The following is a 461,373-nucleotide window of genomic DNA, read 5'->3' as shown; positions in this document are numbered from 1 at the left end:
CCACCTCCAACAGCGAAAGCCGCTGGGCGCTGCTGCTCGAAGGTGTGCAACTGGGCTTCAACACCCTGCTGGTGGTAGCCCGGGGACCATTGGCCGTGGTGGGCTGGATGCTGCAAATGATGCAGGGCCTCAGGCAAGACCTGCCGAACCTGCAAAGCGCCGATCCGGTGGCGCGGGAATTGGCCTGGGTCGATCTGTTGCTCAACATCGCCATGGTGCTGATGCACCAGGCCCAGGCGGGCGATACGCCGATTGAGGCGACACGGCACTCACAAACACAGGCCCGCCTGCCCCTGCGTCGGCCCCTGAGCCAACCGCTGCGCATGCGCCAGGCAGATATTCGCCGCGGCACGGTGGGCCTGCCTGCCGAGCCGCCCGGAGGTGGGCGCACCCTGCTGGACTTCGACCGCTCCCTGGCCAGCGACAGCGCCGCCGGGCGTCTGTTGGACAAGCTGCTGAGCGTGCACAAACCCTGGCCGCAACCCACCCCGAAAGCCATGGACAGTGGCGCGCTTAAGGGCTTGTTCAACATCGACGGACGCTGGCACGCCTCGGTCGCCGGGCTGTTGTTTGAAGTGTCGGTAGTGCCGGGCTTTGGCGAGGTGTACATCATCCATCCCGAGAAGCCCGAGCACCCCGGCATCAAGCTCAAGACCGACGGTCAGGGCCACTGGCGCCTGGATCGCGGGCTCAAACTCGAAGGGGGCGGGCCCAAGCGCATCGCGGCGTTGCGCGAGGAAAGCCGACGCCGCAAAGAGGCGCTGGTGGAACGCCTGCAAACCTTAAGCGCCGATATCCCACCGCTGATGCGCCCATTGGAGCAGGCGCTGGACAGCCTGGCCGACGCCGACAAACGCCTGGCCGACCAGAGCCGTGTGCTGAAGCTCACCTGGAACCTGCTGGACAAAGCCAGCGAGCAGCAAAAACCCGCGCTGCGGCAACGCCATGGGCTGGAGGTGCAACGCCACAGCACGCTGCGCGCGCAGTTCGAGATTCTGCTGGAGCGCCTGAGCGAACGGCTGGACGAGAGCGTCCGCCTGCGCCAAGAACTGGTGAGCGTCGGGCAACAGTTGGAACAGGTGGGCGGTGCCGGCGTGCATGTGCAAGACCGCGCCAAAGTGCTCGAAACCCTGTGGAACCAGCAGTTTTCCCTGCATCACTACCAGCGCAACTGGGCCAATGCCTTGCTGTTTTCCGACCGCGGTGAACCCATGGCCCAGGTCGAACGGCGCATGGTGGTCGAGCGCGCCTTCGGTAACCTGAACGCCTATTACGAACACGTCGCCCGCAGCATCGACATGGCCGATGCGCTCGATCGGCTGGCTATCACCGCCACCGCGCTGGAGGACACCCTGGAACGTTTGGAGCACGACTCCGCCGCCGGGCGCGCAATCCGTCAGAAGCTGCTGGCACTGATCATCGAGCCGCAGAATTTCTTCGGTGAGAACATGCGCCTGCGTGCGCTGTCGTCGCTGGCGAGCGTGGTCATCGTCGATACGGGTGAACACTTGCCGCCCCAGGAGGCCCTGTATGTGGAGCGCCTGGACCGCCTCGATATCCACCAGGCCGTGCAGTCGCACATCAGCGTGCGCAGCAGCGAAGGCTTCGCCCTGGACGATCAACGCAACCTGTATGAAAGCCTGCTGGACAGCTACCGCAGCTACGCCAACGGCGTGCAGGCGCTGAAGGCCATCAACCCCGCGCGCTTGAACGCCAGCATCGTCGAGCGGTTTGTCCAGCGTCTGGATCACGCGCAGACCCTGGCCCAGACCGAGCTGGAAAACGTCGTTCGCGCCCAGGAAGCCCTGGCCGTGAGCGTGTCGCTGGCCAAAACCCTGCGCAGCAAGCCCGCCACAAGCCGTGTGTTCAAAACCCGCAAGCGTCACTACCGGGTCGGCGAGGTGACGCGCGGCACTCGACAGCAGGAACAGCTGACCATCACCGACAGCTTTACCGGCAGCCCCATCAGCACCTTCGAAGCCACGTCCGACGGCTGGGCCCAGGTGCTTGAAACCCCTGAGGCGCCGGCTGTAATCACCCCACCCAAGCCGTCCTTCGCCACCCTGCGCGAAGAAGGCCGTGGGCTGATCCGTCAACGCGCGGCGATTGAGCGCACCATCGACGCCCAGCAGCTCAAGCTCGACGACCCACGCACCCGACAATCCATCGACCCGGCGGACTGGGACCATTGGCTCGACACCCAGGCGCGCCAACTCGATGGGGTGGCCGACGCGCTGGCTGGGGAGCATGCCAACCAAACCAGCGCCATGGACCTGGCCGAGGAGTTTCGCAACCATGCACGGGATATGCGCCGTACAGCGGAGCAACGCTGCAGCGCGGCGTATAAAAAACAATGGCCGAGCCTGGACGGCATCGATTACCTATGGCGCCACCAACAGATCGATATCAACTTGACCAGCCTGGCCGACCCGCAGCGGCCCACCTTGAGCGGGGATTTTTTCACGGAGTACGCGGTGTATGACAAGGCCCAGAAACCGCCGCAAGTGTTGTGGTACGCGCACTTTCACTACGCCACCGCCACCGCACCGGCAGCCGAATACACCCGTGCGCACCTGAAACTGCCCGAACAGCGCAAGTACACGCAAAAAGACTTGTTGAAGGCTCCGGTACAAGCGCGCTTGCTTGAACATAGCGAGCCGGGGGCGGTGCCGCTGCGCAGCATTTTGTATGTGCGCATCACCCCGCCGCTCGACCGCTTGTTCCTGGCCATCGCACCGCCTGCGGCGACCCGTGCCTGAAGCACGGGCCGCGCACCGGTCAGTGGGCGAACAGTGAGTTGCCCTTCTGGCCGGCCAGTTTCTCCGGCTTGATCAGGAAGCGTGCCAGGGCCGGCAGCAGCCACAGCGCACCGAACATGTTCCACAGCAGCATAAAGGTGAGCATCAGGCCCATGTCGGCCTGGAACTTGATGGCCGAGAAGATCCAGGTACACACGCCGATCGCCAGGCACAGGCCGGTGAACAGCACGGCTTTACCGGTGGATTTGAGGGTCTGGTAATAAGCTTCCTGCAACGGCAACCCCGCACGCAGGAAGCTTTCCAGGCGGCTGTAGATGTAGATGCCGTAGTCCACGCCGATCCCCACGCCCAGGGCGACCACCGGCAAGGTCGCCACTTTGACGCCGATGCCCATGAACGCCATCAGCGCGTTGCCCAGCACCGACGTCAGCACCAGCGGCAGCACGATGCACAGGGTCGCGGCCCAGGAACGGAAGGTGATCATGCACATGGTGGCCACGCACAGGTACACCAGGATCAGGATGGTCAGCTCCGACTCCTTGATCACCTCGTTGGTCGCCGCCTCGATCCCCGCGTTACCGGCGGCCAGGATAAATTCCAGGCCGTCCCGGTTATTTTCCTTGGCGAATTCCTGCACCGCATGCACTGCGCGGTCGAGGGTTTCAGCCTTGTGGTCGTTGAGGAACACCAGCACCGGCGCCAGGGAGCAATTGTTGTTGTACAGGCCGTCGGCGCGGGCGATGGAGTTATTCAGCACATCGGGGTTGCGCGACAGGGTTTCCCATTTCAGGTTGCCCTCGTTCATGCCCTTGATCATCTGCTTGGACACGGTCACCAGCGAGATCGCCGACTGCACGCCCTCGGTGTTCTGCATCTTCCACATCAACTGATCGATAGGCGCCATGGCTTCATAACGCGAACAGCCTTCGGCCTTGGTCTTGACCATCACTACCAGCACGTCGGAGCTGGTGGAGTAGTTGCTGATGATGAAGTTGTTGTCTTTGTTGTAGCGCGAATCCGGGCGCAGCTCCGGCGCGCCTTGATCCAGGTCGCCGATCTTGAGGTTCTGGCTGTACCAGAGGCCGCCACCAAAGGCGACCAACGCCAGGGCGATGGAGATCGGTGCGACTTTCGGGCTGGCAAAATTCGACAGCAGGCGCCAGAACGGATGTTCGCGGTTCGCGTCTTTCTTGCTCTTGGCAATGGCGCGCCGGCTGATGCCGACATAGGAGATCGCCACCGGCAGCAGGATCAGGTTGGTGAACACGATCACCGCCACGCCGATGGACGCGCCGATGGCCAGTTCGCGGATCACACCGATGTCGATGATCAGCAGGGTGATGAAGCCCACTGCGTCGGCGAGGATCGCGATCATGCCCGGCAGGAACAACTGCCGGAACGTGCGGCGCGCCGCGGTCAGCGCGTTATCGGCCTCGCTGGATTGCAAGGCGATACCGTTGATCTTCTGCACGCCGTGGGAAATACCGATGGCGAAGATCAGGAACGGCACCAGCATCGAATACGGGTCCAACCCGAAGCCGAAAAAGTGCATCAGCCCCAGTTGCCAGATCACCGCCACCAGGGTCGTGCTCAACACCGCGATGGTGCTGCGCAGGCAATTGGTGAACCACAGCAATAGCACCAGGGTGATGACGAACGCGATGCCGAAGAACATCACCACCATCACCAGGCCGTCGATCAGGTCGCCGACCTTCTTGGCAAAGCCGACGATATGGATCTTGACGTTAGGGTTCTGCGCTTCGAACTTGTCGCGGATCTTATCTTCGAGTTCGTGGGAGAACTTGCGGTAGTCCAGGGCGAGCAATTTGCCCTGGTCCTGCGGGTCCGGGTACGACTCCAACAACGGGATATCGACGATGCTCGATTTGAAATCGTTGGACACCAGACGCCCGACCTGACCGGACTTGAGCACGTTGTTGCGCAGTTGGTCGAGGCTTTGCGGCGAGCCGTTGTAGCTCTGCGGGATCACCTCACCACCGGCGAAGCCTTCTTCGGTCACTTCGGTCCAGCGTACGCTGGGGCTCCACAGCGACTTGAGGCCCGAGCGGTCGACGCCGGAGATATAGAACACCTCGTCGTTGATCTGCCGCAGAGTCTCCATGTACTCCTTAGTGAAAATGTCACCGTCCTTGGCTTCCACCGAGATACGCACCGTGTTGCCCAGGTTGGCCAGGTCGTTGCGGTGCTCCATCATCTTTTCGATGAAGGGGTGCTTGAGGGGGATCATTTTTTCGAAGCTAGTAGACGGGCGAATCAACGTCGCTTGCCAGAACAGGAACGCACTCACCAATAGGCAGATCACGATCACCGCCGGGCGATTGTTAAAAATCAGGCGCTCAAGAAAGGTCGCTTTATCGTTGTGATGACTGCTCATGCTTTCTCTGCCTTCTTATTGTTTTTCGAGTTCAGCGCCGGTTGGCTGGGCGACGCGCACACCGCCCTGCCCGGCCAGAATCAGATTGCCATTGCCGGCCGCGGCCACCGCCGAGAGGGAAATGCGGTCCGGACGGTTGAAAACGCTGAAGGTCTGACCGTCGTCGTGGCTGACCACCACGCTGCCACCGTTGCCCACCACCACCAACGAGCCATCTTCGAGCAAAGTGGCGCCCGATAAACCGAACTCCAGGGCACCGCGCGCGGCCTTGAGTTCGACCTGTTCCCAGGTGCTGCCGAAATCCGTGGAGCGGTAAAGATTGCCGCGCAAGCCATAGGCCAACAGCGTTTGCGGCTGGGCGGTGCCGATCACACCAAATAGCGAACCCTCGTAGGGGCCTTCGAGTTTTTCCCAGGTCTGGCCGTCGTCGCTGGAACGGAACATGCTGCCCTGCTCGCCGACGATAAACAGCCCGGAGTCCTTGATGGCGGCAATGGCGTTGAGGTGAAACTGGTCTTCGTTGTCGAGGCGGTCGCTAACATCTTCCCAGGTGTTGCCGCCGTCGTTGGTTTCCAGCAACGCACCGTAGGCGCCGACGGCCAAGCCGTGGCTGGCGTCCTTGAACCACACGTCGAGTAACGGCGCTTCGCGCTTGAGGTCTTGATACTGCTGGGTCCAAGTGGCGCCGCCGTCAGTGCTGGCGAGGATCTGCGCATCGTGGCCCACGGCCCAGCCGTGTTTGTCATCGACGAAAAACACGGCGGTGAGCAATTGCCGGGTGGGGACTTTGGCCTGGGCCCAGGTGGCGCCCTGGTCATCGGAATAGAGGATATGCCCGCGGTCACCGACCGCCACCAGGCGTTTGCCGGCGTGGACCACGTCGATCATCAGGCCTTTGGCGGCCTTGGGGGATTCAATCGCAAACACCGCGGCGGCGGGTGTATCGCTGGCGGCCTGGACCGCAGTCGGCCATGCAACGGCGCCAAACAGCGAGAGCGCTGTGGCCAGCAACGCAACTCTGCGTGCGGCGCGTGGGCGGCAGACAACCCAACCCATGACAGGCTCACTCATAGACCTTTCTCCCATTTATTATTGTTAGGTCTTGCCATCCCGGGCTCTGAAACCTGCAATCTAGAGCGCCTGGAGGAAGCTGGCGCCATCCTATCGGGCTTTCGAATCGTCTGACAATCGGTGCTACGTTATGTTTTGTTAACTGGCGGCGTTTGGCCATGCGGTGAATATAGCCGCATTCGTCAGGCTGATTGTGGCGGGCATGCTGAATTTTTATTCCATCTATTGAATTTTGGGAATTTTTATTCCATTAATAGCCTTCCTCACAACAATAATCCAAAGGAACAAAGGCTATGCGCGAACTCGGAATCGGCTTGATCGGCACAGGCTTTATGGGCCGTGCCCACGCCCTGGCGTTCAATAATGCCCGGGCGGTATTCGAATTGCCGGTGCACCTCAAGCTCGCCGCCCTGGCCGATGCCGACACCGAACGCGCCCAGTGCTGCGCGCGCGCCTGGGGTTTTGCCCAGGCCCACGGCGATTGGCAGGCGCTGATCGACGACCCCGCCGTCGACGTGGTGGCCATCACCACCCCCAACCACCTGCATTACCCCATGGCCATGGCAGCGATTGCCGCCGGTAAGGCGGTGTACTGCGAAAAACCTCTGGCTGTCAGCCTTGAACAGGCCGACGCCATGCGCCGGGCGGCGAGCACTGCCGGGGTGGTGACGCGGGTCGGTTACAACTATCAGCACAACCCCATGATCGGCCTGGCGCGGCAGATGATTGCCAACGGCGAGCTGGGCGAGATCATCAGTTTCCAGGGTGAATTCAGCGAAGACTTTATGGCCGACCCGCAGTCGCCGTGGTCATGGCGCTGCGAAGTCGAACATGCCGGCGGCGCCCTGGCGGACCTGGGCAGCCACTTATTGTCGATGGCGCGTTATCTGGTGGGCGATGTCGTCAGCGTGTGCGCCGACACCCAGACCGTCCACAGCCAACGCCCTGCGGTCAGCGGCAGCGCCGAACGCAAAGCCATCGCGGTGGACGATCAGGTACATGCCCTGCTGCGCTTCGCCAATGGCGCGCGCGGCACAGTGAGCAGCAGTTGGCTCAAACACGGTTATAAGAACCACCTGAGTTTTGAGATCAGCGGCACACAGGGCACATTGGCGTTCGATCAGGAACGTTTGAATGAACTGCGCCTGTACCGCGTCGGCCAGGACGGTTTCCAGCGCCTGCTGGCCGGCCCCGCCCTGCCCGGTTACGCGGCCTTCAGCCCGGCGGCGGGGCATCAACTGGGCTACAACGAATTGAAAACCCTGGAAGTGCAGGAACTGATCATGGCGGTGGCCGGCCAGGGCGCGGACGGCACTGACTTTGAAGCGGCGTGGGCCGTGGAGCGGCTGGCGACCGCGATTCGCCTGGCGGCCCGCGAGGAACGCTGGGTCAACGTGAACGCGGTCTGACACACAACGCAAATCCTAAGGGCTGACAAATAATTCTTTGGTGAGCAGGCTTGCCCTGCGCTGGGCCGCGAAGCGGCCCCACATCCAGGCACCTCGGCGTGCCAGCTGAAACCACATCGCCTGGAATGGCTATCAAAGGTGCGAGGGGGCTTGCCCCCGATAGCGGTGCATCAGCTAAAAAACCACAGGCTGACACTCCGCCATCGGGGGCAAGCCCCCTCCCACCTTTAGATCAGCTGCATACATTTACATTGGCGAGCAGGCTTGCCCTGCGCTGGGCTGCGAAGCGGCCCCACATCCAGGCACCTCGGAGTGTCAGCTGAAACCACATCGCCTGGAATGGCTATCAGAGGTGCGAGGGGGCTTGCCCCCGATAGCGGTGCATCAGCTAAAAAACCACAGGCTGACACTCCGCCATCGGGGGCAAGCCCCCTCCCACCTTTAGATCAGCTGCATACATTTACATTGGCGAGCAGGCTTGCCCTGCGCTGGGCTGCGAAGCGGCCCCACATCCAGGCACCTCGGCGTGCCAGCTGAAACCACATCGCCTGGAATGGCTATCAAAGGTGCGAGGGGGCTTGCCCCCGATAGCGGTGCATCAGCTAAAAAACCACAGGCTGACACTCCGCCATCGGGGGCAAGCCCCCTCCCACCTTTAGATCAGCTGCATACATGTACATCAGTGAGCAGGCTTGCCCTGCGCGGGGCTGCGAAGTGGCCCTACACCCAGGCACCTCGGAGTGTCAGCTGAAACCACATCGCCTGGAATGGCTATCAGAGGTGGGAGGGGGCTTGCCCCCGACAGCGGTGCATCAGTTAAACATCCACAGGCTGACACTCCACCATCGGGGGCAAGCCCCCTCCCACCTTTAGATCAGTTGCATACATTGACATCAGCGCAAGGCGCGGCGCAGGACCTTGCCCACGGTGGTCTTGGGCAGTTCGGTGGTGCGGAATTCCACGTAACGCGGCACTTTGTAGCCGGTCAGGTATTCCCGGCAGTGGGCAAGGATTTGCTCCTGGGTCAGGCTCGGATCTTTGCGCACCACGACAATCTTGACCTTCTCTCCGGTCACGCCGTCTTCCACGCCAATCGCCGCCACTTCGGCCACGCCGGGGTGCAGGGCCACCACGTCTTCGATTTCGTTGGGGTACACGTTGAAGCCCGAGACCAGGATCATGTCTTTTTTACGATCCACCAGGCGGATATAGCCGCGCTCGTCCATCACGCCGATATCGCCGGTGGCCAGCCAGCCCTCGGCATCCAGCACTTCGGCGGTTTCCTTGGGGCGCTTCCAGTAGCCCTGCATCACCTGTGGGCCGCGTACTTGCAGCTCACCCTGTTCGCCGATATCGGCGACTTCGCCGTCCTCGCGCATAAAACGCACCCAGGTGGAAGGCAAGGGCACGCCGATGCTGCCGGTGAATTCCATCTCGCGCATGCGCGAAATATCGATGGGGCTGATGCTCACTACCGGCGAACACTCGGTCAGGCCGTAGCCTTCGATGATCGGCAGCCCGGTGACTTCCTTCCAGCGCTTGGCGACTGCGGTGTGCGTGGCCATGCCGCCGGCGATGACCATGCGCAGATCGGAGAAGTCCCGCGCGCAGAATTCCGGGTTCTCCAGCAACCCGTTGAACAGCGTGTTGACCCCGGCAATGCCGTTGAAGCGCTCCTTGCGCAGGATCATCTGCACTCGCTTCACGTCCCGTGGGTTGGCGATCAGGATATTGCGCCCGCCCAGGCACATAAACATCAGGCAGTTCACCGTCAGGGAAAAGATGTGGTACAGCGGCAGCAAGGTCACGTTGGTTTCCTGCTTGTCCTGATCCAACTGGTCCCCGACCCACGCCTTGGCCTGCAACAGGTTGGCGATGATGTTGCGATGGCTGAGCATCACGCCCTTGGCATCCCCCGTGGTGCCGCCGGTGTATTGCAGAAACGCCAGATCATCCAGTTGCATGACCACCGGCTGCGGGTAAAGCGCCCGGCCCTGTTTCAACGCTTGATTGAAGCGCACCGAGCCGCGCAGGTTGAAGGCCGGAACCTGCTTTTGCACGGAGCGCAGGATGAAGTTCATCGCCGCCCCCTTAAAGGTGCCGAGCAGGTCGCCGATGGCGGCGATTACCACGCGTTTGACGCTGCTGCCTTCGATGACTTTTTCCAGGGTGTGGGCGAAATTTTCGAAGATCACCACGGTTTCGGCGCCGCTGTCCTTGAGCAAATGTTTGAGCTCATGGGCGGTGTACAACGGGTTGACGTTGACCACCACCGCCCCCGCCAGGATCGTGCCGAGCAAACAGATCGGGTACTGCAAGCAATTGGGCATCATCAGCGCCACGCGGTCGCCGCGCTGCACGCCCTGTTCCTGCAGCCAGGCAGCGAACGCAAAGCCTTGTACCTGCCAGTCGGCGTAGGTCATTTCGGTGCCGATGCTGACGTAGGCGACACGCTCACGGAATTTTTCCAGGTGTTCCAGGAACACCTCACGCAGCGACGGGTAGTCCTCGATGCCGGCGTCGATATCCGCCGGAACGCCGGGCAGATAAGCGTCCAACCAGATGCGTTCGCGTTGTTCCAGGCTGATAGCGTTCATGGCAGTCTCCTTGTTGTTGTTTTTGACAGCGCTATTTTTCGACGATGGCGGTAATGCCCAGCCCGCCGGCGGCGCAGATTGAAATCAGGCCACGACCGCCACCGCGTTCATGGATCGCCTTGGCCAGCGCCGCCAACTGCCGGCCGCCGGTAGCAGCAAACGGGTGACCGCAGCCGAGGGAGCCGCCGTTGACATTCATCTTGGCCCGCTCGATTGCTCCCAGCGGTGCCGCCAAGCCTAGCCGCTCGCGGCAGTAGTCGGGGTCTTCCCAGGCTTTGAGCGTACACAGCACCTGGGCGGCGAACGCTTCGTGGATCTCGAAGAAATCGAAGTCGGCAAAGCTCAAGCCTTCACGTTGCAACATGCGCGGCACCGCGTAGGCCGGCGCCATCAGCAAGCCTTCACTGCCGTCGACAAAATTCACCGCCGCCGTCTCGCCGGTGCGCAGGTAGGCCAGCACCGGCCAACCGTGCTCGGCCGCCCAGGCTTCGCTGGCCAGCAGCACTACCGAGGCGCCATCGGTGAGCGGCGTGGAATTGCCGGCGGTAAGCGTGCCGTTCTGGCGGTCATAGGCGGGGGACAAGCCGGCGAGTTTTTCCAGGCTGGCGTCGGCACGCAGGTTGTTATCCCGGGCCAGGCCACGATGGGGGCTGATCAGGTCGTCGAAGAAACCGCGCTGGTAAGCGGCTGCCAGGCGCTGGTGACTGGTAAGGGTCAGTTCGTCCTGGGCCAGGCGTTTGATCTGCCAGCGCTTGGCCATTTCTTCGCAGTGCTCGCCCATGGACAGGCCGGTGCGCGGCTCACCGTTGCGCGGCAGCAGCGGCTTGAAGAACATCGATGGGCGCACCTTGAGCAGCGTCTTGAGCTTGTCGCCCAAGCCCTTGGCGCGGTTGGCCGCCAGCAAGGTGTGACGCAGGGACTCGTTGATGCCGATGGGTGCGTCGGAGGTGGTGTCGGCGCCCCCGGCGACTCCCACTTCGATCTGGCCAAGAGCAATTTTATTGGCCACCAGCAACGCCGCTTCCAGCCCCGTGCCGCAGGCTTGCTGCACATCGTAGGCCGGGGTTTCGGGCGACAACGTGGTAGACAGCAACGACTCGCGCGCCAGGTTGAAATCCCGCGAATGCTTGATCACCGCACCGGCGGCGAACTCGCCCAGGCGCTGGCCGTGCAGGTTGTAGCGGTCTACCAAGCCCTGCAGCGCCGCCACCAGTAAATCCTGGTTGCTGTCGTGGGCGTACACGGTGTTGGAACGGGCGAACGGAATACGATTGCCGCCGATGATCGCCACGCGACGGGTCGGCGCCGGGTTAAAACTGTAGTGACTCATTGAAGGTTCTCATTGAGGGACAGCAGACCGCGCAGATGGGGCTTGTCGCCCGCACCGTTGCGCACTTCGAAGGCGCGACGCGGGCCGCTGGCGGGTAAGTTCCACAGCGCAACCTGGCCGGGCAACAGGATCGGCAACTTGAATTCGCACTGCACCTCGGCGCGCTCCAGGCCACCCGGCGGTTGCTGGGCGGCGAGCGCGCGGCCCAAGGTCCACATGCCGTGGGCGATGGCGCGGCGAAAACCGAACAGTCTGGCGCCGATCACCGAGGTGTGGATCGGGTTGAAGTCCCCGGAGACTTTGGCAAACCGTCGCCCCAGGTCGGCCGGCAACAGCCACTTCTGAGTGCGTACCAAACTGTCTGAAGGCAGCGCCAGCGCTTCGTCCCAAGGCGCGCCGACCGGATCGGCCACGCCCCGGCGCAGATACAGACTGTCGCCCTCCCACACCAGTGCGCCAGCGCTATAGGCACGGGTGGCGATGCTCAGCGCCTGGCCCTTGGGGTGCGCGACCCAGCGTTCGGCATACACTTCCAGTCGCAACGCCTGGCCTTCCTGCAAGCGCTGATGCTGCCGGATACGGTTGGCCAAGTGCACCATGCCACTGGCCGGGTACGGGAAACTTGGGCGGGTCAACAGCATCAAGTGCAAAGGAAAGGCCAGCACATGGGGATAGGTCAATGGCACGCCCTGCTCACGGCGAAAACCGCAGGCGCGGCCATACGCGGCGATCCCCTCAGCCGACAGCTCCACCGCCGGGCGCACCAGGCGCGCCTTGGGCAGCAGCGGCGCGCCGTCGAGCTTGGGTTTGCGCAGTGCGCGCACACCATCCAGCAGCAGTCGCGTGCGTGACGGTGGTGGGTCGATGATCTGCGTCAGGTCGTCCATGGCTTCAGGCTCCCAACAAGCTTTGGCCGCAGACGCGCACCACTTGGCCGTTAACCCCGCCCGACGCCGGATGGGCCAGCCAGGCAATGGTTTCAGCCACGTCGATCGGCTGCCCGCCCTGGGACAGCGAATTCATGCGCCGCCCCGCCTCGCGGATCATCAACGGGATGCGGGCAGTCATCTGTGTCTCGATAAAGCCCGGCGCCACGGCATTCACCGTAACTTGCTGGGTCGCCGCCCGTGGTGCCAGCCCTTGCACCAGGCCGATCACCCCGGCCTTGGAAGTGGCGTAGTTACTTTGCCCGAGGTTGCCGGCGATGCCGGAAATCGACGACACGCACACAATGCGCCCGCCCGCATTCAGGCCCTGGCCGTCCAGCAACGCATTGCTCAGGCACAGCGGCGCTTGCAGGTTGACCGCCAGCACACTCTGCCACGCCGCTTCGCTCATCTTGGCGATGGTTTTATCGCGGGTGATCCCGGCGTTATGCACCACCACATCGAAGGCGCCGTACTGGCTGACATGGGCCTGCAACGATGAGGCGGCGTCGGGCGCGGTGATATCCAGCGGCAATGCCGAACCGTTCACTGAGTCGGCGGCCTGTTGCAACGCAGCCTGGGCCTGGGGCACGTCCACGCACACCACGTGCGCGCCGTCGCGAGCCAGTACTTGAGCGATCGCCAGGCCGATGCCACGGGACGCGCCGGTAACCAACGCACGGCGGCCGGCGAAGGGTTTGTCCCAATTGACCGTGACGTGACCGTCCACCGGAGCCTCCACGCGCACCACCTGTCCCGACACATAGGCCGAACGGCGCGACAGGAAAAACCGCAGGCTGCTGTCCAGCGCGTCTTCAGCCCCCGGCGCTACGTACAGCAACTGCACGGTGATGGCCCGGCGCAGTTCCTTGGCCAAGGACCGCACCAGACCTTCGAGGGCGCGCTGGGCGACGGCTTGGGGCAGGTCCGCGCAGTGCTCCGGCGCCGTGCCGAGCACCACCACCCGCGCGTGCTGGCCGAGGCGTTTGGCGTTGCAGTGGAAGAACGCGTACAGCTCGTCGAGTTGTTCCAGGTTGCCCACGCCGCTGGCATCGAACACCGCGCCCTGCACCTTGACCGTGGAGGGCGCCTTGAGCGTCGCCGCAGTGGCGGCCACCGTGTCGGTGGCGCTGAATATCCGTTGCACCTTGGCCGTCAGGCGCCCTGCCCCGGCGACGATCACCGGATTGACCAGGCCCTGCTGGCCACTGCGATGGCGCTGCAGCGGCAAGGGCTGGGGCAAGCCCACCGCCTGGGCCAGGCGACGGCCCCAGGGGGAATTGACGAAGGTTAGGTAGCTGTCACTCATATCAGCAATCACTCTCAACACGTTCTGACCGTGTAAACCCGATCCAATGCGGGAAGGGCTTGCCCCCGATAGCGATCTAGCCGTCACCGGCTCATTGGCTGAACCACCGCTATCGGGGGCGAGCCCCCTCCTACATTGACCGGGGTTTTCTTAGTTGACCGAGGCGTTTTCGCCCTGGGCCGTACGACGCTTGGCGACCGGTTCCAGCGCCTGCTTGCGTTGCTGCAACGCCTCCAACAATCCGAAGTCCTGAGGGAAGTCATCCACCTGGATGCCGTGATCGGCGTATTCCACGTAGCGGGCGAGCAAGGTGTCTTCGTCGTCGCTGATCAAGTCCAGGGCCCGGGCCTTGACGCGCCAGGCGGTAAACGCAGTGGTCGATACCGGCAGCGGTTCGAGCAGGCCCTGCTTGATCGCCGGCTTGAGGCGCGCGTCGATCAGCTCGACCTGGGGCAGCAAACGGAAACCCAGTTCGCCGTAGGCCAGCTTGTCGATTTCCGGGCGCGGGATGTAGGAATCGGCCAGCAAGCGGTCGCGGGTGGCGCCGGGGGTCTGCACCGCATCGGCGACGTCGGCTAACAGGCGGTCCGACGGTTTGCGCAAGGGCAGACCGAATGGAAAACTCAAGGCCCGCACCGCGCGCGCGGCGGTTTTGGAGGGGTAATTGTCGAGCACTTCGGCCAGGGCTTCATGGGCACGCAGCAACGCGTCCTGGGCCGACCAATGCACCAGCGGCAGGTCCGCCTGGGGCCGGCCATCGTCCTCAAAGCGTTTAAGCACGCAGGACAAGATGTACAGCTGCGACAGCACATCCCCCAGGCGCCCGGTCAGGCTTTCCTTGCGTTTGAGCGCACCGCCCAGCACGCCCATGGAAATATCCGAGATCAACGCCAACACCACCGACAGCCGATTGGCCTGGCGGTAGTAGGACGCCAGCGCCGGTTCGGTCTTGGCCGGTGCGGCAATCAGCTTGCCACCGGTCAGTGCATGCACCGCCGCGCGTACGGTATTGGCCAGCACAAAACTCACGTGGCCGAACATGGCGCTGTCGAAGGCTTCCAGGGCCTGGCGCCGGTCCGGGTTGCGCGCCGCTTCCATCTCGCGGAACACATAGGGATGGCAACGGATCAGGCCCTGGCCAAAGATAATCAGGCAGCGCGTCATGATATTCGCGCCTTCCACGGTGATGGCGATGGGGCTTTGCTGATAGGCGCGGGCCAGGAAGTTATTGGGGCCCATGCAGATGCCCTTGCCGGCGACGATGTCCATGCCGTCGTTGACTATCATCCGCGCCCGCTCGGTAACGTGGTACTTGGCGATGGCCGAGATCACCGAGGGTTTTTCTCCAGCATCCAGGGACGCCACCGAGACTTTGCGCACCGCGTCGCAGGCATACAAATGCCCGGCCATGCGCGCCAGCGGCGCCTGCACCCCTTCGAACTTGCCGATGGGCAGGCCGAACTGTTTACGCATGGCGGCGTAGGCCGTCGTGCCCCGTACCGCCACCTTGCCCAGGCCGACGTTGGCCGACGGCAGGGAAATCGCGCGGCCGGCGGCCAGGCATTCCATCAACATGCGCCAGCCATTGCCAACCTGCTCGCGGCCGCCGATCACCCAATCCAGTGGGATAAATACGTCTTTGCCGGTGGTCGGGCCGTTCTGGAACACCGCGTTAAGCGGCCAGTGCCGCCGGCCACTGTTGACGCCGGGGTGGGAGGTGGGAATCAACGCACAGGTGATGCCCAGGGAGCCGGCCGCGCCGAGCAGGCCGTCCGGGTCTTCGGCGCGGAATGCCAAGCCCAGCACCGTGGCTATCGGGCCGAGGGTGATGTAGCGCTTGTCCCAGGTTACGCGAAAGCCCAACACCTCCTGCCCTTCATGCACGCCTTTGCAGACGATGCCCACATCGGGAATCGCCCCGGCATCGGAGCCGGCATAGGGGCTGGTCAGGGCGAAGCACGGGATGTCTTCGCCACGGGCCAGGCGCGGCAGGTAGTAATTGCGCTGCGCCTCGGTGCCGTAATGCAGCAGCAGTTCGGCCGGGCCCAGGGAGTTGGGCACCATCACCGAAATCGCCGCCGCCGAGCAACGGGTGGACAACTTCATCACCACTTGGGAATGGGCGTAATGGGAGAAGCCTTTGCCGCCGTATTGCTTGGGAATGATCATGCCGAGAAACCCGGCGCTCTTGGTGTACTGCCAGCCTTCGGGCGACATGTCCTGCCAGATCTGGGTGGTTTCCCAATCGTTGGCGATGTCGCACAGGGTTTCCACTTCGTTATCGAGAAACGCCTGTTCCTCGGCACTCAGGCTGGCCGGAGCGGCCTGTAACAGCCGCTGCCAGTTGGGCTTGCCGCTGAATAGTTCGGCGTCCCACCACACCGTGCCGGACTCGATGGCTGCGCGCTCGGTATCAGACATGGCCGGCATGATCGTACGAAACAGGCCGAGGGCTTTGCTGGTCAACAACGCGCGGCGCAGGGGCTTGATCGTCATCAGCAGCGCAGGCGCCACCACCAGCAGCGCGGCGACCGTGACGCCAACACCGGCAACCACGGAGAACAGGTAACCGAATGCCAGCCACACCAGGCTGCCCCCCAACCACTGGGCCGCCGCCGCTTGTCGATACGCCAGGGCAAGCGCCGCTACGAAACCCGCCAATAACCAGATAACCATGGGATACCTCTACTCGATTCAGGGCACGACAGCTACGCAGCTCGCTAAAACGCGACAGCGGCGTAACGCCACACTACAAACTGGGAAACACAAATTCAAATTTTGTTTTGAAATTTTTATTTAATGCTTGGGCCAAAAAATAGCGGCTGAGCGGGCTCAGCCGAAGTGTTGAAAAATGGTCGAACGAGGCAGCCAGATGCGCTGACTGCCCTCGCTGATCAGCCCAGGATCAGAACGCGTAAGTGGCCGACACACTCACCACATCACCCGACGACTCGGCTTTACCGTCCAGACGCGCGCCGCCCAGGCGATCGACGTTTTGAGTCTTGAGCTTGACCTCCTGAACGAACTGGTGGGAATACGCCAAGTCCAGGCTCAAGCCCTTGACGGCTTTGACGTCGTAACCGGCGCCCAAGGACAGGAACGTACGGTCGCCGTCGGGAATCCGCGGGTCGCGCGTCGAGTTGCGGGTGGGTGTCTGGTCAAGGGCCACACCGGCGCGCAGGGTCAATTCATCGGTCAAGCGATAGTCGCCGCCCAAGGAATACATCCAGGTGTTCTTGTAGTTGTAGGGAATGGAGACAACCGTGGTGCCTGCGGATTCGAGGGTCAGGTTCTTGAACGACGACCATTCGGTCCAAGTGACGCTTGCGCCCATGGTGAAACGGTCATTGAACTGATGCACCCAGTCCAGGCCCGCTGTGGCGGGAATGTCCAGTTGCACGCTGGCATGGGCACCGTTCGGGTACAACTCAAGCCCTGGATAGGCGGTATTGACCAGCGTACCGGTGCCGCCAAACGGGCTCGGCTGGGTCATCAGGTTATTGGAGAACTGATCGGCACGGACAGTGTACTTGCCGGTCATCTTGTTCTTGATCTTGGCGTGGTAGTTCAGGCCCAGCGTGTCGCGGTCGGTGGGTTTCCACACGATACCGGTAAACCAGCCGGTCGAAATATTGTCGACCTTCACCCGCATCAGTGCGGTGCCCACATCCGATGGGAAGTTGATGCCGCCCAGGACCGAATCGGACACGGCGGCGGCGGACAGCAGGTCGACGTTCTGACTGACGAAGCCCTTGCTGTGCTGCACGATCAACCCGCCACCAAGGGAGAACTGATCGTTGACCTTGAAGGACAAGGAGCCTGTGAGCCCCACTGTTTCGATTTTGGTGTCCACGGCAAAGTCGCGCAGTTTGGAATTTTCATCCCAGGTGGAACGCATGCCTTGTGGAACGACCTGGCTCAAACCAAACGCGAACCGGTCCCCAAGGGGCATGACCATAAAGCCGGTGGGTAACCAAGCGGTAAAACCGCCCTCGCCGCCGTCGTTGTTATTCTGGGTGGTCGCAGCCAGGTCAGGGAAACCGTTGGCGTCCAACGGTGTGCTGGAAGTCGGGTTGCCGGTGTAGTCGAAGGCATCGCCCTTGTACTTGATCTTGATGCGCGCGTAGTCGACGGTGAGTTGCGCCACATTATGGTCGACGAAGGCCATGGCCGCGGGGTTGTTGTACGCCGAGCTGGGATCGTTTTTAAACAGCGAACCGCCGGCAAAGGCCCGGCCCCAGCCTGGTGCGCCATAGGTGGGTGTTGAAAAACCGCCGGCCTGAACAGGTGCGGTCATCACCACGCCGCCTATCAATGCCAGCCCCAGCAAAACCTGCATCTGTTGTTTCTTATTATTCATGCGGCACTCCTTATTATTATCGCTCTGAGCCGGCCCTGCCGGTTCGTCTTGCTGCCTGGCCCTGCTTGAACCGGCGCCCGGTAAGGGCGCCGGCTTTTTTACGGGTGATCAGCCCTTCGTTCTCAGCCGACCATCAAGGCACGATGGTCAGCGCTGGGCTTGGGGTGACGCTCAGACTGACGACGGTGCAGCTGCCGCTCAGGGCCTGGTTGGCCGCCGTCAGCACCCCGCCGCTGTAACCCACGGCGATGGTGGACGGGCCGCAATTGGAAGCCGGGTACAGAATCGAGGCAGCGATGGTGTAGCCGACGTTGGTCACGGAACCCGCCGACGGGCCGGTGGCGGACAGGGTCCAAGGCAGCCCGGTGATTTTCGGCAAGGCGCAGAGCCCGCCACCGGTTACCGCTACACCGGTGATTTTGGCAACGCCAGTGGCGTCAACATTCCCGGTGAAGGTAGCACCGCAGTTAACGGTGCCCTGGAACGAAGAAGGTGATTTCACCGAAATCGTCCCTGGCGCGGTGAAGCTGGTATTTACCGGAGCGATGCTATAGGCGTTCGCCATCGACGCAGCACCCATGCAGACAGCCAAAGCAGACAACGATACGAGGGTTTTCAAGCTTTTCATTGTTTTTCCTCACATGTTATGGCGAATTCATTTCGCCAGGGGGTAATGGCCATGAACGAGAGGTCACGGTGAAACTGCAGAACTTCCCTTTCCAGCCAAATCTCAATGTAATTACCGCTATTAACGTGTTTTGCTATTCAACGACCTTGAAGTTAGGCGGCATCTTGATCGACACCGTTTTAATCTTGCAGTCTTCGCCAATCGGCACATTGGCCGCTTCCAACTTGCCGGTGGCGTTATCCCAGGTGCCGTCGGCGGTGGAAGGACCGCACTTACCGCCCAGGCCGAAAGCATGTACGTCGACACTGATTTTCGACATGGACCCACTACGACTGTCTTTAGCCACCAATACCCACGGCAAGTTAATCGCTTCGACCCGGCTGCACTTGAGGCTGCCGTCGAATTCAACTTTATCGACATTGACCGATGAACCATCGGCCGCCACTTTCCCCGCCACTTTAATGGTGCAATCGGCGCTGATCAGCGCGCCCTTGGAAAAACTGATCGGCCCCTGGGCCGTAAAGGCGCTGCCGGCCGGTTCGATACGGGCAGCCTGGGCCTGGTGATAGGCGATCAGGCCCAACGCAGCCAGTACAACATGGGCAGTGAATTTGGCAGGTGCTTGCATGGTAGACGTCCTTCCCTTTAATTGTTTTTGTTCGGGTCAAACACAACTTGCTGACAACTTGAGCGGTAAATCGAGGGCGACAAAACTCCCACGCTGGATATATCTGGCGCCGTTAACGCTCGCTTTAATTACATTAGAACGGGGTCGCGTTATTCCCGTACTTTTCCAGGTATTTCAAACGCTGTGACGGCTGCAGATTGGTCAGGGTGATATCCCCGGCATAATGCTTAAGTACCCGATGGTCCATGCGTCGGCGCCACAAGTACGGCACATAAGCCCAGACAATCATGCTCGCATAACCGTAGGGAAGTTGCGGCGACTCATCGAAATGACGCAGCGACTGATAACTGCGCGTGGGGTTGGCATGGTGGTCGGAATGGCGCTGCAACTGGAACAGAAAGATGTTGGTGACAATCCGATTGCTGTTCCAGGAGTGCCGTGGCGAGCAGCGCTCATAACGACCGTTGGGCAACTTCTGACGTTTAAGGCCGTAGTGTTCGACATAGTTCACCACTTCCAGCAGCGAGAATCCGTAGATGCCCTGAATAATCAGAAATGGAATCACTGCGGCACCCAGCCAAGCGATCATCGCGCCCCACAGCACCACGCTGTACATCCAGGCACTGAGCACGCCGTTTTTCCAGTGCCAGGCCGGCAGGCCCAGTTTGCGCAGGCGTTCACGCTCCAGGTTCCAGGCCGAACGTGCGCTGAACCACACCGAGCGCGGCAGGAAGGCCCAGAAACTCTCGCCCAGACGCGAGCTGGCCGGGTCTTCCGGGGTGGCCACGCGGACGTGATGGCCACGGTTGTGTTCGGTGTAAAAGTGCCCGTAAAAGGTCGGCGCCAGGGTGACCTTGGCCAGGAACACTTCCAGGGGTTTGGGTTTGTGCCCCAGCTCATGGGCGGTGTTGATCGCAATGCCGGTGGCGGCGCCGGTCGACATGGCCATGCCCAGGTAAGTGAACCAGCTCGGTTCGCCATGCAATTGCGTGCGGGCGGTGACGTAAGTGGCCAGCTGGGACATCCAGTTACCCGGGTCGAGATGGGCGGTGGCCCGAATCAGCCCGCCGTCGATGATCCAGGCGATACCGCCCGCAGCGAGCCAGCCGGTGATCACCACCGAGGCGATGACGAACAGCACGCCGGTGTAGACGATCCAGCGGTAATAGCGTTGGGATTCGAGGTGGCCGACGGCGGATTCCGGCGGGTTGCTGACGTCTTCGCCGAGCAGGCCGTCGATCAGCGGGATCAGGCCGAAGATCACCAACACCCCGACCCACCACAGTTGCTGGATACCGGTGCTGATCGCCAATGCCCCGGACAACAGCGGTGTGGCCAGGGGCATGATGCCCAGCCACCACAGGTGGCGTTTACCGTCGGCCCATACGGTCGGTGCTGTAAGGGTCTGGTTCATGGCAGCCTCCGGGCGACACGCGCCGACAGAGGGGCACACAGCAAGTGCAGGGAGCGCAGAAGGCTGCGGGAACATAAACGGGCGACAAAAGGCGTTTTTTTCATTGTTATTCGCTCTTAGGCACTTCAAAAAATTCATTTCAAAATAAATATTGAAATATTTTTTTAAATAGATAGCGCGGAATCGTTAGGTCGTCAACTACTTTGTCGAGGGCTTTTTGACGTGACTGCGCAGTCTGTTTTTCTGCTCTGCAGTCAGGTCTCTAAAACAACCTTTTGCCTCGCCCTCGGCCACGACCCACCTCACGATTATTTATTCGCCAGCGCAACGGGCGGGGGTAGAGGCGCGACGTTTTGCAGCGGCCGCGCACGCTTGGCCACCTGCTGCACCAGCTCCACCACCCGCGCCGTGGCGGTAATCGGCAGCATATGGCCGCGCCCCTCCACCAGTTGCAGTTTCAGGCCCGGCACCGCGTCGGCGAGGGCCTGACCGTGCTTGCGAAAGTCCAGCACGCGGTCCTGGGCACCGTAGATCAGGCCAATGGGCAAGGTCAGGCTCGTGTAGCGCTTGACCATCTGCGGCAGGTCATCGTTGACCAGGGCAATTTCACTGGAGGCGGCATAGAAGTTGTTCGGGCGCATGCCCAGCAACCCCCCGCCGCGGGTGGCGAAATCGTCTGGGGCGGGGTCCGGCGCGAAGACGCCCTTGACCACCGTGCGGCGGGTCAACAGGCCAATGGGCACTGTCAGCGTGTGGGCGACCCAGCGGCGCAGCCAACCGGGACGTACCGCCAGTGACCAGAACACCAGCGGCAAAGTCGGTTGGGGATGAGTCAGCGGCGCCACCAGCACAAGGCCCGCTACCGTCTCAGGATGATCCAGGGCCAGCGCCAGCGAAATCGCACCGCCCAGTGAGTGCCCCAGCACCAGAGGTTTGTCCAAGCCCAGGGTCTGCATAAACCTGGCAATCTGCCGCGCCTGCCCCGGCAAGTCGGCTGCGGTGCCTGCGTGGCGCGTGGAATAACCCGAGCCCGGACGATCAAGGGTGATCACCCGAAAGTGCTCGCGCAACTGCGCGGACAAGGCGTAGGTGAGGTTGCGACTGCTGCCCATCAGCCCGTGAATCATTACCAGCGGCGGGCCTTTGCCCTCGTCCCTATAGTGGAAGCGTTCGCCGTCGACCTCGACAACATGCCCGTCGCGCGGCACCGCCGCTTCAATGCGCCGCGTCATCCAGGCGCTAAAGCCCCAGGCCAGCACACACGCTCCCACACCCGCAGCCACCACCCATTCCATCGTCATGCGCTCGGTCCTCTGCATTCCCTGCCGCCGCGCACCCCACCGGAATTGGTCGGGCTTCGGCCACCGTCCACACCCTGGACCCGAACCTCATGCACAGCGTGCGCGTCCGTCGGACAAATCGCACATTTGAGACAAGGACCTAGCGTAGGCGATATTTTCAGGTAGATTATTTAAAATCTTTTTTAAAATAATTAATTAAATTTTCCTTTGCAATGGCGTTCTCTCCACACGACAAAACAAAAACAGGAGCACCTGCGATGCCCACCAAGGACAGCCTATGAATGCCCACAGTGACTCGATCGACATCGCCATCATCGGTTCAGGCTTTGCCGGCCTGTGCATGGCCATCAAACTCAAGGAAGCCGGGGTTCGCGACTTCTTCGTCGCCGAACAGGCCGACAGCCTCGGCGGCACCTGGCGCGACAACCACTACCCCGGTTGTGCCTGCGATGTGCAGTCCCATGTTTATTCGTTTTCGTTTGCGCCCAACCCGAATTGGACGCGGCAGTTCGCGCCGCAGGCGGAAATCCGCGCTTATCTGGAGCAGTGCGCCGCGCGTTTCGAGCTGGCGCCTTTCCTGCGCTTCGGCATGGGGCTGACCCGTGCGGTATTCGACGAAGCACAGCAACGCTGGCAATTGAGTTTCAGCAATGGCCGCCACGTGAGCGCACGGGTGTTGGTATCCGGGATGGGCGGCCTGTCGCGGCCGGCGCTGCCGGATATTCCGGGCCTGGACAGCTTCAAGGGCAAGCGCTTCCACTCCCAGCAGTGGGACCATGAATACACGTTGAAAGGCAAGCGCGTGGCCGTGATCGGCACCGGCGCCAGTGCGATTCAATTCGTACCGCAGATCGCTGCGCAGGTGGCCCACCTCGACCTGTTCCAACGCACCCCACCGTGGATCATGCCCAAGCCCGACCGCGCGATCTCGCCGTTCGAACGCTGGTTGTTCAAGCACCTGCCCTTCACCCAGCGCCTGGTGCGCGGCGCGTTTTACTGGGCGTTGGAAGGTCGCGTGGTGGGCTTTGCGCTGCATCCGCGGCTGATGAAGACGGTGCAACGCATCGCCCTGCGCCATCTGCATAAACAAGTGGCGCGCCCTTCCCTGCGCAAGACTCTCACCCCGAACTACACCATCGGCTGCAAGCGCGTGCTGATCTCCAACGACTATTACCCGGCCTTGTCGCGCAGCAATGTGGAGGTGGTGACCGAGGCCGTGCAGCGCATCGAGCCGGACGGGGTGATCACCGCCGACGGCATCAAGCACCCGGCCGATTGCTTGATCTTCGGCACCGGTTTCCAAGCCAGCGACCCCCTGCCCCGTGGCTGCATCATTGGCCGCGACGGCGTGGACCTGATGGACACCTGGCGCGACGGCGCCCATGCCTATAAAGGCACCACGGTGCCGGGCTACCCGAATCTGTTCCTGATCATCGGGCCCAACACCGGGTTGGGGCACAACTCGATGATCCTGATGATCGAGGCCCAAGTGGCCTACATCCTCGACGCGCTCAAGCAGATGCAACGCCAGCGCATTGCCACAGTGGAGGTCAAACCGTCGGTGGAACAGGCCTATAACACCCATCTGCAGGACAAACTCAAGCGCACCATCTGGAACACCGGCGGTTGCCAGAGCTGGTACCTGGACCCGCGCACCGGCAAAAACACCACGCTCTGGCCTGGCTCGACCTGGCGCTTCAAGCAGGTCACCCGCCAGTTCGCGCTCAAGGACTATGTAGCGGGCGTGACGACGGCCAACGCCACGCCGCGCACAGTCGCGGTGGCCCACGCCAATATCGAAGGGAGCCTGTCATGAAGTCATTCAACGGTCGCGTCGCGGCCATTACTGGTGCCGCTTCCGGCATGGGGCGCGCCTTGGCCCTGGCTTTGGCTCGCGAAGGTTGCCACCTGGCGCTGGCGGATAAAAACGCCCAAGGCTTGGAGCACACCCAGGAATTGATCAAGACCTCCACCCTGTCGCCGGTGCGGGTTACCACCCAGGTGCTTGATGTGGCCGACCGCCAGGCCATGGAGGACTGGGCCGCGCGCTGCGTGGACGAACATGGCCAGGTCAATCTGGTGTTCAACAATGCTGGCGTGGCGCTGTCGAGCACCGTGGAAGGCGTGGACTACGCGGACCTGGAGTGGATCGTTGGCATCAATTTCTGGGGCGTGGTCCACGGCACCAAGGCGTTCCTGCCGCATCTCAAGGCCAGTGGCGAGGGGCATGTGATCAACACCTCCAGCGTATTCGGGCTGTTTGCCCAACCCGGCATGAGTGGCTACAACGCCACCAAGTTCGCCGTGCGCGGTTTTACCGAGGCGCTGCGCCAGGAACTCGATCTGCAACGCTGCGGCGTGTCGGCCACCTGTGTCCACCCCGGCGGCATCCGCACCGATATCTGCCGCAGCAGCCGCATCGACGCAAATATGACCGGCTTTCTGATCCACAGCGAGCAACAGGCCCGCGCCGACTTCGAAAAACTGTTTATCACTGATGCCGACCAGGCCGCCAAAGTGATCCTGCACGGCGTGCGCAAAAACAAGCGTCGCGTGTTGATCGGCCGCGACGCCTACGCCCTCGACCTGCTCGCCCGCTGCCTGCCGGCGGCCTATCAGGCGCTGGTGGTGTTCGCCAGCAAGCGCATGGCCCCCAAGCCGCGCACGCCGGTGTTCGAAACCAATGACGAGTCCCGTCTCTGAACAGGAGCACAGCCCATGCTACCCATCCGTCGCGATGTCCGTTTTGCCCTACCCGCCGAGCGCATCAAGGACTGGCACGCGCAAGGCCCGTTCGTTACACACTTCTTCAACGCCCTGTCGCTGCTGTTTCCCCAGGGTGAGCTGTTTTTTATGGACAGCGTGCGCCACTACCGTCAGCGCATCGACGACCCGCTGTTGAAAAAGGAAATCCAGGGCTTTATCGGCCAGGAAGCCATGCACAGCCGCGAACATGTGGCCTATAACGATCTGCTGCAAGCGGCGGGCCTGCCGGCGCATACCCTCGACCGGCGCTTGAAATTCATCCTCGACTGGCAGAAAAAACACCTGCCGCCGGCTTTCAACCTGGCCGTGACCATCGCTCTGGAGCACTACACCGCCATGCTGGCCGAGATCCTGCTCAGCGACCCGTCGCGCTTCGGCCACTCACTTAAGGGCTACCAACAAATGTGGTACTGGCACGCCCTGGAAGAAACCGAGCACAAAGCGGTGGCGTTTGACGTATGGAATACGGTGATCAAGCCTGGGCCCGCGCGCTACCTGCTGCGCACCGGGACCATGTTGACCACCACGCTGTTGTTCTGGCTGGTGGTGCTGGATTTTCATGTGCGCTTGCTGGTGGCCGACCGCAAGGCGGGAGGCTTTCTCAAAGGGTTCTGGCGCATGCTCAAGTTTCTGTACGGTCCCAAAGGTGTATTCCCGCGCATGCTGGTGCCGTGGCTGCATTACTTCAAACCGGGCTTTCACCCATGGGATCACGACAACCGCGCGCATCTGGCCGGTATCGACGCGTTGGTCGAGGATATCGAACAAACCCGACGCCGCTACGAATCCGCCTAGGTCTGCGCCAGCGCCGCACGCTCGCGCACAAAGCCCTGCAATTGATCGCCCGGCAGCGCCTTGCTGAAATACCAGCCCTGGATAAACAGCTCGCTGCCGGTGTTCAGGAAGGCCAGTTGCTCGGCGGTCTCGACGCCTTCGACCACCACGCCCAGGTTCAGCGCTTCACAGAACCGCAGCATGCCCGTCAGGACCTGGGCGCCTTTGGGATCGTGCTGGGCGACTACGAAACTGCGGTCGATCTTGATGAAGTCCACTGGAAACTGGTGCAGATAACTAAGGGCCGAAAACCCGGTGCCAAAATCATCGATGTACACCTTGGCGCCAATCGCCTGGAGTTTCTGAATGGTCTGGCGGGTGGCCTGGATATCGCTGACCAGGGCGTCTTCGGTAATTTCCACGGAAACCAACCCGTGAGCCTGGGCCAGAATGCCGACCAGGCGTTCGCCGTAGGCGGCATCGGTCAAGGTCGCACTGGAGATATTGATAGTCATGGGCAGCGTGAATCCGAGCTTTTGCCACTGCTGGTATTGGCGCACGGCTTGGGACGCTACCCACATATCCACGTCCGGCATCAACTGCGCCTGAGCCAGCCACTGCAGAAATTCCCAGGGCGAATGCACCGTGCCCTGGCCATCGCGGGCACGCATCAAGGCTTCGCAACCGGTGCACAGGCCGGTGAGGGTCGAGACTTGGGGTTGGAATTCCAGATAAAAATCATAGTCGCTGATCTGCTGGATGCGGCTCAGCTCATTGGCTTGGCGCGCCAGGGTTTTGTGGGAGGTCAACACCGGGTCGAGCTCGCGCAGCCGGCCTTTTTCCTCCAGGCCACGGAAGGTCATGTCCAGGGACTTGAGGTATACCGTGCCGCCTTCACTGGCCTGGCGATACATGGCCCGTACATACGGCGCATAAACCAGCGTGCCCAGCCCCAGCAACGCCACCTGCAACCCGACCGCCGCCAGGTCGCCATGGGTGCTCAGATAAGCATTGAGCAGCACCGGCGAGGTGAACGGCACGCTGGCTACCGCCGGCGACACCCAGCCCATATGCACCACCCCCAGAGCCAGCATCGCGTTCAAGGCAGGTACTAACAGAAAGGGCATGAACAGCCGCGGATTGAGGATGATCGGCAAGCCGAACAACAGTACCTCGCTGACGTTGAACAGCGACAACGGCAAACTCGCCACCGCCACCAGGCGCATGGACTGACTCTTGGAAAACAGCAGAATCGCCAGCAATAGGCACAACGCACTGCCAGACCCACCGATAAACGCAAAACTGCCGAGCAGACCGCTGTTCAACAGGTACTTGATCGGCTCGCCGGCCGCCAGTGCCGTGCCATTGAGCACCACGGCCTGATCCAGCACATCGAACAGCGGCTGCATGGCGTACACGCCGTGAATCCCGAAGAACCACAGCAGCGAGTTCATCAACGTCACAAACAAGCCGCTGCCGTAAGGCGACTGCAGCGCATCCAGCACCTGCGGCCCCTGCAACTGCGCCACATAAGGCACCTGTAGCAGCAGAGACAGCACTATCACCAGTACCAGAGCGGTGATGGCGCCGGGTACCACCATATTGATGGTGCCGCGCAGGTTGTGCCCTACCAGGTCCTCATTGACCAGCCGAGTCCAACGATAACGGTGCAGCCATGCCATCGCCGGCACGTTTAGCAGCGGCGAGGCGATGGCGATAAACAACACAAAGGTCGCCGAGGCTCGCGGGTAGTCACGCAGAATGAACGTCGCCACCACCACATGAGCCAGGCACAGAAAGGCAACCGGCAACTGCGGTAGGCGATGCTGGATCGCCAACATGTAGCCAATGGACGCCGCCACAAGCAGCGGGATGACCGAACTGATCTGGTTATGCAGCCCAGCGAGGAACGCCACCACCGAAGGCTCAAACCCCAGCACCCGCGCGAATTCGGACAAGATCAGGAAACCGGCCGACACCAGCAGACAGGGCAGAATCCACAACAACCCTTCGCGGATCGCCCGCAATGACTCAGTGCTGGCCAATGCGGCCAAGCGTTGGGTGAAGAAAAGTTTGGAGAGCGTTTGCACCATGACCCATCCCTCTGCCCATCGCATACGCCCTTTAAGGCAGGGCCCCGGAAACACGGGCTAACGCTACACGTCCTGGCATCGGGAGCGAAAGAGATTTGAAGGATGGGCATGCAATTTTATTGGCTGGCTGTCGCAGCATCGGTAAGTTTTCGCTGACGATTTATTGAACTTTCGGAACAGCTAAAATTCCTAATCTCTCTTGAACGGGTACTATTGCCGGCTTTTGAAGCGTTATGGGCAGCCCGGTGAGGTCTCAGGCTGAGGTGCCCATTCAGGGAAACAGCGCCTGAGTGGTATCAGGTACCAAGGAGGTAAGCTCGAAATGCAACATAAGTTGTCGAATGCGATGCGCCCACTGCTGCTTAACGCAGCGCTGTGGTTAAGCGGTGTAGCGCTGCTGTTTTTGATCAAAGATGTGATCGAAGAGGTTTCGGGCCCCATTGGCGGAACCTGGATTGACCTGACGCTGGTACTGACAGCTTACTTGCTGTTCTTTATCCTCGATCCACTGCAATCTCGGGTGAACCGCCACTTGCGCAAACGCGCCCGACGCAGAAAGACGCATCTGGAGGCAGGCTCCCGTGCTTGAATCCGGCCCCGGCGATAGTCACCGACTAGCCCTCGAACGCTTTCAGGCAGCGCACCCGACGTTGGTCGCTGAACTGGATGCTTTGAACCCTCTGGCCGCCCGGGCCAGGGGTGAAACCCTGGCCGAATACCGCGCCGAACGTTTGCACGAGGCCTTCGAAGCCGAAGCCGAGCGCCTGGGCCTGTTTGCTTGGGAGCTGACGCTCAAGCTCACCAGTGACTCTCCTGAAGCGTTCGAAGCCCAGCGCCTGGAAGTGCACAAGGAAGTGGCGCAGATGGCGGGCATGAGTTGGGCCGATTACTGCCAGTTGCACGACCTGCCCGGTTAAAGCCGTCACTACACGAACCAGCACCGTCTGACGCCGGCCATGGCCTCGCGCAGCTGTGCCACCGTGACCTTTCGCTGCTCCGGCGTCCAATGCAAGGCCGAGCGCAACGCCGGCCAACACCGCCTGGGTAAGCCGCGCGGTCTCGGCAGCGGCTGGTCCGGCTGACGTGGCGCCGAACGGCGGCCCTGGGCGAGTTCATAGACGACACACGCCGCGCCGTACAGGTCAGCCAAGGCCGACAGCTCCCCACCCGCCATCAGCTCCGGTGCCGCGTACGCAGGCGTCCAGGCATTCAGACGGCTACGGCTCAAACCAGGCAACCCAGCCGCTTCCTGCGCCTTGCCGTGGCCCAGGCCGAAATCGAACAGACGCACCCCCTCGTCGCCCAACAGGATATTCGCCGGTTTTACATCGCCATGCAGAACGCCCTGCCGGTGGGCGTAGCTCAAGGCATCTAACAACTGCAGCGCCAGAGGCTGCAGTTCGCTCCACGGCAAACCCTCCGGACACTCCAACAGCAGGCGATCGAGGGTCACTCCCTGCAACAGCTCCATGGTGAAGAACGCCACTTCACGGACGGTGTCGACGTCGAAGGCGAACATCCGCACGACATGCTCATGGCGCAGGCTGCGGGTCAGGGCGAATTCGCTGTACAGCAACACATGACCATCCGGGGACTGGGCCAATGGCTCGCCCAGCAGTTTCAGGGCGACCCAGGCGTTGGCGTCGCCGAACGCCTCATGCAGCAGGTCGCGAGCCCGATAGACCACGCCCATGCCGCCGGAACCCAGTACGCGCTCAAGCTGATAACGCCCTGCCAGCACATCAGTCGGCCCCACCCCGGCGGTCATGGCTGAACCACCACGGCCGTCAAGTCGTCCGCTGCCGGCCCGCGCAGCACCTCGGTGAACAGCCGATCCACCACCTGACCGGGTGCGCCCCTACTCAGCGCACGTCCCAAGGCGTCATGGCCGAGGCCCTGATACAAACCATCGCTGCAAAGCAAAAACACATCGCCAGGACGAGTACACAGCTCCAACACTTCCAGAATCAGCGGTTGCCGCCCGCCCAGCGCACGGGTCAGAGACCTCGCTGCCGGGTGGGACTGCGCCTGTTGCAGGGTCAAGCGTTGCGTGTCCATCAGTTGCTGCTGCAAGGAATGGTCTCGCGATAGCTGATACAAGCGCTGCCCGCGCCACAGATAGCAACGGCTGTCCCCAGCCCAGACGCAGGCTGCCCGATTGCCCTCCAGCAACAACGCCACAACCGTGCTGCCCATGATTGCGTACGGCGCGCTTGCATTGGGGGGCAACCCTCGGCCCAGTCGACTGTCCAGTGCCCGCAGACAATGCCGCACGGCATCGAGCCGCTGGTCGAAATTGCTCTGGCGCGGCAGCGCGGCAAGGCTGCTGATCACCCACTGGCTGGCCACATCACCGGCGCGATGCCCGCCCATCCCATCGGCCACGGCCCAGCAACCGTGTTGCGGGCAATCGAGAAATGCATCCTCATTGCGCGCACGCGTCCTGCCTCGCTCGGTGCGCCCGGCGCTGCGGCACGGGTCGCGCAGTTGGCTCACAACTGCTCCGGCAGACGGAAAGTGCGCCATGCCGCCATCTGGAACGGGCCCGGGTGGCGTGCGCTGCTGAGCAGGAAGTTGGCGCGCAGCCCCGCAAGATCGGCCTTGAGTACCTGGGCATTGCGGCCATTGGCGGGCTCGCTTTGCATCAGATCCAAGAAGCGGAAGAACGACCAGGGCCCGCTGTTTTTCTCGATACCGAACGGCCGCTGGGCGCCACGCTCCAGCACCAGACTGCTGCGGCCGTTGTCTGCCTCTTCAGGCCAATGGAACGTCGTCGGCACGATCGGACCGTGGCGGTACTCCAGTTGTTTATCGCCGATGCGCAACACCGCGCGGCTAACCGTCGGGTCCAGGCTGTAGGGTGCCAGTGTGAAACGAACGGCCCATTCGCCCTGCTCCTCACTGAAAAAACCCAGGCGAATCAGTTGAGCTTTGGCCAGTTGCTCCAGGGACGAGCGTGACATCGGCAGGCTGCGGCCATCCAAGCCGCGCAGCCGGAAGCGGCTGCCTTCGGTGCTTACAAAAGGCTTCAGGTAGGTCTCGTAAAAACGCGCCATGGCGCCCCTTGGCTTGAAAAACTCCTGAAAATCCCCCAGCGCGACCTCGCCCGCGGCTTGCGCATTGAAGGGGTATCGACGCTGGATGGCCTTGGCGTAGAAGCCATAGACCTCACTCTGATAACGCTGATTGACGTGCACATACGCATCATCGAGCAGCAATCGCCAACTGTCGTCAGCGATAGCTTCGAGCCAGCCTTTGAGGGGCAGCGGCAGGCGCGCCGCTCTGTCGCGCAGTTGGCCTAACAGCGGCTGCTGCCCCTCCATGCGCTGCTTGACCAACTTGAACGCCGCCTGTTCCGTCGCCCCTTCGCGGTTCAGGGCGACCAATTGCAAGTGCCACTCGTGGAGCAGCCGCAAGGCCTGCAACCATTCGCCGTCGGGGTTGCGCTCGGCATCCAGCAACTGGTGCAAAGGCTCGAAGCGACGCAGCAACGCACGGCGAGCGGAGTCCGGCACGGCCTGCGCCTGGAGGCCGCTAAGCAGCCCTGCGGCAGCCTCGCTCTGAGTCGAGGTACCGCGCTCGATGGCCTGCTGTACGCCACCAAGGCGCTCATGAGCCGTCGGAAAACGCGTGTGCTCATGCACCTGCTGCAACAAACGCACTAGCGGTGATTGCATTGAGGAGAGGCCCGCGAGTGTATCGACATGCTCTCGGAGGGTTTCGCTCGGTTCCAGACGGACGCGGCTCAGGGCGCGGCTCCAAGTATCGGCGTACTCGCTGAAATAGCGTTGTTCCAGCTCCTGCATCAACTGCCGCATATCCATCGGACTAAGATCGCCACCCTCCCCGAGAACCCAGTTGTCCTGGACAATCCCATTGACCAGACGCGAGCCCTGCTTTTCAAAGTGCTGCACGTACTGGTGGGTAAAGAACCCCGGAATGAGGGGTTCGCCCGCCGTCACCCCTGCCCCCTCCGCCAAGCGATAGGGTTCCAGATTGCGGGCCTGATCACGCAATACGCGATAGATCACACCCGCCAGCGACTCTCCGCGCAGGGCCTGGCGAGCCGCTGCCACCCGTTCGGCATTCAACGGCGATTCAAAAGATAGCCTAAGCAAATATGAGAAATGCGCGTTCAGCCTGTTCTGCGCCGAGCTATCCCCGCCATATAGCGCAGCCCACTGAGCCGCCACGCGCTCGGCCAGCCAGGTCGCGTCCCGACGCTCGGGCAAACTGAGCATCAGGTAGGCCCGCAGGCTGTCCATCAACTTTTCGCGGTCGTTCAGCGTGGCCTGCACCTGCGCTTCGAGCAACGCCGCGACCTCGGGCAATAATTGTTGGCGCAGCGCGTCCTCATAAGCCGTCACCAACACCGGGCGACTGATCTCGCCCTGATACAGCCCGGCCCGTTCGTTCCGGCGCGCATCCGTCACCGCGGGAAACACCTGGGTGGCAGCCAGCCGGCTGTCCAGCAGTGGTAGCAACGCCAGAGTGGCGTCCGAACCTGGTGTCGCCGGGGGGTGAGGCGCGATCAGCTGCGCCAGTTGCATCAGGCGCTGATGATTGGCCGAATAACTGTGCGCCCACAATGCCCCGCTGCCGACCACAACCCCTGATGCCGCCAATATCAGCAAGCCCTGACGAAGATGGAGGCGACGTCGCTCCGGGGTCTGCAACCCCGCAAGGCCGGCCTCGGCAAAAATCACCTGTTTGAACAAACCTTGAACAAAATGGCCGCGCCTGCCAGCGGTTTCCGCACTCGTCAGATAGAACCCACGCAGTCCATAGATACGTTGGAAGCGATGAGCCGAGAACCCGGACTCCACAAACAGGCACAACCGCTCGGCGATTCGCGCGGCCTGCCGAGGAAAATCAAGCATGACGCCGCGCCGCTCGGCACTGCGCTCCTGGTGCAATCGCGGGATCAGCTCCGTGCCCAGACGCTTGAGCAAGGCTTCAAAGGCATCGCGTACCTGGGCCATCTCGGTACCGGTTTTACTGGCGGGCAAACGCTCTCCCAATACCGCTTGGGCGCTGTCCCCCTGAGGCGTATCGAAGAATTCGGCAAACCCCGGCAAGCGGTCAGCCTGGGTCAGCACCAGATAAATCGGCACATCCATATGCAGCGTCTGGTGGATGTCCTGCAAGCGCGCATGCACATGGCGGGCATGCAGATCCAAGTCGTGTTCGTTGCCGCCGAGCAAGGTGTCCACCGCCAGCGTCACCACCACGCCATTGAGAGGACGTGCCCGGCGCCGCGATTTGAGCAAGCCCAGCAACGTCGCCCAGCCTGCTTCGTCCACTTCACCATCGGGCTGCGTCAGATAGCGCCCGGCGCTTTCGACGATCACGGCCTCATCAGCCAGGAACCAATCAAAGTAGGCGGTCGTGCCTGAGGGTGTGTCGCTGCGGTCGAGCGGAAACCGCACGCCGCCGGCGGCCAACAACTGGCTTTTGCCACTGCCCTGTTCGCCGATCAGAAGGTACCAGGGCAAGTCATTGCGCCAACGCTCGCCACGCTCCCCGTAACAGCGTGAGGTTTTCAGGGTCTGCAACGCCTCCTTGAAACGCCCGCGCACCTGCCGCCGCTCTTGGTCGATCAACACCTGACGTTGATGTCGCGCCTGGTGGTCCGGCCTGTCGAGCCATGCCGCGCGCCGCCCTCCCACGACCACCATCACCAGGCCCCATAGCAGAAACAGCACGCTGATGCTCAGCAGACGTGCCGTGGCCCCGTGCCAGAACCGATAATCGTCCACCGCCAACAACGGCCCGAAACACCACACCAGCGCCGCCAGGCATAACACCAGCAGCAGGCTCCAGACCCAACTCTTGCGCAGCACTCTGCCCACGCCCGTGAAGAATGCGTTCATTGATTGCTCCCAGCGTTACATCGGCGTCCGCGTCTGTTCCGGCGCCACGGATTGAAAGGGTTGCAGGACGGTCATGCGCTCGTTGCGCAAGACCCAGGCAAACCCGGAGTACACCACCAGCAAGCAGGCGACGGTCAGGACAACAACCCAGGTCGCCGAGATCATCCGCAACGGTGTGTCGCCTGCTCGCCCAGGCTCAACCGACGCCGCCGACGGCAGGCGTTCACCGCGCACGTGCCGGATCTGTCGATATAAACCATCGCGTACCGCTTCCAGTTGCGCCGCTCCACGCTCCATGACGCGATACTGGCCTTCGAACCCTATCGATAAGCACAGGTACATCAGTTCAAGCATGGCCAGGTGCTTGATCGGGTCGCGGGACAAGCGCTCCAGCAACTGGAAAAATTTCTCGCCGCCGAAGGTTTCCTGATGAAAACGGCTCAGCAGGCTCATGGTCGACCAGTCACTGCGGGCACCCCACGCCGTGGTCACCACCGCCTCGTCAATCACACTGCACAGCACATAGCGGGCAGACATGACCTGACTCTTTTCCGCCCCCTGATGGGAGGCCCGCATTTCAAATGCCGAAACCCCCGCCGATAATCGATCGTTGAGGCTCTGCAAGCTCTCCCGGCCCGAACTGGCCTTGAGCTGTACCACCTGGGACAGCAGTTCCCAGGCCGCCGTTACCAAGGTGTTGGGCCCTATATCGAAGCTCTGCACGCCCTGCAGGGCGGCCGAGTAAATCATGCGGTCTTCCAGCTGTTCGAAGCGCGGAGGCGTTGGGAAGTCCGTCAGCGCCCCCTGTGCCGGTTGGTTGCCCTCGCGGTCTAGCAGGACGGTTTTTTCGTCCTGCGGGTATTCACTGTCCATAGTCATGATGTTCAGTTCCTGATGGCCCAAAAGTTGAGTTCCAGTCCTGCGAACTCGCCGCTGGCGTGGAAGGCGAAGCCACCCGACTGCTCCAGCTGTGTGATGTCGCGGACACTGAGATCGAGCATGAAATAGGTTTTGCCGGCATGGAACGGGATCTGCCGCGGTGCCACCGGCAGCGGCTTGAGCTTGATACCCGCCAGGTGCAGGTTGACCAACTCACGAATGCGCTCCACAGGGCCGATCTTGAGGTGCGCCGGCAGACGGTGGCGCAGTTCTTCCGAATCGCACTGGGCCTCGGCCGCCAGAATGAAGGTGGCGCAACCCAGCAGTTTGAGATCGCTGACCGGGCAAACCAGCACGCCGTATTGACGCGGTTGCAACGCGAGCTGGGTCGCATGCTGCTCCAACACCCGCGACAGCGCCGTTCGAATGCCGTCCATCAAGCTTCGGAAGCTCTCACCCTGGTCGTCATGTCGGTACCGCCCCTGCGACTGCGCGCGCTTGTTATCGGTGCCGTATGTCGATAGCTCGCCGAGCAACGACAGCAACTGGCGATACACCGCTTCTGGACGGACCTGGGGCTGGCTCAAGTAGTGATGCAAGAGCAGTTCCGTACGGTTGATCAATTGCAGCATAAGGAAGTCACCCAACTGAGCGCCCGCCGATCCGCCATTGCCCTGGACGCGCGCGGCAATCGCATCGCCCCGGGTAGCGAGTAGGCTGATCACCTCTTTGACGCACGACGCTACGTAGCCAGAACGCTGTAGATAGAGGAAGGTCGGTACGAAATCCGCATCCAGCGTCACGCCCCCTTCCCGCGTCGATTCCACAACCTGGGCCACCTGGAGTTTCACCAGCAGCGGATCATCGCGTTGCTCTCCCAACACCAATCGCAGGTCCGGGCGCGCGCAATGGATCTGGCAGCGCGAATCGGCGCCCGCGTTGGAGTCGCCGACTTGAAGTTCACAGCTGACATACCGCGCAAGCACGTCGCCCTGCTCCGGGAGCCGCGCTTCGACCTGATTGCCGATCGCCAGCGGTAACGCCAGGTACACGGCCTGACCGCCGGCACCGACGGGAACCTGCAATACCAGCGGCTCGTCGGCACTGTCCAATGCAAACAGACTGCCGTCGGGAAACATCCCGCTGGCCTGGGTAAGCACCACCTTGCCCAGGTTGAGGTGCTGGGTATCGACGTGCAGCGTCAGGAATCCCCAACCGTCACAGCCCATCAGGCGTGTCTGATTGAGTTGCTGCTGGTAATAACGGTCGTTGTGCTGCAAGTGCTGAGGACGCAGCAGCATGCCTTCCTGCCAGATGACTTTATAGGCCTGCATTTGAGTTCCCCGACCGGCTGGCGAACGGATCGACAAGACGAATACCCGATTCGTCCAACATCACTTCGACACGCGTGCGCTGTTGCGGGGCCACGGGCAACGCCAGCCGCCATTGCACATGGGGCAAATCCCGATAAGCGGCCAGTACTCCGACATAACGGCTCTGTGGCTCGATGCTGAGTTTGAGCGCCACCTGTTCACCGGGGCGTAGTTCCAGCTCCTCGGAGTTCACCCAGTCCTTAGGCAATGCTTGTTCAGCTCGGGCATACAGGCTGAAGAAATCGGCATTTTCGAACGCGACCGGATGGCGCAGCTCCAGCAGATGCACCACCACGGGGGAAGGCCGACCGTGCAAGTCCGGGTTCAGCGCTTCGCCGGCCGTCAACGTCAGGTCCAGTTTGGTCAGGGTTGAAAACGGTCCGACATGACTGCAACCGCTCGACAGGCTCAGCGCCAACAGCATCAATGCAATAAAGGTTCGATACATAAATCTCATCCTGGGTACGCCGCATGCAACGTGGAAACCAAGCGCACCTGCTCCTCGTAGGCCTTGGAAAAATCGCTATTCAACAGCTGTTCATCCAGGGGGAGCCCATCGACCAGATGTCGGTAGTGACGCTGATAGGCGCGCCAGCACGCGCCGTCAGTGGTGAACCTGGCCGGTTTACCTTCTCGCTCGAAGCACAGCATCAAATGGCTCGGCGCAAACGCCGCGAGCGCGCCGCGCACCGCCGCTCGACAAGCCACCACCAACGCCAACTGATGGACTTGCATCTCCCGACAGGCTTGAGCCAGCGCCAACTCGGCGGACAATTGACCCAGCTCGCCCGCGCCCAGCAATGCCGTTATGGTCGCCTGGGTATCGAGGCAGTCTTTCAGCGGGTTATGGCTTTTAAAGCCAGGCATGGCTGCGCCCAGGTTCAATTCATTGTTCAGCTCATCTCGAGTGCGCAGGCATTGCTGCATTCCCTCGACGGTTTGTCTGAACAGGCCCGCCACTTTGATCGCCAGCGCTTCGCAGGCCACGCTATCGAGCCCATCCATCCGCAAGCCCAGGGCGTCGCCAAACTGCGCCCAGAAGGCTGCCGGCAGCTCGGGCACGCTTGGGTCAGGTGGAGGGGGTGGCATGCGCTTGGGAGGTTGCGCCCATCTCGGCACCGTCAGGTGATCGCGCTCCACGGCGCTATGGGCAAACGAACAGGTGGGCGTTTCTACACTGTGCGCCAGTGCATCCAGCTCCTCGCAACACTCATCGCGCCGTTGCTCATGCGCCAAGGCGTGCATCGGGTCCAGTCCAAGAAATGCGTCATCTGGAATGGTGTCGGCGCAGGCCAGCGCCTGCCGGTCGTCCTGCGTCGTCCAGCGCGGTCGCAAGTGCGCGCGAATGTCCAAGGCGCCCAGCTGATAGACCTCGCCGTCGGCGATCAGCCGCGCCTGCCCCTTCCTCAAACGCTCCATGCCGCCTGCCACGCCAATGCCATTACTGCTGACATCCGTCAGAAAGTACTGCCCATCTCGATAGCCGATCAACGCATGGTGGCTGGAGAGCAGCCGCGTCGCATCCGGAATTACCCAGTCGCATCCTGCGCCACGACCGATAACACCCCCGACGCGGTCAAACACCTTGCGCAGCGGCGCCTCACCGCTGGCGGTGTCACATACCTCGAACACTAATTGCATCGCTCGGCACTCCTTGCTCACTGACCACGACGCGTCGTTTGGGGGTCGCCCAGCGGACGGTAATCGGCATCATCAAAAACGTAGTTGGCGTTACAGCCGCTCAGTAGACACAGCACAAGCCCCCAGGCTTGCCACGGACGTAGAAGCATCAGGTTTCTCCCGGAAAATTCAGGTACGCGGTCGGACAACACATTCTTGATCGGCTCATTCAGCACTCCCCGCCACATCGCCACAGGGAATGTTCAGACGCGCAAGTCGATACAGCAGCGTGCGACGTGCCACGCCCAGCTCACGGGCGGTACGGGTCCGGTTACCACGGTTCTTGTGCAGGCAATCGAGCAGAAATACCCGCTCAACCCGCTCCAGGCGCTGGCGTAAAGTCGCATCGACACAGGGCACTACCGGCGTCGGCTCCAGGCACAAGTGCGCCGGCAGGATCAGGTTCTCGTCACACAGCAATACCGCGCGTTCGACTCGGCATTTGAGTTCGCGAACATTGCCGGGGAACGGATGACCGGACAGTTGATCGAGCGCCGCACTCGACCATTGCACCGTTGACCGACCCAATGCGACACAGGCCTTTTCGGCGAAATGCCGCGCCAACAGCAATACATCGCCATCTCGCTCGCGCAAGGGCGGCAGCTCAATGGGGAATTGCGCCAACCGGTAATAAAGATCCTCGCGAAATGCCCCCTCGGCCACCATGGCCGTCAGGTCGCGGTGGGTCGCGGCAATGATGCGCACATCCACCCGATGAGCCGCGCTGGCGCCAAGCGGACGGATTTCACCTTCTTGCAAAACCCGTAATAGCTTGGCCTGCAGCGACAACGGCATGTCGCCTATTTCATCCAAAAGCAAGGTGCCGCCATCGGCGGTATCGAACAAACCGATGTGGTTGCGCTCGGCGCCGGTGAAGGCGCCTTTGCGGTAGCCGAACAGCTCACTTTCCAGCAAGCCTTCAGGGAAGGCGGCACAGTTCTGCACCACGAACGCCTTACCGTTGCGTGGGCCGGCGCTATGGATGGCGCGCGCCACCACTTCTTTGCCGGTGCCGGTCTCGCCGCTTAGCAGCACGGTGTAGGGAGCCTGCAAAACCTTGTCGATCAAACGACAGGTATCGGCCATCGCTTTGCTGGTGCCGATCAGGCCGTGAGTGCTTTGGGGGGCTCGCGCGCGGACCTGGTTCGCCGCGCGGCTGTGGGCAGGACGCACGCGGCGCAATAACCCCAATTGCGTCAAGGCAAAGCTGCCCAATTGCCCCAATGACCGGGCATAGTCCTGCAAGGGTCTGGGGCGCAGGCTGGCGCACAACAGCAAGCCTGCGAGGCTTTCACGCCGACCAAACAGCGGTATACATGACAACGACTGCCACGGCGTTGCCATCGCCGGTAAGAAGCCGCTCTCGTAAACGCTGCCACTCAGATCATCCAGGTTCAGAGGGCTGGCTTGCTTGAGGACATACTGCAACAGCGGCTGATGCTGAACGTCGTCGCCGCATAGCCTTCCGCCTGGCGGCAAGGTACCCGCTAGGTGCTGGGCAATCAGCTCAAGCCGACCCGTCGTCTCGTCGTACTTATACAACTGGCTCAGTTCGCACTGGCTGAGCTGCGCCGTCGCCGCGGCACACAGCTCGGGCAAGCTCGCCTCGTCACTGTCGGTGCCCAGGCGCGTGAACCAGCCCAACAGTGCTTCGGCATAAGCCAGGGGATGGGGCAGTTGGCTAAAGAGATTGTCCGTCATTGGCTGAACTCGCAGATCGGTTGCCCACGGTGGTCAAGATCGGCATGGGCGCGCGACAGCGATTCACCGACGGCCATCGCCTCCAGCAGACGGTCGACCATCTGTGGCATCAGATGGGTCTCGATCCATTGGTCGATATAGCGCGCGCCACTGTCGCTATGGCTGCAACGGTCAGCCATATGCGCGACCAGTTCCGCTGTATAGCTGAACGCCAGCCGGCGTGCTTCCAACCGCCGCCCGAGGCACTCCAGCTTGGCCCTGGCCAACTGCTGCAGCACATCGCCCGCGATCGGGTAATAGGGCAATACGCGCATGCGCGCCAACAGCGCCGGTTTGAAATAGTCACGCAACAGGGGATAGATCGCCGCGTGCAGCGCCTGCGCATCCGGCCGCTGGGCGCCGGAACACAGATCGGTAATGCAATCGCTGCCCAGGTTGGACGTCATCAGGATCAGCGTATTGCGAAAGTCGATTTCCCGACCTTCGCCATCGTTGGCCAGGCCTTTGTCGAAGATCTGATAAAACAGGTTCAGCACCTCCGGGTCGGCCTTTTCCACTTCATCCAGCAGGACGACCGAGTACGGTCGTTGACGCACCGCCTCCGTCAGCACGCCGCCCTCGCCGTATCCGACATAACCGGGCGGCGCCCCAATCAACCGAGATAGCGCATGTTTCTCCTGGTACTCGGACATGTTCAAGGTCGTGACAAAGCGCTCACCGCCGTAGAGCAAGTCGCCCAGGGCCAGGGCCGTTTCTGTCTTGCCTACGCCGCTGGGTCCCACCAGCAGAAACACACCGACCGGCGCGTCGGGCTTATTGAGGCCAGCGGCGACCGCTCTTAGATTACGATCCAGTGCCTGCACGGCAGGCTCCTGACCGAGGATGCGTGCACGCAGTGCCTGGGCAAACCCAGTGACCGCATCACTGTGCTCAAACGCCAGGCGTTCGACCGGGATCCCCGTCCACGCGCTGATTACCTCGGCCACCAGGCGTGGGCAAACCTCAAGATGAACCAATGGCTGCGGGCCTTGCAGTGCAGCCAATGCCCGTCTCTGTTCGCCAAGTGCCTGTTCCAGGGCGTCGACGCCCTGCCCTCCACGGCGAGCGTCCTCCAGTTGCCGGCGCAGAGTCAGTGCCTGTTCCGCGCACGCGCGCTGTTCGAGCCAACGCTGCTCCAATGAGTGCCGCTCGCTCTCTACTGCCGCCAAGCGAAGATCCAGCGCGTGCAAAGCCTGCGTATCCACCGGCACCCCGGCATCCCTGTCGCGAATCCATGCCAGGCGTTGTCGGGCGCCTTCGGCCAGATCCGCCTCCAGACGCTGCAACGCCTCAGGCGCGCAAACCCGGCTGATCCGCGCACGCGCGCAAGCGGTATCCAGCACATCCACCGCTTTATCGGGTAGCTGTCGACCCGCCAGATAACGGGCACTCAAGTGTGCCGCCGCCACGACGGCGTCGTCACGCACGTAGACCCCATGGCTGGTTTCGTGCACCGGCACTAGCCCACGCAGGATCGAAACCGCCTGTTCGACGCTGGGCTCACCGACATGGATGGGCTGGAAGCGCCGCGCCAAGGCCGGGTCTTTCTCGAAGTGACGCTTGTATTCGGACCAGGTGGTCGCGGCAATGGTGCGTAGCTCACCGCGCGCCAGCGCCGGCTTGAGCAGGTTGGCAGCATCAGCCCCACCTGCTGGGCCTCCCGCTCCCACCAGGGTATGGGCTTCATCGATAAACAGAATAATCGGGCGTGGGGATGCATTGACCTCGTCGATCACCCCCTTGAGGCGCCGCTCGAATTCACCTTTGATGCTGGCCCCGGCTTGCAGCATGCCCATGTCCAGGGTCAGCACGCGCACATCCTTCAACAGTTCCGGCACTTGGCCGCCGACAACGCGCAGGGCTAGTCCTTCGACAATTGCGGTCTTGCCCACTCCGGCTTCGCCGACCAGTAGCGGATTGTTCTTACGTCGGCGCACAAGGATGTCGATCAACCGGCGAAGCTCATCATCCCGACACAGCACCGGGTCGATGCGCCCGGATTGCGCCTGGTGTGTCAGATCGTGGGTAAACCGTGCCAGGCAGGACTCGTCAGCCAATGCAGGCGGGGTTTCAACGGCGCGACTCGACACAAACTCAAGCACACGCTGCGTATCCACACGGCTCAACAGCTCTTGGTAAGCACAGCCGGCATGCTGCTGCGGATGCTGCAGCAGCGCCAATAGCAGCGCGGCGTGATCCACCTCGGTTTGATGCAATTGTAGGTGGGCAACGAGCAATGCCTGCTGCAACCAATGCACCAGCGCCTGGGCGAATACCGGATTACGTGACGCGTTTGCCTGCGCTTTTGGTTGCAAGATGGCGTGCAGCTCGCCGACCTCGACACCAGCGTCGGCCAATGCCCGTGCCAGAAGGCAATCGCTGTGCTCCAACCAGGCCAATAGGTAGTCCTCTACCAAGACCTCATGGCCACCCCGTGTAACACATCGCTCGGCGGACCGCTCCAGATCTCGCCGTGCCTGTGGGGTCAATGTGCGGATAAGTTGTTGCAGGTCTACATTTATCATCTTTGCTGATCCCCTAATGTGCGTCGCTGGCCACGATGAGCACACCGTCAGCACAGTCGTGCGCGAGCCAGCTGGTCCATCCCAGCCGGCAGACGTTGTGTTCGCCGATGTGCAGCGGCCTGATCTCTTCTTTCGCAAGCACCAGGCGCAAGTCGTATTCCAGCGGATCGCGCGCAGTCAGCCGTATCAACGAGCACAGCTGCGGGTAATCCGCGCCAGTGGGTAAAAACCCGTGAAAGCGCTGCCAGCCCAGGTCGTGCACATGCACCCTGAATTTGCCGCCACGGTCGGCGACACGACTGCCCAGCACGTTGTCCTGGCCCAGCACACTGTTGGCGACGCCTAGCTGGTTTGTCTGGCACTGAGCGATCGCCACCGAGCGCTCAACCCATTGCTCGATCCACAAGCGGCTGTGCTTGAAGTAGTAACGCAGCACCGTTTCGATCAAGGCCGCCGAATGGGCTCGCAAGCCAAGCAGCCCCAGGTAAGGCAACAGCCGCTTGCAGTCCAGTTGGGCGGCAGCGCGAATCGGCTGGCCTCTCAAACCGATCAACGCAAACATCTGCTCGGAAAAGGCGTCCCGTGCCCCTGTCTCGAAACAGGTGCGGTAACGATATTTACGCCAGATCCCCAGCATCAGACGCTGCAATCGATGGTGAAACAGGTCCAGAAAATCGCGGGTTGCATCAGCGCCTTCGGCGCATGCCTGTTCCGCGTAAAACGCAGGCAACGGCGATCCCGCGCCACATAGGCCCAACACGTTGAGGCGAAGACGGGCGCGCAATTGACCCTGCTCAACAAAAAACTCCAAGCGATCAATATCGTGAGCGGGAAACCCCAACCCTGGATTGGCCTGAAACTCCAAGCGCTCATACAACGCGTCGTCATCCAGCAGCGGGTGCACATCGCGCAACTGCTCGATCACCCGAGCGATCGCCTGGAACAGCGAGTACTCACGGATGACTCGGCTCAGTTGCTTTAAAGCAGGGGCTGTTGGCCCATCCGGATTGGCCATTGGTACACGTCTCCTTGTGTGCTGATGACTCGTAGTTCGTGGTAAGCATTGAGGCTGGCGTACAGCGTGAAGAACTCATTGAGTACCGACGCGAACATAAAAATCTCGCCTGGCCCCAAAAAGCCCTGGGCGTCGACGGTCAAGTCGATTCGCACGCCGCGAAACGGCATGCCGCGATGCAATCGGTCGACCCCCGTGTGCTGGATGGAGCGCAATGCGTCCAGCTTTCTCTGACTGATTTTTTGCGCCTGCCGATCGTGGTAACGCGGCAGGTCGTAGGTTTGCAGGACGACCTTCAGCGCACTGATGTCGCTCAACGACAGGTAGTTGAGCGACATGTTGCTGATCAACCGCCAAAGAAAGTCCTGATCCAGCGGCGGCGCAAAACTCTCGGTCGGCGCGCAGATATTGCGAAACGACAGGCCTTCGGGAGTTTGTTCGCAGGGCTGGTTGATTGCCCCCGCCTTGAGCGACCGAGGCACGTTGTGATTGGTGCACGTCAGCTCGACCGAGAGGGTTTCCTGGCTTTGCCCCACGCCATTGCCAAACCCCAGCCAGGTATCGAGACCGCCGTGATGTGCGGATGCGCGTTGGCGAATGCTGTAGCAGGGTGAGCCCTCGTTGGCGTCGTGCTCGAAGGATTCAAACGGCACGTATGCCTGATACCCCAACCCTCCGGGGCGCCACCCGGTCACCCGGTCAACGGAAAACACGTCGGCATTGCCCCGCTTGTATTCTCCAGGGATCAGCAAGTATTCATCCTGTTTGCCATCCAGGCGGATCGGAACCGCGTCATGTTCAAACAGGTTGACGATGGGCGTGCAGTACAGCTTCACGTTATCCAGCGTAGGCTGCTGGAGTTGCGGGCAACGACCGCTCAGCTCAAAACGCAGCGTCACACCGCACGCTTGCTGGAGGGCTGCGGTCGGCAACGTCTGCAGTACATCCAGCCCAACCAAATCGACAAACAGGTACTTTTCAGGAAAGGCGAAATACTCCTGCAGGTGCCGGTATCCGCAAAAAGTATTAGGCGGATAAGGAATCAGTGCATGCTCTTCAGCGAACCCTACGGGTTGTACGCTTTGCGCGCCAATTCGCAGCGACAGATCCTGGCCATTGCCGACATCGATTCCAACGCCGTCGCGACCGAACGGCCGTAACTCGATGCCGTCCAAATGACGCAGCAACCCCAAATACAGGCCTTGACTGACATACCGGTCCCCGGCCAGATGCAGGCGCAGTCGGTCAAATACGCACGCGCTGAAATTCCCCTCGGCGCTCATGTCCAAGCGCAAGTTCAACACCGCCCGCTCGCCCTGAACGTTGTACTCCAGGGCACTCAGTTGAAACGGCAGAACCTGAGTGGCGTAACAGGTTCGGAAGCGGCAGCGCTCACCGTCGACCGGTTCGCTCTCCACAGGTGTATCCCGTGCAACGGTCACGCTGGGGCCGGCATGTCGCAGCGGGTCGAATTGGAGGATGCTGAACGCCGGCAGCGGTCGCATATAGTTGGGCCACAGCAAGTGCATCAGCGAATGCGTCAGCTCGGGTAACTCGTCATCCAACTTCTGCCGCAGGCGACCGGTGAGGAAAGCAAAACCCTCCAGCAAACGCTCCACGTCCGGGTCCTTGCCGGTCTCCCCCAGAAATGGCGCAAGCGCCGGGTTGCGCTCGGAAAAACGCCGGCCTAATTGACGTAGCGCGCTGAGTTCGCTCTGGTAATAGCGGTTAGCGGACATCGGCATAGACCTCGCTACGACCGGCGTCGCCAAGCCGCGCAGTGAAGGTGACGGGCCTCGTGACACCGTCAACACTCAGCGTGGCTTCAATGGAAAATGCCAGGGCCAATGGGTCGTGATCACGGGGCAAGGCGCGCACCAGGACATTCTGCAAGCGCGGCTCGTAGGCCCGGATAAAGCGCTCGATCAGTAGTCGCGACCGGCTCAGGGTTTCGTGCAGGCTCTGGTTCATATCGTTGAGGTCAGGCAAGCCGTAATCCGGCAGCGTTTGGACACTGCCGGCGCGGATGCTGAGCATCTTGCCCAGATGGGCCGCGACAGAACTCGCACAGCATTTTGAGTTAGGTGCGGAGCGATCAAGACGCTCGAAAAGGCGTTGGTTGCGCGTCATCCCTGGCCCCCGATTCATTCTTTGTCGAGCTTGCCGACCAGGGATAAGGTGAAGTCCGCGCCCATGTATTTGAAGTGCGGTCGCACGCTCAGATTGACCCGGTACCAGCCGGGCTCGCCTTCAACGTCACTGACAACGATACGGGCCGCGCGCAACGGCCGCCGGCCACGCACTTCGGCACTAGGGTTTTCCTGGTCTGCGACGTACTGGCGAATCCACTTGTTGAGCTCCAGTTCCAGGTCGGTGCGCTCCTTCCACGAGCCCAACTGCTCGCGTTGCAGGACCTTTAAGTAATGAGCCAGGCGGTTGACCACCATCATGTAGGGCAACTGAGTGCCGAGACGGTAATTCAGCTCGGCTTGCTTGCCCTCGGCACTGATGCCGAAGTGCTTGGGCTTCTGCACGGAACTGGCGGAAAAGAACGCGGCGTTGTCGCTGCCCTTGCGCATCGTCAGAGCAATAAAGCCCTCTTGCGCCAGCTCATATTCTCGACGGTCGGACACCAGTACTTCGGTGGGGATCTTGGTCTCGATTTCGCCCATGCTGTGGAAGTGATGCAACGGTAGATCTTCCACCGCACCGCCGCTTTGCGGGCCAATGATGTTGGGGCACCAGCGAAACCGTGCAAAGCTGTCGGTCAGGCGCGTGGCAAACGCATAGGCGGTATTGCCCCACAGGTAGTGCTCGTGGCGGTTCACCACATTTTCCCGATAAGCAAAGGTCTTGACCGGGCATTCGAGGGGATCGTAAGGCGTACGCAGCAAGAAACGCGGGACGGTGAGCCCGATATAACGGGAATCCTCGCTCTCGCGAAAGCTCTGCCATTTGGCGAACTGCGGGCCTTCGAAATGATCCTTAAGATCCTTCAGGTCAGGCAGGCCGGTGAAGCTCTCAAGGCCGAAGAACCCCGGCCCGGCCGCGGCGATAAACGGCGCATGGGCCATGCAGGCCACACTGGACGCGTATTGCATCAGTTTCACATCGGGAGCGCTGGGCGCCAGGAAGTAATTGGCGATTATCGCGCCCACCGGCTGACCACCGAACTGACCGTATTCCGCGCTGTAGATATGCTTGTAGAGCCCGGATTGCGTCACCTCCGGCGAATCTTCGAAGTCGTCCAGCAGGTCTTGGCGCGAAACGTTCAACAGTTCGATTTTGATGTTTTCGCGGAAATTGGTGCGGTCGACCAACAGTTGCAAGCCCCTCCACGCGGATTCCAGTGCCTGGAATTGCGGATGGTGCAGAATCTCGTCCATTTGCAGGCTGAGCTTTGTGTCGATCTCGGCAATCATTCGATCGACCAAATGCTTCTTGACCGGTTCGCCACTGTTCTGGGGTTTGATCAGCTCTTCGATAAAAGCCGATACCCCGCGCTTGGCGATGGCGTAGGCTTCGTCGTCGGCGCTGAGTAATGTTTGGGCAATGATGTTGTCGAGGATGCTGTGTTCTTCGGTGGCGTTGACCGAGGTCTGTATCGGTTGGCTGTTCATGGTGTCAGTGTCCTTTTACTGAAAAGTGTCAGGCGGGTTGGCTGCTCAAGGCCAGTTCCGCCAATACCCGTGCGCGGGACTCGTCATCGGCCAGCGCCTGTTCGATGGCTTTACGAAAGCTCGGCGTGTTGCCCAGAGGCCCCTTGAGCGCCACCAATGCCTCACGTAGAGCCATGAGCTTCTGCAACTCCGGAATCTGCTCCACCAGATGGGCGGGGTTGAAATCCTTCATCGAATGGATGCGCACCTGAATCCCCAGCTCCTCGACATCGGCGTCGTCCTGAAGACGATTAGGGACGTTCAGCGCCAGGCTCAGCGCCTGGTTGGCCAAGACTTCGTCAAGGCTGTTTTTGTCGATCGCGATAGGCTTGCGATCTTCGAGCTTGCGCGCGTCTTCGCGCTGGGTGAAATCTCCCAGCACCAGCAGTTTCAACGGCAGTTCGACTTCTTCCTGGGCAGCGCCGATGGCAGGTTTGAAGGTGATGTTGATGCGTTCCTTGGGTGCAACCGAACCTTCTTTGGCCATGGTATTTCTCCTTTTTTCGAGTGGCTCGAAAGCCTATTCAAGTACCGCTTCGAGATCGAAGAGGCACAGCCTGCGGTGGGTGTCTTCCTTGCGCTCGCGTACGGCATGGCTCTGTGGCAACAGGTCACAGCAGCGGTGCAACAGCTGCGTGACGTGGACAGCGAGTTCCGGCTCCCAGCGCTCCAGCCCCGTTCGTTGCAACTCGAGGTCCAGATGGTCGAGCTGGATCTTCGCCAACTCATGTTTGCCCGCCTGCACACACAGCCGGGCCTGTGCCAGGCGCCAGTGAAAACGCTCGCGGTCGCTGCGAGCCCCATGCAACCCCCGCTTGAGTTCATGCACGACGGCCTTGAGCCCGTCTTTGCGCAGCCTGGGCTGCAGGGCCTGCAAGGCGACTTCCCAAGGCGCCTCCTCGACGGCCTCGCACGGCGCCTCGGGTGGCCGCAGGTGACGTACAACCTGCGTGGCGATCCAGTCCCGTGTGCCCGCATCGGCAAATGGACTACCGTCGTGGAAACGAAACTCAGGCAGGTTCGGCAGGCGCTGCAGCAGCAGGGCAAAATTCACTTCCAGTTCGGTCATGGCCAGCTCGGCCTGCAGAGCTTCCAGGCATTGCCAGACCATGTGTAAGCCGTCGAACCAGAACATCGCGCCGGCCAGACTGGCCTCAAGCTCCAGCAGCAGATCGGCGTAATGGCCTTGGGCAAAGCGTTCGTGATGGCGTTTGAGCTTGTCCGGTGCTGGGCCGCGCAGCGCGGTGATGCGCTCACTGTCCGCGTCCGGATAGCTGAGCAGGGAGAGCCACATCAGCGTGCGATTAAGGCGCAAGGCACGCAGGTCGGTAGCGTTCTGGCGCAACCACCAGGCGCATAGCGGACGGGCCTGCTCCTGCAATGCTCGCAGCCACTTGTGCGCATCCTTCTCACTCTCCAGCACCGGCTCGGGTTTGATCAGTTGTGTCGTGGCCTGCTTCACCTGGGCTATCGCGCCGGTCAATCCTGTGGCCGGAGCTTGGCTCTGCGCGGCGCGCTCCAACTGCTGGGTCAATTGCCTGCAAATCGGCAATAGCAAAGGCGCGTCCTCTTTCAGATGACGGCTCAACAGCTCATCCAGGCCCTCCAGTTCCTCAACGACCGCACGAAAAAGCGGCTGTTGGTCTTGGAGGGCCAAGTGGCGCGCGAGCAATGTCTCCAGGCGCGATACCAACCACTGAAACGCAGCGGCACGGGTGCGCGTTTTTCGGGGATACACCTCCGACCAATGGCCCTCACAGAGAAGACGCAATAATTTCAATCCGGCCAGCAGCCCAGGAAAGGACTCACGCTGATGCAGCGCCCAGGTCAACCAGACAGCCACGCGAAGATCCTTGGATTGTTCCCTTAGCAGAACCTCGGCGGTTGCCACGACTTTCTGCCAGTCCGGCTGGCACGCACCATGTATGGACTGGGCCTTGGCCAGTTCGAATTCGAGGGTTTCATACTCAGTTGAAAACCGCACATCGCCGCCCGCAAAATTCGACTGCGAGCAGGGAGTTTGCGCAAGCTCCAAATAATAAGCACAAAACTTTCCTGAATAGACCATTTAGGACCATACGCAACTAAGCATTAGATTCAAGACAAGACAATAACAACTAGACCGACCTATCAACTTGCCATCCTGGCTTCGCCTTAACTTCCACGAAGTTCGCAAACCTTAGTCATGCCAAGACCATTGAGCAAGCAGCCACCCAACACTTAAGTCATTTCCTACAAACCTCTGAATTAGGGGCCTGCGCAGTTTTTTGCGCAGTTGAATACTTACATCCTGTACAGCCAGACCGTGGAAACCTAGATAATTAAAGGAAGATAATAGCGAGCAATTAATTGCACACTTATGCGCATACATTCTCCAACTTACCTGCATTTCAAGGCGGTTTTTTAGATAAACACAGACGAAGATTCGGCGCAGAGCGCGGCCCTATTGGCCATCACAGTTTCCGGCACGTTTTTTGTTATAGGCATTTGACCAACCGGCAGCATTGCGGGTTGGAACTACCTCTATAACCAGGCAAGGAAACCCGTCATGCCAACACCCGCGTATCTTTCTATCACCGGTGTCAAACAAGGTTTGATTACGGCAGGCACGTTCACTCAGGACTCGGTAGGCAATATTTATCAGGAAGGCCACGAAGACCAGATCCTGGTACAAGCCTTCTCCCATCAGGTCATCATTCCCAGGGACCCGCAATCCGGCCAGCCGACCGGTCAGCGGGTGCATAAACCGCTGATGATCAGCAAGGTCTTCGATAAATCTTCGCCGCTGCTGTTCAGCGCGTTGACCAGCGGCGAAGAGGTCAAGTGTCGACTGGAATGGTTCCGTACCTCTTCGGCCGGGACCCAGGAGCACTACTTCACCATTGAACTGGAGGGCGCGACCCTGGTGGATATCCAATCACGCATGCCCAACTGCCAGGACCCGGACAATGCGCATTTCACCCATCTGGAAGACGTGTATTTCACCTATCGCAAGATCGTGTGGACCCACGAGGTGTCCGGCACGTCGGGGTCCGATGACTGGCGCAGCCCGGTAGCGGGTTAAACCGGACCGCAGAAACGGCGGCCATGGACGGCGCCGTTTCTGTCGTCAGCTAGACCATCGCCAACGGATGCTTGCGTTTGGGCGCGCCGAACACACGATCGATGGCGTCGAGGTCGTGCTCATCGAGCACCAGCGCGGCAGCGGCAGCATTGAGCCGCACATGCTCGGGCGTCACCGCCTTGGGAATGGCGATCACGCCGTCCTGGCGCAGTACCCAAGCCAACGCAACCTGGGCGGGAGCTACCTCGTGACGCAGGGCGATCTGCTTGAGCGTCGGACTCGACAGCAGTGCTCCGCCCTGGGCGATGGGACAGTAGGCCATGAGCGGCAGATGATGTTGCTGCCACCAAGGCAGCAAATCGAATTCGATGCCCCGTTCCTCGATGTTATAGAGCACCTGATTCGTGGCACACGCCGGGGCTGCCAGTTCCTGCAGGTCCGCCACATCGAAGTTGGACACGCCCCAACGGCCAATCTTGCCGGCTTCGCGCAGGCGTTCGAACGCTTCTACGGTTTCTTCAAGGGGGTACTGGCCGCGCCAGTGCAACAGATACAGATCGATGTAGTCAGTGCCCAACCGTTGGAGACTGGCTTCACAGGCACGGGGCATGCCCTTTTGGCTGGCATTATGCGGATAGACCTTGCTCACCAGAAACACTTGATCGCGCCGGCCGCGAATGGCCTCGCCGACCACCGTTTCGGCGCCGCCCTCACCATACATTTCGGCGGTATCGATCAGGGTCATGCCCTCGTCGATCCCCAACTGCAATGCCGCGATTTCAGCGCGGCGATGGTTCGGGTCTTCGCCCATGCGCAAGGTGCCCTGGCCGATGACGGGAACGGGAACGCCCGCCAGATCGATACTGCGCATGACAACCTCCTGATGAGTTCTTGGGTTAACCGTGTGGCATTGACCGGACAAAAGGGTTCAATCGAAGTATGGTTGGGCCCTGCCCAATCGCCAGGAAGGATCTGCAATGCTGTTTGTCGTGATGCTCGGGGGCAAACACCCTCGCGCCAGGATCGAAGTTCATGATGTGGTATTCGCCGCGGCCGATACGCTGCAAGGCACTTACCCGCAACTGCGCGAGGCGTGGTTCGGCAGCGCCAAGGGCGTGCATATCGATTCGTGGATGGCGGTCGACGGCGTCGACGGTTGGAAAGTCGAACTCAGCCACCTGGCACCCCACGCTGACGCCCATCGCCTGTATTTCATCAACCTCGGCGGTTACGAAGCCGAGAGTTTCGGCGAGGCCCACCATTATCTGCTGGTGGTTGCCCGCAACAAACACGAAGCTAAAAGCCAAGGCAAGCAACAGATGCGCCGGCACTGGTCCCAGGCGCATACCGACGCTGTGCTGGACGTAGATGACTGCCTGCCCATCGACCTGGTGGATGGCCGCTACGTGCATCTGGTCCAGGGTGAGCACCTTCCGATCGTCAAGCGCAACGATTACATCGTTCTATAGTGAAACATCAGCCTGCCTGCGAAAGGCATGGCCCGCCGCCGTACCGCTCAGGCAATCCCCGGGAACTTTGCCGGGAAATAACCGCCTGAATCCGGTACGCTCACCCTTTTCATTCAAGGAGTTACTCTCATGGCCAAAGCCACCGCCCGCCACATCCTCGTGTCTACCGAAGACAAGTGCAACGAACTCAAGGCCCAAATCGAAGGCGGCGCTGACTTCGCAGAAATCGCCAAAGCCAACTCCAGCTGCCCTTCCAGCCGCGATGGCGGCAACCTGGGTTCGTTCGGTCCAGGCCAGATGGTTAAAGAATTCGACACCGTGGTATTCAGCGCTCCAGTCAACACCGTGCAAGGCCCGGTCAAGACTCAGTTCGGCTACCACCTGCTGGAAGTTACCAGCCGTCAGGACTGATTTGTCCTGCACTGATGCGTGAAACAACGGCCCGCCATTCGGTGGGCCGTTGTGCATCTGATCACTGGCGACGCTGCCGCCGTTAGCGTACAAATCCCTATTCTTTTTATCCGGCGTTCAAGGCTGACAATGCGATTGGCTTTTTTCACACCCCTTATCAGTACTGCCCTGGCCTTTGTAATGGCGAGTACCGCCGTGATCGCGGCGCCACAAACGTACCTCACGGTGTACGGCGAACCGGCCAAGTACCCAGCCGGTTTCACCCATTTCGACTATGCCAACCCCAAAGCCCCCAAGGGCGGCAGCCTGCGGCGTTCGGCCATTGAGATCGGGCGCTTCGATCATGTGTTGCCGTATATCGATAAAGGCATCGGCGTGTCCCAGGTTGATGGCTGGCTCTACGCGCCGCTGGCCCAACGCTCACTGGACGAACCCTACACGGTGTACGGGCTGGTAGCCGAGAAGATGGAGCGCGCCGAGGATGGCCTGTCGCTGCGCTTTTACCTGAACCCCAAGGCCCGCTTCGCCGATGGTAAACCGATCACCGCCGAAGACGTACGCTACAGCTTCGATCTGTTGATGACCCAAGGCAGCCTGCGCTTTCGCACGCTGTTCGCCGACGTCAAACAGGTCGAAGTGGAAGGCGAACGCCAGGTACGCTTTGACTTCTCCAGCAATGAGAACCGTACCCTGCCCCTGGACATCGCCACCCTGCCGGTATTTCCGGAGCACTGGTGGAAGACCCGCGACTTTGCCAACGGCGGCGGCTACGAGGCGCCACTGGGCAGCGGCCCGTACAAAGTCAGCAAGATCGACTCGGGCAGCACCATCACCTTTACCCGCGACCCCGACTGGTGGGGCAAGGACCTGCCCGTCAGCCGTGGCCTCTACAACTTCGATCACCTGAGCCTGGAATACTTCGGCGACACCGAAGTGGCGCGCCAGGTATTGCGCGGTGGGGCCTACGACTTCAACCGCGAGTTTTCCGCCACCGGCTATTCCATCGGCTACAACGGCCCTGCCCTCGACGATGGCCGCCTGCAACGCGCGCATTTGGCCAAGGAAATGCCGCAACCGGCGCAAGGCTATGTGTTCAATGTGCAAAAGCCGATGTTCCAGGATCGCCGCGTGCGCCAGGCCCTAGCGATGCTGTGGGACTTCGAGTGGGCCAACCGGCAGATGATGCGCAACATGTACATCCGCCAGCAGAGCTTTTTCTCTAACAGCCCACTGGCCGCCACCCAACTGCCAAGCCAGGAAGAGCTGGCCATTCTGGAACCGCTGCGCGGGCAAATACCCGATGAGGTATTCACCCAAGTGTTCAAGGCGCCGGTCACCGATGGCAGCGGCATGATCCGCGACAAACAATTGCAGGCCCTGGCCCTGCTTGAGCAAGCCGGCTGGAAACCCGATGGCGACAAACTGGTGAACGCCCAGGGCGAGCCGCTGGAGTTCACCTTTCTGAACGCCCAGGCCGGTCTGGAACGCCTGCTGCTGCCCTACAAACGCAACCTGGCGCAGATCGGCATCACCCTCAATATCCGCCGCATCGATTCCTCCCAATATGTAAACCGCCTGATGAGCCGGGATTACGACATGATCGTCACCGGGTTCCCGGTCACCACTTCGCCGGGGATGGAGCTGTACAACTACTTCGGTTCCGCCGCCGCGTTCGATCCGGGGGCCAACAACTACATGGTGCTCAAAGACCCGGCCGTGGACAGCCTGATCAAGGGTCTGGTCAAGGCCAACACCCAGGCCGAGATGCTGACCTACGCCCATGCCCTGGACCGAGTGCTGCAATGGAACTACCTGTGGATCCCCAATTACTACCCGCCGGGTACGTCAGCGGCGTGGTGGAACCGCTTTGGCCGCCCTGCTATCGAGGCCAAGAACGACGAGGCCCTGGAAACCTGGTGGGAAATCAGCCCCACACCGCTGACGAATGAACAAATGAAAGCCGAGCTGAAAAAACGCGGGGAGGCCCGCTGATGTTTGCCTATATCGTGCGGCGCCTGCTGCTGATCATCCCCACCCTGGTGATTATCCTGCTGGTGAATTTCGTGATTGTGCAGGCCGCCCCCGGCGGCCCAGTCGAACAAGCCATTGCCCATCTGCAAGGGATTGGCGGCGGTGGTGTCGGCGGCTCGTCCGGCGAAGGCATGGGCAGCGGCTCCCGCGCCAGTCGCGGTCTGGACCCGAAGCTGATCAAGGACATCGAAAAGCAATACGGCTTCGATAAGCCCGCGCCGGAGCGTCTGTGGCTGATGCTCAAAAGCTATGCCCAGCTGGACTTCGGTAACAGCTTCTTCCGTGGCAAAACCGTGATCGACCTGATCCTTGAAAAAATGCCCGTGACCATTTCCCTCGGGCTCTGGGCCACTCTGATCACCTATCTGGTTTCGATCCCCCTGGGCATTCGCAAGGCTGTACGCCATGGCAGCAGCTTTGATGTATGGAGCAGCACCGCCATTGTGATCGGCTATGCCATGCCGGCGTTCCTGTTCGCGATGTTCCTGATCGTGGTGTTCGCCGGCGGCACTTCCCTGAACTGGTTCCCGGTGCGCGGCCTGGTGTCGGAGAATTTCGAAGAGTTGAGCACCGTGGGCAAGGTGGCCGATTATTTCTGGCACCTGGTGCTGCCGGTGACCTCTCTGGTGATCGGCGGGTTCGCCACCTTGACCATCCTGACCAAAAACTCATTCCTGAATGAAATCACGCGTCAGTACGTGGTCACCGCGCGCGCCAAGGGCTTGAGCGAGCGCCGCGTGCTGTACGGTCATGTATTTCGCAACGCCATGTTGCTGGTGATCTCGGGGATTCCCCAGGCGTTCATCAGTGTGTTCTTTGCCGGCTCGCTGCTGATCGAAGTGATCTTCTCCCTCGACGGCCTGGGGCGCATGAGCTACGAAGCCGCCGTCTCTCGGGACTACCCGGTGGTGTTCGGCTCGCTGTTTATCTTCACCTTGTTCGGGCTGCTGATAAAACTGATCGGCGACCTCTGCTACACCCTGGTGGATCCGCGTATCGACTTCGCCGCGAGGAACGCCTGATGCTCAATCTGTCTCCGGTGGCCCGCCGACGTTTCGAGCGGTTCAAGAAAAACCGTCGCGGCTGGTGGTCGCTGTGGCTGTTTATCGGCCTGTTTATCCTGACCCTGGGCGGCGAGTTGATCGCCAACGACAAACCCTGGGTGCTGAGCTACAAGAACGAGCTGTATTTCCCGGTGTTCAAGCGCTACACCGAGCAACAGTTCGGCGGGCAGTTGCCGTTCCAGGCCGACTACCGCAGCGATTACGTACAAAAGCTGATCCAGCAGGACGGCGGCTGGATGTTGTTCCCGCCGATCCCGTTCAGCGACGATACCCCCAACTACGAACTGACCCGCCCTGCCCCCAGCCCGCCCTCGGCGGTGAACTGGCTGGGCACCGACGATCAGTCGCGGGATGTGCTGGCACGGGTGATCTTCGGCGCGCGGGTCTCGATTCTGTTTGCCCTGGCGCTCACCGCGATCAGCGCGGCCATCGGCATCGCGGCTGGCGCGTTGCAGGGTTACTACGGCGGCTGGGTGGACTTGATCGGACAGCGCGTGCTTGAAGTGTGGTCCGGTTTGCCGGTGTTGTACCTGCTGATCATTCTGTCGGGGTTCGTGGAGCCGAATTTCTGGTGGCTGCTGGGGATCATGGCGCTGTTTTCCTGGCTGGCGCTGGTGGATGTGGTGCGCGCCGAGTTCCTGCGCGGGCGCAACCTGGAATACGTCAAGGCCGCAAGGGCCCTGGGCCTGGGGGACGGCAAGATCATTGGCCGGCACATCCTGCCCAACGCCATGACTGCGACCTTGAGCTACCTGCCGTTCATTTTGACCGGGGCAATTTCCACTTTGAGCGCCCTGGACTTCCTCGGTTTCGGCATGCCGGCGGGCAGTGCGTCCCTCGGTGAATTGATCGCCCAGGGCAAACAGAACCTGCAGGCGCCGTGGCTGGGCCTGACCGCGTTTTTCACCTTGGCGCTGATCCTGTCGCTGCTGGTCTTTATCGGCGAGGCGTTGCGTGACGCCTTCGACCCACGCTCATGAGTGATTGCAAATGAACCTGATCGAGATCCGCGACCTGTGCGTCGCCTTCAACGGCCAGACCGTGGTACACAACTTGAGCCTGGATGTGCGCCCCGGCGAATGCCTGGCACTGGTGGGTGAGTCGGGCTCGGGTAAGTCGGTGACCGCCCATTCGATCCTGCAACTGTTGCCCGAAGCCGGCACTGCCACCACCGGCTCGGTGAAGTATCGCGGCAAAGAGCTGGTGGGCGCCCCGGCGGCGACCTTGCAGAAACTGCGCGGCAACCGTATCGCCATGATCTTCCAGGAGCCGATGACCTCCCTCAACCCGCTGCACAGCATCGAAAAGCAGATCGGTGAAACCCTGTTGCTGCACAAAGGCCTGGACGGCAAAGCGGCGCAGGCGCGTATCTTGGAACTGCTCGACATGGTCGGCATCCAGAAACCGAGGGAGCGCCTCAAGGCCTATCCCCACCAATTGTCCGGCGGCCAACGCCAACGGGTGATGATCGCCATGGCCTTGGCGTGCGAGCCGGAACTCTTGATCGCGGACGAACCTACCACCGCGCTGGATGTGACCGTGCAGCGCAAGATCCTGCTGCTGCTCAAATCCTTGCAACAACGCTTGGGCATGTCGCTGCTGCTGATCAGCCATGACCTCAACCTGGTGCGCAGCATCGCCCAGCGGGTGTGCGTGATGCATGCCGGCGAGATCGTCGAGCAGGCCGAATGCCAGGCTCTGTTCAGCGCGCCGCAGCATCCTTACAGCCGCCTGCTGCTGGATGCCGAACCGGCGGGCGATGCACTGTGCAGCGAGGAACGCGAGACGGTGTTGCAAGTGGAGGACCTGAGCGTGCAGTTCCGTCTCGGTGGTGGGCTATTTCAACGCAAGACCTACCTGCGCGCCGTGGACGGTATCAGCCTCAGCGTGCAACGTGGCAAGACCCTGGGCATCGTTGGTGAATCCGGCTCGGGTAAATCCACCCTCGGCCAGGCGATCCTGCGCCTGCTGGACTCCCACGGCAGCATCCGCTTCCAGGGCCAGGCGCTCGATACCCTCAACCATCACCAGATGCGACCATGGCGCAAGCAGATGCAGGTGGTGTTCCAGGACCCTTATGGCAGCCTCAGCCCGCGCATGTCGGTGCAGCAGATCATCAGCGAAGGCTTGGAGGTGCACGCCCCGTGCAGCCTGGCCGAGCGCGAAGCGCAGGTGATCCAGGTGCTCAAGGATGTGGGCCTGGACCCCGCCAGCCGGCATCGCTACCCCCACGAGTTTTCCGGCGGCCAGCGCCAGCGCATCGCCATCGCCCGCGCGCTGGTGCTCAAGCCGGCGCTGATGCTACTGGACGAACCCACCTCCGCCCTTGACCGCACCGTACAAAAGCAAGTGGTGGCGCTGCTGCGTGAACTGCAGGAAAAATACGGCCTGACGTATCTGTTTATCAGCCATGACCTGGCCGTGGTGCGGGCCATGGCCCACGACATGATCGTGATCAGGGAGGGCAAGGTGGTGGAGCGCGGCGCCAGCCACGATGTATTCGAATCACCGCAACACCCCTACACCAAGGAACTGATGGCAGCGGCGCATATTCCGCTGTAGGACGTTATGGAACTTCACTCACCCTTTTGCTGGCGGCATGGGCATGAACCTCACCGATAACCTCACCGATTACCAACAGGTACGCGGCCTGGCCATCCAGTCGCTGTTCGAAATCATCGAGCAGTCCAGCGAGGGCACGGTGATCGTCGACCGCGACGCCAATATCGTGTGGATGAACGAGCGCTACGCCAAGCGCTTCGGTCTGAACAGCGCGGATGAGGCCATCGGCCAACCCTGCGAGCGGGTGATTTCCAACAGCCTTTTGCGCCAGGTGGTGCGCACCGACCGGCCGATCCTGCTGGATATCCAGGACACCCCCAAAGGCCCGCTGGTGGTGATGCGCCTGCCGATTCACAACGATGCCGGGGCGGTGATCGGTGCCATCGGCTTCGCGCTGTTCGATGAGCTGCGCAACCTGTCGCCATTGATCGAGCGCTACATGAGCATGCAGCAGGAACTGGCCTCCACCCGCTCGTTGCTGCGCTCACGCCAGAGCAAGTACACCTTCGCGCACTTTATCGGTACCAGCGCCGCGAGCCTGGAAGTCAAACGCCGGGCGCGGCGCAGCGCCAAGACTGAGTCGCCGGTGTTGCTACTGGGGGAAACCGGCACCGGCAAGGAGTTGCTGGCCCAGGCCATTCATGGCGCCTCGTCACGGGCACACAAGGCATTTGTGAGCATCAACAGCGCGGCGATCCCCCACGATTTGCTCGAAGCCGAGTTCTTCGGCACTGCGCCCGGCGCGTTTACCGGCGCCGACCGCAAGGGCCGCCCCGGCAAGTTCCAGATCGCCCAGGGCGGCACGCTGTTTCTCGACGAAATCGGCGACATGCCCCTGCCGCTGCAAAGCAAACTGCTAAGGGTGTTGCAGGAAAAGGAGTTCGAACCGGTCGGCTCCAACGAGATGCTACACAGCGACGTACGGGTGATTGCGGCCACGTCGATGGACCTTGAGGCGGCGATCAAACGTGGCGAGTTTCGCGCGGACCTGTATTACCGCCTGAATGTGCTGCCGATCCAGGTCCCGCCCCTGCGCGAACGCTTGGAAGATATTCCGGCGCTCAGCGAGGCGATCCTCGAAGAACTGCGCAGCCATCACGAACTGGACCGCGAAGCCCTGGCACTGTTGGCCCAGCATGCCTGGCCGGGGAATATTCGTGAGTTGCGCAACGTACTGGAGCGCGCGGCGCTGTTAAGTGATGACTTGATATTGAACGCCCAGGAAGTCCGTGCGGCCATTGGCACCTTCAGCCCGGTGGCACGTAGCACTGCCGTGGCGGCGGAGGAAGGTGAAAGCTACAACGCGGCGCGGGAGCGGTTTGACCGGCAGGTGATTGTGGCGGCGCTCAAGGCCTGTGATGGGAGTGTGGTGGAGGCGGCTAAGCGGTTGGGGTTGGGGCGGTCGACGTTGTACAAGAAAATGGTCGCGCTAAGCATCACCTGATCTCCAATCAGAGACTTAACTCTCAATAAATAGACGACCACTGTGGGAGGGGGCTTGCCCCCGATGACAGTGGGCCAGTCAGCACATCTGATACTGATACACCGCTATCGGGGGCAAGCCCCCTCCCACATTCGGCCCGGGATTGTCTCTAGATTGAGACAAAAGCAGAATCCACTTGAAAAATATTCATATATTTCAACAAGTTAAGTAATTGGCACGCATCTCGCTATAGCCCTTCCCCACCGCGTCACCACAAAAATAACAATCCTATCTGGAGACACACCATGAGTGTGATCATTGCCCTGGCAGCCCTCGCGCTGCTGATGCTGGCTGCCTACCGTGGCTATAGCGTTATCTTGTTTGCCCCCATCGCCGCCCTAGGCGCGGTGCTGCTGACCGACCCCTCCGCCGTCGCCCCTGCCTTTACCGGGGTGTTCATGGAAAAAATGGTCGGCTTTATCAAACTGTATTTCCCGGTGTTCCTGCTCGGTGCGGTGTTCGGCAAGCTGATCGAACTGTCGGGGTTTTCCCGTTCGATCGTGGCCGCGGCGATCCGTTTGCTCGGCACGCGCCAGGCGATGCTGGTGATCGTGCTGGTCTGCGCTCTGCTCACCTACGGCGGCGTCTCGCTGTTTGTGGTGGTGTTCGCGGTATACCCGTTTGCGGCGGAGATGTTCCGCCAGAGCAATATCCCCAAGCGCCTGATCCCGGCGACCATCGCCCTGGGTGCGTTTTCGTTCACCATGGACGCCCTGCCCGGCACGCCGCAGATCCAGAACATCATCCCCAGCACCTTTTTCAACACCACCGCCTGGGCGGCGCCGTGGCTGGGGCTGATCGGCACGATTTTCGTATTCTGCGCCGGCATGCTTTACCTGGCGCGCCAGCGCAACAAGGCCCAGCGCGCCGGTGAAGGCTACGGCACCGAACTGCGCAACGAGCCGGAAACCGCCGAGAACCTGACATTGCCCAACCCGTGGATCGCGCTGTCGCCGCTGATCCTGGTGGGGGTGATGAACCTGCTGTTCACCCACTGGATCCCGCAGTGGTACGGCAAGACCCACAGCCTTAGCCTGCCGGGCATGAGCGCGCCGGTGACCACCGAAATCGCCAAGCTCACGGCAATCTGGGCGGTGCAGGCGGCGTTGCTGGTGGGGATTATCGTGGTGCTGGTGTTCGGCTTCTCGGCGATCAAGAGCAAACTCGCCGAAGGCAGCAAAAGCGCGGTCAGCGGTGCATTGCTGGCGGCGATGAACACCGCGTCGGAATACGGCTTCGGTGCGGTCATCGCTTCGTTGCCGGGCTTTCTGGTGCTGGCGGACTGGCTTAAGGGCATCCCCAACCCGTTGGTCAACGAGGCGATCACAGTGACGTTGCTGGCCGGTATCACCGGTTCCGCCTCGGGCGGCATGAGCATCGCCCTGGCGGCAATGTCCGAGAGTTTTATCGCGGCGGCCCACGCGGCCAATATCCCCCTTGAAGTGCTGCACCGGGTCGCGGCCATGGCCAGCGGCGGCATGGACACCCTGCCCCACAACGGCGCGGTGATCACCCTGCTGGCGGTCACCGGCCTGACCCACCGCGAAGCCTACAAGGACATTTTCGGCATCACGATTATCAAGACCCTTGCGGTGTTCGTGGTGATCGGTACTTTCTATGCCACTGGCATTGTGTGAGGTGAACATGACGACATTGAACGGCAAGACCGCCCTGGTCACCGGTTCCACCAGCGGCATCGGCCTGGGCATTGCACTGAGCCTGGCCAAGGCCGGCGCCAACCTGATCCTCAACGGCTTCGGCGACGCCAGTGCGGTAATCGCCCAAGTGCAAGCCTATGGCGGACAGGTCGGCCACCATCCGGCGGACGTCAGCGACCCGGCGCAGATCGCCGACATGTTTGCCTATGCCGAGCGTGAGTTCGGCGGTGTGGACATACTGGTGAACAACGCCGGCATCCAGCATGTGGCGGCGGTGGAAGACTTCCCGGCCGAGCGCTGGGACGCCATCATCGCGATCAACCTGTCGTCGGTATTCCACAGCACGCGCTTGGGTCTGCCGGGCATGAAGGCCAAGGGTTGGGGGCGTATCGTCAATATCGCTTCGGTGCATGGCCAGGTCGGTTCGGTGGGCAAGGCAGCTTATGTGGCGGCCAAGCATGGCGTGATCGGCCTGACCAAAGTGGTGGGCCTGGAGACCGCCACCAGCAACGTGACCTGCAACGCGATCTGCCCCGGCTGGGTGCTGACGCCGCTGGTGCAGAAACAGATCGACGATCGCATCGCCCAAGGCGTGGACCCGCAGCAGGCGCAGCACGATCTGCTGGCGGAGAAACAACCGTCGCTGGAATTCGTGACCCCGTCGCAACTGGGCGAGCTGGTGCTGTTCTTATGCAGCGAGGCCGGCGCCCAGGTGCGTGGCGCGGCCTGGAATATCGATGGTGGCTGGCTGGCCCAATAGATCAAACACAGCGAAACGCTGTCGTTTGCAAGACGTGCATAAGAACAAGAGACCCTGCTGATGTCCGAGATCCTCTGGCAACCCTCCCCGGAACGCATCCGTACGACGCGCATGGACCAGTTCCGGCGCTTTATCAATGATCGCCACGCCGTGCAGCTTAGCGACTATCCGGCCCTGCACCAGTGGAGCATCGACCAGCGCGCCGAGTTCTGGCAGGCCATCGTGGCGTTCTTCGATGTGCAGTTTCGCAGCCCGCCCAGCGCCGTACTGATCGAAGGGGATGCTATGCCCAGCGCTCAGTGGTTCCCCGGCGCGACCCTGAACTTTGCCGAGCATTTGCTGCGTCGCCGCGACCATCACCCGGCCGTGATCGCCATCGGCGAAGACGGCCAGCGCGAACAACTGACCTACGCCGAACTCGCCGCTCATGTCGCCGGCCTGCAAAACAGCCTGCGAGCGGCGGGCGTTGGTCTGGGTGACCGGGTCGCGGCGTGCATGCCCAACACCTGGCAGACCCTGGTGGGTATGCTCGCCACCACCAGCCTTGGGGCGATCTGGTCGTGCTCCTCGCCGGATTTCGGCACCCAAGGCGTGATCGACCGCTTCGGCCAGATCGAACCCAAGGTGCTGATCACCTGCGCCGGTTATCGGTATGCCGGCAAAATCATCGACCAAAGCGCCAAGCTCAATGAAATCCTCGAACGCCTGCCGTCCCTGGAACAACTGATCGTAGTGCCCTACGCACGGCCCGAGGCACGGGTCGAGGACTATCGCACCCAGGCCCGCGTCACCCTGTGGCAGGACGCCTACCAACCCGGCGGCGAACCGGCGTTTGTCGCGGTGCCGTTCGATCATCCGCTGTACATCCTGTATTCCAGCGGCACCACCGGGGTGCCAAAGTGCATCATCCATGGCACCGGTGGTGTGTTGCTCACCCATCTGAAGGAACATGGCCTGCATGCCGACCTGTCCCGCGACGATTGCCTGTTCTACTACACCACCTGCGGCTGGATGATGTGGAACTGGCTGGTCTCGGTGCTGGCCCTGGGCGCCACGGCGGTGCTGTATGACGGCTCGCCGTTTCATCCGGGGCCCGAGCGCTTGATCGACCTGATCGATGCCGAACGTATCAGCGTGTTCGGCACCAGCCCCAAGTTCCTCGCCACCCTGGAAAAGGCCGGGCTGCAACCGCGTCTGAGCCATGACCTGAGCAGCCTCAAGGGCTTGATCTCCACCGGCTCGCCGTTGTCGCCCCAGAGCTACGACTACGTCTACCGCGAGATCAAGGCCGAGCTGTGCCTGTCGTCGATGTCCGGCGGCACCGATATCGTCTCCTGTTTTGTGATCGGCAACCCGGTGCTGCCGGTGCGCCGTGGCGAAATGCAATGCAAGAGCCTGGCGATGGCCATCGAAGTGTGGGACGAGAAGGGCCAGCCGTTGATCGGCGAAAAAGGGGAACTGGTGTGTACCCGTCACTTCCCGGCCATGCCCATCGGCCTATGGAACGACCACGACGGGCAGAAGCTGCGCGCGTCGTATTTCGCTCAGTTTCCCGGCGTGTGGGCCCAGGGCGACTACGCCGAGGAGCGCGCCAATGGCAGCCTGCTGATCCATGGGCGCTCGGACGCGGTGCTCAACCCCGGCGGCGTGCGCATCGGCACCGCCGAGATCTATCGCCAAGTGGAGAAGGTGCCCCAGGTGCTGGAGAGCCTGGCCATCGGCCAACGCTGGCAGGACGATGTGCGGGTGGTGCTGTTTGTGCGTCTGGACGATGGCGTCGAGCTGGATGACGCGTTGCAACAGCAGATCCGCCAGGTGATCCGCGCCAACACCACGCCACGCCATGTGCCGGCGAAGATCCTCGCCGTCCATGACATTCCGCGCACCATCAGCGGCAAGATCGTCGAACTGGCGGTGCGCAATGTGGTGCACGGCGAACCGGTGAAGAACACCGATGCCCTGGCCAACCCCCAAGCACTGGAGGCTTTTCGCGACCGTCCCGAACTGGCGTGAAGATGAAAGGTTTCAGCCCGGAGCAGCTGATTTGCAAGACAAAACGCCAATGCGTGCTATTTTTCCCGGGTAGTCACCCAGGGCCGACTCACGGGATAATGGGTGTTTTCATCTTTCAAGGCGTTACGCTCAGGGCTTTTTCATGAATGGAACATCCACCGGTAGCGAAGCCGCTGCATTGATCGCGCGGCTGGACTGGGCACACAGCCCGCTCGGTGAGGCCAATGACTGGCCGCAAAGCCTGCGCACAGCGGTCGACATCGTGATCAACTCTCCGATGCCGATGCTCCTGTTGTGGGGCCACCAACTTATTCAGCTGTATAACGATGGCTTCGCCCGACTGGCTGGCAACAAGCACCCCGGCGCCATGGGCCAGCCGGCACACCAGGCTTGGCCGGAACTGGAGAGCTTTACCGCACCGATCTACAACGCCGTGCTGGAGGGGCAAGTGCGCACCTTCAGCGAGCAGCGCTTTGTGCTGCAGCGCAACCAGCGCGATACCGAGATCTGGCTGGACCTCACCTACAGCCCCATCCGCGACGAAAGCGGCGAGGTCGCTGGCATTCTGGTCACCGCCATCGAAACCAACGAGCGGCGCAGCAAAGCCCTGGAGCTGCAACAGCGCTCCGAGGCCAGCCTCAAGGCCCAGCACAACAGCGAGGAGCGCCTGCAACTGGCCCTGGCCGCCACCGACGCGGTGGGCACCTGGGATTGGGACATCGGCGAAGACCATTTCATCGCCGACGCCCACTTCGCCTACCTGCACGGTGTCGATCCGGCGGACGCCGGCCTGTTGCCCATCAGCGATTACCTGCAAGGCGTACACCCCGAAGACCGTGGCACGGTGACGCGCAGTATCAAGTATTGCATCACCAACGGTACCGAATACGCCGAGGAATACCGCCTGTTGCAGCCCGATGGCGAGGTGCGCTGGGTGTTCGCCCGCGGCCGCTGCTACAAGGATCAACAGGGCCGTCCGGCGCGCTTCCTTGGCGCGGCGCTGGACCTGACCGAACGCAAGCACACCGAACAGGCCCTGCGCCAGAGCCAGACCGAATTGCAGCTGATCATCAACGCCATGCCGGTGCTGATCGGTTATGTGGACCACGACGAGCGCTTTCGCCTGAACAACAGCGCGTATCTGGAGTGGTACGGCAAGACGCCCGAGGAACTGTACGGAAAAACCATCCGCGAAGTGCTCGGCGAGGAGGTGTACGCCGGGCGCGCGGACAAAATCGCCGCCGCGCTTAAGGGCAAGGCTTGTAGCTTCCTCACCGTCACGCCGCACCGCGATGGGCGGCCGCGGCACGCACTGATGAAGTACCTGCCACGCTTCAGCAACGACGGTTCGGTCAATGGTTTCTACATCTTTGTGATCGACGAGACCGAACGCAAACTCACCGAGGAGGCCTTGCGCCACCTCAACGAAAACCTCGAAGAACGGGTGGCCCAGCGCACCCAGGCCCTGGCCGAGGCCAACCAGCGCCTGCAAAACGAAATGTACGAACGTGAACGTGCCGAAGACGCCCTGCGCCATGCGCAAAAAATGGAAGCGGTGGGCCAGCTCACCGGTGGCATCGCCCACGACTTCAACAATATGCTCACCGGCATTATCGGCAGTCTCGACCTGATGCAGCGCTATATCGCCGCCGGGCGCAGCGATGAAATCGGCCGTTTTACCGACGCCGCCGTGGCCTCCGCCCATCGCGCCGCCGCCCTCACCCACCGGCTGCTGGCGTTCTCGCGCCGCCAGTCGCTGGACCGCCGCCCGTTGGACCCGAACCAATTGGTGGCATCCCTGGAAGACCTGTTTCGCCGTACCAAGGGCGCGCATATCACCCTCAAAGTGAAGCTGGGCCAGGACATCTGGCCGGTCAACACCGACGCCAGCCAGTTGGAAAACGCCCTGCTCAACCTGGTGATCAATGCCCGCGATGCCATGCCCGATGGCGGCGAGCTACTGATCGAAACCGCCAACAGCTACCTGGACGGCACCGACATCACCACCCTCGAACCGGTCAAGGCCGGCGATTACGTGATGCTCGGGGTGTGCGACAACGGCACCGGCATGGCGCCGAAAATACTCGCCAAGGCGTTCGACCCGTTCTTCACCACCAAACCCATCGGCCAGGGCACCGGCCTGGGGCTGTCGATGATCTACGGCTTTGCCCAACAGTCCGGCGGCCATGTGACCATCCAGAGCGCGCCGGGCCAGGGCACCTGTGTGCGCCTGTACCTGCCGCGCCTGCACGGCACGTCACTGGAAAGCAGCCTGCCGGCCAGCCTCGGTGAAGCGCCGGTGGCTTTGGCGGGCGAAGCGGTGGTGGTGGTCGAGGATGACCTGGCGGTGCGCATGCTGGTGGTGAACCTGCTGGACGAATTGGGCTACACCGCGCACCAGGCGGCGGACGCCCGGACCGCCCTGCCGTTGCTGGAATCGGACCTGCGTGTGGACCTGCTGGTGACCGACGTCGGCCTGCCGGGCATGAACGGCCGGCAACTGGCGGAAATCGCCCGCCAGCACCGTCCGGGCCTCAAGGTGCTGTTTATGACCGGCTACGCCGAAACGGCTGCCGAGCGCCAAGGGTTTCTGGAGGATGGCATGGACATGGTGGCCAAGCCGTTTTCCATCGACCTGCTGGCCACCAAAATCCGCGGCATGATCGGCGTCGACGAAGGACTTCAGGCATAATCGCGCGCCGTCGCACACCTGGTAGAGATCAATGAAAGCCCAAGCCCGTCATATCCTGGTGAAAACCAGCGAAGAAGCCGAACAACTCAAGCAGCGCATTGCCAAGGGCGAAGCCTTTGATGTGCTGGCCAAGAAGTACTCCACCTGCCCGTCGGGCAAACGTGGCGGTGATTTGGGTGAGATCCGGCCGGGGCAGATGGTGGGGGCGATCGACGCAGTGATTTTCAAGAAGCCGCTGCGGGTGGTGCATGGGCCGATCAAGAGCAAGTTCGGGTATCACTTGGTGCAGGTGTTTTATCGCGATTGAGGGATGCCTTTAGGGTCCCATCGGGGGCAAGCCCTCTCCCGCATATATCTGGAGCAATGCAATCGACTGTGGGAGGGGGCTTGCCCCCGATCCGCCGAAGGCGCCCATTCACCCCTGGGGAATCAATGCCCCCGGCACCTGAATCACCCGACTGGCCAGACGATGTCCAGCCAATGCCGCCGCCTCGGGTGAACCACCCTGGAGCCGGCTGGCCAGATATGCCGCGCTGAACGAGTCCCCCGCCGCCGTGGTATCCACCACCTTACCGACCTTTAACGCCGGTACAGAAAACCGCCCGCCGTTGCAGCGGATCAGGCACGCATCTGCGCCACGCTTGAGCACCACCTCGGCGATGGCTGGATAGGCCGCGAACACCTGCTCGGCGTCCTCATAACCAAACAATGCGCGCTCGTCATCTTCGGTGAGCAAGGCGATATCCACTTCGGCCAGCACCGCGTGATACGCCGCGCGGGCCGCTTCCACGCTGGGCCACAGGCGCGGGCGATAGTTGTTGTCGAACACCACCCGGCCACCACGGCGGCGGGTTTCGATCAGGGCTTGCAGCAGGCGCCCGCGGCCGATCTCACCGAGCACAGCCAGGGTGATGCCGCTGAAATACACCACGTCGTAGCCCGGCAGCGCCGCCAGAACGGGCTCGGCGGCGGGCGTAGTGAAGCAGTCACGCACGGCGGCTTCGTTGCGCCAATACAGAAATTTGCGCTCGCCTCGGGCGTCGGTCTGGATGCAATACAAACCCGGCAAACGCCCCGGCAAGCGTTGCACCAGGCCCAGGCCGAGACCTTCGTCGGCCCATTGCTGGCACATCGCATCGCTGAAGCTGTCATCGCCCAGGGCGGTGACGTAGTCGACGCCGCCACCAGCGCCCAGCTCACGGCGCAGGTACACCGCGGTGTTCAGGGTGTCGCCGCCGAAGCTCTGGTGCAGGCTGCCGTCGGCGCGGTGTTGCAGTTCGATCATGCATTCGCCGATCAGGGCGATGCGAGGGGTTGTGTTCATGCCTGAGTCTCTGGTGTGGCTGAGGGCCCCATCGGGGGCAAGCCCCCTCCCACATTGGAACGCATATGGTGGGGGCTGCGCGGGTTAGAAGCAGGTGTGCAGGGATTCGATCACTTGCAATTGCTCATCCACCAGGCAGCCGACGTGCCATTTGTCGAAGGTCAGGCACGGGTGCGAGGTGCCGAAGGAAATGATGTCGCCGATGCGCAGCTCCACGCCCGGCGCCACGGTCATAAAGGCGTGCTGATCCATCACGGCGGTGACGACGCAGGCGCTCACGTCATCGCCTTCAGCCGGCAGGACACCGGCCTTGTAGCGCTTGAGCGGCACCGGCAGGCCGGCATCGTAGGCCACGTCACGCTTGCCCAGGGCGATCACCGCAAACCCCGGCTCCGGCAGGGATTGCACGTGGGCCCAGACTTCCAGGGCTGGGCGCAGGCCCTCGTTGAGATCGCTGCGACGGTCGAGCACGCAGCATTGCGCGTCTTTGTAGATGCCGTGGTCGTGGGCCACGTAGCTGCCGGGGCGCAATACGCTGAGAAAACGTCCGGCGGCGTTCTGCGCTTCGAACGACTCGGCAATCAGGTCGTACCAGGCCGACCCCGAGGCGGTGACGATGGGCTTGGCCAGATCGAACGCGCCGCTGTCTTGCAGCTCCATCGCCAGGCGCACCAGGCTCGCGGCGAAATCGCGGATACCGCGGATGGCGTGCTCGCCGTGGATGACCCCTTCGTAACCTTCGATGCCCGTCAGCGCCAGGGCCGGCTGGGCCTTGATCGCCCGGGCCAGGTCGCGCACTTCCTGCTCGCTGCGGCACCCGCAACGGCCGCCGACCACACCGTATTCGATCATCACGTTCAGGCGCAGGCCGCGGGCAGCGAAAAACAACCCGAGGTCGGCGACGTTATCCGGGTGATCGACCATGCAATGAAAATCGAAATCCTGATCGGCCAACAGGTCAGCGATCAGCGCCATATTCGGCGCGCCCACCAACTGGTTGGCCATCAATACGCGGCGCACGCCACCGGCATAAGCAGCACGGGTCTGCACTGCGCTGGCCAGGGTAATGCCCCATGCGCCCTGCTCGATCTGCCGTTTGAACAGCGCCGGCATCATGCTGGTCTTGCCATGGGGCGCCAGCTCGGCGCCGCTGTTGCTGACAAACGTCTGCATCCAGCGAATGTTGTGTTCCAGGGCGTCACGGTGCAGCACCAGGGCCGGCAGGCTGACGTCGCGGACCAAGTGGGCGCCGATGGCGGCAGCGCCTTTTTCGACGGCATTGAGGGCAGGCATAAGGAGTTCCTATTCGTTGATGCGACGGGCCAGGTTGTTGGCGCTGTCGATCAGCACCCGGCGATAGTCGCTGTAGTTGTTGAGGGCGTCGGCCCGGGGCGCGACGATGCACAGGGTCGCGATGCTGACTCCTTGGGCATCCCGCACCGGGGCAGCGAAGCAATGGGTGAAGGTGTCGGCCACGCTGTCGAACGAGAAAAAACCGTCGAGGCTGGCTTGACGAATCTGCGCCAGGAAAGTCTCCAGCGGCAGGCGCTGACCGTCCGGCAGGATGAAATCTTCGGGGTCGATCAGGTCGACAATCTGCTGATCGCTCAAGTGCCCCAGCAGCAGACGCCCGGAGGCGGTCCAGGGGATGGGCGCGTTTTCGCCGATATCCGAGGAGATGCGGAAATGCCGCTCGCCTTCGCGCATCAGCGCCACGGTGTATTTGCGCCCATTGAGCAGGCACATCTGGGCGGTTTCGTGGGTCTGGCTGACGATTTCCTGCAAGGCATGGTCGGCCTCGCGGGTCAGGTCGAAATGGCGCAGGTGCGCCTGACCGAGAAAGTACAGTTGGCGGCCGAGGTAGACGTGGCCGTCCTTGCCCACCGTTTCCAGGATGCGCCGTTCCAATAACGAAGCGACCAGTTCATAGACCGTGGACTTGGGGCTGCCGATGCCGCTGGCTATATCGTTCGGGCGCAGCGGTTGGCCGATTTCCTTGAGAAAATCGAGGATATCGAACGCTCGGTCCAGGCCTTTGGCGCGGCGTTTGATGGTGTCTTCGGTCATGATGGTTTTCGGTCCGGTGGAATGTGGGGGGAGCCACTCCCTCCCACATGGGTTCTGTATGGAAGTCGAAGCATTTAGCCTTTTTTCTTGTAGGCCACGCAATCGATCTCGACCTTGCAATCGACCATCATGTTGGCCTGCACACAGGCCCGCGCCGGGGCGTGTTCCGGGGTGAAGTATTCGCCGAAGACTTTGTTGAAACTCCAGAAGTCCCGCGGGTCTTCCAGCCATACGCCGACCCGTACGACATCTTTCAATTCATAGCCGGCCTCTTCCAGAATCGCCACCACGTTGCGCAGGGTCTGGTGGGTTTGCTCGACAATGCCGCCGGTGATGATTTCGCCGTCCACTGCCGGCACCTGGCCTGACACGTATAACCAGCCATCCGCCTCCACGGCACGCGCGAAAGGCCGAGGCTGGCCACCGCCGGCAGTGCTGCCGGCTCCGTAACGAGTGATGCTCATAACAATGTGCTCCTGATTAAAAACGAATGTTCTTCAAAAATTCCGCCAGGCGCGGCGATTGCGGACGTTCGAAGATGTCCTTCGACGAACCCTGCTCCTCAATACGCCCCTGGTTCATAAACACGATCTGGTCGGACACTTCATAGGCAAAACGCATTTCATGGGTGACCAGCAACATGGTCATGCCCTCTTCCGCCAGGCCCTTGATCACACTGAGCACTTCGCCCACCAGTTCCGGGTCAAGGGCTGAGGTGACTTCGTCGAACAGCATCAAGCTGGGGTTCATCGCAATCGCACGGGCAATCGCCACACGCTGTTGCTGGCCGCCGGACAACTGGCCGGGAAAGTGATTGCGCCGCTCTAAAAGTCCTACACGCTCCAGCCATTTTTCCGCGAGAGCAACGGCTTGGTCCTTAGGCATTTTCTTAACTTTCAATAAGCCCAAAGTGACGTTCTGCAACGCGGTCAAATGCGGGAACAGGTTGAACTGCTGGAACGCCATGCCGGTCATCGCCCGGTGCTGGGCAATCACGCGCTCCGGGTGACGCACGCGTTTGCCGCCGACGTCGCTGTAGCCGATCGACTCGCCGTCCAGGGTGATCTGGCCGCCCTGGAACTCCTCCAGCAAATTGACACACCGCAGCAGCGTGGTCTTGCCCGAACCGCTGGAGCCGATCAAGGTCACCACATTACCGCGCTGCATCGACAGGTCGACGCCCTTGAGCACTTCTACCTCGCCGTACTGTTTGCGCAGGCCGCGAATATTCAGCAGCGGTTCGGTTGTGTGAGATTGGTTCATGGCAAGGCCACCCGCTTTTCAATGTAGCGCCCGAATAACTCGATGGCGTAGTTGATGACAAAGAACAAAAACCCGGCGAACAGGTAGAACTCCAGGGTCATGAAGGTACGCGCGATCACTTGCTGGGTGCTCAGTAGCAATTCGGCCACGCCGATCACCGACAGCAAGGTCGAGGCTTTGACAATTTCCGTGGAGGAATTGACCCAGGTCGGTAGGATCTGGCGCAACGCCTGAGGTAACAGCACGTAGCCCAGGGATTGTCGGAACGTCAGACCGATCGCCTTGCCCGCTTCCAGTTGCCCACGGGGAATGGCTTGCAGTGCGCCACGTACGATTTCCGACACATGGGAGCCACAGAACAACGTCAGCCCGACCGCGCCGGCCTGGAATGCGCTGATCTGCCAGCCGAGCGCCGGCAGCATGTAGAAGCACGCCAGCACCAGCACGAACACCGGCGTGCCACGGATCAGGTCGACATACAGGCGAAACGGTGCACGCATCCAGAACTTGCCATAGGTCAGTATCAACCCGGCGACGATACCGATCAGCGTGCCGAAAAGAATGGCCAGCGCCGACACATAAACACTGGCCTGAAACCCCGCCCACAGGGTGTCTCGGGCGATCCACAACTCGTGCAGCCAGCTGGGAGATTCGTACATGGGGAACCCTCCTTAACGACGGATCGCCAGACGTTGTTCCAGGTAACGGAGCAACAAGGCAATGAGGTAACAGGCGGCCACGTAGAGCGCGGTCGTGACCAGCCAGGTTTCAATCACCCGGTAGCTTTCGACGTTGATCTTGCGGGCGTAATAGGTCAGTTCCGGTACGGCGATCGCGGCGGCCAGGGAGGTGTCCTTGAACAGCGAGATAAAGTTGTTCGACAGCGCCGGCAGCACGTTGCGCAGCATCACGGGCACGGTGATATAGGCGCGGATGCGCCACTCGCCCAGGCCGATGGCCAGGCCGGCTTCGCGCAAGCCCTTGGGAATGTTCAACAGCCCGGCACGGAACACTTCGGTCAGATACGCCCCGGCGTAAAGCGACAAGGTGATGATGAACGAAGGGATTTTGTCCAGACGAATGCCCAGGCTGGGCAAGGCAAAGTAGATCAACAGGATCAACACCAGAATCGGTGTATTACGCACCACCGTCACGTATATCGACGCCAGGATGCGCAAGGCGCGGTGCCTGGACAGCATGGCAAACGCCATCAGCAGGCCGATCACGCAGCCGATGGCGATCGACAGCAATGCCAGTTGCAGACCCAACCCGAGCCCCGCCAGCAAGGTGTCGAAATCGCGCCAGACGGCGGCAAAGTTCAACTGATAATTCATGGTCAACGCTACCTGAGAGGGGCGCCGGTGGCGGCGCCCCGGTTTTCAAACGTCACTTGAACTCGACAGGGAAGCCAATCGCCGGCTCCGGCAGGTCCACGCCGAACCATTGCTTGAAGGAGGCTTTGTAGGTGGGGAATTCCACACCGGTCATGGCTTCATGCAGTGCCGTGTTGACGAAGTTCAGCCAGTCCTGATCGCCGCGTTTGACCGCGCAGGCATAGGTCTGCGGACTCCAAGCGTAGGCCGGGCTGCGGTAGCGGCCGGGGTTTTGCACCATCAGGTATTTGACCGAGGACTGGTCGGTGGCGGCGGCGTCCGCGCGCCCGGAGTTCACGGCCTGGTACATCAGGTCAACGCTGTCGTATTGATCGACCTTGGCCTTGGGCAGCGCCTGGTGCACCAACTCTTCGGCATACACGTTCTGCAGCACGGCGACGGTAACGCCATCGCCAGCGGCCTGCAGGTCGTCGATTTCCTTGTACTTGCTGTTGTTCGGCAGCAGCAGGCCCACACCCTCGCGGTAGTAAGGCAAGGTAAACGCCACCTGCTGCGCGCGGCTGGCGGTAACGGTGATGAACTGGCAACTCATGTCGACCTTGTCGGTCAGCAGGTTGGGAATCCGCGCGTCGGACGATTGCACCACGAACTCGACCTTGCTCGGATCATTGAACAGACCTTTGGCCACGATGCGACCGATATCAATATCGAACCCTTGCAACTTGCCATCCGCTCCCTGGAAGTGCCACGGCGCATTGGTACTGCCTGTACCCACGATCAGATGCCCACGCTTGAGCACATCATCGAGCTTGCTGCCCGCCGCCTGCGCAACGGTGGCGAGGGAAGCCGATGCGGCGAAGAGAAAAACACACGCTTTGAACACGGAAGGTCGGTGATGCATGACAAGCACTCCAGAGGTTGTGTATTCCGCTATACCGGAACTTAGTATGTAACAACGGAATAGACAGCAGAAAGTGTGCCATAGGCGAAGGCGAAAACATACGCTGAAGGGAAATACCATGCAGATCAGTAACATAGCTCTGCGGCGTTATACGGCGATGAGCCAGCATTTGCGGCATGAGTGCTACCCGGGGCCCCAGTTTGGGTGAGAACGCCTCAATTGAGGGCGATGGTGGGCGTGGAAAAATGGGCCTGGAGGGCTAGGCTGTGAAGGGTGTGGGCCGGCTGAGGTTGAGGGGGTGGTGATGAAGGTCAGCGTTATAGGTCTGGTGTTTTTTGCGTTGGTGGCCGGGAATGCGTTGGGCAGCGAGGATCGTCGCGCGTGCAAGGAGGAGTTGGCCAGACTCAAGGAGTCGTTCGATGCCAATTACACCAGTCAGAACCATCACGATTATCGTCGCGCCAAGGCCTCTCGCGATAACGAGGAATACAGGAAGTGCGCCAACCAGGCACGCAAGGCGCGGGAACGCGCGGAACGGGAGGAGGACCTGTAAAGGTTGACAGTAGACGCAAGGGCGAGCCCGGATTAGCGTTGGGCACAACCAGCACTTTCCAGGAGGATCATCGCCATGGGGTATGCCACTGCAACCATCGCCGATGCCGACGAATACCAACGGCTACTGAGCACGCCACATCCGGTTTTCATGCTGTTTGTGTCCGAGCGTTGCTCGGCTTGCGCGGGTATCGGCCCTCTGTTCGTTGAGACAGCAGCCCAATACCCACAGATTCGCAGCCTGGTACTCGACTGTGCCAACACGCCGAGGCACCCCCTCGTGACGGGGACCCCGACGCTACTGATCTACTCACGCGGAACCATGATGGAAACGCTCAAGTATTTCGGGCCTGAGGACAAGCGGCGAGAGCTATTGCAGGACACGTTCAAACGCTATGCCCCTCACCACGTTGCAAAAACACCTGCGTCACCCGCCGTTCCTCCACCGCCACCACCGTCAAACGCCAACCCTCATGCTCCAGGCAGTCGCCCACCACGGGTAGACGATCGAGCAGGCTCATCACCAGTCCCGCCAAGGTTTGGTAATCCTCGGTAGCGACCGCGTTGAAGCCGATGCGCTGGCGAACCTGGTGGAGGTTCAGCGCGCCATTGGCGCGAAAGCCTGCGCCTTCCTCGACAATATCCGGCCCTTCGATTTCGCTGGCGTCCGGCAGTTCGCCAGCGATGGACTCAAGAATGTCGGTCATGCTCAGCACCCCCATAAAATCACCGAATTCGTTGATCACAAAGGCGATATGGGTCGACTCCTGGCGCATCTGTTCCAGCGCATTGAGGATCGAAAAACTGTCCAACAGGTTGATCGCCCGGCGTGCCAAGTGCTCCAGGTTCGGCTCGTTACCGGCCAGGTATTCCTTGAGCAATTCCTTTTTGTGTACGAAGCCTAATGGCTCATCAACGGCACCGTTGCGGATCAACGGCAGCCGCGAGTAGGACGAATGCATCAGTTTCAGGCGAATCGTATCGAGATCGTCCGACAGGTCGATAAAGTCGACTTTGGCCCTCGGCGTCATCAAGCTGCGGATCGGTCGCTCGGCCAGTTGCAGCACGCCGCTGATCATCACCCGCTCACGGCGGTCAAACAGCGGGCCTTGCGCTGCATCGGGCTCGCCCAGCAGATCGGCCACGTCCTCACCCACCTCTTCCACCGCCAGGCTGCGTCCGCCCAACAGGCGCATGACCGCATGGGCAGTGCGCTCACGCACCGGCAGCACGCCCTGGGCCGACTTCTTGCGACGGGCACGGGCAATCTGGTTGAACACCTCGATCAAAATCGAGAAACCGATGGCCGCATACAGGTAGCCCTTCGGAATATGGAAGCCCAGGCCTTCGGCGGTCAGGGCAAAGCCGATCATCATCAGGAAGCCCAGACACAGCATGATCACCGTAGGGTGAGCGTTGACGAAGCGAGTCAACGGCTTGCTCGCGACGATCATCAACCCGATGGAAATGATCACCGCGATCATCATCACCGCCAGTTCGTCCACCATGCCCACGGCGGTAATCACCGCGTCCAGGGAGAACACCGCATCGAGCACGACGATCTGCGCCACAATCGGCCAGAACAGTGCGTATGCCGCGGTACCCGAACGTTGCGCCACATGCCCCTCAAGGCGTTCATGCAATTCCATGGTGGCCTTGAACAGCAGGAATACACCGCCGAACAGCATGATCAAGTCACGGCCCGAGAAGCTCTTGTCGAACACCTCGAACAGCGGCTGGGTCAGCGTCACCAGCCAGGAAATACTCGCCAGCAGGCCCAGGCGCATCAGCAAGGCCAGGGACAAACCGATCAACCGCGCTCGGTCGCGCTGCTCCGGCGGCAGCTTGTCCGCCAGGATCGCAATAAACACCAGGTTGTCGATACCCAGTACCAGTTCCAGCACAATCAAGGTCAACAAGCCGAGCCAGGCCGTTGGATCCGCTAACCATTCCATTTATAAAGTCTCTTGGTTGAATTCAGAATGCCGGACATGGCAAAGCGCGGTCGTAGGACCGGCACAAGATCAGCAATCGAAAAACGGGATGTTTCAGCGGGAACGGCAGCAATAAACGTCTTGGGGAAAGACGACTGGGGGGCTCCGAGAGGGTATTCATGCAAGTCCTGCAATGAGAAAAGGACTTAAATCCTACATTCGAAACATGAATTTCCCACAACGCAAAACCATTACAAAATCTGTACCCGAAGCGTAAACCCCGTGAGAGGCGGGCTTACCCCGATGGCCGTTCTTCAAGTTCGCATAGGTTGATTGATACACCGCTATCGGGGCATAGGCATCTACTTGCCCTTCGATGAAAACAAAACCTGAAAAAATGCGGCCTTTGGGGTGAGCAGGCTTGCCCCGCGCTTGGCTGCAAAGCCGCCCCCGGGCCAAGCGCCTCGGTGTGCCAGATAAACCCTATTTTTTGGAGAGGGCTGCTTCGCAGCCCAGCGCAGGGCAAGCCTGCTCACCACGGCGTTTTGCATCAGCCTTTAGATACTTACGGCTATCGGGAGCAAGCCACCGCTCCCACATTGGTGTTACCAGAAGCGCTGCTGAGTCAACCGGCTCCACCACGTCAACAACACGCGGTCCACCGAACCACTGGCCGCCAGGCCAACGCGCTCCTGCAAGCTCTTGCGCTCGGCATAGTGCAGGTGAAATACCTCGGCCGTCTTGGCCTTGGTCGCCAGGTATTCATCGCTGGTCTGCAACTCATCAACCAACTGTTTATCCAGCGCGGCCACACCCAACCACACCTCACCGGTCGCCACTTCGTCGATGGCCAACTGCGGGCGATAACGCGAAACAAAGTTCTTGAAGAGTTGATGGGTGATGTCCAGGTCTTCCTGGAATTTCTCCCGGCCCTTCTCGGTATTTTCGCCAAACACCGTGAGGGTGCGCTTGTACTCGCCGGCGGTGAGCACTTCGAAGTCGATATCGTGCTTTTTCAGCAGGCGGTTGACGTTGGGCAACTGCGCCACCACACCGATGGAACCCAGGATGGCAAAGGGCGCGCTGATGATCTTCTCGCCAATGCACGCCATCATGTAGCCGCCGCTGGCCGCCACCTTATCGATGCACACGGTCAACGGCACGCCGGCCTGGCGGATACGCGCCAGTTGCGACGAGGCCAGGCCATAGCTGTGCACCATGCCGCCGCCGCTTTCCAGGCGCAGCACCACCTCATCCTTGGGCGTGGCCAGGCTGAGCAATGCGGTGATTTCATGGCGCAGACTCTCGGTGGCCGAGGCCTTGATGTCGCCGTCAAAGTCCAGCACGAACACCCGTGGCTTGGCCTCGGCTTTCTGTTTGCCCTTCTTCTTTTCGGCCTTGCCCTCGGATTTTCGCTGGGCCTTTAGCTGATCCTTGTCGAGCAGGGTCGACTCCAGGCGCTCGCGCAGCTCCTTGTAAAAATCGTTGAGTTTGCTGACCTGCAATTGACCGGCGGACTTGCGCCGCCCCTTGCTGCGCAGCGCCGCGAAGCTGATCAGCACCACCAGAATGGCGACCACCAGGGTGACGGTTTTAGCTAGAAAACTTGCGTACTCGGCAAGAAACTCCATAAGACACCTATGAGGCTCGAAAGCCGCAGTCTACGGGGATTGTCGCCACCGTGTCTAACACTGTTAACCCGGCCAATATCCTACAAAAATAGCGACAAAGTCCTACTTGCGTAGTTCGATTCCCACATCATTTTCAGACCCGAAGCCCAGCAAATACAAGAGAAAACGACTTTAAACTCGGCGTTGAACACACCCACACAGGAGCGACGCCGATGCGCCCCCAGCACCTCGATACCCGCGCCTGGCTGCTCATGGCGCTGTGCATCGCGTCGAGCGCCAGCCTCCCTGGCGTGGCAGCCTCCGCACAGCTCAACCCGGTCGACCTGCGTGCGCAAGAGTTCGAGCGTCGAACCCGCGAGCAACTGGAACGCGAGCAGCGCCTGCGCCTGCTTGAGCGTGAGGCCACCGTGCAATCGGAGCCCGCCGCCCCGCTCCCGCAGTCGTCCGCCACCGAACCGTGCTGGCAGATACGCGGCCTGCGCCTGACGGGCAATACCCTGCTCAAGCCGGCGCGCCTGCGCACGGTGCTGCAATCCCACCTCAGCGCGTGCATGGGCGCGTCGCCTATCAACCAATTGTTGGCGGCACTGACCGCGCTGTACGTCGAGGCCGGCTATATCACCAGTCGCCCCTACCTGAAACAGCCTCCAGAAGATGGCCAGCGCCTCGACATCGTCATCGAAGAAGGCTACCTCGAAAGCATCGAACTGGCGGATCCGGACCTACCGGTGTCGTTGCGCGGCGCGTTCCCCGACATGCTGGGCCGGCCGCTGCAACTGCGCGAGCTGGAACAGGGCCTCGATCAGTTGAACCGCCTGCGCTCAGTCGATCTGACGGTGGATGTACTCCCCGGCCAGCAACCTGGGGCCTCGCACCTGTTGCTGCGCCCGCGCTCCACTGCGCCGCGCCTGAGCAGCAGCGCGAGCTACAACAACCGTGGCACCGAGGCGACAGGAAGGCACACGGCGCTACTCAATCTGGCGTACGACAGCCCGCTGAGCCTGAATGACTTCATCAGTGTCAGCGCCAGTACCTCCCTGGGCGACAGCCACCGCTACAGTCGTTCCCAGGGTATCTACTACACCTTGCCCTACGGTTTCTGGACCCTGGCCTTGAGCGCCAGCCAGGCCCAATACCGCTATGGCATCGCCCTGCCCAGCCAGACCGTCAGCGCCAACGGCCAGGTCCATCAATACGGCATCGGCCTCAACCGCCTGCTGTGGCGCGATCAGCACACGTTGCTCAATGGCAACCTGCGCCTGAGCACAAAACGCTCGCAAAGCTACATCGCCGATACCTACCTGGCGATCCAGAGCCCGAGCCTGACGGTGGCCGAGGCCAGTCTCAACCTGTTGAAGCTGGCGGACGGCATCTGGAACGCCAATGTCAGCTATGCCCAGGGCCTCGACGGCTTGGGCGCCGACCGCGACAGCCGGCGTGAATCCCGGGACTTGCCCCGCGCGCAATTTCATAAATACCGCGTCGACATCGATTACACGCGGCACAACCCTACCGCCGACGGTGTGTGGAACAGCCAACTCGCACTGCAATACAGCCCCGACCCACTGCCGAGCCTGGAACAGTTGCTGATCACCGACCATTACGCGGTACGCGGCTTCCGCCTCGCTGCGCTGGCCGCCGCCAAAGGCGCGGTGTGGCGCAACACCTTGAGCCTGCGCCGACACCTGCTGGGCCAGTTGCAGATCAGCCCGCGCGTGGGGGTGGACCTGGGCTGGAGCCAGTACCTCAAAGGCGCCGATATCCAGCGTGTAGGCGGGGCCAGCGTTGGCCTGGCCTTGAACCACCGCACCTGGCAAGTGGACGTGGATTACCAGCGCGGGCTGTTCGGCCCCGCGCTACCGATCAAGGAACGAGGTTTCTGGCTGATGGAGTTAAGCCTGCACTTATAACGCCTCCCCCAATAACAACAAGAAGGTCAAGCCATGACTAGTCATTGCCGTTTTCCATCGGTTCATCTCAAACCCTCCCATACCCTGCGTTGGGTGATCTGCAGCCTGCTGTCGATTCACTATGGCCATCAGGCGTTCGCCGCCGATGTGGTGCCGGTGAGCGGCAATGCCCAGCGCTTCACCGTGAAGGATGTACCGGTGTTGAACATCGTCGCGCCCAACCCGGCTGGGGTTTCCCACAACCGATTCGTGGACTACAACGTGCAAAGCGCAGGTTTGGTGTTGAATAACGCGGTGGCGGCGGGACGCTCGAAACTGGCCGGGCAGTTACCCGCCAATCCGCAGTTCAGCGGCCGGGCGGCCGGCCTGATTCTCAACGAAGTGACCAGTCGCAAGGCCTCCCATATCAATGGCCCGCAGGAAGTGTTCGGGCGCGCAGCCGACTACGTGCTGGCCAACCCCAACGGCATCACAGTCAACGGCGCCAGCTTTATCAATACACCGCGCGCCAGCTTTGTAGTGGGCAGCCCGGAACTGGAGGACGGCAAGCTCAAGCGCCTCACCACCTTCAACGGTGCCAATACCCTCAATGTGGGCGAGCGAGGCGTTAGCAACAGCGCCGGCGCCCTCGACCTGATCGCTCCACGCATCAGCACCCACGGTACGCTCACCGCATGGGACGATCTCAACGTTTTGATCGGGCAGAATCGCCTGCGTTACGCCGACGCCGTCATCGAAAGCAGCGCCCGGGCAAGCGCCCGCCCGGTCGACGCGCAGCTGTTGGGCGCCATGCAGGCCGGACGCATCAACATTATCAGCACCGCCGACGGCGCCGGGGTCAAGATCGCCGCGCCGCTGACAGCGCGCGGCAATCTCAAGGTGACGTCGGCCGGCAACCTGTCCATCTCCGGCAACCCTGAGCCGGTGCGCACCCGCATCAGCAGCACCAACGGCGACGTCGCCCTCGCCGCCCACAACGATCTGACACTATCGGCGGTTGAGGTGCAGGGTCGCGCCATCGACGCCAGCGCCGGACGCCATCTGCGCCTTGAGGCCAAAACCCGCAAAAGCCAGAGCCAACAGCAAGAGTCCTGGAAAAAGAAGGTGTTGTTCATCACTACCGAAACCTACGACAAGACCACCACCCAGATCGACGTCGAACACGTCGGCACCCAGCTCAAGGCCCGCACCGATCTGACGCTCAAGGCCGGTGGCGATCTGCAATTGTCGGCCTCCAGCGCCAGCGCCGGTCGCAACCTGCACGCCACGGCCGGCAGAGACCTGCGCCTTAGCGCTTTGAACGACTCCCAGACCACCCGCGAAACCCTCAACCACCGCAAGGGCCTATGGCGTGGGGATTACGACACCTCGCGCACCACCGAAACCGCCCGCGCCAGCAGCCTGTCAAGCAACGCTGCAATGAGCGTACGCAGCGGCAAGAACCTGACGGTGCTGGGCAGTCAGGTCCAGAGCCAGGGGGACCTGACGATCGAGTCCGGCAAACAGGTCAATGTCGGCGTCACGCGCGCCGCCCAGCAACGCACGCAGAACAACTACGAAGGCGACCTGCTCTCCGGCGCCGTGTTCGGCAAAAACGACAAGGACAACCGCAGCGAAGACCAATCCATCGGCAGCCGCGTCAGTGCCCAGGGCACCTTGCGGGTCACCTCCGACGATGTGCTGATTACCGGCAGCCAGGTGCTGGGGCAGCAGGACGCGGTATTGATCAGCAACAGCGGCTCGCTGACGATCGACGGCAGCCAAAGCCTGGTGCACTCGGAAAAGTCGCGCTCCGACAGCAAACTGTTCGGCCTATTCAAGGACCAGACTGACGAGCGGAAAAACGCCAGCAACCTGGTGCGCAGCCAGGTGAAGTCCCAGAGCAATCTGCGCCTGCAAAGCGCCAGTGATCTGAATGTGATCGGCGCGGATGTCGAAGCAAAGGCCGAGTTGAAACTGACCGCCGCGGGCGATATCAACTTGCTAGCGGGCACGAGCCGCGACACCACGGTCACGCAGACCACCCGCAACGGGTTCACCTCTTCCGCCACCGAGACCAAACAAGCGGCGCCCGGCATCAAGGGCTCGAAACAATTTCAAGCCGGGGTCGGCTATAGCCAGGAGCACAACACCACCACCCAAGACAGCCTCACCCATGAAGGCAGTCAACTCAAAGGCGCCACGGTGGACATCACTGCCGAAAATACCGTGCGGGTCAAAGCCTCGGACGTGAGCAGTACCCAGGGCGATTTGAACATCGCCGGCCACGCCATCGAACTGCTCAGCGAAGCCGACACCACCACGCGCGTCAGTGAAACCGATACCTTCGGCCTTGGCCACTTTGTCACCGGCGGCATGGATCGAGCCGGCGGCGGTTACAAGGTCGGCCAGGAAGAGGTGATTACAAGCAGCGCCTCCACCACCGTCAAATCGAGCCATCTGAGCAGCGCCGGCGATCTGAATCTGGTTGCCGACAAGGGCCAGGGCACGCTGTTGACCGAGGCCGCGCAGGTCAAGGCTGACAAAGACCTCACCCTCCGCGCCGGCAGCGTGGAGAACCGCGCGGTCTCCAACAGCACCGTCGAAACCGAGCAGGTCAAGGGCTGGACCGCCAGTATCGGCAGCAACATCGAATACAAAGACCTCACTCGCCCGGTGCAAAAACTGGTCGAAGGGGTGGATCAGAGCAAGTTCTATCAACCCTCGGTGCTCGATGCGATTGAGCCTCCCAACCTGGGCGTCGACCTGGCCGTCAATGTGCTGAACACCCGCGCCGAGAGCGGAGGTACCACAGCGGTGGTCAGCACCTTCGAAGGTGCCACCGTCAACGTGCAGGTCGAGGGTGCATTGACCGATACAGGCACACGCTACACGGCCACCGAGGGAGGCGTGTCGATCAAGGCCGACAGCCATACCTTCAACGCAGCCGAGAACAGCAGTTGGCAACAGGACAACGGCACCGACACCGACGTTTCGTTAAGGCTGTACACCACCACCGGCCGCGACCTGAATGCGCGGGTTCTGGGCGTGGGCGGCAGTTTCGACCTGGGTAACACCACCCGTACCGCAGTGCCAGGCAGCATCGAGGGCAAACGCGGCATCAGCGTGCAGTTGGGCAGCGACGGCCGCTACGAAGGCAGCCGCTTCGACGCGGGACGCGGTGATTTGAAGATTCAGGCCGCCGGTTCGCTGACCTTCAACCAAGCCCGCGACTGGCAGGGTTCCGGCGAAGGCACCTTGAGCGGTTTCGGCTGGGTTGAACTGGGCAGCAGCCCAGGCACCAGCAAGAAAGCCAACGCGGGCTTCCAGTTGGATAAATCCGACTTGAGCGTCGAAGACTCCCAAGGCCGCAGTGCCGATTTGATCGCCGACGGCGTGATCGAAATCGACGCCGGGCAGGACCTGACCCTGCACGGCGCCAAAGTCGGCACGCCCAACAGCGGCGATATTCGCCTCACCGCCGGAAACCGCTTTGAGTTCCTGGCCGGGGTCGATACCCACACGGCCAATGGCGACGGGATCGGTGGCGGGGCTCGCGTCAGTGCCAAAGCGACCCAGGCTGACACATCCAGCAGCAAGAGCGGCAGCGCCGGTGCCCAGTTCAGCCTGGCTGACATCGACGAACACAGCGTGTTGCAGCGCGGTGGCACGCTCGATAGCGCGGGCACCGTGCGTATCCAGGCCGATCATGTGCGCCTGCAAGGAGTGCAGGGCCAGGCCCAGGCGTTTGAGCTGGCGGCCACCGGCGGCGACTTGGTGCTGGAGTCTGCGGTCTCCAACGAGCACCGCAACAACCGCACTATCGCCGGCGGCCTGGGTGTGAGCGGCACCCGCAGTACGGACCCGGCCAATAACGGTTCCGGCCTGTTCGCGCGCGCCAAGGGTGGCGTGGACCAACTCAGCAGTCAGACCCACGACAATACCCGCCTGCGGGCTGATCGCATTCAACTCGACAGCCGCGGCGATACGCAGTTGCTGGGGGCCACCGTCACGGCGCGCGAGGTCAGCGGCACAATCGACGGCGACTTGGTGGTGCAGAGCCGTCAGGATCAGGTGGAGGGCTTGAAGGTGCAGGTCGACGCGCAATTGACCACGGAAAAGAACCCGGCGGGCGCGGTCGATAAGCTCAGCGTGGCCGGCGGGCCATGGTCGGGCAAGCTCAAGACCGCCGGAAAGAACCTTTACGAAAAAACGGCCGACAAGGCGCGCACGCTCAAGGACAAGCTGATCAGCAAGGTCGGTGGCTCACCCGCGACCCAGGCCGGTACCGGCGCGGCCACGGGGTCATCCACGTTGAAGAACCTGCTGTTTCAAAATCCGGCTTACCGCGACACCACACCCACACTGCTGGGGGACTTTAGCTGGTTCAGCAATAACACGGTCGCCGAGGCGTCCGGCATCAACGGCGGCGACGGGGTAACGCTGCATGTGGGCGGCGCAGTCGACCTGACCGGCGCGCGCATCGCCTCCAGCCATGGCCGCGTGGCACTGGGCGAGGCGAAGATTACTGGCCGCGACATCCAAGGCCGCGACACCCGCACGGATTTCTCGCTCAACGCCTCGACCTCGCCCCAGCAACTGGGCACAGCGCTCTACGCAGCGTTCAATAACCCCCGTGATCCGCAAAGCCAGCGCGATGAGCATTTCAACTTGGGCCTGTTGCGTACCGGCGGCCACGATCAAGGCCAACACCTGATCAGCGGAGTCGATCAATAAGCGCGTTAAAAACATCCAGGCCCCTGTGCACAGGGGCCTTGCTCAGTTGCTCCAACACGCTTTTAAAACAAGCGTATGTTTTTCCATTGACAGCTCCCCGGCATCCTCATAACCTCGCCAGACTTTCAACGTACCGGGTGAACGGACGTGGGCAGCATCTATTTGATTCGACATGGCCAGGCCTCCTTCGGTGCAGACGACTATGACGTGCTGTCCCCCATCGGCGTGGAACAAGCGCAAGTGCTCGGTCGCCACCTGGCGGACATGGGCCTGGTGTTCGACCGCTGCATAGCCGGCGACCTGCGCCGCCAGCAGCACACCGCCACAGCCGCGTTCGATCAATACCGCACCCTCGGCCTGCCGACTCCCACCCTGGAAACCGACAGCGCCTTCAACGAATTCGATGCCGACGCCATCATCCGCGCCCTGCTCCCCGACCTGCTCGACAGCGAGCCCGATGCTTTGGACATCCTGCGCAATGCCGCGCAAAACCGCAGCGAGTTCCAACGCATCTTCGCCCTGATCATCGAACGCTGGCTGGCCGGCACCTACGACCCACCGGGGCTGGAAAGCTGGCTGGGGTTTGTCGAGCGCGTCCAAGGCGGCCTGCAGCGTCTGCTGGAAGCAGCCGAGAACACCCACAAAATCGCCGTGTTCACCTCCGGCGGCACCATCACCGCCCTGCTCCACCTGATTACCCGCATCCCTGCCGCCCAAGCCTTCGAGCTGAACTGGCAGATTGTGAACACCTCGCTCAACCAGCTGAAATTCCGCGGTCGCGAGGTGGCCCTGGCTTCCTTCAACAGCCATACCCACTTGCAACTGTTGAAGGCGCCGCAGCTCATCACCTTCCGATGAACCGCGGCCAACCGTGACCCCAAGGTCACTGGACTCCACCCTTAAGGATCGAAACCATGACTGACGTAGCCAAAGCTGTAGAAGCAATGAAAGCCAAATTCAACCCAAGCGCTGCCGAAGGCTTGGACCTGGTGTTCGGTTTCCGCATCGACGACACCAAGAACTTCTCCCTGGTGGTCAAAGACAAGACCTGCGAACTCAAAGAAGGCGAAAACCCAGACGCCCAAGTCACCCTGGTGATGGACAGCGACACGCTGGAAGGCATCGTCGACGGCACCACCGACGGCATGCAGGCGTTCATGGGCGGCAAGCTGCGCACCGAAGGCGACATGATGCTGGCGATGAAACTGAGCGAACTGTTTCCGGCCTGATAAGTCGATGTTCAAAGAATCCCGCCCCCCCGGCGGGATTTTTCGTTCAACCTGGCGGCCTCCGACTAACCGGATACCGGCCTTATTCCCCTCAAGCCTTCGGCGCAACACTTAATAACAACGCCACCAATGCACTCCACCCGGTTTGGTGTGACGCCCCCAGGCCGCGGCCGGTTTCGCCATGGAAATATTCGTGAAACAACACCAGCTCACGGCTGAGGGGGTCAGCCTCCAACTGCGCATACCCCGCCATCGACGGGCGTGAACCGTTTTCATCCAATAGAAACAAGCGAGTCAACCGCTGGCTGAGGCCGTCGGCTACTTCTCCCAGTGACGCCAGATAACCGCTGCCCGCCGGGTACTCCACCGAAAAGTGATCGGCGTAATAACGCTCAAATTCGCGCAGCGACTCGATCAGCATGTAGTTGATGGGCATCCACAACGGCCCGCGCCAATTGGAATTACCGCCGTACAGCCGCGAGTCGGATTCACCTGGCTGGTAACGCGCGCACAACGTATCGCCATTTATCTTCAGTGCCAGGGGTTGGTCCGCGAACGCCTTGGATAGTGAGCGCACGCCAAACGTTGAGAGAAACTCGTCGTCAGCCAGCATGCGCCGCAGCAGATCCTTGGTCCGTTCGCCACGCAGCAGCGCCAGCAACAGGCGATTGCCCTGTCCCGGCTCGTTCCAGCGCGATACCAGTGCGGCCAAATCGGGCCGGTGGTGCATAAACCCCAGCAGGCGCTCGCGTAGCCCAGGCAAACCTTCATGCTCGCGTTGCTCCAACACCAGCACGGCGAACAGCGGCATCAGGCCGACGATGGAACGCAGGCGTACCGGTTCGTTCTGGCCGTCTGGGCGACGCAGCACATCGTAGAAGAACAGGTCCTGCTCATCCCATAGGCCTTCCTGGCTATCGTCGACCCGGTTGATGGCACCGGCGATATACAAGAAATGCTCGAAAAATTTCACCGCAATATCCACATACACGGGATTGCGCTTGGCCAACTCCAGAGCGATACGCATCAAATCCAGCGCATAGGCCGCCACCCACGCCGTGCCGTCGGCCTGATCGAGCTGATAGCCAGGCGGCATCGCAGCCGAGCGATCGAACAGGGCGATGTTATCCAGGCCCAGGAAGCCGCCCTGGAACAGATTGCGCCCCTCAGCGTCCTTGCGGTTGACCCACCAGGAAAAATTCAACAGCAGCTTGTGGAAAATCCGTTCAAGAAAGTCCAAATCACCGATACCGGTCAGCGCCTTGTCCTGCTGATACACGCGCCAACTGGCCCACCCATGGACCGGTGGGTTGGCATCGTCGAAACGCCATTCGTACGCCGGCAATTGGCCGTTGGGATGCATAAAGCGATCTTTGACCAGCAGTAACAACTGGTGCTTGGCATACCCCGGATCGATCAACGCCATGGCAACGGCCTGGAACCCTTGGTCCCAGGAGGCATACCAGGGGTATTCCCAAGTGTCGGGCATGGTCAGGATGTCGAAATTGGACAGGTGCCGCCAATGGCTATTGCGCAGGTGCAAGCGCTCGGGCGGCGGTGCAGGTTGGGTGGGATCACCGTCGAGCCATTGGTTGACGTCGAAGTAGTACAGCTGTTTGGACCAAAGCAACCCTGCGAGGGCCTGGCGCTGCACATTGCGCGCGTCTGCGTCGCTGATGCCGTGTTGCAATGCCGCGTAAAAGTCATCCGCTTCCCGACGGCGTTGTTCGAACAGTTTGCGGGCATGGACCTGGGGCGCTGCCAGAGGGGCGAAGCGCAGGTACAGGGTCTGGCTCGCCAGCCCTGGCAGATCGAGGATGAAACGCGCGGCGACCTTGGTGCCGGCGTCGCGACGAATCGCCGAATGCGCCGCGTTCACCACGTAATCGTTGATGCCGTCCTTGAACGGCCCCGATGCTGGCTGCCCGTCGAAGCGAGTGGTGTTGCTCTCGTTTTCACAGAACAGCCATTCCAGCCCGTCCTGGCCCCAGGCGCTGAGCCAGCGATCCGGCAATGCAGGATGACGCGCCAACACCTGCTCGCCGTCCAGGTTCAACCGTGGCTTGGGTGCATCGAAGGTCCAGCTCCAGTCATTGCGCGCCCACAACTGTGGCAGCACCTGCAGGCGCGTCGGCTGCGGCGAGCGGTTATGCACGATGACGCGCATGAAAATATCGTCGGGCTGGTGCTTGGCGTATTCGACGCTGACATCGCAATAACGGTTGTCCTCGAACACCCCGGTATCGAGGATTTCATACTCGGCATCGCCCAAGCCTCGTCGGGCGTTCTCGGCGACCAAATCATCATAGGGGAACGCTGCATGCGGGTACTTGTAGAGCATGCGCATGTAGGCATGACTCGGCACGCCATCGACGAAAAAGTACAGTTCCTTGACGTCCTCCCCGTGGTTGCCTTCAGCGTTGTTCAGGCCGAAAAGACGCTCCTTGATGATCGGGTCGCGCTCGTTCCATAGCGCCAGGCCCAGGCACCAATGCTGCGCCTTGTCGCTGAACCCGGCCAGACCATCTTCGCCCCAGCGATAAGCGCGGCTACGTGCGTGATCATGGGGAAAGAAACGCCAGGCATCGCCGTCGGCACTGTAGTCCTCTCGTACCGTGCCCCACTGGCGCTCACTTAAATACGGGCCCCACACGCGCCAGGCATCGGCGCCCTCACCCACCAGGCGCTGGCCCTCGATCGTTTGCAGAATAGATGCGGTCATCCAACCCTCCAACAGGCACTGGTTGGCGGCCAGTGTAGAACCCATCCCCGTATCAATGCACATGAACTCGGTTTTACCTTGACTCATTCGTTTGCAGAATGAAGTCCAGAGGATTCTTCGTTTGCAAGCCGCCTCGGGGCTCAACAAAATCCGGACAACGGCCACGCCCTCTTTCATTGTCATCAGGAATTTTTCTATGCCAGCCAGCGCCCATGTCAGCCCCGACGAGATCCGCAAGGGTTTTTCCAAGGCCATGTCCGAGATGTACCGCGCTGAAGTCCCGCTGTATGGCGCGCTGATGGAGCTGGTGGCGCAGGTCAACGCGCAGACGCTGGAGGCTGATCCGCGGCTGGCACAGCACCTGCAGCGCACCGGCGAGATGCAACGCCTGGATATGGAACGCCACGGCGCGATTCGCCTGGGCACGGCTGCCGAGCTGGCAACCATCCGCCGTTTGTTCGCGGTTATGGGCATGCAGCCGGTGGGTTATTACGACCTGACGCCGGCGGGCGTGCCGGTGCACTCCACGGCATTTCGTGCGGTGCATGAAAGCGCGCTGCAAGCCAGCCCGTTCCGCGTGTTCACCTCGCTGCTGCGCCTGGAACTGATCGAAAATCCCGACCTGCGCGCCTTCGCCGAAAACGCCTTGGCCAAGCGCTCGATCTTCACCCCGAGCGCCCTGGCGCTGATCGAACAAGCGGAGCGAGACGGTGGCCTAAATGTCGAGGATGCCGATGAATTTATCCGACAGGCCCTGGAAACCTTCCGCTGGCACCACACCGCGACCGTCAACGCCGCACAGTACCAGCAACTCAGCGACCAACACCGCCTGATCGCCGACGTGGTGGCCTTCAAAGGCCCGCATATCAACCATCTCACTCCGCGCACGCTGGACATCGACCAGGTACAAGCGGCCATGCCCGGCAAAGGCATCACACCCAAGGCCGTCATCGAAGGCCCGCCACCCCGCCAGTGCCCGATCCTGCTGCGCCAGACCAGCTTCAAAGCCCTCGACGAACCCATCGCGTTCACCGACGCCCAAGGCAGCCACAGCGCACGTTTCGGCGAAATCGAGCAACGCGGCGTCGCACTCACGCCCAAGGGCCGCGCGCTGTATGACCGACTGCTGAACGCCGCCCGCGATGAACTGGGGGCGTTCCCCAACGAGGCGAACGCCGGGCGCTATGGTCAACTGATGGCGCACCATTTCCAGGCCTTCCCCGACACCTACACGCAACTACGCGAACAGGGCCTGGCCTACTTCCGCTACTTCGCCACTGCCCAAGGCCTGGCCGCACGCGGCAACCCCGCACAACCCCGCACCCTGCCGGAGCTGATCGACGCAGGCCATATCGATGTGGAACCGCTGGTGTACGAGGACTTCCTGCCGGTCAGCGCGGCGGGGATCTTCCAGTCGAACCTGGGGGACGCTGCGCAAAGCCACTACGCAGCCAACTCAAACCAGGCTGAATTCGAAAAAGCCCTCGGCAGCCCGACGATTGATGAATTGAAGTTGTATGGGGAGACACAACAGCGGTCGGTGGATGAGTGTATGCGGGCGTTGTTGGAATAATCGCTGCCTTTCAAACACTTCGGGACAAACGATGTAGGAGCGAGCGTGCTCGCTCCTTGGTTCTGCTCAGCCCAACTGCGCCACAATCTTATCTTTGACCAACAAGCGTTTTTTCTTCAGTTTCTCCACGTCTTCATCGCTGGCACTTGCTCCTTCGGCCTTTACCACTTCCGCGTCGGCGACGTCGTATTGGTCGAGCAGCGAATCCAGGCGTTTGTCACTTGCCCTGCGTTCGTGAACGGCCTCCTTGCTCAATCCCAAATCCTGATACAGGTCGTGTTTCACTGGCATGGCGTACCTCCGCATGTTGATCGATGGCTTACGACCTTGAAGCTAGACCATTCTCACGGGCTTTGTCATGTCCTGGGTGAATCTTGCCCCGTTCGTCGCGGCAGGTGAGATGAGATCAAACCTTTTACGACGCCCTGCCCTCCACTGCAGATCGCAACCCGAGGGAGACCGGTTCATGACTCATCCAGCCACTGCTGTCGACACTCAATGCATCAACACCCTGCGTACCCTGGCGATGGATGCCGTGCAGAAGGCCAATTCCGGCCATCCCGGCACGCCCATGGGCCTGGCGCCGGTGGGGTATACGCTGTGGAGCCGATTTTTGCGCTACCACCCGGAGCAGCCTGATTGGCCTAACCGAGATCGCTTTGTGTTGTCGGTGGGGCATGCCTCGATGCTGTTGTATTCGCTACTGCACTTGGCCGGCGTGGTGGAGGTTGATGCCCACGGTCAGCGCACCGGCCAGCCGGCGATCAGCCTGGACGATATCAAGCAGTTCCGCCAAGCCGACTCGAAGACGCCGGGGCACCCGGAATACCGCATGACCACCGGTGTCGAGACCACGACCGGCCCGCTGGGCCAGGGGTGCGCCAATAGCGTCGGCATGGCCATGGCCGAGCGTTGGCTGGCTGAGCGTTTCAACCGCGACGGCCAGGTGCTGTTCGATTACAACGTCTACACCCTGTGCGGCGACGGCGACATGATGGAAGGCATCAGCAGCGAGGCCGCATCCATGGCCGGCCACCTGAAGCTGGATAACCTGTGCTGGATCTACGACAACAACACCATCAGCATCGAAGGCCATACTGAGCTGGCGTTCAGCGAGGACGTGATCAAGCGCTTCCAGGCCTATGGCTGGCACACGCTGCATGTCACCGACGCCAACGATCTGGGCGCCTTGAGCCAGGCGCTGCAAGCGTTTCAGGCCAATACCGGAGCGCCCACCCTGATCGTGGTCGACAGCGTGATCGGCTATGGCTCGCCCCATAAGCACAACACCGCCGCTGCCCATGGCGAACCCTTGGGCGATGAAGAAATCCGCCTGACCAAGGCCGCCTATGGCTGGCCCGAGGATGCCCAGTTCCTGGTGCCCGATGCCGCACGCACGGCATTGCGCGATGCGCTGTATGAGCGGGCCGAACCGTTGTTCCAACAATGGAATCAGACCCTGGCCAGCCTGGACCCACACCGTGCCGACGAACTGCGGCGCATGCGCGCCGGCGAGATGCCTGCGCACTGGCAAGACGAATTGCCAACCTTTGAAACGGACGCCAAGGGCGTCGCCAGCCGCGCTTCCGGTGGCGAAGTACTGAATGCCTTCGCCCAACAAATCCCCTGGCTGCTTGGCGGTTCGGCGGACCTGTCGCCGTCGACCAAGACCAACCTCACGTTCGACGGCGCCGGGCGTTTCAGCGCCGACGACTACAGCGGGCGCAACCTGCATTTCGGCATCCGCGAGCACGCCATGGGCGCGATCGCCAACGGTCTGGCGCTTTCTTACCTGCGGCCCTACACCTCCACCTTTCTGGTGTTCAGCGACTACATGAAGCCGCCGATCCGCCTGGCGGCAATCATGGAGCTGCCGGTGGTGTTCGTGTTTACCCATGACTCGATCGGCGTAGGTGAAGACGGGCCGACGCACCAGCCCATCGAACACCTCACCCAGCTGCGCGCCACCCCAGGGCTGTTGACCCTGCGCCCGGGCGACGCCAATGAAACCCTGGAATTATGGCGGGTCGCCCTGGCACAGACCCACCGGCCCAGCTGCCTGGTGTTGTCGCGCCAACCGTTGCCGACGCTTGACCGCACCCGCTATGCCGCGGCCTGTGGTGCGGCCAAGGGCGCCTATGTGCTGGCGGCGGCTGACCAGCCTGAGGTGATCCTGATAGCCACCGGCAGCGAGGTCAGCCTGGCCGTGGCCGCCTATGAACAGCTCAAGGCTGAAGGGATTGCCGCGCAGGTGGTGTCGATGCCCAGCTGGGAGCTGTTTGAAGACCAGGATCAGGCCTACCGCGACAGCGTATTGCCGCCTGCCGTGAAGGCGCGCGTGGTGATCGAACAGGCCGGCCCTCTGGGTTGGGACCGTTACGTCGGCCAGACTGGCGCCAAAGTGGTGATGAACAGCTTCGGCGCCTCGGCTCCATTGGCCAAATTGCAGGAGAAGTTCGGGTTCACGGTTGAGCATGTGGTGAAACAGGCCAAGGCTCAGATCGACCTTAACCAGCACTGATCAAAACCTGTGGGAGGGGGCTTGCCCCCTCCTACCTTTGGCCCCCATCACTTATTAGATCATCGCCTTGGCAAGGAACGGCGCAGTCCGGCTCTTTTTGCTTTTGGCCACCTTCTGCGGCGTGCCGCAGACCACCACGTTGCCGCCCAGATCACCGGCTCCCGGGCCGATATCGATCACCCAGTCGCTCTGGGCCACCACGCGCATTTCATGTTCCACCACAACCACCGTGTGCCCCGCGTCCACTAGTTGATTGAGCTGGCTGAGCAAGCGGTCGACGTCCCGTGGGTGCAGGCCGGTGGTGGGTTCATCCAATACATACAAGGTGGCGCCACGGGCATTGCGTTGCAGCTCGGTGGCCAATTTGATGCGCTGCGCTTCGCCGCCGGACAGCTCCGTCGCCGGTTGGCCCAGGCGCAGGTAACCCAGGCCGATATCCCGCAACACCTCCAGCGAACGCAGCACGCCCGGCTGTTCGGCAAACACCTCCACCGCCTGGTTCACCGTCAGCCCCAGCACCTGGGCGATGCTCATGCCTTGCCACTTCACCGCCAGGGTTTCGGGGTTGTAGCGCGCGCCATGGCAGGTTGGGCACGGTGCGTAGACGCTGGGCATAAACAGCAACTCGACGCTGACAAAGCCTTCGCCCTCGCAGTTGGGGCAGCGGCCCTTGGCGACGTTGAACGAGAATTGCCCGGCATCGTAGCCGCGCTTCTTCGCCGCTGGCGTGGCGGCAAACAGTTTGCGCACGTTGTCGAACAGGCCGGTGTAGGTTGCCAGATTGGAACGCGGCGTGCGGCCGATGGGTTTCTGATCCACCTGCACCAAACGCCGGATATGTTCCAGCCCAGCGCCGATACGTCCGCCGCTTGCTTGCGGCGCGTCATCTTCCAGGCTTGGTTCCTCGTCGCTTTCCACCATGCGCCCAAGGCCACTGCCCACCAGTTCGAGCAGTGCCTGGCTGACCAGGCTGGACTTGCCTGAACCGGAAACCCCGGTGACGGCGGTAAAGCAGCCCAGCGGAAAATCCACCTGCAAATCTTTAAGGTTATTGCGCGTTACGCCCTCCAGCGTCAGCCAGGCGCTAGGCTCACGACGCGCGGCAGTGGCCGGACGCGGTGCGGCGAACAGGTACTCGCGGGTCTGCGACGCCTGCACCTCGGCCAGGCCGGCGGGCGGCCCGCTGTACAGCACTTGCCCGCCCTGCTCGCCGGCAGCCGGGCCGACATCGATCAGCCAATCGGCGCGGCGCATGGTTTCCAGGTCGTGCTCGACTACAAACAACGAATTGCCCGCCGCCTTCAACCGCTCCAGCGCGGTAAACAAGGCTTCGCCATCGGCCGGATGCAGGCCAGCCGATGGTTCGTCCAGCACATAAATCACGCCAAACAATTGCGAGCCCAACTGAGTGGCCAGGCGCAAACGCTGCAATTCGCCGGACGACAAAGTCGGCGTGCTGCGTTCCAGGGACAGGTAGCCCAAACCCAGTTCGATCAGTGTATTAACGCGTTCCAGCAGATCCTCAGCGATACGCTGCGCCGCCAGACGCTTTTCCACCGACAGTTTCATGCGGTCTTCGCCCGCCGCCACCGGTCGCAGCAACTCGGCCAGCTGCGTCAACGACAGCTGGGACAACTCGCCGATGTCCACCCCGGCAAATTTCACCGACAACGCCGCTCGGGTCAGGCGTTTGCCCTCGCACAGCGGGCAAGGGCTGCCCTGCATAAACTGCGAGACGCGCTTTTTCATCAGCGCGCTCTGAGTGTGGCTGAAGGTGTGCAGGATATAGCGCCGCGCACCGCTGAACGTGCCTTGGTAACTGGGTTCCAACTTGCGCTTGAGCGCCTCGCGGGTCTGCTCCGGGGTGAAACCGGCATACACCGGCACCGTTGGGGTTTCTTCGGTGAAGAGAATCCAATCGCGCTGTTTTTTCGGCAGGTCGCGCCACGGAATATCCACGTCATAGCCCAGCGTCACCAGGATGTCGCGCAGGTTCTGGCCCTGCCACGCCAACGGCCAGGACGCCACCGCGCGCTGGCGGATGCTCAGGGACGGATCGGGCACCATCAGCGCCTCCGTTACCTCATACACGCGGCCCAGCCCATGGCATTGCGGGCACGCGCCCTGGGGCAGGTTCGGCGAGAAATCCTCGGCATACAGCATGGCCTGCCCCGCCGGGTATTGACCGGCGCGGGAATACAGCATGCGAATCAGGCTCGACAGGGTGGTCACACTGCCCACCGATGAGCGTGCGCTCGGCGTGCCGCGCTGCTGTTGCAGGGCCACCGCCGGCGGCAGGCCTTCGATGCTGTCCACATCCGGCACGCCCACCTGATCGATCAAGCGCCGCGCATACGGCGCCACCGATTCGAAATAGCGACGCTGAGCCTCGGCATACACCGTAGAAAACGCCAGGGACGATTTGCCCGAGCCGGACACGCCGGTGAACACCACCAGGGCATCGCGCGGGATGTCCACATCAACGTTGCGCAAGTTGTGTTCGCGAGCGCCGCGCACGCGCACAAAGCCAGCGGCCTGGGCCGTGAGCGGCGGGAGGTTGCGTTGTGAGGTCATGGTCAACCTTATCGAGCGGTGAGCACGCTGCGCACCCGTTGCGTCAAGGCTTCGGGGCTGTAGGGCTTACTCAGCAGATGAATGTCGGGGGTCAGCAGATGGTTGTTGGAGAGGATGTCGCGGGTGTGGCCGGAGGTGAACAGTACCGGCACCGGCGGAATTTGCACCCGCGCCCACTCGGCCAGGTCGGTGCTTTTGACCCGGCCCGGCATCACCACATCGGTGAAAATCAGCTCCGGTTGCAGGCCCGCTTGCAGCTGGCGCATGGCCTGGTCGCCATCTTCGGCGGTGAGCACGGTGTAGCCCGATTGTTCGAGCACCTCCACCACGGTCAGGCGCACGCCCTCGTTGTCTTCCACCACCAGGATGGTTTCCCGGCCACACTCAGAGACCACCGGCTCGGCCGGCACCTCCAGGCACTCCTCGCCCAGGCTGCGCGGAAAATACAGCTTCACCACGGTGCCCTTGCCCTCTTCGCTGCACACATCCACATGGCCGCCACTCTGACGCACAAAGCCGAACACCATACTCAGGCCCAGGCCCGTGCCGTGGCCATCACGCTTGGTGGTGAAGAAGGGTTCGAACACTTTGGACTGGATGGCCGGCGACATGCCCACCCCGGTATCGGCCACGGACAGACGCACGTATTCGCCAGGGTTGACGCTTTTGCCCACGCAATCGTCGGGGTTGAGGATGATGTTTTCGCCGCTGATGCGAATCACACCCTCGCCTTTCATGGCGTCCCGGGCATTGATCGCCAGGTTGAGCAAGGCGTTTTCCAACTGGTGACGGTCGACGTGGATGCACCAGGGGTCGCGGGGCAATTGCACGTCGATATGAATGGTTTCGCCCAAGGCGCGTTGCAGCAGTTCACCCAGGGTTTCGTAAATACGCAGCGGGTTGTACACCGCTGGCGACAGCGGCTGGCGCCGGGCAAACGCCAGCAATTGGGCCGACAGCTTGGCGCCACGGTCCACGGCGGCAATCGCGGCGCTGACCCGGCGTTGCACATGCTCATTGTGCGGCTCATGCCGCGCCAGCAAATGCAGGTTGCCGGAGATCACTTGCAGCAGGTTGTTGAAGTCGTGGGCCACGCCGCCGGTGAGGCCGCCAATGGCTTCCAGTTTTTGCGACTGGCGCAACTGGTCCTCGGCGGCGGAACGCGCCTGCACTTCGGCGGCCACCCGCTGTTCCAGGTTGTGCGTGAGTTCTTGGCGCACCTGCTCGGACTTCACTAGTTCGGTGGTCTCCACCACAATCGCCAACACCCCGGCCGGTTGCTGGTCATCACCGGCGACGGGGCTGTAGTACAGATCGAGCCACACGGTCTCCGGCAGGCCGTTGCGCAACAGCACCAGGTCTTTATTGTTGAACGATAAGGTGCCGCCAGCCAGGCAGGTGTCCACCACATGCCGATTGAAATCCGCCACTTCCGGCCAACCCAGCTCCACCGGCGTGCCCAATAGATAAGGGTGACGTCCACCGGCAAAAGCCGAGTAACTGTCGTTGTAAATCATGTAGCCCGCTCGCCCCCACAGCATCACCATCGGCACCGGAGACGCCAGCATCATTTGCACGGTGCAGGCCAGGCTGGTGGACCATCGATCGATCGGTCCAAGGTCAGTGGTTGACCAGTCGAATGCGCGAATACGCTGGGCCATTTCACCGGCCCAACCTTCACAGCCGTGTGGGTTGGATAAAAATTGCATCGTTCGGCTCTGCGCAGAGAAAGGACGGTCGCAACAGTTGGAGCGCACCGGGGGCGGATCGTTTCATTTGCATACGTTAGGGGCAATTCGCCGCATATGCTACTGGGCTCAACGAAAATCCCGGCTGCGCACATCCATGCCATCGAGCAAGGCGGACAGATCGGTCAACCGCCCGGCGATCAGGTGCCGCACCTCGCCTACCGCTTCCCAGCGGCCATCGACTTTGAGCAGGCGCGAGCCGACCAGCGCTAGGCGCTGACGTTCGGCAAGGTCGCGCCAGACCACCACGTTCAGGTTGCCGAACTCATCTTCCAGGGTCACGAAGGTCACCCCGCTGGCGGTGCCGGGCCGTTGTCGCCCGGTAACCAGCCCGGCAACGCTGACATTGCGCCCATGCTCCACCGCCATCAGCTCGCGGGAGCTGCGGCAGCGTCGTTGACGCAACTCGGCGCGCAGCAGCGCCAGTGGATGCGGGCCGAGGGTGGTGCCCAGGGTGGCATAGTCGGCGTGCAGGTCTTCGCTGACCGTGGGCGCAGGTAAGACCACCGCGTCTTCGTCGGGGCTGGGCAGGCCGGCAAACAATCCCAGTTGCTTGTGCACGCCTGCCACCTCCCAGCGTGCGCGGTGGCGATTGCCGGCCAGGGCACGCAAGGCGCCGGCATCGGCGAGCAGGGCCTGGGCTCGTGAGTCCAGCGCGGCGCGACGGTCCAGGTCGGCGATGTCGCTGAATATTTGCTGCCGGCGCGCCGCTTCGATGCGCCGGGCATCCTCTTCACGAAACCCCGATATCAGGCGCAAGCCCATGCGAATCGCCGGTTGCGCGCCGTCGATGGGTTCCAGGCTGCAATCCCAGTCGCTGGCCTGCACATCCACCGGGCGAATCTGCAAGCGATGGCGCCGCGCGTCCTGCAGGATCTGGTCCGGGCTGTAGAACCCCATGGGCCAACTATTAATCAGCGCGCACGCGAACGCCGCCGGTTCATGGCACTTGAGCCAGCAACTGGCGTAGGTCAGCAAGGCAAAACTGGCCGCATGGGACTCGGGGAAACCGTAGCTGCCAAACCCCTTGATCTGCTCGAAGATCTGCGCGGCGAATGCCTCGGTGTAGCCGTTTTTTAGCATGCCATCGCGCAACCGCTCGCGATGGGGCTCAAGGCCGCCGTGGCGTTTCCAGGCGGCCATGGAACGGCGCAACTGGTCGGCCTCGCCGGGGCTGTAGTCGGCGGCCACCATAGCGATCTGCATCACTTGCTCCTGGAACAGCGGGATGCCCAGGGTGCGTTGCAACACGGTTTTCAGTTCGGGCGACGGGTAAGTCGTCGGTTCTTCATGGTTACGCCGCCGCAGGTACGGATGCACCATGCCGCCCTGGATCGGCCCGGGCCGCACAATGGCGACCTCGATTACCAGGTCATAAAAGACCTTGGGCCTGAGCCTTGGCAGCATGGCCATCTGTGCCCGCGACTCGATCTGGAACACGCCAATGGTGTCGGCCTTGCTGATCATGGCGTAGGTGGCCGGGTCGTCCTTGGGAATGCTGGCCAGCGACAGGTCGCGACCGCGATGCTGGCGCAGCAAATCGAAGCAACGGCGGATCGCACTGAGCATGCCCAAGGCAAGGATATCCACTTTGAGCAGGCCCACCGCGTCAAGGTCGTCCTTGTCCCACTGGATAATCGTACGCTCGGCCATGGCGGCGTTTTCCACCGGCACCAGGGTGTCCAGCGGGTACTCGGAAATCACGAACCCACCGGGGTGCTGGGACAGATGCCGAGGGAAGCCGATCAGCTGCTGGGTCAAGGTCAGCACCCGATGCAGGATCGGCGTATGCGGGTCGAAGCCTGCTTCGCGCAGGCGCTCCAGGGGCGGTGCGTCGTCACTCCAGCGCCCGCAGCAATCGGCCAGGGCGTTGATCTGATCCGGCGGCAACCCCAAGGCCTTGGCCACGTCACGCACCGCGCCGGCAGCGTGATAAGTGCTGACCACCGCGGTCAGCGCCGCGCGGTGGCGGCCGTAGCGCTGGAATACGTATTGCAGCACTTCTTCGCGGCGTTCGTGTTCGAAGTCCACGTCGATATCCGGCGGCTCGTTGCGCTCCTTGGATAAAAACCGCTCGAACAACAGGTTTGTCAGGCTCGGGTCGATCTCGGTGATGCCCAGGGCAAAGCACACCGCCGAATTGGCCGCCGAGCCACGGCCCTGGCACAGGATCGAACGGCTGCGGGCGAAGCGCACAATGTCATGCACCGTGAGGAAATAGCTTTCGTAGCCCAGATCGCTGATCAGCCCCAATTCGTGGTCGATCTGCATTGACGTCTTGGCCTCGACGCCGTGGGGCCAGCGCCGCGCCATGCCTTCTTCGGTGACGGCGCGCAGCCAGGTTTTAGCGGTATGCCCCTCGGGCACCAATTCACGCGGGTAGTGATAGCGCAACTGGTCGAGGTCGAAGGTGCAACGACGCGCGATGGCCAGGCTTTCGTCGAGCAGCGCTTGCGGGTACAGCGCGCCGAGGGCGTCAAGGCTGCGCAAGTGCCGCTCGCCGTTGGGGTGCAGGCGCGTGCCGGCCTCAGCCACGCTGACGTGATGACGGATGGCAGTCATGGTGTCTTGCAAAGCGCGGCGCCCACGTACGTGCATATGCACATCGCCACAAGCCACCGCTGGTATTTGCAGACTGGCGGCCAGGTTCAGGCGTTGCTGCAAGTGGCGCGCATCGTCCTGCCCGCAATGCAGATGCACCGCCAACCACAGGCGTTCGGCGAAGGTCTCACGCAGCCATTGGATCGACGCCTGGGTGTCATCGTCAGCCGCCACCCACAACGCCAGTAGGCCGGGCATCGGTTGATCGAAATCGTCTTGCAGCAGGCGATAACGGCCCTTTTCGGCGCGGCGGCGGGCCACGGTGATCAACCGGCACAGGTGCTGGTAGCCGCTGAGGTCTTGCACCAGCAGCACCAGTTTCGGGCCGTTTTCCAGGCGCACTTCGCTGCCGATGATCAGCGGCAGTTCCACCGCCTTGGCCGCCTGCCAGGCGCGCACGATGCCCGCCAGGCTGCACTCATCGGTGATTCCCAGGGCGCTGTAGCCTTGGGCCTTGGCCCTTTCGAACAACTCCAGGGCACTGGATGCACCGCGCTGAAAACTGAAGTTGGACAGGCAATGCAGCTCGGCGTAGCTCATGCAAACCAGCCTTGCAGCCACAAGCCATCGCTCTGCCCCACGTTGCGGAAAGCCCAGCCGCGTTGGCCGGTGCGGGTCTGCACCAAGTAATAATCGCGACGGATATCGGCGCCGTCCCACCAGCCGGATTCGATACGCTCCGGGCCCATCAGGATATGCACGCCCTGCTCGGCCAATGGGCTCGGTTGCGGCAGCAGCCAGCCGGGGCGCTGCACCTTGTTCAAGCCTTGGCAGGCACGCGGGTCCGCTGCCGCTTGCCAGGCACACTCCGGGCGATGATCGGCATGAAAGCGCAGGCCCTGCACAGCGTCATCCCCCAGGCGCGCGCGCAGGCGTTCGCGCAATTGCTCCCAGGGCAGGGTTTGTTGCGGGCGCTCGTCGAACAGGTCCTGACGCTGCGGCACAAACACCGGCAGGTCTTCGGCCAGCAGGCGAAGGCTGCGCACCGGGGCGCTGACTTGCACCTGCTCCAGGCGCCCGCGCGCCAGTTCGAACAGCATGCCCGGTTCGCGCTCGGCACTGAGCAGGCCGACTTTGATCACGCTGTCGGCAGCCTGGGCATGTTCCAGATGCAGATCGAAACGCTGCACGCCACTGTCGCGACCGCAGAGGAATGCGGACAGATCGGCGGTCAAACGGCGCAAAGGGAATAGCAACGCCTGATGGGAATGCACGTCGAAGTTCAGTTCGATGCGCACGTCAAACCGGTCGGGTGGCTGGTAGAAGTCCAGAGCCAACGGGCGCTGGCCGCTCAAGGCATCCAGGTGCTGGAGCAGACCGGCGTCAAACCGCCGCGCCAGGGTGTGCCGAGGCAAGGCCTGCACGTGGGCCAGGGTACGCAGGCCCATGCGCGATAACGCGGTAGCCGCCTGCGGCTCCAGGCCGGCGCGGTCGATGGGCAGCGGGGCCAGGGCCTGCTGTAAAGCGGCGTCATCGGCCACGGCCAGACCATCATAGAGATTGGCCAACACCCGCGCCGCCGCCGGGTTGGGTGCGGCGACAATGCGGTGGCGAAAGCCCAATTCAGTCAACTCCTTGCGCAGGCGCGCTTCGAACAGCGGCCAGGGCCCGAACAGCCCCAGGCTCGATTCGATTTCAAACAGCAAGGCGCGGGGGTAATACACGCTGACCTGAGAACTGAAACGGTAGGCCCAGGCCGCCAGGAATTGCTGCCAACGCTCAATCTGCACGGGGTCGTATTCGGCGCTGGCAAAGGTCTTGACCAGCGCATGGGCCGCCGTCAGGGACTGGCCAGGCCGTAAGCCCAACGCACGCGCGGCGGCATTGACGGTTTGCAGGACGCGCCGCTGCGGCGTACCGGCGAGCAGGGCCAAGGGCGCATCCGGCTCGGGATGCAGGCGCTGCACCCCGTCCAGCGCCAATTGCGGGAAGACAATACACACCCAGCGCATGGCAAGCTCAGTGCCCGGCCAACGCAATCGGCGCCGGATGGGCCAGCCCGCCGCGACACTTGAGCACGCGCACCTGGGCGGGCCTGGCCTCGACGGCCAGGCGCAACGCGGCAGGCGATGGGTTGATTGCTTCACTCAGGGCACGCCAGGCAAAAGCCAGGGTCTGGCCGGTTTCGGCCGCCACCTGCAAGCGGCGCAAGGCACGGTCATCGGCCTTGTGCGGCCAGCACAACACGGCGCCGCAACTGCCGGAACGCAGGCACTGTTCCACAGCCCACAGCACGTCGCGCTCCTCGGCCTGCACCACTGAGAGCTGACGCACGTCCACCCCGGCGTTCTGCCAGGCATGGGGGTACGGCGTGTAGGGCGGCGCCACCAGCACAATGCGCTCCCCCGCCGCCGATAAGCGCGCCAGGGTCGGCAGCACCAGTTGCAATTCGCCCACGCCGTCCTTGGCCATCAGGATTTCACTCAAGGCCGACGCCGGCCAACCGCCGCTGGGCAGCACCGCATCCAGCGCCGCCAGCCCGGTGGGATGCAGGCTGGCCGGTGGCGCGGCGGGCCGGCCCTTCCAGACGCGGCCACCATTGAACAGCGCGTCCAGGGCAACCACGGCGCCCATCAGCCTTGCCTCACCAGGCCGCAGAACACCCCTTCGATGGCCAGGTCCTGGTCGGGGCCCACCACAATGGGTTGGTACGCGGGGTTGCGGGGCAGCAGACGCACCGTGTCGGCGTTGCGTTCAAAACGTTTGATGGTGACTTCGCCGTCCAGGCGCGCCACCACGATCTGCCCATTCAAAGCCTCGGCACTGCGCCGCACGCCCACCAGGTCGCCGTCAAGGATGCCGTCTTCGATCATCGAGTCGCCCTGCACCCGTAGCAGGTAATCCGGTGTTTTCGCGAAGGTAGCCGGGTCCAGTTGCAGGCGGCTGTGCACTTCGGCATCGGCGCCAATCGGCAGACCGGCGGCCACACGGCCAAGCACAGGCACATCCAGCCATTCGGGTCGCGCCGGCTGATTGAGCAGGCGAATACCACGGGCTTGGTTGGGGTTGACCTCGATAAAACCGGCTTCGGTCAGCGCCAGCACATGCTTGCGCGCCACGCTGCGCGAGGCAAAACCGAACGCCTCGGCGATCTCGGCGAGGCTGGGGGGCTGGCCTTGCTGCGCGATGCGGTCGCGGATAAAGGTCAGGATGGCGGTACGGCGGGGGGTCAGGGTCGTCATGGAGTACATTTGTACTCCTGTGGGAAATTTCTGACAATAGCCGTCAGTCGGGGTTGCGTTGACCCAGCGAAAAGTTGATCAAGCAGGTAAGGGAATAGTCCGCAGCGGTCGCACCGACTTGTAGGAGAAGCTCGAATAGATCTCTTTGACGCACGGCAACGTCTGTAGCACCTCGCGGGCAAATTCGCCGAACGACTCCAGATCCTTGGCCACCACCTCCAGCAAGAAGTCATAGCGCCCCGACACGTTATGGCAGGCCACGATTTCCGGAATATCCAGCAGCCGCTGTTCAAAAGCGCGGGCAATCTCCTGGGTGTGACTCTCCATCATGATGCTGACAAATGCCGTCACCCCATACCCCAGCGCCTTGGGCGACAGGATCGCCTGGTAACCGCTGATTACCCCGCTTTCCTCCAGGTTTCGTACCCGGCGCCAGCATGGCGAGGTGGTTAGCGACACACGCTCGGCCAGTTCGGCCACCGTGAGACGGGCATTGCTTTGCAGGGCGTTTAACAAGGCTTTATCGGTACGATCGAGGTGAGTGGGCATAGCGTGCCTCTAAACGTTATTTTTATTGGCTTTTCATCCCCTGATACGGGATTTGGCAGCAAACTTGGCAAAGTTCGGCCGCGATTTCGAGCATAGCATTGTAGGAAACAAGGAGCGCCCGACATGCACAATAAACACAAGACATTCGGCTTTTCCACACGCGCCATCCATCACGGCTATGACCCCAAAGACCATCACGGCGCCCTGGTGCCGCCGATCTATCTGTCCGCCACCTTTGCCTTTCCCACCGCCGAATACGGCGCTGCCTGTTTTGCCGGTGAGGCCAACGGACATTTCTATACGCGCATTTCCAACCCCACCCTCGCGCTGCTGGAATCGCGCATGGCCAGCCTGGAGAACGGCGAGGCGGCGGTGGCGTTCAGTTCCGGCATGGGCGCAATCGCCGCGACGTTCTGGACGCTGTTGCGGCCCGGCGATGAGGTGATCGTCAGCCAGACCCTTTACGGCTGCACCTTCGCCCTGCTGCACCACGGCATCGGTGAATTCGGCATCAAGGTGCGCCACGTCGACCTGACCGACCTGGCTGCGCTGCAGGCCGCGCTCAGCCCTGCCACGCGCATGATCTACTGCGAAACCCCGGCCAACCCCACCCTGCAACTGGTGGACATCGCCGCCGTGGCCGCCCTCGCCCACCAGCAGCCGAATGTGACCGTGGTGGTCGACAACACCTACTGCACTCCCTACCTGCAACGCCCCCTCGATCTCGGTGCCGACGTGGTGGTGCATTCGGCCACCAAGTACCTCAGCGGCCACGGCGATATCACCGCCGGCATTGCCGTGAGCAACCAGGCCCTGGCCCAGCGCATTCGCCTGCAAGGCCTCAAGGACTTGACCGGCGCAGTGATGTCGCCACAGGACGCGGCCTTGCTGATGCGCGGTCTCAAAACGCTGGGCCTGCGCATGGACCGCCATTGCAGTAATGCCCAAGCCGTGGCCGAAGCCTTGCAGGCCCATCCCGCCGTCGAGCACGTTACCTACCCCGGCCTGCCGTCTTTCCCACAGTACGCATTGGCAAAACGACAGATGGGTCAGGCCGGCGGCATGCTGGCCTTCGAGCTAAAAGGCGGCATCGACAGCGGCCGGCGCTTTATGAACGCCCTGCAATTGTTTACCCGCGCGGTCAGCCTGGGGGATGCCGAATCGCTGGCCCAACACCCGGCGAGCATGACCCATTCCACCTACACCCCGCAGGAACGCGCGCAGCACGGTATCAGCGAAGGTCTGGTGCGGTTGTCGGTCGGGTTGGAGGATGTGGCCGACCTGCTGGCGGATGTGCACCAGGCGTTGGCCAAGTGCATGCGCGTGGCGCCGCGTGCCAAGGCGATGGCGACCCACGCCGCGAGATAACGGCGCAGGCCTGACGCGGGGCAAGCCCGCCCATACAAGACATCACGTGGCATTGAGCCGGTCTCAAACCCTCGGTGCCATATACTCGGCAATCCGCGCCCGTAACCAGCGCTCCGCCGGATCATTGTCGTGCACCCCGCTCCAGACCATCGACAACTCCGCCGCATCAATCGCAAACGGCGGGTCCTCGGCGCGCAGGGTAGTGCCCTCGGTCAAAGCGCATGCCGCGTAGTCCGGCACAGTGGCGATGATCTGCGTGCCCGCCAGCAACGCCCGCAACCCGCTGAATTGCGGCACCGCCAGTACCACCCGCCGGGCGCGGCCGATGCGCGCCAGGTCCAGGTCGATATTGCCGCTCAAGTCCCCGGAGAACGACACCATTGCATGGGGGCGCTGGCAGTAATCATCCAGGCTCAGCGGCGCCACGCCGTCATCGCCGCGCAGCACTTTGCACGGTATATCCCGCAGCTTCTTGCGCTTGGCGTTCGCCGGCAATTCGGTGGTGTAGCTCACGCCTACGGAAATCTCGCCACTGGCCAGCAGCGACGACATCAACAGGTAATTGGCCCGGCGGACCACCACGATGATCCCCGGCGCTTCTTCGCGCAGTTGGCTAAGCAACGGCGGAAACAGGCCGAACTCGGCGTCATCGGACAAACCGATGCGGAACACCGCGCAGCTGGTGGATGGGTCGAAATCCTTGGCGCGGCTAACCGCGCCGGAAATGGTGTCCATGGCCGGTTGCAGCTCCTTGAGTATCGCCACTGCCCGTGGCGTGGGCTCCATGCCCCGTCCGTTGCGCAGCAGCAACGGGTCGTCGAACAGATCGCGCAAACGCCCCAGCGCTGCGCTTACCGCCGGTTGGCCCATAAACAGTTTTTCAGCGACTCGGGTCAGGTTCTTTTCGAACATCAAGGCTTCGAAAATCACCAGCAGGTTCATGTCGACGCGGCGCAGGTCGTTGCGGTTCATGGCGCTATCCAGACGGTTATCAGGCCGCCAGCTAAGCACGTAGCAGCGGCATCGGGATTGCACGCCTGTGCTGTCTTTTTCGCCAGGAAAAACCGCCTCACCTGGCAAAATTAACAACGATTAACTCGTCAGGCACAGGCACCGGCGCCAAGAATGCAGCCGTCTACACTGCATCCATTCACCGGGAACGCTCCCATCGACTGCGGATACCTGTCATGGCCCGACTTGAGTACTGTGCGCCTCGCTTGCCCGCCACTGGCGGCCTGTGCCCTCGGCGCGAACGCATCGCCAAACAACTGATCCTGGCCAACCTCGGCGAAAGCCTGACCATCGCCGAGCTGGCCCAGGCCTGCGCCCTGTCGCGCAGCCATTTTTCTCGCGCTTTCAAGTGCAGCACCGGGCTGTCGCCCCAGGAATGGATCCGCCAACAGCGCATCCAGCGTGCCAAGGAGCTGATCACCACGTCCTCCCTGAGCCTCACGCAGATCAGCCTGGAGTGCGGGTTCTGCGACCAGGCGCACTTCTGCCACATGTTTACCCGCAGTGAAGGGGTCAACCCAATGACCTGGCGAAATCACCAACTGCGTCACAAGCCCCATGTGATCGCCGCCTAGTGATCCAAACACGCCTGGCCTATGCTGGCCGCCTACCGTTCCCAGAGCATGGCCACCCATGAACGACCTCCGCGATCAGGCCGTGCAGTTCGGCCCCTACCGTATCCACCCGCGCCAACGCCTGGTGCTGGAGGCCGGTCGGCCGCTACGCCTGGGGCGGCGCGCGGTGGATATCCTGCTGATCCTGCTGGAGCAGGCCGGCAACGTGGTGAGCAAGCAGGAGCTGATCGCGCGGGTGTGGCCGACAAGCGTGGTGGAGGACGGCAACCTGCGGGTGCATATGGCGGCCTTGCGTAAAGCGTTGGGCGATGGCCAGGCCGGGCAGCGCTATATCGTCACCGTGGCCCAGCGCGGCTACAGTTTTGTTGCGCCATTGAGCATCGAACCGATGAGCCTACCCAGCGACGGTGCGCCTCAACGCCCGTGCCACAACCTGCCCCTGCGCCGCACTCGCATGATCGGGCGCCAGGCCTTGATCGACCGCCTGGTGCAACAACTGCCCACGCAACGCTTTATCACCCTGACCGGCGCCGGCGGCATCGGTAAAACCACCGTCGCCCTGCGTGTGGCGGAATTGCTGATCGGCCACTACCGCGACGGCATTCACCTGCTGGACCTGGCGCCGCTGAGCACGCCATCGATGATCCTGCCCAACCTCGCCGCCCTGCTCGACCTGGCGCCGGTCGAACAAGGGCCGCTGGTGGCTTTCGCGCGCAGCTTGCAGGAGCGCCAGTTGCTGCTGGTGATCGACAACTGCGAACACCTGCTGGACGACATCGCACTGATCAGCGAAACCTTGCTGCGCCACGCGCCCCACCTGCACATCCTGGCCACCAGTCGCGAAGCGTTGCGCGCTGAGGGCGAATCGGTGCAACGCCTGGAGCCGCTGGCCTGCCCTCCCGCCTCCGGCAATCGTGCCCAGGCCCTGGGTTACCCGGCCTTGCAACTGTTGATCGAGCGGGCCATGGCCCATCAGGACAGCTTTGAACTGAGCGACACCGAGCTGCCCCTGGCCATCGATATCTGCCAGCGCCTTGATGGGATTCCCCTGGCCATTGAACTGGCGGCGGCGCAGATCGAGCGTTTCGGCCTGTCGGGATTGCTGGCGCAAATCAACGATAACGTGCGCCTGCTCAACCGTGGCCAGCGCAGTGACCTGCCCCGTCATCAGACCCTGCGCGCAACCCTGGACTGGAGCTTCAACCTGCTCAGTGCCGGCGAGCAAATCTGCCTGCGCCGTCTAGCGGTGTTTCGCGGCGGCTTCAGCCTCGCCAGCGCGACGGCGGTGATTGCCGGCGCAGCGCTCGCCCCGGCCGAGGTACCCGGCTCGATCAGCCAACTGGTGGGCAAATCCCTGCTGAACGTAGAACCCAGCGATGACGATATGGTGTATCGCCTGCTGGACATCACCCGCACCTACGCCCTGGAAAAACTCAGCCTCGCCGGCGAGCTGGACGCCACCCGCGAACGTCACGCGGCGCGTTGCCTGGCGCTGATGGAACAGGCACAGGCCGATTGGTCGCTACTCGCGACCCAGCCGTGGATCGACCGCTACGCCCCGCTGCGCGAAGACATCCGCGCGGCACTGGACTGGGGCCTCGGCACGGGCGGAGCGTCGGCGCTGGCGATCAAGTTGACGGTCAGCGCCATGCCGCTGTGGCAGGAACTGTCGCTGCTGCGCGAACACGCTTTGTACGTGGGCAAGGCCCTGGCCCTGATGGACAAGGCCCAAGCGCCCTGCCCGCGCCTGGCGATGCAGCTGCAACTGGCCTTGGGCAGCCTGGTTTATCACGCAGTCGGCGGCGCAGCCCAGAGCGGCACGGCATTCGCCGAAGCCGCGCGCCTGGCCGAGCAGAGCCAGGACCTGGGCGGCCAGTTGCGCGCGATCTCCGGGCAAATGGCGGTCGACCTCTGTGGCGGGCGCTATGACCAGGCGCGGGCCCAGAGCGTGCAGTTCGATCGCCTCGATCCGCGCACCGATCCGTTGCTGGGCTTGAGCAATCAGCGCCTGCAGGTGCTGGCCCAGCATTTCACTGGCGACCAGGTCCTGGCCCGCCAGAATGCCGAACAGCTGATCCAGCGCATGGCCCACAGCGGCCACTTGAACCGGTTCGCCCACGGCATCGGCATACAGTACGACCAGAATGTTGCTTCATTGACCGTCCTGGCGCGCATCCTATGGCTGCAGGGTTACCCCGAACGCGCCTGGCGCACCGCCAGCCAGGCATTGGAACTGGCCGTGCAGGTCAACCACGGCACCTCGATCTGCTACACCCTGGCCCTGGCCGGCGTGGTGATCGCACGCTACAACGGCGACCAGACGGCAGCGCAGCACCTGCAAGCGCTATTGCTGGAACAGTCGCATAAACATGGGGTGCATTTGTTCCAGACCTGGGCCGGGCATTACTCCGGCATCATGGAACGCAGCGACCTGCAAGGTCTGGGGCTGATCGAAGACATTCTGGTCACGCTCGGCGCCTGCCCGGTCGATGCACAGAACGCCGCGCGTGCACGCACGGGGGCCGCCGGTTGGTGCGCGCCGGAACTATTGCGGGTAACCGCCGAGCAGATGTTGGGCCAGGGCGATATGTTGGCTGCCGAGCCCCTGCTGCGCGAAGCCCTCGACCTGGCCAACACCCAAGGCGCCCTGGCCTGGGAACTGCGCAGCGCCGCATCGATGGCACGGTTGTGGCAAAGCCTGGGCCGCGCGGATGCCGCCCGCGACCTGCTCAAAGGCGTGTACGAACGGTTTAGCGAAGGGTTCGCCACGCCGGATCTAGTCGACGCTCGCCGCCTGCTCGACCAGTTGCAGGACAAACGGCCGGCCTGAACCCAGCCCCAGGTAATGCCCATAGCCCTGCTGCAAACGTTGCACTTGCCGTGGGTCGCGCAACTGCATCAGGGCATAGTTGCGCAGGCAATTGAGCAGGCGGTAACGCGGCAATCCGGGACCAGGCTCCACGCTGAGCAGCGAGACATTCACCAAGCGTGTCAGCAGGTACGCCAGGTCGGCATGCTCCAGTTCGGTGCCGGCCACCAACGCGCTCAACGTCGGCAAGTTCACCGCGTGCTTGAACAGCCCCAATTGCAGGAACAACCAGCGCTCCGGCAGGCTCAGGCGCTGGTAGGTCCAATCCAGGGCTGCCGCGAGGGACTGATGCCGCTCAACCGCCGTGCGGCGCCCCCGAGTCAAGACCTGTAAGCCCTTGCACAGCTGCGCCTGCACGCCACGCATGCCCAGCGCGTCGACCTGCGCCGCCGCCAGCTCCAGTGCCAGGGGAATGCCGTCGAGGCGCCGCACGATATCGCGCAGCGGCGCCAGATCCTGAAGACGCAACTCAAAGCCTTGCTGCCCGGCCCGCGCGCGCGCCACGAACAGCTGCACCGCCGGGCAGGCCAACGCCTGTTCGACACTGGCCAGTGCCGCCGGTGCGGGCACCGCCAGGCGCGGTACGCGCAGCACCCATTCGCCGGGAAGGTGCAGCGGTTCACGGCTGCTGATCAGCACGCTGACCCGGGGCGCAAGTTCACGCAATACGCGCAGCCACTGCCGGCACGCGACCAATAGCAGGTCAACGCCGTCGAGCACCAACAGCAACTGGCGCGACGCCAAGTGCCGTCCCAGCTCATGGGCGCTGCTCCCGGCTTGCAGCTGCAGCACCGCGGCCACCTGCTCCAGCATCGCCTTCGGCGTCTGCACCGTGGCCAGGTCGACCCACCATACGCCGTCGCGATAGCGCGGCAAGACCCGCTCGGCCAGGGCCAATGCCAGGGTGCTCTTACCCACCCCGGCGCAACCCGTGAGGGTCATCAGGCGTTGGCCGGACAGGCGCCGCACCAGCACGCCTAATACTTCGTCACGGCCTATCACCGGCGTCAGCCGAGCAACCAGGTTATGGCACGGCGTCGCCACCGAAGGCAGTGCGCCGTGCACCGGTGCCGCGAAGCAATAGCCGCGATGAGGATCATTGAGGATGTAGCGTTGCCCATCGAACGCCCGGCGCAACGCGGCGATGTGCACACGCAGGTTATTCTCCTCCACCACGCTGCACGGCCAGACGCGCTCGATCAAGGTCGCCTTGTCGATGAATTGTCCCGGCGCTTCGAGCAGCACCGCGAGGATGTCCAGCGCGCGCCCGCCAAGCGGCACCGGCCAACCCGCCTTGCTGACCAGGCGTTGCTGGCGGTGAAAGACATAAGCACCAAAGCGCAGTGTGCCATCAGCGTCCATCGACTGAGGGTTGTTCATGTCTCGTCATCGCGCTGAAACACCCGTTCTTGGGCGTTCGCGCATCCTTTTCCATGGGCTTGGCGTTATCTTGCCAGTTGGCAATGACAGGACAATGCTGGCACAGGGAGCGATACGGACAATCCGGTGCGCTAGACGGACATGGTGTCGTTAACTGAACTGTTGTCGGTATTGGGTCGGGGTCAGGCCGAGTTTTTCACTGAAGAGAAAGCGCATATGCCGCACGCTGCCGAAACCGGCGTGGAATGCCACGGTCTTGAGCGGCAGCTCGGTGGTTTCCAACAAGTGCCGCGCGCGGTCGATGCGCGCACCTTGCAGAAAGGCCATGGGCGTCATCTGCACATCCTTGGCGAACAACCGCGCAAAGTGGCGCGCGCTCATATCCACCAGAGCGGCCATGGATTCGACGGTGAAGGACTGTTCAAGATTGGCCAGAACATGGTTCTGCACTCGGGTGATCGGGGTTTCCTGGGGCGCCACGGCCGAGGTCATCGGGCTGAACTGAGCCTGGCCGCCCTGACGCTTCATCACCACCAGCAGCACCTTGGCCACTTCCACGGCCACCTGTTTGCCGTGGTCCTGAGCCACCACCGACAACGCCAGGTCGATGCCCGCGGTGACCCCGCCGGAAGTGATCAGGCGCCCGTCCTGCAAGTAGATGCGATCGGTCTCCACGATAGCCTTGGGGAACGCCTTGATCAGTCGCTCGGTGTAGTGCCAGTGAGTGGTGACGCGATGACCGTCCAGCAGCCCGGCGTACCCCAGCACAAAGGCGCCGGTGCAGATCGAACCGAAGCGCCGCGCCCGTGGCACCGCCGCCCTGAGCCACGGCAGCAACGCCGGGTGGCACTCGTTGTAGGCGCCAGGGCCGCCGGGCACCAGCAACAGGTCATAAGCGTCCAGGGCCTGCTCCAGCAACAGGTCGGCCTGCACCATCACCCCATTGGAGGCGCGCAACGGGCCAGACTCGGTGCCCAGGGTGAGGATTCGATAATGCTGCGCAGGGGGCAGGTAGCGATTGGCAATGGAGAACACTTCGAGCGGCCCGGCCATGTCGAGCAGGAGGAAGTCCGGGAACAGCGCCATGGCCACGGTTTTCATTGTGCGGAGGGTCCATAGAGAAGAAGGCGGCGCTCATTATTGCACGCTCGCAACTGTCAACCGCAAGTGGACAGTTATTCAGTTTTCATCTTCTTAATGAATTAAAAGACAACCAGTAACCTTCTCCTCAACGCCAGCGCACTGCATGTCGCAGACCGCGCTCACTTGAGGACAAAGACCATGCTGACCCTACGCAAAGCATCCGAACGCGGCGCCGCCAATCATGGTTGGTTGAAGTCGTTCCACACCTTCTCGTTCGCCAACTACTGGAACCCCGCCGAGCAGGGTTTTTCCGACCTGCTGGTGATCAACGATGACCGCGTCGCCGCCGGCAAAGGCTTCGGCCAGCACCCGCACCGCGATATGGAGATTTTCTCCTATGTGCTCGAAGGCGCCCTGGAGCACAAGGACACCTTGGGCACCGGCTCGGTGATCCGCCCCGGCGATGTGCAACTGATGAGCGCCGGCAGCGGCGTGGCCCACAGCGAGTTCAACCACAGCCAGACCCGAGGCGTGCACTTCCTGCAGATCTGGATCGTGCCCTCGGTGGCCGGCGCAGAGCCGCGCTATCAGCAAGAGCACTTCAGCGAAGCGCAAAAACGCGGACGCTTGCAGTTGATCATCTCGCCGGACGGCGCCGACGGTTCCCTCAGCGTGCGCCAGGACGCACGGGTCTACGCCGGGCTGTTCAACGCCGAGGAAACCGCGACGCTGGACCTGCCACCGGCGCGGCATGTGTACATCCATGTGGCTCGCGGCAGCGTTGAGGTCAACGGCCAGCGCCTGGAACAAGGCGACGGCGCCCGGGTGCGGGATGAGCGCCAGATTCGCCTGAGCCAGGGCGAGGACGCCGAGGTGTTGGTGTTCGACCTGCGACCTCAGGAACTGCCGCAGATGCCATGACCGACCGCGCGGTGGCCCGGGAAACCGGGCCATCGCTGGCGTCGATAGTCACCATCAGCCCAATGAAGTTCTCTTAAAAAAAGCAACGCGTAACATCCAACCCATACACAGCAACACCCCAACTTAATGACTCGGAGCACACTCTCATGAAACGCCAACTCTTGCTTAGCCTTGCTTTCTCGGTACTCGCTGCCAATGCATTCGCTCACCCCGTGGTCGCCGAAGGCGGCGCGGATCGCCTGATGGAAAACCGTGTCGCCGAAGGTGGCGCCGACCGTTTACAGGAACGTGGCCTGGCTGAAGGCGGTGCGGATCGTTTGCAGGAACGCGCTCTGGCCGAAGGCGGTGCGGATCGCTTGCAGGAACGCGCTCTGGCCGAAGGCGGTGCGGATCGCTTGCAGGAACGTGCTCTGGCCGAAGGCGGTGCGGATCGTTTGCAGGAACGCGCTCTGGCTGAAGGCGGTGCGGATCGTTTGCAGGAACGCGCTATGGCTGAAGGCGGTGCGGATCGTTTGCAGGAACGTGCTCTGGCCGAAGGCGGTGCGGATCGTTTGCTGGACAACCACGCTTAACCCCCTCGCTGTTTGCGAGGCACCCCAAACCGGCCTGATCAGCCGGTTTTTTTTCGCCTGGCGTTCTGCTCAATTCACCCAATTGCACGATTTGCCTGAAATCAGTCATTTGCGGACCTACCCCAGCCCTCGTCTGCTTATTAAAGTGCCGCTTTTGATCAAGGCTCGGATGGACTGATGAATCTGTGGTTTCGCTTGCTGTATATGCTGTGCCGTCGCCCGTGGCGCACACCTGCCCATGGCCTGGCCACCACGGTGGTGCGGATGCGCGTCTGGCCTCTGGACCTGGACATCAACCGGCATGTCACCAATGGTCGTTATTTCACCCTGGCGGACGTAGCGCGCATGGACTTCGTGCTACGCACCGGCGCCTTTCGCGTCGCCCTGCGGCATAAGGCATTGCCGATCGTGGGCGATACCTGGGGCAAATTCCGTCGCGAATTGAAACTGTTCGAAGCGTTCGAAGTGCACACCCGCATGCTCGGCTGGGACCATAAGTGGAGCCTGATGGAACATCGTTTCGTCAGTCGCGGCCGCGTGGTTGGGGTGGTGGTAATGCGTGGGCTATTCCGCTCGGCCAAAGGCACCTTGCCGCCGAGTGAGTTTGTTCGGGAACTGGGGCTGGAAGAAGCTTCGCCACCGATGCCGCAGTGGCTGCAGGACTGGGCACACAGCTGCGACGAGATGAGCGCGCAACTGCGTACTGAAGAGCAAATCGCCTAGGCATATTTTCGTGACAGGAACGCCGTCAAACCTGTGGGAGGGGGCTTGCCCCCGATGGGGCCTGCTCAGTCGATACCTGCGCTGCTGACCCACTGCTATCGGGGGCAAGCCCCCTCCCACCTTGGTTACCGCTGGTCTTTGGATGGATGTAAAACCGGGCGACCGAGCCGGGGGCCACTGTGCTCAAGTCAACGCCGTCAAACCTGTGGGAGGGGCTTGCCCCCGATGGGGCCTGCTCAGTCGATACCTGTGTTGCTGACCCACTGTTGTCGGGGGCAAGCCCCCTCCCACCCTGGTTACCGCTGGCCTTTGGATGGGTGTAAAACCTGGCGACCGAGCCGGGGACCACTGTGCTCAAGTCAACGCCGTCAAACCTGTGGGAGGGGCTTGCCTCCGATGGGGCCTGCTCAGTCGATACCTGTGTTGCTGACCCACTGTTGTCGGGGGCAAGCCCCCTCCCACCTTGGTTACCGCTGGCCTTTGGATGGGTGTAAACCCTGACGACCGAGCCGGGGACCACTGTGCTCAAGTCAACGCCGTCAAACCTGTGGGAGGGGGCTTGCCCCCGATGGGGCCTGCTCAGTCGATACCTGGGTTGCTGACCCACCGCCATCGGGGCCAAGCCCCCTCCCACCCTGGTTACCACTGGCCTTTGGATGGATGTAAAACCGGGCGACCGAGCCGGGGGCCACTGTGCTCAAGTCAACGCCTGTCAAACCTGTGGGAGGGGGCTTGCCCCCGATGGGGCCTGCTCAGTCGATACCTGGGTTGCTGACCCACCGCCATCGGGGGCAAGCCCCCTCCCACCTTGGGTTACTGCTGGTCTTAGGACTGGCGCAAGGCCCGGTCGGTCATTTGATGCGGTAGTGAAAGGTATTGCGCACCGCCGGCACGGCCACGGCCTTGCCATCAACGATCCTCGGCTGGTAGCGGAAGGTGTTGGCAGCCGCCAACGATGGGCGGATAAACAACGGGTGGCAGCCGTCCAGTACTTTGGGGTTTTCCACGCGGCCCTGGGGGTTGACGGTGTATTCCACCGAGCAGTCGCCTTCGATGTTTTTGTCCAGGGCCCGTTCGGGGTATTCCGGGGCTTCCTTGCTCAATGGCATGTATTGGCGGCTGTCGAACGCCGGAGCCGAAGCAGGTACGGCGGCGCGGGCTGTTTCGGCGGCCTGGCGTTGTTGGGCCTGGCGTTGCTGTTCCTGTTCACGCTCGCGCTGTTCGCTGGCCAGGCGCTGCTGTTGTTGCTGCTCTGCTTTCTTTTCTTCGACACGCTTGCGCGCCAAGGCGGCTTTTTCGAGCTTTTGTGCCTGCACACGAGGATCGACTGCGGGTTTGACCGGCGTTGGCAGTACCACCGGTTCCGGCGCTGGCGGCGTCACCGCAACCGGTTCGGGGGCCGGTACTGGGACCGGCGCCGGGGGCAGCATCACCAGTTGGGTGTGCATCACGCTTGGGGCCTCGGGCGTGGGCGGTTGTGGCGCCCAGCCCAGCATCAACAGCGCCAGCACGATCACATGCAAGGCCACCGCCAAACCGGCGGCCAGGCTATTGCGCCAGAAGCCCGAAGGCGCCGCGGGGGCCATCGGCAAGGTGGGACTGTGCATGATCATCGCCGTCATTGCGGGGCCTCGGTCACCAGCCCCAGGTTGCTGACACCGCCCTTTTGCAACACCGCCATGGCAGCCACCACGAGGCCATACCCGGCATTGTCATCGGCGCGGATATACACCTGGGTGTCACTGCGCGCCGCCACCACCTGCGCGACCTTGGCGCCCATTTCTTCCAGGCTCACCGCGCTGTCGGTCTGGTGCTGGGTGTCCAGTTCCTCGCCGAGGTTCCAGTAGTAACCGCCGTCGGCCTGCACCGACAAGGTGAGGATTTGCTGGCGGGTGTCGGTGGCCAGCGCCTCGGCGGCAACCTTGGGCAGTTCGATCTTCACGCCCTGGGTCAGCATCGGCGCGGTGACCATAAAGATCACCAGCAGCACTAGCATCACGTCGATATACGGCACCACGTTCATTTCGGCCTTGGGCCCGTGCTTGCGTTGTGGCCTGACTAACATGGGAGTACTCCTGCTCAGGCGGCCGCGGCCAGGTTGATCGGCGTACCGCGCAGGGTGCGATGCAACCGCACTTGCAGCTCGTTGCCAAAGGCGTAATAGCGGGTGAGCAAGGTCTGGCTGCGCGCCGAAAAGCGGTTATACGCAATCACCGCCGGTATCGCCGCAAACAGGCCGATGGCCGTGGCGATCAACGCTTCGGCGATCCCCGGCGCCACCGTGGACAATGTGGCCTGTTGCACCTGGGACAAGCCGAGGAACGAATTCATGATGCCCCACACGGTGCCGAACAAACCGATATACGGGCTCACCGAACCCACGGTGGCAAGGAACTGCAAACCTTTTTCCAGCTCGATTTCCTGCGCGGTGATCGCCACCTGCAAGGCCCGCTCCACCCCTTCGAGCACCGCCGGATCATGGCTATGCAGGTGCTGGTATTCCTGGACCCCGGCGATGAAGATCGGCGCCACTCCACCCTCGCCCGCCTGCAGGGTGTCGCGGTACAGCCCGTGCAAATCCGGCGCCGCACGAAAGCGTTGCACAAAGCCGTTCAACTGCCGCTCCAGACGCCGCAGCACCGTGCCGCGCTGAATAATCAGGTACCAGCTGCACAACGAGGCCAGCAGCAAAGTGACCATCACCGCCTTGACCAACAGGCTGGCGTCGCTGATCAAGCCCCAGATCGTCATATGTTCCATCGTCGCGTGCATGGTGAATGTCCTCTATCCGTTTAACGTGCAGTGATTAAAAAGTCATGACAGCTCAAGGCAACTTCAACGTGCGGGTCACATCGGCCCAGGGCACGAACTTGAAGTTCTGGGTTTGCTCAGGCATGCGTTTGCGCCCGTCCTGCACTACCAGCAGGCCTTGGTTCCACGGCCCGCCGAGGTTGACGGCGGTGACTTCCAGGCCATCGGTTTCCGATGCGCCGTCGATACCGGCAGCGGCGTTCAGGCCGACCCGGAAGGCACCGCGACTGGCGAACGGCGGCTCGGCATCCAGCACCAGGTAGCTGTCATTGCCCTGGCTGGAGATCACCAGGTAGTCATGCTGCGCACTCTGGTACAGCGCCAGGCCCTCGACGTCCGCGTGCAATTGTTCGCCGACCTTGATCACGCTGGTTAGCGTCGCCGGTTGATCGGCACGGGCATCCACCGCCCACACGCCCACGTCTTCTTCGCCGATAAACAAGCGCTGGCGCTGGTCGTCGGCGACGCAGCCTTCAGGCTGGCTGTCGACCTTGAACTGGCGCACGAGCTCACCCTGCACGCGCCCGTCCGGGGCGCTGAGGCGGTATTGCAGGAAGGTGCCGTCCTTGCCGTTGGCGATCGCATAAATGTCGCCGCCGGCGGGCTGGAACAGGCACATGCCGTAGATCTCCTTGAGCGGCGTCGGCACTTCACCAGCCTCGCGCAACTCGCCGGTCTGCCGGTCGATGCTGAACAGGCTCAGGCTGTTGCGATCGCGATTGCTTGCCACGGCCAGGTCCACCGTCTGCTGGCCAAGCTTGAAACGCGGGCGCACGTCGACGTTGTTCAAGCGCCCCACCGCCAGCTCTTGCAGCAGCTTGCCATCAAGGTCGTAGGCCAGCAGGCCCTGTTTTTTGTTGGTGCCGAGCACGCGGCTCTGCCCAGGGTGCTCTGGGTGAACCCAGATCGCCGGGTCATCCGCCGCGTCGCCCTGACGCCCCACCGGCTCGCTCTGGCGCAGCGCGGCGACCTCCGGCAGCACCGGCGCGACCGGCACGGGTTTGGCCTGCCAGTCGAGGGTACCTTGGTACAGTTGGCCGCTGTCGTCGTCGCGTACCAGCAATTGCCGACCGTTGATTGCCAGTTGCTCCGGCTCCTTGAGGCCGGGCAGACCCAGGCTCGGTTGCTCTACCCAGCGCGCGCCGGAGGACTGAAACAGGTGCAACTGCGCGGTTTTCGGGTCCAGGGCGACCATCCCCCCCGGTACCAGCGCCATGGCCCCGGCTTCACGCTTGGAATCATCGAACAGCGCCACCGGCGTGCGTTTCACCGCGGCTTCGGGATGCGCCGGGTAGGCCCACCAGCCGACGTTTTCTTCGTTCACCACCAGTTGCTGCGTGGCGTCGTCCACCTGGCAGAACTGCGCCGACGGCGGCAACGGCACCCCACGCACACGGCGGGCTTCAGCGAGCAGCGTCGAGCCATTGCCTACCAGCCATTGCTCGCCCTTGCCCTCCTCCCCGACCAGGAACACAAACAGGTTGGCCGCCGCGTCGCGGTACAGGCACAGACCGTTTACCGGAAAGTCGCGGGGCGGCAGGTACAGCGGCTGGCCCCAGGTTTTAGCGGCGGTATCGAGGTTGATCAGCAGTGCCTGCTGGCGGTCGTTGTCGAGGCTGGCGACCACTGCGTGGGGGCCAGTGGCGCGTGTATCGAGGCTGCTGAAGTGACCGTTGAAACGCGCCAGTTCGGCGCCCTTGCTGTCGAGCAATTGCAGACCGTCACGCGGGCTGGCGGTGAGGCGCGTCTGACCGTCGGGCAGGATGGCCACGGCTTCGGCCCTCAGGCTGGGGCCCCAGGGCGTCAGGGCCAGATCGGCGGCGAAGACGGGGCCGCTGGTGGCCAGGGCGATCAGCAGGTACAGCTTGGAAATTCTCATGAACGAACAAATCCTTCGGAAAAATGCAGAACGCTGTGGGCTTGGGGGGCTTCAGTGGGTCAGCTACTGATGCGTCAATTGCCAGGCCCTCATCGGGGGCAAGCCCCCTCCCACATTGGAATTGAGTGAGTTAGAAATGCGTGAAGGTCAGGCCCACTTTGTAGGTGGGGCCGTACTCTTCGTACTGGCCGTTGTAGCTGCGGTGGCCGGTGTAGACGAAGTACGACTCATCGGTAAGGTTCTGGGCCTCGAAGCTGACTTGCAGGTTCTTGCTCAGTGAATAGCGCGCGCTGAAGTCGACGAAAGTCTGCGCGTCCACATGCAGGTCATGGGCCTTGTCGTTGATCGACGCCAGCTCATACAGGTAGGCCGATTTGTAGTTGGCCGACAGGCGCAGGCTGAGCTTGTCGTCTTCCCAACCAAGCATCAGGTTGCCGACGGTGTCCGACTGGCTGGGCAGGCTGATGTTGCGCTTGCGGTGAGTGCCACTGGCAGCGTCGAAGCCTTCGATGTCCGCGCTGGAGCGGCTGAATGTGCTGTTGGCGCCCACCAGCAGGCCATTCCACGGCGCCGGCAGCCAATCGAATTTCTGCGAGTAAGCCAGCTCCAGGCCATACAGCTTGGCGCTGTCGCCATTGGCGTAGGTGTGGGCCTCGGCGAAGTTGGTCCAGGCCCCGGTACCGGCCAGGTCGGTGTTGTAGACGAAATTCTGGATGTCCTTGTAGAACACAAACGCCGAGACGGTGCCGGCACGCCCCATGAAGTGCTCGATGCCCAGGTCCAGATTGCTCGATTCCAACGGCTTGAGGTCCGGGTTGCCGAAGGTGGCCTCGTCATCGTCGATCACAAAACCCGGCGCCAGTTGGCCGAAGGTCGGGCGCACCACGGATTTGGTCCAGGCCGCACGCACCTGGGTGTTCTTGTCGATCTGATAGCGCGCGTGCAGGCCCGGCAGCCAATGGTGGTAGCGGCGCCGGGTGTCGGTGGCGGTGAACTGACCGTCGGTGGCGCCGGTGCCCTTGGCTTCGAACTCGGTGCCTTCGTAGCGCAGGCCGGCGATAAAGCGCCAGTCGTCGATATCGATCGTGTTCATCAGGTAACCGGCGTTAATGTCTTCACGCATGGTGAAGTCGTTGACCCGGGATTCGGTCTCGTCATAGAAGTCCGCACGGTTGAGGCCGCCGATCAACTGCTTGATGCCGCTGGCGCTGATGCCAGGGCCGTAGTTGCCCAGGCGATAGTCGACATTGCCCTTCTGGAATTGCGTCAGGCTGAGCTGCTGGTCGGTAAAGCCCAGGCTGTCGAAATCCTTGTAGACCCAGGCTTCCAGGTCGTTGTCCTTGTTGCGCCGGCTGACCTTGCCGCCGAATTTGACCTGGGACGCATAGCCGCTCAGGTCGTAGTCGCGGGCCAGGTCCAGGCGCAGGTTTTTCTCAGTGTCTTTGGTGTTCTGTTTTTCCCAGTCGACTTTGTCGAGGGTGAAGTTGGCCGGGTCGTAGAAGGCGCTGCCGATGATCGGGCGCGGTTTGTCTTTGTCATAGAAACCGCTGTTGGCGAAGTCACCGCCGTCGAAGGTGGCGCCGGCAATATGCGCGGGGCTGTCTTCGCTGGACTGGCTGTAACCGGCCTGGCCACTGAGGGTCCACTGGCCGAGCATGCGTTCGCCGCCGAACACGTAGGACTGAATTTCCTGGGTCTCTTCGCGGTTCTTCAGCTTGCGCTTGCCCTCGGCCTCGCCCAACTGGCCGGGTGCCTGCGGGTCGGCGAATTCCAGGCTGGTGGAGTTGCGGGTCTCGGTGTCCGTGTAGCGGCTGTACAGGGTGCGCAGGTAGTAGCTGCTCAGGTCATCGGGTTTGTAGTCGAAGTTCAGGCCACCGCCGGCGCGTTCGCGGCTGATGTCGTAGTCGCGCTGTTCGAACTCGTTGAGCCTGGCACCGTCGGTGAAGTCCCAGGCGCCGCCGGTCTCGACGTTGTCCGAGCCGAAGTCGCGCTTCTGCCAGCTCAGCGCCGCGGCCACGCCGAAGTTGTCGATACCATCGCCGAGGCTGAAGCGGTTACTGGCGGCCCCGGAGAATTTGGGGCTGGTCTGGCGAGTGTTCTTGTCGTAGCTGGCTTCGCTGCTGCCGGTGTAGAACAGGCCTTTGTGATCGAAGGCCGACAGGCTTTGCACATCGACGGTGCCGCCCAGGGAGTTGGCGTCCATGTCCGGGGTGAGGGTCTTTATCACCGACAGCGACTGCACCAGCTCCGACGGCAACACGTCCAGGGCCACGGCGCGGCGGGCGCTCTCAGGGGCGGGCACCAGGGTGCCGTTGATGGTCACGCTGTTGAGGTCCGGGCCCAGGCCGCGCACGCTGACGAAACGCCCTTCGCCCTGGTCGCGCTCCACGCTGATGCCCGGCAGACGTTGCGCCGCTTCGGCGACGTTCTCATCCGGCAACTGCGCCACGCCGTCGGCATGCACCACGCTCTTGATGCTGTCGGCACTGCGCTGCTCCTTGAGCGCCTGGCTGATCGCGGCGGCCTGGCCGACCACGTCGACATGCTCGGTGGTGGCCGCGTCGGCCGCATAGAGCCGCTCGCTGGCTATCGCCAGGGCCAAGGCGGTAAGCGTGAAGCTGACGAGCCCGGTGCGCTTGTACATGCAATCCTCCCCAAGAATCCGTTCGACGCCAGGCAAAAGGCCCGGCAACTGGGAGGGCACGCTAGGGGTGGGGGATGACGGTTCTGTGACAGCGATCGGCGTAAAGCCCTGTAAACCGCGGCTTTCAGCCATGTGCTGAGATGAAATGAGCTGATATGACCTGCAAATCTCCCCTGTGGGAGGGGGCTTGCCCCCGATGGCTGTCTAGCAGCCAACAGATATGCCAGCTATCCCACCGCCATGAAGGGCATAGGTATCTACATAGCAGGAGAAAATGAGGTTGTTGTGGTGAGCAGGCTTGCCTGCGCTGGGCTGCGAAGCGGCCCCCATTCCACGCGATGTGGTTTTAGCTGATACACCGAGGCGCCTGGGTTTGGGGCCGCTTCGCAGCCCAGCGCGGGGCAAGCCCGCTCACCACAACAAGCCCACTTTTTGTGGCGCGGCGTGTTTGAGGTGAGCTGATTCGACCTGTCCCCGCTGTCATCCAACCGTCACATCCATCTGCTGTGCTGGCGCCCTTCGCTTCTTTGCCCAAGGACTCGCGGCTATGTTCTCCGTGCTCAAACCCCACCGCTGGAAACTCGCCCTGCTGCTGATTGCCGCCAATCTGGGGCTGATCCTGCACCTGGCCTGTGGCGAGCTCAAAAGCGTCAGCGAATGGGAGTGGCTGGATATCGTCGGCGAAGGCGGTTCGGCACTGCTGGCGCTGGTGTGGCTGGGGCTGGTGCTCAAGAGCCGCCCCGCCGGGCGCGTGACCAACTATCTGGTGCTGGGCCTGGCGTGCATCTTTTTTTCCTGGTGGATCGACAGCCTGGATGAATTTATCCGCTTGCCCGACAGCATCACCTGGGACCACTGGCTGGAGTCCGGCCCGATGCCGGTGGGCATGATCCTGCTGACCCTCGGCATCTACCACTGGCACCGCGAGCAACTGGCGATCAGCGCGCAAATGGAGAAACGCGAGCGGGTGTTCCGCGAACATCGCTTGTTCGACAAGCTCACACCCCTGGGCGGTGCCGACTACCTCAAGCGGCAATTGGCCGAGAGCCTTCAGGACAGCCGCGAGCAGGCCCAACCGCTGTCGCTGCTGGCCCTGGATCTGGACAACTTCGCCGCCATCAACCAGGCCTATGGGCATGCCGAAGGCGATGCGGTGCTGCAAGCCCTCAGCCAGTTGCTGTTGCTCAACCTGCGCCGCCAGGACTTGCTGTGCCGCCTGGCCGGCGACCGCTTTGTGGTGCTGCTGCCCAATACCGGCGAGCGCCAGGCCAAAGACATCGCTCTGGAATTGCAGCAAGCGGTGCGTGGCCTGGCCCACAAGACCCGGCAACAAGGCGAGCGCCTGCAATTGGCGGCCTCCACAGCGGTGGTGATGGCTCTGGACGAACCGCCCCACGACCTGCTCAAACGCCTCAACCTGGCGTTGGCCAAGGCCAAGCAGCCCTTGGCGAAAAGTGCCTGACATGGCCATCAACACCCGCTGGTATGAAAGCGACTGCCGCTTTATCCCTGGGCACTATCAACCCGCCACGCTGATCGACCTGGCACTGTCGCGGGGCATCGACAGCCATCGCTTGCTGCGCGGCACCGGGTTGTTCCACGAGGACATCCTGGCCGGCAACGCGCGCCTGAGCCCGCAGCAGTTTCTGGGTTTGATCGGTAACAGCCGCAAGTTGCTCGACGCCGACGACAGCAGCTTTCTGTTCGGCCAACGCCTATTGCCCGGCTACTACGGCGCCGCGAGCCATGCCCTGGGCCATGCGCAAAACCTGCACCAGGCGCTGGAGGTGCTGATCCAGTTGCAGGTGTTGCTCAGCCCATTGGTGGCGCTGCATCTGGAGTTGGACGAGCACCACGCCTACCTGTATTGGCAGGACAGTTGCGGGGCCGGCGAGCACTGGCGCTTCCTGCTCGAAGCCAGCATGACTTCGCTGGTTGCCATGAGCCAATGGCTCAGCGGCGAGCGCCTGCCCTGGGCGTGCAGCTTCAGCCATGCCGAGCCGCGTTATGTCGAGCAGTACTGGGTAAACCTGGGGGAAAACACGCGCTTTTCACGCCCCCTGGACATGCTGTGCATCCCCCGCCAATACCTGACACGTGCCTGGCCCGGCGCCTCGGCCACTGCCGCTCAAGTCGCGCGTCAACAGGCCCATGCACAGATCGACCAGCTCGGCTTTGCCGACAGTTTTCTCGACTGCCTCTACGATTACCTGCGCGATCAGGTGCGCCAGCCGCCCAACCTGGAACAGGCGGCGCAGGCGTTCGCCATGAGCCCGGCGACCCTCAAGCGCAAACTGCACAAACACGACACCGGTTTCCAGGAACAGGTCGACCGCGTGCGCAAGCAGGTGGCGTTGCACCTGTATCAGGTCAAGGGTTATAGCAACGATGAGGTGGCGGCCTACCTGAACTTCAACGACGCAGCCAACTTCCGCCGCGCCTTCAAGCGCTGGACCGGCAGCACACCGAACCTGATCCGTCAGTTGTTCAACAGCCGCTAGCCAGGCGCTCGCGCAAAAACTCCACCAGCGCCTGCACTGGCCGTGAGCTTTGGCGGTGCTGGGGATACACCGCCGACAAGGTCAGCGCCTCGGGGGCGAACTCATCGAGCACCGTGACCAGCCGCCCGTCCTGCAAGGCATCGCCGACGATAAAGGTGGGCAGGTAGGTGACGCCCAGCCCGGCAATCGCGGTGTCGCGCAGCAAGTCGCCGTTATTCACGCGCATGCGCCCGCTGACGTTCAGCGCCTGCACCTTGCCCTTGAAGCGCCATTGCACCTGGCGGCCGTGGCCGTACGGCAGGCAGTCGTGGTCGGTCAGGTCCTCGGGTTTCTGCGGCGTGCCGCGCAACGCCAGGTAGTCGGGGCTGGCGCAGTAGACCCGCGCGATGCTGGCGATGCGGCGCGCGATCAACGTGGAATCTTCCAGGGTGCCGATGCGCAGCACCAGGTCGTAGCCCTCGCCGATCAGGTCCACGGGGCGGTCGCTGAGGTCGACCTCCACCGTCACCTGCGGATAGCGTTGCAGAAATAACGGCAACAGACAGCCCAGGTGGGCGATGGCAAACGACAGCGGCGCACTGAGGCGGATGGTGCCGCGCGGCTCGCTGTTCTGCCCGGCAATGCCCTGCTCCACCTGCTCGACTTCACCGAGCAGACGCAACGCGGATTCGTAATAACTCTGCCCCAAAGGCGTGACATCCAACCGACGCGTGGAGCGATTGAGCAAGCGCACGCCCAGGCGGTCTTCCAGTTGGATCAAGCGGCGGCTGACGAACTGCTTGGACAGTCCCAGCTGTTCGGCGGCAGCGGTGAAACTGCCGGACTCCATGACCTGGCAGAACAGGCGCATGTCTTCGAAGGGGTTCATTGTCGCTTCTCGGTGGACATTTGCAGGGCTTTATAACCGGATGATCGCAACACCACAAATCAAATGTGGGAGGGGGCAAGCCCCCCTCCCACATCGTTGACCTACAGGCGTGAGAACCGGTTACTTGGCGGTGAACGCCGAGTAGCTGTTCATCAGGTTGCGGTAGTTGGGGATACGCGGCGACAGCAGGTTGGCCAGGCCTTCCATGTCGTTGCGCCAGTCCACTTGCAGCTCGCAGGCCACGGCGAACCAGTTGACCAGTTGCGCACCGGCGGCGGTCATGCGTGCCCACGCGGCTTGTTGCACGGTTTCGTTGAAGGTGCCGGACGCGTCGGTGACCACGAACACCTCAAAGCCTTCGGCAAGGGCGCACAGGGTCGGGAACGCTACGCACACGTCCGTCACCACACCGGCAATGATGATCTGCTTGCGGCCGGTGGCCTTGACCGCTTTGACGAAGTCTTCGTTATCCCAGGCGTTGATCTGGCCAGGCCGAGCGATGTATGGCGCGTCCGGGAACATGGCCTTGAGTTCCGGCACCAACGGGCCGTTAGGGCCGCTTTCGAAGCTGGTGGTGAGGATGGTCGGCAAGTTGAAGAATTTGGCGACATCGGCCAGGGCCAGCACGTTGTTCTTGAACTCGTTGGGGGAGAAATCCTGTACCAGGGAAATCAGGCCGGTCTGGTGATCCACCAACAGCACCACTGCGTCATCTTTGTTCAAGCGCTTGTACGTCATGGGGTTAACTCCTTGGGTTGGGATTAAAAGGCAAAGCACGAGCAGCCGAACGCGCCCCAGAAACCCTGGAAGTCGCTGACCGGCACGCTGGAAAGGCGCGCTTTTTCATGGCTGTGGGCATGCACGCCGCACGGGCCGCTGCATTGGTGAACCTGGGCCTGCAACGGTGAGCTGGGGCGCCAGTGCCCTGGCACCTTGACCACCGGCGACCAGTCCGGCAGCACCGGTACGCGCGGCGGTGCGTAGTCTTCGAAGTCGCCGGCGCCGTACACCACTTTGCCGCCGACCACGGTCAGCACCGATTCGATCCACTTGATGGCCTCTTCATCGACGCTGAAAAAATCCGCCGACAGCGCGGCGACGTCCGCCAATTGGCCGACTTTGATCTGGCCCTTCTTGCCCTGCTCCGAAGAAAACCAGGCGCTGCCATGGGTGAACAATTCCAGCGCGGTAAGGCGCGGCAGGCCCTCGGCATGCAGTTCCAGACCGCCGACAGTGCGGCCGCTGACCATCCAGTACAACGAGGTCCAGGGGTTGTAGCTCGATACGCGGGTGGCGTCGGTGCCGGCGCCGACCGGCACGCCTTCGGCCAGCATGCGCTTGATCGGCGGCGTGGCTTCGGCCGCTTTGGCGCCGTAGCGCTCGACGAAATATTCGCCTTGGAACGCCATGCGGTCTTGGATCGCAATACCACCGCCCAGGGCGCGTACGCGTTCGATGTTTTTCGGGGTGATGGTTTCGGCGTGGTCGAAGAACCACGGCAGGCCATTGAACGGAATATCCCGATTGACCTTCTCGAACACGTCGAGCATGCGCGAGATCGATTCGTCGTAGGTGGCATGCAAGCGGAACGGCCAGCGCTGCTCCACCAGGTGACGCACCACCGGTTCCAGTTCCTGCTCCATGGTCAGCGGCAGGTCGGGGCGCGGTTCGAGGAAGTCTTCGAAGTCGGCGGCGGAGAACACCAGCATTTCACCGGCACCGTTGTGGCGCAGGTAGTCGTCGCCCTGGTGCAGGGTGACGCTGCCGGTCCAGTTCTTGAAGTCGCTGAGTTCTTCCTTGGGCTTTTGGGTGAACAGGTTGTAGGCGATGCGCACCGTCAGCTGTTGGTCCTTGGCCAGTTGCTCGATCACTGCGTAGTCATCGGGATAGTTCTGGAAACCGCCGCCGGCATCGATGGCGCTGGTCAGGCCCAGGCGATTGAGTTCGCGCATGAACTGGCGAGTCGAATTGACCTGGTATTCCAACGGCAGTTTCGGGCCTTTGGCCAGGGTCGAATACAGGATCATCGCATTGGGCCGCGCCACCAGCATGCCGGTGGGGTTGCCATTGCTGTCGCGCACGATCTCGCCACCCGGCGGGTTCGGCGTGTCCTTGGTGTAGCCGGCCACGCGCAGAGCCGCACGGTTGAGCAAGGCGCGGTCGTACAGGTGCAACACGAACACCGGGGTATCCGGCGCAGCCTGGTTGAGTTCCTCCAGGGTCGGCATGCGCTTTTCGGCGAACTGGAATTCGTTCCAGCCACCGACCACACGCACCCACTGCGGTGTCGGGGTGCGGTCGGCCTGTTCCTTGAGCATGCGCAAGGCATCGGCCAGGGACGGCACGCCTTCCCAGCGCAGTTCGAGGTTGTAGTTCAGGCCGCCACGAATCAGGTGCAGGTGCGAGTCGTTGAGACCCGGGATGACCGTGCGGCCCTTGAGGTCGATAACCTGGGTCGCGCTGCCGCGCAGGGCCATCGCTTCAGCGTCGGTGCCGACGGCAACGAAGCGGCCCTGGTGGATGGCGACGGCGGTCGCACGCGGGTTTTCACGGTCCACGGTGTGGAACTGGCCATTGAACAGGATCAGATCGGCGTTCATAGGGTTTCCTTTACAGAGGCTTCAAGCCAGGGAGCGAACAGGCGCGTGGCGGCCGGCATCATCACGTAGACCACCAGCACCACGATGGTCACGGTGACCAGGAACGTGGACACCACGTAGTTAGAGAGCAAGGGATGCAGGCGCAGCAGCGGGCCCCAGATAATCGGCACCAGCAGGGTCAGCGGCAGGATCACGCAAAGCGACACCACCGCCTGTTTCCAGCGCGGCGGCGGCGCGCTGCCGTCGGCCAGGGGGGTGAACCAGAATTCGTTGACGGCGCCGATTTCGGTCTGGTCGCCATCGGCGAGCATCGGCGCGGCTTCGTCGATCAGGGCCTTGCGTTGGGGCGATTCGAGCCAGTGTTGCAGGTCGTCGGTGGAGCGGTAGCGCAGCACGCAGGTAAACAGCGCCAGGCCGTCCTGCTTGCCGCGCACCACGTCGACGCCCAGGTGCCCGGGCCGTTCGCCGGCAATGCGCACGATGCGCCGCAGCCAGGCTTCGTAGTCGGCCTCAAGGCCGGATTTGATGCGGTGTTTGACCACCAGGGTGACGACTTCGTCGGCCCCTGTCTTGGCGGCTGGATCCATGGCGTGCCCCTCTGCTTCCCACTATCAGCGATGAGGGAAGTGTGCCGTGGACCCGCCAAGGAAAATTGCATGTACGTGCTGTGTGGATGGGACGGGCTTACCAGCCTTCTTTCAACATCCGCAGTTCCAGATGCTGCAACAGCATGATGGTCTTGCCATCCACGATCTCGCCACTTTGCACCATCGCCAAGGCTTGTTCGAAACCCAGCTCCAGCACTTCGATGTCTTCGCCCTCTTCTTCCAGGCCACCGCCGCTGCCAACCTGATCGGCCGGCTGGTATTGGCCGATAAAGAAGTGAATCCGCTCGGTCACCGAGCCGGGACTCATGAATGCCGCGTAGATTTTCTCGACGTGCCCGACGCGATAACCGGTCTCTTCTTCGGCTTCCAAGCGAATGCGTTCTTCGGGGCTGGCGTTGTCGAGCAGGCCGGCCGCCGCTTCGATCAGGTAACCGTGGTAGTCGTTGACGAACGTGGGCATGCGGAACTGGCGAATCAGCAACACCGTGCGTTGCGCGCGGTTGTACAACAGGATGGTGGCGCCATTGCCACGGTCGTACACCTCACGGGTCTGGGCCTGCCAGCTACCATCGCGGCGGCGCAGGTCGAAGCTGTATTTCTTGAGGTTGTACCAGTTGTCCGAAAGGGTCTCTTCGGCGGTGATGCGTACGGGGCTGCTGTCCATGGTCGGGCCTTTGCTCAAAGGAGCAGGAGCATGTCGCGCAGAGAGCGACAGCGTCAAGCCGCACAACGGTGGTCGAAATAATTCCTGCCGGCGCGGGGCTTCTGGTAAAAACCCTGCTTCACCTTTTGACCGGGAACGCTCATGTCGTCTCGTTTGCTGTCTCGCCTGGGCCTGCGCTGGTTTCCCCTGCTGTGCATGGCGTTGTTGATCGTGGGTCTGCCGGTGGGGTGCAGCATCTTGCAGCACAAAGAGCGCGAGCTGGTGTTTCGCATCGAGCCGGGCACCGCCAGTTGGTACAGCGGCCTGCCCAAGGCGGTGCAGGAATTCGAACTCAAGCCGGCCAGCTTCAAAGCCGGGCAGAACATCCATGCCTGGTGGTACCCGGCGGCCAGCAAGAATGCGCCGGCGATCCTCTACCTGCATGGCGTGCGCTGGAATCTGACCGGGCAACTGTTTCGCATCGAGCAACTGCATGCCCTGGGCTTTTCGGTGCTGGCCATCGACTACCGGGGCTTCGGCAAAAGTCACGGCGACTTGCCGTCGGAAACCACGGTATACGAAGACGCGCGCATCGCCTGGGAGCGCTTTCAGGTGCTGCAACCCGACCCACAAAAACGCCTGATCTACGGGCATTCCCTCGGCGGCGCGGTGGCCATCGACCTGGCGGCGGAATTGGGTCAGCAATCGCCGGTGCCGGTGCGTGGCCTGGTGATCGAATCCACTTTTACTTCCCTTGCCGATGTGGCCACGGCGGTGGCTAATACCTCGTTGCCGGTGCGCTGGCTGCTGTCGCAGAAATTCGATTCCATCGACAAGATCGCCGATATCCGCATGCCGTTGTTGGTGGTGCATGGCCTGGACGACCGCTACGTTCCGCCGCGTTTCAGCCAGCAATTGTTTGCCGCTGCCCAAGAGCCCAAACGCTTGTTGCTGGTGCCCGGTGCCAGCCACAACAACAGCATGAGCCTGGCCGGTCGCACGTATCGCCAGGCACTCGATCAACTGATGCAATCTAAGGTTCAGACGCAAGCCATCACACACTCCACAAGCCGCGACGGCGACTCGTAAAACGCTTTTCGGCACTGGTTTCGATCGGGCCTGTCAAGCGCAAACCCTGGCCATGCTGGGCCAAACCTTAAGTTGATCAAATATTGATCTTGGGCGAAATCACCAACCCCGCCGGGGCCCGGCAAAGTTATCCACAGAGATACCCACGGTTTTCGTGGACAACTCTTTTTATTTTTTTACGATTTTTTGTGCGGCGGGTCGCGCCTTGAATGGGCGCCGCCGCTAAACCGCCCCGATTCCACACAGCGGCTTCGGGGCGGTCAAACGAGAGGGTGAAAGTCAAGTATTGCGTTCAACAGGGCCGGCGATTAATCTCGCATAAACCCGCAAAAAAGCGCACAAACATGCAAAACACCCACGCCGCCATCGACCTCCCCTCGTTACGCAAACAAAAGATCCTGTTGCTGCTGGAGCGCGACGGCAAAGTCACCGCAGCCGAACTGGTCGAACACTTTGCGGTGTCCTCGGACACCATCCGCCGCGACCTCGGCGAACTGGCCGCCGCCGGCCTATTGCAGCGTGTACACGGTGGCGCCCTGCCCCGGCCTAAAGACACCGGTAAGGATTTTTTTACCCGGGTCGGTGAGACCGATGCGGTCAAGCGGCACCTGGCCCAACTGGCCGCCGAACGCGTCGAGGACGGGCAGATCGTGATGTTCGATTCCGGCTCCACCACGCTGCAGATCGCCCGCTCACTGCCGCTGTCGCTCCGCCTTACGGTGGTGACGGCATCGCCGATGATTGCCATCGCCCTGGCGGACCACCCGGACGTCAAGGTGATCCTCGCCGGCGGCCAACTCAACCCGGCCACCCTCTCCACCCACGGCCACGACACCGTGCGCTTGATCCAAAGCATCAAGGCCGATCTGCTGTTTACCGGGGTCTGCGCGCTGCACCCACAGGTGGGCATGACGTCGCTGCATTTCGATGAAGTGGCGGTCAAGCAAGCGTTGCTCGACAGCGCCTCCCAGGTGGTGGCGGTGACCATGGCCGACAAACTCGGCGCCGTGGAGCCCTTCGTGGTGGCGCCGTGCAGCCGAATCCACAGCCTGATCACCGAGTGGCATGCGCCGGATATCGCGGCGTATGAACAGTTGGGGCTAGAAGTGCTGCGGGTGGATGTCTAGCCACGGCAGCGTGGGTTTGCCCTATGACTCTGCGTGCGCCTTCGCGTAATCAATGGCCAATTGGACATCGGTGATTTTTTCGGCCTCCTCGTCCGGAATTTCAATTTCGAACTCGTCTTCCAGGGCCATCACCAGTTCCACCGTATCCAAGGAATCGGCGCCCAAATCGTCCACGAAAGAACTCTCGTTCTTGATATCGGCTTCAGCAACGCCTAGCTGGTCGGCGACGATTTTCTTCACTCGCTGTTCGATGTCACTCATTTGAATATCCTCACTTGGTGACCTTGGAGCCGAGCGTTTCATTGGGCGCCAGCACACCGGTTGCATGCAGCAAGTTGTTCACGGCATGCAGCACACCGAGGTCTTCAAGCGTCGCAGTTTTGTTCAGGATACGCCGCAGACAGGCATAGATTTTCAGCTCGCCGAAGGCCGCGTCGTCATAGCGCACCCGCTCGTTGAGGATGATGTTGGCTTTTTGGTCGATCTTGATTTGGAGGAACTTCTTCAATTCGGATTTAGTCATGGCCGCTCTCCCGGCTGGGCATGTGTACGCCTTTGACTATATCCATCGGATACAAAGCGGCTACTGTCAGATCTGACAGGTGTATAGATCGATTGGCAATGAACCCAAGCCATTCACCCGTTAGAGCGTGCTAAACCCCGCCAGCTGCTGCTCCAGCAGGTACAACGCATCGTCCAGCGCCCGGCCGCTGGCGGTGTTGTCGAAGATGCACCAGGTGGGGATGCCTTGCTCGATGGACTGCAGCAACTGCCGGGCATACGCCTGCACCCGTGCGGGGCCATAGGCGCTGTGGTAAATGCGCGGGGAGCCGTGCAGGCGCCAATAGCGCACGCCGTGCCAGCCGGCGGGCAGGTGGCCGCCCTCAATTACCGCAGGGTCGGCGGCGACCCGGCCGATATGCAAATCCTGCAACAACCCTTCAGCCTCAAGCCAGCTGGCATGCCGCGGTTCCAGCACCACGGCGCCCAGATAGCGTTGGCGCAAGGCGCGGAAAAACACCGCAGCGGTCACGGGCTCGTACGCTAATGACGGAGGCAATTGCACCAGCAGGCAGCCTAGGGAGTCGCCCAATCGCTGACACTGCGCTAGAAACTCATCCAGCGCGGTTTCGCAGTGCGCCAGTCGCAACTCATGGGTGATGAGCTTGGGCATTTTCACTGAGAACCGAAAAGTCGACGGTACCGACTGTGCCCAGCGCGCGTAGGTCGTGGGCAAGTGAGCGCGGTAAAACGAACTGTTGATTTCCACCGCATTGAAGCGCGAGGCATAGCGCTGCAAATGCGTGCCCTCTGCGTCGAATGCCGGCCAGTGTTCGCGCGGCAGGCTCCAGCCTGCGCAACCGATGTACAAGGGTGCGGCCCAAACAGCAGCCGCGCGGCCGGCGTCGTCAGCCATGGCTTGAATGCTCCGCTCAGTGGCTCAATTTGCGCTCGGCCTTGGCGGCTTGTTCGTTGATCGCATCGGTCTGGCGCTCGGTGTCTTTGATCGAGGTGGGAGTGAGCACCTTGTCAACGGTTTCGGTGTTGGGGTTCGGGCGCTCCAGGGTCTGGCCTTTGACAGGATTGTCGGTGCCTTTTTGCGCCTCTTCGGAGCTGACGGGGGTGGGGGTTTTATCGGCGCTCTTGTGCTCGGTCACGGGGCATTCTCCTAGTAATTGACGCGCCGCCATCACACGGCGGGCTCATTCAGCAGAGCCCTGGGCTTTTCGATAGTTCAAGGAATTTGCCGCGGCCACCGCTGGCGAAAAAAGCACAAAAAAATTTAAACCTTTTGCCCCAGTGCCGGCTCAACACCCAGGTAGCGACATCACGTCATTCACAAGGAGAGACACCATGACTACCAAGCTGATGAAACAAATGGGCCTGACTTTCGCACTGGTTGCCGGTTCGATGTCCGCAGCCTTCGCGGCCACCTCCAACGACTTCGTAGATAAGGCCGCACAGAGCGGCATCACCGAAGTCGAGGCCGGCAAACTGGCCCTGCAAAAAAGCAGCTCGGCCGACGTGAAAACCTTCGCCCAGCACATGGTCGATGACCACACCAAAGCCAACCAGGAACTGATGGCCCTGGCCAAGAAGCATGATCTGGAAGTGCCGGACGACGCCGCACTGATGGACAAGGCCAAGAAAGCCATCCTGGAAATGCGCGATGAGTCCTTCGACAAGGCCTATGCCAACAACCAGGTCAACGCCCACGAAGAAGCCGTGGAACTGTTCAAGAAAGAGTCGACCTCTTCGGACAACGCCGAGCTGAAAGCTTTCGCCACCGAGAAGCTGCCGACCCTGGAAAAACACCTGCAAATGGCCAAAGAGCTGCAAAGCAAGTACGCCAAGTAATTCGCCCGATCGCGCCCCTGCGTCAGATGACGCGGGGGCATTCGTGACGCCAACAACCCTTCGCACAGGAGACACTCGATCATGAGCACCCACCTCAACGGTAAGCACATCCTGATCATCACCTCCAATACCGGTATCGAACGCGACGAACTGGTCAAGCCGCTGGAAGCGTTGCGCGGTTTCGGCGCCAATGTGACCCATGCGTCCAGCAAGGGCGGCACCACCCAGACGTTCGTGGGCGACACCGAAAAGGACAAGACCGTGGAATCCGATGTGCAACTGTCGGACGTGGTCGGCAGCGACTTCGATGCCTTGGTGATTCCCGGCGGCACCGTCAACGCAGACACCCTACGCCAGGACGCGGCCGCGCTGCGCCTGATCAAAGAATTCGCCGATGCCGGCAAAACTATCGCCGCGATCTGCCACGGCCCATGGGCCTTGATCGACGCAGGCGTGATCAAAGGCAAGACCCTCACCTCCTACAAGAGCGTACGCATCGACCTGGAAAATGCCGGTGCCGCCGGTTGGGTGGATGAGCCGGTCAAGCAATGCCAGGCCAATGGCTGGACCTTGATCACCTCGCGCACGCCGGACGATCTGCCAGCATTCAATGACGCGATTGCCAAGGCCCTCGCCGGCTGATCCGCGAGCCCGTAAACAAAACAGGCGCCCCGAGGGGCGCCTGTTTGCTGTCTGAGCCATGCCTCAGTGTTTACCTTGCTCCGGCATCTCTCGCTTGGGCCCGAACATCGCCCAGGCAATCAGACCCAGCAGCGGCACAAAGATCAGGATGATCAGCCACAACCCCTTGGTCTCCCAGCCACTGGTGCTGCGCAATACGGCGTTGATCGCCCACAGTTCCAACAGCAGTACAACCACCGCCAACCCGATCCAGACATATTCTAATTGCATGTTTCACCTCCTGAGGTCTAAGGCTTAGGTCAACCCATTGCGCTCAGGGTTCCATCGGATTTGCGCAAGTGTCGCAAACAGCCTGCCCAAGGCCGGCTTAATGCAATGTAGTGGATAGGCAACCATGCAAGCTGCACGACATCAGCATTCACATAAATCCAATAAGTTATTGATATTTAAATTATTTATTTATAACCAAGAGTTGGTACGGCGGATGCAACACCCCATAGGACGAGGCGCGCACTTCGACGTGCCCGAACCCTATCCGTGAGGTTTCACCATGAATGCCATCGACCTGCTCAAAGCCGACCATGAACGCGTCAAGACACTGCTGACCCAACTAAGCGAATCCACCGAGCGCGGCGTTAAAAAGCGCACTGAGCTGCTGGCCAAGCTCGAAATGGAAATTACCCTGCACACCAAGCTTGAAGAAGAGATTCTCTACCCGGCCTTCCGCAAAGCCGGCGGCAAAGAGCAGGACATCATGTACCACGAAGCCAAGGAAGAGCACCGCACCGTCGACAGCCTGGTTCTGCCCGACCTGAAGAAGACCGAGCCGTCCAGCACTGAGTTTTCCGGCCGCGTCAAAGTGGTCAAGGAACTGCTGGAGCACCACATCGAAGAGGAGGAAACCGAAATGTTCCCCCAAGCCCGCAAGCTGCTGGGCAAGGCACAACTGGAAGAACTCGGTGCCGAAATGGAGGCCATGAAGGCCGCGTATAAAAAAACCATGGCCAAGCCGATGGCGGCTTAAAAGCTGGCCGGACCACGGGCACGCTCCGGCTGCCCGGGGTTTGTGCAATGACATAAGGGGATTGCGTCATGAAGACCACCACGTCCCGAAGGATCGTACTTACCGCTTGCCTGACGGCGCTGCTGGCTGGGCCTGTCTTTGCGGCATTCGGCGATAACAGCGGTGCCGCAGGTTCCGCACTGCCGCCGGGTACTTACCCCAGCAGCCCTTCAGACAGCAGCCAGAAAACCGACAACAGCACGCAGAAACAACAGCCCGCGAAAAAAGCCCCCAGACCCAAACCCGCTAAACCCTCCAAAGAGCGCAGAGACACACCTCGATCAGGCAGCTGATGGCTTATCCACGGGGGGTGGCTGTGTAGTCACGCCCCAATCACCATGCTCGTACCAGTCGTCGCCGAGCATCTCGGCGGGGTGCATGGTGCGATCGGCACCGTTGCCACAGGCCAAATCAGTGGCGGCGCAGTAACGGTCGCAGCCCCAGCAGATTCGCTCAGGGTGCTTAGGGTGCAACGGAAACGGCTTGGCCATGACGAGTTCCTTATCAACGCGCGGTAGCCTCACCGTAACGCGTGAAGTGGCGGCTGACCTTGATCGGCATCAAGCCTGGCCAAGATGAAATATCCTCGAAACTTGACAAGAATCATTATTATCTGCGCCGCACCTTCCTAGACTCGGGCCCTCCCCCCTCACCCGTCAGGAAGTTTTCATGCGAACCCTCTCTCTGCTGCCGCTGGCCCTGCTGCTGTCCACCTCTGCCGCACTGGCCAAGGAATACCCGATTGGCGAACCGCAACACTGCCCGGGGTTGGAAATCGGCGCCGTGTACCTGCAACCGATCGAAATGGCGCCTACCGGCATGATGCGCGCCACCGTCGACTCCGACGTGCATTTGGAGGCCGATGTGCGCGCCACGGCGGACAACGCCCAAGGCTTTCAGGAAGGCAGTTTCGTGCCATACCTGAACCTATCTTTCACCTTGAAAAAGCAAGGCAGCGACACGCCGATCAGCGGCGACTTCCACGCCATGGTTGCCAATGACGGCCCGCACTACGGCGATAACGTCAAGCTACAAGGCCCCGGCAAATACACCCTCACCTTCAGCGTGCTGCCGCCCACCGGCCCTCATTCGTTGGGTCGCCACACCGACAAGGAAACCGGGGTTGCGCCGTGGTTCGAGCGTTGCGAAGTGCACTACGAATTCGTCTACGCCGGCATCGGCAAGAAAGGCGGTTATTGATGCGCCGCGCCTTGCTGCTGGGTGGCCTGCTGCTCGGCGGCGCGGCCGCCGCGGCGCCGTTGCCCACCTATGAGTTGAGCTTGCGCGATGGGCACTTCACGCCGTCGCAACTGGTGGTCAAGGCCGGTGAGCGCTTCAAGATCGTGCTCACCAATGCCGGCCAGGGCCCGGCCGAATTCGAAAGCACGCCGTTGCGCGTGGAGAAGGTGTTATCGCCCGGCGTCACCACCTTTGTGGTGATCCACCCGCTCAAACCCGGCGAATACCCGTTCTTCGACGAGTTCAACCCACAGCTGCCCGAAGGCAGCCTCCTCGCTCAATAACCGCCGGAGCTGTTGATGAATCAAGCGATGTTCATTGTGTGGCGCGAAAGCGTCGAAGCGCTGTTGGTGATCGGCATCCTGCAAGCCTGGATCAGCCAGCAGGCCGGTCGCTCGCGCCTGGCACGTTTTCTGTGGGCCGGGGTGCTGCTCGGTCTGTTGTGCTCGGCGGGCCTGGCCGGGCTGATGCTGTGGGCCGCAGAAACCATGACCGGCGCCGAAGGCGAATGGCTGCAAGCCCTGCTGACCTTGGTCGCCAGCGCTCTGATGGTGCAGATGGTGTTCTGGATGCATCGCCACGGCCCCACCCTTCGCCACAGCCTGTTACGCGACGCCGACCAGCGCCTGGCACGCCAGGGCGGCTGGGGCTTGTTGCTGCTGGCGTTGCTGGCGGTGAGCCGCGAGGGCAGCGAAACCGTAGTGTTCCTGTATGGCGCCGGCGCGCGTTTGCACGACACGGCCCTGAGCCTGTTCGCCATTGGCGGCGTGCTCGGCCTGGTGCTGGCCGGTCTCACGGTGCTGCTGTTGCGCAGCAGCCGCCGCGTACTGTCGTGGGCGCACTTTTTTGCCCTCAGCGAAGCCTTGCTGTTGCTGCTGGGCGGCGCGTTGCTGGTGGCTGCCGTGGACCGTATCAGCGGGCAGCTGCTGGCAATGGACCTGCCGGACTGGGTCTACACGGCCTTCGGTGAGAGCCGCTGGGACAGCAGCGCACTGCTCAGCGACAGCCATGGCGTGGGCGCCCTGCTCGCCGATTTCGCCGGCTACCGCGCCGCGCCCAGCCTGATCACCCTGGTGGCGCTGCTCGGCTACTGGCTGTGGGTGAGCCACGGCCTGCGCCGGTCGCGGCACGCGGCATGAGTTGGCTGGCCCGTCTGGGCGATGGCATGCGCCGCCATGCGCGGCTGATCCGTGCGCTGCAATGGGCGGTGGTCGTGGTCTACGCGCTGCTGCTGGTGGTGCCGGCGCTGCTGCCGCTGCCTGACACTCAGGCGCACCTGGTGAACAACCTGACCCTGCTGGCGCAATTTATGTTCTGGGGCGTGTGGTGGCCGTTCGTGTTGCTGTCGATGGTGATGTTCGGGCGCCTGTGGTGCGGCGTGCTGTGCCCGGAAGGCGCTCTAAGCGAATGGGCCAGCCAGCACGGACGCGGCCTGGGCATTCCGCGCTGGCTGCGCTGGGGCGGCTGGCCCACCGTGGGCTTTTGCCTGACCACCCTGTATGGGCAATTGATCAGCGTATACGACTACGCCCAGGCAGCATTGCTGATTCTTGGCGGCTCCACCGTAGCGGCCGTCGTGGTGGGCCTTTTGTTCGTGCGCGGCAAGCGTGTGTGGTGCCGCTACCTGTGCCCGGTGAGCGGCGTATTCGCCCTGCTCGCGCGCCTGGCGCCGGTGCGCTTTGCGGTGGACGAGCAACGCTGGAAGGCCAACACCGCGCCGCGCCTGCCCCTGCCCAACTGCGCGCCGCTGCTGGACATCCGCCGCCTGCAAGGCGCCAGCGAGTGCCACGCCTGCGGGCGCTGCAGTGGGCAACGCAGCGCCGTGCAACTGATCGCACGCTCGTGCAACGAGGAAATCCTCCAGGCCCGTCATCAAACTGCCTCGGTATGGGACGCGCGCCTGCTGCTGTTCGGCGTGATCGGCCTGGCCATGGGTGCGTTTCAATGGACCGTCAGCCCGTGGTTTATCGCCCTCAAACAACACCTGGCCGAATGGCTGGTGGTACACGATTGGCTATGGCCGCTGCAAGACACCGCGCCATGGTGGCTGCTGACCCACTACCCGCAGCTCAACGACAGTTTCAGTTGGCTGGATGGGATGTGCATCGTGCTGTACCTGGGCGCCAGCTCACTGCTGCTGGGTGGCGCATGCTGGGTGCTGATGAAATTCAGCGCACGTGTTGCGGGCGACCGCGCACTGTTTCGGCCCCTTGCCCTGACACTGACGCCACTCGGTGGTGCGGGGTTGTTTCTCGGCTTATCGGCGACCACGGTGAAGTTATTGCGCTACGAAGGGCTGGTGTTGGCCTGGGTGCAAACGGCGCGCGGGGCCCTGTTGGTGGCGGCTGTTGGATGGTGTGTCTGGTTGGGATGGCGGCAACTGAGCGGCCTACCGCGCAAGGCACGAATGGCGGCATGGATGGGTGTCTTGACGGCTGCCGGCATGGTCGCAGGCGCATGGTGGTTACAGTTCTGGGGCTGGGCTTGACCGCGACTTGCCTGATGCAAGGCGGTCCATTGTGGGAAAATGACGGCGGGTCAGCAACAGATGCGTCGACTGACACTCCCACATCGGGGGCAAGCCCCCTCCCACCTTTGATTGCATTGCCTGGGCTGGATCATACGGCGCACTGCCGCACAGTTCGCGGCATGCCAATCCAAACAGCTTCCCAAGCATTAACTGAAAAAACCGGCTCAAACTGTGGGAGGGGGCTTGCCCCCGATGGCGGCGGGTCAGCAACACATGTGTCAAATGACACTCCCACATCGGGGGCAAGCCCCCTCCCACCTTTGATTGCATTGCCTGGGCTGGATAATACGACGCACTGCCGCGCAGTTCGCGACAGGCCGATCCAAACGGCTTCCCCAGTATTAACTGAAAAAACTCGCTCAAACTGTGGGAGGGGGCTTGCCCCCGATGACGGCCGGTCAGCAACACATGTGTCAACTGACACTCCCACATCGGGGGCAAGCCCCCTCCCACCTTTGATTGCATTGCCTGGGCTGGATAATACGGCGCACTGCCGCACAGTTCGCGGCATGCCAATCCAAACAGCTTCCCAAGCATTAACTGAAAAAACCGGCTCAAACTGTGGGAGGGGGCTTGCCCCCGATGGCGGCCGGTCAGCAACACATGTGTCAACTGACACGCCCACATCGGGGGCAAGCCCCCTCCCACCTTTGATTGCATTGCCTGGGCTGGATCATACGGCGCACTGCCGCACAGTTCGCGGCATGCCAATCCAAACAGCTTCCCAAGCATTAACTGAAAAAACCGGCTCAAACTGTGGGAGGGGGCTTGCCCCCGATGACGGCGGGTCAGACAACACATGCATCAACTGACACTCCCACATCGGGGGCAAGCCCCCTCCCACCTTTGATTGCATTGCCTGGGCTGGATCATACGGCGCGCTGCCGTACAGTTCGCGGCATGCCAATCCAAACAGCTTCCCAAGCATTAACTGAAAAAACCGGCTCAAACTGTGGGAGGGGGCTTGCCCCCTCCCACCTTTGATTGCATTGCCTGGGCCAGGTCATACGGCGCACTGCCGTGCAGTTCGCGAAAGGCCGACCCAAACTGTTAACTGAAAGAACCCGCTCAAAAGGTGGGATTCTGGTAGCGGCCTAGACCTTGAACCGCCCCACCATCTGGTGCAAATCCCCGGCCATGCCTGCCAGTTCCTGCCCTGCCGTCTGTGTATGAATAGCCCCCTGCAACACCTGCTGCGACAGGGTTCGAATGCCCACCAGGTTGCGATCCACCTCCCGCGCCACCAGCGCCTGTTCCTCGGTGGCGCTGGCAATCAGCATATTGCGCTCGTTGATCTGGGAAATAGACCGGGTGATTTCTTCCAGCGCCTGCCCCGAGCGCTGGGCCACGCCCAAAGTTGCCTGCACCCGTTCGCTGCTGTCGTGCATGGCCGCCACGGCGTGTTCGCTGTCCTGGCGGATGGCGCCGATCATCTGTTCGATTTCCTGGGTCGACACCTGGGTGCGATGGGCCAGCGCGCGCACTTCATCGGCCACCACCGCAAAACCACGCCCGGCGTCGCCCGCGCGGGCGGCTTCGATGGCGGCATTCAAGGCCAGCAGGTTGGTCTGATCGGCGATGCTGCGGATCACATCGAGCACGCTGCTGATGTCTTGCACGCGCCCAGCCAGTTGTTGGATACGCTCGGAGGTTTCCACCACGCCGTTGGCCAGGGTGTTGATCGAGGCCACGGTTTCCTGGACCTGGGCCTGGCCGCGCTGGGCGGTCTGTTCCGACAGGCGCGAGGCTTCGCTGGTGCTCACCGCGTTACGCGCCACCTCGTCCACAGCGGCGGTCATTTCGTTCACGGCGGTAGCGGCCTGCTCAATCTCCTGGCCCTGCAACTGCAAGCTGCCGCTGGTCTGGGTGCTGACCGCGCTGAGTTGCTCCGAGGAACTGGCCACGCCGTCCACCGACGTTGCGATATGACGCACCATCTGCTGGAGGTTCCGCTGCATGTGATGCAGATTGCGCATCACGCTGCCCTCCGCGCTGTCACCCACCGGCACCACGATAGTCAGGTCACCGCCGGCGATATGACTCAACACCCGCGCCGCCTCATCCGGCTCGCCGCCCAAGGGCCGCAGCACACTGCGGGTGACCAACACCGCCGCCGCCACTACCCGCGCCAGGCACAGCATAAAGAGGCCGATCATGGTGCGCCGGGCGTCGTCGTAGAGAGCCTGCGCCACCTGCTGGCGCTCGGCAAACACGCGCCCCTGTAACGCCATCAAGGCGTCCAGGCTTTTGAACACCTCCAGCTCCGCCGGCATCACCTGCTGCTTGAGCTGCGCCAAGCCCTGGTCACGGGCGCCCTGCTTGATCAGCGCTTGCACTTGGGTGAACGCCGCCACGTAGGCTTCGCGATGGGTTTTCAAACGGGCGTAGGCGGCCTTGCCTTCGGCGGTATCGAGCAGCGGTTCGAGGGTGGCGAACGCCTCGGTGATGCGTTGGCGCGTGGTGCCGATGGCTGCCTGGGCCTGTTGGTTATCTTGGTCGATCAACAGGTCGCGGGTGTTGCGCCCGTTGTCCCGCACGCCAGTGGCGATCACCATGATCGGCGCGATCTTCGGCCAGTCCTGCTGCACGATCTGGTCGGCCTGTTGCTTGAGGGTTGCCAGGTCGTGCAAGGCATAGAACACCAGACCGATCAGCGCCAGAGGCGCAATCGCAAAGCCAATGACAATACGGCGTGCGGTGGTTAAGTGGATCATCTGAACATTCCTTGATGAAGGCCTGCCCACGGGGGGCAGCATCGATAAAAAATCCTGTGGAGGGCTCACCCTCGCAACACAAACGCCGGAAACAACTCGCGCATCCGCGCCCACAACTCCGGCAGCGCCGTTTGTATCGGCGCGCACGCCAACTGTGTATCGAGCATGGTGGCGGTACGGACTATCTGCACGGCGAAGCGCTTCACGCCACTGGCTTGCAAACGCTGGGCCAGGCGCAACAGGCGTGGCGGGTCGATCAGGTGCCAGTGCACCGTGGTGCGGCATTCGTAGTCGACGCCGCTGGCCAGCAAGGCGTCGAGGCTGTGCCAGTTGGCGGCGCCGCTGCCCTTGACCTGGGTGATGGATTGGCAGTCTTCGGCCAATGCCTTGACATCGAACCCGACCCAATCGGCATGGGCCAGCGCATTGGCAAAGCTGGCGGGTTTGATGCCGGCGCTGTGCAGGCCGATGCGAAAACCCATCTCGCGCACTTCGTCCATGGCCGCCGGCAGGCCTTCCTGCAGCGTCGGTTCGCCGCCGCTGAACACCACCGCGTCGAGCAGATCCTGACGCCGCTGCAAAAACAGCAAAACCCGGCGCCAATCCACCTCTGCGCTACCGCGCGGTGGGATCAAGTCCGGGTTATGGCAATAACGACAGCGCCAGGCGCAGCCTTGGCAGAACAGCACGCAGGCGAGCATACCGGGGTAGTCGAGGGTGGTCAGGGGCACCAGGCCCCCGACCCGTAGTGCTCGCGTCATTGGCGCCCAGCCGCGGCAGCCGTTTCGGTGAAGTGCACGCGCTCCTTATGCTCGGATTGCTTGCCGGGGTTGAACGCCGACACGGGCCGGTGATAGCCCATGACGCGGGTCCAGACTTCACAGCGTTGACGTTGGGGTTGCGCAGTTTGCATGGTGAGTCTCCTTGGGGGATCAAACGTAGCCGAGGGTTTCATCGCATTTGGGGCAGAACTCGTGTTCCCCCGCCAGGTAGCCGTGCACTGGGCAGATGGAAAAGGTCGGGGTAATCGTCAGGTACGGCAGATGGAAGCGTCCCAGGGCTTTACGCACCAATTGCTTGCAAGCCTGGGTCGAAGATATCTGCTCGGCCATGTACAGGTGCAGCACCGTGCCGCCGGTGTATTTGCATTGCAGTTCGTCTTGCAGTTCCAAGGCTTCAAACGGGTCTTGGGTAAAGCCCACGGGCAATTGCGAGGAGTTGGTGTAATACGGCGCGACGTCGCTGCCGGCTTGCAGAATGTCCGGGAAGCGTTTGCGGTCTTCCTTGGCGAAGCGGTAGGTGGTGCCTTCGGCCGGCGTCGCTTCGAGGTTGTAGAGATGGCCGGTTTCTTCCTGGAAGCGCAGCAATGTGGCGCGTACATGGTCGAGCAGCTTGAGGGCAAAGGCGCGCCCCTGTTCGGTGTGCATGCCCTGCTCGTCACCGCTGAAGTTGCGCAGCATCTCGTGCATGCCATTGAGGCCGATGGTGGAGAAGTGATTGCGCAAGGTCCCCAGGTAACGCTTGGTGTAGGGGTACAGGCCGGCGTCCATGTGGCGCTGGATGACCTTGCGCTTGACCTCAAGGCTTTCCATGGCCAGCTGCATCAGATGATCCAGGCGTTGCAGCAAGCCCGAGGTGTCGCCCTTGAACAGGTAGCCCAGGCGCGCGCAGTTGATCGTCACCACCCCGAGGCTGCCGGTTTGCTCTGCCGAACCGAACAAACCGCCACCGCGTTTGAGCAATTCACGCACGTCCAGTTGCAGGCGGCAGCACATCGAACGCACCTGATTGGGCTGCATATCGGAGTTGAGAAAGTTCTGGAAATACGGCAGCCCGTAGCGTGCGGTCATCTCGAACAGGCGGTCGGCGTTGGGGCTGTCCCACGGGAAATCATGGGTGATGTTGTAGGTGGGAATCGGAAACGTGAACACGCGCCCCTTGGCATCCCCGGCCTGCATCACCTCGATATAGGCACGGTTGATCAGCTCCATTTCCGCTTGCAGATCGCCGTAGGCAAATGGCATTTCTTCGCCACCGATCACCGGGATCTGCTCGCGCAGATCCTGCGGGCACACCCAGTCGAATGTCAGGTTGGTAAACGGCGTCTGCGTGCCCCATCGCGACGGTACGTTGAGGTTATAGATAAATTCCTGCAGCGCCTGGCGCACCTCGGGGTAGCTCAGTTGATCCTTGCGCACATAGGGCGCCAGGTAGGTGTCGAACGAGCTGAACGCTTGGGCGCCGGCCCATTCGTTCTGCAGGGTGCCGAGGAAGTTGACCATCTGCCCCAAGGCGCTGCTCAGGTGCTTGGGCGGCCCCGCCTCCACCCGGCCCGGCACGCCGTTGAGGCCTTCGTGCAGCAACGAGCGCAGCGACCAGCCGGCGCAGTAACCGGCAAGCATGTCCAGATCATGAATATGCAGATCCGCCTCGCGGTGCGCCTGGCCGATCTGCTGGCTGTAGACCTCATCCAACCAGTAATTGGCAGTGACCTTGCCCGCCACGTTCAACACCAGCCCGCCCAGGGAATAACCCTGGTTGGCATTGGCCTGCACGCGCCAGTCTTCGCGGTCGAGGTATTCGTTCATGGAGGTGGCGACTTCCACCAGGGTCTTGCGGTCGCGGCGCAGACGCCCGTGCTGCTCGCGATAGACGATATAGGCGCGCATCGACAGAAAGAAGCCGGCATCCATCAGCACCCGTTCGACACTGTCCTGGATCTGCTCGACGTCGAGCCGTTCGATACCGCGCAAACGCGCGAGCACGGCGCCCAATAGCAGGTCCACATCGGCGGGCTGATATTCGCCGGTGGCCGTGCCGGCCGCGATCAATGCCTGGCGGATTTTTTCGGCGTCGAAGGCGACCCGTGTGCCGTCGCGTTTGTGCAGGCGGGTGCTGACCAGCGGGGTGAGCGTGTTTGGCATTTCCGGGCTCCTGGCACTACATATAGATAAAATTATTCAACAAAACACTATATGAAGTGATATTACCCAGGAAGGCGGTGGTCACCCTTGATCGGCGTCAAGGTTTCTAGAAGGGGGGCATAGACACCCCTGGCACATCTGCGGGCGGCCCCAAGCCCCCTACCACCGTCCATCTCACCCGCCACTCATATTCATGAATCGCACCACCTGCACCTCACCGTCCCCGCTGAAATCATGCCGCAACGGCTTGCCCTTCAACCCTTGATGCAAGGCTGCGATCAACGGCCCATCCTCTAATGGATAGCGCCGCAGCAAGCTACGAAAATCCACGGCCTTGTCCTGCCCCAGGCACAGCAACAACTGCCCTTCGACGGTCATCCTGATCCGATTGCAGCTGCCGCAAAAGTTATGGGAATTGGGCGAGATAAAGCCGACCCGCGTCTGCGGATGTTGCACCAAGCGCACGTAGCGCGCCGGGCCGCCGCTGTTTTCCGTGCTGTCGAGCAGCCCATGTTCACGAGCGATCAGCGCGCGTACGTCGTCGCTGGCGCAGAAGCTCTCGCCGCGTGAGCGCCCCACATCGCCCAGGGGCATTTCCTCGATAAAACTGATGTCGATGCCCTGCTCGATGGCGTAGCGCACCAAGGCCGGCACTTCATCGAAGTTGCGCCCTTTCATCACCACGCAGTTGAGCTTGACCCGTTCGAAGCCGGCGTTCCGCGCGGCTTCGATACCGTCCAGCACCTGGCGCAGATCACCGTTGCGGGTGATTGCGCGAAAGCGTTGGGGGTCGAGGCTGTCGAGGCTGATATTCATGCGTTTGACGCCCGCCTCCACCAAGGGCCGGGCCAGCCTCGCCAGTTGTGAACCGTTGCTGGTCATCACCAATTCGCGAAGGCCCGGCAACGCGGCGATGCTGCGGCACAGGCCGACAATGCCCGGGCGAATCAACGGCTCACCGCCGGTCAGGCGAATCTTGCGCACGCCCTGGCCGACAAACAACGCGGCCAGGCGCTCCAGTTCTTCGAGGGTCAGCACCTGCTGGCGCGGCAGGAACGTCATGTTTTTCGCCATGCAGTACACACAGCGAAAATCACAACGGTCGGTCACCGACAACCGCAGGTAGTCAATCGAGCGGCCTACCCCATCCACCAGGCTCATGTCACTGCACCAACGGCGAGTCGGCGCCCTGCAGCGCGATGCCGCGAATGTCCGCCGCGCCGATCAGGGTTTGCAGGTACTGCACCAGCGCCTTCTGCCATACGCCCTGTTGCAGTTGGGTGCGAATCGCCGTGGCCACCGCTTCGTACGGCAGCGCCTGGCCTTCGATGCGCTGATCGACGCTGATCACGTGCCAGCCGTAGCGGCTTTCCAACGGTTTATCCGCCAGGCCCGGTGCCAGGGTGAACAGTTGGCGCTCCAGTTCGGGCACGGTCTGGCCTTTGCTGACCTGGCCCAGGGAGCCACCCTGTGCCTTGGACGGACACGCGGAGTACTTGAGCGCCAGCTCGGCGAAACTGCCGGGGTTCTGGGTCAGGCTCAGCAGCAGGACTTCGGCCTGCACATGGGCCAGGTGGCGGGCCTCAGCATCGTCCGGCGCGCATTCGAGCAGGATGTGCCGCACCGCCAGCAACGGCGCGCTGTGGAAGCGCCCGCGATTGTTCTCGAAGAAGCGCACGCAGGTGGCCTCGTCGCACTCGGGCACCTTCACTTCACGCTCCAGCAGCAGGCGCGTAGCCGCTTCTTCTGGGTTCTCGCCGGCGCCGATGCCCACCGCCAACCCCAGCGCGGCGATGCGCTGCTGCAACAGCTCGCGGATCACCAGCGCGCGGGCGGCCAGGTACACCGCCTCTTCGCGGCTTTGCGCCGGGTGATACTGCACCTCCAGGGCCATCGCCTCCGGCGTGATCGCCACGCCGTTGACGCTGATGATCGGCCATTGCTGTTCACTGCTGGCGATCAATTCAGGCTCCAACGCTACCGGGGCTTCAACCACCGGCTCCTTGGTCGCCGAACCGCAACCGCCGCTGCCAGCGTTACCGCCGCCACATCCGCATCCGCTAGTCATGGTGTGCTCCTCACTTCTGCCGCACGATTTGATAACGACGCCCCAGGTACCAGATCGGCGCGCTGACCATATGCACCAGACGGGTAAACGGGAACAGCACAAACAGGCTCAAGCCCAGCGCCACGTGCGCCTTGTAGATCAGCGACACCGGCGCGATCGACTCCGCCGCTTCAATCGGACGCAGCAGCACCACGTTCTGGGCCCAGTCGGCGAGCATCACCATCACCGAGCCGTCCATATGCCCAGTGGAGGCCACGATGGTCAGCAGCCCCAGCAGCAACTGCGCCAGCAACACCAGCAGGATCAGGATGTCGGAGGGGCTCGATGTGGCGCGCACCCGCGGATCGCCCAGGCGGCGCTTGACCAACATCAGCAGGCCCACCAGGCACAGCAGGCCGAAGAAGCCGCCGGACACCATCGCCAACAGTTGCTTGTGCTCGGTGCTGATCACATGGTGATAGACCGACGCCGGCGTCAGCAGGCCGACAAAGTGCCCGGCCAGCACGAACAGCACGCCGATATGGAAGAAGTTACTCGCCACGCGCATGCCCCGGTTATTGAGCATTTGGCTGGAGCCGGCCTTCCAGGTGTACTGCGACAAGTCGAACCGCGCCCAACTGCCCAACAGGCAGATCGCCAGGGCCACGTAGGGGTAGATCCCGAATACCAGCAAATTCCACTTAGACATTACCCACCTCCCCGGCGGGCACTGCGGCCCGGCCTTCTTGCTGAAAATCCACCCAATGCAACGGCACCGCGCTTTCTTCACGGGCTTTGCCCGGCGCGCTCGGCATCGCACTGCAACGGTCCTGTTGCTCGGCCTGCATAAAGTCCACGGCCTCTTCTTCCCAGACCTTGTCCAGGGCTTCGAGGGAGTCATCGCGCGGCTCGGCGGCCACCTGAGCGCGCAGTTCGGCCACGGCCTGGTGCGGCTCCGCGCCGGCGATCTGCAACAGCGCGCGCAAGCAACTGGCGTAGCCGCTCTCACGCTCCTCCAGCCGCGCAGCCAGCAAGGCCAGCAGGTGCGCCACATCCGCCAGGCCCTCGCGGGCCTCGATGTCTTCGCGGGTGGACAGGAACTCCAGGTACAGCGGGATATAGTCCGGCAGCTCCTTGACGCCGATGGCGAACCCGGCGGCTTCGTACTGGGCCATCATGTCGACCATGGCCTGGCCCCGGTCCCGGGACTCGCCGTGTACATGCTCGAACAACAACAGCGACAGCGAGCGACCACGGCCAAACAACGCGCCGTAGTGTTCCTGGCCATCCATCAGGTCATTGCCGCAGATCAGCTCCAGCAATTCGAACAGCGCGCCGCGTTGCTTGGGGCTGATTTCCCGTGCTTCGAGAATCGCTTGTTCCAGTTCGTCGCGGCCGTTCACCAAGGTCTCGGTGGGGTAGTCCAGCAGCAGCGAAATCACTTTAAGAATGCGCATGGCTCAGTCCTCCCAGATCTGGACGGTTTTCAGCACGTCGCGGCGGTTGGCCTTTTTGGCGCCGAACATATTGGTGTCGGAACTGCCGCTGCAGCCGCTGCCAAAGCTGAAACCACAGCCGGAGCGCTCGGCGAACGCGTCGCTCATGGCGTCTTCACGGTGGGCGCTGGGCACCACGAAACGGTCTTCGTAGTTGGCGATGGCCAGGTAGCGGTACATCTCTTCCACCTGCTCCACGCTCAGGTCGACGTCGCGCAGCACTTGCAAATCCTGCACGCCCTCGACCTGCTGGGAGCGCTTGTAGGCGCGCATCGCCAACAGGCGCTTGAGTGCGCGCTTGACCGGTTTTTCATCGCCGGCGGTGAGCATATTGGCCAGGTAGCGCAGCGGAATACGCAGGCTGTCCACATCCGGAATCACCCCATTCATGCCCACGGTGCCGGCGGCCGCAGCATTCTGGATCGGCGACAGCGGCGGCACGTACCAAACCATCGGCAAGGTGCGGTATTCCGGGTGCAGCGGCAGCGCGAGTTTCCAATCCACCGCCATTTTGTACACCGGCGAACGCTGGGCCGAGTCGATCACCGACTGCGGTACGCCATCGGCCAGGGCCTGGCGGATCACTGCCGGGTCATTTGGGTCGAGGAAGATTTCCAGCTGTTTTTGGTACAGGTCTTGCTCGTTGGCAGTGCTGGCCACTTCGCTGATGCGGTCGGCGTCGTACAGCAGCACCCCGAGGTAGCGGATGCGCCCCACGCAGGTTTCGGCGCACACGGTGGGCATGCCGGCTTCGATACGCGGGTAGCAGAAGATGCACTTCTCGGACTTGCCGCTTTTCCAGTTGAAGTAGATTTTCTTGTACGGGCAGCCGCTGATGCACATGCGCCAGCCCCGGCATTTTTCCTGGTCGATCAGCACGATGCCGTCTTCTTCGCGCTTGTAGATCGCGCCGCTGGGGCACGACGCCGCGCACGCCGGGTTGAGGCAGTGCTCGCACAGGCGCGGCAGGTACATCATGAAGGTGTTTTCGTACTCGCCATAAATATCGGCCTGGATCTGATCGAAGTTCTTGTCCTTGCGGCGCTTGGCGAACTCGGTGCCGAGGATTTCTTCCCAGTTGGGGCCCCACTCGATCTTTTCCATGCGCTTGCCCGACACCACCGAGCGCGGCCGCGCGGTGGGCTGGTGCTCACCCAACGGTGCGGTGTGCAGGTGCTGGTAATCGAAGTCGAACGGTTCGTAGTAGTCGTCCAGGCTCGGCAGGTCGGGGTTGGCGAAGATGTTCGCCAGCACCCTGAACTTACCGCCGATGCGCGGGTTGATCGAGCCGTTCGCATTGCGCACCCAGCCGCCCTTCCACTTGTCCTGGTTTTCCCACTCTTTGGGGTAGCCGATACCGGGCTTGGATTCGACGTTGTTGAACCAGGCGTACTCCATGCCTTCGCGGCTGGTCCACACGTTTTTGCAGGTGATCGAGCAGGTGTGGCAGCCGATGCATTTGTCCAGGTTCAGCACCATGCCGATCTGTGAGCGAATCTTCATCTCAGTTCTCCTCGATATCGGTCGGCAATGGGCGCGGCAGGTCATCGCCGCTGGAGCCATCGAGCCAGTCGACCTTGGCCATCTTGCGCACCACGACGAATTCGTCGCGGTTGCAACCGACCGTGCCGTAATAGTTGAAACCGTAGGCTTGCTGGGCGTAGCCGCCGATCATGTGGGTCGGCTTGAGCACCACGCGGGTCACCGAGTTGTGGTGGCCGCCACGGGTCTTGGTGGTTTCCGAACCCGGCACGTTCACGATGCGTTCCTGGGCGTGGTACATCATCACCATGCCTTCCTTGACGCGCTGGCTGACCACCGCGCGGGCGGTCAAGGCACCGTTGACGTTGAAGCATTCGATCCAGTCGTTGTCCTCGATGCCGGCGCGCTGGGCGTCGACTTCCGAGAGCCACACAATCGGGCCGCCACGGCTCAGGGTCAGCATCAGCAGGTTGTCGCTGTAGGTGCTGTGGATGCCCCACTTCTGGTGCGGGGTGATCCAGTTCAGCACGATCTCGGTTTCGCCATTGCTGCGCTTGCCTTTCACGCCGGCGATGGTGCGGGTGTTGACCGGTGGCCGGTAGCTCATCAGCTGCTCGCCGAAGGCCTGCATCCACGGGTGATCCTGGTAGAACTGCTGGCGGCCGGTGATGGTGCGCCATGGGATGTTTTCATGCACGTTGGTGTAGCCGGCGTTGTAGCTCACATGCTCGTCTTCCAGGCCCGACCAGGTAGGGCTGGAGATGATCTTGCGCGGCTGCGCCTGGATATCGCGGAAGCGGATCGCTTCGTGGGCCTTGGGCAGGGCCAGGTGGCTGTGGTCGATACCGGTGAATTCCGACAGCGCCGCCCAGGCCTTGACTGCCACATGGCCGTTGGTTTCCGGGGCCAATGACAGAATCACCTCGGCCGCGTCGATAGCCGTGTCGATCTTCGGCCGGCCGTGACTGACGCCGGCGTCGCCTTCGTGGTGGTTCAGCTCACCCAGAAACGCCACTTCATCGTCGGTGTTCCAGTTGATGCCCTTGCCGCCGTTGCCGAGCTTTTCCAGCATCGGGCCCAGGGACGTGAATTTCTTATAGATATTCGGGTAGTCGCGCTCCACCACCGCCATGTTCGGCGCGTTCTTGCCCGGCACCGGTGCCACCCCGGCGCTTTTCCAGTCGGTGCCGCCAAACGGCTGGGCCAGCTCGCCGACGCTGTCGTGCATCAGCGGTACTGTCACCAGGTCTTGCTCGACACCCAGGTGCCCGACGGCCATGGCCGAGAACGCCTTGGCGATGCCTTTGTAGATTTCCCAGTCCGAACGCGACTCCCACGCCGGGTCGATGGCTGCCGACAAGGGGTGGATAAACGGGTGCATGTCCGAGGTGTTCATGTCGTCTTTTTCGTACCAGGTGGCGGTCGGCAGGACGATGTCGGAATACACGCAGGTGGACGACATGCGGAAATCCAAAGTGGTCACCAGATCCAGCTTGCCGATGGCCCCGTCGTCGACCCACTCGGCTTCGGTGGGCTTGCTTTCGCCGCCAAACCCGATGTCTTCGTTCATCACGCCGTTCTTGGTGCCCAGCAGGTACTTGAGCATGTACTCGTGGCCCTTGCCTGAGGACCCGAGCAGGTTGGAGCGCCAGATAAACATGTTGCGCGGGAAGTTCACCGGGCTGTCCGGCTGCTCGCAGGCAAAGCGCAGGCTGCCGTCCTGCCAGGACTTGACCACATAGTCTTTGGGGTCCATGCCGGCGGCGGCGGCGTCACGGCAAATGTGCAGCGGGTTGGTGTTGAGCTGCGGCGCACTGGGCAACCAGCCGGCGCGTTCGGCGCGGATGTTGTAGTCCAAGGCATGGGTGGGGAACTGTGCTTTGTCGGCCAGGGGCGAGAGCACGTCGTGCATGTTCATCTTCTCGTGGCGCCACTGGGAGCTGTGGCCGTAGAAGAAGCTGGTGCCGTTCATCTGGCGTGGCGGGCGGCTCCAGTCCAGGCCGAAGGCCAGGGGCAGCCAGCCGCATTGCGGGCGCAGTTTTTCCTGGCCGACATAGTGGGCCCAGCCGCCGCCGGTCTGGCCGACGCAACCGCAGAGCATGAGCATATTGATCAGCCCGCGGTAGTTCATGTCCATGTGGTACCAGTGGTTCATCGCTGCGCCGACGATGATCATCGAACGCCCACGGGTTTTGTCGGCGTTGTCGGCGAACTCACGGGCGATCTGGATGGCTTTCTCGCGGCTGACCCCGGTGATCGCTTCCTGCCACGCGGGGGTGCCCGGTACGCTGGCGTCGTTGTAGTCCTTGGCCACATTGCTGCCGCCCAGGCCACGGTCGATGGCCAGGTTGGCCGCCGACAGGTCGAACACGGTGGCGACCTTGGCCACGCTGCCGTCGGCCAGGGTCACGCTGTGTACCGGTACGCGACGGAACTGCACGGCGTCGCCGGCCACATGCTGGAAATGCTCGTGGGCTTCGCCGGCAAAGTACGGGAACGCGACTTCGGCCACGTCGTCACCGATCAGGCTGAGCTTGAGGTCGATGGCGCGGCCTTCACCGCCCTCTTTGGCGAGGATGTTCCACTTGCCCTTCTCGCCCCAGCGGTAGCCGATGGCGCCTTGTGGCGAGACCAGCTCGCCGCTCGCGTCGAGGGCGATGGTTTTCCATTCCGGGTTGTTGTCCTGGCCGAGGTTGCCGGTGAGGTCCGAGGCGCGCAGGAAACGATCCGGCTGGAAGCCCGCGCCCGGCGCGAAGCCGCTCATGGGCTTGAGCATCACCAGCACCGGCAGGTCGGTGTAACGCTTGGCGTAGTCGGTGAAGTAGGCGCTCGGCTTGTCCAGGTGAAATTCTTTGAAGATCACATGGTTGAACGCCTGGGCCAGGGCGGCGTCGGTGCCTTGTTTGGGGTTGAGCCACAGGTCGGTGAGCTTGGCCACCTCCGAATAGTCCGGGGTGATAGCCACGGTCTTGGTGCCCTTGTAGCGCACCTCGGTGAAAAAGTGCGCGTCGGGGGTGCGGGTCTGCGGGACGTTGGAACCCCAGGCGATGATGTAGTTGGAGTTGTACCAGTCGGCCGATTCGGGCACGTCGGTCTGCTCGCCCCACACCATCGGCGAGGCCGGTGGCAGGTCGCAGTACCAGTCGTAGAAGCTCAGGCACACCCCGCCCAGCAGCGACAGGTAACGCGAACCGGCGGCATAGCTGACCATGGACATGGCCGGGATCGGCGAAAAGCCGACGATACGGTCCGGGCCGTATTGCTTGATGGTGTAGACGTTGGAGGCGGCGATGATCTCGTTGACCTCCTCCCAGTTCGAGCGGATGAAACCGCCCATGCCGCGCTTGCTTTTGTACGAGTCGGCCTTGGCCTTGTCCTCGACGATGCTCGCCCACGCCTCGACCGGTGGCAGGGTCAGGCGCGCTTCACGCCACAACTTGAGCAGCGGCTTGCGGATCTTCGGGTACTTGAGGCGGTTGGCGCTGTAGATGTACCAGCTGTAGCTGGCGCCGCGCGGGCAGCCGCGGGGCTCGTGGTTGGGCAGGTCGTTACGGGTGCGCGGGTAGTCGGTCTGCTGGGTTTCCCAAGTGATCAGGCCGTTCTTCACATAGATCTTCCACGAGCACGAACCGGTGCAGTTCACGCCATGGGTGGAGCGCACGATCTTGTCGTACTGCCAGCGCGAGCGGTAGACGTTTTCCCAGTCGCGGGACTCCTTGCGGGTCTCGCCGTGGCCCTCGGAGAATTCGTTTTGCTTGCGGTTGAAGAACCGCAATTGATCCAGTAAGTGACTCATGGTGCTTTCCTCATCAGGCGTGCCGTGGGGTGCGTTGCCCCGCGAATTCGTGGTCGATCAGCAGGGTGTGGCGCAACCTTTGCGGGCGTACCACCACCAGGTCACGACAATGCAGCTCAGGTAGAAACCGACAAACATGTAGAAGGCCATCGCCGGGCTGCCGGTGGCGGCCATGGACGTGCCGAAGGATTTGGGAATGAAAAACGCGCCGAACGCGCCCATGGCCGAGCTGAAACCCAGCACGGCGGCGGATTCCTTACCGGCGTCCTTCAGGGCCTGCTCGCGCTCGGCGGCAGATTTACCGGCACTGGCTTTTTCATGCTGGGTGCGGAAGATCACCGGGATCATGCGGAAGGTGGAGCCATTGCCCACGCCAGTGGTGATGAACAGCAACATGAACATGCCGAGGAAGCCGTAGAAGTTGCCGCCCTCGCCGTTCTGCGGCAGAAAGTGCAGCACGCCGAACACCATCGCGATCATCAGCACGAAGTTCCACAGGGTCACTCGCGCGCCGCCGAGTTTGTCCGCCAGCCAGCCGCCGAGTGGGCGCACCAGGGCGCCGACCAGCGGGCCGAGGAAGGCAAATTTCAGCGCCACCACGTCGGGGAACGAGGTTTTGATCAGCAGCGGAAACGCCGCCGAGAAGCCGATGAACGAACCGAAGGTCGCCAGGTACAGCCAGCACATCAGCCAGTTGTGCTTGCGCTTGAAAATCACCGCCTGGTCGGCGAACGAGGCGCGCGCGCTGGACAAGTCATTCATGCCAAACCACGCCGCCACAGTGACGGTGAGGATAAACGGCACCCAGATGAAGCCTGCGTTTTGCAGCCACAATTGGCTGCCGTCCGGCAGGGTCTGGGGTTGGCCGCCGATCAGGCCGAACACGCCAAAGGTGATCACCAGCGGCACGCAGAACTGCATCACCGACACCCCCAGGTTACCCAGGCCGGCATTCAGGCCCAGCGCAGTGCCCTGCTGGGCCTTGGGGTAGAAGAAACTGATGTTGGACATGCTGGAGGCGAAGTTGCCGCCGCCGAAGCCGCACAGCAGCGCGATCAGCACAAAGACGCTGTAGGGGGTGCTGGGGTCTTGCACCGCAAAGCCCATCCACAGCGACGGCAGCAGCAGCGACGCGGTGCTCAGGGCGGTCCAGCGGCGGCCGCCGAAGATCGGCACCATAAACGAATAGAACACCCGCAAGGTGGCGCCGGACAGCCCCGGCAAGGCCGCCAGCCAGAACAGTTGATCGGTGCTGAAACTGAAGCCGATGGCATTGAGGCGCACGATCACCGTGCTCCACACCATCCACACGGCGAAGGCCAGCAACAGCGCGGGGATCGAGATCCACAGGTTGCGAGTGGCGGTCTTCTTGCCGCTGGCGCCCCAGAAGGCGGGGTCTTCGGGGCGCCAGTCATGGATCACCGGGCCCGACTCGGGCTTTTGCGCGATGGACATGTTCATTCTCCTTGGAGACGTTGGGCGGTGTTGCCCAAAAGCGGTTGCTTGCGAATTTCGCTGAGGTACATCCAGGTCAGGGACACCCAGACCACGCCATACATCAACATGAAGCAGGACGAGCGCACGCCGGTGAGGTCCACCAGGGCGCCGAACAGAATCGGCAGCACAAAGCCGCCCAGGCCACCGGCCAGGCCGACGATGCCGGACACCGCGCCCATGTTCTGTGGGTAGTCATTGGCGATGTACTTGAACACCGAGGCTTTGCCGAAGGCGAAGGCGATGCCCATGACAAACAGCAGTACGGTGAACAGGGTCGGGTTCAGGCCGATGTGGAAATCCAGCGGGCCGTTGACGGTCATCACCTGCAGTTGGGTCTGCGGGTAGCTGAGCAGGAACAGGCAGATCCAGCTCACCCACAGCACCCACCAAGTCACGCTCTGAGCGCCCCAGCGGTCGGACATCCAACCGCCCACTGCGCGCAGTACGCCGCCAGGCAGCGAGAAACAGGCGGCCAGCAGCGCCGCGCTTTGCAGGCTGAAGCCGTATTCCTGCACGTAGTACTTGGTCACCCACAGGGCCAGTGCCACGTAGCCGCCGAACACAATCGAGTAGTACTGGCAGTAGCGCCACACGGCCGGGTCTTTCAGGCACTGCAACTGCTGGCGCAGGGTGGCGCCGCCGACGCTGCGGTGGCTCTTGTTCTCGCTGGTGAGAAACCAGAACAGCAGCGCGGTGATAAACAGGATGGCGCTGAACACTTTGGGCACCAGGTGCCAGGTGCCCAGGGCGATCAGCGCGGGGGCGAGAAACTTGGTGACCGCCGCCCCGGCATTGCCGGCGCCAAACACGCCCATGGCAAAGCCCTGGTTGTCTTTGTCGAACCACTTGGCGACGTAGGCGATGCCCACCGAAAACGAACCGCCGGCCAGGCCGACAAACAGGCCCAGCACCAGGAACTGCCAATAAGCGCTGGCGTACGTGATCAGGTACAGCGGCAACACGCAGGTCAGCATCAACAGGAAAAACACAATGCGCCCGCCGAAACGGTCAGTGAGCAAGCCCAGGGGCAGGCGCACCAGCGAACCGGTCAACACCGGAGTCGCCGCCAGCAGGCCGAATTGAGTTTCGTTGAGTTCCAGCAGTTCTTTGATGGGCACGCCGAGCACGGCGAACATCATCCACACCATAAAGCAGACGGTGAAGGCCAAGGTGCTCATGCCCAGCACCAGGCCCTGTCTCATACGGGATTGAGTCACGGTATGCGCTCCAGAAAGTGATTCCATGGGCGCAGATTAGGGGCGACACCCCCGTGGAACTTGACTCAGGTCAACGTCCGCCTGGGGGGTATAGGGCTATGCTGGCAGCGCCTACCTCCAAGGAGGTAGACCTAACAACAAGAGAAAGCCTTTATTTATCAATGGATTGGTCTCTTGTGCCGGCTTTTATCCGTGGGAGGGTTCGCCGGCAATTCTTTAGAGGTAGTCCGCCAGGGAAGGCTGTGTTCAGTCCTTTTTTCCATGCCTGGTGCGACTATGCTGCCCCTTCGCCTGTTTCGATTACGCCGCCATGCTTGACTGGCTGCGCAGCTCCCTACCCGCCCGCGCCGGCCTGGCCGTTATCCTGATCGCCATCCTGGCCCTGTCCAGCTCCCTGAGTGCCGGGCTGATCGCCTGGTTCAGCCAGGGCGACGCGGCCGCGATCAATACCGCAGGCTCAGTACGCATGGAGACCTACCACCTGAGCTGGAAACTCGCCGCCGCCGCGCCGGCCGACGAAGTTGACGCGATCGCGCGCAGCCTGCAAAGCCGCCTCGACAGCCAATCCCTCAAAGCCGTGCTGGAAGACGGCCCACGCAGCGCGCTGTTGCAGAGTTACCAGCAGATCCAGCAGCGCTGGCACGACGCGCTGCGCCCAGCGCTGATACGCGGCGATGCGGCGTTTTTCCAGCTCAACGCCCCGGCGTTCGTCGAGCAACTGAACCACTTCGTCAGCCTGTTGCAGCAACAAAGCGAACAGAAGCAAGGCTGGCAGCAAGGCATTCAGGGCCTGGCACTGTTCAGCACCTTGATCATCCTGCTGATCGGCCTGTATGAACTGCAATACGGGGTGGTCAACCCGTTGGAAGAACTAGTGCACGCCACCCGACGCTTTCGCGACGGCGATTTCAAAACCCGCGTCAACCACCGCTCCGAAGACGAACTGGGACAACTGGCCCTGAGCTTCAACGCCATGGCCGAGACCATCGAAGCCTCCCATCGCACCCTCGAAACCCAGGTGCAGCTCAAGACCCTCAACCTGCAACAGGCCAACGCCGCGTTGGAGCTGCTGTACCAGAGCAGCCGTAGCCTGGCCACGCGCCTGGCCAACGCCGAAGGGCTGGACGAATTGATCCGGCGCTTCCAGCAACGCCTGCCGGGGCTGCGTCTATCGTTGTGCCTGCAAGGCCACTTTCTCGCGCCGGCCCAGCAGATACTGGCCCTGCACGGTGGCGACAGCCGTAATGTGTGCGCCATCGGCGATTGCGCCAGCTGCCAGAAACACAAAGTGGCGCCGCCGCAGATTTTCAGCATCAGCAACCAGGGCTCGGAACTGGGCGAACTCAAGGCCCACTTCCTCGACGGCCACGCGCCCCAGGACTGGGAAAAACAACTGATCCAGGCCCTGGCCAACCTGATCGGCACCTCGTTGTCTCTAAAGCGCCAGCGCGAGCAGGACCACCGCCTGCTGCTGTTGGACGAGCGCACCATCATTGCCCGTGAACTGCACGATTCCCTGGCCCAGGCGCTGTCGTACATGAAGCTGCAAGTCAGCCGTATGCAGACGCTGATCCGCCGTGGCGAACCGGTGGAAACCCTGGCCACCGTCACCGCCGAACTGCGCGAGGGGCTAAACAACGCCTACCGCCAACTGCGCGAACTGCTCACCACGTTCCGCCTGCAGATTCACGATGCCGGGCTGGTGCAGGAGCTGTCGGAGACCGCCGAAGAGTTCTCGCGGCGCGGTGAATTCCAGGTGCATCTGCATGTGGATGCCCTGGCCTTCCAACTGTCGGCCAGCGAGCAGATCCATGTGTTGCAGATCACCCGCGAGGCACTATCCAACTGCTTGCGCCACGCCCATGCGCAAAACGCCTGGCTGCAACTGCGCCAGGTCGGTGAGACCGTCAGTTTGAGCATCGAAGACGACGGTCGCGGCTTCAGCGGCGAGGTTGACCGGCGCGAACACCACGGCCTGACCATCATGGACGAGCGCGCCCGCAGCCTGCACGGCCAACTCGATATCAGCCCGCGTGAGCCCCAGGGCACCCGGGTGCACCTGGGTTTCCGGCCGGAATTCCTCGGCCACTCTTTAGCGAGCACTGCCTCATGAACAGCCTCCCACGCCATACCCTTCTGCTGGTGGACGACCATCCGATGATGCGCCACGGCATGCGCCAAATGCTTGAGCTGGAAGACGACCTGCGGGTGGTCGGCGAAGCCGGCAATGGCCAGGAAGCCCTCGACCTTATCGACAGCCTGCAACCGGACCTGGTGCTGCTGGACAACAACATGCCGCACATGAACGGCCTGGAAACCCTACGCCGCCTGCGCGCCATGGACTATGCGGGCAAGGTGCTGCTGTTTACCGTGTCCGACGCCGAAGACGACATCCGCGACGCGCTGCGCCTGGATGCCAACGGCTACCTGCTCAAGGACATGGAGCCGGAACTGGTGGTGGAATACATCCGCGATGCGTTGAACGGCGCCCTGGTGATCAGCCCCGGCCTGACTCGGGTGCTGGCCCAGGCGTTGCGCTCACCCCAGCCCCATGCGGCGGTGGAGTTGACCGAACGGGAGCGGCAAGTGCTCAAGACCATCGCCGGTGGCTACAGCAACAAGGTAATCGGGCATAAGTTGGGCATCACCGAGGGCACGGTGAAGGTGCATGTGAAGAACCTGCTGCATAAATTGGGCTTGCGCTCGCGGGTGGAAGCGGCGGTGTGGGCGATGGAGCATTTGCGGCAGGCGGGTTGATATTGTTCAGGGCTGATACTCCGTTATCGGGGGCAAGCCCCCGATAGCAGCAGTTCAGACCACAGAGGTACCCCGACAGAGGCATATCCACACCGGCTCAAGCGCCCTACGCTAGCTCTTTGCGGAGGCCCAAGCATGCTCACTCATCCCCATATCGTCCTGACCCTGCGTCGGCACCACCTGTTCAGCCAGCTCCCGGAAAAAACCTTCCAGGATGTCTGCACCCTGGCCAATCTCAAGCGCGTGCCCGGTCACACTCCGCTGCTGCATCAAGGTGACGCGGCCGAACGGTTCTTCCTGCTGGTCAGTGGGCAGATCAAGCTGCATCGGGTCACCGGTGAAGGCCAGGAACACCTGGTGGAGGTGATCCAACCCGGTCAGACGTTCGCCGAAGCGCTGCTGTTCACTGCGGCCAAGGCGTATCCGGTAAGCGCCACGGCGCTCAAGGACAGCGTGCTGGTGAGCATCGAAGGCCAACACTACCGGCGCGCGCTGGAGGATCAGCCGAAGATCTGCCTGGCAATTCTGGGCAGCATGAGCATCCACCTGCATCAGCGCCTCAAGGACATCGACACCTTGACCCTGGCCAACGCCAGCCGCCGGGTGATCAATTTTCTGTTCCAGGAGCGCAATGCTGTCAGCGGCGAGGTGGTGTTGCAGGTACCCAAGCGCCTGGTGGCGTCCAAGCTGGGGATCCAGCCGGAGACCTTTTCAAGGATTCTGCATCGGCTGGTGGAGGGTGGGTTGATCGAAGTCCAACGGCGCACCATCCGCATCTTGAGCGAAGAACAGTTGATGGGGTATCAGGCCGGCTGACGTTCAACCACCCCCCTCCCCATCCGCTCCAGGCTGCGCCACAGCCAAGCCGGCAAGACGTCCGGGTCCAGGCTGTCGATCAGGTTCTTGACCCCCAAGCCCAACTCGGTATCGCCTTCGATCACTAGCCGGCGCCGAAAGAACAGCGTATCCGGGTCCTCCTGCCGGCTGGCCAGCAACAAGAACTCCCGCCAGTTGCCGCTGATGCTCACCTGGGCCTCGGCTTTTTCGGCGATGCGCAAGCCATCCCGCGCCAGGGTCAGGTACCAGCACAGTCCCAGGTCGGGAATGCGCAGGCACAGCCAGCGCCCACGCAGCAGGTCGAACCCACCGTCGCGCAGCGGTTCGGCCAGGCAGCGGTTGAGGGTTTGTTGCAGGACGTGGCGCTGCACCGTGAACGGCACATGCCGCAGCAACGGCAACAGACGGTCAGCGCCTTTGAGCAACCACACTTTACGCTTCAGCACAGGCCCACCTCCTCGACGCGCAGCATGCCCGCTTGGCCATGCCAGTAACCGTTGCAGCCATCCACATACAGCGGCGGCGTGGCGCCGTGGCGCACCTGATCAAAGGCTTTGACGATGCCCACCATGCCCTCGGCCCGTGGGCTCAACCGCAGCAGATCGGCGCCGCACTGCACCAACCCGGCGTAGTCGGCCAACAGGTTGGTGACCTCGGTCGACATCGTCTGAATGCCATTGAGGGTAAACAGTGCCTGGCCTTCCTGGCTGGTCAGGGGCATGCCGTCGGGGTAGTTGAGGCAGCAGAAGCGGCAGTCATCCTTGGGTCGGTTTTCCGCGCGGGCGGTAAAGCAGCGTGCCGAATAGGCCAGGGGCAGATGGCCGTAGGCGAAGATTTCCACTTCGGGCAATGGCCGCCCCAGTTCACGCACCTGCTCCAGCACATCGGCGATCAGGTCCTGGGAACACTCCACTGGCGGCACCCAGCGCTGCATACCGGCGTCGAGCAGTTGCACCAGGGCGTGGCCGTTGTAGAGGTTGAGCGCCGGGCCGCCGACAAAGGGCAACTTGCGTTCCACCAGCATCTGCACCGCGCCCATGTCGTTGGCTTCCACCAGCAGCTCGCCGTTGTCGCACAGGCGGCGCAGGCTCGACAGTTCGGAGGCGGCCTCGATCAGGGTCAGGCTCGACAACACGATCTGCGCCGAGGTGCAGGCCTGCAACTCGCGGCCCAGGCCCAGCCAATGGTCGAGGGACATGGCGCGGCGCTTGGCGCACACGGTTTCCCCCAGGTAGATCACGTCCAGGGGCAAGCCGGCCATGTCCGAATAGAAACGACCCAAGTGGTCTTTGTCCCAGTAAAACAGCACCGGTCCGAGGCTGAGTTTCATCAAGCGCTCCTTATTGCCATGCACGGTGGTAGGCGCCCAGGGTGGTCTGGCTGCCTTCGGATAACCCGGCCAACACCTGGCGCCACTGGTCCTGCACTGCAAAACGGGCAGGCGCAAGGCGGTGGGCGTCCAGCGCGGCGCGCCAGACTCGGGTAACTTGCTCCACATAGGCCGGGCTGCGTTGCCGGCCTTCGATCTTGATGGCCGCCACCCCCATGGCACTGAGTTCGGGCAACAGGTCCAGAGTGTCCAGGCTGGTGGGTTCCTCCAGGGCGTGGAAGCGCTTGCCCTCCACCAGGAAGCGGCCCTTGCACAGGGTCGGGTAACCGGCCGGTTCATCGGCGGTGTAGCGGTCGATCAGCACATCGCTCAGGCGCGCGCTGAGGCCATCTGCGTCCTCGCTCCAGCGCACCGCTTTGGCCGGCGAACACACACCGCACAGGTTGGGCGACTCGCCGGTGATGTAGGAAGACAAATGGCAGCGCCCCTCGGCCATGATGCACAGGCTGCCGAAGCCGAACACTTCGATGGGCACCGGGCTGCTGGCGGCCACCTGCTTGACCTGGGCCAGGGACAGCACGCGGGGCAGCACGGCGCGGCGGATGTCATAGCGCTCGGCGTAGAACTTCAACGCCGCGCCGTGGGTGGCCGAGCCTTGTACCGACAGGTGCAACGCCATCTGCGGATGGTGCCGGTGGGCGTAGTCGAGCACCCCGGGGTCGGCGGCGATCAGCGCGTCCACGCCATGGTCGGCGGCGCGATCCACGGCGCGTTGCCAGCGCGCCCAGATCTTCGGCTGCGGATAGGTATTGACCGCCACATAGAGCTTGCGCTGGTGCTGACGGATAAACGCGACGGCGCCGTCGAACTGCTTGTCGTCCATGTTCAGCCCGGCGAAATGTCGGGCATTGGTGTCATCGCGAAAACCGACGTACACCGCGTCGGCGCCTTGGCGCACCGCCGCTTTGAGCGCAGGCAAGTTGCCTGCCGGGCAAACCAGTTGCATGGGGGTTCCTCACAGGAATTCAGTGAAAGACAAGAAGGCCACCGGGTCGTCCCTGACCACCCGCTGTTCGCGTTCGACAATGGCCAGGCCGTCGGCCCAGCACGCGGCCGACAACATCGCCGAGCTTTGCTGCGGATGCACGGTCACGCGCAATTGCCCGTGCGCATCGCTGTCCAGGCGGGCGCGCAGGTACTGGCGACGCTGGTTGGGATGGGGCCATTCGAACCCCGCCGGCACCTGCACCGGGGTGGGCAGTACCTGCGTCATGCCCTGGGCCCGTAGCAGAAACGGGCGCAGCACCACCAGCGCGGTGATCAGCGCCGCCGACGGGTTACCCGGCAGCCCCAACCAGGGCTTGCCCGCCACGGTGCCGAAAGCCAGCGGCTTGCCGGGCTGGATCGCCAGGCGCCAGAAATTCACCTGGCCCAGGGCTTCGATGGCCTGTTTGAGGTGATCCTCCTCGCCCACCGACACCCCGGCCGAGGTCAACAGCAGGTCGCACTCCGACGAGGCCAGCGCCAGGGCATCGCGACTGGCCGCCAATTGGTCGGCCATCACGCCATAGTCATGCACGTCCACACCCCAGCCGCGCAGCAGCGCCGCGAGGCAATGGCGGTTGCTGTTGTAGATCTGCCCAGGGACCAGGGTCTCGCCGGGTTCGCGCAATTCGTTGCCGCTGCTGAGCAGGCATACGCGCAACGGCCGATAGACTTTTACCCGCGGGATACCGGCCGAGGCCAGCAAGCCGATTTCCTGGGCGCGCAGGCGTTGCCCGGCACTGATCAATGTGGCGCCACGGCGTAGTTCTTCGCCCTGTTTGCGCACGTGCTCACCCAGGCGTACCGGCGGGCACCACACGCGCTGCGCATACACCCGGCAGCGCTCCTGGGGCACCACGCTGTCGGCCCCGGGCGGCAACGGCGCACCTGTAAAGATGCGCACCGCCTCCCCCGCCTCCAGGCTTTGCTGACGACTTTGCCCAGCGGCCACGCGCCCGGCCACCAGCAGATAGCCGCCTTCGGCCGGCACATCTGCGGCGCGCAGGGCATAGCCGTCCATGGCGCTGTTGTCCCAACTCGGCAAATCCAGGGGCGAAAACACGTCCTCGGCCACCACCCGGCCCAGGGCTTCAGACAGACCGATCACCTGGGTCGCCGGTGGCGGCGGCGCCTGGGCCAGCAATTGGGCAATGGCGTCGTCCACCGGCATCAGGTGCCCGGCGTCGCACACCGAGGCGCTCATAAGCGCGCCCCGCAGGCCGCCACGTTCTGGTTGGCCTGGGCCTTGAGGTGCGGCACGAAATTGCACGGGCCGGTGCGGCTGTCCAACTGGCCCGCGAGGATCTGGTCCCAGGCGGTGCGGCACGCGCCTGGCGAGCCCGGCATGCAGCACACCAGCACGCCGTTACTGAGGCCGGCCAGCGCGCGCGATTGCAGGGTCGAGGTGCCGATTTCGGCCAGGGACACCTGGCGGAACAGCTCGCCGAAACCATCAACCTGTTTATCGAGCAATGGCGCCACCGCCTGGGGCGTGTTGTCACGGGCGGTAAAACCGGTGCCGCCGGTCATCAGCACCACCTGCACGTCAGGGTCGGCGATCCACAGCGATACCTGCGCGCGGATCTGGTAGATGTCATCGATCACCAGGCCACGGTCGACCAGCACATGACCGGCGCCTTGCAGACGGTCCACCAGGGTCTGGCCGGAGGTGTCGGTGGCGAGGGTGCGCGTGTCGCTGATGGTCAGCACGGCGATGTTCAGGGGGACAAAATCCCGTTGGGTCAAATGGGCCATGATCCAGGCTCCAGGCATTGAAAAGTGAGCGTCAGCCTGCGCCGCAATGAGCGCAGGGCCTATTCCTCCAAGGAGGTATGCCGGTCAGGGGGCCAGGCGCGTGTGCTGCCAGGTGCCCGCGTGAAGGCGGTAGTCAAGGCGGTCATGCAGGCGGTCGGGGCGGCCTTGCCAGAACTCGATGCGTTGCGGTTGCAGACAGTAGCCGCCCCAGTGCTCGGGGCGTGGTGGTTGGCGCCCGGCGAAGCGCTCGGTGACTTCGCGCAGGCGGCCTTCCAGCTCGCTGCGATGGGCCAGAGGCTGGCTTTGGGGCGAGGCCCAGGCGCCCAACTGGCTGGCGGCCGGACGCGCGTCGAAATAGTCGTCGGACAATTGCGTATCGGCGCGCACCACCGGCCCTTCTATGCGTACCTGACGCTCCAGCCCCGGCCAGAAAAACGTCATGGCCGCATGGGGGTTGCTTGCCAATTCCTGCCCCTTGGCGCTCTGGTAATTGCAGAAAAAGAAAAACCCATCGGCACTAAAACCCTTGAGCAGCAAGATGCGGCAGTGGGCATGTCCTTGGCTGTCGACGGTGGCCAGGGCCATGCTGTTGGCCTCGGCGGGCGGCACTTCGGTCTTGCGCGCCTGGCTCAGCCATTGGCCGAACAGCTCGATGGGGTCAGCCTGCGCGGCTTCGTCCCGCAGACCATACAGGGTGTAGTTACGGCGCAATTGTGCAAGGGACAAGGGCATGGCGCGGTCCTCCGGAAAGTTCGCCACAGTGTGGGAACTGCCGCGGCTTTATCCCTTGATCACGATCAACATTCGCCCGTGGCATGACGCCGCATGGGGCGACCGATACGTCTGATCAGCGCACCATAAGTTTGGCCAGTACCACGATCAGCACCATATGCCCCAGGATGCTGCGGCGGATCCACGTCGCACGCCGGGGGCTCAAGCGCTGATGACTAAGCAGATAGGCCAGCCACACGTAGTGGCCGATGATGCTCAGGGCCAGCACGATCTTGAGGCTCAGCAACGCGGCAAAATGGCTGCCCCACGGCACGCTGAACACCCCGCGGTAATGCCAGGCCAAGCCGATACCGGCGCCGTACAGCACCACCACCACGGCATGCAGCACCCGCCGCGCGCGCCGGGCGATGGCGTGGTCCGAGGTGAACTGCGCCGACCATGCCAGCTCTTGGCGCGCGCTGTGCCAGATCACCACTTCAAAAAACAGCGTGCCGATAAAGGCGATGGCCGCCAGCAGATGCACGATCAGTAAGCCAGAGTAGAGCATTGCGTTCTCCTAACCGGGATGGCCATCGATACGTGGGCGGCACAGCATCTGGCCGTAGCGCCACAGGTACAGGCCGAGTCCGACGGTCCAGCAGACCGCCGCCAGCCACAGCGCGGCGAGCGGCCACACCAATACCAGCAGCACGCGGCAGACAGCGGCCAGGTTCAGCAGTACAAAGGCCAGGGTCATGCCGCTGGGCGGCTGCAAGGGCCGGCCGGTGTGACCAAGACTGACGCGGGCGATCATCGCCAGAATCAGCCCGCCCATGGCGCCCACCGTCAAGGCGTGCACCGCCAGGCTGGGGTTGAGCGGCGCGCCGAAATGCCACAGCGCCATGCCCAGGCACGCCACCGCCAGCCAGGCATACGCCAGGTGCAACGACCACAGCAGCGGCACCCGCCACAGACCCCGGTCATGCCAGCGCAACAGACGCACCACATGCCCCGCCGCCAGCGCGGCGAACAGCACGCCGGTCCAGGGGCTGGCCGACAGCGCCAACCCCACGGCATACAACACCGCCACCAGCAACGAGCCGCCGAGCAACAGACGGTCCAGCCACGGCCACGGCTTGACCGCTTCGACGCGGCCCACACCGCGCTGGGTGAAGAACGGAATCACCCGCCCACCGATCAAGCCCATCATCGCCGCCACCAGCCACACGCCGGTCAACACCGACTGGCGCTGCCAGCCTTCGTCCTGGCGCCACAGCCCATACAGCGACAGCCCGTCCGCCACGGCCAACAGCGCCAGTACCAGCACCACCGGGTAATTGCGCGACTGCCGCACTTGCCAAAGGGTCCAGCCCATCACGCCGGCGACGGCCAGCGGGAACGCCAGTTCCAGCAGTGTGAGCACCGGCCAGGACAAATCCAGCAGCCAACCGATGCGCGCCGCCAGCCACAACGCCGCCAGCCCCTGCAAGGCGCCGCCGCTGAGCCCCGGGCGGCCGGTCCAAGTCTGCACGGCCGTGAGCAAGAACCCGGCGATGATCGCCAGGCCAAAGCCGAACAGCAGTTCATGCCGATGCCAGGCCAGCCAACCGCCGGCTGGCTGCCAGGCCCCCGTTTGCCCGCCCAGGGCCAGCAGCCATAACGGGATAACCAACGCGGCCAACAGGCAGGCGCCGAGGAAAAATGGCCGGAAAGCCAGGCGAAACAACGGGGTAATCGACAAGGCCTTGCGCCGATCGAGCACTTGCATAACAGGGTCTCCCTTCAGGACTGTGACGATGTTGCGCCGATGGCCATGCGTTGCCCTTGTCGTAGATCAAGTCGCGGCCCGGCCATCGCGCGTACGCTTGCGCTACGCCAATATTGACTATCACCGTGGAGCCACGATGAAAAACGCCTACGTCCCCCTCGCCTGGTTTGTGATCCTTGGCTCCATGCTCGCTGCGGCAAGCGGCGTGTCCCTGGTGTTGGTGTGAACGCCCCGCTGATTTTCAAGGAGCCAGGCCGGGTATTGCATCGCGTGCATCACCAGATCCTGCGCAGCCACCACCTGTTCGAACCGCTGAATGAGGAGGAACTGGACGACTTGATGAGCAGCAGTCAGTTGCTCAGCGTAGACAAAGGCGAGCCGTTGTTCCGCCAGGGCGAGCCGGCCGAGGCGTTTTATTTCGTGATTGCCGGCGCGGTGAAGATCTACCGCCTGACCCCGGATGGCCAGGAGAAAGTCTTTGAGGTGATCGGCGAGCGACAGACCTTCGCCGAGGCAATGATGCTGATGGACACTCCCAACTATGTGGCCTGCGCTGAAGCGGTGTGCCCGACCCAGTTGTACCGGTTGTCCAACGCCACCTATATGCGCCTGTTGCACAGCAACAGCCGCCTGACCTTTGCCCTGCTCGGCAAGCTGTGCATGCGTCTGCACCAGCGGGTCAACGAGATCGAAACCCTGTCGCTGAAAAACGCTACGCACCGTGTGGTGCGCTATCTGCTGACTCAACTGATGCACTTGCACGGTGGTGACAGCCGCTTCGAACTGCCGATGGCCAAGCAGTTGATCGCCGGGCACCTGTCGATCCAGCCGGAGACGTTTTCGCGGATTATCCGGCGCTTGATCGACGAACACATCATCACTCAGGACGGTCGCCAGATCACCATTCTCGACCGTGCGCGCCTGGAGCAATTCGAGTGAAAACCTGCCTGTATTGCCAACGGCGCAACGCGCTGGAGCGCGATACCTGCGAAGGCTGCGGCATGCCGCTGCCGGCGTCCGAGGCCAGCGGCATGGCCCGCCGACTGAGCCGCTTCCAATGGTTCTGCGTGGGCCTCACGTTGTTTTGCATCGCCATGTTCTTCTGGCTGCCACGGGACATCTACTGACGTTCGGTCAATTGCCGGTACAGCTGCGGTAAGCGCTGGGGCAACTGGCCGGGTTGGCGGATCAGGGTAAAGCCATGGGCACCGAACATGTACGGCAGGTAGTCGCCGGCCTGTTTGTCGATGGTGATACAGAACGGGATCAACCCCTGGAGCCGCGCCTCCAACACCGCCTGACGGGTGTCTTCGACGCCGTAGCGTCCTTCATACAGGTCCAGGTCATTGGGCTTACCGTCGGTCAACAGCAACAGCAATTTGCGCCGTTGGGTGCAGGCCCCGAGCAACTGGGTCGCTTGGCGAATGGCCGCGCCCATGCGCGTGTAGTACCCGGGCTTGAGCGCTTGGATCGCGCCGCGGGTGTGGTCGCCGTAGGGTTGCGCAAAACTTTTGAGCTGTTGCAAACGCACCTGATGGCGACGCAGGGATGAAAACCCATACAGCGCAAAACGATCCCCCGCCCCCGCCAGGCTTTCGCCGAACAGCAACAGGCTGTCGCGGATCACGTCGATCACGGTTTGCTCGTCGTTCAGGTGCGCATCGGTGGACATCGACACGTCCGCCAGCAGCAAGCACGCGAGGTCGCGATGATGGTGACGCTGCTCCAGGAACAGACCCCGTTCGGCGCACGCGCCGTGCTGACGCTCGACGTGAAAATCCAGCCAGGCCTGCAAGTCCAACTCACTGCCTTGGGCTTGCTGGCGCTGCCACTGGCGGTCGGTGCGCAGGCGCATAAATTGCTGGCGCAGGCGCCGAGCCTCGGCGTGTAGACGCGGCGGCAAGGGCTGCGGCTGGGCGTCGCGCGGTTGCATCGTTTGCAGATTGACGAAGCCATCTTGCAGGCACTGGCGGCGGTAGTCCCATTCGGGCAGTTTGATGCCCTCCCCCAAGGGAATGTCATCCACATCCGCCGGCGGCAGGTCCAGGTGCAGCTTGAGGCCGCCGCTCTTGCGCACCCGCTGGCGCGACAGGCTCAAGTGGTCGAGGTCTTCGGCGACACGGGCGGCGTCGGGGTCGTGGCTGTCATCGGACCAGCGATCAAGCTCGACGTGTTCGCTCCAACTGAACAGGTTCTCCAGGCGCACCACCAGCAGGCCGCCGTCGCGACTGTGATCGTCCACACGACTGGCACGTTTGGGCGCGCCCTGCTGCTCGCCGGGCGGGGTGGCGAAGTCGTCGCCGTCGTCATCTTCATCGTTCAGGGCTTGAGGCGAATCCAGGTGCAACGGCGGGTAAAGCCATAACGGCAACGGCCAGGCGGCGCGTTCGCTACGGGGCAGTTGGCGCACACTGCCGGGCTCGCGCAGGGCCTTGCGCAAGGCGTTTTCCAGGGCGGCTTCAGCGCGATTGAGGCTGGCCGGGTCGGGGCGCAACGCGATATGGGCCTCCACCAGGCGCTGGTAGCCGGGCAGCAGCGCCGGGTAGCGTTGCAGCAGCAGCCAGGTCCAGCGTTGGTTGTCCCGGGCCCAATGGGTCATGGGGCCGGCGTGGGCGGCCAGCAGCGCCAGCCAGCGGTACAACTCCAGGTTCAACGCGACGGTCGGGAACACCGCCAGGCTCGACGGCAGGCGCAGGCGGTTGCCATCGCAGCAGGCCAGTGGCGCCTGCTTGCAGGTGCCGGCGATGCGCATCAGCAGGTTGCGACGCAGCAGCAGGTCGCGCTCGCTGGCAGCTTCCAGGGCGATCCCACTGGCACCGCCCAGGGCACGGAACAATAGCGCCAGGCTGCGCTGGCGGTCGGCCAGATCGACCCGCGCGTGGGGGAAATCGACGCGGGCACGGCGAGTGATAAAGCGATGCCAGACACTGCCGACCCACTCTTCCAGCTCCAGGGTAAAGGCCATGGGATGGGCTCCAAGTTAGGGGATTCGACGGGCACGCCGGGATCCAAATGTGTGAGGGGCTGCAGCTGGGCAGAGGTGTCTAAACAAATTCCACAGACTGACACCTGACGCTGTGGTGAGCAGGCTTGCCCTGCGCTGGGCTGCGAAGCGGCCCCCAGCCAGGCGCCTCGGTATACCAGATGAAACGCATCGTCTGGAATGGGACTGCTTCGCAGCCCAGCGCAGGGCAAGCCTGCTCACTACAACAAATCTGCTCCCACATTGGGATCGCGTTACTTTCAGTAAACGATCGGCACCGCTGCTCCAGCCATCCGGGCGCGTTGCCGGAAGCTGTACAGGTAGCAGAGCAGCCCAAGCAGGAACACCAGGCCGCAAACCAATCGGGCCCAGAACAGCAGGCGCAGATGCTCCACCGTGGCCATGAACGGTAGTGCCACGCCATCCACCGGCCAGCGCTGCAACCACACTTGCACGGCGCCGGCGGCGGTGAGGAACAAGGTGATCATCACCATCGACAGCACCATCATCCAGAAGCCCCACACTTCGACGGTCTGCGAGCGCGCATCCGGCGCTTCACCGATTCCGCGCAAGCGCGGCATGGCGTAGCTGATCAGGGTCATCACGATCATGGCGTAGGCGCCGAAGAACGCCAGGTGGCCGTGAGCCGCCGTGAGCTGAGTGCCGTGGGTGTAGAAGTTGACCGGTGCCAGGGTATGCAGGAACCCCCATACACCCGCGCCGAAAAACGCCGTGACCGTGGTGCCCTTGGCCCACAACGTCGCCGCGCGATTAGGGTGCTGGCGCCGCCGGCGTTTGACCATGGTGAAGGCGAACATCACCATCGCCAGGAACGGCAGCGGTTCCAGGGCCGAGAAGATCGAACCGACCCACAGCCACACCTGCGGTGCGCCGATCCAGAAAAAGTGGTGGCCGGTGCCGATGATGCCGGTGATCAAGGCCATGGCGATGATCACGTACAACCATTTTTCCACCACTTCGCGGTCGACCCCGGTGACCTTGATCAGCACGAACGCCAGCATCGAGCCCATGATCAATTCCCACACGCCTTCCACCCACAGATGCACCACCCACCACCAGTAGAACTTGTCCCGTGCCAGGTTGCCGGGGTTGTAGAAGGAGAACAGGAAGAACACCGCGAGGCCGATCAGACCGGTCATCATCACCAGGCTGACCGTGGTTTTGCGGCCTTTGAGCAGGGTCATGCCGATGTTGTAGAGAAAGCCCAGGCACACCACCACGATGCCCATTTTGGTGATGGTGGGTTGCTCTAGAAACTCACGCCCCATGGTCGGCAGCAATTCATTGTGGGTCAGTTTGGCCAGCGCCGCATACGGCACCAGCAGGTAGCCGAGAATGGTCAGCACCCCCGCCACGGCGAACACCCAGAACAGCACGATCGCCAGTTTGGGACTGTGCAGCTCGCGGTCGGCCTCTTCGGGCACCAAGTAATACGCGGCTCCCATAAAGCCGAACAGCAGCCACACGATCAGCAGATTGGTGTGAACCATCCGTGCCACGTTGAAAGGAATCAGCGGGAACAGAAAGTCGCCGATTACGTATTGCAGGCCCATGATCAGCCCGAACAGCACCTGGCCGACGAACAGCATCAGCGCAAACACGAAGTAGGGTTTGGCCACGGCCTGGGATTGGAATTTCAGATAGGGGTTGGCGCTGCGCATGGCTCAGCCCTCCTTGTTCGGTGGCCAGTTATTGGTATCGATCTTCGAACTCCATTTAAGGAACTCGGCCATGTCATCCACCTCTTGGTCAGTGAGGTTGAATTGCGGCATGGCCCGGCGCCCCGGTACACCCAGGGGCTGCATTTTCATCCAGGCATGCAGGAACGGTTTAAACCCCTCTTCCCCCCCGCGCCGCTTGAACACATTGCCCAGCTCCGGCGCAAAGTACGCGCCCTCGCCGAGCAGGGTGTGGCAGCCGATGCAATTGTTGCGCTCCCACACACCCTTGCCACGCACCACCGATTCGGTGAGCTGATCAACGTTGCTGCGGGTGGGAAAGGTTTGTTCGGTGTGATAGGTCAGGGCCAGGAAAATCAGGAAGAAGAACACGCTTCCTCCGAAGTAGATATTCCTGGCCATGCCCTTGGTGAAGGTATCTGACATGGTCGCTTCCTCATGGCTTGGCGGGGGTCATGATAGGAAGGCGGCGGGCGAAAACGGCTTGATGGCGATCAAGAAATGTTGATGGTTTTAGTCGGGTATGGAACGGACCCACCTGCCACTTCATTCGGCACAAATGGGAGTCCTCTAAACGAGCTTCAGCGCATGAAGGCAGAAGGAGAAACGCGCGCTAATAGTCTCGTCTGGCCGCACGTACGACCTCTGGACTAGGTATTTTCTAATTGATGCTTTGGGGCAGTGATAAAACCGACCGGAAAAGAGCGATCAAACGGGCAAAAGAGATTCTCGATGCCCTGAGAGGTGGATGAAATGACTGAATCGAAATTCAAACCCGAGGACATGCCGGTCCTCGATCTTGATACATCCGGCACAAGCGTTTATGAGTCTTCGCGCTTCCTCGACAGCCCGGAAACCATCAGCGCTTATCTGGCGCAAAGCATGCACTCGCACGACCCGCAGTTGCTGATGAAAGCGCTTGCCGAAGTGGCCAAGGCCCAAGGTGTGAACAAGGTCGCGGAGGCCGCGGGGGTTAATCGCGAGAGCCTGTATAAAACGCTCAAGGGTGGCTCGAAAACCCGTTATGAAACGGTCCAGAAGCTGATGCTGGCCTTAGGTGTCGAACTGACTGTACAGCCGATTGCAGCAGCGAGACTCAAGAGAACTGTACGAACCAAGCCGGCGGCGCCCGGTAAGCTCTGAGCGAACGACCGTCCTCAGTGGGAGGCTCGCCTCCCAGCGCCCCAGGCCACGAGGCGCGCGGTTCAGGCATTGGTGTCCTACCAGGTCCTTAAGGGTGATCGAATTCTCAAGCACTCAACCCCACAATCCCCGCCAACACCACCAGCCCCCACCCTAGCATCGCCACCCTCCACTTCCAGGGCCCGTGCCGCAACTCCATAAACCCATCCACAATCACCCAGCCCTTGACCATCGCCAGCAACACCACTACCCCCGCCGCGCCACTCCACACGGTGCCGAGGCTCAGTACCATCAGGCTCGCCCAACACAGCCACAACCTCACTGAGCTGTTCATCGGATCACATACACCAGCGCAAACAACACCACCCACACCAGGTCGACCATGTGCCAATACAACACGCCGGATTCCAGCCCACTCAAGTGTGGTGCCAGGTACTGCCGTTGCCAGCAGCGCCACCCGAGCCAAGCGAGAATCACCAGGCCCAGCAGCACATGCAAAAAGTGAAAGCCGGTGACGATCCAGTACAAGGTAAAGAACGTGCTGCGCTCAAGCCCCAGCCCTGCGTCGATCAGATGGCGGTATTCGGTGAGTTTGATCCACACATACACCAGCGCCACCAGCCATGCGCCGAGCAGCAAGACACTACCGCGCCGCGCGCGACCCAGGCGCACCTGCTGCACGGCCAATGCGGCCAACGCACCCGCGCTCAACAGGCTGTAGGTCATTGCCAGGCCGGTCGAGGTATCCAGTTGCGCGCGCCCTAGGGCGAACACCTCGGGCTGGAGCCGCTGGGTCACGGCAAACGCCAGGATCAATATCGCGAACACGGTCAGTTCAGCGAGGATGAACAACCACATCGCCACGTCCCCCGGCAGGCGCCGGGGCTCAGGCAAAGTGCACATCCACCACGTCCATCAGCGCCGCGATGGTTTGCGGGTCGTCGCTCAGGGCCTGGGCCAGGCAGGCCATGCACGCTTCGCGCGGCGGCATGCCGGCGGCGATCAGGCGCGCGGTAAAAATCAGCAGGCGGGTGGAGGCCACTTCCTCCAGGTCGTGCTGATCGAGGCGGCGCAAGGCTTGGCCAAGGCGCACCACCTGGCTGGCCAGGGCGTTATCGACCTGCGCTTCGCGCGCGACGATACGCGCTTCGTCCGCCGCCGCCGGGTAGTCGAAACGCAGCGCCACGAAACGCTGGCGAGTGCTGGGTTTCATGCCCTTGAGCAGGTTCTGGTAACCGGGGTTATACGACACCACCAGCATGAATGACGGCGGCGCCTTGACCACTTCGCCGGTGCGCTCCAAGTACAGCTCGCGACGGTCATCGGCCACCGGGTGCAGGACCACGGCGGTGTCCTGGCGCGCTTCGACCACTTCATCCAGGTAACAGATGCCGCCCTCGCGCACAGCGCGGGTCAGCGGGCCGTCCTGCCACCAGGTGCCTTGGCTGCCGATCAGATGGCGACCGACCAGGTCGGCGGCGCTCAGATCGTCGTGGCAGGCCACGGTGTACAGGGGCAGGTTCAGGCGATGCGCCATGTGCTGCACGAAGCGGGTCTTGCCGCAGCCGGTGGGGCCCTTGATCAGCACCGGCATGCGGTGCAGCCAGGCGTGTTCGAACAGGCGCTGTTCGTTGTCGAGAGGCTGATAGAAAGGCGCGTTCATCGTGTATATCCGAGGCGGGTTCGAGGGCCACGCTAAGGGCGCCTGCGACAACCTGGCAAGCGCTAACCCAGGCAAACTTGATCGCCGTCAAGCGAGCTTTGCGAGGCCACGCCATAGTCTGGCCCGGCACTAAGAACCTGCGCCCCGCACCGTGTTGCGAGGCACCGCAAAGGTCTCGCCTGAGGAGTAAATGGAATGCTGACTCGCCGCACGAACCCCTTCACCTTAAGCCTCGCCAGCCTCGCCAGCCTCGGCTGCGCACTGGCCCTGACCCTGCCCCTGAGCGCCCACGGCAACGCCCAGCCCGCCGTGGTCAAGACCGCCGGCGCTCTGGACATGAGCCAGGCTGATTTCGACGCGTCCAAACAGATCTATTTCGAACGCTGCGCCGGCTGCCACGGCGTGCTGCGCAAGGGAGCCACCGGCAAGCCCCTGACGCCGGACATCACCCAGGCCCGCGGCCAGGCCTACCTGGAAGCGCTCATCACCTACGGCTCGCCCGCCGGCATGCCGAACTGGGGCACCTCCAATGCGCTGACCAAAGCGCAGATCAGCAGCATGGCCACCTTTATCCAGCACACCGCGCCGACGCCGCCGGAATGGGGCATGGCCGAGACGCTCAAGACCTGGAAAGTGCTGGTCAAGCCCGAAGACCGCCCGAAAAAACAGCTCAATCACCTCAACCTGCAAAACCTGTTTTCGGTGACCTTGCGCGACGACGGCAAGATCGCCCTGGTGGACGGCGATACCAAGCAGATCGTCAAGCTGATCGACACCGGTTATGCCGTGCATATTTCGCGGATCTCCGCCTCGGGTCGCTACCTGCTGGTGATCGGCCGTGACGCCAAGATCGACATGATCGACCTGTGGCCCGCCGAGCCCACCAAAGTCGCCGAAATCAAGGTGGGCATCGAGGCGCGGTCGGTGGAGACCTCGAAGTTCAAGGGCTACGAAGACAAGTACACGATTGCCGGGTCCTACTGGCCGCCGCAGTTCACCCTGATGGACGGCGAGACCCTGGAACCCAAGCAAATCGTCTCCACCCGCGGCATGACCGTCGACAAGCAGGAGTACCACCCAGAACCCCGTGTGGCGGCGATCATCGCGTCCCACGAGTGGCCGGAGTTCATCGTCAACGTCAAGGAAACCGGCAAGGTCATGCTGGTCAATTACCAGGACATCAAGAACCTCACCACCACCACCATCGATGCCGCGCCGTTCCTGCACGACGGCGGCTGGGACAGCACCCACCGCTACTTCCTCACAGCGGCCAACAACTCGAACAAGGTGGCCGTGATCGACTCCAAGGCGCGCACCCTCGCCGCGCTGGTGGACGTGGGCAAGACCCCGCACCCTGGGCGTGGCGCCAACTTTATCCACCCCACCTACGGGCCGGTGTGGGCCACCAGCCACTTGGGCGACGGCGGAATTTCGGTGATCGGCACCGACCCGATCAAGCACCCGCAATACGCCTGGAAACAGGTGGAAACCCTCAAGGGCCAGGGCGGCGGTTCGCTGTTTATCAAGACCCACCCCAACTCCCATCACCTGTACGTGGACACCACCCTCAACCCCGACGCCAAGCTCAGCCAGTCGGTGGCGGTGTTCGATATCAACCAGCTCGACAAGGGCTACACCGTGCTGCCGATCGCCGAATACTCGGGGATCAAGCAAGGCGCTCTGCGCGTGGTGCAACCGGAATACAACAAGGCCGGCGACGAGGTGTGGTTCTCGGTGTGGAACGGCCAGACCGAAGAATCGGCGCTGGTGGTGATCGATGACAAAACCCTGAAACTCAAGCAGGTGATCAAGGACAAACGCCTGATCACCCCGACCGGCAAATTCAACGTTTACAACACCCAACACGACATTTATTGAGCCCCATCAACACGAGGTCCGCCCATGAAAAATATGCTCCTCGCACTGCTGGCTTGCAGCGCTGCGTTCAGCCTGCAACCGGCCCTGGCTCAAGACGGCCAAGCCCTGTTCAACAGTAAACCCTGTGTCGGCTGCCACACCCTGGACAGCAAGTTGGTAGGCCCGGCCATGAAGGAAGTCGCCGCCAAGAACACCGGCGTGAAAGACGCCGCCGCGACCCTGGCCAGTCATATCAAGAACGGCACCCAGGGTAACTGGGGGCCGATCCCTATGCCGCCGAACCAGGTCACCGATGAAGAAGCCAAGGTGTTGGCCGATTGGGTCCTGAGCTTGAAATAACCACAAGGAGCACGCCATGAAAGCATCGATGTTCGGTTCGGCCATGGCGCTGCTCATGCTGGTCCCCGCGTGGGCGACGGCGACACCCGACGCCGCCCGCCTCGAACACCTGCTGACCCAGGACTGCGGCGCCTGCCATGGCCTGCACCTGACCGGCGGCCTCGGCCCGCCCCTCACGCCCCAGGCCCTGGCCGGCCAACCCCGCGCCAGCCTGATCGCCACCATCACTTACGGTCGCCCAGCCCGCGCCATGCCCGGCTGGGGCCCACTGCTCAGCGCCGGCGATATTGCCTGGCTGGCCGACCGCCTGCTGCAAGGACGCCCCACCCCATGATGCGACCCGCCGTGTTCTCCCTGTGCCTGCTGCTCGGCGCCTGTGCCCAACCGACGCTGCGCGGCAGCGGTGATCTGGGGTTGGTGATCGAACGGGCCAGCGGCAGTGTGCAGATCGTTGAAAGCAGCGGCATGACCGAGCTGGCGCGCATCGAAGGGCTGGGGGATCTGTCCCACGCCTCGGCGGTGTTTTCCCGCGACCAACGCTATGCCTATGTGTTCGCCCGCGACGGCGGCTTGACCAAGGTCGACTTGCTGACTCAGCGCATCGCTAAACGCATCATCCAGGGCGGCAACAGTATTGGCGGCGCGATCAGCCAGGATGGCCGCCTGATTGCCGTGTCCAACTACCAGCCGGGCGGAGTCAAGGTGTTCGATGCCGTCACCCTGGAGCAGGTCGCCGACATTCCCGCCACGCCCCTGGCCAACGGCAAACGCTCGCGGGTGGTGGGCCTAGTGGACGCGCCGGGGCAGCGTTTCGTGTTCAGCCTGTTCGACACCGGCGAGATCTGGAGCGCGGACTTCAGCCACGGCAACACCCCGACCCTCACCCGTTTCACCGGCATCGGCGAGCAGCCCTATGACGCACTGATCACCGCCGACGGTCGCTACTACATGGCCGGTCTGTTCGGCGAGGACGGCATGGCCCAGCTCGACCTGTGGCACCCGGAGCGCGGTGTGCAACGGGTACTCAAGGACTACGGACGCGGCCAGGCCAAGTTGCCGGTGTACAAAATGCCGCACCTGGAAGGCTGGGCCGTAGCCGACAACCAAGCGTTCGTGCCCGCCGTGGGCCGACACCAGGTGTTGGTGATGGACGCGCGCAGTTGGCAGCAGAGCGCCGCGATCGCCGTGGCCGGCCAACCGATCTTCGTCACCGCACGGCCGGATGGGCGCCAGCTGTGGGTCAATTTCGCCTACCCGGACAACGACCGCGTGCAGGTGATCGACAGCGAAACCCACCAAGTGGTCGCCGACCTGCGCCCCGGCCCCGGCGTGCTGCACATGGAGTTCACCGGGCGCGGCGAACAGCTGTGGCTGTCGGTGCGCGACGGCGAGCAGGTGCAGGTCTGGGACCCGTATCAAATGACCTTGCTCAAGACCTTGCCGGCCTTGAGCCCCAGCGGAATTTTCTTCAGCACTCGTGCACAAAAAATGGGGTATTGAGATGGACCTTGATCGACTCAGCCAGCACTTGATCGAACGCTACCAGCACGGCATGCCGCTGTGCGCCGAACCGTACCGGGAAATGGCCCAGGTCTTGAAATGCAGCGAGGCCGAACTGATGACCTGCCTGCAACGCCTGGAACTGGCCGGCGCCCTCTCGCGTGTCGGCCCGGTGTTCGAACATACCCGCGCCGGTGCCAGCACCCTGGCCGCCCTGGCAGTCCCGGCCGAACGCCTGGAACAGGTGGCGGCGCGGGTCAGCCAATACCCGGAAGTCAATCACAACTACGCCCGCGAGCATCACTACAACCTGTGGTTTGTGGTGACCGGCCCGCACCGTCAACATCTACAGCAGATCCTCGATGAGCTGGAACAAGACACCGGCCTGACACCGCTGGATCTGCCGATGCTCAGCGCCTACCGCATCGACCTCGGGTTCTCCCTGGGAGGGCATCCGTGATCGCGCCGCTGACCCAGGAGCAGATGCTCGACCTGCGCCAGTGCCTGGAGCGCGGTTTGCCACGGGTCTCGCGGCCTTACGACGCGCTGGCGGAGCAGATCGGTGCCCATCACGACCAGGTGTTGCAGCAAATGCAGCACTGGCATGAACAAGGCTTGTTCCGGCGCGTCGGACTGGTACTCAACCATCGCGCCCTGGGTTTTGTGGCCAACGCCATGCTGGTGCTGGATGTGCCGGATGCCTTGGTGGATAACGTCGGCCAGCGCCTGGGCCGCGCGCCGGGGGTGAACCTGTGTTACCAGCGTCCGCGCCGCCTGCCGCAGTGGCGCTATAACCTGTTTTGCATGGTCCACGGCCGCGAGCGGGCGGTGGTCGAGGCGCACATCGAGACGCTATTGGCCGAGCACCTGCTCAACGACCTTCCCCACCAGGTGCTGTTCAGTACCCACGCGTTCAAACAATGCGGCGGACGTTTTGCGCCGCCACCGTCGCAGGTGTGGGCCCATGGATGAACGGGATCGCCAATTGATCAATCGCCTGCAACACGGCCTGCCCCTGGTACGTCAGCCCTGGCAGTCAGTGGCGCAGGAACTCGGCTGCGCCCCCGGTGAGGTACTCGACCGCCTGCACGCGTTACTTGAAGACGGCGTGCTCACCCGGTTCGGCCCGATGTTTGATATCGAGCGCGTCGGCGGGGCATTCACCTTGGCCGCGCTGGCAGTGCCTGAGGCGCGCTTCGATGCCGTCGCCGCGCAGCTCAACGCCCTGCCCCAGGTGGCCCACAACTACCGCCGCGAACATGCCTGGAACATGTGGTTCGTGCTGGCCTGCGCCAGCCCTGAGGAACTCGACGCCACCCTGTCGCGCATCGAAACCCTGACCGGGTTGACGGTGCTCAACCTGCCCAAGGAGCACACCTACCATGTCGGTCTGCATTTCCCGGTCTGACAGCCCCCTGGCCCTGCGGCTGATCGCCCTCACCCAAGACGGCCTGCCGTTGCTGGAAGACCCGTGGGCGTGGCTGGCCGAGCAGTTGGGAATCAGCGTCGAGTCGACCCTCGACCTGCTCAAGCGCCTGCAAACCGAGGGCGTGATTCGGCGTATCGCGGCGGTGCCCAACCATTACCGCCTGGGCTATCGGCATAACGGCATGACTGTGTGGGACGTGGCCGACGAGCAACTGCCGCGCCTGGGCGAACTGATAGGCGCGCAGCCGTTCGTGAGCCACTGCTACCGCCGCCCCCGGCGCGTGGGCTGGCCCTACAACTTGTTCGCCATGGTGCATGGGCGCAGTCGTGAAGAAATCGACAGCTACCGCGAGCACCTGCGTTTTTTGCTTGCCGATGCCTGCCGCGCCGACGAGATGCTGGTGAGCAGTCGCATCCTGAAAAAAACCGGCCTGCGCTTGCCGCCGGCGCACTGAAAAGGAATAGCCCATGCTGCGAATCAGTCAGTACTTGCGCACCCTGGCCGGCCAATGCCCGGCGCCGCGCGTCTCGGCCCCCGGCAGCAAGCGGCCGCCAGTGGTGATCTGGAACCTGCTGCGCCGGTGCAACCTGACCTGCAAGCATTGCTATGCCACCAGCGCCGACAGTGTGTTCCGCGATGAGCTGGACACCGCCACCGCGCTGCGGGTGATCGATGACCTGCACGAAGCCGGCGTGCGCGTACTGATCCTTTCCGGCGGCGAGCCGCTGCTGCGCGCAGATATATTCCAGCTGAGCGCCTACGCTCGCGACAAAGGCTTTTTCGTGGCGTTGTCCACCAACGGCACGCTGATTGATGAGCGCAATATCCAGCAGATTGCCGACGCGCATTTCGACTACGTGGGCATCAGTATCGATGGCCTGGAGGCGACCCACGATGCCTTTCGCCAGTCACACGGCAGCTTCCAGCGCTCGTTGCATGGCATACGTCTGTGCCGCGAAGCAGGCATCCGCGTGGGCCTGCGGACCACCCTGACCCAGGACAACCACGCGCAGCTGCCGCAATTGCTCGCGCTGATGCGCGCTTACGACGTGCAGAAGTTCTACCTGTCGCACCTCAACTACAGCGGGCGCGGCAAGCGCAGCCGCCAACTGGACGCGCACCGGCAGATCAGCCGCGACGCCATGGCGCTGATTTTCCAGCAAGCCTGGGAGGACATCGAAAACGGCGTGGCCAGCGATTTTGTCAGCGGCAACAACGACGCCGACGCGGTGCTGTTGCTGCAATGGGTACATCGCCATCTGCCTGAGCATTACCCGCAGCTGGAGCACCTGTTGCACGGTTGGGGCGGCAATGCGTCGGGCTGCGGCATCGCCAATATCGACAACACCGGCGAGGTGCATCCGGACACCTACTGGTGGCAGCACTCGGTGGGCAATGTGCGCAACACCACGTTCCGCCAGCTCTGGCTCGACCAACCCGACCCCTTGCTGCAGCGCCTGCGCGAATACCCGCGCCGCATCGGCGGGCGCTGCGCCGAGTGTCGCTGGCTACCGATCTGCAACGGCAACACCCGTACCCGCGCCTGGGCCGATGGCGACCTGTGGGGCCCGGACCCGGGTTGCTACCTGAGCGACGATGAAATCGCCATGCGCTCGCCCAACCTGATTCCGTGCTCCACCCGGTGACACAACCGGGGCAGCACTCCTGATGATCGACCAAGGATGTCCCATGCACACCACTGCCCTCCCCCCCAGCCTGCACAGCCCTTTGCACCCCGGTGAAGTCGCGCTGGTGGGCGCCGGACCCGGCGACCCACGCCTGCTTACCTTGCGCGCCTGGAGCCTGCTGATGCAGGCCGATGCCGTGGTATTCGACCGGCTGATCAGCGCCGAACTGCTCACGCTGATCCCGCTCACCTGCGCCCGCCATTACGTGGGCAAGGCCAGCGGCCATCACAGCCTGCCCCAGGATCAACTCAACGAACTGCTAGCGGAACTGGCCGGCGAAGGCCAGCGCGTGGTGCGCCTCAAGGGCGGCGACCCGTTTATTTTCGGGCGCGGCGCCGAGGAGCTCGAATACCTGCTGGCGCGGGATATTCCGTGCCAAGTGGTGCCAGGGATCACCGCCGCGTCCGGGTGCAGCGCCTACGCCGGAATCCCGTTGACCCATCGCGATCTGGTCAACTCGTGCCGTTTCGTCACCGGGCACCTGCAGCGCGACGGTGCGCTGAAATTACCCTGGGCCAGCCTCGCCGAGCCGAGCCAGACCCTGGTGTTCTATATGGGCCTGTCGAACCTGGCGCTGATCGCCGAACACCTGGTGGCTGCCGGTTTGTCGGCGGATACCCCGGCGGCGCTGATCAGCAACGGTGCGCGCGCCGATCAACAGGTGGCCCGTGGCACCTTGCGCCAGTTGCCGACCCTGGCCGCCGACTGCGAACCCGGCGTGCCAACCCTGACGGTGATCGGCCAGGTCGTGGACCTGTTCGCCGGCGCCGCCCTGCACTTCCCGGCCAGCCTGGCAGCGCCGCGCGCAGCGGTGGCGATATGAAACGCCTGCTGCTGGTGCCGCTGTTGTGGGCCAACGTCGCCAAGGGCACGCCAGCTGAGGATTACCGCCAGTACTGCGAGCAGTGCCACGGCCTCAACCGCATCGGCGCCACCGGCCCGGCGTTGTTGCCCGAAAGCCTGGGGCGGATCAAGCCCGACGAGGTGCGCCAGGTGATCCGCGACGGCCGACCCGCCAGCCAAATGGCCGGATTCGCCGCGCAATTGGACAGCGCGCGCATCGACGACCTGGTGGATTTTCTGCAACAGCCGCCGGCATCGCCACCGACCTGGGATGCCCAGGCGATCCGCGCCAGCCACACCGTACTGGCGGACCTGAGCCAACTGCCGACCACCCCGCAGCACCACGCCGACCCGCTCAACCTGTTTGTGGTGGTGGAATCGGGGGATCACCATATGGACATTCTCGACGGTGACACTTTCAACGTGCTGGACCGCTTCCCCACTCACTTCGCGGTACACGGCGGGCCGAAGTTTTCCCCGGATGGGCGCTTTGTGTACTTCGCCTCCCGGGACGGCTGGATCAGTCAATACGATCTGCATAACCTCAAGCTGATCGCCGAAACCCGCGTTGGCCTCAACACTCGCAACCTGGCGGTGAGCAAAGACGGGCGCTGGGTGCTGGCGGGCAACTACCTGCCGGGCAATCTGGTGTTGCTGGATGCGCGCGATCTGTCGCTGGTCAAGATTCTGGACACTGGTTCGCGGGTCAGCGCCGTGTACACCGCACCGCCGCGCAACAGCTTTATCGTCGCGCTCAAGGATCTGAACGAGGTGTGGGAACTGGCGTATGCCGACGCGCAACCGCGCTTCGAGCCCCGGCGCATCCAGGCCCAGGACGTGCTCGATGACTTTTCGTTTTCTCCCGATTACCGACAGTTGGTCGCCACCTCGCGCAAGGCCGGGGGCGGCCAGGTAATCGACCTGGACAGCGGCGCGGTGGTCACCGATATCCCGCTGGCGGGCATGCCGCACCTGGGCTCGGGCACCTATTGGCAACGCGATGGGCACTGGGTGTTCGCCACACCGAATATCAGCAAAGGGCAAATCTCGGTGATCGACCTGAACACCTGGGCGCTGATCAAACAGATTCCCACCCTGGGGCCAGGCTTCTTTATGCGCAGCCATGTGAACTCACGCTATGTATGGAGCGACGTGTTCTTCGGCCCGGACAACGACGCCATCCACCTGATCGACAAACAGACCCTGGAAATCGCCCACACTCTGCGCCCGGTGCCGGGCAAGACCGCCGCCCATGTGGAATTCACCCGCGACGGGCGCTACGTGTTACTGAGCATCTGGGCCACGAACGGCGCGTTGATCGTCTACGACAGCCAAACCCTCAAGGAGGTCAAGCGCCTGCCCATGAACAAGCCGTCGGGCAAATACAACGTGGGCAATAAAATCGAGTTCGCCGAAGGCACCTCCCACTAGGCCTGTTCGAACAACCCACACAGCTCATCCACCTGCCGGCGCCCGTCCGGCAGCACACACAGAAACTGCGCCGACAATTCGATCAGGCCGTCCCGCGCCCATTGCTCCAATAGCGGCCAGAGCGTGGCGAAATACTGGGAAAACACCAACCCGTAACGCCGCTCGATGGCCTGGATATCCAGTTCCAGGTCGCAGGCCAAGCGCTCCACCACGTATTCGCGCAACCCTTCGGCGACCTGGCGTTGCCAGCCCTGGCAGGTAGGGAGCTGGCCATTGTGCAGGGCTTGGGCGTAGGCCGGTTCGGTGCTGCTGTTTCGCGCGCACAAGACGTCGATCTGGCTGATGGCGCTCAGGCCCAGGCCGATATGGTCGCAATAGCCGTGCAGGGTGAAGCCTTCGCTGGTGCGGCTCAGGCGGCCGCGCTCCTGGGCCTGGATCAGGTCGTCGTCGCCACGGGCAAACAGGCCCAGGCCGATGTAGTGGTAACCCGCCGCGCCGAGGCGCTCGAAGCACAACTGGCGCATTTCGGCTTTATCCGCCGCGCTGCATTGCGCCTGGGCAGGCTGGGCCAGATAACGGCTGGGCGGCCGGGCGTAGTCAAACACCTGCAGGCGGTCCGGTTCCAGGGCGATCAGGCTGGCGAGCTTGGTATCGAAGCTGGCGAGGGTCTGCCAGGCGCTGCCGTAGCCGAGATCGACGCTGACCGAACGGAAATCGAAAGTGCGCGCCGCATCGATCAAGGACTGGATCGGCGCAGGGTCGCGGTACCAGGCCAGGGCGTGCACCCCTTCGGCACGCGCGTCGGGCACGCCGATACAGACGTGGTTGAAGCCCAGGTCGCGCAGCAGACCCATGCCGGCCCAATCAGTGTGGTACGGGTCGAGGTCGATGCCGTAGTCACCACGGCCAGGGGCAAGAAAATGAAAGCGCTCGCGCATGGCCGCCATCAGCGTTTGTACCGCGCCGATGCTCGCCGCGCCGCGCCACTGGAAGTACTCCAGCGGCTGGCGAGCGCCCAGGTGGCAGCCGACCAGCTGGATCTCTTGGGCCAGGCTGCGTGAGTACTCGTCACTCGGTGGGTTGGCCGGCCAATGCAGGGTCACGGCCAGCGGGCGTTGCCGTTGGCGGCTGGTGCGCAGGGCGCGCAACATATCCAGGGAGCCTATGCCGGGGTGGAAACGGCGGATATCGGCCTGGCCATTCAGGTCCAGCACGCCTGGACCGTGACGAGCGAGGGGGATGACAGTGTGCATGGCAGGCTCCGGATCAAGGGGCGGTGAGCCATTGTCCGGCGGCGGGGCTCGACGCACCTTGATGTGCATCAAGGGCCCTACCAGCTGAGGTAGAACATGCTCTTGGCCAACAGCACGATGGCGACCATATGCGCAAACAGGCTCAGGTGTACCCCGCGCAGGTAGCGCTCGCTGGCGCGGCCACGGCGCATAAGCAGTAAGGTCGTCACAAAATGCAGCAGCACACTGGCGGCCAGTAGCAGTTTGAGCGAAAGCAACATGCCAAAGGACGACGCCGTAGGCGCGGCCAGCACCGGCAGGTAGCGCAGCCAGACCATCCCGAGACCGGCACCGAACAGCACCAACAGCACCCACGGCATCAGCGCCCGGGCGCGGCGGCCGATGCCTTGTTCCACCAACACCCGCGCCCGGGCGGGCAATTGCGCCTGTACCTTGGCCAGGATCAGCACTTCGAAAAACACCGTGCCGATAAAGATCAGCGCCGCGAACAGGTGGGCCAACAGAAACAGCAGATAGAGCATGATGGCCTCACAGGTCGCGCCGGGATTGCAGTGTGGCGCGCGCGGCGGCGGGCCACCTTGATGCCGATCAAGTCAGCACCTGCCAGCCGCAGCACTCACCGCGCCGGCTCAGCGGGCTCCAGGCGAAATCCCAGCCGGACGCTGGCAATGGCGGTTGCTCAACGGCGGCGGGCGGCGTGACTTTCCAATCGAATACCCGCAGCGCGCGCCACGCCAGCACGATGCCCTCGGCCTGGCTGTGGTCGGTATTGATCCAACTCGCCGCAGCGGCGGCCATGAACGCTTCGATGGGTTCTTCATTGATGCGCGTGCGGTAGGCCGAGCCGAGCAACCAACGGCACACGTTCAGGTGGTAGGTCCAATCCGCGGCCGGCTGGTTGCGGTAGGCCCAGGTCATAAAGCTGCGAAACAGGTTCAGGCCTTCGGGCGGGTCGAGCTTGAGCAGCGCCGGGCAGATGTCGAACAGGCTGTGCCAATACGGCAACAGACGCGCGTCCAAGTGGACGAAACAGCGGGCATTACTGGGGTATTGCGCAGGCGCCGGTGCTGCACGCAGGCGCAGGGCGCCGGCTGGCGATGGATGATTCATGGAACGCACTCACACTCGTGACGATAGAACGCCCCCTGGTCACAAGGGGCCCAAGGCACACGTCAGCAGGCGGGAGAAGCGCGGGGGTTGGCCGAGGGCCAGGCGTAGCGCGGCGGCGCTTTGTTGCGCTGGGTATGGGCTGCGCGCGGGGTTTGACCCAGGCCGAGCAGCCAGGCCAAGCCGATCAGGAACACCAGGGCGACGGTCAAGGCGGCGCACACTGGGCAGGCAAAGTAGTTCGAAATGTTGCTGGAAGCCGCGTCGCCCGACCCTTTATCGGGAAGTGGCGCCGGTTTGCCGTCCACCGAACAGAACGCCCCGCCGATTCCATTGAGCTGCTGGCCGAGCATCTGGCCATGGCTCAAACCGCACACGAAAAGGTTCATCAGCACGCAGCAGTACAGGATCCAGGCGATCAGCGAACGGTCGGGCAGGCTCAATTTCATGGCCGCGACTCTACCATCCCAGCCGCCAACGGATGAAGCGCGACCCGCCCCTGTGGCAGAACGTCGCAGATTACGCAGGCCGGCGTGGGTTGGTAGACTTGCCGCCCTCCTCGTTTCTTACTTCAAATGCCTGCTTTTTCACGGCCTGATGGGTAGATCCAGCGCAATGCAGGCGTTTCACAGGATGCACAGTTGATGAGTACGTTATTCACCCGCCGCAAGGTCCTGACCGGTATGGGCTTGTTGGGCCTGGGCCTGCTGGCCGGTTGTGACAACAGCCCCAAACTGAATTTCAAGTACGGCAAGGACTTGAGCGACAAGATCATGGGCCGCACGTTCAAGCTCAAGAACACCGAGGGCGAGACGGTCACCCTCAGTTCCTACCGTGGCCTGATGCCGGTAGTGTTCTTCGGCTTCACCCAATGCCCGGCGGTGTGCCCCACCACCCTTGCCCGCGCGGCCCAGGCCAAGAAACTGATGGGCCGTGACGGCGAGATCATGCAGGTGATCTTTATCACCCTGGACCCAGAACGCGACACGCCGGAGATTCTCGACAAATACGTAAAAGCCTTCGACCCCAGCTTCGAAGCGCTGTACGGCACCCCGGAAGAAATCGCCGTGGCCGCTAAGGAATTCGGCATCTTTTATGAAAAGATCCCGGCCGGCGACACCTACACCCTGTCTCACACCGCCACCAGTTTTGTCTTCGACACCCGTGGCAACCTGCGCCTGGGGCTCCAGGCATCCCTTACCGCTCAAGAGTGCGCAGAAGACCTGCTCACCGTCATGGAGGTCTGCTAATGACTGCCGTTCAACACCTCAAGCGCCTCACCCTCGGCCTGACCCTGCTGGGCCTCGCCGCCCACGCCAGCGCCCAGGTGCAGGTCAGCGACGCCTGGGTCCGCGCGACCGTCCCAGGCCAACCCGCCAGCGGCGCATTCATGACCGTCACCGCCGACGTCGACAGCAAGCTGCTGCGCGTGGCCTCGCCGGTGGCCAAGGACGTGCAGATCCATGAAATGAGCATGCAAGACGACGTGATGCGCATGGGCCCGGTGGACTCGGTGGCCCTGCCTGCCGGCAAAGCCGTCACCCTCGACCCCAATGGCTACCATGTGATGCTGATGGGCCTGACCGGCCAGATCAAAGAAGGCGATCCGGTGCCGCTGACCCTGACCGTGGAAAACGCCAAGGGCGAGCAGCAAGCCGTTGAAGTCAAAGCCATCGCTCGTGGCGTGGACGGCACGGCCCCTAGCCATAAGCACTAATTGCACCCGTTCGGTTCGGGTTGGCTCACCTCAACCCGCCCATCAATCCACGATAAACAGCTTCGCACCGTCCAGCGTCGATGAACGGTGCGCTTCCATCTCATTGCCCACCTGATAACTCATCCCGGCCGTCAACGTAAACCGACGCCCATCCGCCAGCTCGGTGTGCAACTCGCCCTCCAGACACAGCAGCACATGCCCGCGGGTGCACCAATGATCCGCCAGGTACCCGGCGCTGTACTCCACCATACGCACGCGAGTCGTACCAAAGTGCCCGGTGCGCCAGGTAGCGCTGCCGGTCACACCGGGGTAGATGACCGGTTCAACAGTGGACCAATCGGTGGTGCAAAACGGGACGGCGGTAAGATCCATGGGGGACTCGGTCGTGGGTTAGGGTGGCTTGAGGCTAACTGGCTGATTGGGGGGGCGGGTAGACACAGATGGAGTGGTTTTGCGGCATACAGGCAGGCGTGCTTGTTATTCTGCTCCCCCATTTCCGAGGAGGCATGCTGATGCTGATCGACCCCGCTTACGTCTTGTTTGAGACCGACCATTGGCAGCTCAATCATCACCTGACGTCCAGGCTACCGGGTTACTTGATACTGGGCGCCAAGGCGCCGATAGATTCTCTTGCCGACATGCCCGACGCCGCACTGGCCGAACTGGGGGGATTGCTGGCGAGAGCCCAGCGGATTATGCAGACGCAGTTGCGGCCAAAGTGGCTCTATATCAGCCGCTATGGGCATATGCCGGGCTTCCCGTTGCATTTTCATTTGATCCCGGTGTACGACTGGGTGGAAGACGCGTTCTGGCAGGATGAACGTTATCGGCAGTTGCAACGCTTTGGCTCGCATAACCCGACCCAACTAGTGACCGACGGGGCTGAGTTGACGCTATTTGTATGGCGCGAGTTCGGCGAGAGTCCGACGACGCCGGCGACTCAAGGTCCGTCCGTCGCGCAGGTCATCAACCGCCTGCGCGCCTGTATGCGCGATTGATACCGACCTTTGCGTGAACTGACATAGCGGTAATGCAGGCGATCTGCATATGCGGTTACACGTCTATCTGGCAGTTTTCCGGTCTCTGGATACAGTTCAAATAACGTCTGGATATGGCCCGCATGAAACGCAAAGTTCGGATATTGATCGGTGTGGACAGCATTTGTGCGGGGAGAGTTTTGCCCGCAGGTGATTGGTGCGAGCGGCGCGTGTTGCTGGACAGGCTGAAAATTTATGAGAATTTTGACGCCTTGGATAAAGCCAGGGCTGAGCATAACGTCACGCTAGGCCTGATCAAACCTGCACGCGTCACCGCACTTCGCATTCAGAAGTCAGCCTCGCAAGCATGGACTTCGGAGGAAATTGACAAGCTGCAATCAACCAGTGGTTGATCGTGAGCCTGATTTATCCGCCTAAGCCACAGAAAGAAGACGATCATCAAATAGCGTTGTTTTGAAGGGTAGGTGTTGAATGTCGAGCGAGGGCTTCAATTCCTGCGCGGCTTCAGCGATCAAACTGCGATGGCAAAAACGGGCGTCCGCCTCATAACAGACCATACAAATCCGCTGCTGGGCTGCATTGCAAACCAGCTCGTTCAACACCGTGCCTTGGGTGCGGATATAAGCCCTGAACTCGCGCGCATACGTTGTCCAATCACCGTCTTCCTTGTACTGCTTGCGTATGGGCTTTGGGCAGCCGAGCGACGGGTTATGCTCGTAAGCGATCCCCTGTGCGGCCAGATCCCGGGCAAAGGCATTTTTTGGAAAAACCTTTTTTCCGCGATAACGGGTATTCACGCACATCCAATACTCTGTCGATCCCGGCCTGCTTGAGTCGTGCAATGAATGCGTCGATGGTCAGTCCCTCGTAGCCTGCGGTGTAGAGGTTCATGCAGATTCTCCTAAGGCCTGCCGGCGCGATCAAATGGTAAAAAAACGCCGGGGCTATAACATCGGCTGAAATTGACGAGCCGTGGCGAGTGACGAGCGGAGCCAATTATTGCGTAACAAACCTATGGCCCTCGCCCATCAGGCCATCGGTTCAGCCAACCCGCTTCTTCATCGGGATACACGCCAACTGCAACCCCGACGGTGAGTGGTAAATGGCCTGTTCATCCCCGACATAACCACATGCTCGATAGAAACTCGCGGCGTTCAACGTCGCATCCAGCACCACCTCTTCAATCGCCAGTTCCCGCGCGAGACTTTCAAGGTGATCCAGCATCGCCTTGCCATAGCCACGCCCGGTGAAAGCGGGCAACACGAACAGCGCACCGATTTCGTTGTTGTCCAGGTCAAGCATGCCGGTGGCGACAGGCTCGTCGTTGAACCAGCCCAGATAAAACGATTTGTCCATCAGTGCGCTGTAGCCGTCCTCGGCCTTGCCACGCGTCCAGAGTGCCATTTGTTCAGCGGTGTAGGCGCCGACGCATTGGCTGCGGATGGCTTCGCGGCGGATGTCAAACGCGGCATCGGCATCGTTGAGGGTGGCGCATTTTATTTCCAGCATGAGGTCCTTCCTTCATACGTATTCATACCCGCTCGGGTGAATGAATAACGGTCGCTATCCGTGCGTAGTTGGTAAGCCTGGTTTCGCCAATTATATGCGGCGCGGGGTCAGTGATAGATGCGCTGACCGACATGCCGCCATCGGGGGCAAGCCCCCTCCCACATTGGTATCACGGTTACCGTCAGGTTTCACACTGCCTGCTTGACGTCGACGACCATGGCCAAAATCGTCGAAAAAGTATCCGTTACCATGCTTGACGCGAACAAGCCCCTTCCCATTTTTTGAGCCCTGTTCAGCGCAGAGGCCCAGCGAGGCCGCTATGATGTGGCCTTTCGCTCAATGTCCCAGGAAACACCCATGCCTGCCCTAACCCTGCGCAACGCCCTCCCCACTGATGCCGCTCGCTGCTATGCAATCGAAATAACCGCCTACGAAGGCGACGAAGCCGCGACGCTGGAAAAGATCGCCACGCGCATTGCGCAGTACCCCCAGGGTTTTCTGATCCTGGAGGCGGATGGCGAGGTGGTGGGGTTTATCAACAGCGGCTGCGCCCATCAGGTGGTGATGTCGGACGAGGCGTTCAAGGAGTTGGTGGGCCATGCGCCCGAGGCGCCGAATGTGGTGATCATGTCGGTGGTGGTCGACCCGGCACATCAAGGCCACGGCTATTCCAACGTGCTGATGACCGAGTTCGTGCAACGCATGCGCGTCATGGGCAAACAGACGATTCATCTGATGTGCAAAGAGCAGCATGTGCCGCTGTATACGCGCATGGGCTACACCTATGTACGCCCATCGCCTTCGGATCACGGCGGGATGGCGTGGCATGAGATGGTGATGGCGCTGTAATCCAGGGAGGATCGATGATGACCGCACCGCGCATTGAAATCAGCGACCAACCCAACCCCGAAGCCGAGCGCATTCTGGGTGGCGGTCTGGCCGCGTTCAACGAGGCCGTCACCGGTTACAACGACCGCGTGCCGCTCACGCTGTTGATCAAAGATCCGGACACCCAGCAAATCCTTGGCGGCATCAGCGGTAAAACCACCCTCGGCATGGCGTTCCTCGATCTGTTCCACCTGCCCGACTCACTGCGCGGTGCCGGGTTGGGCCGGCAGTTGCTGCACGCTTTCGAGGATGAAGCCCGGCGCCGAGGCTGCCGGCAGGCGGTGCTGTATACCCTCAGTTTCCAGGCGCCGGGGTTCTACGAAAAACACGGGTGGGTGCGGTTTGGCGAGATCCCGTGCGACCCCGTCGGCAGTAGCCGGGTGTTCTTGTCCAAGACCCTGTGAACGCTGGCGTGACTTCACCAACTCCCCGACGCCCCGCCACCGCCGCTGGAACCGCCGCCACCGGATGAACTGCTGCTGGAACTCGAACTGGAACTGGAACTGCTGGAGTTTGACCCGCCACCCGACCCGGTCCCCGCGCTGCTTTGGATAAACACAAACAGCGCCAGAAACGATGCGATCGGCACCGCGATCAGCCAGCCCTGGGCGCCGTGCCCCAGCAGCAGCCCCGCCGCTGCGTAGATCGCCGCCACCGCAAGCAATCGCAGCAGGAACCCGCGCGGGCTGTTCTTCCAGGACGCCTTGATCAGCAGAAACAGCAGGACGTACAACCCTAGGACCACCAGGCCACCCAGCGGCCACGCCAGCCAGTGGACATAGCTGACCTCCACAAACCGATTGGCTATCACCACCCCGAGGATATAGGTCAATAGCCCTATCACGCCGTAGAAGGCAGCGCGCGCCAGCCACAATGCGCCGAATGTCGCGCCGCCGATCAACAGGGTCAGCGGCATTACCAGCAGGTACATTAGCCATTCGCGGCCACCGGCAAAGATCGCCAAACCGACGGTAATCAGCAGTGTGGCGATCAGCGCAGCGCGCCAATCCAGCTTGCGCGCCGCGAGCAGCACACCACCGATGGCGCCGAGGATAAATGCCAGCAACACCGCGATAGCGCCGGGCGCAATGGCGGTATCGGCGACCGCGGGCAGATCGCCGCCATCCACTAATGTGGTCAGGTCATCGACCGCTTGTTGTATCCCGCCTGCATAGTCGCCCTGGCGAAAAGCCGGGGTGATATGTTCCGCGATGATGCGGTGCGCCAGCAGGTCGGTGACCGTGCCTTCAAGGCCGTAGCCTACTTCGATGCGTACCTTGCGATCGTCCTTGGCCACCAGCAACAGGATGCCGTCGTTAACGTCCTTGCGCCCCAGTTTCCAGGCGCGGAACAGTTGATTGGTATAGTCCTCAAGGTCCGCGCCGCCTAGGGTGGGCACCAACAGCACGGCGACTTGCGCGCCTTTGCGCTGTTCCAAGTCAGCCAATTGTTGCTTGAGACCGGCGGTAGTAGTGGCGTCCAAGGTATCGGTCAGGTCGATCACCCGCTGGTCCAAGGCGACGCCGATGGGAGAAGTCTCGGCGCGAACGGTCAGCAACAGGCTGGCACACACAAGCACCAGCAGACTCAAAAGTGTTTGCCGCAACCGACGCATCATATTTGTTACCTGAGGTTTCTTCCTGAAGGCGCCGACTTTACCCCATCGGCGCTATAACGCGTGACCCAAAGCGCTTGACTATCTAAACTGGCCGCCAATAGCGATACGCCATAATCTTGAGATGCCCATGGATCTACGTCACCGCAACAACGTCAACGTCATGGGCAACGGGACCTCGACCCTGGTGTTCTCCCACGGTTTCGGCTGCAACCAGGCCATGTGGAACGACTTGGCGCCACCGTTTCTAGAGCACTTTCGCGTAGTGCTCTATGACTTGGTGGGCGCGGGCCTGTCGGACCTGAGCGCGTTCGACAAGACCAAGTACGGCACGCTGGACGGCTACGCCCACGACTTGAACGAGATTATCGCCGCCTATGCCCAAGGCCCGGTGATTCTGGTTGGGCACTCGGTCAGTGCGATGATCGGCACCCTCGCCGACCGCCTGGCGCCAGGGCGTATCGCGGCCCATGTGATGATCGGCCCGTCGCCGCGCTATATCGATACGGACGGTTACGTGGGCGGTTTCAAGCGCAGCGATATCGATGAGCTACTCGACACCCTCGACAGTAACTACCTGGGCTGGTCCAGCGCCATGGCCCCGGTGATCATGGGCGCGCCGGGGCAACCGGCACTCAGCGACACCCTGGCCGACAGCTTTTGCCGCACCGAGCCGGATATCGCCAAGCACTTCGCACGGGTGACGTTTACCTCGGACAACCGCCAGGACGTGATCGGCCTGACCACCCCGGTGTTGATCCTGCAATCGAGCGACGACCTGATCGCCCCGGTGGCGGTGGGCAAGTACCTGCACAGCGTGATGCCCAACAGCACGTACTGCCTGGTGGACAACGTCGGCCACTGCCCGCATATGAGCGCCCCCCAAGCGTGCGCGGCGGCCATGCAGGGTTTCCTGGCGCCGTGGACGGCCACCTGTGCCGGCTGAATTATTCGACAGCGCCGCGTGTGCCCTGGCCGTTACCGGCGAAGACGGCACGATCCTCAAGGCCAATGCGCGGTTCGGCGATTGGCTGGGGTTCAGTATTGCCGAGCTGTGCACGCGCAGGTTCCAGGACCTGCTGACCATGGGTGGGCGAATTTTCCACCAGACCCATCTGGCCCCTATGCTGCGCATGCACGGCAGCGTCACCGAAGTGAAACTGGACATCCTGCACCGCGATGGCCACAAGGTGACTGTGCTGCTCAACGGCAATAAACGCCAGCAGGCCGATGAGGTGGTCTACGACCTGGCGCTGTTCGGCACCACCGACCGCGACAAATACGAACGCGAACTGCTGAACGCCCGCAACCTGGCCGAGGCGCTGCTGCAGGAAAAAACCTCCACCGAACTGGCCTTGCAGAATGCCCAGGCGGAGCTGAAGCAGGCCTACGCTATCTCCCAGCGACGTGCGGTGTTCGCCGAACAGATGATGGCGATCGTCAGCCACGACCTGAAAAACCCGCTGACCGCCATTCGCATGGCCTCGGACTTTCTCAGCCGCAACGAGCGCACCGCCAAGGAGCGCCAACTGTTGGGGCATATCGGCCAATCCTCGGAACGCGCCCAGCGCATGATCGCCGACCTGCTGGATTTCACCCAGGCGCGGGTCGGCCAAGGCATCGTGATCAAAGCCGCACCACTGGACCTGCACAACGTGATTCATCGCGCGGTGGATGAACTGCGTGTGGCCTTCCCCAAGGCCACCCTGGTGCATTGCACCGAAGGCGCTGGCGAGACGTGCCTGGACGCCGACCGCGTGCAGCAGATCATCGGCAACCTGGTGGCCAACAGCGTGGCCTATGGCGATCTACAGCAGCCCATCACCATCACCTCGCGCCTGGACAATGGCGCAGGCGCGGTATCCGTGCATAACCACGGCGCGCCGATCCCTCAAGCCATGCTGGCCGGGCTGTTCGAACCCATGACCCGCGGCACCGACCAAGGCAGCGATGTGCGCAGCGTAGGCTTGGGTTTGTACATCGTGCGCGAATTGGCCAAGGTGCATGGCGGCGATGTGACGGTAAGTTCCTGCGCGACCGCCGGCACTACGTTTACGGTGACGTTTCAGAACACGTAGGCGTTGCCCTGCATGACCGGCTCGACACTGCCGGTCAACACCACTGCGCCTTGCCCGTCCCAATCCACCCTGACCGTGCCGCCATCGCATTGCACCTGCACTCTGCTGTCCAGCAAACCACGGCGGATACCATTGACCACTGCCGCACAACAACACGTTCCCGAGCCCAACGGCACGCCGCCGCCGCGCTCCCAGATACGCAGGCGGATGTGGCCACGGTTGAGCACCTGGACGAAATGTACGTTGGTTCCCGCCGGGAATAATGGATGCTGCTCCAGCTCCGGGCCCGTAACGGCCGGGTCGACGGCGAGGATATCCGCCACGAAAAACGTGCAATGCGGGTTGCCCATGCTGCACGCCGCCGGGCGCCCTTCGAGCGGTAAGTCAAGGGTGTCCAGGGCTTCGGCCAACGGTACCGCTGCCCACTCCAGCGATGGCGGCCCCATGCTTACCGACACCCGCCGCCCTGCCTCACGGGTGCAAGTGAGCAAGCCGCGATCGGTCCGCAGCACAATCGAGTCACTGCCGGCTTCATGCATCAAACGGTCGGCCACCCCTCGCGTCGCACTGCCGCAGGCTTGCAAGGCCGTGCCATTGGCATTCCAGAATTTGACGCGTGCGGCGGCGTCATCGCAGTCCAGCACCACGGCCAGTTGATTGAAGCCGATGCCGGTATGACGATTGCCCAAACGCCGAGCGATCTGAGCGGTAATGGGGTCGTCCAGACCCCGACGGTCGATGATGATGAAGTCATCACCCAGGGCGTGCATTTTCACGAAAGGTAGAGTCACGGGCTGTCCTGAGGTCGACCGCAGAGGGAACCTGAGGATACCCTGAAGCCGCACCCTGGCCTATCGAAGGACCGAACCATGCTTATTGTCTTCAGCGGATTGCCCGGCACCGGCAAGACCACCCTGGCCTATGAACTGGCGCGGCGGCTCAGCGCGGTTTACCTGCGGATCGATGTGATCGAGCAGGCCATTCGCGATGCCGGGGTGCTGGCGGGCGATGTGGGCAGCAGCGGTTACGGTGTGGCCAATGCCGTGGCGTTGAGCAATCTGCGCTTGGGCCATTGTGTGATCGCAGACGGTGTCAACCCCGTGCGGGAAAGCCGCGCCGCTTGGCAAACGGTGGCCCTGGCGGCGGGCGTGGAGTTAGTGGACGTAGAGGTGATTTGCTCTGACCGACAAGAACATCAACGCCGGGTTGAATGCCGTACGGGGGATATCCCCGGCCTGACGCCACCCACCTGGCGGTCGGTGATGGCCCATGAGTACGAAGCCTGGGCGCAGGCGCCATTGAGCGTCGACACGGCGAACCTATCGGCAGCCGAGGCGGTTGAAAGGCTGCTCGCTCATCTGGGGCGATAAGTGGAATCGCGCTGGTGTTTTTGGGGCTGCTGCGCCACCCAGCGCGGGGCAAGTCCGCTCACCCCATAAAGCCACCCTAAGCACGCTTTTGCCGTGAGCTTTTAGGTGGTGAGCGGGCTTGTGGAATCGTCGCACCGCCCGCGCTAGGGCGCGAAGCAGCCCTGTATCAAAGCACGCTGCCCATCGCCTTCATCAGCACCGGGTCGCGCCCGTAGATATCCGGCGCGTACACCAGCCCGCCTTGACGATCCACTTCCACGGTCCAGTAACTCAACAGCACCGGCACGGGAGTGGCCAGGCGGAATTCGTGGGTCACGCCGGTGGCCAGCAGTTCGTCGGTGCGAGCGCGCTCGGCAGGACTGACCAGCAGGTCGCGCAGCAGCAACGGTTGTTCAACCCGCACGCAGCCGGAGCTGAACGCGCGCGGGCCCTTGGTGAACAGCGGCTGGCTGGGGGTGTCGTGCAGGTACACCGAGTAGGGATTGGGAAAGCGCATCACGATTTTGCCCAGCGGATTGCGCGGGCCGGCTTCCTGGCGCAGCAAGATATTGCCGGGGCGCGCCCAGTCGATTTGTTCCGGCGCCAGCGGGTGGCCTTCGGCATCGAGCACTTGCAGGTTCTGCTGGCGCAGGTATTCGGGGTTGAGGCGAATGGCCGGGAGCTTGTCCTCGCGCATGATGGTGGGCGGGATGGTCCACGTAGGGTTGAGGGTCAGGCGGGTGATGCGCGACTTGAGCAACGGTGTCTGGCGCTCGGCGCGCCCCACTTGCAGACGGGTTTGCCATACGGGAATGCCGCTCTGGTACACGCTCAGTTGCGCGGCGGCGACGTTGACCAGCACGCCTTCGGGTTCCAGGTCCTGGGCCAGCCAGCGGAAGCGTTCGAGGTTGATGCGCAACTGCTCGCGCCGTACCGCCGGGCTGATATTGAGTTCGGCCACCGTGCCGGCGCCGATCACGCCATCGGCCTGCAATGAATGGCTGAGCTGAAAGGCTTTGACCGCGTCTACCAGTTCCGCGCGGTACTGCTTGCCGCCTCCCTTGGGTTCAGCGGCCAGGTAGCCGCCACTAAAGAGACGCCGTGCCAGCTCCGGTACTCGCGCGTCTTCCATGCCAGGGCGCAACAACGGGCCGCTGCCCACCGGGTCCCAATGGGGCAAGGGTTGCTGACGCACGCTGGCGTAGGCATTGCGCAGGCTGCGGTAGAGGTCGGCGCTGGGGCGCGCCTGGTCGAAGGCTTGCGCCATGTCGTGCAGGCCCAATGCAGCGAAGGCCAACACCTCGGCATTCGGATCGCCGCTCGGCGGCTGCGCGTGCCACAGCGGCTCGAAGCGCGATTGCTGCAAGCGCCCGTAGTGCAAATCCTGCAGGGCTTGCAGATAGTGGCGGCTGCTGTCGATATCGCTGCACAGCACGTTGGCCGTGGCATCTACGGTTGGCAGGCTATAGTGGGAAGGGTCCAGGCCGTCATCGGCGAGCAATTGCAGTTGGGCATGCAAGGCTTGGCGACGGGCTTCGTCGGACCACAACGCGACATCGCCCTGCTGCTGATAAAAGGCTTGCAGACGCAGTTGCGCGGCGGCGTCGATCTGCGGCGCCAGGCCAGGGCAGACACTGGGCAACTGCGCCAGCGCCTGTTGCACGGGGGCCAGGTCGATCGGCGCCGGCGTGGTCACCGGCAAGGGTTCAACGGGCAGCGCTTCGGCCGTGGCGACCAGTGGTGCAACGAGCAAGCAAATGCTCAAGTAACATGCGTGTTTTTTGAACAATGCCTTAGCTCCAATCCACAGTGGGGGAAGTACTGTAGATGCTGACTTTTATGTGCCGCCTCGGCCTGATCACCGCAAGCCTGGCTGTGTTGAGTACATCTGTGCTCGCCGCCGACGGCAACGTTCCTTCCTTGTATAGCAGCCTGGCGCGCTCGGCTCCAGAACTCAATCCCACTGTGCTCAAAAGCGCCCTGAACGCCGTGCAATGTGCGGTCAATAATGGCGAAGAACGTTCCGAGCGCCTGGCTGTGATCGATTATTCCCAACCTTCGACCGCCCGTCGCCTGTGGATCTTCGACCTGCGCAAGAAAACCCTGCTGCTGCGCGACTTGGTGGCCCACGGCGCCAAGTCCGGGGAAAACTTCGCTACGCAGTTCTCCAACCTTGAAGGCAGCCATCAATCCAGCCTGGGCCTGTTCCGCACCCAGGAGAGTTACCTGGGCACCCACGGCTATTCGCTGCGCATGGATGGCCTGGAGCCAGGCTTCAATGACTCAGCCCGCGACCGCGCCATTGTGATTCATGCCGCCGACTACGTCAGCCCGCTGTGGAGCAAGCGCGAAGGCCGTATCGGTCGCAGCCAGGGTTGCCCGGCCGTCCGCCCGCAAGTGGCGCGTCAAGTGGTGGACAAGCTCAAGGACGGGCAGTTCATGTTTTCGTGGTATCCCGACCAGCGCTGGTTGAAGTCCTCGACCTACCTCAATTGCAAACCCCAGCAGGTGGCCAGTAGTCGTACAATCCGTGGCGGTTAGCCTGTCCCCACCGATTAAAGAGAGCACTCAATGCTTCTACATAAGTCCACCTGGATCGAGATCGAGCAGTTTCTACAGCGCAGCCGCACGGTGGTGGTGCCCATCGGTTCCAACGAGCAACACGGCCCCACCGGCCTGCTGGGCACCGACTGGATGTGCCCGGAAATTATCGCCCATGAGGCGCAACGGCACGCCGATCTGCTGATAGGCCCCACGTTCAATATCGGTATGGCCCAGCACCACCTGGGGTTTCCCGGCACCATCTCGCTGCGCCCTTCCACTTTTATCGCTGCGATTGGCGACTGGGTGCGTTCGCTGGCCGGGCATGGTTTCGAGAAGATCCTGTTCTTGAACGGCCATGGCGGCAATATCGCCACCATCGAGGCAGCCTTTTCCGAGCTGTACGCTGAAGCCAGCTTTGCGCGGCGCCCGGCCGGGTTCGCGCTGAAACTGGTGAACTGGTGGGATCTGGAGGGCGTCAATGAGCTGGCCCAGCGTCAGTTCCCGGTCGGCCATGGCAGCCACGCCACACCGTCGGAAATTGCGGTGACGCAATGGGCCTATCCGGACGCAATCAAGACGGCCGACTACTCGCCACAAATTGCCAACACCGGGCCAATCCGCGAAGCCCTGGACTTCCGCGCGCGCTTCCCCGATGGCCGCATGGGCTCGGACCCGGCACTGGCGACGGTGGAAAAAGGTGGGGAGTTGGTGGCGTTGGCTGCTCAGGGGCTGATCAAAACGGTGGGCCACTTCGCTGACGAAGCCAAACCGTAAATCACCCTTGGTGAGAGGGGCCAAGCCCCTCTCATCGCCGTCATCGGGTTATTGGCATTCCTTGGCCGCTATCTCCAGCCGCGACGGGGTAATGGTCGATGCCAGCGGCTTGCGCTCATACAAAAACACCTTGGCGCCCTCCCCGGCTTTGTAGGCTTCCAGCACGTCGTCGGCAGCAATCTTGCTGGTCAACACCACTTTGACGTGACGGGAATTTTGCGTGACCGTGGAGGAGATGCCGTGTTTTTCCAGCTTGGGCAGCACGCACTGCACATAGCTTTCAGGCGCCTTGGTGGTCTGCAAGGTCAAGCTCGGGGTGTTGGGTGCGGAAACGCATCCGGCCAGTAACACAGAAGCGAAGGCCGTGGCCGGTACGAAAAAAGAGCGCATGAAAAAATCCTGACGATAACAATAAAAGTTCATATCAACCCGCACGAATCAGGGCCTTGAGCGACGCGTCGAACTGCTTCAGGGCATCGAGCTGCACATCGCGCTGCTGTTCGATCTGCGCGGCAATCTCCGGTGCAGCCTTGTCACGCACCCACACCGACGGCACTTGCCGCTGCACCGAGCCTTCGGCTTTGGCGATGTATTGCAGGTTGGCGTCATAGAACCGCGCCACAAACCGCGCTTGGACCTGGTCATTGCGCGGTGTGAGCAACTGATTATGGGTGTCGAGCATCACCACCACATCGGGATGGGCTTGTACCAAGGCGTCCAGAGTGTCGTAAACGGTGACCGAGACAAAACTGCCCTGCAGCGAATGCATCAACCAGTCCATAGCCAGCTCCGGGTCGGAACTGTTAACGAACGCCGCACGGATGCGTGAGTCGAGGGCATCCTTGGCGCCATTCAAGGCCATGTCGTGGTAGCGTTCAAGGTAGCTGAGGTTGTCGCGGGTGTAGTCGCTCAGCAAAACACCCACCGACTGCGTAGGCTGCAGAGAGTCTACACTAGCAACGATCGGTAGCAAATGGCCTGTACGCAGATCGCCGGCGATTGCCGAGTTGTTGAGCAAGGCAGCGCCGAGCATCAGCAACATTGAACACAGTTGAATTAAAGTCCTCATCGCGCATTTCCCTGAACGGCGTGTCGATGGGGCAATTTTGCGCTTATGCGGCAAAAACAGAACTTGCGTTACGTGATGGTGACTATTATCTGAACCGATAGTGCACCGATAAAACTATAAGGACTATTCCATGAAGCCCCACCAGAAAACCTTCGACCGCATCCGCGAAGCCGTCCTGCCGGAGTTTCGCGACCGGGTCGCCGATTACCTGGCCGAGTACGAGCAGGTGCTGCAGGATAAGACGGTGGACGCCGACCGGTTCCAGGCCAGCGCCCACCAACTGCGCGGTTATCTGCGCGGTTTGAACACCACGCGGGTGCTGGGCATGGCCGATTGGGAAGACCTCGACCGGCGTGCCGCGCAATTGACCGAACCGGCTACAGCGCCGGACGTTGCTGATTGACCCACGCCTGTACCGATGGGCGTTGCCATTGGCGCTGCGCATAGGCCACCAGCTCGGCAGGCATCGGGTCACCGTTGAGGATCAAGCGGTTGAGCATCACTGCCAGGTCTACATCGGCAATCGACCACTGGCCGAATAGATAATCCGGATTACCCGCCAGCAGCGCCTGGGCCGCCGCGATCAGTTTGACCGCGGCCGCTTCGGCCACCGGCGACAACGGCGGCATCTTCTGCCCGCAAAACACCACCAGCGTCGAGCGCTCCTGGCGAATCGGCAGTAAATCGCTGCGCAACCATGCCTGCACTTGGCGCGCCTTGGCCCGCTGCTTTGGGTCAGTCGGGTACACCGGCGTATGCGGGTAGACCTGATCCAGATACTCCGTGATCGCGGAAGACTCCGATAATGCAAAGTCACCCTCAACCAGGGTCGGCACCCGTTGCGTCAGCGACAATCGGGTGTAATCGGCTCCCTGGTTCTGCGCAGCGTCCAGGTCCACGGGAATGGTGTCGAAAGCCAGGCCTTTTTCCCGCAGGGTGACGAATACCGACATGGCATACGGACTGGTGTAGAGCGAATCGACGTATAGACGCAGCGGTTCGTGGTGCATGGCGATCTCCTTGAAATAAAGCCCTACGCTACGAGATCGGCGACGATAAAGACAATGCGGGCTTTTTATGGGGGCATTCCCGACAGGAATAGCATTTAGCCGGCAAAGCCTCCTGCGTCCAGGAACGTCTGTTCCTCTGCGGTAGTGACCCGCGCCAGCACGGCATTGCGATGGGGGAAACGCCCGAAGCGCTCGATGATGCGCGCGTGTTCCTTGGCCCAGTGATAGGTGCTCGCGTCCAGGTGCTGGTTGAGGTCCAGGGAGCGTTGCTGGTCGGCAGGGTCTTCGGAGTGTTCAAACGGCAAGTAGCAGAATGCCCGCAGGGCCGGCTCGACCTGCTGATCCAGGCCGGCGTCGAGCAGACGCTCTGCATATAGACGTGCCAGCGGGTCGGTGGCGAACATATGCGCCGTGCCGCGAAAGGCATTGCGCGGGAATTGATCGAGAAGAATCAGCAAGGCCAGCGCACCTTCCGCCGAATCGAGCCAGCCCTCTAGCTCGCGACGGGCGGCTTGCAGATGGGTCGCGTAGAACCTGTCGCGGAATGTGGCATCGAAGGTGTCGTTCTTGGCGAACCAGCGTTTGGGGCCCGCGGTTTTCCAAAAATCAACAACGCTTTGGGGAGTATGGCTGGCTGTAGCGTCATGCAGGGTCACGGTGGCGGCCTCCAATGAAGGTTGAGCGAATACCGCAGAAGGTATCAGAAGCAGGACGCTGCGCACCTGAATGTTATAGGATAACACTCCGTCTATCTCTAGCCTGCGACCCTCGCCCATGACCGACGCTCCTCCCCTGCGCCAACGCCTGCTCTCCATCGACGCCCTGCGCGGCTTGGTGATTCTGTTCATGTTGCTCGACCATGTACGCGAGACCTTCTTAATGCACCGCCAGGTCGGCGACCCCATGAACATCGACAGCACTGAGCCGGCGCTGTTTATCAGTCGTACCCTCGCCCACCTGTGCGCGCCGGTGTTTGTGTTGCTGACCGGGCTGTCGGCGTGGTTGTACGGTCAGAAGTACCAGGGACGGCGCGACGTGTCCGCGTTTTTGTTCAAGCGCGGGCTGTTTCTGGTGGTGTTGGAATTCACCTTGGTCAACTTCGCCTGGACCTTCCAACTGCCGCCCAGCGGGATCTACCTACAGGTGATCTGGGCCATCGGCGTAAGCATGCTCGCCCTGGCCGCGCTGGTGTGGTTGCCGCGCCCATTGTTGATTGTGTTCGCGCTGCTGCTTATCGCCGGGCACAACCTGCTCGATGGTGTGCACTTCGCGCCAGGGTCGGCGCTGCAAACCCTATGGTCGATGCTGCATGAGCGCAGTTGGATCGATGTCAGCGACAACCTGCGCCTGCGCGTCACCTACCCGGTGTTGCCGTGGATCGGTGTGATTGCCCTGGGTTACGGCCTAGGACCGTGGTTTGCCAATGCCACGCCGCCCGGCACCCGTCAGCGTTATCTGCTACTGGCGGGCGTGAGCGCGCTGGTGGGGTTTGTGGTGTTGCGCACCATCAACGGCTACGGCGAAAAGCCGTGGCAGGCGTATGACGCAGGCGTGCAAACGATGATGAGTTTTTTCAATGTGACCAAGTATCCGCCTTCACTGTTGTTTCTGGCGTTGACCCTGGGCATGGGTCTGCTGCTGTTACTGGCATTTGAACGCGCCGGGCCTCGACGCTGGATCGGGGTGTTGGCGGTGATGGGTTCGGTGCCGATGTTCTTTTACCTGCTGCATCTTTATGTGCTGAAGGTGCTGTATATCGCCTGTGTCGCGCTGTTCGGTCTCAACCATGGCAACTACTTCGGCTTCGACTCTGTGGGTGCAGTGTGGCTGCTGGCGTTGATGTTGCCCCTGGCGCTCTACCCGCCCGTGCACTGGTTCGCCAGGCTCAAGGATCGCCGCCGCGACCTGGCCTGGCTTAAGTACCTTTGAGCTTAAGTACCTTTGATCTGACACAAATCTGGGCGGGGGCAAGCCCCCTCCCCATTCAAGCCAACTCGGCACGCAATTGGCGGGCGGCGGCGACCATATGAATCAACGCCGCCTCCGTCTCCGCCCAACCCCGCGTTTTCAAGCCGCAATCGGGGTTGACCCACAGCCGCTCGGCGGGTATGCGCCGGGCCGCCTTGCGCAACAGGTTGGCCATCTCCGAAGCATCCGGCACGCGGGGCGAGTGGATGTCATACACGCCCGGGCCAATCTCGTTGGGATAATCGAAGGCTTCGAAGGCTTCCAGCAGTTCCATGTCCGAACGTGAGGTTTCGATGGTAATCACATCGGCATCCATGGCCGCGATGGACTCGATCACGTCGTTGAACTCGCTGTAGCACATGTGCGTGTGGATCTGGGTTTCATCGCGCACGCCAGCAGCACATAGGCGGAACGCTTCGGTGGCCCAGTCCAGGTAGGACTGCCACTGCGCCTGACGCAACGGCAAGCCTTCGCGGAACGCCGCTTCGTCAATCTGCACGATGCGGATGCCCGCGGCTTCCAGGTCCAGCACTTCATCGCCAATCGCCAGGGCCAGTTGCCGAGCCTGCGCTTCGCGGCTCACGTCTTCGCGCGGGAATGACCACATCAGCATGGTCACCGGGCCGGTCAACATGCCTTTCATTACCTTGCGGGTCAGGCCCTGGGCGTAGCGGATCCACTCGACGGTCATAGCGTGCGGACGGCTCAGATCGCCGACAATCACCGCCGGTTTCACGCAACGCGAACCATAGCTCTGCACCCAGCCAAAACGGGTGAACGCATAGCCATCCAGCTGCTCGGCAAAATACTCAACCATGTCGTTACGTTCGGCTTCGCCGTGTACCAGCACGTCCAGCCCGAGGTGTTCCTGCACCTCGACGGCGTGACGAATCTCACTGTGCATGGCTTCGACGTATTCGGCCTCACTCAACTTGCCTTGCTTGTAGGACTGACGCGCCAGGCGGATCGACGCAGTCTGCGGGAATGAACCGATGGTGGTCGTGGGAAACAGCGGTAGATTCAGGCCGGCGCGCTGTTGCTCGATACGCTGGGCAAACGGCGACTGGCGCTGGCTGTCCCTGGCGGTGATGGCCGCCACGCGCGCCTGCACCGCCGGTTTATGGATACGTGGCGACGCCGCGCGAGCGGCCTGCACGGCGCGGCTTTCCGCGAGCGCGGCGCGTACGTTGGCGGCGTCGGGTTGGTCGACTGCCTGGGCCAGCACGGCCACTTCGGCGCATTTCTGTACCGCAAATGCCAGCCAACTTTTCAGCTCGGCATCAAGTTGGTCTTCACGGCCAAGGTCCACCGGGCTGTGCAGCAACGAGCACGACGGCGCCACCCATAACCGATCGCCAAGGCGTTCGTGGGCGTGCTGCAACGTTGCCAGGGTTTTTTCCAAGTCGCAGCGCCAGACGTTGCGGCCGTTGACCACGCCAAGGGACAACACTTTGTAAGCCGGCAAACGGTCGAGGATGGTCGGGTATTGCTCCGGCGCACGCACCAGGTCGATGTGCAGGCCGTCCACCGGCAGGTTGGCGGCCAGGCCGAGGTTTTCTTCCAGGCCACCGAAGTAGGTGGCGAGCAGTTTTTTCAGCGGGTCGCGCTGGATTTGGTTGTAAGCGCGTTCGAAAGCGTTTTTCCACGCCTGCGGTAGGTCGAGCACCAGGATCGGTTCGTCGATCTGTACCCACTCCACCCCCAACTCGGCCAGGCGCTGGAAGATCTGGCCGTACAGCGGCAACAGGCGGTCAAGTAAATCGAGCTTGTCGAATTCGCCGCCCTTGGCTTTGCCCAGCCACAGGTAAGTCAGCGGACCAATGATCACTGGCTTAACGCTGTGGCCCAGCTCGCGGGCTTCCTTGACCTCATCGAACAACTGATCCCAGCCAAGGTGGAAGTGCTGGTCGGCGCTGAACTCAGGCACCAGGTAGTGGTAGTTGGTGTCGAACCACTTGGTCATTTCCTGGGCGTGGGCACCGCCGCAGCAACTGTCGCTGACACCCCGGGCCATGGCGAACAGGGTATGCAGCGTGGCCTGGCCATCGGCTGGGCGAAAGCGCTCGGGGATCACGCCGAACATCAGCGAGTGGGTCAGCACCTGGTCGTACCAGGCAAAATCGCCGGCCGGCAACAGCTCGATGCCCGCCTGTTTCTGCACATCCCAATGGGCCTTGCGCAGGTCGCGGCCAACGGCAAGCAGGCCGGCCTCGTCGAGTTCGCCCTTCCAGAATGCTTCCTGGGCTTTTTTCAATTCACGATCGCGTCCAATGCGTGGAAACCCGAGGGAATGTGCGACTGCCATGACGTGCAACTCCAATGCCGTAAGTAATGGCAGGCATTGTCGGCAGACACTGATCGTGAAACAAACTCATTTTATTCTAGATGATCACGAATATAGCTCATGATCAGATATTGGCCATTAGCAACGCAGCAAGCCTTCCTTAAGCCCTACCGCCATCACCTCTTGCGCCGAAACATTAAGCCACGCCTCCACGCCTGGCTCGCCAACCGAGGCCAGCCAACGCCCGACCATCTGATACCCCAACGCATACCCCAACCACCGAGGCTTGTCGCCAGTGCCGAAAAACCAGGCGCTATGGTCGTAATACCGCGCCTCAAGTTCACCCATGGGCACAGGCGCGGTTTGCAGCGCTTCAAGGCTGAACGCCCGCTCCCAGGGTTCCGCTGCGCTGCCCAACAGATGCGCCACGAACTGTCCCGCCAGCCCTTCGCTGACCAGCGCTTCTCCCAACGTCCAGCCGTAGCCGGGACCGGCCATGCGCAGGCAGTGATGCACCTCGTGCACAATGTGACGTTGCAGCGCGCCGTTGTGGAGGCTGTCGGCAAAGTGCGGGTTGTCGGGGTCCAGGGTCATGGAGAACATCGTGCTGCGGTAGGCCCGTCCGACCAGACCCAGTTCGGTAAGGGTTTCGCCGGGCAGACGCTGGATCAGTACGTCGAGGCGCGGCGGCGGCATCCAGCCGGCAATCGCGCGGTAAGCACTTTCGAATGCCGCGCTCACCTCGCGGCGACACTCGGCCAAGGGGCCCGAGGCCTCCAGCCAGTGCAGTGTCCATGCATCCATTCTCACCTCTCGTCGTCCTGCATCGGTTCCATCATCGAAGGGGGCCATCATACTGACGGCCTGTCATATTGGCAGGCCAGATTAAACGGGGGCGGCAAAATCCGCCCACTAACCTTTCGATCTGTTCCAAGTGCGGGCACAATGCGTGTCCTTTTTTGGCAGGCACCGCCGCAGGCTCTGAAAAATGATCAAAACGCCGTACTACCTCATCGATAAACAGAAGCTTCTGGTCAACATGCAGAAGATCGCCTACGTGCGCGAGCAGTCCGGCGCCAAGGCGCTGTTGGCGCTCAAGTGCTTTGCGACCTGGTCGGTGTTCGACCTGATGCAGCAATACATGGACGGCACCACGTCGTCGTCGCTGTATGAGTTGAAGCTCGGCCGCCAGAAGTTCGAAGGTGAGGCGCACGCCTACAGCGTGGCCTGGGCCGACGATGAAATCGAAGAGATGCTGGAGAACTGCGACAAGATCATCTTCAACTCCATCAGCCAGTTGCAGCGTTTTGCCGAACGTTCCGAAGGCAAGACCCGCGGCCTGCGAGTCAACCCGCAGGTGAGCAGCTCCGACTACCTGCTGGCCGACCCGGCGCGTCCGTTCAGCCGCCTGGGCGAATGGGACCCGGTGAAGATCGAAGGCGTGATCGAGCAGATCAGCGGCTTCATGTTCCACAACAACTGTGAGAACGGCGATTTCAGCCTGTTCGACAAGATGCTCGGCACTATCGAAGAACGCTTCGGCGCGCTGCTGCACAAGGTCAAGTGGGTCAGCCTCGGCGGCGGCATCCACTTCACCGGCGAAGGCTATGCGCTGGACGCATTCTGCGCACGCTTGAAGGCGTTCTCCGAGAAGTACGGCGTGCAGGTCTACCTGGAACCGGGTGAAGCGGCGATCACCAACAGTGCGTCCCTGGAAGTCACCGTGCTCGACACCCTCTACAACGGCAAACACCTCGCCGTCGTGGACAGCTCCATCGAAGCCCACCTGCTGGACCTGCTGATCTACCGTCTGAACGCCAAGCTGGCGCCAAGCGAAGGCGAACACACCTACATGGTGTGCGGCAAATCCTGCCTGGCCGGGGATATCTTCGGCGAATATCAATTCGATCGTCCGCTGGCCATCGGCGATCGGCTGTCGTTCATCGACACCGCGGGCTACACCATGGTCAAGAAAAACTGGTTCAACGGCCTGAAAATGCCGTCCATCGTAGTGAAACAACTCGACGGTACAGTCGAGGTGGTTCGTGAATTTGGTTACGACGACTACCTGTCCAGCCTTTCGTAAGCTGGCGGATAAAGGAGAGATAAAGCAATTGAAAAAGAACGTTCTTATCATTGGTGCAGGAGGTGTCGCCAAGGTGGTGGCCCACAAGTGCGCGCAGCACAACGACGAACTCGGTCGTATTGCTATCGCGTCGCGCAACATCTCCAAATGCCAGGCCATCATCGACAGCGTCAAGGCCAAGGGTAGCCTCAAGGTTCCCGCCGATATCCAAGCCTTCGCGCTGAACGCCCTGGACGTGGAAGCGACCAAGGCCCTGATCCGCGAGACCGAATCGCAGATCGTCATCAACGTCGGTTCCGCGTTCCTCAACATGTCGGTCCTGCGTGCCTGCATCGACACGGGCGTAGCGTACCTCGACACCGCCATCCACGAAGAGCCGGGCAAGGTCTGCGAGACACCGCCGTGGTACGGCAACTACGAATGGAACCACCTGCAAGAGTGCCAACAGAAGAACATCACCGCCATTCTCGGCGTGGGCTTCGACCCGGGTGTCGTCAACGCGTATGCCGCGCTGGCGCAGCAACAGCATTTCGACCGCATTGATTCGATCGACATCCTCGACGTCAATGCCGGCTCCCATGGCAAGTACTTCGCCACCAATTTCGACCCGGAAATCAACTTCCGCGAATTCACCGGACAGGTGTGGAGCTGGCAGAACAGCCAGTGGACCAGCAACACCATGTTCGAAGTCAAACGCACCGACGACCTGCCTGTGGTCGGTTCGCAGAATCTGTACCTGACCGGCCACGATGAAGTGCACTCGCTGTCGAAAAACCTCGACGTGCCCAACGTGCGTTTCTGGATGAGCTTCGGCGAGCACTACATCAACGTGTTCACCGTGCTGAACAACCTCGGCCTGCTCTCCGAAAAACCGGTCACCACCGCCGAAGGCCTGGAAGTAGTGCCGTTGAAGGTGGTCAAGGCCGTGCTGCCCGACCCGTCTTCGCTCGCCCCTGGCTACACCGGCAAGACCTGCATCGGCGACCTGGTCAAAGGCACCAAGGACGGCCAGCCGCGTGAGGTCTTCATCTACAACGTCGCCGACCACGAAGAAGCCTTCGCCGAAACCGACAGCCAGGGCATCTCCTACACCGCCGGGGTACCACCGGTAGCCGCCGCGCTGCTGGTAGCCCGTGGCGAATGGGACGTGCAACGCATGGCCAACGTCGAGGAACTACCGGCCGAACCGTTCCTGAAAGCACTGGATGTGATGGGCTTGCCGACTCGGATCAAAGACGAGCACGGTGATCGGGCCTGGGATGCAATGGCCTGATAGGCAATAGCGGACCGAACAAAAAAATGCGCCCGAAGGGGCGCATTCTTTGTTTGGGCGGATACCTCTCTCCAACTGTGGGAGGGGCGGCCTTTGTTATTTCAGGTTCCGGACCGAATGAGACGCTTGCGAGCAGTTCAAACAAGTCAGCATCAACCAAATGATGACCTACTGCTCAACGGCCCAGTTTGAGTCAGCGTGCTGCGAAGGCAGTAGCCAGTGACGTGTAGTGCTCCATCCCAGAAACACCCTCGCACCATCGGCTGTTGATCCCTGCTGAGGCAATACTTCGCCTGCGACGGCCTTACGCAAACCACTCATCAACGGTAGAAATTTTTCTCGGAAAGCCACAGGCTGTGTGGCGAAATAAGCCTCGACAGACCTCAACGCATCTTGGCATCCATATTCGTCAAGCATCGCAAGGTAAAACACCATCTGACGCCAGGCGTAGGCCGTATTCTTGAGCATTATCAACCGAGCATGATAGAGCTCAGTCTGCATTTGGTGCCGTTTGCAGATCCACTCAAAACACGTCTGGACCATGCTTCCTAGTCTAGGCTTCAGTAAAACTTTCAATCCAAGCTCATCAAAAAGCAGTGCGAGGTTTTGAGTGGTTAAAATCTGCTGCTGCTCAAGGATGGTGCCATTAGTTGCAGGGTGCCAAGTGCCCAATTTAGCCCCCGCGCGCTTCGCACATAGGGCGGCGAAGGCATCGTTTGAAACTCGCGCATGTCGTCGCCCGGTGGTGACCAGACGGGCCAGTTCATCGGTATCAATCGCGTAGTAGCGTGCGTATAGGGTACCTGCTATTCCCCCTCCCGCTCGCCGGGCGTTGTCAGCGAACTTACGTGAAAACTGCCCCATGAAGATATCTGCAGCGACCTCTTCCACGAAGGGAAGATCGAGTCCCGCAGTTTTCGCCAGTGTTCCAAACTCCTGGAGAAGCTTGTTAGGAAGGATGGCATAAGGGAAGGAATGAATCGTCAATGCCGATGATTCAACGAGAGCTTGCCTGGCGGCACTCGCGGCACCAACGCCTGACTGTCGATCACCCTCAATTGCAGCAATCCATGGCAACTCACCGAAACCGATCTGGTGCTGAAGGTTCAATAGCAATAACGAACGCCGCCGGCGGAAAGCCTGATAGGTCGAGGCGTAGAGCATCCTTAGTGCTTCGTCGCGTAACCCCGAGCTGCTGAGCTGAGCTGTCATAGCGGGCAGCACCCGTGCGACTGCGTCACCCGAAGTGATGAGTCCATGCTCGATCAACTCGTTGATTGTCCCACTGCGACAGCGTTTAACTCGCCGCTGGATCGCCGCGGGTATCGCTACACATCCGCCCGGCGCGCACTCGAAGGCCTCGTCAGCCGTGAGCGGAGCGACCAAATCGACAAAATCCGAAATACCACTTTGCGCCGGATACGTGCAGAGACGCTTTGCCACGGCACGCGCAATTAGGTGATGCTCTGGCCCTGCAACCTGGCGAAGCTGATTTGCACGGAACGCAAGGTGAGAGGCCGAATCCGGCGCGCCATGCTTGCGCACGAAGTCATCGACAATTCGCCTAATGCGACCTACCTGACGTCCTGTGAGCGATTCAGCGTCGCGGGCGCATTGCTCGAGCAGAAGAAACAACTCCTCCACACGATCGGGGGGGCATTTGTTGAGTCCAAGGCTTTTATAACGCGTAACTAATTCGGCTGCCTGCTCGCGCCACTGAGCCGGATAACTGCGGCACGGCCAGCCAGCCTGATAAGTCAGGAGGAAATGCGCAACGGCTGAATCATATAGGGGCAGACGGGCTTCAATACTCAGTTTCTGAGCAACGATCTGAGCGCGAGGCGGCAGGTTCGAAAGCAATTCCTTGACCTCACCGGCATCAACTATGTGAACCTGTGTGGCTGAAACCGGGAGCTGCCCGGAGATTGACGGAAAGAAACGCAATCGATCGAAGAAGGGAACAATCAGGTCTATCAGTGCCCTGGCTTCATCGTTGCGCTGTTGGCCTGACAGCCAGGCCACTGTCAGTAACGCAGCCTCTTCCGGCACATCAACTCTATAGTCACAAGTGCTCAGACGCTGGTGTAGAGCATCAAGGCCATCATCCGTCAGGTGCCAGGCATTGATGTCCAACCGCTCGAACCCCGGGCGAATACCTGGAATAGAGGCGGCCAATTCCCGCTCATAGTCAGTCAATTCACCACCGGCCAAAAGATTGCCGGTGGCAAAGCCCCCCGTAACGACTTCCAGCGTAACCCAGGCGGGAAGTCCGGCAATCGGAGCGCGCGAGCCGTACTCAGCGGTGCCTTGCAGCATGTGCGTAATTACCTGCTGCCACTGTGAAATACGTCTGCCGGCATTAAAACGAGCAAGGGGACCGCAATTTTTATCGTGCGCAATCAGCGCTTTGGACAGTTGGAAAACCGCATAACCTGCGCCCATACCAGTTACCCTGTGTGCTCTGGGCATGCGTCCAGATTGCCTTGCAATGTGATGGGTCCGGAGGCTGGATTCGAACCAGCGCCCACCCGGTCCTGAGCCGAGTGTTCTACCGCTGAACTACTCCGGAACAGCGGGCGCATTGTCTGGCAATTGCTGAAGAATGTGAAGGTGCGAGGTCATCATTAAATAATGGCTGACGACCAGGTACTTCTTTCTTGTAGGAACCGCCAGAGATATCTGCCCGTTATTCGGCCCCGTGACTTTTCGAATCACTCCACAATCAGCTGAATCCTGCTGCCCGTAACGCTGAGAGCTGTCAATTCTCCCAGCTTACGGCGCACGCAAAACCCGCTAGGCTTAACCATGGAGTGGCTGACCTGCAGGTGTGCTGCCCATTCATCCTGTGGGTAGGGCACGCTCATGAATCTCGACAACAACCGCACCGCCCGTGCCGTCGCACTGGTGTACAGCGCCTGCTGTTACATGGCGTTCCTAGTCACATGCTTATATTTGATCGGCTTCGTCGGCAGTGTCGCGGTGCCCAAAAACATCAACGATGGCCCCCTCCTCGCTTGGCCACTCGCCATGCTGATCAACTGCGCACTGATTCTGCTGTTCGGCGTCCAGCATACGGTCATGGCACGCAAAGGCTTCAAGCGGTGGCTGGCGGCAGTCTTTCCGACGTCCTTTGAACGCTCCACGTATGTATTGCTCAGCAGCCTGGTGCTTGTACTGATGGTCTGGCTGTGGCAACCGATGACGCTCACCGTTTGGGAGGTGGAAACGACGTGGGCCAAGACCCTGTTAATTGGCCTGTTCTGGTTGGGTTGGAGCATCGCTTTACTGACAACCTTTTTAATCGACCACTTCGAGCTGTTCGGACTCAAGCAGGCTATTGACCGTTGGCGCAAAGCCACACCAAAGGCGCCAGTATTCAGGACGCCACTGTTTTACAAAATCGTGCGTCACCCGCTGTACACGGGTTTCCTGATCGCTTTTTGGGCAACACCGCATATGACGGCTGGGCACCTGTTGTTTGCGATGGGGATGACGGTTTACATCTTCATTGGCGCCAGCTTTGAAGAAAAGGATCTGGTGGCGTTGTTTGGTGAGCGTTATCGGCGGTACCAGCAGGAGGTGGGCATGATTTTGCCGTGGGCGAAATCACGCAAAAAAGACGCTGAATAAACCTCTGTGGCGAGCGGGCTGGTCGTTCCCACGCGCGTGGGAACATCTCAAAACACCGACCACCCAATCCGCTCACTCAACAACTCCAACGCCTTGATCCCCGCCAGCGAATTCCCCGCCGCGTTCAACTCCGGCGACCACACGCACACCGTGAATTGACCCGGCACCACCGCGACGATTCCGCCGCCCACACCGCTCTTGCCCGGCAAGCCCACGCGATAGGCAAAGTTGCCCGCTTCGTCATACAGCCCGCTGGTGGCCATGATCGAGTTGACTTGCTTGGTCTGGCGCGCGCTAAGGACCTGTTCGCCGCTGTGGGCGCTGACGCCTTCGTTGGCCAGGAAGCTGAACGCCTTGGCCAGGTCCAGGCAGCTCATTTGCAGCGCGCAATAGTTGAAATAGCTGTGGAGCACCGCGTCCACGTCGTTGTGGAAGTTGCCGAAGGATTTCATCAGATACGCCATGGCTGCGTTGCGCGCGCCATGCTGGGCTTCGGAGTCGGCGACCACGCTATTGACCAGGATCTGCGGGTTGCCGGACAGGCGCCGCACGAAATCGCGCATCGATAGGATTGGCACGGCGAAGCGAGATTGGTTGATGTCGCAGATCACCAACGCGCCGGCATTGATGAATGGGTTGCGCGGGCGGCCGCGTTCGAATTCCAGCTGCACCAGGGAGTTGAACGGCTGCCCCGACGGCTCGTGACCGAGGCGTTCCCAGATGCTCTCGCCGCCGTGTTCGATGGCCTGCACCAGGCTGAACACCTTGGAAATACTCTGCACCGAGAACAGCGTATCGGCGTCGCCGGCGCAGTAAGCCGAGCCGTCGTTGCCGTACACCGCGATACCGAGTTGGTCGGCCGGCACGTCGGCCAGCGCGGGGATATAGTCGGCGACTTTGCCGAGGCCGATCAAAGGGCGCACTTCGTCGAGAATCGACTCCAGCAGCGCCTGCATGTCTTGTCCTGTCATCGTGGATTGAATCAGTGGTAAACGGGGCGCGCAGGATACTTCAGTGGGCGCGAAAGCCCCACACAATCTCTACCACTCGCTCGGCCACGACCAGATACACCAGGATCAACAGCACTTGCAGCGCCAGGTGATAGCGCAACTTAGCGAGGCGGCGGATGCCATCGCTGACGTTCAATAGCATCAGCATGCTCGACAACACAATCAGCCCCCACCCCGCTACGTTAGCGGCGAACACTCCGATAAACAGCGGCTGCTGCCCGAGCAACGTATTGGTGCCAGCGGCGAACAGCAGCGCGCACACCAGCAGGTTTTTCACGTTATCGAAAATCTGCGCACTCAAGTCGTTTTCCAGCAGGGCCACATATCGCTTCCAGAACGTACGCATCAGTCATCACCGGGCAGGGATCGGTCGTCAATCAAAGTAGTTCAAATGCCCAGGTGCTGCACCGTCCCATGAACTTAGATAGGCGCCAGGTTGACCCTCGCGCAACCTTCCACATAGGTGCGTTCCAAGGCTATCGCCAGCAGAACGACCGCAGCCAACAATGATGGCTCATAGCCATGTTTTGAGATAGGATCAGCGCCCTTGACCTCAACAAGGACGATGAACACATATGTCAGGCGAAGTAGGTTTTTCAGAGTGGCACCCGTGGTCCGACCGTGGCGAACTGCCTGGTAAACACTTGCCCGGGGTGTATTTCATCGCGCGCAGCAAACACAAACCAGATACTCACCGAAATTGCGATGCGACTATCTATATCGGTGAGACCACCGGTCAGAGCCTGGCTGATCGGCTGCGTCAATTCAATGTATCGGCTTTCAGCGAACGGGCCGGACACTCGGGAGGGAACACCTTCAGGCTGACGCTGCTTGAAACAACGCCCGCCGAACATATCTGGGTGTCTACTTGCCCGGTGAGTATGGGCATGCCTTACACCACCGCCTACATCAAGCATTTGGAGCGCAAGCTGCTCTGGGAATATGTATGCACATGGGGAAGGTACCCGGCGTGCAATCACAGCTGATTGCACATTCCGCACACATCATTGACCAGGCAAGCACTTAAGACATGACCCCATTGTTTTCGAAAACCACACCTTCAGAAGCCACACTGATCGCTGCTCGGATTGCTCCCGTGTTTGACGCGGTGCTGAACGAGTACGACTTCCTCAAGTATCCGGCAGCCCATTACCAAGCATTCAAGACCTCTTACTCAGCGCGAACGGCCCAGAACCCACAGATTGCAGATTCGCTGCTGTGGAAGTGGGGCCATTGGGGCAAACCGAACTACCCACAACGCCATCGCAACCTGATTGCAGAGGTAGAGGGGCTCTGGCCACGGTTCATCGGTTCCGGTTGCGCTCAAGCGCCAGACCAAACCTTCCAGTGGTGGCAGGCGCAGTTCAAACGACAAACGACCTACATCACGTCGGCCTACATTACGCACCTTGTACATCACAGCGCGCCCCTGCCCATTATCGACCAGCACAACTTTCGCGCGATGAACGCCCTGTTCGAGACAGTGCGCCCGTCCCAGAAACGCAAGAAACGGCCATCCAGCTGGAATGACATTCAAGTGCTCAAAGACTTTATGTCGCAGGTCCTGCTAGCCATGCCTCAGCGCAGCTTTTCTGAACTGGACCGATTCCTGATGATGTATGGACGCAACCACGTCCCTCGCTGACAAAACCCGGAGTAGCCAATTGGTTGGCTACTCCCGCGGCACCACCCCCGTCCCAAACCGCCGAATCGCCAGGCAATAGCCCACCAACGCCAGCGCCGCCAGCAATCCGCCCGCAGCGCCGATCCAGGCGAAGCCGAAATGGCTGCCGACCCAACTGCCCATCAGGGCGCCGCCGCCGATGCCGATGTTGTAGATACCGGAGAACATCGCCATGGCCACATCCGTGGCGTCGGGTGCCAGCACCAGCACCTTGGACTGCATGGCCAGGCCGAAGCCCATGATCGCCATGCCCCAGAACACGCTCAAGCCCACCAGGTAGGATTCGGCGCCACTCAACGGCAGCAACAGCGCCAGGCAGGCCGCCAGCAGGAACACCGTCCCGACCACGAACAGGTGCGGGTTGAAGCGATGTACCAGGCTGAACAACAGCGAGCCGATGATGCCGGCGCCGCCGAACACCAACAGGATCAGGGTCACGGCGCCGCCGCCCAGGCCCGCCACCCCTTCGACGAACGGTTCGATGTAGCTGTAGGCGGTGAATTGCGCGGTGACGGTCATTGCCGTAAGCACGTACAACGCCACCAGCGCCGGGCGCTTGAACAGCAGTGGCAGGCTGCGCAGGGAGCCGGAGTTCTGGCTCGGCAACAGCGGCAAGGTGCGCGCCAACCAGAACACCAGGCCCGCCGCAAAGGCAGCGATCACCAGGAACGTGGTGCGCCAGCCCATGGCTTCGCCGAGCAGGCGCCCCAGGGGAATGCCCAGCACCATCGCCAGGGATGTGCCGGTGGCCAACAGGCCCAGGGCTTGCACTTGCTTGCCCTGCGGCGCCAGGCGCACGGCCAGGGACGCGGTGATCGACCAGAACAGCGCATGAGACAAGGCGATGCCGATACGACTGACCATCAATAGGCCGAAGCTGGTGGCGACACTGGACAGGATATGGCTGGCGATAAACAACCCAAACAGCACGATCAGCAACTTACGCCGCTCAATGTTGCGGGTCAGCAGCATCACCGGCAGCGAGGTCAGCGAGACGATCCACGCATAAATCGTGAGCATCAGACCAACGTTGGCGATGGGCATGTCGAAGCTGACGCCAATCGCACTGAGCAGCCCGACGGGTACGAATTCAGTGGTGTTGAATACAAAAGCGGCCAACGCCAGGGCGATGACCGGTTGCCAGTTGGGCTGGGGAGTTGCGGTTGAAAGGCTCATTGACGGGCGCGGTACTCTGACGGTGATCGAGCGGCCACCCAGGACAAGCGCCGCCGCCGAGCATTCTATAGGTTTCTGGGTCGGGTGTTGATGCTCTTGAGCAGCGCAGCATCAGAACGTGGTGACAGCGAGCATATAAACTCCCGATTTGACCTGACCCGAGGCAGCGCAGCAGAACATCAAGGATCCACCTGCGCCATCAACTCCGGAATACTTTCCGCACGCTTGGCATAACGCTGTGCCAGCGCCGCACACACCATCAGTTGGATCTGGTGAAACAGCATCAACGGTAGAATCAATACGCCCATGCTCGCCCCGGCAAACAGCACCTGGGCCATCGGCACGCCGGTCGCCAGGCTTTTTTTCGAGCCGCAGAACAGGATGGTGATGCGATCCTCCTGATTGAACCCAAACGCCTTGCCAAGCACGGTTGAGGCCACCAACACCAGCGCCAGCAGCACGCAGCAGGCCACCACCAGCCCGCCCAGCTCCCACAATGGGATCTGGTGCCAAATGCCTTCGTTGACCGCCTCGCTGAACGCGCCGTACACCACCAGCAGAATCGAGCCCTGGTCAACGAACTTCAGCCACGCCTTGTTGCGCCCTACCCACTCGCCGATCCAGCGCCGCGCGATCTGCCCGGCGATAAACGGCAGCAGCAACTGCACGCTGATTTTCACGATAGCGTCGACGGTGGAGCCGCCGTCGCCATGGACATTGAGTAATAAGGTCACCAGTAACGGTGTGAGGAAGATCCCAAACAGGCTCGACGCCGCCGCGCTGCAGATCGCCGCCGGGATATTGCCGCGCGCCAGGGAGGTGAAAGCAATCGCCGACTGCACCGTGGCCGGCAACGCGCAGAGGTAGAGCATGCCCATGTACAGGTCTTTGCCGATCAACGGCGACAGCACCGGTTTAAGTGCCAGGCCCAGCAATGGGAAAAGCACAAAGGTCAGACTGAACACCAGCAGATGCAGACGCCAGTGGCCGGCACCGGCCACGATGGCCTGGCGCGACAGTTTGGCGCCGTGCAGGAAAAACAGCAGCGCGATAGCCAGGTTGGTGACCCAGCCGAATGCCACGGCAGTCTGGCCGCTGGCGGGCAGCAAGGAAGCGAGAATCACCGTCGCGATCAACGTGAGGGTGAAGTTGTCGGGTAGAAAGCGAGGCCGAGTCATAGTGAAGTCATCCAGGGGTTGCCAAGAGCGTCATGGCGACTCTAACGTAACGCTTTATTACCGACTAACGCCAACGAGCCAGTAAATGCCGCCTAAAGGACATGCCAATACCGTGCGCCGCAGCATTCCCGGGCTGTCCAGCCTGCCACGGCCGGTATACGGGCGCACTGAATCGCTGCCCAATCGCGCACTGACCCGCCGCCACAGTCACCCGTGGGTGCAATTGTCCTACGCGATTTCCGGGGTGTTGGAGATCCAGACCAGTGCCGGCCGCTTCGTCGCTCCGCCGCAACGAGCCGTATGGATTCCGGCGGGCATGCCGCACCGGGTGTACAGCACGCCCCACACCGAGATGCGCAGCCTGTACCTCGATTGCAGCGTTACCCAATGGGCGGCCGGGCACTGCCACGTACTGGAGGTGAGCAACCTGCTGCGCGAGCTGATCCGCAGCTTCAGCGAACTGCCGGTGGAATACGCCGAGGACGGCCCCGACGGGCGGCTGGCCCAGGTGATCCTCGACCAACTCGCCGCCGCGCCGCAGGTCGACCTGATGCTGCCGCTACCGGTGGACCCGCGCCTGCGCCAAATCTACCGCAGCCTCAACCTCCACCCGGAGCAGCAAACCACCTTGGGGCAATGGAGCGACAAACTGGGGGTCAGCGAAAAAACCCTCAGCCGCCTGTTCCTGCACGACACCGGCCTGACCTTCCGCGCCTGGCGCCAACGCCTGCGCCTGCTCAGCGCCCTGCCCGCCCTAGAACATGGCGAACGGGTCACGGACGTGGCGCTGGCCAGCGGGTATGAGTCGACGTCGGCGTTCATCAATGCGTTTCGCCAGCAGTTCGATGCCACGCCGGGGGAGTTTTTCCGCTGAGCCCCGCGTCAGGATGAAATATCAAATACAGCAGCCAGGCGCTTGCGGCCTTTCGGGGTGACCGTTAACGCGCGGGTATCGAGCGTGCGCATCAGCCAGCGCTCACGCAGCATATGCGTCAGCAACTGCGCGCCCAACGCACCGCCCAGGTGCGAGCAACGCTGGCCGGGCGACGGTGGCCGGGCGACGGTGGCCGCGACAGCGGTCGTTCAGTTGCTGGCAATTCTGTCGTTCTATCGCAACTCATCCACCCGCAAGCGCAAGTAGTGCCCAAACCCGCCCTCGGCTGTTATTGTGCGGCGCTTTGAAAAGCTGCCATGCCACTGCGAGGAAACGGACGTTGAACACTGACGAAAAAATGACCGGGGACCTGTTCGAGGTCGATAAGCGCCTGTCACTCAAACCGGTGGTGGACTTCAACACTTACCTGCGCAGCGCGTTCGGCGACGGCCCTTGCACCTGCATCCGCTGCACTGCCAGCGGTGGCGACGAAAGCGGTTACGCGTTCCAGCACACCTTCAGCTTCGACGGCAAACCCACCCATCGCCGCTTTGCATCCACGGCAGGCAGCGATGTGTTGCAGGCGTTGAAAAAGGCCTGGTTGTCGTATACCAAGGCAGAGCTGCCGACTACCGGTTTGCTGGCCCTGGATACCGTAAAGGAATTTGTCGAGCCGCAACTGCACAAGCGCCTGGCGCCACTGTTTTTGGCCAGCGGCCTGGTCAACGAGGTCGACGGTCACTTGAACCTGTTGCCCCAACTGGCTTAAAGCCCCCGCAATACGCGCCGAACCGGGATGAACCGGCGTTTTACGCAAAGGATTGAGATTGATGACCCGAGAAAGCATCACCCGCTACTGGCACGCCGTGGAGCTGCTGCAACCGCAATCGGCCCCCAAAATCGAAAAGCGCGACAGTCTGTTTGCGTCGTTCCTGCATGACTGCAATGCGGCGCGGCCGGTGATGCCATGGGCTGCCAGCAGCCCGGCGCACGGCCAGCCAAAGCCTAAAGACCGGGTCTGGAGCCACACCCTCTTCGCCCACCTGTACGACAGCCGCCGCGTGGCCGAAAGCCTTAAGCAACTCTACGGTGCCGACCAAGGCTATAAAGAGCCGCCGAAAACCCGTGAATCCGCGCTTTTCGCGCTGAAGTTCACCGAGCAGGGGCTGATGGTGCAAGACAGCCTGGTGCTCTCCAGCGAAGCCTGGTTCCTCGGCCGCGCCCTGGCAAACAGGGATTGGACCCGCGGCTTCGACGAGGAACAAAACTATCTGCGCGAGGACATCAAGCCGCTGATGGGCGGCCCAGTCGATGCAGCGATGTTGGTCGAGCTGACCGAGAAGATTCGAAACTTCCTCGGCCTGGACGACTACTTCAGCGCCCCCGAGCGCTACACCCACCGCTGGCGCTCCACGCCCATCAAGATCAAGAACCCCGCCCAGGAGGACGACCCGCTCAACAGCTTTCTGCTCGCGGACCTGGCCGACGTGGCGGACAGCCTGCGCAATGGCATCACCAGCGCACCGCTGGCGCAGTACCTGGCGCGACATGCCCCGGCACAGCGCTTGCACATCGACGATGACGATGCCTCCCTGGCGTTAATCGAGCGTCTGGCGCCCAAACAGTACCCGTTGGGCTGCTGGCCGGCCGAGCATCACCTGGGGCTGGTGCATTCCCAGCAATTGGCGATAAATACCCTGCTGCATACGTTGAACGATGGCGAAGGTGTGCTGGGCATCAACGGCCCGCCCGGCACCGGCAAAACCACCCTGTTGCGTGATCTGCTGGCCGCCGTGGTCACCCAGCGCGCCGATGCCCTGGCCGCCCTGCCCCGCGCGTCTGCCGCCTTTGTCGACGGCACGCCCGAACGGGTGAGTGATGGCACGGACTTCCAAACGGTGCATGCGCTCAACCCGGCATTGTTCGGCTTTGAGATGGTGATCGCGTCGTCCAATAACGGCGCCGTCGAAAACGTCACCTTGGAGTTGCCGCAGCGCGACAAAATCGACCCCAGTTGGCTGCCGGACGCTGACTATTTCGGCGAACTGGGTGAACTGGTCAGCGGCAAACCCGCCTGGGGCCTGATCTCCGCCGCGCTGGGCAGCAAAGCGCGGCGCCGCACCTTTATCAGCCGCTACTTCTACGGCCAGCCACCCCGCAAACCCAAGGCCAGCGACCTCGAAGAACAGGCGCACGACTGGCTGTCGGCCTTGGAGGCCGAGGAGCTGGACGACGACCAGGAAGAAGAAGACGAGCCCGGCGAAGACGGCCCAGAACAGGCGCGCCGTGGCTTCCTCGGCTGGCTCGGAACCCAGGCCGACATCAGCCGCACCTCCGCGCAACGCCTGAGCACCTGGCAGCAGGCAGTGGCGGATTATCAGGCGGCCAAGGCTCACGCCGAACACTTGAGCGCCGACGCCCAGCGCATCAACGACCATTTGCAGGCTGTCAGCGCGTTGCGCGCGCAAATCGCTGAGCAAGAGGACGCACTCAAGCGCTTGACCCACACGATCAAAGAGACCGATGCGCGTATCGCACAACTCGACGAGCGCGAGTTCAAGCCCGCCCACGACGCTCTGCAACACAGCCTGAACGAGGTGCAGCGGCACCTGGCGGCCAAGCCCGGGTTCTTTGCCAACCTCCTGAGCCTGTGGGGCACGCAGCGGCGTTGGAATGAAGTACAAGGTGTTATCCGCAGCCGGCACGCCCTGGCCGAAGAAAGCTTCGAACAAGTCAAACGCAGCGCCGCGCGTCTGACCGGCGAAAGCAAGGCGCTCAATCACCTGAGCACGGAACACCAGCAAGCTCTGGGCGGTTTGCGCGAGCGTCAGCGCCAGCAGATCGAGCAAATCACCGCCCTGGCCAAGGCGTGCAAGGCAGAGCACCTGCTGGCCTGGCTGCGCCACGGCATTATCGGACGCGGCGAGGCCATTGAGCTGATTGAACCGTGGTCGATCAGAGGCTGGCGCCAGGCCCGCGCCCGAGTGTTTATCCAGGCCCTGAAGTTGCACCAATGCTTCTTCGAGCTGGAAGCCAAGCGCGTTCGCGCCAATCTGTATTTCATTAACCGTGTGTTGCAGGGCGCGCGCTTCCAGGGCGTCTCGCGCGCGGCGATCCGTTCGAGCTGGGCGTCGTTATTTATGCTCGTGCCGGTGTTGAGCAGCACCTTTGCCTCGTTCGCGCGCTCGTTCGGCTCCCTTGGGGTCGGTGAAATCGGCTGGCTGCTGGTGGACGAAGCCGGGCAGGCCACCCCGCAAGCGGCGGTCGGTGCCCTATGGCGCGCGCGCCGTGCCGTGCTGGTGGGCGATCCGCTGCAACTCAAGCCCATCGTCACCGTGTCGGAAGCGGTGCTGGAACATATGCGCACCCGCTACGGCGTCGACGAATACTGGCTGCCGACGCGCCAGTCCGCGCAAACCCTGGCCGACGAAGCCACCCGTTGGGGCCGGATGATGGGCCCGCCGCAGGCCAAGCGCTGGGTCGGCTTGCCGCTGGTGGTGCATCGTCGCTGCGACCGTCCGATGTACGCGCTGGCGAACCGCATCGCCTACGACGGCGCCATGGTCTTCGGCACTGTGCCGCCCTCCCCGGCCAAAGAAACACCGGCCAGCCTGGCCACCGGCTGGGTCCAAGCCCATGGCCCTTCGTCCGGCAACTGGGTCGCGGCCGAAGGCGATGCCCTGATGCGCCTGTTGGCGATGCTGCGCCAGGACGGTGTGAAAATCGCCGACATTGCCGTGGTCACACCCTTCCAGGCGGTGCGCGATCGCCTTAAAGAGCTGCTGCCGCGCAAAATGCTCTACGGCACCATTCACACCATGCAGGGCAAGGAGGCGCCCGTGGTGATCATGGTGCTGGGCGGCAGCAGCGAAAACGCCGGTGCGCGGGACTGGGTGGTCAGCGAGCCGAACCTGCTGAACGTGGCCGCCACCCGGGCCAAGCGCCGCTTGTACGTGATCGGCGACCGCAACGACTGGCATAAGCGTGCATTGTTCTGCGATGTGATGACGTTGCTGCCGCACCAGGCGCTGGCCCCTGGTCGCCCGAGCGAGACAAACGCCTGAATCCGCGCTATTGCTGACGGTCATACCGGCCCACAGGCTCAACGGAGTACTCGATGACCACGCCAAGCAAAAAGATGAGCCTGCTGGGCCTCACCACGTTGGTGACGATCAATATGATGGGCTCGGGCATCATCATGTTGCCGGCGAGCATGGCGCAGTTGGGCGCGATTTCGTTGCTGTCGTGGCTGATCACGGCGGTGGGCTCGATGGCGATCGCATATGGCTTTGCCCAATGCGGCGTGTTCTGCACACGCGCCGGGGGGATGTCGGCGTATAGCGAAGAAGCCCACGGCAAGTCGGGGTTCTTCCTGTGTTCGTTTCTGTATTTTCTGTCGCTGATCATCGCCAATGTGGCGATTGCGATTTCGGCGGTGGGCTATCTCTCGGCGTTTATTCCATGGCTGGCCAGTGGCCCGGTGCCGCTGTTTATCGGCAGCCTGGCGCTGATCTGGCTGACCACCGCCGCCAATTTCGGCGGCCCACGCCTGACCGGGCGCATAGGCGTGGTGACGGTGTGGGGCGTGATTATCCCGGTGGTGGGGCTGTGTGTGATCGGCTGGTTTTATTTCAAGGTCGAGGTGTTCGTGGCGGCCTGGAACCCGCACCAGCTTCAAGGTTGGGACGCGATCAGCGCGAGTATTCCGCTGACACTGTGGGCATTCCTTGGCATGGAGTCGGCGGCCCAGGGGCATGACGCCGTGGAAGACCCACAGCGCACCGTGCCTCTGGCCTGCCTGCTCGGCACCCTCGGCGCGGCGCTGGTGTACGTGCTGTCCACCACTGTCATCCAGGGCATCGTGCCGAACGCCAAACTGGCGAGCGCGTCCGCGCCCTTCGCGGTGGTATATGCACAGATGTTCGCGCCGTGGGTTGGCGACGTGATCATGGCGCTGGCGGTGGTGGCCTGTATCGGTTCATTGCTGGGCTGGCAGTTCACCCTGGCCCAGACGGCCAAGATGTCGGCGGATCAGCGCATGTTTCCGCGTTTTTTCAGTCGGATCACCCAAGCCAACGCGCCACTCCTGGGCCTGTTGGCCTGCGCCGCGCTGCAAAGCCTGATCGCCTTGTCGACCATCTCGCCCACCGCCTCAGCGCAGTTCAGCAAATTGGTCAGCCTGGCGGTGGTGACCAACCTGGTGCCCTACGTCACCGCCCTCACCGGGCTAATGGTGATGATGCACAAGGCCCGCGCCCCTCAAGCGCTACAAGTACGCAATACGCTGGTGGTGCTGGTGGCTGCGGCGTATTCGCTGTATGCGATCTACGCCTGCGGCGAAGAGGCGGTGTTTGGCGCGATGTTGGTGCTGGCGTTCGGTTACGTGCTGTACGGTTTTCTGGCTAAACGCTTCGTCGGCGCTGGGCGGGCTGAGAGTTGCTAAGCCGGCCCTCAGCGCAAACGGGTCACTGCCAATGCGACCACGGCGATCCGCTCTACGCGCTCATAACCGGGCTTTTCCAACTCTTCGCCGAATACATCCGGGTCTAGTTCGCGGTAGGTCCAGCCGTAGGCATCGCCGCCGAGCAACGGCTTAACCGCCGCGAGGAACGGATCCTCCCCGGCGACAATCGCCGCACCGGTATACAGCACTAATGTACCGCCCACCGCCAGGCGCCCGAGGGACTCGCTGACAATCCGCACCGACAGCTGCTCGCCCAAGGCGCCGCCGCCATGCCGGTAGGCCCGCTGGCGGTCATCGTTCATATAGGGCGGGTTGGCGACGATCAAGTCGAACTCGCCTTCCACGCTGTCCAACACGTTGCTGTGATACGCGCTGATATTGCTCAGGCCGGCCAACTCGGCGTTCACTGCGGTGAGACGCAAGGCGCGCGGGTTGATGTCCACCGCAAGCACTTGGCCGTCATGTCGCGAGCGGGCGATTACCAGCGCACCGACGCCGGCGCCGCAGCCGATGTCCACGGCACGCTTGATCGGCTCGAAGCGCTGTTGTAAGTGGGCGTCGATCAGTTGCGCGAAGCGGTAGCTGTCAGGCCCGAAAAACACCGCATCCGCCTGGGTGGTGGGATACGCCGAGTGGGCAATCAACAGGTCATCCAGGCTCGACCAGCGCACGGCGCTGCGCCAAAGCGAATCGTGCTCTTCGACGACATCGGCGTGTTGCAACTCTTCGCGCAAGGCGTCGGGCAACAGGTCGCGGTCAAACGGCATCGACCAGCCGAAGACATCGCGCAGGTTCATGGCCAGCGGCGTCGCCAGGCGTGCGTAGACGCGGTCATGGGTCAAGGGCGTGGGCGTGATAAAGCGGTAGCCGCTCTGTTGCAAACCGCGTCCCAGGTTCAGCAGCGCACGGTCGGCCAGTTGTTGTGCGGACATAAACAGGTTCCTTAGCGCAGGCGCGCGCGCAGTTGGATAAAGCGGCGCGTGGCATATAGCCCCGCGGGGGTGCAATGGCGACGGGCCGACAACCACGGCAGCAGCGCAGTGAGTTGCTGTTGATCGGTGAGGTTGCACAGCGATTCGACCAGCGCCTGGGTGTCCGGGTCCGTCGGCCGATGCGTGTCGCGGGGCAGCGGTTTGCCACGACCGGGGCGCACCGCAGGCACGCGTTCGGCGCTGATCCAATCACCGGCGATCCAGTCATGCAGCACCTGTTTTTCATAGCCACTGAACACCCCGAACATCGCCGCACCGGCGCCTTCGATTAGTTGCCAGAAGCGGCTTTCGGCGGGGTCCTGGTTGCGTTTGATCCAGCCCTTGTCTTCCAGTGCCTGGAGAAACGCGCCGATCTGCCCGGGCTTGGCGAGCCATTGGTTGACGGTCTTGCCTTCGAAGCGGCAATAGTCCGAATGCATGTGCTGGCCGAAGGTGCGCTTGCGTTCGAGCATGGCCACCAGTTCGTCGTGCAGGTTGAAGCTATTGATCACGGCTGTAGTGCCCGGGCCCAAGTCATTGAGGCGATAGCCCTCGGCCACACGTCGATAGAAGTCCGCCCTGCCCTCGCCCAACGGCAACAGGTCGATGACCGATTGCGCCGCTTTGCAGGCGTGTCCGGTGCTGGCGTTGTCGATGGTTACATGGAGCGTGAAGTAATAGGGGTCGACGCCCAGTTCGCTCAGTTCGTACGAGGTGATCAACAGGTGCAGGGGCAATTGCTCATAGCCCAGGTTGTAGCCGATGATTTCCGGCAAGAAGTCCTCGCCGCACAGACCCAGCGCCAGTTGCAGAGCGCCTTGCAGGTAGTGATCGTCGTCCAGGCCGGCTTCGCTGGCGGCATCGTGGTCGCTGAGCAGCTTGCGGTAAATCACCACATGATTCTGCGCGGCGTGGCCGTCGCCCAACTCTTCCAGGTAGGTGGTCAGCAGGCCGTCAAAGCGCGGGTCGTGCCAATGGGGCAGCAGGCCGTACAGCCAGGCGCCGTCGACCTGTTTGGTCGGCGCCACGCGCTGCAGGCAATACAAGGCATGGGCCTTGTTGTGAAAAAATCGGCGGGGCCGGCCTTGCTGGCGTTGCTCCAGGTACTCAGCGTAGGCCTGGGCCACTTCGGCGCAGCGCTGCTCCACCCAGGCGGTTAGATGTTCAGGCACCTCGGGCAGGTCGCCGGGTAACTTACGCACCTGGGCCAATTGCGCTTGCACAAAATCCCGTGCGGCTTCTCCGGCGCCCTCGGCTTCGCTATACAGCTGTTGGTACAGGGCGTGATAACGACCGTGAGCCGAATGGTGCATCGAGGCCGGCTGGCCTGAGAGCGCTGTGAGGAACGTCATGATGGCAGTGTCCGCAAAGTCCTAAACAACCAGGCCTCCCGACAAGGCGGCCCCGCAAGCACGCTGAACGGCGCGTGTCTAGAATGCAGAGCCTCGGGAGGTGCGGAAAATTCAAATCGGATTAAGACGGGGTGGACCAGCGGTCGATTGCTGTGGCGCAGAATCGGCCTGAAAACCTTGGCAGGGCAAGGCCTGGCAGAGGTTATGGGGTGGAGAGACTTGTGTAGTGAACGGGCACGTTTGTGTGGTGAGCGGGCTTGTCGAATCGTCGCACCGCCCGCGCTGGGTTGCGAAGCAGCCCCAAACCAAGGCACCTCGGTGTGTCAGCTAAACCACATCGCCTGGGATGGGGCCGCTTCGCAACCCAGCGCGGGCGGTGCGACGATTCGACAAGCCCGCTCACCACAGAGTTATTTCAGCCTTTGAAACGTGTGTATAGATCTATGGCTATTGGGGCCAGATGCACCGAGTTGCCGGGGGGTGGCCCAGAGGAACTTAACTGTGGGAGGGGCTCACCACAGAGCTATTTCAGCCTTAAAACTTGTGTAGAGATCTATGGCTATTGGGCCAGATGCACCGAGTTGCCGGGGGGTGGCCCAGAGGAGTTTAACTGTGGGAGGGGGCTTGCTGTGGTGAGCGGGCTTGCCCCGCGCCGGGCTGCGAAGCAGCCCCTATCTCAGGCGATGTGTCCCATCTGACACACCGGGGCACCTTAAGAAGGGGCTGCTACGCAGCACAGCCCGGGCGGTGCGACGATTCGACAAGCCCGCTCACTACAAATAGGCGCTTACTTGCGCGCCGCCTCCCATTGTTTAAGCAGGTCGTTGTAGCCGACGGTCTCGCCTTTGGGCTTCTCGTTGGCCAGTTTCGGCTTGGGTGCGCCCGGTTGGTCGAACCAGTATTGCGCGTCACGCTCGGGGTTCATTTTCGGGCCGCACACCGGCTGCACCTTGGAGCGCTCCAGGCGCGTCATGATCGCGTCCTGCTCCTTGGCCAGGTTGTCCAACGCTTGTTGCGGGGTTTTCTCGCCGCTGGCGGCGGCGGCGATATTGCTCCACCACAGTTGCGCCAGGCGTGGGTAGTCCGGCACGTTGGTGCCGGTAGGCGTCCACTCCACGCGGGCCGGGCTGCGGTAGAACTCCACCAGCCCGCCGAGTTTCGGCGCCATGTCGGTCATGGCCTGGGAGTTGATGTCGGACTCACGAATCGGCGTCAGACCGACGATGGTTTTCTTCAGCGACACGGTTTTCGAGGTCACGAACTGCGCATAGAGCCATGCCGCCAGTTTCTGCTTCTCGGGGGTGGACTTGAGGAACGTCCAGGAACCTACGTCCTGATAGCCCTTTTTCATGCCCTTTTCCCAGTAAGGCCCTACCGGCGACGGCGCCATGCGCCATTTCGGTGTGCCGTCGGCATTCACCACCGGCAGGCCCGGTTTGGTCATGTCGGCGGTAAACGCGGTGTACCAGAAAATCTGCTGGGCGATATTGCCCTGGGACGGCACCGGGCCGGATTCGGAGAAGGTCATGCCCGCCGCTTCAGGTGGCGCATAGGCTTTCATCCAGTCCACGTATTTCTGGGTGGCGAACACCGCCGCCGGGCCATTGGTGTCGCCGCCACGGGTGACACTGGAACCCACCGGGTGGCAGTCCTCCACGCGAATGCCCCACTCGTCCACCGGCAAACCGTTGGGCAGGCCTTTGTCGCCGCCGCCGGCCATGGAGAACCAGGCATCGGTGAAACGCCAGCCCAGGGACGGGTCTTTCTTGCCGTAGTCCATGTGCCCATAGATGCGTTTGCCGTCGATTTCCTTGACGTCTTCGCTGAAGAATTTGGCGATGTCCTCGTAGGCCGACCAGTTCACCGGCACACCGAGTTCATAGCCGTATTTTTCCTTGAACTTGGCTTTCAGCTCCGGGCGTTCGAACCAGTCGGCGCGGAACCAGTAGAGGTTGGCGAACTGCTGGTCGGGCAGTTGGTAGAGCTTGCCGTCCGGACCGGTGGTGAAGGACAGGCCGATAAAGTCCTTGAGGTCCAGGGTCGGCGAGGTGAAGTCCTTGCCTTCGTTGGCCATCAGGTCGGTGATCGATTCGGTCTTGCCATAGCGAACATGGGTACCGATCAAGTCGGAATCGTTAACCCAGCCGTCATAGATGTTTTTATCGGACTGCATCTGGGTTTGCAGTTTCTCCACCACGTCGCCTTCCTGCAGCAGGTCGTGGGTCAGCTTGATCCCGGTGATCTCGCTAAAGGCCTTGGCCAGCACCTTGGATTCGTACTCGTGGGTGGTGAGGGTTTCCGACACCACGTTGATCTTCATCCCACGGAACGGCTCCGCAGCTTTGATAAACCACTTCAACTCTTCGAGCTGCTGGGCTTCGGTGAGGGTGGACGGTTTGAACTCGCTGCCGATCCATTTTTTCGCGGCGTCTTCGTAGGCATCGGCCCAGGCCGAAGCGCTCAAACCGCTCAGGGCCAGTACGGCGGCCAATGAAATGCTATGTCGCAGCTTATTGTTCTTATTCAACATAGAGACCTCCTGGTTGTTTATTTCATAAGGGCATCAGCCCCAACGCATCACACTCAACAGCCATACCAGGGACAGCGCGGACGCTACCCAGATGCTCCAGTCGGTAACGCCGATTACCAGCAAATGCAGGTAGGCGCTGCCGAGAAGACCGATAAACAAACGATCGCCACGGGTGGTGCTGATCGGCAGAAACCCGCGCCGCGGGATGCTCGGCGAACGCAGCTCCCAGGTAGTCATGCCCGCCAGAATCAGGGCGATGCCGCCAAAGAACAGTGCGGTGGGGGTGGTCCAGGCCATCCATTCCATCATCGAATCCTCTAGACCCGGCCCAGGGCAAAGCCCTTGGCCACGTGGTTACGAACAAACCAGATCACCAGCATGCCCGGCAGGATGGTCAATACCCCCGCCGCTGCCAGCACGCCCCAGTCAATACCGGAGGCCGACACCGTGCGGGTCATCACCGCCGCGATGGGCTTGGCGTTGACCGACGTGAGCGTGCGCGCCAGCAGCAGCTCGACCCAGGAAAACATAAAGCAGAAAAATGCCGTCACCCCGATGCCGGAGCCGATCAACGGAACAAAAATCTTCACGAAGAACTTAGGAAACGAGTAACCGTCAATGTAGGCGGTTTCGTCGATTTCCTTGGGCACGCCGGACATAAAGCCTTCCAGAATCCACACCGCCAACGGCACGTTGAACAGGCAATGGGCCAGCGCCACAGCGATGTGAGTGTCGAACAGGCCGATGGAAGAGTAGAGCTGGAAAAACGGCAGCAAAAACACCGCCGGCGGCGCCATGCGGTTGGTCAGCAGCCAGAAGAACAGGTGCTTGTCCCCCAGAAAGCGGTAGCGCGAAAACGCATAGGCCGCCGGCAGCGCCACGCTCAGGGAGATCACCGTGTTCAGGCTCACGTAGTACAACGAATTGAGGTAACCGGTGTACCAGCTCGGATCGGTGAAGATCACCTTGTAGTTGGCCAGGGTGAAATCCTGCGGAAACAACGTCAGGCCGCCGAGGATCTCGGTGTTGCTCTTGAAGGACATGTTCAGCAGCCAGTAGATCGGCACCAGCAGGAACAGGATGTACAGCAACAATGGAATCAACTTGCGTTTGCTCATGTTGGCGGCCTCAGCGGTTGGCGTCGGAGTGGGTCATGGCGGTGTAGAACAGCCAGGACACCAACAGGATGATCAGGAAATACACCAGGGAAAACGCCGCCGCCGGGCCCAGGTCGAATTGACCTACGGCCATCTGGGTCAATGTCTGACTCAGAAACGTAGTGGCGTTACCCGGTCCGCCGCCGGTCAGGACGAAGGGTTCGGTATAAATCATGAAGCTGTCCATAAAGCGCAGCATCACCGCGATCAACAGCACGCTCTTCATTTTGGGCAACTGGATATGTCGGAAAACTGCCCAGGCCGAGGCACGATCGATACGCGCAGCCTGGTAGTACACGTCCGGAATCGCCCGCAGGCCTGAATAACACAGCAGGGCAACCAGTGAGGTCCAGTGCCATACGTCCATCACCAGCACCGTGACCCAGGCGTCCATAGTGTTGGCCGCGTAGTTGTAGTTGATCCCCAGGGCGTTGAGGGTCGAGCCCAGCAGGCCTATATCGGCGCGGCCGAAGATCTGCCAGATGGTGCCCACCACGTTCCACGGAATCAGCAGCGGGATAGCCAGGATAATCAGCACCAGCGACGACCAGCGACCTTTGGTCGGCATGGTCAGGGCAATGGCGATACCCAGCGGGATTTCGATCAACAGCACGCAGGCCGAATAGATGAACTGGCGCAGCAACGAGTCGTGCAGGCGCGGGTCGAGCAGCACCTGCTTGTACCAGTCTGCCCCGACAAAGTAGCGGCTGGACTGGTCGAAAATGTCCTGCACCGAGTAGTTGACCACGGTCATCATCGGGATCACCGCACTGAACGCCACCAGCAGGAACACCGGCAGTACCAGCCACCAGGCTTTGTTGTTCTGCACCTTGTTCATGGCAACACCTCCAGCAGGTAGTCGTCGGCGTAGAGCATCAGCCATTGCGCGGGGAAACTGATGGAAGCCTTGAGTTCGGGCACCGGTTTGTCTTCGGCCAGGCGCACTTTGAGCGTCGCACCGTCGAGGTCGAGGGTCATGATCTTGTAGGTGCCGAGGTCTTCCAGATGCGTAACATCGGCTTGCAGGGCGTCAGGGTTGTGCTCGTCCCAAACGTGGATAAATTCCGGGCGGATGCCGACCTGCAACCTCTGGTAGCTGGTCTCGGCAAGGCGCTGTTGCATTGCAGTGGATAGCGGCAGGTGGGTGCCGGCAAAGCGGACCCCACCCGCCTCGGCCTGCACCTCGATCAGATTCATCCCAGGGCTGCCGATGAAATAGCCGACAAAGGTATGGCTGGGCCGTTCGAACAGTTCTCGCGGCGTGCCGAATTGCACAATCTGCCCGCCGTACATCACCGCGATTTTGTCGGCGAAGGTCGAGGCTTCCAACTGGTCGTGGGTGACGTAGACCATGGTGATATTGAACTGCTCATGGATCTGCTTGAGCTTGCGCCGCAGCTTCCACTTCAGGTGCGGATCGATCACCGTCAACGGCTCGTCGAACAGGATCGCCGACACGTCGTCACGCACCAGGCCGCGGCCCATGGAGACTTTTTGCTTTTCGTCGGCAGTGAGGTTGCGGGCTTTCTTGTTCAGCAGGTTTTGCAGGTCGAGGACTTCAGCGATTTCCTGCACTTTGCTGTGAATTTTCGCCTCGGCCATGCCCTGGTTGCGCAATGGAAAGGCCAGGTTGTCGAACACCGTCATGGTGTCGTAGACCACCGGGAACTGGAACACCTGGGCGATGTTGCGTTTTTCCGGCGTAAGGTCGTTGACCACTTGGGTATCGAACAGCACCTGGCCTTCGGACGGGCTGAGCAACCCGGAGATGATATTAAGCAAGGTCGACTTGCCGCAGCCCGACGGGCCGAGCAAGGCGTAGGCACCGCCCTGCTCCCACACATGGTTCATTGCCCGGATCGCGTAGTCTTCAGGCCCGCTCGGCGTAGGACTGTAACTGTGCGCCAGGTTCTGCAAATGGATCTCGGCCATCAGGCAACCCTCGCGACACGGCGCCCGGGGGCCTGGACCAAGCGGCCCTGACCATCGAACACAAACAGTTTATGGGTGGGGATATACACGCGGATCGGCGCATCGACGTCGTACTCATGCACCCCCGGCAGGTGCAGCACCAGTAGGAAATGTTCGCTGCGCACATGCAAAAAAGTTTCGGAGCCGCTGATCTCAGCCACTTCCACGGTCACCGCCAGCTCCAGGTCATCGTCGTTGCTCGGCACCAGGCTGATATGGCTGGGGCGTACGCCGAAACGGAACTCGCCCTCTCCGATCGGACGCAGGTCCACATTGAGGGGGAAATGCACGAAATTGGCGAAGCTCACTTCGTTGCCGCTGATCCGCCCGGGCATCAGGTTGATCGGGGGTTCGGAAAACAGCTCAGCAGCCAGTACCGTCTGGGGCTGGTGATAGACCTCGGCGGCCTTGCCACTCTGGATCACCCGGCCTTCGTGGAGGATGGTGGTGGTGCCACCCAGGGCCAGGGCTTCGTTGGGCTCGGTGGTGGCATAGAGGGCGATGGTGTGCCGCGCGGCGAACAGCTCGCGCATTTCCTGACGCAGCTCTTCGCGCAGTTTGTAGTCCAGGTTCACCAGCGGCTCGTCGAACAGGATCAGTTCGGCATCCTTCACCAAGGCCCGGGCCATGGCGGTACGTTGCTGCTGGCCACCGGACAGTTCGAGCGGGTGGCGTTGCAGGAATTTTTCGATGCGCAGCATCCTGGCGGTTTCCAGCACCTTGCTCTGGATCAGCTCATGGGCCATGCCGGCCTGGCGCAACGGCGAGGCGATGTTCTCGAACACGGTCATGGTCGGGTAGTTAATGAACTGCTGATAGACCATCGACACATTACGCAGGCGCACCGGCTTGTGGGTGACGTCCACGCCGTTCATCAGGATGCGGCCGCTGTCGGGCTTGTCCAGCCCAGCCATCAGACGCATCAGGCTGGTCTTGCCGGAGAGCGTCCGACCAAGCAGAACGTTGAAGGAACCGGGTTCGAAACGCAGGTTGGCGTCGTCGATCCAAGTCTGGCCTTCGACAACGCGGGAGACATGTTCCAGGGTCAATGACATGACACGACCTTTTTATTATTGGAATGAATCTGGCCAGTCGTCAGAGCGAGTTTCGTGCCAAAAATGCAGGTACTTGATTCACAAGGAAATGGGGCTTAAGTGATGTTCAGGAGTGAACAATTTGGTTGAGCAAGTGAACAGTTTGGGGCTTGACAGTGAACAGTTCTGAACAACACTCTTTGAAGCCGATTGAATGCTCAACGCATTTTGTAGCGGTGGCGTCAGTAGATTGCCCAAGACCCCAAAACAATAAAAAGAAGGTCGCCCCATGGCCGAACCCTTGGCTCACGACACCATCATTCAGGACTCCTGGCGCCGCTGCCGCGCCTTTGGCCTGGACCACCAAAGCCCCCCCAGCTTTGACCAGTTGCCCGCCGAGGGCATCAGCCAATTGCTGGAGAGCCAGCATTCCCTGGTGCAGACCACTCACCAGGAAGTCCTGCCCTACTACGAAAATATCCTCAGCAACTCCAACTGCCTGATCATGCTGGCCGACAACCAGGGCCAAGTGCTGACGTCGTGGGGCACCCAGCGTTTTATCGAACCCAAGCTGGCCCGTGGTTTCAGCGCTGGCGCCAGCTGGCTGGAGCGCGCCAGCGGCACCAATGCCATCGGCACCGCCTTGGCCTGTGCCCAGGCGGTGCACATCGCGCACGACGAACACTTTCTCAAGGCCAACCGCTTTATGACCGGTTCCGCGGCGCCGATCTTCGATGCCCAGCGCGAAATCATCGCGGTGTTGGACGTTTCCAGCGACAGCTACCTGCCGCCTTCCCATACCCTCGGCATGGTCAAGATGATGAGCCAGACCGTGGAGAACCGTTTGATCCTCAACCTGTTTCGCGGCGAGCACTTCCAGCTGACCTTCAATACCGGTTTGAGCAATCTCGATAGCCAGTGGGCGGGGTTGCTGATTTTCGATGAAAGCGGCCAGGTCCTCTCGGCCAACCGTCGCGCCGACAACCTGCTGGGCATCAGTTTGTCGCGCGTGATGATCGACAGCCTGTTCAAAGTGTCGTTGCTGGAATTGCTCAACCAGCCCGAAGGCTTGCCATTCTCATTGCAGGCGGCCGGGCGCAACCGCTTCCAGTGCCTGCTCAAGCGTCCCCTCCAGCAGCCGGTGCAGGCCCGCGTATTTACCGATCCCAAGGCTCGCGAACCGCGCCCTACGCCTGCCCCCACGGCCATCGGTCTCAAGACTCTGCACTTTGGCGACCCGCGCGTGGAAAAAGCCGTGCGCCAGGCCGAGCGCCTGCTGGAAAAAGACATTCCGCTGCTGATCCACGGTGAAACCGGGGTGGGCAAGGAAGTGTTCGTCAAAGCCTTGCACCAGGCCAGTTCCCGCAGCCGCCAGGCCTTTATCGCGGTGAACTGTGCGGCGATTCCCGCCGAATTGGTGGAATCGGAGTTGTTCGGCTACGAAAAAGGCGCGTTCACCGGTGCCAATCAGAAAGGCAGCATCGGCCTGATCCGCAAAGCGGACAAGGGCACACTGTTTCTCGATGAAATCGGCGACATGCCGCTCCCGACCCAGGCGCGGCTATTGCGGGTTTTGCAAGAACGCTGCGTGCAACCGGTGGGCAGCAGCGACCTGTTCCCGGTGGATCTGCGCATTATCTCCGCCACCAATCGAGTCTTACGCGAGTGGGTGCAGGCCGGGCGTTTCCGCGAGGATTTGTACTACCGCATCGGCGGCCTGACCCTGGAACTGCCCCCATTGCGCGAACGCCGTGACAAACAGGCGCTGTTCCAACAACTGTGGCAACAGCATCGCGAGCCGACGCAAAGGGCCGGCTTGAGCGCCGAGGTGCTGGCGCTGTTCGAGCAGCACCCTTGGCCGGGCAATCTGCGCCAGGTCAGCAGCGTGCTGCAGGTGGCGCTGGCGATGGCCGAAGAGCAGCCGATCCGCATCGAGCATCTGCCGGACGACTTCTTCGTCGACCTGGACCGGGCAGCGCCGGCCCCGGCCAACGATGGGCTGGACGACAGCGACGACCTGACCCGGCGCCTGAAAGCCGCCGGCGGTAATATTTCCCACCTTGCCAGGGAATTGGGAGTGAGCCGAAACACCTTGTATAAACGCCTGCGCCAGCACTAGCGCGGCTTGACCACCACCAGCAGATCGGTGAAGTACTCGACCTGAATCGGCAGGTTATCGGCCAACGCCGACAGCGCCGCCGAGGTGTCATCCAGCTTGAACACCCCGGACACGCGCATATCGCCCAAAGCAGCGGCGTCGAACCGCAACAGGCCGTGGCGGTAGCTGGCCAGGGTTTGCAGCACCTCGGCCAAGGGTTGGTCGTTGACCTTGAGCAGGCCACGGGTCCAGGCGTCCGCGTCGGCATTACCGATAGACTGGGGCGGCTGGGCGCGGCCGTGATTCACCACCGAGCGTTGCCCGGCTGTGACCTTGACGCTTTCGCTTTCCTGCCCTTTGACCGCCACGGTGGACTCGATCACCGTCACCACCGTCGAGCCGTCCGCCGCACGCTTGACCAGGTAGCGCGTACCCAACGCCGTCGCCGTGCCTTGGTCGGTGCGCACCACGAAGGGCCGTTGCGCGTCCTTGGCCACATCGACCCACAGCTCCCCCTGCAACAGCTCGATCACCCGCTGATGGCCGTCGAATTTCACGTCCACCGCCGAGTTGCTGTTGAGCTGCAACTGGCTGCCGTCTGCCAGGGCGATTTGGCGGCGCTCGCCGACGCCGGTGCGCTGGTCGGCCATCCACACCGGCATATGTTCCAGGCTCAGCCATCCGCACAGCAACACACCGAGCAGGCCTACCACCTGGGCTCCGCGCGCGCGTGGCGTGGGAAAAGCACGCTTCAGGGCAATGCGCGCCGGTTGCGCGGGAACGGTGTCGAAACTACCCCACAGGCCGCGCATACGCTCGATGGCCACCCCGTGGCGCGGGTCGGCCTGGCACCAGGTCTCGAATGCCCGTCGCTCGGCTTCGCTGACATCTTCGTCGTGCAGACGCGTCAGCCAATTCGCCGCTTGCTGAATGATCTGTTCGGAACTCACGACAGCGGGTCTGCCGCGTGCAGGCTGTGGTAGCAGTGCACCAGAGCACTGGAAATGTAGTTTTTGACCGAGCTGGGGGACACGTTCAAGCGCAGGGCGATTTCGCTGTAGGTCAGCCCGTCGAGGCGGCTCAGCAGAAACGCTTCGCGGGCCTTGACCGGCAAACCGGTGAGCATCTCGGCGATACGCTCCAAGGCTTGCAGTGCCACATGAATGGCCACCGGATCGGGCATGCCGGCATCTTCGCTTTGGATTGCCAGCGCTTGCAGATAGGCTTTTTCAATGCGCCGCCGACGCGCGCCATCGATCAGCAGGCGCCCCGCCGTGGTCGCCAAAAAAGCTCGCGGTTCTTGGATGTGCTGCGGCTCGGATAGCATCAGCACGCGGATAAACGCATCGTGGGCCAGGTCGGCGGCCTGTTGCGAGCACCCGAGTTTTTTGCGCAGCCAACCGTGCAACCAGCCATGGTGTTCGCGGTACATCGCCGTAAGGGTCTGCTGACGCACTGAATCGCCCAGCGCGGCCGGAATGTCATGCATGCGCAAAAACTTCTCAAATGGGAAATATTACCAATTGCGCGAACAATGCCAGTAAAACGCTATGGGAGCAAGGGCTGACACGCGGCTTAACGCCAGCTCCACGACACACCGGTGTAAATGCCACGACCGTCCGCCGGGGTGGAACGCGCGGCATCCAAGCCTTTGTCGTCGTAACCGGGGGTCACGGTGTTGGCGTAACGCCGGTTGGTCAGATTGCGCAGGTCGACCCAGGCTTGCCAGTCTTGTTTGGGGGCGTCGTAGCCGAGGGTGGCGCCCAGTGTGGTGTAGGACGCGGCGTAGTAGGAATTGGCGTAATCCACCGCCACTCGCGACGAATGCTCAGTGTTGAGGCTGGTGTAGAACCCCGTCGGGTGGCTGTAGCGCAGTTGCGCCTGGTAATAATGCTTGGGGATGCCCGGCAAGGTATTGTCGCCAAAGCGCTCGTCGTCGCGGTAATGGAAGTCACTGAAAGTGTAGGCCTGGCGCAGGGCGAGCTGACCGTTGCGGCCGCCCTCCCACAGCGGACTGAGCAGGCTCAGTTCCACACCCTGATGCACGGTGGGGCTGGCGTTGGACTCGGCGATCACGGCATTGGAGGTGGCTGTTTGCGCCTGGGTCTCGACGCTGAGCAATTCGTGGCGCACCTCGGAGCGGTACAGCGCCAAGTCCCACTGACCAAACCACTGCTCGCCCCGCCCGCCGATTTCCAGGGTAGTGGCGGTCTGGTTTTTCAGCTTCACGCCTTCACGCTGCAAGCCAGTGGCCGGGCCGCTGTCTTTAGGGAAATAGCGGTTGGAACCCCAGATCATCGACCAGGCGTGCGGCGGCTCCACCGAACGGCTCAGGTTGCCGTATACCTGCAATTGCGCGGTGAGGTCATAGCGCAGGCCGATGCGTGGTGCGTAGTCCCAATCGTGTTGGCTGACCGGCGTGCCCGTGGCCGGGTAGGTCACTTCGGTTTCGCGGCGGGTGTAGATCGCCGCAAGGCCGGTGGTCAGCCACAGGTCAGGAACCAGTTCCAGGTCGTTGCCCACATGCAGCACGGTGTCGGAACCCAGGTAGCTGTAGTCGCGGGTTTTAGTGCCGGGAGCGTAGGACGCAGTATTATTCGCGGGAGTGCGTACATATTCCGACGTGCCATTGTTGGGCATTGCCTGAGTGGTGCGCAGCCCCACGGTGGTCTTGCTGTCGTGGCCGAACAGTGTGTCCTGGCGGATGTAATTGAGGGTGCCGCTGATATCGGTGTAGGCGACTTTCAGGCGATTGGTGCCTTCGCGCAGGTCCATGGGGTAATCGTGGTAGGCCAGGCCTACCTCGACCCGACTGTTGTCATCCAACTGCAAAGTGGTCTTGTTGGCCAGCCAGGTGGAACCGGGTTGCAGGCGCTTGGAATCGCGGGCGGCATTGAGGCGATTGGCCGCGCGTGGATCATGGCTGATCTGGTCACGGGTGAGTTTGCCGGGGGTGTCGTTGGTGGTTTCGCGGTAGCGCAGGTAAAAACGCGTCTCCAGATTCGGGTTGAAGCGATAGCCGAAGTTGGCGGCAACCCCTTTGCCGGTGGCGGCGCTTTGGTGCTGATAGCCGTCGGACTCGGAATCGGTAAGGCTGATGTAGTAATCGGCATTCCCCAGCACCTGGCCCGAACTGATCTCACGCTGCCCGTAGCCACGGCTACCCATCTCATAGCGCAGTTGCAGCTTCGGCGCGTCGTAGCCGGTGCGGGTCACGTAATTGACTGCCCCGCCCAGCGCCAGCGCGCCTCGGTCAAAACCGTTGGCGCCACGCAACACCTCGACCCGGCTTTGCCATAGCGGGTCTTTGAGTTCGTAGGGGGTGCCGCCGGGGCCAGTCAAAGGCAGGCCGTCGAACATTTCGTACAAGCCGGAGGCGTGGGCGCCTGGCCCGCGATTGAGGCCCGAGCCGCGAATGGACAGTTTCACCCCTTCGTTATTAGCCGCCTTGGCGTACACCCCAGCCTGGTACTTGAACACGTCCTCATTGGAACTGACCCGCCCCTGCTGCACGCTGTTCATGTCGATGTAGTTAGTGGCGCCAGGCACGCTGCGCAATTGCGCCTGGGCCACTTCGCCAGCGCTGGCCTCGCTGCTGGTGACTTCCACCGGCGCCAATTGCAGTTCGTCGGCATGCGCCAGGGAGGTCAGGGTCAAGGCAACAAACAGAAACGGAGGTTGACGCAACAGCATGAGGGCAAATCCTTGAAATTCGGAGGCGTGCGAGGCTTGGCCCAGCACGCGGGCAGTGTTGGGAAGGCAACGATGGGCGACAAGTCACGCCCGATTAGCACATCGAACTTTCCCAAGGCAGCATCAGAACCGGATAAAGGCAGAACAGCGCGTCGCAACCCGACGAAACCTCCAGGACCTGCGTGAGGTCCACTGCTCAACTCACCGCGCGCATTCAAAAGGAAACCACTATGTCGCTGACCCACGAAGGTACCGCCCATGTACTCCTGGCCTCACGCCACCTCGGCGCCGAGCCGGAGGAATGCCCGAATCCATCGGTCAATATTCGTCTGTCGGAAAATGGCACGCCGACCATCGTGCGCCTGGAGGCGGATGGTCCGCTGCAATGGCCGGGGCACGCCAACCATGTCACGGTGACATTGCCCCAGGGGCGGGAAATAAAGGGGGTGATCGTGGAGATCAATCGACAAACAGATAACGCCCACTGGCTGACGTTCAGCCTGGATGACTGAACGCACTTAGCCCGTTAGTTGCCTGATCGAGCGCGTCAGGCGCTATTGCAGCTCGTTGGCAAAGCGCCCTACTGCACTGACCACTTGCTTGGCGCCGCCTTGGATTTCGGTGATGACCGCACCGGCCTGGTTGGCCAATGTCAGGCCTTGCTCGGCCTGTTCGCGGCTGCTGAACATTTCGGCGATGGCTTCATCGGCCAGCCTCTGGTTCTGTTGAACCACGCTGACAATCTCCTCCGTCGCGGCACTAGTACGGCTGGCCAGTTGCCGGACCTCATCGGCGACCACCGCGAACCCTCTGCCCTGTTCACCCGCCCGCGCGGCCTCAATGGCCGCATTGAGCGCCAACAGGTTGGTTTGCGCGGCGATACCACCGATGGTCTGCACAATCGCACTGATCAACAACGATTGCTTGCCCAGCGCCTCAATGCTGCCGGTGGCCGACTGCATTTGCGTGGCGATGTTCTGCATGGTCTGCACGGTATTTTGCACCACCGCCGCGCCGCGCTCGGCGGTCACATCGGTTTGCTGTGACACTTCATAGGCTACGCCGGCAGCTTCCTTGACCTCCGACTCTCTCAAGACCTGGTCGGTTACCACACTGGCAAACTTGACCACTTTGCACAGGTTACCTTCGGCATCGTGCACAGGGTTGTAGGTCGCTTCGAGCCACACTTCATGGCCACGGCTATCCACGCGTTTAAAACGGCTGGCCACGTATTCCCCACGGTTGAGCGTCTGCCAGAAATGGCTGTACGCCGGCGACGCCGCTTCCTGTGCGGTGCAGAACATGCTGTGTTTTTTGCCCACGATCTGGTCGAGTGTATAACCCATGGCGTCGAGAAATTGCTTATTGGCGGTGACTACGGTGCCATCCAGCTTGAATTGGATGACCGCCGTCGAGCGCAACAACGCGTTGATAAACGCCTCGTTTTCCTTGCCGGTTTCGATGGCGCGAGTGACTTCTGCGCCGTAACCCTGGACCTGTAACAGCCGACCATCACGGCCATTGATCGGGAGCCAGGTCAAATTGAACCAGGCCAGGTTGCCATCGTTGCGCAGAAATCGGTAATCATCCCTGACCGGCTCAACGCGCGCGACCGACGCGCTGAAATTTCGAAAGCACGGCAGGTCCTTGACGTAAGGAGGAACGATTTCCTCTAGCAAGCGCCCCTCTATTTGCTCACGGGAATAGCCCAAGGCCCGCGCGAAACCCTCATTGACGGCCGTGATGCGAAAGTCGGCATCCAAGCGTATGGAGATCATGCCTCGATCACATTGAGCGACGAGTTGACGGAGCAGGAAGAGTTCATCGTCCTGGTCCAGAAGGTCCTTCTTCAAGCGTCGATTAAACATGTTGGCGTCCACTGAGGGTTGTCATCACTGCATCGGCTAAGTCGTCCAATGCTTAAACACCGGTCGACGAACTGTCATGATAGCTCTCGACCGAAGACGCGCCAGGCCGTCTTGCGGCCTGTGGTACGAGCGTTTCAGGGCATGGGTATTTGCAGCGTCTGCATCAATTCATCGGCCTCGGAACCTGGAGTAAACCTGAACCCCTCCATTTCCTCGGTCGCCAGTATTTCCCAAAGGGCTGCCAACAATTGCGTTTCGTTAGGCGATTCACTCAGTAATTTCTGCGCCGGCAGCAGCACTTCAGCGCTGACACCCTGGACCGTTGCGGCATCAATCACAGCGAAGAGCATAAAGCGCAGGCGTATTTCGCGATCAGTAGGCCAGACCGTTTTTCGCTTACCCAAGGTAGGGCCTCGTTTTTTCAGAAAAGTCCGAGGCTATTGCCGAGGCAGGAGTGTTTCAAGCACCGCCATGCAAGATAGGCTGTTTCCTACAGAAAAAAGAGAAGCAACGCACCCGGCGCGACGCAAACAGCGATCACTGCACCGGCAGAAAATTCATCAGCAGCAGACTTTGTGCATAGTTCAGGCCGATGCGCCGGTAGCGCTCGTCGAGCATTTGCGTGAGCAGGTCCAAGCGCGCCACTATTTTGCCGAACTCGACCGCAAAACTGAGGTTGCTGCCCTCCTCCGATATTTCGTTGGAAAACAGCAGTAGCACACCGTTCGCATCCTGACGCTGGCTGAGCAGCCAGGTGGCTTTCTCAATATTGCGCGCCGCGTTGCTGACGAACTGCGGGTTGATCGAATCGGTCAAGTAGAACTCGGTACGCCCGCCATGAGCGGTCACGATCATACTGCCGATTGCGTAGATAAACGCACCGACGCGGTCGCCCTTGAACTCTGGGCTCAACGAATAACTCAACGCCGCCAGGTCCCGACGTTCACCCAGAGCCGCCAGCGGCCGGCGCTGCTCAATGGCTTGGCGAATCTCCCGCTGCGCGCTTACCGCATCCGGATGTCCCGACTGCCGCCACTGGTTGGGGTTGCGCAGATACAGCTTGCTCATCAGCAAATACAAGCTTCGCAGGTTGTCACGCATGCCCAGGGTGGCCATACGGTCGACGCTGGTCTGAAAGAATTCATCGGGCTTGCCATTGCTGAACTGCTTGGCGATATCGCGGCCTTGCTGCTGCGTGCAACCGGCGGTCAGGAACACAAAAACAGCCGCCAACAGCAATGGCCATCGCGTCCGACGAATCATCGAAATAAGTAAGCTGCGATCCATCGGCATCCGGTCTGATCGTTCCCTTCACACTGAAACTCGGCGAGGTTAAGACACTGATAGAGCTGAGAAATCAAAAAAAGTGCGACACACTTGCGCAGATAGTCGTGACGGGGAACACGTATTACCCGTGAACAATTTGTTGCACGATCTATACTAATGACATCGGCGACTCGTTTAACCGGCACGTTTAGTGAGGGTCAGCACAATGAGACACCCAATTCGCGCTCAAATGGTTGTGCAAATAATTTGCCTGATGTCGGTGGCTCAACTTTTCTGTTGATCGGAAAAGGGCTGCAAACCACTGCCAGGATGTATTCGGCGGCGCGCTGTTGAGCGCAAAAAACCTCGCCAGAAAGTCAATATGGCAACGCGTTTATTGGTTGAGTTAATCGACAGGCGTCAGGGAATGCCACTCTTGTCGAACTTTTGCAAACGCTGCCTTCAATCACCGCTGTAGAAAATTTGAATTTGCAGGTTGTCCATCAGGTCAAGAACTATGAGCGCAGTTCATCTGATGAGGTGACAGCAATGACTATCCAGGCAGAGACACTCGTACAATTGACCAAAGCACTACAGAAACATGGCCTTAATCTGGTTTCAGACGTGCACTTCATCCGCGCGCCTTATCGGCGCAACCATCGGTGGATTTGTAGTGTGGAGTGATTGGCCTCGCCCCCGTTTTCACTCTCTCGTAGCGTTGCGCAGCCCAAGGCCAGCTCCAGAGATTTCGCCACAAATGGGATAAACAGGCAAATCCAAGGCAAAAAAATCCCGCAGAGCTTGTAGCTCGCGGGATTTGTGAAGCTATTTGGCGGGAAACCAGGGATTCGAACCCTGGAGACGCTATTAACGTCCGCCGGTTTTCAAGACCGGTGCATTCAACCACTCTGCCAATTTCCCTTGTGTGATACAGGAGGATAATAGCCCATCCCGTATCAGCGGGCGCCATAATACCCGAATGAAACACACTGTCAAACTCTCGCCATCGCTTGTTACAGAGCGTCTGTTATGATCTTTGCGACTGAACGTTTCAAAACCCAAGGAGTGTCGCCATGCGCGAACAGAATTACGCAGTGAATGGCAACGCGCAGGCTGAGCAGCTCGAAGTCAGCCGCGTGTTGCGCAACACCTATGGCCTGCTCGCCCTGACTCTCGCCTTCAGTGGCGTGATGGCGTTCGTGGCGCAGCAGATGCGTGTCGGCTACCCGAATATCTTCGTGGTGCTGATCGGTTTCTACGGCCTGTTCTTCCTCACCAACAAACTTCGCGACTCGGCCTGGGGCCTGGTGTCGGCGTTTGCCTTGACCGGTTTCATGGGTTTTATCCTCGGCCCGATCCTTAACCGTTACCTTGGAATGGCTGGCGGCGCGGAAGTGGTCAGTTCGGCTTTTGCCATGACCGCGCTGGTGTTCGGTGGTTTGTCGGCTTATGTGCTGGTCACCCGTAAAGACATGAGCTTCCTGGGCGGCTTCATCACCGCAGGTTTCTTCGTGTTGCTGGCGGCCGTGGTTGCGGGCATGTTCTTCCAGATCAGTGGCCTGCAACTGGCGATCAGCGCCGGTTTCGTGCTGTTTTCCTCGGTGTGCATCCTGTTCCAGACCAGCGCCATCATCCACGGCGGTGAGCGCAACTACATCATGGCGACCGTGAGCCTGTATGTATCGATCTACAACCTGTTCATCAGCCTGTTGCAGATCTTCGGCATCATGAGCCGTGACGACTGATTCACTGCGGTATAAAAAATGCCCCGCATCGAAAGATGCGGGGCATTTTTATTTTCGCGGGATCAATACTGGTTGGGTTCCATTTCCAGCTCAACCTTGAAGCGCTCGGCAATATCACGCTGGATGCGCTGGGCCAGATGGGCGATGTCGTGTCCTGAGGCGCCGCCATAATTGACCAGAACCAACGCTTGCAGCGCGTGCACGCCTGCGTCGCCCTCCCGGAAGCCCTTCCAGCCGGCCTTGTCGATCAGCCAGCCGGCGGCGAGTTTCATCTGCCCGTCGGCCTGGGGATAGGCCACCAGATCCGGATACAGCGCCTTGAGCTCTTCGGCCAACGCCTTGGACACCAGCGGATTTTTGAAGAAGCTGCCGGCGTTGCCCAGCACGGCCGGGTCCGGCAGTTTTTCCTGGCGGATACTGCAAATTGCCCGGCTCACATCACTCGGCGTGGCCTCGGTGATGCCCTGCCCGGCCAATCGTTGCTGTACCGGGCCGTAATCAAGCTTGAGGTGATTGGCACGACTGAGGGCAAAGCGCACACGCAGGATCAGCCAACGACCGGTCTCATGCTTAAACACACTGTCGCGATAGGCGAAGCCGCAGTCTTCCAGGCTGAAGTCGCGCAATTCCCCAGTGTGGCGATCCAGAGCGGTCAAGCCTGCAAACACGTCCTTGATCTCTACGCCATAGGCGCCGATGTTCTGCATGGGGGCCGCGCCGACGGTGCCTGGGATCAGGCTGAGGTTTTCCAACCCACATAAGCCCTGCGCGAGGGTCCACAGCACAAAGGGATGCCAAGCCTCCCCTGCCTCGGCTTCGACCACTACCTGCATGCCGTCATCCTGCAATATCCGGATGCCTTGGGTAGCCATGCGCAGCACCAGCGCTGGAATATCCTGGGTCAGCAGCAAGTTGCTACCGCCGCCAATCACCAACAGTGGCAACGACCGCGTCGCAGCATAGGCCAGCGCTTCGCGCACATCGTCATCGCTGTGAGCCTCGGTAAACAGTTGAGCACGCACATCGATGCCAAAGCTGTTGAATGGCTTGAGCGATGTTTGCGGGCGCACATGCAGAGTCATAACCGCCCCTTCAATTCAATCACCAATAAATCACAGGCTCGCTCGATCAGGTCCAAGACCCGTTCGAAGCCTTGTTCGCCCTCATAATACGGGTCTGGCACTTCGTCCACTTCCCCTTCGTAACGGCGCAAAAACAGGTCGAGTTCCGCCTTGCCCTGAGTGGGTTGGAGCGCCTTGAGATTGCGCAAGTTGCTATGGTCCATGGCCAGGATCAGGTCGTAGCGAGCAAAATCGGCGCGCGAGACCTGCTGGGCGCGCTGGGCCGACAAGTCATAACCGCGCACCAGCGCCGCCCGCTGGCTGCGCTGGTCGGGCGCGTTGCCGACATGCCAGTCGCCGGTACCGGCCGATGCGACCTCGATTTGACCCGCCAGGCCCGCCTCACGCAATTTATGGCGCAGAACCCCCTCGGCAGTCGGCGAACGGCAGATATTGCCCAGGCACACGAACAAAACTTCCATCAAGCCCCCAGCAAACGCCGGACGCGCTCAAGGTCTTCCTGGGTATCGACGCCGGCCGGCGGTGCTTCCAAGGCGTCGCCCACATGAATGCGCACGCCATGCCACAAAGCCCGCAGTTGCTCTAGGGATTCGGTATTTTCCAACCAGCACGGTCCCCAGCTGACAAAGTCATGCAGGAAGCCGGCGCGGTAGGCATAGATACCGATATGGCGGCGATAGGGCACACCTTCGGGCAACGCGTCTGGGCGCTTGGCAAACGCATCGCGCGCCCACGGCAAGGTGGAACGGCTGAAAGTCAGGGCAAGGCCATTGATATCGCTGACCACCTTGACCACGTTAGGGTTGAACAGAGTTTCGATATCTTCAATCGGCTCGGCCAGGGTCGCCATGCGCGCTTCACCATGGGCAGCCAGGTTGGCGGCGACCTGATCGATCACACTGGGCGGGATCAGCGGCTCGTCGCCTTGCACATTGACCACGATAGCGTCTGGCGCCAGACCCAGTTGCGTGGCCACTTCGGCCAGACGATCCGTACCGGAATTGTGATCTTCACGCGTCAGCACTGCTTCGGCGCCAAAGCCTTTGCAAACGTCGATGATGCGCGGGTCGTCGGTGGCGACCACCACCCGCTCGGCGCTGCTTTTACAAGCCTGTTCCCATACCAGCTGGATCATCGGCTTGCTGCCGATCAACTGCAGCGGTTTGCCGGGCAGTCGGGTCGATGCATAACGCGAGGGGATGACAACGGTAAAGGCGGTGGTCATTTATCCAGACGCTCTTCGGTGGTCAGGGTGCGGGCTTCGCTCTCCAGCATCACCGGGATGCCATCACGAATCGGATACGCCAGACCGGCGCCTTTGCTGATCAGCTCGGTTTTGTCGGCACTGAGCTTGAGCGGGCCTTTGCAGATCGGGCAAGCGAGGATATCGAGCAGTTTGGTGTCCATGAATATGTCCTGGTAGGCAGCGTTTAAGGCAAGTGACGGGTGGGCAACAGGCGTAAGAGTTGCGCATCGAACCAGGCGACGAACGCCGGCGACGGCAGCGCATCCACCGCAAGGTACCACCAGTCGGGCTGGGCAAAGGCGCGGCACTTCACCGCGTCTTTCTCGGTCATGACCAGCGGCAATGACGGGGTAAAATTCAAGACCTCGGCGCTGTAAGGTGCATGGTCGGCAAAAGCATGGGGTATCGGCCGCCAGTGTAGCGTTTCAAGGGTATTGAAGAAACGTTGCGGGTTACCGATGCCGGCGACCGCATGCACCGCTTGGCCCTTGGCAAAATGATCCACCGGCCGGCGCTCACCGGTCTGTAGATTAACCAGAGCGGTGGGTTGCAGACTGAAGGCAAACCCGTCGTCGCGGTCACGGGGGGCGCCGTTGTACAGCAACGCATCGACACTCTGCAGTCGCTCCACCGGTTCGCGCAAAGGCCCGGCAGGCAGGCAACGGCGGTTGCCCAAGCCACGGGCGGCATCGATCAGCACCAGCTCCAGGTCACGGGCCAGACGGTAGTGCTGCAAGCCGTCGTCGGAGAGGATCAGGTCCAGCGGTTCGCTGGCCAGTAATGCCTCGACCGCACGACTTCGGTCCGGATCGATCATCAAGGGCACACCGCAGCGCTGCACGATCAGCAAGGGTTCGTCCCCCGCCGTCTCGGCGCTATGGCCGGGCTCGACCCGCCACGGCAAGTGCGGCGGCTTGGCGCCATAGCCTCGGCTGACCACGCCCACGCGCAGGCCGCTACGTCGGCAGTGCTCGATCAGCCACAGGATCAATGGCGTCTTGCCGGTGCCACCCACGGTGATATTGCCGACCACCACCACCGGCACCGGCGCTCGGTAAATCTGGCCCTCTCCCGCCAGGAATCGCGCGCGCTTGCGCTCAACCACGCGGCGATACATCGCCTCCAGCGGCCGCAACAGCAGCAGCGCCGGATGACCTTCGTACCAGCCTTTAAGCAATCGATCGGACATGGCCATCAGGGTTGGCTCGCCGCCTCGACGGTGCTCATGCGCAAATGACTGAAGCCAAGTTTGCCGGCGGCGTCCATTGCGGTGATGACGGCCTGGTGCTGGGTCTTGCCATCGGCGCTGATGGATAGCGGCATCTTGGTATCGCCACCGGACTCCTTCTGCAAAGCGTCCATCAGACTGTTGAGATCGTTTTTCTCCAGCACCTGGTTATTCACCGAAAACACGCCCTCGGCGCTGATGGCGATATCCAGTTGCTTGACCTCCTGATCTTCGGCCGGCGAACCGCTCACCGCTTCCGGCAAGTCGACACGCAGCTCGGTTTGCCGGGTGAAGGTGGTGGTGACGACAAAAAACAGCAGCAGGATAAACACCACGTCGATCAGTGACGCGAGGTTGATATCGACATTTTCCCGTTGCTTGCGGCGAAATTTCACGCTTTGTCCCCAACCAGATCCACGTCGCGATCCCCCTGCACCACCTCTACCAGTTTGATGGCTTCCTGCTCCATGCCTACCACCAGCTCATCGACGCGCCGTTGCAGGAACCGGTGGAAGAACACCGATGGAATCCCCACCATCAAGCCCGCCGCCGTGGTAATCAGCGCCTTGGAAATACCGCCGGCCAGCACGGCCGCGTTAGCGCTCATGCCGGTGCCCATGAACGAACTGAAAATATCGATCATGCCCAGCACCGTACCCAGCAAACCGAGCAGCGGCGCCATGGCGGCGATGGTGCCGAGGGCGTTGATATAACGCTCCAGTTCGTGGATCACCCGCGCGGCGGCCTCTTCGATGCACTCCTTCATGATCTCGCGACCGTGCTTGGAGTTGGCCAGGCCCGCGGCCAGAATCTCACCCAGCGGCGAATCGGCGCGCAGGGCCTTGAGCTTTTCCTTGTCCAGTTGTTTGTTCTTGATCCAGGACCAGACCTGCCCCAGCAGATGCTCAGGGGTGACACGACTGGCACGCAGGGTCCACAGACGTTCGGCAACGATGCCGAGCGCGGCGATGGAACTCAAGATGATCGGCAACATCATCCAGCCGCCGGATTTGACCAATTCCCACACAGTGAATGTCCCCTCGAAAAAGTGCGCCACTTTACCATATAGGTTCCGCCGCGGGGTTCGTCGAGCGTGGCACCGCCGACGACCTTCGCGCTTACACCGTCAGGGTAACCGTTCGCGCCAGAAACGCCGTTGACCACGGGCAACGACCGGTTCGGCAAACGCCCCTAATTGCACGCGTACGGCGCCTTGTTCGGCGCTGTCATAGACCCGGCTGCCGAGTGCCCGATAGCGCTCCATGACCTGCGGATGGGGATGACCGAAGGCGTTGCCGCGCCCGCGTGAAATAAGCACAGACCGGGGTGCCAGCCGTTGCAAGAAAGGCCTGGAGGACGAACTTCGACTGCCATGATGCGGCGCTTGCAGCCAGTGGGTGGGCACCGCCAGCGGCGAGTTGAGCAGCGCCCGTTCAGCGTCGCGATCGATATCGCCGGTCAGCAGCAGACGCTCACCGTTGGCTTGCACCTGCAAGACGCAGGATTTCGCGTTGCCGCCAATAGCATCAGGCCACTGCCACATTTCAAACATGACCCCGTCCCATTGCCACTGCTCGCCACTGACACAAGGCTGGGTGCCCAAAAACGCCGGCAAGCCCTCGGTTTCGCCGCCTACCACGCGCCTGATCGGCATGCCTCGGGCCAATGCGGCCGCGCCCCCCGCGTGATCGGCATCGGCATGGCTGAGCAATAGCAGGTCCAAGCTGCCCACGCCGAGTTTTTTCAACGACGGCAGCACCACGCGCGCGCCGAGGTCGAGCGCTCCCGAACGTGGGCCAGCATCGTAAACCAGGGTGTGATTGCGTGTGCGCAGAATCAGCGATTGCCCTTGACCGACGTCCAACTGCAGCACCTCGACTTGCCCATAGGGCACCGGTTCTCGAGGAGGGAACACGGCCAGCAACAGCATCGGCCAACCCAGCAGGCGCAGCGGCACGCCTTTGGGCAATAACAGCAACACCGCGCCGAGCAGGCTGATCAGCCAGGCCGCCAAGGGCACCTGCGCCGGTACCCAAGCGGGCGCGTATTCGGCGAGCCAACCCAAGCCGACGAATAACCCCTGCAGCGCGCCCCCCGCCAGCCACAACAAACCCTCCCCCACGAAGGGCACCGCCAACAGCGCAGTGCCCAGCAGCGCCAGTGGCAGCACCACCAGGCTGATCCACGGCACCGCCACCAGATTGGCCAGCGGCGCACTCATACTGATGGGCAACCCCAGCACCAACAACACCGGAAACAGCCCGATGGCGATCACGCATTGCGGACGGGTCCACACCTGCCAAGGGCTCCACGGTCCTAAACGGCCGCTGAACGCCAGGATCAGCACCGCCACTGCCGCAAATGACAGCCAGAAACCCGCTTGCAGGCTGGCCAGGGGTTCCAGGATCAGCACCCCATTGAAGGCCAACAGCAACGGCCACCACACGCCCAGATGGCGAAAGCGCAATCGCCAGAGCAGCACCAACCCCACCATTACGCACGCGCGCTGCACCGGCACACCGAACCCGGCCAGCAAGCCGTAACTGAGCGCAGCGGCAAAGGCCAGGCCGCACGCCCAGGGTAGCCATGGCCAACCTCGCGGCCAAACTCCGTAACGAGCCAACCCGGCAACCAGGCCGTAGATCAACCCCGCCAACAGGCCGATGTGCTGCCCGGAAATCACCAGCAAATGCACGGTGCCGGTGTCCTGCAGAATCTGCCAATCCGTAGCGGACAGACCGGAGCCATCCCCCAGCACCAAAGCGGCCAAGCCCGCCTCGCGGCCTTGGGCATCCACGGCCAGCAACCGTTGACGCAGGCCTTCGCGCCACGCATTGCGCGCCGGGGCCAGGCGCTCACCGTCCTTTACCGAGCCGGTTGCACCGACGCGCCGGGCCAGCAGCCAGGCTTCGCGGTCAAAGCCGTGAAAATTCAGTAATCCGGACGGTCGTTTGAGGCTGATTGCCAGGCGCCAGCGTTCACCGCTGCGCACGGGCGGACCTCCGCGCCAGGACACGCGGATGCGCTGGGGTAATCGGGCTTTACGCGACCGCCCGTCGATCAGGTCGAAGCGCACGCCATCGTCGGTCTGTTGCGGTAACCCGGCCACCCAACCCTCGACCCAACGCGTCTGCCCATCCAGCTTCAGCGACAGCCGATCATTCAAGGCCCACTGCGCGCTGAAACACGCCCAACTCAACCCCATCAGAAAAAACGCCAGCGGGTACGTGCGAAATGGCAACGCCATCAACGCCAGCACCAGCATGGCGATCAGCCAGCCCGTGGCGGGCAGTGCCGGTAGAAAAACCAGAGCAAGCAACCCTGATGCAAGCGCGAACATCCCTGTCTTCATGGATCATCCTTTTGAGAGATCCATTCAGTCTTAGCCGTGCATTCGGCGCGGCCTATGATGTTTTGTCACAAAGTCTGAATTTCCTGTTTATAGAATGCGGGCATACTTGCCCCTCGAATCGACCTGGACCCCTTATGCCTCGGCGCTTATTCAAACGGTACATGCCCGACCCCACCAGTATCAGGGAACACAAGTCATTACAGTTTCTCGGTACGTTGTTGCATGACCCGAACCTCTGGCACCTGAATCGGCACTCGGTGGCTCGAGCGATGGCGGTGGGTCTGTTTGCGGCGTTCATTCCGATTCCGTTGCAGATGCTGCTGGCGGCGATCCTCGCGATCACGGTGCGCGGCAACATGCCGATCGCCATAAGCCTGGTATGGCTGACCAACCCGATTACCATGCCGGTGGTGTTCATTTGCACCTACCTGACCGGCGCCTGGCTGATGAACGTCCCCGCGCGCAGCCTCCCCGACGACCTGACCTGGGAATGGATCAGCGGCCAGTTGAGCACCTTGTGGCAACCGTTTTTGCTGGGTTCGGTGGTATTGGGCCTGGTACTGGGCGCATTGGCCTATTGCCTGACCATGGGTTACTGGCGGTGGTGGGTGGCCCACCAATGGAAGAAACGCAAACAGCGGCGCGGGTAAAACCTAAAGCGCCAGCAGGCGCAGATGTACCCGCAGGCCCGCACCGGTGTTTTCCGCCCATAGGCTGCCATCCTGACGTTGCAGCGCATTGCGCGCGATGCTCAGCCCCAGGCCGAAGCCACCATCGCCGGGGCGAGAGCCGTCCAGGCGCGTGAACGGCGCAAAAATGCGTTCCAGGTCCCGCTCATCGATCCCCCCGCCCTGATCTTCCAGCCATAGGTGCCAGTACTCACCCTCGCGCCGCCCGTCCAGGCACACCACCCCGTCCGCTGGAGAGTGGCGTATGGCATTACGCAGGATATTTTCCAGGGCCTGGGCCAAGCCATTCAGGTTGCCCCGCACCCAGCACTCGGGGCCCAGCAAACACGGCAGGCGCGATGCTGGCCAAGCGCTTTCAAAGCATGCGTTCTCACGCAATATGTCCCACAACGCCTGAAGCTGAATGGTTTCTTTGGTCAACGGGGTCCGTTCGGCGTCCAACCAGGCCAATTGCAGGCTGTCTTCCACCAGTCGCTGCATGGCATCGATTTCCCGGCCCAGGCGTTGACGCAGTTGCACGAGGTCCTGCTCGCTGTCACAGGCCACCCGCAAGCGACTGAGAGGCGTACGCAGTTCATGGGACATATCGCGCAGCAACTGCTGTTGCAACACTACGGTCCCCTGCAAGCGTTCGGACATATGATCAAAAGCACGGCCCAGCTCGCCCAATTCATCCTGGCGACTGGTCGCATCCTGGGACAGACGCGTATTCAACTGGTCGGCCCGCCAGGCGTTGGCCTGCTCGCGTAATTGATTGAGGGGCATGATCAGCAAGCGGTACAGGCCTATGCACAGCAATAGGGTGAACAGACCGGGGATCACACCGTTGGTCACCACCCGCCAGAACACTTGATAGCGACCGGGCATAAAGCGCTGTGGCAGTTCGATCACCAACGACCCGGCCTCCGGCTCGCCGGGAAACGCGATCTTCAGCCAGGGCAGCCCCTTGACATGCCGACTCACCGGCCAGTCCAAGCCGCGTAAAAAGGTCAGGCGCTGGTTTTGCGCACTACTCAAGGGGTAGCTGCTCAACGATTGCAGGTCGTTGCCAATCACGCCGATCCAAGTGGTTTCACGCTTGCCCATGGTCTGCAGCCAGGCATCGACGCCTGAAGGGCCGCCAAGGTTCCACGCCTGCTCCGCTTGCGCCGCGTACCCGCTCAGGGTGGTTTTCGCCTCCTCGGACAGGTAGGCATTCTGCTGCTCCATATAGCGCCCCCAGGACCAGCTCAGCCAGATCATCAGCAAACAGAACGCAATCAACAGGCAGGCCAGTTTCCAGAACAATGAGTGCCGGCCCGGCAGGCGTTTCAGCGGTCGTTCAAAGGCTGTCATCGTGACCGCTCAACACATAGCCCTTGCCCCAGACGGTGCGCACTTCGCGCTCGCTGTAGCCGATGGCTTTTAGCTTGCGGCGGATCTGGCTGATATGCATGTCCAGGCTACGGTCATGGGGGGCATAACCGCGTTGCAGCACATGCTGATAAAGAAAGGCTTTGCTCAAGACTTCTTCAACGTTGCGATGCAGGGTTTCCAGCAGGCGGAATTCGCTACGGGTCAGGCCGGCGGCGTGTTGCAGGTAAAAAACATCACCTAACTCATCGTCAAAGCGCAAGCTCGGCGCGTTCTCGCGCCGCACTGGCAGAGCAGGCAGCGGCCGACGATCCAGGGCCACGCGGCGCAGGATCGCTTCAATGCGCACGCGCAGCTCAAGCATGCTGAAAGGCTTGGGTAAGTAGTCGTCCGCGCCCAGGCGAAAACCGCTGATGCGGTCGGCTTCGGCGCCCAAGGCCGACATCAGAATCACCGGGGTCGAATGGCTTTTGCGCAAATACGTCAGGATCGACAGGCCGTCCAGCCCCGGCAGCAGAATATCCATCAACACCACGTCAAATGCACGCTCACGCGCCATGTCCAGGCCCTGCTGGCCGTTCTGGCACCATGTGACCTGGAAGCCACTGCGCGCCAGCTCCTCATGGACGTAGGCGCCGAGCACGGGGTCATCTTCGATGGTCAGGATACTGGCTGCGGGATTCATTAGCGTCTGCAAGTCATTCTCAATCGCCGATTATTCAAGATTACCCCGCTACAGGCAATCGCCACTCGCCGGCCAATGGCCCGAAGATTGACTCCTGTGATGATTTTGCGAGATTCCTCGCCGCGCAAATGGCTACACTGCGCAGGTGGCGCAGGCCGGATGCCGGCGCGAAAGATTGATTCCAATGTGGTAGCAGGAGAGTGGCGTGCTTAGAAGAATGGGGATAAAAGGCCGCGTACTGTTGCTGACCTTATTGCCGACCAGCCTGATGGCGTTGTTGTTGGGCGGTTATTTCACCTGGATGCAGCTGTCGGAGCTGCAAACCCAGTTGCTGCAGCGCGGCGAGATGATCGCCGAGCAATTGGCACCGCTGGTGGCGCCGGCCCTGGGCAATAAAAACGTCGATTTGCTGGAGCGCATCGCCACCCAATCCCTGGAGCAGCAGGACGTACGCACTGTGTCGTTCCTCGCGCCGGACCGCAGCACCCTCGCCCACGCCGGTCCGACCATGCTCAATCAGGCGCCGGTCGGCAACAGTTCGCATCTGTTGCAGCGCACGGGCAACGACGCCACCCGTTACCTGCTGCCGGTGTTCGGCCGCCATCGCAACCTGGCGGGCGAACTGATCCCCGACGAAAGCGACCGCCTGCTGGGCTGGGTCGAGGTGGAACTGTCCCACAACGGCATGCTGCTGCGCGGCTATCGAAGCCTGTTCGCCAGCCTGCTGCTGATCGCCATCGGGCTGATCTTCACCGCCGCGCTGGCGCTGCGTATCAGCCGCACGATCACCTCGCCGATCGGATTGATCAAGCAAGCCGTGGCCCAGCTCAAGGACGGCAACCTGGAAACCCGCCTGCCCGCGCTGGGCAGCCAGGAGCTGGATCAACTCGCCTCGGGCATCAACCGCATGGCCGAAACCTTGCAGAATGCCCAGGAAGAATTGCAGCACAGCATCGACCAGGCCACCGAAGACGTGCGTCAGAACCTGGAAACCATCGAGATCCAGAATATCGAGCTGGATCTGGCGCGCAAAGAAGCCCTGGAGGCGAGCCGCATCAAGTCGGAGTTTCTGGCCAATATGAGCCATGAAATTCGCACGCCCCTCAACGGCATCCTCGGCTTCACCCACCTGCTGCAAAAAAGCGAGCTGACGCCGCGCCAACTCGACTACCTGGGCACCATCGAAAAATCCGCCGACAACCTGCTGGGCATCATCAATGAAATTCTCGATTTCTCGAAAATAGAAGCCGGCAAACTGGTGCTCGACAGCATTCCATTCAACCTGCGCGATTTGCTCCAGGACACCCTGACCATCCTCGCCCCCGCCGCCCATGCCAAGCAGTTGGAACTGGTCAGCCTGGTCTACCGCGATACGCCGCTGGCGCTGGTGGGCGACCCGCTGCGGCTCAAACAGATCCTCACCAACCTGATCAGCAACGCGATCAAGTTCACCCGCGAGGGCACCATCGTGGCTCGGGCGATGATCGAGGACGAGCAGGAAGATACCGTGCAACTGCGCATCAGCGTGCAGGACACCGGTATCGGCCTCTCCAGCCAGGACGTGCGTGCGCTGTTCCAAGCCTTCAGCCAGGCCGACAACTCGTTGTCGCGTCAACCCGGCGGCACGGGCCTGGGGCTGGTGATCTCCAAACGCTTGATCGAACAGATGGGCGGCGAAATCGGCGTCGACAGCACGCCGGGCGAAGGCTCGGAATTCTGGATCAGCCTGAACCTGCCCAAAACCCGCGATGACGTTGAAGACCTGCCCTGCGCGCCCCTGCTGGGCCACCGCGTGGCGGTGCTGGAAAACCACGAACTGGCGCGCCAGGCCCTGCAACACCAATTGGAAGATTGCGGCCTGGAGGTCACGCCGTTCAACACCCTGGAAAGTCTGACCAACGGCATTACCAGCGCCCATCAGACCGAGCAGGCTATCGACCTGGCCGTGCTCGGCGTGACCGCCAACGACATACCCCCCGAGCGCCTCAACCAGCACCTGTGGGACCTCGAACACCTGGGCTGCAAAGTGCTGGTGCTATGCCCGACCACCGAACAGATGCTGTTCAACCAGTCGGTGCCCAACCCCAATAGCCAATTGCAGGCCAAACCGGCATGCACCCGCAAACTGCGCCGGGCATTGTCCGACCTGATCAACCCGCGCCCTTCGCGCAGCGAGCCGGGCGAGCCCCTGGCCAGCCGCGCGCCACGGGTGCTGTGCGTGGATGACAACCCGGCGAACCTGTTGCTGGTGCAAACGTTGCTGGAGGACATGGGCGCCAAAGTGCACGCAGTGGAAAGCGGTTACGCCGCCGTCGACGCGGTCAAGCAGGAGACTTACGATTTGGTGCTGATGGACGTGCAAATGCCGGGCATGGACGGTCGCCAGAGCACCGAAGCGATTCGTCAGTGGGAGAGCGAGCGTCATGGCTCGCCGCTGCCAGTGGTGGCGCTCACGGCCCATGCCATGGCCAACGAAAAACGCGCCTTGCTGCAAAGTGGCATGGACGATTACCTCACCAAACCCATCAGCGAACGGCAACTGGCCCAAGTGGTACTCAAATGGACGGGCCTGGCCCTGCGCAATCAGGCACCGGAACGCGCCACTGACGGCCTGGCTCCTGGCGTGCAACTGCCGGTACTGGACCACGAGGAAGGCCTGCGTCTGGCCGCCGGTAAAACCGACCTGGCCGCCGACATGCTCGCCATGTTGCTGGCCTCCCTGGAAGCCGATCGCACGGCCATCAGCATCGCCCGCGAAGCCAATGACAACAATGCGCTGATCGAACGCGTCCACCGCCTGCATGGCGCTACGCGCTACTGTGGCGTTCCGCAACTGCGCGCCGCCTGCCAGCGCGCCGAAACCCTGCTCAAGCAGGACGATGCCAAGGCCCTGCACGCGCTGGACGAACTGGACATGGCCATTGCCCGCCTGGCCAGTGAAGCGCGAGTCAGTGCCTGATGCGTCCCTTTCCATTGATTTGAACTTGCAGGGAGCTTTGCCATGCGCGTGATTCTGTTCAGCAGCCAAACCTACGACCGCGACAGCTTCCTCGGCGCCCCGCTGCCTGCGGGCCTGGAACTGCAGTTCCAGCCGGCACGGCTGAATCTCGATACCGTGGCGCTGGCCGAGCACCACGAAGTGGTCTGCCCGTTTATCAACGACGACCTAAGCGCACCGGTGCTGGAATGCCTGGCCAAGGGCGGTACGCGCCTGATTGCGCTGCGTTCGGCCGGTTATAACCATGTCGACCTGGCCAGCGCCAAACGCCTGGGCCTGACCATCGTGCGCGTGCCCGCCTACTCGCCCCACGCCGTGGCCGAGCACGCCGTGGCGCTGATCCTGGCGCTCAATCGGCGTTTGCATCGTGCCTATAACCGCACCCGCGATGGCGATTTCAGCCTGCACGGCTTGACCGGATTCGACTTGGTGGGCAAGACCGTCGGCGTGGTCGGCACCGGGCAGATCGGCGCAACCTTCGCCAAGATCATGGCCGGATTCGGCTGCACGCTGCTGGCCTATGACCCCTTCCCCAATCCCGATGTGCAGGCGCTCGGCGCACGTTACGTGAGCCTGCCCGAGTTGCTCGCCCAAGCCCGGATCATCAGCCTGCACTGCCCGCTCACCGCCGACAGCAAGCACTTGATCAACGCCGCGTCCCTGGCGCAGATGCAGCCTGGTGCGATGCTGATCAACACCGGCCGTGGCGGCCTGGTGGACACGCCCGCATTGATCGAAGCCCTCAAGGACGGCCAACTCGGCTACCTGGGGCTGGACGTGTATGAGGAAGAGGCCCAGCTGTTTTTCGAAGACCGCTCCGACCTGCCCCTGCAAGACGACGTACTCGCGCGCCTGCTGACCTTCCCCAACGTGATCATCACCGCCCACCAGGCGTTCCTGACCCACGAGGCCCTGGCGGCAATCGCCACCACTACGCTGGACAATATCGCCGCGTGGGCCGACGGTCGTGTGCAAAACCAGGTGGCAGGTTGATCAGCGGTCACATACCGCGCTCATGATAGGCCGGCACCCGTGATAGGATGCCGCGCCTATTTGGAGGATCCATGGCCGAACACGATTTCCGCTTCAGCTTGCTGAGCCCGCAACACACCCTGATCGAATGCCGCGCCCTGGTGCCGGGCCGTTACCAAGTCACCGGCAACGGTGGTTCGATCAAGCATGGCGACGTCCTGATCGTCACCCTGCGTGGCAGTAAAACTTTGTCGATGCGCCTTACCGTCGAAGGCGATGCGCGCTACTCCATCCGCCCGGCCGGCCAATGGGTCGCCATGGCCCAGGGGCCGAAATTCGGCGAACTGGAAATTCACACCTGGAAGGTCAACTGCGACAGCTGCGACGCCGTGCTGGAGTTTGAGTTCGCCGTGGAAACCAAGCTGACCAAAGAGCCGCTGCAACCGGCCGCCAATGCACGCATTGCCGAGTTGGGCTGGGCCAGTGAAGGCGACAAGCACCGCTGCCCGAGCTGCCAGAAGGCCACCCAATGAAAGGCCTGGTGTTGCTCGCCGCACTCGGCGCCGGCTTGGCCGGCTGCGCGGGAGATGCGGTCAAACTCCAGCAGGACCACAGCTACGTGGTGGAATGGATCGGTGAGCGGCCCTTGATGGATTACGCGCACCTGACCGTCACCCTCGGCAATGACGGACGTGCCTACGGCAATGGTGGCTGCAACCACTGGTTCGCGCCCTACACCCTGGATGGCGACAAACTCAGCTTCGGCAAGATCGGCAGCACCCGCAAGCTCTGCGCCGAAGCCTTGATGGAGCAGGAGCACCGCTTCTTCCAGGCCCTGCAAGGCGTGCAGCGCTGGGACATCTCGCCCATCGAGCAGACCCGTTTCTGGCCGGCCGAAGGCAAGCCGATCCGCCTGTGGCTCGAAGAAGGCTGATCCGGGTTCTGACCCGATGGACATTTAAAGGTGGGAGGAAAGCCCTCCCACCGTTGCTTTGAGATGTCGCTTTAACCGCGCAACGCCTTGAGCTTGGCCAGCACCCCCTCGGCCGTCTGCTCGCCCATCAACTGCTCGCGCACCTTACCCTTGTCATCGATGATGTAAGTCACCGGCAGCGCTTCGCTGCGCGGGATCTCGAAGATGCCATCCGGGTTCTGCGCCAGCACTGTGAACTTGATCCCCAGTTTCTCGCTGGCGGCCTTGAGTTCTTCGCCCTGCACATTGTCGAAGTTGACCCCGAACACCCCGATATTCTGGCCTTTGAGCTGCTCGGCCAACGCGTTGAGTTCAGGGATTTCCGTGCGGCACGGGCCACACCATTCCGCCCAGTAGTTGATCACCACCCACTGTTTGTCCAAACGCTCGGCCGCGACTTTCTGGCCGTATTGGTCAATGCCATAGTCATTCCCGCAGCCGCTGAGCAGCAGGGTTGTGATGATCGCCAATGCACCGATCAGTCGACGTGTCATGGGGTAATCCTTCGTGAAAATAGACGTTGGCTGCGACCGGATGCCTCTTACGGTTTAAGGACCGGGCGCCGCGCAGGTAGAATACCCGCCACCTCCTGCAAGATGCGACCCGCACATGACCGATCTGACGCTTTATCACAACCCGCGCTGCTCGAAATCCCGCGGTGCTCTCGAACTGTTGGAAGCCCGCGGCCTCGCCCCGACCGTGGTGCGCTACCTGGAAACCCCACTCAACGCCGCGCAAATCCAGGCCCTGCTGGGCAAACTCGGCCTGAGTGCGCGCCAACTGCTGCGCACCGGCGAAGACGAATACAAAAGCCTCAACCTTTCTGACCCCAACCTCAGTGAAACCCAGTTGATCGACGCCATTGCCGCCCATCCCAAGTTGATGGAACGCCCGATCCTGGAAACCGCCGACAAGGCCATCATCGGCCGTCCTCCGGAAAACGTATTGGAGATTCTGCCGTGACTGCGCCTTATGTGCTGGTGCTGTATTACAGCCGTAACGGCTCGGTCAGTGAAATGGCCCGGCATATTGCCCGGGGCATCGAACTAGGCGACATGGAAGCGCGCCTGCGCACGGTACCGGCGGTGTCCACCGAGTGCGAAGCGGTGGCGCCGAGTATTCCTGACGAAGGCGCGTTGTATGCCAGCCTCGATGACTTGAAAAACTGCTCGGGCCTGGCCCTCGGCAGCCCGACGCGTTTCGGCAACATGGCCGCGCCGCTCAAGTACTTCCTCGACGGCACCAGCAACCTGTGGCTCACCGGCGCCCTGGTCGGCAAACCCGCCGGGGTGTTCACCTCCACCGCCAGCCTGCATGGCGGCCAGGAAACCACACTGATGTCGATGCTGCTGCCGCTGCTGCATCACGGCATGCTGATCACCGGCCTGCCCTACAGCGAACAGGCCCTGCTCGACACCCAGGGCGGCGGCACGCCGTACGGCGCCAGCCACCATGCCGGGCCGGACGGCAAACGCCTGCTCGACCCACATGAAATGGCGCTGTGCAAGGCCCTCGGCCTGCGCCTGGCCAACACCGCCACGTTGCTGGAGAACGGCCGTGGCCAAAAAGCCTAAAGTACTGCCCCCGCAAGCGTGGTTGGAGCCGCGGGTCAAAGTGGCACGCGCATTGAGCCTGCTGGCGTTTTTTGCGCTGGTGGGGTTGTTGTGCGGGTATTACCTGTTCGTTGCCGACCTGCACGGCGCACGCCCTTGGGTGATCCTGCTGATCGAGTTGGTGCCGTTGCTGATTCTGGCACCGGGCATGCTGCTCGGCAGCGCGCGCGGGCATTCATGGATGTGCTTTGCGGTGAACCTGTATTTCATCAAAGGCGCGCTGGCGGCGTACGACCCGAACCGGCAGTGGTTCGGCGTGCTGGAAATGCTGGCAAGCCTGGCGGTGTTCTGTACCGCGCTGCTATACGTGCGCTGGCGCCATCAGTTGAACCGGCGCCTGGCCGCGTAAGTCACCGTGGCGAGGTGACTCGCCACGAGAGCTGCGCTCACCGCATGTGTCAGTGGTTGACGGTGTACGCCAGCATCATCGACAACTGGCACATCGGCCGACCACTCTCAGCATGCCATTGATTGAACGCGCCCTGCACCGTCGCCAGATCGCGCAGGCTGGTGGGGGCCTTGTCGACGATTTTCTGCGCATTCAACGCCGCGACTACGTCGTCGCTGGGCACAAAAGTGTCCTTGCCGACCATGCGCAGAAAGCGCGGGGCCGATAGCCCGCCCAACTGGTGGCCGTGCTTGCTCAAGTATTTCCACAGCCCAACGATGTCGGTCACCGGCCAATCGGCGATGAACGCGCCGAAGCTGCCTTTTTCCTGAGTGATATCCAGGATCATCTGCGCATTACGCGGCACGCTCTTGAGCTTGCCCAGATGACGAATGATGCGGGTGTCCTGCATCAGGCGCTCCAGGTGCTCGGCGCCCATCAACACGACTTTTTCCGGATCGAAGCCAAAGAACACCTGCTCGAAGGCCGGCCACTTGGCATCTACCACGCTGTGCTTGAGCCCGGCCCGGAACACCCGCAGCGCCAGGGTGGACAGGTAGCGATCATCACTGATCTTGCGTAATTGCGCCGGGGTCTTGGGAGCCGGCAGATGGGCTTCCAGTTTGGCCACCGAGCCGAAGCGGTTCAGACAATATTCGTGCAGCCACTTGTAATCGCGCATGCCCTCTCCTGGCAGTGGAATTGAAAACGGCGCCCGCAAGCGCCGTGTGTCAGAGCCTTGAAACGGCTCAGAGGTTCACCACATTAACGAAGCGCGACGCGGCGGTCTCGTCGATCTTCAGGCTGGTGAAGTCGAACAGGTTACGATCAGCCAACTGCGACGGGATCACATTCTGCAGGCTGCGGAAAATGCTTTCGGTACGTCCCGGGGTCTTGCGTTCCCAGTCCTGCAGCATCTCCTTGACCACCTGGCGTTGCAGGTTTTCCTGGGAGCCGCAGAGGTTGCACGGGATGATCGGGAATTGCTTGAAGTCGGAATAGGCCTGGATGTCTTTCTCATTGCAGTAGGCCAACGGACGAATCACCACGTTGCGCCCGTCATCGGCGCGCAGCTTGGGCGGCATGGCCTTGAGCGAACCATTGAAGAACATATTGAGGAAAAACGTCTCGACGATATCGTCGCGGTGATGCCCCAAGGCCATTTTGGTCGCGCCGATCTCATCGGCGAAGGTGTAGAGCGTGCCACGGCGCAGGCGCGAGCACAGCGAACAGGTGGTTTTGCCTTCCGGAATCAGTTCCTTGACCACCGAGTAGGTGTCTTTTTCGACGATGTGATACTCGATGCCCAACTCTTTCAGGTAGGCCGGCAGCACATGCTCGGGGAAGCCCGGTTGTTTCTGGTCCATGTTGACGGCAACGATCTCGAACTTGATCGGCGCGACCTTTTGCAGGTGCAGCAGCACGTCAAGCATGGTGTAGCTGTCTTTGCCGCCGGAGAGGCAGACCATCACCTTGTCGCCGTCCTCGATCATGTTGAAATCGGCGACCGCTTCACCGGCCAGGCGACGCAGGCGTTTTTGCAGTTTGTTCTGGTTGACCGTAAGAGTGCCCATGGCGCTTGGATCCGCTTGAGGTGTGTGACGAAAAGCGCAGCATTTTACCGGTATGCGCCAGCGAGTCCAATGCGCGCTTATATTGCTCCTTCTACAGAGCCTGCCGCGATTAAGCCCAATGTTTACAGTGCAATATGCTCTAAAGGCCTTACAGTTTTTCCGGTCATCCATTCCTATACTGCGACATAAGGTCGCGCACAAGCTATCCAGACCTTTCAGGCCAACTGGCCCGTGGGCGCTCCGTTGGGGGGCGATAGTAATAACGACAGGAGTGACTGGCATGATCCATCACGTCGTGGGGCTGTTTACCCATCCCGACCAGGAATGGCGGGAAATCCGTGGCGATAAAGAAGAAAGCATCGGCCACATGTACCTCACTCACACGCTGATCCTGGCGGCGATCCCCGCCCTGTCAGCGTTTATCGGCACCACCCAGGTCGGCTGGGTCATCGGCAACCGCGCACCCGTTATGCTGACCCAGGAAAGCGCATTGTGGATGACCATCATGTCCTACGCGGCGATGCTCGCCGGCGTGGCGGTGATGGGCGCCTTTATCCACTGGATGGCGCGCACCTATGACGCTAACCCCAGCATGGCGCGCTGCGTGGCTTTCGCCACTTATACCGCGACGCCGTTGTTTATCGGCGGGTTGGCCGCTTTGTACCCGCATATGTGGCTGGGCATGGTCGTGGGGACGGCGGCGATCTGCTACACGGTGTACCTGTTGTATGTCGGCGTGCCGACTTTTATGAGCATCGATCCGGATGAAGGCTTCCTGTTTTCCAGCTCCATACTGGCCGTAGGGCTGGTGGTGCTGGTGGCGATCATGGCGTTTACCGTGATTGTCTGGGGCCTGGGCGTTGGGCCGATCTACACCAACTGACGCACACCACCGCGCAGGCAGGGCCACCGCAAGGTGGCCTTGTGCGTCTGCCACGACCATTCGGCGCCTGACAGATTCGGAAACACCTGGTTTTACGGCATACTGGGCGTCTCTGGAGATAGATACAGCATGCCCGAGCAACTCAATACCCGCGTCGAAGAGTGTTTCCAGCTAGCCGAGTCCTTTTTCAAACGAAGCTTCAAGCGTCCCCAAGTCAGCCTCAAGCTGCGCGGTCAAAAGGCCGGCGTCGCGCATTTGCACGAGAACCTGCTGCGCTTCAACCCCCAGCTTTACCAGGAAAACAGCCAACACTTCCTCAAGCAGACCGTGGCCCATGAAGTGGCCCACCTGATCGCCCACCAACTATTCGGCGAGCGCATCCAGCCCCATGGCGAAGAATGGCAATTGATCATGCGCGGCGTGTACGAACTGCCGCCGGACCGCTGCCATACCTACGCGGTGAAACGGCGCCAGGTAACGCGCTACATCTACCGTTGCCCGTGTGCCGACAGCGATTTTCCATTTTCCTCACAGCGTCACGGCCTAGTGCGTCAGGGGCGCAGGTATTTATGCCGGCGGTGTCGGCAGACACTGGTGTTTACCGGAGAAACTCGCGTGGAGTGATGGGGTCGGTGGTCATCGGGCGCTATCGAGGCAAGCGCCCATTTAGAGCAGAGCAACCGATTAAAATGTGGCAAGGGGCTTGCCCTACTAGCCCTAGGTATCACCAGTATTAACTGAAAGAACCGGCTCAAAAGGTGGGAGGGGGCTTGCCCTCGATAGCAGTGGGTCTGTCAGTTTATCTGCCACTGCCCCACCGCCATCGGGGGCAAGCCCCCTCCCACCTTTGATAGTCGATGTTTTCACTGAAGATAGATGAATACCCATGCACCGATAGCAGTGGGTCTGTCAGCCTATCTGCCACTGGCCCTCCGCCATCGGGGGCAAGCCCCCTCCCACCTTGATAGTCGATGTTTTCACTGAAGATAGATGCATACCCATGCACCGATAGCAGTGGGTCATTCAACCGACCACCTTGCTGCGCCGCAATTCGGCTATCCGCTGAACACTGAAACCCAGCTCCGCCAACACTTCATCGCTGTGTGCGCCCACGGCTACGCCAATGTGTCGAGGCGCCGGCAACCCTTCTGAAAACTTCAGCGGGCAGGCAATCTGCGCCTGGCTTGAGCCATCGCCTCTGGGTACTTGGCTGACCAACGCCCGCGCCTTTAGCTGCGGATGAGCCACGGCTTCACTGAGCGTCAGCACAGGCTCCACACACGCATCCAACCCGGCAAACAATTCACATAGCTCATCGAAACTGCGCTTCTCGAATTCCACCTGCAACGCCTGTTTAAGAACACGTTGCTGCTCGGGCTTGAGGCTGTGCGCCGCCAACTCGTGCCGGCCCAAGGCTGCGCACAGAGCCTGCATGAAAGCAGGCTCCAGGCTACCCACCGACATCCAGCGCCCGTCCCGCGTGCGGTAGTAATCGTAGAAACTGCCGCCATTGAGCACCTGGCTTTCCCATTCCGGCTCCACACCGCACGCCAGATACCCCGCGCCAGCCATGGCATTGAGGCTGAACGAGCAGTCCGTCATGCTCACATCCAGGTATTGCCCCACCCCACTCTGCTGCCGCGCGATCACCGCCGCCAGCAAACCGACCACCGCGTGCAGAGAGCCGCCCCCCACATCCGCAACTTGCACGCCCAGAGGTAACGGCCCGCTGTCCTGACGCCCGGTGTAACTGGCAACACCGGCCAGTGCCAGGTAATTGATATCGTGGCCGGCACGGTCCTTGTAGGGGCCGGTCTGGCCGTAGCCGGTGATCGACACGTAGATCAACCGCGGGTTGATCGCCTTCAATGCCTCATACCCCAGCCCAAGGCGCTCCATCACGCCGGGGCGGAACTGTTCGAGCACAATGTCGTAATCCGCCACCAGCGTGCGCACGATCTCCAGCGCCTCGGCCTGCTTGAGGTCCAGCGCCAGGCTGCGTTTATTGCGATTGAGGTAAGCGTGGCTCGCCGAAGTGCCCCGGTCATGGGGCGGCAGCACGCGCAACAGGTCCGGACGCGTGGGCGACTCGATGCGTAGCACCTCGGCGCCCATGTCCGCCAACATCAATGAAGCAAACGGGCCGGGCAGCAAGGTGGAAAAATCCAGCACTTTAAGGGACGCCAAGGGACCGGACATAGGGACTCCTGTAGGGTTGCGAGTTCCCACAGCCTAGGCAGCCTGGCGCCTATCGGCAATCGTCAGAACGGTCAGCGACACTGACCGTTTTGATCACGGCGGGCTTTTTCGCGCAGTCGGCTTTATCATTGCCCCACGTTTGCTTGCCGAGTGTTCCATGAAGTTTGCGATTGCCTTGTTTTCCGCCGCCCATGCGCCTTCTTCGCGCCGTGCCCTGCTGTTTGCCCAGGCTGCGCTCGCCGGCGGGCATGAGATTGTGCGGCTGTTTTTCTATCAGGACGGCGTTTACAGCGCGGCCAATAGCATCGTCGCCCCCCAGGATGAGCAGGACATCGCGCGCCAGTGGCGTGAGTTTGTCAGCCAGCATCAGCTCGATGGCGTGGTGTGCATCGCCGCTGCCCTGCGCCGAGGCGTGCTCAATGCCGAAGAGGCCACGCGCTATCAACGCAGCGCGGTGAACCTGGAGGCCCCCTGGGCCCTCTCGGGCCTTGGCCAACTGCACGACGCTGCCCAGGCCGCCGACCGCCTGATCTGCTTTGGAGGGCCGTGACATGTCCAAATCCCTATTGGTGATCAGCCGCCAGGCGCCCTGGTCTGGGCCCAGCGCGCGGGAAGCGCTGGACATCGTACTGGCCGGCGGAGCCTTCGATTTGCCGATCGGCCTGCTGTTTATGGACGACGGCGTGTTTCAACTGGCGCCCGGCCAGGACGCCAAAGCCGTTCAGCAAAAAGACCTAAGTGCCAACCTGCAGGCCCTAGGGCTGTTTGGCATCGACGACGTGTTCGCCTGTAGCCACAGCCTCACGGAACGTGGGCTCACCCCACCCGCCAGCGCGCAGCCTGTGGACAGCGCTGCGATTTCCCAATTGATTGACCGTTACGATCAGGTGATAACCCTCTGATGTCGACTCTCCATGTGGTTTCCCACTCGCCCTTTACCGATGGTCGCCTGGCCAGTTGCCTACGGGTATGCGGCGCCAAGGACGCAATCCTGCTGTGCGGTGACGGCGCCTACGCCCTGCACAACCCGGCGCTGCACAGTCAAGGCGTGAAAGTCTTTGTGCTGGCCGAAGACAGCCAGGCGCGCAACCTGCCAGTGCCGGACTGGGCCAGCAGCGTGGATTATTCGGGGTTCGTGCAGTTGTCGATCGATTACGACAAGGTCAATACCTGGCTATGAATACGCTCACCGTCGGTTCGCGCAGCCTGGAACTGGACAAGGACGGCTACCTGGTCGACCTGAATGACTGGTCCGTCGAAGTCGCCAACGCCCTGGCCGCCGCCGAGGCCTTGGAACTGACGCCGGACCACTGGCAGATCCTCAACCTGCTGCGCGAGTTCTACGCCCAATTCCAACTGTCCCCAGCCACGCGCCCGCTGATCAAATACACCGCCTTGAAGCTGGGCCCCGAAAAGGGCAACAGCCTGCACCTCAACAAACTGTTCAACGGCACTCCCGCCAAACTCGCCGCCAAGCTGGCGGGCCTGCCCAGGCCGACGAATTGCTTATGACCGAATTTGCCCCGCTGACCCTGCAAACCCCTGCCGAGCACCCCTTTGCGCAGTTCGTACGCATCCTGGGCAAAGGCAAGCGCGGTGCGCGCAACCTCACCCGTGAAGAAGCCCGCGAGGCGATGGGCATGTTGCTCGACGAAAAAGTCGAGGACACCCAACTCGGCGCATTTCTGATGCTGCTGCGGCATAAGGAGGAAAGCCCGGAAGAGCTCGCCGGCTTTACCGAGGCGGTACGCGAGCGTCTCAACGCCCCGGCGCTGAACGTCGATATCGACTGGCCCAGCTATGCCGGTAAAAAGCGCCACCTGCCGTGGTTCCTGCTGGCCGCCAAGTGCCTGGCACAAAATGGCGTGCGTATCCTGATGCACGGCGGCGGCGCGCACACCGCCGGGCGCCTGTACACCGAGCAATTACTGCACGGCTTGCAGATTCCGCTGTGCCGCGACTGGCAGCAGGTGGAGGCCGCGTTTGCCCAAGGCAACCTGGCGTTTATTCCGCTGGGCGATTGGGCGCCGCAGCTGCAGCGCATGATCGACCTGCGCAACACCCTGGGCCTGCGCTCGCCGATCCACTCCCTGGCGCGCCTGCTCAACCCGCTGAACGCTCGGTGCGGCTTGCAAAGCATTTTCCACCCCGGTTACCAAGGCGTGCACCGCGATGCCAGCGGCCTGCTCGGCGACACGGTGATCGTGGTCAAGGGCGATGGCGGCGAGATCGAAATCAACCCCGATACCCTCAGCCACCTCTACGGCACCACCGGCGGCCAGAGCTGGGACGAAGAATGGCCCGCCCTCTCCGTCCAACGCCACGTCAAACCGGCAACCCTGGAGCCTGAACACCTCAAAGCCGTATGGCGCGGCGATGTCGAGGACAGCTATCCGCAACTGGCGCTGATCGCCACCATGGCACTGGCGCTGCGCGGCCTTGGGCACCCCCGCGAACAGGCGTTTGCGATGGCGGAGGATTACTGGCAAACGCGGGATAGATCGATTTAATCGATAAGTGACCCGCAGTCTTTGCGCTTTTAAATCGAACCCTGATCTTTAGACTGGGCTCCAACGCTTATTAGTCGAGGAGCCAGTCATGGGTTTGCTGATCGAAGGACACTGGAAAGACCAGTGGTACGAAAGTAGCGCGGATGGCGCTTTCCAGCGCGAACAGGCGCAACGCCGCAACTGGGTCACCGCCGACGGCCAGCCTGGCCCCAGTGGCGAGGGCGGCTTCAAGGCCGAAGCCGGGCGCTATCACCTCTACGTTTCCCTGGCCTGCCCGTGGGCACATCGCACGTTGATCCTGCGCAAGCTCAAGGGCCTGGAAAGCCTGATCGACGTGTCGGTGGTCAGCTGGCTGATGCTGGAAAACGGCTGGACCTTCGATAAGGCCACAGGCTCAACTGGTGATCGACTCGACGACTTTGCCTACATGCACCAACGCTACACCGCCGACACGTCCGACTACACTGGACGCGTTACCGTACCGGTGCTGTGGGACAAGCAACTCCAGCGCATTGTCAGCAACGAATCGGCGGAGATCATCCGCATGTTCAATAGCGCATTTAACAGTCTGACCGGCAACACCCTGGACTTTTACCCCGAACCGTTGCGCCCCACCATCGACGCACTGAACGCGCGGATCTACCCGGCGGTCAACAACGGCGTATATCGCGCGGGCTTCGCCACCTCGCAGCAAGCCTATGAAAGTGCTTTCGACGACGTATTTACAGAGCTGGATCACTTGGAACAGCACCTGGGCGAGCATCGCTACCTGGCCGGGGAATACCTGACCGAAGCCGATGTGCGGCTGTTCACTACGCTGATTCGTTTTGATGCGGTGTATTACAGCCACTTCAAATGCAATCTGCGGCGCATTGCCGATTACGCGAACCTGTCCAATTGGCTGAGGGAAATGTATCAGTGGCCTGGCGTGGCCGAGACGGTGGACTTCGAACACATCAAAGGGCACTACTACGCCAGCCACCGCACCATCAACCCCACGGGGATTGTGCCGAAAGGACCATTGCAGACGTTCGATACCGTGCACGATCGGCAGCGGTTGAGCGGAAAAGGAGTGTGGAGCTGATCCAACAGCCTGGCTGACTGCCAGGCCGCATCGGGGGCAAGCCCCCTTCCAAAGGGTGGTGGCGCTTTAGTTTCAGACTTGAGACTGGGCGCCTTCGAACCACTTCAATTTCTCACGCAATAACACCACTTCACCGACAATCACCAGGGTTGGGGCATGCACTTCATGCTCGGCCACCATGCGCGGCAAATCCGCCAGGGTGCCGGTGAACACGCGCTGGTTGGACGTGGTGCCCTGCTGGATCAGCGCGGCCGGGGTATCCGGGGCGCGACCATGCTGAATCAGCTGTTCGCAGATGATCGGCAAACCAATCAAGCCCATATAGAACACCAGGGTCTGCGAAGGCCCGACCAGATCTTGCCAGGGTAGGTCCGAAGTACCGTCTTTCAAATGCCCCGTGATAAAACGCACGGACTGTGCATAGTCACGATGGGTCAACGGGATACCGGCATACGCCGCACACCCGCTGGCTGCGGTAATACCCGGCACGACCTGGAACGGAATGCCATGAGCGGCCAGTTCCTCGATTTCTTCGCCCCCACGACCAAAGATGAATGGATCGCCACCTTTAAGGCGCAGCACGCGCTTACCCTGCTTGGCCAGGTTCACCAGTTGCTGGTTGATCTGGTCCTGGGGCACCGCATGTTCGGCGCGACGCTTGCCGACATACACACGCTCGGCATCGCGGCGGCACAACTCCAGAATCGCCGGAGCGACCAGACGGTCATACAGCACCACGTCGGCCTGCTGCATCAGGCGCAGCGCGCGGAATGTGAGCAAATCGGGGTCACCCGGACCCGCACCCACCAGGTAAACCTCACCCGGCGCGTGAGGCGGCGCTCCGTTGACCTTCGCCACCAACAGGCGCTCGGCCTCATCGCCCTGCCCCGCCAGTTGTCGGTCAGCAATCGGGCCTTGAAATACCTCTTCCCAGAATGCGCGACGTTGCTGCACATCCGGATACAGGCTTTTGACCTGGGCCCTGAACCGCGCGGCCAACCCGGCCAACTGGCCATAGGTAGACGGAATCCAGGTTTCCAGCTTGGCCCGGATCAAGCGCGCCAGCACCGGCGCGTCGCCGCCGCTGGACACCGCGATCACCAGCGGCGAACGGTCGACGATGGCAGGGAAAATCACGCTGCATAAGGCCGGCGCATCCACCACGTTGACCGGCACGCACCGACGCTTGGCATCGCTGGACACTTGCGCATTCAGCGGCTCATCGTCCGTCGCGGCGATGATCAGGGTACAGCCGTCCAGGTCCGCCTCCTGATAACCGCGCAAAATCAGCTCCCCGCCGCTGCCCCGTACCAACTCACGCAACTGGTCTTCGATCTGAGGCGCAACCACTCGCAGCACGGCACCGGCGTCCGCCAGCAACCGGGATTTGCGCAAGGCAATCTCCCCGCCCCCGACCACCAGCACGCGGCTGCCGCGCAGGTTATGAAACAGCGGCAGAAATTCCATTTAGCGAATGACCTCAACGCCCGCCATGTACGGCTTGAGCACCTCTGGTACACGGATCGAACCGTCGGCTTGCTGGTAGTTTTCCAGTACGGCCACCAGCGTACGGCCTACAGCCAGGCCCGAACCGTTGAGGGTGTGCACCAGTTCCGGCTTGCCGGTCTCCGGGTTACGGAAACGCGCCTGCATGCGACGGGCCTGGAAATCACCGCAGTTGGAGCACGAGGAAATCTCGCGGTACTTGTCCTGGCTGGGCACCCACACTTCGAGGTCGTAGGTTTTTACCGCGCTGAAGCCCATGTCGCCAGTGCACAGCGCCAGTACGCGATACGGCAGCTCCAGCAGTTGCAGGACGCGCTCGGCGTTGGCGGTCAGGCCTTCCAGGGCTTCCATCGACGTGGACGGCTCGACCACCTGCACCATCTCGACTTTGTCGAACTGGTGCTGGCGGATCATGCCGCGGGTGTCGCGGCCCGATGCGCCGGCTTCGCTACGGAAGCACGGCGTGTGGGCGACGAATTTGATCGGCAGTTGCTTGGCGTCGAGAATCTCGCCGGCGACGATATTGGTCAGCGACACTTCAGCGGTCGGAATCAGATAGAAATCGGCCTCGCCGTCGCGGCTGATCTTGAACAGCTCTTCCTCGAACTTCGGCAGCTGGCCGGTGCCCTGCAGCGCTGGCGCCTGAACCAGGTAAGGCGTGTAGGCTTCTTCGTAGCCGTGCTCACCGGTGTGCAGATTGATCATGAACTGCGCCAGGGCGCGATGCAGGCGCGCGATCGGGCCACGCAGCAAGGCAAAGCGCGCGCCGGACAGCTTGGCGGCGGTCTCGAAATCCAGGCCACCGCTCAATTCGCCCAGGGCGACGTGGTCTTTGATCGGGAAATCAAAGGCTTTCGGCGTGCCCCAGCGGCGCACTTCGACGTTGCCGTCTTCGTCTTCGCCGACAGGTACGGAGGCGTCCGGCAGGTTGGGGATGCCCAGCAGGATCTGATCCAGCTCGGACTGAATCTTGTCCAGTTCGGCCTTGCCGTCGGACAGCTCGGTGCCCATGCGCTCGACGTCCGCCATCAACGGCGCGATGTCTTCACCGCGCTGCTTGGCCTGACCGATGGATTTGGAACGCGCATTCCGCTCAGCCTGCAGTGCTTCGGTGCGGGTCTGGACGGTCTTGCGCTGTTCTTCCAGCGCTTCGATGCGCGCGACATCCAGGGCAAAGCCACGGGAAGCCAGGCGGTCCGCTACGTCCTGAAGGTTGCTACGTAACAGTTTGGAATCGAGCATGTCGGTCTCTCGTTTATCAAAGTTTGGTCAGGGACAGGCCAGCCCAGGTGGCGAGCAGCCCGCCGAACACGCTGATGCCCAGGTACCCGAAGGCGACAAGGGCCTGCCCGCTTTCCAGCAAGCGCAGCGTATCCAGTGAAAAGGATGAAAAGGTCGTCAGACCACCTACAAAGCCGACAATCAAGCCAGCACGGATCTCAATCGGCACTTCCGGGCGCAACAGGAACCAGCCGTAAAACAGCCCGATAATCAAACAGCCCACCAGGTTGACCGCCAAGGTCGCCGCATAAAAATGCTTCGGCCAATTGGCGCTGACCCAGGTGCCGGTGGCGAAACGCAATAATGTACCAGCGATGCCGGCCATGGACACGGCAAGAATTGTCTTGAGCACTACTTTCTCCGCTGTTTGGGGCTGAGGCGATCGAGTTGCGCGAGGTGGTTGAGCTTTTCGCCGATCTTCAGCTCCAGGCCGCGCGGCACTGGCTGGTAGAACGGCTGGGGCTCCAGGGCATCGGGAAAGTAGTCTTCGCCGGCAGCGTAGGCGTCCGGCTCATCGTGGGCATAACGGTATTCGTCACCGTAGCCCAGTTGTTTCATCAGCTTGGTCGGCGCATTGCGCAGGTGCAGCGGCACTTCCAGGGAGCCGTACTCGGCGGCCGCGCGCAGGGCGGACTTGAAGCCCATATACACCGCATTGCTTTTTGGCGCGCAGGCCAGGTAGGTGATGGCCTGGGCCACCGCCAACTCGCCTTCCGGGCTGCCAAGGCGCTCCTGCACATCCCAGGCCGCCAGGCACAGGCTCAAAGCCCGCGGGTCGGCGTTGCCGATGTCTTCGCTGGCCATGCGTACCACGCGGCGGGCCAGGTACAGGGGGTCGCAGCCACCGTCGATCATGCGCGCGAACCAATACAACGCACCGTCCGGGTTGGAGCCGCGCACGGATTTGTGCAACGCCGAAATCTGGTCGTAAAACGCTTCGCCGCCCTTGTCGAAACGCCGGCGTGTGTCACCGAGCAGGCTTTGCAACAAGTCGACACCGATTTCGCTGCCGTCTTCGGCCAGGTCCGAGGCGTTTTCCAGCAGATTGAGAAAGCGGCGGCCGTCGCCGTCTGCGGCCGTGAGCAAAATCTTGAAGGCTTCGTCGCCCACGCTCAGCCGACGCTTGCCCAGCCCCTTGTCTTCGCTCAAGGCGCGATGCAGTAGCTTTTGCATCGCCGCTTCATCGAGGCTTTTGAGCACGTAGACTCGCGCCCGCGACAGCAACGCGTTGTTAAGCTCAAACGACGGGTTTTCGGTGGTGGCACCGATAAAAATCAGCGTGCCGTCTTCGACATACGGCAAAAACGCATCTTGCTGCGACTTGTTGAAGCGGTGCACTTCATCGACGAACAAAATGGTGCGCTTGCCATACTGACCGGCCTGCTGCTTGGCCACTTCAACGGCCTGGCGGATTTCCTTCACCCCGGCGAGCACCGCCGAGACCGTTTCGAAATGCGCATCCGAGACCTTCGCCAACAGGCGCGCCAGGGTGGTCTTGCCCACGCCTGGCGGCCCCCAGAAGATCATCGAGTGCAGCGCCCCCTGCTCCAGGGCTTCGCGCAGGGGCTTGCCGCGAGCGAGCAGGTGTTCTTGACCGACGTACTCATCCAGGTTGGTCGAACGCAAGCGCGCGGCCAAGGGCTGGGCAATCGGGTCACTTCGAAACAAATCCATGGGCAGCGTTTGAAACCTCGGGGCAGATTATTCCTGAATCACGTCGGCACCCTTGGGGATGTCGAACTTGAACTTGGACGCCGGCACCGGCTCGTTGGCCTTGACCCCGGAGAACAGGATATCGGTGCGCTGACCGACGCTGTCGATCAGGCGCATGTTATTGATCACGCCATTGCCGAACGACAGGGACAGCGTGTCAAACAGCGTGTCCTTAGACTTGGGCTTGAGGGTGAACTCGATTACGTTGCTGGTTTGCTTGGAGGTGATGTCGAAGCTGTCGCTGATTTTCGACACATCCCCCGACAACAGCAGCGCGGGAGTCTGGTTCAGGCGCGGGTCGAGCTTCTTGATGGTCGCTTGCTCCAAGTCCGGGTCCCACAACGTGACTTTCTGGCCATCGGACACGATGGTCTGCTCGGCCTTGCCCTCGGTGTGCCAGTAGAACAGCCCTGGGCGCTGCACCGCCATTTCCCCCGCGGTTTCCTGCAGATGAGTGCCGCCGGCATCCAGGGTCAGTTGCGAAAAGCGCGCGGTCAGGGTCTTGGATTTGTCCAGCAGGTTGGTCAGGCTTTTGACGGAGGCCGGGTCGGCGTGGGCCGAAACAGCGGTCAGGGCCAGGGCCGGCAACAACAGCATGCGGATAAGACGCATGGGAATCCTCATTGAGTAAGCAGGGCACGCCGCATGCTGCCATGCGGCGCGAGGTCAGTCGCGCATTTGCCCGGGGGCAATGACTTCGCGCGAGCCGTTGGTGTTCATTGCGGTCACCACGCCGGCCATTTCCATGGCTTCGATCATGCGGGCGGCACGGTTGTAGCCGATCTTCAGCTTACGCTGCACCGCGGAGATCGAAGCACGACGGCTCTCCAGCACAAAGGCCACGGCTTCGTCGTACAGCGCATCGGTTTCGGCATCGTCGTCACCACCCCCGCCGCCGTTCTCGAAGCCGCTGCCGGCCTCTTCCACGCCGTTGAGGATGTCGTCGTTGTACTCGGGGGCGCCACGCAGCTTCCAGGCTTCCACCACGCGGTGAACTTCATCATCGGAAACGAACGCACCGTGAACACGGATCGGCAGGCTGGTGCCCGGCGGCATGTAGAGCATGTCACCGTGGCCCAGCAACTGTTCGGCACCGCCCTGGTCGATGATGGTCCGCGAGTCGATCTTGCTCGACACCTGGAACGCCATGCGGGTCGGGATGTTGGCCTTGATCAGACCGGTGATCACGTCCACCGATGGACGCTGGGTCGCGAGGATCAGGTGAATACCGGCCGCACGAGCTTTCTGGGCGATACGCGCGATCAGTTCTTCGACCTTCTTGCCGACGATCATCATCATGTCGGCGAATTCGTCCACCACTACGACAATGGTCGGCAGCTTGGTCAGTATCGGCGCTTCGTCGTGGATGTTCTCGCGTTTGTACAGCGGGTCCGGAATGGTCTCGCCGCGCTCCTGGGCTTCCTTGATCTTGGCATTGAAGCCCGAAAGATTACGCACGCCCATCTTCGCCATCAATTTGTAGCGGCGCTCCATCTCGGCCACGCTCCAGCGCAGGGCGTTGGCGGCGTCCTTCATGTCGGTGACCACGGGACACAACAGGTGCGGAATGCCTTCGTAGATCGACAGTTCGAGCATCTTCGGGTCGATCATGATCAGCTTGGCGTCTTCCGGGCCGGACTTAAACAGAATCGACAGGATCATGGCGTTCACGCCCACCGACTTACCGGAACCGGTGGTACCGGCCACCAGCAAGTGGGGCATTTTCGCCAGGTCGGTGATCACCGGCTTGCCGCCGATGTCATGGCCCAGAGCCAGGGTGACCGGCGATTTGAAGTTGTCGTACTCGGGAGTCGACAGCACTTCGGAGAAGCGCACGATCTGGCGGTCTTCGTTGGGAATTTCGATACCCACGGTGGTTTTACCGGGGATCACTTCCACCACGCGCACGCTGGTTACTGCCAGGGAGCGCGCCAAGTCTTTCGCCAGGTTAGAGATGCGGCTGACTTTGACGCCAGCAGCTGGCTGGATTTCGTAACGGGTGATCACGGGGCCGGGGTGAATGGAGTCCACCGACACTTCGACGCCGAATTCCTTGAGTTTGATTTCCAACAGATGGCCAACGGCCGCCAGGGACTCAGGGGAATAGTTGAGTTGTTTCTTTTCGGCGGGGTCGAGGATCGAGATAGGTGGCAAGGTGCCTTCGACCGCGCTGTCGATAAACAACGGGGCCTGCTTCTCTTTCTGTACGCGATGACTCGGCTCCGGAGCCTTGGGCGGTGCCGGGGCGATCACCGGTGGCACCTGCTTCTCGCGATCCGACATATGCTTGCTCAGGGCCTGCTCGCGCTCGATCAGGCGTTCCTTGACCTTAGCCTGCTCACGCCGATCCGGCGTGCTCGGCGCGACCACCTCGTTGACACGGGTATCCACCTCGCGCAGTTGGGCCACCATGCGCTTGCGCTCCACCCGGGCGGCCCACCAGCGGTTGGCGGCGCCCTGGAACAGTTCAAGCAGATCGAGGGTGATCTTGCCGGTCACGTCCATCACCTTGAACCATGACAGGTCGGTGAACACTGTAAGGCCGAACAGGAACAGCGCGATAAACATCAAGGTGCTGCCCTGGATATTCAGGGTCTTGCGCGCCAGGTCGCCGAGGCTTTCGCCCAGCGCACCGCCCGCGCCTGCTGGCAGGCCGGTAGGCGCATGGAAATGGATATGGGCCAGAGCCGCGCCGGACAACACCAGAAACACCAGGCCGATCAAACGCCACGAGAACAGCCAGCCGCTCCACTGCCAAGGCTCATGGCGCTGGCGGAAGATCTGCCAGGTCTTGATCGCCAGCAGCAGGGGGAAGATATAGGCAAAGTAACCCAGCACCATGAACAGAATATCGGCGCTGTAGGAGCCCACGGGCCCGCCGAAGTTCTGCACGTCATCGATCTTGCTGTTGTGGCTCCAGCCCGGATCGTCCTTGCCATAGGTGAGCAAGGCCATCATCAGGAACAGGCACAGAGCGCCGATCGCGATAAGCGCACCTTCCTTGAGACGATAATGCAGGTGCTGACGCCAGGCCGGCACGACTGTTTTAGGTGTCGCGGTGGATTTCTTCAAAACGGGTCTTTTCCTGCGCCTTTTAGCGCGTCCATCTGTTGAATGACTGCAAAATACTGCCGGATCCGGGCAGCTGAAAAATGAACGAACGGGTAGAAACTACTTTTAACACTGCCGATTGCCAGGCGAAACGGCGATACCGCCACAATGGCCGCATTGTACGGATTTGTGCCCGCGACGCCACGCCATTGCCTCCTACCCGACAGCCCGCCCAATTAATGTATGACAGCATGTTCAATTTGAGCATGCATTGTCTTTGCTGACAAAGGCTTATGCGCGATTTTTACCAATCCAAGCAAGCTTGGCAAATGGCCTGCATGCGCCTGACCCGATTACGACCACACCCATGACACAGAGTTGCAGAGGCACCTGCGCCGGCCATTCCACCCTGACAACCGATTCGAGCTGGCCCCACAGCGTTGGGTCGACAATAATCAGCTTGTCCGAGGCAGGCGCCAAGCCCGTCACTCCCCTCCCCTTCCGCAAACCTGGATGCCCATGCTGACCTGGCTACAACGCGACTCACTGACCTTCCCGCCGCTGACCAAGGCCATGCGCGAGCCCAATGGCCTGCTCGCCGCCGGTGGCGACCTATCGGCCGAGCGCCTGGTTGAAGCCTATCGTCATGGCTGTTTCCCGTGGTTCTCCGAGGGCCAGCCCATTTTGTGGTGGTCACCGGACCCGCGTACTGTGATATTCCCCGATGAGCTGCACGTATCCCGCAGTCTTGCCAAACTGTTGCGCCAGCAGCGCTATACCGTGACCTTCGACCAGGACTTCGCCGCCGTCATCCAAGCGTGCGCCGCACCACGAGCTTACGCCGACAGCACCTGGATCACCGAAGGCATCCAGCGTGCCTATGTGGAACTGCACAAACGTGGCTATGCCCACTCGGTGGAGGTGTGGGACGGCGACACCCTGGTCGGCGGCCTATACGGGCTAGCAATGGGCCAGCTGTTCTTTGGCGAATCCATGTTCAGCCGCGCCGATAACGCCTCGAAATTCGGTTTCGCCACCCTCACCCGCCAGTTGCAGGCTTGGGGGTACGTGCTGATCGACTGCCAGATGCCCAACGACCATTTGCACAGCTTGGGCGCCCGCGCCATCCCGCGCCATGAGTTCGCGGGCTTTCTGCGTGAGCACTTGGACCGACCCAACACCGGACCCTGGGTTTATTAAGCGGCTTGCGCCGACCTGGCTTACACTTATTTCAAAGCTTATTTCGAGGGTTGATCATGACCGAGCTGGCGCGCTTGAAGTTTTATGCCACTCAAGCTCACTCTTGCAGCTATCTGCCCGACGAGCAGGCTACTACGCTGTTCCTCGATCCCAGCCAGCCCATGGACGTGCATGTGTACGCCGACTTATCGGAAATGGGCTTTCGACGCAGCGGCGACCATCTGTACCGGCCTCACTGCCAGAACTGCAATGCCTGCGTCCCGGCCCGCATCCCGGTTGCGCAATTCACGCCGGACCGCAATCAAAAGCGCATCCTCAAGCGCAACGCCGATCTGACGGTAACCTCATCCAAGCCACGCTTCACCGAAGAGTATTTCGATCTTTACCAGCGCTACATCGAACAGCGCCACGCCGACGGCGATATGTTCCCGCCCAGTCGCGACCAGTTTTCGACCTTTCTGGTGCGCGATCTGCCGTTCTCGCGATTCTATGAGTTTCGTGCACACGGGCAACTGATGGCAGTGGCGGTGACCGATCTGCTGCCTAACGGCTTGTCGGCGGTGTACACCTTCTACGAGCCGGGCGAGGAACGGCGCAGCCTGGGACGGTTTGCGATCCTCTGGCAGATTGGCGAAGCACTGCGCTTGGAACTGGAGGCGGTGTACCTCGGCTACTGGATCAAAAACTGCAAAAAGATGAACTACAAGACCCAATATCGGCCCATTGAGCTACTGATTAATCAAAGATGGGTCACGCTTAACTAGAACCCCTTGGCTTAAACACCCTTTTTCGGGCACAATGCACGCCGCTTTTGCCTGGCGCAGTTGCACCGGGCCATTCACTGGATACCGAGGGCTTTACTGCATGTCGAAAGAAGACAGCTTCGAAATGGAAGGCACTGTCGTCGACACCCTGCCCAACACCATGTTTCGTGTGGAGTTGGAAAATGGGCACGTCGTAACCGCGCATATCTCCGGCAAGATGCGCAAGAACTACATTCGTATTCTTACCGGTGACAAAGTGCGCGTCGAGCTGACGCCCTATGACTTGAGCAAAGGGCGCATCACTTACCGCGCTCGCTAAGCAAGTCAATACAAAACGCCCGGTTATGCCGGGCGTTTTTGTGTGCCCGGGATTTTGCTGACACCTCCCACACTGGAATTAATTGCTCTTGCAATTACTTTTCCAGACAGCAAAAAGGCGCCTTTCGGCGCCTCTTGCATGGTTACGGAACGATCAGGCCATTTCCGCAGTGGTTTCGAAGTCGAAGGTCAACTCGCCGTCCTTCAGATCGATATGCACCACGCCGCCGTGGTCCGCCAACTCGCCGAACAGGATCTCTTCGGCCAGCGGCCGCTTGATCTTGTCCTGGATCAGGCGCGCCATCGGACGAGCGCCCATTGCCGCGTCGTAACCACCCTCTGCCAGCCAGCTGCGTGCGGCGTCCGTTACCTCCAACTGCACGCGCTTGTCTTCCAACTGCGCCTGAAGCTCGGTAAGGAACTTGTCCACCACGCTCTTGATAACCTCTTGGCTGAGGCGACCAAACTGGATAATGGTGTCCAAACGGTTGCGGAACTCCGGCGTAAAGCTCTTCTTGATCACTTCCATCGCATCGGAAGAGTGATCCTGATGACTGAAGCCAATCGAGGCCCGCGCAGCCGTTTCGGCACCGGCGTTGGTGGTCATGATCACGATCACATTGCGGAAATCCGCCTTGCGCCCGTTGTTATCGGTGAGGGTCCCGTGGTCCATAACCTGCAGCAGCAGGTTGAAGACTTCCGGGTGAGCCTTCTCGATTTCATCGAGCAACAATACGCAGTGAGGCTGCTTGGTGATCGCCTCGGTCAGCAGACCGCCCTGATCGAAGCCGACATAGCCTGGAGGCGCACCGATCAAACGCGACACGGTATGCCGCTCCATGTACTCGGACATGTCGAAGCGCACCAACTCGATCCCCATGGCCTTGGCCAACTGCCGCGCCGCCTCGGTCTTACCAACGCCGGTAGGACCAGCGAACAGGAACGAACCGACAGGCTTGTCCGGCGACTTGAGGCCCGCACGCGACAACTTGATCGCGGTGGACAACGAGTCGATGGCCGCATCCTGGCCGAACACGGTCAGCTTGAGATCACGCTCCAGGTTACGCAGCAGCTCTTTGTCGGAGCTGGTGACGTGCTTCGGCGGAATCCGCGCAATCTTGGCCACGATATCTTCAACCTGCGGCACGTCGATGCGCTTGACACGCTTCTCGACCGGCTGGAGACGCTGGTAAGCGCCCGCCTCATCAATCACATCGATCGCCTTATCCGGCATGTGTCGATCATTGATGTAGCGCGATGCCAGCTCCGCAGCAGAACGCAGCGCCTCGTCGGTGTACTCGATGCCATGGTGCGATTCGAAACGCCCTTTCAGCCCGCGCAGGATGCCGATGGTGTCTTCCACCGACGGCTCGGACACATCGACCTTCTGGAAGCGGCGCGCCAAGGCGCGGTCTTTTTCGAAGATTCCGCGAAATTCCTGGAACGTGGTCGAACCGATGCAGCGGATATCACCTGACGACAGCAACGGCTTGAGTAAATTGGAAGCATCCATGACCCCGCCGGAAGCCGCACCGGCTCCGATGATGGTGTGGATTTCGTCAATAAACAGAATCGCCTGGGGACGTTTTTTCAGCTCGCCCAGCAATGCCTTGAAGCGCTTCTCAAAGTCGCCGCGGTATTTGGTACCGGCAAGCAACGCACCCAAGTCGAGTGAGTACACAACACTATTGGCCAGCAGATCCGGCACTTGGTTGTCGACAATACGCTTGGCCAGACCTTCGGCTATCGCAGTCTTGCCCACACCTGCCTCGCCGACCAGCAAGGGGTTGTTCTTGCGACGGCGCGCGAGGATCTGCGCTACCCGCTCGACCTCAAGCTCACGCCCCACCAGCGGATCGATCCGCCCCTGGCGCGCCAGTTCGTTGAGGTTGCTGGCATAGGCATCCAGTGGATTGCCCGAAGAAGAAGACTCACCGCCCTCGTCGTCCTGCATATCCTGCTCACCCTCGGAATGATCGCCGTGCCCTGGCACTTTGGAGATACCGTGGGCGATGTAGTTGACGACATCAATACGGGCAACGCTCTGCTGCTTGAGCAGAAACACAGCCTGACTTTCCTGTTCGCTGAAGATCGCCACGAGCACATTGGCCCCTGTGACTTCGCGCTTACCGGAGCTCTGTACGTGGAACACAGCACGCTGCAATACCCGCTGAAAGCCCAGGGTAGGCTGGGTTTCACGGTCCTCGTCATGCACGGGGATCAGTGGCGTGGTGGAGTCGATAAACTCCTGCAGATCATGCTTGAGCTTATCGAGATTGGCGCCGCACGCACGCAGAACGGTGGCGGCAGCTTCGTTATCCAAAAGTGCCAGCAGCAGGTGCTCGACGGTCATGAATTCATGACGCTTCGAGCGAGCCTCCTTGAAGGCAAGATTGAGGGTGACTTCGAGCTCGCGGTTTAACATAGCTTCACCTCATACCCAAGTGGTCGGCGTTAACCGTCCTTCTCGATTTCACAGAGTAGCGGATGCTGGCTTTCCCTGGCGTACTGGTTGACCTGCATGGCCTTTGTCTCGGCGATGTCGCGGGTAAACACTCCACATACTGCCCGTCCTTCTGTATGAACGGCCAGCATTACCTTGGTCGCCAACTCGCGGTTCAGGTTAAAAAACACCTCGAGCACTTCGACCACGAAATCCATCGGTGTGTAGTCATCGTTGAACAAAACCACCTTGTACATCGGCGGCGCCTGTAAGGCAGGCTTGGCCTCCTGAACAGCAATGCCTGCAGAACCGTCGTCATCGTGTTCGTGATCCGGTCGATCCTGATTGAATGTTAGTCGAATCTGGCTGATTGCATGCATGGAAAGAAAGGTTCGTCAGTTGTTCAATACAGTGGTGGGGGCAACCTGTCAGAATTTCAACGCTGAGCGATTGGTCGCCTTGACTATCGGCAAATCGGTGTTACAACCAATAGAACCCACAGTGGGTAAAAAAGGTCCGCGCAGTCAACCTTATTTATTCGGGTTAGGACGGATAAACTGGATGATACTCCAGTGATGGAGTCTGGTGCAGAAGGAAATGGGTTATGTCTGGCGTCAAGATCAAAGGCAAGGTCAAGTGGTTCAATAATGCCAAGGGATATGGCTTTATTAATGAAGAAGGTAAAAGCGAGGACCTTTTTGCGCACTATTCAGCGATCACCATGGACGGCTACAAGACGCTGAAAGCAGGCCAAAGCGTGGAGTTCGAGATCATTCAGGGGCCAAAGGGACTGCATGCCGTCGCAATTTGTGCGGCCTGCGCGGCAGCGCCTGGGACGGCCCACGACGTTACGCACGAAAAACAGCCCAAAAAAGACCAGCCCTCTAAACAAAATAAGCAACTGGCCTGATCACATTTGGGTAAATAGCCTGCAAAAAAAACGGCCATTCTGGTTCTGCAGAATGGCCGTTTTTTAGCCTGCCTTACATATGCGAAATCAACGCATCACCAAAGCCTGACGACGACACCAGCTTCGCGCCCTCCATCAGGCGCTCGAAATCATAGGTCACGGTCTTGGCCGAAATCGCCCCGTTGGTGCCCTTGATGATCAAGTCCGCAGCTTCGGTCCAGCCCATATGGCGCAACATCATTTCCGCCGACAGAATCAGCGAACCTGGGTTGACCTGATCTTTGCCCGCATATTTGGGCGCTGTGCCGTGGGTGGCTTCGAACATCGCCACGGTGTCGGACAGGTTGGCGCCTGGCGCGATACCAATCCCACCCACCTCCGCCGCGAGGGCATCGGACAGGTAGTCACCGTTGAGGTTAAGGGTCGCGATCACGTCATATTCGGCTGGGCGCAGCAGTATCTGCTGGAGCATGGCGTCAGCAATCGCATCTTTGACCACCACGTTTTTGCCGGTTTTCGGGTTCTTGAACTGCATCCAAGGACCGCCATCCAACAGAGTCGCGCCAAACTCCTGCGCAGCCACTTCGTAGGCCCATTCTTTGAAGGCACCTTCGGTGAACTTCATAATGTTGCCTTTGTGCACGATGGTCAGCGAGTCACGGTCGTTATCCACGACATATTGCAGGGCTTTACGCGCCAGACGCTGAGTACCTTCCTTGGACACCGGCTTGACGCCAATCCCGCAGTCCTGGTCGAAGCGAATCTTAGTGACGCCCATTTCCTCCTTAAGGAACTTGATCACTTTGATCGCTTCCGGCGAACCGGCTTTCCATTCAATACCGGCGTAAATATCTTCGGAGTTCTCACGGAAGATGGTCATGTCCACGTCGCCAGGCTTTTTCACCGGGCTGGGCACGCCTTCGAACCAACGCACAGGGCGCAGGCACACATACAGATCGAGTTGCTGACGCAGGGCAACGTTCAACGAACGGATACCGCCACCCACCGGGGTAGTCAACGGGCCCTTGATCGACACCACGTAGTCCTTAACTGCATCCAGGGTTTCCTGAGGCAGCCAGGTATCTTGGTCGTAAACCTGTGTCGCTTTCTCGCCGGCATAAACCTCCATCCAGGAAATCTTGCGCTTGCCGCCGTAAGCCTTGGCAACCGCTGCGTCGACGACCTTGATCATCACCGGGCTGATGTCGACGCCAATGCCGTCACCCTCGATGAACGGGATGATCGGGTGGTCAGGAACATTGAGAGAATGGTCTGCGTTGACGGTGATTTTGTCGCCGACTGCCGGAACCTGAATCTTCTTGTATCCCATGCTGAACTCCATCGTTGGATTGAACATCTGGCTGCGTTCGAGCCTACTCCAGATAAATGGCGACCGAAACCTTGCGCCATGCTCATTTGCATCGAAAACAGCATAAATTGTCGCCTACAAGCCTGAAAGCAAAGGGAAAAACGCCAATCTTGAGCACATCGTGAGACTTTAGGCGTAAACCAGTACCTGCGACCTTTAGACCAATGGACGACCCACCTTTTGTATGAAGGCTCAGCGTAAGCATAGCGACCTATGTATAATGCCGCCGCTGACCCAAGAGTCACGCCGGCAGACCGCTCTAGAACCGGGCCCTCCGCCAGAAAGCAGGACTATTACAATAGTCCACCCGCTTGACGCTCGACTGATGCAACCCAACATCACCGCGAAGAAACCTCGATATTTCGCTCATGGATGACTTTGAACGAACGCGCTCCACCCGGCGCATCTCGAGTTTCTGCGCACGCTTTCAGCAAAGAAGAGAGTTAATCCGAATATGCCCACCCGCTCGAAGATCATCTACACCTTCACCGACGAAGCTCCAGCCCTCGCCACCTATTCACTGCTGCCTATCGTAGAGGCCTTCACCGCTTCCGCTGATATTGCCGTGGAAACTCGCGACATTTCCCTCGCCGGGCGCATCCTCGCAAGCTTCCCCGAGCAACTGGGTAACAAGGCCGTACCGGACCACCTCGCCGAACTGGGCGACCTGGCCGTAACCCCTGAAGCCAACATCATCAAACTGCCTAACATCAGCGCCTCGACCCCTCAATTGCAGGCGGCGATCAAAGAATTGCAGGCCCAGGGCTACGCCCTTCCGGACTACCCGGAAACCGTAACCACCGACGCGGAAAAAGAAACCCGTGCCCGTTACGACAAGGTCAAAGGCAGCGCCGTAAACCCGGTACTGCGCGAAGGCAACTCCGACCGCCGCGCGCCGCTGTCGGTCAAGAACTACGCACGCAAGCACCCGCACAAAATGGGCGCCTGGGCGGCAGACTCCAAGTCCCACGTCGCTCACATGAGCAACGGCGACTTCTACGGCAGCGAAAAAGCCGTACAAATCGAAGCCGCTGACACCGTGAAGATCGAGCTGATCGCCAAAGACGGCACCGCCACCGTGCTGAAGGAAAAGACTTCCGTTCAGGCTGGCGAAATCCTCGACAGCGCCGTACTGAGCAAGAACGCCCTGCGTACGTTCATTGCCGCCGAGATCGAAGACGCCAAGCAAAAAGGCGTATTGCTGTCGGTCCACCTCAAAGCCACCATGATGAAGGTCTCCGACCCGATCATGTTCGGCCAGATCGTTGCCGAGTTCTATAAAGACGCCCTGACCAAGCACGCCGCCGTGCTGGAACAGATCGGCTTCAACCTGAACAACGGCATCGGCGACCTGTATGCTCGCATCAAGACCCTGCCGGCCGACCAACAAGCGCAGATCGAAGCCGACATCCAGGCCGTCTACGCCGCTCGCCCTTCCCTGGCGATGGTCAACTCAGACAAGGGCATCACCAACCTGCACGTGCCGAGCGACGTAATTGTCGACGCTTCGATGCCGGCCATGATCCGTGACTCCGGCAAAATGTGGGGCACCGACGGCCAACTGCACGACACCAAGGCTGTGATCCCGGATCGTTGCTACGCCACCATCTACCAAGCCGTCATCGAAGACTGCAAGGCCAATGGCGCGTTCGACCCAACCACCATGGGCAGCGTTCCGAACGTTGGCCTGATGGCCAAGAAAGCCGAAGAGTACGGCTCCCACGACAAGACGTTCCAGATCAAGGCTGACGGCGTGGTCCGCGTCACCGACAGCAAGGGCAACCTGCTGATGGAACAGAGCGTCGAAGCTGGCGACATCTTCCGCATGTGCCAGACCAAAGACGCGCCGATCCAAGACTGGGTCAAGCTCGCCGTCAACCGCGCCCGCGCCAGCAACACCCCGGCCATTTTCTGGCTGGACCCTAAGCGCGCCCACGACGGCGTGGTGGTCGAGAAAGTTCAGGCCTACCTGAAAGACCACAACACCGAAGGTTTGGACATCCGCATCATGTCGCCGGTCGACGCGATGAAGTTCACCCTGGAACGCACACGCAAGGGCCTGGACACCATCTCGGTGACCGGCAACGTCCTGCGTGACTACCTGACCGACCTGTTCCCAATCATGGAACTGGGCACCAGCGCCAAAATGCTGTCCATCGTGCCGCTGATGAACGGCGGCGGCCTGTTCGAAACCGGCGCTGGCGGCTCTGCACCGAAGCACGTACAGCAATTGCTGGAAGAAAACTTCCTGCGCTGGGACTCCCTGGGTGAATTCCTGGCCCTGGCCGCGTCCCTCGAACACCTGGGCGTCACCTACAACAACCCGAAGGCCCTGGTACTATCCAAGACCCTGGACCAGGCCACCGGTCAGTTCCTGGACAACAACAAGTCGCCATCGCGCAAAGTCGGCAACATCGACAACCGCGGCAGCCACTTCTACCTGGCGCTGTACTGGGCCCAGGCCCTGGCCGCTCAGACCGAAGACACGGCATTGCAAGCACAGTTCGGCGAACTGGCCAAAACCCTGGCTGCGAACGAAGCGACCATCGTCGCCGAGCTCAATGCCGTACAGGGCAAGCCAGTGGACATCGGCGGCTACTACGCACCGAACCCTGAGCTGACCAGCAAGGCCATGCGCCCGAGCAACACGTTCAACGCGGCGATTGCCAAGTTGAAGTAAGGTTGTAAAGCAGCATCACAAACCCCGGCCAAGTGTCGGGGTTTGTGTTTTCTAAGTCATTGCTTAATATTGGCATACTCTGAAATCCATACTGAGCGAATCAACTCAAGCACCTCGCGTCTATACACAGGATTCCAACCCGCTCGCTCTTTAGGTATCACTCCAAATTGAGGTAACTTCGGCAAACTTGAGAAATTTTCTAGACTTTTTAAACCCGATACATGCGCAATAAAAGGTAGCAATGTAATACCAATTCCCGCCTGAACTGCAGACCTCAGCGACATCAAATCCTCCGACTCATAAACACAATGCCATTTGATAGCGCAGCCCTCTAGACTCCGAATCGCCAGACTACGAAACCCGCAGGGCGGCTTGAACAAAGCGAGAGGAACGTTATGCACGTTATCGATCAAGTCAGCGCTTTCACCAGCAAACCACCTTACCGATAACGTATGCCAAGGATGCTCATGTGTTTCTTTTAATTCATCTATCACGAGGCATAGGTCGATCTTGCCCTCATTTACCGCCTCTCTTAGCAAACCAGACCTAGCGACCTTTACCACCAGCTGTATAGCAGGAAAGTGAGCAGCCATGCTGGAAATAATTTTGGGGAGCACCCCCTCACAAAAATGCTCTGGCATACCCATTACAATTATTTCTCTTTTCTCAACCACTTCAAAAAGTCTACCAATTTTATCGTTACAAACAACGATATCCTTGGCATAACCGAAAAGTTTCTCTCCTTCCACCGTCAAAAACACCTGTCGATTTTCCCTTGCAAATAACTCCACACCTAACAAATCTTCTAATCGCTTGATCTGCTGGCTAATGGCAGGCTGAGTGAGGCTTAAAGCTTCGGCTGCGCGCGTAAAACTTTTGGTTTCGCTTACTTTTATAAAGCTTCGCAAAGACTGAACATCAAGATTGACTCTCATGACGCACACCTACCAAAATAAATATTCCAATTTTGGCAAATCAACGTCTCACTCGCCACTAGCTGTTCGGCTAGGGAAAAACTGAATTTACGAGTAAAAAATACAAAAAATGTTTAATTTGAGATTTTTCCGTCATCTTATGCCAGCAATTGAGCTTTAAGCGAATAAAAATGCGCATTGGAGGTTTGCGACAATCTAGCCAAAACATACTCTGCACGTTGCGTCGAATGGCGAGAATTAATCTCTAAAGCACTAGTAAAAAAGAACGCACCGCTCGTTAGCTCTCCCAGAACAGTGATTCTGTCATCCACACATCCTGACTGATTTATCAATCCGCCCGACTCAGCAGATACCTTTAACCCTCCGAATGGGTCTACACACCCAACTCCCTGCTGAATAATATTCTGCACCAAAAGATTATCAAACTTAGTAACATCGCGAGGGGTACCTGTAGCAACCACAACAGCGTCATAACCGCGGAAATATCTTTTCGACTGCTTAGCTACTTTCAAGGTAAATCTCCCATTATATTCAATAGACTGAAGCTCTCCCTTGATGATTGATAGCTGCCCAGACTCGACTAAAGACTTGATTTTTAGAGCATTTTCAATCGGAATTGAAACACGGTATGCCATCCACCAACTTGAATAACCCAGGAATCTTTTCTTATCCTCATCTGGCATTGCAGGCCAAATTAGATCAAGCACAGCATTCGTGGAATAGAGAACGGACTGCCAAAACCGTGGGTGACGGGCAGCAGCTATTTCCGCCTCAAGAAACTCCAAAGCCGGCCTTTGTGAACACATTGTCGACCAATCAGCATCAATCGGCTTGCCCTCCAGGGCTAATTCCTGCATCGCCCAACGAAGTACGTCTTCAAGCCGCACTACCCCAGCTCGAGAAATACAAGATCTAACAGTTTCCGGCGTTAGTATTGACGGCTTATAACGCCCCTGAGTCCCTCTGACACTAGGCAAGGCTCCCGTGCGCGAATGCATAGTAATGGGCCCTTTATGGCCATTAGCAGTAAGTCCGATCACCGCATCGATAGCACTCAGTCTTGAACCGACAATTGCAACACTCGCCTGCTTTTGAATCAGCCTGCATAGACGTTTGATAGGGTAAGGGCTGGAGAAAAAACCTTCAGCGCCAGCAAGGTGTCGGTGTTCCAGACTGCGCGCATTACCACAACTCAATACTACATGATCACTAGGGAAAGATAGATTTCCCTTTGTGGATACTACGACCCTTCCATCATGCGAAAAACTAAGATTAACGACTTCGTCATGCACTGCAATTAACTGGCAACCGAGTTCTACAGCTTTTTTAATGAGCCATTGAAGCATGTGCGCAAGATATAGCCCAAATAAGGGTCGGGGTAGAAATGCATGCGGACATAGCTCAATATCAGGAAAATCATCTTCCCAAATTTCTCGATTAGCCAATAACCATCTGTAGAAATGCCCAGACTGGTCTGGGAAAGGCGAAATGAATTCGGCTCGTGTGTTTAAGATATTTGTACCGCAGTCCTCGGAATACGCAAGTCCTCGACCACATTGAGATTGCTTATCCACCAAAAAAATCGATAGATTCGAATGACATCCATGTCTCGCCAGCCCTTTTAAAAACGCGTAAATAAAAGAGACGCTTGAGGCACCTCCACCGATTATCGTTATAACCTCACCTGACATAACAACCTCCTACATAATTTTCTTACGAACACAAAACACCTAACCACTCAAAGAATTAGACACTATGCAGTTACAAAAAAAACAAATCCTCAGACATAAGCTTACAGCTGCTTGAAACTACAAACCCACCCTCTATGAACGGCATAATATCCCGCTCAACACTTATACCGGGAGCGACCTCTTCCAGATAAACAACCCTATCTCTCAATGCAAAAACAGCTCGCTCCGTTACATATATGACTTTCTGACCTAACGACTTAGAATGGTCGCCACTGAAAGTTAAATGTGAAACCTGACGAACGAATTTACTTACACGACCTTCCCGAACTATCCGGATTTGGCCCTTATTTATATTCACGACCAACCCTACCGCCGTGAAAGTGCCACAAAAAATAATACATCGTGCGGACTGAGAGATATTTATGAATCCACCTGCACCTTGTAACTTCTGACCAAACTTCGAGACATTAACATTGCCAAAGCTATCCATTTCAGCAAAGCCTAAGCACGCCACATCAATTCCGCCACCTTCATAGAAATCAAACAAAGCCGCCTGTTCAATGATACTCTGTGGGCGATAGCTGGCACCAAATGACAGCCCAGCTGCTGGCCTGCCACCTATAACGCCGGACTCAACAGTAAAGCTCATCGATTCCGCACAGCCCAACTCCTCAGCCGCCTGAGCAATAGCTACCGGTATACCAATACCGAGATTGATAACTCGGGCATTTTGATGCTGAATTTCCTGCAAAGCTCTCCTAGCAATAACTCTCTCTGCACACGAAATCGACCTTGTACCAGGGGTGAGCACTCCCGGACGTGTAAACGCTGAGTCATGTGCCACGCCGTAAGTTTGAGGATGCTCACCAGGGCGCGAAACTGTCACGTAATCTACCAATAGTCCGGGGACTTTGACGTCATGCGGCTCGATATCATGCAAACCTACTAAACTTTCAACCTGCACAATCACTATTCCACCACAGTTTTTAACTGCCATTGCCTGCGCTAGAGCGTCACTATGAGACACTTCCCGCTCCATCGAAATATTGCCCAAGGGATCACAAGATGTCCCTCTTAACAACGCACAGTCGACCTTAATAGCAGGGTAAAAAAGCATTGACTTATCATTGATAAAAATTTTCTGAACGAGCGCACGTGCCGCCCGCATATTTAAGCGTCCTCCCTCATAATCAGGATCAACGAAAGTATTTAAGCCGATATTCGAAATCACCCCAGGCTTTTTCGCCGCAATCGCGCGAAAAAGCTGACTAATGACCCCCTGCGGCCAATTATGGGCCTCTATCTCTCCTAGGCGCGCCATATTTCCCAGCCGTGGAATAAGCCCCCAGAACCCTCCAATTACCTTATCCACCAGCCCACTCTGGGCCAAAACGTCTAAGCCCCTTTCTTCAAGATCTCCAGCAGCAGAGGCAAAGAGCAGACTAAGTTTACGAGGCCGCCCCTCTCGCTTGTAACGATCGCCGATTGCTCGAGTAAGTCCATCAGGATGCCCACAACTACCAAATCCCCCAGGGATAACTGTCCATCCATCTTCAATTAGCTCTGCCGCTCGTCGCTCGCTAATAACTTTCATGCTACAGCCTCTGCATCCAGACACGTCACGGGCTGAACCGGCTGCTCCCAGACGACTAGAAACGTGCATCCTGAAGGAGACGAAAGTTGGTGGGTAGAGCCAGGAGGGTACACTTGGAGCGCACCTATCGTATGTCGCCCTCTGTCATCGACAAGTTCGCCCTCGACCACTAGCACCAACTCCCAGCCCAGATGTATATGCCTGGGCGTTAGAGCTCCACCGTCATAACGCACCAGTGCAGCCACTGATCCTTCCCCATTGCGCCTCGCATCATAAAGGTAAAATATTGAGACGCCCTTTCGCCCATCAATTTCATAAGGCTCAAAATTTAAACAATCAACTCCATCGATATACAACCCTCCTCCTGATCGGCAAATTTTATCGCTCAATATATTTTTATTATTTATCTCGTTTTTATTCATTGTTATTCTCCTGCTAAGCGGTACTCAGTAATTCAGGCTTATTTTGCTCGCGAATGATTCATCAAATAAACTCCTCCCCCCGAAACAATAAACCCCACAATCACTACTACGCTCGGCACCTCCCCCAACACTAACGCCGCCATGATCTGCGTAACCGCCGGAATCACATGAAATAAGTTCGTCGCTTTACTCGCCTCTCCCCGCCGAATCATCAAATACAATATCGTCAGTGCGCCTACAGAATTCATCAAACTAATCCAGGCCACCGAGGCAATAAAAGGCATCCACTGCGTCACCTGCATGGTTTCAGCGGCGCAAGCCAGCATCAACATGACCAGCGACGCAGTAACCATTTGAATGAAGCACCCCACCCACAGATTGACCCCACCCAGAAAACGCTTCTGATAAAGAGTACCGAGGGTGATGCCCAACAGCGCCAATCCCACCGCGCCATAGCCGCCTACTGGTGCGTCGGCGCCTGAAAAACTGTTGCCGACAACAATGACCACTCCTCCGACACCCAGAATCGAACCTGGCAGGTCGCGCCAGCTCAATTGCTCACCCAAACAGAAATAGGCGCCGATCACGACGAATATGGGCATCAACCCGACAATCAGTGCAGCTTGCCCGGCGGGGACGCCCTGACTTATTCCGGTGTAGAGACCGCCGAATTGCAGAGCCTGCAAGAGCACGCCCGCGACTACCGCATGAAGGTAAGGTGCAAGCCGCCTCGGCCATTCAGCCTTTATCGCAAGCGCCACCCCCAGAAACACCAGGGCAGCCAAGGCAAACCGATAGAACGTCATGGTGAAGGGCTCGCCATAACGCACACCGAACGCACCGCCGATGTAGCCGGAACTCCAAAGCAGAATGAAGGCAATGGGCAGGGGCGATGTAAGGCGTACTTCGTAGCGTTTGTGCGCAATCGGGTTCATAACACTCTCCAGACTGATAACTCTGGAGAGATAAACTGCGCCAGCAGCTGAAGTCGGTAAAATCATAAAATGTCAGGTGCATCATGCAGATTGCTTATGCACCACCCCATCATCGCTGCGATCCGGCTCCAAGACTGGGTTACATTCAGAACCAAGAGGTATCTCATGACCTGGCAACCCCACATCACCGTCGCCACCATCGTCGAAGACAACGGCAAGTTCCTGATGGTCGAAGAACTTAAGGGCGGTCGCGCCGTACTCAATCAGCCTGCCGGCCACCTCGATCCACATGAAACCCTGACCGAAGCCGCCGTACGCGAAACCCTCGAAGAGACCGGCTGGGACGTCGAAACCACCGGCATAGTCGGCATCTACCTGTACACCGCCCCGAGCAACGGCGTGACCTACCAGCGTGTGTGCTTCATCGCCAAGGCCCTGAAACACCATCCCGACTATCAGCTCGACGAAGGCATCATGCGCGCCCGCTGGCTCACTCGCGACGAACTGATGGACCTGCGCGAGGACTGGCGCAGCGAGCTGATCATTCGCTGTATCGATGATTATCTGGCCGGCCACTGCCACAGTCTCGAATTGATCCGCCCTTCTCTTTAGCCTTAGAGGCCGCAGCCTGTTAGAATCGCGTCCTTTTTCAAGACACCCGTTGAAACCCTATGCGTGATCCAGCCCCTTCTGACACACAAAAGAAGCGCGTCATCGTCGGCATGTCCGGCGGCGTGGATTCTTCCGTTTCCGCCGTTCTGCTCATGGAGCAGGGCTATGAGGTGGAAGGCCTGTTCATGAAGAACTGGGAAGAAGACGATGGAACGGAATATTGCACCGCCATGGACGACCTGGCGGATGCCCAGGCCGTTTGCGACAAGATCGGTATCAAGCTGCACACCGCCAACTTCGCCGCCGAGTATTGGGACAACGTGTTCGAGCATTTCCTGGCCGAATACAAGGCCGGTCGCACGCCGAACCCGGACATCCTGTGCAATCGCGAAATCAAGTTCAAGGCGTTCCTCGACTACGCCATGATGCTCGGTGCCGACCTGATTGCCACAGGCCACTATGTGCGTCGTCGCGATATCGACGGGCGCACCGAACTGCTCAAGGGCCTGGACCCGAACAAAGACCAGAGCTACTTCCTGCATGCCGTCGGTGGCGAACAGATCGCCAAGACCTTGTTCCCCGTGGGCGAACTGGAAAAGCCCGAAGTGCGCAAGATTGCCGAGCAGCACGGCCTGGCCACCGCCAAGAAGAAGGATTCCACCGGGATCTGCTTTATCGGCGAACGCCGCTTCAGCGACTTCCTCAAGCAATACCTGCCAGCACAACCGGGCGAGATCAAGACCACCGAAGGTGAAGTCATTGGCCGTCATCATGGCCTGATGTATCACACCATCGGTCAACGCCAGGGCCTAGGGATCGGCGGCTTAAAAGACGCCGGTGAAGAGCCGTGGTACGTGCTGGTCAAAGATCTGGAGCACAACGTGCTGATCGTCGGCCAGGGCAATGAACACCCACTGCTATTCTCCGGCGCGCTGTTGGCGTCGGAGATCTACTGGGTCAACCCGATCGACCTCAGCACCCCGCGCCGCCTGACCGCCAAAGTGCGCTATCGCCAGAGCGATCAGCCCTGCACCCTGGAAAAAACCGCCAACGGCTACCGCGCCACCTTCGATGACCCGCAACGCGCTGTCACCCCTGGCCAGTCCGTGGTGTTCTATGACGGCGAGATCTGCCTGGGCGGTGGCGTGATCGAAGTCGCCGAACCCTGGAGCAACCCGGCATGAGCCCGATCCAGGAGCAATTGACCGCACTGGGCGGCGTATTTCTGGCCGCCGTGCTGGTGGACAAGATCGCCAAGACCGGCCAGGTCGGCGAGGCTGGCCTGACCTGCATGCTCGGCAGCCTGTTGATCCGCGACCCCAAGGACACCCTGGAAGTCTACGGCGGCGACGATCTGGCGCTGCGCGAAGGTTATCGCGCCCTGATCGGCGCCCTGGAACGCGACCCCAGCACCTTGCAACGCGAGCCACTGCGGTACGCCCTGTCGATGCTCGGTCTGGAGCGCCAATTGGCCAAGCGCGAGGACATGCTGGAGACCATCGGCAAGCGTCTGCCACAAATCCAGTCCCAGGTGGAGCACTTCGGCCCGGCCCACGAAAACGTGATCGCCGCCTGTGGTGCGCTGTACCAAGACACCTTGAGCACCCTGCGCCAGCGTATCCAGGTACATGGCGACATGCGCAACCTGCAACAACCCAACAACGCGTCGAAAATCCGCGCCCTGTTGCTGGCCGGTATTCGTTCGGCGCGGTTATGGCGCCAGTTGGGCGGTCATCGTTGGCAGTTGGTCATCAGCCGTCGCAAATTGCTTAAAGAGCTTTACCCGTTGATGCGCAACGAATAAGTCGCAGCAGCAGGCTGTTTTCAAGCCGTTACGCGTAATACGCCGGTCAGTTGGCGACGGACCGGCGGATTTTTTCATGTATGATACGCGCCCCATTTCGTTGCCCGACTGTCCGAGAACACCCCATGCAGCTCTCTTCGCTCACTGCGGTTTCCCCTGTTGACGGCCGCTACGCCGGCAAAACCCAGGCCCTGCGCCCAATTTTCAGCGAGTACGGCCTGATCCGTGCCCGCGTTCTGGTTGAAGTGCGCTGGCTCCAGCGCCTGGCCGCTCACCCCGCCATCAGCGAAGTGCCGGCGTTTTCCGCCGAAGCCAACGCCGTGCTCAACACCCTGGCGGAAAACTTCTCCCTGGAGCACGCCGAGCGTGTGAAAGAGATCGAGCGCACCACCAACCACGACGTAAAAGCCATCGAGTACCTGCTCAAAGAGCAAGCAGCCAAGCTGCCGGAACTGGCCCAGGTCAGCGAGTTCATCCACTTTGCCTGCACCAGCGAGGACATCAATAACCTGTCCCACGCCCTGATGCTGCGCGAAGGCCGTGATGACGTGATGCTGCCGCTGATGCGCCAGACCGCCAACGCTATCCGCGAGCTGGCGATCCGTTTCGCCGACGTGCCGATGCTGTCGCGCACCCACGGCCAACCGGCCTCGCCTACCACTCTGGGCAAAGAGCTGGCCAACGTGGTCTACCGCCTGGAGCGCCAGATCGCCCAAGTGGCCGCCGTGCCGTTGCTGGGCAAGATCAACGGCGCCGTGGGCAACTACAACGCCCACCTGTCGGCCTACCCCGAGATCGACTGGGAAGCCAACGCCCGTGCATTCATCGAAGACGAGCTGGGCCTGGGCTTCAACCCGTACACCACACAGATCGAACCGCACGACTACATCGCCGAGCTGTTCGACGCCATTGCGCGCTTCAACACCATCCTGATCGACTTCGATCGCGATATCTGGGGCTACATCTCCCTGGGCTACTTCAAGCAGCGCACCATTGCCGGCGAAATCGGTTCGTCGACCATGCCGCACAAGGTCAACCCGATCGACTTCGAAAACTCCGAAGGCAACCTCGGCATCGCCAACGCCCTGTTCCAGCACCTGGCCAGCAAGTTGCCGATCTCCCGCTGGCAGCGCGACCTGACCGACTCCACCGTACTGCGTAACCTCGGCGTGGGCTTCGCCCACAGCGTGATCGCGTACGAAGCCAGCCTCAAAGGCATCAGCAAACTGGAACTCAACGAGCAGAAAATCGCCGCTGACCTGGACGCTTGCTGGGAAGTACTGGCCGAGCCGATCCAGACCGTGATGCGTCGCTACAACATCGAAAACCCCTACGAGAAGCTCAAAGAGTTGACGCGTGGCAAGGGCATCAGCCCTGAAGCGCTGCAAACTTTCATCGATGGCCTGGATATGCCAGCTGCTGCCAAGGCCGAGCTGAAACTGCTCACCCCGGCCAACTACATCGGTAATGCCGTGGCCCAGGCCAAGCGCATCTGATCCAAGCAAGACCCTTGAGACGCCCGGCCGCGCCGGGCGTTTTTATTCCAGTCTGAAAAGTGCTTTTTTTCAATAGGTTACACATGAATCCTGATATCCCTCTTCAACTTCTGGGCGGCATCACGGCACGGGAATTCCTGCGCGACTACTGGCAGAAAAAACCGTTGCTGATCCGTCAGGCCATCCCTGACTTCGAAAGCCCCATCGACGCCGACGAACTGGCCGGCCTGGCCTTGGAAGAAGAAGTCGAATCGCGCCTGGTGATCGAGCACGGCGAACGTCCATGGGAACTGCGCCGCGGCCCGTTTGCCGAAGACGCCTTCAGCACACTGCCCGAGCGCGAATGGACCCTGCTGGTGCAAGCGGTCGATCAGTTCGTACCGGAAGTGGCAGAACTGCTAGAGCAGTTCCGCTTCCTGCCAAGCTGGCGCATCGACGATGTGATGATCAGCTTTGCCGCGCCCGGCGGCAGCGTCGGCCCGCACTTCGATAACTACGATGTGTTCCTGCTGCAGGCCCAAGGCAAACGCAACTGGAAGATCGGCCAGATGTGCAACTCCGAGAGCCCGCTGCTGCAACATGCCGACCTGCGCATCCTGGCTGAATTCGAAGAAAGCGCCGAATGGGTACTGGAACCGGGTGACATGCTCTACCTGCCACCGCGCCTGGCCCACTACGGCATTGCCGAAGACGATTGCATGACCTACTCCGTCGGCTTCCGCGCCCCAAGCGCAGCCGAAGTGCTGACCCACTTCACCGACTTCCTCGCTCAATACCTGACCGACGAAGAGCGCTACACCGACGCCGACGTCCAGCCGGTCAGCGACCCGCACCAGATCCAGAGCGACGCCCTCGATCGCCTCAAGAGCCTGCTGGCCGAGCATATGAGCGACGAGCGCATGCTGCTGACCTGGTTCGGCCAATTCATGACCGAGCCGCGCTATCCGGAATTGGTAGCCGGCGAAGAGCTGGGCGAAGAAGATTTCGTCGCCAGCCTGCAGGACGGCGCGATTCTGGTGCGCAACCCGAGCGCGCGCATGGCCTGGTCGGAAGTGGACGATGACGTGCTGCTGTTCGCCAGCGGCCAGAGTCGCTACCTGCCGGGTAAATTGCGCGAACTGCTGAAAATGATTTGCTCCGCCGATGCCCTGCACGCCGAGAACCTCGGCCCGTGGCTGGCGGACGAAGACGGTCGCGCCCTGCTGTGCGAACTGGTGAAGCAAGGAAGCCTGGGATTTGCCGATGAATAAGATTCACGTAAGTGTCGCGGACTGGCATAAGGATATCGCTGAGATTCGGCGCATTCGTGAAGCGGTGTTTATCGCTGAACAATCGGTCCCACCCGAACTGGAGTGGGACTCCGACGACGCAGATGCCATGCATTTCCTCGCTTACGAAGGTGACTTTCCGATTGGTACCGCGCGCCTGCTGCCCAGCGGCGAGATTGGCCGCGTGTCGGTACTCAAGGACTGGCGCGGTCTGAAGGTGGGCGACAAGCTGATGGAGGCGGTGATCGAAGCCGCTGAAAAACGCGGCCAGACCAGGCAATTCCTCAGCGCCCAGGTGTATGCCGCACCGTTCTATGAGCGCTTGGGTTTCGAGATCGTCAGCGATGAATTCCTGGAAGTCGGGATTCCCCATGTCGATATGGTGCGTGGAGCCTGATTCGGGATCGCGTCGCTGCTATCGGGGCAAGCCCCCTCCCACATTTGAAATGTACAGGTAAACATGTGGGAGGGGGCTTGCCCCCGATAGCTATTTCAGCACCACCAGCAATGCCCTGCCATGCGGGGCTTTTGCCGTCTACGATTCAATAAGCGACCGCCCAGGCCGACAAACTGGCACTATCACGCCTAATTGACTCGCAGAGATAACGGACATGCACCTACGCACCCTGCTCACCGCCCTCCTCCTGGCTGTCAGCGTCTCGGCCAGCGCCGACACCGAAGTCCTCAACCTGAGCAACCGCACCAGCGCCGACCTATTGCCGGTGGCGCAGAATTTTATCGGCAAGGACGGTACGGTCAGCGCCTATGGCAACCAGCTGATCGTCAACGCGGCCCCAGACAAGGTGCAGGGATTACGCACCCTGCTGGCACAACTGGATACGCCAGCCAAGCGCCTGCTGATCACCGTCGACACCAATGAAAACAATCAGCAGGACACCGGCGACAGCCAGACCCGCATCATCAGCTACGGCACCGTCAGCCGCGACGGCGGCATTCAGCAGATCCAGGCCAGTGAAGGCGTGCCCGCACTGATCCAGGTCGGCCAGAGCGTCCCGCTGACTACCACCTCGCAAGACAGCTACGGGCGCCTGCAAAACCAGACCCAGTATCGCAACGTCACCCAAGGGTTCTATGTCACCGCCAGCGTCACCGGCGACACCGTACACCTGGCGATCAGTACCAACCGTGACCGCATGAGCCAGGAACGTCCCGATGTAGTGAACGTGCAAAGCACCGACACAACCATCAGCGGCCGCCTGGGCGAGTGGATTCCTCTGGCCGGCATCAATCGCCAGACTCAGGCCGATAAAACCTCCGCAACCCGCACCTACTCTACGCAGGGCCGCGATGACCTGACATTGCGGGTCAAGGTCGACACCCTGAACTGAAGCACCAAAAACTGACTGACGAGTCGTATTAGACTAAAGATGTAGTGCCTGAAAAAAAGCACTACAAAACATTTGACGATCGAAAAAAGCCTGGGCATGATGGCCTCGCTCCCGCTAATCAGGGGCCCTGGCAAGGGCCTTCGGATCGTCGCTCCAAGCTACCCACCCGAGCCGATTCGTGTCTGTACCGCCCACAAGGCGTGTTTGACGAGGTTGCGACTGGAACGAAGTTGTCCCGAGGGACGGAAGCTAACCAGGTAACCCGGCAACACACTGATGGATCGTACAAAGGCCCACGACGCCCGAAGACCGTTCGCAGTCTGCCCTTACCTGCTCAACTCCCCCTTGAGCCATCGTTCATCCTGTCGCCTACCCCGTCGAACCTGACCTGACCGCCTACGCTTCTGATCAGCGAGCAGCCATGACCACGCACTGACTACAGTGGCTGGCCAACGGAATGTTCAACCCAGTAGATTTTCCACAAAGACGCGACGAGGTTTTTCCCCATGGCACTGACACGCGAACAGCAAATTGCAGCCCTTGAAAAAGACTGGGCTGAGAACCCACGCTGGAAAGGCGTGACCCGCGCTTACTCCGCTGCTGACGTCGTCCGCCTGCGCGGCTCGGTTCAACCTGAGCACACCTTTGCAAAACTCGGCGCCGAGAAGCTGTGGAACCTGGTCACTCAAGGTGCCAAGCCATCCTTCCGTCCCGACAAAGATTTCGTCAACTGCATGGGCGCCCTCACTGGCGGCCAGGCAGTCCAGCAGGTAAAAGCCGGTATCCAGGCGATCTACCTGTCCGGCTGGCAAGTGGCGGCGGACAACAACTCCGCTGAATCCATGTACCCCGACCAATCGCTGTACCCGGTGGACTCCGTACCGACCGTGGTCAAGCGCATCAATAACTCGTTCCGTCGCGCCGACCAGATCCAGTGGAAAGCCGGCAAGAACCCAGGCGACGAAGGCTACATCGACTACTTCGCGCCGATCGTGGCTGACGCCGAAGCCGGTTTCGGCGGCGTACTGAACGCCTACGAGCTGATGAAGAGCATGATCGAGGCCGGCGCTGCCGGCGTGCACTTCGAAGACCAACTGGCGTCGGTGAAGAAATGCGGCCACATGGGCGGCAAGGTACTGGTACCGACCCAAGAAGCGGTACAGAAACTGACCGCGGCGCGCCTGGCTGCTGACGTTGCCGGCACGCCGACCATCATCCTGGCCCGCACCGACGCCAACGCTGCCGACCTGCTGACCTCGGACTGCGATCCGTACGACCAGCCGTTCGTCACGGGCGAGCGTACCCAGGAAGGTTTCTACAAAGTGCGCGCAGGTCTGGATCAAGCCATTGCCCGCGGCTTGGCCTATGCCCCGTACGCCGACCTGATCTGGTGCGAAACTGCAAAGCCGGACCTGGACGAAGCCCGTCGCTTCGCCGAAGCGATCAAGAAGGAATACCCGGACCAACTGCTGTCCTACAACTGCTCGCCTTCTTTCAACTGGAAGAAGAACCTGGACGACGCGACCATCGCCAAGTTCCAGCGCGAACTGTCCGCCATGGGCTACAAACACCAGTTCATCACCCTGGCTGGCATCCACAACATGTGGCACAGCATGTTCAACCTGGCGCACGACTACGCCCGCAACGACATGACCGCTTACGTGAAGCTGCAAGAGCAGGAATTCGCTGACGCCGCCAAGGGTTACACCTTCGTGGCTCACCAGCAGGAAGTGGGCACCGGCTACTTCGACGACATGACCACCGTGATCCAGGGCGGCACCTCGTCCGTGACCGCGCTGACCGGTTCGACCGAAGAAGAGCAGTTTCACTGATCGATGTGAGTACACGGCCACGGCGGACTTCTTAAAAAGCTAACCGCAGTGCCGCACGATCTGACGCCCCGACTGGTTCGGGGCGTTTTTTTGCCCGCACACACCTCATCAGAGAGCGGGCTTGCCCTCGATAGAGGGGGATCAGCAAGAAAGCTATAGCCTGACACTCAGCCATCGGCCCCCCCTCCCGCATGAGGAGCCTTGCAACCTGAAGATTTTGTACAAAACCTTGATCCAGAGCGGTATTCGTTGCAGATAAATCGGTTAAAAGATCCGCTCCAACAACTAGCGGTAACCGAGCAAGTAACGGCAACTTCCCTCGCCACACCATGACCACCCGCTTAAAACTCGCCCAAACAATATTCATTATCATTTAGAACATAGAAACTTCGTTACAACCTAAACAAAACACAATTGATCAAATGCCCGCTAATGCCCACGCCACAAGGGCTGCAGCCCCACAAAGGTGCACTATGTCCTTATTCCATCGAATAATTTCGCCATCGGAATTTTACTTGCCCGGTGTTTAGCCATAAAATCACCGCGATTGACTACGCTGCGACATATCGTCACTGCATCGTTACTTTTTTCGAGCTCAGAGACCTTTGCTCTCTGTTAAGGATTTCCAGCATGACCGAAGCGACAGGACTCATAGCCCACAATTGGGGCTTTGCCATTTTCCTCCTCGGTGTTGTCGGCCTCTGTGCCTTCATGCTCGGCGTCTCCAGCCTCCTCGGGTCAAAAGCCTGGGGCCGCAGCAAAAACGAACCGTTCGAGTCCGGCATGCTACCTACAGGTGGCGCCCGCTTGCGGCTCTCAGCCAAATTCTATCTGGTCGCGATGCTGTTCGTGATCTTCGATATCGAAGCCCTCTTTCTCTTTGCCTGGTCTGTGTCCGTCCGCGAAAGCGGCTGGACCGGATTCGTCGAAGCTCTCGTTTTCATAGCAATTCTGTTGGCAGGTCTTGTCTACCTGTTCCGAGTGGGCGCCCTTGACTGGGCTCCGGAAGCTCGTCGCAAGCGGCAAGCGAAGCTGAAACAATGAGGCTTTGGCGATGCAATACAATCTCACCAGGATCGACCCGGATGCTCCTAACGAGCAGTACCCCATCGGCGAACGGGAAACCGTCTCCGATCCGTTAGAAGATCAAGTCCACAAAAACATCTACATGGGCAAACTCGAAGACGTGCTGAGTGGCGCGGTCAACTGGGGGCGTAAGAACTCCCTGTGGCCGTACAACTTCGGCCTTTCGTGCTGCTACGTGGAAATGACCACCGCCTTCACGGCGCCCCACGACATTGCGCGCTTCGGCGCCGAAGTGATCCGGGCCTCGCCGCGCCAGGCGGATTTCATGGTTATCGCCGGTACCTGCTTTATCAAGATGGCGCCGATCATCCAGCGTCTCTACGAGCAAATGCTCGAGCCAAAGTGGGTTATCTCCATGGGTTCGTGCGCCAACTCCGGTGGCATGTACGATATCTACTCCGTGGTCCAGGGGGTGGACAAGTTCCTGCCCGTGGACGTCTACGTGCCTGGCTGCCCGCCCCGTCCTGAAGCATTTCTGCAAGGCTTGATGCTGTTGCAGGAATCGATTGGCAAGGAGCGTCGCCCACTTTCCTGGGTTGTCGGAGATCAAGGCGTATACCGCGCCGAGATGCCGTCACAAAAGGAACAGCGCCGCGAACAGCGTATTCAGGTCACCAACCTGCGCAGCCCCGACGAAGTCTGATCCAGCGCCGCTTCTTTCATAGAACGAAAACCTGGCTTCATTCTTTACGTTGACCGAAAGCGATAAAAAACCATGACTACAGGCAGTGCTCTGTACATCCCGCCTTATAAGGCAGACGACCAGGATGTGGTCGTCGAACTCAATAACCGTTTTGGCCCTGACGCCTTCACCGCCCAGGCCACGCGCACCGGTATGCCGGTGTTGTGGGTGGCGCGCGCCAAGCTCGTCGAAGTCCTGACCTTCCTGCGCAACCTGCCCAAGCCGTACGTCATGCTCTATGACCTGCATGGCGTGGATGAACGTCTGCGCACCAAGCGTCAAGGGCTGCCGAGCGGCGCCGATTTCACCGTGTTCTATCACCTGATGTCGCTGGAACGTAACAGCGATGTGATGATCAAGGTCGCGCTGTCCGAGAGCGACCTGAGCATCCCAACCGTGACCGGCATCTGGCCGAATGCCAGCTGGTACGAGCGCGAAGTCTGGGACATGTTCGGCGTCGACTTCCCGGGTCACCCGCACCTGTCGCGCATCATGATGCCGCCGACCTGGGAAGGTCACCCGTTGCGCAAGGACTTCCCGGCCCGTGCCACGGAATTCGACCCGTTCAGCCTCAATCTCGCCAAGCAGCAGCTTGAAGAAGAGGCCGCGCGCTTCCGCCCGGAAGACTGGGGCATGAAGCGTTCCGGCGCCAACGAGGACTACATGTTCCTCAACCTGGGTCCTAACCACCCTTCGGCCCACGGTGCCTTCCGCATCATCCTGCAGCTGGACGGCGAAGAAATCGTCGACTGCGTACCGGACATCGGCTACCACCACCGTGGCGCCGAGAAGATGGCCGAGCGTCAGTCCTGGCATAGCTTCATCCCCTACACCGACCGTATCGACTACCTCGGCGGCGTGATGAACAACCTGCCGTACGTGCTCTCGGTCGAGAAGCTGGCCGGCATCAAGGTGCCAGACCGCGTCGACACCATCCGCATCATGATGGCCGAGTTCTTCCGCATCACCAGCCACCTGCTGTTCCTGGGTACCTATATCCAGGACGTCGGCGCCATGACCCCGGTGTTTTTCACCTTCACCGACCGTCAGCGCGCCTACAAGGTCATCGAGGCCATCACCGGTTTCCGCCTGCACCCGGCCTGGTATCGCATTGGTGGTGTGGCCCACGATCTGCCGAACGGCTGGGAGCGCCTGGTCAAGGAGTTCGTCGAGTGGATGCCCAAGCGTCTGGACGAGTACCAGAAGGCCGCCCTGGACAACAGCATCCTCAAGGGTCGTACCATCGGCGTCGCCCAGTACAACACCAAGGAAGCCCTGGAATGGGGCGTCACCGGTGCTGGCCTGCGTTCCACCGGTTGCGATTTCGACCTGCGTAAAGCACGCCCGTATTCCGGCTATGAGAACTTCGAGTTCGAAGTACCGCTGGCGGCCAACGGCGATGCCTACGACCGTTGCATCGTACGCGTCGAAGAAATGCGCCAGAGCCTGAAAATCATCGAGCAGTGCATGCGCAATATGCCGGCAGGCCCGTACAAGGCGGATCACCCGCTGACCACGCCGCCGCCGAAAGAGCGCACGCTGCAGCACATCGAAACCCTGATCACGCACTTCCTGCAAGTTTCGTGGGGCCCGGTCATGCCGGCCAACGAATCCTTCCAGATGATCGAAGCGACCAAGGGTATCAACAGTTATTACCTGACGAGCGATGGCGGCACCATGAGCTACCGCACCCGGATTCGCACCCCAAGCTTCGCCCACTTGCAGCAGATCCCTTCGGTGATCAAAGGCGAGATGGTCGCGGACTTGATTGCGTACCTGGGTAGTATCGATTTCGTTATGGCCGACGTGGACCGCTAAGCATGAACAGCACGCTTATCCAGACAGACCGTTTCACTTTGAGTGAAACCGAGCGCTCGGCCATCGAGCACGAGCTGCATCACTACGAAGACCCGCGCGCGGCGTCGATCGAAGCCTTGAAGATCGTCCAGAAGGAACGTGGCTGGGTACCGGACGGTGCCCTCTACGCCATCGGAGAGATCCTCGGCATCCCCGCCAGCGACGTTGAAGGCGTGGCCACGTTCTACAGCCAGATCTTCCGTCAGCCGGTCGGCCGCCACATCATTCGCGTGTGCGACAGCATGGTCTGCTACATCGGCGGTCACGAATCCGTGGTCAGCGAAATCCAGAACAAGCTGGGCATCGGCCTCGGCCAGACCACCCCGGACGGCCGCTTCACGCTGCTGCCGGTGTGCTGCCTGGGCAACTGCGACAAGGCGCCGGCGTTGATGATCGACGACGACACATTCGGTGACGTGCAGCCTGCTGGCGTGACCCAATTGCTCGAGGGCTACCCATGACCCTGACTTCTTTCGGCCCGGCCAACCGCATCCAGCGGTCGCCCGAAACTCACCCATTGACCTGGCGCCTGCGTGACGATGCCGAACCGGTATGGTTTGACGAGTACCAGGCCAAGAACGGTTACGCCGCAGCGCGCAAGGCCTTCGCCGACATGGCCCAGGACGATATCGTCCAGACCGTGAAAGACGCCGGCCTCAAAGGCCGTGGCGGTGCAGGCTTCCCCACGGGCGTCAAATGGGGCCTGATGCCCAAGGACGAATCCATCAACATCCGCTACCTCTTGTGCAACGCGGATGAAATGGAGCCGAACACCTGGAAAGACCGCATGCTGATGGAGCAACTGCCCCATCTGCTGATCGAAGGCATGCTGATCAGTGCCCGCGCACTGAAGACCTACCGTGGCTACATCTTCCTGCGCGGCGAATACACTACCGCCGCCAAGCACCTCAACCGTGCCGTGGAAGAAGCCAAGGCCGCCGGCCTGCTGGGCAAGAATATCCTCGGTTCGGGTTTTGACTTCGAACTGTTCGTGCACACCGGCGCCGGGCGTTATATCTGCGGTGAAGAAACCGCGTTGATCAACTCCCTCGAAGGCCGTCGCGCCAACCCGCGCTCCAAGCCGCCCTTCCCTGCCGCCGTGGGCGTGTGGGGCAAGCCGACCTGTGTGAACAACGTCGAGACCCTGTGCAACGTGCCGGCGATCATCGCCGACGGCGTGGACTGGTACAAATCCCTGGCCCGCGAAGGCAGCGAAGACATGGGCACCAAGCTCATGGGCTTCTCCGGCAAGGTCAAGAATCCTGGCCTGTGGGAGCTGCCCTTCGGTGTGACTGCCCGCGAGCTGTTCGAGGACTACGCCGGCGGCATGCGCGACGGCTACACCTTGAAAGCCTGGCAGCCAGGCGGTGCCGGTACCGGTTTCCTGCTGCCCGAACACCTCGACGCCCAAATGTATGCCGGCGGCATCGGCAAGGTGGGCACCCGCATGGGTACGGGCCTGGCGATGGCGGTGGACAACACCGTCAACATGGTCTCGTTGCTGCGCAACATGGAGCAGTTCTTCGCCCGGGAATCCTGCGGCTTCTGCACCCCATGCCGCGATGGCCTGCCGTGGAGCGTCAAGCTGCTGATGGCCCTGGAAAAAGGCGAAGGCCGCGAGGGTGATATCGAGACCCTGCTGGGTCTGGTCGGCTTCCTCGGCCCAGGCAAGACCTTCTGTGCTCACGCACCGGGCGCCGTGGAGCCATTGGGCAGCGCAATCAAATACTTCCGCTCTGAATTCGAGGCCGGCATCGCGCCAACCCGCGCAGGCGACCTCAATCAGGTGGTATCACCGACCATGGTCGGTGCGTAACGCTTAAACAGGCGAAGGGTCCGTGCCCTTCGCCTTGTCATGTGCTGACGCCTTTAAGGCTGTGTAGATGCACATGAATAACAAGATTCCATTAGCCACGCCCGCTGACAACGGGCCAACGAAGAACTTTGAACCATGGCCACTATCCACGTAGACGGCAAAGCGCTCGAAGTCGATGGGGCGGACAACCTGTTACAGGCGTGTCTGTCACTAGGCCTCGACATCCCTTATTTCTGCTGGCACCCCGCGCTCGGTAGCGTCGGTGCCTGTCGCCAGTGTGCGGTCAAGCAATACACCGACGAGAACGACACCCGTGGTCGTATCGTCATGTCCTGCATGACCCCAGCCACCGACAACACCTGGATCTCCATCGACGATGAAGAATCCAAGGCATTCCGCGCCAGTGTCGTCGAGTGGCTGATGACCAACCACCCTCACGACTGCCCGGTCTGTGAGGAAGGCGGTCACTGCCACCTGCAGGACATGACGGTGATGACCGGCCACAACGAGCGCCGCTATCGCTTCACCAAGCGTACCCACCAGAACCAGGATCTCGGCCCGTTCATCTCCCACGAGATGAACCGCTGCATCGCCTGCTACCGCTGCGTGCGCTTCTATAAAGACTACGCCGGCGGCACCGACCTTGGCGTATTCGGCGCCCACGACAACGTGTACTTCGGTCGCGTCGAAGACGGCGTGCTCGAAAGCGAGTTCTCCGGCAACCTCACCGAGGTCTGCCCGACCGGTGTGTTCACCGACAAGACTCACTCCGAGCGTTACAACCGTAAGTGGGACATGCAATTCGCCCCGAGCATCTGCCATGGCTGCTCCAGCGGTTGCAACATCTCCCCGGGCGAACGCTACGGCGAGCTGCGTCGCATCGAAAACCGCTTCAACGGTTCGGTCAACCAGTACTTCCTGTGCGACCGTGGCCGTTTCGGCTATGGCTATGTCAACCGCGAAGACCGCCCACGCCAGCCATTGTTGGCCGGCGGCGCGAAGCTGAGCACCGACGAAGCCTTGGATAAAGCCGCCGACCTGCTGCGCGGCCGCACGATCGTCGGCATCGGCTCGCCACGCGCCAGCCTCGAAAGCAACTATGCGTTGCGCGAACTGGTCGGCGCCGAGCACTTCTACAGCGGTATCGAAGCCGGTGAGTTGGAGCGTATCCGCCTGGTCCTGCAGGTGCTGAACGACAGCCCGCTGCCGGTGCCGAACATGCGCGACATCGAAGACCACGACGCGATCTTCGTGCTCGGCGAAGACCTGACCCAGACCGCCGCGCGTATCGCGCTGTCGCTGCGTCAGTCGGTCAAAGGCAAGGCTGAAGAGATGGCCGACGCCATGCGCGTACAGCCTTGGCTCGACGCCGCCGTGAAAAACATCGGCCAGCACGCGCTGAACCCACTGTTTATCGCTAGCCTGGCGGAAACCAAGCTCGACGATATCGCTGAAGAATGCGTGCACGCTGCCCCCGACGACCTGGCCCGCCTCGGTTTCGCCGTGGCTCATGCCCTGGACGCGAGCGCCCCAGCCGTCGACGGCCTGGACGCCGAAGCCGTCGAATTGGCCCAACGCATCGCCGACGCGCTGCTGGCCGCCAAACGTCCGCTGATCATCGCCGGCACCTCGCTGGGTTCCAAGGCACTGATCGAGGCCGCCGCCAACATCGCCAAGGCCTTGAAGCTGCGCGACAAGAACGGCTCCATCAGCCTGGTGGTACCGGAAGCCAACAGCCTCGGCCTGGCCATGCTTGGTGGCGAATCCGTGGATGCCGCGCTACAAACGGTGATCGACGGCAACGCCGACGCCATCGTGGTGCTGGAAAACGATCTGTATACCCGCACCGACGCGGCCAAGGTGGACGCCGCCTTGAACGCGGCCAAAGTGCTGATCGTCGCCGACCACCAGAAGACCGCCACCAGCGACCGTGCCGACCTGGTACTGCCAGCCGCCACTTTCGCCGAAGGCGACGGCACCCTGGTCAGTCAGGAAGGCCGTGCGCAGCGCTTCTTCCAGGTGTTCGATCCGAAGTACATGGACGCCAGCATCCTGGTTCATGAAGGCTGGCGCTGGCTGCATGCCCTGCGCTCCACCCTGCTGAATCGGCCGATCGACTGGACCCAGCTCGACCACGTCACCGCCGCCACTGCCGCGAGCGCGCCGCAACTGGCACGTATCGTCGACGCCGCGCCGTCCGCTGCATTCCGCATCAAGGGTCTGAAACTGGCCCGTGAGCCGCTGCGTTATTCCGGTCGTACCGCCATGCGCGCCGATATCAGCGTGCATGAACCACGTACGCCGCAAGATAACGACACCGCGTTCGCCTTCTCCATGGAAGGTTATTCGGGTTCGGCCGAACCGCGTCAGCAAGTGCCGTTCGCCTGGTCGCCAGGTTGGAACTCGCCACAGGCGTGGAACAAGTTCCAGGACGAAGTCGGTGGCCACATCCGCGCCGGCGACCCAGGCACTCGCCTGATCGAAACCCAGGGCGATTCGCTGAACTGGTTCGCGGCGGTCCCGCGTCCTTTCAACCCGGCCCCGGGCACCTGGCAGGTCGTGCCGTTCTTCCACCTGTTCGGCAGCGAGGAGAACTCTTCCAAGGCCGCACCGGTTCAGGAGCGCATCCCCGCCGCCTACGTGTCCATGGCCAAGTCCGAAGCCGACCGCCTGGGTGTCAACGACGGTGCCCTGCTGAGCTTGAACGTTGCCGGCCAGACCCTGCGTCTGCCGCTGCGTATCAACGAAGAGCTGAGTGCCGGCCTGGTTGCACTGCCTAAAGGCCTCGCCGGCATCCCGCCGGCGATCTTCGGCAAAACCGTTGACGGTCTGCAGGAGGCAGCGCAATGACCTGGTTCACCCCTGAAGTGATCGACGTGATCATCTCGGTCGTCAAGGCCATCGTGATCCTGTTGGCCGTGGTCGTGGCGGGCGCCCTGCTCAGCTTCGTCGAACGTCGCCTGCTGGGCTGGTGGCAGGACCGTTATGGCCCGAACCGCGTTGGCCCATTCGGCATGTTCCAGATCGCCGCCGACATGTTGAAGATGTTCTTCAAGGAAGACTGGACCCCGCCGTTTGCCGACAAGGTGATCTTCACCCTGGCACCGGTCGTGGCCATGAGCGCCTTGCTGATCGCCTTCGCGATCATCCCGATCACCCCGACCTGGGGCGTGGCGGACCTGAACATCGGCTTGCTGTTCTTCTTTGCGATGGCGGGTCTGTCGGTCTATGCGGTGCTGTTCGCCGGCTGGTCGAGCAACAACAAGTTCGCCCTGCTGGGTAGCTTGCGGGCCTCGGCCCAGACCGTGTCCTACGAAGTGTTCATGGGCCTGGCGCTGATGGGCATCGTGGTGCAGGTCGGCTCGTTCAACATGCGCGACATCGTCGAGTACCAGGCGCAGAACCTGTGGTTCATCATTCCGCAGTTCTTCGGCTTCTGTACTTTCTTCATCGCTGGCGTGGCCGTGACGCACCGTCACCCGTTCGACCAGCCGGAAGCGGAACAGGAACTGGCCGACGGTTACCACATTGAATACGCCGGCATGAAGTGGGGCATGTTCTTCGTCGGTGAGTACATCGGCATCATCTTGATCTCGGCCCTGTTGGTCACGCTGTTCTTCGGCGGCTGGCACGGTCCGTTCGGCATCCTGCCGCAGCTGGCGTTCTTCTGGTTCTTCCTGAAGACCGCGTTCTTTATCATGCTGTTTATCCTGCTGCGCGCTTCCATTCCGCGTCCACGGTATGACCAGGTGATGGATTTCAGCTGGCGCTTCTGCCTGCCGCTGACCCTGATCAATTTGCTGGTGACTGCTGCCGTTGTGTTGTTGAACACGCCAGCGGGCGCGGTTCAGTGAGGATTTGACCCATGTTCAAATATATTGGCGACATCGTTAAGGGTACCGGTACCCAGTTGCGAAGCCTGGTGATGGTTTTCGGCCATGGCTTCCGCAAACGCGACACCCTGCAATACCCGGAAGAAGCGGTGTACCTGCCGCCGCGCTATCGCGGCCGCATCGTACTGACCCGCGACCCCGATGGCGAAGAGCGTTGCGTTGCCTGCAACCTGTGCGCCGTGGCGTGCCCGGTGGGTTGCATCTCCCTGCAGAAAGCTGAAACCGAAGACGGTCGCTGGTACCCGGACTTCTTCCGCATCAACTTCTCGCGCTGCATCTTCTGCGGCCTGTGCGAGGAAGCTTGCCCGACCACCGCGATCCAGCTCACACCGGATTTCGAGATGGCCGAGTTCAAACGTCAGGACCTGGTGTACGAGAAAGAAGATCTGCTGATCTCTGGTCCCGGTAAAAACCCTGATTACAACTTCTATCGTGTTGCAGGTATGGCCGTTGCCGGTAAGCCAAAAGGCGCCGCACAAAACGAAGCCGAGCCGATCAACGTGAAGAGCTTGCTGCCTTAAGGAAGAAAGATGGAATTCGCTTTCTATTTCGCATCGGGTATCGCGGTTGTGTCCACGCTTCGCGTGATCACCAACACCAACCCCGTGCACGCCCTGCTCTACCTGATCATTTCCCTGATCGCCGTGGCCATGACCTTTTTCAGCCTCGGCGCACCGTTCGCCGGTGTACTGGAAGTGATCGCCTACGCCGGCGCCATCATGGTGCTGTTCGTGTTTGTGGTGATGATGCTCAACCTGGGGCCGGCTTCGGTCGCCCAGGAACGCGTCTGGCTCAAGCCCGGCATCTGGCTCGGCCCGGTTGTCCTCGCGGCTCTGCTGCTGGGTGAACTGCTGTATGTACTGTTCGCTCACCAGAGCGGCCAGGCCATCGGCCACACCACTGTGGATGCAAAAGCCGTGGGCATCAGCCTGTTCGGCCCGTACCTGCTGGTGGTCGAACTGGCGTCGATGCTGCTGCTCGCCGCAGCCGTCACCGCCTTCCACTTGGGCCGCAACGAAGCCAAGGAGCAATGACGATGCCTGCTATCCCTTTGGAGCATGGTCTGGCGGTCGCCGGCATCCTGTTCTGCCTTGGCCTGGTCGGCCTGATGGTTCGCCGTAACATTCTGTTCGTGTTGATGAGCCTGGAAATCATGATGAACGCCGCAGCACTGGCCTTCATCGTTGCGGGTGCACGTTGGGGCCAGCCGGATGGACAAGTCATGTTCATCCTGGTGATCAGCCTGGCAGCGGCCGAGGCCAGTATTGGCCTGGCGATCCTGCTGCAGCTGTATCGTCGCTTCCACACGCTTGATATCGACGCTGCCAGTGAGATGCGCGGATGAACATGATCTTTCTGACTTTCCTGTTTCCCCTGATCGGGTTCCTGCTGCTGTCGTTCTCTCGCGGGCGCTGGTCGGAAAACCTTTCGGCCTTGATCGGCGTGGGGTCCATTGGCCTGTCGGCGATCGTCGCCGCCTACGTCATCTGGCAATTCAACGTGGCGCCGCCGGAAGGCGGTCACTACACCCTGGTGCTGTGGCAGTGGATGTCGGTGGAGGGCTTCAAGCCCAACTTCGCCCTCTACATCGATGGCCTGTCGATCACCATGCTTGGCGTGGTGGTGGGCGTGGGTTTCCTGATCCACCTGTTCGCGTCCTGGTACATGCGCGGTGAGGCGGGCTACTCGCGCTTCTTCTCGTACACCAACCTGTTTATCGCCAGCATGCTGTTCCTGGTGCTCGGCGATAACCTGTTGTTCCTGTACTTCGGCTGGGAAGGCGTGGGCCTGTGCTCGTACCTGTTGATCGGTTTCTACTACAGCAACCGCAACAACGGTAACGCCGCACTCAAAGCGTTTATCGTCACCCGTATCGGCGACGTGTTCATGGCCATCGGCCTGTTCATCCTGTTCCAACAGGTGGGCACGCTGAACATCCAGGAACTGCTGGTGCTGGCGCCGCAGAAATTCCAGGTCGGTGACTTCTGGATCACCCTGGCGACCCTGATGCTGCTGGGCGGCGCCGTGGGTAAATCCGCGCAACTGCCACTGCAGACCTGGCTGGCGGACGCGATGGCCGGTCCTACCCCGGTGTCGGCCCTGATCCACGCCGCAACCATGGTGACCGCGGGTGTCTACCTGATCGCCCGTACCCATGGCCTGTTCACCCTGGCGCCGGAGATCCTGCACCTGGTGGGCCTGGTCGGCGGCGTGACCCTGGTACTGGCCGGCTTCGCCGCGCTGGTGCAGACCGACATCAAGCGTATCCTCGCCTACTCGACCATGAGCCAGATCGGCTACATGTTCCTGGCCCTGGGCGTCGGCGCCTGGGACGCGGCGATCTTCCACCTGATGACCCACGCCTTCTTCAAGGCCCTGCTGTTCCTCGCTTCCGGTGCGGTAATCGTCGCCTGCCACCACGAGCAGAACATCTTCAAAATGGGCGGCCTGTGGAAGAAACTGCCATTGGCCTACGCCAGCTTCATCGTCGGTGGTGCCGCCCTGGCCGCCCTGCCGCTGGTGACCGCAGGTTTCTACTCCAAGGACGAAATCCTCTGGGAAGCCTTTGCCAGCGGTAACCAGAACCTGCTGTACGCAGGCCTGGTCGGTGCCTTCATGACCTCGCTCTACACCTTCCGCCTGATCTTCATCACCTTCCATGGTGAAGCCAAGACCGAAGCGCACGCAGGCCATGGCATCTCCCACTGGCTGCCACTGTCGGTGCTGATCATCCTGTCGACGTTTATCGGCGCCATGATCACCCCGCCACTGGCCGGCGTACTGCCGGAAAGCGTCGGCCATGCCGGCGGCGACGCCAAGCACAGCCTGGAAATCGCCTCGGGCGCCATTGCCATTGCCGGTATCCTGCTGGCAGCCCTGCTGTTCCTCGGCAAGCGCCGCTTCGTGACCGCCGTGGCCAACAGTGGCATCGGCCGTTTCCTGTCGGCCTGGTGGTTCGCTGCCTGGGGCTTCGACTGGATCTACGACAAACTGTTCGTCAAGCCGTACCTGGCCATCAGCCATGTACTGCGTAAAGACCCGCTCGACCAGACCATTGGTTTGATCCCGCGCGCGGCCAAAGGCGGTCACACCGCCCTGAGCCGCAGCGAGACCGGCCAATTGCGTTGGTATGCGGCTTCCATGGCGGCTGGCGCCGTGCTGGTGATCGGCGCCATCGTAGTGGTAGCGGTCTGATATGAACTTTGCGAACTTGCGAAAGGAAACGAGCCCGTCATGATTCTGCCCTGGCTAATCCTGATCCCCTTTATCGGCGGCCTGCTCTGCTGGATGGGTGAACGCTTCGGCGCCACCCTCCCCCGCTGGATTGCGTTGCTGACCATGTCCCTGGAACTCGCGCTCGGCCTCTGGCTGTGGGCCCATGGCGACTATTCATTTGCTCCGGCACCGGGTGTCGATCCCACCTTCGCGCTTGAATTCAAGCACGTGTGGATCCAGCGCTTCGGCATCAATGTGCACCTGGCCCTCGACGGCCTGTCGCTGTTGATGATCCTGCTGACCGGCCTGCTGGGTATCCTCTCGGTACTCTGCTCCTGGAAAGAAATCCAGCGTCACGTGGGCTTCTTCCACCTGAACCTGATGTGGATCCTGGGCGGTGTGGTCGGCGTGTTCCTCGCCCTCGACCTGTTCATGTTCTTCTTCTTCTGGGAAATGATGCTGGTGCCGATGTACTTCCTCATCGCGCTCTGGGGTCACAGTTCTTCGGACGGCAAGAAAACCCGGATCTACGCGGCGACCAAGTTCTTCATCTTTACTCAGGCTTCCGGCTTGATCATGTTGGTGGCGATCCTGGGGCTGGTGCTGGTCAACTTCAACAACACCGGCGTGATTACCTTCAACTACGCCGACCTGTTGAAGACCAAGATGTCCCTGACCACCGAGTACGTGCTGATGCTGGGCTTCTTCATCGCCTTCGCGGTGAAGCTGCCGGTGGTGCCGTTCCACTCCTGGTTGCCGGACGCTCACGCCCAGGCACCGACTGCCGGTTCCGTGGACCTGGCCGGTATCCTGTTGAAGACCGCTGCGTATGGTCTGCTGCGTTTTGCCCTGCCGCTGTTCCCGAATGCTTCGGCCGAATTTGCGCCGATCGCCATGACCCTCGGTCTGATCGGGATTTTCTACGGTGCGTTCCTGGCCTTCGCGCAAACCGACATCAAGCGTCTGATTGCTTTCTCGTCCGTTTCCCATATGGGCTTCGTACTGATCGGCATCTATTCCGGCAGCCAACTGGCGCTGCAAGGTGCAGTGATCCAGATGCTGGCTCACGGCGTTTCGGCCGCGGCCCTGTTTATCCTCAGTGGTCAGCTGTACGAGCGTCTGCACACCCGTGACATGCGCGAGATGGGTGGCGTGTGGTCGCGCATTGCCTACCTGCCGGCGATCAGCCTGTTCTTCGCCGCCGCGTCCCTGGGCCTGCCGGGCACCGGCAACTTCATCGGCGAATTCCTGATCCTGATGGGCGCGTTCGTACAAACGCCGTGGATCAGCGCCATCGCCACCTCCGGTCTGGTGTTCGGTTCGGTCTACTCGCTGATCATGATCCACCGCGCTTACTTCGGCCCAGCCAAGTCCGACACTGTCCTCAAAGGGATGGATGCGCGCGAACTGATCATGGTGCTCGGTCTTGCGGTATTGCTGATCTACATCGGCGTGTACCCGCAACCGTTCCTGGACACTTCTGCCGCAACGATGCATGGCGTGCAGCAGTGGTTCGGCACCGCCTTCTCTCAACTCGCTTCGGCCCGGTAAGAGCGCTATGGAATTCACGATCCAACACTTTATCGCGCTTGCGCCGCTGCTGATCACCAGCCTCACCATCGTGGTGGTGATGCTGGCGATCGCCTGGCGCCGCAATCACTCGCAAACGTTCCTGCTGTCCTGTGCCGGGTTGAACCTGGCCCTGCTGTCGATCATTCCGGCCCTCAAGGTCGCGCCGTTGGCGGTCACCCCGCTGATGATGATCGATGACTTCGCACTGCTGTACATCGCGTTGATCCTGGTGGCCACCCTGGCATGCGTCACCCTCGCCCACGCCTACCTCGGCGAAGGCGGCACCGGCTACCCGGGCAACCGCGAAGAGCTGTACCTGCTGATCCTGCTGGCTGCGGCCGGCGGTATCGTGCTGGTCAGCGCCCAGCACCTGGCAGGCCTGTTCATCGGTTTGGAACTGCTGTCGATCCCGACGTACGGCCTGGTGGCCTATGCCTTCTTCAACAAGCGCTCTTTGGAAGCCGGCATCAAGTACATGGTGCTGTCGGCCGCCGGTTCCGCGTTCCTGTTGTTCGGTATGGCCTTGCTCTACGCCGAAGCCGGCAGCCTGAGCTTCACCGGTATCGGTCATGCCTTGGCCGCCACCAACATGCCTGCACCGATCGCCCAACTGGGCCTGGCGATGATGCTGATCGGCCTGGCCTTCAAACTGTCGCTGGTGCCGTTCCACCTGTGGACCCCGGACGTGTACGAAGGCGCCCCGGCGCCGGTGGCTGCGTTCCTGGCGACCGCGTCGAAAGTGGCAGTGTTTGCGGTGATGGTGCGTCTGTTCCAGATCTCCCCCGCTGCCAACACCGGCGTGCTGAGCAACGTACTGACCGTGATCGCCATTGCGTCGATCCTGTTCGGTAACCTGCTGGCGCTGACTCAAAACAACCTCAAGCGTCTGCTGGGTTACTCGTCTATCGCCCACTTCGGCTACCTGCTGATCGCCCTGGTGGCGAGCAAAGGCCTGGCCGTGGAAGCCATCGGTGTGTATCTGGTCACCTACGTGATCACCAGCCTTGGCGCATTCGGCGTGATTACCCTGATGTCGTCCCCTTACAAGGGCCGTGACGCCGACGCTCTGTACGAATACCGTGGCCTGTTCTGGCGCCGTCCGTACCTGACCGCTGTGCTGACCGTGATGATGCTGTCCCTGGCCGGTATCCCGCTGACCGCAGGCTTTATCGGCAAGTTCTACATCATCGCTACCGGTGTCGAAGCCCATGAGTGGTGGCTGGTTGCCTCGCTGATTCTGGGCAGCGCCATCGGCGTGTTCTACTACCTGCGCGTGATGGTCACCCTGTACCTGATCGAGCCGAACCTGCGTCGTGTGGATGCCGAGCTGCATTGGGAACAGAAAGCCGGCGGCGTGATGCTGCTGGCCATCGCCCTGCTCGCCTTCTTCCTCGGCGTCTACCCACAGCCGTTGCTCACCTTGGTGCAGCACGCGGTGCTGGGTGTTTGATCGCTTAGCGGGAAGTGAGTAAACAAAAACGGCGCCTTCGGGCGCCGTTTTTGCATTGTGGGGATTGGGTTGGAGATTTGCAGTGGAATGCCAAGCTGGGTTTAGCAGTGCCTTTGGTGGGGCTGCTACGCAGCCCGGCGCGGGCCAAGCCCGCTTACCACAAAAGCCTGTTCAGCATAAGAGCCTGTACATCACAAAGCTCAGTCACCACAAAAGCCCCTCTTATCCAATCAGCCAGCTCACTACAAACGGGTTAGAACGCGATACCGACCTTGAACCCATACTCGTCACGCTTGAGTTTGGTGTTGTCGGCCACGGGGGAGTCTTCATCCAGTTTGTATTCGGTGCGGGTGTAGTACAGGCCCGCCATCACAGGCAGGTTGCCTTTCTGGTTCATCAGCAGGCTGACTTCCGCGTACGGGTTGGTGCGGTCCTTGAGATCGACGGAATCGCTGCCCAGGCCGTCAACCTTGACTTTGACGCGGCCGTCGAGGGTGTGACGAGCGCCGGCTTCAACTCGCAGGGTCATGTCATCGAACTGGTGGTTGTAGCCCAGTGCCGCCTTGGCAAATGGCGATTTGGTGGTCAGCTCAAGGTCATTGCCGTTGGACTCCGGCTCGTAGCGGGTCCAGCTGTAACCACCGCCCACGATCACATCGACAAAGTTGCGCGCATCCAGCGCGGCACGCCAGCCCAGGTCCAGATCGGCCTGGCCTTCCTTGAGTTTGTTGTCGCTCTTCTCGCCGTATTTAGCTTCGATGCCGGCTTGGTAGATAAAACCGGACTCAGCGGTAAGCTTGTTGCCGAAGTTGTAGAACAGGCCCGCTTCGGGCATGTGGTCCTTGTCGCTCTGGCTGCCGCCTTCGAGTTTGAAATCGTTGTAGCTGCCCTGCAGCCCGAAGATGGAAATCGGGTCGGTGGACGGCGCTGCGAACACCATCGCCGGCGCGGTGGCCAGCGCAAGCAGCGAGGCGTTTTTGAGGAATGATCCGAATAGTTTGGACATCGTTTTACATCTCCTTGTCAGGTGGACAAATTATTCAGGAACCGCTTCGAACCTCCGCGCGCGCAAAAGGTTCGAAAAAATTCACCTGATTTTGGAGGTAAAACGGTTCAGCGAACGCTCTAGATCAAGGCTCTTGGCGGCCTGCGCGAATCAAGTCATCCAATGCGCCGCTCAAACGTGGGTGCTTAGGCACCTGAATGCCGAACGTGTCGCGTAGCAATGCCAGCAGTTCATCGCTGTGTTGCAACGTACGCTTGGCGCTGGGCCTGTCCAGATAGTGAATTGCGTAATGCGCGTTATTCAACGTGTGCCGCTCCCCAACGGCCAGCCGCGCGACTTTGAGCTGCCCCAGAAAGGGCGAGCCAGGGTGGGTCGAGACGTACCAGTTGCCGATTTCGTAATCGATGTCGGCCTGCACTTGCAGGTCGAACACGTATAAGCCGCGCCATTCCCCGGCCACTTCGGCCCACAGCGTATAGCTGCTCTCCTGCGCATCGAATGTCAGGCGGTAAGGCTCATGCGCCGTGGCCTGCGCCGCCTGGGTATCGAGTTGCAACGGGCTGCTCGGCACCATGCCACCAAAGCCCACGTCGGTGATGTAGCGCACTCCGTCCAGGTTCACCAGGCTCAGACGATGGGTACGCGCCGTACGCGCATCCGGCGGGCCGCCCATGACAACCCGGCCGGTGATGCCGCGCGCGTCGAAGCCTAATTCCTGCAATAGCATCAGAAACATCTGGTTCAACTCGTAGCAGTAGCCGCCGCGCCCCTCGAACAATACTTTGTGCTCGACGCTCGGCAGATCGATCGGTACCAGCTGGTGCAGCAGGGTCGACAGGCTCTCAAAGGCAAAGGTGCAAACATGGCGCAATTGCAGGTCTTGCAGAGTTTGCAGGGTGGGCGGTGGCGGAGTTTCGTAGCCCAGGCGTTGCAGGTAGCGCTGGCAATGGGTGAGACGGGGCATGGCACGGTCCTTGAGCACGGGCGAAGGCGTCACTATGCCGCGCCCGCGTGCAGATTGTCATTTTGAATGAACCTTTTTAAACGCCTTCCTATCCATTTATAACAAGTCAGGGAGGCACCATGAGTACCGCAAAAATCTACACCATTAATTATCAGCTGCACGGTCAACCGAAGTCCTTTGTAGTACGCGCCGAAGTGATGAATAACGCCGAGGCCTGGCATTGGGCGGCGGTCGACGCCGACGTTGCCCATGTGAGTCGCATTGGCCGCGTGGGCCATGAGCAAGTCAAAAAAACCACCCGCCCCTGGGCGGAGAAATACGGCATCACCAATGTGACCTGGATGCCGCCTAAATAACCCCATCCCCTAAACCAAAAAGCCCCGCTCAATCGAGCGGGGCCTGCATCACTTCTTTAAGTCGCCCAACGGATCGTAAGGCGGCTTTTTTTCCGGGTGTTCTTTCTTATCCTTGTCCAGCGGCGCGATGGCCGGGCCGATGGGGTCGACCTGCGGATCGGCGACATCCGGCGAGTCCGGGTCGAAACCCAGCTCATCCTTGCCACTGGCGTGCTCGCTGGAGCGCGGGCCTTTGTCTGGAGCGGTCATGGCTATCTCCTCTAGAGCGGACGGGCTTTATCGTGAAGGGTTTCCAGGTCTTGCTCGGCTTGCTCCGTATCGTCGGTGTCCTGACGATGCGCGGGATCATTGGGGCGTAGAGCGTCGTTGTCGCGCTCCTCCTCACCGGGGGTACGGTTGGGGTCTGGCGTGCCGGGCGGTGGCTGTTTGTACTCGGGCATGATGGTTCACCTCGTCATAATGGGTGGCCTGCACCGATTTAGAGAAAGCCCCGCGCACCAACGTTCAACTTGTTTGCCCTGACGTGCGATGATGCCACCCCGCCATCCTCTAGAGACCTGACCCGGATGTTCGAGCTCAAACCCTGTGACCCCGCGCTCTACCGCCAACAGACTCGCCGCAGCACGCTGATCGTGGCGGTGCTGTTCTTGGCCCTGGCCATGGTGCTGTCGAGCCTGGCGGTGACGCTGTTCGGCGAACCCGGCGGGGATAATTTCCGCTTCAACGTTGGCGGCGTATTCGCCGGTGTGCTGATCACCCTGGCGCTGGTGCGTGGCCCATTCTGGGGCCAGGCGTGGCTGGCCCCAGCGGTGTATGGCTGGCAGCTCAAGCGCAGTCTGATGAGCGTGACCAATGTGATGCACAAGGTCACCGAGGGAGTGCAGGCCAATGACCCGACAGCCATTAAGCTGCTGCGCTTTTATCACCTGGGGCTGACCCAGATGCATGAGCTGGACGCCAACTCCAGCGCCCAGGCGCAGTTGGTCGGTGAGATGCAGGCCCACGTCAGCAAGATGCAGGCGCTGGGGCTGGACACCGACCAGACCCGCCTGGACCCTGCCTGGCTCGACCGCGTGAAAAGTACCTAAGGCAAACCGGCGCGCATGACCGCTGTAGCGGTTGCCAGGGCAGACAGGGATCAGACCGCCAGCGCGCTGAAGTCCAGGTGCCCGTTCAGGACCGGCGGGCACCAGTAGTAACCGCCGGTCAACGGCGTACTGATGCGGTACAGGCCATCGACAATCCCGTCCTCCAGGCCGCTCATGCGGCGCAGCTGCGCCTCGAAAGCATCGAAGGAATGGCCGAAGGCGAGGAACATCAGGCCGGCCTGACCATTTTCGGCCCACGGCATGGAGCGGCGCACCACAAAGGCCTCAGGGGTGAAGCTCTCCTGGGCGGTGCGTTTGGTATGGGCCGACTCGGGGGCGTCTTCCAGTTCTTCGTTATCGCCGTGGCGGCGGCCGATGATGTGGTCGCGCTCCTGGGCTGGCAACGCGGCGAAACCATCGAGGTCGTGCTGCCATTGCTGAAGGGCGGCGAAGCTGGCGCCACCGTCGGTCAAGGCGGCGTCCACGGCAGCATCGTCGTGAGGGTTTTCGGTGCCGTCTTCGTAGTCGGTGAGGTCGAAGCCGGTCTTGTAGCGGAAGCCTTCAATCGACTGCACCAGGCGAAACCCAGGAGCCAGCGCCTTCTCGAACGCGCGACTGCGCAGCAGCAGTTCGCCGCGATCCACACCGTGCAGCCACACCCACAGCGCCTGTTGGGTGGACGGGTTGTGCACACCCGGCGCGCTGATCGTCGGAAACGGCCGCAAGCCGTCAATGGTTACGCCCAGCGCGGTTACCAGCGGCTCACCCAACCCGACCACCGCCGCCGCATCCGCCATCCGCACCAACGCGTCCAGCGCAACGGGAACGGCGGCCAGGGAATCCACGGCGAAAAACAGATGGCGGGCCTGCAACGGCACCGGTGCAGCAAGAATGCCCGACTGGTACTGACTCATATGAACTCCTTCAAGAAAGGCGCGCAGTTTACCCGGCGCCAGTCGCCCTGCGTACTGCAAAGCGCGCAAGCCTTGCCATAGAGCCCTTGGTTGGGTGACTCTCTAGTCAAGCACCAGTCAAGTTTTGTAACTATTATAGGGATAGCGCCATGACCACTCAGCCCTTGCTCGCTCAGCTGTTTCCTACTTCCACCGCCGACATCCCCGAGCAATACCGCCTGGCAGCGCCCATCGAACAGCGTGACTACCTGGTGAACGGCCAGTTGCGGGTGTGGAATGGCCCGCTGGCCCAAGTGCACAGCCCGGTGCAACTGGGTGACCAACGGGTGGTGATCGGCAGCACGCCGCTGCTGGACGCCGACACCGCCCTCACCGCCCTCGACGCCGCCGTGCGTGCCTACGATCGCGGCCAGGGCGAATGGCCGACGATGCGCGTGGTTGACCGCATCCGCCACGTCGAAGCGTTTTTGCGGCGCATGCGCGAGCAGCGCGAGGGGGTGGTCAAGCTGCTGATGTGGGAAATCGGCAAGAACCTCAAGGATTCCCAGAAAGAATTCGACCGCACCTGCGACTACATCACCGACACCATCAACGCCCTCAAAGAGCTGGATCGCCGCTCCAGCCGCTTCGAGCTGGAACAGGACACCCTCGGGCAGATCCGCCGCGTGCCACTGGGCGTGGCGCTGTGCATGGGCCCCTACAACTACCCGCTCAACGAAACCTTCACCACCCTGATCCCGGCGCTGATCATGGGTAACACCGTAGTGTTCAAGCCGGCCAAGCTCGGCGTGCTGCTGATCCGCCCACTGTTGGAAGCGTTCCGCGACAGCTTCCCGGCCGGGGTGATCAACGTGATCTATGGCAGCGGCCGCGAGACCGTTAGCGCGCTGATGGCCAGCGGCAAGATCGATATCTTTGCGTTCATCGGCACCAACAAAGCCGCCAGCGACCTGAAGAAACTGCACCCCAAGCCGCACCGCTTGCGGGCCGCTCTGGGCCTGGACGCGAAAAACCCCGGCATCGTGCTGCCCGAGGTGGACCTGGACAATGCCGTCAGCGAAGCGGTGACCGGCTCGCTATCGTTCAACGGCCAACGCTGCACCGCGTTGAAAATCCTCTTCGTGCATGAAGAGGTGGTCGAGGCTTTTATCGAAAAATTCAACGCACGCCTGGCGACGCTCAAGCCCGGTATGCCGTGGGAAGACGGCGTTTCGCTGACGCCGTTGCCGGAAGTGGGTAAGGTCGATTACCTCAACGGCCTGGTGGCCGACGCGACGCAGCACGGGGCCCAGGTGGTGAATGCCAATGGCGGGGTCAGTCGCGGTTCGTTCTTCTACCCGGCGGTGCTGTACCCAGTGAATCCGCAAATGCGCGTCTACCACGAAGAACAATTCGGCCCGGTGGTGCCGATCGTGCCCTACCGCGACCTGGATACCGTGATCGATTACGTTCTGGATTCGGACTTCGGCCAACAGCTCAGCCTGTTCGGCACCAACGCCGAAGCCATCGGGCGCCTGGTGGACACCTTTGCCAACCAAGTCGGGCGCATAAACATCAACGCCCAATGCCAGCGCGGGCCGGACACCTTCCCCTTCAACGGGCGCAAGAACTCGGCTGAAGGCACGCTGTCGGTACATGACGCGTTGCGCGTGTTTTCGATCCGCACCCTGGTGGCGACCAAGTTCCAAGAGAGCAACAAGGCACTGGTCAGCGAGATCCTGCGCAACCGTGATTCAAGCTTCCTGACCACTGACTACATCTTCTAAGTTCACCTCGGTCAAACAATGTGGGAGAGGGCTTGGATTCGATAGCGGTTGTGTCAGCTAACCGATTTTTTACTGATCCACAGTCATCGGGGGCAAGCCCCCTCCCACATTTGGATTGTTTATATCTGGAGAATTGAGGGTCCTTTGTTATCAATGAATCTGCCGATGTTTGCCCGGCGCCTGTTGCGCCCCTTGCTCGACCCCTACCGCCGCTACCGGCATGCCAAGCTGATCCACGCCGTGCGCGTGTCCATCGGCTTGCTAGCCACGATCCTGCTGACCACCGGCATCAACCTGCCCCACGGCGAATGGGCGTCGGTGACCATGTTGATCGTGATCGGCGGGTTGCAGCACCACGGCAATATCGGCAAAAAAGCCGTGGAACGCGCCTACGGCACCTTGATCGGTGCCAGTGTCGGTCTGCTGCTGGTGGTGCAACAGGCTTACTTCGGCCTGCCGCTGCTGACCTATCTGTTGATGTCGGTGGTGTGCGGGTTCTTCTCCTATCACGCCATCGGCAAGGGCGGTTATATCGCGCTGCTGTCGGCGATCACCGTGTTTATCGTCGCCGGCCACGGTGACAACCCGTTGTCGGATGGGTTGTGGCGCACCGTGGATATTCTCATCGGTATCGTCCTGGCCCTGGCGTTCTCCTTCGCCCTGCCGCTGTATGCCGTGTATTCGTGGCGCTATAACCTGGCCAGTGCTCTGCGTGACTGCGCGCAGATCTACAGCCGGATCATCAGCGGAAAGTCGGTCACCGATGATGAACACGTCAAACTGCTCAACCGTTTGAACGCGGCAATGGTGCAACTGCGCTCGCTGATGCCGTCGGTATCCAAGGAAGTGCGCATTTCCATGACTGAACTGGATGCCATCCAGCGTCACTTGCGCCTGTGCATCAGCACTTTGGAAATTCTCGGCAACACCCGTCCCGACCCACGCGATGAGCAAGCCATGGCCCGCATGCAGGCCGCCTTGAAGGCCGAGCATCGGCAGATCCGTGTGCAATTGGTGGGGATGGCGCGGGCATTGAAATCCGGCATGACCGAACGACTGGAGCGCCCAAGTACCGGCACGGGCCGCGAGCGCACGCTGGATGCGCCGGTGTACAGCGCACTGGATGGGTATCGGTTGTTAACGCTGCAACTGGCGGCGAATGTGGATGCCATGCGCCAGCGCCTAGGCAAAACTGCGGGGCACTGGAAAATCTGAAGGTCTGTTTCGCTCAAAACGATATTCACACTTTCTCTTACAAATTTTTCACGCTTTATTCACATCCCGAGACGTAGGGTGAAGCCTCATCCGTTACAAATGTTGCACATCAAGCCCGCCGCCCCAGCGGGCTTTTTTTTGCCTCGAAAAAACCGCCGTTCAGCGCGACGCTTTAGCGCTTGGCGCCGCAGCCTCTTCACGAATCGCGCGCTGGGTGTCCAGCACCTTGGCCAGGGCGGTTTCCGCTTCAGGGCTCTGCTGTGGCACGCGGATCGCTGCCGAGACCAGGGTAATCAGCTTGGCCATGACTTCCGCGTCGGTGGCCGGGCGGCCGAGGCTCATGGAATTCATCAGCAGGCGCAGCTCGGTACCGGCCATCACCCCAGAGATCGCTTTGAGTGCAAATTGCAGGCGCACCCCCAGCTCGTTGCGCGGTAAATCCGGCAAGGCCAGGGCGAAGGCTTCGAAGAAGCGTTGGAACACCGGTTGGTAATGCACTTTGAGGTATTCCTGGATAAACGGCGACGTATCGCTGTAGACGCGCCCCAGGAACCGAATGAACGAGCGCCCTTCTCCACTGGCCGGGTCGCTGCGCTCCAGGCCCATGGCCGGAGCGAAAAGCACGCCGAGCAAGGTGTCGCAGTCCAGCGGGCCATCGGATTCGGCTTCGCAACGTGCCAACAATTCCAGGCGCTGTTCGTTGAGCGGCTCCAGGCGCTGCATCAGCAGGGTTTTCATCAGGGAATCCTTGTCCCCGAAGTGGTAATTCACCGCAGCCAGGTTGACCTGGGCACGCTCGGTAATCTGCCGTAACAAAACCGCGTCGTATCCGTACTTGATGAAGAGAGCCTCTGTCGCATCCAGCAAGCGAGTCTTGGTAACGTTTGGAGCGCTGAGTTTCTTCGCGACCATTAGGGATCCCACGGAAATATTGTTTTAAAAAATAATTTGATTTTTTATACCGGGGCCGTCGTGCGAAAGCAAGCTGTGACACATCGCCACCGGTTTCAAAGCCTTGCCGGACGGCGCCTTGAAGTTCACTGAATGCACTGAGGCAACCTACTGAGAACCGCGAAAAAAAACATTTCAAACGGTAAAACCGCTCTATATCCATGGCTGGCGAAGCCCAGGGAACGCGGTTAGTATTCAAACAATATTTTAAAAACAAGAAATAAAACCAGTCCGTGACGCGTACCGGTCAATCCCGCATTTGATACAACGTTTTGCATGGGGGATAAAGGCACCGTCGAGACTGAAGGCGTAGTCACGATGACAGGCACCCCCACGCACCCAGGCTTGATTTCCTTGCACGGCATCGGCAAACGCTATGAGTTGGCCGGGCAGGCACTGTCCATTCTCAACGATGTATCCCTCTGCATCGCCCGTGGCGACAGCTGCGGCATTCTCGGTGCCTCCGGTTCCGGCAAAAGTACCCTACTCAACATTCTCGGCCTGCTGGACCTGCCCAACTGCGGCCAGTACCACTTCGCCGGCCACGATATTTTCAGCGCCAGCCCCGACGAACTGGCGGCGATCCGCAATCAGCAGATCGGTTTCGTATTCCAGAGCTTCAACCTGCTGCCGCGCCTGAGCGCGCTGGACAATGTCGCCCTGCCCCTGAGCTATCGCGGCGTGTCGCGCCATGCCTCGGTGGAACAGGCCCTGCGCATGCTCGAACAGGTGGGCCTGGCCGAGCGTGCCCACCATCGCCCCGCCGATCTTTCCGGCGGCCAGCGCCAGCGCGTGGCCATCGCCCGCGCGCTGGTGGGCAACCCGTCGGTGATCCTCGCCGACGAACCCACCGGCAATCTCGACAGCGGCACCGCTCAGGACATCATGAACCTGCTGCTGGGCCTCAACCGCGAACAGCAGGTCACCCTGGTCATCGTCACCCACGACCCGCAGATCGCCGAGCGCCTGGAGCGCAAGATCCTGGTGCGCAACGGTGTGGTGCAAGAGGTCGGGCGCCTATGAGCCTGCGGGTCGAGCAAAGCCTCAGCCAGCTCCTGCATGAAGCATTCGTCAGTCTGCGCACCCTGGGCAAGCGCTCGATGCTGGCGCTGCTGGGCATCGTTATCGGCAGTTCGTCGGTGGTGGCGCTGATCAATATCGGCCATAACGCTTCGGTGGATGCCGCCTTGATCTTCAAGGACATGGGCACCGACACCCTGGTGGTGCAATTCCCCCCCAAGGGCAGCGCTAACGTGCCGATGCGCACGCACTTGGACCTGGACGCCGTGCGCCAGGCCGTTCCGGGCATCGCCCATATCGGCGCGCTCAGCCTGTTCAGCGGGCCCATCGTGTTCCATGGGCGCAGCGTCAACGCCAACTTCGTCGGTAGCACGCCGGATGTCGCTGCGGCGATGCGCCTGACCTTGCAACACGGCCGCTTCCTGTCGGGCTTCGATGTCAACGAAACCTACGCCGTGATCGGCGCCGACGTTGCCCAGGCCCTGAGCGCGCCGGGGGATCCCGTGCGGCTGGGGGACCGCGTGCGCATCAACGACTACCTGTTTCTGGTGGTGGGCCTGCTGCAGCCCCAGCCACGGGCGATGCTGATGCCGGTGCAGCCCGGCGAGTCGCTGTTTCTGCCCGCCGAGGGCATGCGGCGCATCTACGCGGCGCCGCAGATCAACAACCTGATCATCCGCGCCGCTGCCGGCCAGGACATGGAACACCTGGCCCGGGCCGCGGCCGACGCCCTGCGTGCCCAACTCACCGAGCACGATGTCGACATCCAGGTGCCCCAGCAAATGATCGATGGCATGACGCGCCAGAGTCGTACCTTCGCTTACCTGCTGCTGGCCCTCGGCGCGATTTCCCTGATCGGCGGCGGCGTGGGCGTGATGAACGTGATGCTGATGAATGTCTCGGAGCGCCGCCGCGAAATCGGCATCCGCATGGCGCTGGGTGCGCGGCAGCGAGATATTCGCAATCTGTTTTTGCTCGAAGCGGTCACCCTCACCGCCGTCGGCGCTCTGTGCGGCGCGGTGCTCGGCATGACCGCCGCCTGGTTGTACGCCTGGTTGTCGGGCTGGGTGTTCGACCTGGCCGCCGCCGCCCTGCCCTTGGGGGTGGGCAGCACATTGTTGGTGGGCCTGTTTTTCGGCATTTACCCGGCGGTCTCGGCGTCACGGTTGCAGCCGGTGGAGGCCCTGCGCGATGAATAGATGGCTGCTGTGCCTCGCCCTGATCAGCCTGCCCGGCATGGCGGCCGACGTGGTCATCAAACCCTCGGCGCCCAGCACCACCCGCAGCGGCTACGACCGAGGCGTCTCGCTGAAAGCCCAGATCACCGACCTGACCCTGGGCGACGCCGTGTACCTGGGCCTGCGCAACAATCCAGCGATCCGCAGCGCTTACCTGCAACGGGTGGCGCAGAAATTCGACCTGCGGGTCGCCGAAGATGTGTTCAACCCCAAGCTGACCCTCAACAGCTCCTATCGCAGCACCCGCGGTTCGGTCGACAACGCGCGCAATGCCAATGTCACGCCGTCCAGCAGCCTGCTCGGCGAGTACGGCACGCGCCTGAGCATGTCCTGGACCCAGCAACTCAACAACGCCGACCGCGCCGGCCGCTACCGCAGCGACGGCCTGGACCTGGCGATCATCCAGCCGCTGCTGCGCGGTGCCGGCTGGGATGCCACCACAGCACCGCTGCGCCTGTCACGCCTGGCGGAACAGGCCAACCGCCTGAACCTCAAGGCCACCGTTGCGCAGACCATCAGCCAGATCATCGCCACCTACCGCGAGCTGCTGCGCGCTCAGGAACAATTGAGCATTGTGCAGGATGCGCTTAAGCGCTCCGGCACCTTGCTGGAAGTCAACCGGGCCTTGATCGGCGCCGGGCGCATGGCCGAGTTTGAAATCGTACAGACCGAAGCCGATATCGCCACCCAGCAACTGGGCGTGGAAGAAGCGCAGAACCAGCTGGACACCAATCGCCTGGCGCTGCTGCGCCTGCTGGCACTGGACCTGTCCACGCCGATCCGCGCCACCGAAGCCCTGGAGGCCCGGCCCATGCAAATCGACAAGCGCCAGGCGTTCAACCTGGCGCAGACCCAACAGCCGGAATACCTCGCTGCCCTGCTCGGCAGCCAGCAAGCCGACCTCAATCTGGTGATCGCCAAAGACTCCGGGCGTTGGCAGGTGGACCTGGTGGCCGGCGCAAACCAGATACGTGACACCTACAATAACGACGCCGGCAGCAGCAATAACCGCACATGGGACAGCTATGCCGGCGTGCAGGTGCAGATTCCCATCGGGGATATCAGCACCCGCCAGGCCGAAGTGCGCGCGCGCGTGAATGTCGAGGACCAGCAGGTGCGCATCACCGACGCCCGCCAAGAGCTGGAGCGTAGCGTCAACGATGTGGTGCGCGACCTGGGCACACGCTGGCGCCAGTATGAAATCGCCCAGCGCGCCGTGGAGCTGTCGCGGCGCAAGATCGAGATCGAACGGGAAAAACTCAGCGCCGGGCGCTCCACCAACTTCCAGGTGTTGAGCTTCGAGACCGACTTGCGCAACGCTGAAAACGCGCAGCTCAACGCGTTGATCGCTTATCTGAACGCCCAGACCCAGCTCGATCTGACCCTGGGCATGACGCTGGAAAGTTGGGAAATCGCCCTCAATGACTATTAATCGAAAAGCCCTGCTGGGCGCTGTGCTGATCCTGCTGCTGGGCGGCGTGGGGCTGGCCCTGCGCAGCCCGGCCTCCGCTCCCGACGGCACGCCCGAGCAGTGGCTGGCGGTCAAGCCCGACGCGCTGGTGCATGAGATCGGCCTGGTGGGCAAAATCGAGCCCGACACCACGCTCGTGCTCACCGCGCCGTTTGACGGCAATGTGCAGGCCAATCTGGTCGAGCAAGGCCAGCGGGTCGAGGCCGGCCAGGTGTTGCTGCGCATGGACCCGGCCACCCTCGAAGTGCAATTGCGCGATGCCCTCTCCGCCCAACTCAAGGCCCGGCGCACCGTGCAGGAAATGCAGGACTGGGACAGCAGCCCCACCGTCAGCCGCGCCCGCCGCAGCCTGCGCACCGCGCAGATGAGCGCCGACAACACGCAACGCAAACTCACCGAAAGCGAGAATCTGTTCAAACGCGGCATCATCCCGCGCAACGAATTGGACGACCTACGCCAGCAAGCCCAGCAGCAGCAATTGGACCTCGCCTCGGCCCGCAGCGAACTGCAACAGGCGCTGGAACAGGGCAAGGGCGAATACCGCCAGATCGCCGAAATGGAGCTGACCAACGCCACCGTGAAATACGAGGCCCTGCGCACCCTGCTCGCAGCCCAAGAGGTGAAGGCGCCGTTCTCCGGCATCGTGGTACCCGCCCCCGGCAACAACGCACCGGCCGGTGGTGGCAACGCCAACGCGCCGATCCAGGCCGGCAGCAAGGTCAGCCAGGGCCAGGTGCTGTTTGGCTTGGCGAATATCGAACGGTTGAAGATCGTCGCCAAGGTGTCGGAGCTGGATATCAACCAACTGCACCAGGGCCAGGCCGTGGAAGTCATGGGCGACGGGTTCGACGGCGAACGGCTGAAGGGCTCCGTCAGCGTGGTCAGCGGCCTGGCCATCGCCAGCGACACCCAGGGCAGCGCACAGTTTCCGGTGACCTTGTCGATCCCCACACTCACCCCAGAGCAGCTACAGCGGGTGCGGTTGGGCATGAGTGCGCGGCTGACCATCGTCACTTACAACAATGAACAGGCGATCGTGATTCCCAGCCAGGCGATTGAGCCGGACATGACGGTGGCGTACCGCGAGGCGATGGATAAACCGGTGCAACGGGTGAAGGTCACCACCGGCCAGTCGACGGCGCAAGGGGTTGAGGTGTTCGGCCTGAAACCCGGCCTTGTGAAAATCTCAAAATAAATGAAGAACCACTGTGGGAGGGGGCTTGCCCCCGATGGCGGTGGCTCAGTCAAGAATTGGCCAACTGACACACCGCCATCGGGGGCAAGCCCCCTCCCACATTAAGTCCTTTGTCAGCTTCTATCAGACCTCTGTCAGCTTCGTGGTCAGCGGCCTGGCCATCGCCAGCGACACCCAGGGCAGCGCACAGTTTCCGGTGACCTTGTCGATCCCCACACTCACCCCAGAGCAGCTAAAGCGGGTGCGGTTGGGCATGAGTGCGCGGTTGACCATCGTCACTTACAACAATGAACAGGCGATCGTGATTCCCAGCCAGGCGATTGAGCCGGACATGACGGTGGCGTACCGCGAGGCGATGGATAAACCGGTGGAACGGGTGAAGGTCACCACCGGCCAGTCGACGGCGCAAGGGGTTGAGGTGTTCGGCCTGAAACCCGGCCTTGTGAAAATCTCAAAATAAATGAAGACCCGCTGTGGGAGGGGGCTTGCCCCCGATAGCGGTGGCTCAGTCAAGAATTGGCCAACTGACACACTGCCATCGGGGGCAAGCCCCCTCCCACATTAAGTCCTTTGTCAGCTTCTGTTAGACCGCTGCCAGCTTCTATTGGACCTCTGCCAGCTTCGAAGCCAGGGCTTTGGCTTGCAGCGCCACATCCGTTACCGCCGTGCTCTCCCACCACATTCCGCGCAACGGCGGGCCCATGGCGAACAGCCGCGCGCTGACCTGGCCCTGGGCATCCAGCACCGCCCCCGAGGCATCCGCTGCGATGCCCAATGCCAACGGCCCGGGCTGGATCAACCCGCGCTTGAGCAACTGCTGCGGCAAGGGCCGGGCCACGCGGCGCCAGTCGTATTCGATGCCGCTGGAGTTGATCAGCGCCGCGCCCGTCACTTGAGTGAGCGTTTGTTCGCCGCGTTGGCGCACCGCGATGGTGACGCCGCTTTGCGCGGGCACCAGCCCCTTGAATGACGCCGCACGAATGCGCAACCGCCCCTCCTCATGCAAACGCGCCACCAGCTTCGCGCTCAGCGGCGGCGAGCGGTGGTGATGACTTTCCCACCACGGCCGCACATGGCGCACGAACTGGCGCTTCTCGCGCTCGCTGGCCTGGCTCCAGAGACGGCCGATATGGGCGCGTACGGTGTCCAGCGGCGCTTGCCAGTCGATGCCCTGGGCCTGCGCGATGCTGCATTGGCGACGCAGTTCGCGCAGCAGTTGCCGAGGGCTGCGCAAGGCCGGGTCGGCAGCCAGGAAGTCGTCCCAGGCCGGCGGTTGCCGGCGCACATGGGGCAACAGGCCATGGCGCGAAAAGATCTCGATGGGCCCGCGATGCCCGGCCTGTTCCAGGGACACCACGGCGTCCACCATGGTCAACCCGGAGCCGATAATCAGCACCGTCGAGCGTGGGTCCAGGCGCCTCATGGTCGCCACGTCCCATGGGTCGACCGCCGCCGCGTTGACGCCGCTGGAGTGGGTCTGCGGCGTGCGCGCCGCCGGGAACATGCCGGTAGCCAATACCGCAAAGTTACCGCGCAACCGCTGGCCGTTATCGAGGGTCAGCAGGGTTGAATCCGCATCCACCTGCACGTCGATCACTTCGGCCCTGACATGCTTCACCGTGGACGCCGAGCGTGCCTTGGCCTCGGCCAGCCGCTGCTGCGCATACACACCAAATAGCCCGCGCGGCGGGAACAGCTCGCTGATCGGCACCGCCTGCTCGGCCGACTCCGGCCAACCGCCGGCCGCGATGTGTTCGGTGAGCCACTGCGTGAGGTCGTCGGGGTTGTCCGGGTCGACACTCATGCGCGCGGCGTTGCCGTTGAGGGTGTGGCCCAGTTCGACCGCACTGTAAGCCTCGCCCCGACCCAGTTCGGCGCGCGGTTCGATCACCAGGACTTGGCGCCGACCGGGCAGGCGCAGCAGTTGTACGGCCAGCATCGTGCCGCTCAGGCCGCCGCCAATGATCAGCACATCAGCGTTGCGGGTGGATTCCGTCATGCAGGTTCGCCCTTACTGTTTACCCAGGTAGATGTCATGCAGGTCGCCGCGCGCCCGCAGTTCAGCGGCACTGCCGCTCAAGGCCACGCGCCCAGTATCGAGCACATAGCCATGGGCCGCATAGGTGAGCGCGACGTTAATGTTCTGCTCGGCGATCAGGAAGCTCACCTGCTGTTCGCGGTTGAGCTGCGCAATGATCTCGAAGATCTCCTGCACGATCATAGGCGCCAAACCCATGGACGGCTCGTCGAGCAGTACCAAAGTAGGACGGGTCATCAACGCTCGGCCGATGGCGACCATCTGTTGCTCGCCGCCGGAGGTCAGCCCGGCGCGGGTGTGGCGCTTGGTCTTGAGCCGTGGGAACCAGGTGTAAATGCGTTCCAGGTCCTGGGCCATGGCCTTGCGGCTCAAACGCCGCACAAAGCCGCCGCTGCGCAGGTTGTCTTCCACGCTGAGCTGGCCGAACACATGGCGGCCCTCCAGCACATGCACCATGCCCTGGCGCACGCGCTGGTTGGGATCAATGCCGGCCAAGTCCGCACCGGCATATTCGATCACCCCCCGGCTGACCTCGGCGCGCTCGGCGCGCACCAGCCCGGAAATGGCCTTGAGGGTGGTGCTCTTGCCGGCGCCATTGGCACCCAGCAAGGCGACGATGGCGCCCTTGGGCACGCTCAGTGACACCCCGGCCACCGCCAGGATCGCGCCGTCGTAGATCACCTCGATATCGTTGACAGTCAACAGCGCCGGGCTCGCCGACACACTGGCAGGTTGGTTCATGGCTTATTCATCCCCGGTGCAGGCGCGTGGCGTCAGGCCTTTTTCCTTGGCGAACGCGGCGGACTTCTCGTCGATCAGCGGGCGCAGCAGCGCACGGTCGGCGGCGATCCAATCGCTGATCAGCGTCCAGTTCGCACCGTCCCATTGCTGCACCCGCGCCGAGCCGCCACCTTCGTGATCGCGGCACGACAATTTCAGGTTCTGCATCAGGCCCAGGTAGCCCATGTCTTTCAAGCGCGCATCGTCGATGTTCAAGTGCTCCAGGCCCCAACGCCCCTCTTCGCCGTTGAGCGGACGCTTGCCGAACTTGGCCTGGGCGGTGCGGATCGCCTCGACCGCCACGGCGGCGTTCACAAGGCCAGAGTTGTAGTAGACGCTGCCGAAGTTCTTCAGGTCCTTGAGGTCGCTGTGGCCTTTGTCGAGCACGTATTGTTTGAGGCGTTTGTGAATCTCGAAATCCGCCCCCGCCGGGTACGGTGTCAGCGCCAGGTAACCCTTGGCGGCGGCGCCGGCAGGCAGCACGTCCTCGCTGGAGCTGGCCCAGATATCGCCGATGATATGGTCCACCGGAAAGCCGAAGCGCGCCGCCGTCTTCACCGCCACCGGCGTGGACACGCCCCAGGTACGCAGGAACACCCAATCCGGGTTGGCCTGGCGCACCTGGCGCCATTGCGCGGATTGTTCGTTGCCCGGATCGGCCACCGGGATCTGGATATTTTCAAAGCCGTATTTTTCCGCCAGCAGCTTCAGCGGGCCGAGGGTTTCACGTCCGTAGGCCGAGTCGTGGTACACCGTGGCAATTTTCTTGCCCTTGAGTTTGTCGAAACCGCCCTCCCGCTCGGCGATGTAGTTCACCAAACTCGATGCCTCGCTGTAGAAGGTCAGCATCACCGGGAAGTTGTAGGGGAATACGGTGCCATCGGTGGCCTCGGTACGCCCGTAGCCGAGGGTGATCAACGGGATCTTGTCCACCTCGGCCCGTTCGCTCAGCGCATAAGCCGCTGGCGCGCCATTGGGTTGGTACACCGCGACCGGGGCGCCATCCAGACCGTTTTTAAAGCGCTCGTAACACTCGATGCCTTTCTCGGCGGTCCACTCGGTCTCGCATTCCTGCCACACCAGTTTCACCCCGTTGATGCCACCCTCGACCTCGTTGATATAGCGCAAATAGTCGATCATCCCGGCCCACACCTGCACGCCGCTGGACGCGTAGGCGCCGACCCGGTAGGTCGCCAGCGGGATAAATTGCTGGTCCGGGGACGCCACCGCCGAGGGCACGCTGGTGGTGAACGCAGCCACGGCTAACGCGGCGCCGGCCAGGGATTGTTTGAAGGATGCACGCATAGGAAGTTCTCTTGAGGTTAGAAACGCAGCGGCCACTGGCGCAGCCGATCGCGAAGGGTGTGCAACAGGCGAATCAAACCGTCGGGTTCCTTGATCAGGAACACGATGATCAACACGCCAAAGATGATTTTCTGCAGGTTCTGCAACTGCCCCGCATCCACCGCGCCACCGAACAGCGCCTGACCGGCGTGGCTGAGGAAAATCGGCAGCAGGCTGATAAACGCGGCGCCGACAAAGTTGCCGGCGATACTGCCCATGCCGCCGATAATGATGATGAACAGAATCTGGAACGAGCGATTGATATCGAAGCTGCTGGCGCTGGCCGTGCCCAGGTAAGCGAAGGCCCACAGCGCCCCGGCGATGCCCAGATAGAACGAGCTGACCGCAAACGCCAGGCGCTTGTAGCGCGCCACCGGAATGCCGATCACCGCGGCGGCGGTGTCCATGTCGCGGATCGCCATCCAATTGCGCCCCACCTGGCTGCGCACCAGGTTCACGGCCGTCCAGGTCAACAGCAACACGCTGACCAGGGTCAGCCAATAACGGCCCAACGGGGTGTTGAGGTCATGGCCGAACAGGGTCAGAGCGGGCGCGGAAATGGTGCCGGATGAACCATAGTTGTAGAACCAGGGAAACTTGACGAACAACCATTCCAGAAAAAACTGCGCGGCCAGGGTAGTGACCATCAGGTAGAACCCCTTGATCCGCGAGCTGGGCAAACCAAACAGCAGGCCCACCAGCGCGCTGATCACGCCGCCGCCGAGCAACGCCACAGGCAGGCCCAACTCAGGCAAACGCAGTAAAAAGCCATAGGTGGCAAACGCACCGACCGCCATGAAGCCCGCAGCGCCCACCGAGGTCTGCCCGGTGTAGCCGGTCAGCAGGTTCAGGCCCAGACCGGCCAGGGACAACACCAGAAACGGGATCAAAATCGCATTGAGCCAATAATCATTGCCCCACAGCGGCACCACGATAAAGGCCAAGCCCAGCAAGCCGATCAGGCCCCAGGGCGCACGCCGCTGGATCAGCAACAAGGGCGCGGCGTGTTCAACGACAGGGATCGACATAGGTTCAGACTCGCTCGATGGCGCGCTCGCCGAACAGGCCGGCGGGACGCATATACAGGAAGGCCAGGGCCAGGACATAGGCGAACCACGGCGTGATGCCGCCGCCGATCAGCGGGCCGATGTACACCTCGGCGAGGTTCTCCGCGGCGCCAACGATCAGCCCACCCACCATCGCCCCGCCAATCGAAGTGAAGCCACCGATGATCAACACCGGCAACGCCTTGAGCACCACCAGCGACAGCGAAAACTGCACGCCCTGGCGCGCCCCCCACAGCAGCCCCGCCACCAGCCCGACCACACCGGCCACCGCCCATACGATCTGCCAGATGCGGTTGAGGTGGATGCCGATGGACAGCGCCGCCGTGGTGTCATCCGCCACCGCCCGCAACGACACGCCGATGCGGGTCTTGTTGAACAGCAGCGCCAGCACCGTCACCAGCACCCCTGCGGCAGCCGCGGCGACCAGGTCAAACTGGCTGAGCATCAGCGGCCCGACAAACAGCGGCACGTCGTCGATCCCGAGATCCAGCGCGCGCACCTGGGAGCCCATCAGGCCCTGAGCCAAGCCTTCGATAATGAACGACAGGCCCAGGGTGGCCATGAACAAGGTGATTTGCGAACGGTTCACCAGCGGCCGCAAGACCAACCGTTCGATAAGCAACGCGCCGACAATCATCACGATGACCGTCAGCAGTAACGCCAGGGCAAATGGCACGCCCTGGTCATGCAGGCTGACAAAAGTCAGCGCGGCAAACAGCAGCATCGCGCCCTGGGCAAAATTGAACACGCCGCTGGCCTTGTAGATCAGCACGAAGCCGATGGCGACCAGGGAATACAGGGTGCCGGCGAGCAGGCCGCCGAGCAGGGTTTCAAAGAAGAACGTCATCAGTGAACGACTCCCAGGTAGGCCGCGATTACCTCGGGGTTGGCCTGTACTTGGGCGGGCGTGCCGTCGCCGACCTTGCGCCCGTAGTCCAGCACCACCACATGGTCGGACAGGCCCATGACCACACCGATATCGTGTTCGATCAACACCACCGTGGTGCCCAGGTCGCGGTTCACATCGGCGACAAAGCGAGCCATTTCCTGTTTTTCCTCGGCGTTCATGCCGGCCATGGGCTCGTCCAGCAACAACAGGCTGGGCTCGGCGATCAGTGCGCGGCCCAATTCCACGCGCTTTTGCAGGCCGTAGGACAGATTGCCCACCAGCACATCGCGGTGGGCTTGCAACTCTAGAAATTCGAGGACGCCCTGGCCGCGCAGGCCAAACGCCTCGGCTTCGCGTCGCGCCCGGGGTAAGCCCAGGGCCTGCTCGATAAAGGTGCTGCGCATATACCGCGACAGACCGGTGAGGAGGTTGTCGAGCACGCTCATTTTTTTGAACAAGGCGTTGTTCTGAAAGGTGCGACCGATACCCCGGCGCGCCGCACCCAAGGGGTCGATGCGCTGGAAATGCTGGTCGTCGAATATGATCTCGCCGGCATCGAAGCGATACACGCCGTTGAGTACATTGAGCAGCGAACTTTTGCCGGCGCCGTTAGGGCCGATCAACGCGCATATCTCGCCGCGCTGCACGTCGAACGACAGCCCGCTGATCGCCTTGACCCCTTTGAACGACAGCGAAATATCGCGCACTTGGAGGATGGCTTGGCTCATGCGCTTTTCCGTTTGAATTCGGCAAGCCACGTTGGCTCGACATTGGACTTGATGGGTTGCCAGATAGACGTCAGGCGCTGGAAGCCCAACAACCGGCGCACGCGATTTTTCAGCACACGACGCAGGCCGCTGCGGGCATCGGCGATGGCCCACTCACACAGGCGCCGACGCCAGGTGCCGTGGGGCGCAAGGCGGCTTTCGATGTCGTCGGCCACCTGTTGCAAACGCGCCGGCGATAACAGCAGGCCCGTGGGCGCGACTTCACTGCGATCACGTCGCGCCGACGCCAGGTTCTCCGGGAAGGCCAGGCCGTGGCCGCTGTGCAGCCATTGCTCCAGCACCACGGCCAGACCGTCTTGCCACTGGGTACTGTCCTCGCTCCATAGCGCGGTTTCGGCTGTGGGTTGCCACCAACGCTGCAGGTGTTGCGCCGGGTCGACCGGGCCGAGCAGTTGGGCAAAGTCCAACCGCTGGGTAAACGCCCAATCGGGCTGGCGGCCTTGCACGTAGACGTGGCTGGGACGGATACGCCATAGCTGTTGTTCCAGCGCCTGGGGTTCCAGGTTGTCGGCAAGCGTCAGCACCTGACCGCCGACGGACTGGGCCGCCAACGCCAGCAACAACAGGTTCGGCTCAAAGGCGCCACTGAGCACCAAACGAGACTGATCGCTGAAACCTTGCTGGCGCAAACCATCGGCCAGGCGTTCTACGTCGCGCAGGGCGTCGATCCAGCGCCACGCGTGCCACAGGCCCTGACGCTTGTGGCGCAGGGCAATGTGCAGCGGTGTGAGTTGTGCCCAGTGGCGCAGGTGTTCCAGGAGAGCCTTGGGTTCGTGCACGCTCATAGGGGGTTGCTCCTATTGGGGTGGAGTGCGTGCGGTGGTCCGCTGGCTTGAGTATTTGTTTATCAACACAGGACGATTGTGGGAGGGGCGGTGCGAGGATTCGACTTGCCCCCGATGGCGGTGGGCCAGTTAGAGCACTCATGACTGACCCACCGCTATCGGGGGCAAGCCCCCTCCCACAGTAGTTTTTTGTACCCCAGATAAATTGCGGTAGCCCGCGCCGGGGTGGTTCGAGCCCAACCTTGCACCATCACCAAACAACTTCTCGCGTAGCGTGCCTTGGGCGTATTCGGTCTTGTACGCGCCACGCTTCTGCAACTCCGGCACCAGCCAGTCGACGGCGTCGATAAAGGTTTCGTGGGTCAACGCATAGGCCAGGTTGAAGCCGTCCACGTCGGTCTCTTCGACCCATTCCTGCAACAGGTCAGCCACGGTCTCTGGGCCGCCGACGAACAGCGGGCCAAAGCCGCCGATACCGACCCAGTCGGCCAGTTCGTTGGGGGTCCAGACCTTGTTTGGGTCGGCCGTGGAGAAGGCTTCCACCGCCGATTGAATGGCGTTGGTGTGCACATGTTTGAGTGGTTCGTCGGGTTTGAACTGGCTGAAGTCGATGCCGGTCCAGCCGGAGATCAACGCCATGGCGCCTTCGTAGCTGACGTAGGTTTTGTACTCGTCGAACTTGGCTTTGGCCTGGGCGTCGGTTTCGCCGACGATCACCGTCTGCAAGTTGAAAATCAGGATTTTCTTCGGGTCCCGCCCTGCCTCGGCCGCGCGGCGACGAATATCGGCGACGGTCTTTTTCAGCAGCACCTTGGACGGCGCCGCGACGAACACGCACTCGGCCTGCTCGGCAGCGAACTGCTTGCCACGGCTGGACGCACCGGCCTGGTACAGCACCGGCGTGCGCTGCGGCGACGGCTCGCACAGGTGGATGCCGGGCACCTGGAAGTGCTTGCCGACGTGGCGGATCTCATGGATTTTGCTCGGGTCGCTGAATATCCGGCGCTCGCGATCACGCAATACCGCGCCCTCCTCCCAACTGCCCTCCCAAAGTTTGTAGCAAACCTCCAGGTACTCTTCGGCATAGTCATAGCGCGCGTCGTGTTCGGTCTGGGCTTTCTGCCCCAGGTTCTTGGCCCCGCTTTCCAGGTACGAGGTGACGATGTTCCAGCCGATGCGGCCTTGGGTCAGGTGATCGAGGGTCGAAAGCCGGCGCGCGAACGGGTACGGGTGTTCGAACGACAGCGAGGCCGTCAGGCCAAACCCCAGGTGTTCGGTGACCATCGCCATAGGGGCGATCAGCGACAGCGGATCATTGACCGGCACTTGGGTGGCCTGGCGAATCGCTGCGTCGCCATTGCCGTTGTACACGTCGTAGATACCCAGCACATCGGCGATAAACAGCCCGTCGAACTTGCCCCGCTCCAGGATTTTTGCCAGGTCGGTCCAGTACGCCAAGTCCTTGTACTGCCACGAACGGTCGCGCGGGTGCGCCCATAGGCCGGGGGATTGGTGGCCGACGCAATTCATGTCGAAGGCATTCAGGCGAATTTCACGGGCCATCAGTGCACTCCGTTGAGGTGGTAGTTACCGACTGCGTGGTAGGTGTGACGCAGCGGGTTATCCAGGCTTGAAGGCAGCGCGCTGCGTTGGCCGGTCAATTCGAATTCGGTGTTGCTGGCGGCAATCAGCGCTTCGGCCGCAGCAATCTGCGCTTCAGCGCGGGCGACCGGGCTGGGGTGGGTCTCGGCCCGTTCGAGCAAGGCGGCGGCCACGTCGACGCGGATCTGCAGATCGCCAAAGCGGCTGATCACGTAGGGGTCATCGCTGCGTTCGACATGTCGACGGGTGCTGTCCAGCAGTTGGCGCGCAAGGGTCAGTGTGGTCATGGGTCAGGTCTCTCAGTTCCAGGCGTGGCGTGCAGGCTTCACGCCGTTGAGCACGAAATTGCCGATCAAGTGGTATTTCCAGCGGGCCGGGTCGTGCAGGGTGTGGGTACGGGCATTGCGCCAGAACCGGTCGAGGTTGTACTTGCCCGTCACCGAGCGCGTACCGGCCAGTTCGAACAATTTGCTGCTGGCGAGCAATGCGGTTTCCGCCGACAGCACTTTGGCCTGGGCCACCACCAGCGAAGCTTGAGCGACGCTGTCTTCATTCGGCTCGGCCAGAGCCCGGTCCACCGCCAGGCCAGCCTTGGCGAGAATGGCTTCGGTGCCGTGCACGCGCCACGCCAGGTCACCGATGGCGGCAATCGTGAAAGGGTCTTGCCAGCCATGATCCTGCTGGCTGTCGATCCAGGGCCGCGCCTGACGTGCGTGGAGCTTGGCCTGCTCCAAAGCGCCTACGGCGATGCCGGTGTCGACGGCGGCCTGGATGATCTGCGAGATCGGGCCATTGGCGGTGGGTCGGTCGAAGGCCAGGTGTGCGGGTATCACCGCGCTCAGGGGCACCGTTACGCCATCGAGGGTCACCCCGCCACTGGCCGTGGTGCGCTGGCCGAAGCCGTCCCAGCTGTCGATCACACTCAGCCCTGGCGCGTCGCGCTCGACGAAGGCAATCAGCGCCTGGCCGTGCTCGTTGTTGCCGACGGTGGGCACCAGGTGGGCGAACAGTGCGCCGGTGCAATAGAACTTTTCACCGTTGATCTGCGCACTGTCGCCATCGATGCGGATTTGCGTGTCGAAGGTCCCGGCGTTTTTGCTCTTGGCCTCGGAGAACGCATTGCCGAAACGATAACCGGCGAGAATTTTGCCGAAGTAATAGCGCTTTTGTTCCTCGCTGGCGGTGTGCAGCAGCAGGTCCACCACGCCGAGGTGGTTTTGCGGGATCTGCCCGAGGGAGGGGTCGGCGGCGGAGATCAACTTGATCACCTCGGCCACCGTCACATAGGACACTTCGGCGCCACCGTAGGCTTTGGGCACGGTGATGCCCCACAGGCCGCTGGCGGAAAACTCGTCGAGTTCGGCCACCGGCAGGCGGCGTTCACGATCGCGCTCACTGGCGCCAACGGCAAAGCGTTCGGCCAGGCGCGTAGCCACCTCAATGGCTTCAGCATCCGAGCGGATGATATGGGCAGGGTGTAGAGGGTGGGCTGACATGGGCCGACTCCAGGTTCCGATGGGGATGACCTGGGCATTGCAGGAGTCGTGCCTGATTTTAATCGCCAATAAAATCAGCGACTTGCTGCTTAAATGCGATGCCAGCTGATGTGTTTAACCAGCAAAGTGTGGTTCCACTGTTGCCTGGCAAACAGTTAGATCACCACGTTGCGCACAAAACGCACGGCCACCTCACCGTCATTGCGATAGGCGTGGGGTTGATGGCTGGCAAACATAAAGAACTCACCGGCAGCGATGGTGTTTTCCTGGTCGCGCACCACCAGGGTCAAGCAGCCTTCGAACACGAACAGTTGCTCGCTCCAGCCTTCCAAATCGGGGTCGGGGGAGTAAATATCGCCTGGTTCCAAGCGCCACTCCCACAACTCGACCTCGCGCCGCGCGGTGGCCTTGGCCAATAACACGGCCTTGCTGCCGACGATTTCGCCGGCCCAGGCCAGCTCGTTGATACGGCTATGGTCGCGCACGTCCGGGGCCTGGATCAGGTCGCTGAAGGCAACGCCCAAAGCTTCGGCGACGCGGTCGAGCGTCGACAGGCTGACGTTCTTCTCGCCGGCCTCGATGGCCACCAGCATGCGCCGGCTGACCCCGGACTTTTCCGAAAGCACAGTCTGGCTGAGGTCGGCGGCGTGGCGCAGGCGACGAACGTTCTGGCTGACGTGTTGCAGGACCGAAGCCCGCTGCGGATTTTCTTTGTGCACTATATTGCTCAATGGGTGGGTGTGCGCAGTATACTGCCCAGCGTGCGGCGCATTGTGCGGTCCGTGCCTTTCCCTTGCAAGACCGAGCCCACATGACCACCCCGAACTCTCCATCGCGTTTCCATCGATTCAGCAAAGCCGAGTGCATCCTGGTGTTTATCACCATGATCTGGGGCGGCACCTTTTTGCTGGTGCAACATGCCATGGCCGTCAGCGGACCGATGTTTTTCGTGGGCCTGCGTTTTGCCGCGGCGGCCATTGCGGTCGGTTTCTTTTCCTTGCGCACCCTGCGCGACCTGACGCTGTTCGAGCTGAAGGCCGGAATATTTATCGGCGTAGCGATCATGTTCGGCTACGGCTTGCAGACCATCGGCCTGCAAACCATCCTCAGCAGCCAATCGGCTTTTATCACCGCTTTGTATGTGCCCTTCGTGCCGTTGCTGCAATGGCTGGTGCTGGGCCGTCGACCGGGCCTGATGCCGAGCCTGGGTATCATGCTGGCGTTTGCCGGGCTGATGTTACTGACCGGCCCGGCGGGTGCATCGCTGAATTTCAGCGCCGGGGAAATCGCTACCTTGATCGGCGCCATCGCGATTGCCGCCGAAATCATCCTGATCAGCGCGTTCGCCGGCCAGGTGGACGTGCGCCGCGTGACCGTGGTGCAACTGGCCACTGCATCGCTGCTGTCATTTTTAATGGTGGTGCCGATGGGCGAGGTGCTGCCGGGGTTCTCGTGGTTGCTGCTGTTCAGTGCGGTAGGCCTGGGCCTGACCAGCGCGGTGATCCAAGTGGCGATGAACTGGGCGCAACAAAGCGTCTCGCCAACACGGGCCACGTTGATCTATGCCGGCGAGCCGGTGTGGGCTGGCGTGGTCGGGCGGATTGCCGGTGAGCGCTTCCCGCCGATTGCCATGCTGGGCGCGGCGCTGATCGTGGTGGCGGTGATTGTGAGTGAAATGAAGAGGAACAGCTCGAACGTTGTCGACGCTAAGGCCGAAGTTGAACCGGAAAATCAGGGTTGATGGTCTAAGCTGTCAGCCACAAGCCGTACGAAATACGCGGCCGGCTGTTTCTCTTGCAGCTTGCCGCTTGTAGCCGTCTTCAACTGCCTCTGTAGGATCCTGCCACATCTTGCCGTTTGGTGATCCAGAAAGCGGCACGTATGATGCATCCCAAACTCCCGCAGATTAGAAGCCTATGTCCCTGATAGTTCTACTGCTTCTGCCTTTTATCGGCAGCTGTCTGGCGGCATTGCTGCCGCATAACGCACGTAATACCGAATCCCTGCTGGCCGGCCTGGTGGCGCTGGTCGGCACCATTCAAGTCGCTTTGCTGTACCCCCAGGTCGCCTACGGCGGCGTGATTCGCGAAGAATTCATGTGGCTGCCCAGCCTCGGGCTGAATTTCGTGCTGCGCATGGATGGCTTCGCCTGGCTGTTCTCGATGCTGGTGCTGGGCATCGGCACACTGGTGTCGCTGTATGCGCGTTATTACATGTCGCCGGACGACCCGGTACCGCGCTTCTTCGCGTTTTTCCTGGCCTTTATGGGCGCCATGCTGGGCCTGGTGATCTCCGGCAATCTGATCCAGATCGTGTTTTTCTGGGAACTGACCAGCTTGTTCTCGTTCCTGCTGATCGGCTATTGGCACCACCGCGCCGATGCGCGACGCGGTGCCTATATGGCGCTGATGGTCACCGGCGCGGGCGGTCTGTGCCTGCTGGCGGGCGTGATGCTGCTGGGGCATATCGTCGGCAGCTACGACCTGGACCTGGTACTGGCGGCGGGCGATCAGATTCGTGCGCACGCGCTGTACCCAGTGATGCTCGCGCTGGTGCTGATCGGTGCCTTGAGCAAGAGTGCGCAGTTTCCGTTCCATTTCTGGCTGCCCCACGCCATGGCCGCGCCCACGCCGGTTTCGGCCTACCTGCACTCGGCGACGATGGTGAAGGCCGGCGTGTTCCTGCTGGCCCGCCTGTGGCCGTCGCTGTCCGGCAGCGAAGAATGGTTCTGGATCGTCGGCGGTGCCGGCGCCCTCACCCTCCTCCTCGGCGCTTACTGCGCCATGTTCCAAAACGACCTCAAGGGCCTGCTGGCCTATTCCACCATCAGCCACCTCGGGCTGATCACCCTGCTGCTGGGCCTCAACAGCCCGCTGGCCGCCGTAGCTGCGGTGTTCCACATCCTCAACCACGCCACTTTTAAAGCCTCGCTGTTTATGGCTGCGGGCATCATCGACCACGAAAGCGGCACGCGGGATATCCGCAAACTCAGCGGCCTGGTGCGCCTGATCCCGTTCACCGCGACCCTGGCGATGGTGGCCAGCGCGTCCATGGCCGGCGTGCCGCTGCTCAATGGCTTCCTGTCCAAAGAGATGTTCTTCGCCGAAACCGTGTTTATCTCGGCGACAAAATGGGTGGAAATCGCACTGCCGGTGATCGCCACCATTGCCGGCACCTTCAGCGTCGCCTACGCACTGCGTTTTACCGTGGATGTGTTCTTCGGCCCGCCCCCCACCAACCTGCCCCACACCCCCCACGAGCCACCGCGCTGGATGCGCGCACCGGTGGAACTGCTGGTATTCACCTGCCTGCTGGTGGGGATTTTTCCGGCGCAGATAGTCGGTTCGATCCTCGCCGCCGCCGCATTGCCGGTGGTGGGCGGCGTGCTGCCCGAGTACAGCCTGGCGATCTGGCACGGCTGGAACGCACCGATGATCATGAGCCTGGTGGCGATGTCCGGCGGTGTGGTGCTGTACCTGATGCTGCGCAAGCAGCTTAAGCGCGGTCGGTTCAAATATCCGCCGGTGATCAGTTATTTCAACGGCAAGCGCGGCTTCGAACGCAGCCTGGTGGTGATGATGCGCGGCGTGCGCAAGATCGAAAAACGCATCAGCACCAAGCGCCTGCAACCGCAGTTGTTCCTATTGGTACTGGTGGCGCTGATCGGCGGCATGATCCCCATGCTCAACAGTGGCCTTAGCTGGGGTGACCGTCCGAAAATCCCCGGTTCGGTGGTGTTCGTGACCCTTTGGGTGTTGGCGATCGCCTGCGCCCTGGGCGCCGCCTGGCAAGCCAAATACCACCGGCTCGCCGCCCTGACCATGGTCAGCGTGTGTGGGCTGATGACCTGCATTACATTCGTGTGGTTCTCGGCGCCGGATTTGGCCTTGACCCAACTGGTGGTGGAAGTGGTGACCACCGTGCTGATCCTGCTCGGCCTGCGCTGGCTGCCACGGCGGATCGAAGAGGTTTCGCCACTGCCTAACACCTTGCGCAGGGCCAGGGTGCGCCGGGTCCGCGACTTCCTGCTGTCCACCGTGGTGGGTGGTGGCATGGCGTTGCTGTCCTACGCGATGCTGACCCGCCAGACCCCCAACGATATCTCCTCGTTCTACCTCAGCCGCGCCCTGCCCGAAGGTGGCGGCAGCAATGTGGTGAACGTGATGCTGGTCGACTTCCGAGGCTTCGATACCCTGGGCGAAATCACCGTGCTCGGCGCCGTGGCGCTGACGGTCTACGCCCTGCTGCGGCGTTTCCGCCCATCCAAGGAAAGTATGGAGCTGCCGCCACAACAGCGGCAGTTGGCGCCGGACGTGGCCACTGACCTGGTCAACCCACGCCAGGCCAGCGACACCGCCCTGGGCTTTATGATGGTGCCGGCGGTGCTGGTGCGCTTGCTGCTGCCGATTGCACTGGTGGTGTCGTTTTATCTGTTTATGCGCGGCCACAACCAACCGGGCGGCGGGTTTGTCGCGGGCTTGGTGATGTCGGTGGCGTTTATCCTGCAATACATGGTGGCCGGCACCCAGTGGGTCGAGGCGCAGATGAGTCTGCGGCCGATGCGCTGGATGGGCTTCGGTTTGTTTTCCGCGACCCTCACCGGGCTCGGTGCGCTGTGCTTCGGCTATCCGTTCCTCACCACCCACACCCTGCATCTGAGCGTGCCGGTGCTGGGAGATATCCATATCGCCAGCGCGTTGTTCTTCGATGTGGGCGTGTACGCCATGGTGGTCGGTTCGACCCTGTTGATGCTCACCGCCCTCGGCCACCAATCGGTGCGTGCGCATAAACCGAGCAACCAGCCTAAAGCAGTCGCTGCAACCGAAGGAGCCGCCTGATGGAAGAAGTCATCGCAATTGCCATTGGGGTCCTGGCGGCCTCCGGCGTCTGGTTGATCCTGCGGCCACGGACGTTCCAGGTGGTGATGGGCCTGTGCCTGCTGTCCTACGGGGTCAACCTGTTCATTTTCAGCATGGGCAGCCTGTTTATCGGCAAGGAGCCGATCATCAAGGACGGCGTGCCGCAGGATCTGTTGCACTATACCGATCCCCTGCCCCAGGCCCTGGTGCTGACCGCCATCGTGATCAGCTTCGCCATGACCGCGCTGTTTCTGGTGGTGTTGCTGGCATCGCGGGGCCTGACCGGCACCGACCATGTGGACGGCCGGGAGCCCAGGGAATGAATTGGGTCAACCAACTGATCGTCGCGCCGATCCTGCTGCCGTTGCTCACCGCCGCGCTGATGCTGATGCTCAGCGAGAAACGCCGGCCACTCAAGGCGCGTATCAACCTGTTTTCCAGTGTGCTTGGCCTCGCCACGGCGATCCTGCTGCTGTACTGGACGCAGCAAGGCGGCCCGGGCTCCATCGGTGTGTACCTGCCGGGCAACTGGCAAGTGCCGTTCGGTATTGTGCTGGTGGTGGATCAACTGTCGGCGCTGATGCTGGTGCTCACCGGGATCATCGGCGTCAGTGCGCTGCTGTTCGCCATGGCGCGCTGGGACCGCGCCGGCACCAGTTTCCACGCGCTGTTCCAGATCCAGATGATGGGCCTGTACGGTGCATTCCTCACCGCAGACCTGTTCAACCTGTTCGTATTTTTCGAGGTGCTGCTGGCCGCGTCCTACGGGTTGATGTTGCATGGCTCCGGCCGCGCGCGGGTATCGTCGGGGCTGCATTACATCGCGATCAACCTGTTGGCGTCGTCGCTGTTCCTGATCGGCGCGGCGATGATCTACGGGGTTACCGGCACGCTGAACTTCGCCGACCTGGCGCTGAAAATCCCGCTGGTGCCCGAGGCCGATCGCGGCCTGCTGCACGCCGGTGCGGCGATCCTCGCCACCGCGTTCCTGGCCAAGGCCGGCATGTGGCCGCTGAACTTCTGGTTGGCGCCAGCCTACTCTTCGGCCAGTGCGCCGGTGGCGGCGATGTTCGCGATCATGACCAAGGTCGGCGTGTACACCGTGCTGCGCCTGTGGACCCTGCTGTTTTCCGGCCAGGCCGGCGCGTCGGCGTTGTTCGGCGGCGACTGGCTGGTGTACGGCGGCATGGCCACGATCATCTGTGCGGCGCTGGCGATGGTAGCGGCGCAGCGCCTGGAGCGCATGGCGAGCCTGAGTATCCTGGTCTCGGCCGGGATCCTGCTATCGGCGGTAGGCTTCGCCCAACCGAGCCTGACCGCTGGCGCGTTGTTCTATCTGATCAGCTCCACCCTGGCCTTGAGTGCCCTGTTCCTGTTGGCCGAACTGATCGAGCGTTCGCGCTCGGCCAACGACCTGCCGCTGGATGAAGAAATCGACGCCTTGCCCAAAGCCATGGAGTCCCTGCACCCTCGACCCGGCGTGAACCTGGACGATGAGCAGAAAGCCGTGATCGGCCAGGTGATCCCCTGGACCATGGCCTTCCTCGGCTTGAGCTTCGTGGCCTGCGCCCTGCTGATTATCGGCATGCCGCCGCTGTCCGGGTTTATCGGCAAGCTCAGCCTGTTGAGCGCACTGGTCAACCCGTTGGGCCTCGGTGCCAGCGCCGACGCGCCGATCCGGCCCGCCGCGTGGGGCCTGGTGGTGCTGTTGATCCTGTCCGGCCTGGCCTCGCTGATCGCGTTTGCGCGTATGGGCATCCAGCGCTTCTGGACCCCGGAAGAACGCCCGTCGCCACTGCTGCGTCGCTATGAATGCCTGCCGATCTTCTTCTTACTGGGGCTGAGCATCGCGCTGACCTTCAAGGCAGAACCGCTGATGCGCTACACCCAGGCCACCGCCCAGAGCCTGAACAACCCCGAACAGTACGTGATGGCCGTCATGGCCACGCGCCCGGTGCCCAGCCCTGAAGCCAAGGCCACTGCCGCACAGGTGCAACCATGAAGCGCCTATTCCCTGCCCCGTGGCTGTCCCTGGCGTTGTGGCTGCTGTGGCTGGTGCTGAACCTGTCCGTCAGCCCTGGCAATCTGCTGCTCGGCGCGTTGCTGAGCTTTCTGGCCCCGCTGATGATGGCGCCGTTGCGGCCGCTGCCGATCCGCATCCGCCGTCCGGGCGTGATTCTGCGCCTGTTGCTGCTGGTGGGGCGCGACGTGATCGTGTCCAACCTGCAAGTGGCCTGGGGCGTGCTGACCTGCGGCTCGCGCCCGCCGCGCTCGTGCTTTATCAAGATCCCCTTGGACCTGCGTGACCCCAACGGCCTGGCGGCGCTGTCGATGATCACCACCGTGGTGCCCGGCACCATTTGGTCGGAACTGGCGCTGGACCGCAGCATCCTGCTGCTGCACGTATTCGATCTGGACGATGAAGCGCAGTTTATCGAGCACTTCAAATCCACCTACGAGCGGCCCCTGATGGAGATCTTCGAATGAGCCCCCTGCTCGCCAACGCGATCCTGTTCAGCCTGTTCCTGTTTTCCCTGGCCATGGTGCTGACCCTGATACGCCTGTTCAAAGGCCCGTCGGCCCAGGACCGGGTTCTGGCCCTGGACTATCTGTACATCCTGGCAATGCTGATGATGCTGGTACTGGGCATTCGTTATGCCAGTGACACCTACTTCGAAGCGGCGCTGCTGATCGCGCTGTTCGGCTTCGTGGGCTCGTTTGCCCTGGCCAAATTCCTGCTGCGTGGAGAGGTGATTGAATGATGCCGTTATGGATGGAAATCGTGGTGGGCGTGCTGCTGGTACTCAGCAGCCTGTTTGCACTGATTGGCGCACTAGGGCTGCTGCGCATGAAGGACTTCTTCCAGCGCATGCACCCACCGGCCCTGGCCTCGACATTGGGCGCGTGGTGCGTGGCGTTGGCGTCGATCATCTACTTTTCGGTGCTCAAATCCGGGCCGGTGCTGCATGGCTGGCTGATCCCGATTCTGCTGTCGATCACCGTGCCGGTGACCACAGTATTGCTGGCCCGCACGGCATTGTTCCGCAAGCGCATGGCCGGGGATGATGTGCCGGCTGAGGTCAGCAGCCGGCGCTGAGCGCTGAAAGCCTGCAAGGTCAACCAATGTGGAGGGGCTTGCCCCCGATGACGGTGGACCAGCTACAGATGAGCTGGCTGAGCCGCAATCGGGGGCAAGCCCCCTCCCACATTTGGACTGTACTAGACGACAGACCGGATTCGCTCTGCCAGCTCAGCCAATACCGCCAGTTTCGTCTGGGGTTTAATCGTGGCAACCATCTAAAGCTAGGATGAAATGAGCGTGAAACCCTACGGGCATTTTGGGGATCCCCTAAGACCTGGGTATGTCGCCGTGCTGAGACAGGAGCTCACCATGGATAAAAACATCATTGTCATCGGCGGCGAGTCCAGCGAAGACATGCAGCGCATGACCCGCATCGACGAATATATCGTCGCTTCCTCCGGCAAAGCCCATCCCACGGTTCTCTATATCTCCACCGCCAACGGCGACGACCGTGTAAAGATTACCGACTTCACGGCCAAATATGAGAGCGCTGGTTGCAGCGTACGCACGCTGACATTCTTTATTCCACCCTTTCCCAGCCCTGATCATATTTCATCGTTGTTTAAGCAAGCCGATATCATCTACGTGGCAGGCGGGAATACCCGTGCCATGGTGGCTATCTGGCGTGAGTTTGGCGCGGTGGGCCTTCTGAAAGAGGCATGGGAAAACGGTAAGGTCCTGTGTGGTGTCAGTGCAGGGGCGATTTGCTGGTTTGAGTATGGGCACTCTGACTCAGGGGGAGCGTTCGCCCTGATTACCGGCCTGGGTTTTCTGCCAGGAGCGCTGTGTCCGCATTTCAGTTCAGAGGCGGGAAGAGAAGCTTCGTTTGTTGAGCTTGTCCGGCTCAAAGACGTACAGCCCGCCTACGCCGTCGATGATGGCGTCGCCCTGCATTTCAAGGACGGCAGATACCACGAGACGATTCATAACGACGCGACAAAGAGTGCTTATGTCGTCACTACGACACCTGCGTATCTAACACAGCTTTCGCAGGTTTCCAGCGGCTAGGTCCATCCCTTTTCCAGACGCAGCCCTCTGAAGGAACAGACAATGAGCCCAACCCCTCCCCTACTTGATCACCGTTGGCAGATAGAAAGCAGCCGGGCTGCAGATCTCAAGGATACCGCCAATCCCCTGTGGGAGATGTCGAGCTTTAGCGAGGCTTCGAAGGCGGCGGCGCTGTTGGCAGGTATGTTGGCTGACCCACCGCTATCGGGAGCAAGCCCCCTCCCACACTTGATCGTTGTTGGCAGATAGAAAGCAGCCGGGCTGCAGATCTCATGGATACCACCAATCCCCTGTGGGAGATGTCGAGCTTTAGCGAGGCTTCGAAGGCGGCGGTACTGTTGGCAGGTATGTTGGCTGAGCCACCGCTATCGGGAGCAAGCCTCCTCCCACACTTGATCGTTGTTGACAGGTAGAAAGCAGCCGGGCTGCAGATCTCATGGATACCACCAATCCACTGTGGGAGATGTCGAGCTTTAGCGAGGCTTCGAAGGCGGCGGCACTGTTGGCAGGTATGTTGGCTGACCCACCGCTATCGGGAACAAGCCCCCTCCCACACTTGATCGTTGTTGATAGGTAGAAAGCAGCCCGGCTGTAGATCTCAAGGATACCGCCAATCCCCTGTGGGAGATGTCGAGCTTTAGCGAGGCTTCGAGACGGCGGTACTGTTGGCAGGTATGTTGGCTGAGCCACCGCTATCGGGAGCAAGCCCCCTCCCACACTTGATCGTTGTCGACAGGTAGAAAGCAGCCCGGCTGTAGATCTCAAGGATACCGCCAATCCCCTGTGGGAGATGTCGAGCTTTAGCGAGGCTTCGAAGGCGGCGGTACTGTTGGCAGGTATGCTGGCTGAGCCACCGCTATCGGGAGCAAGCCCCCTCCCACACTTGATCGTTGTTGACAGGTAGAAAGCAGCCCGGCTGTAGATCTCAAGGATACCGCCAATCCCCTGTGGGAGATGTCGAGCTTTAGCGAGGCTTCGAAGGCGGCGGCACTGTTGGCAGGTATGTTGGCTGAGCCACCGCTATCGGGGGCAAGTCGAATCGTCGCGCCGCCCCTCCCACACGGGATCGGATGAGCCGCTCACTAAAACGGTATGCAAAAAAAGCCCCGAACCAGTCGGGGCGTTTTTTATTCAGCAATCAACGATCAAGCTTGATCAGCCAACCGCCAGGTCGTGCCGCCTTTGCCGTCTTCCAACACCACACCCATCGCGGTCAGTTGGTCACGGATACGGTCGGATTCCGCCCAGTCCTTGTTGGTCCGCGCAGCCAAACGCGCCTGGATCAGCGCATCGACTTCAGCCGCGTCCACACGCCCTTCGGCGCCGGCTTGCAGGAAGTCGTCGGCTTCCATCTGCAGCACGCCCAACACGCTCGCCAGTTCTTTCAAGCGTGCCGCCAGGCCTGCCGCCGCGTCGAGGTCGCTCTCGCGCAGGCGATTGATCTCGCGCACCATTTCGAACAGCACCGCGCAGGCTTCCGGCGTGCCGAAGTCGTCGTTCATGACTTCGGTAAAGCGTGCCACGAAGGCTTCGCCGCCGGCAGGTGCAACGGCGGGCAAGCCCTTCAACGCGTGGTAGAACCGCTCCAGGGCGCCCTTGGCGTCCTTGAGGTTGTCTTCCGAGTAGTTGATGGCGCTGCGGTAGTGGCTGGACACCAGCAGGTAACGCACCACTTCCGGGTGGTACTTTTCCAGCACGTCGCGGATGGTGAAGAAGTTGTTCAAGGACTTGGACATCTTCTCGCCATTGATGCGGATCATGCCGCAGTGCATCCAGGCATTGGCGTAGGTCTTGCCGGTGGCGGCTTCGCTCTGGGCGATTTCGTTTTCGTGGTGCGGGAACTCCAGGTCGCTACCGCCGCCGTGAATGTCGAAGGTCTCGCCCAGGCAGCAGGTGGACATCACCGAGCACTCGATGTGCCAGCCCGGACGGCCTGCGCCCCACGGCGACTCCCAGCTCGGCTCGCCGGGCTTGGTGGCTTTCCACAGCACGAAGTCCAGCGGGTCTTGCTTGGCTTCGTCGACTTCGATGCGCGCGCCGATGCGCAGGTCTTCGATTTTCTTGCGCGACAGCTTGCCGTAGCCCATGAACTTGGCCACGCGGTAGTACACGTCGCCATTGCCCGGCGCGTAGGCGTAACCCTTGTCGATCAGGGCCTGGATCATTGCGTGCATGCCGGCGATGTGGTCGGTGGCGCGCGGTTCCATGTCCGGTTTGAGGATGTTAAGGCGCGCCTCGTCCTCGTGCATCGCGGCGATCATGCGCTCGGTCAACGCGTCGAACGACTCGCCGTTTTCGTTGGCGCGATTGATGATCTTGTCGTCGATGTCGGTGATGTTACGCACGTAGGTCAGGTCATAGCCGCTGAAACGCAGCCAGCGGGTGACCAGGTCGAAGGCCACCATGCTGCGGCCGTGGCCGATGTGGCAGTAGTCGTACACGGTCATGCCGCACACGTACATGCGCACCTTGTTGCCATCGAGCGGCTTGAAGACCTCTTTGGTCTTGCTGAGTGTGTTGTAGATCGTTAGCACAACGGCTTCCTTAGAGAATCACTGGCCCCACGAATCACGCAGGGTCACGGTACGGTTGAATACCGGAGCACCAGGTTTCGAGTCCTTGATATCCGCGCAGAAGTAGCCTTCGCGCTCGAACTGGAAACGGTCTTCCGGCTGTGCGTCACCAAGCGATGGCTCGGCACGACAACCAGTGAGTACTTGCAGGGAGTCAGGGTTGATGTTGTCGAGGAAACTGGCGCTGTCTTCGGCCTTCTCGGGATTCGGCGAGCGGAACAGACGGTCGTACAGACGTACTTCGCACTCGACGCTGGCGGCGGCCGGCACCCAGTGGATCACGCCCTTGACCTTGCGGCCTTCGGGGTTCTTGCCCAGGGTGTCCGGGTCGTACGAGCAACGCAGTTCGACGATGTTGCCGTCGGCGTCCTTGATCGCTTCGTCGGCGCGGATCACGTAGCTGCCGCGCAGGCGCACTTCGCCGTTCGGCTCCAGGCGCTTGTAGCCTTTTGGCGGCTCTTCCATGAAGTCGTCACGGTCGATGTAGATTTCACGGGCGAACGGCAGCTTGCGCACGCCGAGGGCTTCGTTCTGCGGATGACGCGGTAATTCGAGGTGGTCGACCTTATCTTCCGGATAGTTGGTAATCACCACTTTCAGCGGACGCAGTACGCACATGGCGCGCGGCGCGTTGGCGTCGAGGTCCTGGCGGATGCTGAATTCGAGCATGCCGTAGTCCACTACGCCGTCGGAACGGTTGGTGCCGACCATTTCGCAGAAATTACGGATCGAAGCCGGCGTGTAGCCACGGCGGCGGAAGCCCGACAGCGTGGACATGCGCGGGTCGTCCCAGCCATGCACGTGCTTTTCATCCACCAGCTGCTTGAGCTTGCGCTTGCTGGTGATGGTGTAGTTCAGGTTCAGGCGGCTGAACTCGTACTGGCGCGGATGGGCCGGCACCGGCAGGTTGTCCAGGAACCACTCGTACAGCGGACGATGGCTCTCGAACTCAAGGGTGCAGATCGAATGAGTGATGCCTTCGATGGCGTCCGACTGGCCGTGGGTGAAGTCGTAGTTGGGGTAGATGCACCACTTGTCGCCGGTCTGGTGGTGATGGGCGTGGCGGATGCGGTACATGATCGGGTCGCGCAGGTTCATGTTCGGCGAGGCCATGTCGATCTTGGCGCGCAGTACGCGGGCGCCGTCCGGGAACTCACCGGCGCGCATGCGGGCGAACCAGTCCAGGTTCTCTTGCACCGAACGGTCGCGGAACGGGCTGTTCTTGCCCGGTTCGGTCAGCGTGCCACGGTATTCCTTGGCTTGCTCCGGGCTCAGATCGTCGACGTAGGCCTTGCCGGCCTTGATCAACTCCACGGCCCAGTCGTGCAACTGGTCGAAGTACTGCGAGGCATAGCGCACTTCACCGGACCATTCGAAACCCAGCCACTTCACGTCGCTTTCGATGGCGTCGATGTATTCCTGGTCTTCCTTGGCCGGGTTGGTGTCGTCGAAACGCAGGTGCGTGACGCCGCCGAATTCCTGGGCCAGGCCGAAGTTCACACAGATCGACTTGGCGTGACCGATGTGCAGGTAGCCGTTGGGCTCAGGCGGGAAACGGGTGACGATCTGCGTGTGCTTGCCCGAATCCAGGTCCGCCTGGATGATCGGGCGCAGGAAATTGACCGGGACGGCAGGTCCGGCCTTGGAATTCGAGGTAGGGTCGACAGTGGGCTTGCTCATAGGATCCTTGAACAGACAGGTTCGTGGCCGTTTGCGGCCAGATAAAACAAAGGGCTTATCATAGCCGAAGCGGTCAAGCCGCTGACAGAGCGCGGCCAAAAACTGCTGCATTTAATGCACGGGCGGTAAAAAACCACCTCGAAATTCCCGCCGGGCACGCTAAACTGCGCGCCTTGGCCGCCGTTTAGCCAGACAGGTCAGGCGCTCTGCGCGCCCAAACCCACGAATTCCCTGAAAAGAGTAGTGCACATGACTCAAGTCAAATTGACCACCAACCACGGTGACATCGTCATCGAGCTGAACGCCGAGAAAGCGCCGATCACCGTCGCCAACTTCATCGAATACGTTAAAGCCGGCCACTACGAAAACACCGTTTTCCACCGTGTCATCGGCAACTTCATGATCCAGGGCGGCGGTTTCGAGCCAGGCATGAAGGAAAAGAAAGACAAGCGCCCAAGCATCCAGAACGAAGCGGACAACGGCCTCTCCAACGACAAGTACACCGTCGCCATGGCCCGTACCATGGAGCCGCATTCGGCCTCCGCGCAGTTCTTCATCAACGTGGCCGACAACACCTTCCTCAACCACAGCGGCAAGAACGTGCAGGGCTGGGGTTATGCGGTGTTCGGTAAAGTCACCGAAGGCACCGATGTGGTCGACAAGATCAAAGGCGTGTCCACCACCTCTAAGGCTGGCCACCAGGACGTCCCTGCTGAAGACGTGATCGTCGAGAAAGCCGAGATCGTTGGGTGATATTGCTGATTTCAGATTTGCATCTGGAAGAGGAGCGCCCGGACATCACCCGGGCGTTTCTGGATCTGCTCCACGGCCGCGCCCGTGGTGCCCAGGCGTTGTACATTCTGGGGGACTTCTTCGAAGCCTGGATTGGCGACGATGGGATGACCGAATTCCAACGCTCGATTTGCGCGCACCTGCGTGAACTGAGCGACAGCGGCACCGCGATTTTCATCATGCACGGCAACCGCGATTTCCTACTTGGCAAGGCGTTCTGCAAAGCCGCCGGCGCCACCCTGCTTAAAGACCCGAGCGTGGTGCAACTGCACGGTGAGCCCGTGCTGCTGATGCACGGCGACAGCCTGTGCACCCGTGACCTTGGCTATATGAAGCTGCGGCGCATCCTGCGCAACCCCATTGTGCTGTTTATCCTGCGCCATCTGCCCTTGGGCAGCCGCCACAAGCTGGCGCGCAAGCTGCGTAGCGAGAGCCGGGCGCAAACGCGCATGAAGGCCAATGACATTGTGGATGTCACCCCCGAGGAAGTGCCGCGGGTCATGCAGCACTTCGGCGTGCGCACACTCGTGCACGGCCATACCCACCGCCCGGCGATCCACAAGCTGCAGATCGGCGACCAGGCTGCCCGGCGCATTGTGCTCGGGGATTGGGACAAGCAGGGTTGGGCGTTGCAGGTGGATGAGCAAGGCTTTCAGTTGGCGGCGTTTGACTTCGTCAACCCGCAACTCGCATTGCCTGGCGCCTGATCCTCAAACCCACTGATAGAGATCAAAATGTGGGGGGAACCCAAGCCCCCTCCCACAATTGATTGCATTTGAGTCTTTGCCAATCAGTGGCCGGACGCTTCCGGCCCTGCCTTGGCACCAAACGGCGGCTTGGCCAGCCACACCAGCAACATCAACGCCATGAACATCCAGCCCAGCAACGTGAAGTAATCCACGGTGGACATCATGTACGCCTGGCTGGTGAGGATGTGATCCAACTGCGTATAAGCCTTCTGCCCCGCTCCGCCCAGCGCCTGTAGGGCATCGCGGGTGGCCGAGTCATAGGGCGTCATGCTTTCGCTCATGTACGCATGGTGCTGGTCGGCGCGGCGGATCCAGATCCAAGTGGTCAGCGACGCCGCAAAGCTACCACCCAGGGTACGCAGGAACGTGGCGAGCCCGGCACCGTCGGCGATCTGCTGCGGAGGCAGGTCGGACATCAGGATGCTCAGGGTCGGCATAAAGAACAATGCCACGCCGATCCCCATAAACAGTTGCACCAGGGCGATATGGGTAAAGTCCACTTCATTGGTGAAGCCCGCGCGCATAAAGCAGCTCAGGCCAATCGCCAGGAACGCCAGGCCCGCCAGCAGACGCAAGTCGAACTTGTGCGCGTACTTGCCCACGAACGGCGACATCAGCACCGGCAGAATACCGATCGGCGCCACCGCCAGCCCGGCCCAGGTGGCGGTGTAGCCCATCTGGGTCTGCAACCACTGCGGCAGGATCAGGTTGATGCCGAAGAAACCGGCATAGCCGAGGATCAACACGATGGTGCCGATGCGGAAGTTACGGTAAGCGAACAGCCGCAGGTTGACCACCGGATGCTCGTCGGTCATTTCCCAGATCACAAACACCGCCAGGGCAATCGCCGAGATCGCCGCGCCGATAATGATGAAATTGGATTCGAACCAGTCCAGGTCATTGCCCTTGTCGAGGATGATCTGCAACGCGCCAACCCCGACGATCAAGCTGAGCAACCCGACGTAATCCATGGGTTGGTAACTGGTGTGCACCGGGCGTTTCTTCAATTGCGAGCGCACCACCATCACCGCAAAGATGCCGATGGGTACGTTGATAAAGAAGATCCACGGCCAGCTGTAACTGTCAGTGATCCAACCGCCGAGGATCGGCCCGGCAATCGGCGCCACCACCGTGACCATCGCCAGCAGCGCCAGGGCCATGCCGCGTTTGGCCGGCGGGTACACCGCGATCAGCAGCGTCTGGGTCATCGGGTACAACGGCCCGGCCACCAGGCCTTGCAGTACCCGAAACCCGATCAATTCGGGCATCGACGTGGAAATCCCGCAGAGGAACGACGCCAATACAAACAGCATGGTCGCCCACAGGAACAGCTTCACCTCGCCAAAGCGCCGACTCAACCAGCCGGTGAGCGGCAATGCAATTGCGTTGCTCACCGCAAACGAGGTAATCACCCAGGTGCCCTGCTCCGAACTCACGCCCAGGTTGCCGGAGATAGTCGGCAACGCCACGTTGGCGATGGTGGTGTCGAGCACCTGCATAAAGGTCGCCAGCGACAGGCCAATAGTGGCCATCAACAGGCTGGGCGGCGTGAACGAGGCTTCCTTGCTCATCAGCGTTGCGCAGCCTTGGGAGCGGCGACGCTGTTGGCATGGATCAGTTGCGTGATCATGGCATCGGCCTCGGCCAGTTGCTGGTCATACACCGTGGTGGTGAACGACGCCTTCTGCGGCGGTTGTTGCGCCAGCACCGGGCCGCTCTGGTCATGCAGGTCGACGTTGACCACCGTGCTCAAGCCCACGCGTAGCGGGTGCTTGGCCAGTTCTTCGGCGTTGATGTGGATACGCACCGGCACACGCTGCACGATTTTGATCCAGTTACCGGTGGCGTTCTGCGCCGGCAGCAAGGCGAATGCGCTACCGGTTCCGGCGCCGAGGCTGTCGACGGTGCCGCTGTATTTAACGTCGCTGCCGTAGATGTCCGACTCAATGTCCACCGGCTGGCCGATGCGCATATCGCGCAGTTGGGTTTCCTTGAAGTTGGCGTCGATCCACAGCTGGTCCAGTGGGATCACCGCCATCAACGCCGTGCCTGGTTGCACGCGCTGGCCCAATTGCACGCTGCGCTTGGCCACGTAGCCGGTGACCGGCGCGATCAAGGTGCTGCGCGCGTTGGTCAGGTAAGCCTGGCGCAGTTGCGCGGCGGCGGCCTGCACGTCGGGGTGCGAGCTGATCACCGTGTCGTCCACCAGGGCGTTGGTGGTTTTGAGTTGCTGTTCAAGATTGGTCAGGGCGTTCTTGGCTGCGGTCAGGCTGTCACGGGCGTGGGACAGTTCTTCCTGGGAAATCGCCCCGCCCTGGGCCAGGGTCTTACGGCGGTTGTAGTTGTCCTGGGCAGTCTGGACATCGGCTTTCTGCGCATTGACCTGGGCTTTCATGCCGTCAACGTTGCTGTACAAGCCACGTACCTGGCGCACGGTGCGCGCCAAGTTGGCCTGGGCACTTTGCAGGCCGACAGCGGCGTCGTTCGGGTCGAAATTGACCAGCACCTGGCCGGCATGCACCAGGTCGCCATCATCGGCGCCGATGCTAACCACGGTGCCGGTGACCAGCGGGGTGATTTCCACCACGTTGCCATTCACATAGGCATCGTCGGTGCTTTCATTGAAGCGCCCGTACAGTTCGTACCAACCCCACACGCCGACCACGCCCAGGATGACGATCAAGGCGAGGCCGATCAGCATGACTTTGCGCTTGCGCGGGTTGTTGTTGGTGTTCGGTTGCGGTGTGGCGTTGGAGTGTTCGGCAGTGGCCATAACAAATACCTCGAATTATTCCGTGCGGGTGGCAGGGGTGGTCGACGCGACATTACTGGCGCTGTAACCGCCGCCCAGGGCCTGCATCAATTGGATCGACAGGGTGATTTGCCCGGCATTGAGGGTCGCCAGCTGACGCTGGGCCTGCAGCAGTTGCTGCTCGATGCTGAGCACGTCCAGGTAGCTGCCGATGCCGGAGCCGTAACGCTGGACCACCGTGTCGTAGGACTGCTGGGCAATGTCCGTAGCGTGTTGCTGGGCCTGGATCTGCCGGCCGGTGTCGCGCAGTTGCGACAAGGTGTTGCCGATATCACCCAGGGCTTGCACCAGGGTTTTGTTGTATTGCGCCACGGCCAGGTCGTAGTCAGCGTCGCGGGCGTCAAGGTCGGCACGCAGGCGGCCGCCGTCGAAGATCGGCAACGAGACCGTCGGCGCAATATTGAAGAAGCGGCTGGCCGAACCGAACATGGCATCGTCCAGCAACGACTCGGCGCCGGCGCTGGCGCTGAGATTGAGGTTGGGGTAGAAGCGGGTTTTGCTCGCATCGATATTGCGACCCGCCGCCTCCACGCGCCAGCGCGCGGCGATCAGATCGGGGCGCCGGCCCAGCAGCTCGGCGGGCAGCACCGCAGGCACCGCCACAGCGGCGGGCTTGAGCACGGCCGGGCGTGCTAGTTCGCCGCCACGGTCCGGGCCTTTACCGAGCAACACCGCCAGGGCGATCTTGGCGCTCTGCAATTGTTTTTGCGCATCGATCAACTGCGACTCGGAACTCGCCGCCAGGCTTTCGGTTTGCTGGTACTGGTAGTGGCTGTCGATGCCAGAATCCAGGCGACGCTGGCTCAGTTCGAGCATCTGCCGGGTGCGCTTGAGGTCTTCTTCAGCGAGGTCACGCACGATATGGGCCTGGCCCAGATCGCTGTAGGCCTTGGCCACATCGGCGGCCAGGGTCAGGCGCGCGGCCTGTTGATCGACTTGGGCGGCACGCGCCTGGCCCAACGCGGCCTCCCAGGCGGCGCGCTGGCCACCCCAGAGGTCGAAGGTGTAATTGAAGCTGGCGCCGATGTTGCGCACCGTCGAGTAGGCATCGCCCTCCCCGCGCGGGTCCTGGTCCTTGGCCAGGCGCGAACGGCTCACTCCGGCGCTGGCATCCAGGGTCGGCATGCGCGCGGCGTCGGCAGCGTAGGCAGCCGCTTGAGCCTGATGCGCACGGGCGCTGGCTACTTGCATATCCGGGCTGTTTTGCAGGGCTTCGTTGATCAGGCCGTCGAGCTGCGGGTCGCCGAGGCTTTTCCACCAATCGGCGCTCGGCCAGGCAGCACTGGAGAGGGTCACCCCACTCAAGGACTTGCCGGTTTGCAGCGTATTGGCATCAAGGCGCTGGCCCTGGGTGTCGAGGCCGCTGTAGTTGGCGCAGCCGGCCATGCTCATGGCCATGAGCACCAGGCATAGGGCGCGTGTGTTCATGCTTTACCTACCCGCTGCAGGGTGATGGGGTCACCTGCGGCTATCAGAATTTTCTTGAGGATGCGTTCCAGGGTTTCCAGCTCGCCCGGTTCGAGCACACCGGCCAGCTGATTCAGCGCAGCGGCGCCGATGTGCGGCAGCATGTCCGCCAAGCGCTGGCCGTCGGCGGTGAGGACCAGTTGCACCTGGCGCCGGTCCTGTTCGGAGCGCTGCCGGCACAGCAAGCCTTTCTGCTCCAGGCGATCGAGCATGCGCGTCATCGAGCCGCTGTCCAGGGACAGGTTGCGGCACAGCTCCGCGGGGGTGTCGACACCGAACTGGGCCATGATAATCAACACCTTGAACTGCGCGGCGGTGATGCCGTGCGGTTCCATATGGGTGTCGATGATGCGGTCCTTGAGGATCGCGGCGCGGCCCAGCAACAGGCCAAGGTGGCAGTTGTGGAAGTTGTCAGGGGTGAAGTGCGGCATAGAAAGTCACCTTATTACTGCCTAGGCAGTGAATGTGTGACGAGATATTACTGCCTAGGCAGCGAAAGTCAAATGGAATAGTTAGGTTGCTTGGTAGTTTGGCGATGGGTGGGTGAAAGACAGACTTAATGTGGGAGGGGGCTTGCTGTGGTGAGCGGGCTTGCTGTGGCGAGCGGGCTTGCCCCGCGCTGGGCCGCGAAGCGGCCCCATTCCAGGCGATGTGGTTTAACTGATACACCGAGGTGCCTGGGTTTGGGTCTGCTTCGCAGCCCAGCGCGGGGCAAGCCCGCTCACCACAGCAAGCCCGCTCACTACAGAAAAACCGCTCACCACAGCAAGCTCCTTCTTATATTTCTATCCCCGTTGGGTTTAGAAATCGCGCTTGTAGAAGATATCCAGGGAGCTGGCCACGCCGCTGGCCACTTCCAAGTAGACCTTTTTGCTCAGCAGGTAGCGCAAGGCAATGGTGTTGGCCGGTTCGAATACCCCAACCCCATAGCGCAGGCTGAGTTTCTCGGTGATTTTGCCGCTGGCGACCACGGCGGTGTTGTTGCCGCTGCCTTGGGTGTCGAGGTCGAAGTCGCGGATGCCGAGCTTGTTGGCGATGTCCGAGGTCACCCCGGCGCTGCCCATCAGGCCAAGGCCCAGGGCGGCTTGGGCGAGCATATTGTTGTCTTCGCCGGTGGTGCTCAGCGGACGCCCCAGCACCAGATAGGACAGCGCCTGTTCCTGGCTCATGGCCGGTTCCGAGAAGATTTGCGTCGTAGGTTGCTCGGCGCTACCGCTCAGGCGAATACCGGCGGTCACGTCGTCGGTCTTGCGGATCGCCTCGATGTCCAGGTACGGCTGGTCCAGCGGCCCGGCGAACAGTAGGCGTGCACGCCGCACGTCGAGTTTCTGCCCATAGGCGCGGTAGCGGCCGTCGTTGAGCCACAGCTCGCCCCGAGTGTCCAGGTTATCGCCGATATGCACCTGGCCCTGCACCTTGGCGGTCAGACCAAAGCCGGAGAAATTCAGGCGGTCTTCACCCACCACCACGTCGATATCCATGGCCATGGCCATCGGCGGCTTGCCCTCCTCGGTCTGGCTGCCAATGATCACGGTGTCATCCGACACCTTGACCGTCGACGGCGGCAGTTCACGCACGGTGATATCGCCGCGCGGAATCTGCACCTTGCCGGCGATGGCCAGCCGGTCGTTCTTGAGGCTGATCGTCAAGTCGGGCGCTACTTCCAGCTCGGCATAGGGTTCGACGGTGATCGGCAGTTGCGCGCCTTGCAGGTGCAGGTCCACCGCCAGGGCCTGGCCCCAGTCGATCTGCCCCTTGAGGCTGCCCTGCCCGGCTTTACCGCTGCGCCAGCCGCCATTCAACTGCACACTTTCACCGGCAATCAGCGCCTGCACGTTCAGCCCTTCGAGGCTGATGGGCAGTTCGGGCCCGGACACTTCGCCGCCCACCAGGTTGACGCTGCCGTTGACCTGCGGTGCCAGCAGGCCACCGCTGATGCGGCCGTTGCCGTTGAGCTTGCCGCTGAGTTTTTCCACCATTGGCACGAATGGCCGCGCCACGGCCAGATCCAGCCCCATGAGGCTGAACTGGCCGGTGATCGGCTTGTTTTTCGGCAATGGATTGATCTGCGCCTGCAACAGCAACTCACCGAGCTTGCCGCCATGGAAGTTCAGCTGCGTGTCGATGCGCCGGGGGTTGAGGGTGGTTTCCAGCTTGAGGGTGTCGTAGGGAAAGTCCAACCACTGGGCCTTGTCCTTGACGCGCAAGGTGCCACCGCTGGCATCCACCGACACCACCCCTTTGGGGCCACTGGCGGGCAGGTCCAGTTGCAGGTCGGCATTGAGGCGACCCTGCCAGGCGAAATCCTTGGGCAAAAACGCCGCCAGGCTGTCGATGGGGAACTGCTTGAGGTGGTAGCGCAATTTCGGCTCGGGCATCAGCCGCTGATCTTCGCCGCACAGGCTTGATGCTCCGGAGACCCAGCAGTGCGCCGCAAATGTCAGTCGGCCATCGGCCAAGCGTTCGATTTTGGCCGGGGACTGCAGCCGCCAGTCCTGGCCACCGGCCTGCACATCGCCGCTGGCCAGACGCCCGCGCCAGTTGCCCTTGTCGAGAGTGCCGTCCAGGGCCAAAGCCAATTTGACCAGGGGCCCGGCCAGGTCGAGCTGGACCTTTTGCTGGCGGATGTCGCCCTGGGCGCTGGCGGTAAGCGTGCCGACCTGGGTGTCACCGCTCTGGATGCCGCTGCCCTTGAGGTCGATTATCGCGCGCTGGGCGCTATCCAACCTGGCATCGAGGCTGAGGGCTTGCAGGCGGTTGTCGGCGAACGCCAGTTGCTGGCCCTTGAGGCCGAGCTTGCCCTGGGGCGCCTTGAGCGTACCGGCCACGTCGAGCCGGCCGTTGATCTGACCGCGCAACTGCGGCCACAACTGAGCCAGGCGTGCGAGCTTGATATCGATCTGCCCGGCCAGACGCTGTTGAAGGCTGCCGCTGCCCTGGATGCGGTTGTCGCCCAGGCGCAAGTCGAGATTGGCCAGGGTCCACTGCTCGCCGGCGCCATCGGCCTGGGCCGCCAGCACCGCAGTTTGCCCGCGCAGGCGGCCTTTGAGGTCGAGGTCGGCGTTGAGTTTGAGCTGCTCGTTCTTGAATTCGCCCTTGCTGCGTAGCGGGCCGGCCAGGGTGCCGGGCAACTCAGCCACCCAGTACGCCGGGTTCAGCGCCGACAGGTCCAGCGCAGTGTCCCAGGCGATGCCATCGGCGAATTGCAGGTTCAAGTGACCTTCGGCCTTGCCCTGGCCGGCGCTCAGTTTCAGCTCCGGCAGGAACACCTGCGTAAGGTCGCCGCTGAACGGCGTGACCACCGAAAATGGGCCGGCCGGGCCATCGAGGTCGGCCGTGAGGTTGCCGAGGTAATTACCATCTTTATAAGCAACCTCGCCATTGAATGTACGTAACGTCACCTGGGGCTCGTCGATCAGCGGGTACAGGCGATGCCACGGGAAATCCAGCCAGGCGATTTTGGCATCGGCGCTGAAGCCTTGCTGCCAGTCCAGGTTGGCGCTGAGTTTCAGGCTTTGTTTGTCGCCGGCATTTACGTCCAGGCCGGCGATCTGCGCGCCTTTGGCGTCTACTTTGCCTTGCAGCAACAGATCGACCGGGCCTTTTTCCGCCGGCAACACGGCCTTGCCTTGCAGTTGGTAGCCACGGCTCAAGTCGCCCTTGGCGGTAAGGTCCAGTTGATTGAGCTGCAGGGTGTCGGGCAAATCAGCGCTGGGCTTGAAGCCATCGGCGGTGATGTGTAATTGGGCGGGCAGGTTTTCCGCCAGGGGTTGCAGTTCGCCGCTGAGTTTGGCCGGCAGGTAGCCGCTGCTGTCGGCGTCGAGTTTGAGGGTTTTGAGCAGGTCGCCGTCGACCTTCAGCGCCACTGTCCAAGGCGCACCGCCGGGTGCGTAAGGCAGGCTCAGGTTGCCGCTGGCGGTCAACGGCCAATCACCGCTGGGCTGCAACAAGCCGCTCAGGTCCAGTACCAGATCGTCGCGCTGCAGGTGCACGGCGTCGATCTGCATGCCCGCCGCCGTCCAGTGCGCCGCCAGTTGCAGACCCTTGAGTTCCTCGCTGCCGTTGAACAACAGGCGACCGACGCGAACGTCGCCCAATTGCAGGGCTACCGGTAGTTTCAAGTCCGGCAGTTGGATCGGCCCGCTGCTGTCGTCGCCACTGGGGGGAAATTGCAGGCTGACCTGTTCCACCTCCAGTCGGTCGATGCACAAGGTCATGCGCAGCAAGCAAGCCGGCGACCAGGCAAACGTCGGTGCCTGGAGTTCGACGCGGCTGCTGCCCTGCTCCCAGAGCAGATGGTCGGCGCGCCATTGGCCGCCCAAACGGCCCTGGAAATTCTCCACGCTCAACCCCGGCACACGCGCCAGCGCCCAACGGCTGCCGGCCTGGGTGCCGAGTATCGCCCAACCCGTCAGCACTCCTATGGCGAGGACGGCCACCACGGCCAGCCCGGCTATTTTTACCCCACGCATCACAACTCAGGCCCCATGGAAAAGTGCAAACGAACGCCGCCCGGATCTTCCAGGGCATGGGCCAGGTCCAAACGAATCGGCCCGACCGGCGAGACCCAGCGGATGCCGACGCCGACGCCGGTCTTCAGGCTGGGCAGCTCCAGATTGTTGAAGGAGTTGCCCTGGTCGATAAAGGTCGCAATCCGCCATTTTTCGGCGATGGAATATTGATACTCGGCACTCAGCGCCACCATGTAGCGCCCACCGATGCGATCGCCGCGGTCGTTTTCGGGGGACAACGTCTGGTACTCGTAGCCGCGCACGCTTTGGTCGCCACCGGCAAAAAAACGCAGCGACGGCGGCACTGATTTATAGCCATTGGTGGCACTGCCGCCCACTTGGGCACGGGCGAGGAAGCGATGGTTGTCCCACAAGGTGGTCAGGCCTTTGACCATTGCTGTGCCGTACAGCAAATTGGTGTCTGAACCCAGCCCTTCCTTGGCCACCTTGGTGTCCAATTGCAAGCGATAGCCATGGTGGGGGTCGATGCGATTGTCACTGCGCAGGTAGGAATAACTGACGCCCGGCATCAACAGGTTGCTCAAGCCCGAATCGTCACCCAGGCGATACTCTTCGCGCTGCCATTTGAGCGAGATCACCCGCGTCCAGCCGCTGGGCAGTTTGCTGTGCCATTCCGGGCCGAGGGTGAGCAATTTACTCAGGGTGTCGGTGTTGGCGATTTCTTCGTTCTGGTAGCCGCCGGCAAAGCGCAGTTTGTCGGTGAGCGGCGGGTCGAGGGGAATGTCATACCAGAGGCCAACGTTCTGCCGCGGCGCCGACAGTTCGGCTTCCCAGCCATAGCTATGGCCCTGAGGGTTGACCCAATGTCGCGTCCAGTTGGCTTTGCCGCGCGGGCCTACGTCGGTGGAGTAACCCAGGCCCAGGCCCATGGTGCGCGGCTTGCGTGTGTCCAACTGCACGGCTACCGGGATCACATCATTGGTGGAGGCGGCGGGCGCGGCGTCTACGCGCACGCCTTCGAAAAACCCGCTGGCCTGCAAGTTCTGGTTGAGTTCGGCAATAAGTTCGGAGTCGTAAGGGTCGCCGCTTTTGAACGGCACCATGCGGTGCAACAGGTCTTCGTCGAACGGCGTATCGCCGGCGAAACTGACTTTGCCGAGGGTGTAGCGCGGGCCGCTGTCATACACCAGTTCGATATCGGCGACGCCGGCCTGGGGGTCCACCGCGAGTGTCTGCCGGGTAAAGCGCCCGCTGAAAAAGCCGTAGCGCGAAGCCTGGTTCTGGATCAGTCGCTTGGCGTCTTCGTAATGACCGTGGTTGAGAATGGCGCCGGATTTAAGGTCGTCGCTGGCGGGTACGCGAAACGCTTTGAGGTTCGCCGCCGGGCCGTCGACCCGAATGGTCACATCACGCAAGTGCACCGGTTCGCCGGGGTCGACGTTGAGGATCAGGCGCGGGTTCTTGCCCCCCTGCACGTCGCTATCGATGCGCGGTTGATAAAAGCCCAGCGCCTGAGCGGCTTTGCGCGCCTGCTCCTCGGCACCACGGCTGAACCGCAGCAGGGCCTCTTCATCACGATCGCCCACGCCGCCGATGTAGCCTTCAATATTGGCTTTCAACGCGTCGTTGGCGGGTTTGATGCGCACGTCCAATTCGCTTTGCGCCAGCGCGCCGCAGCTTGTAAACAGCAGAATCAAGCTGCTGGTGAATCTTCCTGGAAACTTCATAGGCGCGGATGCTACACGAGCGGGCGAGAAACGTAGAACTCGGAAAGTTCTGAAAAAATCTGCATCACGCCGTGGCGGCCTGCAATACCTGGGGGTTGGGGTGAAAAAAAACATGCTCCAACACCGGCCCCACTGCCACTTCACCGATTTCCTCATAGCCCTGGCGTTTATAAAACTCCAGGTAACGCGAATTGCCCGTGTCGAGCACCACGCCGGAAGAATGTGGGTCTTCGGCGCACCAGTTATGCACCGCCTGCAACAACTGCTCACCGTAATGCTTGCCCTGGAACTGCGGATGAATCCCCAGCAGCGGCAGCATATGCACCGACTCGCTGGGCAAGCACGCCAGCACGGCATGGTGATAATCCAGATAACGCCGCGTGCCGCGCACCCCGGTGCTCAGCCACATGCGCAATTGCCAGGCCCAGCTTTCGGTGATTCCCAGGCGCCGTTGCGGCGGCGCAATCAGCGCGATGCCGATCAGACGGTCATTCACAAACAGGCCAATGGCCGGCAGCTTCTGGAAGAAGTGCTGCTTGACCAGCTCACGCACGGTGGCGCGCACCCGCTGTTCATAGCCGGGACGCTCGGCCTCAAAGATATAGGCGAATGTCGGTTCGTGGCGGTAAGCCTGGTACAACAGGGAACGGGCTTCGCGGGAATAGCCGCTGTTGAGCACACGGATGTCGGCGATGGCAGTCGAAGTCTCAGGCATACAATCAATCTCAGTGGGCGCCACTCAAAGGATGGCGTTCTTATGGGTACGAACCTACGCAGCACCAGTCGTTCCCAGACATTAGCAGCGCATCTGCCCTACCGCCACGCTGGCCCCCGTCTGACTTGTCGGCTAGCATCGCCCTTTTTGCCAAGACCGGACTGCCGACCATGAAAATCGTCTCCTTCAATATCAACGGGCTGCGCGCCCGCCCTCATCAGTTGGCGGCGCTGATTGAAAAGCATCAACCGGATGTGATCGGCCTGCAGGAAACCAAGGTCCACGACGACCAGTTCCCCCTCGCTGAAGTGCAAGCCCTTGGCTATCACGTGTATTACCACGGGCAGAAAGGCCACTACGGCGTGGCCCTGCTGTCGCGTCAGCCAGCGTTGAGCGTGCATAAAGGCTTTGCCAGCGATGAAGAAGACGCCCAGCGCCGCTTTATCTGGGGCACCTTTGCCGACGAGAACGGCCAGCCGGTCACCATCATGAATGGCTACTTCCCCCAAGGCGAAAGCCGCGACCACCCCACTAAATTTCCGGCCAAGCAGCGCTTCTACGAAGACCTGCAGCAATTGCTGGAAAGCCAGTTCAGCAACGACCAGGCGCTGGTGGTGATGGGCGACGTGAATATTTCCCCGGAAGATTGCGACATCGGCATCGGCGCCGACAACGCCAAACGTTGGCTCAAGACCGGCAAATGCAGCTTCCTGCCCGAGGAGCGCGAGTGGATGGCGCGCCTGAAAAACTGGGGCCTGGTGGACAGTTTCCGGCACCTGAACCCGGACGTGAGCGACCGTTTCAGCTGGTTCGACTACCGCAGCCGCGGCTTTGAAGATGAGCCCAAGCGCGGCCTGCGCATCGACGTGATCATGGCCTCCACGGGCTTGCTGCATCGGGTCAAGGATGCGGGGGTGGATTACGAATTGCGTGGTTTGGAAAAACCCTCGGACCATGCGCCGATCTGGCTTGAATTGAGCTGACGGGTTGTCGGGCTTGATCAGATCTGGGCGTGTCCGCCAGTCAGTCATATTTATGCAACCTGACTGACTTAATCTCGCGGCACTCCCTTTGGCTTGAGAAGGTGCCGGCATGACGCTGCGCGTTCTGTTCCTGTTGTGTTGCCTATTGCCCCTCGCCGCCGTGGCCGCTCCACTGCCTGTTCCCGATCATGGCCCAGCCTTGCGCATCCAAGGTTCCAACACCATTGGCGCGGCATTGGGCCCGGCACTGGTCAAGGGGTTGATGGCGCAGCAGGGTTTGCAAGACGTACACAGCGAGCCGGCCGACGGAGCCAATGAACAGCGGATCGTCGGCAAAACGCGCCAAGGCAAGACGGTGACCGTCGAGGTGGCGGCCCATGGTTCCAGCACCGGTTTTGCAGCGCTTAAAAAAACCAGCGCGGACCTGGCAGCTTCGTCCCGTCCCATCAAGGACAGCGAACTGGTGGACCTCGAACCCCTGGGCGACCTGAAAAGCCCCGACGCCGAACAGGTGATCGCCATCGATGGCCTGGCCATCATCCTTAACCCGCGCAACCCGCTGACGACGTTGAACACCGTGCAACTGGCACAGATCTTCAACGGCGAGATCAGCACCTGGGAGGCGCTGGGCGGGGTCGGCGGGCCGATCCATGTGTATGCGCGGGATGACCAGTCGGGCACCTACGATACCTTCAAGGAGCTGGTACTGCGCCTGCGCGGTAAGCCGTTGGTGGCGAGCGCCCAGCGTTTCGAATCCAGCGAGCAGTTGTCCGACGCGGTCAGCGGCGATCCCCAAGGCATCGGCTTTATCGGCCTGCCCTACGTGCGCCAGGCCAAGGCGGTGGCGGTTGTCGACGGTGACTCGCAACCGATGCTGCCGTTGAACAGCCTGATCGCCACCGAGGATTACCCGCTGTCACGCCGTTTGTACTTTTACTTGCCACCGTCGAACCGCAACCCCTGGGCCGATGCGCTGGTGGACTTTACCCAGAGCCCCAAGGGCCAGGCGATCGTGGCGGCCAACGGCTTTATCGCGCAGCAGGTGCAAGCCATGGCCGTGACACCGCGCCCCACGATGCCCGACGACTACCAGGCAATAGCCCGCGACGCCCAGCGCTTGAGCGTGAATTTTCGCTTCGAAGAAGGCAGCGCCAGCCTCGACAACAAGGCACGCCAGGACCTGCAACGGGTGGTGGCGTACCTGAAACGTCACGACAAGCTCAATAAGCAGGTCACGCTGGTGGGCTTTGGCGACGCCAAGAATGACCCGCAACGCGCAGCATTACTGTCCAAGCTGCGTGCCATGGCGGTGCGGCGAGAGCTGGTTCGCAGCGGCGTGGTGCTGCGCGATATCCGTGGGTTCGGGGCGCAGATGCCAGTAGCGGCGAATACGGCGGATGAGGGGCGGATCAAGAATCGGCGGGTGGAGGTGTGGGTGTACTGAGGCTTGGGTGTTGGGTTGTTGGCACTGGCCTTATCGGGGGCAAGCCCCCTCCCACACTGACTGGAAGCACACGATCACAGGTGGGAGGGGGCTTGCCCCCGATGCAGGCGCTGCGGTGTCACTGCCCGCCGCGCATCAACTCCCGAGGCACGTACTTGCCGATCTCGAACTTGCCGATCGCCGCGCGGTGCACTTCGTCCGGGCCGTCGGCCAGGCGCAGGGTGCGCTGCATGGCGTACATGTAGGCCAAGGGGAAGTCGTTGGACACCCCGGCACCGCCGTGGATCTGGATCGCGCGGTCGATCACCTTCAGGGCGACGTTCGGCGCCACTACTTTGATCTGGGCGATTTCGCTTTTTGCCACTTTGTTACCCACGGTGTCCATCATGTACGCCGCCTTCAGGGTCAGCAGGCGCGCCATGTCGATTTCCATGCGTGAGTCGGCGATCTTGTCGATATTGCCGCCCAACCGCGCCAACGGTTTGCCGAAAGCGGTACGGCTGACCGAGCGCTTGCACATCAATTCCAGCGCGCGCTCGGCCATACCGATCGAGCGCATGCAGTGGTGGATACGGCCAGGGCCAAGGCGCCCCTGGGCAATCTCGAAGCCACGCCCTTCACCCAACAATACGTTTTCATAAGGTACGCGCACGTTGTCGAACAGCACTTCGGCATGGCCGTGGGGCGCGTCGTCGTAACCGAACACCGGCAGCGGCCGCAGGATTTTCACCCCGGGGGTATCCACCGGCACCAGGATCATCGAGTGCTGCTGGTGACGCGGCGCATCGGGGTTGCTCAGGCCCATAAAGATCAGGATTTTGCAGCGTGGATCGCAGGCGCCGGAAGTCCACCATTTCTTGCCGTTGATCACCCACTCGTCGCCCTGGCGTTCGGCGCGGGCGGCCATGTTGGTGGCGTCCGAGGAAGCCACGTCCGGTTCGGTCATGGCGAATGCCGAGCGGATCTCGCCGCGCAGCAGTGGTTCAAGCCAGCGCTGTTTCTGTTCGGCATTGGCATAGCGCACCAGCACTTCCATATTGCCAGTATCCGGCGCCGAGCAGTTGAACGGCTCCGGCCCCAGCAGCGAACGGCCCATGATTTCCGCCAAGGGCGCGTATTCGAGGTTGGTCAGGCCAGCGCCCAGTTCGGACTCGGGCAAGAACAAATTCCACAGGCCCTCGGCTTTAGCTTTGGCTTTGAGTTCTTCCATGATCGCAGTGGGCTGCCAACGGTCGCCTTCGCTGACCTGGCGTTCAAACACCGGCTCGGCGGGGTAAACGTAAGCGTCCATGAACGCAGTGACGCGTTCACGCAGTTCCTGAACCTTGGGCGAATAGGCGAAATCCATGAGCAGCTCCCTTCTTGGAGAGGTTGTTTAGGTCATGCAATCGATGCTAGAACAGCGTTGATAATTTACCTAGCCTATTCTCGGCGTGTATTAACATTCATCACCGATATATGATCGGCGTATGAGCACCTAACAATAAGAGCGCAACGAAATGAATCTGAGCAAGGTCGACCTCAACCTCTTCATCGTCTTTGACGCGATCTACACCGAAGCCAACCTGACCCGCGCCGGGCAGATTGTCGGCATCACCCAACCGGCGGTGTCCAACGCTCTGGCCCGTCTGCGCGAGACCTTCAACGACCCGCTGTTCGTGCGCACCGCCCAAGGCATGGTGCCCACGCCGATGGCGCAGAACATCATCGGCCCGGTGCGCAACGCGCTGTCGCTGCTGCGGGTGTCGGTGCAGGAAAGCCGCATCTTCAACCCGCAACAGGCGGCCAAAACCTACCGCATCAGCATGACCGACCTTACCGAGGCGGTGATCCTGCCGCCGCTGTTCCAGCGCCTGCGCCGCCTGGCGCCCACGGTGGTGATCGAGAGTTTCCTCTCCAAGCGCCGCGAAACCACCAAGGAACTGGCCGCCGGGCGCCTGGACTTTGCCGTGGACGCGCCGCTCAATACCGACCCGCAGGTACGTCACGTCAAGCTGATGGAGGACCGCTACGTCTGCGCCATGCGCAAGGGCCACCCGATGGCGGGCAAGGACAAATTCACCTTGGACGATTACCTGTCGCTGACCCATATCCATATCTCCAGCCGTCGCAACGGTCTGGGCCACGTCGACCTGGCGCTGGGCAAAATGGGCATCCAGCGCAAGATCGCCCTGCGCTCCCAGCATTACCTGATGGCCTCGCAAGTGCTGCAGCAGACCGACATGGTGATGACCGTGCCCGAGCGCTTTGCCCGACGCCATGAACTGCACTGGTTCAACTTGCCGGTGAACGACGTACCGCCGGTGGAAACCCACTTGTACTGGCACGAAAGCACCGACCAAGACCCGGCCAACCGCTGGATGCGCGAGCAGATGATCGAGCTGTGCCAACAAGTCACCGCCCACGAAAAGAAGCTCGACAAACAACAAGCTTGAGCGCCCCTCCCGTGCAATGGACTACCAAGGAGCCCTTTGTGGGAGGGGGCTCGCCCCCGATGGTCCGCGCAGCGGACCTTGACGTTCACGTCAACCTACCTTTAGCTTAGCGCCAGAACTTTCTTGAGCGCCGCCATGAGCACTACCTACAGTATTTCCGACCTCGCCCGCGAGCTGGATATCACCACCCGCGCCATCCGTTTCTATGAAGAACAGGGCCTGCTGGCCCCTGAGCGGCGTGGTCAGGAACGCATTTACAGCGCGCGGGACAAGGTCAGCCTTAAGCTGATCCTGCGCGGCAAGCGCATCGGCTTTTCCCTGGCCGAGTGCCGCGAATTGATCGAACTCTATGACCCCAGCAGCGGCAACCACATCCAGCTCAACAGCATGCTGGCCAAGATCGCCGAGCGCCGTGAGCAGTTGGAACAGCAACTGCTGGATATCGAACAGATGAAGCTGGAACTGGACACCGCCGAAGAGCGTTGCACCCAGGCCCTGGCCCAAACCATGCGCCAGGCCGGCGATTGATCAGAAGGTGACCGCCATGACCCTCCCCTCCCACGTCCGCCTGGTTGAAGTCGGCCCGCGCGACGGTTTGCAGAACGAAGCCAACCCCATCAGCGTCGCGGACAAGGTTCAATTGGTCGACGCCCTCAGCGCCGCCGGCTTGAGCTATATCGAAGTCGGCAGTTTTGTTTCGCCCAAGTGGGTGCCGCAAATGGCCGGCTCCGCCGAAGTGTTCGCCCAGATCCAGCGCAAACCCGGCGTGACCTATGGCGCATTGGCACCGAACCTGCGCGGTTTCGAAGACGCGCTGGCCGCCGGGGTCAAGGAAGTGGCGGTGTTCGCGGCCGCGTCCGAGGCGTTTTCCCAGCGCAATATCAACTGTTCCATCAACGAAAGCCTGGAACGTTTCGCGCCCATCATGGCCGCAGCCCAGCAACACGGGGTCAGTGTGCGCGGCTATGTGTCCTGTGTATTGGGCTGCCCCTATGAAGGCGAGATCGCCGCCGAACAGGTAGCGGTAGTGGCGCGGGAGTTGTATGCCATGGGCTGTTATGAAGTGTCGTTGGGCGACACTATCGGCACCGGCACGGCGGGCGCCACCCGCCGCCTGTTTGAAGTGGTCGGCGCGCAGGTGCCACGGGACAAGTTGGCCGGGCATTTCCACGACACCTATGGCCAGGCCATCGCCAATGTGTACGCCGGGCTGCTGGAAGGTATCCAGGTGTTCGACAGCTCTATTGCCGGGCTTGGCGGCTGCCCGTATGCCAAGGGCGCCAGCGGTAACGTCGCGACCGAAGACGTGCTGTACCTGCTCAATGGCCTGGGCATTCACACCGGGGTCGACTTGGACGCCTTGATCCTCGCAGGCCGGCAGATCAGCCAGGTGCTGGGGCGCCCCAGCGGTTCGCGGGTGGCCAAGGCGCGTAACGCCGTGTGAGTAGCACGCCTGTGACAATGTGTTACCCAAGCCCTACACATCGAGTAACACGGGAACATATTTTGTCGTATTTGCCCCCGGTCATTTCCTACACAAAAATCAACTCCTTGATTTTAAAGATATTTTAAAAGTTGGCACGGCTTCTGCTATCTCTATGGCATAACAAGAATAAAAAGCGCCAAACCTAATAAAAATAAGACGAAACGACTCTGACATAACAAAAACAACACGGCAGAGACGCAGCTAACAGATTTTTTTGGAGAAGATGTGCTTCGCAGGGTACGGCGTGCCGAGACCCGCAACCGGATAGAGAAAAATAAAACTACCTTCAGGTAGCTACCCACTGGTTGGATCGCTTGCGAAGAAGCAGATCAGCGCTCAAAAAAATACGTTTGCTCTTGATCCCGGATGGGGATCGCCAAAAACAGCGGTAAAGGGTAACGGTTGCCAAAAACAACAATAGACCGCCCCTCAATAATAAAAAAAGAGCAGGCAACGCACATTAAAGGGGACCTTCGGGTCCCCTTCGTGTTATGGGCGTTCGGCGCCTCACACTGACGTGCCTTCGGTGGCCATGAAATTGTTCAGCACCTTTCGAGTCAGGCGCTGCAATGCCTGTGTTTGCTCTTGCTGTCGCGCCGCCGCCAGTTGCTTGAGTTCCCCGTCGAAGAACGCACTGGGCATGGCGCCATCGACCAGAATGTCGTCTTTGCTTTTGCCCAACAGGCGCGCCAGCCTGTCGACCGCCGCGTCATGACGGCTCTGCCAGTCCGCTTGCGCCGCCAGGTCCGCCCCCGTGTCTTGCTCGCCTTGCACATCCGAAAGCTCGAACAACGCCGAGCTTTTTTCCTCGATCAATTCAATACCCGGGCCCATCAATGCCTGGAGCTCCTGCGGGTATCGGCTGCGCAGGTGTTTCTCCCAGAATTCGCGTCCCACGAAAAAAGCGCTCTCGTCAGCGGTAACACTTTCGTTCCTGAGCACTTGCCGATAAGCACTGTCGAGGGCTTGCTGGCTCACATTGGACTGCTGGGGAAACAGCATTTCACGGGTGTTTATCGGCAGCCCCAGCCTGTCCGCCAGCCCGATCCGGTAGGCCAGGATCACTTCGACCTGCTCGGTAAAACCCGGCCCGCGAGAAGCAACGTCCTGTTCAGCCACGGCGTCCACCAGCGTCAGACGGAACAACTGGCGGGCGATGCTGATCAGTGAGCCTTCGCTGTCCGCTTCCCCCGCCTGCTCAAGCGCCTTCAACGCCAACAGCTCACTCTCAAGGTTCATGAACTCCACCGTACTGCCATCCCCGCAGGTGACACGATCATCGGCGATGCCAAACAGCGACTCGCGAATGGCCTGGCTTTGACTGGCGGCCTCCAACAAGTCCCACACCCGCTGGGTCAACGCGGCGCGGGTGACCGGCGAGGCGTATTCGGCGCTGCGGGTAGTGTCGGCCAGGACCGTGAACAGGGCGGCCGAATCAGGGCAAGCCTTCACGTCGTCCCACAGCCGGGCGCGGTGCGTCTGTTCGGCGGCAGGCACCTCTCGCAACCACAGGGTCCGAGCCTCGTCCAACGTGACGTGGTCGGCCCACTGCGCCGGGTCCACCGGTGCCTCCAGGCCAAGGCGTTCGCGGGTGGCCGCCGACAGCGGGTTCTCATGCACGTTGATCCGGTCCAAGTGCTGATACGCATAGTCGGGCAAGGTTGTGATCCGGTTCGAGTGCAGGTCGATCCTGGCCAAGGACGTCAATTGCTCAGCCCCCGCCGGAAAGGTCGTGGTGCCGGTGTCGGCCAGATAAAGTTGATTGAGGCTGCGCATGCCCCGCAGATCGGCGGTCCAGCCCAAGCGGCGATTGTCGGACAGATCGAGGATTTTCAGGTCTCGCATCCCTTCGAGGCGCGCACGACTGGCGTCGGTCAGTTGCAGGTCATTGCGACTCAGGTTGAGCTTGGTCAGCCCCGCCCCGCCATGGGTGAACTCCGGCAGTTGCGTGAGGTTGTTTTCGCGCATATTCAGCCAGCGCAGGCGGCCGAATGCGTTGAGAAAGGGGAGCGACTCGTCCGACAGTCCCATTCGACCTAAATCCAGGCTGCCCACATGATCCATATTCGTCGTTATCGGCGGCAGTTCACCCACCAGTTCGTCCGATAGATCCAGAATGTGGCCAATCGGTGTTTGATCCGCCGCATACGCTTGCGGCGACTGGCGCTGCCACGCGGCCATAATCGTCCCCGCGACCCTGCGACGAATGCGGCCGTGACCCGGCTCTGCGTCCTGATGCCAGGCGTCCAGCGTCTGCTTCAACTGGTTGTATTCCTCTTCGAGGCTGCTGAGGCGGGCTAGAACCTGGGCATCAGTCAAGCCTTGAAGCCCATACAGGGCTTCGACTTCTTCAAGTGACTTCGACGGGTACAGATACATGGCTTTCATGGTGCAGATAAACGGCCGCCGCCCCGCGCCTCCAACTGGGCTGAGCGGGTACCCAAACCGCCCGTCCGCCAGGCGCATAGGCGACTTGAACCCCGGTTTGATGGCTTGCAAGCCAAGGGCCTGGCGCGTGCCCTCTTCGCTCAAGGGCTGTTGTGCGAGCTGCTCCTTCAACGCCTGGGTGGAGGCTTTCAGTTGCCGCCAATCCGTGCGCCCGCTGTAACCCACCCGCCAGAGCGCGGTGTAGAAAGCATCTTTGTCCGAGCGCCAATACTCCAGATCATCGGGACCGCTGAACAGCTTCCACTCGTTGAGGCTGATGCGCACGAGGCGTAACTGCCTGGGCGCGTCAGCACGCCCGACGCGGTCCAACAGTTCACCGTCATAGGTGTCAGCGCGTAACTCAAGACCCACGCCGTCAAGACGACCCGGCAGCGTCGCCAGCTTGTGCAGCGCCAGACGCACACTGTCCGGGGTGAGTTCGTTATCGAACAATAGATCGGTATGGGCGCGCAGGGCTCGGACCCTCTGCCCATAGCGGCGCGCCTCTTCAGCCAAACGCAACGGCACACGGGAGGTTTCGCCCATACGCGCCAACTCCTGGTCGGTGGCGTGGGCCAACAGGTCTTCGGCGATCAGTTTGGGCAAGCCTGGAAAGTCGCGCTGGAGCAGTTGCACGTTCGCCTCACTGGACACGTCCCCGGCCGCGATTTCAAGGCCAAACAACCTGGCTTTGCTGTCCTGCGCCAACTCGCGCAATCGGTCGCGGTAACGCAGCGCCCTCGCCTGGGGTGTGCGCTGCTCGCTCATCATGCGTTCAACCAAGCGATCCGCGTAGGCCTTATCGGCGGCCGTCGCCAGAAAGTCGGAATCAATTCTGCCGGTCAGCATCAGTTCATAACGCAGCGCTCGCTCGACGGCCGGCTCGTCCAACAGGTGCCGGATCTGCTCTTCGCTCAATTGGCTCAGCAGCGACGGCAGAATCACGCCGTCCCGGGTCGCCGCTTGGGCCAGATCGAGCTTGACCACCTGACTGCGTTGGGCGACTGCGGCCGAACGCCAGACGATATCGCCGTCGGCATCCAAGGCGACCAGCACCCTGGATTCAGGCCACTTGCCGCTGTCGAGCAATAACCTCATTTGCAAGCTCCAGTCGACACGCCCAAAGACGGCAGGGTCGGTGCTGCTCAGGCGATGAATGAAGCCTTGGTAGCGACGGGCAGATTCGAAGCGCCGTAGCGCTTCTCTGAACAGCGGCGGCGGCAATTGCTGATCGACATAAACCCGGCGCAATTGCTCATCCGTGACCCCACTCAGCGCTCGGACCTGCTCCAATTGAGCGTCGCTGAAAGCGTCGACGCTGGGGCCGAGACGTCGCAACAGGGTCTTGCGATCCCACGTCAGGGGTTGTTCGAATTCATGCACCCAGGCACCCGCCCCGTTGTGGCGTACCCTGGGCCAGTAACGGGCGTCGCCATCCGGGTGGACGAGCCTGAAATCTCCCTCGGCGATGGCTTGCACCTTGTAGTGACCGCCGTGGGTCGACGGCAGGTACGTGGCGCCTTGATGCTCATACAAGCCCAGGCTGTTCGGCTTCAGCTCAGCGGGCAGGCTGATCGAGTGGGTGTACCGCGTCGGATCGAAGTCAAACAAACGGCTGCGCCCGCCGAAGTCGACATGCACCAGACGCTTGATAAAAGCGGTCTCTTTGAACGCTGCCAGCGCGGCGGGCACCGCCAGCCCCGCCAAGTTCAGACCCACCGCCGAGAAGTGCGCCCAGACCGCACGCGCATCGCCCTCGGACCACGCCTGTATGCCTTCTGCCACGTCGTCGACCATTTGCACCGCCGCAACTATCAGCATCACTTCGCCAAGGTACGGCACCACGAATGCCGCCACGTTCAGCACATCCAGTATTTTTTTGCCCCACGACCACAGCCAGGCTTTCTCGGCATGGTCCGTGGCCTCTTGCGTGGACACGGCGCTCGCCTGAGCGTTTTCCATGATCGAGCGAACCCGCTGTTGCGCGCTGTCGATCCACACGTCACGCCAAGGCGGTGCGTAGGTGCCCTGGCGGTGAAGCCGGGCTTTGAGCGCCGGATCGAAGTTCTGCGTGGCGGTGTAAACCTCGTCGGGGTCCAGTAGTGCCTTGAGTTTGGTAAAGAACATTTCTTGCCGGGAAAGCGGGACGAACTGACTGAAGAAGGTACGGTAGTCAGCACGGCACAGGCGCGTGGTCAGGTGGTCGACGAAGGCGGTGAGGTTGTCGTAAGCCTTGAGCGGGTGCAGCGGATCACCGGGGATGTAGACCATGCACGGTCGCGGCAGGATCGTGGCATTTCGCGGATGGGGCTGCCACACCACCGGCCCGATGATCAGCACCTGCTCGATCACGACCGTGCACAACTGCAAGGGCGAAAAGCTGACGTCATCCTCTGCCCATTTGTGCCCGGTCTGTTGAGTCAGAATCGCCTGGATCAAGCGATGGTCCTGGGGCTGGATATGGCCCTGCATCAGGGCAATTTCGGCGGCCAATTCCAACTGATTGCGGTGCGCGGTGATCAACGTGCTGTACAGCTTGCCGGTCAGGGCGCCGGGGGGCTTGGCCAGAATCGGGGCATTGATAATGCCGCGCACATGCTCGTAGTACGACTGCCCCAGGTCCAGCGTTCGGCACAGGGCGGCAAACTCGTGGGCTTTGATCGACAGTTTGAACGACTTGACACTCGCGGGTGCATGCTTCTTTGCGCTGGAATATTGGTGAAAGTTATAGCGGGTGATCAAACGACAATCCAAGCAGATCGGCTTGCTTGCGTCGTCCTCGGTGAAATTCATCAAGGCCGCTTCAAGCAGGCTGACACCCTTGTAGAAATACAGCGGCGACGACGCTGACGACACGGTGGTGGTCGACAGTTCTTCCGAATCGGTGCTGCACGATCTCTGCTCCATCTTGCGTGCGTAGAACACGCTCGTGACGTCGAGGCGCAGGCCGAACTTCTCTTCAATGGCCGCCACCAGCAAGGGTTCGGCATAGTCGGCGGGGCTTTTGAGTTGGCCGAACCATTGATCCAGCTGGTTTAACGAAGTCCGGCTGCGGTCGTGGACCGCCTTCAATCGGTCTTTCGCTGTTGAGTCGGCGTTGGTGTACCAGGGCGGGATAACCAGCTTGAGGTTGGCCAATTCGGTCTTGCGCCCTGCCAGCGCATCGGTATACCAAACGGGGGTGTTGTCCTGGATGGGCCCCACATGGGGGCTTGGATCATCGACATCGGGCAGGGCAAGCGGATCAGTGAGCAGATCGGTCATGGGCATCGCCTTCGAGTAGCGGAATAATCCGCCACTCTAGGCAGCTGGCGCAGGCCGAACGCGGTAGCCCAGCACCCCGTTTCAGCGCTCGGTGCTCAACTCCTGGAGGCTGATCTCGCGCATGCGAAACTTCTGGATCTTGCCCGTGACGGTCATCGGAAACTCATCCACGAACTTGAAGTGCTTAGGCGTCTTGAAGTGCGCAATGCGACCCTTGCACCAGCCCTGCAAATCCAGCTCATCGGTCGCGTGGCCCGGGTGGAGTTTGATCCAGGCGACGATTTCTTCGCCGTAGCGCGCATCCGGAATGCCGATCACCTGCACATCGGCCACCGCCGGGTGGGTGAAGAAAAACTCCTCCAACTCGCGCGGGTACACGTTTTCGCCGCCGCGAATGATCATGTCCTTATTGCGTCCAGCGATGCGCACATAGCCGTGCTCATCCATGCTTGCCAGATCGCCGGTGTGCATCCAGCCGGCCTCGTCGATGGCCTCGCGGGTTGCCTCGGGATTATTCCAGTAGCCGAGCATGACGCTGTAGCCTCGGGTGCACAGCTCGCCGATTTCACCGCGCGCGACGGTGTTGCCATCGATGTCGATGATCTTGGTTTCCAACTGCGGTTGGGTGCGGCCGACGGTGGTGACCCGGCGCTCCAGATCATCCTGTGGCCCGGTCTGCAAGGACACTGGGCTAGTTTCGGTCATACCGTAGGCGATCTGCACTTCGCCCATGTGCAACTCGCTGATCACGCGGCGCATCACTTCGATGGGGCACGTGGCGCCGGCCATGATGCCGGTGCGCAGGCTGGACAGCTCGAACTCACCGCGCCGCGGGTGATCAAGCAGCGCGATAAACATGGTGGGCACGCCATACAGGCCGGTGGCGCGTTCTTCGGCGACGGCGCTGAGGGTCAGCAATGGGTCGAAGCCGTCGTTCGGGTAGATCATGGCGGTGCCATGGGTGATACAGCCCAGGTTGCCCATCACCATGCCAAAGCAGTGATACAGCGGCACCGGGATCACCAAGCGATCTTGGGCGGTCAGGCCCAGGCTCTCACCGACCATGTAGCCGTTATTAAGAATATTGTGATGACTGAGCGTGGCGCCCTTGGGGAACCCGGTGGTGCCGGAGGTGTACTGGATATTAACGGCTTGATCGAAGTGCAGGCTGGCCTGGCGCTGGTGCAGTTGCTCGGGCGTTACCTCGGCGCCGAGGGCGGCCAGCGTCGACCAGGGCATAAAGCCTGCCGGCGGGCTGGGATCGAGGCTGATGATGCCGCGCAGGTCGGGTTGCAGTTCCTGGAGCATTCCGTGGTAATCGGAACCCTTGAACGCCCCGGCGCACACCAGCCACTGACAACCGGACTGTCTGAGCACGTAGTCCAGCTCGCTGGTGCGGTACGCCGGGTTGATATTGACCAGGATCACGCCGAGCTTGGCGCTGGCAATCTGGCTGATCAACCACTCGGCGCAGTTCGGCGCCCAGATGCCCAAGCGGTCGCCGGTTTGCAGGCCCAAGGCGAGGAAGGCGCGGGCGTGCAGGTCGACGGTATCGGCCAGTTGCCGCCAGGTATAACGCCGTGACTGATGGCGCACCACCAGCGCTTCGCCATCGGGGAATTGCGCCACTGTGTGATCGAAGGCCTGGCCGATGGTCATGGCCAGTAAGGTCTTGTCCTGGGAGCCACGGCTGTAGCTCTGATGCGGTTGATCCATAACGACCCCTGTTATCTTTTTTGTAAGTTGACGTAAACGTAAACTACGATTGACAGCGTCACAACGCAAGCTTACGTTAACGTAAAGGTGAGCGCCCTCCCCTGGCGCGCCGACCACACAACAACAAAGCTCACATTAAGGTGCCTGTCCATGAGTTACCCGTCCCTGAACTTCGCCCTCGGCGAAACCATCGACATGCTGCGCGACCAGGTGCAGTCCTTCGTGGCCAAAGAGATCGCACCGCGCGCGGCGCAAATCGACAGCGACAACCTGTTCCCCGCCGACCTGTGGCGCAAATTCGGGGACATGGGCCTGCTCGGCATCACCGTGCCGGAAGAGTACGGCGGCGCCGGCCTGGGTTACCTGGCGCATGTGGTGGCCATGGAAGAAATCAGCCGAGGCTCGGCATCGGTGGCGTTGTCCTACGGCGCTCACTCCAATCTCTGTGTGAATCAGATCAACCGCAACGGTAACCACGCACAGAAGCTCAAGTACCTGCCCCAACTGATCAGCGGCGAACACGTCGGCGCCTTGGCCATGAGCGAGCCGAACGCCGGCTCCGATGTGGTCTCGATGAAGCTGCGCGCCGACAAGCGCGGCGACCACTATGTGCTCAACGGCAGCAAGACCTGGATCACCAACGGTCCCGATGCCAACACCTATGTGATTTACGCCAAGACTGACTTGGAAAAAGGCCCACACGGCATCACCGCGTTTATTGTCGAGCGCGACTGGAAGGGCTTCAGCCGCAGCAACAAGTTCGACAAATTGGGCATGCGCGGCTCCAACACCTGCGAGCTGTTTTTCGATGACGTCGAAGTGCCCGAAGACAACATCCTCGGCGCGCTCAACGGCGGCGTGAAAGTGCTGATGAGCGGCCTGGACTATGAGCGCGTGGTGCTCTCCGGCGGCCCCACCGGGATCATGCAGGCGTGCATGGACCTGATCGTGCCGTACATCCACGACCGCAAGCAGTTCGGCCAAAGCATCGGCGAGTTCCAGTTGATCCAGGGCAAAGTCGCCGATATGTACACCCAACTCAACGCCAGCCGCGCCTACCTGTATGCGGTGGCCCAGGCTTGCGAACGTGGCGAGACCACCCGCAAGGACGCCGCCGGGGTGATCCTCTACAGCGCCGAACGGGCCACGCAAATGGCCCTGGATGCGATCCAGATTCTCGGCGGCAACGGCTACATCAACGAATTCCCCGCCGGGCGCCTGTTGCGCGATGCCAAGCTGTACGAAATCGGCGCCGGCACCAGTGAAATCCGGCGGATGCTGATCGGTCGCGAACTGTTCAACGAAACTCGCTGAGGGCACGCGCCATGGCCACCTTGCACACCCAGCTCAACCCGCGCTCGGCGGAGTTCGCCGCCAACAGCGCGGCGATGCGCCAACAGGTCGCCGCCCTGCACACTCTACTCGCTCACGTGCAGCAAGGCGGCGGTGCCAAGGCTCAAGAGCGGCACACCTCACGGGGCAAACTGTTGCCGCGCGAACGCATCAATCGCCTGCTCGATCCGGGCTCGCCGTTTCTTGAACTCAGCCAACTCGCCGCCTATCAGGTTTACGGCGAAGACGTGCCCGCGGCCGGCGTCATCGCCGGAATCGGTCGCGTCGAAGGCGTGGAGTGCATGATTGTGGCCAACGACGCCACGGTCAAAGGCGGTTCCTACTACCCGCTGACCGTGAAAAAACACCTACGCGCCCAGACCATCGCAGAGCAGAATCGCCTGCCGTGCATCTATCTGGTGGACTCCGGCGGTGCCAACCTGCCGCGTCAGGACGAGGTGTTTCCCGACCGCGAACACTTCGGGCGGATCTTTTTCAACCAAGCCAATATGAGCGCCCAAGGCATCCCGCAGATTGCCGTGGTGATGGGCTCATGCACCGCCGGCGGCGCCTATGTGCCGGCCATGGCCGACGAAGCCATCATGGTGCGCCAGCAGGCCACGATCTTTCTGGCCGGCCCGCCGTTGGTGAAGGCCGCCACCGGGGAAGTGGTCAGCGCCGAAGACCTTGGCGGCGCGGATGTGCATTGCAAAATCTCGGGCGTGGCCGACCACTATGCCGACAGCGATGAACACGCCCTGGCCCTGGCCCGCCGCAGCGTGGCCAACCTCAATTGGCACAAACAGGGCCAGTTGCTGCAACGTACGCCGGTGGCACCGCTGTACAGCGGCGAAGAGTTGTACGGCGTGATTCCAGCCGACCCCAAACAGCCGTTCGACGTACGCGAAGTGATCGCGCGACTGGTGGACGGTTCGGTGTTCGATGAGTTCAAGGCGCTGTTCGGCACCACGCTGGTGTGCGGTTTCGCCCATCTGCACGGCTACCCGATTGCGATCCTGGCCAATAACGGAATCCTGTTCGCCGAAGCCGCGCAGAAAGGCGCGCACTTTATCGAACTGGCCTGTCAGCGCGGCATCCCCCTGCTGTTCCTGCAGAACATCACCGGCTTTATGGTCGGCCAGAAATACGAGGCCGGCGGCATTGCCAAGCACGGCGCCAAACTGGTGACGGCAGTGGCCTGCGCCAAGGTGCCCAAATTCACCGTGATCATCGGCGGCAGCTTTGGCGCCGGTAACTACGGCATGTGCGGTCGCGCCTATGACCCGCGCTTTTTGTGGATGTGGCCGAACGCGCGCATCGGCGTGATGGGCGCCGAACAGGCGGCCGGCGTGCTGGTGCAGGTCAAGCGCGAGCAGGCCGAACGCGCGGGCGCCGGGTTCAGCGCCGAGGAGGAAGCGGCGATCAAGCAGCCGATCCTCGACCAGTACGAAACCCAGGGGCACCCCTACTATTCCAGCGCGCGCCTGTGGGATGACGGCGTGATCGATCCGTTGCAGACCCGCGACGTGCTGGCCCTGGCCCTGTCCGCGGCCTTGAACGCCCCCATCGAGCCGAGCCGCTTCGGCGTGTTCCGCATGTAAATGGAGCAGCACCCCATGAGCGATTTCAACACCCTCGAACTGATCGCCGACCGCCGTGGCTTTGCCACGCTGTGGCTCAGTCGTGAAGCCAAGAACAACGCGTTCAATGCCGAGATGATCCGCGAGCTGATCATCGCCCTCGACCAGGTGCAGGGCGATGCTTCCCTGCGGTTCCTGGTGCTGCGCGGGCGCGGTAAGCATTTCAGCGCTGGGGCCGACCTGGCCTGGATGCAGCAATCGGCCGAGCTGGATTACCACACCAATCTCGACGACGCCCGCGAACTGGCGGAACTGATGTACAACTTGGCCAAGCTGAAAATCCCCACCCTGGCGGTGGTGCAAGGTGCAGCCTACGGCGGCGCCCTGGGCTTGATCAGTTGCTGCGACATGGCCATCGGCGCCGACGATGCGCAGTTCTGCCTGTCGGAAGTGCGCATCGGCCTGGCGCCGGCGGTGATCAGCCCGTTCGTGGTGCAAGCCATCGGTGAACGCGCGGCACGGCGCTATGCCCTCACCGCCGAGCGCTTCGGCGGCCAGCGCGCGCGCGAGATCGGCCTGTTGGCGGAAAGCTACCCGGCGGACGAGCTGGAGATTCACGTCGAACACTGGATAGCCAACCTGCTGCATAACAGCCCGGCGGCGATGCGCGCCAGCAAGGATCTGCTGCGCGAAGTCGGCAACGGCGCCCTCACCCCGGCGTTGCGCCGCTACTGCGAAAACGCCATAGCCCGTATCCGCGTCAGCCCCGATGGCCAGGAAGGCTTGCGCGCCTTCCTGCAAAAACGTCCACCGAGCTGGCAAGCGCAGGAGCCGCGTTCATGAGTACTTTGACCCGCATACTGGTGGCCAACCGGGGTGAAATCGCCTGTCGCGTGATGCGCACCGCCAAGGCCATGGGGCTGACCACCGTGGCCGTGCACAGCGCCATCGACCGCGATGCGCGCCATTGCCGTGAAGCGGATATCTGCGTCGACCTGGGGGGCAGCAAGGCCAGCGACAGTTACCTGCAAATCGACAAACTGATCGCCGCCGCCCAGGCCAGCGGCGCCCAGGCGATTCATCCGGGCTACGGGTTTCTCTCGGAAAACGCCGGGTTCGCCCGCGCCATCGAAGCCGCCGGCTTGATCTTCCTCGGCCCGCCCGCCGCTGCCATCGACGCCATGGGCAGTAAATCCGCAGCCAAAACGTTGATGGAAACCGCCGGCGTGCCCCTGGTACCGGGTTACCACGGCGAGGCCCAAGACCTGGAGACTTTCCGCGACGCCTGTGCCCGCATCGGTTACCCGGTGCTGCTCAAGGCTACGGCCGGCGGCGGCGGCAAAGGCATGAAAGTGGTCGAGGATGTCAGCCAATTGGCCGACGCCCTGGCCTCTGCCCAGCGCGAGGCGTTGTCGTCATTTGGCAACGCCCAGATGCTGGTGGAGAAATACCTGCTCAAGCCCCGTCATGTGGAAATCCAGGTTTTCGCCGACCAGCACGGGCACTGCCTGTACCTGAATGAACGGGATTGCTCGATTCAGCGCCGTCATCAGAAGGTCGTGGAGGAAGCTCCGGCCCCCGGTTTGAGCGCTGAACAGCGCCGTGCCATGGGCGAGGCTGCCGTGCGGGCGGCCCAGGCGATCGGCTATGTCGGCGCCGGCACCGTGGAGTTTTTGCTCGACGCGCGCGGCGAGTTCTTCTTTATGGAGATGAATACGCGGTTGCAGGTCGAACACCCGGTCACCGAAGCGATTACCGGTCTGGACCTGGTGGCCTGGCAGATCCACGTGGCCCAGGGCCAGGCGCTGCCGATCACCCAGGCGCAGGTGCCCTTGATCGGGCATGCCATCGAAGTGCGTCTGTATGCCGAGGACCCGGCCAATGATTTTCTGCCCGCCACCGGGCACTTGGCGCTGTACCGCGAATCCGCCCCCGGCCCTGGGCGCCGCGTGGACAGTGGCGTGAGTGAGGGGGACAGCGTTTCACCCTTCTACGATCCGATGTTGGGCAAGTTGATTGCCTGGGGCGAGGACCGTGAACAGGCGCGCCTGCGCTTGCTGAGCATGCTCGACGAATTCGCCGTGGGCGGGCTGAAGACCAACCTGGGCTTCCTGCGGCGCATTATTGGGCACCCGGCATTCGCCGCAGCGGAACTGGATACCGGATTTATTCCGCGCTATCAGGAACAATTGCTGCCGCCGACCGGCGCGCTGAGTGATGATTTCTGGCAGGCCGCAGGTGCCGCGCTCATGCACAGCCTGCCCGCCGGGGACGGCCCGTGGGCAAACACCCGTGGCTTTCGCGCGGGGTTGCCCGCTGAGGTTTCGTTGCACTTGAGCTGCAACGGGCAGGACCGACTGGTGACCCTGGCGCCAGACATTACGCAGTTGCACGGCGAGCAGTTGAGCATCGAGCGCGATGGCGTGCGTCGCAGCTATCTGGCGGTCCGGCACGACGGCGGCGTGTTTGTACGCTGGGACGGTGAAATGCATGGGGTCAGCCTGTTCGACCCGATTGCCGCCGTGGAAGCCAACCAATCCCATCAGGGTGGCCTGACGGCGCCCATGAACGGCAGCATTGTGCGGGTGCTAGTGCAAGCCGGCCAGGCGGTCGAGGCCGGCACCCAACTGGTGGTGCTCGAAGCGATGAAGATGGAACACAGCATCCGTGCTCCCGAAGCCGGGGTGGTCAAGGCACTGTTCTGTCAGGAAGGCGAAATGGTCGCCGAAGGCTGCACGCTGGTGGAGCTGGAAACGGCGGACTAGAACCTCGCCATGGCCTGCACCACCACACCGAGGATGCGACACGCCTCGGTGAACAGCTGTTTAGGGTACGTGGGGTTGAGCGGCACCAGGTAGAGTTGGCCGCTCTCCTCCCGTAACTGGCGGAAGGTCGCGTGAGGGTTGTCGGCCCATTGCGCGACCACCAGTTTACCGGGGCCGGCACTGATGGCCGGGTCTACCAGGATCATCATGCCTGCGCCGATGCTCAAGCCACTGGGCGCGGTCATGGCATCGCCCGTGACCGGCAACCAGAAGGCGTCGCCCCTCGCGTGATAATCCGTGGTTTCATAGCGCGCGCCAGCATAGGCCGGGCGCTCCTCGCGGGCTTCGCCCAGGCCTCTCCATTCGTTGACGGGGTAGCGGAAAAACGCCGTGTGCCGTGGCGTCGGCACTGCCGGTTCGGCGCGACGCTCGCGCACTTCCTGCACCACTTCCAGATCACCCAGACCCAATGCTTCCAGCACCCGGTTCATGTCCTCCAGGCTCGGCACGCGACGCTTGTTGAGCCAATGACCGACGCCCCCCTGGGACATGCCCAAGCGCTCAGCCAGTCCACCTTGCGTGACCTTGCGGTCTTTCATGTTGGCCCTGACCAACGCGATCCATTTATCCATGGGGCCAGACAATACGTCAGGTATTTTTCAGGGCAATAAACAGTTTGTAGTAATCCATAAAACGACATAAATACGATACGTACTATTATCAGGCATAAGGTTTTCAACACCCACCCAGAGTACTGCCCCTTATGACGACGAGCCCGTACCTCCTGCCTGAACCCGCTGAAAACGATGAGCTGCAAGACTTGCGCAGCAGCGGCGCCGCCCAGCGTGCGCTGGATTTCTACTTGAAAGAAGAGATGTCGACGCCGGTGGCGAACGAGGCGTTGTTCGCCATCAAAGCAGGTATCAGTCAGGAAGAAGCCTTGATACATGCCTCGGACCTGCTGCGCAGTGCGGCGGCCACTGCGTATGAATCCGCGAGCAACCACCAGGGTAATCAGCGGGACCTGGCGTTTTCAGTGGTGTATTTGATCGATATGGCGAAGGCGATGGTCGAGCGGTCGTTGCAGGTGCGCGAAGCGCAGGCGGACAGCTGATAGGCGCAAAGGAAAAATATTTCTATCCCACGGATAAAAACATTTGACTTGCAAATGATAATGATTATTATTGGGCCCAGCTGATCGCGAGATCAGTCGATAGACCAAGAGACCTTAGGTCGGACTCTTGGAATATCTCCTCATCAGGCTAATCACGGTTTTTGACCCGGCTCTTTGGCCGGGTCTTTTTTTTGCCAGTTTTCCTGGCATGGCTTCAGGCTAATGAAGACTGTGTGTTGCGTGATGGCGCGCATGGTAGCAAAAGACCATCGCCGAATGAAAGCCACCCAAAGGCTCTGGCTCACATCTTTGGGAAATAGCGCTTGAGAATCAATCTCATAAATTCTAAGCTGCGGCGGCGTCAAGGATGATGCCCCCCTCCCTGCGCAACAATTTTGCATCCAGGCTTTACCGGACTCCTGTGTAATATAGCCGCCACAATACTCATAATCAGGCAACCAGACTATGACAGTGGCCTTGACCTCCATCAGAATCAGTACCGACTTCGACAGTGGCAATATCCAGGTGCTGGACGCCAGCGATGCCTATCAATTGCTGCTGGCGATCAAACCCGACACTCGCAGCCAACATTTCCAGTGGTTTCACTTCAAGGCCGAGGGTATGCATGTGGGCCATACCCACACCTTCCGCCTGAGCAATGCCGGGCGCTCTTCATATCCCCATGCCTGGAGCGGCTACAACGCCGTAGCCTCCTACGACCACGTCAACTGGTTCCGCGTGCCGACACGCTTCGATGGCGAAATCTTGCACATCAGCCTGGAGACTCGCGAGAAGCACGCCTGGTTCGCCTACTTCGAACCCTACAGCCGCGAACGTCATGACGGCTTGATCGAGCAGGCGCTCAAACACACCGGCACCCAATTGCTGGCCACCGGCAAGAGTGTCGAAGGCCGCGACATTCAGTTGCTGCGCCGGGGCAAAGGCGGCGAAGGACGACGCAACGTATGGATCATCGCCCAGCAACATCCGGGCGAACACATGGCCGAATGGTTTATGGAAGGGATCATCGAACGCTTGCAACAGGACGGCGATGCCGAGCTGAAAAAACTGCTGGCGGTGGCTGACCTGTACCTGGTGCCGAATATGAATCCAGACGGCGCCTTCCACGGGCACCTGCGTACCAACGCCATGGGCCAGGACCTCAACCGCGCGTGGCAGAGCGCAAGCCAGGACCTCAGCCCGGAAGTGCTGTTCGTGCAACAGCAGATGGAACAGTACGGCGTGGACCTGTTCCTGGATATCCACGGTGACGAAGAAATCCCCTATGTATTCGCCGCTGCCTGCGAAGGCAACCCAGGCTACACCCCGCGCATTGAAGCCCTGGAAAAGCACTTTCGCAGCCACCTCAGCGGCTTGACTCGTGACTTCCAGACCACCCATGGCTACACCCGCGACCTGCCGGGCGAAGCCAACATGACGTTGGCCTGCAATGCGGTCGGCCAAAAGTACGATTGCCTGTCGCTGACCTTGGAAATGCCCTTCAAGGACAACAACGACGCGCCCAACCCGAAAACCGGCTGGTCGGGCGAGCGCTCGAAACAACTGGGCAAGGATGTGCTGAGCAGCGTCGCCGATATCGTCGGCCTGTTGCGCTGACAGCAACGAACCCCGGCATCAGTCCTTGGTGCCGGTCATGCTCTGCAACACGCCATCGCGTCGGATCAGCCCATGAAACAACGCCGCCGCCAGGTGCACCAACACCGTGAGAAACAGCAGGTACGCCAGGTACCCATGGGCCTTACGCAGCAGCGCGAACAACGGTGCGTTCGCCTCCACTAGCGCCGGCAGTCGTACGGAGCTGCTGAGCATCACCGGGTCGCCCGCCGCTGAAATCATAGCCCAACCCAGCAGCGGCAACGCCAGCATCAGACCATACAACATCAGGTGCGATGCCTTTGCCGCCAGCACTTGCCACTGCGGCAGGTCCTGGGGCAGAGGCGGTTGCTGCGTGGAAAAGCGCACCACCAGCCTGACGATAACCAGCGCCAGAATCGCAATACCCAACGGTTTATGCAGTTGGATCAGCCAAGCATGCCGCTCCGAGACCGAGGCCGCCAAGCCCGCGCCGATAAACAGCATGGCGATGACCATCAGCGCCATCAGCCAGTGCAGCAGGCGCGCCAAGGGAGCGAAGAATTGTGGAGAGGCCTTCATGGTTTCGACTCCTGTGGAGCATGGTGCAAGGGGCTGACCTCGCCGGCGCGGCGCAGGTAAGAACTGGCGTATGCCGCCGAGCGGGCCGCCAGCAAGGGGTCATTGGAGGCTTGAATACCGCTGGGCAGAATCAACGGATCGAAGTTGATATCGCGGCAGTCGCCGTCGGCCTGGGGCTGGCTGCTTTGCACCACCAGGGTCCCTGCGTTCAGCACCGTATGGGGGCCGGGCCAGGGTTTGCTGGCATCGCCCAGCACGTCGCCGGGGTTGGCCAGGGTCATGTTCAACTGCCAGCGCAGCGGCCCGGCGGCCAGGCGCTGCACCAGGTCTTTCTCCAGGAAGTCCGCACCATCGACGGCGGTATCACCCACCGCGTCTTGGCTTTGGGGCACCACCGTCCAGCGCACGGCTTGACGCTTGCCCTCGGCGTTCACCAGATAAAACGCATTGATGCCGTTATAGGTTTCGGTCGCGTAACTGGCCGACGGTTTGGCGGTCTTGACCCATGTCAGGAACGGTGCGGCCTCCGGATGGGCGGCAAAAAACGCCGGCATGTTCGCTGGGTTCGGCTTGCCGGTGGCCGGGTCCGGCGCGCCCGCCTTGAGCAACTGATAGAACGCCTCGGGCGTGCCCACCGGGAACACCGGCATGCTGTTCATACCGGTGCGCCATTGCTGGCCGTTGGCCTGGCTGAACTGCACGGCAAAACTGCGGATCGGCACGCTGCTATCAGGCGCGTACGGGTTGCCGCTGGGCAAGGCGAAGCGGCCGATCAACGGGGTTTTGGTCTCGCTGAACACCTCGGCGCTGGAATAGGCGCGCGCCTCGGCAGAGCTTTGGAAGTAACCCGCCACGCACACGCCTTTGGCGTGGTTGCGCCGATAGCCAGGGTGCACGCCGTTGTTGGTCTCCAGGGCATTGACCAAGGTTTTAGGCCGCAGCCGCTGTGGGTCGAGTGTGCCATTGACGTAGGCAAACGCCGCGGCCAAACCGGCCACCACAACACCGATGGCGGCAAGACGCGCCACCAGGCTTGCGGTACTCAAGGCAGGACGGGGCGGTGATGGGTGATCCAGCATAAAAACTCCAGGGCCGAGGGCCGCAGGGGGAAAGTGCTATGAGACGAAACCCACGCAGGCTTATTCCCACTTCACTGTAGTTTTTTTCAGCATTACGACCTTACATACCGCGATTCAGAAAGCCCACGCACCTTGACCTGGTCATCCACCCGCCCCAGGTGTTCGAGCCGGCCATCTGCCGTCCAGCGTCCCAAGTCGCGGGTGCGGAACATCAGGTTGTCGCCGCCCAGGAACGGATCGGGGCGATATCGCTTTTGGGTCAACGCCGGGTTGTTCAAGTAGCCGGTCGTGACACCCGCCCCTCCGGCCTACATTTCCCCAGGTTGGCCCAGCTCACAGGCGCGCCCCTTGTTCGTCGAGCACATACACCGTGTTGTTCGGGGTTGGCCGACCGATGGTCAGCAAGGCGCTAGGCTCATGCCGGTGCAAGGTATTGACGATGGTGGTTTCGGTGGGCCCACAACCGTTGTAGAACGTGCAGTGCGCCGCCCACTGATCGGCCAGGGCCTGTGTGCGAAAATCACTTGCTGCGCCGCCGGCAAATGCGCCAGTTCCGGCCGGAAGTAACATGCTTTGCCTGTCGGTGAATTCATCAACACGCCCTCTTCATTGCGGACGATCCTGTACCGGTAGCCACGAGGCTGGATTAAGGCGGGCGTAGGGCATTACAGGCCTGTGGGCTATCCAGAAAGGGCGCCCCCACAAGGGCAACATTTCTTTCAGGTAGGCATGGAATAACCTACGCGGGCGAACGTCTACTCTTACAACTGGCTAGACTGACCCACCATGCATGAACTCGACGAACCGCTACGCGAACTCCTGCCCCGGCTGCGGCGCTTTGCCGTGTCCCTGACGCGCAACACCAGCAGCGCCGACGATCTGGTGCAGGCCACCTTGGAGCGTGCAATCACCCGCTGGGGCGACAAACGCCCGGAAGGCGACCTGCGCGCATGGCTGTTCTCGATCCTCTACCGGCAGTTTCTTGATGCCCAGCGCCGTACCCGCCGTTATGCGCGCATGCTCGACTTCTTTACAGGACGCGAAGACGTGCAGCCCTCGGTCGAACGCACCGTGATGGCCCAGTCGACCCTGCAAGCCTTCGATCAATTGAACACCGAGCAACGCGCGCTGCTGCTGTGGGTGTCCGTGGAAGGTTTGAGCTACAAAGAAGTCGCCGAGATTCTCGACGTACCCCTCGGCACCGTGATGTCGCGGTTGTCACGGGCGCGCCAGGCCCTGCGTCAACTCAGCGATGGCGAAATTGCCAGCCCTTCTCTGCGGATACTCAAATGATCAGCCTGCCTCCCAACGAACATGACTTACATGCCTACGTCGATCATCAGCTTTGCGAGAATGACCGGCGTGCCCTGGACACCTGGCTGGCGACCCACCCGGAGGTGGCGGCCCAAGTGCAGGCCTGGCAACAGGACGCACACGCATTGCGCGCAGCCTTGGGCGGCGCCCTGCAACAGCCCGCCAACCCGCAGTTGGACCCCGCGCTGATCCGCCAGCGCGTCCGGCACAATACGCGTCGCCACTTGGCTACGGCAGCGCTGTTGCTGGTGGCGGTGAGCCTCGGCGGCTGGGGCGGCTGGCAGGCCCGCGAGGCGACTCAACCGCCGCTGCAACCCATGGCCGATGCCATGCAGGCGTTCCGCCTGTTCGCCCAGGATGGCATCCTGCCCGCCGACTACCGTGCTCAGGACAGCGGCACCATGCAAGCCTGGCTCGACCGCTACTTCCAACAGGCCCAGCGCTTGCCGGACTTGAGCCAGTCGGGCTTCACGCCGGTCAGCGGGCGTCTGCTCACCACCGATCAAGGCGCCGCTGCCATGGTGCTGTACCAGGACGCGCAGGGGCGGCGTATCAGTTTCTACATCCGCCCGCCGGGCCCGGACAACGGCTTCCTGCCCCGTGGCAGCCGCACCGCCGATGGGCTACAAGCGCAGTACTGGTCCGGTGGCGGCTATAACTACGCGGTGGTCAGCCCGGTGGATCACCCGGTGGCGCCGCTGCAGACCTTCTAGTCGTGGGGGGTCATGCGTTTTCGAGATGGCCGATGCGCGCCTTCGCGATTGGTCAAAACGTGAAGAGCATCCTAAAGTGAGCGACCTTTGACCCACAGAGTGATCCACAGTGGCCGTGCCGACTTTGATCCGTCGCCTGCTTGGTAAACAACGCGCGCCACGCAGCGACGCCTCCATCCCCGAGTTTTTTGCGCACAAAGCCCAACAACAGGGCTACACCCTCAGCGCCGGGCAGACCCGAGCGATTGCCGCCATGGCCCGCGAGACCGGCCACCTGCTCGACGGCCAAGCCACCCGTGGCCTGTACCTGCACGGGCCGGTGGGGCGCGGTAAGAGCTGGCTGTTGGACGGTTTCTTTCAGGCGCTGCCGCTGGCCGAGAAACAGCGGGTGCATTTCCACGATTTCTTCGCGCGCCTGCACCGGGGCATGTTCCAGCACCGTGAACAGGATGACGCGCTGGGCGTGACCCTCGATGAGCTGTTGGCAGATTGCCGGGTGCTGTGCTTCGACGAGTTCCACGTCCACGATATCGGCGATGCCATGCTTATCAGCCGATTGTTCAAAGCGCTGTTCCAGCGCGGCATGCTGGTGCTGGTCACCTCAAACTACGCGCCCGAAGGACTGCTGCCCAACCCGCTGTACCACGAGCGCTTCAAGCCGGTGATCGATCTGATCGCCGCGCGCATGGACGTGCTGGAAGTCAGCTCGCCACAGGACTTTCGCAGCCTGCCCCAGGCCCATGCCACGCAGCGTTTTACCGCCGGCGTCTACCTGTGGCCAGGCACGGCCGCGCAGCGTGCGGCCCTCGGCCTGCCGGCGCCCCAAGGCCCAGCGCAGCAGTTGCAGGTGGGCAATCGGCAACTGGTGTGTCGCCACCACCAAGCGCGCACCATCGTCTTCACCTTCGCCGATCTTTGCGAGCAACTGACGGCGGTGATGGACTACCTCTTGCTATGCGAGACGTTCGATCACTGGATCATCGACGGCCTGCCCCACCTGGCGCAGTGCCCGATTGCCGTACAACAACGCTTCATCAATCTGGTGGACGTGCTCTACGACCGCGACAAACGCCTGACCCTGATCGGCACCGAGCCTCTGGCCGACTGCCTGGCGGGCGAGGCCATCGACCTGGCCCGCACCGCCAGCCGCCTGAGCCAATTGCAACAGGTCGACCCGCAACTCGTGCCCGACCCGGTATCATGAGCGCCCTTTACGCCCCCTTGCCGAGTGACCGCGCCGTTCATGACTACCCTCGCCCAACTCAAGGCCGGCCAATTGGCCGGTATCACGCGCCTGGATCTTTCCTGCGGGCTCACCGAGTTTCCTCGGGAAATCTTCGAACTGGCCGACACCTTGGAAATCCTCAACCTCAGCGGTAACGCCCTGAGCCGCTTGCCGGACGACCTGCATCGCCTGCCGCACCTGCGCGTGCTGTTCTGCTCGGACAACGCCTTCACCGAACTGCCGACCTGCCTGGGTCAGTGCGCGAAATTGAGCATGATCGGCTTCAAGGCCAACCGGATCAGCCAAGTGCCCGCCGCCGCCCTACCGCCGCAGCTGCGCTGGCTGATCCTCACCGACAACTGCATTCGCCAGTTGCCCGAGGCGTTGGGTGAACGGCCATTGCTGCAAAAGCTGATGCTGGCCGGCAATCAACTGGAGCAACTGCCACGCAGCTTGGCTCAGTGCCACAACCTGGAGCTGATCCGCATCGCCTCCAATCGCCTCACCCACCTGCCGGACTGGCTGCTGTCACTGCCAAGCCTGACCTGGCTGGCTTATGCCGGCAACCCAGTGGAAATGGCAGTGGAAGTCCAGGCAGACGACACCACGCCGGATATTCCCTGGGGCGAATTGGCATTGGCCGAAGTGCTTGGCGAAGGGGCTTCCGGCGTGATCCACAAAGCCTTGTGGAAACCCCAGGCCCTGCCAGTGGCGGTCAAGCTCTACAAAGGCACGATTACCAGCGACGGTTCACCGCTGCACGAAATGCAGGCGTGCATCGCCGCCGGGCGGCATCCCAACCTGATCAAGGTGCAAGGTCGCGTGGTCGGCCACCCCGATGACCAGGCCGCCTTGGTGATGGACCTGATCGAGCCGAGCTACCGCAACCTGGCCGCCCTGCCCAGCCTGGCGTCCTGCACGCGCGATATCTACGCGCCCGACACCCGCTTCAGCGCCGATGTCGCACTGCGTATACCCCGTGGCATGGCTTCGGTGGCGGCGCATTTACACCGTCACGGCATCACCCATGGCGACCTGTACGCTCACAATATTCTGTGGAACGCGACGGGCGATTGTTTGCTGGGGGACTTTGGCGCGGCGTCATTCCACGCCGTGGCGGACACCGTGGAAACCCGGGCATTGCAGCGCATCGAAGTGCGAGCCTTCGGGGTGTTGTTGGGGGAATTGTTGGAGCGGATCGAGGGGGAACCCGTAGATGCGGCACTGGCGGCGTTGCAGGCGCGCTGCTGTCAGCCGGACGTGCTGGCGCGGCCGGGGTTCGAAGAGATCGAGGCGTTGCTGCACGCCATCTGCAACTTTGACTAATTAAGGCAATGTCAGAGGGGCTTCAAAACAGCTCGGATAGAAAATTACTGGATCAAAATGTGGGAGGGGCGGTGCGACAGTCAGCCCCGCTTTCACTGACACACCGTAATCGGGGGCAAGTCGAATCGTCGCACCGCCCCTCCCACCTTGCTCAGCCGTCGATCAGCCCGCCAGGCCGACGAACATGTCCTGCACGTCGTCGTGGTTGTCCAAGCCTTCGAGGAAGGCTTCGACTTCAGCCATCTGCTCGTCGGTCAAACCACTCACCGGATTCTTCGAGATATAGCCCAGCTTGGCCGATAGCACGGTGAAGCCTTGCTCCGGCAGGGCTTTCTGCACGGCGTCGAGGTCGGTGGTTTCGGTGATGAACAGGGTGGTGCCCTCTTCTTCGCCGTCCTCGAAATCCTGGGCGCCGGCTTCAATGGCGGCCATTTCAGGATCGGCGTCCGGGCTGTCCGGCGAGGCCTCGATCAGGCCGACGTGGTTGAAGTCCCAGGCTACCGAACCGGAAGCGCCCAGTTGGCCTTTGCGGAATGCCACGCGGATTTCCGCCACGGTGCGGTTGATGTTATCGGTCACACACTCGACGATCAGCGGCACCTGATGGGGCGCGAACCCTTCGTAGGTCACGCGGTGGTATTGCACGGTTTCGCCGAGCAGACCGGCGCCTTTCTTGATGGCGCGGTCCAGGGTTTCCTTGGGCATCGAGGCTTTTTTGGCCTGCTCCACCACCAGACGCAGGTGGGCGTTGGTCGCGGTGTCAGCACCGTTGCGCGCGGCGATGGTGATTTCTTTCACCAGCTTGCCGAAGATTTTGCCCTTGGCATTGGCTGCCGCTTCTTTATGTTTGACTTTCCACTGTGCGCCCATGACTCGCTCTCTTCTCGTCCATCGCGCCGAAACGTCTACTGGCCGGCGCTTTGGGGGCAGAGTTTATAGCGCGAGAACGCATCGTTCCACCAAAAAACCGTCACGGCGCCAGCTCGAAAAACGCTTGGATCAGGCGCAGGGAACGGCGTCGCTCCATGCAGCCGAGACTGTGCCGGTTCAGTAACCCCGCGCCGCGGATCGGCACCGCCCGCACCCGCGGGTCCTGGCTGACCTCCATCGACGACACCACGCCGACGCCCAATTGCGCGGCGACCGCCTCGGTCACCGCCTCACGGCTATCCAGTTCCAGCAGCACCTTGGGCTGCACAGCGGCGGCTTGGCAGGCGGCATCAAAGGTGCGGCGGGTGATCGAACTGGGCTCGCGCAGCACCATGATCACCTCATCGAGTTGCTTCAGCTCGATGCCGTTGGGCAGTTCCGTCCACGGGTGGTTGGACGGGACCAAGGCGCAGATATGCGATTCGCCCAAGGGCTGTAAATGCATGCCAGGGCGGGGTTCCACCTCGGTCAGCACCGCCACATCGGCATGCTCGGCCAACAGCGCGGCCAAGGTCTCCTGAGCATTGCCCAGCCGCAGGTTGACGGTGATGCCCGGGTACCGCGCGCGCAGGCTGGCAATCATCGGCATGACCAGGTGCGGACCGTCCGCCGCCACTTCCAGGCGCCCGCTGAGTAACTGGCGATTGGCTTCGAGCAGGGCCTGGGCCTCGTCCACCAGACCGAAGATCGCCCGGGTGATCGCCGCCAGCCGCGCGCCCTCCTCGGTCAACTCGACCCGCCGCGCCGTGCGGCGCAACAGCGGAATCTGGTAGTGCTCCTCCAGGGCCTTGATATGCCCGGTTACCGCTGGCTGGCTGATAAACAGCCGCGCCGCCGCACGGGTAAAGCTGCCCTCGCGGGCCACGGCATCGAATGCACGCAGTTGAAACAGGTTCATGGTTATCGGCCTCGCTGATAGCTCGCATAACAATAAACAATTTGATTGATATCACGCCAAACCGCAACGTAAGCGCCGTAGATTCAACTCAACGCTGAAGAGAACCCACGATGCTCCTTACCGCGCCGATGCTGTTGACCCCAGGCCCCCTGACCACGTCTGCCCGCACCCGCCAGGCCATGCTGGTGGACTGGGGTTCCTGGGATGAGCGCTTCAACCAACTCACCGCCAGCGTCCGCGCGCAGTTGCTGGCAATCATTCATGGCGCCGACAGCCACCACTGCGTGCCCTTGCAGGGCAGCGGCACCTTCGCCGTCGAGGCAGCAATCGGCACTTTGGTGCCACGGGATGGCAAGGTGCTGGTGCTGGTCAACGGCGCCTACGGCAAACGCCTGGCGAAGATCTGCGAAGTGCTCGGCCGTGCATTCAGCACCTTTGCAACCGCCGAGGACGAACCCACCACCGCCGCCGATGTGGACCGCCTGCTGCACGCCGATCCGTCGATTAGCCATGTCGCGCTGATCCATTGCGAAACCAGCACCGGCATTCTCAACCCGCTGCCGGCCATCGCCCAGGTGGTAAAAAGCCACGGCAAGCGCTTGATCGTCGACGCCATGAGTTCCTTCGGTGCGCTGCCGATCGATGCCCGCGAAGTGCCGTTCCACGCGCTGATAGCGGCCTCAGGCAAGTGCCTGGAAGGCGTGCCGGGCATGGGTTTTGTCTTTGTCGATAAACAGGCGCTGGCCACTGCTCAAGGCAACTGCCACTCCCTGGCGATGGACCTTTTCGAGCAGCACCGTTACATGGCCGAAACCGGCCAATGGCGCTTCACCCCGCCCACCCATGTGGTGGCGGCCCTGCACGAAGCGCTGCTGCAATACCACGAAGAAGGCGGTCTGCCCGCGCGCCATCAGCGCTACGCGCACAATTGTCAGACGCTGCTTGAGGGCATGGCCGAACTGGGCCTGCGCAGCTTTCTACCGGCGGCGATCCAAGCACCGATCATCGTCACCTTCCACGCCCCCCAACACCCGCGCTACCAATTCGAGGACTTCTACGAACGGGTCAAGGCCAAGGGTTTCATCCTCTACCCCGGCAAATTGACCCAGGTGGAAACCTTTCGCGTCGGCTGCATCGGCCATGTCGACGCTACCGACATGCGCGCCGCCGTAACCGCCATCGCCCAGGTATTGCGCGCCATGGACATCCCTCTTCTCTCTGCGTCTGGAGTACCCGCATGAACTATCAAAACCCCACCAAGCTACAGGCCGCGATCCTGGATTGGGCCGGCACCGTGGTCGACTTCGGCTCCTTCGCGCCCACGCAGATTTTTGTCGAGGCCTTCGCCGAGTTCGGCGTGCAGGTGTCCATCGACGAAGCCCGTGGCCCGATGGGCATGGGCAAGTGGGACCATATCCGCACCCTGTGCAATCAGCCGCAGGTGGCCGAGCGCTACCGCCAGGCATTCGGGCGCACGCCCACCGATGACGACGTGACGGCCATTTACAAGCGCTTTATGCCCCTGCAGATCGAGAAGATCGCCGAGCATTCGGCGCTGATCCCCGGCGCGCTCGACGCCATCGCCACACTGCGTGCCCAGAACATCAAGATCGGCTCCTGCTCCGGCTACCCCAAGCAGGTGATGGACAAAGTGGTCGCCCTGGCCGCGCGCAACGGCTACGTCGCCGACCATGTGGTCGCCACTGACGAAGTACCCAATGGCCGTCCATGGCCCGCCCAGGCCCTGGCGAATGTGATCGCCCTGGGCATTGACGACGTGGCAGCGTGCGTAAAAGTCGACGACACCGTACCGGGCATCCTCGAAGGCCGCCGCGCCGGCATGTGGACCGTGGCGCTGACCTGCTCTGGCAATGCGCTGGGGCTGACCTATGCGCAATTTCGCGCCCTCGACGCCGCCACGCTGGCCAGCGAACGCAGGCGAATCGAAGCGATGTTCGAAGGCTCGCGGCCCCACTACTTGATCGACACCATTACCGACCTGCCGGCGGTCATCGCCGACATCAACCAACGCCTGGCCCGCGGCGAAATACCGCAAAGCCACTGATTGAGGTCAAAACAACGGCCATCGCAGCGGGCAAATCGTTGGAAACAGGCTTACAGTAGAAATACTTCGTCACAAAAGAACGAAGGCATGCCCTGACCAATGAGGATCCCAGCGATGCCGTGGAAAAATTCCGATACGCGCTACAGCACCATGTCGATTGCGCTGCACTGGTTGATGGTGGTGCTGCTGGCGGTGGTTTACGCCTGCATTGAGCTACGCGGGCAGTTCCCCAAGGGCAGCGGCGCACGCACGTTGATCGTGGAAATGCACTTTATGTTCGGCCTTACCGTGTTCGTGCTGGTGTGGCTGCGCCTGTTCGCCCGGAGCCTGGGGGTCGCGCCAAAGATCATCCCCACCCCGCCGCCATGGCAGAGCCTGCTGGCCACACTGATGCACTGGGCGCTGTACGCCTTGATGATCGGCATGCCGATTGCCGGTTGGCTGATCGTCAGCGCCGAAGGGCATTCAGTGATGTTCTATGGTCTTGAGCTGCCACCGCTGATCGCTGAAAACAAGGCGTTGGCCAAAGAGATCGAAGGTTGGCATGTGCTGTTCGGCAAAATCGGCTACTGGCTGATCGGCCTGCATGCGCTGGCGGGAATCGTGCACCACTATGTGATTCGCGATAACACCGCGCTGCGGATGATGCCGGGTAAGCGCGCTAACCTGTGAACCCGCTACGGCCCTGCAAGCCACCGGTGTGCACAAAGATCAGACGCGTGCCGGGCGAGAACCGCCCGGCCTCGATCTGCTGCTTCAACGCCAACAGCGCCTTGCCGGTATAGAGCGGCTCCAGCGGCAGGCCAGTGGCGCGTTCGGTGGTTTGCATAAAGTCGAGCAATGCCGCGTCGACCTTGGCGAACCCACCGCGGCTGGCCTCCAGCAATTCGTAGCCACCCGCCACAATCGCCCCCACATTCTGGGCCACGCCGTGATCATCCGGCACCGCCATCGCACCGTACACCGGGTGCGCGCCCGCTTCCGCCAGGGCCAAACCTGCCAGGGTCGTCCCCGTGCCGGCGGCCAGCCACCAAGCGTCGTAAGCGTTCCAACCCAGCTTGCTCAATTGCCCACGGACCTGTTCCACCAGCACCGCGCAACCCAGCGCACCGGCAAGCCCGCCGCCGCCTTCGGGCACCGGATACAACTGCGGGTATTGCTCACGCCACGGCAGCCAGAAGTCCGCCCCGTGGCGCGCGCGATAGCCGGCGTAGCCCAGCCAATGCAGGTGCATGCCAAAGGCTTTCAGGTCGAGGACGGTGGGGGTGTCTTGAGGATGGCCGCGCAACAGGCCGACAGTGGCGAAACCAAAGCGCTCACCCGCTGCCGCCAAGGCATGCAAATGGTTGGAGTAAGCACCGCCCAGGCTGATGATGCCACGGGCACCGGCCTGTTCTGCCTGTCTCAAATGCTCGGTGAGTTTGAACCACTTGTTGCCGCTGATCAGGGGGTCTATACGGTCCAGGCGCAGCACAGCCAGCTCGATGCCGTTCAGCCAATCGAGGTGCAATGGTTCAAGGGGAGCGATGGGAAGCCAATCGAAGGGGCCCATGGGGGTGGATCTGCCTGGCAAACGGGGCGGTAGTCTAGCACCGCCCCGCTCAGGGCCTTACAGCTCGGCGGCGAGGCGCGAACCTTGGTTGATCGCGCGCTTGGCGTCCAGCTCGGCCGCCACGTCTGCGCCGCCGATCAGGTGCACGTTCTGCCCGGCGGCGACCAGGCCGTCCTGCAAGTCGCGCAGCGGGTCCTGACCGGCGCAGATGACGATGTTGTCCACCGCCAGCAACTGCGGCTCGCCCTCGGCGCCGATACGGATATGCAGGCCTTGGTCATCGATCTTCAGGTACTCGACGCTGTTAAGCATCTGCACCTGCTTGTTCTTCAAGCCGGTGCGGTGGATCCAACCAGTGGTCTTGCCCAGGCCATCGCCGACCTTGGAAGCCTTGCGTTGCAGCAGGAACACTTCTCGCGCCGGCGCATGGGGCTGGGGCTTGATACCGGCCACACCGCCACGGGCCTGCAGTTGGGTGTCGATGCCCCATTCCTTCCAGAACGCCTCACGGTCCAGGCTGGTGGACACGCCCTGATGCACCAGGAACTCCGATACGTCGAAGCCAATGCCGCCGGCGCCGATCACCGCCACGCGCTGGCCGACCGGCTGGCGTTCGAGGATCACGTCCAGGTAGCTCAGCACCTTGGGGTTGTCGATCCCTGGGATGGCCGGGGTGCGCGGCGCAATGCCGGTGGCCAGGATGATTTCGTCATAGCCGCCGGCCACCAGTTGCGCCACGTCCACGCGGGTATTGAGGCACACCTCGACATGGGTGGTCTGCAACTTGCGTTTGAAGTAGCGCAGGGTTTCGAAAAACTCTTCCTTACCCGGCACACGCTTGGCGATATTGAACTGACCGCCGATCTCGCTGGCGGCATCGAACAGGGTCACTTGGTGCCCACGCTCGGCGGCCACCGTCGCCGCCGCCAGACCGGCGGGGCCGGCACCGACCACGGCAATTTTCTTGATCTGTTTGACCGGCAGGTAGTTAAGCTCGGTTTCGTAGCACGCACGGGGGTTGACCAGGCAGGTGGTCAGCTTGCCGCCGAAGGTGTGATCCAGGCACGCCTGGTTGCAGCCGATGCAGGTGTTGATCTCATCGGCACGCCCGGCGGCCGCCTTGTTGACGAACTCGGGGTCGGCAAGGAACGGCCGCGCCATCGACACCATGTCGGCATCGCCTTCGGCGAGGATGCGCTCGGCAATCTCCGGGGTATTGATGCGGTTGGTGGTGATCAGCGGGATCTGTACCGCACCGCGCAACTTGGCGGTGACTTTGCTGAACGCGCCACGCGGCACTTTAGTGGCAATGGTCGGGATGCGTGCTTCGTGCCAGCCGATACCGGTGTTGATGATGGTCGCACCGGCCTGCTCGATGGCCTTGGCCAGTTGCACGATTTCTTCCCAGGTGCTGCCACCTTCCACCAGGTCGAGCATCGACAGGCGGAAGATAATAATGAAATTCGGCCCCACCGCTTCGCGCACACGACGCACGATTTCAACGGCCAGGCGCATGCGGTTCTCGTAGCTGCCGCCCCAACGGTCGGTGCGGTGGTTGGTGTGCGCGGCGAGGAACTGGTTAATGAAGTAGCCTTCAGAGCCCATGATTTCAACGCCGTCGTACTCGGCGACCTGAGCCAGCCGCGAGCAAGTGACGAAATCCTGGATCTGTTTTTCGATGCCTTCCTCGTCCAACTCCTTGGGCTTGAACGGGTTGATCGGCGCCTGAATCGCGCTCGGTGCCACTTGCTTGGGGCTGTAGGCATACCGCCCGGCGTGGAGGATCTGCATGCAGATCTTACCGCCTGCCGCATGCACCGCTTGGGTCACGATTTTATGCTTCTGGGCTTCTTCCTCGGTGGTCAACTTGGCCGCGCCGGCGTACACACCGCCCTCATCGTTGGGGCCAATACCGCCGGTGACCATCAAACCCACGCCACCCCGGGCGCGCTCGGCGAAATAGGCGGCCATGCGCTCGAAACCGCCGGGTTTTTCTTCCAGGCCGGTGTGCATCGACCCCATCAGGGTACGGTTGCGCAAGGTGGTAAAGCCCAGGTCCAACGGGGCCAGCAGGTGCGGGTAAGCAGCGGCGGTCATGGTACAGCTCCACGGCAGGTCATCACGGGACGTGGCCGGCTCGAATGGCCAACCATCGGTTTATGCCCCACAGACTAAGAGGCGGTTACCGACTGCTCAATGACTGAAACTGACAAGTTATTGATCCAAATGTACAGCGCCCCTTGGCAAGCCAAGGCATGGGCCCTACCCTAGACGCCGAACCCAGCACCCGGTCTGTTGTCTGTTGCCCATGCGTAAACTTCTAGCGTTCACCGTTACCCTGGCCCTGGTTGCCGCCGTCACCGCGTATCTGGTCTGGACCCAGGAGCGCCCTGTGGCGCATTACCTGTCGGACCTGCGCATCACCCTGGCCGTCAACGAAGGCGTACCAGCCGACCGAGGCAACCTGCTAGGCATCCAGCCGGAGTTGTTCCCCGCCGACTACCAGAGCCTGGAACGCCTGCACCTGAAACTCGCCGCGTATCTGCAAAACGCCCGCGACCAAGGCTTGATCAACGACAAGACCATTGTGGTGCTGCCCGAACACATCGGCACCTGGCTGATGCTCACCGGCGAAAAGAACGAGGTCTATCAAGCGCTGCACCTCAAGGAGGCGATGAACTGGCTGTCGATCAGCAACCCGGTGCAGTTCGTGCGCGCCTGGATCAGCGCCACCGGCGCCGACCGCATGGACGACGCCTATCTACGCATGAAAGCGCCCGCCATGGCTCGCGACTATCAGGTACTGTTCGGCGGGCTGGCCAAAGAGTTCGGCGTGACCCTGGTGGCCGGCTCAATCGCCCTGCCCAACCCGAGCATCAGCCAACGGCAACTGCAGATCGGCCACGGCGCCCTGTACAACGCCAGCGTGGTATTCGCTGCGGACGGCTTGCCCATCGGCGATCCCCAGCGCCAGCTCTACCCGATCTACGACGAGCGCGAATTTATCCAGCCCGGCGATGAAAACGTGGTTAGCGTGGTGGATACGCCAGCCGGTCGATTGGGCGTGTTAGTGGGCAGCGACAGCTGGTACCCGGATAACTACCGCAAGCTCAACGAAAACGGTGCCCATCTGATCGCCGTACCGGCGCTGGTCACAGGCCGTGACACCTGGGACCGGCCATGGCGCGGCTTCAAGAGCGTTTCCACGCCGCCGGAAGTCAGCCTCAAGCCCGAGGAACTCAGTGAGGGCGAGGCTTGGCGTCGACTCACGTTGATCAGCCAGCAACCCGTCAGCCAGGCCAGCGCCGGCATGAGCGTGTTTCTACGCGGGCAGTTCTGGGACCTGGGCACTGCAGGGCACAGCTTTCTCAGCAGCAACGGGCAGATCAGCGCCGATGGCGACGCCCGTGGCGCGCGCATGCTGAATATCTGGCTGTAACGCCGTGAAACCAGTGCGCCTGGGAGACTTGTCGGTGGGCTTCGTGCACACCTTGGCCGACGCGGTGCACAGCCATGGCCTGGACCCGCAACCCCTGCTGCTGCAATACGGCCTCGACCCGGCGCGGTTAGCCGAAGCCGGCGCGCGCTTATCTATACCCCGCTATATGCGTCTGGGCCACGCCGCCATACAACTCACGGGCGACCCTGCCCTGGGCCTGCGCATGGGCCAGCTCAGCCGTCTGAGCCAGGCTGGACTCGCCGGTGTCACCGCCGCGCAAGCGCCCACCGTACGCGAGGCCGCACGCACGCTGACGCGCTTTGAACCGCTGTACGGCTCCAACTACCGGGGGCAATCGAGCTTTCACGAGGACGCCCAAGGCGCTTGGCTGCGCTTCTACTCCATCAGCCCATATAACGCCTACAACCGCTTTGTGGTCGACTCGATCATCGCTGGCTGGCTGCATCAATTGTCCAGCCTGGCCCAGCAACCGGTGCAGGCCCAGCGGATCGAGATCGAATTTCAAGCCCCCGACTACAGCGAACGCTATAGCCTGCTGGGCGATAGCCCTGTGCATTTCGGTGCTGACCTGAACCAACTGCGTCTGAGCCAAGCCACCCTGGCCTTGCGCAACCCGCAACATTGCCCAAGTACCTGGCACCTGTTGCTGCAATTGTGCGAACGGGAGTTGGAGCAGTTGACGCGCACTCGCAGCCTGAGCGAGCGCATTACCCGTTTGCTCGGGCCGATGCTCAATGGCGGTCGGGAACCCGACCTGGAAGAAGTGGCGGCACGCTTGAAGCTGCCGACCTGGACCCTGCGACGCAAACTGACGGAAGAAGGCACCCAGTTTCGCGCGATTCTCAATGACACCCGCCGCGACCTGGCCATGACCTATATCCGCGATACGGAACTGGCCTTCGGCGAAATTGCCTACTTGCTCGGCTTTGCCTCAGCCCAGGCCTTTCAACGCGCGTTTAGGCGATGGAACAACCAGACCCCAGGGGAGTTTCGCCGCAGTCAGCGGCATTCCGCCTGAGGTCGGTGTTACAGCTCGGTGGCATCGTCGGCCGGATCCAAAGGGTCCAGTTCAAACGCCTGATACTCCAACAGCTCTTCTTGATAATCGTCCATGGTGTGCTCCCTGTTTTGGATGAGAAAAGCCGGCGTAGAGCGGCCTTAGCAAATGACCCGAATAGTCAGCCTAAAGTGCCGTGATGACGAAAAAAAGTCAGCGCCATGACGTTTCTGCACTTGAGGATTAAACGTAGCAGCAGGTCGGTGATTTAGCCCAGGGAGGCAGTGGAGGCACTCGCCGCTACGGGATCAGCGTCGATCCCGTAGCGTGTTGATTACTGTGCAGGCGTAGGCAGCGGGGGAATGGCTTCTGTCGGCGCAGGCAGGTCGGGATTGGTCGGCGCGGGAGCAGGCGTAGGTTCTGGCGCGGGGGCTGCTTCGGGCGCCGCCTGAGGCGCAATCGGCGCGGGTTCTGCCGGTGGAGCGAGCGGTTGCGAGGCGGCAGGCACAGCAGGCTGATCCTTGGGAGCCTCGACTTTCTCGGCGGCCGGTTCGGTTTTAGGCTCCGGCACCCCCAGTTCAGCCTTCGGCTTCTCCGGAATATGCTCGGCCTTCTTCACTTCCTGGGGCAGGAACACGTCCACCAGCGCAAAGTAGCGCTCATAGAACTTGGGCGCGGACACCGTTTCACTGGCGACCTTGACCATTGAGTCATCGGTGGAGCCGATCGGCATCGACACCGAACCCAGCACCCCCACTCCCAGGCTCGCCGAGTTGTTGACCTTCTTCAGCGCGTAGCGGTCCTGCAAGGCGTTGGCAAACATCGTTGAATGTTTCTTGCCTTTGCCGTCGTCGGCACACACCACGTTGAAACTGATCTGCAAATGGGTTTCGCCACTCTGCTGGAAGCTCTTATTGCCCACCACCAGTTTTGGGTCGCTGCTGGTGATGATGTAGCCCTGGCTCAGCAACGCACGCCGTGCGGCTTCGCACGCCGCCACATCGCTGACCGGGTAGTCCCGGGAAAAGGTGCCGGAATCGTCGAAGTTCTCATGTTCATAAATAGCGGTCTTGGGTGACGAGCAGCCCGCGGCGCCCGCCAACACCAACGCCAACCCGAGGCTGCGCAAGTGAAATGATGTCGACATTGATAATCCTGAGGAAAACGATCTGGGCGGTATTGTGCAACAGAACGAGGGACTGGCGCGCGTATTCCTGTCGGTAAAACGTCACAGGTTGACTACGCCCCCCTGAACGAACGCCCACGAAAAAGCCCCCGGACTTTTCAGGCCGGGGGCTTCTTGCTCAAGCCGGCATCAATATTTCTTGATGTCAGCCTTGGTTTCCAACTGTTTACGGTAAGCCGCGAAGTCCTGTTGACCGACACGGGAAGCGAGGAAGCGGCGGTACTGCGCCTTTTCTTCGTCCGATGGAGCGGCGGCTTCGTTGACACCGTTCAACCGCACGATCATCAGGCTACCATCGGCCAGGGTCACGGTGGTGAAGGTCGGCTTGTCCTTGGACGCAGGTTTTGGCATGCGGAACAAGGCTTGCAGCACGGCAGGATCAATCCCTTCCTGGCCACGGGTAGCCGCTTCGGTAACTTTCCACGCCTGACCGTCAATCGGCTGGTTCAACGGGGTCTTGCCATCACGCAGACTGGCAATCAGCTCGTCGGCATGGGTCTTGGCCGCCGCGCTGGCGCGCTCCTTGGTCATCTGTGCACGGATTGCCGTGGCAACGCTCTCCAGCGGCAATTGCGCTGGTTTGCGGTGCTCCTTGGCACGCAGCACGATGATGGTTTCAGGGTCCAGCTCGATGGCGCTACTGTTAGCGCCTTCATCCAGCACTTCCGGGCTGAATGCGGCGGTCACCACTGCCCTGTTAGCCGCGACCCCTTCACCGCCGTCACGGCCAAATGGCGCCGAGGTGTGCACAGTGAGCTTGAGGTCAGACGCCGGCTGAGCCAGGTCGGACGCTTCGAATGCCGCATCCTCCAACTGCTTGGTGGCTTCGACGAAACGCTGCTCGACCTGCTGAGTCTTTAGCTCGCGGGTCAGCTTGTCCTTCAAGCTGGCGAAAGTCGGCACTTCAGGTGCTTCAACCCCCAGCAGCTTGATCAAGTGCCAGCCAAAGGTGGTGCGCACCGGTACCGAGACCTGGTCTTTGTTCAAAGCGTACAGGGCGGTTTCGAAATCCGGATCGTAAACGCCAGGGCCGGCGAAACCGAGGTCGCCGCCGTTGCTGGCCGAACCAGGGTCCTGGGAGAACTCCTTGGCCAAGGCTTCGAACTTCTCACCTTTGGCCAGGCGTGCCTGGATTTCTTCGATCTTCGCTTTCGCCTGAGCGTCGGTGACCTTGTCGTTGACTTCAATCAGGATATGCGCGGCACGACGCTGTTCAGCGAGGTTGGCGATTTCCTTTTGATAAGCCGCCTGCAGCTCATCGTCCTTGACGTTGACCTGATCAAAAAAGGACGACTTCTTCAACTCGAGATAATCGATGACCACTTGGTCAGGGGTCATGAACTCTTTGGCGTGCTGATCGTAGTAGGCCTTGACCTCCTCGTCGGTCAGCTTCACCGCAGCAGGATTGGCCTTGATGTTGACGGTGGCGAAATCGCGGGTCTGTTTCTCCAGACGGGCAAAAGCCAGCACCTCGGCGTCGGTTACGAAACCACTGCCGGCGATACCTGCGCGAACCTGGCCGATAAGCATTTCTTGCGTCAGCATCTGACGGAATTGCAAACGGGTATAGCCCAGTTGACGAATCACCTGATCAAATCGTTCTGGACTGAATTTGCCATCCACCTGGAATTCCGGTGTCTGCAGGATCACCTGATCCAGCGCGGCTTCGGAGAAGCCAAACTTGGAATCGGCGGCACCTTGCAGCAGCAGCTTGCGATCGATAAGGCCCTTGAGGGCCGCCTCGCGCAGCAGTTTTTCGTCCAGCAGCGAAGCATCGAAATCTTTGCCCAGCTGTTGCATCAGCTGGCGCCGTTGCATGTCGACGGCCTGGCTCAGTTCGGTCTGGGTGATGGTTTCACCGTTGACCTTGGCCACGTCCTGCTTGGTGTTGGTCGAAGCCTGGAAAATCGCTTCGATACCGGTGAACGCCATCAATGCGACGATGATCCCGATAATGGTCTTGGCAATCCAGCCTTGTGAATTGTCCCTGATATTTTGCAGCATGCGTCCCCCAGAAACGGTTGAACTTCAAAAATTGGCAACCATGGAGCGTGGGTAGAGTCCGGATAGAAGAAAGGCGCATCCGAGGATGCGCCTTCTCGTAACTGGCGGAGCGGACGGGGGTTTGAACCCACACCCCCGGCGTGGCGACCCAATGGATACGTGGGTCAGCTGCCGCTCCGCTGCCAGGCCAGACCTGCGTCTGACCCGGGTAGGTAAGGCTTGATCGAAACTTAGTTGACGGCTTCTTTCAGGGCTTTACCGGCTTTGAAACCTGGTTTCTTGGCAGCAGCGATTTGCAGTGCTTTGCCAGTCTGTGGGTTGCGGCCAGTGCGAGCTGGGCGGTCAGTCACAGAGAAAGTACCGAAGCCTACCAGTACCACGGAGTCGCCGGCCTTAAGAGCGCCAGTGACGGATTCGATTACTGCATCCAGCGCACGGCCAGCAGCAGCTTTCGGGATATCAGCGGATGCAGCGATAGCATCAATCAGTTCCGACTTGTTCACTCTAAGTCCCCTTATATATCTATTGAGTATGATTCTAAGTTTTTTGGTGAAAGCAAAAACCAGTGCTGAATGGCCTACAGACACTTAAGAGCCGCTTTATAACAAGGGCTCTAAAAAGCTGTCAAGGAAGCCTCCAGACTTATTCGCATTAATGCGTGCTAATTCTTTCCTTGGAATCAGACTCTCGTTTTTCGTCCTTAGCAACTATCTCCGGGGCCACATCCGGCAAGGGCTCCGGCGCGTATTGCAGCGCAATTTGCAGGACCTCGTCAATCCATTTAACGGGTTTAATCTGAAGATCTTGCTTGATATTGTCAGGAATTTCCTTCAAGTCGCGAACATTCTCTTCAGGAATGATCACGGTCTTGATTCCACCCCGGTGCGCGGCAAGCAATTTCTCTTTCAGACCACCAATGGCCAATACTTGACCACGCAGAGTAATTTCCCCGGTCATGGCTACATCAGCGCGTACCGGAATACCGGTCAATGCCGACACCAGCGCGGTGCACATGCCCACGCCGGCGCTTGGACCATCCTTCGGGGTTGCCCCTTCCGGCATATGGATATGGGTGTCGTGCTTCTCGTGGAAGTCCAAGGGAATCCCCAGGCTCCGAGCGCGGCTGCGCACCACGGTCTGCGCGGCGGTGATGGACTCGACCATCACATCCCCCAGGGAACCGGTCTTGATCAACTGGCCCTTGCCAGGGATCACGGCAGCCTCAATGGTCAGCAGCTCACCACCCACCTGAGTCCACGCCAAACCCGTCACCTGCCCGACCTGATCCTGCTGTTCAGCCAGCCCGTAACGGAATTTGCGCACGCCCAGGAAGTGCTCCAGGGAGTCGGACGTGACCTTCACCGCGAAGCGTTTTTCCAGAGCATGCTCTTTGACCGCCTTGCGGCAGATCTTCGCGATCTGGCGCTCAAGCCCCCGCACACCGGCCTCGCGGGTGTAGTAACGCACGATGTCGCGAATCGCTTCGACCTCGAACTCAATCTCGCCCTTCTTCAGGCCATTGGCCGATGTCTGCTTGGGCGCGAGGTACTTGACCGCGATGTTGATCTTCTCGTCTTCGGTGTAACCCGGCAGACGAATCACCTCCATCCGATCCAGCAGCGCTGGCGGAATATTCATGGAGTTGGAGGTGCACAGGAACATGACGTCGGATAAGTCGTAATCGACTTCGAGGTAATGGTCGTTGAAATTGTGGTTTTGCTCAGGATCGAGAACCTCGAGCAAGGCCGAGGCCGGATCGCCACGCATGTCGCTGCCCATCTTGTCGATTTCATCGAGCAAGAACAGCGGATTGCGCACGCCGACTTTGGTCATCTTTTGAATCAATCTTCCTGGCATCGAACCGATATAGGTGCGGCGATGGCCACGAATTTCCGCTTCATCCCGCACGCCACCCAGGGCCATGCGGACGAATTTACGGTTGGTGGCATTGGCGATGGATTCGGCCAGAGAGGTCTTGCCCACGCCAGGCGGCCCAACCAGACACAGCACCGGCCCGCGGATTTTCTTCACGCGCTTCTGTACGGCGAGGTATTCAAGGATGCGCTCCTTGACCTCTTCAAGGCCGTAGTGGTCGGCGTCGAGAATGTCTTCGGCGCGGGCCAGGTCCAGGCGCACCTTGGTCTGAGCCTTCCACGGCACCTGCACCAGCCAGTCGATGTAGGAGCGCACCACGGTGGCTTCGGCCGACATCGGCGACATTTGCTTGAGCTTGTTCAGCTCGGCGGTGGCTTTGGTCAATGCATCTTTAGGTAGACCCGCGGCATCGATGCGCTTTTTCAGCTCTTCGATTTCGTTGTGGCCTTCCTCGCTGTCGCCGAGCTCTTTCTGAATGGCCTTCATCTGCTCATTCAGGTAGTACTCACGCTGGCTGCGCTCCATCTGCTTTTTAACGCGGCCACGAATGCGCTTTTCAACCTGCAGCAGGTCGATTTCAGCATCCAACAACGCCAGCACATGTTCGACGCGAGCCGGCAGGTCGATGATTTCGAGGATGTCCTGCTTCTGCTCGATCTTCAGCGCCATATGGGCAGCCATGGTATCGACCAGGCGGCTGGGTTCATCAATGCTATTAAGAGAAGATAGGACTTCAGCCGGGACTTTCTTGCCCAACTGTACATACTGCTCGAATTGCGAGAGCAGACTGCGTACGAACACTTCAGACTCGCGCTCCGGGGCCTCGATCTCATCGATCAACGCCACCTCGGCACGTAGGTGGCCATCCACCTCCATGAAGCGTTCCACCGCGCCGCGTTGCTCGCCTTCCACCAGCACCTTGACGGTGCCGTCCGGCAGTTTGAGCAATTGCAGAACAGTAGCAACAGTGCCGACCCGATACAGGGCGTCTTCGCCTGGATCATCATCAGCTGGATTTTTCTGGGCCAACAGCAGGATCTGCTTGTCGCCCGTCATCGCGGCCTCGAGGGCTTCGATAGACTTCTCGCGCCCCACGAACAGCGGGATAACCATGTGCGGATAGACGACAACATCACGCAACGGCAGGAGAGGCAATTCGATGGTGGTCTTCATGATTTCGCCTCTATGACAGTTCAAAAGTAAGCATGAAGCCAAGATGGGGGCTGCATGCAAAAAAAACAAGCTTATTGCCGGCAGTTAAACGCAGTAAAAACCTACAAAAAAACAAAGGGGCCCCTGGAGGCCCCTTTGTCTGTACCGAAACCGCGAAACGCTTACGCGTCTGGCGCAGCCTTGGCAGCCGGCTCACTGTTTTCATAGATATACAGTGGCTTGGACTTACCTTCTATAACGCTTTCGTCGATCACCACTTTACTCACCTCAGACTGCGAGGGGATTTCATACATGGTGTCGAGCAACACACCTTCGAGGATCGAGCGCAAACCGCGCGCACCGGTCTTACGCTCCAGTGCCCGCTTCGCTACAGATTTGAGCGCATCGGTACGGAACTCGAGGTCTACACCTTCCATTTCGAAAAGCTTAGCGTATTGCTTGGTCAGGGCGTTTTTCGGCTCGGTGAGGATCTGAATCAGAGCAGCCTCATCCAGCTCATCCAACGTAGCCAGGACCGGCAGACGGCCGACGAATTCCGGGATCAGACCGAACTTGACCAAATCGTCAGGCTCGACTTCACGCAGGGACTCGCCCACTTTCTTACCTTCTTCCTTGCTGCGCACTTCCGCACTGAAACCGATGCCGCCACGGGTGGAGCGGTTTTGAATAACCTTTTCCAGACCGGAGAACGCACCGCCACAGATGAACAGAATATTACGCGTATCAACCTGAAGGAATTCCTGCTGCGGGTGCTTGCGGCCACCTTGCGGCGGTACGGATGCAACCGTGCCTTCAATCAGTTTCAACAGCGCTTGCTGCACACCCTCGCCGGACACGTCTCGAGTAATGGACGGGTTATCAGATTTGCGCGAAATCTTGTCGATTTCGTCAATGTAGACAATACCCATCTGGGCCTTCTCTACATCGTAATCACATTTTTGCAGCAATTTCTGAATGATGTTCTCGACGTCCTCGCCCACGTAGCCAGCCTCGGTGAGGGTGGTCGCGTCAGCGATGGTGAAGGGAACGTTCAGCAGGCGAGCGAGGGTCTCCGCAAGCAGGGTCTTACCCGAACCTGTAGGACCGATCAGCAAGATGTTGCTCTTGCCGAGTTCGACCTCTTCACCTTTCTTGTCACGCTGATTCAAGCGCTTGTAGTGGTTGTACACCGCTACGGCCAGAATCTTCTTGGCACGCTCTTGACCGATCACATACTGGTCAAGAATGCCGCTGATTTCTTTGGGCGAAGGCAATTTATGCGCGCTGCTTTCGGCCTGGGCTTCCTGCACCTCCTCGCGGATGATGTCATTGCACAGGTCGACGCACTCGTCGCAGATAAAGACCGAGGGGCCGGCAATCAATTTGCGTACTTCATGCTGGCTTTTGCCACAGAAGGAGCAATAGAGCAGCTTGCCGTTGTCCTCGCCGTTGCGGGTGTCAGTCATTCGTTCGATCCAAATCCGATAGGCTTGCAACACAAGATGAAGGCTTATGCGGGCTTTTTCAAGCCCGCCGATGATCGGCTACGCCGACCCACCTTATTTTGAGCGGCTTATATTATGCGGGGCGGTGGTCAATCACTGCGTCGATCAACCCGTATTCACGCGCCATTTCCGCACTCATGAAATTGTCACGGTTGGTATCACGCTCGATTTCTTCCAGCGTGCGACCACTGTGCTTGGCCATCAGCGTATTCAAACGCTCGCGGATGAAGAGGATTTCCTTGGCGTGGATCTCGATATCCGACGCCTGACCTTGGAAACCACCCAATGGCTGGTGAATCATCACGCGGGAGTTCGGCAGACAGAAACGCTTGCCCGGAGCACCCGCAGTCAGCAGGAATGCGCCCATGCTGCACGCCTGGCCGATACAAGTGGTCGACACGTTTGGCTTGATGAACTGCATGGTGTCGTAGATCGACATGCCCGCAGTCACCGAACCACCCGGCGAGTTAATGTAAAGATGGATGTCCTTGTCCGGGTTTTCCGCTTCAAGGAACAGCAGTTGCGCGCAAATCAGGTTGGCCATGTAGTCCTCTACCGGACCAACCAGAAAGATCACTCGCTCCTTGAGCAGGCGCGAGTAGATGTCGTAGGCGCGTTCGCCACGAGCGGACTGCTCGACAACCATCGGGACCAGGCCGCCGGCGGCCTGGATATCAGAGTTCTGCTGAATATAGGAATTACGGAACATGCTCTGCAGTTACTCCCAAATAGTCATGTCTTGAAAACGCATAAGCCAGCGCGAGGCTGGCTTATGGTTGTATTTCCAACGAGTTGGACAATCAGTCGGCTTGTGCTGCTTCCGCCGGTTTGACTGCTTCTTCGTAAGAGACCGCTTTATCGGTCACCTTAGCCTTCTGCAGAACAGTATCCACAACTTGTTCTTCAAGCACAACCGAACGTACTTCGTTCAGCTGCTGGTCGTTCTTGTAGTACCAAGCCACGACCTGCTCAGGCTCCTGGTAGGCCGAAGCCATCTCCTGGATCATTTCACGAACGCGATCTTCGTCAGGCTTGAGGTCGAATTGCTTGACCACTTCAGCCACGATCAAACCCAGCACTACGCGACGCTTGGCTTGCTCTTCGAACAGCTCGGCAGGCAGTTGATCAGGCTTGATGTTGCCACCAAACTGCTGAACGGCTTGAACGCGCAGGCGATCCACTTCATTGGACAGCAGAGCCTTAGGTACTTCGATCGGGTTGGCGGCCAGCAGACCGTCCATGACCTGGTTCTTCACCTTGGACTTGATGGCCTGGCGCAGCTCACGTTCCATATTCTTGCGAACTTCGGCGCGGAAACCTTCGATGCCGGTTTCTTTAATACCGAACTGAGCGAAGAACTCTTCATTCAGCTCTGGCAGCTTAGGCTCGGAAACGCTGTTAACGGTCACGGTGAACTCGGCGGTTTTACCGGCCAGGTCCAGGTTCTGATAGTCAGCCGGGAAGGTCAGGCTCAAAACGCGCTCTTCGCCGGCTTTAGCGCCAACCAGGCCATCTTCGAAACCAGGGATCATGCGGTTGGAACCCAACACCAGTTGAGTGCCCTTGGCAGAACCGCCAGCGAATACTTCGCCGTCAACCTTGCCAACGAAATCGATGTTCAGTTGGTCTTCGTTCTGGGCGGCACGCTCGACCACTTCAAAACGGGTGTTCTGCTTGCGCAGGATTTCCAGCATGTTGTCCAGATCGGAATCAGCCACTTCAGCGCTCAGGCGCTCGATAGCGATACCCTCGAAGCCGGCAACTTCGAATTCAGGGAACACTTCGAATACGGCTACGTATTCCAGGTCCTTGCCTGCTTCCAGGGACTTAGGCTCGATCGAAGGCGAGCCGGCTGGGTTCAGCTTTTGCTCGACAACGGCTTCGTAGAAAGAAGCCTGAATGACGTCACCAACAGCTTCCTGACGCGCATCGGCACCAAAACGACGCTTGATTTCGCTCATCGGCACTTTGCCTGGACGGAAACCAGCGATCTTGGCCTTCTGGGCAGTCTGCTGCAGACGCTTGTTGACCGCAGTCTCGATACGCTCTGCCGGCACGGTGATGCTCAGGCGGCGCTCGAGAGCAGTAGTATTTTCAACAGAAACTTGCATGGATATTCCTCGTTGCACAGACGTTAGCCGGCCATTTCCGACCCCAATCAAGGGCATGCATTCTAGTGGGTCAAACTCAAGAAGTCACCCTACTGGAAATATGCTCGCAAACAGCCGGCAATTTATCGGCACGAGAGCACTGCTGCACCTCGCCCCGCTGACAAATACAGCCAATCATGCCAGGGCTCTGTGCCGCCTCTTCTATATATAGGAGAGGCCATCACTTCCATCCCTGACACTGCGACCCGGTAGCTACGGCCGCCCACGATCCGAACCGCCAAAACCAAAAAAGGCGCCAGACTGTTAAATCTGGCGCCTTTCGAATATGGGGTGGACGAAGGGGATCGAACCCTCGACAACGGGAGTCACAATCCCGTGCTCTACCAACTGAGCTACGCCCACCATATTGCGTTAACAAAGAAACCAAACCACTTCTTTGTCGAGCCCTGCCCGATCCTACGACCGAACAACGCTTTAATTGGTGCGGATGAAGAGACTCGAACTCTTACGCCTCGCGGCGCTGGAACCTAAATCCAGTGTGTCTACCAATTCCACCACATCCGCGCTTGAAGCTCTTAAAGCAAAGGCGCCAGACTGTAAAATCTGGCGCCTTTAAAATATGGGGTGGACGAAGGGGATCGAACCCTCGACAACGGGAGTCACAATCCCGTGCTCTACCAACTGAGCTACGCCCACCATATAGCGCTACTTGTGCCAAAGCTGCCTAATGGCGCACCCGGCAGGACTCGAACCTGCGACCATCCGCTTAGAAGGCGGATGCTCTATCCAGCTGAGCTACGGGCGCCTTATTAATCTGTACTCTTGGAGGATTACAAACTAAGTGCTTCCAGCCTTACAGAACAGTGATTCTGCTTGACCTTCTTAACCAGTGCTAGGCTGTGCCCGACAAGTGCGACGAATAGTATAGAGCCCCCTGAAACCCGTCAAATCTTTTTTAAAAAAAATTCATTTTATTTAAGGAGTTAGGGCAATTTGCAGACCAACCGCCTTTGCCCTCACGTCTTAGCGTGCGAGAATGCGCGCACTTTTCTTCCCCCTCTCGATGGTTAATCACGCGTAATGACTGCACAACTTATCGACGGCAAATCAATCGCCGCCAGCCTGCGCCAGCAGATCGCCAAACGGGTCGCAGAGCGCAGCCAGCAAGGCCTGCGCACACCGGGACTCGCGGTGATCCTGGTCGGCAGCGATCCTGCGTCTCAGGTTTATGTCTCGCACAAGCGTAAAGACTGTGAAGAGGTCGGCTTTATTTCCAAGGCCTACGACCTGCCTGCGCAGACCACCCAGCAGGCCCTGACCGACCTGATCGACAGCCTCAACGAGGACCCGACGATAGACGGTGTGCTACTGCAACTGCCCCTGCCGGATCACCTGGACGCGTCCAAATTGCTTGAGCGCATTCGCCCGGACAAAGACGTCGACGGTTTCCATCCTTATAACGTCGGGCGCCTGGCACAGCGCATCCCGCTGCTGCGCCCCTGCACCCCCAAAGGCATCATGACCCTGCTGGAAAGCACCGGTGTAGACCTGTACGGTCTCGATGCCGTGGTGGTGGGCGCCTCGAACATCGTCGGTCGCCCGATGGCCATGGAGCTGTTGCTGGCCGGCTGCACCGTGACCGTGACCCATCGTTTCACCAAGGACCTCGCCGGCCACGTCGGACGCGCGGACCTGGTGGTGGTTGCCGCCGGCAAGCCGGGCCTGGTCAAAGGTGAGTGGATCAAAGAGGGTGCAATCGTTATCGACGTCGGCATCAATCGTCAGGAAGACGGCAAGCTGGTGGGCGACGTGGTCTACGACACCGCCCTGCCTCGCGCCGGCTGGATCACGCCGGTGCCAGGCGGCGTCGGCCCGATGACCCGCGCCTGCCTGCTGGAAAATACCCTGTACGCCGCGGAAACCCTGCACGATTAATAACCGCATGTACTGAAGAAGCCCCGCCTTATCGCGGGGCTTTTTATTAGCCGGAATAAAACCTGTTTTTTCTTTGTTTTTAAGCACTTTCGTCTGGTTCTGTAAGAACATTCGACAGTTTCTGATCCATACTCCTAAAATGTAACGCCATTTATCAAAAACCCGTTTTCCTAACGGTATTTCTTACTTTTTAGCGAGTTCATCCGCGTGAAAATTCGTCTTTCCATCATCAGCCTATTTTTCGCATTCACAGGCACTATCGCGCATGCCGCCGAAACCGCCCTGGCGCCCCGCGATCCTTCCAAACTGCAAATCGCTTCCGGCAGCGCCATGCTGGTCGACTTGCAAACCAACAAAGTCATCTATGCCAGCAACCCCGACGTGGTGGTGCCCATTGCGTCTGTGAGCAAGCTGATGACCGGCCTGATCGTCCTCGAAGCCAAGCAAAACATGGACGAGTACATCGATATCAACATCACCGATACGCCAGAAATGAAAGGTGTGTTCTCCCGCGTGAAGATCGGCAGCGAAATGCCGCGCAAAGAAATGCTGCTGATCGCCCTGATGTCCTCGGAAAACCGGGCCGCCGCCAGCCTGGCCCACCACTATCCGGGCGGCTATTCGGCGTTTATCGCGGCGATGAACGCCAAGGCCAAGGCCCTCGGCATGACCAGCACCCACTATGTCGAACCCACTGGCCTGTCGATCCACAACGTATCCACCGCTCGCGACTTGAGCAAGCTGTTGGCCGCTGCGCGCAAGTACCCGATGCTGAGCCAGTTGAGCACCACCAAGGAAAAGACCGTAGCCTTCCGCAAGCCCAACTACACCCTGGGTTTCTCCAACACTGACCATCTGATCAACCGCGCCAACTGGGATATCAAGCTGACCAAGACCGGCTTCACCAACCAAGCCGGCCATTGCCTGGTGCTGGTGACCAGCATGGGCAACCGACCGGTGTCGCTGGTGATCCTCGATGCTTTCGGCAAGTACACCCACTTCGCCGACGCCAGCCGTATCCGCAGTTGGGTCGAGACCGGTAAGGGCGGCGCGGTGCCGGATGTCGCGTTGCGCTACAAAGCCGACAAAAATCTGAAAAACCGCGCGAATTCCGCCGAGGTACGGCGCTGATAACACCGAAGAAGCGATGGGAGGGGCTTTGCGCCCTGCCCCCACTGCTATCGGTGATCCGCCAAGACTTTAAGCGCCTGCGCTGCCGCCCGCTCCTGCCCGGCCTGGGCCGTGGCATCGGCCGCCTCGCGCCAGCGCTGCGCATCCACATTGGCCGGCAACTGGCTCGGGCGCTGGGTGAGGATCGCCCAATGTCCGGCACTGGCCAATTTCGATTCAAAATCGCTGAAGCTCATCAATAGCCGCCGGTCCATGCCCGAGCGCAGTAACACCGTGCTCTTTTGCTGATTGAAGCCCACCACCACGACATACCGCGCGTCGGACCAGAGCCCGCCGCCGAGGCGCGCCATCACCGGATAACCTGCGGCCACCTGCGCCAGCACGGCGGTCAACTTGGCCTCCAACGGGTACACCATCAGCCCATATTCGCGCGCCAATTGCGGCATCGTGCGCTCCAGGTTTGCCTCGCCGCCCGGCAAATGCAGCGGTTTATCCAGCAGCCCCGGTGTCATCACAATGCCTTGTTGCGACAGCATGCTGGCTAATGCAGCAGGGCCGCTTTGATAGACCTCGCTGCGAAAGGTCGGCACGCCATTGAGTTCGACCCGTTCAGGCAGGCCCGCTAGTTTTGAGGGTTGCCCGGCACACGCGGTGAGCCCCAGGGTGAAGGCCAGCAGCGGGGACGTTGGAAGATTCGACCGTAACCGCACTTTTCTACTCTCTTGATCAGCCGTCGGTGAGGGCGCTGATCATAGCCCAATCACGTTTGTGTCGGGCCTGGATATAGCGAACTCGTTGGACAGACACGACCATTGGTCAATAGCAGGCAACCGCCAGGTAGCTAGACTGTCCATTGAGAAGACTGTGTGTGCCCCCTGCGGGGCGAAGGAGGCCCAAATGAGCCTTGCAACAACGATTTTCCTGTTGATCTGCGGTTGGCTGGCGGTAGCCGGCGCCATGTTGTGGGGAGTGTTGCGCATTACCCGCCGGCACCATCACCCCCACGTCAAACCCGCCAAGCCTCACAAAGCGGTGGTGCGTCACGCTTAACCAGGCATGCAATTGAAGTCCTGTGTCGCCGCCACTTCGTGACCTTGTGCATCCTTTAGGGTTGCGCGTACGGTCATCCCCAGGCTGGACTCCACCAGGGTGTAGTGCTCGCCCGCCTTGAAATGCTTGTATTCGACACGACCCTGGCAGTCTTGCTGATTGTCGTCACCGGGTTCGTCCTCGAACAGCGTCACGTCCAAGCGATGGTCCCCCGGTGTCACCTCGAAGAAGCGTCCATCGTCCACGCGCTTGCCGTCTACACGTTCGGCCAGCAGGTCATTGGGCGCTTCCTCTTTAAGGCCGATCCAGGCCTCGCTCGGGTCCGCCTTGGGCATCGGCCCGGCACAGGCCGATAACAGCAATACGGCGCTCAGGGCGGGGATCAATAAAAACGGTTTGAGTGACATGGCAGCGCTCCTTGGATCGTACATTCGATGGGCTACAAGCTTGGGCAGCTGCCAGGCCTGGAACAAATGAAAGCCTATGAAACGATCTTCAGCGCTTACCTAAATGTTCCTTCACCTGGCTGAAAGGTGCGTGTTAGGTGGGTCGGGCAAGACTGCCGGGGTTTGCAATCCTTGCTCTGTTGGAGATACACGCATGCTCGGGCTGGTAAAGACCGCACTGCACAAGCCGTATACGTTTATCGTGCTGGCCATATTCATTTGCATCATCGGGCCGATGGCGGCCCTGCGCACACCCACCGATGTTTTCCCGGATATCGGCATTCCCGTGGTGGCTGTGGTCTGGCAATACAACGGTCTGTCGCCGGATGCCATGGCCGGTCGGGTGATCTACACCTATGAACGTTCCTTGAGCACCACCGTCAACGACATCGAACATATCGAGTCGCAATCGCTGCCCGGCATGGGCATCGTCAAGATTTTCTTCCAGCCTGGCGTGGATATCCGCACCGCCAACGCCCAGGTCACGGCGGTATCACAAACCGTGCTCAAGCAGATGCCGCCCGGCATCACGCCGCCGCTGATCCTCAACTACAGCGCCTCCACGGTGCCCATCCTGCAAATGGCGTTTTCCAGCCCGACACTGTCGGAAGCCAAGATCCGCGACCTGGTGCAGAACAATATCCGCCTGCCCCTCAGCGCCCTGCCCGGCCTGGCGATGCCGACCCCGATGGGCGGCAAGCAACGCCAGATCACCCTCGACCTCGACCCGCAGGCGCTGGCTGCCAAGGGCTTGTCGGCCCAGGACGTGGGCACGGCGCTGGCCCTGCAAAACCAGATCATTCCGGTAGGCACCGCCAAACTCGGCACCGACGAATACACAATCCTGCTCAATAACAGCCCCAAGGCCATCGATGAGCTGAACAACCTGCCGATCAAGACCGTCGACGGTGCGCTGATTACCATCGGCCAGGTCGCCCATGTGCGCGACGGTTCGCCGCCGCAGACCAATATCGTGCGCGTCGACGGCCATCGTGCGGTGCTGATGCCGGCGCTGAAAAACGGCAGTATCTCCACCCTGTCGATCATCGACGGCATCCGCCAGATGTTGCCGCGCATCGATGAAACCCTGCCACCGTCACTCAAAACTTCGCTGCTGGGCGACGCCTCGGTGTTCGTCAAGCAATCGGTGGGCAGCGTCGCCCAGGAAGGCATCATTGCTGCACTGCTGACCAGCGCGATGATCCTGCTGTTCCTCGGCAGTTGGCGCTCCACGCTGATCATTGCGGTATCGATTCCCCTGGCCGTGCTGTCAGCCATTGCGCTGCTGGCGGTTACCGGGCAAACCCTCAACGTCATGACCTTAGGCGGGCTGGCGTTGGCGGTGGGGATCCTGGTGGACGACGCCACGGTGACCATCGAAAACATCAATTGGCACCTGGAACAAGGCAAGGCGGTGAAGGCTGCGACTCTTGATGGCGCCGCGCAAATCGTCGGCCCGGCGTTCGTCTCGCTGCTGTGCATCTGCATCGTGTTCGTGCCGATGTTTCTGCTGCAAGGCATCGCCGGTTATCTGTTCCGGCCGATGGCATTGGCGGTGATTTTTGCCATGGCCAGTTCGTTCATTCTGTCGCGCACCCTGGTGCCGACACTGGCGATGTTTCTGCTCAAACCGCACACACCGGAACAAGGCGCAGGGCACCACCCCGAAGATGAATTCATCAACCACCATGAGGGCGAGCAGCACCAGAAGCCACGCAATGTTGCGCTGCAGGCCGTACTGAATTTCCAACAAGGTTTCGAGCGCCACTTCTCGAATATCCGCGACACCTACCATGGTTTGCTGACACTGGCCCTGGGCAACCGCAAGCGCTTTATCGTGGGTTTTCTCGCCTGTGTACTCGCCTCGTTCCTGCTGTTGCCCAGCCTGGGCCAGGACTTTTTCCCGGCAACCGATGCCGGTGCGCTGGCCCTGCACGTGCGCCTGCCGCTGGGTACGCGCATCGAAGAAAGCGCCGCCGCCTTCGACCGCATCGAAGCGCGGATTCGCGAAATCATTCCCGCCGAAGAACTGGATACCGTCGTCGACAATATCGGTATTCCGCTGAGCGGCATCGACATGGCCTATAGCAGTAGCGGCACCATCGGGCCGCAGGATGGCGATATCCAAGTCACCCTGAAAAAACACCACGCGCCCACCGCCGACTATGTGAAAAAACTGCGTGTAGCCCTGCCGCAAAGCTTTCCCGGCAGCCACTTCGCATTCCTGCCGGCGGACATCAGCAGCCAGATCCTCAACTTCGGCGCGCCGGCGCCCCTGGACGTAAAAATCTCCGGGCACAACGACGCCGAAAACCGCGCCTACGCGCTGGAGCTGGAACGCCGCCTGCAACACGTTCCGGGCATCGCCGATCTGCGCATCCAGCAGTCCACCGGCTACCCATCGTTACAGGTCAATGTCGACCGCCTGCGCGCCAACGGCCTGGGCATTACCGAGCGCGACGTAACCAACAGCATGGTCGCATCACTGGCCGGCAGTTCGCAGATTGCGCCGACGTTCTGGCTCAACCCGGCCAACGGTGTGTCCTATTCCATCGTCGCCGCCACCCCGCAATATCGGCTGGACAGCCTGCCGTCGCTGGAAGCCTTGCCAGTGACCGGCGCGAACGGCCAGTCGCAGATCCTCGGCGGCGTGGCAAGCATCTCCCGCGTGCAAAGCCCGGCGGTGGTGACCCACTACAACATCGAACCGACACTCGACCTGTACGCCAATGTGCAAGGGCGCGACCTCGGCGGCGTGGCGCGTGACGTGCAAAAGGTGCTGGACGACACCGCGTCCATGCGGCCCAAAGGCGCAACGGTGAGCCTGCATGGGCAGATCGATGCGCTGCATGAAGCTTTCAGTGGGCTGAGTTTTGGCCTGCTCGGCGCGGTGGTGCTGATCTATCTGCTGACCGTGGTCAACTTCCAGTCGTGGGTCGACCCGTTCGTGATCATCACCGCCCTGCCGGCGGCCTTGGCGGGGATCGTGTGGATGCTGTTTCTCAGCGGCACCTCATTGTCGGTGCCGGCCTTGACCGGCGCGATCCTGTGCATGGGCGTGGCCACCGCCAATTCGATCTTGGTGGTGAGTTTCTGCCGGGAACGCCTGGCCGAACACGGCGATGCCTTGAAAGCCGCACTGGAGGCCGGCTACACGCGTTTCCGGCCGGTGTGCATGACCGCCTTGGCGATGATCATCGGCATGCTGCCCCTGGCCCTGTCCGAGGAGCAGAACGCGCCTCTGGGCCGCGCCGTGATCGGCGGCCTGATTCTCGCCACCACCGCCACCCTGTTGTTTGTACCCGTGGTCTTCAGCCTGGTCCACGGTCGTCACCCTACTCGCGCCACTGCTGGAGAAACGCCCCATGTCGTCTGATCAAAAACCCTCGCGCAAGCGCCTGATGCTCCTGGGTGTCGGCGGCCTGACCCTGGCCGCCCTGTTAGTCGCCAACGGCTTGCACGCCCGTACGCTGCACGCACAGTCGGTCAGCGCCTGGACCCAGGCCGCTGCCATCCCCCATGTCAGCGTATTCCAACCGCAACACAATGCCGTCGGCGACACCCTGCGCCTGCCCGCGCACCTGGAAGCCTGGAGCACCGCACCGATTCATGCACGAGTCAGCGGTTACCTGAAGGACTGGAAGGTCGACATCGGCAGCCAGGTAAAGGCCGGGCAAGTGCTGGCCGAAATCGACAGCCCCGACCTCGATCAACAACTGGCCCAGGCCCATGCGCGATTGGTTCAGGAACAGGCGAACGCGCACCTTGCAGCGACCACCGCGACGCGCTGGCAAAACCTCTTGGCCAGCCATTCGGTATCGCGTCAGGAAGCCGATGAGAAAACCTCCAACGCGGCGGCGGCCAAGGCCAACGTTCAGGCCGCCGCTGCAGACGTTGCGCGGTTGTCGGCACTGCAAAGCTACAAGACCCTGCGCGCGCCGTTCGCCGGCACCATCACCGCACGCAATACCGATATCGGCCAGCTGATCAAGGCCGATACCGACAGCGATCCAGAGCTGTTCAACATTGCCGACACCCACCAGTTGCGCCTGTATGTACCGGTGCCGCAGAACTACGCCGCAGTGATCCATCCGGGCCTGGAAGCCGAGTTGAGCGTGCCAGAGCACCCCGGCATGCACTTCAAGGCGCGGTTGATCGGCGACTCCACCGCCATCGATCGGCGTTCCGGTACGCTGCTCGCGCAATTTGTCGCGGACAACCCCAACGGCGAACTGCTGCCCGGCGACTATGCCGAAGCCACCCTGCCGATCCCGGCGGACACCCATGGCGTGAGCATCCCCGCCAGTGCCCTGATCTTCCGCGCCCAAGGCACCCAGGTGGCGATGCTGGACGGGCACAATCATGTGCACCTGCAAAGCATCCATATCGGCCTGGACCTGGGTGATCGGCTGGTGATCGACCAGGGCCTCAACGCTGCCGACCGCGTGGTGGACAACCCGCCCGACGCCCTGCGCGAAGGCGACCCGGTACAACTGGCCGCCGCCGCCGGAGGTGCACATGCGCCCAAGGCTTAAACCGCTCGCCGCGCTGGTGCTGCTGGGCTTGCAAGGCTGCTCCATGGCGCCCGGCTACACCACGCCGGCGCTGGAGTTGCCGGCCCATTACCGCGAACAGACCAGCGCAGGCCCGTGGCATAGCGCACAACCCAACGACCAACTGGCAGCGCAGTGGTGGACGCTCTACCACGACGCGACGCTGGATCACCTGCAACAGCAACTGCTCCAGGCCAACCCGGACCTGGCGGCGGCGCTCGCGCACTTCGATGCGGCCCAGGCATATGCCAGCCAACTGCACGCGGGGCTGTTCCCACAGATCAACGCCAGCGCGCAGCCCTTGCGCCAGCGGCAGTCGGATTCGCGGCCGTTGCGGGGGACTACACAACCGTCGGTGTACAACAGCAACACGGCGGGTTTTTCGTTGAGTTACGACCTGGATCTCTGGGGCAGAATCCGCAACCAGGTCGCCGCCGGTGACGCCCAGACCCAGGCGTCCGCAGACGATCTGGCAGTGGCGCGCCTGAGCCTGCAACGCCAGTTGGCAACCTTGTACGTACAGCTCAATGGGCTGGATGCCCAGGCGCGCATCCTCAACAGCTCCCTGGAGGATTTCAGCCAAGCCTTGCAACTGACCCGCAGCCGCTACGAAGGTCAGATCGCCTCGGAGTTGGACCTGACCCGCGCCCAGAACCAACTGTCCGAAGCCCGCGCCCAGCTTGATGACGTACGCGGGCAACGCAACCTCATCGAACATGCGCTCGCAGAATTGATCGGTGTAGCGGCCAGTGACTTCACCCTAGCGCCTACTGCGCAACTGATTGCCCTGCCGGCAATCCCCTCGCAACTGCCCAGCCAGCTGTTGCAACGCCGCCCAGATATCGCCGCAGCAGAGCGCCGGGTGTTTGCCGCCAACGCCAACATCGGCGTGGCCAAGGCGGCGTGGTATCCGGATTTCAGCTTGACCGGCTTGATCGGCGGGCAGACCCAAGGCGTTGGCAATCTGCTCTCGGCCGGCAATCGGTATTGGGCGTTGGGGCCGTTGGTGAACCTGCCGATCCTTGACGGTGGGCGCTTGAGCGCCAACGAGCGCCAGGCCAAGGCCGAGTTCGAAGAGGCATCGGCGCAGTATCGCAGCCAGGTGTTGAAGGCCGTACGCGAGGTGGAAGACAACTTGGCGCAACTGCGGGACTTGCAGCAGCAAGCGCAGGATGAACAGGCGGCGGCGGACGCGGCGCAGCATACGCAATCATTGGCGATGAACAGCTATCAGGCAGGCGCCGTGAGTTACCTGGATGTGGTCACCGCGCAAACTGAGGCGTTACAGGCGCAGCGGACATTGCAGGCAGTGCAGACACGCCAGTTGCAGGCGAGCGTCGGCTTGATCACCGCCCTGGGCGGGGGTTGGCAGCCTGGAGCTTGATCGGGGGCAAAGGCACAGCTCGGTGATGTCGGTTAATTATGCTGTGAATGGAATAAAGCCATCGGGGGCAAGCCCCCTCCCACATGGGTCCCGCGCCAGACACACAATGTATGAACACCGCAGAACCGCATATGGAAGGGGGGGTTGCCCCCCGATGGTGGTGAATCAGCTACTGAAATACCGGGTTCAAGCCGCCCTCCACACTGATCCAGTGTCAGACACATAATGTATAAGCGCCACCGAACCAATGTGGGAGGGGGCTTGCCCCCGATGGTGGTGAATCAGCTACTGAAATACCGGGTTCAAGCCGCCCTCCACACTGATCCAGTGTCAGACACATAATGTATAAGCGCCGCCGAACCAATGTGGGAGGGGGCTTGAACTGGCCTAATGATTTTGGACACTTCAATCGGGCGCTATGATGGCGCCCAAATCTGAGGTGTTTGGATATGCGTAAATCTTATTCGAGTGAGTTCAAGCTCAAGGCTGCCAGCATGGTGCTGGACGAAGGCCAGCCGGTTACCGAGGTGTGTGCCAGTTTGGATATAGGCCCTACCGCCTTGCGTCGTTGGGTTGATCAGGTACGCAAAGAGCGTTTGGGCTCGACGCCGGTAGGCGCCAAGGCGATTACCGCCGACCAGCGAGAAATTCAGAGGCTCAAAGCCCTGCTCAGGGAGAAAGACCTGGACATCGAAATCCTAAAAAAGGCCAGTGCTCTCCTGCTTTTGGACGCCAAAGATCATTCACGCTGATCGATGAGCTGGACGAGCAGTACGGCGTTAATCGGTGTTGCCGGGCGTTCGGCGTCAACCGCAGCAGCTTTTACGCTTGGCGTCAGCGCCAAGGTAAGGCTAACCCTCAGCGAGAGCAGCTTAAAGCCGCGCTGGTCAAGCATCACAAGGCATCGCGAGCTTCTGCGGGAGCGAGGACTTTGGCGAAGGAGCTGCAAGAGAAAGGGCATCGCATCGGCCGGTACTTGGCTCGCAGTTTGATGCGCGAAGCGGGGATCGCCAGCCGCCAGCGCCGACGCCATAAGTACAAATCGTCCGGCGTAGAAGCTTTGGTGGCACCGCACGTGCTCAAGCGTGAGTTTGATGTCACGGCGGTCAATCAGGTGTGGTGTGGCGACGTGACGTACATCAAGGTCGGCAAGCGGTGGCTGTATTTCGCTGCGATTCTGGATTTGTTCGCCCGTCGGATCGTGGGCTGGTCGTTTTCGATGATTTCCGATGCCACGCTGACCTGCGAGGCTTTGCGGATGGCGGTTGAGCTCAGAGGTCGTCCTAAAGAGGTGCTGTTTCATTCAGACCAAGGCTGTCAGTACACCAGTCATAAGTTCAGGAATGAGCTGCTGGCGCATGGCCTGCGGCAAAGCATGAGCCGTAAAGGTGAATGCTGGGATAACGCTCCGATGGAGCGTTTCTTTGGAAGTTTGAAATCAGAGTGGGTGCCCGAGACGGGTTACGCATCAGAACATGAGGCCCGAGCAGACGTGCAGCGTTATGTCTCGCGCTACAACATCACCAGGCCCCACAGTTACAACGATTACCGGTCGCCGGTCATCAGGGAGAGACTGGCGGCATGAACCTTAAATGGTGTCCAAGAATACTTGACCAGTTCAGCTTGCCCCCGATGGCGGTGAATCAGCTACTGAAATACCGGGTTCAAGCCGCCCTCCACACTGATCCAGTGTCAGACACATAATGTATAAGCGCCGCCGAACCAATGTGGGAGGGGGCTTGCCCCCGATGGCGGTGAATCAGCTACTGAAATACCGGGTTCAAGCCGCCCTCCACACTGATCCAGTGTCAGACACATAATGTATAAGCGCCGCCGAACCAATGTGGGAGGGGGCTTGCCCCCGACGGCGGTGAATCAGCTACTGAAATACCGGGTTCAAGCCGCCCTCCACACTGATCCTGTGTCAGACACATAATGTATAAGCGCCACCGAACCAATGTAGGAGGGGGCTTGCCCCCGATGGCGGTGAATCAGCTACTGAAATATCGAGTTCAAGCCGCCCTCCACACTGATCCAGTGTCAGACACATAATGTATAAGCGCCACCGAACCAATGTGGGAGGGGGCTTGCCCCCGATGGCGGTGAATCAGCTACTGAAATATCGAGTTCAAGCCGCCCTCCACACTGATCCTGTGTCAGACACATGATGTATAAGCGCCACCGAACCAATGTGGGAGGGGGCTTGCCCCCGATGGCGGCCTTCCAGACACATCCTGCCAAAAGCCTGCCCCTCAACCTCCTGCTCATCAATCTAACCTCTCAAAGCACATCTAAAGAGGGGCCAAGGAATGGCAGATCTACCCGCTTCACACCGCCTGCGCATCGGCCGCTTCAGCGAGCCGGGCCGCATCTACCTCATCACCACCAATACTCACGAACGCGTACCGATATTCAGCCATTTCCACCTCGGTCGCCTGGTGGTCTGGCAATTTCGCTTAGCCCAGTACCAAGGGCTGGCCAACTCTCTGGCATGGGTGATCATGCCGGACCATTTCCATTGGTTGCTTGAACTGAAAAAAGGCTCGCTGGCGGACTTGATGTGCCAGGTGAAGTCAAAAAGCACCAGGACCGTCAATGGCCTGAGTGGTCGCAAGGGCCGGCTCTGGCAAGAGAGCTTTCATGATCGGGCCCTGCGCAAGGACGATGACTTGGTAAAAATGGCCCGGTATGTGGTGGCTAATCCATTGCGAGCGGGTCTGGTCGAGCGGATTGGCGACTACCCACTGTGGGATGCCATCTGGGTTTAACGTCATGCACAGTCCAAATGTGGGAGCAAGCCCCCTCCCACATTTTTTACCCGCATTTCAAGCGGCGAGTTTGCCGCTGGCGATGGCGGCTGAAGCGGCCACCATGGCACGCAACAACACCGCACACCCCGCCGCCAAATCATCCGGCGCGGCGTTCTCGATTTCGTTATGGCTGATGCCGCCTTCGCACGGGACGAAGATCATCCCCGCCGGGCCCAGTTCGGCGACGAAAATTGCGTCGTGCCCTGCCCCGCTGACGATGTCCATATTCGACAGGCCCAGGCCGTTCGCCGCGTTACGCACCGCCTCGACGCAACCTTTGTCGAAGTACAACGGCGGAAAGTCAGCCGTGGGTTCCATCTCGAAACTCAACCCGTGTTTGGCGCAGGTGTCTTCGATCACCTGGCACACCTGGGCAATCATCGAGTCCAAACGCGCCGGTTCCAGGTGCCGGAAGTCCAGGGTCATGCGCACTTCGCCGGGGATGACGTTGCGTGACCCCGGATAAGCCTGCAGGCAACCGACGGTGCCGCAGGCGTGGGGTTGATGCCCCAGCGCCGCCGCATTCACCGCCGCCACCACCGCTGCGGCGCCGACCAGGGCGTCCTTGCGCAGGTGCATCGGCGTCGGCCCGGCATGGGCTTCGACGCCGCGCAGCTTCAGGTCAAACCACTTTTGCCCGAGGGCGCCGAGTACCACGCCGATGGTTTTTTTCTCATCCTCCAGAATCGGCCCTTGTTCGATATGCGCCTCGAAATACGCGCCGACTTTATGCCCGCTCTCGGGACGAGTTCCCGCGTAGCCAATCGCGTTCAACGCCTCCCCAACACTGACGCCCTCCGCGTCAACCTTGGCCAGGGTATCGGCCAGGGTGAATTTCTCGGCGAACACCCCGGAGCCCATCATGCATGGCGGAAAGCGCGAGCCTTCCTCGTTGGTCCACACCACCACTTCCAGCGGCGCCTCGGTTTCGATCTTGAGGTCGTTGAGGGTGCGCAGCACTTCCACGCCGGCCAGCACACCAAAGCAGCCATCGAACTTGCCGCCGGTAGGCTGGGTGTCGATATGGCTGCCGGTCATCACCGGTGGCAGGTCCGGGTTGCGCCCTGGGCGACGGGCAAAAATATTGCCGATGCCGTCGACGCTGACCGTACAGCCAGCCTCTTCGCACCACTGCACGAACAGGTCGCGGGCCTTGCGATCAAGGTCGGTAAGGGCCAGGCGACACACGCCGCCCTTGGGCGTGGCGCCCAGTTTGGCCAGGTCCATCAGCGACTGCCACAGGCGGTCACGGTTGACATGCGGGTGGGCCGATTGCAGAACGTCGAGGGCAGCGTTCATGGGGATCTCCTCAGGCTGTATTTGTTATGAATTGACTTTGACGACCACCGGGCTGGCCCCGCGCTTGGCATTCAGGCCGTAATACAACAGCCCGCCCAACGCCGAGCCGGTGAACCAGCCATAGCTGTAGAACCAGCTGAACGCATCGCTGCCCAAGGCCAGCAAGGTCAGCACCACCGGTACACCAAAGGCGATAAACCCGCTCCAGTTCCACGCCGGATACACGTCATCGCGGTACAGGCCGGCCAGGTCCAGTTGTTGTTTGCGGGTGATGAAATAGTCCACCACCATGATCCCGGCGATCGGCCCCAACAGGCTCGAATAGCCCAGCAGCCAGTTGGAATACACGGTCTCCAGGCTCACATCCGAAACGATCAAGCCGAGCTTCTTGAGCAGTTCATGGGCCATCAGCGCCAGCCCCACCAGGCCGGTGAGGATCACTGCGGTGGTGCGGTTGATCAGTTTGGGCGCGATGTTCTGGAAGTCGTTGGTGGGCGAAACAATGTTGGCCGCGGTGTTGGTGGACAGCGTTGCGATGATGATCAGCGCCATGGCAATGGCCACCCACACCGGGCTCTGGATATGGCCGATCAGCGTGACAGGATCAGACACACTCACCCCCACCAGTTTTACCGAAGCGGCGGTCATGATCACGCCGAGGGCGGCGAACAGGAACATGGTCAGCGGCAGGCCGAAAATCTGCCCAAGGATCTGGTCCTTCTGGCTCTTGGCGTAGCGGCTGAAGTCGGGAATGTTCAGCGACAAGGTAGCCCAAAAGCCTACCATCGCAGTCAGGCCCGCCATGAAATAACCGGTCAGGCTCGCGCCTTCGGGGCGCTTGGGCGGGATCGCCATCAATTCGCTGATGGACACATTCGGCATCGCCCACACCAACAAGCCAATGCCCACCGCCACCAGCAGCGGCGCCGACAGGGTTTCCAGGCGCTTGATCGACTCCGCGCCGCGTAGCACCACCCACAGGTTCAAGGTCCAGAACATCATGAACCCGATCACTTCACCGGTGCCGCCCAGGGCCTTCCAGCCCTCGAAAATCGAGCCCAGGAACAGGTGAATCGCCAGGCCGCCGAACATGGTCTGGATGCCGAACCAGCCGCACGCCACCAGCGCGCGAATCAGGCACGGCACGTTGGAACCGAGGATGCCGAACGAGGAACGCAGCAGCACCGGAAACGGAATGCCGTACTTAGTGCCGGGGAACGCGTTGAGGGTCAGCGGCAACAACACCACGATATTGGCCAGCAGGATCGCAATCAGCGCTTCGCCCACTGACAAGCCGAAATACGCCGTCAGCACCCCACCCAGGGTGTATGTCGGCACGCAGATCGACATGCCGACCCACAGCGCGGTGATATGCCATTTGTTCCAGGTTCGTTCATGCACCTTGGTCGGTGCCATGTCGTGGTTGTAGCGAGGGCTGTCGAGGACGTCGGGGCCGGCGTCGAGTTCGTACAGGCCGTTGCGCTCAATGACTTGCGATCTGTTCTGTTGCATGGCCGCTCCACGGTTTTTTCGAATTATTGTTGCTCACCCCCTGCAACGCAGGAGATGGCCGGAGTACCTCGTAAACAACATGACATCACAGGCCCGGCCAGCCGCCACTGCACTCAATATTCGTGCCGTTGACCGCCGCTGCGCCCTCACCGCTTATATAACGTGCTGATGTTTATCAACTTTCCGATTGAGCCCCGGTTACTTGCTGCTGAATTCATTCAGGCATTACGCAAGTTGCCCGAACCAACCGGACTCAATCTGGTGCAACACAATTATTTTCATTTTTCATTCCCGTCAAGCGGCATATCTCAAGCGCCTGATTTGCAATAAGAAATGTTGCTCAGTTTGCAAACCTGTCAAGTGCGTCAAAATGGTGAGCGCCCGCTACATTTTGGTGATTTCAATATTTTTTACTTAAATATCAATAGCTTATTAACAGAATAAGCTTATAAAAAATATTCTTGCCCAATCGAAAAACTCGGGCTAGTTTCTATTCCTGTCACCGCTGTCAGGAATAACACCTGACCTCGGCACGTAGCATTACAACACTTAGAACTGGCACAAGCCGGTCAAGCCTGTGAGGAACTCGACATGTCGCTGTTGATCCGTGGCGCCACCGTTATTACCCATGATGAAAGTTACCGCGCCGATGTTTTATGCGCAGGCGGTCTAATTCGCGCCATTGGCTCTAACTTGGACGTCCCCGCCGGCACCGAAGTGCTCGACGGCAGCGGCCAATACTTGATGCCCGGCGGTATCGACCCCCACACCCATATGCAACTGCCCTTCATGGGCACTGTAGCCAGCGAAGATTTTTTCAGCGGCACGGCGGCGGGTTTGGCCGGTGGCACCACGTCTATCATCGACTTCGTGATTCCCAACCCGCAGCAGTCGTTGCTGGAGGCCTTCCACCAGTGGCGTGGCTGGGCGGAAAAATCGGCGGCCGACTACGGCTTCCATGTCGCGATCACCTGGTGGAGCGAACAGGTGCGCGAGGAAATGGCCGAGCTGGTCAGCCACCACGGCATCAACAGCTTCAAGCACTTCATGGCCTACAAGAACGCGATCATGGCGGCCGACGACACCCTGGTCGCCAGCTTCGAACGCTGCCTGGAACTGGGCGCGGTCCCCACCGTGCATGCGGAGAACGGCGAGCTGGTGTATCACCTGCAACGCAAACTGATGGCCCAGGGCATCACCGGGCCGGAAGCGCACCCGCTGTCTAGGCCGTCCCAGGTGGAAGGCGAAGCGGCCAGCCGGGCGATCCGTATCGCCGAAACCATCGGCACACCGTTGTACCTGGTGCATGTGTCCACCCGGGAAGCCCTGGATGAGATCACCTACGCCCGTGGCAAGGGCCAGCCGGTCTATGGCGAAGTCCTTGCCGGTCATCTGTTGCTGGACGACAGCGTCTACCAGCACCCCGACTGGCAGACCGCCGCCGGCTACGTGATGAGCCCGCCGTTCCGTCCACGCGGGCATCAAGAGGCGCTTTGGCACGGTCTGCAATCCGGCAACCTGCACACCACCGCCACCGACCACTGCTGCTTCTGCGCCGAGCAAAAAGCCGCCGGGCGCGACGACTTCAGCAAGATCCCCAACGGCACCGCCGGGATCGAAGACCGCATGGCGCTGCTGTGGGATGAAGGGGTCAATACCGGGCGCCTGTCCATGCAGGAGTTTGTTGCGCTGACCTCCACCAACACCGCGAAGATCTTCAACCTCTACCCCCGCAAAGGCGCGATCCGCGTGGGCGCCGACGCCGATCTGGTGCTGTGGGACCCACAGGGCACGCGCACTATTTCCGCCAAGACTCACCACCAACAGGTCGACTTCAACATCTTCGAAGGCAAGACCGTGCGCGGTGTGCCGAGCCACACCATCAGCCAGGGCAAGTTGGTCTGGGCCGATGGCGACCTGCGCGCCGAGCGCGGTGCCGGGCGCTATGTGGAGCGGCCGGCGTATCCGGCGGTGTTCGAGCAGTTGAGCAAGCGGGCTGAGCATTCCAGGCCAATTGCTGTGAAGCGCTGAGACCTTTATCGGGGGCAACCCCCCTCCCACACTTGAATGTATTCACAATCAAATTGTGGGAGGGGGCTTGCCCCCGATAAGGCCAGTACAAGCAACAAAAAATGCCCACTTAGAGGCAATCCAAAAAAAACCGTGAGGCCACCACCGTGATCCAGACCCTGACCCACCTCCCCCACCCCGTTGAGGATGGCGCGACCCTCGCCAGCCATTTCACCGACCTGGCGCCGCCGCTCAATGCGCGCCAGGCCCACCTGGAAGCCTCGCGCTGCCTGTATTGCTACGACGCGCCGTGCGTGAACGCGTGCCCCAGCGAGATCGATATTCCGTCGTTCATCCGTAATATCCACACCGATAACGTGCAGGGCGCCGCGCAGAAGATCCTTTCGGCCAACATCCTCGGCGGTAGCTGCGCGCGGGTCTGCCCCACCGAGATCCTGTGCCAGCAAGCCTGTGTCCGTAACAACGCCGAAGAATGCGCACCGGTGTTGATCGGCCTGTTGCAGCGCTATGCGGTGGACAACGCCCACTTCAGCGAACACCCCTTCCAGCGCGCCGCGCCCAGCGGTAAACGTATCGCCGTGGTCGGCGCCGGGCCGGCCGGTTTGGCCTGTGCTCATCGCAGCGCCATGCACGGGCACGATGTGGTGATTTTCGAAGCGCGGGAAAAGGCCGGCGGCCTGAATGAATATGGGATCGCCAAGTACAAACTGGTGGACGACTTCGCCCAGAAGGAACTGGATTTTCTCCTGCAAATCGGCGGCATCGAGATCCGCCACGGCCAGCGCCTGGGGGCCAACCTGACCCTGAGCGAGCTGCACCAGCAGTTCGACGCGGTATTCCTCGGCCTCGGCCTGGCCGCCAGCAAGCAGCTGGGCCTGCCCCACGAGGATGCCCCCGGCCTGCTCGCCGCCACCGATTACATCCGCGAATTGCGCCAGGCCCAAGACCTCACCCAACTGCCCGTGGCCGACCGCTGCATCGTGCTCGGCGCCGGCAACACCGCTATCGACATGGCCGTGCAAATGGCCCGCCTCGGCGCCCGCGACGTCAACCTGGTATACCGCCGTGGCCTGGCGGACATGGGCGCCACCGGCCACGAGCAGGACATCGCCAAGGCCAACCAGGTGCGCCTGTTGACCTGGGCCATGCCCGAAGAAGTGTTGCTGGACGACCAAGGCCGTGTGCGGGGGATGCGCTTTGCCCGCACCCACATGCACGACGGCCGCTTGCAACCTACCGGCGAGACGTTCGAGCTGGCCGCCGATGCAATCTTCAAAGCCATCGGCCAAGGCTTCGACGGCGACGCGCTACACGATCCGTTGGCTCAACAACTGCACCGGGTGGGCGAGCGAATCTTCGTCGACGAGCACCTGCGTACCAGTATTCCCGGGGTGTATGCCGGCGGCGACTGCGTCAGCCTTGGTCAGGACCTCACCGTGCAGGCGGTGCAACATGGCAAGCTGGCCGCCGAGGCCATGCACGCTCAACTCATGCTGAATGTGGAGGCTGCGTAATGGCCGATCTCTCGATTGTGTTCGCCGGTATCAAAGCCCCCAACCCATTCTGGCTGGCCTCCGCGCCGCCCACCGACAAAGCCTACAACGTGGTCCGCGCGTTCGAAGCGGGCTGGGGCGGTGTGGTATGGAAAACCCTGGGCGAGGACCCGGCGGCGGTCAACGTGTCGTCCCGCTACTCGGCCCACTTTGGCGCCAACCGCGAAGTGCTGGGCATCAACAATATCGAGCTGATCACCGACCGCTCCCTGGAAATCAACCTGCGGGAAATCACCCAGGTGAAAAAGGATTGGCCCGACCGCGCGCTGATCGTGTCGTTGATGGTGCCCTGCGTGGAAGCGTCGTGGAAAAACATCCTGCCGTTGGTGGAAGCCACCGGCTGCGACGGTATCGAGCTGAATTTCGGTTGCCCCCATGGCATGCCCGAACGCGGCATGGGCGCGGCGGTGGGCCAGGTGCCGGAATATGTGGAACAGGTGACACGCTGGTGCAAGACCTATTGCTCGTTGCCGGTGATCGTCAAGCTCACGCCGAATATCACCGACATCCGCGTGGCGGCACGGGCGGCGTATCGCGGCGGGGCGGATGCGGTGTCGCTGATCAACACCATCAACTCCATCACCAGCGTCGACCTGGAGCACATGGTTGCCCTGCCGACCGTCGGCACCCAGAGCACCCACGGCGGGTACTGCGGCTCGGCGGTCAAGCCGATCGCCCTGAACATGGTCGCCGAAATTGCCCGCGATCCGCAGACCCAAGGCTTGCCAATCTGCGGCATCGGCGGCATCGGCACCTGGCGCGACGCCGCCGAGTTCGTGGCCCTGGGCTGCGGCGCGGTGCAGGTGTGCACGGCGGCGATGCTGCATGGGTTTCGCATCGTCGAAGAGATGAAGGACGGGTTGTCGCGCTGGATGGACAGCCAAGGCTACACAAGCCTGCAGGATTTTTCCGGGCGCGCGGTGGGCAATACCACGGACTGGAAGTACCTGGACATCAACTACCAAGTCATCGCCAAGATCGATCAAGCGGCGTGCATTGGCTGCGGGCGCTGCCACATCGCTTGCGAAGACACCTCGCACCAGGCCATCGCCAGCCTGAAACAAGCGGACGGCACGCATAAATACGAAGTGATCGATGATGAGTGCGTGGGCTGCAACCTGTGCCAGATCACCTGCCCGGTGGCCGATTGCATTGAGATGGTGCCCATCGACACGGGCAAGCCATTTTTGAATTGGACGCAGGATCCGAGGAATCCGTACAGGGAGGCGGTGTAGCCCTTCTGGCCTAATCGGGGGCAAGCCCCCTCCCACATTCGACCGAGTTTGTCTGAATGAATGCGGTCAAGTGTGGGAGGGGGCTTGCCCCCGATGAGGCCCCAAGCCCCACCACGATACTCAAGGCTCCAACCCAATCCCCCGCAATATCACACCGGTCACCGTCTGAATCGCCTTCTCGAATTGCCTGTCCGACAACGGCTGGTGATCATTCAGAATCGTCACTTGGTGATCGAAGTCGGCGTAGTGCTGGGTGGAAGCCCAGATCATGTACAACAGGCTCGATGGTTCCACCGGCAAGATGCGTTTGTCTTCCACCCACTGGCGAATTTTCGCCTCTTTCATCTTGGCCCAGTCGTACAGGCTTTCGTCCAGCGCCTCACCCAGGGTCGGCGCGCCGTGGATGATTTCGTTGGCCCAGACTTTCGAACCGTACGGCCGTGTACGCGAGCGCTGCATCTTGGCGCGGATGTAGCTGCTTAGCACCACCCGTGGGTCGTCAAAGGTTTCAAAGCTAAGGGCGTCCTGTTTCCACACGTCCAGCAGGTCGAACAGCACAGCGCTGTACAGCTCGCTTTTAGTGGTGAAGTAGTAATGCAGGTTGGAGCGCGGCAGTTGCGCTTCTTCGGCGATGTCGGCCATGGCGGTGCTGCCATAGCCTTTCTCGGCGAAGATTTTCTCCGCCGCCAGCAGGATCTTTTCGACGTTTGCCCGGCGAATGCCACTCTTGTGATTGCCCATAAGGGCTCCCTGACAACAACATGGCCTAAAGACTACCATCGGCTCTAGATCGCGGCGACAGGCGCATTCGAAACTTCGTACACTGCGCGCTTCTCTCTTTGATTGGGTATTGCAACATGTTGATCAAGAAAGCCCTGACTGCTGTCGCACTGCTCGCTTCCCTGCTGGGGGCTTCGGCAGCATTTGCCCACGCCCACCTGAAAAGCGCCAACCCGGCAGAGGACAGCACCGTCACCGCCCCCAAAGACCTGCGGCTGACGTTCAGCGAAGGCGTCGAGGCCACGTTCAGCAAGGTTTCGCTGAGCAAGGACGGTACTGAAGTCGCCATCAAAGGCTTAGAAACCCCGGACGCCAATAAAAAAATCCTGGTGGTCACACCGGCCGCGCCGCTGGCGGCCGGCACTTACACCGTCGAGTGGCATGCCGTCTCCGTCGACACCCACAAAAGCGAAGGCACTTATCGCTTCAAGGTCGGCCAATAACCCATGGCCACCCTGCTGGTGCTGTGCCGCTTCGTGCATTTTATGGTGGTGTTGCTGATGTTCGGCGCTTGTGCCTTCAGGCCCTGGCTGCTGGGCAAAGACACGCAGCCGGCCTTGGAACGCACGTTGCTGCGCCTCACCCGTGGGCTGGCCTGGACGGCGCTGGTATCCGGCGTGGCTTGGTTGCTGCTGATTACCGCAAGCATGGCCGGCAGTTGGGACGCCGCACTGCAGCCCGGTACCGTGGGCCTGGTGCTGGGCAAGACGTTCTTCGGCCAGGTGTGGGTCTGGCATCTGCTGCTGAACCTGCTGCTGGTGATCGCCCTGATCAAACCCTGGCCGGCGCTGCGCCTGCCGCTGCTCGCGCTGTTACTGGCCACCCTGGCCCCGGTGGGCCATGGCGCCATGCTGGACGGCCTGAGCGGGCGCCTGCTGATCCTCAACCAAGTGGTGCATCTGTTGTGCGTCGGCGCCTGGCTGGGTGGGTTGCTGTTGCTGGTGCTGATCCTCAGGCAAGCGCAGCGTCACCGGCTGGAGCCGATCCTCAGGCGTTTCAGCGGCGTCGGCTATGGGCTGGTCGCCGGTTTGCTGGTGAGCGGGTTGATCAACGTGCGTGTGCTCACCGGGCAACTGTGGCCAACGCCATTGGTCAGTGGGTTTGCGCTGATTCTATTGATCAAGGTGATGCTGGTGCTGGGTATGTTGTGCTTGGCACTGCTGAACCGGCTGCGTCTGGATAGCGGCGAACAGCAGTTGGCCGGTTTGAAAGGCAGCGTGATGCTGGAGTGGCTGCTCGGTGTTTGTGCCGTAGGGGCCGTTTCGGTGCTGGGCACCTTACCGCCGATGGTCCTGGCTAGCTGAAATGCGGGAGGGGCGGTGCGACGATTCGACTTGCCTGCGATAGCCATAGGTTTCTACACAGGTCTTAGAGGCTGACACATAACTCTGTGCTGAGCAGGCCCGCTCACCACAAGGAGTCTCAAGGGATGTTTTCACTGATACCCGTGCCGCCCCCTTCCACATTGACCTTGCGTACCTTGGTCATCGTATAACTTCTGCTTGACACTCCAGGAAAACCCCGCAAATATTCGCCCCAATGTTGTACGACGACGTATAACAAATAATAAAAACAACAAAAGAAAGGGAGCGTCACTGTGAGTCAATTCGCCCGCAATTCCTGCGTACGTCTGGGCCTTGTCGGCCTCGGCAGCCTGAGCATCACCCTACCCTTCGCCGCGCATGCCGATGGCTTTGTCGACGACGCCAAGGCCACGCTCAACCTGCGCAACGCCTATTTCAACCGTAACTTCACCAACCCGGGCAACGCCCAGGGCAAGGCTGAAGAGTGGACGCAGAACTTCATTCTGGACGCCAAGTCCGGCTACACCCAAGGCACGGTGGGTTTCGGGATCGATGTGCTGGGCCTGTATTCGCAGAAGCTCGACGGCGGCAAAGGCACCGGCGGCACCCAGTTGCTGCCGATCCACGACGACGGTCGCCCCGCCGACAACTTCGGGCGCTTGGGCGTAGCGCTGAAAACCAAACTGTCGAAGACCGAATTGAAAGTCGGCGAATGGATGCCGGTGCTGCCGATCCTGCGCTCCGACGATGGTCGCTCACTGCCGCAAACCTTCCGCGGTGGCCAGGTCACCTCCAATGAAATCGCCGGCCTGACCCTCTACGGCGGGCAATTTCGCGGCAACAGCCCACGCAACGACGCGAGCATGGAAGACATGTTCATGAACGGCAAAACCGCGTTCAAGTCGGACCGCTTCAACTTCGGCGGCGGCGAATACACCTTTAATGACAAACGCACCCAAGTCGGCCTGTGGTACGCCGAACTGAGCGATATCTACCAACAGCAATACGTCAACCTCATCCACAGCCAACCGCTGGGCGACTGGACCCTGGGCGCCAACCTCGGTTTTTTCAACGGCAAGGAAGACGGCAGCGCCCTGGCCGGCGACCTGGATAACAAAACCGCGTTTGCCCTGCTCTCGGCCAAGTACGGCGGCAACACGTTCTACGTGGGCCTGCAGAAACTCAGCGGCGACAGCGTGTGGATGCGCGTCAACGGCACCAGCGGCGGCACCCTGGCCAACGACAGCTACAACTCCAGCTATGACAACGCCAAGGAAAAATCCTGGCAACTGCGTCACGACTTCAACTTCGCGGTGCTCGGCGTACCCGGCCTGACCTTGATGAACCGCTATATCAGCGGCAGCAACGTGCACACCGGAACGATCACTGACGGCAAGGAATGGGGCCGCGAATCGGAACTGGCCTACACCGTGCAAAGCGGCGCACTGAAGAACCTCAACGTGAAATGGCGCAACTCCACGATGCGTCGGGATTTCAGCACCAACGAGTTCGATGAGAACCGGATATTCATCAGCTACCCGATCTCGTTGCTCTAAAGGTTGCCGAACCTGAACACTAACGCCCACCCCATGTGGTAGGGGGCTTGCCCCCGATGACGCGGGTCAGCCGATACTGCCTTTGCTGACCCACCGCTATCGGGGCGAGCCGAATCGACGTTGACAACCAGGGACTCCCTAACAATACTTCGACATAGTCATACGACAACTTACAACAAAAATCTGGAATGCCCATGACCACCACCACCCCAGCTCCCTTCCATCGCCTGCTGCTTACCGGTGCCGCCGGCGGCCTGGGCAAAGTCCTGCGCGAACGCCTTCGCCCCTACGCTCAGGTGCTGCGCCTATCGGACATTGCCGAAATGGCCCCCGCCGCCAACGCCCAAGAAGAAGTGCAGCTCTGCGACCTTTCCGACAAACAGGCCGTGCATCACCTGGTTGAAGGCGTCGACGCGATTCTGCATTTTGGCGGCGTGTCGGTGGAGCGTCCGTTCGAGGAGGTCCTCGGCGCGAATATCTGCGGGGTTTTTCATATCTACGAAGCCGCCCGTCGCCATGGCGTCAAACGGGTGATCTTCGCCAGCTCCAACCATGTGATCGGTTTCTACAAGCAAGACGAAAAAATCGACGCCCACTCCCCGCGCCGCCCGGACAGCTACTACGGCCTGTCCAAGTCCTACGGCGAAGACATGGCGAGTTTTTACTTTGATCGCTACGGCATCGAAACCGTCAGCATCCGCATCGGCTCCTCGTTCCCCGAGCCGCAGAACCGCCGGATGATGCACACCTGGCTGAGCTTCGATGACCTGACCCAATTGCTCGAACGCGCCCTGTACACGCCCAACGTCGGCCACACCGTGGTCTACGGTATGTCGGACAACCTCGACACCTGGTGGGACAACCGCTACGCCGCGCACTTGGGCTTCGTGCCCAAAGACAACTCCGAAGTGTTCCGCGCCCAGGTCGAAGCCCAGCCACCGGTGGCCGACAACGACCCGGCCAAGGTCTTCCAGGGCGGCGCATTCTGCGCGGCTGGGCCGTTTGGCGACTGAGCGTTTACCAATCCAAGGGAATGAGTGGCCATGACTGCTGAATTAATCGTCGACGCCCGCAATGCCGTGGGTGAATGCCCGGTATGGGTGCCGGAGGAAAACGCGCTGTACTGGGTCGATATCCCCCACGGCGGCCTGCAACGCTGGAGCGCCCAGAGCGGTGAAGTGCAGCGTTGGAATGCCAACACCATGCTGGCCTGCATTGCGCGCACCGAAACCGGCAGCTGGGTCGCGGGTATGGAGAGCGGTTTTTTCCAACTCACCCCCCAGGCCGGTGGGCATCTAGATACCCAACTGCTGGCCGGCGTCGAGCACCCACGCCCGGACATGCGCATGAACGACGGCCGCTGCGATCGCCAGGGACGTTTCTGGGCCGGCAGCATGGTGCTCGACATGGGTGCGAACGCCGCCGCAGGCATTCTTTTCCGCTACACCGGTGACGGCGCGGCCCATGCCCAACTGGACGGTTTCATCACCCTTAACGGCCTGGCGTTCAGCCCGGACGGGCGCACGATGTACGTCTCGGATTCGCACCCATTGGTGCAACAGATCTGGGCCTTTGATTACGACGTCGACAGCGGCACGCCGTCCAACCGCCGAGTATTTGTGGACATGCACAACCACCTCGGCCGTCCGGATGGCGCAGCGGTGGATGCCGATGGCTGCTACTGGATCTGCGCCAACGACGCCGGTCTGATCCACCGTTTCACCCCCGAAGGTCGCCTGGACCGCTCCCTGAGCGTGCCGGTGAAAAAACCCACCATGTGCGCCTTTGGCGGCAGCCGCCTGGACACTTTGTTCGTCACCTCGATCCGTGATGACCAGGGCCCCCAGTCGATCGCCGGCGGCGTGTTCGCCCTCAACCCCGGCGTCACCGGATTGCCGGAGCCCACCTTCGCCCTCTAGCTGCATCGCTGTGCCTTGAATACAACAATAACAAGACAGGAGTGACCCCCATGGACTTCAAACGCACCTTGCTGGCCGCTGCACTTCCCCTCAGCGTTCTTCTCAGCAGCGCCGCCCACGCGCTGGAAATCAAGTTCGCCGACGTTCACCCCGCCGGCTACCCCACCGTGGTCGCCGAACAAAACATGGGCAAGGCCCTGACCCAGCAAAGCAACGGCGAACTGACCTTCAAGTACTTCCCCGGCGGCGTGCTGGGTTCGGAAAAAGAGGTGGTCGAACAGGCCCAGGTCGGCGCCGTGCAGATGACCCGCGTCAGCCTCGGCATCGTCGGCCCGGTGGTGCCGGACGTGAACGTGTTCAACCTGCCATTCGTGTTCCGCGACCAGGCGCATATGCGCAAGGTCATCGATGGCGAAATCGGCGATGAGATCCTCGCCAAAATCACCGACTCCGAGTTCGGCCTGGTGGCCCTGGCCTGGATGGACGGCGGCACGCGCAACCTCTACACCAAGAAACCGGTGCGCAAGATCGAAGACCTCAAGGGCATGAAGATCCGCGTGCAGGGCAACCCGCTGTTCATCGATGCTTTCAATGCCATGGGCGCCAACGGCATCGCCATGGACACCGGCGAGATCTTCAGTGCCCTGCAGACCGGGGTGATCGACGGCGCCGAAAACAACCCGCCGACCCTGCTGGAACACAACCACTTCCAGAACGCCAAGTACTACACCCTCACCGAGCACCTGATCCTGCCCGAGCCCATCGTGATGTCGAAAATCACCTGGAACAAGCTCACCCCTGAGCAACAGGCGATGGTGAAAAACGCCGCCAAGGCCGCCCAGGCCGATGAGCGTGTGCTGTGGGACAAAAAGTCCGCCAGCAGCGAGGAAAAGCTCAAAGCCGCCGGCGTGGAATTCATCACCGTCGACAAAAAACCCTTCTATGACGCCACCGCGCCGATTCGCGCGAAATACGGCGCGGCCTACGCCGACATCATCAAGCGCATCGACGCCGTTCAGTAACCCTCCCCTTCCCTGACAAGGCCCGGCGCGGTCGACATCGACGCGCCCGGTTACGGTGAACGCCATGAAGAATTCACTGCTGCGCATCAACGACCGCATTTACATGACCTGCATCTGGGTCGCCGGCCTCGCGGTACTCGGGGTCGCGCTGATCATTCCCTGGGGCATCTTCGCCCGCTACGTCCTCGGCACCGGCTCCAGCTGGCCGGAGCCCACCGCCATTCTGCTGATGCTGGTCTTCACCTTCATCGGCGCCGCCGCCAGCTACCGCGCCGGCGCCCATATGTCGGTGGCGATGATCACCGACCGCCTGCCTCCCGCCCAACGCCGCCTCGTCGGTATTTTTACGCAACTGCTGATGGGCAGTATTTGCCTGTTTATGACGGTCTGGGGCGCCAAGCTGTGCGTGTCGACCTGGAACCAATTCATGAGCGCCATCCCCACCCTGCGCGTGGGCATCACCTATATGCCGATCCCCATCGGCGGGCTGCTCACGCTGATATTCGTAGTGGAAAAACTCCTGCTCGGTGACCAGAGCAACCGGCGCGTGGTGCGCTTCGACCTGGTGGAAGAAAGCGAAGGGGCTGCCTGATATGGACGCATTGATTCTGTTGGGCAGCTTTATCGCCTTGATCCTGATCGGCATGCCGGTGGCCTACGCCCTGGGGCTGTCAGCGTTGATCGGCGCGTGGTGGATCGACATTCCGTTCCAGGCCCTGATGATTCAGGTGGCCGGCGGCGTGAACAAGTTTTCGCTAATGGCGATCCCGTTCTTCGTGCTCGCCGGGGCAATCATGGCCGAGGGCGGCATGTCGCGGCGGCTGGTGGCGTTCGCCGGGGTACTGGTGGGCTTCGTGCGCGGCGGCCTGTCGCTGGTGAACATCATGGCCTCGACCTTCTTCGGCGCCATCTCCGGTTCGTCGGTGGCCGACACCGCCTCGGTGGGCTCGGTGCTGATCCCCGAAATGGAACGTCGCGGCTACCCCCGCGAGTTCGCCACCGCCGTTACCGTCAGCGGCTCGGTGCAGGCGCTGCTGACGCCGCCCAGCCACAACTCGGTGCTCTACTCCCTGGCGGCCGGCGGCACGGTGTCGATCGCCTCATTGTTCATGGCCGGCGTGGTCCCCGGCCTGCTGATGAGCGCATGTCTGATGGTGCTGTGCCTGATCTTCGCCAAGAAGCGCGACTACCCCAAGGGCGAAGTCATCCCCCTCAAGCAGGCGCTGAAAATCGCCGCCGACGCGCTCTGGGGCCTGATGGCCATGGTGATCATCCTGGGCGGTATCCTCTCGGGCATCTTCACCGCCACCGAGTCGGCCGCGATTGCGGTGCTGTGGGCATTCTTCGTCACCATGTTCATCTACCGCGACTACAAATGGAGCGAGCTGCCCAAGCTGATGCACCGCACGGTGCGCACCATTTCCATCGTGATGATCCTGATCGCGTTTGCCGCCAGCTTCGGCTACATCATGACCCTGATGCAGATCCCGGCGAAGATCACCACGCTGTTCCTGACCCTGTCGGACAACCGCTATGTGATCCTGATGTGCATCAACATCATGCTGCTGTTGCTCGGCACGGTGATGGACATGGCGCCACTGATCCTGATCCTCACGCCGATCCTGCTGCCGGTGGTGCTCGGCATCGGTGTCGACCCGGTGCACTTCGGCATGATTATGCTGGTCAACCTCGGCATCGGCCTGATTACGCCGCCGGTGGGCGCGGTGCTGTTCGTCGGGGCAGCGGTGGGCAAGGTGAGCATCGAAAAAACCGTAAAAGCGCTGGTGCCCTTCTATGCCGTGCTGTTTCTGATCCTGATGGCCGTGACCTACATCCCGGCGCTGTCGCTGTGGCTGCCGAGCGTGGTGCTGTGATGATTGAGCTTGAAGATGCGTTGACCCACCTCAGCTTGAATCCAGCGGTGGGCGGCAGCCTCGTCAATTGGCGCGTGCGCGCCACCGGCCAGCCGCTGTTGCGTCATAACGACGAGCAGGCCATTGCGACCGGCCTGCCGGGCAAGCTGGGCTGCTATCCGTTGGCGCCGTGGTCCAATCGCATTGCTCACGGCGGCTTCGACAATCCCCTGGGTTGGCTGGCGCTCAAGCCCAACAGCCTGACCGACCCGCTGCCGATCCACGGCTCTGCCTGGCAGCAGGCGTGGCAGGTGGTGAGCCAGGCAGCGGATGAGGTGCTGCTGGCGGTGGAGTGCGACACGCCCTTCGCTTATCGCGCCGAGCAGCGCGTGCGCTTGCATGAGGGCACGCTGAGTCTTGCGTTGCGCGTCACCCATTTGGCCGAGGAGCCGGCATGGCACGGCTTGGGCTTACATCCCTATTTTCCGCGCCGACCAGGCACGCGGTTGCAGGCCAGGGCCGCGCAGGTTTGGCTGAGTGATGCGTCCAAGCTGCCGACGGGGTTGGCATCGATACCGGCGGACTGGGATTTCCGGCAGCTCAATGAGCTGCCCGAGCGTCAGGTGGACAACGGTTTTTGCCAGTGGGACGGGGCTTGCCGGATCGAACAGCCGGAGCTGGGCTATGTATTGGAAGGCCAGGCCAGGGGGGCCGATTACTTCCTGCTGTACTGCCCACCGGGGCTGGGATTCTTTTGCATAGAGCCGGTGAGCCATCCGGTGAATGCCCATCACCTGCCGGGCAGGCCGGGCCTGAAGCTGCTGGAACAAGGCCAATCAACTCAACTCGATTTCAGCCTGAAATATGTCCCCATTGTGGGAGGGGGCTTGCCCCCGATGGCGGCAAACCAGTGACATAGATGCTGTGATTGAACCCCTGCACGGGGGCAAGTCGAATCGTCGCACCGCCGCTCCACAAGTGGTCAAGCCCCTTCAGGGCGGGCTGTTTTTGAGCCGCCCTGCCGTGTCGATACTCACGACAACCGACAACCCTGGCCTTAAGCGTTCGCTCTCGGCCTGATCCGGGTCCACCGTAATCCGCACCGGCACGCGCTGGGCAATCTTCACAAAATTGCCGGTGGCATTGTCGGCCTGCAACAGGCTGAACTCGGAACCGGTGGCCGGGGAAATATGCTGCACCGTGCCGTGAAACTTGCGATGGTTCAGCGCATCCACGGTAAAGGTCACTGGCTGGCCGACCTGCACATTGTCCATCTGGGTTTCTTTCATATTGGCGATCACCCACAACTGCTTCGGCACCAGCGCCATCAGTTGCGCGCCGGAGTTGACGTAGGCGCCGAGGCGCACGCCGATTTGGCCCAATTGGCCGTCACGGGGCGCGGTGATGCGGGTATTGGACAGGTCGATCCGCGCCAGTTCCACCGCCGCGTCGGCACTGGCCACGGCGGCCTCCAGGGAGCCGCGATTGACGATCACCGTCTGCAAATCCTGCCGGGCGATTTCCAGGCTGGCCTGGGCCTGAGCGACCGCCGCCTGGGTCTGGGCATTCGCCGCGCGGGTCACGTCAAGCTCGCGCTTGGACACCGAGCCATCGCTGATCAGTTCCTGGTTACGCCGCAGGTCGGCGGTGCTTTTGCGCGCCTGGGCCTGGCTGTCCGCCAAGGCTGCCTGACGCAGTTTGATCGTGGCTTCGGCGCTGTTGCGTTGCTGCACCACATTGGCCAGCGCGGCCTTCTGCACCGCCAGTTGCGCCAGCGCCTGGTCGAGGCGCTGCTTGTAGATGCGGTCATCCAGGCGCACCAGCAGGTCGCCGGCCTTGACGTACTGGAAGTCCTGCACCGGCACCTCGAACACATAGCCGCTGAGCTGCGGGCCGATAATCGTCACCTGACCGCGCACCAGGGCATTTTCGGTGGTTTCCACCGCGCTGCTGAACGGCGGCAATTGCCAGGCATACAGCACGATCAACACGCCGACGATGGCAATCGCGGCAAAGCCCAGGGAGGACAGGATGCGCACCCGCAATGGGCGCAGCTCGGTGGGCACGGCACCCGGCGGCGTGCTGCCCTCCGGGGTTGAAGCAATGGCGGTGGTGGTCGTGGTCGAGGGTTCGGTCATGAAGTAACGCCGCTGGGTTGAACGGGAGGAGTAGCCGCTTGGGTGGTCGTCATCAGCCATAGGCTGCGGGTAAAAATCCACAGCATGGTCAGGATCGCGATGATCGCAATCAGCATAAACACATCGTTGTAGGCCATCACATTCGCTTCACGGGTGGCCGCCGTGGCCAGGCTGCGAATGCCCATGAGGTTGCGCAATTCCGGGTCGGCCACCAGCCCGCCGTAGGCCGAACCGCCGCTCTGCACCCGCGCGGCCACGCGGGGGTCGAGCAGGGTCAGGTGTTCGACGATCATGCTGGAGTGAAACTTCTCGCGCACCACCTGGAAAGTGCCGAGCAACGCCGCGCCAATCAGCCCGCCGAGGTTCTGGCAAATGCCGAACATCACCGAAAAACTCACCAGGTTGCGCGGGTTGGTCAGCACGTTTTTGGTGCCCAGTACCATGGTCGGCCCCAGAAAGAACGTACCGCCGAAGCCTAGCAGGAACTGGCTGACATACAGGTTCTGCGGCCGGGTCAGGTTGCTGGACAAGCTGTCCATCACCGACCCGGTGGCCATCAGCGCCAGGGAGATCACCAGCGGCATCAACAGGTGCGCGGGGTTGATGGTCAACGCACTGATCGCCAGCCCGCTGATCGCCCCGGCCAGCATCACCACGTAAAGCGTGTGCATCTGCTCGTAGCTCATATTGAGCATCTGCATAAAACCCACCGCGCCGGTGGACTGCTCGGACAGCACCATACGAATCAGGATCACCGCCAGCGCCAGGCGAATCATCACGCCGCTGCCCAGCCAACGCGTCATCAGCAACGGGTTGGCGCGGTTATGTTCGATGGCCAGGCCAGCCATGATCAGCACCAGGGAGCAGGCCGAGGCGATGCCAATCCACGGCGCTTCCAGCCACCAGTCGATACGCCCCAGGGACAGCACCGCACACAGCAGCGCCACACCGCTGGAAAGAATGGCGAAGGTGAGGAAATCGAGTTTTTCAAAGGTCTTGAAACGGTCACCGGGCGGCAGCTTGAGCAGGAACACACAACCCAGGCAGATCAGCGCCAGGCCCAATTCGAACAGGTACAGGCCGCGCCATTCGGCGATCTGCAGCAGATCCTCGGAGAACAAGCGCGCCAGCGGCAGCGCCAATTGCGCGGTGCCCAACCCCAGCACCAGCGCCTTCAAGCGCCATTTGGCCGGGAACGCCTGGATCATGTAATACAAGCCCAACGAACTGAGGGCCGCGCCCACCATGCCATGGGCCGCGCGCACGGCGATGGCCGAGTTGAGGTCGTTGACGAACAGGTGGCCGAACGTCACCAGCGCATACAGCACCAGAAACACTTCGGTGAAGGCCCGCAAACCGAACTGCTGGCGAAACTTCACCAGCAGCAGGTTCATGCACACGTTGGTCATTACGTAGGCGGCGGGCAGCCAGGCCATTTCCGCGGTGGTCGCACCGAGCGCGCCTTGCAGGTATTGCAGGTTGGCGATCACCAACGAATTGCCCAGCCCGCCGGTGATCGCCACCAGCACACCGACCATCGCGAACAGCCAGCGCTTATAGGTCGGGTGCCAGGGCGTCGACGGCGAACCGGGCAGGCTCGGGCGTTCGTGGGGTTGCCAGGCGCGGGGGGTGTATTTGTCCATTCAATGACCTAGATGACCCGACGGGGGCGTCGGTAATACCTCTACTCAGAGAACAGTAAACCTGAGCGGAGTTCATCTTGCCATCTTGGGGTGGAATGGAGGTCTGAAGCGGGTAGGGTCAGAAAGTGGGAGGGGCAAGCCCTCCCCCCACATTGGATCTCAAGTGCATCTGGAGGCAGGCTCCAGATCAAATCCAACCGAGCCAACTCCAGTAAGTCGCCGCCAACACCAACATCAGCCCATACCCGATCAACGTCACCAGAATCCCCACCTTGGCAAACTGGCGCGCGGTAAATGTGCCGGTGCCCAGGCACACCATGTTCTGCGGCGCGTTGATCGGCAGGATAAACCCGTAGCTCATCACAAACCCCAGCAACAGGGTCATGCCCAAGCGGCTGAATTCGCCGGGCAGGGTTTGCAGCACCGCAATCAGGATCGGCAATAGCGCCGAGGTCAATGCGGTGGCGCTGGCAAAGCCCAGGTGGATCAGGATCAGGAACGCGCCAAGGATCGCAAACACCCCCAGCGGTCCGACCTGGTCCAAGCCTGTGTGGGCCACCACCGCAGCACCCAGCCACTGCCCGGCCTGGGTGGTCAGCAGCGCCGTACCCAGGCTGATGCCCACGCCGAACACGATCACCGTGCCCCACGGAATGCGCGATTGCACGTCTTTCCAGGTCATCACACCGATGCCCGGCAACAACAGGAACACCAACCCGGCGTAGGTGGTCGAGGTGGTGTCGAAAGGATGCAGGCGCCCTTCCGTGGCCCACGCCAACAGCAGCAGCACCGACACCGCCAGCAAGCGTTTCTGCGGGCCGGTCATGGGGCCGATGTCCACCAGGGACTGGGCCACGGCTTCCTTGCCGCCGGGGATGCTGTCGGTTTCCGGCGGCAGCAGCTTGAGCACCAGAAACAGCAATACCGCCGACATGATCAGCGCCCACGGCGCGCCAGCGATCAGCCAGTCGAGCCACGACACGCGCTGGCCGAGCATCTTGTCCATAAAGCCGACGGTCAGCAGGTTCTGCGCCGCAGCGGTCTGGATGCCGACGTTCCAGATGCTGGTGCCCTGGGCCACCACGATCATGATCCCGGCGGCGATATTCGAGCGCTTGTCCACGCCGAACGCGGCGATCACCCCCATCATGATCGGCACCACACACGCACTGCGCGCCGTGGCGCTGGGCACCACCAGGCTGAGCAGGATCGTCACCGCGATCGCCCCCAGCAGGATGCGCCGAGTGCTGGGGGCGATACGGCTTAGCGTCACCAGGGCGATGCGCCGATCCAGGCCGGTATGGGTCATGGCCGCCGCGATAAACAGCGCCCCTGCCACCAGCGCCAGCGCCGGGTTGGCGAAGCCGGTGAGCGCCATGCTGATGGCTGGGCTGGAGCCGATCAGGTGCGTGGGGTCTTGCAGCGAGGGTGCCGTGCCGAGCAGAAAGGCCATGAGCGAGGTGATCATGATCGCGCTGGCCTCATAGGACACCGCCTCGGTGATCCACACCACCACGGCAAACACCAGGATCGCCAGCATGCGCTGCCCGGCCACCGGCAGGTCGGCGGGCAGCGGCAACAGCAGCACGCCGGCCATCGCCAACACGGCGATCACCAGGCCCAGGGGCAATTTGAAAGGTGCAGCGGTCATGGCGTACTCCAGGCCTCTAGATCAGGCCTTAGCTTGCCGTAACGCCCGCTGCAACGTGTTGACAGGTATCAAGCTTCTAGGCCAGCAATTGACTGAGTACCGCGCGCAACTTTCCGGGCTTGACCGGTTTGTTCAGCAACGGTGCATCCAGCCGGCGCAACGCACGGCGGCATTGGTCGGTGCGGTCGGCGGTGATGATCACGGCGGGGATCTTGTGACCGAAATGCTCGCGCAACTGCTTGACCACCAGGCAGCCCACCACCCCGTGGTCGAGGTGGTAGTCCGCCAGAATCAACTCCGGCGCCCTGCCCTGCAGCGCCTGCAATGCGCCGGCCTGGTCGGTGGCGGTGACCACGTCGCAACCCCATTGGCCCAGCAGCGCGCGCATGCTGTCGAGGATGCTGATCTCATTGTCGATCACCAGCAAACGCCGCCCCGGCAATGGGTTACCGGTGGTGGGCAGGGTCGGTAACTGGCTGATCGCGGGTGGCATCTCTGCGCTGATGGGCACCTCGATGCTGAACATCGAACCGCGCCCCGGCCAGGAACGCACCGCCACCGGGTAGCCGAGAATCTCGGCGATGCGTTCGACAATCGCCAGCCCCAAGCCCACACCTTTGCGTTCCGACGCGCGGCCGACATCGAGCTGGTTGAACTCCAGGAAGATCGCCTCCAGCCGGTCGGCGGCGATCCCGCGCCCGGTGTCCCACACCTCCAAGCGCAGACGATCGCCACGACGGCGGGCGCCGAGCAGGATGCAGCCTTCGTCGGTGTAGCGGCAGGCGTTGCTCAGGAAGTTGCGCAAGATCCGCGTCAGCAAACGCAGGTCCGTATGGATCGCATACCCCCCGGTGCGCGCACGCAGGTTCAACCCGGCCGCCTGGGCCACCGACTGAAACTCCGAGATCAACGGTGCGAACAGTTCCTCCAGGCGATACACCGCCGCGTCCGGCTTGACCGCCGCCTGGTCGAGCCGCGAGATATCGAGCAGATCCGTGAGTAAGTCCTCGGCGCCTTCCAGGGCCTGATGGGTCCGCTCCACCAGCACCTGCTCGACACTGGGCAACGCCCGCTCGCGCAGGGTGGCGATCAACAGGCGCGCGGCGTTCAGCGGTTGCAGCAGGTCGTGACTGGCGGCGGCGAGGTATTTGTCCTTGCTGCGGTTGGCGGCCTCGGCGGCGTCGCGGGCATCGCGCAGTTGCCGTTCCACCTGTTCACGCTGGGCGATCTGCTGTTGCAGGTTGCGGTTGGCCTCCAGCAATTCATCGGTGCGCGCGGCCACGCGCTGTTCCAGTTCATCGTTGAGGCGGATATAGCGCCGACGCTCGGCTTCCAGTTCGTCCAGGCGTGCCGTCAATTCGGGGTAGTGGCTCTTGCGCGCCGACTGGTCGCCCAGCCCGAGCAACCCGGCGAGGGCGCGCTGCTGGTCGTCAGAGAGCTTCGCCATACACGACCTCGACGTCACGCTGGCTCGACTCGCGCGGGTTGGTGAGGATGCACGGGTCGTGCATCGCATGCTGGGACAGGAACGGAATATCCGCCACGCGCACGCCATGCAAACCGAGGGTTTCATGGAAGCCAATGGCGTGTTTCAGGGCAATCAGGTGTTCCACCAGGCGCCCACAGATCTGCCGATGGTTCAGGCCCCGGCAGTCGATGCCGAAGGTCTCGGCAATCACCTTGAAGCGCTCCGGCGCCGAGTTGTAGTTGAACGCCACCACATGCTCGACCAGCACCGCGTTGCACAGGCCATGGGGCAGATCGAGAAAACCGCCGAGGCTATGGGACATGGCATGCACCGCGCCAAGGATCGCATTGGAAAACGCCAGGCCGGCCTGCATGCTGCCGAGCATGATCTTCTCGCGCAGGGCAATGTCCGTGGGGTTGGCGATCATCTGCACCAGGTTGCCGTTGATCAACCGCATGGCCTCCAGGGCATGGGGGTCGGTGAGCGGGCCATGACCGGTGGAAACGAACGCCTCGATGGCATGCACCAAGGCGTCGATGCCGGTGCAGGCGGACAGGAACGGGTCCATGCTGGCGGTGGTTTCCGGGTCGATCAGCGACACATCCGGCACCACCGCCTTGCTGACGATGGAGAACTTCATGCGTTCCTGCTGGTTGGAAATGATCACGAACTGCGACACATCCGCCGAGGTCCCGGCGGTAGTGGGGATCAGGATCAGCGGTGGGCTGGGCACGCGGATGGTGTCCACGCCTTCGAAGTCCAGAATGCTGCGCCCGTGGGCCACCACGATGCCGATGGCCTTGCCGCAGTCCATGGGGCTGCCGCCGCCGATGGCGACGATCACGTCGCAATGGTTTTCCCGGTACACCTCGGCGCCGAGCATCACCTCCTCCACGCGCGGGTTGGGCGATACGGCGCTGTACAGGCAGTAGTCAATGCCGATGGCCTGCAGGCTGGCTTCCACATCGGCGACCCAGCCGGCGGCGATCACACCGGGGTCGCTGACCACCAGCACCTTGCGCGCACCGAAGGTTTTGGCGTAGTTGCCGACGTTATGCCGGCAACCGGCACCGAAGATGATTTCAGGCGAGACGAATTTACGCAGGAGGCTCAGGTTTGGGCTCATTGGAAAGCCTGTTCTTATTATTTTTGGAAGATGCGCTCCACACTAACCGATCCGCAGGCGTTTGCAATCAGACCAAAGGGTCATTCCCAATAGCGCACCGGCCAGCACTGGGCTGGCCGGCTGTTGAATCAACGGCTGGCGAAGTACATGGTCACTTCAAAGCCGATACGCAGGTCGGTGAAGGCGGGTTTGGTCCACATGGGAGAGTCCTCTTGTTGTGCCGGAAGATTCCGGTAAAGGCATTAATACATGGGGGGTTGGGGGGGCGAATGCTACTTTCGAAGTAAATGCCGCACTGCATTAGTCGCGAATGTACAGGGAACAAAACTGTGGGAGGGGGCTTGCCCCCGATGGCTGTGGGTCAGTCAACATTTATGCCACTGACCCACCGCTATCGGGGGCAAGCCCCCTCCCACACTGGATCGCATTGCAATTAGAGGATCAGAAGAAGCCCAACGGGTTGATGTCGTAGCTCACCAGCAGGTTCTTGGTCTGCTGGTAGTGGTTCAGCATCATCTTATGGTTCTCACGCCCCACACCTTGTCGCCGCCGTAGCCGCGAATGTACAGGGAACAAAACTGTGGGAGGGGGCTTGCCCCCGATGGCTGTGGGTCAGTCAACATTTATGCCACTGACCCACCGCTATCGGGGGCAAGCCCCCTCCCACACTTGATCGCATTGCAATTAGAGGATCAGAAGAACCCCAACGGGTTGATGTCGTAGCTCACCAGCAGGTTCTTGGTCTGCTGGTAGTGGTCCAGCATCATCTTGTGGTTCTCACGCCCCACACCCGACTTTTTGTAGCCGCCGAACGCCGCATGCGCCGGGTAGAGGTGGTAGCAGTTGGTCCACACACGCCCGGCCTTGATCGCCCGGCCCATGCGGTAGGCGCGGTTGATGTCGCGGGTCCACAGGCCGGCGCCGAGGCCGAATTCGCTGTCGTTAGCGATGGCCAGGGCTTCGGCTTCGTCCTTGAAGGTGGTGATGCCCACCACCGGGCCGAAGATTTCCTCCTGGAACACGCGCATCTTGTTGTGGCCCTTGAGCAGGGTCGGCTGGATGTAATAGCCGCTGGACAGGTCGCCGTTCAGGTGTTCGGCCGCGCCGCCGGTGAGCAGCTCGGCGCCCTCCTCCTGGGCGATCTTGAGGTAGGACAGGATCTTGTCGTATTGCTGCTCGGACGCCTGGGCGCCGACCATGGTTTCGGTGTCCAGCGGGTTACCGCGCTTGATCTTGACGATCTTCTTCATCACCTCGGCCATGAACGGTTCGTAGATCGACTCCTGCACCAGCGCCCGCGACGGGCAGGTGCACACTTCGCCCTGGTTGAAAAACGCCAGCACCAGGCCCTCGGCGGCTTTCTCGATAAACTGCGGCTCGGCACGCATGATGTCTTCAAAGAAGATGTTCGGCGACTTGCCGCCCAGCTCCACAGTGGACGGGATGATGTTTTCGGCGGCCGCGTGCATGATGTGCGCGCCAATCGGCGTGGAGCCGGTAAAGGCGATCTTGGCGATGCGTTTGCTGGTGGCCAGGGCCTCCCCGGCTTCGCGTCCAAAGCCCTGCACAATATTGAGCACGCCCGGCGGCAGCAGGTCATTGATCAGTTCGGCGAACACCATGATCGACAGCGGCGTCTGCTCGGCCGGCTTGAGCACGATGCAGTTCCCGGCGGCCAGGGCCGGGGCGAGTTTCCACGCGGCCATCAGCAGCGGGAAGTTCCACGGAATGATCTGCCCGACCACACCCAACGGTTCGTGGAAGTGGTAAGCGGCGGTGTGTTCATTGATCTCGGCGGCGCCGCCTTCCTGGGCGCGGATGCAGCCGGCGAAATAACGGAAATGGTCGGCGGCCAGGGGCACGTCGGCGTTGAGGGTTTCACGTACGGCCTTGCCGTTGTCCCAGGTTTCGGCCACGGCCAGCACTTCGAGGTTTTGTTCGATGCGGTCGGCGATTTTCAGCAGCACCAGGGCGCGGTCCTGGGCCGAGGTCTTGCCCCAGGCATCGGCGGCGGCGTGGGCGGCATCCAGGGCTTTATCGATGTCGGCGGCGCTGGAGCGCGGGAATTCAGCAATCGCTTGGCCGGTGACCGGCGAGGTGTTGGTGAAGTACTCGCCGCTGATCGGTGCGACGAACTCGCCGCCGATGTAATTACCATAGCGCTGCTTGAAGCTGACGATGGCGCCAGGGGTGCCAGGTTGTGCGTAGATCATAGTAAAGCCTCTGTCTGGGTCCGGGCCTGTCGGTCAACAGGCGATCACCCGATAGTAAGGTGCCCCCACCGCCGGGCGAATGCGCCGTTGGCAGGAGGGCACTGCTCATTTGGTCGTAGAACTAGTGCTTGGCCACCAGGTCCTTGGGCAACTTGAAGGTCCAGAGCATGCCGCCCTGGTTGAAGTCCTTGATGCGCTTGGCCACTTCACCGCCCCACAGCGGCACCGCGCCGCCCCACCCGGAGACCACCGAGACATACTGCTCGCCGTCCATGTCCCAGGTAATCGGCGAGCCGAGCACGCCGGAGCCGGTCTGGAATTCCCAGACTTTCTCGCCGGTCTTGGCATTGAAGGCCTGCAGGAAACCTTCCGGCGTACCGGTGAACACCAGGTTGCCCTTGGTGGTCAGCACACCGCCCCACAGCGGCGCGAAGTTTTTGTGGCGCCAGACTTCCTTGCCGCTGACCGGGTCGATGGCGCGCAGCACGCCGATGTAGTCTTCGTTCAACGGTTTGATGGTGAACCCGGCGCCGAGGAACGCCGCGCCTTTCTTATAGGCGATGCCTTCGTTCCACATGTCCATGCCCCACTCGTTGGATGGCACATAGAACAGCCCGGTGTCGCGGTTGTAAGCCATGGGCATCCAGTTTTTCGCCCCGAGGAAGGCCGGCGCAACGAACACCGACGTGCCCTTGGCTTCACTGCCCGGCGCGCCGGGGCGGCTGGCTTCGTTGTAGATCGGCCGGCCGTTCTTATCCAGGCCGGTGGCCCAGGTGATCTTGTCGACAAACGGGAAGCCGCGGATGAACTTGCCGTTGGTGCGGTCCAGCACATAGAAGAAACCGTTGCGGTCGGCCGTGGCCGCGGCTTTGATTTCCTTGCCGCCCTCGGTGTAGTTGAACGACACCAGTTCGTTCACGCCGTCATAGTCCCAACCGTCGTGAGGCGTGCTCTGGAAGTGCCATTTGATGGTGCCGTCGTCCGGGTTAAGTGCCAGGCGCGAGGACGAGTAAAGGTTGTCGCCGGGGCGCAGGTGCGAGTTCCACGGTGCCGGGTTACCGGTGCCGAACAGCAGCAGGTTGGTTTCCGGGTCGTAGTAGCCGCCCAGCCACGGCGCCGCGCCGCCGGTTTTCCACAGGTCCCCCGGCCAGGTTTTACCCGCTTCGCCGCCGGAGATGCCGTTTTCCACGGCTTTGCCGTCCTTGTACACATAGCCCATATGGCCTTCGACCGTCGGGCGGGTCCACAGCAGGTCGCCGTTTTTCGGGTCGTAGGCTTCGATCTTGCCCACCACGCCGAATTCGCCGCCGGCCACGCCGGTGATCAGCTTGCCGTTGATCACCAGCGGCGCGGCGCTGATCGAGTAGCCTTCCTTGTGGTCGGCCACGCGCTTGCTCCACACCACCTTGCCGGTGTCTTTATTCAGAGCCACCAGTTTGGCGTCCAGGGTGCCGAAGAACACCAGGTCGCCGTACAGCGCCACCCCACGGTTGATAACATCGCAGCAGGGGCGGATGTCATCCGGCAGACGCGCATCGTACTGCCAGAGTTTCTTGCCGGTGCGCGCATCCACCGCGAACACCCGCGAATAGGAACCGGTGAGGTACATCACCCCGTCCTTGACCATCGGCTGCGCCTGCTGCCCGCGCTGTTTCTCGCCGCCGAAGGAGAACGCCCAGACCGGGCGCAGGTCCTTGACGTTGTCCACATTCAGAGTGTCCAGCGGGCTGTAGCGCTGGCCTTGCACACCCAGACCGTTGGTGACGATCTGCCCGGGGTTTTTCGGGTCCTGGAGAATGTCCTGATCGCTCACGGCGGCCATGGCCTGGCCGGATAACAGGATGGCACCGAGCAACACACTCAAGGCGAAGGGTTGGCGACGTGCGGGTTGGGTCATGACGGCTACCTCTGCGGTTTTTTGTTATACCCGGGAAATTTTCCCGGTCTGGTGCCGATTCTTGGGCGCAGGGGCGTTCGTCACAATTGACCGCAGTATCGAGATTGCTAGTTCCTTAGTAGCGGGTGTCCAGCCGTTGCATCTGCGCGCGCTCGTAGCGCGGGTACAGGTGGCTGACGCTGCGGGTCAGTTCGTAGCGGCTCAGGTTGATCGCGGCAAAGCGTTCGGGGATGGGGCTGCGGATCAGCTCGGCCATGTCGCTGCCGTTGGCGGCGCCGTCGCGCAGCAGTTGATCGAGCCAGCCCAGGTAATCGCGCATCTGGGCGAACGGCTGCGCATCGGCGGCCACCGGGCCGTGGCCGGGCACGATCAGGGTCCAGGGCAAGGCTTGCAGGGTGTCGAGGTCGGCCTGCCACGCCGCCAGCCCCGGGCTATGGGGCGTGGTCAGGGCGCGCTGGTAGAACACCAAGTCGCCGGTGAACAGCACCCCGGTGCGCTGGTCGAGAATGGCCAGATCGGCGCCGGTATGCCCGGTCAGCGCCAGCAAGCGCAGGTCATGCTGGCCCACGCTCAATACACCGGCTTGCAGCGCCTGGGTCGGCAATACCACTTCGGTGCCGCGCATCCAGTCGCCGACCATGCGGTAGAGGTTTTCCGCCAGGCTGTCGCCCTGCTCGTGCAGCAAGCGCGTGGTGTCGGCCAGGGCGCCGATGGGCACGTCCTTGAACGCTTGGTTGCCCAGGGCGTGGTCAGGGTGATGGTGCGTGATCAGTACCTGGATCACCGGCTTGGGGGTGACTTGGGCGATGGCTTGGCGCAGCGCTTCGCCGTAGCGACGCGACGGCCCGGTGTCGATCACCACCACACCGGCCTCGGTGACGATAAAAGCGGTGTTGACGATATTGCCGCCATTGGCCTTGGCAAAGTTGCCGGTGCTGCCTTCGAGCAGCCAGGTGTCGGCGGCGATCAGCCGAGGCTTGAGGGCGTAGTCCAGGTCCGCCAGGGCGGGCAGGCTCAGGCCCAGGCATAACAAGAGAATCCAGCGCATGCCGCGCTCCTTCTGGTCAGGGGATGGCCGCGTCGAACTCATTGCCGCTGTTGTCGCGCAGCACCAGGCGAGTAGGCCCCGGTGCTTCGATGTCGAAGGCTAGATTGGGGTTCTCGCTGACCGCCGGGAACAATTCCAGCTCGGCCAGCACCTGATCGTCCTGGCCACGCAATTGCCCATGGTTGATAAAAAACTCAGGGATACCGCTGACCAGGCCGTTGTCCATCGGGTGCGCCACTTGCACGCGCACGCGGCTGAATTCGCCACGGGGGTAGCGCCCGCCGAGCACTTCGCCCAGATGCTCTTCCCAGCCCGGCTGGCTGCGCACCACACTGGGCGCGGTGCAGCCGCCGCCGGCCGCGTCGATCAGCGCCGACCCCACATGCCATATGCCGTCATCGGTAAGGACCGCGGCGCGCAACGGCGTGGCTTGCTCGATGCGGATGCGCAGCGCCAGCCACGGCAGCACCCCTTCCTTGGGCTGGAAGTCGACGATTTTCGGCAGCGGGTTCAGTTCGGCCCAGGCCAGGATCCTCACCACATGCCCCTTAAACGCCCCGCGCGTCGATTTCCAGCGGCACCTGGCGCGCATCCTCGGCGAACGGCGGCGCCAGCAGCTTGACCCGCGCGTCGAACACGAACGGCGCGTCGGCCAGCAGTTGCTTGTGGTAGAAGGCCCACATCACCGAGGGCACCGGGTCGACCTCCACGGCATGGGCGGCCAGTGGCAGCCAGCAGGCCAGGATGCAGCTCAGTCGCCAGTTCATCGCCTGCTCCTATTGGTACATGTCGGGCACTTCGTAGCGCAGGCCGTAGTGGCGGTAGATCGCCTGCAAACGGCCGTCGCGGATCAGACCTTCAAGGGCTTCTTCCACCGCATAGGCCAACTGGCGATTGCTTTCGTGCACCGCCATGCCGATCTCCCAGCGTTGCCGCCCCATGTTCGGGTAGGCGTTTTCCGCCAAGGCCAGTTGCGGGTCATGGGCCTGCTGCACCTGCCAGTCGATTTCCCCGCGCATGGCCATGACCGCATCGACCTTGCCGGCGCGCATCGCCGCAAACGCCTGGGTCACACTGGGGTAATGCTGGGTGCTGGCCGCGAGTTGGCCGTTGAACACCGAGGTCAGGTAAAACGATGGCACGCTGTCGACTTCGACACCGATGGGGTGCTGCTGGAACACCGCCACGCTGGCGACCTTATCCAAGCGCCGGCGGTCGTAGGCCACCTGCCATTGTTCGTTCTGGTACGGGCCGAACATCACCACCTGGCCGTTTTCCAGTTCGCCTTGATCGTTGCGCCGTTGTGCGTAGTCGTGGTCGTAGGGCGCGCGCAGCATCAGGTCGGCCAGCTGATGGTGATGCAACGGGCTGCCGCGCCAGATGTAGTCGCGCAGGTCGTCGTCGAGCTTTTCGCCGGCCGGCGCCCAGATCAACTTGAGCCGCACACCGAGCGCCTCGGCCAGGGCCTGGGCCAGTTCCACGTCAACGCCTCGGGGGGTGGCGCCGTCCTCGAAACTGTAGGGAGCAAAGTCCTTGTACACCGCCACTTTGATTTCGCCGGCGGCGATCATCTGGTCATAGCTGCGCACCTGCGCCTGCGCCGTGTGGCAGCACAGCAAGGCCAGGCCAGCACCACGGCAAACAGGCGCATGGCATCACTCCTCGACGTGCACGCTGTCCAGGTAGGTGCGCACCGCCCACAAGGCTTCCTGGCTCAGGTAGTCGGCCATCTTCGGCATGTACACCCGGCCGTCGCGCACCGCGCCATGGCGTACGCGCTCGACAAACCATTCATCACCGGCCTCTCCCACATCCAGCATGCGCAGGTCCGGGGCGATGCCGCCGGATTTGGCTTCCAGGCCGTGGCAGGCGGCGCAGTTCTGGTTGAAGGCGGACGAGCCGATTTCCACGGCTTTGTCATGTTCGGGCGAATTGCGATAGGGGTTGACCGCCGCCCAGCCGTCCTCGTTGACCGGCACGCCGGCGTCTTTGATGGAGGTCAGGCCTTTGGTTTCCACCGCTTGCGGGACCACGTTGCCATGGGCCCAGGCGGCCCCGGCACCAAGCACACCGACCAGCAGACCGGCGACGAGCAAGGCATTGTGTGTTGTTGTCATTGTTTTTGCCCTCAGGATTGCACGCAACACCTCATTGCAGAGGCTCTGGCAACCATCTTAGAAACCCCGGAGCGCGGGCCGTATGCTGCTTTGGTGGTCGCGCCCTCCTCCCTTGGTAGTAGGGCTTGTGGGGCACGCCTAAAACAGTGGCGGCGCGGGAAATCTTCCCGGCCACGGCGGGGCGTTTTTCCGTATCCGGCCAGCGCCGCGCGCCGCACCCTGTGCAGGTCAAAACCGACACTGGGAACTGCAACCATGACAATAAGATCGCTACCCGTCCGTTCACCCTTGAGCCTTGCCGTGCAGACCCTGCTGCTGGCCGGCAGCCTGGGCCTGGGCACCGCCGCCCTTGCCGCCGAACCGCCACGCCAGACCCGCGCGGTCACCTGGGAAGACATCGCCAATGACCACCTGAGCACCCAGGACGTGCTGCAATACGGCATGGGCACCAACGCCCAGCGCTGGAGCCCGCTGGCCAAAGGTCAACGACAAGAACGTGTTCAAACTCACCCCGGCCTGGTCCTATTCGTTCGGCGACGAAAAACAACGCGGCCAGGAATCCCAGGCCATCGTCAGCGACGGCGTGGTCTACGTCACCGGCTCCTATTCCCGTGTGTTCGCCCTCGACGCCAAGACCGGCAAACGCCTGTGGACCTACAACCACCGCCTGCCCGACAACATTCGCCCGTGCTGCGATGTGGTCAACCGCGGCGCGGCGATCTTCGGCGACAAAATCTACTTCGGCACCCTCGACGCACGGCTTATCGCCCTCGACAAAACCACCGGCAAAGTGGTGTGGAACAAGAAATTCGGCGACCACGCCGCCGGCTACACCCTCACCGGCGCACCGGTGCTGATCAAGGACAAGGTCAGCGGCAAGGTGCTGCTGATCCACGGCAGTTCCGGCGATGAATTCGGCGTGGTCGGCCAGTTGTATGCGCGTGACCCGGACACCGGCGAAGAGGTGTGGATGCGCCCCTTCGTCGAAGGCCATATGGGCCGTCTCAACGGCAAGGACAGCACGCCGACCGGCGACGTGAAGGCGCCGTCATGGCCGGATGATCCAAGTACACCCACCGGCAAAGTCGAGGCCTGGAGCCACGGCGGCGGCGCACCTTGGCAGAGCGCGAGCTTCGATGCCGAAACCAACACGACATCATCGGCGCCGGCAACCCTGGCCCGTGGAATACCTGGGCGCGCACTGCCAAGGACGGCAACCCCCACGACTTCGACAGCCTCTATACATCCGGGCAGGTCGGCGTCGACCCCAGCACCGGTGAGGTGAAATGGTTCTACAGCACACCCCCAACGATGCCTGGGATTTTTCCGGCAACAACGAGTTGGTGCTGTTCGACTACAAAACCCAGGACGGCAAAACCGTCAAGGCCACCGGGCACGCCGACCGCAACGGGTTTTTCTACGTGGTCGACCGCAGCAACGGCAAGTTGCAGAAACGCCTTCCCCTTCGTCGACAACATCACTTGGGCCAGCCATATCGACCTGAAGACCGGGCGCCCGGTGGAGAACCCAGGCCAGCGCCCAGCCAAGCCACTGCCGGGGGAAACCAAGGGCAAAGCGGTGGAAGTCTCGCCACCGTTCCTGGGCGGCAAAAACTGGAACCCCATGGCTTACAGTCAGGACACCGGCCTGTTCTACATCCCCGGCAACCAGTGGAAAGAGGATTACTGGACCGAAGAGGTCAACTACAAAAAAGGCTCGGCGTACCTGGGCATGGGGTTCCGCATCAAGCGTATGTATGACGACCACGTCGGCACCCTGCGCGCGATGAACCCCACCACCGGCAAAGTGGTGTGGGAGCACAAGGAAGCTCTGCCGCTGTGGGCCGGCGTGCTGGCGACCAAAGGCAACCTGGTCTTCACCGGCACCGGCGACGGTTTCTTCAAAGCCTTCGACGCCAAAACCGGAGAGGAGCTGTGGAAGTTCCAGACCGGCAGCGGCATCGTCTCGCCGCCGATCACCTGGGAACAGGAAGGCGAGCAGTACATCGGCGTTACCGTCGGCTACGGCGGCGCGGTGCCGTTGTGGGTGGCGACATGGCCGAGTTGACCAAACCGGTGGCTCAGGGCGGGTCGTTCTTGGTGTTCAAGATCCCGAGTTGGGATAATAAGACCGCGCAAAAATAACCCCCCGGCGAGAATACCGGGCCACCTTTTGCAGCAAGCGGCTCCCCGGTGGTGAGCAGGCTTGCCCTGCGCTCGGCTGCGCAGCAGTCGTAGACCTGAGCGCAGGGAGGTGCTGGAGGAATGCCAGGGCCGCTGCGCAGCCCAGCGCGGGCGGTGCGACGATTCGACAAGCCCGCTAACCAGAACAAGCTCGCTCACCACAGGATCCCCAGAGGTCGCACGATGAACTACCTGCCCTTGTTACTCCTGCTCTGCCTGCCCCTGGCGCACGCCGACGATGGCGACGACACTCCGCTCGTTATCAATGGCTGCACCATCGCCGAACACAGCCAATGCCCCGGCGCCAACCTCAAGGTGCCAACCTGCGCAACCAGAACCTGAGCAAAATGAACCTGGCCGGCGCCGACCTGCGCGAGGCGGATTTACGCCATGCCAACCTCGACCTGGCCAACCTGGAAAAAAGCCCAATTGCAGGGCGCCAACCTGACCCGCGCCAGCCTGCAACAAAGTAACCTGCGCCTGGCCGACTTTACCGGCGCCACGTTGATGGCCGTGCAAGGCTGGGGCTGTTCGCCCAAGGCGCGCAGTTCGAAAACGCCAACCTCAGCGCGGCCTACCTGCAATTTGCGCGGCTTTCAGGCGCGAAGATGCACAAGGTCAACCTGCGTGCGGCCGACCTGGAAATGACCTGGCTGAGCAAGGCCGACCTGCAAAGTGCCGACCTCAGCGATGCGAATTTGCAGGAAGCCAAGTTCGGTGAGAGCAACCTGGAACAGGCCACCCTCACCGGCAGTCGCCAGCACTACGCGAACTTCCAGGACGCCAATATGGAAGGCTGTACGGATTGCCCCACCACTTGGGGTCGCTAGAACACTACTGAACCTGAGAAAAGTGAGCAGGCTTGGCCTGCTCATCAGGGCGTATCAGTCGTTGCCTCTGCACGCGCCCGCTTATCCAGCCACTCGCACTACTCCCATATCGATCCCCAGGTGCACCAGCTCGGCATGGGAACTGACCTGCAATTTGCTCTTGAGCAAGGTCAGGTGGTTGGACACGGTCTTGCTGCTGATACTCAGTTGTTCGGCGATCTGGCGCATCGGCGTGCCCTGGCCAGCATCAGGAAAATCTCCAGTTCACGCGGCGTCATACCCTGCCAGCGTTGATCGCCGGGGGTGTAGGCCAGTTCGGTGGCCAGGGCCTGTTCGATATAAGCGTGACCGTCAAGGATGCGCCGCACCGCTTCGATCAACACCTCGGGGGCCGAGCTTTTGGTCAGGTAGCCCGAAGCGCCCGCGTCCAGGGCCTGGCGCACCAGGGGCAGTTCATCGTGCATGCTGAAAAACAGCACACGCAGCTGCGGCAGGCGCTGGCGCAGGCGGCGCAGGGTTTCCAGGCCGCTGATGCCGGGCAGCCCGACATCCATGATCACCAGGTTCGGCACGGCCTCCTGCAACGTAGCAGTGCGTCTTCGCCACTGGCGGCTTCACGCACGTCAATGGCGGCAACACGGCACGTAACAGGCTGCGTAGCCCTGGCGCACCACGGCATGGTCGTCCACCAAGAGAATATTCATGACACCTCCAACGGCATGTTCAGCGCCAGCGCCCAACCGGCGCCGGGATGGCTAAGGACGCTCAGTTCCGCCCAGGCAGCGCGCGCGTTCGCCCATCGAGTACAAGCCCACACCCGGACGCTGCGGCGGCTGGGCACCGCGCCCGTTATCCCGTACCCACAGGCGCAAACGCGCACCGCGACACTGCAGGCGCACCCGCACCTGGCTGGCCTCGGCGTGCCGCAGCACATTGGTCAGGGCCTCTTGCAGCAGGCGATACAGATGGGTCTTGCTGGTGCTCGATAACGCCGGTAAGTCAGGGCTGACTCGCAGCTGGCATTCGATGCCATGGCGGGTTTGCCACTGGCTCACCAGCATCGCAAATGCCTCGCCCAGCGGCAGGTGTTGCAGGGCCACCGGATACAGGTCGTGGACCAGCGCGCGAAAGCCTTGCTGTAAGTGTTCACAGTGATCCTCCAACTGCGCCACCGTGCGCGCCACCAAGGCCGGTTGGTCGCTGACCAGCCGTAGCAGGCAGGCCTGGGCACGAATACCGGCCAGGTATTGGCCGAGGTCGTCGTGCAGGGTCTGGGCCAACTGAGTGCGCTCCTGTTCCTGTACCGCCAGCAAGGTGTGGGTGAGTTGGGTGTTGTCGCGTCGGGCCTGCTCCAGAGCGTCGGTCATGCGGTTGAAGTGCAGCGCCAGTTGCCGCGCCTCCGGCGAGCCCTGGGTGCGCAGGCGCACGTTGAGCTGGCCGGCGCACACCTGTTGCAGGGCGCAGCAAGGCGTCCAGCACACCCATGCCCGGCGCACCGCCCAGCGGATCGTCAACAGGCTCACCAGCAGCGCCAGCCCGCACAGGCTGAGCAACTGCTGCACGGAGTCCCAGACTTCATCGATCTCATCCCGTGGGTCGACGGCAATGGACACTCGCCGGCCATCGGCTAAGTCCAGCACCGCGCGGTGTGCTGTGCGGAGTCAAGACCCAGCGCGCGAGCCAGGCATCTAGCCCCGTTTGTTCGGGCGCAGGTGGGGTTTGGCCGGCGGCCAGCCAGTAGACCCGCACATGGCGCAGGCTGGCAGTCAGCTGTGGTTGCAGGCTGGCGGGTCGGCGGTGTCGCCCAGGTAGGCCACCACCGCCGCGGCCGATTGCAATTCGCGCTCCACGTCCGCCAAGCTTGGTGCAACAGCAGCGCCATACACGCGCCGGTCACCAAGGTGAAGAAGCCGCACACCCACAGGTTGATGCGCCACAGGCCGACAGCCCAGGCCGGCGGGTGAAGACGCGCATGCTCGTGTCACTCCTGTGAATGAGGCTAGGGTGACCCATGCTAAGACCGCCGCGCGCCGGCGCGGCTACTACCTTGGTACTGCCTCAGCGCTACTTTCTGCATATTTGCAGCGGGCACGGGGCTTCCTATGCTGGCGCTACCTGTCATGGAGTGCTTATGCGCCAGTTCGCCCCTACGCCGTGATCTGCCTGCTGGCAATTGCCTGGGCTAGCCACACGGCCAGGGCGCGAAGCGCCCTTGCAGGTGCAGATCGGCTACCTGGGCTATCGGCCCGACCGGGGCCACTGCTCTCCAATGTAATCCCCGAGCCGCCGATGCCGGTCAACGCGGTGCCGAGCTGGCGATCATCGACAGCAACAGCACCGGCGCATTTCTCAACCAGCGCTACAGCCTGACCAGCGCCAGCGTGGACAGCCCCGAAGCGCTGCTCGCCGCGGCCCAAGCCCAACACGCACAGGGCCTGCGCCTGTTCGTGGTGAATGCCCCGCCGCCAGCCTGCGCCAGCTCAGTGCCGCCCTACCGACAGCCTGCTGTTCAACGCCGGCAGCGCCGATGACCGCTTGCGCAGCCGAGTGCCTGGCCAATGTGCTGCATACCCTGCCCAGCCGCCATGCTCGCCGATGCCCTGGCGCAGTTTCTGGTGCTGCGAAATGGCAGAAGGCGTTGCTGATTGTTGGCCCCACCGAAGACGACCAAGCCTACGCCGCTGCCCTGCGCCGCGCCGCCAAACGCTTCGGCGTGCAGCTGGTCGCGGAAAAAGCCTGGCGCTTCGAT

At 61.6% G+C, this 461,373-nt stretch carries 402 protein-coding genes, 6 tRNA genes and 12 pseudogenes (1 of these 420 only partly in view); 194 read left to right on the top strand and 226 right to left on the bottom strand.

Annotated elements, in window-relative coordinates; translation table 11 throughout:
- A protein-coding gene (locus tag K1567_RS02085) for a dermonecrotic toxin domain-containing protein (RefSeq protein ID WP_220698056.1) crosses the window boundary here: on the top strand, positions 1 to 2,759 show its 3' portion. Its footprint begins 2,116 nt before the window's first position; 2,759 of the gene's 4,875 nt are visible here — the last part of the coding sequence; the start codon falls outside the window, past its left edge; the stop codon is at positions 2,757 to 2,759.
- Between the two features lie 19 nt (positions 2,760 to 2,778).
- Here the strand turns inward: K1567_RS02085 and K1567_RS02080 are convergent, their stop codons facing one another.
- Entirely contained in the window at positions 2,779 to 5,154 is a 2,376-nt protein-coding gene (locus K1567_RS02080; protein ID WP_034098248.1) for an RND family transporter, read from the bottom strand.
- 15 nt (positions 5,155 to 5,169) lie between these two features.
- On the bottom strand, positions 5,170 to 6,210 hold the full coding sequence (locus tag K1567_RS02075; protein WP_220699016.1) for a YCF48-related protein: 1,041 nt from the start codon (positions 6,208 to 6,210) through the stop codon (positions 5,170 to 5,172).
- Positions 6,211 to 6,518: 308 nt separating this feature from the next.
- Here K1567_RS02075 and K1567_RS02070 point away from each other — a divergent pair, with 308 nt between their 5' ends.
- Positions 6,519 to 7,634 carry a Gfo/Idh/MocA family protein gene (locus K1567_RS02070; RefSeq protein ID WP_220698055.1) on the top strand — a complete coding sequence of 372 codons (1,116 nt, stop codon included), beginning with the start codon at positions 6,519 to 6,521 and terminating at the stop codon, positions 7,632 to 7,634.
- An 893-nt stretch (positions 7,635 to 8,527) separates the two neighbouring features.
- Here K1567_RS02070 and K1567_RS02065 read toward each other — a convergent pair.
- From K1567_RS02065 to K1567_RS02020, 10 genes are all read right to left on the bottom strand, one after another.
- Entirely contained in the window at positions 8,528 to 10,231 is a 1,704-nt protein-coding gene (locus tag K1567_RS02065) for an AMP-binding protein (protein ID WP_034098254.1), read from the bottom strand.
- Between the two features lie 31 nt (positions 10,232 to 10,262).
- On the bottom strand, positions 10,263 to 11,561 hold the full coding sequence (locus K1567_RS02060; protein WP_034098256.1) for an acetyl-CoA C-acetyltransferase: 1,299 nt from the start codon (positions 11,559 to 11,561) through the stop codon (positions 10,263 to 10,265).
- Positions 11,558 to 12,448 (bottom strand): MaoC/PaaZ C-terminal domain-containing protein, encoded by an 891-nt coding sequence (locus K1567_RS02055; protein ID WP_220698054.1) that lies wholly within the window; start codon positions 12,446 to 12,448, stop codon positions 11,558 to 11,560. Before K1567_RS02055 ends, K1567_RS02060 begins: the two co-directional genes overlap by 4 nt.
- Positions 12,449 to 12,452: 4 nt before the next feature.
- A complete protein-coding gene (locus K1567_RS02050) occupies positions 12,453 to 13,796 on the bottom strand; it encodes a 3-oxoacyl-ACP reductase (RefSeq protein WP_220698053.1) in 1,344 nt (447 codons plus the stop codon).
- 150 nt (positions 13,797 to 13,946) lie between these two features.
- Positions 13,947 to 16,472, bottom strand: coding sequence for an acyl-CoA dehydrogenase (locus K1567_RS02045; protein WP_220698052.1), 2,526 nt, complete (start codon positions 16,470 to 16,472; stop codon positions 13,947 to 13,949).
- A gap of 229 nt (positions 16,473 to 16,701) precedes the next feature.
- A complete protein-coding gene (locus tag K1567_RS02040; protein WP_034098265.1) occupies positions 16,702 to 18,156 on the bottom strand; it encodes an outer membrane protein transport protein in 1,455 nt (484 codons plus the stop codon).
- 133 nt (positions 18,157 to 18,289) lie between these two features.
- The gene (praB, locus tag K1567_RS02035; protein WP_220698051.1) at positions 18,290 to 18,784 is read right to left on the bottom strand and encodes an alkane oxidation protein activator PraB; all 495 of its coding nucleotides are present in this window, start codon (positions 18,782 to 18,784) and stop codon (positions 18,290 to 18,292) included.
- Between the two features lie 133 nt (positions 18,785 to 18,917).
- The gene (gene praA / locus K1567_RS02030) at positions 18,918 to 19,412 is read right to left on the bottom strand and encodes an alkane oxidation protein activator PraA (RefSeq protein ID WP_220698050.1); all 495 of its coding nucleotides are present in this window, start codon (positions 19,410 to 19,412) and stop codon (positions 18,918 to 18,920) included.
- A gap of 133 nt (positions 19,413 to 19,545) precedes the next feature.
- The gene (locus tag K1567_RS02025; protein WP_034098271.1) at positions 19,546 to 20,826 is read right to left on the bottom strand and encodes an alkane 1-monooxygenase; all 1,281 of its coding nucleotides are present in this window, start codon (positions 20,824 to 20,826) and stop codon (positions 19,546 to 19,548) included.
- Positions 20,827 to 21,134: 308 nt separating this feature from the next.
- The gene (locus tag K1567_RS02020) at positions 21,135 to 22,127 is read right to left on the bottom strand and encodes an alpha/beta fold hydrolase (protein WP_034113923.1); all 993 of its coding nucleotides are present in this window, start codon (positions 22,125 to 22,127) and stop codon (positions 21,135 to 21,137) included.
- A 277-nt stretch (positions 22,128 to 22,404) separates the two neighbouring features.
- Between K1567_RS02020 and K1567_RS02015 the strand changes: the two genes are divergently transcribed.
- The 3 genes from K1567_RS02015 to K1567_RS02005 are packed head-to-tail and all read left to right on the top strand — an operon-like array spanning position 22,405 to position 25,688.
- The gene (locus K1567_RS02015; RefSeq protein ID WP_169867718.1) at positions 22,405 to 23,943 is read left to right on the top strand and encodes an NAD(P)/FAD-dependent oxidoreductase; all 1,539 of its coding nucleotides are present in this window, start codon (positions 22,405 to 22,407) and stop codon (positions 23,941 to 23,943) included.
- Positions 23,940 to 24,830, top strand: a complete 891-nt coding sequence (locus K1567_RS02010) for an SDR family oxidoreductase (protein WP_213547258.1) — start codon at positions 23,940 to 23,942, stop codon at positions 24,828 to 24,830. Before K1567_RS02015 ends, K1567_RS02010 begins: the two co-directional genes overlap by 4 nt.
- A 15-nt stretch (positions 24,831 to 24,845) precedes the next feature.
- Positions 24,846 to 25,688 (top strand): metal-dependent hydrolase, encoded by an 843-nt coding sequence (locus K1567_RS02005; protein WP_034113927.1) that lies wholly within the window; start codon positions 24,846 to 24,848, stop codon positions 25,686 to 25,688.
- On the opposite strand, the gene K1567_RS02000 is transcribed toward K1567_RS02005, so the two are convergent.
- Positions 25,685 to 27,760, bottom strand: coding sequence for a PTS sugar transporter subunit IIC/EAL domain-containing protein (locus K1567_RS02000; protein WP_040268529.1), 2,076 nt, complete (start codon positions 27,758 to 27,760; stop codon positions 25,685 to 25,687). The genes K1567_RS02005 and K1567_RS02000 overlap by 4 nt on opposite strands.
- Positions 27,761 to 28,082: 322 nt before the next feature.
- Between K1567_RS02000 and K1567_RS01995 the strand changes: the two genes are divergently transcribed.
- A complete protein-coding gene (locus K1567_RS01995; protein WP_034098282.1) occupies positions 28,083 to 28,349 on the top strand; it encodes a hypothetical protein in 267 nt (88 codons plus the stop codon).
- On the top strand, positions 28,342 to 28,677 hold the full coding sequence (locus K1567_RS01990) for a DUF6388 family protein (protein ID WP_034098284.1): 336 nt from the start codon (positions 28,342 to 28,344) through the stop codon (positions 28,675 to 28,677). Before K1567_RS01995 ends, K1567_RS01990 begins: the two co-directional genes overlap by 8 nt.
- An 8-nt stretch (positions 28,678 to 28,685) precedes the next feature.
- Here the strand turns inward: K1567_RS01990 and K1567_RS01985 are convergent, their stop codons facing one another.
- From K1567_RS01985 to tssA, 16 genes are read right to left on the bottom strand one after another with little or no spacing between them, the layout of a single operon-like run.
- Positions 28,686 to 29,528 (bottom strand): serine/threonine-protein kinase, encoded by an 843-nt coding sequence (locus tag K1567_RS01985; RefSeq protein WP_169867717.1) that lies wholly within the window; start codon positions 29,526 to 29,528, stop codon positions 28,686 to 28,688.
- On the bottom strand, positions 29,525 to 30,286 hold the full coding sequence (locus tag K1567_RS01980) for a PP2C family serine/threonine-protein phosphatase (protein ID WP_184315839.1): 762 nt from the start codon (positions 30,284 to 30,286) through the stop codon (positions 29,525 to 29,527). The genes K1567_RS01985 and K1567_RS01980 overlap by 4 nt, the downstream gene beginning before the upstream one ends.
- A complete protein-coding gene (gene tssM, locus K1567_RS01975; RefSeq protein WP_220698049.1) occupies positions 30,253 to 33,633 on the bottom strand; it encodes a type VI secretion system membrane subunit TssM in 3,381 nt (1,126 codons plus the stop codon). Before tssM ends, K1567_RS01980 begins: the two co-directional genes overlap by 34 nt.
- Before the next feature lie 15 nt (positions 33,634 to 33,648).
- Complete coding sequence (gene icmH / locus K1567_RS01970; protein ID WP_249745103.1) at positions 33,649 to 34,512, bottom strand: type IVB secretion system protein IcmH/DotU; 864 nt, start codon at positions 34,510 to 34,512, stop codon at positions 33,649 to 33,651.
- Between the two features lie 5 nt (positions 34,513 to 34,517).
- The gene (gene tssK / locus K1567_RS01965) at positions 34,518 to 35,846 is read right to left on the bottom strand and encodes a type VI secretion system baseplate subunit TssK (protein WP_220698048.1); all 1,329 of its coding nucleotides are present in this window, start codon (positions 35,844 to 35,846) and stop codon (positions 34,518 to 34,520) included.
- On the bottom strand, positions 35,833 to 36,333 hold the full coding sequence (tssJ, locus tag K1567_RS01960; protein ID WP_169903106.1) for a type VI secretion system lipoprotein TssJ: 501 nt from the start codon (positions 36,331 to 36,333) through the stop codon (positions 35,833 to 35,835). The genes tssK and tssJ overlap by 14 nt, the downstream gene beginning before the upstream one ends.
- Before the next feature lie 5 nt (positions 36,334 to 36,338).
- The gene (gene tagH, locus K1567_RS01955; RefSeq protein WP_220698047.1) at positions 36,339 to 37,526 is read right to left on the bottom strand and encodes a type VI secretion system-associated FHA domain protein TagH; all 1,188 of its coding nucleotides are present in this window, start codon (positions 37,524 to 37,526) and stop codon (positions 36,339 to 36,341) included.
- 17 nt (positions 37,527 to 37,543) lie between these two features.
- Positions 37,544 to 37,675: a type VI secretion protein gene (locus K1567_RS27445; protein ID WP_080758744.1), complete on the bottom strand. Its 132-nt coding sequence runs from the start codon at positions 37,673 to 37,675 to the stop codon at positions 37,544 to 37,546.
- Between the two features lie 55 nt (positions 37,676 to 37,730).
- Positions 37,731 to 39,266 (bottom strand): sigma 54-interacting transcriptional regulator, encoded by a 1,536-nt coding sequence (locus K1567_RS01950; protein WP_220698046.1) that lies wholly within the window; start codon positions 39,264 to 39,266, stop codon positions 37,731 to 37,733.
- On the bottom strand, positions 39,263 to 41,830 hold the full coding sequence (gene tssH, locus K1567_RS01945) for a type VI secretion system ATPase TssH (protein WP_220698045.1): 2,568 nt from the start codon (positions 41,828 to 41,830) through the stop codon (positions 39,263 to 39,265). The genes K1567_RS01950 and tssH overlap by 4 nt, the downstream gene beginning before the upstream one ends.
- A gap of 13 nt (positions 41,831 to 41,843) precedes the next feature.
- Entirely contained in the window at positions 41,844 to 42,845 is a 1,002-nt protein-coding gene (tssG, locus tag K1567_RS01940; protein ID WP_034098300.1) for a type VI secretion system baseplate subunit TssG, read from the bottom strand.
- Entirely contained in the window at positions 42,809 to 44,584 is a 1,776-nt protein-coding gene (gene tssF / locus K1567_RS01935; protein ID WP_220698044.1) for a type VI secretion system baseplate subunit TssF, read from the bottom strand. Before tssF ends, tssG begins: the two co-directional genes overlap by 37 nt.
- On the bottom strand, positions 44,574 to 44,975 hold the full coding sequence (gene tssE / locus K1567_RS01930) for a type VI secretion system baseplate subunit TssE (RefSeq protein WP_220698043.1): 402 nt from the start codon (positions 44,973 to 44,975) through the stop codon (positions 44,574 to 44,576). Before tssE ends, tssF begins: the two co-directional genes overlap by 11 nt.
- Before the next feature lie 14 nt (positions 44,976 to 44,989).
- Positions 44,990 to 46,465, bottom strand: a complete 1,476-nt coding sequence (tssC, locus tag K1567_RS01925; protein ID WP_047882379.1) for a type VI secretion system contractile sheath large subunit — start codon at positions 46,463 to 46,465, stop codon at positions 44,990 to 44,992.
- 28 nt (positions 46,466 to 46,493) lie between these two features.
- Complete coding sequence (gene tssB / locus K1567_RS01920; protein WP_034098307.1) at positions 46,494 to 46,991, bottom strand: type VI secretion system contractile sheath small subunit; 498 nt, start codon at positions 46,989 to 46,991, stop codon at positions 46,494 to 46,496.
- 33 nt (positions 46,992 to 47,024) lie between these two features.
- Positions 47,025 to 48,572 carry a type VI secretion system protein TssA gene (gene tssA / locus K1567_RS01915; protein WP_213547283.1) on the bottom strand — a complete coding sequence of 516 codons (1,548 nt, stop codon included), beginning with the start codon at positions 48,570 to 48,572 and terminating at the stop codon, positions 47,025 to 47,027.
- A gap of 480 nt (positions 48,573 to 49,052) precedes the next feature.
- Here tssA and K1567_RS01910 point away from each other — a divergent pair, with 480 nt between their 5' ends.
- Complete coding sequence (locus K1567_RS01910; RefSeq protein WP_017527976.1) at positions 49,053 to 49,568, top strand: Hcp family type VI secretion system effector; 516 nt, start codon at positions 49,053 to 49,055, stop codon at positions 49,566 to 49,568.
- Between the two features lie 49 nt (positions 49,569 to 49,617).
- On the opposite strand, the gene K1567_RS01905 is transcribed toward K1567_RS01910, so the two are convergent.
- Positions 49,618 to 50,439: an aldo/keto reductase gene (locus tag K1567_RS01905; protein ID WP_220698042.1), complete on the bottom strand. Its 822-nt coding sequence runs from the start codon at positions 50,437 to 50,439 to the stop codon at positions 49,618 to 49,620.
- A 106-nt stretch (positions 50,440 to 50,545) separates the two neighbouring features.
- Here K1567_RS01905 and K1567_RS01900 point away from each other — a divergent pair, with 106 nt between their 5' ends.
- From K1567_RS01900 to K1567_RS01845, 12 genes are all read left to right on the top strand, one after another.
- Positions 50,546 to 51,037, top strand: a complete 492-nt coding sequence (locus tag K1567_RS01900) for a DUF1543 domain-containing protein (protein ID WP_034113949.1) — start codon at positions 50,546 to 50,548, stop codon at positions 51,035 to 51,037.
- A 129-nt stretch (positions 51,038 to 51,166) separates the two neighbouring features.
- The gene (locus K1567_RS01895) at positions 51,167 to 51,448 is read left to right on the top strand and encodes a peptidylprolyl isomerase (protein WP_010210937.1); all 282 of its coding nucleotides are present in this window, start codon (positions 51,167 to 51,169) and stop codon (positions 51,446 to 51,448) included.
- Between the two features lie 129 nt (positions 51,449 to 51,577).
- Positions 51,578 to 53,440 carry an extracellular solute-binding protein gene (locus tag K1567_RS01890; RefSeq protein WP_034098313.1) on the top strand — a complete coding sequence of 621 codons (1,863 nt, stop codon included), beginning with the start codon at positions 51,578 to 51,580 and terminating at the stop codon, positions 53,438 to 53,440.
- Positions 53,440 to 54,501, top strand: coding sequence for a microcin C ABC transporter permease YejB (locus tag K1567_RS01885; protein ID WP_034113955.1), 1,062 nt, complete (start codon positions 53,440 to 53,442; stop codon positions 54,499 to 54,501). The genes K1567_RS01890 and K1567_RS01885 overlap by 1 nt, the downstream gene beginning before the upstream one ends.
- Positions 54,501 to 55,523 carry an ABC transporter permease gene (locus K1567_RS01880; protein WP_034098316.1) on the top strand — a complete coding sequence of 341 codons (1,023 nt, stop codon included), beginning with the start codon at positions 54,501 to 54,503 and terminating at the stop codon, positions 55,521 to 55,523. Before K1567_RS01885 ends, K1567_RS01880 begins: the two co-directional genes overlap by 1 nt.
- Before the next feature lie 10 nt (positions 55,524 to 55,533).
- Positions 55,534 to 57,105, top strand: coding sequence for an ABC transporter ATP-binding protein (locus K1567_RS01875; protein ID WP_184336687.1), 1,572 nt, complete (start codon positions 55,534 to 55,536; stop codon positions 57,103 to 57,105).
- 43 nt (positions 57,106 to 57,148) lie between these two features.
- Entirely contained in the window at positions 57,149 to 58,549 is a 1,401-nt protein-coding gene (locus tag K1567_RS01870) for a sigma-54-dependent Fis family transcriptional regulator (protein ID WP_184336688.1), read from the top strand.
- 284 nt (positions 58,550 to 58,833) lie between these two features.
- Positions 58,834 to 60,225, top strand: coding sequence for a GntP family permease (locus K1567_RS01865; protein ID WP_034098319.1), 1,392 nt, complete (start codon positions 58,834 to 58,836; stop codon positions 60,223 to 60,225).
- A gap of 7 nt (positions 60,226 to 60,232) precedes the next feature.
- Positions 60,233 to 61,006 (top strand): 3-hydroxybutyrate dehydrogenase, encoded by a 774-nt coding sequence (locus K1567_RS01860; RefSeq protein ID WP_034113961.1) that lies wholly within the window; start codon positions 60,233 to 60,235, stop codon positions 61,004 to 61,006.
- A 60-nt stretch (positions 61,007 to 61,066) separates the two neighbouring features.
- The gene (locus K1567_RS01855) at positions 61,067 to 63,019 is read left to right on the top strand and encodes an acetoacetate--CoA ligase (protein WP_169903120.1); all 1,953 of its coding nucleotides are present in this window, start codon (positions 61,067 to 61,069) and stop codon (positions 63,017 to 63,019) included.
- A gap of 142 nt (positions 63,020 to 63,161) precedes the next feature.
- The gene (locus tag K1567_RS01850) at positions 63,162 to 65,711 is read left to right on the top strand and encodes a PAS domain-containing sensor histidine kinase (RefSeq protein ID WP_040268558.1); all 2,550 of its coding nucleotides are present in this window, start codon (positions 63,162 to 63,164) and stop codon (positions 65,709 to 65,711) included.
- 31 nt (positions 65,712 to 65,742) lie between these two features.
- Complete coding sequence (locus K1567_RS01845) at positions 65,743 to 66,018, top strand: peptidylprolyl isomerase (protein WP_034098324.1); 276 nt, start codon at positions 65,743 to 65,745, stop codon at positions 66,016 to 66,018.
- 108 nt (positions 66,019 to 66,126) lie between these two features.
- On the opposite strand, the gene K1567_RS01840 is transcribed toward K1567_RS01845, so the two are convergent.
- The 8 genes from K1567_RS01840 to K1567_RS01805 form a co-directional block, all read right to left on the bottom strand.
- Positions 66,127 to 67,035: a sugar kinase gene (locus K1567_RS01840; protein ID WP_220698041.1), complete on the bottom strand. Its 909-nt coding sequence runs from the start codon at positions 67,033 to 67,035 to the stop codon at positions 66,127 to 66,129.
- Between the two features lie 84 nt (positions 67,036 to 67,119).
- Positions 67,120 to 68,328, bottom strand: a complete 1,209-nt coding sequence (locus K1567_RS01835; RefSeq protein WP_034098326.1) for an amino acid deaminase — start codon at positions 68,326 to 68,328, stop codon at positions 67,120 to 67,122.
- Positions 68,329 to 68,337: 9 nt separating this feature from the next.
- Entirely contained in the window at positions 68,338 to 69,102 is a 765-nt protein-coding gene (locus tag K1567_RS01830; protein ID WP_034098328.1) for an IclR family transcriptional regulator, read from the bottom strand.
- A gap of 74 nt (positions 69,103 to 69,176) precedes the next feature.
- A complete protein-coding gene (locus K1567_RS01825) occupies positions 69,177 to 69,566 on the bottom strand; it encodes a RidA family protein (RefSeq protein ID WP_034138403.1) in 390 nt (129 codons plus the stop codon).
- A gap of 16 nt (positions 69,567 to 69,582) precedes the next feature.
- Positions 69,583 to 70,365, bottom strand: coding sequence for an amino acid ABC transporter ATP-binding protein (locus K1567_RS01820; protein ID WP_034098330.1), 783 nt, complete (start codon positions 70,363 to 70,365; stop codon positions 69,583 to 69,585).
- Positions 70,362 to 71,024, bottom strand: a complete 663-nt coding sequence (locus K1567_RS01815) for an amino acid ABC transporter permease (protein ID WP_034098332.1) — start codon at positions 71,022 to 71,024, stop codon at positions 70,362 to 70,364. Before K1567_RS01815 ends, K1567_RS01820 begins: the two co-directional genes overlap by 4 nt.
- A 12-nt stretch (positions 71,025 to 71,036) precedes the next feature.
- A complete protein-coding gene (locus tag K1567_RS01810; RefSeq protein WP_213547295.1) occupies positions 71,037 to 71,699 on the bottom strand; it encodes an amino acid ABC transporter permease in 663 nt (220 codons plus the stop codon).
- A gap of 52 nt (positions 71,700 to 71,751) precedes the next feature.
- Entirely contained in the window at positions 71,752 to 72,600 is an 849-nt protein-coding gene (locus K1567_RS01805; RefSeq protein WP_034098334.1) for a transporter substrate-binding domain-containing protein, read from the bottom strand.
- Between the two features lie 304 nt (positions 72,601 to 72,904).
- Here K1567_RS01805 and K1567_RS01800 point away from each other — a divergent pair, with 304 nt between their 5' ends.
- Together K1567_RS01800 and K1567_RS01795 are read left to right on the top strand one after the other, a co-directional pair.
- Positions 72,905 to 73,153 carry a hypothetical protein gene (locus tag K1567_RS01800; protein ID WP_034113974.1) on the top strand — a complete coding sequence of 83 codons (249 nt, stop codon included), beginning with the start codon at positions 72,905 to 72,907 and terminating at the stop codon, positions 73,151 to 73,153.
- 75 nt (positions 73,154 to 73,228) lie between these two features.
- Positions 73,229 to 73,498: pseudogene (locus K1567_RS01795) on the top strand (thioredoxin family protein); the annotation flags it as partial.
- A gap of 40 nt (positions 73,499 to 73,538) precedes the next feature.
- Here K1567_RS01795 and K1567_RS01790 read toward each other — a convergent pair.
- Both K1567_RS01790 and sohB read right to left on the bottom strand, forming a co-directional pair.
- Entirely contained in the window at positions 73,539 to 75,107 is a 1,569-nt protein-coding gene (locus K1567_RS01790) for a TerC family protein (RefSeq protein ID WP_034113976.1), read from the bottom strand.
- Between the two features lie 584 nt (positions 75,108 to 75,691).
- Positions 75,692 to 76,717 (bottom strand): protease SohB, encoded by a 1,026-nt coding sequence (gene sohB, locus K1567_RS01785; RefSeq protein WP_034098338.1) that lies wholly within the window; start codon positions 76,715 to 76,717, stop codon positions 75,692 to 75,694.
- A 212-nt stretch (positions 76,718 to 76,929) separates the two neighbouring features.
- Between sohB and K1567_RS01780 the strand changes: the two genes are divergently transcribed.
- From K1567_RS01780 to K1567_RS01765, 4 genes are all read left to right on the top strand, one after another.
- Positions 76,930 to 78,627, top strand: coding sequence for a ShlB/FhaC/HecB family hemolysin secretion/activation protein (locus K1567_RS01780; protein WP_249745104.1), 1,698 nt, complete (start codon positions 76,930 to 76,932; stop codon positions 78,625 to 78,627).
- A gap of 33 nt (positions 78,628 to 78,660) precedes the next feature.
- Positions 78,661 to 83,343 carry a hemagglutinin repeat-containing protein gene (locus K1567_RS01775; RefSeq protein WP_220698040.1) on the top strand — a complete coding sequence of 1,561 codons (4,683 nt, stop codon included), beginning with the start codon at positions 78,661 to 78,663 and terminating at the stop codon, positions 83,341 to 83,343.
- A gap of 147 nt (positions 83,344 to 83,490) precedes the next feature.
- Complete coding sequence (locus tag K1567_RS01770) at positions 83,491 to 84,201, top strand: histidine phosphatase family protein (RefSeq protein ID WP_040268564.1); 711 nt, start codon at positions 83,491 to 83,493, stop codon at positions 84,199 to 84,201.
- A 56-nt stretch (positions 84,202 to 84,257) separates the two neighbouring features.
- Positions 84,258 to 84,572, top strand: a complete 315-nt coding sequence (locus K1567_RS01765; protein ID WP_034098342.1) for an SCP2 sterol-binding domain-containing protein — start codon at positions 84,258 to 84,260, stop codon at positions 84,570 to 84,572.
- A 91-nt stretch (positions 84,573 to 84,663) separates the two neighbouring features.
- Here K1567_RS01765 and K1567_RS01760 read toward each other — a convergent pair whose 3' ends face one another.
- On the bottom strand, positions 84,664 to 87,294 hold the full coding sequence (locus tag K1567_RS01760) for an MGH1-like glycoside hydrolase domain-containing protein (protein WP_213547297.1): 2,631 nt from the start codon (positions 87,292 to 87,294) through the stop codon (positions 84,664 to 84,666).
- Between the two features lie 196 nt (positions 87,295 to 87,490).
- On the opposite strand from K1567_RS01760, the gene K1567_RS01755 reads away from it, so the two are divergent.
- Positions 87,491 to 88,867, top strand: coding sequence for a VOC family protein (locus K1567_RS01755; protein WP_169867700.1), 1,377 nt, complete (start codon positions 87,491 to 87,493; stop codon positions 88,865 to 88,867).
- Positions 88,868 to 88,933: 66 nt separating this feature from the next.
- Here the strand turns inward: K1567_RS01755 and K1567_RS01750 are convergent, their stop codons facing one another.
- Positions 88,934 to 89,158, bottom strand: a complete 225-nt coding sequence (locus K1567_RS01750; protein ID WP_034098345.1) for a DUF465 domain-containing protein — start codon at positions 89,156 to 89,158, stop codon at positions 88,934 to 88,936.
- A gap of 175 nt (positions 89,159 to 89,333) precedes the next feature.
- On the opposite strand from K1567_RS01750, the gene tkt reads away from it, so the two are divergent.
- Positions 89,334 to 91,388, top strand: coding sequence for a transketolase (gene tkt, locus K1567_RS01745; RefSeq protein ID WP_220698039.1), 2,055 nt, complete (start codon positions 89,334 to 89,336; stop codon positions 91,386 to 91,388).
- Positions 91,389 to 91,442: 54 nt separating this feature from the next.
- On the opposite strand, the gene uvrA is transcribed toward tkt, so the two are convergent.
- The 7 genes from uvrA to K1567_RS01710 form a co-directional block, all read right to left on the bottom strand.
- Positions 91,443 to 93,962 (bottom strand): excinuclease ABC subunit UvrA, encoded by a 2,520-nt coding sequence (uvrA, locus tag K1567_RS01740; protein ID WP_184336623.1) that lies wholly within the window; start codon positions 93,960 to 93,962, stop codon positions 91,443 to 91,445.
- A gap of 8 nt (positions 93,963 to 93,970) precedes the next feature.
- Complete coding sequence (locus K1567_RS01735; RefSeq protein WP_034113989.1) at positions 93,971 to 95,671, bottom strand: ATP-binding protein; 1,701 nt, start codon at positions 95,669 to 95,671, stop codon at positions 93,971 to 93,973.
- A 108-nt stretch (positions 95,672 to 95,779) separates the two neighbouring features.
- Positions 95,780 to 98,851 carry an error-prone DNA polymerase gene (locus K1567_RS01730; protein WP_259444979.1) on the bottom strand — a complete coding sequence of 1,024 codons (3,072 nt, stop codon included), beginning with the start codon at positions 98,849 to 98,851 and terminating at the stop codon, positions 95,780 to 95,782.
- Positions 98,848 to 100,263, bottom strand: a complete 1,416-nt coding sequence (locus K1567_RS01725) for a DNA polymerase Y family protein (RefSeq protein WP_220698037.1) — start codon at positions 100,261 to 100,263, stop codon at positions 98,848 to 98,850. Before K1567_RS01725 ends, K1567_RS01730 begins: the two co-directional genes overlap by 4 nt.
- A 7-nt stretch (positions 100,264 to 100,270) precedes the next feature.
- Positions 100,271 to 100,885, bottom strand: coding sequence for a translesion DNA synthesis-associated protein ImuA (imuA, locus tag K1567_RS01720; RefSeq protein ID WP_034098357.1), 615 nt, complete (start codon positions 100,883 to 100,885; stop codon positions 100,271 to 100,273).
- Entirely contained in the window at positions 100,885 to 101,502 is a 618-nt protein-coding gene (gene lexA / locus K1567_RS01715) for a transcriptional repressor LexA (protein ID WP_034098359.1), read from the bottom strand. The genes imuA and lexA overlap by 1 nt, the downstream gene beginning before the upstream one ends.
- Positions 101,503 to 101,571: 69 nt before the next feature.
- Complete coding sequence (locus K1567_RS01710; RefSeq protein WP_034098361.1) at positions 101,572 to 102,042, bottom strand: Lrp/AsnC family transcriptional regulator; 471 nt, start codon at positions 102,040 to 102,042, stop codon at positions 101,572 to 101,574.
- Positions 102,043 to 102,165: 123 nt separating this feature from the next.
- Here K1567_RS01710 and K1567_RS01705 point away from each other — a divergent pair, with 123 nt between their 5' ends.
- Positions 102,166 to 103,410 carry a methionine gamma-lyase gene (locus K1567_RS01705; RefSeq protein WP_034098362.1) on the top strand — a complete coding sequence of 415 codons (1,245 nt, stop codon included), beginning with the start codon at positions 102,166 to 102,168 and terminating at the stop codon, positions 103,408 to 103,410.
- Between the two features lie 63 nt (positions 103,411 to 103,473).
- Here K1567_RS01705 and K1567_RS01700 read toward each other — a convergent pair whose 3' ends face one another.
- Positions 103,474 to 104,382 (bottom strand): LysR family transcriptional regulator, encoded by a 909-nt coding sequence (locus K1567_RS01700; RefSeq protein ID WP_034098364.1) that lies wholly within the window; start codon positions 104,380 to 104,382, stop codon positions 103,474 to 103,476.
- Between the two features lie 215 nt (positions 104,383 to 104,597).
- Here K1567_RS01700 and K1567_RS01695 point away from each other — a divergent pair, with 215 nt between their 5' ends.
- Together K1567_RS01695 and K1567_RS01690 are read left to right on the top strand one after the other, a co-directional pair.
- Positions 104,598 to 104,996 (top strand): helix-turn-helix domain-containing protein, encoded by a 399-nt coding sequence (locus tag K1567_RS01695; RefSeq protein ID WP_034098366.1) that lies wholly within the window; start codon positions 104,598 to 104,600, stop codon positions 104,994 to 104,996.
- A gap of 58 nt (positions 104,997 to 105,054) precedes the next feature.
- Complete coding sequence (locus K1567_RS01690) at positions 105,055 to 107,826, top strand: winged helix-turn-helix domain-containing protein (RefSeq protein ID WP_220698036.1); 2,772 nt, start codon at positions 105,055 to 105,057, stop codon at positions 107,824 to 107,826.
- Here K1567_RS01690 and K1567_RS01685 read toward each other — a convergent pair.
- Entirely contained in the window at positions 107,773 to 109,245 is a 1,473-nt protein-coding gene (locus tag K1567_RS01685; protein ID WP_034098370.1) for a winged helix-turn-helix domain-containing protein, read from the bottom strand. The two genes, K1567_RS01690 and K1567_RS01685, sit on opposite strands and share 54 nt — an antisense overlap.
- Positions 109,246 to 109,395: 150 nt before the next feature.
- Entirely contained in the window at positions 109,396 to 110,346 is a 951-nt protein-coding gene (locus tag K1567_RS01680) for a GlxA family transcriptional regulator (RefSeq protein ID WP_047881808.1), read from the bottom strand.
- 180 nt (positions 110,347 to 110,526) lie between these two features.
- On the opposite strand from K1567_RS01680, the gene K1567_RS01675 reads away from it, so the two are divergent.
- From K1567_RS01675 to K1567_RS01665, 3 genes are all read left to right on the top strand, one after another.
- The gene (locus K1567_RS01675) at positions 110,527 to 111,249 is read left to right on the top strand and encodes a pirin family protein (RefSeq protein WP_184336619.1); all 723 of its coding nucleotides are present in this window, start codon (positions 110,527 to 110,529) and stop codon (positions 111,247 to 111,249) included.
- A gap of 146 nt (positions 111,250 to 111,395) precedes the next feature.
- A complete protein-coding gene (locus K1567_RS01670) occupies positions 111,396 to 111,821 on the top strand; it encodes a hypothetical protein (protein ID WP_220698035.1) in 426 nt (141 codons plus the stop codon).
- A 177-nt stretch (positions 111,822 to 111,998) separates the two neighbouring features.
- Positions 111,999 to 112,544 carry an acyl-CoA thioesterase gene (locus K1567_RS01665; protein ID WP_034098377.1) on the top strand — a complete coding sequence of 182 codons (546 nt, stop codon included), beginning with the start codon at positions 111,999 to 112,001 and terminating at the stop codon, positions 112,542 to 112,544.
- 851 nt (positions 112,545 to 113,395) lie between these two features.
- On the opposite strand, the gene K1567_RS01660 is transcribed toward K1567_RS01665, so the two are convergent.
- The 5 genes from K1567_RS01660 to K1567_RS01640 all read right to left on the bottom strand — a co-directional run bounded on the left by K1567_RS01660 (position 113,396) and on the right by K1567_RS01640 (position 119,878).
- Positions 113,396 to 114,166 (bottom strand): energy transducer TonB, encoded by a 771-nt coding sequence (locus K1567_RS01660; protein ID WP_034098380.1) that lies wholly within the window; start codon positions 114,164 to 114,166, stop codon positions 113,396 to 113,398.
- The gene (gene tolR / locus K1567_RS01655) at positions 114,163 to 114,609 is read right to left on the bottom strand and encodes a protein TolR (RefSeq protein ID WP_047881811.1); all 447 of its coding nucleotides are present in this window, start codon (positions 114,607 to 114,609) and stop codon (positions 114,163 to 114,165) included. Before tolR ends, K1567_RS01660 begins: the two co-directional genes overlap by 4 nt.
- A 14-nt stretch (positions 114,610 to 114,623) precedes the next feature.
- Positions 114,624 to 115,316, bottom strand: coding sequence for a protein TolQ (gene tolQ, locus K1567_RS01650; RefSeq protein ID WP_034098384.1), 693 nt, complete (start codon positions 115,314 to 115,316; stop codon positions 114,624 to 114,626).
- Positions 115,317 to 115,368: 52 nt separating this feature from the next.
- A complete protein-coding gene (locus K1567_RS01645; protein WP_169868710.1) occupies positions 115,369 to 117,234 on the bottom strand; it encodes a phytase in 1,866 nt (621 codons plus the stop codon).
- Positions 117,235 to 117,364: 130 nt separating this feature from the next.
- A complete protein-coding gene (locus K1567_RS01640; RefSeq protein ID WP_220698034.1) occupies positions 117,365 to 119,878 on the bottom strand; it encodes a TonB-dependent receptor in 2,514 nt (837 codons plus the stop codon).
- A 547-nt stretch (positions 119,879 to 120,425) separates the two neighbouring features.
- Between K1567_RS01640 and K1567_RS01635 the strand changes: the two genes are divergently transcribed.
- Both K1567_RS01635 and K1567_RS01630 read left to right on the top strand, forming a co-directional pair.
- Positions 120,426 to 121,340 carry a GGDEF domain-containing protein gene (locus K1567_RS01635; RefSeq protein ID WP_034098390.1) on the top strand — a complete coding sequence of 305 codons (915 nt, stop codon included), beginning with the start codon at positions 120,426 to 120,428 and terminating at the stop codon, positions 121,338 to 121,340.
- A 1-nt stretch (position 121,341) separates the two neighbouring features.
- Positions 121,342 to 122,379 carry an AraC family transcriptional regulator gene (locus tag K1567_RS01630; RefSeq protein WP_040268585.1) on the top strand — a complete coding sequence of 346 codons (1,038 nt, stop codon included), beginning with the start codon at positions 121,342 to 121,344 and terminating at the stop codon, positions 122,377 to 122,379.
- Here K1567_RS01630 and K1567_RS01625 read toward each other — a convergent pair.
- The 5 genes from K1567_RS01625 to K1567_RS01605 all read right to left on the bottom strand — a co-directional run bounded on the left by K1567_RS01625 (position 122,366) and on the right by K1567_RS01605 (position 127,119).
- Complete coding sequence (locus tag K1567_RS01625) at positions 122,366 to 123,247, bottom strand: LysR family transcriptional regulator (protein WP_034098394.1); 882 nt, start codon at positions 123,245 to 123,247, stop codon at positions 122,366 to 122,368. The genes K1567_RS01630 and K1567_RS01625 overlap by 14 nt on opposite strands.
- Before the next feature lie 120 nt (positions 123,248 to 123,367).
- Entirely contained in the window at positions 123,368 to 123,985 is a 618-nt protein-coding gene (gene ycaC / locus K1567_RS01620) for an isochorismate family cysteine hydrolase YcaC (protein ID WP_034098396.1), read from the bottom strand.
- Between the two features lie 23 nt (positions 123,986 to 124,008).
- Entirely contained in the window at positions 124,009 to 125,847 is a 1,839-nt protein-coding gene (locus tag K1567_RS01615; protein WP_220698033.1) for an amidohydrolase, read from the bottom strand.
- Complete coding sequence (locus K1567_RS01610; RefSeq protein ID WP_034098399.1) at positions 125,844 to 126,434, bottom strand: antibiotic biosynthesis monooxygenase; 591 nt, start codon at positions 126,432 to 126,434, stop codon at positions 125,844 to 125,846. The genes K1567_RS01615 and K1567_RS01610 overlap by 4 nt, the downstream gene beginning before the upstream one ends.
- Before the next feature lie 97 nt (positions 126,435 to 126,531).
- A complete protein-coding gene (locus tag K1567_RS01605; RefSeq protein WP_034098401.1) occupies positions 126,532 to 127,119 on the bottom strand; it encodes an NUDIX domain-containing protein in 588 nt (195 codons plus the stop codon).
- Positions 127,120 to 127,260: 141 nt separating this feature from the next.
- Here K1567_RS01605 and K1567_RS01600 point away from each other — a divergent pair, with 141 nt between their 5' ends.
- Positions 127,261 to 128,187 carry an alpha/beta hydrolase gene (locus K1567_RS01600; RefSeq protein WP_094066710.1) on the top strand — a complete coding sequence of 309 codons (927 nt, stop codon included), beginning with the start codon at positions 127,261 to 127,263 and terminating at the stop codon, positions 128,185 to 128,187.
- Positions 128,188 to 128,531: 344 nt separating this feature from the next.
- Positions 128,532 to 129,314, top strand: a complete 783-nt coding sequence (locus tag K1567_RS01595) for a DeoR/GlpR family DNA-binding transcription regulator (protein ID WP_220698032.1) — start codon at positions 128,532 to 128,534, stop codon at positions 129,312 to 129,314.
- Between the two features lie 21 nt (positions 129,315 to 129,335).
- On the opposite strand, the gene acpP is transcribed toward K1567_RS01595, so the two are convergent.
- The 4 genes from acpP to K1567_RS01575 all read right to left on the bottom strand — a co-directional run bounded on the left by acpP (position 129,336) and on the right by K1567_RS01575 (position 130,972).
- Positions 129,336 to 129,575 (bottom strand): acyl carrier protein, encoded by a 240-nt coding sequence (gene acpP, locus K1567_RS01590; protein ID WP_047881815.1) that lies wholly within the window; start codon positions 129,573 to 129,575, stop codon positions 129,336 to 129,338.
- A 10-nt stretch (positions 129,576 to 129,585) separates the two neighbouring features.
- A complete protein-coding gene (locus K1567_RS01585; protein ID WP_034098407.1) occupies positions 129,586 to 129,837 on the bottom strand; it encodes a hypothetical protein in 252 nt (83 codons plus the stop codon).
- Positions 129,838 to 129,957: 120 nt separating this feature from the next.
- Positions 129,958 to 130,731 carry a DUF72 domain-containing protein gene (locus tag K1567_RS01580; RefSeq protein ID WP_220698031.1) on the bottom strand — a complete coding sequence of 258 codons (774 nt, stop codon included), beginning with the start codon at positions 130,729 to 130,731 and terminating at the stop codon, positions 129,958 to 129,960.
- A 16-nt stretch (positions 130,732 to 130,747) separates the two neighbouring features.
- Complete coding sequence (locus tag K1567_RS01575) at positions 130,748 to 130,972, bottom strand: hypothetical protein (RefSeq protein ID WP_034098408.1); 225 nt, start codon at positions 130,970 to 130,972, stop codon at positions 130,748 to 130,750.
- A 196-nt stretch (positions 130,973 to 131,168) separates the two neighbouring features.
- Between K1567_RS01575 and K1567_RS01570 the strand changes: the two genes are divergently transcribed.
- Together K1567_RS01570 and K1567_RS01565 are read left to right on the top strand one after the other, a co-directional pair.
- Positions 131,169 to 131,672 (top strand): DUF4142 domain-containing protein, encoded by a 504-nt coding sequence (locus K1567_RS01570; protein ID WP_034098409.1) that lies wholly within the window; start codon positions 131,169 to 131,171, stop codon positions 131,670 to 131,672.
- 81 nt (positions 131,673 to 131,753) lie between these two features.
- Positions 131,754 to 132,314: a type 1 glutamine amidotransferase domain-containing protein gene (locus K1567_RS01565; RefSeq protein ID WP_034114026.1), complete on the top strand. Its 561-nt coding sequence runs from the start codon at positions 131,754 to 131,756 to the stop codon at positions 132,312 to 132,314.
- A gap of 63 nt (positions 132,315 to 132,377) precedes the next feature.
- On the opposite strand, the gene K1567_RS01560 is transcribed toward K1567_RS01565, so the two are convergent.
- Positions 132,378 to 132,584 carry a PLD nuclease N-terminal domain-containing protein gene (locus K1567_RS01560; protein ID WP_034098413.1) on the bottom strand — a complete coding sequence of 69 codons (207 nt, stop codon included), beginning with the start codon at positions 132,582 to 132,584 and terminating at the stop codon, positions 132,378 to 132,380.
- 280 nt (positions 132,585 to 132,864) lie between these two features.
- On the opposite strand from K1567_RS01560, the gene K1567_RS01555 reads away from it, so the two are divergent.
- On the top strand, positions 132,865 to 133,338 hold the full coding sequence (locus K1567_RS01555; RefSeq protein WP_034098414.1) for a hemerythrin domain-containing protein: 474 nt from the start codon (positions 132,865 to 132,867) through the stop codon (positions 133,336 to 133,338).
- A 320-nt stretch (positions 133,339 to 133,658) separates the two neighbouring features.
- On the opposite strand, the gene K1567_RS01550 is transcribed toward K1567_RS01555, so the two are convergent.
- Positions 133,659 to 133,868, bottom strand: a complete 210-nt coding sequence (locus tag K1567_RS01550) for a DUF3079 domain-containing protein (protein ID WP_034114030.1) — start codon at positions 133,866 to 133,868, stop codon at positions 133,659 to 133,661.
- 178 nt (positions 133,869 to 134,046) lie between these two features.
- Here K1567_RS01550 and K1567_RS01545 point away from each other — a divergent pair, with 178 nt between their 5' ends.
- From K1567_RS01545 to K1567_RS01530, 4 genes are read left to right on the top strand one after another with little or no spacing between them, the layout of a single operon-like run.
- Entirely contained in the window at positions 134,047 to 134,577 is a 531-nt protein-coding gene (locus tag K1567_RS01545) for an iron transporter (protein WP_034114031.1), read from the top strand.
- Positions 134,577 to 134,900 (top strand): cupredoxin domain-containing protein, encoded by a 324-nt coding sequence (locus tag K1567_RS01540; protein ID WP_034098419.1) that lies wholly within the window; start codon positions 134,577 to 134,579, stop codon positions 134,898 to 134,900. Before K1567_RS01545 ends, K1567_RS01540 begins: the two co-directional genes overlap by 1 nt.
- A gap of 15 nt (positions 134,901 to 134,915) precedes the next feature.
- Complete coding sequence (locus K1567_RS01535) at positions 134,916 to 135,755, top strand: FTR1 family protein (RefSeq protein ID WP_169903144.1); 840 nt, start codon at positions 134,916 to 134,918, stop codon at positions 135,753 to 135,755.
- Positions 135,752 to 137,104 carry a 4Fe-4S binding protein gene (locus K1567_RS01530; protein ID WP_220698030.1) on the top strand — a complete coding sequence of 451 codons (1,353 nt, stop codon included), beginning with the start codon at positions 135,752 to 135,754 and terminating at the stop codon, positions 137,102 to 137,104. Before K1567_RS01535 ends, K1567_RS01530 begins: the two co-directional genes overlap by 4 nt.
- Before the next feature lie 1,136 nt (positions 137,105 to 138,240).
- On the opposite strand, the gene K1567_RS01525 is transcribed toward K1567_RS01530, so the two are convergent.
- The 12 genes from K1567_RS01525 to K1567_RS01470 form a co-directional block, all read right to left on the bottom strand.
- Positions 138,241 to 139,860, bottom strand: a complete 1,620-nt coding sequence (locus tag K1567_RS01525; protein ID WP_220698029.1) for a methyl-accepting chemotaxis protein — start codon at positions 139,858 to 139,860, stop codon at positions 138,241 to 138,243.
- Between the two features lie 65 nt (positions 139,861 to 139,925).
- Entirely contained in the window at positions 139,926 to 140,621 is a 696-nt protein-coding gene (locus K1567_RS01520) for an anaerobic ribonucleoside-triphosphate reductase activating protein (protein WP_034138451.1), read from the bottom strand.
- Positions 140,618 to 140,773 carry an anaerobic ribonucleoside-triphosphate reductase gene (nrdD, locus tag K1567_RS01515; protein ID WP_034098430.1) on the bottom strand — a complete coding sequence of 52 codons (156 nt, stop codon included), beginning with the start codon at positions 140,771 to 140,773 and terminating at the stop codon, positions 140,618 to 140,620. Before nrdD ends, K1567_RS01520 begins: the two co-directional genes overlap by 4 nt.
- 19 nt (positions 140,774 to 140,792) lie before the next feature.
- Entirely contained in the window at positions 140,793 to 142,784 is a 1,992-nt protein-coding gene (locus K1567_RS01510) for a ribonucleoside triphosphate reductase (protein ID WP_034098432.1), read from the bottom strand.
- A 174-nt stretch (positions 142,785 to 142,958) separates the two neighbouring features.
- Positions 142,959 to 143,945 (bottom strand): GTP 3',8-cyclase MoaA, encoded by a 987-nt coding sequence (gene moaA / locus K1567_RS01505; RefSeq protein ID WP_047881820.1) that lies wholly within the window; start codon positions 143,943 to 143,945, stop codon positions 142,959 to 142,961.
- A gap of 1 nt (position 143,946) precedes the next feature.
- Positions 143,947 to 144,852: a peptidylprolyl isomerase gene (locus K1567_RS01500; protein ID WP_184336613.1), complete on the bottom strand. Its 906-nt coding sequence runs from the start codon at positions 144,850 to 144,852 to the stop codon at positions 143,947 to 143,949.
- Positions 144,853 to 144,862: 10 nt separating this feature from the next.
- Positions 144,863 to 145,540 carry a respiratory nitrate reductase subunit gamma gene (gene narI / locus K1567_RS01495; RefSeq protein WP_034098438.1) on the bottom strand — a complete coding sequence of 226 codons (678 nt, stop codon included), beginning with the start codon at positions 145,538 to 145,540 and terminating at the stop codon, positions 144,863 to 144,865.
- Complete coding sequence (gene narJ / locus K1567_RS01490; protein WP_034098439.1) at positions 145,533 to 146,288, bottom strand: nitrate reductase molybdenum cofactor assembly chaperone; 756 nt, start codon at positions 146,286 to 146,288, stop codon at positions 145,533 to 145,535. Before narJ ends, narI begins: the two co-directional genes overlap by 8 nt.
- Before the next feature lie 3 nt (positions 146,289 to 146,291).
- A complete protein-coding gene (gene narH / locus K1567_RS01485; protein WP_034098441.1) occupies positions 146,292 to 147,830 on the bottom strand; it encodes a nitrate reductase subunit beta in 1,539 nt (512 codons plus the stop codon).
- A 1-nt stretch (position 147,831) separates the two neighbouring features.
- Positions 147,832 to 151,605, bottom strand: coding sequence for a nitrate reductase subunit alpha (locus tag K1567_RS01480; RefSeq protein WP_034114041.1), 3,774 nt, complete (start codon positions 151,603 to 151,605; stop codon positions 147,832 to 147,834).
- A 57-nt stretch (positions 151,606 to 151,662) separates the two neighbouring features.
- The gene (locus K1567_RS01475) at positions 151,663 to 153,060 is read right to left on the bottom strand and encodes a NarK family nitrate/nitrite MFS transporter (protein WP_034098445.1); all 1,398 of its coding nucleotides are present in this window, start codon (positions 153,058 to 153,060) and stop codon (positions 151,663 to 151,665) included.
- A gap of 2 nt (positions 153,061 to 153,062) precedes the next feature.
- A complete protein-coding gene (locus K1567_RS01470; protein ID WP_034098447.1) occupies positions 153,063 to 154,304 on the bottom strand; it encodes a nitrate/nitrite transporter in 1,242 nt (413 codons plus the stop codon).
- Positions 154,305 to 154,629: 325 nt separating this feature from the next.
- On the opposite strand from K1567_RS01470, the gene K1567_RS01465 reads away from it, so the two are divergent.
- The 3 genes from K1567_RS01465 (at position 154,630) to K1567_RS01455 (ending at position 157,892) form a co-directional block, all read left to right on the top strand.
- Positions 154,630 to 156,432, top strand: coding sequence for a HAMP domain-containing protein (locus tag K1567_RS01465; RefSeq protein WP_169903149.1), 1,803 nt, complete (start codon positions 154,630 to 154,632; stop codon positions 156,430 to 156,432).
- Complete coding sequence (gene narL, locus K1567_RS01460) at positions 156,429 to 157,076, top strand: two-component system response regulator NarL (RefSeq protein WP_034098451.1); 648 nt, start codon at positions 156,429 to 156,431, stop codon at positions 157,074 to 157,076. Before K1567_RS01465 ends, narL begins: the two co-directional genes overlap by 4 nt.
- 135 nt (positions 157,077 to 157,211) lie before the next feature.
- Positions 157,212 to 157,892, top strand: coding sequence for a Crp/Fnr family transcriptional regulator (locus tag K1567_RS01455; RefSeq protein ID WP_034114045.1), 681 nt, complete (start codon positions 157,212 to 157,214; stop codon positions 157,890 to 157,892).
- Here the strand turns inward: K1567_RS01455 and K1567_RS01450 are convergent.
- The 8 genes from K1567_RS01450 to K1567_RS01415 form a co-directional block, all read right to left on the bottom strand.
- On the bottom strand, positions 157,880 to 158,359 hold the full coding sequence (locus K1567_RS01450; RefSeq protein ID WP_213547329.1) for an SCP2 domain-containing protein: 480 nt from the start codon (positions 158,357 to 158,359) through the stop codon (positions 157,880 to 157,882). The two genes, K1567_RS01455 and K1567_RS01450, sit on opposite strands and share 13 nt — an antisense overlap.
- Positions 158,353 to 159,243 carry a U32 family peptidase gene (locus K1567_RS01445; protein WP_220698028.1) on the bottom strand — a complete coding sequence of 297 codons (891 nt, stop codon included), beginning with the start codon at positions 159,241 to 159,243 and terminating at the stop codon, positions 158,353 to 158,355. Before K1567_RS01445 ends, K1567_RS01450 begins: the two co-directional genes overlap by 7 nt.
- 10 nt (positions 159,244 to 159,253) lie before the next feature.
- Positions 159,254 to 160,249, bottom strand: a complete 996-nt coding sequence (locus K1567_RS01440; protein ID WP_034138464.1) for a peptidase U32 family protein — start codon at positions 160,247 to 160,249, stop codon at positions 159,254 to 159,256.
- 9 nt (positions 160,250 to 160,258) lie between these two features.
- Complete coding sequence (glp, locus tag K1567_RS01435; protein ID WP_034098461.1) at positions 160,259 to 161,491, bottom strand: gephyrin-like molybdotransferase Glp; 1,233 nt, start codon at positions 161,489 to 161,491, stop codon at positions 160,259 to 160,261.
- A complete protein-coding gene (moaB, locus tag K1567_RS01430; RefSeq protein WP_034098463.1) occupies positions 161,488 to 162,042 on the bottom strand; it encodes a molybdenum cofactor biosynthesis protein B in 555 nt (184 codons plus the stop codon). Before moaB ends, glp begins: the two co-directional genes overlap by 4 nt.
- Before the next feature lie 84 nt (positions 162,043 to 162,126).
- Complete coding sequence (gene pdxH / locus K1567_RS01425) at positions 162,127 to 162,774, bottom strand: pyridoxamine 5'-phosphate oxidase (protein WP_034098465.1); 648 nt, start codon at positions 162,772 to 162,774, stop codon at positions 162,127 to 162,129.
- A gap of 115 nt (positions 162,775 to 162,889) precedes the next feature.
- Positions 162,890 to 163,321: a membrane protein gene (locus K1567_RS01420; protein WP_034098466.1), complete on the bottom strand. Its 432-nt coding sequence runs from the start codon at positions 163,319 to 163,321 to the stop codon at positions 162,890 to 162,892.
- Between the two features lie 9 nt (positions 163,322 to 163,330).
- The gene (locus K1567_RS01415; protein WP_220698027.1) at positions 163,331 to 164,521 is read right to left on the bottom strand and encodes an NnrS family protein; all 1,191 of its coding nucleotides are present in this window, start codon (positions 164,519 to 164,521) and stop codon (positions 163,331 to 163,333) included.
- Positions 164,522 to 164,743: 222 nt separating this feature from the next.
- On the opposite strand from K1567_RS01415, the gene K1567_RS01410 reads away from it, so the two are divergent.
- Positions 164,744 to 165,460 carry a Crp/Fnr family transcriptional regulator gene (locus tag K1567_RS01410; protein WP_080758748.1) on the top strand — a complete coding sequence of 239 codons (717 nt, stop codon included), beginning with the start codon at positions 164,744 to 164,746 and terminating at the stop codon, positions 165,458 to 165,460.
- On the top strand, positions 165,457 to 165,648 hold the full coding sequence (locus K1567_RS01405) for a hypothetical protein (RefSeq protein WP_034098470.1): 192 nt from the start codon (positions 165,457 to 165,459) through the stop codon (positions 165,646 to 165,648). The genes K1567_RS01410 and K1567_RS01405 overlap by 4 nt, the downstream gene beginning before the upstream one ends.
- Here K1567_RS01405 and K1567_RS01400 read toward each other — a convergent pair.
- The 3 genes from K1567_RS01400 to K1567_RS01390 form a co-directional block, all read right to left on the bottom strand.
- On the bottom strand, positions 165,642 to 167,486 hold the full coding sequence (locus K1567_RS01400) for a nitric oxide reductase activation protein NorD (protein ID WP_220698026.1): 1,845 nt from the start codon (positions 167,484 to 167,486) through the stop codon (positions 165,642 to 165,644). The two genes, K1567_RS01405 and K1567_RS01400, sit on opposite strands and share 7 nt — an antisense overlap.
- Before the next feature lie 278 nt (positions 167,487 to 167,764).
- The gene (locus K1567_RS01395; RefSeq protein ID WP_220698025.1) at positions 167,765 to 169,186 is read right to left on the bottom strand and encodes a cbb3-type cytochrome c oxidase subunit I; all 1,422 of its coding nucleotides are present in this window, start codon (positions 169,184 to 169,186) and stop codon (positions 167,765 to 167,767) included.
- 3 nt (positions 169,187 to 169,189) lie between these two features.
- Complete coding sequence (locus K1567_RS01390; protein ID WP_040268608.1) at positions 169,190 to 169,630, bottom strand: cytochrome c; 441 nt, start codon at positions 169,628 to 169,630, stop codon at positions 169,190 to 169,192.
- Positions 169,631 to 169,869: 239 nt separating this feature from the next.
- Here K1567_RS01390 and K1567_RS27825 point away from each other — a divergent pair.
- Both K1567_RS27825 and K1567_RS01385 read left to right on the top strand, forming a co-directional pair.
- Positions 169,870 to 169,956, top strand: a pseudogene (locus K1567_RS27825) (type II toxin-antitoxin system RelE/ParE family toxin); the annotation flags it as partial.
- 1 nt (position 169,957) lies between these two features.
- Entirely contained in the window at positions 169,958 to 170,347 is a 390-nt protein-coding gene (locus K1567_RS01385; RefSeq protein ID WP_034098477.1) for an addiction module antidote protein, read from the top strand.
- Positions 170,348 to 170,453: 106 nt separating this feature from the next.
- Here K1567_RS01385 and K1567_RS01380 read toward each other — a convergent pair whose 3' ends face one another.
- From K1567_RS01380 to K1567_RS01370, 3 genes are read right to left on the bottom strand one after another with little or no spacing between them, the layout of a single operon-like run.
- Positions 170,454 to 170,681: a cytochrome C oxidase subunit IV family protein gene (locus K1567_RS01380; RefSeq protein WP_034114057.1), complete on the bottom strand. Its 228-nt coding sequence runs from the start codon at positions 170,679 to 170,681 to the stop codon at positions 170,454 to 170,456.
- Positions 170,678 to 171,250, bottom strand: a complete 573-nt coding sequence (locus tag K1567_RS01375; RefSeq protein ID WP_220698024.1) for a cytochrome c oxidase subunit 3 — start codon at positions 171,248 to 171,250, stop codon at positions 170,678 to 170,680. Before K1567_RS01375 ends, K1567_RS01380 begins: the two co-directional genes overlap by 4 nt.
- Positions 171,234 to 172,010 (bottom strand): CbbQ/NirQ/NorQ/GpvN family protein, encoded by a 777-nt coding sequence (locus K1567_RS01370; RefSeq protein WP_220698023.1) that lies wholly within the window; start codon positions 172,008 to 172,010, stop codon positions 171,234 to 171,236. The genes K1567_RS01375 and K1567_RS01370 overlap by 17 nt, the downstream gene beginning before the upstream one ends.
- A gap of 195 nt (positions 172,011 to 172,205) precedes the next feature.
- Here K1567_RS01370 and K1567_RS01365 point away from each other — a divergent pair, with 195 nt between their 5' ends.
- Genes K1567_RS01365 through K1567_RS01315 form a run of 11 tightly spaced genes read left to right on the top strand, consistent with a single transcriptional unit; the run spans position 172,206 to position 181,118 of the window.
- Positions 172,206 to 173,888 (top strand): nitrite reductase, encoded by a 1,683-nt coding sequence (locus tag K1567_RS01365; protein ID WP_220698022.1) that lies wholly within the window; start codon positions 172,206 to 172,208, stop codon positions 173,886 to 173,888.
- 24 nt (positions 173,889 to 173,912) lie between these two features.
- On the top strand, positions 173,913 to 174,227 hold the full coding sequence (locus K1567_RS01360) for a c-type cytochrome (protein WP_034098486.1): 315 nt from the start codon (positions 173,913 to 173,915) through the stop codon (positions 174,225 to 174,227).
- A gap of 16 nt (positions 174,228 to 174,243) precedes the next feature.
- A complete protein-coding gene (locus tag K1567_RS01355) occupies positions 174,244 to 174,561 on the top strand; it encodes a cytochrome c (protein WP_034114060.1) in 318 nt (105 codons plus the stop codon).
- On the top strand, positions 174,558 to 175,727 hold the full coding sequence (locus K1567_RS01350) for a cytochrome D1 domain-containing protein (protein WP_169868695.1): 1,170 nt from the start codon (positions 174,558 to 174,560) through the stop codon (positions 175,725 to 175,727). The genes K1567_RS01355 and K1567_RS01350 overlap by 4 nt, the downstream gene beginning before the upstream one ends.
- 1 nt (position 175,728) lies before the next feature.
- The gene (locus tag K1567_RS01345; RefSeq protein WP_034098492.1) at positions 175,729 to 176,187 is read left to right on the top strand and encodes an Lrp/AsnC family transcriptional regulator; all 459 of its coding nucleotides are present in this window, start codon (positions 175,729 to 175,731) and stop codon (positions 176,185 to 176,187) included.
- A gap of 23 nt (positions 176,188 to 176,210) precedes the next feature.
- A complete protein-coding gene (locus K1567_RS01340) occupies positions 176,211 to 176,699 on the top strand; it encodes an Lrp/AsnC family transcriptional regulator (protein ID WP_034099829.1) in 489 nt (162 codons plus the stop codon).
- Positions 176,692 to 177,135, top strand: a complete 444-nt coding sequence (locus K1567_RS01335; protein WP_034114062.1) for an Lrp/AsnC family transcriptional regulator — start codon at positions 176,692 to 176,694, stop codon at positions 177,133 to 177,135. Before K1567_RS01340 ends, K1567_RS01335 begins: the two co-directional genes overlap by 8 nt.
- Positions 177,110 to 177,610 (top strand): Lrp/AsnC family transcriptional regulator, encoded by a 501-nt coding sequence (locus K1567_RS01330; protein WP_034098495.1) that lies wholly within the window; start codon positions 177,110 to 177,112, stop codon positions 177,608 to 177,610. Before K1567_RS01335 ends, K1567_RS01330 begins: the two co-directional genes overlap by 26 nt.
- 13 nt (positions 177,611 to 177,623) lie before the next feature.
- Positions 177,624 to 178,802 carry a heme d1 biosynthesis radical SAM protein NirJ gene (nirJ, locus tag K1567_RS01325; protein ID WP_169868694.1) on the top strand — a complete coding sequence of 393 codons (1,179 nt, stop codon included), beginning with the start codon at positions 177,624 to 177,626 and terminating at the stop codon, positions 178,800 to 178,802.
- Positions 178,803 to 178,845: 43 nt separating this feature from the next.
- Positions 178,846 to 179,667, top strand: coding sequence for a uroporphyrinogen-III C-methyltransferase (cobA, locus tag K1567_RS01320; RefSeq protein ID WP_169868693.1), 822 nt, complete (start codon positions 178,846 to 178,848; stop codon positions 179,665 to 179,667).
- Positions 179,664 to 181,118 (top strand): nitrite reductase, encoded by a 1,455-nt coding sequence (locus tag K1567_RS01315; RefSeq protein WP_169868692.1) that lies wholly within the window; start codon positions 179,664 to 179,666, stop codon positions 181,116 to 181,118. Before cobA ends, K1567_RS01315 begins: the two co-directional genes overlap by 4 nt.
- Here K1567_RS01315 and K1567_RS01310 read toward each other — a convergent pair.
- From K1567_RS01310 to K1567_RS01295, 4 genes are all read right to left on the bottom strand, one after another.
- Positions 181,115 to 182,371 carry a coproporphyrinogen III oxidase gene (locus tag K1567_RS01310; RefSeq protein ID WP_169868691.1) on the bottom strand — a complete coding sequence of 419 codons (1,257 nt, stop codon included), beginning with the start codon at positions 182,369 to 182,371 and terminating at the stop codon, positions 181,115 to 181,117. The two genes, K1567_RS01315 and K1567_RS01310, sit on opposite strands and share 4 nt — an antisense overlap.
- Positions 182,372 to 182,448: 77 nt before the next feature.
- Positions 182,449 to 182,892: a membrane protein gene (locus K1567_RS01305; RefSeq protein WP_034098503.1), complete on the bottom strand. Its 444-nt coding sequence runs from the start codon at positions 182,890 to 182,892 to the stop codon at positions 182,449 to 182,451.
- Positions 182,893 to 182,959: 67 nt separating this feature from the next.
- On the bottom strand, positions 182,960 to 183,481 hold the full coding sequence (locus tag K1567_RS01300; protein ID WP_034114070.1) for a putative natural product biosynthesis protein: 522 nt from the start codon (positions 183,479 to 183,481) through the stop codon (positions 182,960 to 182,962).
- Positions 183,482 to 183,543: 62 nt separating this feature from the next.
- Positions 183,544 to 183,927: a DUF2946 domain-containing protein gene (locus tag K1567_RS01295; RefSeq protein ID WP_169868690.1), complete on the bottom strand. Its 384-nt coding sequence runs from the start codon at positions 183,925 to 183,927 to the stop codon at positions 183,544 to 183,546.
- A 195-nt stretch (positions 183,928 to 184,122) separates the two neighbouring features.
- Between K1567_RS01295 and K1567_RS01290 the strand changes: the two genes are divergently transcribed.
- On the top strand, positions 184,123 to 184,728 hold the full coding sequence (locus tag K1567_RS01290; protein ID WP_034098508.1) for an SCO family protein: 606 nt from the start codon (positions 184,123 to 184,125) through the stop codon (positions 184,726 to 184,728).
- A complete protein-coding gene (locus K1567_RS01285) occupies positions 184,728 to 185,195 on the top strand; it encodes a copper chaperone PCu(A)C (protein WP_034098510.1) in 468 nt (155 codons plus the stop codon). Before K1567_RS01290 ends, K1567_RS01285 begins: the two co-directional genes overlap by 1 nt.
- A 42-nt stretch (positions 185,196 to 185,237) precedes the next feature.
- Here K1567_RS01285 and K1567_RS01280 read toward each other — a convergent pair whose 3' ends face one another.
- On the bottom strand, positions 185,238 to 185,567 hold the full coding sequence (locus K1567_RS01280; protein ID WP_034098512.1) for a DHCW motif cupin fold protein: 330 nt from the start codon (positions 185,565 to 185,567) through the stop codon (positions 185,238 to 185,240).
- 140 nt (positions 185,568 to 185,707) lie between these two features.
- Here K1567_RS01280 and K1567_RS01275 point away from each other — a divergent pair, with 140 nt between their 5' ends.
- Together K1567_RS01275 and K1567_RS01270 are read left to right on the top strand one after the other, a co-directional pair.
- Positions 185,708 to 186,193, top strand: coding sequence for an HIT family protein (locus tag K1567_RS01275; RefSeq protein ID WP_034114076.1), 486 nt, complete (start codon positions 185,708 to 185,710; stop codon positions 186,191 to 186,193).
- A gap of 122 nt (positions 186,194 to 186,315) precedes the next feature.
- Positions 186,316 to 186,585, top strand: a complete 270-nt coding sequence (locus K1567_RS01270) for a hypothetical protein (protein ID WP_034098514.1) — start codon at positions 186,316 to 186,318, stop codon at positions 186,583 to 186,585.
- Between the two features lie 21 nt (positions 186,586 to 186,606).
- On the opposite strand, the pseudogene K1567_RS01265 reads toward K1567_RS01270, so the two are convergent.
- Together K1567_RS01265 and K1567_RS01260 are read right to left on the bottom strand one after the other, a co-directional pair.
- Positions 186,607 to 187,084 (bottom strand): annotated as a pseudogene (locus tag K1567_RS01265) (DUF488 family protein).
- A gap of 150 nt (positions 187,085 to 187,234) precedes the next feature.
- Positions 187,235 to 187,702, bottom strand: coding sequence for a GNAT family N-acetyltransferase (locus tag K1567_RS01260; protein WP_169868689.1), 468 nt, complete (start codon positions 187,700 to 187,702; stop codon positions 187,235 to 187,237).
- Positions 187,703 to 188,059: 357 nt separating this feature from the next.
- Between K1567_RS01260 and K1567_RS01255 the strand changes: the two genes are divergently transcribed.
- Positions 188,060 to 188,551 (top strand): GNAT family N-acetyltransferase, encoded by a 492-nt coding sequence (locus K1567_RS01255; protein WP_034114084.1) that lies wholly within the window; start codon positions 188,060 to 188,062, stop codon positions 188,549 to 188,551.
- 17 nt (positions 188,552 to 188,568) lie between these two features.
- Positions 188,569 to 188,994, top strand: a complete 426-nt coding sequence (locus K1567_RS01250) for a GNAT family N-acetyltransferase (protein WP_169868714.1) — start codon at positions 188,569 to 188,571, stop codon at positions 188,992 to 188,994.
- Positions 188,995 to 189,008: 14 nt separating this feature from the next.
- Here the strand turns inward: K1567_RS01250 and K1567_RS01245 are convergent, their stop codons facing one another.
- The gene (locus K1567_RS01245; protein ID WP_034098521.1) at positions 189,009 to 190,208 is read right to left on the bottom strand and encodes a YgcG family protein; all 1,200 of its coding nucleotides are present in this window, start codon (positions 190,206 to 190,208) and stop codon (positions 189,009 to 189,011) included.
- A 127-nt stretch (positions 190,209 to 190,335) separates the two neighbouring features.
- On the opposite strand from K1567_RS01245, the gene K1567_RS01240 reads away from it, so the two are divergent.
- A complete protein-coding gene (locus K1567_RS01240) occupies positions 190,336 to 191,151 on the top strand; it encodes an alpha/beta fold hydrolase (RefSeq protein WP_034114088.1) in 816 nt (271 codons plus the stop codon).
- Positions 191,141 to 192,283, top strand: coding sequence for a PAS domain-containing sensor histidine kinase (locus K1567_RS01235; RefSeq protein ID WP_034098524.1), 1,143 nt, complete (start codon positions 191,141 to 191,143; stop codon positions 192,281 to 192,283). Before K1567_RS01240 ends, K1567_RS01235 begins: the two co-directional genes overlap by 11 nt.
- On the opposite strand, the gene dapF is transcribed toward K1567_RS01235, so the two are convergent.
- The gene (dapF, locus tag K1567_RS01230; RefSeq protein ID WP_034098526.1) at positions 192,271 to 193,074 is read right to left on the bottom strand and encodes a diaminopimelate epimerase; all 804 of its coding nucleotides are present in this window, start codon (positions 193,072 to 193,074) and stop codon (positions 192,271 to 192,273) included. The genes K1567_RS01235 and dapF overlap by 13 nt on opposite strands.
- A gap of 78 nt (positions 193,075 to 193,152) precedes the next feature.
- On the opposite strand from dapF, the gene K1567_RS01225 reads away from it, so the two are divergent.
- A complete protein-coding gene (locus K1567_RS01225) occupies positions 193,153 to 193,653 on the top strand; it encodes an AAA family ATPase (RefSeq protein WP_034098528.1) in 501 nt (166 codons plus the stop codon).
- A gap of 166 nt (positions 193,654 to 193,819) precedes the next feature.
- Here K1567_RS01225 and K1567_RS01220 read toward each other — a convergent pair whose 3' ends face one another.
- The gene (locus K1567_RS01220) at positions 193,820 to 195,421 is read right to left on the bottom strand and encodes a murein L,D-transpeptidase (protein WP_034098530.1); all 1,602 of its coding nucleotides are present in this window, start codon (positions 195,419 to 195,421) and stop codon (positions 193,820 to 193,822) included.
- Positions 195,422 to 195,459: 38 nt separating this feature from the next.
- Between K1567_RS01220 and K1567_RS01215 the strand changes: the two genes are divergently transcribed.
- Both K1567_RS01215 and K1567_RS01210 read left to right on the top strand, forming a co-directional pair.
- On the top strand, positions 195,460 to 196,173 hold the full coding sequence (locus K1567_RS01215; RefSeq protein WP_034098532.1) for a murein L,D-transpeptidase catalytic domain family protein: 714 nt from the start codon (positions 195,460 to 195,462) through the stop codon (positions 196,171 to 196,173).
- Between the two features lie 30 nt (positions 196,174 to 196,203).
- Complete coding sequence (locus tag K1567_RS01210; RefSeq protein WP_034098534.1) at positions 196,204 to 196,950, top strand: creatininase family protein; 747 nt, start codon at positions 196,204 to 196,206, stop codon at positions 196,948 to 196,950.
- Positions 196,951 to 196,998: 48 nt separating this feature from the next.
- Here the strand turns inward: K1567_RS01210 and K1567_RS01205 are convergent, their stop codons facing one another.
- Together K1567_RS01205 and K1567_RS01200 are read right to left on the bottom strand one after the other, a co-directional pair.
- A complete protein-coding gene (locus K1567_RS01205) occupies positions 196,999 to 197,340 on the bottom strand; it encodes a hypothetical protein (RefSeq protein ID WP_034098536.1) in 342 nt (113 codons plus the stop codon).
- Positions 197,341 to 197,374: 34 nt separating this feature from the next.
- The gene (locus K1567_RS01200) at positions 197,375 to 198,019 is read right to left on the bottom strand and encodes a hypothetical protein (RefSeq protein ID WP_034098538.1); all 645 of its coding nucleotides are present in this window, start codon (positions 198,017 to 198,019) and stop codon (positions 197,375 to 197,377) included.
- A gap of 130 nt (positions 198,020 to 198,149) precedes the next feature.
- Between K1567_RS01200 and K1567_RS01195 the strand changes: the two genes are divergently transcribed.
- Complete coding sequence (locus K1567_RS01195; protein ID WP_034098540.1) at positions 198,150 to 198,422, top strand: hypothetical protein; 273 nt, start codon at positions 198,150 to 198,152, stop codon at positions 198,420 to 198,422.
- Here the strand turns inward: K1567_RS01195 and yfcF are convergent.
- Positions 198,397 to 199,029: a glutathione transferase gene (yfcF, locus tag K1567_RS01190; protein ID WP_213547366.1), complete on the bottom strand. Its 633-nt coding sequence runs from the start codon at positions 199,027 to 199,029 to the stop codon at positions 198,397 to 198,399. The two genes, K1567_RS01195 and yfcF, sit on opposite strands and share 26 nt — an antisense overlap.
- A 95-nt stretch (positions 199,030 to 199,124) precedes the next feature.
- Entirely contained in the window at positions 199,125 to 199,679 is a 555-nt protein-coding gene (locus K1567_RS01185; RefSeq protein WP_259445037.1) for a DUF924 family protein, read from the bottom strand.
- 124 nt (positions 199,680 to 199,803) lie between these two features.
- On the opposite strand from K1567_RS01185, the gene K1567_RS01180 reads away from it, so the two are divergent.
- Positions 199,804 to 200,958 carry a DUF1624 domain-containing protein gene (locus K1567_RS01180; RefSeq protein WP_220698020.1) on the top strand — a complete coding sequence of 385 codons (1,155 nt, stop codon included), beginning with the start codon at positions 199,804 to 199,806 and terminating at the stop codon, positions 200,956 to 200,958.
- 55 nt (positions 200,959 to 201,013) lie between these two features.
- Here the strand turns inward: K1567_RS01180 and metE are convergent, their stop codons facing one another.
- Both metE and K1567_RS01170 read right to left on the bottom strand, forming a co-directional pair.
- Positions 201,014 to 203,302, bottom strand: a complete 2,289-nt coding sequence (gene metE, locus K1567_RS01175) for a 5-methyltetrahydropteroyltriglutamate--homocysteine S-methyltransferase (RefSeq protein ID WP_220698019.1) — start codon at positions 203,300 to 203,302, stop codon at positions 201,014 to 201,016.
- Between the two features lie 117 nt (positions 203,303 to 203,419).
- Positions 203,420 to 204,085, bottom strand: a complete 666-nt coding sequence (locus K1567_RS01170) for a DUF2268 domain-containing putative Zn-dependent protease (RefSeq protein ID WP_034114100.1) — start codon at positions 204,083 to 204,085, stop codon at positions 203,420 to 203,422.
- Between the two features lie 184 nt (positions 204,086 to 204,269).
- Between K1567_RS01170 and K1567_RS01165 the strand changes: the two genes are divergently transcribed.
- Positions 204,270 to 205,367, top strand: coding sequence for a carboxynorspermidine decarboxylase (locus K1567_RS01165; RefSeq protein ID WP_034098549.1), 1,098 nt, complete (start codon positions 204,270 to 204,272; stop codon positions 205,365 to 205,367).
- Positions 205,368 to 205,395: 28 nt separating this feature from the next.
- The gene (locus K1567_RS01160; RefSeq protein WP_034098551.1) at positions 205,396 to 206,640 is read left to right on the top strand and encodes a saccharopine dehydrogenase family protein; all 1,245 of its coding nucleotides are present in this window, start codon (positions 205,396 to 205,398) and stop codon (positions 206,638 to 206,640) included.
- Between the two features lie 168 nt (positions 206,641 to 206,808).
- Here K1567_RS01160 and K1567_RS01155 read toward each other — a convergent pair whose 3' ends face one another.
- Together K1567_RS01155 and K1567_RS01150 are read right to left on the bottom strand one after the other, a co-directional pair.
- The gene (locus K1567_RS01155; protein ID WP_169868684.1) at positions 206,809 to 209,082 is read right to left on the bottom strand and encodes a hypothetical protein; all 2,274 of its coding nucleotides are present in this window, start codon (positions 209,080 to 209,082) and stop codon (positions 206,809 to 206,811) included.
- A 52-nt stretch (positions 209,083 to 209,134) separates the two neighbouring features.
- Positions 209,135 to 209,209: transfer RNA gene (locus K1567_RS01150), tRNA-Leu, on the bottom strand.
- A 293-nt stretch (positions 209,210 to 209,502) separates the two neighbouring features.
- Here K1567_RS01150 and mddA point away from each other — a divergent pair.
- Positions 209,503 to 210,270, top strand: a complete 768-nt coding sequence (mddA, locus tag K1567_RS01145; RefSeq protein WP_169868683.1) for a methanethiol S-methyltransferase — start codon at positions 209,503 to 209,505, stop codon at positions 210,268 to 210,270.
- Between the two features lie 47 nt (positions 210,271 to 210,317).
- On the opposite strand, the gene glsB is transcribed toward mddA, so the two are convergent.
- Both glsB and K1567_RS01135 read right to left on the bottom strand, forming a co-directional pair.
- Entirely contained in the window at positions 210,318 to 211,226 is a 909-nt protein-coding gene (gene glsB / locus K1567_RS01140) for a glutaminase B (RefSeq protein WP_034098563.1), read from the bottom strand.
- 55 nt (positions 211,227 to 211,281) lie between these two features.
- Positions 211,282 to 211,626 carry a hypothetical protein gene (locus K1567_RS01135; RefSeq protein WP_034098564.1) on the bottom strand — a complete coding sequence of 115 codons (345 nt, stop codon included), beginning with the start codon at positions 211,624 to 211,626 and terminating at the stop codon, positions 211,282 to 211,284.
- Between the two features lie 229 nt (positions 211,627 to 211,855).
- On the opposite strand from K1567_RS01135, the gene K1567_RS01130 reads away from it, so the two are divergent.
- Positions 211,856 to 212,266: a hypothetical protein gene (locus K1567_RS01130; RefSeq protein ID WP_080758750.1), complete on the top strand. Its 411-nt coding sequence runs from the start codon at positions 211,856 to 211,858 to the stop codon at positions 212,264 to 212,266.
- Positions 212,267 to 212,310: 44 nt separating this feature from the next.
- Positions 212,311 to 212,925: a hypothetical protein gene (locus K1567_RS01125; protein ID WP_143506393.1), complete on the top strand. Its 615-nt coding sequence runs from the start codon at positions 212,311 to 212,313 to the stop codon at positions 212,923 to 212,925.
- 27 nt (positions 212,926 to 212,952) lie between these two features.
- On the opposite strand, the gene K1567_RS01120 is transcribed toward K1567_RS01125, so the two are convergent.
- Both K1567_RS01120 and K1567_RS01115 read right to left on the bottom strand, forming a co-directional pair.
- On the bottom strand, positions 212,953 to 214,140 hold the full coding sequence (locus K1567_RS01120; RefSeq protein ID WP_169868682.1) for a sugar transporter: 1,188 nt from the start codon (positions 214,138 to 214,140) through the stop codon (positions 212,953 to 212,955).
- A 179-nt stretch (positions 214,141 to 214,319) separates the two neighbouring features.
- A complete protein-coding gene (locus tag K1567_RS01115; RefSeq protein ID WP_034098567.1) occupies positions 214,320 to 215,318 on the bottom strand; it encodes a bile acid:sodium symporter family protein in 999 nt (332 codons plus the stop codon).
- 85 nt (positions 215,319 to 215,403) lie between these two features.
- On the opposite strand from K1567_RS01115, the gene K1567_RS01110 reads away from it, so the two are divergent.
- The 5 genes from K1567_RS01110 (at position 215,404) to potE (ending at position 221,635) form a co-directional block, all read left to right on the top strand.
- On the top strand, positions 215,404 to 216,192 hold the full coding sequence (locus tag K1567_RS01110) for a helix-turn-helix domain-containing protein (RefSeq protein WP_034114127.1): 789 nt from the start codon (positions 215,404 to 215,406) through the stop codon (positions 216,190 to 216,192).
- 57 nt (positions 216,193 to 216,249) lie between these two features.
- Complete coding sequence (locus K1567_RS01105) at positions 216,250 to 216,459, top strand: hypothetical protein (protein ID WP_220698018.1); 210 nt, start codon at positions 216,250 to 216,252, stop codon at positions 216,457 to 216,459.
- A gap of 73 nt (positions 216,460 to 216,532) precedes the next feature.
- Complete coding sequence (locus K1567_RS01100; protein WP_034098569.1) at positions 216,533 to 216,961, top strand: hypothetical protein; 429 nt, start codon at positions 216,533 to 216,535, stop codon at positions 216,959 to 216,961.
- Positions 216,962 to 217,022: 61 nt separating this feature from the next.
- Positions 217,023 to 220,256 (top strand): DEAD/DEAH box helicase, encoded by a 3,234-nt coding sequence (locus K1567_RS01095; RefSeq protein WP_220698017.1) that lies wholly within the window; start codon positions 217,023 to 217,025, stop codon positions 220,254 to 220,256.
- A gap of 53 nt (positions 220,257 to 220,309) precedes the next feature.
- The gene (potE, locus tag K1567_RS01090; RefSeq protein ID WP_047881851.1) at positions 220,310 to 221,635 is read left to right on the top strand and encodes a putrescine-ornithine antiporter; all 1,326 of its coding nucleotides are present in this window, start codon (positions 220,310 to 220,312) and stop codon (positions 221,633 to 221,635) included.
- A gap of 8 nt (positions 221,636 to 221,643) precedes the next feature.
- On the opposite strand, the gene K1567_RS01085 is transcribed toward potE, so the two are convergent.
- The 8 genes from K1567_RS01085 to K1567_RS01050 all read right to left on the bottom strand — a co-directional run bounded on the left by K1567_RS01085 (position 221,644) and on the right by K1567_RS01050 (position 230,692).
- Entirely contained in the window at positions 221,644 to 222,588 is a 945-nt protein-coding gene (locus K1567_RS01085) for a class I SAM-dependent methyltransferase (protein WP_169868678.1), read from the bottom strand.
- An 11-nt stretch (positions 222,589 to 222,599) separates the two neighbouring features.
- Positions 222,600 to 223,979 carry an iron-containing redox enzyme family protein gene (locus K1567_RS01080; RefSeq protein WP_034114133.1) on the bottom strand — a complete coding sequence of 460 codons (1,380 nt, stop codon included), beginning with the start codon at positions 223,977 to 223,979 and terminating at the stop codon, positions 222,600 to 222,602.
- A 787-nt stretch (positions 223,980 to 224,766) separates the two neighbouring features.
- Entirely contained in the window at positions 224,767 to 226,509 is a 1,743-nt protein-coding gene (locus tag K1567_RS01075) for an ABC transporter substrate-binding protein (protein ID WP_034114134.1), read from the bottom strand.
- 33 nt (positions 226,510 to 226,542) lie between these two features.
- Positions 226,543 to 226,815 (bottom strand): DUF2160 domain-containing protein, encoded by a 273-nt coding sequence (locus K1567_RS01070; protein WP_003232363.1) that lies wholly within the window; start codon positions 226,813 to 226,815, stop codon positions 226,543 to 226,545.
- Between the two features lie 11 nt (positions 226,816 to 226,826).
- Positions 226,827 to 227,627: a carbohydrate ABC transporter permease gene (locus K1567_RS01065; RefSeq protein WP_034098580.1), complete on the bottom strand. Its 801-nt coding sequence runs from the start codon at positions 227,625 to 227,627 to the stop codon at positions 226,827 to 226,829.
- A gap of 10 nt (positions 227,628 to 227,637) precedes the next feature.
- A complete protein-coding gene (locus K1567_RS01060) occupies positions 227,638 to 228,504 on the bottom strand; it encodes a carbohydrate ABC transporter permease (protein WP_034098582.1) in 867 nt (288 codons plus the stop codon).
- A complete protein-coding gene (locus tag K1567_RS01055) occupies positions 228,501 to 229,598 on the bottom strand; it encodes an ABC transporter ATP-binding protein (protein WP_034098584.1) in 1,098 nt (365 codons plus the stop codon). Before K1567_RS01055 ends, K1567_RS01060 begins: the two co-directional genes overlap by 4 nt.
- Positions 229,598 to 230,692 carry an ABC transporter ATP-binding protein gene (locus K1567_RS01050; protein ID WP_034098586.1) on the bottom strand — a complete coding sequence of 365 codons (1,095 nt, stop codon included), beginning with the start codon at positions 230,690 to 230,692 and terminating at the stop codon, positions 229,598 to 229,600. Before K1567_RS01050 ends, K1567_RS01055 begins: the two co-directional genes overlap by 1 nt.
- Positions 230,693 to 230,960: 268 nt before the next feature.
- Between K1567_RS01050 and K1567_RS01045 the strand changes: the two genes are divergently transcribed.
- Positions 230,961 to 232,790 (top strand): sigma-54-dependent Fis family transcriptional regulator, encoded by a 1,830-nt coding sequence (locus K1567_RS01045; protein ID WP_169868677.1) that lies wholly within the window; start codon positions 230,961 to 230,963, stop codon positions 232,788 to 232,790.
- On the opposite strand, the gene K1567_RS01040 is transcribed toward K1567_RS01045, so the two are convergent.
- From K1567_RS01040 to K1567_RS01030, 3 genes are all read right to left on the bottom strand, one after another.
- On the bottom strand, positions 232,787 to 233,719 hold the full coding sequence (locus K1567_RS01040) for a FecR family protein (RefSeq protein ID WP_220698016.1): 933 nt from the start codon (positions 233,717 to 233,719) through the stop codon (positions 232,787 to 232,789). The genes K1567_RS01045 and K1567_RS01040 overlap by 4 nt on opposite strands.
- Positions 233,716 to 234,258, bottom strand: a complete 543-nt coding sequence (locus tag K1567_RS01035) for a sigma-70 family RNA polymerase sigma factor (protein WP_034098593.1) — start codon at positions 234,256 to 234,258, stop codon at positions 233,716 to 233,718. Before K1567_RS01035 ends, K1567_RS01040 begins: the two co-directional genes overlap by 4 nt.
- An 86-nt stretch (positions 234,259 to 234,344) precedes the next feature.
- Complete coding sequence (locus tag K1567_RS01030; RefSeq protein WP_220698015.1) at positions 234,345 to 236,462, bottom strand: TonB-dependent receptor domain-containing protein; 2,118 nt, start codon at positions 236,460 to 236,462, stop codon at positions 234,345 to 234,347.
- Between the two features lie 230 nt (positions 236,463 to 236,692).
- Between K1567_RS01030 and K1567_RS01025 the strand changes: the two genes are divergently transcribed.
- On the top strand, positions 236,693 to 236,974 hold the full coding sequence (locus tag K1567_RS01025; protein WP_034098596.1) for a hypothetical protein: 282 nt from the start codon (positions 236,693 to 236,695) through the stop codon (positions 236,972 to 236,974).
- A gap of 42 nt (positions 236,975 to 237,016) precedes the next feature.
- On the opposite strand, the gene K1567_RS27760 is transcribed toward K1567_RS01025, so the two are convergent.
- From K1567_RS27760 to K1567_RS01005, 4 genes are all read right to left on the bottom strand, one after another.
- A complete protein-coding gene (locus K1567_RS27760) occupies positions 237,017 to 238,330 on the bottom strand; it encodes a methyl-accepting chemotaxis protein (RefSeq protein ID WP_220698014.1) in 1,314 nt (437 codons plus the stop codon).
- 134 nt (positions 238,331 to 238,464) lie between these two features.
- Complete coding sequence (locus tag K1567_RS01015) at positions 238,465 to 238,734, bottom strand: hypothetical protein (RefSeq protein ID WP_040268674.1); 270 nt, start codon at positions 238,732 to 238,734, stop codon at positions 238,465 to 238,467.
- 133 nt (positions 238,735 to 238,867) lie between these two features.
- Positions 238,868 to 239,593, bottom strand: a complete 726-nt coding sequence (locus tag K1567_RS01010) for a hypothetical protein (protein ID WP_371918463.1) — start codon at positions 239,591 to 239,593, stop codon at positions 238,868 to 238,870.
- 833 nt (positions 239,594 to 240,426) lie between these two features.
- A tRNA-Ser gene (locus K1567_RS01005) sits at positions 240,427 to 240,517 on the bottom strand.
- 152 nt (positions 240,518 to 240,669) lie between these two features.
- On the opposite strand from K1567_RS01005, the gene K1567_RS01000 reads away from it, so the two are divergent.
- Positions 240,670 to 241,341: a Bax inhibitor-1/YccA family protein gene (locus K1567_RS01000; protein WP_034098601.1), complete on the top strand. Its 672-nt coding sequence runs from the start codon at positions 240,670 to 240,672 to the stop codon at positions 241,339 to 241,341.
- 62 nt (positions 241,342 to 241,403) lie between these two features.
- On the opposite strand, the gene murB is transcribed toward K1567_RS01000, so the two are convergent.
- The 8 genes from murB to K1567_RS00960 form a co-directional block, all read right to left on the bottom strand.
- A complete protein-coding gene (murB, locus tag K1567_RS00995; protein ID WP_169868738.1) occupies positions 241,404 to 242,423 on the bottom strand; it encodes a UDP-N-acetylmuramate dehydrogenase in 1,020 nt (339 codons plus the stop codon).
- Entirely contained in the window at positions 242,420 to 242,884 is a 465-nt protein-coding gene (locus tag K1567_RS00990) for a low molecular weight protein-tyrosine-phosphatase (RefSeq protein ID WP_040268677.1), read from the bottom strand. The genes murB and K1567_RS00990 overlap by 4 nt, the downstream gene beginning before the upstream one ends.
- On the bottom strand, positions 242,884 to 243,648 hold the full coding sequence (gene kdsB / locus K1567_RS00985) for a 3-deoxy-manno-octulosonate cytidylyltransferase (RefSeq protein ID WP_034098606.1): 765 nt from the start codon (positions 243,646 to 243,648) through the stop codon (positions 242,884 to 242,886). Before kdsB ends, K1567_RS00990 begins: the two co-directional genes overlap by 1 nt.
- Entirely contained in the window at positions 243,645 to 243,830 is a 186-nt protein-coding gene (locus K1567_RS00980; RefSeq protein ID WP_011060103.1) for a Trm112 family protein, read from the bottom strand. Before K1567_RS00980 ends, kdsB begins: the two co-directional genes overlap by 4 nt.
- Before the next feature lie 23 nt (positions 243,831 to 243,853).
- Positions 243,854 to 244,864 carry a tetraacyldisaccharide 4'-kinase gene (gene lpxK / locus K1567_RS00975; RefSeq protein ID WP_034098609.1) on the bottom strand — a complete coding sequence of 337 codons (1,011 nt, stop codon included), beginning with the start codon at positions 244,862 to 244,864 and terminating at the stop codon, positions 243,854 to 243,856.
- The gene (locus tag K1567_RS00970; protein ID WP_034098611.1) at positions 244,864 to 245,292 is read right to left on the bottom strand and encodes a biopolymer transporter ExbD; all 429 of its coding nucleotides are present in this window, start codon (positions 245,290 to 245,292) and stop codon (positions 244,864 to 244,866) included. The genes lpxK and K1567_RS00970 overlap by 1 nt, the downstream gene beginning before the upstream one ends.
- Complete coding sequence (locus K1567_RS00965) at positions 245,289 to 245,924, bottom strand: MotA/TolQ/ExbB proton channel family protein (protein WP_034098613.1); 636 nt, start codon at positions 245,922 to 245,924, stop codon at positions 245,289 to 245,291. The genes K1567_RS00970 and K1567_RS00965 overlap by 4 nt, the downstream gene beginning before the upstream one ends.
- A gap of 99 nt (positions 245,925 to 246,023) precedes the next feature.
- Positions 246,024 to 248,249 carry a DNA internalization-related competence protein ComEC/Rec2 gene (locus K1567_RS00960; protein WP_169868737.1) on the bottom strand — a complete coding sequence of 742 codons (2,226 nt, stop codon included), beginning with the start codon at positions 248,247 to 248,249 and terminating at the stop codon, positions 246,024 to 246,026.
- Between the two features lie 134 nt (positions 248,250 to 248,383).
- Between K1567_RS00960 and K1567_RS00955 the strand changes: the two genes are divergently transcribed.
- Positions 248,384 to 248,899 (top strand): DUF2062 domain-containing protein, encoded by a 516-nt coding sequence (locus tag K1567_RS00955; protein ID WP_034098616.1) that lies wholly within the window; start codon positions 248,384 to 248,386, stop codon positions 248,897 to 248,899.
- Between the two features lie 3 nt (positions 248,900 to 248,902).
- Here the strand turns inward: K1567_RS00955 and K1567_RS00950 are convergent, their stop codons facing one another.
- Together K1567_RS00950 and K1567_RS00945 are read right to left on the bottom strand one after the other, a co-directional pair.
- A complete protein-coding gene (locus K1567_RS00950) occupies positions 248,903 to 250,273 on the bottom strand; it encodes a sensor histidine kinase (protein ID WP_034098617.1) in 1,371 nt (456 codons plus the stop codon).
- The gene (locus K1567_RS00945; protein ID WP_034098618.1) at positions 250,260 to 250,976 is read right to left on the bottom strand and encodes a response regulator transcription factor; all 717 of its coding nucleotides are present in this window, start codon (positions 250,974 to 250,976) and stop codon (positions 250,260 to 250,262) included. Before K1567_RS00945 ends, K1567_RS00950 begins: the two co-directional genes overlap by 14 nt.
- A 205-nt stretch (positions 250,977 to 251,181) precedes the next feature.
- Here K1567_RS00945 and K1567_RS00940 point away from each other — a divergent pair, with 205 nt between their 5' ends.
- The 4 genes from K1567_RS00940 (at position 251,182) to K1567_RS00925 (ending at position 255,880) form a co-directional block, all read left to right on the top strand.
- Positions 251,182 to 253,935 (top strand): response regulator, encoded by a 2,754-nt coding sequence (locus K1567_RS00940; RefSeq protein WP_034098619.1) that lies wholly within the window; start codon positions 251,182 to 251,184, stop codon positions 253,933 to 253,935.
- Positions 253,936 to 253,977: 42 nt separating this feature from the next.
- Positions 253,978 to 254,967: a 2-hydroxyacid dehydrogenase gene (locus tag K1567_RS00935; protein WP_034098621.1), complete on the top strand. Its 990-nt coding sequence runs from the start codon at positions 253,978 to 253,980 to the stop codon at positions 254,965 to 254,967.
- A gap of 71 nt (positions 254,968 to 255,038) precedes the next feature.
- Positions 255,039 to 255,479 carry a hypothetical protein gene (locus K1567_RS00930; protein ID WP_034098623.1) on the top strand — a complete coding sequence of 147 codons (441 nt, stop codon included), beginning with the start codon at positions 255,039 to 255,041 and terminating at the stop codon, positions 255,477 to 255,479.
- Positions 255,476 to 255,880: an META domain-containing protein gene (locus K1567_RS00925; protein ID WP_034098625.1), complete on the top strand. Its 405-nt coding sequence runs from the start codon at positions 255,476 to 255,478 to the stop codon at positions 255,878 to 255,880. Before K1567_RS00930 ends, K1567_RS00925 begins: the two co-directional genes overlap by 4 nt.
- A gap of 71 nt (positions 255,881 to 255,951) precedes the next feature.
- Here the strand turns inward: K1567_RS00925 and K1567_RS00920 are convergent, their stop codons facing one another.
- Entirely contained in the window at positions 255,952 to 256,413 is a 462-nt protein-coding gene (locus tag K1567_RS00920; protein ID WP_034098627.1) for a TlpA disulfide reductase family protein, read from the bottom strand.
- A gap of 115 nt (positions 256,414 to 256,528) precedes the next feature.
- Between K1567_RS00920 and arsC the strand changes: the two genes are divergently transcribed.
- Genes arsC through K1567_RS00905 form a run of 3 tightly spaced genes read left to right on the top strand, consistent with a single transcriptional unit; the run spans position 256,529 to position 257,881 of the window.
- Positions 256,529 to 256,882, top strand: a complete 354-nt coding sequence (gene arsC / locus K1567_RS00915) for an arsenate reductase (glutaredoxin) (protein WP_034098628.1) — start codon at positions 256,529 to 256,531, stop codon at positions 256,880 to 256,882.
- Positions 256,879 to 257,493: an NAD(P)H:quinone oxidoreductase gene (gene wrbA / locus K1567_RS00910; RefSeq protein ID WP_220698013.1), complete on the top strand. Its 615-nt coding sequence runs from the start codon at positions 256,879 to 256,881 to the stop codon at positions 257,491 to 257,493. Before arsC ends, wrbA begins: the two co-directional genes overlap by 4 nt.
- On the top strand, positions 257,477 to 257,881 hold the full coding sequence (locus K1567_RS00905) for a DUF2069 domain-containing protein (protein ID WP_034098632.1): 405 nt from the start codon (positions 257,477 to 257,479) through the stop codon (positions 257,879 to 257,881). The genes wrbA and K1567_RS00905 overlap by 17 nt, the downstream gene beginning before the upstream one ends.
- A 49-nt stretch (positions 257,882 to 257,930) precedes the next feature.
- Here the strand turns inward: K1567_RS00905 and K1567_RS00900 are convergent, their stop codons facing one another.
- Together K1567_RS00900 and ttcA are read right to left on the bottom strand one after the other, a co-directional pair.
- The gene (locus K1567_RS00900; RefSeq protein WP_040268689.1) at positions 257,931 to 258,602 is read right to left on the bottom strand and encodes a DNA-3-methyladenine glycosylase I; all 672 of its coding nucleotides are present in this window, start codon (positions 258,600 to 258,602) and stop codon (positions 257,931 to 257,933) included.
- Between the two features lie 67 nt (positions 258,603 to 258,669).
- Entirely contained in the window at positions 258,670 to 259,494 is an 825-nt protein-coding gene (ttcA, locus tag K1567_RS00895) for a tRNA 2-thiocytidine(32) synthetase TtcA (RefSeq protein WP_034098636.1), read from the bottom strand.
- A 280-nt stretch (positions 259,495 to 259,774) separates the two neighbouring features.
- On the opposite strand from ttcA, the gene K1567_RS00890 reads away from it, so the two are divergent.
- Both K1567_RS00890 and K1567_RS00885 read left to right on the top strand, forming a co-directional pair.
- Positions 259,775 to 260,377 carry a Yip1 family protein gene (locus K1567_RS00890; RefSeq protein WP_034098638.1) on the top strand — a complete coding sequence of 201 codons (603 nt, stop codon included), beginning with the start codon at positions 259,775 to 259,777 and terminating at the stop codon, positions 260,375 to 260,377.
- Positions 260,378 to 260,506: 129 nt separating this feature from the next.
- Positions 260,507 to 261,001: a SprT family zinc-dependent metalloprotease gene (locus tag K1567_RS00885; RefSeq protein WP_034098640.1), complete on the top strand. Its 495-nt coding sequence runs from the start codon at positions 260,507 to 260,509 to the stop codon at positions 260,999 to 261,001.
- Positions 261,002 to 261,400: 399 nt separating this feature from the next.
- Here K1567_RS00885 and K1567_RS00880 read toward each other — a convergent pair whose 3' ends face one another.
- Positions 261,401 to 262,576, bottom strand: a complete 1,176-nt coding sequence (locus K1567_RS00880) for a CaiB/BaiF CoA-transferase family protein (RefSeq protein ID WP_169903543.1) — start codon at positions 262,574 to 262,576, stop codon at positions 261,401 to 261,403.
- A gap of 157 nt (positions 262,577 to 262,733) precedes the next feature.
- On the opposite strand from K1567_RS00880, the gene tusD reads away from it, so the two are divergent.
- The 6 genes from tusD (at position 262,734) to K1567_RS00850 (ending at position 266,170) form a co-directional block, all read left to right on the top strand.
- Positions 262,734 to 263,126: a sulfurtransferase complex subunit TusD gene (gene tusD, locus K1567_RS00875; RefSeq protein ID WP_034098644.1), complete on the top strand. Its 393-nt coding sequence runs from the start codon at positions 262,734 to 262,736 to the stop codon at positions 263,124 to 263,126.
- Position 263,127: 1 nt separating this feature from the next.
- Positions 263,128 to 263,478, top strand: a complete 351-nt coding sequence (gene tusC, locus K1567_RS00870; RefSeq protein ID WP_034114169.1) for a sulfurtransferase complex subunit TusC — start codon at positions 263,128 to 263,130, stop codon at positions 263,476 to 263,478.
- Positions 263,478 to 263,756: a sulfurtransferase complex subunit TusB gene (gene tusB / locus K1567_RS00865; protein WP_034114172.1), complete on the top strand. Its 279-nt coding sequence runs from the start codon at positions 263,478 to 263,480 to the stop codon at positions 263,754 to 263,756. Before tusC ends, tusB begins: the two co-directional genes overlap by 1 nt.
- Complete coding sequence (locus K1567_RS00860) at positions 263,753 to 264,088, top strand: TusE/DsrC/DsvC family sulfur relay protein (protein WP_034114174.1); 336 nt, start codon at positions 263,753 to 263,755, stop codon at positions 264,086 to 264,088. The genes tusB and K1567_RS00860 overlap by 4 nt, the downstream gene beginning before the upstream one ends.
- A gap of 14 nt (positions 264,089 to 264,102) precedes the next feature.
- The gene (locus K1567_RS00855) at positions 264,103 to 265,086 is read left to right on the top strand and encodes a glycosyl transferase family protein (RefSeq protein WP_169868746.1); all 984 of its coding nucleotides are present in this window, start codon (positions 264,103 to 264,105) and stop codon (positions 265,084 to 265,086) included.
- 88 nt (positions 265,087 to 265,174) lie between these two features.
- Positions 265,175 to 266,170, top strand: a complete 996-nt coding sequence (locus K1567_RS00850; RefSeq protein ID WP_220698012.1) for a glutathione S-transferase family protein — start codon at positions 265,175 to 265,177, stop codon at positions 266,168 to 266,170.
- Between the two features lie 72 nt (positions 266,171 to 266,242).
- On the opposite strand, the gene cysG is transcribed toward K1567_RS00850, so the two are convergent.
- The 6 genes from cysG to K1567_RS00820 are packed head-to-tail and all read right to left on the bottom strand — an operon-like array spanning position 266,243 to position 273,742.
- Positions 266,243 to 267,637, bottom strand: coding sequence for a siroheme synthase CysG (gene cysG / locus K1567_RS00845; RefSeq protein ID WP_034098656.1), 1,395 nt, complete (start codon positions 267,635 to 267,637; stop codon positions 266,243 to 266,245).
- The gene (gene serS / locus K1567_RS00840) at positions 267,638 to 268,918 is read right to left on the bottom strand and encodes a serine--tRNA ligase (protein WP_034098658.1); all 1,281 of its coding nucleotides are present in this window, start codon (positions 268,916 to 268,918) and stop codon (positions 267,638 to 267,640) included.
- A gap of 16 nt (positions 268,919 to 268,934) precedes the next feature.
- Positions 268,935 to 269,309, bottom strand: coding sequence for a fluoride efflux transporter CrcB (gene crcB, locus K1567_RS00835; protein WP_220698011.1), 375 nt, complete (start codon positions 269,307 to 269,309; stop codon positions 268,935 to 268,937).
- Positions 269,309 to 270,631, bottom strand: coding sequence for a replication-associated recombination protein A (locus K1567_RS00830; protein ID WP_034098663.1), 1,323 nt, complete (start codon positions 270,629 to 270,631; stop codon positions 269,309 to 269,311). Before K1567_RS00830 ends, crcB begins: the two co-directional genes overlap by 1 nt.
- Before the next feature lie 27 nt (positions 270,632 to 270,658).
- On the bottom strand, positions 270,659 to 271,282 hold the full coding sequence (gene lolA / locus K1567_RS00825) for an outer membrane lipoprotein chaperone LolA (RefSeq protein WP_034098665.1): 624 nt from the start codon (positions 271,280 to 271,282) through the stop codon (positions 270,659 to 270,661).
- Positions 271,283 to 271,336: 54 nt separating this feature from the next.
- A complete protein-coding gene (locus tag K1567_RS00820) occupies positions 271,337 to 273,742 on the bottom strand; it encodes a DNA translocase FtsK (protein ID WP_034114179.1) in 2,406 nt (801 codons plus the stop codon).
- Between the two features lie 498 nt (positions 273,743 to 274,240).
- On the opposite strand from K1567_RS00820, the gene aat reads away from it, so the two are divergent.
- From aat to infA, 3 genes are all read left to right on the top strand, one after another.
- On the top strand, positions 274,241 to 274,921 hold the full coding sequence (aat, locus tag K1567_RS00815) for a leucyl/phenylalanyl-tRNA--protein transferase (protein WP_034114180.1): 681 nt from the start codon (positions 274,241 to 274,243) through the stop codon (positions 274,919 to 274,921).
- A gap of 56 nt (positions 274,922 to 274,977) precedes the next feature.
- Positions 274,978 to 275,685 (top strand): arginyltransferase, encoded by a 708-nt coding sequence (locus K1567_RS00810; RefSeq protein ID WP_034098670.1) that lies wholly within the window; start codon positions 274,978 to 274,980, stop codon positions 275,683 to 275,685.
- A 100-nt stretch (positions 275,686 to 275,785) separates the two neighbouring features.
- A complete protein-coding gene (gene infA, locus K1567_RS00805; RefSeq protein WP_002553999.1) occupies positions 275,786 to 276,004 on the top strand; it encodes a translation initiation factor IF-1 in 219 nt (72 codons plus the stop codon).
- Between the two features lie 153 nt (positions 276,005 to 276,157).
- Here the strand turns inward: infA and clpA are convergent, their stop codons facing one another.
- Positions 276,158 to 278,428 carry an ATP-dependent Clp protease ATP-binding subunit ClpA gene (gene clpA / locus K1567_RS00800; protein ID WP_220698010.1) on the bottom strand — a complete coding sequence of 757 codons (2,271 nt, stop codon included), beginning with the start codon at positions 278,426 to 278,428 and terminating at the stop codon, positions 276,158 to 276,160.
- Positions 278,429 to 278,457: 29 nt separating this feature from the next.
- Positions 278,458 to 278,826 carry an ATP-dependent Clp protease adapter ClpS gene (clpS, locus tag K1567_RS00795; RefSeq protein WP_010567912.1) on the bottom strand — a complete coding sequence of 123 codons (369 nt, stop codon included), beginning with the start codon at positions 278,824 to 278,826 and terminating at the stop codon, positions 278,458 to 278,460.
- A gap of 224 nt (positions 278,827 to 279,050) precedes the next feature.
- On the opposite strand from clpS, the gene cspD reads away from it, so the two are divergent.
- Positions 279,051 to 279,356, top strand: a complete 306-nt coding sequence (gene cspD / locus K1567_RS00790; protein WP_034098674.1) for a cold shock domain-containing protein CspD — start codon at positions 279,051 to 279,053, stop codon at positions 279,354 to 279,356.
- Positions 279,357 to 279,429: 73 nt separating this feature from the next.
- On the opposite strand, the gene icd is transcribed toward cspD, so the two are convergent.
- The gene (gene icd / locus K1567_RS00785) at positions 279,430 to 280,686 is read right to left on the bottom strand and encodes an NADP-dependent isocitrate dehydrogenase (RefSeq protein ID WP_034098676.1); all 1,257 of its coding nucleotides are present in this window, start codon (positions 280,684 to 280,686) and stop codon (positions 279,430 to 279,432) included.
- A 493-nt stretch (positions 280,687 to 281,179) separates the two neighbouring features.
- On the opposite strand from icd, the gene K1567_RS00780 reads away from it, so the two are divergent.
- A complete protein-coding gene (locus tag K1567_RS00780; protein ID WP_169903546.1) occupies positions 281,180 to 283,405 on the top strand; it encodes an NADP-dependent isocitrate dehydrogenase in 2,226 nt (741 codons plus the stop codon).
- Positions 283,406 to 283,461: 56 nt separating this feature from the next.
- Here the strand turns inward: K1567_RS00780 and K1567_RS00775 are convergent, their stop codons facing one another.
- The 5 genes from K1567_RS00775 to K1567_RS00755 all read right to left on the bottom strand — a co-directional run bounded on the left by K1567_RS00775 (position 283,462) and on the right by K1567_RS00755 (position 288,982).
- Positions 283,462 to 284,340, bottom strand: a complete 879-nt coding sequence (locus K1567_RS00775) for a LysR family transcriptional regulator (RefSeq protein ID WP_047881871.1) — start codon at positions 284,338 to 284,340, stop codon at positions 283,462 to 283,464.
- Positions 284,341 to 284,477: 137 nt separating this feature from the next.
- A complete protein-coding gene (locus tag K1567_RS00770; RefSeq protein ID WP_220698009.1) occupies positions 284,478 to 286,031 on the bottom strand; it encodes an FAD/NAD(P)-binding protein in 1,554 nt (517 codons plus the stop codon).
- Positions 286,032 to 286,101: 70 nt separating this feature from the next.
- Positions 286,102 to 287,625 carry an acyl CoA:acetate/3-ketoacid CoA transferase gene (locus K1567_RS00765; RefSeq protein ID WP_220698008.1) on the bottom strand — a complete coding sequence of 508 codons (1,524 nt, stop codon included), beginning with the start codon at positions 287,623 to 287,625 and terminating at the stop codon, positions 286,102 to 286,104.
- A complete protein-coding gene (locus K1567_RS00760; protein WP_220698007.1) occupies positions 287,622 to 288,047 on the bottom strand; it encodes a cupin domain-containing protein in 426 nt (141 codons plus the stop codon). Before K1567_RS00760 ends, K1567_RS00765 begins: the two co-directional genes overlap by 4 nt.
- A 38-nt stretch (positions 288,048 to 288,085) precedes the next feature.
- On the bottom strand, positions 288,086 to 288,982 hold the full coding sequence (locus K1567_RS00755; protein WP_034138580.1) for a DMT family transporter: 897 nt from the start codon (positions 288,980 to 288,982) through the stop codon (positions 288,086 to 288,088).
- Between the two features lie 165 nt (positions 288,983 to 289,147).
- On the opposite strand from K1567_RS00755, the gene K1567_RS00750 reads away from it, so the two are divergent.
- From K1567_RS00750 to nuoN, 21 genes are all read left to right on the top strand, one after another.
- Positions 289,148 to 289,594, top strand: coding sequence for an NUDIX hydrolase (locus tag K1567_RS00750; RefSeq protein ID WP_220698006.1), 447 nt, complete (start codon positions 289,148 to 289,150; stop codon positions 289,592 to 289,594).
- A 59-nt stretch (positions 289,595 to 289,653) separates the two neighbouring features.
- Complete coding sequence (gene mnmA / locus K1567_RS00745) at positions 289,654 to 290,778, top strand: tRNA 2-thiouridine(34) synthase MnmA (protein WP_034098688.1); 1,125 nt, start codon at positions 289,654 to 289,656, stop codon at positions 290,776 to 290,778.
- Entirely contained in the window at positions 290,775 to 291,398 is a 624-nt protein-coding gene (gene hflD, locus K1567_RS00740) for a high frequency lysogenization protein HflD (RefSeq protein WP_034098690.1), read from the top strand. The genes mnmA and hflD overlap by 4 nt, the downstream gene beginning before the upstream one ends.
- 125 nt (positions 291,399 to 291,523) lie before the next feature.
- A complete protein-coding gene (purB, locus tag K1567_RS00735; RefSeq protein ID WP_034098692.1) occupies positions 291,524 to 292,894 on the top strand; it encodes an adenylosuccinate lyase in 1,371 nt (456 codons plus the stop codon).
- Between the two features lie 83 nt (positions 292,895 to 292,977).
- A complete protein-coding gene (locus K1567_RS00730; RefSeq protein ID WP_034098693.1) occupies positions 292,978 to 294,144 on the top strand; it encodes a cupin domain-containing protein in 1,167 nt (388 codons plus the stop codon).
- A complete protein-coding gene (locus K1567_RS00725; protein ID WP_169868726.1) occupies positions 294,137 to 294,559 on the top strand; it encodes a GNAT family N-acetyltransferase in 423 nt (140 codons plus the stop codon). The genes K1567_RS00730 and K1567_RS00725 overlap by 8 nt, the downstream gene beginning before the upstream one ends.
- Before the next feature lie 214 nt (positions 294,560 to 294,773).
- On the top strand, positions 294,774 to 295,511 hold the full coding sequence (locus tag K1567_RS00720) for a secretin N-terminal domain-containing protein (RefSeq protein ID WP_034098697.1): 738 nt from the start codon (positions 294,774 to 294,776) through the stop codon (positions 295,509 to 295,511).
- Positions 295,512 to 296,017: 506 nt separating this feature from the next.
- Positions 296,018 to 297,343, top strand: a complete 1,326-nt coding sequence (aceA, locus tag K1567_RS00715) for an isocitrate lyase (protein ID WP_003174717.1) — start codon at positions 296,018 to 296,020, stop codon at positions 297,341 to 297,343.
- Between the two features lie 630 nt (positions 297,344 to 297,973).
- A complete protein-coding gene (locus K1567_RS00710) occupies positions 297,974 to 298,387 on the top strand; it encodes an NADH-quinone oxidoreductase subunit A (protein ID WP_015372409.1) in 414 nt (137 codons plus the stop codon).
- A 10-nt stretch (positions 298,388 to 298,397) separates the two neighbouring features.
- Entirely contained in the window at positions 298,398 to 299,072 is a 675-nt protein-coding gene (locus K1567_RS00705) for an NADH-quinone oxidoreductase subunit B family protein (RefSeq protein WP_003219572.1), read from the top strand.
- A 72-nt stretch (positions 299,073 to 299,144) separates the two neighbouring features.
- On the top strand, positions 299,145 to 300,929 hold the full coding sequence (gene nuoC, locus K1567_RS00700) for an NADH-quinone oxidoreductase subunit C/D (RefSeq protein ID WP_034098700.1): 1,785 nt from the start codon (positions 299,145 to 299,147) through the stop codon (positions 300,927 to 300,929).
- A 2-nt stretch (positions 300,930 to 300,931) separates the two neighbouring features.
- Positions 300,932 to 301,429 (top strand): NADH-quinone oxidoreductase subunit NuoE, encoded by a 498-nt coding sequence (gene nuoE / locus K1567_RS00695; protein WP_003174721.1) that lies wholly within the window; start codon positions 300,932 to 300,934, stop codon positions 301,427 to 301,429.
- Positions 301,426 to 302,784 carry an NADH-quinone oxidoreductase subunit NuoF gene (gene nuoF, locus K1567_RS00690; protein WP_034098702.1) on the top strand — a complete coding sequence of 453 codons (1,359 nt, stop codon included), beginning with the start codon at positions 301,426 to 301,428 and terminating at the stop codon, positions 302,782 to 302,784. The genes nuoE and nuoF overlap by 4 nt, the downstream gene beginning before the upstream one ends.
- Positions 302,785 to 302,919: 135 nt before the next feature.
- Positions 302,920 to 305,634: an NADH-quinone oxidoreductase subunit NuoG gene (gene nuoG / locus K1567_RS00685; RefSeq protein WP_040268711.1), complete on the top strand. Its 2,715-nt coding sequence runs from the start codon at positions 302,920 to 302,922 to the stop codon at positions 305,632 to 305,634.
- Positions 305,631 to 306,638, top strand: coding sequence for an NADH-quinone oxidoreductase subunit NuoH (nuoH, locus tag K1567_RS00680; protein ID WP_017137518.1), 1,008 nt, complete (start codon positions 305,631 to 305,633; stop codon positions 306,636 to 306,638). Before nuoG ends, nuoH begins: the two co-directional genes overlap by 4 nt.
- An 11-nt stretch (positions 306,639 to 306,649) precedes the next feature.
- Entirely contained in the window at positions 306,650 to 307,198 is a 549-nt protein-coding gene (gene nuoI, locus K1567_RS00675) for an NADH-quinone oxidoreductase subunit NuoI (protein WP_003174725.1), read from the top strand.
- A 9-nt stretch (positions 307,199 to 307,207) separates the two neighbouring features.
- A complete protein-coding gene (gene nuoJ / locus K1567_RS00670; protein ID WP_016974048.1) occupies positions 307,208 to 307,711 on the top strand; it encodes an NADH-quinone oxidoreductase subunit J in 504 nt (167 codons plus the stop codon).
- 2 nt (positions 307,712 to 307,713) lie between these two features.
- On the top strand, positions 307,714 to 308,022 hold the full coding sequence (nuoK, locus tag K1567_RS00665; RefSeq protein ID WP_003174727.1) for an NADH-quinone oxidoreductase subunit NuoK: 309 nt from the start codon (positions 307,714 to 307,716) through the stop codon (positions 308,020 to 308,022).
- Positions 308,019 to 309,872, top strand: a complete 1,854-nt coding sequence (nuoL, locus tag K1567_RS00660) for an NADH-quinone oxidoreductase subunit L (protein ID WP_034098705.1) — start codon at positions 308,019 to 308,021, stop codon at positions 309,870 to 309,872. Before nuoK ends, nuoL begins: the two co-directional genes overlap by 4 nt.
- 39 nt (positions 309,873 to 309,911) lie before the next feature.
- Positions 309,912 to 311,444, top strand: a complete 1,533-nt coding sequence (gene nuoM / locus K1567_RS00655) for an NADH-quinone oxidoreductase subunit M (protein WP_034098707.1) — start codon at positions 309,912 to 309,914, stop codon at positions 311,442 to 311,444.
- A 7-nt stretch (positions 311,445 to 311,451) separates the two neighbouring features.
- A complete protein-coding gene (gene nuoN / locus K1567_RS00650) occupies positions 311,452 to 312,915 on the top strand; it encodes an NADH-quinone oxidoreductase subunit NuoN (protein WP_034098709.1) in 1,464 nt (487 codons plus the stop codon).
- Between the two features lie 253 nt (positions 312,916 to 313,168).
- On the opposite strand, the gene K1567_RS00645 is transcribed toward nuoN, so the two are convergent.
- Positions 313,169 to 313,921: an outer membrane beta-barrel protein gene (locus K1567_RS00645; RefSeq protein WP_034098710.1), complete on the bottom strand. Its 753-nt coding sequence runs from the start codon at positions 313,919 to 313,921 to the stop codon at positions 313,169 to 313,171.
- A gap of 124 nt (positions 313,922 to 314,045) precedes the next feature.
- A complete protein-coding gene (locus K1567_RS00640; protein WP_169868723.1) occupies positions 314,046 to 314,885 on the bottom strand; it encodes an arylamine N-acetyltransferase in 840 nt (279 codons plus the stop codon).
- Between the two features lie 119 nt (positions 314,886 to 315,004).
- Between K1567_RS00640 and K1567_RS00635 the strand changes: the two genes are divergently transcribed.
- Positions 315,005 to 315,241, top strand: coding sequence for a DUF6555 family protein (locus K1567_RS00635; RefSeq protein WP_034098712.1), 237 nt, complete (start codon positions 315,005 to 315,007; stop codon positions 315,239 to 315,241).
- A 48-nt stretch (positions 315,242 to 315,289) separates the two neighbouring features.
- Here the strand turns inward: K1567_RS00635 and K1567_RS00630 are convergent, their stop codons facing one another.
- Positions 315,290 to 315,490 (bottom strand): DUF6021 family protein, encoded by a 201-nt coding sequence (locus tag K1567_RS00630; RefSeq protein ID WP_034098715.1) that lies wholly within the window; start codon positions 315,488 to 315,490, stop codon positions 315,290 to 315,292.
- A gap of 11 nt (positions 315,491 to 315,501) precedes the next feature.
- Positions 315,502 to 315,681, bottom strand: coding sequence for a hypothetical protein (locus tag K1567_RS00625; protein WP_034098717.1), 180 nt, complete (start codon positions 315,679 to 315,681; stop codon positions 315,502 to 315,504).
- A gap of 126 nt (positions 315,682 to 315,807) precedes the next feature.
- On the opposite strand from K1567_RS00625, the gene K1567_RS00620 reads away from it, so the two are divergent.
- Positions 315,808 to 316,329 carry a DUF3087 domain-containing protein gene (locus K1567_RS00620; protein ID WP_034098720.1) on the top strand — a complete coding sequence of 174 codons (522 nt, stop codon included), beginning with the start codon at positions 315,808 to 315,810 and terminating at the stop codon, positions 316,327 to 316,329.
- A gap of 50 nt (positions 316,330 to 316,379) precedes the next feature.
- Here the strand turns inward: K1567_RS00620 and K1567_RS00615 are convergent, their stop codons facing one another.
- Positions 316,380 to 317,243 (bottom strand): Dyp-type peroxidase, encoded by an 864-nt coding sequence (locus K1567_RS00615; protein ID WP_034098721.1) that lies wholly within the window; start codon positions 317,241 to 317,243, stop codon positions 316,380 to 316,382.
- Positions 317,244 to 317,392: 149 nt separating this feature from the next.
- Between K1567_RS00615 and K1567_RS00610 the strand changes: the two genes are divergently transcribed.
- Together K1567_RS00610 and K1567_RS00605 are read left to right on the top strand one after the other, a co-directional pair.
- The gene (locus K1567_RS00610) at positions 317,393 to 319,009 is read left to right on the top strand and encodes an NADP-dependent glyceraldehyde-3-phosphate dehydrogenase (RefSeq protein ID WP_034098723.1); all 1,617 of its coding nucleotides are present in this window, start codon (positions 317,393 to 317,395) and stop codon (positions 319,007 to 319,009) included.
- Between the two features lie 153 nt (positions 319,010 to 319,162).
- Positions 319,163 to 320,224, top strand: a complete 1,062-nt coding sequence (locus K1567_RS00605) for an FUSC family protein (protein WP_220698005.1) — start codon at positions 319,163 to 319,165, stop codon at positions 320,222 to 320,224.
- A 159-nt stretch (positions 320,225 to 320,383) separates the two neighbouring features.
- Here K1567_RS00605 and K1567_RS00600 read toward each other — a convergent pair whose 3' ends face one another.
- On the bottom strand, positions 320,384 to 321,136 hold the full coding sequence (locus K1567_RS00600; protein WP_034098727.1) for a TetR/AcrR family transcriptional regulator: 753 nt from the start codon (positions 321,134 to 321,136) through the stop codon (positions 320,384 to 320,386).
- A gap of 357 nt (positions 321,137 to 321,493) precedes the next feature.
- Between K1567_RS00600 and K1567_RS00595 the strand changes: the two genes are divergently transcribed.
- From K1567_RS00595 to K1567_RS00575, 5 genes and pseudogenes are all read left to right on the top strand, one after another.
- Positions 321,494 to 322,198, top strand: a complete 705-nt coding sequence (locus K1567_RS00595; protein ID WP_034114196.1) for an ABC transporter ATP-binding protein — start codon at positions 321,494 to 321,496, stop codon at positions 322,196 to 322,198.
- The gene (locus K1567_RS00590; protein ID WP_034098731.1) at positions 322,195 to 323,394 is read left to right on the top strand and encodes an ABC transporter permease; all 1,200 of its coding nucleotides are present in this window, start codon (positions 322,195 to 322,197) and stop codon (positions 323,392 to 323,394) included. Before K1567_RS00595 ends, K1567_RS00590 begins: the two co-directional genes overlap by 4 nt.
- Complete coding sequence (locus tag K1567_RS00585) at positions 323,387 to 324,865, top strand: TolC family protein (RefSeq protein WP_034098732.1); 1,479 nt, start codon at positions 323,387 to 323,389, stop codon at positions 324,863 to 324,865. Before K1567_RS00590 ends, K1567_RS00585 begins: the two co-directional genes overlap by 8 nt.
- On the top strand, positions 324,855 to 326,099 hold the full coding sequence (locus tag K1567_RS00580) for an efflux RND transporter periplasmic adaptor subunit (protein ID WP_099311665.1): 1,245 nt from the start codon (positions 324,855 to 324,857) through the stop codon (positions 326,097 to 326,099). The genes K1567_RS00585 and K1567_RS00580 overlap by 11 nt, the downstream gene beginning before the upstream one ends.
- A 55-nt stretch (positions 326,100 to 326,154) precedes the next feature.
- Positions 326,155 to 326,559: pseudogene (locus K1567_RS00575) on the top strand (HlyD family secretion protein); the annotation flags it as partial.
- Positions 326,560 to 326,700: 141 nt separating this feature from the next.
- Here K1567_RS00575 and K1567_RS00570 read toward each other — a convergent pair.
- The 11 genes from K1567_RS00570 to K1567_RS00520 form a co-directional block, all read right to left on the bottom strand.
- Positions 326,701 to 328,098 (bottom strand): FAD/NAD(P)-binding protein, encoded by a 1,398-nt coding sequence (locus K1567_RS00570; RefSeq protein WP_220698004.1) that lies wholly within the window; start codon positions 328,096 to 328,098, stop codon positions 326,701 to 326,703.
- A gap of 12 nt (positions 328,099 to 328,110) precedes the next feature.
- Positions 328,111 to 328,878 (bottom strand): ABC transporter ATP-binding protein, encoded by a 768-nt coding sequence (locus K1567_RS00565; protein WP_034098739.1) that lies wholly within the window; start codon positions 328,876 to 328,878, stop codon positions 328,111 to 328,113.
- 3 nt (positions 328,879 to 328,881) lie between these two features.
- Positions 328,882 to 330,222 carry an ABC transporter substrate-binding protein gene (locus K1567_RS00560; protein ID WP_169903553.1) on the bottom strand — a complete coding sequence of 447 codons (1,341 nt, stop codon included), beginning with the start codon at positions 330,220 to 330,222 and terminating at the stop codon, positions 328,882 to 328,884.
- A gap of 17 nt (positions 330,223 to 330,239) precedes the next feature.
- Complete coding sequence (locus K1567_RS00555; protein WP_034098743.1) at positions 330,240 to 331,289, bottom strand: branched-chain amino acid ABC transporter permease; 1,050 nt, start codon at positions 331,287 to 331,289, stop codon at positions 330,240 to 330,242.
- 4 nt (positions 331,290 to 331,293) lie between these two features.
- Positions 331,294 to 332,175 (bottom strand): branched-chain amino acid ABC transporter permease, encoded by an 882-nt coding sequence (locus tag K1567_RS00550; protein WP_034098745.1) that lies wholly within the window; start codon positions 332,173 to 332,175, stop codon positions 331,294 to 331,296.
- Positions 332,175 to 332,945: an ABC transporter ATP-binding protein gene (locus K1567_RS00545; RefSeq protein WP_034098748.1), complete on the bottom strand. Its 771-nt coding sequence runs from the start codon at positions 332,943 to 332,945 to the stop codon at positions 332,175 to 332,177. Before K1567_RS00545 ends, K1567_RS00550 begins: the two co-directional genes overlap by 1 nt.
- Positions 332,942 to 333,790 (bottom strand): AMP-binding protein, encoded by an 849-nt coding sequence (locus tag K1567_RS00540; RefSeq protein WP_220698003.1) that lies wholly within the window; start codon positions 333,788 to 333,790, stop codon positions 332,942 to 332,944. Before K1567_RS00540 ends, K1567_RS00545 begins: the two co-directional genes overlap by 4 nt.
- A gap of 138 nt (positions 333,791 to 333,928) precedes the next feature.
- Positions 333,929 to 335,353 carry an LLM class flavin-dependent oxidoreductase gene (locus tag K1567_RS00535; RefSeq protein WP_167417757.1) on the bottom strand — a complete coding sequence of 475 codons (1,425 nt, stop codon included), beginning with the start codon at positions 335,351 to 335,353 and terminating at the stop codon, positions 333,929 to 333,931.
- Positions 335,353 to 335,679 (bottom strand): acyl-CoA dehydrogenase, encoded by a 327-nt coding sequence (locus K1567_RS00530; protein ID WP_034098753.1) that lies wholly within the window; start codon positions 335,677 to 335,679, stop codon positions 335,353 to 335,355. The genes K1567_RS00535 and K1567_RS00530 overlap by 1 nt, the downstream gene beginning before the upstream one ends.
- Positions 335,680 to 335,691: 12 nt before the next feature.
- Positions 335,692 to 336,888 (bottom strand): SfnB family sulfur acquisition oxidoreductase, encoded by a 1,197-nt coding sequence (locus K1567_RS00525; protein WP_034114217.1) that lies wholly within the window; start codon positions 336,886 to 336,888, stop codon positions 335,692 to 335,694.
- 155 nt (positions 336,889 to 337,043) lie between these two features.
- A complete protein-coding gene (locus K1567_RS00520; RefSeq protein WP_040268733.1) occupies positions 337,044 to 337,607 on the bottom strand; it encodes a helix-turn-helix domain-containing protein in 564 nt (187 codons plus the stop codon).
- A gap of 92 nt (positions 337,608 to 337,699) precedes the next feature.
- Here K1567_RS00520 and K1567_RS00515 point away from each other — a divergent pair, with 92 nt between their 5' ends.
- From K1567_RS00515 to K1567_RS00480, 8 genes are all read left to right on the top strand, one after another.
- The gene (locus K1567_RS00515; RefSeq protein ID WP_040268734.1) at positions 337,700 to 338,629 is read left to right on the top strand and encodes a DMT family transporter; all 930 of its coding nucleotides are present in this window, start codon (positions 337,700 to 337,702) and stop codon (positions 338,627 to 338,629) included.
- 175 nt (positions 338,630 to 338,804) lie between these two features.
- Positions 338,805 to 341,726 (top strand): monovalent cation/H+ antiporter subunit A, encoded by a 2,922-nt coding sequence (locus tag K1567_RS00510; RefSeq protein WP_034098759.1) that lies wholly within the window; start codon positions 338,805 to 338,807, stop codon positions 341,724 to 341,726.
- Positions 341,726 to 342,070: a Na+/H+ antiporter subunit C gene (locus K1567_RS00505; RefSeq protein WP_007973781.1), complete on the top strand. Its 345-nt coding sequence runs from the start codon at positions 341,726 to 341,728 to the stop codon at positions 342,068 to 342,070. The genes K1567_RS00510 and K1567_RS00505 overlap by 1 nt, the downstream gene beginning before the upstream one ends.
- Positions 342,067 to 343,749, top strand: a complete 1,683-nt coding sequence (locus K1567_RS00500) for a monovalent cation/H+ antiporter subunit D (RefSeq protein WP_034114219.1) — start codon at positions 342,067 to 342,069, stop codon at positions 343,747 to 343,749. Before K1567_RS00505 ends, K1567_RS00500 begins: the two co-directional genes overlap by 4 nt.
- Complete coding sequence (locus K1567_RS00495; protein ID WP_220698002.1) at positions 343,746 to 344,234, top strand: Na+/H+ antiporter subunit E; 489 nt, start codon at positions 343,746 to 343,748, stop codon at positions 344,232 to 344,234. Before K1567_RS00500 ends, K1567_RS00495 begins: the two co-directional genes overlap by 4 nt.
- Positions 344,231 to 344,509, top strand: coding sequence for a K+/H+ antiporter subunit F (locus K1567_RS00490; protein WP_034098763.1), 279 nt, complete (start codon positions 344,231 to 344,233; stop codon positions 344,507 to 344,509). The genes K1567_RS00495 and K1567_RS00490 overlap by 4 nt, the downstream gene beginning before the upstream one ends.
- Entirely contained in the window at positions 344,506 to 344,844 is a 339-nt protein-coding gene (locus tag K1567_RS00485; protein WP_034098765.1) for a Na+/H+ antiporter subunit G, read from the top strand. The genes K1567_RS00490 and K1567_RS00485 overlap by 4 nt, the downstream gene beginning before the upstream one ends.
- Positions 344,845 to 345,138: 294 nt before the next feature.
- Positions 345,139 to 345,837, top strand: a complete 699-nt coding sequence (locus tag K1567_RS00480; protein ID WP_034098767.1) for a peptidase E — start codon at positions 345,139 to 345,141, stop codon at positions 345,835 to 345,837.
- Between the two features lie 1,145 nt (positions 345,838 to 346,982).
- Here K1567_RS00480 and cysS read toward each other — a convergent pair.
- Positions 346,983 to 348,371, bottom strand: a complete 1,389-nt coding sequence (gene cysS / locus K1567_RS00475) for a cysteine--tRNA ligase (RefSeq protein ID WP_034098771.1) — start codon at positions 348,369 to 348,371, stop codon at positions 346,983 to 346,985.
- Positions 348,372 to 348,389: 18 nt separating this feature from the next.
- Positions 348,390 to 350,090: a glutamine--tRNA ligase/YqeY domain fusion protein gene (locus K1567_RS00470; protein ID WP_034098773.1), complete on the bottom strand. Its 1,701-nt coding sequence runs from the start codon at positions 350,088 to 350,090 to the stop codon at positions 348,390 to 348,392.
- A gap of 249 nt (positions 350,091 to 350,339) precedes the next feature.
- Between K1567_RS00470 and K1567_RS00465 the strand changes: the two genes are divergently transcribed.
- Together K1567_RS00465 and lpxH are read left to right on the top strand one after the other, a co-directional pair.
- A complete protein-coding gene (locus K1567_RS00465) occupies positions 350,340 to 350,843 on the top strand; it encodes a peptidylprolyl isomerase (protein ID WP_034098775.1) in 504 nt (167 codons plus the stop codon).
- Positions 350,840 to 351,589: a UDP-2,3-diacylglucosamine diphosphatase gene (lpxH, locus tag K1567_RS00460; RefSeq protein WP_034138614.1), complete on the top strand. Its 750-nt coding sequence runs from the start codon at positions 350,840 to 350,842 to the stop codon at positions 351,587 to 351,589. The genes K1567_RS00465 and lpxH overlap by 4 nt, the downstream gene beginning before the upstream one ends.
- Positions 351,590 to 351,672: 83 nt before the next feature.
- Here lpxH and K1567_RS00455 read toward each other — a convergent pair whose 3' ends face one another.
- The 7 genes from K1567_RS00455 to K1567_RS00425 all read right to left on the bottom strand — a co-directional run bounded on the left by K1567_RS00455 (position 351,673) and on the right by K1567_RS00425 (position 362,824).
- Positions 351,673 to 353,202, bottom strand: a complete 1,530-nt coding sequence (locus tag K1567_RS00455; RefSeq protein WP_034098778.1) for a DHA2 family efflux MFS transporter permease subunit — start codon at positions 353,200 to 353,202, stop codon at positions 351,673 to 351,675.
- Positions 353,202 to 354,404, bottom strand: coding sequence for an efflux RND transporter periplasmic adaptor subunit (locus K1567_RS00450; protein WP_034098786.1), 1,203 nt, complete (start codon positions 354,402 to 354,404; stop codon positions 353,202 to 353,204). Before K1567_RS00450 ends, K1567_RS00455 begins: the two co-directional genes overlap by 1 nt.
- Positions 354,405 to 354,419: 15 nt before the next feature.
- On the bottom strand, positions 354,420 to 355,871 hold the full coding sequence (locus K1567_RS00445; protein ID WP_220698001.1) for an efflux transporter outer membrane subunit: 1,452 nt from the start codon (positions 355,869 to 355,871) through the stop codon (positions 354,420 to 354,422).
- Positions 355,868 to 356,341 carry a MarR family winged helix-turn-helix transcriptional regulator gene (locus K1567_RS00440; RefSeq protein WP_034098790.1) on the bottom strand — a complete coding sequence of 158 codons (474 nt, stop codon included), beginning with the start codon at positions 356,339 to 356,341 and terminating at the stop codon, positions 355,868 to 355,870. The genes K1567_RS00445 and K1567_RS00440 overlap by 4 nt, the downstream gene beginning before the upstream one ends.
- 369 nt (positions 356,342 to 356,710) lie before the next feature.
- On the bottom strand, positions 356,711 to 360,382 hold the full coding sequence (locus K1567_RS00435; protein ID WP_220698000.1) for a translocation/assembly module TamB domain-containing protein: 3,672 nt from the start codon (positions 360,380 to 360,382) through the stop codon (positions 356,711 to 356,713).
- Positions 360,382 to 362,109 (bottom strand): autotransporter assembly complex family protein, encoded by a 1,728-nt coding sequence (locus tag K1567_RS00430; protein WP_034098793.1) that lies wholly within the window; start codon positions 362,107 to 362,109, stop codon positions 360,382 to 360,384. Before K1567_RS00430 ends, K1567_RS00435 begins: the two co-directional genes overlap by 1 nt.
- Positions 362,110 to 362,173: 64 nt before the next feature.
- Entirely contained in the window at positions 362,174 to 362,824 is a 651-nt protein-coding gene (locus K1567_RS00425; protein ID WP_034098795.1) for an N-acetyltransferase, read from the bottom strand.
- Between the two features lie 170 nt (positions 362,825 to 362,994).
- On the opposite strand from K1567_RS00425, the gene xthA reads away from it, so the two are divergent.
- Entirely contained in the window at positions 362,995 to 363,807 is an 813-nt protein-coding gene (xthA, locus tag K1567_RS00420; RefSeq protein ID WP_034098797.1) for an exodeoxyribonuclease III, read from the top strand.
- A 109-nt stretch (positions 363,808 to 363,916) separates the two neighbouring features.
- A complete protein-coding gene (locus K1567_RS00415; protein WP_040268751.1) occupies positions 363,917 to 365,251 on the top strand; it encodes a substrate-binding domain-containing protein in 1,335 nt (444 codons plus the stop codon).
- A gap of 118 nt (positions 365,252 to 365,369) precedes the next feature.
- Here the strand turns inward: K1567_RS00415 and K1567_RS00410 are convergent, their stop codons facing one another.
- A complete protein-coding gene (locus K1567_RS00410; protein WP_034114234.1) occupies positions 365,370 to 366,599 on the bottom strand; it encodes an acyl-CoA dehydrogenase in 1,230 nt (409 codons plus the stop codon).
- Between the two features lie 151 nt (positions 366,600 to 366,750).
- Between K1567_RS00410 and K1567_RS00405 the strand changes: the two genes are divergently transcribed.
- The 3 genes from K1567_RS00405 to K1567_RS00395 all read left to right on the top strand — a co-directional run bounded on the left by K1567_RS00405 (position 366,751) and on the right by K1567_RS00395 (position 369,130).
- Positions 366,751 to 367,686, top strand: coding sequence for a LysR family transcriptional regulator (locus K1567_RS00405; RefSeq protein ID WP_034098802.1), 936 nt, complete (start codon positions 366,751 to 366,753; stop codon positions 367,684 to 367,686).
- A gap of 135 nt (positions 367,687 to 367,821) precedes the next feature.
- Positions 367,822 to 368,214, top strand: a complete 393-nt coding sequence (locus tag K1567_RS00400) for a MerR family DNA-binding transcriptional regulator (protein ID WP_034098804.1) — start codon at positions 367,822 to 367,824, stop codon at positions 368,212 to 368,214.
- A 16-nt stretch (positions 368,215 to 368,230) separates the two neighbouring features.
- Positions 368,231 to 369,130, top strand: a complete 900-nt coding sequence (locus K1567_RS00395; protein ID WP_220697999.1) for a hydroxymethylglutaryl-CoA lyase — start codon at positions 368,231 to 368,233, stop codon at positions 369,128 to 369,130.
- Between the two features lie 549 nt (positions 369,131 to 369,679).
- Here K1567_RS00395 and K1567_RS00390 read toward each other — a convergent pair.
- Positions 369,680 to 374,863 carry an NEL-type E3 ubiquitin ligase domain-containing protein gene (locus K1567_RS00390; RefSeq protein WP_220697998.1) on the bottom strand — a complete coding sequence of 1,728 codons (5,184 nt, stop codon included), beginning with the start codon at positions 374,861 to 374,863 and terminating at the stop codon, positions 369,680 to 369,682.
- An 81-nt stretch (positions 374,864 to 374,944) separates the two neighbouring features.
- Complete coding sequence (locus K1567_RS00385; protein ID WP_169868481.1) at positions 374,945 to 376,579, bottom strand: AMP-binding protein; 1,635 nt, start codon at positions 376,577 to 376,579, stop codon at positions 374,945 to 374,947.
- 150 nt (positions 376,580 to 376,729) lie between these two features.
- Here K1567_RS00385 and K1567_RS00380 point away from each other — a divergent pair, with 150 nt between their 5' ends.
- The 4 genes from K1567_RS00380 to K1567_RS00365 are packed head-to-tail and all read left to right on the top strand — an operon-like array spanning position 376,730 to position 382,256.
- Positions 376,730 to 377,893: an isovaleryl-CoA dehydrogenase gene (locus K1567_RS00380; RefSeq protein ID WP_220697997.1), complete on the top strand. Its 1,164-nt coding sequence runs from the start codon at positions 376,730 to 376,732 to the stop codon at positions 377,891 to 377,893.
- A gap of 11 nt (positions 377,894 to 377,904) precedes the next feature.
- A complete protein-coding gene (locus tag K1567_RS00375; protein WP_220697996.1) occupies positions 377,905 to 379,512 on the top strand; it encodes a carboxyl transferase domain-containing protein in 1,608 nt (535 codons plus the stop codon).
- Positions 379,513 to 379,527: 15 nt separating this feature from the next.
- The gene (locus tag K1567_RS00370) at positions 379,528 to 380,334 is read left to right on the top strand and encodes a gamma-carboxygeranoyl-CoA hydratase (RefSeq protein WP_220697995.1); all 807 of its coding nucleotides are present in this window, start codon (positions 379,528 to 379,530) and stop codon (positions 380,332 to 380,334) included.
- Complete coding sequence (locus K1567_RS00365; protein ID WP_034098814.1) at positions 380,331 to 382,256, top strand: acetyl/propionyl/methylcrotonyl-CoA carboxylase subunit alpha; 1,926 nt, start codon at positions 380,331 to 380,333, stop codon at positions 382,254 to 382,256. The genes K1567_RS00370 and K1567_RS00365 overlap by 4 nt, the downstream gene beginning before the upstream one ends.
- Here K1567_RS00365 and K1567_RS00360 read toward each other — a convergent pair.
- A complete protein-coding gene (locus tag K1567_RS00360; protein ID WP_169868484.1) occupies positions 382,253 to 382,888 on the bottom strand; it encodes a LexA family transcriptional regulator in 636 nt (211 codons plus the stop codon). The genes K1567_RS00365 and K1567_RS00360 overlap by 4 nt on opposite strands.
- A 131-nt stretch (positions 382,889 to 383,019) precedes the next feature.
- On the opposite strand from K1567_RS00360, the gene K1567_RS00355 reads away from it, so the two are divergent.
- Together K1567_RS00355 and K1567_RS00350 are read left to right on the top strand one after the other, a co-directional pair.
- Positions 383,020 to 383,370, top strand: coding sequence for a DUF6124 family protein (locus K1567_RS00355; protein ID WP_034098818.1), 351 nt, complete (start codon positions 383,020 to 383,022; stop codon positions 383,368 to 383,370).
- 465 nt (positions 383,371 to 383,835) lie between these two features.
- Positions 383,836 to 384,987 carry a M14-type cytosolic carboxypeptidase gene (locus K1567_RS00350; protein ID WP_034138627.1) on the top strand — a complete coding sequence of 384 codons (1,152 nt, stop codon included), beginning with the start codon at positions 383,836 to 383,838 and terminating at the stop codon, positions 384,985 to 384,987.
- A gap of 18 nt (positions 384,988 to 385,005) precedes the next feature.
- Here K1567_RS00350 and K1567_RS00345 read toward each other — a convergent pair whose 3' ends face one another.
- The 3 genes and pseudogenes from K1567_RS00345 to K1567_RS00335 all read right to left on the bottom strand — a co-directional run.
- Entirely contained in the window at positions 385,006 to 385,545 is a 540-nt protein-coding gene (locus tag K1567_RS00345; protein WP_034098823.1) for a cytochrome b, read from the bottom strand.
- Positions 385,542 to 386,624, bottom strand: a complete 1,083-nt coding sequence (locus tag K1567_RS00340) for a catalase family peroxidase (RefSeq protein ID WP_220697994.1) — start codon at positions 386,622 to 386,624, stop codon at positions 385,542 to 385,544. Before K1567_RS00340 ends, K1567_RS00345 begins: the two co-directional genes overlap by 4 nt.
- A gap of 122 nt (positions 386,625 to 386,746) precedes the next feature.
- Positions 386,747 to 387,134 (bottom strand): annotated as a pseudogene (locus tag K1567_RS00335) (AMP-binding protein); the annotation flags it as partial.
- A gap of 276 nt (positions 387,135 to 387,410) precedes the next feature.
- Here K1567_RS00335 and K1567_RS00330 point away from each other — a divergent pair.
- The 4 genes from K1567_RS00330 (at position 387,411) to K1567_RS00315 (ending at position 391,202) form a co-directional block, all read left to right on the top strand.
- Positions 387,411 to 387,917 (top strand): sigma-70 family RNA polymerase sigma factor, encoded by a 507-nt coding sequence (locus K1567_RS00330; protein WP_034114253.1) that lies wholly within the window; start codon positions 387,411 to 387,413, stop codon positions 387,915 to 387,917.
- Complete coding sequence (locus tag K1567_RS00325; protein ID WP_034098830.1) at positions 387,914 to 388,651, top strand: anti-sigma factor; 738 nt, start codon at positions 387,914 to 387,916, stop codon at positions 388,649 to 388,651. Before K1567_RS00330 ends, K1567_RS00325 begins: the two co-directional genes overlap by 4 nt.
- Positions 388,652 to 388,760: 109 nt before the next feature.
- The gene (zapE, locus tag K1567_RS00320; protein WP_047882690.1) at positions 388,761 to 389,855 is read left to right on the top strand and encodes a cell division protein ZapE; all 1,095 of its coding nucleotides are present in this window, start codon (positions 388,761 to 388,763) and stop codon (positions 389,853 to 389,855) included.
- A 39-nt stretch (positions 389,856 to 389,894) separates the two neighbouring features.
- The gene (locus K1567_RS00315) at positions 389,895 to 391,202 is read left to right on the top strand and encodes a protein kinase (RefSeq protein ID WP_220697993.1); all 1,308 of its coding nucleotides are present in this window, start codon (positions 389,895 to 389,897) and stop codon (positions 391,200 to 391,202) included.
- 162 nt (positions 391,203 to 391,364) lie between these two features.
- Here the strand turns inward: K1567_RS00315 and K1567_RS00310 are convergent, their stop codons facing one another.
- Together K1567_RS00310 and K1567_RS00305 are read right to left on the bottom strand one after the other, a co-directional pair.
- The gene (locus tag K1567_RS00310) at positions 391,365 to 392,072 is read right to left on the bottom strand and encodes a YebC/PmpR family DNA-binding transcriptional regulator (RefSeq protein ID WP_034098834.1); all 708 of its coding nucleotides are present in this window, start codon (positions 392,070 to 392,072) and stop codon (positions 391,365 to 391,367) included.
- Positions 392,073 to 392,172: 100 nt separating this feature from the next.
- Positions 392,173 to 393,030, bottom strand: a complete 858-nt coding sequence (locus K1567_RS00305; RefSeq protein WP_047882689.1) for a LysR substrate-binding domain-containing protein — start codon at positions 393,028 to 393,030, stop codon at positions 392,173 to 392,175.
- Positions 393,031 to 393,140: 110 nt separating this feature from the next.
- Here K1567_RS00305 and K1567_RS00300 point away from each other — a divergent pair, with 110 nt between their 5' ends.
- The 3 genes from K1567_RS00300 (at position 393,141) to K1567_RS00290 (ending at position 395,767) form a co-directional block, all read left to right on the top strand.
- The gene (locus tag K1567_RS00300; protein WP_220697992.1) at positions 393,141 to 394,271 is read left to right on the top strand and encodes a 2-aminoethylphosphonate--pyruvate transaminase; all 1,131 of its coding nucleotides are present in this window, start codon (positions 393,141 to 393,143) and stop codon (positions 394,269 to 394,271) included.
- Positions 394,268 to 395,095, top strand: coding sequence for a phosphonoacetaldehyde hydrolase (gene phnX, locus K1567_RS00295; RefSeq protein WP_220697991.1), 828 nt, complete (start codon positions 394,268 to 394,270; stop codon positions 395,093 to 395,095). Before K1567_RS00300 ends, phnX begins: the two co-directional genes overlap by 4 nt.
- A 114-nt stretch (positions 395,096 to 395,209) precedes the next feature.
- Complete coding sequence (locus tag K1567_RS00290; protein ID WP_034098839.1) at positions 395,210 to 395,767, top strand: cytochrome b; 558 nt, start codon at positions 395,210 to 395,212, stop codon at positions 395,765 to 395,767.
- Here K1567_RS00290 and K1567_RS00285 read toward each other — a convergent pair.
- Positions 395,757 to 396,647 (bottom strand): 1-aminocyclopropane-1-carboxylate deaminase/D-cysteine desulfhydrase, encoded by an 891-nt coding sequence (locus K1567_RS00285; RefSeq protein WP_040268772.1) that lies wholly within the window; start codon positions 396,645 to 396,647, stop codon positions 395,757 to 395,759. The genes K1567_RS00290 and K1567_RS00285 overlap by 11 nt on opposite strands.
- A gap of 57 nt (positions 396,648 to 396,704) precedes the next feature.
- Positions 396,705 to 398,744 (bottom strand): NADPH-dependent 2,4-dienoyl-CoA reductase, encoded by a 2,040-nt coding sequence (locus K1567_RS00280; RefSeq protein ID WP_047882686.1) that lies wholly within the window; start codon positions 398,742 to 398,744, stop codon positions 396,705 to 396,707.
- 211 nt (positions 398,745 to 398,955) lie between these two features.
- Between K1567_RS00280 and K1567_RS00275 the strand changes: the two genes are divergently transcribed.
- Together K1567_RS00275 and K1567_RS00270 are read left to right on the top strand one after the other, a co-directional pair.
- The gene (locus tag K1567_RS00275; protein ID WP_040268774.1) at positions 398,956 to 400,086 is read left to right on the top strand and encodes a carbon-nitrogen hydrolase family protein; all 1,131 of its coding nucleotides are present in this window, start codon (positions 398,956 to 398,958) and stop codon (positions 400,084 to 400,086) included.
- 4 nt (positions 400,087 to 400,090) lie between these two features.
- The gene (locus tag K1567_RS00270; protein ID WP_040268775.1) at positions 400,091 to 401,125 is read left to right on the top strand and encodes an AraC family transcriptional regulator; all 1,035 of its coding nucleotides are present in this window, start codon (positions 400,091 to 400,093) and stop codon (positions 401,123 to 401,125) included.
- A 313-nt stretch (positions 401,126 to 401,438) separates the two neighbouring features.
- Here K1567_RS00270 and K1567_RS00265 read toward each other — a convergent pair whose 3' ends face one another.
- The 11 genes from K1567_RS00265 to K1567_RS00215 all read right to left on the bottom strand — a co-directional run bounded on the left by K1567_RS00265 (position 401,439) and on the right by K1567_RS00215 (position 411,742).
- Positions 401,439 to 402,251 carry a DUF2242 domain-containing protein gene (locus K1567_RS00265; protein ID WP_034098847.1) on the bottom strand — a complete coding sequence of 271 codons (813 nt, stop codon included), beginning with the start codon at positions 402,249 to 402,251 and terminating at the stop codon, positions 401,439 to 401,441.
- Positions 402,252 to 402,419: 168 nt separating this feature from the next.
- On the bottom strand, positions 402,420 to 404,294 hold the full coding sequence (locus tag K1567_RS00260; RefSeq protein WP_034098848.1) for a SurA N-terminal domain-containing protein: 1,875 nt from the start codon (positions 404,292 to 404,294) through the stop codon (positions 402,420 to 402,422).
- 230 nt (positions 404,295 to 404,524) lie between these two features.
- Positions 404,525 to 404,797, bottom strand: a complete 273-nt coding sequence (locus tag K1567_RS00255) for an HU family DNA-binding protein (RefSeq protein WP_003174819.1) — start codon at positions 404,795 to 404,797, stop codon at positions 404,525 to 404,527.
- 148 nt (positions 404,798 to 404,945) lie between these two features.
- Positions 404,946 to 407,342: an endopeptidase La gene (gene lon, locus K1567_RS00250; protein ID WP_034114270.1), complete on the bottom strand. Its 2,397-nt coding sequence runs from the start codon at positions 407,340 to 407,342 to the stop codon at positions 404,946 to 404,948.
- A gap of 161 nt (positions 407,343 to 407,503) precedes the next feature.
- Positions 407,504 to 408,787, bottom strand: coding sequence for an ATP-dependent Clp protease ATP-binding subunit ClpX (clpX, locus tag K1567_RS00245; protein WP_034098852.1), 1,284 nt, complete (start codon positions 408,785 to 408,787; stop codon positions 407,504 to 407,506).
- 112 nt (positions 408,788 to 408,899) lie between these two features.
- Positions 408,900 to 409,535, bottom strand: coding sequence for an ATP-dependent Clp endopeptidase proteolytic subunit ClpP (gene clpP, locus K1567_RS00240; RefSeq protein WP_034098854.1), 636 nt, complete (start codon positions 409,533 to 409,535; stop codon positions 408,900 to 408,902).
- 91 nt (positions 409,536 to 409,626) lie between these two features.
- Positions 409,627 to 410,937, bottom strand: a complete 1,311-nt coding sequence (gene tig, locus K1567_RS00235) for a trigger factor (RefSeq protein WP_034098856.1) — start codon at positions 410,935 to 410,937, stop codon at positions 409,627 to 409,629.
- A gap of 326 nt (positions 410,938 to 411,263) precedes the next feature.
- Positions 411,264 to 411,339, bottom strand: a tRNA-His gene (locus tag K1567_RS00230).
- A gap of 77 nt (positions 411,340 to 411,416) precedes the next feature.
- Positions 411,417 to 411,501: transfer RNA gene (locus K1567_RS00225), tRNA-Leu, on the bottom strand.
- 56 nt (positions 411,502 to 411,557) lie between these two features.
- A tRNA-His gene (locus K1567_RS00220) sits at positions 411,558 to 411,633 on the bottom strand.
- Positions 411,634 to 411,665: 32 nt separating this feature from the next.
- A tRNA-Arg gene (locus K1567_RS00215) sits at positions 411,666 to 411,742 on the bottom strand.
- 275 nt (positions 411,743 to 412,017) lie between these two features.
- Here K1567_RS00215 and folD point away from each other — a divergent pair.
- Together folD and pbpG are read left to right on the top strand one after the other, a co-directional pair.
- A complete protein-coding gene (gene folD, locus K1567_RS00210; RefSeq protein ID WP_034098858.1) occupies positions 412,018 to 412,872 on the top strand; it encodes a bifunctional methylenetetrahydrofolate dehydrogenase/methenyltetrahydrofolate cyclohydrolase FolD in 855 nt (284 codons plus the stop codon).
- A 207-nt stretch (positions 412,873 to 413,079) separates the two neighbouring features.
- Positions 413,080 to 414,003 (top strand): D-alanyl-D-alanine endopeptidase, encoded by a 924-nt coding sequence (gene pbpG / locus K1567_RS00205; RefSeq protein ID WP_220697990.1) that lies wholly within the window; start codon positions 413,080 to 413,082, stop codon positions 414,001 to 414,003.
- Positions 414,004 to 414,050: 47 nt separating this feature from the next.
- Here pbpG and K1567_RS00200 read toward each other — a convergent pair whose 3' ends face one another.
- Positions 414,051 to 414,713: a peptidase C39 family protein gene (locus K1567_RS00200; RefSeq protein ID WP_220697989.1), complete on the bottom strand. Its 663-nt coding sequence runs from the start codon at positions 414,711 to 414,713 to the stop codon at positions 414,051 to 414,053.
- A 187-nt stretch (positions 414,714 to 414,900) separates the two neighbouring features.
- Between K1567_RS00200 and K1567_RS00195 the strand changes: the two genes are divergently transcribed.
- Positions 414,901 to 415,053: a hypothetical protein gene (locus tag K1567_RS00195; RefSeq protein WP_167389900.1), complete on the top strand. Its 153-nt coding sequence runs from the start codon at positions 414,901 to 414,903 to the stop codon at positions 415,051 to 415,053.
- Here K1567_RS00195 and K1567_RS00190 read toward each other — a convergent pair.
- A complete protein-coding gene (locus K1567_RS00190; protein ID WP_034098864.1) occupies positions 415,050 to 415,460 on the bottom strand; it encodes a hypothetical protein in 411 nt (136 codons plus the stop codon). The two genes, K1567_RS00195 and K1567_RS00190, sit on opposite strands and share 4 nt — an antisense overlap.
- 193 nt (positions 415,461 to 415,653) lie before the next feature.
- Between K1567_RS00190 and K1567_RS00185 the strand changes: the two genes are divergently transcribed.
- The 6 genes from K1567_RS00185 (at position 415,654) to K1567_RS00165 (ending at position 424,204) form a co-directional block, all read left to right on the top strand.
- A complete protein-coding gene (locus tag K1567_RS00185) occupies positions 415,654 to 418,875 on the top strand; it encodes an efflux RND transporter permease subunit (RefSeq protein ID WP_220697988.1) in 3,222 nt (1,073 codons plus the stop codon).
- On the top strand, positions 418,865 to 420,034 hold the full coding sequence (locus K1567_RS00180; RefSeq protein ID WP_220697987.1) for an efflux RND transporter periplasmic adaptor subunit: 1,170 nt from the start codon (positions 418,865 to 418,867) through the stop codon (positions 420,032 to 420,034). The genes K1567_RS00185 and K1567_RS00180 overlap by 11 nt, the downstream gene beginning before the upstream one ends.
- Entirely contained in the window at positions 420,018 to 421,436 is a 1,419-nt protein-coding gene (locus K1567_RS00175; RefSeq protein ID WP_169903427.1) for an efflux transporter outer membrane subunit, read from the top strand. The genes K1567_RS00180 and K1567_RS00175 overlap by 17 nt, the downstream gene beginning before the upstream one ends.
- 449 nt (positions 421,437 to 421,885) lie before the next feature.
- Positions 421,886 to 422,188 (top strand): transposase, encoded by a 303-nt coding sequence (locus K1567_RS27820; RefSeq protein WP_040267329.1) that lies wholly within the window; start codon positions 421,886 to 421,888, stop codon positions 422,186 to 422,188.
- Positions 422,185 to 423,021, top strand: a complete 837-nt coding sequence (locus K1567_RS00170; protein ID WP_052448344.1) for an IS3 family transposase — start codon at positions 422,185 to 422,187, stop codon at positions 423,019 to 423,021. Before K1567_RS27820 ends, K1567_RS00170 begins: the two co-directional genes overlap by 4 nt.
- Before the next feature lie 724 nt (positions 423,022 to 423,745).
- Positions 423,746 to 424,204: an REP-associated tyrosine transposase gene (locus tag K1567_RS00165; protein WP_034098871.1), complete on the top strand. Its 459-nt coding sequence runs from the start codon at positions 423,746 to 423,748 to the stop codon at positions 424,202 to 424,204.
- A gap of 57 nt (positions 424,205 to 424,261) precedes the next feature.
- On the opposite strand, the gene K1567_RS00160 is transcribed toward K1567_RS00165, so the two are convergent.
- Positions 424,262 to 425,545: a Zn-dependent hydrolase gene (locus K1567_RS00160; RefSeq protein WP_220697986.1), complete on the bottom strand. Its 1,284-nt coding sequence runs from the start codon at positions 425,543 to 425,545 to the stop codon at positions 424,262 to 424,264.
- A gap of 24 nt (positions 425,546 to 425,569) precedes the next feature.
- Positions 425,570 to 427,057: an NCS1 family nucleobase:cation symporter-1 gene (locus tag K1567_RS00155; RefSeq protein WP_034138648.1), complete on the bottom strand. Its 1,488-nt coding sequence runs from the start codon at positions 427,055 to 427,057 to the stop codon at positions 425,570 to 425,572.
- A gap of 591 nt (positions 427,058 to 427,648) precedes the next feature.
- On the opposite strand from K1567_RS00155, the gene hydA reads away from it, so the two are divergent.
- From hydA to preA, 3 genes are all read left to right on the top strand, one after another.
- The gene (hydA, locus tag K1567_RS00150) at positions 427,649 to 429,088 is read left to right on the top strand and encodes a dihydropyrimidinase (protein ID WP_034098877.1); all 1,440 of its coding nucleotides are present in this window, start codon (positions 427,649 to 427,651) and stop codon (positions 429,086 to 429,088) included.
- A gap of 146 nt (positions 429,089 to 429,234) precedes the next feature.
- The gene (locus K1567_RS00145; RefSeq protein ID WP_034098879.1) at positions 429,235 to 430,602 is read left to right on the top strand and encodes an NAD(P)-dependent oxidoreductase; all 1,368 of its coding nucleotides are present in this window, start codon (positions 429,235 to 429,237) and stop codon (positions 430,600 to 430,602) included.
- Positions 430,602 to 431,876 (top strand): NAD-dependent dihydropyrimidine dehydrogenase subunit PreA, encoded by a 1,275-nt coding sequence (preA, locus tag K1567_RS00140; protein WP_034098881.1) that lies wholly within the window; start codon positions 430,602 to 430,604, stop codon positions 431,874 to 431,876. The genes K1567_RS00145 and preA overlap by 1 nt, the downstream gene beginning before the upstream one ends.
- 120 nt (positions 431,877 to 431,996) lie before the next feature.
- Here the strand turns inward: preA and K1567_RS00135 are convergent, their stop codons facing one another.
- Complete coding sequence (locus K1567_RS00135) at positions 431,997 to 432,617, bottom strand: TetR/AcrR family transcriptional regulator (RefSeq protein WP_034098883.1); 621 nt, start codon at positions 432,615 to 432,617, stop codon at positions 431,997 to 431,999.
- A gap of 116 nt (positions 432,618 to 432,733) precedes the next feature.
- Here K1567_RS00135 and copC point away from each other — a divergent pair, with 116 nt between their 5' ends.
- The 9 genes from copC to K1567_RS00090 all read left to right on the top strand — a co-directional run bounded on the left by copC (position 432,734) and on the right by K1567_RS00090 (position 441,224).
- Positions 432,734 to 433,099 (top strand): copper homeostasis periplasmic binding protein CopC, encoded by a 366-nt coding sequence (gene copC / locus K1567_RS00130; protein ID WP_047882677.1) that lies wholly within the window; start codon positions 432,734 to 432,736, stop codon positions 433,097 to 433,099.
- A 3-nt stretch (positions 433,100 to 433,102) separates the two neighbouring features.
- Positions 433,103 to 433,960 (top strand): copper homeostasis membrane protein CopD, encoded by an 858-nt coding sequence (copD, locus tag K1567_RS00125; RefSeq protein ID WP_220697985.1) that lies wholly within the window; start codon positions 433,103 to 433,105, stop codon positions 433,958 to 433,960.
- Positions 433,961 to 434,253: 293 nt separating this feature from the next.
- Positions 434,254 to 435,516: an OprD family porin gene (locus K1567_RS00120; protein WP_040268786.1), complete on the top strand. Its 1,263-nt coding sequence runs from the start codon at positions 434,254 to 434,256 to the stop codon at positions 435,514 to 435,516.
- 194 nt (positions 435,517 to 435,710) lie between these two features.
- A complete protein-coding gene (locus K1567_RS00115; RefSeq protein WP_034098892.1) occupies positions 435,711 to 436,529 on the top strand; it encodes an NAD(P)-dependent oxidoreductase in 819 nt (272 codons plus the stop codon).
- Between the two features lie 30 nt (positions 436,530 to 436,559).
- The gene (locus tag K1567_RS00110; RefSeq protein ID WP_034115385.1) at positions 436,560 to 437,435 is read left to right on the top strand and encodes an SMP-30/gluconolactonase/LRE family protein; all 876 of its coding nucleotides are present in this window, start codon (positions 436,560 to 436,562) and stop codon (positions 437,433 to 437,435) included.
- Positions 437,436 to 437,485: 50 nt separating this feature from the next.
- Positions 437,486 to 438,457: a TRAP transporter substrate-binding protein gene (locus tag K1567_RS00105; protein ID WP_034098896.1), complete on the top strand. Its 972-nt coding sequence runs from the start codon at positions 437,486 to 437,488 to the stop codon at positions 438,455 to 438,457.
- A 64-nt stretch (positions 438,458 to 438,521) separates the two neighbouring features.
- Positions 438,522 to 439,049 (top strand): TRAP transporter small permease, encoded by a 528-nt coding sequence (locus K1567_RS00100; protein ID WP_047882674.1) that lies wholly within the window; start codon positions 438,522 to 438,524, stop codon positions 439,047 to 439,049.
- Between the two features lies 1 nt (position 439,050).
- Positions 439,051 to 440,331 carry a TRAP transporter large permease gene (locus K1567_RS00095; protein ID WP_034098900.1) on the top strand — a complete coding sequence of 427 codons (1,281 nt, stop codon included), beginning with the start codon at positions 439,051 to 439,053 and terminating at the stop codon, positions 440,329 to 440,331.
- A complete protein-coding gene (locus tag K1567_RS00090) occupies positions 440,331 to 441,224 on the top strand; it encodes an aldose 1-epimerase (RefSeq protein WP_169868498.1) in 894 nt (297 codons plus the stop codon). Before K1567_RS00095 ends, K1567_RS00090 begins: the two co-directional genes overlap by 1 nt.
- A gap of 78 nt (positions 441,225 to 441,302) precedes the next feature.
- Here K1567_RS00090 and K1567_RS00085 read toward each other — a convergent pair whose 3' ends face one another.
- From K1567_RS00085 to pedF, 12 genes and pseudogenes are all read right to left on the bottom strand, one after another.
- Positions 441,303 to 442,448: an HlyD family secretion protein gene (locus tag K1567_RS00085; protein ID WP_034098904.1), complete on the bottom strand. Its 1,146-nt coding sequence runs from the start codon at positions 442,446 to 442,448 to the stop codon at positions 441,303 to 441,305.
- Positions 442,445 to 444,091 (bottom strand): MFS transporter, encoded by a 1,647-nt coding sequence (locus K1567_RS00080; RefSeq protein WP_220697984.1) that lies wholly within the window; start codon positions 444,089 to 444,091, stop codon positions 442,445 to 442,447. The genes K1567_RS00085 and K1567_RS00080 overlap by 4 nt, the downstream gene beginning before the upstream one ends.
- Before the next feature lie 187 nt (positions 444,092 to 444,278).
- Positions 444,279 to 445,742, bottom strand: coding sequence for a DASS family sodium-coupled anion symporter (locus K1567_RS00075; protein WP_220697983.1), 1,464 nt, complete (start codon positions 445,740 to 445,742; stop codon positions 444,279 to 444,281).
- Positions 445,743 to 445,818: 76 nt separating this feature from the next.
- Positions 445,819 to 447,189 carry a hybrid sensor histidine kinase/response regulator gene (locus K1567_RS00070; RefSeq protein WP_034098910.1) on the bottom strand — a complete coding sequence of 457 codons (1,371 nt, stop codon included), beginning with the start codon at positions 447,187 to 447,189 and terminating at the stop codon, positions 445,819 to 445,821.
- Positions 447,173 to 448,336: an alcohol dehydrogenase-like regulatory protein ErcA gene (ercA, locus tag K1567_RS00065; protein ID WP_034098911.1), complete on the bottom strand. Its 1,164-nt coding sequence runs from the start codon at positions 448,334 to 448,336 to the stop codon at positions 447,173 to 447,175. The genes K1567_RS00070 and ercA overlap by 17 nt, the downstream gene beginning before the upstream one ends.
- Before the next feature lie 128 nt (positions 448,337 to 448,464).
- Complete coding sequence (pqqA, locus tag K1567_RS00060; protein ID WP_010209364.1) at positions 448,465 to 448,536, bottom strand: pyrroloquinoline quinone precursor peptide PqqA; 72 nt, start codon at positions 448,534 to 448,536, stop codon at positions 448,465 to 448,467.
- Positions 448,537 to 449,028: 492 nt separating this feature from the next.
- Positions 449,029 to 450,549 carry an aldehyde dehydrogenase family protein gene (locus K1567_RS00055; protein WP_034110971.1) on the bottom strand — a complete coding sequence of 507 codons (1,521 nt, stop codon included), beginning with the start codon at positions 450,547 to 450,549 and terminating at the stop codon, positions 449,029 to 449,031.
- 121 nt (positions 450,550 to 450,670) lie between these two features.
- Positions 450,671 to 452,446, bottom strand: coding sequence for a PQQ-dependent methanol/ethanol family dehydrogenase (locus tag K1567_RS00050; protein ID WP_034098916.1), 1,776 nt, complete (start codon positions 452,444 to 452,446; stop codon positions 450,671 to 450,673).
- A gap of 115 nt (positions 452,447 to 452,561) precedes the next feature.
- Positions 452,562 to 453,494, bottom strand: a complete 933-nt coding sequence (locus tag K1567_RS00045) for a quinoprotein relay system zinc metallohydrolase 1 (RefSeq protein ID WP_169868500.1) — start codon at positions 453,492 to 453,494, stop codon at positions 452,562 to 452,564.
- 16 nt (positions 453,495 to 453,510) lie between these two features.
- A pseudogene (locus K1567_RS00040) lies at positions 453,511 to 454,261 on the bottom strand (quinoprotein dehydrogenase-associated SoxYZ-like carrier).
- 9 nt (positions 454,262 to 454,270) lie between these two features.
- Positions 454,271 to 455,145, bottom strand: a pseudogene (locus K1567_RS00035) (substrate-binding periplasmic protein).
- Positions 455,146 to 455,149: 4 nt separating this feature from the next.
- Positions 455,150 to 455,611 (bottom strand): cytochrome c-550 PedF, encoded by a 462-nt coding sequence (gene pedF / locus K1567_RS00030; RefSeq protein WP_034098924.1) that lies wholly within the window; start codon positions 455,609 to 455,611, stop codon positions 455,150 to 455,152.
- A 255-nt stretch (positions 455,612 to 455,866) separates the two neighbouring features.
- Here pedF and exaA point away from each other — a divergent pair.
- Positions 455,867 to 457,755: pseudogene (gene exaA / locus K1567_RS00025) on the top strand (quinoprotein ethanol dehydrogenase).
- Between the two features lie 222 nt (positions 457,756 to 457,977).
- Positions 457,978 to 458,624 (top strand): annotated as a pseudogene (locus K1567_RS00020) (pentapeptide repeat-containing protein).
- 81 nt (positions 458,625 to 458,705) lie between these two features.
- Here the strand turns inward: K1567_RS00020 and K1567_RS00015 are convergent.
- Positions 458,706 to 459,328 (bottom strand): annotated as a pseudogene (locus K1567_RS00015) (response regulator).
- Positions 459,325 to 460,563: pseudogene (locus K1567_RS00010) on the bottom strand (histidine kinase). Before K1567_RS00010 ends, K1567_RS00015 begins: the two co-directional pseudogenes overlap by 4 nt.
- A 163-nt stretch (positions 460,564 to 460,726) precedes the next feature.
- Between K1567_RS00010 and K1567_RS00005 the strand changes: the two are divergent.
- Positions 460,727 to 461,373, top strand: a pseudogene (locus tag K1567_RS00005) (branched-chain amino acid ABC transporter substrate-binding protein); the annotation flags it as partial.

The sequence above is a fragment of the Pseudomonas sp. S5F11 genome (assembly GCF_019641515.1).
GTDB classification, from domain to species: Bacteria; Pseudomonadota; Gammaproteobacteria; order Pseudomonadales; family Pseudomonadaceae; genus Aquipseudomonas; species Aquipseudomonas rhodesiae.
The sequence above is the reverse complement of the archived record's forward strand: the minus strand, read 5'-3'. Positions and strand labels throughout refer to the sequence as shown.

Coding starts and splice junctions, on each gene's coding strand:
- K1567_RS02080 (WP_034098248.1), bottom strand. CDS start 5,154: ATGAGCAGTCATCACAACGATAAAGCGACCTTTCTTGAGCGCCTGATT.
- K1567_RS02075 (WP_220699016.1), bottom strand. CDS start 6,210: ATGGGTTGGGTTGTCTGCCGCCCACGCGCCGCACGCAGAGTTGCGTTG.
- K1567_RS02070 (WP_220698055.1), top strand. CDS start 6,519: ATGCGCGAACTCGGAATCGGCTTGATCGGCACAGGCTTTATGGGCCGT.
- K1567_RS02065 (WP_034098254.1), bottom strand. CDS start 10,231: ATGAACGCTATCAGCCTGGAACAACGCGAACGCATCTGGTTGGACGCT.
- K1567_RS02060 (WP_034098256.1), bottom strand. CDS start 11,561: ATGAGTCACTACAGTTTTAACCCGGCGCCGACCCGTCGCGTGGCGATC.
- K1567_RS02055 (WP_220698054.1), bottom strand. CDS start 12,448: ATGGACGACCTGACGCAGATCATCGACCCACCACCGTCACGCACGCGA.
- K1567_RS02050 (WP_220698053.1), bottom strand. CDS start 13,796: ATGAGTGACAGCTACCTAACCTTCGTCAATTCCCCCTGGGGCCGTCGC.
- K1567_RS02045 (WP_220698052.1), bottom strand. CDS start 16,472: ATGGTTATCTGGTTATTGGCGGGTTTCGTAGCGGCGCTTGCCCTGGCG.
- K1567_RS02040 (WP_034098265.1), bottom strand. CDS start 18,156: ATGAATAATAAGAAACAACAGATGCAGGTTTTGCTGGGGCTGGCATTG.
- praB (WP_220698051.1), bottom strand. CDS start 18,784: ATGAAAAGCTTGAAAACCCTCGTATCGTTGTCTGCTTTGGCTGTCTGC.
- praA (WP_220698050.1), bottom strand. CDS start 19,412: ATGCAAGCACCTGCCAAATTCACTGCCCATGTTGTACTGGCTGCGTTG.
- K1567_RS02025 (WP_034098271.1), bottom strand. CDS start 20,826: ATGAACCAGACCCTTACAGCACCGACCGTATGGGCCGACGGTAAACGC.
- K1567_RS02020 (WP_034113923.1), bottom strand. CDS start 22,127: ATGACGATGGAATGGGTGGTGGCTGCGGGTGTGGGAGCGTGTGTGCTG.
- K1567_RS02015 (WP_169867718.1), top strand. CDS start 22,405: ATGAATGCCCACAGTGACTCGATCGACATCGCCATCATCGGTTCAGGC.
- K1567_RS02010 (WP_213547258.1), top strand. CDS start 23,940: ATGAAGTCATTCAACGGTCGCGTCGCGGCCATTACTGGTGCCGCTTCC.
- K1567_RS02005 (WP_034113927.1), top strand. CDS start 24,846: ATGCTACCCATCCGTCGCGATGTCCGTTTTGCCCTACCCGCCGAGCGC.
- K1567_RS02000 (WP_040268529.1), bottom strand. CDS start 27,760: ATGGTGCAAACGCTCTCCAAACTTTTCTTCACCCAACGCTTGGCCGCA.
- K1567_RS01995 (WP_034098282.1), top strand. CDS start 28,083: ATGCAACATAAGTTGTCGAATGCGATGCGCCCACTGCTGCTTAACGCA.
- K1567_RS01985 (WP_169867717.1), bottom strand. CDS start 29,528: ATGACCGCCGGGGTGGGGCCGACTGATGTGCTGGCAGGGCGTTATCAG.
- K1567_RS01980 (WP_184315839.1), bottom strand. CDS start 30,286: ATGGCGCACTTTCCGTCTGCCGGAGCAGTTGTGAGCCAACTGCGCGAC.
- tssM (WP_220698049.1), bottom strand. CDS start 33,633: ATGAACGCATTCTTCACGGGCGTGGGCAGAGTGCTGCGCAAGAGTTGG.
- icmH (WP_249745103.1), bottom strand. CDS start 34,512: ATGACTATGGACAGTGAATACCCGCAGGACGAAAAAACCGTCCTGCTA.
- tssK (WP_220698048.1), bottom strand. CDS start 35,846: ATGCAGGCCTATAAAGTCATCTGGCAGGAAGGCATGCTGCTGCGTCCT.
- tssJ (WP_169903106.1), bottom strand. CDS start 36,333: ATGTATCGAACCTTTATTGCATTGATGCTGTTGGCGCTGAGCCTGTCG.
- tagH (WP_220698047.1), bottom strand. CDS start 37,526: ATGCAATTAGTGTTCGAGGTATGTGACACCGCCAGCGGTGAGGCGCCG.
- K1567_RS27445 (WP_080758744.1), bottom strand. CDS start 37,675: ATGCTTCTACGTCCGTGGCAAGCCTGGGGGCTTGTGCTGTGTCTACTG.
- K1567_RS01950 (WP_220698046.1), bottom strand. CDS start 39,266: ATGACGGACAATCTCTTTAGCCAACTGCCCCATCCCCTGGCTTATGCC.
- tssH (WP_220698045.1), bottom strand. CDS start 41,830: ATGATAAATGTAGACCTGCAACAACTTATCCGCACATTGACCCCACAG.
- tssG (WP_034098300.1), bottom strand. CDS start 42,845: ATGGCCAATCCGGATGGGCCAACAGCCCCTGCTTTAAAGCAACTGAGC.
- tssF (WP_220698044.1), bottom strand. CDS start 44,584: ATGTCCGCTAACCGCTATTACCAGAGCGAACTCAGCGCGCTACGTCAA.
- tssE (WP_220698043.1), bottom strand. CDS start 44,975: ATGACGCGCAACCAACGCCTTTTCGAGCGTCTTGATCGCTCCGCACCT.
- tssC (WP_047882379.1), bottom strand. CDS start 46,465: ATGAACAGCCAACCGATACAGACCTCGGTCAACGCCACCGAAGAACAC.
- tssB (WP_034098307.1), bottom strand. CDS start 46,991: ATGGCCAAAGAAGGTTCGGTTGCACCCAAGGAACGCATCAACATCACC.
- tssA (WP_213547283.1), bottom strand. CDS start 48,572: ATGGTCTATTCAGGAAAGTTTTGTGCTTATTATTTGGAGCTTGCGCAA.
- K1567_RS01910 (WP_017527976.1), top strand. CDS start 49,053: ATGCCAACACCCGCGTATCTTTCTATCACCGGTGTCAAACAAGGTTTG.
- K1567_RS01905 (WP_220698042.1), bottom strand. CDS start 50,439: ATGCGCAGTATCGATCTGGCGGGCGTTCCCGTTCCCGTCATCGGCCAG.
- K1567_RS01900 (WP_034113949.1), top strand. CDS start 50,546: ATGCTGTTTGTCGTGATGCTCGGGGGCAAACACCCTCGCGCCAGGATC.
- K1567_RS01895 (WP_010210937.1), top strand. CDS start 51,167: ATGGCCAAAGCCACCGCCCGCCACATCCTCGTGTCTACCGAAGACAAG.
- K1567_RS01890 (WP_034098313.1), top strand. CDS start 51,578: ATGCGATTGGCTTTTTTCACACCCCTTATCAGTACTGCCCTGGCCTTT.
- K1567_RS01885 (WP_034113955.1), top strand. CDS start 53,440: ATGTTTGCCTATATCGTGCGGCGCCTGCTGCTGATCATCCCCACCCTG.
- K1567_RS01880 (WP_034098316.1), top strand. CDS start 54,501: ATGCTCAATCTGTCTCCGGTGGCCCGCCGACGTTTCGAGCGGTTCAAG.
- K1567_RS01875 (WP_184336687.1), top strand. CDS start 55,534: ATGAACCTGATCGAGATCCGCGACCTGTGCGTCGCCTTCAACGGCCAG.
- K1567_RS01870 (WP_184336688.1), top strand. CDS start 57,149: ATGAACCTCACCGATAACCTCACCGATTACCAACAGGTACGCGGCCTG.
- K1567_RS01865 (WP_034098319.1), top strand. CDS start 58,834: ATGAGTGTGATCATTGCCCTGGCAGCCCTCGCGCTGCTGATGCTGGCT.
- K1567_RS01860 (WP_034113961.1), top strand. CDS start 60,233: ATGACGACATTGAACGGCAAGACCGCCCTGGTCACCGGTTCCACCAGC.
- K1567_RS01855 (WP_169903120.1), top strand. CDS start 61,067: ATGTCCGAGATCCTCTGGCAACCCTCCCCGGAACGCATCCGTACGACG.
- K1567_RS01850 (WP_040268558.1), top strand. CDS start 63,162: ATGAATGGAACATCCACCGGTAGCGAAGCCGCTGCATTGATCGCGCGG.
- K1567_RS01845 (WP_034098324.1), top strand. CDS start 65,743: ATGAAAGCCCAAGCCCGTCATATCCTGGTGAAAACCAGCGAAGAAGCC.
- K1567_RS01840 (WP_220698041.1), bottom strand. CDS start 67,035: ATGAACACAACCCCTCGCATCGCCCTGATCGGCGAATGCATGATCGAA.
- K1567_RS01835 (WP_034098326.1), bottom strand. CDS start 68,328: ATGCCTGCCCTCAATGCCGTCGAAAAAGGCGCTGCCGCCATCGGCGCC.
- K1567_RS01830 (WP_034098328.1), bottom strand. CDS start 69,102: ATGACCGAAGACACCATCAAACGCCGCGCCAAAGGCCTGGACCGAGCG.
- K1567_RS01825 (WP_034138403.1), bottom strand. CDS start 69,566: ATGAGCATCACTCGTTACGGAGCCGGCAGCACTGCCGGCGGTGGCCAG.
- K1567_RS01820 (WP_034098330.1), bottom strand. CDS start 70,365: ATGAACCAATCTCACACAACCGAACCGCTGCTGAATATTCGCGGCCTG.
- K1567_RS01815 (WP_034098332.1), bottom strand. CDS start 71,024: ATGTACGAATCTCCCAGCTGGCTGCACGAGTTGTGGATCGCCCGAGAC.
- K1567_RS01810 (WP_213547295.1), bottom strand. CDS start 71,699: ATGAATTATCAGTTGAACTTTGCCGCCGTCTGGCGCGATTTCGACACC.
- K1567_RS01805 (WP_034098334.1), bottom strand. CDS start 72,600: ATGCATCACCGACCTTCCGTGTTCAAAGCGTGTGTTTTTCTCTTCGCC.
- K1567_RS01800 (WP_034113974.1), top strand. CDS start 72,905: ATGAAGGTCAGCGTTATAGGTCTGGTGTTTTTTGCGTTGGTGGCCGGG.
- K1567_RS01790 (WP_034113976.1), bottom strand. CDS start 75,107: ATGGAATGGTTAGCGGATCCAACGGCCTGGCTCGGCTTGTTGACCTTG.
- sohB (WP_034098338.1), bottom strand. CDS start 76,717: ATGGAGTTTCTTGCCGAGTACGCAAGTTTTCTAGCTAAAACCGTCACC.
- K1567_RS01780 (WP_249745104.1), top strand. CDS start 76,930: ATGCGCCCCCAGCACCTCGATACCCGCGCCTGGCTGCTCATGGCGCTG.
- K1567_RS01775 (WP_220698040.1), top strand. CDS start 78,661: ATGACTAGTCATTGCCGTTTTCCATCGGTTCATCTCAAACCCTCCCAT.
- K1567_RS01765 (WP_034098342.1), top strand. CDS start 84,258: ATGACTGACGTAGCCAAAGCTGTAGAAGCAATGAAAGCCAAATTCAAC.
- K1567_RS01760 (WP_213547297.1), bottom strand. CDS start 87,294: ATGACCGCATCTATTCTGCAAACGATCGAGGGCCAGCGCCTGGTGGGT.
- K1567_RS01755 (WP_169867700.1), top strand. CDS start 87,491: ATGCCAGCCAGCGCCCATGTCAGCCCCGACGAGATCCGCAAGGGTTTT.
- K1567_RS01750 (WP_034098345.1), bottom strand. CDS start 89,158: ATGCCAGTGAAACACGACCTGTATCAGGATTTGGGATTGAGCAAGGAG.
- tkt (WP_220698039.1), top strand. CDS start 89,334: ATGACTCATCCAGCCACTGCTGTCGACACTCAATGCATCAACACCCTG.
- uvrA (WP_184336623.1), bottom strand. CDS start 93,962: ATGACCTCACAACGCAACCTCCCGCCGCTCACGGCCCAGGCCGCTGGC.
- K1567_RS01735 (WP_034113989.1), bottom strand. CDS start 95,671: ATGCAATTTTTATCCAACCCACACGGCTGTGAAGGTTGGGCCGGTGAA.
- K1567_RS01730 (WP_259444979.1), bottom strand. CDS start 98,851: ATGAGCTACGCCGAGCTGCATTGCCTGTCCAACTTCAGTTTTCAGCGC.
- K1567_RS01725 (WP_220698037.1), bottom strand. CDS start 100,263: ATGCGCTGGGTGTGTATTGTCTTCCCGCAATTGGCGCTGGACGGGGTG.
- imuA (WP_034098357.1), bottom strand. CDS start 100,885: ATGGGCGCCGTGGTTGCCCTGGACGCGCTGTTCAATGGTGGCCGCGTC.
- lexA (WP_034098359.1), bottom strand. CDS start 101,502: ATGTACTCCATGACGACCCTGACCCCCCGCCGTACCGCCATCCTGACC.
- K1567_RS01710 (WP_034098361.1), bottom strand. CDS start 102,042: ATGCCCACTCACCTCGATCGTACCGATAAAGCCTTGTTAAACGCCCTG.
- K1567_RS01705 (WP_034098362.1), top strand. CDS start 102,166: ATGCACAATAAACACAAGACATTCGGCTTTTCCACACGCGCCATCCAT.
- K1567_RS01700 (WP_034098364.1), bottom strand. CDS start 104,382: ATGAACCGCAACGACCTGCGCCGCGTCGACATGAACCTGCTGGTGATT.
- K1567_RS01695 (WP_034098366.1), top strand. CDS start 104,598: ATGGCCCGACTTGAGTACTGTGCGCCTCGCTTGCCCGCCACTGGCGGC.
- K1567_RS01690 (WP_220698036.1), top strand. CDS start 105,055: ATGAACGACCTCCGCGATCAGGCCGTGCAGTTCGGCCCCTACCGTATC.
- K1567_RS01685 (WP_034098370.1), bottom strand. CDS start 109,245: ATGAACAACCCTCAGTCGATGGACGCTGATGGCACACTGCGCTTTGGT.
- K1567_RS01680 (WP_047881808.1), bottom strand. CDS start 110,346: ATGAAAACCGTGGCCATGGCGCTGTTCCCGGACTTCCTCCTGCTCGAC.
- K1567_RS01675 (WP_184336619.1), top strand. CDS start 110,527: ATGCTGACCCTACGCAAAGCATCCGAACGCGGCGCCGCCAATCATGGT.
- K1567_RS01670 (WP_220698035.1), top strand. CDS start 111,396: ATGAAACGCCAACTCTTGCTTAGCCTTGCTTTCTCGGTACTCGCTGCC.
- K1567_RS01665 (WP_034098377.1), top strand. CDS start 111,999: ATGAATCTGTGGTTTCGCTTGCTGTATATGCTGTGCCGTCGCCCGTGG.
- K1567_RS01660 (WP_034098380.1), bottom strand. CDS start 114,166: ATGACGGCGATGATCATGCACAGTCCCACCTTGCCGATGGCCCCCGCG.
- tolR (WP_047881811.1), bottom strand. CDS start 114,609: ATGTTAGTCAGGCCACAACGCAAGCACGGGCCCAAGGCCGAAATGAAC.
- tolQ (WP_034098384.1), bottom strand. CDS start 115,316: ATGCACGCGACGATGGAACATATGACGATCTGGGGCTTGATCAGCGAC.
- K1567_RS01645 (WP_169868710.1), bottom strand. CDS start 117,234: ATGAGAATTTCCAAGCTGTACCTGCTGATCGCCCTGGCCACCAGCGGC.
- K1567_RS01640 (WP_220698034.1), bottom strand. CDS start 119,878: ATGTACAAGCGCACCGGGCTCGTCAGCTTCACGCTTACCGCCTTGGCC.
- K1567_RS01635 (WP_034098390.1), top strand. CDS start 120,426: ATGTTCTCCGTGCTCAAACCCCACCGCTGGAAACTCGCCCTGCTGCTG.
- K1567_RS01630 (WP_040268585.1), top strand. CDS start 121,342: ATGGCCATCAACACCCGCTGGTATGAAAGCGACTGCCGCTTTATCCCT.
- K1567_RS01625 (WP_034098394.1), bottom strand. CDS start 123,247: ATGAACCCCTTCGAAGACATGCGCCTGTTCTGCCAGGTCATGGAGTCC.
- ycaC (WP_034098396.1), bottom strand. CDS start 123,985: ATGACGTACAAGCGCTTGAACAAAGATGACGCAGTGGTGCTGTTGGTG.
- K1567_RS01615 (WP_220698033.1), bottom strand. CDS start 125,847: ATGAACGCCGATCTGATCCTGTTCAATGGCCAGTTCCACACCGTGGAC.
- K1567_RS01610 (WP_034098399.1), bottom strand. CDS start 126,434: ATGGATCCAGCCGCCAAGACAGGGGCCGACGAAGTCGTCACCCTGGTG.
- K1567_RS01605 (WP_034098401.1), bottom strand. CDS start 127,119: ATGGACAGCAGCCCCGTACGCATCACCGCCGAAGAGACCCTTTCGGAC.
- K1567_RS01600 (WP_094066710.1), top strand. CDS start 127,261: ATGTCGTCTCGTTTGCTGTCTCGCCTGGGCCTGCGCTGGTTTCCCCTG.
- K1567_RS01595 (WP_220698032.1), top strand. CDS start 128,532: ATGCAAAACACCCACGCCGCCATCGACCTCCCCTCGTTACGCAAACAA.
- acpP (WP_047881815.1), bottom strand. CDS start 129,575: ATGAGTGACATCGAACAGCGAGTGAAGAAAATCGTCGCCGACCAGCTA.
- K1567_RS01585 (WP_034098407.1), bottom strand. CDS start 129,837: ATGACTAAATCCGAATTGAAGAAGTTCCTCCAAATCAAGATCGACCAA.
- K1567_RS01580 (WP_220698031.1), bottom strand. CDS start 130,731: ATGGCTGACGACGCCGGCCGCGCGGCTGCTGTTTGGGCCGCACCCTTG.
- K1567_RS01570 (WP_034098409.1), top strand. CDS start 131,169: ATGACTACCAAGCTGATGAAACAAATGGGCCTGACTTTCGCACTGGTT.
- K1567_RS01565 (WP_034114026.1), top strand. CDS start 131,754: ATGAGCACCCACCTCAACGGTAAGCACATCCTGATCATCACCTCCAAT.
- K1567_RS01560 (WP_034098413.1), bottom strand. CDS start 132,584: ATGCAATTAGAATATGTCTGGATCGGGTTGGCGGTGGTTGTACTGCTG.
- K1567_RS01555 (WP_034098414.1), top strand. CDS start 132,865: ATGAATGCCATCGACCTGCTCAAAGCCGACCATGAACGCGTCAAGACA.
- K1567_RS01550 (WP_034114030.1), bottom strand. CDS start 133,868: ATGGCCAAGCCGTTTCCGTTGCACCCTAAGCACCCTGAGCGAATCTGC.
- K1567_RS01545 (WP_034114031.1), top strand. CDS start 134,047: ATGCGAACCCTCTCTCTGCTGCCGCTGGCCCTGCTGCTGTCCACCTCT.
- K1567_RS01540 (WP_034098419.1), top strand. CDS start 134,577: ATGCGCCGCGCCTTGCTGCTGGGTGGCCTGCTGCTCGGCGGCGCGGCC.
- K1567_RS01535 (WP_169903144.1), top strand. CDS start 134,916: ATGAATCAAGCGATGTTCATTGTGTGGCGCGAAAGCGTCGAAGCGCTG.
- K1567_RS01530 (WP_220698030.1), top strand. CDS start 135,752: ATGAGTTGGCTGGCCCGTCTGGGCGATGGCATGCGCCGCCATGCGCGG.
- K1567_RS01525 (WP_220698029.1), bottom strand. CDS start 139,860: ATGATCCACTTAACCACCGCACGCCGTATTGTCATTGGCTTTGCGATT.
- K1567_RS01520 (WP_034138451.1), bottom strand. CDS start 140,621: ATGACGCGAGCACTACGGGTCGGGGGCCTGGTGCCCCTGACCACCCTC.
- nrdD (WP_034098430.1), bottom strand. CDS start 140,773: ATGCAAACTGCGCAACCCCAACGTCAACGCTGTGAAGTCTGGACCCGC.
- K1567_RS01510 (WP_034098432.1), bottom strand. CDS start 142,784: ATGCCAAACACGCTCACCCCGCTGGTCAGCACCCGCCTGCACAAACGC.
- moaA (WP_047881820.1), bottom strand. CDS start 143,945: ATGAGCCTGGTGGATGGGGTAGGCCGCTCGATTGACTACCTGCGGTTG.
- K1567_RS01500 (WP_184336613.1), bottom strand. CDS start 144,852: ATGACTAGCGGATGCGGATGTGGCGGCGGTAACGCTGGCAGCGGCGGT.
- narI (WP_034098438.1), bottom strand. CDS start 145,540: ATGTCTAAGTGGAATTTGCTGGTATTCGGGATCTACCCCTACGTGGCC.
- narJ (WP_034098439.1), bottom strand. CDS start 146,288: ATGCGCATTCTTAAAGTGATTTCGCTGCTGCTGGACTACCCCACCGAG.
- narH (WP_034098441.1), bottom strand. CDS start 147,830: ATGAAGATTCGCTCACAGATCGGCATGGTGCTGAACCTGGACAAATGC.
- K1567_RS01480 (WP_034114041.1), bottom strand. CDS start 151,605: ATGAGTCACTTACTGGATCAATTGCGGTTCTTCAACCGCAAGCAAAAC.
- K1567_RS01475 (WP_034098445.1), bottom strand. CDS start 153,060: ATGTCCATCGCGCAAAAGCCCGAGTCGGGCCCGGTGATCCATGACTGG.
- K1567_RS01470 (WP_034098447.1), bottom strand. CDS start 154,304: ATGAGACAGGGCCTGGTGCTGGGCATGAGCACCTTGGCCTTCACCGTC.
- K1567_RS01465 (WP_169903149.1), top strand. CDS start 154,630: ATGCTTGACTGGCTGCGCAGCTCCCTACCCGCCCGCGCCGGCCTGGCC.
- narL (WP_034098451.1), top strand. CDS start 156,429: ATGAACAGCCTCCCACGCCATACCCTTCTGCTGGTGGACGACCATCCG.
- K1567_RS01455 (WP_034114045.1), top strand. CDS start 157,212: ATGCTCACTCATCCCCATATCGTCCTGACCCTGCGTCGGCACCACCTG.
- K1567_RS01445 (WP_220698028.1), bottom strand. CDS start 159,243: ATGAAACTCAGCCTCGGACCGGTGCTGTTTTACTGGGACAAAGACCAC.
- K1567_RS01440 (WP_034138464.1), bottom strand. CDS start 160,249: ATGCAACTGGTTTGCCCGGCAGGCAACTTGCCTGCGCTCAAAGCGGCG.
- glp (WP_034098461.1), bottom strand. CDS start 161,491: ATGAGCGCCTCGGTGTGCGACGCCGGGCACCTGATGCCGGTGGACGAC.
- moaB (WP_034098463.1), bottom strand. CDS start 162,042: ATGGCCCATTTGACCCAACGGGATTTTGTCCCCCTGAACATCGCCGTG.
- pdxH (WP_034098465.1), bottom strand. CDS start 162,774: ATGCCCTTGTCCCTTGCACAATTGCGCCGTAACTACACCCTGTATGGT.
- K1567_RS01420 (WP_034098466.1), bottom strand. CDS start 163,321: ATGCTCTACTCTGGCTTACTGATCGTGCATCTGCTGGCGGCCATCGCC.
- K1567_RS01415 (WP_220698027.1), bottom strand. CDS start 164,521: ATGCAAGTGCTCGATCGGCGCAAGGCCTTGTCGATTACCCCGTTGTTT.
- K1567_RS01400 (WP_220698026.1), bottom strand. CDS start 167,486: ATGGCCTTTACCCTGGAGCTGGAAGAGTGGGTCGGCAGTGTCTGGCAT.
- K1567_RS01395 (WP_220698025.1), bottom strand. CDS start 169,186: ATGCGCAGCGCCAACCCCTATCTGAAATTCCAATCCCAGGCCGTGGCC.
- K1567_RS01390 (WP_040268608.1), bottom strand. CDS start 169,630: ATGTCAGATACCTTCACCAAGGGCATGGCCAGGAATATCTACTTCGGA.
- K1567_RS01385 (WP_034098477.1), top strand. CDS start 169,958: ATGACTGAATCGAAATTCAAACCCGAGGACATGCCGGTCCTCGATCTT.
- K1567_RS01380 (WP_034114057.1), bottom strand. CDS start 170,681: ATGAACAGCTCAGTGAGGTTGTGGCTGTGTTGGGCGAGCCTGATGGTA.
- K1567_RS01375 (WP_220698024.1), bottom strand. CDS start 171,250: ATGTGCACTTTGCCTGAGCCCCGGCGCCTGCCGGGGGACGTGGCGATG.
- K1567_RS01370 (WP_220698023.1), bottom strand. CDS start 172,010: ATGAACGCGCCTTTCTATCAGCCTCTCGACAACGAACAGCGCCTGTTC.
- K1567_RS01365 (WP_220698022.1), top strand. CDS start 172,206: ATGCTGACTCGCCGCACGAACCCCTTCACCTTAAGCCTCGCCAGCCTC.
- K1567_RS01360 (WP_034098486.1), top strand. CDS start 173,913: ATGAAAAATATGCTCCTCGCACTGCTGGCTTGCAGCGCTGCGTTCAGC.
- K1567_RS01355 (WP_034114060.1), top strand. CDS start 174,244: ATGAAAGCATCGATGTTCGGTTCGGCCATGGCGCTGCTCATGCTGGTC.
- K1567_RS01350 (WP_169868695.1), top strand. CDS start 174,558: ATGATGCGACCCGCCGTGTTCTCCCTGTGCCTGCTGCTCGGCGCCTGT.
- K1567_RS01345 (WP_034098492.1), top strand. CDS start 175,729: ATGGACCTTGATCGACTCAGCCAGCACTTGATCGAACGCTACCAGCAC.
- K1567_RS01340 (WP_034099829.1), top strand. CDS start 176,211: ATGCTCGACCTGCGCCAGTGCCTGGAGCGCGGTTTGCCACGGGTCTCG.
- K1567_RS01335 (WP_034114062.1), top strand. CDS start 176,692: ATGGATGAACGGGATCGCCAATTGATCAATCGCCTGCAACACGGCCTG.
- K1567_RS01330 (WP_034098495.1), top strand. CDS start 177,110: ATGTCGGTCTGCATTTCCCGGTCTGACAGCCCCCTGGCCCTGCGGCTG.
- nirJ (WP_169868694.1), top strand. CDS start 177,624: ATGCTGCGAATCAGTCAGTACTTGCGCACCCTGGCCGGCCAATGCCCG.
- cobA (WP_169868693.1), top strand. CDS start 178,846: ATGCACACCACTGCCCTCCCCCCCAGCCTGCACAGCCCTTTGCACCCC.
- K1567_RS01315 (WP_169868692.1), top strand. CDS start 179,664: ATGAAACGCCTGCTGCTGGTGCCGCTGTTGTGGGCCAACGTCGCCAAG.
- K1567_RS01310 (WP_169868691.1), bottom strand. CDS start 182,371: ATGCACACTGTCATCCCCCTCGCTCGTCACGGTCCAGGCGTGCTGGAC.
- K1567_RS01305 (WP_034098503.1), bottom strand. CDS start 182,892: ATGCTCTATCTGCTGTTTCTGTTGGCCCACCTGTTCGCGGCGCTGATC.
- K1567_RS01300 (WP_034114070.1), bottom strand. CDS start 183,481: ATGAATCATCCATCGCCAGCCGGCGCCCTGCGCCTGCGTGCAGCACCG.
- K1567_RS01295 (WP_169868690.1), bottom strand. CDS start 183,927: ATGAAATTGAGCCTGCCCGACCGTTCGCTGATCGCCTGGATCCTGTAC.
- K1567_RS01290 (WP_034098508.1), top strand. CDS start 184,123: ATGAGTACGTTATTCACCCGCCGCAAGGTCCTGACCGGTATGGGCTTG.
- K1567_RS01285 (WP_034098510.1), top strand. CDS start 184,728: ATGACTGCCGTTCAACACCTCAAGCGCCTCACCCTCGGCCTGACCCTG.
- K1567_RS01280 (WP_034098512.1), bottom strand. CDS start 185,567: ATGGATCTTACCGCCGTCCCGTTTTGCACCACCGATTGGTCCACTGTT.
- K1567_RS01275 (WP_034114076.1), top strand. CDS start 185,708: ATGCTGATCGACCCCGCTTACGTCTTGTTTGAGACCGACCATTGGCAG.
- K1567_RS01270 (WP_034098514.1), top strand. CDS start 186,316: ATGAAACGCAAAGTTCGGATATTGATCGGTGTGGACAGCATTTGTGCG.
- K1567_RS01260 (WP_169868689.1), bottom strand. CDS start 187,702: ATGCTGGAAATAAAATGCGCCACCCTCAACGATGCCGATGCCGCGTTT.
- K1567_RS01255 (WP_034114084.1), top strand. CDS start 188,060: ATGCCTGCCCTAACCCTGCGCAACGCCCTCCCCACTGATGCCGCTCGC.
- K1567_RS01250 (WP_169868714.1), top strand. CDS start 188,569: ATGACCGCACCGCGCATTGAAATCAGCGACCAACCCAACCCCGAAGCC.
- K1567_RS01245 (WP_034098521.1), bottom strand. CDS start 190,208: ATGATGCGTCGGTTGCGGCAAACACTTTTGAGTCTGCTGGTGCTTGTG.
- K1567_RS01240 (WP_034114088.1), top strand. CDS start 190,336: ATGGATCTACGTCACCGCAACAACGTCAACGTCATGGGCAACGGGACC.
- K1567_RS01225 (WP_034098528.1), top strand. CDS start 193,153: ATGCTTATTGTCTTCAGCGGATTGCCCGGCACCGGCAAGACCACCCTG.
- K1567_RS01215 (WP_034098532.1), top strand. CDS start 195,460: ATGCTGACTTTTATGTGCCGCCTCGGCCTGATCACCGCAAGCCTGGCT.
- K1567_RS01210 (WP_034098534.1), top strand. CDS start 196,204: ATGCTTCTACATAAGTCCACCTGGATCGAGATCGAGCAGTTTCTACAG.
- K1567_RS01205 (WP_034098536.1), bottom strand. CDS start 197,340: ATGCGCTCTTTTTTCGTACCGGCCACGGCCTTCGCTTCTGTGTTACTG.
- K1567_RS01200 (WP_034098538.1), bottom strand. CDS start 198,019: ATGAGGACTTTAATTCAACTGTGTTCAATGTTGCTGATGCTCGGCGCT.
- K1567_RS01195 (WP_034098540.1), top strand. CDS start 198,150: ATGAAGCCCCACCAGAAAACCTTCGACCGCATCCGCGAAGCCGTCCTG.
- yfcF (WP_213547366.1), bottom strand. CDS start 199,029: ATGCACCACGAACCGCTGCGTCTATACGTCGATTCGCTCTACACCAGT.
- K1567_RS01180 (WP_220698020.1), top strand. CDS start 199,804: ATGACCGACGCTCCTCCCCTGCGCCAACGCCTGCTCTCCATCGACGCC.
- metE (WP_220698019.1), bottom strand. CDS start 203,302: ATGGCAGTCGCACATTCCCTCGGGTTTCCACGCATTGGACGCGATCGT.
- K1567_RS01170 (WP_034114100.1), bottom strand. CDS start 204,085: ATGGATGCATGGACACTGCACTGGCTGGAGGCCTCGGGCCCCTTGGCC.
- K1567_RS01165 (WP_034098549.1), top strand. CDS start 204,270: ATGATCAAAACGCCGTACTACCTCATCGATAAACAGAAGCTTCTGGTC.
- K1567_RS01155 (WP_169868684.1), bottom strand. CDS start 209,082: ATGGGCGCAGGTTATGCGGTTTTCCAACTGTCCAAAGCGCTGATTGCG.
- mddA (WP_169868683.1), top strand. CDS start 209,503: ATGAATCTCGACAACAACCGCACCGCCCGTGCCGTCGCACTGGTGTAC.
- glsB (WP_034098563.1), bottom strand. CDS start 211,226: ATGCAGGCGCTGCTGGAGTCGATTCTCGACGAAGTGCGCCCTTTGATC.
- K1567_RS01135 (WP_034098564.1), bottom strand. CDS start 211,626: ATGCGTACGTTCTGGAAGCGATATGTGGCCCTGCTGGAAAACGACTTG.
- K1567_RS01130 (WP_080758750.1), top strand. CDS start 211,856: ATGTCAGGCGAAGTAGGTTTTTCAGAGTGGCACCCGTGGTCCGACCGT.
- K1567_RS01125 (WP_143506393.1), top strand. CDS start 212,311: ATGACCCCATTGTTTTCGAAAACCACACCTTCAGAAGCCACACTGATC.
- K1567_RS01120 (WP_169868682.1), bottom strand. CDS start 214,140: ATGAGCCTTTCAACCGCAACTCCCCAGCCCAACTGGCAACCGGTCATC.
- K1567_RS01115 (WP_034098567.1), bottom strand. CDS start 215,318: ATGACTCGGCCTCGCTTTCTACCCGACAACTTCACCCTCACGTTGATC.
- K1567_RS01110 (WP_034114127.1), top strand. CDS start 215,404: ATGCCGCCTAAAGGACATGCCAATACCGTGCGCCGCAGCATTCCCGGG.
- K1567_RS01095 (WP_220698017.1), top strand. CDS start 217,023: ATGACCCGAGAAAGCATCACCCGCTACTGGCACGCCGTGGAGCTGCTG.
- potE (WP_047881851.1), top strand. CDS start 220,310: ATGACCACGCCAAGCAAAAAGATGAGCCTGCTGGGCCTCACCACGTTG.
- K1567_RS01085 (WP_169868678.1), bottom strand. CDS start 222,588: ATGTCCGCACAACAACTGGCCGACCGTGCGCTGCTGAACCTGGGACGC.
- K1567_RS01080 (WP_034114133.1), bottom strand. CDS start 223,979: ATGACGTTCCTCACAGCGCTCTCAGGCCAGCCGGCCTCGATGCACCAT.
- K1567_RS01075 (WP_034114134.1), bottom strand. CDS start 226,509: ATGTTGAATAAGAACAATAAGCTGCGACATAGCATTTCATTGGCCGCC.
- K1567_RS01070 (WP_003232363.1), bottom strand. CDS start 226,815: ATGGAATGGATGGCCTGGACCACCCCCACCGCACTGTTCTTTGGCGGC.
- K1567_RS01065 (WP_034098580.1), bottom strand. CDS start 227,627: ATGAGCAAACGCAAGTTGATTCCATTGTTGCTGTACATCCTGTTCCTG.
- K1567_RS01060 (WP_034098582.1), bottom strand. CDS start 228,504: ATGAACAAGGTGCAGAACAACAAAGCCTGGTGGCTGGTACTGCCGGTG.
- K1567_RS01055 (WP_034098584.1), bottom strand. CDS start 229,598: ATGGCCGAGATCCATTTGCAGAACCTGGCGCACAGTTACAGTCCTACG.
- K1567_RS01050 (WP_034098586.1), bottom strand. CDS start 230,692: ATGTCATTGACCCTGGAACATGTCTCCCGCGTTGTCGAAGGCCAGACT.
- K1567_RS01045 (WP_169868677.1), top strand. CDS start 230,961: ATGGCCGAACCCTTGGCTCACGACACCATCATTCAGGACTCCTGGCGC.
- K1567_RS01035 (WP_034098593.1), bottom strand. CDS start 234,258: ATGCATGACATTCCGGCCGCGCTGGGCGATTCAGTGCGTCAGCAGACC.
- K1567_RS01030 (WP_220698015.1), bottom strand. CDS start 236,462: ATGCTGTTGCGTCAACCTCCGTTTCTGTTTGTTGCCTTGACCCTGACC.
- K1567_RS01025 (WP_034098596.1), top strand. CDS start 236,693: ATGTCGCTGACCCACGAAGGTACCGCCCATGTACTCCTGGCCTCACGC.
- K1567_RS27760 (WP_220698014.1), bottom strand. CDS start 238,330: ATGTTTAATCGACGCTTGAAGAAGGACCTTCTGGACCAGGACGATGAA.
- K1567_RS01010 (WP_371918463.1), bottom strand. CDS start 239,593: ATGATTCGTCGGACGCGATGGCCATTGCTGTTGGCGGCTGTTTTTGTG.
- K1567_RS01000 (WP_034098601.1), top strand. CDS start 240,670: ATGCGCGAACAGAATTACGCAGTGAATGGCAACGCGCAGGCTGAGCAG.
- murB (WP_169868738.1), bottom strand. CDS start 242,423: ATGACTCTGCATGTGCGCCCGCAAACATCGCTCAAGCCATTCAACAGC.
- K1567_RS00990 (WP_040268677.1), bottom strand. CDS start 242,884: ATGGAAGTTTTGTTCGTGTGCCTGGGCAATATCTGCCGTTCGCCGACT.
- kdsB (WP_034098606.1), bottom strand. CDS start 243,648: ATGACCACCGCCTTTACCGTTGTCATCCCCTCGCGTTATGCATCGACC.
- K1567_RS00980 (WP_011060103.1), bottom strand. CDS start 243,830: ATGGACACCAAACTGCTCGATATCCTCGCTTGCCCGATCTGCAAAGGC.
- lpxK (WP_034098609.1), bottom strand. CDS start 244,864: ATGGCCATGTCCGATCGATTGCTTAAAGGCTGGTACGAAGGTCATCCG.
- K1567_RS00960 (WP_169868737.1), bottom strand. CDS start 248,249: ATGAAGACAGGGATGTTCGCGCTTGCATCAGGGTTGCTTGCTCTGGTT.
- K1567_RS00955 (WP_034098616.1), top strand. CDS start 248,384: ATGCCTCGGCGCTTATTCAAACGGTACATGCCCGACCCCACCAGTATC.
- K1567_RS00950 (WP_034098617.1), bottom strand. CDS start 250,273: ATGACAGCCTTTGAACGACCGCTGAAACGCCTGCCGGGCCGGCACTCA.
- K1567_RS00945 (WP_034098618.1), bottom strand. CDS start 250,976: ATGAATCCCGCAGCCAGTATCCTGACCATCGAAGATGACCCCGTGCTC.
- K1567_RS00935 (WP_034098621.1), top strand. CDS start 253,978: ATGCGCGTGATTCTGTTCAGCAGCCAAACCTACGACCGCGACAGCTTC.
- K1567_RS00930 (WP_034098623.1), top strand. CDS start 255,039: ATGGCCGAACACGATTTCCGCTTCAGCTTGCTGAGCCCGCAACACACC.
- K1567_RS00925 (WP_034098625.1), top strand. CDS start 255,476: ATGAAAGGCCTGGTGTTGCTCGCCGCACTCGGCGCCGGCTTGGCCGGC.
- K1567_RS00920 (WP_034098627.1), bottom strand. CDS start 256,413: ATGACACGTCGACTGATCGGTGCATTGGCGATCATCACAACCCTGCTG.
- arsC (WP_034098628.1), top strand. CDS start 256,529: ATGACCGATCTGACGCTTTATCACAACCCGCGCTGCTCGAAATCCCGC.
- K1567_RS00900 (WP_040268689.1), bottom strand. CDS start 258,602: ATGCGCGATTACAAGTGGCTGCACGAATATTGTCTGAACCGCTTCGGC.
- ttcA (WP_034098636.1), bottom strand. CDS start 259,494: ATGGGCACTCTTACGGTCAACCAGAACAAACTGCAAAAACGCCTGCGT.
- K1567_RS00890 (WP_034098638.1), top strand. CDS start 259,775: ATGATCCATCACGTCGTGGGGCTGTTTACCCATCCCGACCAGGAATGG.
- K1567_RS00885 (WP_034098640.1), top strand. CDS start 260,507: ATGCCCGAGCAACTCAATACCCGCGTCGAAGAGTGTTTCCAGCTAGCC.
- K1567_RS00880 (WP_169903543.1), bottom strand. CDS start 262,576: ATGTCCGGTCCCTTGGCGTCCCTTAAAGTGCTGGATTTTTCCACCTTG.
- tusD (WP_034098644.1), top strand. CDS start 262,734: ATGAAGTTTGCGATTGCCTTGTTTTCCGCCGCCCATGCGCCTTCTTCG.
- tusC (WP_034114169.1), top strand. CDS start 263,128: ATGTCCAAATCCCTATTGGTGATCAGCCGCCAGGCGCCCTGGTCTGGG.
- tusB (WP_034114172.1), top strand. CDS start 263,478: ATGTCGACTCTCCATGTGGTTTCCCACTCGCCCTTTACCGATGGTCGC.
- K1567_RS00860 (WP_034114174.1), top strand. CDS start 263,753: ATGAATACGCTCACCGTCGGTTCGCGCAGCCTGGAACTGGACAAGGAC.
- K1567_RS00850 (WP_220698012.1), top strand. CDS start 265,175: ATGGGTTTGCTGATCGAAGGACACTGGAAAGACCAGTGGTACGAAAGT.
- cysG (WP_034098656.1), bottom strand. CDS start 267,637: ATGGAATTTCTGCCGCTGTTTCATAACCTGCGCGGCAGCCGCGTGCTG.
- serS (WP_034098658.1), bottom strand. CDS start 268,918: ATGCTCGATTCCAAACTGTTACGTAGCAACCTTCAGGACGTAGCGGAC.
- K1567_RS00830 (WP_034098663.1), bottom strand. CDS start 270,631: ATGGATTTGTTTCGAAGTGACCCGATTGCCCAGCCCTTGGCCGCGCGC.
- lolA (WP_034098665.1), bottom strand. CDS start 271,282: ATGCGTCTTATCCGCATGCTGTTGTTGCCGGCCCTGGCCCTGACCGCT.
- aat (WP_034114180.1), top strand. CDS start 274,241: ATGCTGACCTGGCTACAACGCGACTCACTGACCTTCCCGCCGCTGACC.
- K1567_RS00810 (WP_034098670.1), top strand. CDS start 274,978: ATGACCGAGCTGGCGCGCTTGAAGTTTTATGCCACTCAAGCTCACTCT.
- infA (WP_002553999.1), top strand. CDS start 275,786: ATGTCGAAAGAAGACAGCTTCGAAATGGAAGGCACTGTCGTCGACACC.
- clpA (WP_220698010.1), bottom strand. CDS start 278,428: ATGTTAAACCGCGAGCTCGAAGTCACCCTCAATCTTGCCTTCAAGGAG.
- clpS (WP_010567912.1), bottom strand. CDS start 278,826: ATGCATGCAATCAGCCAGATTCGACTAACATTCAATCAGGATCGACCG.
- cspD (WP_034098674.1), top strand. CDS start 279,051: ATGTCTGGCGTCAAGATCAAAGGCAAGGTCAAGTGGTTCAATAATGCC.
- icd (WP_034098676.1), bottom strand. CDS start 280,686: ATGGGATACAAGAAGATTCAGGTTCCGGCAGTCGGCGACAAAATCACC.
- K1567_RS00780 (WP_169903546.1), top strand. CDS start 281,180: ATGCCCACCCGCTCGAAGATCATCTACACCTTCACCGACGAAGCTCCA.
- K1567_RS00775 (WP_047881871.1), bottom strand. CDS start 284,340: ATGAGAGTCAATCTTGATGTTCAGTCTTTGCGAAGCTTTATAAAAGTA.
- K1567_RS00770 (WP_220698009.1), bottom strand. CDS start 286,031: ATGTCAGGTGAGGTTATAACGATAATCGGTGGAGGTGCCTCAAGCGTC.
- K1567_RS00765 (WP_220698008.1), bottom strand. CDS start 287,625: ATGAAAGTTATTAGCGAGCGACGAGCGGCAGAGCTAATTGAAGATGGA.
- K1567_RS00760 (WP_220698007.1), bottom strand. CDS start 288,047: ATGAATAAAAACGAGATAAATAATAAAAATATATTGAGCGATAAAATT.
- K1567_RS00755 (WP_034138580.1), bottom strand. CDS start 288,982: ATGAACCCGATTGCGCACAAACGCTACGAAGTACGCCTTACATCGCCC.
- K1567_RS00750 (WP_220698006.1), top strand. CDS start 289,148: ATGACCTGGCAACCCCACATCACCGTCGCCACCATCGTCGAAGACAAC.
- mnmA (WP_034098688.1), top strand. CDS start 289,654: ATGCGTGATCCAGCCCCTTCTGACACACAAAAGAAGCGCGTCATCGTC.
- hflD (WP_034098690.1), top strand. CDS start 290,775: ATGAGCCCGATCCAGGAGCAATTGACCGCACTGGGCGGCGTATTTCTG.
- purB (WP_034098692.1), top strand. CDS start 291,524: ATGCAGCTCTCTTCGCTCACTGCGGTTTCCCCTGTTGACGGCCGCTAC.
- K1567_RS00730 (WP_034098693.1), top strand. CDS start 292,978: ATGAATCCTGATATCCCTCTTCAACTTCTGGGCGGCATCACGGCACGG.
- K1567_RS00725 (WP_169868726.1), top strand. CDS start 294,137: ATGAATAAGATTCACGTAAGTGTCGCGGACTGGCATAAGGATATCGCT.
- K1567_RS00720 (WP_034098697.1), top strand. CDS start 294,774: ATGCACCTACGCACCCTGCTCACCGCCCTCCTCCTGGCTGTCAGCGTC.
- aceA (WP_003174717.1), top strand. CDS start 296,018: ATGGCACTGACACGCGAACAGCAAATTGCAGCCCTTGAAAAAGACTGG.
- K1567_RS00710 (WP_015372409.1), top strand. CDS start 297,974: ATGACCGAAGCGACAGGACTCATAGCCCACAATTGGGGCTTTGCCATT.
- K1567_RS00705 (WP_003219572.1), top strand. CDS start 298,398: ATGCAATACAATCTCACCAGGATCGACCCGGATGCTCCTAACGAGCAG.
- nuoC (WP_034098700.1), top strand. CDS start 299,145: ATGACTACAGGCAGTGCTCTGTACATCCCGCCTTATAAGGCAGACGAC.
- nuoE (WP_003174721.1), top strand. CDS start 300,932: ATGAACAGCACGCTTATCCAGACAGACCGTTTCACTTTGAGTGAAACC.
- nuoF (WP_034098702.1), top strand. CDS start 301,426: ATGACCCTGACTTCTTTCGGCCCGGCCAACCGCATCCAGCGGTCGCCC.
- nuoG (WP_040268711.1), top strand. CDS start 302,920: ATGGCCACTATCCACGTAGACGGCAAAGCGCTCGAAGTCGATGGGGCG.
- nuoH (WP_017137518.1), top strand. CDS start 305,631: ATGACCTGGTTCACCCCTGAAGTGATCGACGTGATCATCTCGGTCGTC.
- nuoI (WP_003174725.1), top strand. CDS start 306,650: ATGTTCAAATATATTGGCGACATCGTTAAGGGTACCGGTACCCAGTTG.
- nuoJ (WP_016974048.1), top strand. CDS start 307,208: ATGGAATTCGCTTTCTATTTCGCATCGGGTATCGCGGTTGTGTCCACG.
- nuoK (WP_003174727.1), top strand. CDS start 307,714: ATGCCTGCTATCCCTTTGGAGCATGGTCTGGCGGTCGCCGGCATCCTG.
- nuoL (WP_034098705.1), top strand. CDS start 308,019: ATGAACATGATCTTTCTGACTTTCCTGTTTCCCCTGATCGGGTTCCTG.
- nuoM (WP_034098707.1), top strand. CDS start 309,912: ATGATTCTGCCCTGGCTAATCCTGATCCCCTTTATCGGCGGCCTGCTC.
- nuoN (WP_034098709.1), top strand. CDS start 311,452: ATGGAATTCACGATCCAACACTTTATCGCGCTTGCGCCGCTGCTGATC.
- K1567_RS00645 (WP_034098710.1), bottom strand. CDS start 313,921: ATGTCCAAACTATTCGGATCATTCCTCAAAAACGCCTCGCTGCTTGCG.
- K1567_RS00640 (WP_169868723.1), bottom strand. CDS start 314,885: ATGCCCCGTCTCACCCATTGCCAGCGCTACCTGCAACGCCTGGGCTAC.
- K1567_RS00635 (WP_034098712.1), top strand. CDS start 315,005: ATGAGTACCGCAAAAATCTACACCATTAATTATCAGCTGCACGGTCAA.
- K1567_RS00630 (WP_034098715.1), bottom strand. CDS start 315,490: ATGACCGCTCCAGACAAAGGCCCGCGCTCCAGCGAGCACGCCAGTGGC.
- K1567_RS00625 (WP_034098717.1), bottom strand. CDS start 315,681: ATGCCCGAGTACAAACAGCCACCGCCCGGCACGCCAGACCCCAACCGT.
- K1567_RS00620 (WP_034098720.1), top strand. CDS start 315,808: ATGTTCGAGCTCAAACCCTGTGACCCCGCGCTCTACCGCCAACAGACT.
- K1567_RS00615 (WP_034098721.1), bottom strand. CDS start 317,243: ATGAGTCAGTACCAGTCGGGCATTCTTGCTGCACCGGTGCCGTTGCAG.
- K1567_RS00610 (WP_034098723.1), top strand. CDS start 317,393: ATGACCACTCAGCCCTTGCTCGCTCAGCTGTTTCCTACTTCCACCGCC.
- K1567_RS00605 (WP_220698005.1), top strand. CDS start 319,163: ATGAATCTGCCGATGTTTGCCCGGCGCCTGTTGCGCCCCTTGCTCGAC.
- K1567_RS00600 (WP_034098727.1), bottom strand. CDS start 321,136: ATGGTCGCGAAGAAACTCAGCGCTCCAAACGTTACCAAGACTCGCTTG.
- K1567_RS00595 (WP_034114196.1), top strand. CDS start 321,494: ATGACAGGCACCCCCACGCACCCAGGCTTGATTTCCTTGCACGGCATC.
- K1567_RS00590 (WP_034098731.1), top strand. CDS start 322,195: ATGAGCCTGCGGGTCGAGCAAAGCCTCAGCCAGCTCCTGCATGAAGCA.
- K1567_RS00585 (WP_034098732.1), top strand. CDS start 323,387: ATGAATAGATGGCTGCTGTGCCTCGCCCTGATCAGCCTGCCCGGCATG.
- K1567_RS00580 (WP_099311665.1), top strand. CDS start 324,855: ATGACTATTAATCGAAAAGCCCTGCTGGGCGCTGTGCTGATCCTGCTG.
- K1567_RS00570 (WP_220698004.1), bottom strand. CDS start 328,098: ATGACGGAATCCACCCGCAACGCTGATGTGCTGATCATTGGCGGCGGC.
- K1567_RS00565 (WP_034098739.1), bottom strand. CDS start 328,878: ATGAACCAACCTGCCAGTGTGTCGGCGAGCCCGGCGCTGTTGACTGTC.
- K1567_RS00560 (WP_169903553.1), bottom strand. CDS start 330,222: ATGCGTGCATCCTTCAAACAATCCCTGGCCGGCGCCGCGTTAGCCGTG.
- K1567_RS00555 (WP_034098743.1), bottom strand. CDS start 331,289: ATGTCGATCCCTGTCGTTGAACACGCCGCGCCCTTGTTGCTGATCCAG.
- K1567_RS00550 (WP_034098745.1), bottom strand. CDS start 332,175: ATGACGTTCTTCTTTGAAACCCTGCTCGGCGGCCTGCTCGCCGGCACC.
- K1567_RS00545 (WP_034098748.1), bottom strand. CDS start 332,945: ATGAGCCAAGCCATCCTCCAAGTGCGCGATATTTCGCTGTCGTTCAAA.
- K1567_RS00540 (WP_220698003.1), bottom strand. CDS start 333,790: ATGAGCGTGCACGAACCCAAGGCTCTCCTGGAACACCTGCGCCACTGG.
- K1567_RS00535 (WP_167417757.1), bottom strand. CDS start 335,353: ATGGCCCGTGAAATTCGCCTGAATGCCTTCGACATGAATTGCGTCGGC.
- K1567_RS00530 (WP_034098753.1), bottom strand. CDS start 335,679: ATGACCACACTGACCCTTGCGCGCCAACTGCTGGACAGCACCCGTCGA.
- K1567_RS00525 (WP_034114217.1), bottom strand. CDS start 336,888: ATGTCAGCCCACCCTCTACACCCTGCCCATATCATCCGCTCGGATGCT.
- K1567_RS00515 (WP_040268734.1), top strand. CDS start 337,700: ATGACCACCCCGAACTCTCCATCGCGTTTCCATCGATTCAGCAAAGCC.
- K1567_RS00510 (WP_034098759.1), top strand. CDS start 338,805: ATGTCCCTGATAGTTCTACTGCTTCTGCCTTTTATCGGCAGCTGTCTG.
- K1567_RS00505 (WP_007973781.1), top strand. CDS start 341,726: ATGGAAGAAGTCATCGCAATTGCCATTGGGGTCCTGGCGGCCTCCGGC.
- K1567_RS00500 (WP_034114219.1), top strand. CDS start 342,067: ATGAATTGGGTCAACCAACTGATCGTCGCGCCGATCCTGCTGCCGTTG.
- K1567_RS00495 (WP_220698002.1), top strand. CDS start 343,746: ATGAAGCGCCTATTCCCTGCCCCGTGGCTGTCCCTGGCGTTGTGGCTG.
- K1567_RS00490 (WP_034098763.1), top strand. CDS start 344,231: ATGAGCCCCCTGCTCGCCAACGCGATCCTGTTCAGCCTGTTCCTGTTT.
- K1567_RS00485 (WP_034098765.1), top strand. CDS start 344,506: ATGATGCCGTTATGGATGGAAATCGTGGTGGGCGTGCTGCTGGTACTC.
- K1567_RS00480 (WP_034098767.1), top strand. CDS start 345,139: ATGGATAAAAACATCATTGTCATCGGCGGCGAGTCCAGCGAAGACATG.
- K1567_RS00470 (WP_034098773.1), bottom strand. CDS start 350,090: ATGAGCAAGCCCACTGTCGACCCTACCTCGAATTCCAAGGCCGGACCT.
- K1567_RS00465 (WP_034098775.1), top strand. CDS start 350,340: ATGACTCAAGTCAAATTGACCACCAACCACGGTGACATCGTCATCGAG.
- K1567_RS00455 (WP_034098778.1), bottom strand. CDS start 353,202: ATGAGCAAGGAAGCCTCGTTCACGCCGCCCAGCCTGTTGATGGCCACT.
- K1567_RS00450 (WP_034098786.1), bottom strand. CDS start 354,404: ATGGCCACTGCCGAACACTCCAACGCCACACCGCAACCGAACACCAAC.
- K1567_RS00445 (WP_220698001.1), bottom strand. CDS start 355,871: ATGAACACACGCGCCCTATGCCTGGTGCTCATGGCCATGAGCATGGCC.
- K1567_RS00440 (WP_034098790.1), bottom strand. CDS start 356,341: ATGCCGCACTTCACCCCTGACAACTTCCACAACTGCCACCTTGGCCTG.
- K1567_RS00435 (WP_220698000.1), bottom strand. CDS start 360,382: ATGCGTGGGGTAAAAATAGCCGGGCTGGCCGTGGTGGCCGTCCTCGCC.
- K1567_RS00430 (WP_034098793.1), bottom strand. CDS start 362,109: ATGAAGTTTCCAGGAAGATTCACCAGCAGCTTGATTCTGCTGTTTACA.
- K1567_RS00425 (WP_034098795.1), bottom strand. CDS start 362,824: ATGCCTGAGACTTCGACTGCCATCGCCGACATCCGTGTGCTCAACAGC.
- xthA (WP_034098797.1), top strand. CDS start 362,995: ATGAAAATCGTCTCCTTCAATATCAACGGGCTGCGCGCCCGCCCTCAT.
- K1567_RS00415 (WP_040268751.1), top strand. CDS start 363,917: ATGACGCTGCGCGTTCTGTTCCTGTTGTGTTGCCTATTGCCCCTCGCC.
- K1567_RS00410 (WP_034114234.1), bottom strand. CDS start 366,599: ATGGATTTCGCCTATTCGCCCAAGGTTCAGGAACTGCGTGAACGCGTC.
- K1567_RS00405 (WP_034098802.1), top strand. CDS start 366,751: ATGAATCTGAGCAAGGTCGACCTCAACCTCTTCATCGTCTTTGACGCG.
- K1567_RS00400 (WP_034098804.1), top strand. CDS start 367,822: ATGAGCACTACCTACAGTATTTCCGACCTCGCCCGCGAGCTGGATATC.
- K1567_RS00395 (WP_220697999.1), top strand. CDS start 368,231: ATGACCCTCCCCTCCCACGTCCGCCTGGTTGAAGTCGGCCCGCGCGAC.
- K1567_RS00390 (WP_220697998.1), bottom strand. CDS start 374,863: ATGACCGATCTGCTCACTGATCCGCTTGCCCTGCCCGATGTCGATGAT.
- K1567_RS00385 (WP_169868481.1), bottom strand. CDS start 376,579: ATGGATCAACCGCATCAGAGCTACAGCCGTGGCTCCCAGGACAAGACC.
- K1567_RS00380 (WP_220697997.1), top strand. CDS start 376,730: ATGAGTTACCCGTCCCTGAACTTCGCCCTCGGCGAAACCATCGACATG.
- K1567_RS00375 (WP_220697996.1), top strand. CDS start 377,905: ATGGCCACCTTGCACACCCAGCTCAACCCGCGCTCGGCGGAGTTCGCC.
- K1567_RS00370 (WP_220697995.1), top strand. CDS start 379,528: ATGAGCGATTTCAACACCCTCGAACTGATCGCCGACCGCCGTGGCTTT.
- K1567_RS00365 (WP_034098814.1), top strand. CDS start 380,331: ATGAGTACTTTGACCCGCATACTGGTGGCCAACCGGGGTGAAATCGCC.
- K1567_RS00360 (WP_169868484.1), bottom strand. CDS start 382,888: ATGGATAAATGGATCGCGTTGGTCAGGGCCAACATGAAAGACCGCAAG.
- K1567_RS00355 (WP_034098818.1), top strand. CDS start 383,020: ATGACGACGAGCCCGTACCTCCTGCCTGAACCCGCTGAAAACGATGAG.
- K1567_RS00350 (WP_034138627.1), top strand. CDS start 383,836: ATGACAGTGGCCTTGACCTCCATCAGAATCAGTACCGACTTCGACAGT.
- K1567_RS00345 (WP_034098823.1), bottom strand. CDS start 385,545: ATGAAGGCCTCTCCACAATTCTTCGCTCCCTTGGCGCGCCTGCTGCAC.
- K1567_RS00340 (WP_220697994.1), bottom strand. CDS start 386,624: ATGCTGGATCACCCATCACCGCCCCGTCCTGCCTTGAGTACCGCAAGC.
- K1567_RS00330 (WP_034114253.1), top strand. CDS start 387,411: ATGCATGAACTCGACGAACCGCTACGCGAACTCCTGCCCCGGCTGCGG.
- K1567_RS00325 (WP_034098830.1), top strand. CDS start 387,914: ATGATCAGCCTGCCTCCCAACGAACATGACTTACATGCCTACGTCGAT.
- K1567_RS00315 (WP_220697993.1), top strand. CDS start 389,895: ATGACTACCCTCGCCCAACTCAAGGCCGGCCAATTGGCCGGTATCACG.
- K1567_RS00310 (WP_034098834.1), bottom strand. CDS start 392,072: ATGGGCGCACAGTGGAAAGTCAAACATAAAGAAGCGGCAGCCAATGCC.
- K1567_RS00305 (WP_047882689.1), bottom strand. CDS start 393,030: ATGAACCTGTTTCAACTGCGTGCATTCGATGCCGTGGCCCGCGAGGGC.
- K1567_RS00300 (WP_220697992.1), top strand. CDS start 393,141: ATGCTCCTTACCGCGCCGATGCTGTTGACCCCAGGCCCCCTGACCACG.
- phnX (WP_220697991.1), top strand. CDS start 394,268: ATGAACTATCAAAACCCCACCAAGCTACAGGCCGCGATCCTGGATTGG.
- K1567_RS00290 (WP_034098839.1), top strand. CDS start 395,210: ATGCCGTGGAAAAATTCCGATACGCGCTACAGCACCATGTCGATTGCG.
- K1567_RS00285 (WP_040268772.1), bottom strand. CDS start 396,647: ATGGGCCCCTTCGATTGGCTTCCCATCGCTCCCCTTGAACCATTGCAC.
- K1567_RS00280 (WP_047882686.1), bottom strand. CDS start 398,744: ATGACCGCCGCTGCTTACCCGCACCTGCTGGCCCCGTTGGACCTGGGC.
- K1567_RS00275 (WP_040268774.1), top strand. CDS start 398,956: ATGCGTAAACTTCTAGCGTTCACCGTTACCCTGGCCCTGGTTGCCGCC.
- K1567_RS00265 (WP_034098847.1), bottom strand. CDS start 402,251: ATGTCGACATCATTTCACTTGCGCAGCCTCGGGTTGGCGTTGGTGTTG.
- K1567_RS00260 (WP_034098848.1), bottom strand. CDS start 404,294: ATGCTGCAAAATATCAGGGACAATTCACAAGGCTGGATTGCCAAGACC.
- lon (WP_034114270.1), bottom strand. CDS start 407,342: ATGAAGACCACCATCGAATTGCCTCTCCTGCCGTTGCGTGATGTTGTC.
- clpX (WP_034098852.1), bottom strand. CDS start 408,787: ATGACTGACACCCGCAACGGCGAGGACAACGGCAAGCTGCTCTATTGC.
- clpP (WP_034098854.1), bottom strand. CDS start 409,535: ATGTTCCGTAATTCCTATATTCAGCAGAACTCTGATATCCAGGCCGCC.
- tig (WP_034098856.1), bottom strand. CDS start 410,937: ATGCAAGTTTCTGTTGAAAATACTACTGCTCTCGAGCGCCGCCTGAGC.
- folD (WP_034098858.1), top strand. CDS start 412,018: ATGACTGCACAACTTATCGACGGCAAATCAATCGCCGCCAGCCTGCGC.
- K1567_RS00195 (WP_167389900.1), top strand. CDS start 414,901: ATGAGCCTTGCAACAACGATTTTCCTGTTGATCTGCGGTTGGCTGGCG.
- K1567_RS00190 (WP_034098864.1), bottom strand. CDS start 415,460: ATGTCACTCAAACCGTTTTTATTGATCCCCGCCCTGAGCGCCGTATTG.
- K1567_RS00185 (WP_220697988.1), top strand. CDS start 415,654: ATGCTCGGGCTGGTAAAGACCGCACTGCACAAGCCGTATACGTTTATC.
- K1567_RS00180 (WP_220697987.1), top strand. CDS start 418,865: ATGTCGTCTGATCAAAAACCCTCGCGCAAGCGCCTGATGCTCCTGGGT.
- K1567_RS00175 (WP_169903427.1), top strand. CDS start 420,018: ATGCGCCCAAGGCTTAAACCGCTCGCCGCGCTGGTGCTGCTGGGCTTG.
- K1567_RS27820 (WP_040267329.1), top strand. CDS start 421,886: ATGCGTAAATCTTATTCGAGTGAGTTCAAGCTCAAGGCTGCCAGCATG.
- K1567_RS00165 (WP_034098871.1), top strand. CDS start 423,746: ATGGCAGATCTACCCGCTTCACACCGCCTGCGCATCGGCCGCTTCAGC.
- K1567_RS00160 (WP_220697986.1), bottom strand. CDS start 425,545: ATGAACGCTGCCCTCGACGTTCTGCAATCGGCCCACCCGCATGTCAAC.
- K1567_RS00155 (WP_034138648.1), bottom strand. CDS start 427,057: ATGCAACAGAACAGATCGCAAGTCATTGAGCGCAACGGCCTGTACGAA.
- hydA (WP_034098877.1), top strand. CDS start 427,649: ATGTCGCTGTTGATCCGTGGCGCCACCGTTATTACCCATGATGAAAGT.
- preA (WP_034098881.1), top strand. CDS start 430,602: ATGGCCGATCTCTCGATTGTGTTCGCCGGTATCAAAGCCCCCAACCCA.
- K1567_RS00135 (WP_034098883.1), bottom strand. CDS start 432,617: ATGGGCAATCACAAGAGTGGCATTCGCCGGGCAAACGTCGAAAAGATC.
- copC (WP_047882677.1), top strand. CDS start 432,734: ATGTTGATCAAGAAAGCCCTGACTGCTGTCGCACTGCTCGCTTCCCTG.
- copD (WP_220697985.1), top strand. CDS start 433,103: ATGGCCACCCTGCTGGTGCTGTGCCGCTTCGTGCATTTTATGGTGGTG.
- K1567_RS00115 (WP_034098892.1), top strand. CDS start 435,711: ATGACCACCACCACCCCAGCTCCCTTCCATCGCCTGCTGCTTACCGGT.
- K1567_RS00110 (WP_034115385.1), top strand. CDS start 436,560: ATGACTGCTGAATTAATCGTCGACGCCCGCAATGCCGTGGGTGAATGC.
- K1567_RS00105 (WP_034098896.1), top strand. CDS start 437,486: ATGGACTTCAAACGCACCTTGCTGGCCGCTGCACTTCCCCTCAGCGTT.
- K1567_RS00100 (WP_047882674.1), top strand. CDS start 438,522: ATGAAGAATTCACTGCTGCGCATCAACGACCGCATTTACATGACCTGC.
- K1567_RS00095 (WP_034098900.1), top strand. CDS start 439,051: ATGGACGCATTGATTCTGTTGGGCAGCTTTATCGCCTTGATCCTGATC.
- K1567_RS00090 (WP_169868498.1), top strand. CDS start 440,331: ATGATTGAGCTTGAAGATGCGTTGACCCACCTCAGCTTGAATCCAGCG.
- K1567_RS00085 (WP_034098904.1), bottom strand. CDS start 442,448: ATGACCGAACCCTCGACCACGACCACCACCGCCATTGCTTCAACCCCG.
- K1567_RS00080 (WP_220697984.1), bottom strand. CDS start 444,091: ATGGACAAATACACCCCCCGCGCCTGGCAACCCCACGAACGCCCGAGC.
- K1567_RS00075 (WP_220697983.1), bottom strand. CDS start 445,742: ATGACCGCTGCACCTTTCAAATTGCCCCTGGGCCTGGTGATCGCCGTG.
- K1567_RS00070 (WP_034098910.1), bottom strand. CDS start 447,189: ATGGCGAAGCTCTCTGACGACCAGCAGCGCGCCCTCGCCGGGTTGCTC.
- ercA (WP_034098911.1), bottom strand. CDS start 448,336: ATGAGCCCAAACCTGAGCCTCCTGCGTAAATTCGTCTCGCCTGAAATC.
- K1567_RS00055 (WP_034110971.1), bottom strand. CDS start 450,549: ATGATCTACGCACAACCTGGCACCCCTGGCGCCATCGTCAGCTTCAAG.
- K1567_RS00050 (WP_034098916.1), bottom strand. CDS start 452,446: ATGACCCAACCCGCACGTCGCCAACCCTTCGCCTTGAGTGTGTTGCTC.
- K1567_RS00045 (WP_169868500.1), bottom strand. CDS start 453,494: ATGCGCTGGATTCTCTTGTTATGCCTGGGCCTGAGCCTGCCCGCCCTG.
- pedF (WP_034098924.1), bottom strand. CDS start 455,611: ATGACAACAACACACAATGCCTTGCTCGTCGCCGGTCTGCTGGTCGGT.